At 71.8% G+C, this 461,373-nt stretch carries 393 protein-coding genes, 7 tRNA genes, 5 pseudogenes and 2 riboswitches (2 of these 407 cut by a window edge); of the genes and pseudogenes, 248 read left to right on the forward strand and 157 right to left on the reverse strand.

The window, feature by feature from the left end; genetic code table 11:
• Positions 1–744, forward strand: the final stretch of a protein-coding gene (locus tag OHV05_RS21025; protein ID WP_405019050.1) for an ISAzo13 family transposase. 951 nt of this gene lie to the left of the window's left edge; the window shows 744 of its 1,695 coding nt (coding positions 952–1,695); its start codon lies beyond the left edge, outside the window; the stop codon is at positions 742–744.
• A 48-nt stretch (positions 745–792) separates the two neighbouring features.
• Here OHV05_RS21025 and OHV05_RS21030 read toward each other — a convergent pair.
• Positions 793–999: pseudogene (locus OHV05_RS21030) on the reverse strand (multiprotein-bridging factor 1 family protein); the annotation flags it as partial.
• Between the two features lie 139 nt (positions 1,000–1,138).
• Here OHV05_RS21030 and OHV05_RS21035 point away from each other — a divergent pair.
• Both OHV05_RS21035 and OHV05_RS21040 read left to right on the forward strand, forming a co-directional pair.
• Positions 1,139–1,501 (forward strand): hypothetical protein, encoded by a 363-nt coding sequence (locus tag OHV05_RS21035; RefSeq protein ID WP_405019051.1) that lies wholly within the window; start codon positions 1,139–1,141, stop codon positions 1,499–1,501.
• An 81-nt stretch (positions 1,502–1,582) separates the two neighbouring features.
• Positions 1,583–1,852, forward strand: a complete 270-nt coding sequence (locus OHV05_RS21040; RefSeq protein WP_405019052.1) for a hypothetical protein — start codon at positions 1,583–1,585, stop codon at positions 1,850–1,852.
• A 775-nt stretch (positions 1,853–2,627) separates the two neighbouring features.
• Here OHV05_RS21040 and OHV05_RS21045 read toward each other — a convergent pair.
• The 9 genes from OHV05_RS21045 to OHV05_RS21085 form a co-directional block, all read right to left on the reverse strand.
• Positions 2,628–3,998, reverse strand: coding sequence for a DUF3987 domain-containing protein (locus OHV05_RS21045; RefSeq protein WP_405019053.1), 1,371 nt, complete (start codon positions 3,996–3,998; stop codon positions 2,628–2,630).
• A gap of 82 nt (positions 3,999–4,080) precedes the next feature.
• A complete protein-coding gene (locus tag OHV05_RS21050; protein ID WP_405019054.1) occupies positions 4,081–4,839 on the reverse strand; it encodes a histone-like nucleoid-structuring protein Lsr2 in 759 nt (252 codons plus the stop codon).
• 550 nt (positions 4,840–5,389) lie between these two features.
• Positions 5,390–6,295 (reverse strand): hypothetical protein, encoded by a 906-nt coding sequence (locus OHV05_RS21055; RefSeq protein WP_405019055.1) that lies wholly within the window; start codon positions 6,293–6,295, stop codon positions 5,390–5,392.
• Positions 6,296–6,313: 18 nt separating this feature from the next.
• The gene (locus OHV05_RS21060; RefSeq protein WP_405019056.1) at positions 6,314–6,634 is read right to left on the reverse strand and encodes a hypothetical protein; all 321 of its coding nucleotides are present in this window, start codon (positions 6,632–6,634) and stop codon (positions 6,314–6,316) included.
• A gap of 11 nt (positions 6,635–6,645) precedes the next feature.
• Positions 6,646–7,032, reverse strand: a complete 387-nt coding sequence (locus OHV05_RS21065) for a hypothetical protein (protein ID WP_405019057.1) — start codon at positions 7,030–7,032, stop codon at positions 6,646–6,648.
• 536 nt (positions 7,033–7,568) lie between these two features.
• Positions 7,569–8,942 carry an IS1380 family transposase gene (locus tag OHV05_RS21070; RefSeq protein ID WP_405016188.1) on the reverse strand — a complete coding sequence of 458 codons (1,374 nt, stop codon included), beginning with the start codon at positions 8,940–8,942 and terminating at the stop codon, positions 7,569–7,571.
• Positions 8,943–9,135: 193 nt separating this feature from the next.
• On the reverse strand, positions 9,136–9,585 hold the full coding sequence (locus tag OHV05_RS21075) for a hypothetical protein (RefSeq protein WP_405019058.1): 450 nt from the start codon (positions 9,583–9,585) through the stop codon (positions 9,136–9,138).
• The gene (locus OHV05_RS21080) at positions 9,585–9,743 is read right to left on the reverse strand and encodes a helix-turn-helix domain-containing protein (protein WP_405021507.1); all 159 of its coding nucleotides are present in this window, start codon (positions 9,741–9,743) and stop codon (positions 9,585–9,587) included. The genes OHV05_RS21075 and OHV05_RS21080 overlap by 1 nt, the downstream gene beginning before the upstream one ends.
• A gap of 88 nt (positions 9,744–9,831) precedes the next feature.
• Entirely contained in the window at positions 9,832–10,383 is a 552-nt protein-coding gene (locus tag OHV05_RS21085) for a hypothetical protein (protein ID WP_405019059.1), read from the reverse strand.
• 130 nt (positions 10,384–10,513) lie between these two features.
• Here OHV05_RS21085 and OHV05_RS21090 point away from each other — a divergent pair, with 130 nt between their 5' ends.
• Positions 10,514–11,710, forward strand: a complete 1,197-nt coding sequence (locus OHV05_RS21090; RefSeq protein ID WP_405019060.1) for a tyrosine-type recombinase/integrase — start codon at positions 10,514–10,516, stop codon at positions 11,708–11,710.
• 184 nt (positions 11,711–11,894) lie between these two features.
• On the opposite strand, the gene OHV05_RS21095 is transcribed toward OHV05_RS21090, so the two are convergent.
• From OHV05_RS21095 to OHV05_RS21110, 4 genes are all read right to left on the reverse strand, one after another.
• The gene (locus OHV05_RS21095; RefSeq protein ID WP_405019061.1) at positions 11,895–12,155 is read right to left on the reverse strand and encodes a Txe/YoeB family addiction module toxin; all 261 of its coding nucleotides are present in this window, start codon (positions 12,153–12,155) and stop codon (positions 11,895–11,897) included.
• The gene (locus OHV05_RS21100; protein ID WP_405019062.1) at positions 12,152–12,409 is read right to left on the reverse strand and encodes a type II toxin-antitoxin system Phd/YefM family antitoxin; all 258 of its coding nucleotides are present in this window, start codon (positions 12,407–12,409) and stop codon (positions 12,152–12,154) included. The genes OHV05_RS21095 and OHV05_RS21100 overlap by 4 nt, the downstream gene beginning before the upstream one ends.
• Positions 12,410–12,477: 68 nt before the next feature.
• Positions 12,478–14,991 carry a class IV lanthionine synthetase LanL gene (gene lanL, locus OHV05_RS21105; protein WP_405019063.1) on the reverse strand — a complete coding sequence of 838 codons (2,514 nt, stop codon included), beginning with the start codon at positions 14,989–14,991 and terminating at the stop codon, positions 12,478–12,480.
• Positions 14,992–14,993: 2 nt separating this feature from the next.
• The gene (locus OHV05_RS21110; protein ID WP_405019064.1) at positions 14,994–15,173 is read right to left on the reverse strand and encodes an SflA family class IV lanthipeptide; all 180 of its coding nucleotides are present in this window, start codon (positions 15,171–15,173) and stop codon (positions 14,994–14,996) included.
• Positions 15,174–15,542: 369 nt separating this feature from the next.
• On the opposite strand from OHV05_RS21110, the gene OHV05_RS21115 reads away from it, so the two are divergent.
• On the forward strand, positions 15,543–16,652 hold the full coding sequence (locus OHV05_RS21115) for a transposase domain-containing protein (protein ID WP_405019065.1): 1,110 nt from the start codon (positions 15,543–15,545) through the stop codon (positions 16,650–16,652).
• Positions 16,653–16,657: 5 nt separating this feature from the next.
• Here the strand turns inward: OHV05_RS21115 and OHV05_RS21120 are convergent, their stop codons facing one another.
• Positions 16,658–17,551, reverse strand: a complete 894-nt coding sequence (locus tag OHV05_RS21120; protein ID WP_405019066.1) for a LysR substrate-binding domain-containing protein — start codon at positions 17,549–17,551, stop codon at positions 16,658–16,660.
• A 120-nt stretch (positions 17,552–17,671) separates the two neighbouring features.
• On the opposite strand from OHV05_RS21120, the gene OHV05_RS21125 reads away from it, so the two are divergent.
• From OHV05_RS21125 to OHV05_RS21135, 3 genes and pseudogenes are all read left to right on the forward strand, one after another.
• On the forward strand, positions 17,672–18,727 hold the full coding sequence (locus tag OHV05_RS21125) for an SDR family oxidoreductase (RefSeq protein ID WP_405019067.1): 1,056 nt from the start codon (positions 17,672–17,674) through the stop codon (positions 18,725–18,727).
• A 106-nt stretch (positions 18,728–18,833) separates the two neighbouring features.
• A pseudogene (locus OHV05_RS21130) lies at positions 18,834–19,924 on the forward strand (dihydrofolate reductase family protein).
• Positions 19,925–19,969: 45 nt separating this feature from the next.
• Positions 19,970–20,623, forward strand: a complete 654-nt coding sequence (locus tag OHV05_RS21135) for an HAD-IA family hydrolase (RefSeq protein ID WP_405019068.1) — start codon at positions 19,970–19,972, stop codon at positions 20,621–20,623.
• A 36-nt stretch (positions 20,624–20,659) separates the two neighbouring features.
• Here the strand turns inward: OHV05_RS21135 and OHV05_RS21140 are convergent, their stop codons facing one another.
• Positions 20,660–21,241, reverse strand: a complete 582-nt coding sequence (locus OHV05_RS21140) for a pyridoxamine 5'-phosphate oxidase family protein (RefSeq protein WP_405019069.1) — start codon at positions 21,239–21,241, stop codon at positions 20,660–20,662.
• Positions 21,242–21,387: 146 nt separating this feature from the next.
• Between OHV05_RS21140 and OHV05_RS21145 the strand changes: the two genes are divergently transcribed.
• Entirely contained in the window at positions 21,388–22,203 is an 816-nt protein-coding gene (locus OHV05_RS21145; RefSeq protein ID WP_405019070.1) for a methyltransferase domain-containing protein, read from the forward strand.
• A gap of 13 nt (positions 22,204–22,216) precedes the next feature.
• Here the strand turns inward: OHV05_RS21145 and OHV05_RS21150 are convergent, their stop codons facing one another.
• On the reverse strand, positions 22,217–22,981 hold the full coding sequence (locus OHV05_RS21150; protein WP_405019071.1) for a DsbA family protein: 765 nt from the start codon (positions 22,979–22,981) through the stop codon (positions 22,217–22,219).
• A gap of 257 nt (positions 22,982–23,238) precedes the next feature.
• Between OHV05_RS21150 and OHV05_RS21155 the strand changes: the two genes are divergently transcribed.
• From OHV05_RS21155 to OHV05_RS21225, 15 genes are all read left to right on the forward strand, one after another.
• Positions 23,239–23,769 carry a (deoxy)nucleoside triphosphate pyrophosphohydrolase gene (locus tag OHV05_RS21155; RefSeq protein WP_405019072.1) on the forward strand — a complete coding sequence of 177 codons (531 nt, stop codon included), beginning with the start codon at positions 23,239–23,241 and terminating at the stop codon, positions 23,767–23,769.
• Positions 23,770–24,254: 485 nt separating this feature from the next.
• Entirely contained in the window at positions 24,255–26,918 is a 2,664-nt protein-coding gene (locus OHV05_RS21160; protein WP_405019073.1) for a SpoIIE family protein phosphatase, read from the forward strand.
• A gap of 215 nt (positions 26,919–27,133) precedes the next feature.
• Complete coding sequence (locus OHV05_RS21165) at positions 27,134–29,716, forward strand: SpoIIE family protein phosphatase (RefSeq protein ID WP_405019074.1); 2,583 nt, start codon at positions 27,134–27,136, stop codon at positions 29,714–29,716.
• A gap of 434 nt (positions 29,717–30,150) precedes the next feature.
• Positions 30,151–31,875, forward strand: a complete 1,725-nt coding sequence (locus OHV05_RS21170; protein WP_405019075.1) for an ABC transporter family substrate-binding protein — start codon at positions 30,151–30,153, stop codon at positions 31,873–31,875.
• Positions 31,876–32,107: 232 nt separating this feature from the next.
• Positions 32,108–33,976 (forward strand): translational GTPase TypA, encoded by a 1,869-nt coding sequence (gene typA, locus OHV05_RS21175; protein WP_403034520.1) that lies wholly within the window; start codon positions 32,108–32,110, stop codon positions 33,974–33,976.
• A 411-nt stretch (positions 33,977–34,387) separates the two neighbouring features.
• The gene (locus tag OHV05_RS21180; protein WP_405019076.1) at positions 34,388–36,013 is read left to right on the forward strand and encodes an ABC transporter substrate-binding protein; all 1,626 of its coding nucleotides are present in this window, start codon (positions 34,388–34,390) and stop codon (positions 36,011–36,013) included.
• 139 nt (positions 36,014–36,152) lie between these two features.
• On the forward strand, positions 36,153–37,079 hold the full coding sequence (locus OHV05_RS21185) for an ABC transporter permease (RefSeq protein WP_405019077.1): 927 nt from the start codon (positions 36,153–36,155) through the stop codon (positions 37,077–37,079).
• The gene (locus OHV05_RS21190) at positions 37,072–38,016 is read left to right on the forward strand and encodes an ABC transporter permease (RefSeq protein WP_405019078.1); all 945 of its coding nucleotides are present in this window, start codon (positions 37,072–37,074) and stop codon (positions 38,014–38,016) included. The genes OHV05_RS21185 and OHV05_RS21190 overlap by 8 nt, the downstream gene beginning before the upstream one ends.
• 15 nt (positions 38,017–38,031) lie before the next feature.
• A complete protein-coding gene (locus OHV05_RS21195) occupies positions 38,032–39,081 on the forward strand; it encodes an ABC transporter ATP-binding protein (RefSeq protein ID WP_405019079.1) in 1,050 nt (349 codons plus the stop codon).
• Positions 39,074–40,087 carry an ABC transporter ATP-binding protein gene (locus OHV05_RS21200; protein ID WP_405019080.1) on the forward strand — a complete coding sequence of 338 codons (1,014 nt, stop codon included), beginning with the start codon at positions 39,074–39,076 and terminating at the stop codon, positions 40,085–40,087. Before OHV05_RS21195 ends, OHV05_RS21200 begins: the two co-directional genes overlap by 8 nt.
• A 152-nt stretch (positions 40,088–40,239) precedes the next feature.
• Positions 40,240–41,859, forward strand: a complete 1,620-nt coding sequence (locus OHV05_RS21205) for an ABC transporter substrate-binding protein (protein ID WP_405019081.1) — start codon at positions 40,240–40,242, stop codon at positions 41,857–41,859.
• Positions 41,860–41,937: 78 nt separating this feature from the next.
• Positions 41,938–42,864: an ABC transporter permease gene (locus OHV05_RS21210; protein ID WP_403034533.1), complete on the forward strand. Its 927-nt coding sequence runs from the start codon at positions 41,938–41,940 to the stop codon at positions 42,862–42,864.
• Positions 42,857–43,855, forward strand: coding sequence for an ABC transporter permease (locus tag OHV05_RS21215; RefSeq protein WP_405019082.1), 999 nt, complete (start codon positions 42,857–42,859; stop codon positions 43,853–43,855). Before OHV05_RS21210 ends, OHV05_RS21215 begins: the two co-directional genes overlap by 8 nt.
• 17 nt (positions 43,856–43,872) lie before the next feature.
• Positions 43,873–44,925 carry an ABC transporter ATP-binding protein gene (locus OHV05_RS21220; RefSeq protein WP_403034538.1) on the forward strand — a complete coding sequence of 351 codons (1,053 nt, stop codon included), beginning with the start codon at positions 43,873–43,875 and terminating at the stop codon, positions 44,923–44,925.
• A 25-nt stretch (positions 44,926–44,950) separates the two neighbouring features.
• Positions 44,951–46,006 (forward strand): ABC transporter ATP-binding protein, encoded by a 1,056-nt coding sequence (locus OHV05_RS21225; protein WP_405021508.1) that lies wholly within the window; start codon positions 44,951–44,953, stop codon positions 46,004–46,006.
• A 38-nt stretch (positions 46,007–46,044) separates the two neighbouring features.
• On the opposite strand, the gene OHV05_RS21230 is transcribed toward OHV05_RS21225, so the two are convergent.
• From OHV05_RS21230 to OHV05_RS21270, 9 genes are all read right to left on the reverse strand, one after another.
• Entirely contained in the window at positions 46,045–47,118 is a 1,074-nt protein-coding gene (locus OHV05_RS21230; RefSeq protein ID WP_405019083.1) for an ABC transporter ATP-binding protein, read from the reverse strand.
• 16 nt (positions 47,119–47,134) lie between these two features.
• Positions 47,135–48,211 (reverse strand): ABC transporter ATP-binding protein, encoded by a 1,077-nt coding sequence (locus OHV05_RS21235; protein WP_405019084.1) that lies wholly within the window; start codon positions 48,209–48,211, stop codon positions 47,135–47,137.
• A 65-nt stretch (positions 48,212–48,276) separates the two neighbouring features.
• Positions 48,277–49,254, reverse strand: a complete 978-nt coding sequence (locus tag OHV05_RS21240) for an ABC transporter permease (RefSeq protein WP_405019085.1) — start codon at positions 49,252–49,254, stop codon at positions 48,277–48,279.
• A gap of 142 nt (positions 49,255–49,396) precedes the next feature.
• Positions 49,397–51,160 carry an ABC transporter substrate-binding protein gene (locus OHV05_RS21245; protein ID WP_405019086.1) on the reverse strand — a complete coding sequence of 588 codons (1,764 nt, stop codon included), beginning with the start codon at positions 51,158–51,160 and terminating at the stop codon, positions 49,397–49,399.
• Between the two features lie 112 nt (positions 51,161–51,272).
• Complete coding sequence (locus tag OHV05_RS21250) at positions 51,273–52,298, reverse strand: ABC transporter permease (protein ID WP_405019087.1); 1,026 nt, start codon at positions 52,296–52,298, stop codon at positions 51,273–51,275.
• Positions 52,299–52,835: 537 nt separating this feature from the next.
• Positions 52,836–54,917 carry a hypothetical protein gene (locus OHV05_RS21255; protein WP_405019088.1) on the reverse strand — a complete coding sequence of 694 codons (2,082 nt, stop codon included), beginning with the start codon at positions 54,915–54,917 and terminating at the stop codon, positions 52,836–52,838.
• 261 nt (positions 54,918–55,178) lie between these two features.
• Positions 55,179–55,607: a DUF6113 family protein gene (locus OHV05_RS21260; protein WP_405019089.1), complete on the reverse strand. Its 429-nt coding sequence runs from the start codon at positions 55,605–55,607 to the stop codon at positions 55,179–55,181.
• Complete coding sequence (mshB, locus tag OHV05_RS21265) at positions 55,604–56,503, reverse strand: N-acetyl-1-D-myo-inositol-2-amino-2-deoxy-alpha-D-glucopyranoside deacetylase (protein WP_405019090.1); 900 nt, start codon at positions 56,501–56,503, stop codon at positions 55,604–55,606. The genes OHV05_RS21260 and mshB overlap by 4 nt, the downstream gene beginning before the upstream one ends.
• A 35-nt stretch (positions 56,504–56,538) precedes the next feature.
• Positions 56,539–56,733, reverse strand: coding sequence for a DUF2304 domain-containing protein (locus OHV05_RS21270; protein ID WP_403034560.1), 195 nt, complete (start codon positions 56,731–56,733; stop codon positions 56,539–56,541).
• Between the two features lie 232 nt (positions 56,734–56,965).
• Between OHV05_RS21270 and OHV05_RS21275 the strand changes: the two genes are divergently transcribed.
• From OHV05_RS21275 to OHV05_RS21295, 5 genes are all read left to right on the forward strand, one after another.
• Entirely contained in the window at positions 56,966–59,083 is a 2,118-nt protein-coding gene (locus tag OHV05_RS21275; RefSeq protein WP_405019091.1) for an alpha/beta fold hydrolase, read from the forward strand.
• Positions 59,084–59,232: 149 nt separating this feature from the next.
• Complete coding sequence (locus OHV05_RS21280) at positions 59,233–60,183, forward strand: ABC transporter ATP-binding protein (protein WP_405019092.1); 951 nt, start codon at positions 59,233–59,235, stop codon at positions 60,181–60,183.
• Positions 60,180–60,902 (forward strand): ABC transporter permease, encoded by a 723-nt coding sequence (locus OHV05_RS21285; RefSeq protein WP_405019093.1) that lies wholly within the window; start codon positions 60,180–60,182, stop codon positions 60,900–60,902. The genes OHV05_RS21280 and OHV05_RS21285 overlap by 4 nt, the downstream gene beginning before the upstream one ends.
• 8 nt (positions 60,903–60,910) lie before the next feature.
• The gene (locus OHV05_RS21290) at positions 60,911–62,152 is read left to right on the forward strand and encodes a histidine kinase (RefSeq protein ID WP_405019094.1); all 1,242 of its coding nucleotides are present in this window, start codon (positions 60,911–60,913) and stop codon (positions 62,150–62,152) included.
• Positions 62,149–62,754 (forward strand): response regulator, encoded by a 606-nt coding sequence (locus tag OHV05_RS21295; RefSeq protein WP_403034573.1) that lies wholly within the window; start codon positions 62,149–62,151, stop codon positions 62,752–62,754. Before OHV05_RS21290 ends, OHV05_RS21295 begins: the two co-directional genes overlap by 4 nt.
• Before the next feature lie 272 nt (positions 62,755–63,026).
• Here the strand turns inward: OHV05_RS21295 and OHV05_RS21300 are convergent, their stop codons facing one another.
• Positions 63,027–63,899 (reverse strand): transglutaminase family protein, encoded by an 873-nt coding sequence (locus OHV05_RS21300; protein WP_403034576.1) that lies wholly within the window; start codon positions 63,897–63,899, stop codon positions 63,027–63,029.
• A gap of 21 nt (positions 63,900–63,920) precedes the next feature.
• A complete protein-coding gene (locus OHV05_RS21305; protein ID WP_405019095.1) occupies positions 63,921–64,934 on the reverse strand; it encodes a GNAT family N-acetyltransferase in 1,014 nt (337 codons plus the stop codon).
• 131 nt (positions 64,935–65,065) lie between these two features.
• Here OHV05_RS21305 and fdxA point away from each other — a divergent pair, with 131 nt between their 5' ends.
• A complete protein-coding gene (gene fdxA, locus OHV05_RS21310) occupies positions 65,066–65,398 on the forward strand; it encodes a ferredoxin (RefSeq protein WP_057227153.1) in 333 nt (110 codons plus the stop codon).
• Between the two features lie 4 nt (positions 65,399–65,402).
• Entirely contained in the window at positions 65,403–66,548 is a 1,146-nt protein-coding gene (dapC, locus tag OHV05_RS21315; RefSeq protein WP_405019096.1) for a succinyldiaminopimelate transaminase, read from the forward strand.
• 335 nt (positions 66,549–66,883) lie between these two features.
• Here dapC and OHV05_RS21320 read toward each other — a convergent pair whose 3' ends face one another.
• Entirely contained in the window at positions 66,884–67,624 is a 741-nt protein-coding gene (locus tag OHV05_RS21320) for a hypothetical protein (RefSeq protein WP_405019097.1), read from the reverse strand.
• 316 nt (positions 67,625–67,940) lie between these two features.
• The gene (locus OHV05_RS21325; protein WP_405019098.1) at positions 67,941–68,879 is read right to left on the reverse strand and encodes a hypothetical protein; all 939 of its coding nucleotides are present in this window, start codon (positions 68,877–68,879) and stop codon (positions 67,941–67,943) included.
• 99 nt (positions 68,880–68,978) lie between these two features.
• On the opposite strand from OHV05_RS21325, the gene dapE reads away from it, so the two are divergent.
• The gene (gene dapE / locus OHV05_RS21330) at positions 68,979–70,067 is read left to right on the forward strand and encodes a succinyl-diaminopimelate desuccinylase (RefSeq protein ID WP_405019099.1); all 1,089 of its coding nucleotides are present in this window, start codon (positions 68,979–68,981) and stop codon (positions 70,065–70,067) included.
• 64 nt (positions 70,068–70,131) lie between these two features.
• Positions 70,132–70,938 (forward strand): TIGR00730 family Rossman fold protein, encoded by an 807-nt coding sequence (locus OHV05_RS21335; RefSeq protein ID WP_405019100.1) that lies wholly within the window; start codon positions 70,132–70,134, stop codon positions 70,936–70,938.
• A gap of 285 nt (positions 70,939–71,223) precedes the next feature.
• Here the strand turns inward: OHV05_RS21335 and folP are convergent, their stop codons facing one another.
• The gene (gene folP, locus OHV05_RS21340; RefSeq protein WP_405021509.1) at positions 71,224–72,036 is read right to left on the reverse strand and encodes a dihydropteroate synthase; all 813 of its coding nucleotides are present in this window, start codon (positions 72,034–72,036) and stop codon (positions 71,224–71,226) included.
• Positions 72,037–72,197: 161 nt separating this feature from the next.
• Here folP and OHV05_RS21345 point away from each other — a divergent pair, with 161 nt between their 5' ends.
• Together OHV05_RS21345 and OHV05_RS21350 are read left to right on the forward strand one after the other, a co-directional pair.
• On the forward strand, positions 72,198–72,584 hold the full coding sequence (locus OHV05_RS21345) for a DivIVA domain-containing protein (RefSeq protein WP_405019101.1): 387 nt from the start codon (positions 72,198–72,200) through the stop codon (positions 72,582–72,584).
• Entirely contained in the window at positions 72,581–73,150 is a 570-nt protein-coding gene (locus tag OHV05_RS21350) for a DNA-3-methyladenine glycosylase I (RefSeq protein WP_405019102.1), read from the forward strand. Before OHV05_RS21345 ends, OHV05_RS21350 begins: the two co-directional genes overlap by 4 nt.
• Positions 73,151–73,385: 235 nt before the next feature.
• On the opposite strand, the gene OHV05_RS21355 is transcribed toward OHV05_RS21350, so the two are convergent.
• The gene (locus OHV05_RS21355) at positions 73,386–74,174 is read right to left on the reverse strand and encodes an enoyl-CoA hydratase-related protein (RefSeq protein ID WP_405019103.1); all 789 of its coding nucleotides are present in this window, start codon (positions 74,172–74,174) and stop codon (positions 73,386–73,388) included.
• 290 nt (positions 74,175–74,464) lie between these two features.
• On the opposite strand from OHV05_RS21355, the gene OHV05_RS21360 reads away from it, so the two are divergent.
• Positions 74,465–74,632: a DUF3117 domain-containing protein gene (locus OHV05_RS21360; protein ID WP_082597987.1), complete on the forward strand. Its 168-nt coding sequence runs from the start codon at positions 74,465–74,467 to the stop codon at positions 74,630–74,632.
• 118 nt (positions 74,633–74,750) lie between these two features.
• Here OHV05_RS21360 and OHV05_RS21365 read toward each other — a convergent pair whose 3' ends face one another.
• A complete protein-coding gene (locus tag OHV05_RS21365) occupies positions 74,751–75,416 on the reverse strand; it encodes an O-methyltransferase (protein ID WP_403035118.1) in 666 nt (221 codons plus the stop codon).
• 258 nt (positions 75,417–75,674) lie between these two features.
• Here OHV05_RS21365 and sigE point away from each other — a divergent pair, with 258 nt between their 5' ends.
• The 4 genes from sigE to OHV05_RS21385 all read left to right on the forward strand — a co-directional run bounded on the left by sigE (position 75,675) and on the right by OHV05_RS21385 (position 78,550).
• Complete coding sequence (gene sigE, locus OHV05_RS21370; protein ID WP_403035121.1) at positions 75,675–76,379, forward strand: RNA polymerase sigma factor SigE; 705 nt, start codon at positions 75,675–75,677, stop codon at positions 76,377–76,379.
• Positions 76,376–77,209 (forward strand): anti-sigma factor, encoded by an 834-nt coding sequence (locus OHV05_RS21375; RefSeq protein WP_405019104.1) that lies wholly within the window; start codon positions 76,376–76,378, stop codon positions 77,207–77,209. The genes sigE and OHV05_RS21375 overlap by 4 nt, the downstream gene beginning before the upstream one ends.
• A gap of 130 nt (positions 77,210–77,339) precedes the next feature.
• Complete coding sequence (locus OHV05_RS21380) at positions 77,340–77,768, forward strand: sec-independent translocase (protein ID WP_405019105.1); 429 nt, start codon at positions 77,340–77,342, stop codon at positions 77,766–77,768.
• 113 nt (positions 77,769–77,881) lie between these two features.
• Positions 77,882–78,550, forward strand: a complete 669-nt coding sequence (locus OHV05_RS21385) for a hypothetical protein (RefSeq protein WP_405019106.1) — start codon at positions 77,882–77,884, stop codon at positions 78,548–78,550.
• A gap of 79 nt (positions 78,551–78,629) precedes the next feature.
• On the opposite strand, the gene OHV05_RS21390 is transcribed toward OHV05_RS21385, so the two are convergent.
• From OHV05_RS21390 to OHV05_RS21400, 3 genes are read right to left on the reverse strand one after another with little or no spacing between them, the layout of a single operon-like run.
• Positions 78,630–79,790, reverse strand: a complete 1,161-nt coding sequence (locus OHV05_RS21390; RefSeq protein ID WP_057227126.1) for an Mrp/NBP35 family ATP-binding protein — start codon at positions 79,788–79,790, stop codon at positions 78,630–78,632.
• 56 nt (positions 79,791–79,846) lie between these two features.
• Positions 79,847–80,419: a DUF1003 domain-containing protein gene (locus tag OHV05_RS21395; RefSeq protein WP_403035122.1), complete on the reverse strand. Its 573-nt coding sequence runs from the start codon at positions 80,417–80,419 to the stop codon at positions 79,847–79,849.
• 49 nt (positions 80,420–80,468) lie between these two features.
• Positions 80,469–81,755 carry a magnesium transporter MgtE N-terminal domain-containing protein gene (locus OHV05_RS21400; protein ID WP_405019107.1) on the reverse strand — a complete coding sequence of 429 codons (1,287 nt, stop codon included), beginning with the start codon at positions 81,753–81,755 and terminating at the stop codon, positions 80,469–80,471.
• Between the two features lie 108 nt (positions 81,756–81,863).
• Here OHV05_RS21400 and OHV05_RS21405 point away from each other — a divergent pair, with 108 nt between their 5' ends.
• Positions 81,864–82,280 carry a VOC family protein gene (locus OHV05_RS21405; protein WP_405019108.1) on the forward strand — a complete coding sequence of 139 codons (417 nt, stop codon included), beginning with the start codon at positions 81,864–81,866 and terminating at the stop codon, positions 82,278–82,280.
• A 7-nt stretch (positions 82,281–82,287) separates the two neighbouring features.
• Here OHV05_RS21405 and OHV05_RS21410 read toward each other — a convergent pair whose 3' ends face one another.
• Together OHV05_RS21410 and OHV05_RS21415 are read right to left on the reverse strand one after the other, a co-directional pair.
• Positions 82,288–83,112, reverse strand: coding sequence for a MerR family transcriptional regulator (locus tag OHV05_RS21410; protein ID WP_405019109.1), 825 nt, complete (start codon positions 83,110–83,112; stop codon positions 82,288–82,290).
• 194 nt (positions 83,113–83,306) lie between these two features.
• Positions 83,307–83,858: a hypothetical protein gene (locus tag OHV05_RS21415; RefSeq protein WP_405019110.1), complete on the reverse strand. Its 552-nt coding sequence runs from the start codon at positions 83,856–83,858 to the stop codon at positions 83,307–83,309.
• Positions 83,859–84,000: 142 nt separating this feature from the next.
• On the opposite strand from OHV05_RS21415, the gene OHV05_RS21420 reads away from it, so the two are divergent.
• On the forward strand, positions 84,001–84,942 hold the full coding sequence (locus tag OHV05_RS21420; protein WP_405019111.1) for a DMT family transporter: 942 nt from the start codon (positions 84,001–84,003) through the stop codon (positions 84,940–84,942).
• Here OHV05_RS21420 and OHV05_RS21425 read toward each other — a convergent pair.
• Positions 84,939–86,060: a magnesium and cobalt transport protein CorA gene (locus tag OHV05_RS21425; RefSeq protein WP_403034622.1), complete on the reverse strand. Its 1,122-nt coding sequence runs from the start codon at positions 86,058–86,060 to the stop codon at positions 84,939–84,941. The two genes, OHV05_RS21420 and OHV05_RS21425, sit on opposite strands and share 4 nt — an antisense overlap.
• A 437-nt stretch (positions 86,061–86,497) precedes the next feature.
• Between OHV05_RS21425 and OHV05_RS21430 the strand changes: the two genes are divergently transcribed.
• Positions 86,498–87,115, forward strand: coding sequence for a suppressor of fused domain protein (locus OHV05_RS21430; protein WP_405019112.1), 618 nt, complete (start codon positions 86,498–86,500; stop codon positions 87,113–87,115).
• A 19-nt stretch (positions 87,116–87,134) separates the two neighbouring features.
• Here the strand turns inward: OHV05_RS21430 and OHV05_RS21435 are convergent, their stop codons facing one another.
• The 6 genes from OHV05_RS21435 to OHV05_RS21460 form a co-directional block, all read right to left on the reverse strand.
• Positions 87,135–87,752, reverse strand: a complete 618-nt coding sequence (locus OHV05_RS21435; RefSeq protein WP_403034628.1) for a MarC family protein — start codon at positions 87,750–87,752, stop codon at positions 87,135–87,137.
• A gap of 88 nt (positions 87,753–87,840) precedes the next feature.
• Positions 87,841–88,689, reverse strand: a complete 849-nt coding sequence (locus OHV05_RS21440) for a PHP domain-containing protein (RefSeq protein ID WP_405019113.1) — start codon at positions 88,687–88,689, stop codon at positions 87,841–87,843.
• A gap of 55 nt (positions 88,690–88,744) precedes the next feature.
• Positions 88,745–89,383: a DUF6758 family protein gene (locus OHV05_RS21445; protein WP_403034633.1), complete on the reverse strand. Its 639-nt coding sequence runs from the start codon at positions 89,381–89,383 to the stop codon at positions 88,745–88,747.
• 243 nt (positions 89,384–89,626) lie between these two features.
• Positions 89,627–89,773: a hypothetical protein gene (locus OHV05_RS21450; protein ID WP_184914594.1), complete on the reverse strand. Its 147-nt coding sequence runs from the start codon at positions 89,771–89,773 to the stop codon at positions 89,627–89,629.
• A gap of 311 nt (positions 89,774–90,084) precedes the next feature.
• Positions 90,085–90,951 carry an alpha/beta fold hydrolase gene (locus OHV05_RS21455; RefSeq protein WP_405019114.1) on the reverse strand — a complete coding sequence of 289 codons (867 nt, stop codon included), beginning with the start codon at positions 90,949–90,951 and terminating at the stop codon, positions 90,085–90,087.
• Positions 90,952–91,338: 387 nt separating this feature from the next.
• Positions 91,339–92,883, reverse strand: coding sequence for a DEAD/DEAH box helicase (locus OHV05_RS21460; RefSeq protein ID WP_405019115.1), 1,545 nt, complete (start codon positions 92,881–92,883; stop codon positions 91,339–91,341).
• Between the two features lie 593 nt (positions 92,884–93,476).
• Between OHV05_RS21460 and OHV05_RS21465 the strand changes: the two genes are divergently transcribed.
• The gene (locus OHV05_RS21465) at positions 93,477–94,241 is read left to right on the forward strand and encodes a ferritin-like fold-containing protein (RefSeq protein WP_405019116.1); all 765 of its coding nucleotides are present in this window, start codon (positions 93,477–93,479) and stop codon (positions 94,239–94,241) included.
• 7 nt (positions 94,242–94,248) lie between these two features.
• Here the strand turns inward: OHV05_RS21465 and OHV05_RS21470 are convergent, their stop codons facing one another.
• From OHV05_RS21470 to OHV05_RS21480, 3 genes are all read right to left on the reverse strand, one after another.
• Positions 94,249–94,524, reverse strand: coding sequence for a hypothetical protein (locus OHV05_RS21470; protein ID WP_405019117.1), 276 nt, complete (start codon positions 94,522–94,524; stop codon positions 94,249–94,251).
• A gap of 117 nt (positions 94,525–94,641) precedes the next feature.
• Entirely contained in the window at positions 94,642–94,866 is a 225-nt protein-coding gene (locus OHV05_RS21475) for a DUF3107 domain-containing protein (RefSeq protein WP_403034644.1), read from the reverse strand.
• Between the two features lie 120 nt (positions 94,867–94,986).
• Positions 94,987–95,643 carry a TetR/AcrR family transcriptional regulator gene (locus tag OHV05_RS21480; RefSeq protein ID WP_184914576.1) on the reverse strand — a complete coding sequence of 219 codons (657 nt, stop codon included), beginning with the start codon at positions 95,641–95,643 and terminating at the stop codon, positions 94,987–94,989.
• A gap of 236 nt (positions 95,644–95,879) precedes the next feature.
• Here OHV05_RS21480 and OHV05_RS21485 point away from each other — a divergent pair, with 236 nt between their 5' ends.
• The 5 genes from OHV05_RS21485 to moeZ all read left to right on the forward strand — a co-directional run bounded on the left by OHV05_RS21485 (position 95,880) and on the right by moeZ (position 101,975).
• Positions 95,880–96,791 (forward strand): alpha/beta fold hydrolase, encoded by a 912-nt coding sequence (locus OHV05_RS21485; RefSeq protein WP_403034647.1) that lies wholly within the window; start codon positions 95,880–95,882, stop codon positions 96,789–96,791.
• A 299-nt stretch (positions 96,792–97,090) separates the two neighbouring features.
• A complete protein-coding gene (locus OHV05_RS21490) occupies positions 97,091–98,602 on the forward strand; it encodes a DUF3492 domain-containing protein (RefSeq protein WP_405019118.1) in 1,512 nt (503 codons plus the stop codon).
• A 23-nt stretch (positions 98,603–98,625) separates the two neighbouring features.
• On the forward strand, positions 98,626–99,666 hold the full coding sequence (locus OHV05_RS21495; protein WP_405019119.1) for a hypothetical protein: 1,041 nt from the start codon (positions 98,626–98,628) through the stop codon (positions 99,664–99,666).
• Positions 99,666–100,619: an NAD-dependent epimerase/dehydratase family protein gene (locus OHV05_RS21500; RefSeq protein ID WP_405019120.1), complete on the forward strand. Its 954-nt coding sequence runs from the start codon at positions 99,666–99,668 to the stop codon at positions 100,617–100,619. Before OHV05_RS21495 ends, OHV05_RS21500 begins: the two co-directional genes overlap by 1 nt.
• A gap of 177 nt (positions 100,620–100,796) precedes the next feature.
• Positions 100,797–101,975: an adenylyltransferase/sulfurtransferase MoeZ gene (gene moeZ, locus OHV05_RS21505; protein ID WP_405019121.1), complete on the forward strand. Its 1,179-nt coding sequence runs from the start codon at positions 100,797–100,799 to the stop codon at positions 101,973–101,975.
• A 55-nt stretch (positions 101,976–102,030) separates the two neighbouring features.
• On the opposite strand, the gene OHV05_RS21510 is transcribed toward moeZ, so the two are convergent.
• Positions 102,031–104,634 (reverse strand): flippase-like domain-containing protein, encoded by a 2,604-nt coding sequence (locus tag OHV05_RS21510; RefSeq protein WP_405019122.1) that lies wholly within the window; start codon positions 104,632–104,634, stop codon positions 102,031–102,033.
• Positions 104,635–104,789: 155 nt separating this feature from the next.
• On the opposite strand from OHV05_RS21510, the gene OHV05_RS21515 reads away from it, so the two are divergent.
• The 4 genes from OHV05_RS21515 to OHV05_RS21530 all read left to right on the forward strand — a co-directional run bounded on the left by OHV05_RS21515 (position 104,790) and on the right by OHV05_RS21530 (position 113,375).
• Positions 104,790–105,125: an MGMT family protein gene (locus OHV05_RS21515; RefSeq protein ID WP_405019123.1), complete on the forward strand. Its 336-nt coding sequence runs from the start codon at positions 104,790–104,792 to the stop codon at positions 105,123–105,125.
• A 30-nt stretch (positions 105,126–105,155) separates the two neighbouring features.
• A complete protein-coding gene (locus OHV05_RS21520) occupies positions 105,156–108,428 on the forward strand; it encodes an ATP-dependent helicase (protein ID WP_405019124.1) in 3,273 nt (1,090 codons plus the stop codon).
• A gap of 368 nt (positions 108,429–108,796) precedes the next feature.
• The gene (locus tag OHV05_RS21525; RefSeq protein ID WP_405019125.1) at positions 108,797–111,988 is read left to right on the forward strand and encodes a UvrD-helicase domain-containing protein; all 3,192 of its coding nucleotides are present in this window, start codon (positions 108,797–108,799) and stop codon (positions 111,986–111,988) included.
• Positions 111,989–112,271: 283 nt separating this feature from the next.
• The gene (locus OHV05_RS21530; RefSeq protein WP_405019126.1) at positions 112,272–113,375 is read left to right on the forward strand and encodes a PP2C family protein-serine/threonine phosphatase; all 1,104 of its coding nucleotides are present in this window, start codon (positions 112,272–112,274) and stop codon (positions 113,373–113,375) included.
• Positions 113,376–113,512: 137 nt separating this feature from the next.
• On the opposite strand, the gene OHV05_RS21535 is transcribed toward OHV05_RS21530, so the two are convergent.
• On the reverse strand, positions 113,513–114,433 hold the full coding sequence (locus tag OHV05_RS21535; protein WP_405019127.1) for an endonuclease/exonuclease/phosphatase family protein: 921 nt from the start codon (positions 114,431–114,433) through the stop codon (positions 113,513–113,515).
• A 61-nt stretch (positions 114,434–114,494) separates the two neighbouring features.
• On the opposite strand from OHV05_RS21535, the gene OHV05_RS21540 reads away from it, so the two are divergent.
• The 5 genes from OHV05_RS21540 to nudC all read left to right on the forward strand — a co-directional run bounded on the left by OHV05_RS21540 (position 114,495) and on the right by nudC (position 121,268).
• Positions 114,495–115,115 carry a PadR family transcriptional regulator gene (locus OHV05_RS21540; RefSeq protein WP_405019128.1) on the forward strand — a complete coding sequence of 207 codons (621 nt, stop codon included), beginning with the start codon at positions 114,495–114,497 and terminating at the stop codon, positions 115,113–115,115.
• A 39-nt stretch (positions 115,116–115,154) separates the two neighbouring features.
• Positions 115,155–115,925, forward strand: a complete 771-nt coding sequence (locus OHV05_RS21545; protein WP_405019129.1) for an ABC transporter ATP-binding protein — start codon at positions 115,155–115,157, stop codon at positions 115,923–115,925.
• Positions 115,922–118,753 (forward strand): FtsX-like permease family protein, encoded by a 2,832-nt coding sequence (locus OHV05_RS21550; protein WP_405019130.1) that lies wholly within the window; start codon positions 115,922–115,924, stop codon positions 118,751–118,753. The genes OHV05_RS21545 and OHV05_RS21550 overlap by 4 nt, the downstream gene beginning before the upstream one ends.
• Before the next feature lie 106 nt (positions 118,754–118,859).
• Entirely contained in the window at positions 118,860–120,260 is a 1,401-nt protein-coding gene (locus tag OHV05_RS21555) for a dipeptidase (protein ID WP_405019131.1), read from the forward strand.
• 75 nt (positions 120,261–120,335) lie between these two features.
• Positions 120,336–121,268, forward strand: coding sequence for an NAD(+) diphosphatase (nudC, locus tag OHV05_RS21560; RefSeq protein ID WP_405019132.1), 933 nt, complete (start codon positions 120,336–120,338; stop codon positions 121,266–121,268).
• Between the two features lie 107 nt (positions 121,269–121,375).
• On the opposite strand, the gene OHV05_RS21565 is transcribed toward nudC, so the two are convergent.
• Positions 121,376–121,870, reverse strand: coding sequence for an ATP-binding protein (locus tag OHV05_RS21565; protein ID WP_405019133.1), 495 nt, complete (start codon positions 121,868–121,870; stop codon positions 121,376–121,378).
• A 187-nt stretch (positions 121,871–122,057) separates the two neighbouring features.
• On the opposite strand from OHV05_RS21565, the gene OHV05_RS21570 reads away from it, so the two are divergent.
• Positions 122,058–122,909 (forward strand): GntR family transcriptional regulator, encoded by an 852-nt coding sequence (locus OHV05_RS21570; protein ID WP_403034693.1) that lies wholly within the window; start codon positions 122,058–122,060, stop codon positions 122,907–122,909.
• 29 nt (positions 122,910–122,938) lie between these two features.
• Here the strand turns inward: OHV05_RS21570 and OHV05_RS21575 are convergent, their stop codons facing one another.
• On the reverse strand, positions 122,939–123,196 hold the full coding sequence (locus OHV05_RS21575) for a mycoredoxin (protein ID WP_350661091.1): 258 nt from the start codon (positions 123,194–123,196) through the stop codon (positions 122,939–122,941).
• 283 nt (positions 123,197–123,479) lie between these two features.
• On the opposite strand from OHV05_RS21575, the gene OHV05_RS21580 reads away from it, so the two are divergent.
• The 4 genes from OHV05_RS21580 (at position 123,480) to OHV05_RS21595 (ending at position 127,267) form a co-directional block, all read left to right on the forward strand.
• Complete coding sequence (locus OHV05_RS21580; RefSeq protein WP_405021510.1) at positions 123,480–125,651, forward strand: ATP-dependent DNA helicase UvrD2; 2,172 nt, start codon at positions 123,480–123,482, stop codon at positions 125,649–125,651.
• A gap of 264 nt (positions 125,652–125,915) precedes the next feature.
• Complete coding sequence (locus OHV05_RS21585; protein ID WP_405019134.1) at positions 125,916–126,344, forward strand: hypothetical protein; 429 nt, start codon at positions 125,916–125,918, stop codon at positions 126,342–126,344.
• Positions 126,345–126,554: 210 nt separating this feature from the next.
• Positions 126,555–126,872 (forward strand): WhiB family transcriptional regulator, encoded by a 318-nt coding sequence (locus tag OHV05_RS21590; RefSeq protein WP_405021511.1) that lies wholly within the window; start codon positions 126,555–126,557, stop codon positions 126,870–126,872.
• Positions 126,873–127,021: 149 nt separating this feature from the next.
• Positions 127,022–127,267, forward strand: a complete 246-nt coding sequence (locus OHV05_RS21595; protein WP_403035134.1) for a hypothetical protein — start codon at positions 127,022–127,024, stop codon at positions 127,265–127,267.
• Between the two features lie 97 nt (positions 127,268–127,364).
• On the opposite strand, the gene OHV05_RS21600 is transcribed toward OHV05_RS21595, so the two are convergent.
• On the reverse strand, positions 127,365–128,717 hold the full coding sequence (locus OHV05_RS21600; RefSeq protein ID WP_405019135.1) for an ABC1 kinase family protein: 1,353 nt from the start codon (positions 128,715–128,717) through the stop codon (positions 127,365–127,367).
• Positions 128,718–128,956: 239 nt separating this feature from the next.
• Complete coding sequence (locus tag OHV05_RS21605) at positions 128,957–130,054, reverse strand: ThiF family adenylyltransferase (RefSeq protein ID WP_405019136.1); 1,098 nt, start codon at positions 130,052–130,054, stop codon at positions 128,957–128,959.
• Positions 130,055–130,248: 194 nt separating this feature from the next.
• Here OHV05_RS21605 and OHV05_RS21610 point away from each other — a divergent pair, with 194 nt between their 5' ends.
• Positions 130,249–130,902: a M48 family metallopeptidase gene (locus OHV05_RS21610; RefSeq protein ID WP_405019137.1), complete on the forward strand. Its 654-nt coding sequence runs from the start codon at positions 130,249–130,251 to the stop codon at positions 130,900–130,902.
• 43 nt (positions 130,903–130,945) lie between these two features.
• Here the strand turns inward: OHV05_RS21610 and OHV05_RS21615 are convergent, their stop codons facing one another.
• Together OHV05_RS21615 and OHV05_RS21620 are read right to left on the reverse strand one after the other, a co-directional pair.
• Positions 130,946–131,518, reverse strand: a complete 573-nt coding sequence (locus tag OHV05_RS21615) for an NUDIX hydrolase (RefSeq protein WP_405019138.1) — start codon at positions 131,516–131,518, stop codon at positions 130,946–130,948.
• On the reverse strand, positions 131,515–133,029 hold the full coding sequence (locus OHV05_RS21620) for a zinc-dependent metalloprotease (RefSeq protein WP_405021512.1): 1,515 nt from the start codon (positions 133,027–133,029) through the stop codon (positions 131,515–131,517). Before OHV05_RS21620 ends, OHV05_RS21615 begins: the two co-directional genes overlap by 4 nt.
• A 180-nt stretch (positions 133,030–133,209) precedes the next feature.
• Between OHV05_RS21620 and OHV05_RS21625 the strand changes: the two genes are divergently transcribed.
• The 4 genes from OHV05_RS21625 (at position 133,210) to OHV05_RS21640 (ending at position 136,413) form a co-directional block, all read left to right on the forward strand.
• Positions 133,210–134,358, forward strand: coding sequence for an NAD-dependent epimerase/dehydratase family protein (locus tag OHV05_RS21625; protein WP_405019139.1), 1,149 nt, complete (start codon positions 133,210–133,212; stop codon positions 134,356–134,358).
• A 154-nt stretch (positions 134,359–134,512) separates the two neighbouring features.
• Positions 134,513–134,953 carry a molybdenum cofactor biosynthesis protein MoaE gene (locus tag OHV05_RS21630; protein ID WP_403034715.1) on the forward strand — a complete coding sequence of 147 codons (441 nt, stop codon included), beginning with the start codon at positions 134,513–134,515 and terminating at the stop codon, positions 134,951–134,953.
• 151 nt (positions 134,954–135,104) lie between these two features.
• Positions 135,105–135,287, forward strand: coding sequence for a hypothetical protein (locus OHV05_RS21635; protein WP_403034718.1), 183 nt, complete (start codon positions 135,105–135,107; stop codon positions 135,285–135,287).
• A gap of 43 nt (positions 135,288–135,330) precedes the next feature.
• Positions 135,331–136,413 (forward strand): PDZ domain-containing protein, encoded by a 1,083-nt coding sequence (locus tag OHV05_RS21640; protein WP_405019140.1) that lies wholly within the window; start codon positions 135,331–135,333, stop codon positions 136,411–136,413.
• A 39-nt stretch (positions 136,414–136,452) separates the two neighbouring features.
• Here OHV05_RS21640 and OHV05_RS21645 read toward each other — a convergent pair whose 3' ends face one another.
• On the reverse strand, positions 136,453–137,013 hold the full coding sequence (locus tag OHV05_RS21645; protein WP_403034723.1) for a PPA1309 family protein: 561 nt from the start codon (positions 137,011–137,013) through the stop codon (positions 136,453–136,455).
• 165 nt (positions 137,014–137,178) lie between these two features.
• Here OHV05_RS21645 and OHV05_RS21650 point away from each other — a divergent pair, with 165 nt between their 5' ends.
• From OHV05_RS21650 to OHV05_RS21660, 3 genes are all read left to right on the forward strand, one after another.
• Positions 137,179–140,064: a UPF0182 family protein gene (locus tag OHV05_RS21650; protein ID WP_405019141.1), complete on the forward strand. Its 2,886-nt coding sequence runs from the start codon at positions 137,179–137,181 to the stop codon at positions 140,062–140,064.
• A 54-nt stretch (positions 140,065–140,118) separates the two neighbouring features.
• Positions 140,119–140,192, forward strand: a tRNA-Met gene (locus OHV05_RS21655).
• 336 nt (positions 140,193–140,528) lie between these two features.
• The gene (locus OHV05_RS21660) at positions 140,529–142,454 is read left to right on the forward strand and encodes a tetratricopeptide repeat protein (RefSeq protein WP_405019142.1); all 1,926 of its coding nucleotides are present in this window, start codon (positions 140,529–140,531) and stop codon (positions 142,452–142,454) included.
• A 304-nt stretch (positions 142,455–142,758) separates the two neighbouring features.
• Here the strand turns inward: OHV05_RS21660 and OHV05_RS21665 are convergent, their stop codons facing one another.
• Positions 142,759–143,169, reverse strand: coding sequence for a Fur family transcriptional regulator (locus OHV05_RS21665; RefSeq protein WP_403034730.1), 411 nt, complete (start codon positions 143,167–143,169; stop codon positions 142,759–142,761).
• 118 nt (positions 143,170–143,287) lie between these two features.
• Between OHV05_RS21665 and OHV05_RS21670 the strand changes: the two genes are divergently transcribed.
• Positions 143,288–144,766: a catalase gene (locus OHV05_RS21670; protein ID WP_405019143.1), complete on the forward strand. Its 1,479-nt coding sequence runs from the start codon at positions 143,288–143,290 to the stop codon at positions 144,764–144,766.
• A 60-nt stretch (positions 144,767–144,826) separates the two neighbouring features.
• On the opposite strand, the gene hisN is transcribed toward OHV05_RS21670, so the two are convergent.
• The 5 genes from hisN to OHV05_RS21695 all read right to left on the reverse strand — a co-directional run bounded on the left by hisN (position 144,827) and on the right by OHV05_RS21695 (position 149,586).
• A complete protein-coding gene (gene hisN, locus OHV05_RS21675) occupies positions 144,827–145,624 on the reverse strand; it encodes a histidinol-phosphatase (RefSeq protein WP_405019144.1) in 798 nt (265 codons plus the stop codon).
• A 61-nt stretch (positions 145,625–145,685) separates the two neighbouring features.
• Complete coding sequence (locus tag OHV05_RS21680; protein WP_405019145.1) at positions 145,686–146,009, reverse strand: DMT family transporter; 324 nt, start codon at positions 146,007–146,009, stop codon at positions 145,686–145,688.
• A 106-nt stretch (positions 146,010–146,115) separates the two neighbouring features.
• The gene (gene rsgA, locus OHV05_RS21685; RefSeq protein WP_405019146.1) at positions 146,116–147,171 is read right to left on the reverse strand and encodes a ribosome small subunit-dependent GTPase A; all 1,056 of its coding nucleotides are present in this window, start codon (positions 147,169–147,171) and stop codon (positions 146,116–146,118) included.
• A gap of 15 nt (positions 147,172–147,186) precedes the next feature.
• A complete protein-coding gene (gene aroA, locus OHV05_RS21690; RefSeq protein ID WP_405019147.1) occupies positions 147,187–148,506 on the reverse strand; it encodes a 3-phosphoshikimate 1-carboxyvinyltransferase in 1,320 nt (439 codons plus the stop codon).
• Positions 148,507–148,884: 378 nt separating this feature from the next.
• Entirely contained in the window at positions 148,885–149,586 is a 702-nt protein-coding gene (locus OHV05_RS21695; RefSeq protein WP_403034747.1) for a M50 family metallopeptidase, read from the reverse strand.
• 109 nt (positions 149,587–149,695) lie between these two features.
• Here OHV05_RS21695 and OHV05_RS21700 point away from each other — a divergent pair, with 109 nt between their 5' ends.
• The 12 genes from OHV05_RS21700 (at position 149,696) to OHV05_RS21755 (ending at position 161,576) form a co-directional block, all read left to right on the forward strand.
• The gene (locus OHV05_RS21700; RefSeq protein ID WP_405019148.1) at positions 149,696–150,451 is read left to right on the forward strand and encodes an SOS response-associated peptidase; all 756 of its coding nucleotides are present in this window, start codon (positions 149,696–149,698) and stop codon (positions 150,449–150,451) included.
• Between the two features lie 9 nt (positions 150,452–150,460).
• Positions 150,461–151,087 (forward strand): alpha/beta family hydrolase, encoded by a 627-nt coding sequence (locus OHV05_RS21705; RefSeq protein WP_405019149.1) that lies wholly within the window; start codon positions 150,461–150,463, stop codon positions 151,085–151,087.
• Positions 151,088–151,350: 263 nt separating this feature from the next.
• Positions 151,351–152,082: a sigma-70 family RNA polymerase sigma factor gene (locus OHV05_RS21710; RefSeq protein WP_405021513.1), complete on the forward strand. Its 732-nt coding sequence runs from the start codon at positions 151,351–151,353 to the stop codon at positions 152,080–152,082.
• Positions 152,079–152,378 carry a mycothiol system anti-sigma-R factor gene (gene rsrA, locus OHV05_RS21715; protein ID WP_057227022.1) on the forward strand — a complete coding sequence of 100 codons (300 nt, stop codon included), beginning with the start codon at positions 152,079–152,081 and terminating at the stop codon, positions 152,376–152,378. The genes OHV05_RS21710 and rsrA overlap by 4 nt, the downstream gene beginning before the upstream one ends.
• A 161-nt stretch (positions 152,379–152,539) precedes the next feature.
• Positions 152,540–154,021, forward strand: a complete 1,482-nt coding sequence (locus OHV05_RS21720; RefSeq protein WP_405019150.1) for an HD-GYP domain-containing protein — start codon at positions 152,540–152,542, stop codon at positions 154,019–154,021.
• The gene (locus OHV05_RS21725; RefSeq protein ID WP_405019151.1) at positions 154,018–155,304 is read left to right on the forward strand and encodes an HD-GYP domain-containing protein; all 1,287 of its coding nucleotides are present in this window, start codon (positions 154,018–154,020) and stop codon (positions 155,302–155,304) included. Before OHV05_RS21720 ends, OHV05_RS21725 begins: the two co-directional genes overlap by 4 nt.
• 139 nt (positions 155,305–155,443) lie before the next feature.
• Positions 155,444–156,424, forward strand: a complete 981-nt coding sequence (locus OHV05_RS21730) for a tetratricopeptide repeat protein (protein ID WP_405019152.1) — start codon at positions 155,444–155,446, stop codon at positions 156,422–156,424.
• Positions 156,425–156,501: 77 nt separating this feature from the next.
• Entirely contained in the window at positions 156,502–157,146 is a 645-nt protein-coding gene (gene def, locus OHV05_RS21735; RefSeq protein ID WP_403034763.1) for a peptide deformylase, read from the forward strand.
• A 195-nt stretch (positions 157,147–157,341) separates the two neighbouring features.
• Positions 157,342–158,832, forward strand: coding sequence for an ABC transporter substrate-binding protein (locus OHV05_RS21740; protein ID WP_405019153.1), 1,491 nt, complete (start codon positions 157,342–157,344; stop codon positions 158,830–158,832).
• 106 nt (positions 158,833–158,938) lie between these two features.
• Positions 158,939–159,061: a hypothetical protein gene (locus OHV05_RS21745; RefSeq protein ID WP_403034768.1), complete on the forward strand. Its 123-nt coding sequence runs from the start codon at positions 158,939–158,941 to the stop codon at positions 159,059–159,061.
• 85 nt (positions 159,062–159,146) lie between these two features.
• Entirely contained in the window at positions 159,147–160,601 is a 1,455-nt protein-coding gene (locus OHV05_RS21750; RefSeq protein WP_405019154.1) for an aKG-HExxH-type peptide beta-hydroxylase, read from the forward strand.
• 153 nt (positions 160,602–160,754) lie between these two features.
• Positions 160,755–161,576: a BTAD domain-containing putative transcriptional regulator gene (locus tag OHV05_RS21755; protein WP_405019155.1), complete on the forward strand. Its 822-nt coding sequence runs from the start codon at positions 160,755–160,757 to the stop codon at positions 161,574–161,576.
• A gap of 69 nt (positions 161,577–161,645) precedes the next feature.
• On the opposite strand, the gene OHV05_RS21760 is transcribed toward OHV05_RS21755, so the two are convergent.
• Positions 161,646–162,641: a ribonucleotide-diphosphate reductase subunit beta gene (locus OHV05_RS21760; RefSeq protein WP_405021514.1), complete on the reverse strand. Its 996-nt coding sequence runs from the start codon at positions 162,639–162,641 to the stop codon at positions 161,646–161,648.
• A gap of 20 nt (positions 162,642–162,661) precedes the next feature.
• Positions 162,662–165,097: a ribonucleoside-diphosphate reductase subunit alpha gene (locus OHV05_RS21765; protein ID WP_405019156.1), complete on the reverse strand. Its 2,436-nt coding sequence runs from the start codon at positions 165,095–165,097 to the stop codon at positions 162,662–162,664.
• Positions 165,098–165,256: 159 nt separating this feature from the next.
• Positions 165,257–165,398, reverse strand: a riboswitch (cobalamin riboswitch).
• Between the two features lie 131 nt (positions 165,399–165,529).
• Between OHV05_RS21765 and OHV05_RS21770 the strand changes: the two genes are divergently transcribed.
• The 5 genes from OHV05_RS21770 to OHV05_RS21790 all read left to right on the forward strand — a co-directional run bounded on the left by OHV05_RS21770 (position 165,530) and on the right by OHV05_RS21790 (position 171,555).
• On the forward strand, positions 165,530–166,381 hold the full coding sequence (locus OHV05_RS21770; protein WP_405019157.1) for a hypothetical protein: 852 nt from the start codon (positions 165,530–165,532) through the stop codon (positions 166,379–166,381).
• A gap of 77 nt (positions 166,382–166,458) precedes the next feature.
• Positions 166,459–167,940, forward strand: a complete 1,482-nt coding sequence (locus OHV05_RS21775; protein WP_405019158.1) for a glycoside hydrolase family 26 protein — start codon at positions 166,459–166,461, stop codon at positions 167,938–167,940.
• A gap of 144 nt (positions 167,941–168,084) precedes the next feature.
• Positions 168,085–168,834, forward strand: a complete 750-nt coding sequence (locus OHV05_RS21780) for a hypothetical protein (RefSeq protein WP_405019159.1) — start codon at positions 168,085–168,087, stop codon at positions 168,832–168,834.
• Positions 168,835–168,873: 39 nt separating this feature from the next.
• Positions 168,874–170,322, forward strand: a complete 1,449-nt coding sequence (locus OHV05_RS21785; protein WP_405019160.1) for a glycosyltransferase family 2 protein — start codon at positions 168,874–168,876, stop codon at positions 170,320–170,322.
• 18 nt (positions 170,323–170,340) lie between these two features.
• A complete protein-coding gene (locus tag OHV05_RS21790) occupies positions 170,341–171,555 on the forward strand; it encodes a glycoside hydrolase family 113 (protein WP_405019161.1) in 1,215 nt (404 codons plus the stop codon).
• Positions 171,556–171,611: 56 nt separating this feature from the next.
• On the opposite strand, the gene OHV05_RS21795 is transcribed toward OHV05_RS21790, so the two are convergent.
• On the reverse strand, positions 171,612–173,762 hold the full coding sequence (locus OHV05_RS21795) for an acyltransferase family protein (protein WP_405019162.1): 2,151 nt from the start codon (positions 173,760–173,762) through the stop codon (positions 171,612–171,614).
• 220 nt (positions 173,763–173,982) lie between these two features.
• Positions 173,983–174,477, reverse strand: a complete 495-nt coding sequence (locus OHV05_RS21800) for a GNAT family N-acetyltransferase (protein WP_403034778.1) — start codon at positions 174,475–174,477, stop codon at positions 173,983–173,985.
• Positions 174,478–174,786: 309 nt separating this feature from the next.
• Here OHV05_RS21800 and OHV05_RS21805 point away from each other — a divergent pair, with 309 nt between their 5' ends.
• Positions 174,787–175,728: a helix-turn-helix domain-containing protein gene (locus tag OHV05_RS21805; RefSeq protein WP_403034780.1), complete on the forward strand. Its 942-nt coding sequence runs from the start codon at positions 174,787–174,789 to the stop codon at positions 175,726–175,728.
• A gap of 248 nt (positions 175,729–175,976) precedes the next feature.
• Here the strand turns inward: OHV05_RS21805 and OHV05_RS21810 are convergent, their stop codons facing one another.
• The 4 genes from OHV05_RS21810 to OHV05_RS21825 all read right to left on the reverse strand — a co-directional run bounded on the left by OHV05_RS21810 (position 175,977) and on the right by OHV05_RS21825 (position 179,717).
• A complete protein-coding gene (locus OHV05_RS21810; RefSeq protein ID WP_405019163.1) occupies positions 175,977–176,723 on the reverse strand; it encodes a histidine phosphatase family protein in 747 nt (248 codons plus the stop codon).
• Positions 176,724–176,836: 113 nt separating this feature from the next.
• Positions 176,837–178,483, reverse strand: a complete 1,647-nt coding sequence (gene mctP / locus OHV05_RS21815; protein ID WP_405019164.1) for a monocarboxylate uptake permease MctP — start codon at positions 178,481–178,483, stop codon at positions 176,837–176,839.
• Positions 178,480–178,749, reverse strand: coding sequence for a DUF3311 domain-containing protein (locus OHV05_RS21820; RefSeq protein ID WP_405019165.1), 270 nt, complete (start codon positions 178,747–178,749; stop codon positions 178,480–178,482). Before OHV05_RS21820 ends, mctP begins: the two co-directional genes overlap by 4 nt.
• Positions 178,750–178,922: 173 nt before the next feature.
• Complete coding sequence (locus OHV05_RS21825; RefSeq protein WP_403034790.1) at positions 178,923–179,717, reverse strand: GntR family transcriptional regulator; 795 nt, start codon at positions 179,715–179,717, stop codon at positions 178,923–178,925.
• Between the two features lie 332 nt (positions 179,718–180,049).
• Between OHV05_RS21825 and OHV05_RS21830 the strand changes: the two genes are divergently transcribed.
• The 7 genes from OHV05_RS21830 to OHV05_RS21860 all read left to right on the forward strand — a co-directional run bounded on the left by OHV05_RS21830 (position 180,050) and on the right by OHV05_RS21860 (position 189,768).
• The gene (locus OHV05_RS21830; RefSeq protein ID WP_405019166.1) at positions 180,050–181,336 is read left to right on the forward strand and encodes an extracellular solute-binding protein; all 1,287 of its coding nucleotides are present in this window, start codon (positions 180,050–180,052) and stop codon (positions 181,334–181,336) included.
• Between the two features lie 102 nt (positions 181,337–181,438).
• Positions 181,439–182,434: a carbohydrate ABC transporter permease gene (locus OHV05_RS21835; RefSeq protein WP_405019167.1), complete on the forward strand. Its 996-nt coding sequence runs from the start codon at positions 181,439–181,441 to the stop codon at positions 182,432–182,434.
• A gap of 2 nt (positions 182,435–182,436) precedes the next feature.
• Positions 182,437–183,345: a carbohydrate ABC transporter permease gene (locus OHV05_RS21840; protein WP_405019168.1), complete on the forward strand. Its 909-nt coding sequence runs from the start codon at positions 182,437–182,439 to the stop codon at positions 183,343–183,345.
• Positions 183,346–183,352: 7 nt separating this feature from the next.
• Positions 183,353–184,876 (forward strand): glycoside hydrolase family 3 protein, encoded by a 1,524-nt coding sequence (locus tag OHV05_RS21845; RefSeq protein WP_405019169.1) that lies wholly within the window; start codon positions 183,353–183,355, stop codon positions 184,874–184,876.
• Positions 184,877–185,255: 379 nt separating this feature from the next.
• The gene (locus OHV05_RS21850; RefSeq protein ID WP_405019170.1) at positions 185,256–186,569 is read left to right on the forward strand and encodes an extracellular solute-binding protein; all 1,314 of its coding nucleotides are present in this window, start codon (positions 185,256–185,258) and stop codon (positions 186,567–186,569) included.
• Between the two features lie 124 nt (positions 186,570–186,693).
• Entirely contained in the window at positions 186,694–187,752 is a 1,059-nt protein-coding gene (locus OHV05_RS21855) for an SIS domain-containing protein (RefSeq protein ID WP_405019171.1), read from the forward strand.
• Between the two features lie 495 nt (positions 187,753–188,247).
• On the forward strand, positions 188,248–189,768 hold the full coding sequence (locus OHV05_RS21860) for a sensor histidine kinase (RefSeq protein WP_403034808.1): 1,521 nt from the start codon (positions 188,248–188,250) through the stop codon (positions 189,766–189,768).
• A 273-nt stretch (positions 189,769–190,041) separates the two neighbouring features.
• On the opposite strand, the gene OHV05_RS21865 is transcribed toward OHV05_RS21860, so the two are convergent.
• On the reverse strand, positions 190,042–190,293 hold the full coding sequence (locus OHV05_RS21865; RefSeq protein ID WP_014138019.1) for a WhiB family transcriptional regulator: 252 nt from the start codon (positions 190,291–190,293) through the stop codon (positions 190,042–190,044).
• 350 nt (positions 190,294–190,643) lie between these two features.
• A complete protein-coding gene (locus OHV05_RS21870; protein WP_405019172.1) occupies positions 190,644–191,612 on the reverse strand; it encodes a diacylglycerol/lipid kinase family protein in 969 nt (322 codons plus the stop codon).
• Between the two features lie 51 nt (positions 191,613–191,663).
• Between OHV05_RS21870 and OHV05_RS21875 the strand changes: the two genes are divergently transcribed.
• The gene (locus OHV05_RS21875) at positions 191,664–192,080 is read left to right on the forward strand and encodes a hypothetical protein (RefSeq protein ID WP_405019173.1); all 417 of its coding nucleotides are present in this window, start codon (positions 191,664–191,666) and stop codon (positions 192,078–192,080) included.
• Positions 192,081–192,138: 58 nt separating this feature from the next.
• Here OHV05_RS21875 and OHV05_RS21880 read toward each other — a convergent pair whose 3' ends face one another.
• The 4 genes from OHV05_RS21880 to sodN form a co-directional block, all read right to left on the reverse strand.
• Entirely contained in the window at positions 192,139–193,155 is a 1,017-nt protein-coding gene (locus OHV05_RS21880; protein ID WP_405019174.1) for a SigB/SigF/SigG family RNA polymerase sigma factor, read from the reverse strand.
• 130 nt (positions 193,156–193,285) lie between these two features.
• Positions 193,286–193,699, reverse strand: coding sequence for an anti-sigma regulatory factor (locus OHV05_RS21885; RefSeq protein WP_403034815.1), 414 nt, complete (start codon positions 193,697–193,699; stop codon positions 193,286–193,288).
• Between the two features lie 249 nt (positions 193,700–193,948).
• On the reverse strand, positions 193,949–194,425 hold the full coding sequence (locus tag OHV05_RS21890; protein WP_405019175.1) for a GNAT family N-acetyltransferase: 477 nt from the start codon (positions 194,423–194,425) through the stop codon (positions 193,949–193,951).
• Positions 194,426–194,530: 105 nt separating this feature from the next.
• Positions 194,531–194,926 (reverse strand): superoxide dismutase, Ni, encoded by a 396-nt coding sequence (gene sodN / locus OHV05_RS21895; protein ID WP_403034819.1) that lies wholly within the window; start codon positions 194,924–194,926, stop codon positions 194,531–194,533.
• An 83-nt stretch (positions 194,927–195,009) separates the two neighbouring features.
• On the opposite strand from sodN, the gene sodX reads away from it, so the two are divergent.
• Entirely contained in the window at positions 195,010–195,372 is a 363-nt protein-coding gene (gene sodX, locus OHV05_RS21900; protein ID WP_405019176.1) for a nickel-type superoxide dismutase maturation protease, read from the forward strand.
• Between the two features lie 7 nt (positions 195,373–195,379).
• Here sodX and OHV05_RS21905 read toward each other — a convergent pair whose 3' ends face one another.
• The 5 genes from OHV05_RS21905 to OHV05_RS21925 form a co-directional block, all read right to left on the reverse strand.
• Entirely contained in the window at positions 195,380–195,964 is a 585-nt protein-coding gene (locus OHV05_RS21905) for a CGNR zinc finger domain-containing protein (protein WP_403034824.1), read from the reverse strand.
• Positions 195,965–196,080: 116 nt separating this feature from the next.
• Positions 196,081–196,872: an amino acid ABC transporter ATP-binding protein gene (locus tag OHV05_RS21910; RefSeq protein ID WP_405019177.1), complete on the reverse strand. Its 792-nt coding sequence runs from the start codon at positions 196,870–196,872 to the stop codon at positions 196,081–196,083.
• Positions 196,869–197,849: an amino acid ABC transporter permease gene (locus tag OHV05_RS21915; protein WP_405019178.1), complete on the reverse strand. Its 981-nt coding sequence runs from the start codon at positions 197,847–197,849 to the stop codon at positions 196,869–196,871. The genes OHV05_RS21910 and OHV05_RS21915 overlap by 4 nt, the downstream gene beginning before the upstream one ends.
• A 34-nt stretch (positions 197,850–197,883) precedes the next feature.
• Positions 197,884–198,813, reverse strand: a complete 930-nt coding sequence (locus tag OHV05_RS21920; RefSeq protein ID WP_405019179.1) for an ABC transporter substrate-binding protein — start codon at positions 198,811–198,813, stop codon at positions 197,884–197,886.
• A 261-nt stretch (positions 198,814–199,074) separates the two neighbouring features.
• Positions 199,075–199,995 carry an ABC transporter substrate-binding protein gene (locus OHV05_RS21925; protein ID WP_405019180.1) on the reverse strand — a complete coding sequence of 307 codons (921 nt, stop codon included), beginning with the start codon at positions 199,993–199,995 and terminating at the stop codon, positions 199,075–199,077.
• Between the two features lie 660 nt (positions 199,996–200,655).
• Between OHV05_RS21925 and OHV05_RS21930 the strand changes: the two genes are divergently transcribed.
• Positions 200,656–201,852, forward strand: a complete 1,197-nt coding sequence (locus tag OHV05_RS21930) for an NADP-dependent malic enzyme (protein ID WP_405019181.1) — start codon at positions 200,656–200,658, stop codon at positions 201,850–201,852.
• A gap of 304 nt (positions 201,853–202,156) precedes the next feature.
• Positions 202,157–203,119 (forward strand): zinc-binding dehydrogenase, encoded by a 963-nt coding sequence (locus OHV05_RS21935; protein ID WP_405019182.1) that lies wholly within the window; start codon positions 202,157–202,159, stop codon positions 203,117–203,119.
• Between the two features lie 51 nt (positions 203,120–203,170).
• Here the strand turns inward: OHV05_RS21935 and OHV05_RS21940 are convergent, their stop codons facing one another.
• The 7 genes from OHV05_RS21940 to OHV05_RS21970 all read right to left on the reverse strand — a co-directional run bounded on the left by OHV05_RS21940 (position 203,171) and on the right by OHV05_RS21970 (position 213,283).
• Positions 203,171–204,229, reverse strand: coding sequence for a PadR family transcriptional regulator (locus tag OHV05_RS21940; RefSeq protein ID WP_405019183.1), 1,059 nt, complete (start codon positions 204,227–204,229; stop codon positions 203,171–203,173).
• Between the two features lies 1 nt (position 204,230).
• Positions 204,231–205,139 carry a DUF4097 family beta strand repeat-containing protein gene (locus OHV05_RS21945; RefSeq protein ID WP_405019184.1) on the reverse strand — a complete coding sequence of 303 codons (909 nt, stop codon included), beginning with the start codon at positions 205,137–205,139 and terminating at the stop codon, positions 204,231–204,233.
• A 181-nt stretch (positions 205,140–205,320) separates the two neighbouring features.
• Positions 205,321–205,500, reverse strand: a complete 180-nt coding sequence (locus tag OHV05_RS21950) for a DUF6104 family protein (protein ID WP_350662506.1) — start codon at positions 205,498–205,500, stop codon at positions 205,321–205,323.
• A 54-nt stretch (positions 205,501–205,554) separates the two neighbouring features.
• Complete coding sequence (locus tag OHV05_RS21955) at positions 205,555–207,120, reverse strand: serine/threonine-protein kinase (RefSeq protein ID WP_405019185.1); 1,566 nt, start codon at positions 207,118–207,120, stop codon at positions 205,555–205,557.
• Positions 207,121–207,271: 151 nt separating this feature from the next.
• On the reverse strand, positions 207,272–211,021 hold the full coding sequence (locus OHV05_RS21960; protein ID WP_405019186.1) for a multifunctional oxoglutarate decarboxylase/oxoglutarate dehydrogenase thiamine pyrophosphate-binding subunit/dihydrolipoyllysine-residue succinyltransferase subunit: 3,750 nt from the start codon (positions 211,019–211,021) through the stop codon (positions 207,272–207,274).
• A gap of 224 nt (positions 211,022–211,245) precedes the next feature.
• Positions 211,246–212,460: a sensor histidine kinase gene (locus tag OHV05_RS21965; protein WP_405019187.1), complete on the reverse strand. Its 1,215-nt coding sequence runs from the start codon at positions 212,458–212,460 to the stop codon at positions 211,246–211,248.
• An 85-nt stretch (positions 212,461–212,545) separates the two neighbouring features.
• The gene (locus OHV05_RS21970; RefSeq protein WP_403034853.1) at positions 212,546–213,283 is read right to left on the reverse strand and encodes a response regulator transcription factor; all 738 of its coding nucleotides are present in this window, start codon (positions 213,281–213,283) and stop codon (positions 212,546–212,548) included.
• 541 nt (positions 213,284–213,824) lie between these two features.
• Between OHV05_RS21970 and OHV05_RS21975 the strand changes: the two genes are divergently transcribed.
• The 5 genes from OHV05_RS21975 (at position 213,825) to OHV05_RS21995 (ending at position 220,759) form a co-directional block, all read left to right on the forward strand.
• A complete protein-coding gene (locus OHV05_RS21975) occupies positions 213,825–214,463 on the forward strand; it encodes a rhomboid-like protein (RefSeq protein ID WP_405019188.1) in 639 nt (212 codons plus the stop codon).
• Positions 214,464–214,601: 138 nt separating this feature from the next.
• Positions 214,602–216,995 (forward strand): endopeptidase La, encoded by a 2,394-nt coding sequence (gene lon, locus OHV05_RS21980; protein WP_405019189.1) that lies wholly within the window; start codon positions 214,602–214,604, stop codon positions 216,993–216,995.
• A 453-nt stretch (positions 216,996–217,448) separates the two neighbouring features.
• A complete protein-coding gene (locus OHV05_RS21985) occupies positions 217,449–218,882 on the forward strand; it encodes a hypothetical protein (protein WP_405019190.1) in 1,434 nt (477 codons plus the stop codon).
• Positions 218,883–218,934: 52 nt separating this feature from the next.
• The gene (locus OHV05_RS21990; protein WP_405019191.1) at positions 218,935–219,456 is read left to right on the forward strand and encodes a GtrA family protein; all 522 of its coding nucleotides are present in this window, start codon (positions 218,935–218,937) and stop codon (positions 219,454–219,456) included.
• Positions 219,457–219,589: 133 nt separating this feature from the next.
• Positions 219,590–220,759 (forward strand): ROK family protein, encoded by a 1,170-nt coding sequence (locus OHV05_RS21995; RefSeq protein WP_405021515.1) that lies wholly within the window; start codon positions 219,590–219,592, stop codon positions 220,757–220,759.
• A gap of 367 nt (positions 220,760–221,126) precedes the next feature.
• On the opposite strand, the gene OHV05_RS22000 is transcribed toward OHV05_RS21995, so the two are convergent.
• Positions 221,127–222,161 carry a DUF3533 domain-containing protein gene (locus OHV05_RS22000; RefSeq protein ID WP_405019192.1) on the reverse strand — a complete coding sequence of 345 codons (1,035 nt, stop codon included), beginning with the start codon at positions 222,159–222,161 and terminating at the stop codon, positions 221,127–221,129.
• Positions 222,162–222,259: 98 nt separating this feature from the next.
• Between OHV05_RS22000 and OHV05_RS22005 the strand changes: the two genes are divergently transcribed.
• Positions 222,260–222,733: a MarR family winged helix-turn-helix transcriptional regulator gene (locus OHV05_RS22005; protein WP_403034872.1), complete on the forward strand. Its 474-nt coding sequence runs from the start codon at positions 222,260–222,262 to the stop codon at positions 222,731–222,733.
• A gap of 83 nt (positions 222,734–222,816) precedes the next feature.
• Positions 222,817–224,370: an MDR family MFS transporter gene (locus OHV05_RS22010; protein WP_405019193.1), complete on the forward strand. Its 1,554-nt coding sequence runs from the start codon at positions 222,817–222,819 to the stop codon at positions 224,368–224,370.
• Positions 224,371–224,432: 62 nt separating this feature from the next.
• Here the strand turns inward: OHV05_RS22010 and OHV05_RS22015 are convergent, their stop codons facing one another.
• The gene (locus tag OHV05_RS22015) at positions 224,433–224,672 is read right to left on the reverse strand and encodes a hypothetical protein (protein WP_403034877.1); all 240 of its coding nucleotides are present in this window, start codon (positions 224,670–224,672) and stop codon (positions 224,433–224,435) included.
• A gap of 19 nt (positions 224,673–224,691) precedes the next feature.
• Positions 224,692–225,861 (reverse strand): anion permease, encoded by a 1,170-nt coding sequence (locus tag OHV05_RS22020; protein WP_403034880.1) that lies wholly within the window; start codon positions 225,859–225,861, stop codon positions 224,692–224,694.
• Between the two features lie 359 nt (positions 225,862–226,220).
• Between OHV05_RS22020 and OHV05_RS22025 the strand changes: the two genes are divergently transcribed.
• Complete coding sequence (locus OHV05_RS22025) at positions 226,221–227,717, forward strand: C40 family peptidase (RefSeq protein ID WP_405019194.1); 1,497 nt, start codon at positions 226,221–226,223, stop codon at positions 227,715–227,717.
• Between the two features lie 105 nt (positions 227,718–227,822).
• Here the strand turns inward: OHV05_RS22025 and OHV05_RS22030 are convergent, their stop codons facing one another.
• From OHV05_RS22030 to OHV05_RS22045, 4 genes are all read right to left on the reverse strand, one after another.
• The gene (locus OHV05_RS22030) at positions 227,823–229,121 is read right to left on the reverse strand and encodes an ion channel protein (RefSeq protein WP_405019195.1); all 1,299 of its coding nucleotides are present in this window, start codon (positions 229,119–229,121) and stop codon (positions 227,823–227,825) included.
• 121 nt (positions 229,122–229,242) lie between these two features.
• Entirely contained in the window at positions 229,243–231,525 is a 2,283-nt protein-coding gene (locus OHV05_RS22035) for an FdhF/YdeP family oxidoreductase (protein WP_405019196.1), read from the reverse strand.
• A gap of 104 nt (positions 231,526–231,629) precedes the next feature.
• Positions 231,630–233,594, reverse strand: a complete 1,965-nt coding sequence (locus OHV05_RS22040) for an FAD/NAD(P)-binding protein (protein WP_405019197.1) — start codon at positions 233,592–233,594, stop codon at positions 231,630–231,632.
• Complete coding sequence (locus tag OHV05_RS22045) at positions 233,591–234,361, reverse strand: ABC transporter permease subunit (protein ID WP_405019198.1); 771 nt, start codon at positions 234,359–234,361, stop codon at positions 233,591–233,593. The genes OHV05_RS22040 and OHV05_RS22045 overlap by 4 nt, the downstream gene beginning before the upstream one ends.
• A gap of 433 nt (positions 234,362–234,794) precedes the next feature.
• Here OHV05_RS22045 and OHV05_RS22050 point away from each other — a divergent pair, with 433 nt between their 5' ends.
• From OHV05_RS22050 to OHV05_RS22080, 7 genes are all read left to right on the forward strand, one after another.
• A complete protein-coding gene (locus tag OHV05_RS22050) occupies positions 234,795–235,946 on the forward strand; it encodes an LLM class flavin-dependent oxidoreductase (protein WP_405019199.1) in 1,152 nt (383 codons plus the stop codon).
• The gene (locus OHV05_RS22055) at positions 235,943–236,452 is read left to right on the forward strand and encodes a GNAT family N-acetyltransferase (RefSeq protein WP_405019200.1); all 510 of its coding nucleotides are present in this window, start codon (positions 235,943–235,945) and stop codon (positions 236,450–236,452) included. Before OHV05_RS22050 ends, OHV05_RS22055 begins: the two co-directional genes overlap by 4 nt.
• Positions 236,449–237,381, forward strand: a complete 933-nt coding sequence (locus OHV05_RS22060; protein WP_405019201.1) for an ABC transporter substrate-binding protein — start codon at positions 236,449–236,451, stop codon at positions 237,379–237,381. Before OHV05_RS22055 ends, OHV05_RS22060 begins: the two co-directional genes overlap by 4 nt.
• A gap of 8 nt (positions 237,382–237,389) precedes the next feature.
• A complete protein-coding gene (locus OHV05_RS22065) occupies positions 237,390–238,358 on the forward strand; it encodes an amino acid ABC transporter permease (protein WP_405019202.1) in 969 nt (322 codons plus the stop codon).
• Between the two features lie 11 nt (positions 238,359–238,369).
• The gene (locus OHV05_RS22070) at positions 238,370–239,122 is read left to right on the forward strand and encodes an amino acid ABC transporter ATP-binding protein (protein WP_405021516.1); all 753 of its coding nucleotides are present in this window, start codon (positions 238,370–238,372) and stop codon (positions 239,120–239,122) included.
• A 34-nt stretch (positions 239,123–239,156) separates the two neighbouring features.
• Positions 239,157–240,140, forward strand: coding sequence for an ABC transporter substrate-binding protein (locus tag OHV05_RS22075; protein ID WP_405019203.1), 984 nt, complete (start codon positions 239,157–239,159; stop codon positions 240,138–240,140).
• Between the two features lie 75 nt (positions 240,141–240,215).
• Positions 240,216–241,379: a serine/threonine-protein kinase gene (locus OHV05_RS22080; protein WP_405019204.1), complete on the forward strand. Its 1,164-nt coding sequence runs from the start codon at positions 240,216–240,218 to the stop codon at positions 241,377–241,379.
• Here OHV05_RS22080 and OHV05_RS22085 read toward each other — a convergent pair.
• Genes OHV05_RS22085 through OHV05_RS22105 form a run of 5 tightly spaced genes read right to left on the reverse strand, consistent with a single transcriptional unit; the run spans position 241,348 to position 246,407 of the window.
• On the reverse strand, positions 241,348–242,265 hold the full coding sequence (locus tag OHV05_RS22085; protein WP_405019205.1) for an STM4011 family radical SAM protein: 918 nt from the start codon (positions 242,263–242,265) through the stop codon (positions 241,348–241,350). The genes OHV05_RS22080 and OHV05_RS22085 overlap by 32 nt on opposite strands.
• Complete coding sequence (locus OHV05_RS22090) at positions 242,262–243,560, reverse strand: STM4012 family radical SAM protein (RefSeq protein ID WP_405019206.1); 1,299 nt, start codon at positions 243,558–243,560, stop codon at positions 242,262–242,264. The genes OHV05_RS22085 and OHV05_RS22090 overlap by 4 nt, the downstream gene beginning before the upstream one ends.
• The gene (locus OHV05_RS22095; protein ID WP_405021517.1) at positions 243,557–244,381 is read right to left on the reverse strand and encodes an STM4013/SEN3800 family hydrolase; all 825 of its coding nucleotides are present in this window, start codon (positions 244,379–244,381) and stop codon (positions 243,557–243,559) included. Before OHV05_RS22095 ends, OHV05_RS22090 begins: the two co-directional genes overlap by 4 nt.
• Before the next feature lie 14 nt (positions 244,382–244,395).
• On the reverse strand, positions 244,396–245,466 hold the full coding sequence (locus OHV05_RS22100; RefSeq protein ID WP_405019207.1) for an STM4014 family protein: 1,071 nt from the start codon (positions 245,464–245,466) through the stop codon (positions 244,396–244,398).
• Entirely contained in the window at positions 245,463–246,407 is a 945-nt protein-coding gene (locus tag OHV05_RS22105; protein WP_405019208.1) for an STM4015 family protein, read from the reverse strand. The genes OHV05_RS22100 and OHV05_RS22105 overlap by 4 nt, the downstream gene beginning before the upstream one ends.
• A 223-nt stretch (positions 246,408–246,630) precedes the next feature.
• Between OHV05_RS22105 and OHV05_RS22110 the strand changes: the two genes are divergently transcribed.
• The gene (locus OHV05_RS22110) at positions 246,631–247,491 is read left to right on the forward strand and encodes a fumarylacetoacetate hydrolase family protein (protein ID WP_405019209.1); all 861 of its coding nucleotides are present in this window, start codon (positions 246,631–246,633) and stop codon (positions 247,489–247,491) included.
• A 211-nt stretch (positions 247,492–247,702) separates the two neighbouring features.
• Here OHV05_RS22110 and OHV05_RS22115 read toward each other — a convergent pair whose 3' ends face one another.
• Complete coding sequence (locus OHV05_RS22115) at positions 247,703–248,434, reverse strand: TetR/AcrR family transcriptional regulator (protein WP_405019210.1); 732 nt, start codon at positions 248,432–248,434, stop codon at positions 247,703–247,705.
• 116 nt (positions 248,435–248,550) lie between these two features.
• On the opposite strand from OHV05_RS22115, the gene OHV05_RS22120 reads away from it, so the two are divergent.
• The 4 genes from OHV05_RS22120 to OHV05_RS22135 all read left to right on the forward strand — a co-directional run bounded on the left by OHV05_RS22120 (position 248,551) and on the right by OHV05_RS22135 (position 253,614).
• Positions 248,551–249,246, forward strand: a complete 696-nt coding sequence (locus OHV05_RS22120; RefSeq protein WP_405019211.1) for a rhomboid-like protein — start codon at positions 248,551–248,553, stop codon at positions 249,244–249,246.
• Between the two features lie 66 nt (positions 249,247–249,312).
• Entirely contained in the window at positions 249,313–251,028 is a 1,716-nt protein-coding gene (locus tag OHV05_RS22125) for a DUF885 domain-containing protein (protein ID WP_405019212.1), read from the forward strand.
• 119 nt (positions 251,029–251,147) lie between these two features.
• Positions 251,148–252,638, forward strand: a complete 1,491-nt coding sequence (locus tag OHV05_RS22130; protein ID WP_405019213.1) for an MFS transporter — start codon at positions 251,148–251,150, stop codon at positions 252,636–252,638.
• A 76-nt stretch (positions 252,639–252,714) separates the two neighbouring features.
• The gene (locus OHV05_RS22135; protein WP_405019214.1) at positions 252,715–253,614 is read left to right on the forward strand and encodes a carbohydrate kinase family protein; all 900 of its coding nucleotides are present in this window, start codon (positions 252,715–252,717) and stop codon (positions 253,612–253,614) included.
• Here the strand turns inward: OHV05_RS22135 and OHV05_RS22140 are convergent, their stop codons facing one another.
• From OHV05_RS22140 to OHV05_RS22150, 3 genes are read right to left on the reverse strand one after another with little or no spacing between them, the layout of a single operon-like run.
• A complete protein-coding gene (locus tag OHV05_RS22140; RefSeq protein ID WP_405019215.1) occupies positions 253,615–254,568 on the reverse strand; it encodes an ABC transporter ATP-binding protein in 954 nt (317 codons plus the stop codon).
• Positions 254,565–257,276, reverse strand: coding sequence for a hypothetical protein (locus OHV05_RS22145; RefSeq protein WP_405019216.1), 2,712 nt, complete (start codon positions 257,274–257,276; stop codon positions 254,565–254,567). Before OHV05_RS22145 ends, OHV05_RS22140 begins: the two co-directional genes overlap by 4 nt.
• The gene (locus tag OHV05_RS22150; RefSeq protein WP_405019217.1) at positions 257,273–260,521 is read right to left on the reverse strand and encodes an FtsX-like permease family protein; all 3,249 of its coding nucleotides are present in this window, start codon (positions 260,519–260,521) and stop codon (positions 257,273–257,275) included. The genes OHV05_RS22145 and OHV05_RS22150 overlap by 4 nt, the downstream gene beginning before the upstream one ends.
• A 151-nt stretch (positions 260,522–260,672) precedes the next feature.
• Here OHV05_RS22150 and OHV05_RS22155 point away from each other — a divergent pair, with 151 nt between their 5' ends.
• A complete protein-coding gene (locus tag OHV05_RS22155; RefSeq protein WP_403034949.1) occupies positions 260,673–261,359 on the forward strand; it encodes an ABC transporter ATP-binding protein in 687 nt (228 codons plus the stop codon).
• 175 nt (positions 261,360–261,534) lie between these two features.
• A complete protein-coding gene (locus OHV05_RS22160; RefSeq protein WP_405019218.1) occupies positions 261,535–262,575 on the forward strand; it encodes a trypsin-like serine peptidase in 1,041 nt (346 codons plus the stop codon).
• 97 nt (positions 262,576–262,672) lie between these two features.
• Here the strand turns inward: OHV05_RS22160 and OHV05_RS22165 are convergent.
• Positions 262,673–262,744: transfer RNA gene (locus OHV05_RS22165), tRNA-Arg, on the reverse strand.
• Positions 262,745–262,893: 149 nt separating this feature from the next.
• Here OHV05_RS22165 and OHV05_RS22170 point away from each other — a divergent pair.
• From OHV05_RS22170 to OHV05_RS22300, 27 genes are all read left to right on the forward strand, one after another.
• Complete coding sequence (locus OHV05_RS22170) at positions 262,894–263,352, forward strand: response regulator (protein WP_403034955.1); 459 nt, start codon at positions 262,894–262,896, stop codon at positions 263,350–263,352.
• A gap of 103 nt (positions 263,353–263,455) precedes the next feature.
• Positions 263,456–265,111 (forward strand): arginine--tRNA ligase, encoded by a 1,656-nt coding sequence (gene argS / locus OHV05_RS22175; protein ID WP_405019219.1) that lies wholly within the window; start codon positions 263,456–263,458, stop codon positions 265,109–265,111.
• Between the two features lie 78 nt (positions 265,112–265,189).
• Entirely contained in the window at positions 265,190–266,581 is a 1,392-nt protein-coding gene (gene lysA, locus OHV05_RS22180; RefSeq protein WP_405019220.1) for a diaminopimelate decarboxylase, read from the forward strand.
• Between the two features lie 144 nt (positions 266,582–266,725).
• Positions 266,726–268,072, forward strand: coding sequence for a homoserine dehydrogenase (locus OHV05_RS22185; protein WP_405019221.1), 1,347 nt, complete (start codon positions 266,726–266,728; stop codon positions 268,070–268,072).
• An 8-nt stretch (positions 268,073–268,080) separates the two neighbouring features.
• On the forward strand, positions 268,081–269,166 hold the full coding sequence (gene thrC, locus OHV05_RS22190) for a threonine synthase (protein ID WP_403034963.1): 1,086 nt from the start codon (positions 268,081–268,083) through the stop codon (positions 269,164–269,166).
• A 323-nt stretch (positions 269,167–269,489) separates the two neighbouring features.
• Complete coding sequence (gene thrB, locus OHV05_RS22195; RefSeq protein ID WP_405019222.1) at positions 269,490–270,407, forward strand: homoserine kinase; 918 nt, start codon at positions 269,490–269,492, stop codon at positions 270,405–270,407.
• 533 nt (positions 270,408–270,940) lie between these two features.
• Positions 270,941–273,079 carry a transcription termination factor Rho gene (rho, locus tag OHV05_RS22200; RefSeq protein WP_405019223.1) on the forward strand — a complete coding sequence of 713 codons (2,139 nt, stop codon included), beginning with the start codon at positions 270,941–270,943 and terminating at the stop codon, positions 273,077–273,079.
• A gap of 160 nt (positions 273,080–273,239) precedes the next feature.
• On the forward strand, positions 273,240–274,355 hold the full coding sequence (locus OHV05_RS22205; RefSeq protein WP_405019224.1) for an LCP family protein: 1,116 nt from the start codon (positions 273,240–273,242) through the stop codon (positions 274,353–274,355).
• 130 nt (positions 274,356–274,485) lie between these two features.
• Entirely contained in the window at positions 274,486–274,710 is a 225-nt protein-coding gene (rpmE, locus tag OHV05_RS22210; protein ID WP_057226879.1) for a 50S ribosomal protein L31, read from the forward strand.
• A 124-nt stretch (positions 274,711–274,834) separates the two neighbouring features.
• Complete coding sequence (gene prfA, locus OHV05_RS22215; RefSeq protein ID WP_405019225.1) at positions 274,835–275,914, forward strand: peptide chain release factor 1; 1,080 nt, start codon at positions 274,835–274,837, stop codon at positions 275,912–275,914.
• A gap of 20 nt (positions 275,915–275,934) precedes the next feature.
• Positions 275,935–276,801: a peptide chain release factor N(5)-glutamine methyltransferase gene (gene prmC / locus OHV05_RS22220; RefSeq protein WP_405019226.1), complete on the forward strand. Its 867-nt coding sequence runs from the start codon at positions 275,935–275,937 to the stop codon at positions 276,799–276,801.
• 46 nt (positions 276,802–276,847) lie between these two features.
• Positions 276,848–277,495, forward strand: a complete 648-nt coding sequence (locus OHV05_RS22225; RefSeq protein WP_405019227.1) for an L-threonylcarbamoyladenylate synthase — start codon at positions 276,848–276,850, stop codon at positions 277,493–277,495.
• Positions 277,496–277,533: 38 nt separating this feature from the next.
• Complete coding sequence (locus OHV05_RS22230; protein WP_405021518.1) at positions 277,534–278,172, forward strand: protein-tyrosine-phosphatase; 639 nt, start codon at positions 277,534–277,536, stop codon at positions 278,170–278,172.
• 410 nt (positions 278,173–278,582) lie between these two features.
• Positions 278,583–279,842 (forward strand): serine hydroxymethyltransferase, encoded by a 1,260-nt coding sequence (gene glyA, locus OHV05_RS22235; protein ID WP_405019228.1) that lies wholly within the window; start codon positions 278,583–278,585, stop codon positions 279,840–279,842.
• A 152-nt stretch (positions 279,843–279,994) separates the two neighbouring features.
• Positions 279,995–281,308, forward strand: coding sequence for an MraY family glycosyltransferase (locus OHV05_RS22240; protein WP_405019229.1), 1,314 nt, complete (start codon positions 279,995–279,997; stop codon positions 281,306–281,308).
• A 288-nt stretch (positions 281,309–281,596) separates the two neighbouring features.
• Positions 281,597–282,022, forward strand: a complete 426-nt coding sequence (locus tag OHV05_RS22245; RefSeq protein WP_405019230.1) for a hypothetical protein — start codon at positions 281,597–281,599, stop codon at positions 282,020–282,022.
• Positions 282,023–282,286: 264 nt separating this feature from the next.
• Complete coding sequence (gene atpB, locus OHV05_RS22250; RefSeq protein ID WP_403034989.1) at positions 282,287–283,117, forward strand: F0F1 ATP synthase subunit A; 831 nt, start codon at positions 282,287–282,289, stop codon at positions 283,115–283,117.
• 85 nt (positions 283,118–283,202) lie between these two features.
• A complete protein-coding gene (gene atpE, locus OHV05_RS22255; protein WP_345290108.1) occupies positions 283,203–283,436 on the forward strand; it encodes an ATP synthase F0 subunit C in 234 nt (77 codons plus the stop codon).
• A 47-nt stretch (positions 283,437–283,483) separates the two neighbouring features.
• Positions 283,484–284,050 carry a F0F1 ATP synthase subunit B gene (locus OHV05_RS22260; protein ID WP_403034993.1) on the forward strand — a complete coding sequence of 189 codons (567 nt, stop codon included), beginning with the start codon at positions 283,484–283,486 and terminating at the stop codon, positions 284,048–284,050.
• Complete coding sequence (locus tag OHV05_RS22265) at positions 284,047–284,862, forward strand: F0F1 ATP synthase subunit delta (RefSeq protein ID WP_405019231.1); 816 nt, start codon at positions 284,047–284,049, stop codon at positions 284,860–284,862. Before OHV05_RS22260 ends, OHV05_RS22265 begins: the two co-directional genes overlap by 4 nt.
• 180 nt (positions 284,863–285,042) lie before the next feature.
• The gene (gene atpA, locus OHV05_RS22270) at positions 285,043–286,617 is read left to right on the forward strand and encodes a F0F1 ATP synthase subunit alpha (RefSeq protein ID WP_403034999.1); all 1,575 of its coding nucleotides are present in this window, start codon (positions 285,043–285,045) and stop codon (positions 286,615–286,617) included.
• 32 nt (positions 286,618–286,649) lie between these two features.
• On the forward strand, positions 286,650–287,564 hold the full coding sequence (locus OHV05_RS22275) for a F0F1 ATP synthase subunit gamma (protein ID WP_403035002.1): 915 nt from the start codon (positions 286,650–286,652) through the stop codon (positions 287,562–287,564).
• Between the two features lie 2 nt (positions 287,565–287,566).
• On the forward strand, positions 287,567–289,012 hold the full coding sequence (gene atpD, locus OHV05_RS22280) for a F0F1 ATP synthase subunit beta (RefSeq protein ID WP_403035005.1): 1,446 nt from the start codon (positions 287,567–287,569) through the stop codon (positions 289,010–289,012).
• Positions 289,013–289,211: 199 nt separating this feature from the next.
• On the forward strand, positions 289,212–289,592 hold the full coding sequence (locus OHV05_RS22285; RefSeq protein WP_403035008.1) for a F0F1 ATP synthase subunit epsilon: 381 nt from the start codon (positions 289,212–289,214) through the stop codon (positions 289,590–289,592).
• A gap of 133 nt (positions 289,593–289,725) precedes the next feature.
• The gene (locus OHV05_RS22290) at positions 289,726–290,226 is read left to right on the forward strand and encodes a DUF2550 domain-containing protein (RefSeq protein ID WP_403035011.1); all 501 of its coding nucleotides are present in this window, start codon (positions 289,726–289,728) and stop codon (positions 290,224–290,226) included.
• Between the two features lie 66 nt (positions 290,227–290,292).
• Complete coding sequence (locus tag OHV05_RS22295) at positions 290,293–290,673, forward strand: VOC family protein (protein ID WP_403035014.1); 381 nt, start codon at positions 290,293–290,295, stop codon at positions 290,671–290,673.
• A gap of 50 nt (positions 290,674–290,723) precedes the next feature.
• Positions 290,724–291,296 (forward strand): cob(I)yrinic acid a,c-diamide adenosyltransferase, encoded by a 573-nt coding sequence (locus OHV05_RS22300; protein ID WP_403035017.1) that lies wholly within the window; start codon positions 290,724–290,726, stop codon positions 291,294–291,296.
• 7 nt (positions 291,297–291,303) lie between these two features.
• Here OHV05_RS22300 and OHV05_RS22305 read toward each other — a convergent pair whose 3' ends face one another.
• The gene (locus OHV05_RS22305; RefSeq protein WP_405019232.1) at positions 291,304–291,846 is read right to left on the reverse strand and encodes a hypothetical protein; all 543 of its coding nucleotides are present in this window, start codon (positions 291,844–291,846) and stop codon (positions 291,304–291,306) included.
• A gap of 154 nt (positions 291,847–292,000) precedes the next feature.
• Between OHV05_RS22305 and OHV05_RS22310 the strand changes: the two genes are divergently transcribed.
• From OHV05_RS22310 to OHV05_RS22330, 5 genes are all read left to right on the forward strand, one after another.
• Positions 292,001–293,191 carry a sensor histidine kinase gene (locus OHV05_RS22310; RefSeq protein ID WP_405019233.1) on the forward strand — a complete coding sequence of 397 codons (1,191 nt, stop codon included), beginning with the start codon at positions 292,001–292,003 and terminating at the stop codon, positions 293,189–293,191.
• Positions 293,188–293,838, forward strand: a complete 651-nt coding sequence (locus OHV05_RS22315; protein ID WP_405019234.1) for a response regulator — start codon at positions 293,188–293,190, stop codon at positions 293,836–293,838. The genes OHV05_RS22310 and OHV05_RS22315 overlap by 4 nt, the downstream gene beginning before the upstream one ends.
• A gap of 149 nt (positions 293,839–293,987) precedes the next feature.
• On the forward strand, positions 293,988–294,854 hold the full coding sequence (locus tag OHV05_RS22320; RefSeq protein WP_403035029.1) for a 3-hydroxyacyl-CoA dehydrogenase family protein: 867 nt from the start codon (positions 293,988–293,990) through the stop codon (positions 294,852–294,854).
• Positions 294,855–295,091: 237 nt separating this feature from the next.
• Entirely contained in the window at positions 295,092–295,433 is a 342-nt protein-coding gene (locus OHV05_RS22325; RefSeq protein ID WP_403035032.1) for an STAS domain-containing protein, read from the forward strand.
• A gap of 92 nt (positions 295,434–295,525) precedes the next feature.
• Complete coding sequence (locus tag OHV05_RS22330) at positions 295,526–297,715, forward strand: ATP-binding protein (RefSeq protein WP_405019235.1); 2,190 nt, start codon at positions 295,526–295,528, stop codon at positions 297,713–297,715.
• 4 nt (positions 297,716–297,719) lie between these two features.
• Here OHV05_RS22330 and nucS read toward each other — a convergent pair whose 3' ends face one another.
• Entirely contained in the window at positions 297,720–298,379 is a 660-nt protein-coding gene (nucS, locus tag OHV05_RS22335) for an endonuclease NucS (RefSeq protein WP_403035038.1), read from the reverse strand.
• Positions 298,380–298,938: 559 nt separating this feature from the next.
• Between nucS and OHV05_RS22340 the strand changes: the two genes are divergently transcribed.
• The gene (locus OHV05_RS22340; RefSeq protein WP_403035041.1) at positions 298,939–299,331 is read left to right on the forward strand and encodes an SCO5389 family protein; all 393 of its coding nucleotides are present in this window, start codon (positions 298,939–298,941) and stop codon (positions 299,329–299,331) included.
• Between the two features lie 51 nt (positions 299,332–299,382).
• Here OHV05_RS22340 and OHV05_RS22345 read toward each other — a convergent pair whose 3' ends face one another.
• Positions 299,383–300,507, reverse strand: a complete 1,125-nt coding sequence (locus OHV05_RS22345) for an LLM class flavin-dependent oxidoreductase (RefSeq protein ID WP_405021519.1) — start codon at positions 300,505–300,507, stop codon at positions 299,383–299,385.
• A gap of 337 nt (positions 300,508–300,844) precedes the next feature.
• Between OHV05_RS22345 and OHV05_RS22350 the strand changes: the two genes are divergently transcribed.
• A complete protein-coding gene (locus OHV05_RS22350; protein WP_405019236.1) occupies positions 300,845–301,171 on the forward strand; it encodes an ATP/GTP-binding protein in 327 nt (108 codons plus the stop codon).
• 27 nt (positions 301,172–301,198) lie between these two features.
• Here OHV05_RS22350 and OHV05_RS22355 read toward each other — a convergent pair whose 3' ends face one another.
• The gene (locus OHV05_RS22355; protein ID WP_405019237.1) at positions 301,199–301,966 is read right to left on the reverse strand and encodes an ABC transporter permease subunit; all 768 of its coding nucleotides are present in this window, start codon (positions 301,964–301,966) and stop codon (positions 301,199–301,201) included.
• Position 301,967: 1 nt separating this feature from the next.
• Positions 301,968–302,969 carry an ABC transporter ATP-binding protein gene (locus tag OHV05_RS22360; protein WP_405019238.1) on the reverse strand — a complete coding sequence of 334 codons (1,002 nt, stop codon included), beginning with the start codon at positions 302,967–302,969 and terminating at the stop codon, positions 301,968–301,970.
• A 90-nt stretch (positions 302,970–303,059) separates the two neighbouring features.
• Here OHV05_RS22360 and OHV05_RS22365 point away from each other — a divergent pair, with 90 nt between their 5' ends.
• Positions 303,060–303,827: an alpha/beta fold hydrolase gene (locus tag OHV05_RS22365; RefSeq protein ID WP_405019239.1), complete on the forward strand. Its 768-nt coding sequence runs from the start codon at positions 303,060–303,062 to the stop codon at positions 303,825–303,827.
• A 304-nt stretch (positions 303,828–304,131) separates the two neighbouring features.
• On the opposite strand, the gene OHV05_RS22370 is transcribed toward OHV05_RS22365, so the two are convergent.
• The 3 genes from OHV05_RS22370 to mce all read right to left on the reverse strand — a co-directional run bounded on the left by OHV05_RS22370 (position 304,132) and on the right by mce (position 310,370).
• Positions 304,132–305,061 (reverse strand): cellulose-binding protein, encoded by a 930-nt coding sequence (locus OHV05_RS22370; protein WP_350663884.1) that lies wholly within the window; start codon positions 305,059–305,061, stop codon positions 304,132–304,134.
• A gap of 106 nt (positions 305,062–305,167) precedes the next feature.
• Entirely contained in the window at positions 305,168–309,499 is a 4,332-nt protein-coding gene (locus tag OHV05_RS22375) for a hypothetical protein (protein WP_405019240.1), read from the reverse strand.
• 439 nt (positions 309,500–309,938) lie between these two features.
• Positions 309,939–310,370 (reverse strand): methylmalonyl-CoA epimerase, encoded by a 432-nt coding sequence (mce, locus tag OHV05_RS22380; protein WP_403035059.1) that lies wholly within the window; start codon positions 310,368–310,370, stop codon positions 309,939–309,941.
• Between the two features lie 251 nt (positions 310,371–310,621).
• On the opposite strand from mce, the gene OHV05_RS22385 reads away from it, so the two are divergent.
• Both OHV05_RS22385 and meaB read left to right on the forward strand, forming a co-directional pair.
• Positions 310,622–311,809, forward strand: a complete 1,188-nt coding sequence (locus OHV05_RS22385; RefSeq protein WP_405019241.1) for an acetyl-CoA C-acetyltransferase — start codon at positions 310,622–310,624, stop codon at positions 311,807–311,809.
• An 83-nt stretch (positions 311,810–311,892) separates the two neighbouring features.
• Positions 311,893–312,849, forward strand: coding sequence for a methylmalonyl Co-A mutase-associated GTPase MeaB (gene meaB / locus OHV05_RS22390; protein WP_403035064.1), 957 nt, complete (start codon positions 311,893–311,895; stop codon positions 312,847–312,849).
• A 208-nt stretch (positions 312,850–313,057) separates the two neighbouring features.
• Here the strand turns inward: meaB and OHV05_RS22395 are convergent, their stop codons facing one another.
• Genes OHV05_RS22395 through OHV05_RS22410 form a run of 4 tightly spaced genes read right to left on the reverse strand, consistent with a single transcriptional unit; the run spans position 313,058 to position 315,835 of the window.
• Positions 313,058–313,579: a MarR family winged helix-turn-helix transcriptional regulator gene (locus OHV05_RS22395; protein WP_405019242.1), complete on the reverse strand. Its 522-nt coding sequence runs from the start codon at positions 313,577–313,579 to the stop codon at positions 313,058–313,060.
• 56 nt (positions 313,580–313,635) lie between these two features.
• Positions 313,636–314,547, reverse strand: a complete 912-nt coding sequence (locus OHV05_RS22400) for an AIM24 family protein (RefSeq protein WP_405019243.1) — start codon at positions 314,545–314,547, stop codon at positions 313,636–313,638.
• On the reverse strand, positions 314,547–315,197 hold the full coding sequence (locus tag OHV05_RS22405; protein WP_403035070.1) for an AIM24 family protein: 651 nt from the start codon (positions 315,195–315,197) through the stop codon (positions 314,547–314,549). Before OHV05_RS22405 ends, OHV05_RS22400 begins: the two co-directional genes overlap by 1 nt.
• Entirely contained in the window at positions 315,197–315,835 is a 639-nt protein-coding gene (locus OHV05_RS22410) for an AIM24 family protein (protein WP_405019244.1), read from the reverse strand. Before OHV05_RS22410 ends, OHV05_RS22405 begins: the two co-directional genes overlap by 1 nt.
• Positions 315,836–316,019: 184 nt before the next feature.
• Here OHV05_RS22410 and OHV05_RS22415 point away from each other — a divergent pair, with 184 nt between their 5' ends.
• On the forward strand, positions 316,020–316,343 hold the full coding sequence (locus tag OHV05_RS22415; RefSeq protein ID WP_405019245.1) for a DUF3817 domain-containing protein: 324 nt from the start codon (positions 316,020–316,022) through the stop codon (positions 316,341–316,343).
• Between the two features lie 70 nt (positions 316,344–316,413).
• Here the strand turns inward: OHV05_RS22415 and OHV05_RS22420 are convergent, their stop codons facing one another.
• A complete protein-coding gene (locus OHV05_RS22420) occupies positions 316,414–318,066 on the reverse strand; it encodes a M4 family metallopeptidase (protein ID WP_405019246.1) in 1,653 nt (550 codons plus the stop codon).
• Between the two features lie 97 nt (positions 318,067–318,163).
• On the opposite strand from OHV05_RS22420, the gene OHV05_RS22425 reads away from it, so the two are divergent.
• Positions 318,164–318,382, forward strand: coding sequence for a hypothetical protein (locus OHV05_RS22425; RefSeq protein ID WP_405019247.1), 219 nt, complete (start codon positions 318,164–318,166; stop codon positions 318,380–318,382).
• 227 nt (positions 318,383–318,609) lie between these two features.
• Here the strand turns inward: OHV05_RS22425 and OHV05_RS22430 are convergent, their stop codons facing one another.
• Entirely contained in the window at positions 318,610–320,259 is a 1,650-nt protein-coding gene (locus OHV05_RS22430) for a M4 family metallopeptidase (protein WP_405019248.1), read from the reverse strand.
• 514 nt (positions 320,260–320,773) lie between these two features.
• On the opposite strand from OHV05_RS22430, the gene OHV05_RS22435 reads away from it, so the two are divergent.
• The 3 genes from OHV05_RS22435 to OHV05_RS22445 all read left to right on the forward strand — a co-directional run bounded on the left by OHV05_RS22435 (position 320,774) and on the right by OHV05_RS22445 (position 323,536).
• Positions 320,774–321,280: a MarR family winged helix-turn-helix transcriptional regulator gene (locus tag OHV05_RS22435; protein ID WP_403035078.1), complete on the forward strand. Its 507-nt coding sequence runs from the start codon at positions 320,774–320,776 to the stop codon at positions 321,278–321,280.
• Between the two features lie 67 nt (positions 321,281–321,347).
• Complete coding sequence (locus OHV05_RS22440) at positions 321,348–321,680, forward strand: DUF3817 domain-containing protein (protein ID WP_403035080.1); 333 nt, start codon at positions 321,348–321,350, stop codon at positions 321,678–321,680.
• Positions 321,681–321,850: 170 nt separating this feature from the next.
• A complete protein-coding gene (locus tag OHV05_RS22445; protein WP_403035083.1) occupies positions 321,851–323,536 on the forward strand; it encodes a methylmalonyl-CoA mutase in 1,686 nt (561 codons plus the stop codon).
• Between the two features lie 304 nt (positions 323,537–323,840).
• Here OHV05_RS22445 and OHV05_RS22450 read toward each other — a convergent pair.
• Together OHV05_RS22450 and OHV05_RS22455 are read right to left on the reverse strand one after the other, a co-directional pair.
• A pseudogene (locus OHV05_RS22450) lies at positions 323,841–325,194 on the reverse strand (sensor histidine kinase).
• Positions 325,191–325,877: a response regulator transcription factor gene (locus OHV05_RS22455; protein ID WP_405019249.1), complete on the reverse strand. Its 687-nt coding sequence runs from the start codon at positions 325,875–325,877 to the stop codon at positions 325,191–325,193. The pseudogene OHV05_RS22450 and the gene OHV05_RS22455 overlap by 4 nt, the downstream one beginning before the upstream one ends.
• A gap of 65 nt (positions 325,878–325,942) precedes the next feature.
• Here OHV05_RS22455 and OHV05_RS22460 point away from each other — a divergent pair, with 65 nt between their 5' ends.
• Positions 325,943–327,088 carry a UDP-N-acetylglucosamine--N-acetylmuramyl-(pentapeptide) pyrophosphoryl-undecaprenol N-acetylglucosamine transferase gene (locus OHV05_RS22460; RefSeq protein WP_405019250.1) on the forward strand — a complete coding sequence of 382 codons (1,146 nt, stop codon included), beginning with the start codon at positions 325,943–325,945 and terminating at the stop codon, positions 327,086–327,088.
• A complete protein-coding gene (locus tag OHV05_RS22465; protein ID WP_405019251.1) occupies positions 327,085–328,071 on the forward strand; it encodes a GDP-mannose 4,6-dehydratase in 987 nt (328 codons plus the stop codon). The genes OHV05_RS22460 and OHV05_RS22465 overlap by 4 nt, the downstream gene beginning before the upstream one ends.
• 315 nt (positions 328,072–328,386) lie before the next feature.
• On the opposite strand, the gene OHV05_RS22470 is transcribed toward OHV05_RS22465, so the two are convergent.
• Entirely contained in the window at positions 328,387–329,058 is a 672-nt protein-coding gene (locus tag OHV05_RS22470) for a TetR/AcrR family transcriptional regulator (protein ID WP_405019252.1), read from the reverse strand.
• A gap of 351 nt (positions 329,059–329,409) precedes the next feature.
• Here OHV05_RS22470 and trxA point away from each other — a divergent pair, with 351 nt between their 5' ends.
• The 4 genes from trxA (at position 329,410) to OHV05_RS22490 (ending at position 333,480) form a co-directional block, all read left to right on the forward strand.
• The gene (gene trxA / locus OHV05_RS22475; RefSeq protein WP_405019253.1) at positions 329,410–330,402 is read left to right on the forward strand and encodes a thioredoxin; all 993 of its coding nucleotides are present in this window, start codon (positions 329,410–329,412) and stop codon (positions 330,400–330,402) included.
• A 533-nt stretch (positions 330,403–330,935) separates the two neighbouring features.
• Positions 330,936–331,598: a DUF6230 family protein gene (locus tag OHV05_RS22480; RefSeq protein ID WP_405019254.1), complete on the forward strand. Its 663-nt coding sequence runs from the start codon at positions 330,936–330,938 to the stop codon at positions 331,596–331,598.
• A 113-nt stretch (positions 331,599–331,711) separates the two neighbouring features.
• The gene (locus OHV05_RS22485) at positions 331,712–332,308 is read left to right on the forward strand and encodes a DUF6114 domain-containing protein (RefSeq protein WP_405019255.1); all 597 of its coding nucleotides are present in this window, start codon (positions 331,712–331,714) and stop codon (positions 332,306–332,308) included.
• Complete coding sequence (locus OHV05_RS22490) at positions 332,305–333,480, forward strand: hypothetical protein (RefSeq protein WP_405019256.1); 1,176 nt, start codon at positions 332,305–332,307, stop codon at positions 333,478–333,480. Before OHV05_RS22485 ends, OHV05_RS22490 begins: the two co-directional genes overlap by 4 nt.
• Positions 333,481–333,550: 70 nt before the next feature.
• On the opposite strand, the gene pyk is transcribed toward OHV05_RS22490, so the two are convergent.
• From pyk to OHV05_RS22525, 7 genes are all read right to left on the reverse strand, one after another.
• Positions 333,551–334,981 carry a pyruvate kinase gene (pyk, locus tag OHV05_RS22495; RefSeq protein WP_403035099.1) on the reverse strand — a complete coding sequence of 477 codons (1,431 nt, stop codon included), beginning with the start codon at positions 334,979–334,981 and terminating at the stop codon, positions 333,551–333,553.
• Positions 334,982–335,078: 97 nt separating this feature from the next.
• Positions 335,079–336,284, reverse strand: a complete 1,206-nt coding sequence (locus OHV05_RS22500; protein WP_405019257.1) for an acetate kinase — start codon at positions 336,282–336,284, stop codon at positions 335,079–335,081.
• Positions 336,281–338,422 carry a phosphate acetyltransferase gene (gene pta / locus OHV05_RS22505; protein WP_405019258.1) on the reverse strand — a complete coding sequence of 714 codons (2,142 nt, stop codon included), beginning with the start codon at positions 338,420–338,422 and terminating at the stop codon, positions 336,281–336,283. Before pta ends, OHV05_RS22500 begins: the two co-directional genes overlap by 4 nt.
• Positions 338,423–338,580: 158 nt before the next feature.
• Positions 338,581–340,959 (reverse strand): 1,4-alpha-glucan branching protein GlgB, encoded by a 2,379-nt coding sequence (gene glgB, locus OHV05_RS22510; RefSeq protein ID WP_405019259.1) that lies wholly within the window; start codon positions 340,957–340,959, stop codon positions 338,581–338,583.
• A 28-nt stretch (positions 340,960–340,987) separates the two neighbouring features.
• Positions 340,988–342,466 carry a maltokinase N-terminal cap-like domain-containing protein gene (locus OHV05_RS22515; RefSeq protein WP_405019260.1) on the reverse strand — a complete coding sequence of 493 codons (1,479 nt, stop codon included), beginning with the start codon at positions 342,464–342,466 and terminating at the stop codon, positions 340,988–340,990.
• Between the two features lie 231 nt (positions 342,467–342,697).
• Positions 342,698–344,401, reverse strand: a complete 1,704-nt coding sequence (treS, locus tag OHV05_RS22520; protein ID WP_403035111.1) for a maltose alpha-D-glucosyltransferase — start codon at positions 344,399–344,401, stop codon at positions 342,698–342,700.
• Positions 344,398–346,353 carry a maltotransferase domain-containing protein gene (locus OHV05_RS22525; protein WP_405021520.1) on the reverse strand — a complete coding sequence of 652 codons (1,956 nt, stop codon included), beginning with the start codon at positions 346,351–346,353 and terminating at the stop codon, positions 344,398–344,400. The genes treS and OHV05_RS22525 overlap by 4 nt, the downstream gene beginning before the upstream one ends.
• Before the next feature lie 783 nt (positions 346,354–347,136).
• Here OHV05_RS22525 and glgP point away from each other — a divergent pair.
• Positions 347,137–349,800: an alpha-glucan family phosphorylase gene (gene glgP, locus OHV05_RS22530; protein WP_405019261.1), complete on the forward strand. Its 2,664-nt coding sequence runs from the start codon at positions 347,137–347,139 to the stop codon at positions 349,798–349,800.
• A gap of 219 nt (positions 349,801–350,019) precedes the next feature.
• Positions 350,020–350,880 carry an effector binding domain-containing protein gene (locus tag OHV05_RS22535; RefSeq protein ID WP_405019262.1) on the forward strand — a complete coding sequence of 287 codons (861 nt, stop codon included), beginning with the start codon at positions 350,020–350,022 and terminating at the stop codon, positions 350,878–350,880.
• 22 nt (positions 350,881–350,902) lie between these two features.
• On the opposite strand, the gene OHV05_RS22540 is transcribed toward OHV05_RS22535, so the two are convergent.
• The 3 genes from OHV05_RS22540 to glgX form a co-directional block, all read right to left on the reverse strand.
• Positions 350,903–352,732, reverse strand: a complete 1,830-nt coding sequence (locus OHV05_RS22540; RefSeq protein WP_405019263.1) for an ABC transporter ATP-binding protein — start codon at positions 352,730–352,732, stop codon at positions 350,903–350,905.
• Positions 352,729–354,546 (reverse strand): ABC transporter ATP-binding protein, encoded by a 1,818-nt coding sequence (locus tag OHV05_RS22545; protein WP_405019264.1) that lies wholly within the window; start codon positions 354,544–354,546, stop codon positions 352,729–352,731. Before OHV05_RS22545 ends, OHV05_RS22540 begins: the two co-directional genes overlap by 4 nt.
• 86 nt (positions 354,547–354,632) lie before the next feature.
• On the reverse strand, positions 354,633–356,813 hold the full coding sequence (glgX, locus tag OHV05_RS22550) for a glycogen debranching protein GlgX (RefSeq protein WP_405019265.1): 2,181 nt from the start codon (positions 356,811–356,813) through the stop codon (positions 354,633–354,635).
• 233 nt (positions 356,814–357,046) lie between these two features.
• Between glgX and OHV05_RS22555 the strand changes: the two genes are divergently transcribed.
• The 4 genes from OHV05_RS22555 to OHV05_RS22570 all read left to right on the forward strand — a co-directional run bounded on the left by OHV05_RS22555 (position 357,047) and on the right by OHV05_RS22570 (position 361,295).
• Positions 357,047–358,240 carry an Ig-like domain-containing protein gene (locus OHV05_RS22555; RefSeq protein ID WP_405019266.1) on the forward strand — a complete coding sequence of 398 codons (1,194 nt, stop codon included), beginning with the start codon at positions 357,047–357,049 and terminating at the stop codon, positions 358,238–358,240.
• 215 nt (positions 358,241–358,455) lie between these two features.
• A complete protein-coding gene (locus OHV05_RS22560; RefSeq protein WP_405019267.1) occupies positions 358,456–359,733 on the forward strand; it encodes an Ig-like domain-containing protein in 1,278 nt (425 codons plus the stop codon).
• Positions 359,734–359,995: 262 nt separating this feature from the next.
• Positions 359,996–360,466 carry an ATP-binding protein gene (locus OHV05_RS22565; protein WP_405019268.1) on the forward strand — a complete coding sequence of 157 codons (471 nt, stop codon included), beginning with the start codon at positions 359,996–359,998 and terminating at the stop codon, positions 360,464–360,466.
• A 325-nt stretch (positions 360,467–360,791) separates the two neighbouring features.
• On the forward strand, positions 360,792–361,295 hold the full coding sequence (locus OHV05_RS22570; protein ID WP_405019269.1) for a DinB family protein: 504 nt from the start codon (positions 360,792–360,794) through the stop codon (positions 361,293–361,295).
• Positions 361,296–361,302: 7 nt separating this feature from the next.
• On the opposite strand, the gene OHV05_RS22575 is transcribed toward OHV05_RS22570, so the two are convergent.
• Positions 361,303–362,175: an MBL fold metallo-hydrolase gene (locus OHV05_RS22575; RefSeq protein WP_405019270.1), complete on the reverse strand. Its 873-nt coding sequence runs from the start codon at positions 362,173–362,175 to the stop codon at positions 361,303–361,305.
• Positions 362,176–362,263: 88 nt separating this feature from the next.
• On the opposite strand from OHV05_RS22575, the gene OHV05_RS22580 reads away from it, so the two are divergent.
• The gene (locus tag OHV05_RS22580) at positions 362,264–362,794 is read left to right on the forward strand and encodes an NADPH-dependent FMN reductase (protein ID WP_405019271.1); all 531 of its coding nucleotides are present in this window, start codon (positions 362,264–362,266) and stop codon (positions 362,792–362,794) included.
• Positions 362,795–362,801: 7 nt separating this feature from the next.
• Here OHV05_RS22580 and OHV05_RS22585 read toward each other — a convergent pair whose 3' ends face one another.
• The 4 genes from OHV05_RS22585 to gcvT form a co-directional block, all read right to left on the reverse strand.
• Positions 362,802–364,169: an L-serine ammonia-lyase gene (locus OHV05_RS22585; RefSeq protein ID WP_405019272.1), complete on the reverse strand. Its 1,368-nt coding sequence runs from the start codon at positions 364,167–364,169 to the stop codon at positions 362,802–362,804.
• 167 nt (positions 364,170–364,336) lie between these two features.
• On the reverse strand, positions 364,337–365,602 hold the full coding sequence (glyA, locus tag OHV05_RS22590) for a serine hydroxymethyltransferase (protein WP_405019273.1): 1,266 nt from the start codon (positions 365,600–365,602) through the stop codon (positions 364,337–364,339).
• Between the two features lie 140 nt (positions 365,603–365,742).
• Complete coding sequence (gene gcvH, locus OHV05_RS22595; RefSeq protein ID WP_403044711.1) at positions 365,743–366,117, reverse strand: glycine cleavage system protein GcvH; 375 nt, start codon at positions 366,115–366,117, stop codon at positions 365,743–365,745.
• Positions 366,118–366,211: 94 nt separating this feature from the next.
• Entirely contained in the window at positions 366,212–367,330 is a 1,119-nt protein-coding gene (gene gcvT, locus OHV05_RS22600; protein ID WP_405019274.1) for a glycine cleavage system aminomethyltransferase GcvT, read from the reverse strand.
• A gap of 151 nt (positions 367,331–367,481) precedes the next feature.
• A riboswitch (glycine riboswitch) is annotated at positions 367,482–367,584 on the reverse strand.
• 121 nt (positions 367,585–367,705) lie between these two features.
• On the opposite strand from gcvT, the gene OHV05_RS22605 reads away from it, so the two are divergent.
• From OHV05_RS22605 to OHV05_RS22645, 9 genes are all read left to right on the forward strand, one after another.
• Positions 367,706–368,521 carry an enhanced serine sensitivity protein SseB gene (locus OHV05_RS22605; RefSeq protein ID WP_405019275.1) on the forward strand — a complete coding sequence of 272 codons (816 nt, stop codon included), beginning with the start codon at positions 367,706–367,708 and terminating at the stop codon, positions 368,519–368,521.
• Between the two features lie 114 nt (positions 368,522–368,635).
• Complete coding sequence (locus tag OHV05_RS22610; protein WP_405019276.1) at positions 368,636–369,403, forward strand: enhanced serine sensitivity protein SseB C-terminal domain-containing protein; 768 nt, start codon at positions 368,636–368,638, stop codon at positions 369,401–369,403.
• 419 nt (positions 369,404–369,822) lie between these two features.
• Positions 369,823–370,803: an ABC transporter permease gene (locus OHV05_RS22615; protein ID WP_405019277.1), complete on the forward strand. Its 981-nt coding sequence runs from the start codon at positions 369,823–369,825 to the stop codon at positions 370,801–370,803.
• Positions 370,804–370,949: 146 nt separating this feature from the next.
• Complete coding sequence (locus OHV05_RS22620) at positions 370,950–372,722, forward strand: ABC transporter substrate-binding protein (RefSeq protein WP_403044698.1); 1,773 nt, start codon at positions 370,950–370,952, stop codon at positions 372,720–372,722.
• Positions 372,723–372,843: 121 nt separating this feature from the next.
• Positions 372,844–373,842 carry an ABC transporter permease gene (locus OHV05_RS22625; protein ID WP_403044695.1) on the forward strand — a complete coding sequence of 333 codons (999 nt, stop codon included), beginning with the start codon at positions 372,844–372,846 and terminating at the stop codon, positions 373,840–373,842.
• Entirely contained in the window at positions 373,839–374,918 is a 1,080-nt protein-coding gene (locus OHV05_RS22630) for an ABC transporter ATP-binding protein (protein ID WP_405019278.1), read from the forward strand. Before OHV05_RS22625 ends, OHV05_RS22630 begins: the two co-directional genes overlap by 4 nt.
• Positions 374,919–374,947: 29 nt before the next feature.
• A complete protein-coding gene (locus OHV05_RS22635) occupies positions 374,948–375,979 on the forward strand; it encodes an ABC transporter ATP-binding protein (RefSeq protein WP_405019279.1) in 1,032 nt (343 codons plus the stop codon).
• 372 nt (positions 375,980–376,351) lie between these two features.
• Positions 376,352–377,215 (forward strand): class I SAM-dependent methyltransferase, encoded by an 864-nt coding sequence (locus OHV05_RS22640; RefSeq protein ID WP_405019280.1) that lies wholly within the window; start codon positions 376,352–376,354, stop codon positions 377,213–377,215.
• A gap of 2 nt (positions 377,216–377,217) precedes the next feature.
• A complete protein-coding gene (locus OHV05_RS22645) occupies positions 377,218–377,877 on the forward strand; it encodes a trimeric intracellular cation channel family protein (RefSeq protein WP_405019281.1) in 660 nt (219 codons plus the stop codon).
• On the opposite strand, the gene OHV05_RS22650 is transcribed toward OHV05_RS22645, so the two are convergent.
• Entirely contained in the window at positions 377,813–378,634 is an 822-nt protein-coding gene (locus OHV05_RS22650) for an IclR family transcriptional regulator (RefSeq protein WP_405019282.1), read from the reverse strand. The genes OHV05_RS22645 and OHV05_RS22650 overlap by 65 nt on opposite strands.
• Before the next feature lie 108 nt (positions 378,635–378,742).
• On the opposite strand from OHV05_RS22650, the gene OHV05_RS22655 reads away from it, so the two are divergent.
• From OHV05_RS22655 to OHV05_RS22750, 20 genes and pseudogenes are all read left to right on the forward strand, one after another.
• On the forward strand, positions 378,743–379,927 hold the full coding sequence (locus OHV05_RS22655) for a cysteine desulfurase family protein (RefSeq protein ID WP_405019283.1): 1,185 nt from the start codon (positions 378,743–378,745) through the stop codon (positions 379,925–379,927).
• A gap of 21 nt (positions 379,928–379,948) precedes the next feature.
• Entirely contained in the window at positions 379,949–381,085 is a 1,137-nt protein-coding gene (gene mnmA, locus OHV05_RS22660; protein WP_403044677.1) for a tRNA 2-thiouridine(34) synthase MnmA, read from the forward strand.
• Positions 381,086–381,130: 45 nt separating this feature from the next.
• Positions 381,131–381,661, forward strand: coding sequence for a TIGR00730 family Rossman fold protein (locus OHV05_RS22665; protein WP_405019284.1), 531 nt, complete (start codon positions 381,131–381,133; stop codon positions 381,659–381,661).
• The gene (locus OHV05_RS22670; RefSeq protein WP_405019285.1) at positions 381,661–382,350 is read left to right on the forward strand and encodes an SDR family oxidoreductase; all 690 of its coding nucleotides are present in this window, start codon (positions 381,661–381,663) and stop codon (positions 382,348–382,350) included. Before OHV05_RS22665 ends, OHV05_RS22670 begins: the two co-directional genes overlap by 1 nt.
• 163 nt (positions 382,351–382,513) lie before the next feature.
• On the forward strand, positions 382,514–383,524 hold the full coding sequence (locus OHV05_RS22675) for a methionine synthase (protein ID WP_405019286.1): 1,011 nt from the start codon (positions 382,514–382,516) through the stop codon (positions 383,522–383,524).
• Positions 383,525–383,554: 30 nt separating this feature from the next.
• Positions 383,555–385,843, forward strand: a complete 2,289-nt coding sequence (gene ligA, locus OHV05_RS22680; protein WP_405019287.1) for an NAD-dependent DNA ligase LigA — start codon at positions 383,555–383,557, stop codon at positions 385,841–385,843.
• A gap of 366 nt (positions 385,844–386,209) precedes the next feature.
• A pseudogene (locus OHV05_RS22685) lies at positions 386,210–387,769 on the forward strand (putative bifunctional diguanylate cyclase/phosphodiesterase); the annotation flags it as partial.
• A gap of 146 nt (positions 387,770–387,915) precedes the next feature.
• Entirely contained in the window at positions 387,916–388,212 is a 297-nt protein-coding gene (gene gatC, locus OHV05_RS22690; protein ID WP_057232708.1) for an Asp-tRNA(Asn)/Glu-tRNA(Gln) amidotransferase subunit GatC, read from the forward strand.
• A gap of 5 nt (positions 388,213–388,217) precedes the next feature.
• A complete protein-coding gene (gene gatA, locus OHV05_RS22695) occupies positions 388,218–389,711 on the forward strand; it encodes an Asp-tRNA(Asn)/Glu-tRNA(Gln) amidotransferase subunit GatA (protein ID WP_405019288.1) in 1,494 nt (497 codons plus the stop codon).
• Complete coding sequence (locus tag OHV05_RS22700; RefSeq protein WP_184913995.1) at positions 389,708–389,947, forward strand: hypothetical protein; 240 nt, start codon at positions 389,708–389,710, stop codon at positions 389,945–389,947. The genes gatA and OHV05_RS22700 overlap by 4 nt, the downstream gene beginning before the upstream one ends.
• Positions 389,948–389,979: 32 nt before the next feature.
• Positions 389,980–391,491, forward strand: coding sequence for an Asp-tRNA(Asn)/Glu-tRNA(Gln) amidotransferase subunit GatB (gene gatB, locus OHV05_RS22705; protein ID WP_405019289.1), 1,512 nt, complete (start codon positions 389,980–389,982; stop codon positions 391,489–391,491).
• Positions 391,492–391,684: 193 nt separating this feature from the next.
• Complete coding sequence (locus OHV05_RS22710; protein ID WP_405019290.1) at positions 391,685–391,879, forward strand: hypothetical protein; 195 nt, start codon at positions 391,685–391,687, stop codon at positions 391,877–391,879.
• 106 nt (positions 391,880–391,985) lie between these two features.
• Positions 391,986–395,018, forward strand: a complete 3,033-nt coding sequence (locus OHV05_RS22715; RefSeq protein ID WP_405019291.1) for an AAA family ATPase — start codon at positions 391,986–391,988, stop codon at positions 395,016–395,018.
• A gap of 251 nt (positions 395,019–395,269) precedes the next feature.
• Positions 395,270–398,197 (forward strand): putative bifunctional diguanylate cyclase/phosphodiesterase, encoded by a 2,928-nt coding sequence (locus OHV05_RS22720; RefSeq protein ID WP_405019292.1) that lies wholly within the window; start codon positions 395,270–395,272, stop codon positions 398,195–398,197.
• Positions 398,198–398,496: 299 nt separating this feature from the next.
• A complete protein-coding gene (locus tag OHV05_RS22725; protein WP_405019293.1) occupies positions 398,497–400,347 on the forward strand; it encodes an acetolactate synthase large subunit in 1,851 nt (616 codons plus the stop codon).
• Positions 400,348–400,430: 83 nt separating this feature from the next.
• Positions 400,431–400,955 (forward strand): acetolactate synthase small subunit, encoded by a 525-nt coding sequence (gene ilvN, locus OHV05_RS22730; protein WP_403044650.1) that lies wholly within the window; start codon positions 400,431–400,433, stop codon positions 400,953–400,955.
• Between the two features lie 127 nt (positions 400,956–401,082).
• Positions 401,083–402,081, forward strand: a complete 999-nt coding sequence (ilvC, locus tag OHV05_RS22735) for a ketol-acid reductoisomerase (protein ID WP_405019294.1) — start codon at positions 401,083–401,085, stop codon at positions 402,079–402,081.
• Positions 402,082–402,331: 250 nt separating this feature from the next.
• Positions 402,332–403,912, forward strand: a complete 1,581-nt coding sequence (gene serA, locus OHV05_RS22740; protein ID WP_403044648.1) for a phosphoglycerate dehydrogenase — start codon at positions 402,332–402,334, stop codon at positions 403,910–403,912.
• A 261-nt stretch (positions 403,913–404,173) separates the two neighbouring features.
• The gene (locus OHV05_RS22745; RefSeq protein ID WP_405019295.1) at positions 404,174–404,326 is read left to right on the forward strand and encodes a hypothetical protein; all 153 of its coding nucleotides are present in this window, start codon (positions 404,174–404,176) and stop codon (positions 404,324–404,326) included.
• A 196-nt stretch (positions 404,327–404,522) separates the two neighbouring features.
• A complete protein-coding gene (locus tag OHV05_RS22750) occupies positions 404,523–407,792 on the forward strand; it encodes a S8 family serine peptidase (RefSeq protein ID WP_405019296.1) in 3,270 nt (1,089 codons plus the stop codon).
• Here OHV05_RS22750 and OHV05_RS22755 read toward each other — a convergent pair.
• Together OHV05_RS22755 and OHV05_RS22760 are read right to left on the reverse strand one after the other, a co-directional pair.
• Positions 407,733–408,257 carry a GtrA family protein gene (locus OHV05_RS22755; protein WP_405021521.1) on the reverse strand — a complete coding sequence of 175 codons (525 nt, stop codon included), beginning with the start codon at positions 408,255–408,257 and terminating at the stop codon, positions 407,733–407,735. The genes OHV05_RS22750 and OHV05_RS22755 overlap by 60 nt on opposite strands.
• Before the next feature lie 778 nt (positions 408,258–409,035).
• Positions 409,036–410,619 (reverse strand): annotated as a pseudogene (locus OHV05_RS22760) (YfhO family protein); the annotation flags it as partial.
• 249 nt (positions 410,620–410,868) lie between these two features.
• Between OHV05_RS22760 and OHV05_RS22765 the strand changes: the two are divergent.
• The 4 genes from OHV05_RS22765 to cimA all read left to right on the forward strand — a co-directional run bounded on the left by OHV05_RS22765 (position 410,869) and on the right by cimA (position 415,810).
• Positions 410,869–411,906, forward strand: coding sequence for a 3-isopropylmalate dehydrogenase (locus tag OHV05_RS22765; RefSeq protein ID WP_403044637.1), 1,038 nt, complete (start codon positions 410,869–410,871; stop codon positions 411,904–411,906).
• 181 nt (positions 411,907–412,087) lie between these two features.
• Positions 412,088–413,200, forward strand: coding sequence for a branched-chain amino acid aminotransferase (locus tag OHV05_RS22770; protein WP_403044635.1), 1,113 nt, complete (start codon positions 412,088–412,090; stop codon positions 413,198–413,200).
• Positions 413,201–413,296: 96 nt separating this feature from the next.
• Positions 413,297–413,866: a Uma2 family endonuclease gene (locus OHV05_RS22775; RefSeq protein ID WP_405019297.1), complete on the forward strand. Its 570-nt coding sequence runs from the start codon at positions 413,297–413,299 to the stop codon at positions 413,864–413,866.
• A 330-nt stretch (positions 413,867–414,196) separates the two neighbouring features.
• The gene (gene cimA, locus OHV05_RS22780) at positions 414,197–415,810 is read left to right on the forward strand and encodes a citramalate synthase (protein ID WP_405019298.1); all 1,614 of its coding nucleotides are present in this window, start codon (positions 414,197–414,199) and stop codon (positions 415,808–415,810) included.
• Between the two features lie 57 nt (positions 415,811–415,867).
• On the opposite strand, the gene OHV05_RS22785 is transcribed toward cimA, so the two are convergent.
• The 8 genes from OHV05_RS22785 to OHV05_RS22820 form a co-directional block, all read right to left on the reverse strand.
• Positions 415,868–416,452 (reverse strand): GTP-binding protein, encoded by a 585-nt coding sequence (locus OHV05_RS22785; protein ID WP_405019299.1) that lies wholly within the window; start codon positions 416,450–416,452, stop codon positions 415,868–415,870.
• Entirely contained in the window at positions 416,433–417,101 is a 669-nt protein-coding gene (locus tag OHV05_RS22790; protein WP_405019300.1) for a DUF742 domain-containing protein, read from the reverse strand. The genes OHV05_RS22785 and OHV05_RS22790 overlap by 20 nt, the downstream gene beginning before the upstream one ends.
• A 163-nt stretch (positions 417,102–417,264) precedes the next feature.
• A complete protein-coding gene (locus OHV05_RS22795; protein ID WP_057232378.1) occupies positions 417,265–417,678 on the reverse strand; it encodes a roadblock/LC7 domain-containing protein in 414 nt (137 codons plus the stop codon).
• A 10-nt stretch (positions 417,679–417,688) separates the two neighbouring features.
• Positions 417,689–421,057, reverse strand: a complete 3,369-nt coding sequence (locus OHV05_RS22800; RefSeq protein WP_405019301.1) for a nitrate- and nitrite sensing domain-containing protein — start codon at positions 421,055–421,057, stop codon at positions 417,689–417,691.
• A 300-nt stretch (positions 421,058–421,357) separates the two neighbouring features.
• Positions 421,358–421,942 (reverse strand): GTP-binding protein, encoded by a 585-nt coding sequence (locus OHV05_RS22805; protein ID WP_405019302.1) that lies wholly within the window; start codon positions 421,940–421,942, stop codon positions 421,358–421,360.
• Positions 421,923–422,381 (reverse strand): DUF742 domain-containing protein, encoded by a 459-nt coding sequence (locus OHV05_RS22810; protein ID WP_405019303.1) that lies wholly within the window; start codon positions 422,379–422,381, stop codon positions 421,923–421,925. The genes OHV05_RS22805 and OHV05_RS22810 overlap by 20 nt, the downstream gene beginning before the upstream one ends.
• Before the next feature lie 146 nt (positions 422,382–422,527).
• The gene (locus OHV05_RS22815; protein WP_057232378.1) at positions 422,528–422,941 is read right to left on the reverse strand and encodes a roadblock/LC7 domain-containing protein; all 414 of its coding nucleotides are present in this window, start codon (positions 422,939–422,941) and stop codon (positions 422,528–422,530) included.
• A gap of 10 nt (positions 422,942–422,951) precedes the next feature.
• Positions 422,952–426,704, reverse strand: coding sequence for a nitrate- and nitrite sensing domain-containing protein (locus tag OHV05_RS22820; protein WP_405019304.1), 3,753 nt, complete (start codon positions 426,702–426,704; stop codon positions 422,952–422,954).
• A 562-nt stretch (positions 426,705–427,266) separates the two neighbouring features.
• Between OHV05_RS22820 and OHV05_RS22825 the strand changes: the two genes are divergently transcribed.
• The 8 genes from OHV05_RS22825 to OHV05_RS22860 all read left to right on the forward strand — a co-directional run bounded on the left by OHV05_RS22825 (position 427,267) and on the right by OHV05_RS22860 (position 430,687).
• Positions 427,267–427,491, forward strand: coding sequence for a hypothetical protein (locus OHV05_RS22825; protein ID WP_405019305.1), 225 nt, complete (start codon positions 427,267–427,269; stop codon positions 427,489–427,491).
• Positions 427,492–427,634: 143 nt separating this feature from the next.
• Positions 427,635–428,432, forward strand: coding sequence for a fumarylacetoacetate hydrolase family protein (locus tag OHV05_RS22830; RefSeq protein ID WP_403042095.1), 798 nt, complete (start codon positions 427,635–427,637; stop codon positions 428,430–428,432).
• A 14-nt stretch (positions 428,433–428,446) separates the two neighbouring features.
• A complete protein-coding gene (gene gltX / locus OHV05_RS22835) occupies positions 428,447–429,952 on the forward strand; it encodes a glutamate--tRNA ligase (RefSeq protein WP_405019306.1) in 1,506 nt (501 codons plus the stop codon).
• A gap of 207 nt (positions 429,953–430,159) precedes the next feature.
• A tRNA-Gln gene (locus tag OHV05_RS22840) sits at positions 430,160–430,231 on the forward strand.
• 18 nt (positions 430,232–430,249) lie between these two features.
• Positions 430,250–430,322, forward strand: a tRNA-Glu gene (locus tag OHV05_RS22845).
• A gap of 19 nt (positions 430,323–430,341) precedes the next feature.
• Positions 430,342–430,417 (forward strand) — tRNA-Glu (locus OHV05_RS22850).
• A gap of 71 nt (positions 430,418–430,488) precedes the next feature.
• Positions 430,489–430,564: transfer RNA gene (locus OHV05_RS22855), tRNA-Glu, on the forward strand.
• A gap of 48 nt (positions 430,565–430,612) precedes the next feature.
• Positions 430,613–430,687, forward strand: a tRNA-Gln gene (locus OHV05_RS22860).
• Between the two features lie 109 nt (positions 430,688–430,796).
• Here OHV05_RS22860 and ndgR read toward each other — a convergent pair.
• A complete protein-coding gene (ndgR, locus tag OHV05_RS22865; RefSeq protein ID WP_057232382.1) occupies positions 430,797–431,510 on the reverse strand; it encodes an IclR family transcriptional regulator NdgR in 714 nt (237 codons plus the stop codon).
• Positions 431,511–431,742: 232 nt separating this feature from the next.
• Between ndgR and leuC the strand changes: the two genes are divergently transcribed.
• From leuC to OHV05_RS22885, 4 genes are all read left to right on the forward strand, one after another.
• Positions 431,743–433,164: a 3-isopropylmalate dehydratase large subunit gene (gene leuC, locus OHV05_RS22870; protein ID WP_405019307.1), complete on the forward strand. Its 1,422-nt coding sequence runs from the start codon at positions 431,743–431,745 to the stop codon at positions 433,162–433,164.
• 6 nt (positions 433,165–433,170) lie between these two features.
• A complete protein-coding gene (leuD, locus tag OHV05_RS22875; protein ID WP_405019308.1) occupies positions 433,171–433,767 on the forward strand; it encodes a 3-isopropylmalate dehydratase small subunit in 597 nt (198 codons plus the stop codon).
• Between the two features lie 191 nt (positions 433,768–433,958).
• Positions 433,959–434,183: a hypothetical protein gene (locus OHV05_RS22880; protein WP_405019309.1), complete on the forward strand. Its 225-nt coding sequence runs from the start codon at positions 433,959–433,961 to the stop codon at positions 434,181–434,183.
• 133 nt (positions 434,184–434,316) lie between these two features.
• The gene (locus OHV05_RS22885; protein ID WP_405019310.1) at positions 434,317–435,033 is read left to right on the forward strand and encodes an HU family DNA-binding protein; all 717 of its coding nucleotides are present in this window, start codon (positions 434,317–434,319) and stop codon (positions 435,031–435,033) included.
• A gap of 99 nt (positions 435,034–435,132) precedes the next feature.
• Here OHV05_RS22885 and OHV05_RS22890 read toward each other — a convergent pair whose 3' ends face one another.
• Entirely contained in the window at positions 435,133–435,891 is a 759-nt protein-coding gene (locus OHV05_RS22890) for a GntR family transcriptional regulator (protein WP_405019311.1), read from the reverse strand.
• A gap of 164 nt (positions 435,892–436,055) precedes the next feature.
• Here OHV05_RS22890 and OHV05_RS22895 point away from each other — a divergent pair, with 164 nt between their 5' ends.
• A complete protein-coding gene (locus OHV05_RS22895; RefSeq protein ID WP_405019312.1) occupies positions 436,056–436,286 on the forward strand; it encodes a hypothetical protein in 231 nt (76 codons plus the stop codon).
• On the forward strand, positions 436,283–436,546 hold the full coding sequence (locus OHV05_RS22900; protein ID WP_403042073.1) for a hypothetical protein: 264 nt from the start codon (positions 436,283–436,285) through the stop codon (positions 436,544–436,546). Before OHV05_RS22895 ends, OHV05_RS22900 begins: the two co-directional genes overlap by 4 nt.
• Positions 436,547–436,570: 24 nt before the next feature.
• Here the strand turns inward: OHV05_RS22900 and OHV05_RS22905 are convergent, their stop codons facing one another.
• Positions 436,571–436,798, reverse strand: coding sequence for a hypothetical protein (locus OHV05_RS22905; protein ID WP_403042071.1), 228 nt, complete (start codon positions 436,796–436,798; stop codon positions 436,571–436,573).
• A 30-nt stretch (positions 436,799–436,828) separates the two neighbouring features.
• A complete protein-coding gene (gene cofC, locus OHV05_RS22910) occupies positions 436,829–437,512 on the reverse strand; it encodes a 2-phospho-L-lactate guanylyltransferase (RefSeq protein WP_405019313.1) in 684 nt (227 codons plus the stop codon).
• A gap of 196 nt (positions 437,513–437,708) precedes the next feature.
• Between cofC and OHV05_RS22915 the strand changes: the two genes are divergently transcribed.
• The 3 genes from OHV05_RS22915 to OHV05_RS22925 are packed head-to-tail and all read left to right on the forward strand — an operon-like array spanning position 437,709 to position 440,724.
• Complete coding sequence (locus OHV05_RS22915; RefSeq protein WP_405019314.1) at positions 437,709–438,527, forward strand: lysophospholipid acyltransferase family protein; 819 nt, start codon at positions 437,709–437,711, stop codon at positions 438,525–438,527.
• Entirely contained in the window at positions 438,524–439,525 is a 1,002-nt protein-coding gene (locus OHV05_RS22920) for an NAD(P)H-dependent glycerol-3-phosphate dehydrogenase (protein ID WP_405019315.1), read from the forward strand. Before OHV05_RS22915 ends, OHV05_RS22920 begins: the two co-directional genes overlap by 4 nt.
• 59 nt (positions 439,526–439,584) lie before the next feature.
• Positions 439,585–440,724, forward strand: a complete 1,140-nt coding sequence (locus OHV05_RS22925; RefSeq protein WP_405019316.1) for a D-alanine--D-alanine ligase family protein — start codon at positions 439,585–439,587, stop codon at positions 440,722–440,724.
• Between the two features lie 293 nt (positions 440,725–441,017).
• Here OHV05_RS22925 and OHV05_RS22930 read toward each other — a convergent pair whose 3' ends face one another.
• Positions 441,018–441,515 (reverse strand): DUF3515 domain-containing protein, encoded by a 498-nt coding sequence (locus OHV05_RS22930; protein WP_405019317.1) that lies wholly within the window; start codon positions 441,513–441,515, stop codon positions 441,018–441,020.
• A gap of 20 nt (positions 441,516–441,535) precedes the next feature.
• Positions 441,536–441,769 (reverse strand): Lrp/AsnC family transcriptional regulator, encoded by a 234-nt coding sequence (locus OHV05_RS22935; RefSeq protein WP_057232247.1) that lies wholly within the window; start codon positions 441,767–441,769, stop codon positions 441,536–441,538.
• Between the two features lie 158 nt (positions 441,770–441,927).
• Between OHV05_RS22935 and OHV05_RS22940 the strand changes: the two genes are divergently transcribed.
• The 3 genes from OHV05_RS22940 (at position 441,928) to thiD (ending at position 444,979) form a co-directional block, all read left to right on the forward strand.
• Positions 441,928–442,899 carry a thiamine-phosphate kinase gene (locus tag OHV05_RS22940; protein WP_403042054.1) on the forward strand — a complete coding sequence of 324 codons (972 nt, stop codon included), beginning with the start codon at positions 441,928–441,930 and terminating at the stop codon, positions 442,897–442,899.
• 202 nt (positions 442,900–443,101) lie between these two features.
• Positions 443,102–444,127 carry a 6-phosphofructokinase gene (locus tag OHV05_RS22945; protein WP_405019318.1) on the forward strand — a complete coding sequence of 342 codons (1,026 nt, stop codon included), beginning with the start codon at positions 443,102–443,104 and terminating at the stop codon, positions 444,125–444,127.
• A 24-nt stretch (positions 444,128–444,151) separates the two neighbouring features.
• Positions 444,152–444,979 carry a bifunctional hydroxymethylpyrimidine kinase/phosphomethylpyrimidine kinase gene (thiD, locus tag OHV05_RS22950; protein WP_405019319.1) on the forward strand — a complete coding sequence of 276 codons (828 nt, stop codon included), beginning with the start codon at positions 444,152–444,154 and terminating at the stop codon, positions 444,977–444,979.
• A gap of 136 nt (positions 444,980–445,115) precedes the next feature.
• Here thiD and rpmB read toward each other — a convergent pair whose 3' ends face one another.
• Positions 445,116–445,301: a 50S ribosomal protein L28 gene (rpmB, locus tag OHV05_RS22955; protein ID WP_082598345.1), complete on the reverse strand. Its 186-nt coding sequence runs from the start codon at positions 445,299–445,301 to the stop codon at positions 445,116–445,118.
• Positions 445,302–445,609: 308 nt separating this feature from the next.
• On the opposite strand from rpmB, the gene OHV05_RS22960 reads away from it, so the two are divergent.
• From OHV05_RS22960 to mutM, 10 genes are all read left to right on the forward strand, one after another.
• The gene (locus tag OHV05_RS22960; protein ID WP_405019320.1) at positions 445,610–447,223 is read left to right on the forward strand and encodes a DAK2 domain-containing protein; all 1,614 of its coding nucleotides are present in this window, start codon (positions 445,610–445,612) and stop codon (positions 447,221–447,223) included.
• A 37-nt stretch (positions 447,224–447,260) separates the two neighbouring features.
• Positions 447,261–449,468: an ATP-dependent DNA helicase RecG gene (recG, locus tag OHV05_RS22965; protein ID WP_405019321.1), complete on the forward strand. Its 2,208-nt coding sequence runs from the start codon at positions 447,261–447,263 to the stop codon at positions 449,466–449,468.
• A 117-nt stretch (positions 449,469–449,585) separates the two neighbouring features.
• A complete protein-coding gene (locus OHV05_RS22970; RefSeq protein WP_403042042.1) occupies positions 449,586–450,089 on the forward strand; it encodes a hypothetical protein in 504 nt (167 codons plus the stop codon).
• A 160-nt stretch (positions 450,090–450,249) separates the two neighbouring features.
• Positions 450,250–450,834: a 16S rRNA (guanine(966)-N(2))-methyltransferase RsmD gene (rsmD, locus tag OHV05_RS22975; protein ID WP_405019322.1), complete on the forward strand. Its 585-nt coding sequence runs from the start codon at positions 450,250–450,252 to the stop codon at positions 450,832–450,834.
• Positions 450,835–450,871: 37 nt separating this feature from the next.
• Positions 450,872–451,360: a pantetheine-phosphate adenylyltransferase gene (gene coaD / locus OHV05_RS22980; RefSeq protein ID WP_405019323.1), complete on the forward strand. Its 489-nt coding sequence runs from the start codon at positions 450,872–450,874 to the stop codon at positions 451,358–451,360.
• Between the two features lie 196 nt (positions 451,361–451,556).
• A complete protein-coding gene (locus tag OHV05_RS22985; RefSeq protein WP_405019324.1) occupies positions 451,557–452,741 on the forward strand; it encodes a cell division initiation protein in 1,185 nt (394 codons plus the stop codon).
• 113 nt (positions 452,742–452,854) lie between these two features.
• The gene (locus tag OHV05_RS22990; RefSeq protein WP_403042033.1) at positions 452,855–453,538 is read left to right on the forward strand and encodes a YceD family protein; all 684 of its coding nucleotides are present in this window, start codon (positions 452,855–452,857) and stop codon (positions 453,536–453,538) included.
• A gap of 2 nt (positions 453,539–453,540) precedes the next feature.
• Positions 453,541–453,714 (forward strand): 50S ribosomal protein L32, encoded by a 174-nt coding sequence (rpmF, locus tag OHV05_RS22995; RefSeq protein WP_030056747.1) that lies wholly within the window; start codon positions 453,541–453,543, stop codon positions 453,712–453,714.
• Positions 453,715–453,733: 19 nt separating this feature from the next.
• A complete protein-coding gene (gene rnc / locus OHV05_RS23000) occupies positions 453,734–454,507 on the forward strand; it encodes a ribonuclease III (RefSeq protein WP_405019325.1) in 774 nt (257 codons plus the stop codon).
• Positions 454,508–454,529: 22 nt separating this feature from the next.
• Positions 454,530–455,387, forward strand: a complete 858-nt coding sequence (gene mutM / locus OHV05_RS23005; RefSeq protein ID WP_405019326.1) for a bifunctional DNA-formamidopyrimidine glycosylase/DNA-(apurinic or apyrimidinic site) lyase — start codon at positions 454,530–454,532, stop codon at positions 455,385–455,387.
• A gap of 219 nt (positions 455,388–455,606) precedes the next feature.
• Here mutM and OHV05_RS23010 read toward each other — a convergent pair whose 3' ends face one another.
• Positions 455,607–456,518: a hypothetical protein gene (locus tag OHV05_RS23010; protein ID WP_405019327.1), complete on the reverse strand. Its 912-nt coding sequence runs from the start codon at positions 456,516–456,518 to the stop codon at positions 455,607–455,609.
• A gap of 170 nt (positions 456,519–456,688) precedes the next feature.
• On the opposite strand from OHV05_RS23010, the gene OHV05_RS23015 reads away from it, so the two are divergent.
• The 7 genes from OHV05_RS23015 to smc form a co-directional block, all read left to right on the forward strand.
• The gene (locus OHV05_RS23015) at positions 456,689–458,017 is read left to right on the forward strand and encodes a hypothetical protein (protein WP_405019328.1); all 1,329 of its coding nucleotides are present in this window, start codon (positions 456,689–456,691) and stop codon (positions 458,015–458,017) included.
• 87 nt (positions 458,018–458,104) lie between these two features.
• Complete coding sequence (locus tag OHV05_RS23020; protein WP_405019329.1) at positions 458,105–458,419, forward strand: WXG100 family type VII secretion target; 315 nt, start codon at positions 458,105–458,107, stop codon at positions 458,417–458,419.
• On the forward strand, positions 458,416–459,438 hold the full coding sequence (locus OHV05_RS23025; RefSeq protein WP_405019330.1) for a WXG100 family type VII secretion target: 1,023 nt from the start codon (positions 458,416–458,418) through the stop codon (positions 459,436–459,438). Before OHV05_RS23020 ends, OHV05_RS23025 begins: the two co-directional genes overlap by 4 nt.
• Positions 459,435–460,028, forward strand: coding sequence for a hypothetical protein (locus tag OHV05_RS23030; protein WP_405019331.1), 594 nt, complete (start codon positions 459,435–459,437; stop codon positions 460,026–460,028). Before OHV05_RS23025 ends, OHV05_RS23030 begins: the two co-directional genes overlap by 4 nt.
• A 44-nt stretch (positions 460,029–460,072) precedes the next feature.
• Positions 460,073–460,357: an acylphosphatase gene (locus tag OHV05_RS23035; RefSeq protein ID WP_405019332.1), complete on the forward strand. Its 285-nt coding sequence runs from the start codon at positions 460,073–460,075 to the stop codon at positions 460,355–460,357.
• A 394-nt stretch (positions 460,358–460,751) separates the two neighbouring features.
• Complete coding sequence (locus OHV05_RS23040; protein ID WP_057232290.1) at positions 460,752–460,955, forward strand: hypothetical protein; 204 nt, start codon at positions 460,752–460,754, stop codon at positions 460,953–460,955.
• Between the two features lie 227 nt (positions 460,956–461,182).
• Positions 461,183–461,373: the 5' end (the start) of a chromosome segregation protein SMC gene (gene smc, locus OHV05_RS23045; protein ID WP_405019333.1), read on the forward strand. Its footprint extends 3,415 nt past the window's final position; 191 of the gene's 3,606 nt are visible here — the first part of the coding sequence; the start codon lies at positions 461,183–461,185; its stop codon lies off the right edge, out of view.

Here is a 461,373-nt window from a genome sequence, read left to right on the forward strand (position 1 = left end):
TCGAAGTGGAACCGCATCGAGCACCGGCTGTTCGCCCACATCAGCATGAACTGGCGCGGACGCCCCCTGACCAGCCACGAAGTCGTGTTGAACTGCATCGCCGCGACAACCACCAGTACCGGACTGACCGTCACCGCCGCCCTGGACACCAACAGTTACCCGACCGGCATCACGATCGGCGACACACAGATGGCCGCCCTGCCGCTGGACCGCCACGACTGGCACGGTGACTGGAACTACACGTTGCGCCCCGAGGAGCACTGTCGCGACGGCGTCCCACCGATCCCGCCCCAGGACCTGCCCGGCCCGGGCCGCTCATGGCTGGTCCACCCGGCCCTGACCGGCATGCCGGACGAGCAGTGGAGCGGGCTTATCGCCGCGCTGAGCGCGGCACGAGAAGGCCAGCGGGAAGCAGACCTCCACCAACGACGCGGCGGTGACCAGCAGAAAGCACCCGCGCCTGGTCGCTACACCGGCCGGCGACCCGGCCTGACCCTCGTCGACCGGCTCCTGGCCACTCTCCTCTACGAACGACACCGGCTTCCGCAAGTGACGATCGCCCCGCTCTTCGCAGTGGTTCCCCAGAGCCTGAACCGGGTCGTCAGCCAGACCCGGCGCCTCCTCGACGAAGTCGGCCACACCATCGAGCCCGCCGACACCCGACTGGCAACCCTGGACGACCTCCTCGGCCTCGCTGCCCGCCACGGCATCACACCACCGGCAGAGATCAAGACAGCGAGTTGATTTCCGGCAGGCCCTTAGTTCCCAGAGCCGCACGAAGTGGCCGTCAGCGACAAGTGCCTTGTCCAGCAGCTCAGAGAGCTCCCGCTGTGGCTTCCGCTTGGTGACCTCAACCTGTCCGATGTAGCTGCCGGTGTAGTTGATGGCGGCACCCAAGTCGTCCTGACTCAGCCCTGCCGCAGTTCGAAGCCGCCGCAGTTCGCTCCCGTAGAAGACTGCGGCAGCTGCCGACTCATCTGCGTACCGCTTGTTCGTCACTGGGTGAACACCCCCGGTCAAGTGTGTTGTTGGGGCCGAGCCCCTGGTGAGCGTAGCGGCGTGTGCCGAAGCTGTTACCCAGAACGAACAACCCTGGTTCGCCCTCTACCCGGCTAGCCATCCCCTCGGAGGCCCCACCATGACCAGCACCACCCTGCCCCGGCCCATAGCTCCTGTGGTCCCGATTGCCTTCCGGGAACCGGTCCCCGAGGCCGATTCCGTGGCCTGGAGGCCGGCCGTTGGGGTCCTCGTTTCGGACCTTCGCGGACCGGCGCCGTACCGAACGCCTTTGCAGGTGTTCGAGGTTGGTCACTACGCCTGCACGTTGGTCATGTGGTCGGGTGCCAGCAGCCGCCGGATCACCCGGCTGTACGTCGAGATCGAGCCGTACGGCTACAGCGACAGGGAGCTGTTCGGCTACCCCACCGAGGAGGAGGGCGACGATGACGGACGCCTCGGACAGTTCGTGGATCTCGATCAAGGTGTACGTCCTGCGGCCTGACGGTCCGCCAATTGTTCGATCGAACCGTCAGCACTTCGGGGATGAGTACTCCCTTTCCGGTGCCATGACGGAGTACCCACCGTGTGCCTGCCCGGCCTGCACCGCCTGATGGCTGAACAGGTCACCGCGTGCGTGGGCATCGTCCTTGTGGACACCAGGACCAACCGTGTCGGCATCGTCAACCAGACGATGCAGGGATTCATCTTCCTTCGGACGCCGGGCGTCTCGAAGCCCAGGTGGAGAGTACGGATCGACGCTGTTCGGAAGCCGACCGCCGAGGAATGGCGAGCCACTCGCGAACTCGGTGAGCCATTGCGGCAGAAGCCCGTCGACAGCACCCTGTTCCGCTGACCCATTGTCTCCGGCGCCGTGCTCCCCCTTCCACGGTGGCCGGACGGTCCCGGCCCGGTGTTGCTGGTTCCGCCCTGGCCGGGGCCACCCAACTGACCCGACTACCGAAGGTGTTCCGTGACTGACCACCAGAACCAACGGATCGCCAGACGCAGGCGTGAGGCTTGGTACTACATCGCGCTCGGCCTCGCGGGCCTGGGCCTGCTGCTCGGCGTGCTCCTGCGCTGACCCCGAACTCCCGGCCACTCCTGCGAACTGGCCGGGTGCAAAACCCTGTCCCGGCCCGTTCCACGAGCCGGAGCAAGCTCAAGCGACGTAGCGCCGAGTAGGCGCACTCAAGCGCACTGTTAAGTCCTGGGAGGGACCACTGATGGCATCATTGAGTTTGTTGGACCGACCGACCCCACTCCTGGCCCCGCTCCCGGCGGAACTGGGCACCATCCCGTGCAGTACCTGCGGCGGGCAGGGGTACATCACTCAGAACGGTATGCGGTACCAGTGCAGCTCTTGCGGTGGCACCGGCCGCGTCACGGTCTCTTAGGAGTCGCCATGTACTGCAACGTCTGCCAGGGGACTGGGTTCGTGTCGGTGAAGATCGCCAACAGCAATGACGAACTCAAGCACGCATGCGACGCGTGCGACGGCACGGGACGACGACCGGAACGAGCACGGCCGACCCAGTCGAAGTAAGAACGACAGGGGCAGCAGTCCCGATCTAGCTAACGAAGAAGCCCCGGTCCGCAGATGCAGACCGGGGCCGATTCATGTTCGTGGGTCAGAGCAGAGCGAGGATCGGGTTAACCGTCGAAGCGGTGTGCCCGCGTACCGGCACGGGGCGCGGAGCCTGTACGGGTGCGGTGGCGCGGGGCCGGTAGGTGTCGAGACGCACGACAGCAGCCGGGCTGTTCTTCCGGCTCTCAGCAGCTGGTAGCGGCCGGCTGCGCGGAGAGTTATGTGGAGTGTCAGCGGCACCCGCAGTGGCCAGGGTGTAGACGGATGCGGGTCGGCCGACCTTGGAACGGTCGAGGGTGACCGTGATCCCGGGCAGGGCCTTGACCTCAGCAGCAGTGGCGTTCACGTACGGCAGGATCTGTGAGGCGGTGGCCCGTCCGCCGTTCATCGCGATCCGGGCCCGGACCTTGTCAGCCAGCGTAAGTACGGGACGGGTTGCCTGCGGTCCGTCGGCTCCGGCTGTGATGCCGACCGCGCACCGGACGCTGTAGCGAACGAGGGAGAACGCTGCGGACAGGCACGCGTGGTCGATCACGTCGAGCTGTTCGGAGGCTGCCAGGCAGGCAGCGACCCGCAGGGTCTGTTCGGCCGTGCGCTCGATGAACACGGCCTGCGACCCGGGAAGGGTCTCAGCGATGATCCGGGCGTACCGGCGGATCGTGCGCCACAGCGGCCGAGCGTCTGCGCTCAGGTGGATCTCACGGCCCCGGGTAGCCCACGCGTAAGCGTCGGCCAGAGCAGCCCCGTCCACGTCCGGCAGACCAGCGGACTCGTCATCCAGCATCGGCACTGAGCGGAGCAGGAAAGGCATGATGCGGTTGTAGCTGCCTCCCGCTGCCTCAGCGGCACCGATGTACTTGGACCAGTCAGACGGGGTGATGTGCGTGTGCATCACCAGGGCCGGATCATCGACGGCCTGAGCATCTTCCTTGGTCGTGTTCCGTAGTGACCCGCCGTCCCAGGCGGTTCGGAGTTTGGCTGTGAATGAGGGGTCGCGCTTCACGCGGCGGAGCACTTCCGACCACTCTTCTTCGATGACCAAGGCGCGCACGTCGCGCCCTGCCTCTGTCTCCTCCGTCGCTCCCGCCTGCTCCGCAAGGTAGTTGACCAGAGAAGCCCCGGACGTGATGCCACTGGTGGTGTGCGTGTCCAGGAACCGGCCAAGGGACGGCCGCATGATGTGCTGAGCGGCCCGGAGCGCAGAGCCCTTCCCACGCCCGGTCCCAGCGACCAACGAACTCCAGATCAGTACAGGGCGCGTGCTGCCACGGGACACGACCTTGACCGAGTCACCGATGGCAGCACTCCACATCGAGAGGGCAGCCACGTAGACACCCACAGGGTCACACTCCACGTGCGGCTCAACTGCCCGGACAGCCTCACCGATCGGCCCGTACAAGGTGATCCCGTTCATGCTGCGCTCTCTCCAGTTGGTTGGTGTGAGCGGCGGCCGGGACGACCCCGGCCGCCGTGAAGGACGTACGGTCAGAACAGGGTCAGGCTGCTGAGTGGGACTCCTGAGGAGTGGTGTCCTGCTCCCGTGTGGCAGCCCGGTACGCGTGACTGACGCCCATCGGGATGCGCCCCTTGGCAGGCAGGTTCCAGCCGTTCGCCTTGGCCCAGACACGGATCATCCGGTTGCGCTCACGGTCACTGATCACGGCCTGAGCGTCCTTGCGGACAGCCTCCGGGAGAGGGTCACCACCCTTGAACTCACCAGCGCACACAGCGTCTCGGAACGCCCCGGGCCGGGTGGCGTCGAACGCGGGGATGCCACGCTCCCGAGCGTCCCGAAGCTTGGTCGTGGCGCGCTCCGCCCCATCCCCACAGATCAGCAGCACGGTCGTCTCATCCGCCCGACCCACCACCTCGTAGCCCAGGTTGCGCACCGCATCACGTGCGTCATCCCACGTGTACTTCGGGATCTCACCAGTGATCATCACTGACGGACGTGGCTCGGTCTCAGCCTCGGCCAGCTCCTCCTCCTGGTCCTCTTCGGTCGCCTCCTCCTGGTCCTCCTCCTCCGGGACCAGAACAGGGGACGGCTCGACAGGGGCTGGAGTGGTGTCAGGTGCGACAGGCACCCCGAGTGCATCAACGAGGTACCGGCTGAACGAGAGGCTGTGTTCCATGCACAGATCCCATGCGCGGCCAGCGAGGCTGATGACGTCCGTGGCCTCTTCTTCGCTCTTGTCACGCGCCAGGTGAGCGTCGCAAAGGACCTTCTCCACGGGCATCAGAACTGTCTTGCGCACGGCTTCCCCTTGATTCGTTAGCTGTCCGTCGTAATGGCATCCGGAGCTTCACTCTTACGGCTTGCCACACCCCGCCCTGTCGCACCGGCGGAACTGCCCTCATCTTCCCAGCTAACGAACCTGTGTGTATCACGGAAGAGTAACGACTCGATATTAACTTCATAAACCTAATGTCAATGAATGCCGGGGTAATGCCTAATTCGTTCTGAATAGGACCCACCGGGGGTGGCCTCCTCCCACCGTGTACGGGTTTCAAATATTCCATGATGCGGAAGCTCGGTTCCAGAATCGCCACACTGGGCCCCGATCTGGGCTCTGACTGTGTCCGTAATCACACGATAGATACCTATTCATCCTGTGACTTGCATTACAAAACAGAGTTCGATGTACGGAAAACGAGAAATAGACACTTGCGGCGGTAGACAGCGCACTTCTCCTCACGGTGGAGTCGGGCCATGGAGGAGGCCGGCCGATCTGTCAGTGAGCGGGTACGCAAAAAGCCGGGGCTCCTGCCAGATGACAGGAGCCCCGGAAGGGATCTAACTAATGCTTAGGCCGCCCACTGAACAGCGGCCTTGACGATGCCCTTGGTCGGCTTCGTTTCATCGAAGGTGTGATCAGCCTTGGTGGTGTCCAGGTTCGGGAATCGCACGATCCGGCCGCCGTAGAGGTGGAGATTGTCAATGAAGTCAGCTCGGTACTTCTCCGACATTCCAGCGCGGAAACCGTTGAACTGCGACGCGTAGGTAGCGAACTCGCGGTGCCCGGCCACGATGTCCACGCCTGCGGGCATAGCCGTGGTGGACAGAACGGTGAAGCCCGCCAGGCGAGCAACCACGCCGTTTGCGGTAACCCCGGCCTCACCGTAGGCCCCGGCATTCGCGATAGCCGGGTGCTCAATCAGGTACCGCTTTACCTTCGGCGAAACGACCACGTAACGGCCCGCCGGGATGTCGTTGTCGTCCAGGGCGAGCATCATGTCAAGGATGCCACTGAAGAGCGCCTGCGGGGCTCCTGCGGCTGTTGCGGAGATGGCAGGCATGGGAGTTGCCCCGGCAGCAATCACCTTACCCATGAAGGTGTCCGCCTCGCGGGCCAGGGCCCGGATCATCTGCTGGTTGATGGGCGTGTTCAGGGCGCCCGCGCTCTGAATGCGCTCCGCGTCTTCGACCAGTAGCTGCAAATATTTTGCTTCGGTGATCGAAAGCTTCTGAACCACCGTCTCGGGACGCTGCGGGGTCATGCCGTCCGGCAGCTTGTAATCGCCAACCGTCGGAGTTGCGAGACTGTTAATGCTGACCACATCACCCTGACGGGAAATGTTGCCCTCGTACTTCCGGTTGGCGACGATGTTCGACGCCCACACCAGGAGCGGATCGAACTGAACCAAGAGCCGTGAGTCCCAGACCTCGGGAACAAACGACTTCGTGCCGGTGTGCTGGTAAGAATAGGCCATATGTGAACTCCAGTGCTATTAGCGGCGGTGGCGTGCGTCGAGAGAAAGGCGAGGCTCCTGGGGTTCGACAGTCCGGGAGCGCTTCGGGTGCTTGTGGTGGGCGTAGGCATCCAGGATGTATTCAAGGGCCTCAGGCAGAAGCTCACCTGTCCCGTTGTGAATCTGCGGATAGTCGAGATACTCCAGATAGGCATCCGGGATTCGGATACCAACCCGCGTTGCCTCGGTCACCAGGTTTGCCTTGGCCAGCTTCGAGGCGTACTTGCTGGCAATCTCGGCCCGGATGGCCTCGGCCGGATCAGGGTTAAGCGCGGTCGGTTCAGCTGAGCTGTCAGTCATGGTTGGTCCTTTCAGCGGTGGCGGGCGTCAAGCGACGTCTGGGAGAAAAGCGGGCCCTTGTCGCGGTAGAAACCGGCGCCCTGAAGCTCCGGGTAATCCTCCTCGATTGGGGTGCCAAACGGCTTGAGCATGGTGGCGATGGACTCGGTGCAGGGATCGCCGTTCTCATCCACGAATTTGGAGAAGTCCAGCAGTTCCGTGAATCCGTCGGGGAAGTCAATCCCGCCGATGGCGGCCGGGGTCCGGATCTCGGTAAGCACGAAGCGCTCCGCGTACTCGCGGTGGATCTCTGCCCGGATGGCCTCCGTCGGATCGGGCAGATCGGCCGGCCCCGGCTGCACCGTGGCGTCTTCCTGATCTGCGGCGATGCTGTCGGGATCGGTCTCGAAGTCAGTCAAAGAGGTACCTCCGGTGAGTCCTGGGAACAGGTAAGCCCCGGCTGATTGGGAGTGCCGGGGCTGGTTGGAGAGAGAGAAGAGGTCGGCCTTGGGAGCCGACCAGTTCTGTTTCTGCCTCTACTAAGGGTGTATGTGTCACAAACCCTGTTTTCCGGCCATGGAGCCGGAAAGTGTGAGGCACATCACCTTTGGTGGTGTGCTTGCCTGGGCTGTGATCCTTCCGGCCCTTAAGGCCGGATTGGTACTGATCCTGTGACCGCCCTTCCAAAGGGGCGGTGCCTAGGCTGCTATCTAGGGAGAGGGCCCATGCCCAAGTTCTGCCTAACAAGTCTCAGGTCTCAAGTTCTGAGTCCTGAGTTCTAGCCTCGATCTTGCATGACGGCTCGTCAGTTTGGCTGGCGGGTCGTTTCTGCTTGTCCGGGCTGGGTTTTCTGCCTGTAGAAATGCCGAGGGCCCGGCTGTCGCGTCGGGTGGGCGCCGGGTTCCACAGCTCCGGAAGTGGTCGAGTGCTCGTCGGGGTGGGGCGTTATCGCTGGTCAGCCGGGGTCTGGCAGGGCGTGTAGGCGTGCGAACGCGCTGGTGATCGTGTCGGTCCAGGGCCAGTGGCGGGCCAGGCGGAGGTAGCGGCAGCGGCCGGTGGTGACGAGCTGGGCGGCGGCGGAGAACAGCCGCAGCCGTAGGCGTTTGGGTTCCCAGCGGCGGGCGGTGCCGGTCAGGGCGAGCATGGGCATCCAGGCGAGCAGGTCGAGTGCGAGCTGGACGATCTCCAGCCAGACCTGGTTCTGCGCGAACCGGTGGAGGGGCAGGTTGCGCAGTCCGGTGTCGCGGGCGGCGCGGATGCGGTCCTCGGCGCGGGCCCGCTGGCGGTGCCGCAGCTCCAGGCGGGCGATCGGGGCGTGGGTGGTGTTGGTGGCGAAGCAGGTCAGCCGCATGCCGTCGGCGTCGGTGAAGCGCAACTGGGCTCCGGGGTGGGGCCGTTCCTTGCGGACGATCAGCCGCATCCCCTTCGGCCAGCCGCTCAGGACGTCGCCTGCGAGTTCGGCGACCCAGGCGCCGTCGCGGATCTCTCCGCCGGGTTCGACTGCGGGGGTCCAGGCAGAGGCCGGGATCTTCAGCACGGCCTGGTGGATGCCGCCGGTGATGGTCATCCCCACCGAGTAGGACAGCCACCGGCCGCGTGTGGTGAGCCAGTTCAGGAAGTCGTGGGTGCCGCCGGCGGAGTCGGTGCGGATCAGGGTTCGGCGTCCGCGCCGGTACTTCTTCGGGAGCTGGGCCAGCGCCGTCCGGGCCGCTTCGATGTGGTCGGCGGCCGTGTTGCTGCCGGCGTTCCCCGGCCTCAGCAGGCCCGCCACCGGTTCCCCGGACCCCTCGCGGCCGTGGTCGACGAACGCGAACAGTGGGTGGTGCCCGAACGTCTTCTTCCAGGTTTTGGCGGCGTCCTGCTTCTCGGAGTGCGCGAGGACCAGCACTCCGTCGATGTCCACGGTCACCTCGCCGCCCGCGTCCGGGGCCGCCTCGCCGGCCAACCGCCAGGCCCGCTCGCGGACTTCGGCCCGCGCCCGACGGATCGCCGCGAGTGCGCGGGGCCCGGCCGCGGCGAGGGTGTCGACCAGACGGGAGACGGTCGGATCGGAGGCCACCGGGCCGAACACGGCGGGCTCGGCCCGCAGCATCGCGACATCGGCCAGGCAGTCCCCGCCAAGGGCCACAGCGAGCGCGACATCCAGCAGGATCTTGCCGGGATCATGGACCACACGCGCCTTGCGCCACGGCACCAGCGCCGTCGATATCGCCGCATCCAGCCCCACCTTGCGGGCCGTCTCGACCAGCAGCACGGCACCGGACTGCGAGACCACCCCACGACCGTTGCCCTCGACGCGAACACGCGGATACGACCCGATACTGTTCACCTGAGAAGTGCTTCTTTCCACGCAGCTGACTGGACCCTAGACAAGTCCCATCGTTGCAGGTCAGAAGCACTTTTCTCTTTTCTGATCACCCGTCGGACAGTGCCCGCCGTGAAAGGCCGAGGCTAGGTCCTCAGTTCTCAGTTCTAGGTTCTGAGTAAAGAGTTCCAAGTTAGTGCACCCTGGAGAGATGCCTTCAGGGCCTGTTGGTCGGTGAGATGGTGCAGTCCCACAGCTCTGGGTACTCGTCCTTCAGTCGAGTGGGAACCGTGAGGGACACCTCCCAGGCACGCCCTTTCTTGCCGTGCACACGGATCACGCCCTGGGCTTCTGCCAGTTCCCTGGCCTGCTTGAAGCCATGGTTGCGGGACTCGAACCCGAAGTGTTCGGCCACAGTGGTGTCCGAGACGAAGGTCCGGCATGACTTCACATTCACGTGCTGGATCAGGGCCCACAGATAGAGCAAGCCGTTACGCCCGTCGTTCACCCCGAGGTCGAGGCGTCCCGCCTTGTTCTCCTCGTAGATCATCGACTGATAGAGCGCCCTGGCGACTGCGACAGGGCGCAGGGTCCGGGCCTTCTCCTCTTCCGGGATCTGTGGCGGCGTCTGCCATGGCGGCAGCCCGCCGAACGGGTCTATGTCCATCAATTCGCCTCCTGGGTGTCGAACCACTTCTCAAGGTCTTCGTGTCGGCAGCGCAGAGCCTGGCCGACCTTTCGGAACGGGATCTGCTCCCGTCGCCAGTTCTCGTACACCCACGATTTCGGGGTCCGGAGGTACTGGGCTACGTCATCCACGGTCATCAGTTGGGCCAAGGTTTCTCCCTGATAAAGGTGAAGCCCCCGAGTGGCCTCGGGGGCTTAGGTGTTCGAAGTCGTGCGGCGGGTTGGGCTACTGCTCTCCCGCTGCTTCGGCCATGGACGCAAGTACGGCCTGGGCCTTGTCGGTCAGCTCTCCGCCTGCCTTCCCCGCGAGGGTGCTGAGGTAGCCGTCCCTGCGGGCCTTCTTCAGGTGGTCCTTGACCGTCTCCGGGCGCCGCTCGATCAGCCGGGCCAGCCACGGCACGGGAGCCGGAGCACCGGTGTCCGCCATGACCTTGTAGGTCGCTGCCAGCATGGCCAAGTACTGCTCTGAGACACCCTCGTTGGCCAGCAGAAGGCCGGCCGCCTCACCCATGCCGTTGAGCTTCTGGGTGAGGTCCTCAAGCGTCGTCAGGGCCTCAGGAGCCAGCTTCTTGGCCGCGTCCAGGGCGGCCTGGAGATCCAGCCTGCGAAGAACCGTGGTCGAGATCCCGCGTGCCACGTCCCGGGCTGGCGCGTCGTCGGCCTGCTCGATGGTGATGCGCTGCGGGCCGCCGTTGATCGGGCCGCTCGGCCACCACATCCGCACCACCCACGCGCCTTGCTGCTGCGTGACCTCGAAGCCGCTCTCGTCTGCATCCATTCGAAAAACGTACCACACCGAGTGCCCCACCCCGTGTTGACAACATGGGGTGGTCATGATGAAACTTGGCTCACCCGGTGGCAAGAGGCGGACGGGCCGCCCACCAGCCGGGAGGTGAGCGGGAGTTCAAGTGGCCAGCGTTCTAAAGAAGTGCGAGTGCGACAGCCCGAAGTGCGGGCATCCGTGGACGGTGCGCTACAGGGAGCCCGGCGGCAGGGACGGCAGGAAGCGAGAGAAGTCGTTCCGGCTGAAGAAGGAAGCCGACGCTTTCGCGGTCAAGGTTGAGAGCGACAAGAACGAAGGGCTGTACTTCGACCCTGAGCGAGGGAACTTGCCGGTCCGCGTCTGGGCCGCTGACTGGCTGTCCCGGCATGTGATCAACGAGGGCACCCGGAGGAACTACCAGGGGTTCATCGACAACCACCTGATCCCGAGCATGGGCGGAAAGACCATCCTCGGAGTCACATCGGCCGATGTGAAGAAGCTGCAAGCCGAGATGTCCAAGACGCTGGCAGCGTCCACGGTCAACGACCGACTGAACTGCCTCCGGGCCATGATGAGGGCCGCTGTTCAAGAGAAGCGGATACCGGAGAGCCCCTGTGCGGCAGTGAAGCCTCTGAAGGTTGCTGTCCCCGCTGTGGACCCTGACGAGATTCCAACTCTCGCTGAGGTGAACGCCATTGCTGCTGCGATGTCCTCCCAGTACCGGCTGAGCGTGTGGCTCATGGCCGGGGCTGGGCTCCGGATCAGTGAGGCCCTGGGCTTCTCATCGGAGTGCAAGCGCGGTGGCTTCCTTCGGCTCCGTCGGCAGATCAGCGCCAAGGCCAATCAGGAGGGCTGCCGTACGCGCCTGGTGCCGCTCAAGCACCGGACGGCGGACGAGTACCGGGACGTTCCGATGCCGCTGTTCCTGGCGGACGAGATCGACCACCACCTAAGTATCTGGGGGTCAGTTCTGGTGGAGGGCCTGGAAGTTCTCTTCGCACCGCGTGAGCGAGGCAAGGGGTCTATGCCGACAGCCTCCACCTTCGGCTACCACTGGAAGAAGGCGCTCAAGGCTGCCGGTCTGGAGCTCAGCGGCTACACGCCGCACAGCCTGCGGCACTTCTTCGCCTCGACCGCGCTCGCCAATGGCGTGCCCATCCATGAGGTGAGCCGGTGGCTCGGGCATCGGTCGATCAAGACGACCGTTGATACGTATGGGCACCTGGTGCCGGAAGCCTGGGGCCGGTGCCGAGACGTCATGCAGAATGCCATGCGTCCGACGCTCACCCTGGTGCAGGGCGGCGCCGAGACGGCGCCTCAGGCGGACGTCGAGGCCGCGTGATGGTGACCTTGCCTCAGGTGGTGGTGATCTGGTGGTGACTTCGGCCCGAGAGGAGGGCGAAAACCCTTGTGGTTGCTGGGATCCGGTGGACTGCTCGAAGTTCAGGTTCAACGTCTGACGCCTGATCGGACAACGGTGCCCGGCCCGCCTCTGGCGGGCCGGGCACCGTCGGTGTCGCCTGGGGTCAGCTCTCGTAGCGGTAGCGGCACTGGGCGATCAGGACGGAATCGTCGGTGACCTTGTAGACCAGGCGGTGCTCGTCGTTGATGCGGCGTGACCAGTAGCCCTGGAAGCCGTGCTTCAGCGGTTCGGGCTTACCGATTCCCTCGTTGCCGTTGCGAGCCACGTCGGCGATGAGCGTGTTGATCCGCTTGAGGGTCTTGCGGTCCTGCGCCTGCCACCAGAGGTAGTCCTCCCAGGCCCGGGAGGCGAAGGTGATCTTCACTCCGGATTCGCCAGTTCTCGTACCGACCCGCCGCCGTTCTCCAGTTCGTCGATCGAGGCCAGGAGACGGCGGGCGTTGGCAGGGCTGCGCAGCAGGTAGGCGGTCTCCTTGAGCGATTGGTAGTCCTCCAGAGAAACGATCACCACCGGCTCGTGCCCGGCTCGGGTGATCACTATCTCCTCGCGGTCGTCCGTGACCGCGTTGAGCACCTCGGCGTACCGTGCGCGGGACTCCGAGTAGGTCATCGTCTTCACGGCTTGGCTCCTCTGCTGGGCGTACAGAAAACTGTACGCCTGGCGACGTGTCCCGACGAGGCGGACGGTCAGCCGAGCAGGCCGAGGCGGGGGCCGCCGTGGTCGTGCAGGCGGCGGAGGAAGGCGAGGACGCCGGCCGTGCCGCCGGCCCAGGTGGCGGAGGAGCCGGCCAGGTCCGCGTCGGGGAAGGTGGGGCGGGCCCAGGTGCCGCCGCTGCGGGTCAGGACGAGGGTGGCGACGGTGCGGGCGGCGTCCCGGAACTCCTCCGATCCGGTGGCGACCGCGACGTCGACCAGCAGGTCGCCGACCCCGGCGAGGCCGCAGCACTGGGTGACCAGCGGCATCCGGGGGGCCAGGTCGGCGCAGGTCCGGGCGGTCCGCCGGGCGAGGAGGAGGTACGCCGGTTCGTCGAGGCGGTCGGCGGCCCGGACGAGTACCGAGCCGATCCCCGCCAGCCCCCGGCACCACGAGCCGTACCGGCGGGTCGCCCCCGGCAGGTCGGCCGCCGCGACGAGGCCCGGGGTGACGGCGGCGAGGCGGGCGCAGGCCGCCCGGGCGCGGGCGACGGCGGCCGGGTCCCCGGTCGCGGCGGCGTGTTCGAGCAGGAAGTACGCGACGCCCGCCTCGCCGTGGGCGAGACCTTCGCGCAGTGCGGCGGTCCCGACGTTGGCGGTGCCGGTGGGGGTGAGTCGGGCGGTGCCGGTGGCCAGCAGCCGGGCGCACTCGTCGGCGATGCCGAGGTGGTGGTCCGTCAGGCGGGGGTCGGCGGACTGCCGGGCCAGCAGCAGCCGGCCGAGGCCGATGCCGGCGACGCCCTCGATCAGGTCGGCCTCCGGCGGGCCGCCGTCCGGCCCTTCGGTCGGCAGTGCGGGGAGGTCGGCGGAGTCGTCCAACCCGGCGGTGACCAGGAAGAGTTCGACGCCCGTGCGGCCCGAGTAGAAGCCGGGCGACAGGGTCCTGGACTGGTCGGCGGTCCACCGCGCCAGCGCGTCCACGGCCTCGCGGACCTCGGGGCGGTGAGTGTGCTGCAGAAGTTCCAGTCCCAGCCCGGACGTTCCGCCGTAGACGTCGACCGGGGTCGGGACGGCCGCGCGGGCGGAGAGCGTCGGGTCCACGATCCGGCGCGCCTCGTCGAGGCAGGACGCGGTCGCGTGCTCGATGATCCCCGCCAGCAGGTCGTCGTCGATCCGGGGCGGTCGGGACAGCGGTGGGGAGCTCCGCCGGGGCGAGGTCCCGGTGCGCAGCCGGGCGGCGCCGGCTGCCCGTACGGCCGGATCGAGGCTCAGCAACTCGGCGATCGCAGAAAGGAGTTCGCGGTGCCCCGGGAGCGCCAGGTCCAGGCCGAGCAGGGTCCGGTCCCGGTTGACCACGGCGTCGGGGTCGACGATCACCGGGTCCATGCCGGTGGCGGCGAAGCACAGGGTCGCGCCCAGGGCGTAGTAGTCGTCGGCGACCACGGCCCGCCCGGCCGTGCGCTCGACCGGCCTGCTGTAGCCGGGAGTTGCCCCGGCCGGACCGGTGCCGTCGAGGGAGCTGACGCCGAAGTCGATCACCCGGCAGCGTCCGGCGGGGTCGAGCACGACGTTGTCCGGCTTGAGGTCGCGGAGGATCACGCCCCGGCCGTGGATGTCGTCCAGGACCGCCAGCAGCCGGATGGCCAGGCCCGTGAGGGTCCGCCCGGGCCGGGCGTCCCCGTCCAGGTACGGGCCGCGCTCCTGGATCTCCCGGCGCAGGTTGCGGTCGCCGCAGTCACTCAGTACCAGGTACTCGTCCGACCGGTGCCGGAAGTAGTCGAGCGCCCGGGGCACGCCCGGGACGGAGTCGAGTACGGCGAGCACCGCGCGTTCGTTGCGCAGCCGGTCCCGGGTGTCCGCGCCGGATTCGTCCTCGGCCACGAACGCCCGCGCCTGTTTGACCACCACCGGTTGTCCGGATTCCAGGTCGACCGCACGGTAGACGTTGCCCTGCGGTTTGCGCACGATGCCGACCGTGACCCGGTAGCGGCCACCGCCGAATCCGGTCGGGGACGGTTTCCCGGCGCGCCCGAGTTCGCCGGCGAAGGGATCCTCGGCCCACGGCGGGCACCGGTAGGAACCGGTGGCCAGACCGTCGAAGACCCGGCCGTCCGGACCGGTCATGATCGACTCCAGCCGTCCGCTCCGGCCGGTCCGGTAGTCGCCGGTGAAGGGCCCGTACCGGTAGTAGACGGGGGAGTCCGGGTCGACCCGCCGGTCGCTGGCGATCTGCGGGCCCTCCCGGCCGCGCAGCGCGGCGACCAGGTCCCCGGCGAGCGCGACGACGGTGCCGGCCATGGGGTAGACGGTGATCGCCTTGCCGACCGCACCCGCGCTCCGCACCCCCGAGTTGATCGCCCGCAGCGTCTCCGGATCGCGGGCGAACTTCGCGTGGCAGACGTGCCGTCGCAGGACGGGGAGGACCAGCTCGGTGACGTCCGCCAGGTCGCCCGGGCGGGCCGACACGTGCAGCTTCCAACCGTGCTCCATCGCCGGCATCCGCGGATCGTTCAGGTACGACCAGACGTCGTCGGACCATCCGCTGCGGCCGGCGATGGGCCCGGTCACCGTTAGGAGTTCTTCTCGCAGGCGAAGCGGGTGGTGGCGGTCACCCACGGGTCGGCGAGGCACGCCGTGTGCTCGCGGTCGCTGCGGTCGTCGTCCTCGAACACGATGACCTCGTCGTCGAGTTCGAGCGGTCCCGCGTCGCGGAAGTCGGTCGTCGGGAGTTCCAGCACGGCAGTGGGCATGTGACGCCTCCGGGGGTGTGGTCGCGCAGTGGATGACGGCGCGGGGCGCGGCGGGTGCAGGCCGGTTGGGCCGGCGGGGCCGAGGTCCTGATCCACGAAGGTAGATAGCGTCGATCGACCTGACAAGGGGTCAGAAACCGCTAACTTAACGGCTGTTCACGGCCTTTCGGGCCATCCGGGGAAGGGTGGAAGGATCGTCCACGCAGCTGGTTCCGTCCGCGAGTCCGCCACGGTTTCTCCACGGGGTCTTCTTCGAAAGCTTCCGTCGAACACATGACCGTGGTTGCATGGGCCGCAGCGCGAGTGATCCACGGCGGCGGAGGGCGGCCCGCCGGCTCGGCGGTCGTTCCAGGCTGGGGGCTCGAAACCATGGCGCGCACCGGGCAGTTCTCGCCCGAACCGGGGGAGCGATTAGCTGACCTCCTCGGGGTCTGCGCGCTGACCTGGGCGTTGCCGGGAGTCCTGGTGGACGGAGCCGTCGAGGCCGCCGGGCGGACCGAGCAGCGCACCCGGGTGCTGCCCGCGCGGACGGTCGTCTACTTCACGCTGGCGCTGTGGCTCTACCCGGCCAGCGGGTACGGCGAGGTGATGCGGTTGCTGCTGGCCGGACTCGCCCGCAAGCACCGCCGGGCGCGGCCGGTCCCGGTGCCGTCCACGGCGGCGATCACCAAGGCCCGGCAGCGGCTGGGCCCGGGGCCGTTGCGGCTGCTGTTCGAGCGGGTGGCCGGGCCGGCCGCCGACGGCCGTCCGCCCTGGCAGCGGCGCCTGATGTCGCTCGACGTGGCCCTGCTGGACGTACCGGACTCGCCCGACAACCGGGAGGCGTACGGCGGTCCCGACGGGATGTCGGCCGGCCGGCCGTTGCCGCAGGTGAAGGTGCTCGCGCTGGCCGAGAACGCCACGCACGCGGTCCGCGCGGCCGCGCTCGGCACCGCCGACGCGGCCGGTGCCGAGCTGGCCCGCGAGGTGCTGGCCGCACTGCGGCCCGGGCAGCTCGTGGTGGCGGCGCGCGGCGCGCTCTCGTACGACCTGTGGACCAGCGCCCGGGGGTGCGGTGCGGATCTGCTCTGGGAGGCGCGGCCGGCCCTGGACCTGCCGCCGCTGCGCCTCCTCGCCGACGGCTCCTACCTGTCCCGGCTGGCGGGCCCGACGGCGGCCGACCGCCTGGTTCCGGTCCGGGTGGTCGACTGTGTGCTGCCCGCCCTCGACCGGTCCGGCCGCCCGACGGGCACCCGGGCGGGGCGGCTGGTCTGCTCGATCCTGGACCCGTCCGGGGCGCCGGCGGCGGAACTGGCCGGGCTCTACGCCGAGCGCTGGCGCCTCGACACCCTGATCGACGAACTGGGCGCCCGGCGGGGCAGGTCCCGTCCGGTGCTCCGCTCCAAGTCCCCGGCCATGGTGGAACAGGAGGTCTGGGCGATGCTGCTCACCCACCACGCGATCCGTGCCCTGGTGGTGGGCGACTCCGGGGACGGGTGAGCGGGTCAGGCGGCGGAGCCGAGGCGGGCGGTGGCCTCCCGGGTCAGCACGGTGCGGAAGGCGGCGGTCAGGGGATCCGGGTCGGTCCTGGTCCAGACGGCGAGGGGACGGCGGACGGGCGGCGTGGGGCGGAGCAGGTGGCCGTCGAAGTCGGGCGGGATGACGTGGGCGGCGGCGAGGGTGGGGCCCAGGCCGGCGGCGGCGAGCAGGGGAGCGGCGGCGGTCTGTTCGGTCCGGACGGCGGCGCGCGGCTGGAACCCGGCGGCGGCGCAGGCCCGGTCGAGGAGCTCGGCGAGGCCGTTGCCGGGGGCGTAGTGCACCCAGGCGCGGTCGGCGAGCGAGGCCAGGTCGAACGGGGCGGGGCCGGTGGCGGCCGGGTCGTCGGCCGCGACCACGACCACGAACTCCTCCTCGCCGACCGGGTGGACGGGCCCGGCCCAGCCGGGCGGCGGCGGGCCGAGGGCCAGGTCGGCCTGCCCGGCGGCCATCGCGTCGCGGAGCTCGTCGGCGTGCCGGTGCTCGAACAGCCGGACGCCGATGTCGGGGCGGACCCGCCGCCAGGCCCGCAGGACGGCAGGCAGCAGGCCGAGGCTGTAGCCGTAGAGGGTGGCGAGCTCCACCTCCCCGCTCGCGGTGCCCGCGGTCCGCCGGGCGGCCTGCTCGGCGCGGCGGGTCTCGGCGAGCGCGGCCCGGGCGTGCGGGAGCATCGACCGCCCGGCCGGGGTGAGCCGGACCAGCCGGGGCAGTCGTTCCAGCAGTGGACCGCCCAACTGCCGCTCCAGGACCCGGATCTGGTGCGAGAGGGCGGGCTGGGTGACGTGCAGCAGCTCGGCGGCCCGGGTGAACGAGCCCTGGTCCACGATCGTCACCAGGTACTCCAACTGCCGCAGGGTCACCATGAGCTGATCTTATGGCCGGCAGTAGAAACAGAACCTGGACTCATCACGCGGCCCGACGGAGGATCGAGGCGGGCCCGCACCGCGCGGAGCCGCCACCGGAGCACAGGGAGCCACCGAGCCATGGAGACCACCAAGACCGCCCTGGTCGTCGGAGCGAACGGCGTGATCGGCCGCAACCTGGTCGACCACCTGGCGGCCACCGGCGAGTGGCAGGTGATCGGCCTGTCCCGCCGGGGCGGCGAACCGGCCGACCGGGTCCGTTACCTGAGCGTGGACCTGCTCGACCCGGTCGGGACCAAGGCGAAGCTGGCCGGCCTCACCGAGGTCACCCACGTCTTCTACGCCGCGTACCAGGACCGGCCCACCTGGGCCGAGCTGGTGCCGCCGAACCTGGCCATGCTGACCAACGTGATCGAGGCGGTCGAGCCGGTCGCGACCGGGCTGCGGCACGTCAGCCTGATGCAGGGGTACAAGGTGTACGGCGCGCACCTGGGCCCGTTCAGGACCCCGGCCCGGGAGAGCGACCCGTACTTCATGCCGCCCGAGTTCATGCACGACCAGCAGGAGTTCCTGACGGCCCGGCAGCTCGGCAAGGAGTGGACCTGGTCGGCGATCCGGCCCTCGGTGGTGACCGGCTTCGCGCTCGGCAACCCGATGAACCTGGCGATGGTGATCGCGGTCTACGCCGCGATGTCCAAGCAGCTGGGCCTGCCGCTGCGGTTCCCGGGGAAGCCGGGCGCCTACGACGCCCTGCTGGAGGTGACCGACGCCGGCCTGCTGGCCCGGGCCACGGTCTGGGCGGCGACCGACGAGCGGTGCGCCAACCAGGCGTTCAACATCAACAACGGTGACCTGTTCCGGTGGAGCGAGCTCTGGCCGAGGATCGCCGGGTACTTCGGGCTGGACGTCGCGCCGCCCCTGCCGCTCTCGCTGGCCACGGTGATGGCGGACAAGGAACCGCTCTGGGACGCCATGGTGGCCGAGCACGGCCTGGCGCCGCATGGCTACCAGGAGGTCTCCTCCTGGGGGTTCGGCGACTTCGTCTTCTCCTGGGACTACGACATGTTCGCGGACGGCTCGAAGGCGCGGCGGTTCGGCTTCCACGAGTTCGTCGACACCGGGGCGATGTTCCTGGAGATCTTCGAGGACTTCCGCCGCCGCCGGATCATCCCGTAGGCCCGGTCCGCATCGGGCGGACGGCCGTTGTCGTACGGTGGCGGGACCGCCTAGAGAAACGGACCGGCCCGTGGCTTTCCGCCCGTACGTCCTGCTGAGCGCCGCGATGTCCGTCGACGGGTACCTGGACGACGCCTCGCCGGAGCGCCTGCTGCTGTCCGGTCCGGACGACTTCGACCGGGTGGACGAGCTGCGGGCGGGCAGCGACGCGATCCTGGTCGGCGGCAACACGCTGCGCCGGGACAACCCCCGACTGCTCGTCAACTCGCCCGACCGGCGGTCCGGACGGCTCCGGGCCGGGCAGCCCGAGTACCCGCTCAAGGTGACCCTGAGCGGCAGTGGCGACCTGCCGAGGGAGCTGAACTTCTGGCACACCGGCGGCGAGCGGCTGGTCTACACCGGCACCGCCGCACGCGACCGGCTGGCCGCCGAACTGGCCGGGCTGGCCGAGGTGGTGGCCACCGGCGACCGGCTGGACCTGGGCGCGGTGCTGGACCACCTGGGCGCGCGCGGGGTGCGACGGCTGATGGTGGAGGGCGGCAGCAGCGTGCACACCCAGTTCCTGGCCGAGGGCCTGGCGGACGAGCTCCAGCTGGCGGTGGCGCCGCTGCTGGTCGGGCAGCCGGCCGCGCCGAGGTTCGTCGGCCCGGCCGGCTTCCCCGGCGGGCCGACCCGGCGGATGCGGCTGCTGGGGACCCGTACGGTGGGTGACGTCGTGCTGCTCCGCTACGCCCCGAAGGAGACCACCGCGTGAAGACCGACGCCGACTGGCTGGCCCGGGCCGTCGAACTGTCCCGGCGCTGTCCGTTCTCGGAGACCGCCTTCTCGGTCGGGGCGGTGATCGTCGGGGCGGACGGCGAACTGCTCAGCGAGGGGTACAGCCGGGAGACCGACCCGAAGGTGCACGCCGAGGAGTCCGCGCTCGCCAAGCTGCCCGCCGACGACCCGAGGCTGCGGACGGCCACCGTCTACAGCTCGCTGGAGCCGTGCGGCGAGCGGGCCTCCCGGCCGCGCACCTGCGCCCAGCTGATCATTGCGGCGGGCCTGCCCCGGGTGGTGCTGGCCTGGCGGGAGCCCGACCTGTTCGTGACCGGCTGTCAGGGAACGGCGCTGCTCACCGCGGCGGGCGTCGAGGTGGTCGAGCTCCCGGAGCTGGCCGAGGCGGCCCGTGAGGTCAACGCCCACCTACTCCGCTGAGTTTTGTAACCTGGTATGACAAACCCTGCTCGGAGGAGTCTGCCCATGTCTGTCACCCTGCCCGCCCGCGCCCTGCTGCTCGACATGGACGGCACCCTGGTGAACTCCGAGGCGGCGGTGGAGCGTTGCTGGCGGCGCTGGGCGGCCGAGCACGGCATCGACGGTGACGAGGCGATGCGGGTGGTGCACGGCCGGCAGGGGCACCTGAGCATGGCGATCCTGCTGCCGGAGCGCCCGGTGGAGCAGAACCTGGCGGACAACCGCCGGATGCTGGCCGAGGAGGCCGCCGACCTGGACGGGGTGGTCGAGGTGCCCGGAGCGGCGGTCTTCCTGGCCGCGCTGGAGCGGCTCCCGCACGCGCTGGTCACCTCGGCGGACGAGACGCTGGCCACCGCCCGGATGACGGCAGCCGGGCTGCGGCTGCCCGAGCTGCGGGTGACCGCCGAGTCGGTGGGCGCCGGCAAGCCGGACCCGGAGGGCTTCCTGAAGGGCGCGGCCGGTCTCGGCGTCGACCCGGCGGACTGCGTGGTCTTCGAGGACTCCGAGGCGGGCATCATGGCCGGCCGGGCGGCCGGCATGCGGGTGGTCGGCGTCGGCCCGCGCGCGGCGGCGTTCGGCCCGACCGTGCAGGTGGACACCCTGGAGCAGGTCCGGGTGGTCCCGGCCGCCGACGGCGGGCTGCTGCTGGAGATCGGCTGAGTGACCGGGAGCCCTGAGCGGCCGGGCCCCGGCCGCTCAGGGGCGGGGCGGCAGCGGCAGTGGCAGTGCGGGCAGGCCGTCCAGGCTGACCGGGACGTACGGCTTGCCCTCGCAGTAGACGGCGAACTCCTCGTCGGTCTTCCGGTCGAAGAACTCCGCGTGCATCGAGCGGTCCTCCTGGTACTCCATCAGCGGCACCGCGAAGCCGCAGGAGTCGCTGACCCGGGTGGCGTGCACCAGCACGATGCAGCGCAGGGCACTGCCGTCGGCGGTCGGGTCGAAGTGGCCGAGCAGCTCGGTGAACCGCGGGTCGTCCCGGAACACCGGCTCGCCCCGGCCGTGCACCCGGACCACGGTGGGCGGGCCGGTGAACGCGCACCACATCAGCGTGATCCGGCCGTTCTCCCGCAGGTGCGCCAGGGTCTCGGCGGTGCTGCCGCCGAAGTCCAGGAAGGCCAGCGTGAGTTCGTCCAGGACCGCCAGGGTGCCGGACCGGCCCTTGGGGGAGAGGTTGACGTGCCCGGCCTCGGCGAGCGGGGCGGTGGCGGTGAAGAAGACCGGCTGCGCCTCGATGAACTTCCGCAGGCGGCCGTCGATTCGTTCGTAGGTCTTTCCCATGGCCCGATTGTCGCGGAAACGCGCCCGCCGGGGCGACCCCGCTCGGCAGTCGTCTTGTCATCTGAGACGGATGTTCTCAAACTCCGAGACGTCGGCGTAGGCTCGAAACGTCGGCGAACGGGCCGTCAGGACGAGGGGAGCCCACCGTGACCGACCGTCAGGCCGTCTACACCCATGGCCATCAGGACGCCGTGCTGCGCTCGCACCGGTCCCGTACGGCGGCGAACTCGGCCGCCTACCTGCTGCCCGAACTGCGGCCCGGGCAGGCCCTGTTGGACGTCGGCTGCGGCCCCGGCACGATCACCGCGGACCTGGCCGAGCTGGTCGGCCCGACCGGGCGGGTGGTCGCGGTGGACCGGTCGGCCGAGGTGCTGGCCCAGGCGGCGGAGCACGTGGCCGGGCGGGGCATCGGCAACGTGACCTTCGCTGCCGCCGACGCGTACCGACTGCCCTACGCCGACGGTGAGTTCGACGTCGTGCACGCGCACCAGGTGCTGCAGCACGTGGCCGACCCGGTGGCGCTGCTGCGCGAGCTGCGCCGGGTGACCGCGCCCGACGGGGTGGTCGCCTGCCGGGACGCCGACTACGCGGCGATGGCCTGGTACCCCGAACTGCCGGAGCTGGCCGACTGGATGGCGCTGTACCAGCGGGTGGCCCGGGCCAACGGCGGCGAGCCGGACGCCGGGCGCCGGCTGGCGGCCTGGGCCCGGGCGGCCGGCTTCGGGACGGTCGAGTGCTCCTCCTCCACCTGGACGTACGCCACGGCCGAGCAGCGCGACTGGTGGGGCGACAGCTGGGCGGACCGGGTGGTCGGCTCCGGCATCGCGGACGCGGCGGTGGCCGGCGGCTTCGCCGCCCCCGGGGAGCTGGCCCGGATCGCCGCCGGGTGGCGGCGCTGGGCGGCCGACCCGGACGGCTGGTTCGCCGTGCTGAGCGGCGAAGTACTGGCCCGGGTCGGGTAGTCGGGGCCGCCGGTCAGGTCGGTATGCCGGCCCGCTCCAGCAGCTCGGCGAACGCGGCCCGGTCGTACTGCGCGCCGCCGGCCACCTTCTCCCCGTCCACCAGCACGGTCGGGGTGCCGGTCGCACCGGAGGCCCGGAAGGCGTCCTGGGCCTGGCCGACCCAGTCCCGGTAGGTCACGCCCTCGACCGCCCGGTCGAACCCGTCACTGCGCAACCCGGGGACGCCGGAGGCGAGTTCGAGCAGGAACCGGTCGGTGAAGGCGTCGCTGGACTCCTCGGCCGGCTGGTTGGCGAACAGCGCGGCGTGGAACTCGGCGAACCTGCCCGCCTCCAGCGCGGCCCGGGCCGCGTTCGCCGCCTTCACCGAGCCCGAGCCGCCGAGCCTGCCGTCCAGGAACGAGGCCAGTGTGTACTCGATCCGCACCTCGCCCCTGGCGGCCGCCGAGGCCAGCAACTCCCCGGTGGCCGCCTCGGACTTCGCGCAGTACGGGCAGCGGAAGTCGGCGTACACCCGCACCGTGTGCCGGGCGTCCGGGTCGCCGACCAGCACGGTGGTGCCGTCCGCCGCCAGCCGGGCCGGGAGCTGGGAGAGCGTGGTCGCCTCGGCGGCCGGCAGCGTCTTCGGCGTGGCGGTGGCGGCGGATCCGGCGGCGGCCGGGCCCGGCTCGTCCGCCCCAGCGCAGCCCAGCAGGGTCACGGCGAGCAGCCCGGCGGCGAGCGACCCGGCCAGGACCTGGCGACGCCGGGGCTGCCGGGAGAGTCGGGCGGTGGCGGGCATGGGGACTCCTCTCGTCGGGAGCCCCGGGCGGGCGCGGGCGGGGCCTCCGTGCCTGTGACGCTAGTCAGCGGCGCGTCGGCCGGGCAGAGGCGCAGGACCCGCCCGGGGACCGACCTTCGTCCCGGGCCCGCCCGCCGCTTACCTCCCGTTAACCCGGGCCGTACCCGCCGGTAGCAGAGCGGCCGTAGCTTTCGGAGCGCACCGGGCCCGGCCCGCCCCCCACCGGGCCGGGCCGCAGCGGCCCTAGGGTGGTGCCCATGGGGACGTACCGGGTGATGCGGCAGGACGACAACGGCAACCGCGCTCTGGTGGCCGGTGAGCTGACCCGGCCGGCGGCCGAGGCGATGGCCGACGAGTTCGAGGCCAGGGGCCACAAGCAGCTGTACTGGGTGGAGCCCCTGCCCGCCCGGATCGTGGTCGGCGGCGCACTCCTCCACCAGGGCCGGGTGCTGGCCGCCCGGCGCAGCGCCCCGCCCGAGGTCGCGGGCGGCTGGGAGTTCCCGGGCGGCAAGGCCGAACCGGGGGAGACCGAGCAGCAGGCCCTGGAGCGGGAGCTCTTCGAGGAACTCGGGGTACGGGCCCGGGCCCTGCACCGCCTCCCCGGCAGCTGGCTGGTCCGCCCCGGCCTCGAACTCCGGATCTGGGCCGCCGAACTGATCACCGGTGAACCCCGTCCCCTCCAGGACCACGACCAACTCCGCTGGCTGGGCCCCACCGACCTCACCACCGTCGACTGGCTCACCCACGACCGCGAGGTCCTCCCGCACGTCGCCGCACTGCTCCACTAGCCAGGGGCCCCGCCGCAGGTGACACCGACCTTTTGGCAGATGGTTCGGAAGAGTCAGGGGCTCGGGGCTCTGCCTGTTGTGCGGCTCCGCCGCGTGGGCGCACGTGGTGCACCGCCAGGGGCTCGGGGAACTGCGACGCCGGCCTCGTACAAGGTGATCGTCGCGTAAGTGGTCAGGCACTTTCGTACGTGACCCCGGCGCCAGATCTCCTCGCAGTTCCCCGAGCCCCTGGACCGTAGACCCGGAGCGCCTGCCAACGGCGCAGCCCCGAGCCCCCGCGGAGGGTTGGGCCAGGTAGGTCAATCGGAAAAGCCGACCCGTTCGCTGGGGTAGCCTGGCGTTCTGATGGGTATGTCACTTTTCGGCAGTATTCGTCACCATAGGTGAGGCGGTCGGTGTCGAGCACGGGTAACGACGGCGGAGCGCAGCCGTCCGCGGACGGAGCCTCCCGGCGGGGGCCGCGACCGGCGGTGGCCGGAGCGGGTGTGACCCCACGGCCCAGGACGGTCGGCAGCGCCTCGGCCCGGGCCCGGCTGCGCCGCCTGACCCCCAGGCCCCCGGCCGCGCAGCCCGCTGCGGCGCAGGCCCCCCGCCCACCCGCCGAGCCCCGTTCGGGCGGCACCCGGGGCGGCCCGACCGCCCCGTACCCGGGGCTGGACAGCCCCCCGGTGGAGGCGTTCGCCGAGCGCACCGAGGGCAGCCTGTTCGACGTGGTGAAGGTGGCCATCGCGATCCTGGACACCTCCGGGCGGGTGGTGCTCTGGAGCCCGGCTGCCGAGGAACTGCTCGGCTGGCCGAGCGAGCTGCTGGTGGGCCGGCGGATCGACGAGCTGATGGCGGATCAGGACCTGGTGAGCCGGGTCAGGGCGGCGATCCAGGCGACCCTGCGGAACGGCCACTGGCAGGGCTTCACCGCGCTGCGGCACCGGGACGACGAGGAGGTCGGGGTGGAGGCCCGGATCTCCCTGCTGGTGGACGGGGACGGCACCCCGTTCCTCCAGGTGGCGCTGGCGGAGGCCGGTGCGCTGCGGGCGGTCGAGCGCGACCTCGCGGTCCGGGACGCGCTGTTCGAGCAGTCCCCGCTGGGCATCGCGATCCTGGACACCGAGCTGCGGTACACCGCCGTCAACCACACCCTGGCCGAGATGAACGGCGTCCCGGCCGAGGAGCACGTCGGCCGGACCACCGGGGAGACCCTGCCCGAGCGGGCCGCCGACGAGATCACCGCGATCCAGCGCCAGGTGCTGGCGACCGGCGAGCCGGTCATCGACGTCACGCTGGCCTCCCCGGTGACCGCCCGCTCGGGCGGCTTCCGGTCGATCTCGTACAGCCGGATGACCGACCGGGCGGGCCGGGTGCTCGGGATCTCCGGCACCGTGATGGACGTGACCGAGCGGTACCGGGCGGTGGCCAAGGTCGAGCACGCCCGGCGCCGGCTCTCGCTGCTCAACGAGTTCGGCTCCCGGGTCGGCGACCTGCTGGACGCCACCCGGATCGCCCAGGAGCTGGCCGGCGCGGTGGTGCCCCGGCTGGCCGACTACGCGGCGGTGATCCTGCTGCAGGCGGTCGCGCACGGCGACGACCTGCCCCGGCACGGCCACGACCGCAGGACCTCGCTGCTCCAGCTCGGCACCGCCTCGGTGCAGGACGCCCCCGAGGTCGAGGTGATGCTCCGCCGGGGGGCCAGGATCACCTTCGCCGACGACTCGGCCTTCGGCCGGGCACTCCGCACCGGTATCCCCGAACTGCTCTCCGGCCCCGAGGAGTTGAGCGACCTGACCTATCCGGGCGACCCCAAGGTGCAGGCCGCCCACGACCTCGGTGTGCACTCCCGGCTGGTGGTCCCGCTGCGGGCCCGGGGGATCGTGATCGGCCTGCTGGTGGTCAGCCGGGCCGGCTACCGGGAGGGCTTCGACCGGGACGACCTGGCGTTCACGGTCGAGCTCGCCGACCGCGCGGGCAGCTCGCTGGACAACGCCCGGCTGTACGCCCGGGAGCGGACCGCCGCGCTCACCCTGCAGCGCACCCTGCTGCCGCAGCAGGTCCCGCAGCCGGCCGGCATCGAGGTCGCCTACCGGTACGTGCCGGGCAGCAGCGGCACCGAGGTCGGCGGCGACTGGTTCGACGTCATCCCGCTGCCGGACGGCCGCACCGCGCTGGTGGTCGGCGACGTGATGGGCCACGGCCTGCGGGCGGCCGCCACGATGGGGCGGCTGCGCACCGCCGTCCGTACCCTGGCCGGTCTCGACCTGCCGCCCGAGGTGCTGCTGCGGCACGTCCACGAGCTGACCGACGACCTGGCCCAGGGCCCGGACGAGGCGCTGCTCGCCACCTGCGTATACGCGGTCTTCGACCCGTCCACCCAGCGGCTGACCGCGACCAAGGCGGGCCACATCCCGCCGATCCTGATCGTGCCCAAGGAGCCGGTCGAGGAGCCGTCCAGGGTCGGCAGCGCGCTGACCGGCGGGGTCGGCCAGATCCTCGACCTGCCGTCCGGCGCCCCGCTCGGGGTCGGCGGGGTCCCGTTCGAGTCGATCGAGCTGGACATTCCCGAGGGCAGCCTGCTGGTGCTCTGCACCGACGGCCTGGTGGAGTCCAGGGACAAGGACCTGGACGTCGGCCTCGGGCGGCTGCTCACCGTGCTGGAGCAGCCGTACGCCTCGATCCAGCAAGCCTGCGAGGCCGTCCTGGACACCATGGAGCAGGGCCGCGAACCCGACGACGTGGCACTGCTGCTGGCCCGGCTGGGCCGGGGCCGGGCGGGCATCCCGACGGCCGGCTGGACGCTGCCCGCCGAGCCCACCGCGGTCTCCCGGGCCCGCCGGCTGGTCCGCGGCGCGCTGGCCGAGTGGGAGGTCGAACACCTCACCGACACCGCCGAGTTGCTGGTCAGCGAGCTGGTCACGAACTCGGTCCGGTACGCCAGTGCCCCGATCGGCGTCCGGCTCACCCTCGGCGAGACCCTGCTGGTGGAGATCTCCGACCCGCTGCCCGACCCGCCCCGGGAACGGCACGCCGCCGAGGCGGACGAGGGCGGCCGGGGCCTGGAGCTGGTCCGCCGGCTGGCACTGCGCTGGGGCGCCAGGGCCGAGGGGATGGGCAAGGTGGTCTGGTTCGAGCTCGACCCCGCGGACGATCACCTGGAGTGAGACCGCCCGCGCAGCGGACGGTCCGTCAGGCGGTGTGCGGGGTACGCCCGGCCTGTCCGTGACGCGTCAGGTCACGCCCCGGGGACCGGGCGCCGACCAGCGATCTTGTGGCGCGCGGGCGGTTCGAACAGCCACCTTCGGGTATGGAGGAGCAGGGAAGGGGAGTCCTGAGTCGATGTTGTGATGTTGGGGGCGTGTGCGCCTGCCCTCCGATGATGAATACTCGGTGTTCTCGACATCCGGATGGGCGCGGGTTGGAGGGGATCGGACCGTTGAACAGCATCCCGGCGTGGAGAGCGTCGAGCGACAGCGGCCATGTCGCCGTGCCCGGGCAGCAGAGCGGTCCGAGTCTCCGGGCGGCCGCGGCCGCCGCCGACTGGGGTGACTACGACAAGTCCGGGACGATCTACGACTACATCCGGGTCGCCACCTTCGCGATCGGGCCGGACGGCCGGATCACCCAGTGGAGTGCCCGCGCGGCCGAGTTCTTCGGTGTCCCCGCCGAGGATGCGGTCGGCACCGACCCGGTGACCACCTTCGTCCCGCGCGAGCTCTGGCAGCGCGGCCGGGCCCGGCTGGAGAGCATCCTCGCCGGCGAGGAGTGGGTCGGCACCGCCCCGTACCGGGACGCCACCGGCGCCGAGGGCCTGGCCGAGCTCTACGTGATGCCGGACAGCGGCTCCCCGGGCGCCACCTGCCTGGCCGTCGACCTCGGCCGGCTGCGCCGGATCGAGACCGACCTGGCCGCCTCCGAGGCGGTCTTCGGGCAGACCCCGACCGGGTTCTTCCTGTTCGACCCCGAGCTGCGCCTGCAGCGGGTGAACCAGGCGTTCGCCACCGCCGTCGGCCTGCCCACCCACGAGCTCCCCGGGCTCAACCCGTACGACCTCTTCCTGCCCGGCGAGGCGGACCGGCTGCTGGCCGCGCTGCGCAAGGTGCTGGCGGGCGGCGGCCCGGTGCTCGACCTGCGCTTCACCGGCGCCGTGCCGCGCACCAGCACCGTGCCGGCCCGGGACGGCGGCCGTCGCTGGGCGATCTCGCTGTACCGGCTGAACAGCGCCAACGGCCGTCCGATGGGCGTCGCCGGCCAGGTGCTGGACGTGACCAGCCGGCACGTTGCCGAGCGCGAGGCCGCCGGCGTCCGCCGCAGCCTGGCCCTGCTGAACGAGGCCAGCACCCACATCGGCTCCACCCTCGACCTGGAGACCACGGCCAAGGAACTGCTCGACGTGATCGTCCCGCAGTTCTGCGACCTGGCCAGCGTCGACCTGTACACCGCCCTGCTGGCGGGCGAGTCCGGCCCGGTCTCCGGCCAGGGCGGTGCCTCGGACGGCTCCGGCGAGCTGCGCCGGGTGGCCGTCTCCAGCGTGGTCGGCGGCGCCTCCAGCGTGCTCGGCGCCGAGGGCGCCGTGCCGGTCGCCGAGGCCGGCGGCTCGCTCTGTTACCCCCGCCGCTCCCCGCACGCCCGCGCCCTGCGCACCGGCCGCAGCGTGGTCCCGCAGCCCGGCCCCGACCCGCTGCTGCGCTCCACCCTGGTGGTCCCGCTGGTCGCCCGCGACCAGGTGCTCGGCCTGGTCCAGCTGTCCCGCGCGATCGGCAGCGAGCCCTTCGACGCCCGGGACGTGGCGATCGCCGAGGAGCTGGTCGCCCGGGCCGCCGTCTGCGTCGACAACGCCCGGCTCTACCGCCGCGAGCACGAGCGCGCGCTGATCCTCCAGCGCAGCCTGCTCCCCCCGGGCAACCCGGCCGCCACCGGCCTGGAGATCGCCCGCCGCTACCTGCCCAGCAACAACAACACCGAGGTCGGCGGCGACTGGTTCGACGTCATCCCGCTGCCCGGCAGCCGCACCGCGCTGGTGATCGGCGACGTGATGGGCCGCGGCCTGCGCGCCGCCGTCGCGATGGGCCAACTCCGCACCGCCGTCCGCACCCTGGCCCTGCTCGAACTCGACCCGGCCGAGGTGCTCACGGCCTTGGACGAGATCGCTCGCGGCCTCGGCGGCGACACCACCGCCCCCGGCGAGGAGGCCGAGGTCTACCTCGCCACCTGTGTCTACGCGGTCTACGACGCGGTCAAGCAGCGCTGCGTCTTCGCCAACGCGGGCCACCTGCCCCCCGTCCTGCTCAGCCCCGGCGAAGCCGCCCGGATGCTGGAGGTCCCGCCCGGCCTACCGCTCGGCGTCGGCGGCGAGCCCTTCGAGGAGGTCACCGTCACACTGCCGGACGGCGCCGTGCTCGGCCTCTACACCGACGGCCTGGTGGAGTCCCGCAAGCACCAGCTCGACGAGGGCCTGAGGGCCTTCCGGACCGCCCTCACCGGCGGCTCCCGCGAGCTGGAGAGCCTCTGCGACGAGGTGCTGCACGAGCTGATCCCCCATCACGGCGAGGACGACATCGCCCTCCTGATGGCCAAGGTCGAGCCCCTCCCCGAGGACGCCGTCGGCGACTGGAAGCTCCCCTCCGAACCCACCTCGGTCGCCAAGGCCCGCGAGCTCGCCTGCTCCTGGCTGCTGGTCCGCGGCCTGGACGAGCTCGTCGACACCACCGAACTGCTGGTCAGCGAACTGGTCACGAACGCCCTCCGGCACGGCAACGGCGACATCCGCCTGCGACTGCTCCGGGACCGCACGGTGGTCTGCGAGGTCTGGGACGACGGCTACGCCCAACCCCGCCAGCGCCGCGCCCAGGAGACCGACGAAGGCGGCCGCGGCCTCCAGCTCGTCAGCCTCCTGGCCGAACGCTGGGGCAGCCGCCGCACCCCGAACGGCAAGATCGTCTGGTTCGAACTGACCCTCTAGCGGCTCCGCCGCGCGGGCGGCGCCGACTTTCTGGCAGGTGCTCACCGCCTACGGCGCCAGGGGCTCGGGGAACTGCGACGCCGGCCCTTGCAAGGTGATCGTCGCGTAGATGGCCAGGCACTTTCGCAGTGACCCCGGCGCCAGATCTCCTCGCAGTTCCCCGAGCCCCTGGCCGTAGATGCTTGGGCGTCTGCCAAAGGTGCAGCCCCGAGCCCCTGGCCGTAGATGCTTGGGCGTCTGCCAAAGGTGCAGCCCCGAGCCCCTGGCCGTAGATGCTTGGGCGTCTGCCAAAGGTGCAGCCCCGAGCCCCTGGGTAGTAGACGGCTGAGCGCCTGCCCACAGCGCAGCCCCGGGCAGTGCCATTCGGGTGCATCTGCGGGGGTCTGGCGCCGTGTCAGGCATCGGGGGCCGTCGGATGCCGGTTGACTCGGGAGATGCGTGCCCGTCAGCTTCTCGCCGTTGCCGTCCTGACCGTGCTGTTGGCCGGGTGCTCCGAGGACCCGGGGCCCGAGCCGAGGGCGTCGGACGTCGCCACCGTGGCCCGGGACCAGGTGAAGGACGGCGGGACGCTGCGGTGGGCGGTGGAGGCGGTCCCGGCCACGCTCAACGTGTTCCAGCCGGAGGCCACCGCCGACAGTGAGCTGCTCACCGAGGCCCTGCTGCCGCACCTGTTCCGGTGGGACGACCACGCCCGCCCCACCGCGGACCCGGACTACCTGGCCGCCGCGGAGTCCACCCCGGCCGGGCAGCGCCCGCAGACCGTCACGTACCGCCTCAACCCGAAGGCGGTCTGGACCGACGGCACCCCGATCACCGCCGCCGACTTCATCGCCCAGTGGCACGCCCTGGGCGAGGCCGCCGACCCGGCCTACCGGACCGACCGCCCGGCGGGCTACGCCGCGATCGCGGCCGTCACCCAGGGCGCCGACGCCCGCGAGGTCAAGGTCGCGTTCAAGCAGTCGTACGCGGGCTGGCGGACGCTGTTCAGCCCGCTCTACCCGGCCGCCGCCAGTGCGACCCCGGCCGCCTTCAACCAGCCGCTGACCAACGCACCGTCGGCCGGCCCGTTCACGGTGAAGACGTACGACCGGGCAGGCGGCAAGGCCACCGTGGTCCGCAACCCGCGCTGGTGGGGCGACCCCGCCAAGGCGGAGGCGATCGACTTCCTGGCCACCCCGGCGGCCAAGCGCCTGGACGCCCTCGACCAGGGCACGCTGGACATCGCCGCGCTCACCGACGCCGTCGACCACGCCACCCCGGCCGCGCAGACCAACGCCGCCCCGCCCGACGCGGCCGCCGTCGCCGAGGCGTCCGCCCAGGCGCTGCGCCGGGCCGAGGCGCTGCCGGGCCTGAAGCTGCACCGGGCCGTCGCCCCGGCCTTCGCCCAGCTGACCCTGAACGGCACCCGGGGGCCGCTGGCCGACCCCGCCGTCCGCCGGGCGGTGGCCCGCGCGGTCGACCGGCAGCGGGTCGCCGAGGCCGCCGTCAACCCGCTCGGGCTGACGCCCGTACCGCTCGGGCACCACCTGTTGATGGCGGGTCAGGACGGCTACCAGGACAACAGCTCCGCCGCGGGCGGTGCCTCCGCCGCCGAACTGCTCGACCAGGCCGGCTGGCACCCGGGCGGTGCGGCCCGCACCAAGGACGGCAAGGAACTGGCCCTCGGCCTGCTGATCCCGGAGGGTTCGGCCGGAGCCCGCCGCGCGGCCGACGCGCTGACCGCCGGTCTGGCCGAGGCGGGCATCACGCTCCGCCCGCAGGCCGTCCCGGCGGAGAGCTTCCTGACGGACCACCTGGCCACCGGCGAGTACGACCTGGCGCTGTTCTCCTGGCCGGCCGGCCAGGACGCCACCGGTGCGGCCGCCCGCTACGGCAAGCCCCGGCCCGGTCCCGACGGCCTGCCGGTGATCGGCCGGAACTACGCCAGGACCGGCAGCGAGGAGATCGACCAGCTGCTCGCCCAGGCGGACGCCGAGCTCGACCCGGCGGCCCGGCGGGCCCTGCTCCAGGAGGCCGACGCGCGGATCTGGCAGGTGGCCCACTCCGTCCCGCTCTACCAGCGCCCCGACCTGGTCGCGGTCCGGACCGAGGTGGCCAACGCGGGCGCCTTCGGCTTCGCCACCCCGCGCTTCCAGGACCTCGGTCTGCGCCGGGGCTGACCGTTCAGAACCGCCCTGTGACCCGTCCGGCCTGCCCGTTTCGGTGGCGCTCGGTGGTTCCACGTACCATAGGAGGAAGCCGTGGCATGTCGTGCCCGGCGGGTGGACCGGTAGTAGCAGGCGGAACGGGCGGCAGCGATCAACGGATCGCAGGTCGCTCGCGGCGAAGACGCTGATCAACGCTGAACGCAGCCGGGCGCCGTAACCCACGATCCGGGAGATTCCGCTCAGCATGCCCACGCGCAGTGACATTCGTAACGTTGCCATCGTCGCCCACGTCGACCACGGCAAGACGACCCTCGTCGACGCCATGCTGAAGCAGGCCGGTGCCTTCGCCGCCCACCAGCACCTCGACGACCGGATGATGGACTCCAACGACCTGGAGCGCGAGAAGGGCATCACCATTCTCGCGAAGAACACGGCAGTGAAGTACCACCCCAAGGAGGGTGGCGCGCCGATCACGATCAACATCATCGACACCCCGGGCCACGCCGACTTCGGTGGCGAGGTGGAGCGCGGCCTGTCCATGGTCGACGCCGTCGTGCTGCTGGTGGACGCCTCCGAGGGTCCGCTCCCGCAGACCCGCTTCGTGCTCCGCAAGGCGCTGACCGCCAAGCTGCCGGTCATCCTCTGTATCAACAAGACGGACCGCCCGGACTCCCGGATCGACGAGGTCATCAACGAGACCTACGACCTCTTCCTGGACCTGGACGCGACCGAGGACCAGATCGAGTTCCCGATCGTCTACGCCTGTGCGCGTGACGGTGTGGCCTCGATGACCAAGCCGGAGAACGGCACCGTGCCGCCGGACAGCGACTCGCTGGAGCCGTTCTTCTCCACCATCCTCGAGCACGTCCCGGCCCCGGTGTACGACGAGGCCGCCCCGCTCCAGGCGCACGTCACCAACCTGGACGCCGACAACTTCCTCGGCCGTATCGCCCTCTGCCGGGTCGAGCAGGGCGAGCTGCGCAAGGGCCAGCAGGTCGCGTGGATCAAGCGTGACGGCACCATCCAGAACGTCAAGATCACCGAGCTGCTGATGACCGAGGCGCTCACCCGCAAGCCGGCCGAGGTGGCCGGCCCCGGCGACATCTGCGCCGTCGCGGGTATCCCGGACATCATGATCGGCGAGACCCTGGCCGACCCGGAGAACCCGATCGCGCTGCCGCTGATCACGGTCGACGAGCCCGCCATCTCGATGGTCATCGGCACCAACACCTCGCCGCTGGTCGGCAAGGGCGGCAAGGGCCACAAGGTCACCGCCCGCATGGTGAAGGACCGCCTGGACCGCGAGCTGGTCGGTAACGTCTCGCTCCGCGTGCTGCCGACCGAGCGTCCGGACGCCTGGGAGGTCCAGGGCCGTGGTGAGCTGGCGCTCGCCATCCTGGTCGAGACCATGCGCCGGGAGCTGTTCGAGCTCACCGTCGGCAAGCCGCAGGTGGTCACCAAGATCGTCAACGGCAAGACCCACGAGCCGGTCGAGCGGATGACCATCGACAGCCCCGAGGAGTACCTCGGTGCCATCACCCAGCTGATGGCGACCCGCAAGGGTCGGATGGAGACCATGACGAACCACGGCTCCGGCTGGGTCCGGATGGAGTTCATCGTCCCGTCGCGTGGCCTGATCGGCTTCCGCACCCAGTTCCTCACGGACACCCGCGGCACCGGCATCGCGCACTCCATCTTCGAGGGCCACGAGCCGTGGTTCGGCGAGCTCCGGATGCGCAACAACGGTTCGCTGGTGGCCGACCGCGCGGGCGTCGTGACGCCGTTCGCGATGATGGGCATCCAGGAGCGCGGCACGCTCTTCGTGGAGCCCACCACCGAGGTGTACGAGGGCATGATCGTCGGCGAGAACTCGCGCCAGGACGACATGGACATCAACATCACCAAGGAGAAGAAGCTCACCAACATGCGTGCCGCTTCCTCCGACACCACCGAGAACCTGGTGCCGCCGCGCAAGCTCTCGCTGGAGCAGAGCCTCGAGTTCTGCCGCGAGGACGAGTGCATCGAGGTGACCCCGGAGACCGTGCGCATCCGCAAGGTCGTCCTGGACGCCAAGGAGCGTGGCCGTACGGCCTCGCGCGCCAAGAAGAACTGACGCAGTACCACCGGCCCGGCCCGGCACCCCTCTTGGGGATGCCGGGCCGGGCTTTTTCGTGACGCTGTGCTGTCAACGCGCGTAGCGGTTGTGAGAGGTAGGTGTTCGTTAATCGGACGTGACGAGCTGTCATTCATGACAACTGTCCGTTTAGTACCTGTCTGGGTATGTCTGGTATGTCCGATTCTCGAAACTCAGCGTCCGTTCATGTGACCAAATTGAGATCAGTAATGGCCTGGTTCGTATCCGAGCGTGACGGATAGTGGGTGCAGTCGAGCTCGGGTCAAAGGTTTGCGCAGGGGTGCGCGCCGAACCTGAGCGAGGAAAGCACCGTCTGACCCACGGCGACGAAGCCGGTCAGCCCCCCGCGGTGCGCTCCACGTTTGCAACAGGAATTCAGGAGGCACACCCATGCGCGGTGCCAGCCAGGCCAAGTGGGTCGTCGCAGCCGTCGCGGTCGCCCTTGCGGCCACCGCCTGCGGTAGCGGTTCGTCGTCCAGCTCGGACGGAGCGGCCAACGCGGCCGGGACGTTCAGCTACCAGAGCACCGAGCCGCAGAACCCGCTGCAGCCCGCCAACGCCATGGAGGTCGGTGGCGGTCGCATCATCAAGACCCTGTTCAAGGGTCTGGTCGACTACGACCCCAGCAACGGCCAGCTGCGCAACCAGGTCGCCGACAAGATCGAGACGACCGACGCGCAGAACTACACCGTCACCCTGAAGTCCGGCTGGACCTTCCACGACGGCACCCCGGTGACCGCCGCGTCCTTCGTCGACGCGTGGAACTGGTCCGCCAACACCAAGAACGGTCAGATCAACTCCGACTGGTTCTCGGACATCGCCGGCTACGACGCCGTCCACCCCGAGAAGGGCGACCCGGCCGCGGACAAGATGTCCGGTCTGAAGGTCGTGGACGACACCCACTTCACCATCGCGCTGACCGGCCCGGTCTCGTACTTCCAGTACAAGCTCGGCTACACGGCCTTCTCGCCGCTGCCGAAGGCGTTCTTCGCCGACCCGGTGGCCTACGGCCAGAAGCCGGTCGGCAACGGCCCCTACAAGTTCGTCTCGTGGGAGCACAACCAGGCCGTCACCGTCGCCGCGTTCGACAAGTACGCGGGTGTCGACAAGCCGAAGAACGGCGGCATCGTCTTCAAGAACTACGCGCAGGCCGACGCCGCGTACAAGGACCTGGTCTCCGACAACCTGGACGTGCTCGACCAGGTCGACCCGAGCAACCTGGCCTCGTACAAGAACGACCTCGGTGACCGCGCGGTCGACCAGGCCCAGGGCGCCATCCAGAACATCTCGTTCTCGATGTACCAGCCCGAGTGGCAGGGCGTGGACAAGGCGAAGGTCCGGCAGGGCCTGTCGATGGCCATCGACCGCGAGACCATCACCAAGACCGTGCTGAACGGCTCGCGCCAGGCCGCCGACAGCTGGGTCGCCCCCGGTGTCAACGGCTACAAGGCCGGCACCTGCGGCGAGTACTGCAAGTTCGACGCCGCCAAGGCCAAGCAGCTGATCACCGAGGGCGGCGGCGTCCCCGGCAACAAGCTCACCGTCCTGTACAACGCCGACGGTGGCCACAAGGAGTGGGTGGACGCGGTCTGCAACTCCATCCGCCAGTCCACCGGCGTCGAGTGCGTCGGCGACGCCAAGCCGGACTTCAAGACCGCGCGTGACCTGATCAAGAAGAAGCAGGTCAACGGTCTGATGCGGACCGGCTGGGTGCAGGACTACCCGCTGAACGCCAACTTCCTGCGGGACGTCTACGGCACCGGTGCCGCGGCCAACGACGCCGGCTACTCCAACGCCGAGTTCGACAAGTTCGCCGCCGAGGCGGACAAGGCGACCAGCGTCGAGAAGACCGCCGAGCTCTACCAGCAGGCCGAGGCCCAGCTGGCCAAGGACATGCCGGCCATCCCGCTCTGGTACTACAAGACCACCGCGGGCTACTCGAAGAACGTCCAGAACGTGAAGTACGACTCCTTCGGCGACCCGGTCTTCACCCAGGTCGAGGTCAAGCAGAAGTAATCAGGCCTGCACCGCGCGGCTTGAACCGACACGGCCGGTGCCCTCCCCGCCTCACCAGGCGGAAGGCACCGGCCGTTGTCACGGCGAGAACCTCCGATACGGGACAACAGCCCGGCGGAGAGCATCAATTGGAGGCACGATGGGGCGCTTTGTCGCGAGGCGACTGCTCCAAATGATCCCGGTCTTCCTCGGGACCACTGCGCTGATCTTCTTCATGGTCCGCATACTTCCCGGAGACCCGGTCGCCGCGATGTGGGGCGACAAGGCGCCGGACCCGGCTCAGCTCGCCGCGTTCAAGCACAAGCTGGGGCTCGACCTGCCGTGGTACCAGCAGTACTTCGACTACATGGGCAACCTGTTCACCGGGGACTTCGGTGAGACCATGGCGGGCCGTCAGGTGATCGACGTGATCACCGAGGCGCTGCCGGTGACGATCCGGCTGGCCCTGATGGCCTTCGCCATCGAGATCGTCTTCGGTGTCGGGATCGGCCTGCTGGCCGGGCTCAAGCGCGGGAAGTTCGCCGACAAGAGCACCCTGGTCTTCACCCTGATCCTGATCTCGATCCCGGTGCCGGTGCTCGGTTACCTGTTCCAGACGCTCTTCGCGGACCAGCTCAAGTGGGTCACGCCGACCGTCCAGGACTCGATGAACCTGAGTCAGCTGCTGCTTCCCGCCGTGGTGCTGGGCTCGCTCTCGCTGGCGTACGTCGCCCGGCTGAGCCGCACCTCGATCGTGGAGAACATCCGCGCCGACTACATCCGCACCGCGACGGCCAAGGGCCTGCCGCGCCGGAAGATCATCGGCACCCACCTGCTGCGCAACTCGATGATCCCGGTCGTCACCTTCCTCGGCACCGACCTCGGCGCCCTGATGGGCGGCGCGATCGTCACCGAGGGCATCTTCAACGTCAAGGGTGTCGGCAACGCGCTGTTCCGCGCGATCAACCAGAAGGAAGGCGCGACGGTCGTCGGCTTCGTGGTCGTCCTGGTCATCGTCTACCTCGTCGCCAGCCTGATCGTCGACCTGCTCTACGCGGTCCTGGACCCGAGGATTCGGTATGCCTGACCTGATCGAGAAGAAGACCGCCGCCAAGATCCCGGCCCAGAGCGGCAGTTCGGCCCCCGCGCCGAAGCCGGAGAAGGCCCGCAGCCTCGGCTCGGACGCCTGGGACGACCTGCGCCGCCGACCGATCTTCCTGATCTCGGCCGCGCTGATCCTGGTGCTGATCGTGATGACCGTGGTCCCCGGCCTGTTCACCTCGGTGGACCCGCGCGCCGGTGACCTGCGCAACCACTACCTGAGCCCGCCGAACTACAGCCACTTCTTCCAGGCGGACTGGTTCGGCTACGACGGCCAGGGCCGGTCGATCTACTCCCGCGTGGTGCACGGCGCCCGCGCCTCGATCATCGTCGGCATCTGCGTCACCGCCGCGGTGACCCTCACGGGTGGCTTCATCGGCATGCTGGCCGGCTACTTCGGCGGCTGGATCGACACCCTGCTGTCCCGGGTGACCGACATCTTCTTCGGCATCCCGCTGCTGCTCGGCTGCCTGGTGGTGCTGAACGCCTTCACCGAGCGCACCGTCTGGTCCGTGGTCTTCGCGCTCACCGCGCTCGGCTGGACCCAGATGGCCCGCGTGATGCGCGGCTCGGTGATCACGGTCAAGCAGGCCGACTACGTCACCGCCGCCAAGGCACTCGGGGCCGGCACCAGCCGGATCCTGCTCAAGCACATCCTGCCGAACGCGATCGCCCCGGTGATCGTGGTCGCCACCATCGCGCTCGGCGGCTACATCGCCACCGAGGCGACGCTGAGCTTCCTGGGCATCGGTCTGCAGGACCCGACCATCTCCTGGGGCATCGACATCAACTCGGCCCAGAAGGTGATCCGCACCGCCCCGTTCGCGCTGTTCTTCCCGGCCGGGATGCTCAGCCTCACGGTGCTGGCCTTCATCATGATGGGCGACGCCGTGCGTGACGCCCTCGACCCGAAGCTGCGCTGAGAGGCGGTAGGCACCATGACCACTGTGATCGAGAAGGCCCAGGCGACCGACCGCCTCGTCCCCGGCACGCCACTGCTCGAAGTGCGGGACCTGCACGTCGAGTTCAAGACCAAGGACGGCATCGCCAAGGCCGTCAACGGCGTCAACTACAGCGTCGGCGCGGGCGAGACCCTCGCGGTGCTGGGTGAGTCGGGCTCCGGGAAGTCCGTCACCGCGCAGACCATCATGGGCATCCTGGACATGCCGCCGGGCCGGATCACCTCCGGGGAGATCCTGTTCCGCGGCCAGGACATGCTCAAGATGAGCAACGAGGAGCGCCGGAAGCTGCGCGGCCGGAAGATCGCGATGATCTTCCAGGACGCGCTGTCCTCGCTCAACCCGGTGCTCAGCGTGGGCTACCAGCTCGGCGAGATGTTCCGGGTGCACGAGGGCGCCTCCCGCAAGGAGGCGAAGGCCAAGGCGATCGAGCTGATGGACCGGGTGCGCATCCCGGCCGCCAAGCAGCGGGTCGGCGACTACCCGCACCAGTTCTCCGGCGGTATGCGGCAGCGCATCATGATCGCGATGGCGCTGGCCCTGGAGCCGGACCTGATCATCGCGGACGAGCCCACCACCGCCCTGGACGTCACCGTCCAGGCCCAGGTGATGGATCTGCTGGCCGAGCTCCAGGCCGAGTACCACATGGGTCTGATCCTGATCACCCACGACCTCGGCGTGGTCGCCGATGTCGCGGACAAGATCGCCGTGATGTACGCCGGCCGGATCGTCGAGACCGCCCCCGTGCACGAGCTGTACGCCAACCCGGCGCACCCGTACACCGAGGGCCTGCTCCGCTCGATCCCGCGGTTGGACCAGAAGGGCCAGGAGCTCTACGCGATCCAGGGTCTGCCGCCCAACCTGCTGAAGGTGCCCGCCGGTTGCGCCTTCAACCCGCGCTGCGACAAGGCCACCGACCTGTGCCGCAGCGAGATCCCCGCGCTGCACCAGGTGCTCGACCGGGACGGCGCCGAGCTCGCCGGCCGGAAGAGCGCCTGCCACCTCTGGAAGGAGACCCTCCATGGCTGAGCCCATCCTGGAGGTCAAGGACCTGGTCAAGCACTACCCGCTCAGCCAGGGCATCCTCTTCAAGAAGCAGATCGGCGCGGTCAAGGCGGTCGACGGCATCTCCTTCGACCTGATGCGCGGTGAGACGCTGGGCATCGTCGGCGAGTCGGGCTGCGGCAAGTCCACCCTGGCCAAGGTGCTGATGAACCTGGAGCGGGCCACCGCCGGTCAGGTGCTCTACAAGGGCGAGGACATCTCCAAGCTCTCGGGCGCCGCGCTGAAGGCCGTCCGCCGCAACATCCAGATGGTGTTCCAGGACCCGTACACCTCGCTGAACCCCCGGATGACGGTGGGCGACATCATCGGCGAGCCGTACGAGATCCACCCGGAGGTGGCGCCGAAGGGCGACCGCCGCAAGGCCGTTCAGGACCTGCTCGACGTGGTCGGCCTCAACCCGGAGTACATCAACCGGTACCCGCACCAGTTCTCGGGTGGTCAGCGGCAGCGGATCGGGATCGCCCGTGGGCTGGCGCTCAAGCCGGAGATCATCATCTGCGACGAGCCGGTCTCCGCGCTGGACGTCTCGGTGCAGGCCCAGGTGATCAACCTGCTGGAGCAGCTGCAGAGCGACTTCGAGCTGTCGTACATGTTCATCGCGCACGACCTCTCGATCGTCCGGCACATCTCCGACCGGGTCGGCGTGATGTACCTCGGCAAGATGGTGGAGATCGGCACCGACGAGGAGATCTACGAGCACGCCACCCACCCGTACACCCAGGCGCTGCTGTCGGCGGTGCCGGTGCCGGACCCGACCGCACGGGCGAACCGGGACCGGATCGTCCTGGTCGGCGACATCCCCTCGCCGGCCAACCCGCCGAGCGGCTGCCGGTTCCGCACCCGGTGCTGGAAGGCGGAGGAGCGCTGCTCCACCGAGGTCCCGCTGCTCGCGGTGCCGTCCCTGGACGGTGCGGCGGCGCACGAGTCGGCCTGTCACTTCGCCGCCGAGCGAGTGCTCAGCACGGTCTGACCCAGCCTCAGCCTGACGACCCCACAGCTCACGCTGTGGGGCCGTCGGCGTTGTGGCCTCCACCCATCCGGCGGTACCACGGTCGCGCCGTCGGGCCGGTGCCCGTCGAATGGGGTGTGATGCGTCACAGACCTTCTGAGGAGGAGCCCTCCATGCCCGCAGCCACCAGAACCCGCTGGGCCGTTATCGGTGCGACGTCCGTGGCCCTGGTGGCCACCGGATGCGGAAGCAGCGGGAGCGGCGGCGGCTCGGCCGACGCCGGCAAGACCTTCAGCTACCAGAGCAGCGAGCCGCAGAACCCGCTCCAGCCCGCCAACGCCAACGAGGTGGGCGGCGGCCGGATCTCGCAGAACCTGTTCAAGGGTCTGGCCGACTACGACCCGGACAACGGCAAGCTGCGGATGCAGATGGCTGACAAGATCGACACCACCGACTCGAAGACGTTCAACGTGACGCTCAAGTCGGGTTGGACCTTCCACGACGGCACGCCGGTCAAGGCGAAGAACTTCGTGGACGCCTGGAACTGGGCGGCGACCACGGCGAACAACCAGATCAACAGCTCCTGGTTCTCCGACATCCAGGGCTACACCGACGTGCACCCGAAGAGCGGGGCCGCGACCAAGACCACCATGTCGGGCCTGACGGTGGTGGACGACACCCACTTCACCATCGTGCTCAACAACACGGTGTCGTACTTCCCGTACAAGCTCGGCTACGTCGCCTTCTCCCCGCTCCCGGACGGCTTCTTCGCCGACCCGACCGGGTACGGCCAGAAGCCGGTCGGCAACGGCCCCTACCAGTTCGTCAGTTGGGAGCACAACTCCCAGGTCGTCACCAAGGCCTTCGCCAACTACCAGGGCGTGGACAAGCCGAAGAACGGCGGTGTCGTCTTCAAGATGTACACCACCGCCGAGGCCGCCTACGCGGACCTGCAGTCCAACAACCTGGACGTGATGGACCAGGTGCCGCCGTCGGCGCTGGCCAACTACAAGAACGACCTCGGCGACCGGGCGATCGACGCCCCGCAGGGCTCGATCCAGAACATCGGCTTCACGCTCTACCAGTCCGACTGGGCCGGGGCGAACAAGGCCAAGGTCCGGCAGGGCCTGTCGATGGCGATCGACCGCGACACCATCACCAAGACGGTGCTGCAGAACTCCCGCAAGCCGGCCAGCTCCTGGGTGGCCGAGGGCGTCGAGGGCTACAAGGAGGGCATCTGCGGTGACTCCTGCAAGTTCGACGCCACCAAGGCCAAGCAGCTGATCACCGAGGGCGGCGGCGTCCCGAACAACAAGCTGCTGATCACCTACAACGCCGACGGCGGGCACAAGGAGTGGGTGGACGCGGTCTGCAACTCGATCCGGCAGTCCACCGGCGTCGACTGCGCCGGTGACCCGAAGACCGACTTCAAGACCGCCCGTGCGGCGATCACCGGACACACCATCAACGGTGCGTTCCGGACCGGCTGGCAGCAGGACTACCCGCTGAACGCCAACTTCCTCGCCGACGTCTACCGGACCGGTGCGGCCTCGAACGACTTCGGCTACAGCAGCCCGCAGTTCGACCAGCTGGCCAACACCGCCGACCAGGCCGCCTCGGTGCAGGCCTCGGTCACCGGCTACCAGGCGGCGGAGGCGGTGCTCGCCCAGGACTTCCCGGCGATCCCGCTCTGGTACTACCGGACCAACTCCGGCTACTCCACCAAGGTGCAGAACGTGAAGTTCGACTCCTTCGGCAACCCGGCCTGGACCCAGGTCGAGGTCAAGGGCTGACAGTCACCCCCGCCGGCCCCGCCTCCTGTGACCCAGGGGCGGGGCCCAGGCACTAGCCCTCTTGCGGAAGGAGGAACGATGGGCAGCTACGTCCTACGGCGAGTGCTGCAGATGATCCCGGTGTTCTTCGGTGCGACCCTGCTGATCTTCCTGATGGTCTACACCCTGCCGGGTGACCCGATCGCCGCCATGTACGGCGACAAGGCGGCCGACCCGGCGACGGTGGCCAACCTCCGGCACAAGTTCTACCTGGACCAGCCGCTCTGGAAGCAGTACCTGCACTACATGGGCAACGTCCTGACCCTGGACTTCGGCACCAGCTTCACCGGACGCCCGGTCTCCGAGATCATGGCCGACGCGTTCCCGGTCACCATCCGGCTGGCCCTGGTCGCCTTCTTCTTCGAGATCGTGATCGGTCTGACGCTGGGTCTGCTCTCCGGTCTCAAGCGCGGTTCGGTCGCCGACACCCTGGTGCTGGTGCTCACCCTGGTGGTGATCTCGATCCCGGTGTTCGTGCTCGGCTACATCGCCCAGACCATCTTCGCGATCGATCTCGGCTGGGTGACCGCGACCGTGCAGGACTCCACGGACATCACCCAACTGATCCTGCCCGGCCTGGTGCTGGCCTCGCTCTCGTTGGCGTACGTGGCCCGGCTCACCCGGACCTCGATCGGCGAGAACCTGCGGGCCGACTACATCCGCACCGCGACGGCCAAGGGCCTGCCCCGACGCACCATCATCAGCCGTCACCTGCTGCGCAACTCGCTGATCCCGGTGGTCACCTTCCTCGGGACCGACCTGGGCGCGCTGATGGGCGGTGCGATCGTCACCGAGGGCATCTTCAACATCGCGGGCGTCGGCAACATCCTCTACCGGGCGATCAACCAGAAGGAGGGCCCGACCGTGGTCGGCGTGGTCACCGTCCTGGTGCTGGTCTACCTGGTCGCCAGCCTGGTGGTGGACCTGCTCTACGCCGTCCTGGACCCGAGGATCCGCTATGCCTGACGTGCACGACGAGAACGACCCGAGGCCGGTCCCGCCGGCCGGCAGCAGCCACCTGGACTACGCGGGCAGTCAGGGCCTGCTGGTCGAGCAGGACACCATACTGGAGCCCGATCCGACCAAGCGCGAGGAGGCCCGCAGCCTCTGGGGCGACGCCTGGCGGGATCTCCGGCGGCGGCCGATCTTCCTGATCTCCGCCGTGCTGATCGTCCTCCTGCTGGTGATCGCGGCCTTCCCCGGCCTGTTCACCGACGCCGACCCGCGCCAGGCGGACCTGGTCAAGAACTACCTGCGCAAGCCGGACTGGGCCGACGTCTTCGGCGCCGGCTGGTTCGGCTACGACGGCCAGGGCCGGTCGATCTACGCCCGGGTGCTGTACGGCGCCCGCGCCTCGATCATCGTCGGTGTCTGCGTCACCCTCGCGGTCACCCTGCTCGGTGGCCTGGCCGGCATGCTGTCCGGGTACTTCGGCGGCTGGGTGGACGCGATCATCTCCCGGATCGTGGACATCTTCTTCGGCATCCCGCTGCTGCTCGGCGCCCTGGTGCTGCTGAACGCCTTCACCACCCGCACGGTGTGGAGCGTGGTCATCGCACTGGCCTTCCTGGGCTGGACCCAGATCGCCCGCGTGATGCGCGGCGCGGTGCTGACGGTCAAGCAGGCCGACTACGTGGTGGCGGGCCGGGCCCTCGGCGCGGGCACCAACCGGCTGATGTTCCGGCACATCCTGCCGAACGCGATCGCCCCGGTGATCGTGGTGGCCACCATCGCGCTGGGCGGTTACATCACCGCCGAGGCGACGCTGAGCTTCCTGGGCATCGGTCTGCAGGACCCGACCATCTCCTGGGGCGTGGACATCTCCTCGGCCCAGAAGGTGATCCGCACCGCCCCGTTCGTGCTGTTCTTCCCGGCCGCCGCGCTGTCCGTCACCGTGCTGGCCTTCATCATGATGGGCGACGCCGTGCGTGACGCCCTCGACCCGAAGCTGCGCTGAGAGCGAGGGACGCACCGATGACCACCGCAGTCGACACCGGCAAGCAGGTCCACGAGGCGCCCTACCAGGGGCCGCTGCTGGACGTCCGGGACCTGCACGTCGAGTTCAAGACCCGGGACGGGCTGGTCAAGGCCGTCAACGGGGTCAACTACAGCGTGAGCGCGGGGGAGACCCTGGCGGTGCTGGGCGAGTCGGGCTCCGGGAAGTCCGTCACCGCGCAGGCCATCATGGGCATCCTGGACATGCCGCCGGCCCGGATCCCGCAGGGCGAGATCCGGTTCCGCGGCCAGGACATGCTCACCATGGACAAGGAGACCAGGCGGCAGATCCGCGGCCAGAAGATCGCGATGATCTTCCAGGACGCGCTGTCCTCGCTCAACCCGGTGCTGACCGTCGGCTTCCAGCTCGGCGAGATGTTCCGGGCCCACCGGGGCGCCTCCCGGAAGGACGCCAAGGCCAAGGCGATCGAGCTGATGGACCGGGTGCGCATCCCGGCCGCCAAGGACCGGGTGGGGGACTACCCGCACCAGTTCTCCGGCGGTATGCGGCAGCGCATCATGATCGCGATGGCGCTGGCCCTGGAGCCGGACCTGATCATCGCGGACGAGCCCACCACGGCGCTCGACGTGACGGTGCAGGCCCAGGTGATGGACCTGCTGGCGGAGTTGCAGGCCGAGTACCACATGGGTCTGATCCTGATCACCCACGACCTCGGCGTGGTCGCCGACGTCGCGGACAAGATCGCGGTGATGTACGCCGGCCGGATCGTCGAGACGGCACCCGTGCACGAGCTGTACGCCCGCCCGGCGCACCCGTACACCCGGGGGCTGCTGGACTCGATCCCCCGGCTGGACCAGAAGGGCCAGGAGCTCTACGCGATCAAGGGCCTGCCGCCCAACCTGCTGCACATCCCGCCGGGCTGCGCCTTCAACCCGCGCTGCCCCCGGGCGCAGGACATCTGCCGCCAGGAGGTGCCGGCGCTGTTCCAGGTCACCGACCGGGACGGGGCCGAGCTGACGGGGCGGCAGAGTGCCTGCTTCTACTGGAAGGAGACCCTCGGTGACGCCTAACGGAGCGAGTGCGCTCGGCACCACGGTGCCGGAGGAGGTGGCCTTCCAGCAGGAGGTGCCGAAGGGCGAGCCGATCCTGGAGGTGCGCGACCTGGTCAAGCACTTCCCGCTGACCAAGGGCATCCTGTTCCGGAAGCAGGTCGGCGCGGTCAAGGCGGTCGACGGGGTCTCGTTCGACCTGATGCAGGGTGAGACGCTGGGCATCGTCGGCGAGTCGGGCTGTGGCAAGTCCACGCTGGCCAAGGTGCTGATGAACCTGGAGAACGCGACGGCCGGCTCGGTCCGTTACAAGGGCGAGGAGATCTCCCGGCTGAGCGGTGCCGCGCTGAAGGCGGTGCGGCGCAACATCCAGATGGTGTTCCAGGACCCGTACACCTCGCTGAACCCCCGGATGACGGTGGGCGACATCATCGGCGAGCCGTACGAGATCCACCCGGAGGTGGCGCCGAAGGGCGACCGCCGCAAGGCCGTTCAGGACCTGCTGGACGTGGTGGGGCTGAACCCGGAGTACATCAACCGGTACCCGCACCAGTTCTCGGGTGGCCAGCGGCAGCGGATCGGCATCGCCCGTGGGCTGGCGCTCAAGCCGGAGATCATCATCTGCGACGAGCCGGTCTCCGCGCTGGACGTCTCGGTGCAGGCCCAGGTGATCAACCTGCTGGAGCAGCTGCAGGGGGAGTTCAACCTCTCCTACATGTTCATCGCGCACGACCTCTCGATCGTCCGGCACATCTCCGACCGGGTCGGCGTGATGTACCTCGGCAAGCTGGTCGAGATCGGGAGCGACCTGGAGATCTACGACCACGCGATCCACCCGTACACCCAGGCGCTGCTGTCGGCGGTGCCGGTGCCGGACCCGACCGCGCGGGCCGACCGGGACCGGATCGTGCTGGTGGGTGACATCCCGTCACCGGCCAACCCGCCGAGCGGCTGCCGGTTCCGCACCCGGTGCTGGAAGGCCCAGCCGAAGTGCGCGGAGGAGGTGCCGGAGCTGGTGGTCCGGCCCTGGCTGCACGATCTGGCGGCACACGACTCGGCCTGTCACTTCGCTGCCGAGCGTGAGACCGACCTGGAGAAATGACGAAGGGCCGCCCCCGACGGGGGCGGCCCTTCCGCCTTCTACAGTTCCTTCGCTTCCCGGGGCTCCGGGACGGCGGCGGTGTTGCCGTCCTCCGGGAAGTGGCAGGCCGTCAGGTGGCCGGCCAGGTTGCCGGAGAGCTGCACCAGCGGCGGCTCCTCGGTGGCGCACTTGTCCTGCGCCTTCCAGCACCGGGTGCGGAACCGGCAGCCGGTCGGCGGGTTGATCGGCGACGGGACGTCACCGACCAGCCGGATCCGCTCGCGGACGTCGTCCGGGTCGGCCTCGGGCACGGCGGAGAGCAGCGCGTGGGTGTACGGGTGCCGGGGGCTCTCGTACAGCGACTTGCGGTCCGCGATCTCGACGATCTTGCCCAGGTACATCACCGCGACGCGCTGCGAGAAGTGCCGGACGATCGAGAGGTCGTGCGCGATGAACAGGAAGGCGATGCCGAGGTCCTTCTGCAGCTGCTGCAGCAGGTTGACCACCTGGGCCTGGATCGAGACGTCGAGCGCGGAGACCGGCTCGTCGGCCACGATCAGCTTCGGGCTGAGCGAGAGCGCGCGGGCCACGCCGATGCGCTGGCGCTGGCCGCCGGAGAACTCGTGCGGGAAGCGGTTGTAGTGCTCCGGGTTGAGGCCGACGGTCTCCAGCAGCTCCTGCACCCGGTTCTGGATGCCGCCCTTGGGGTTGATCCCGTTGATCTCCATCGGCGCGCCGATGATCGCGCCGACGGTCTGCCGCGGGTTCAGCGAGGAGTACGGGTCCTGGAAGATCATCTGGATCTCGGACCGGATCGGCGCCAGCTGCTTGCGGGAGGCGTGGGTGATGTCCTGGCCCGCGTAGGTGAGCTTGCCGTCGGTCGGCTCCAGCAGGCGGGTGACCACCCGGCCGAGGGTCGACTTGCCGCAGCCGGACTCGCCGACCAGGCCGACCGACTCGTTGGCGTACACGTCGAGGTCGATGCCGTCCACCGCGTGGACCGCGCCGACCTGACGCTTGAACAGCAGACCGTCCATCACCGGGAAGTGCTTCTTCACGCCGGAGAGCTGGAGCAGCGGGTCACCGGTGGCGGGGTTCGCGTCGGGCTTGTCGAGGGTCAGTTCGTTGCTCATGGTGTCGCCGTCCCTCTCAGCCGAGTCGGGGCTGGATCTGGTCGATGAAGATGCTCTGCTTCTGTCCCGTGGACAGGTGGCAGGCGGTGGCGTGCCCGGTCTCCGGGGCGAGCGGCGGACGCTCGGTGGTGCACTTGCCGCCGACCACCTGCTCCCGGTGGTCGCAGCGCGGGTTGAACGGGCAGCCGGTGGGCAGGTTGATCAGGCTGGGCGGGGTGCCCCGGACCGGCCGGAGCGGGACGTCCACCGGGCCGGTGAGGCTGGGCATCGAGGACAGCAGGCCCCAGGTGTACGGGTGCCGGGGGTTCTTCAGCACCTCGCGCACGGTGCCGCGCTCGACCGCCCGGCCCGCGTACATCACCATGATGTCCTGCGCGGTCTTGGCCACCACACCGAGGTCGTGGGTGATCAGGATGATCGCGGTGCCCATCTCCTGCTGGAGGTCCTTGAGCAGGTCGAGGATCTGGGCTTGGACGGTGACGTCCAGCGCGGTGGTCGGCTCGTCCGCGATGACCAGCTTCGGGTTGCAGACCAGCGACATGGCGATCATCGCCCGCTGGCGCATACCGCCGGAGAACTGGTGCGGGTAGTCGTCCACCCGGGTGGTCGGCTGCGGGATGCCGACCTTGGTGAGCATCTCGATCGAGCGGTCCCGGGCCTCCTTCTTGCTGGCCCCGGTGTGCTTCCGGAAGGTCTCGCCGATCTGCTTGCCGATGGTGTGGAACGGCGACAGCGCGGTCAGCGGGTCCTGGAAGATCATCGACATGGTGGCGCCGCGGAGCTTCTCCAGCTCCTTGGCCGGGGCACCCACCAGCTCCTGGCCGGCCAGCCGGATCGAGCCGGTGATCTCGGTGCTGTCCGGGTTGTGCAGACCGAGCACGGCCAGGTTGGTCACCGACTTCCCGGAGCCGGACTCGCCCACGATGCCGAGCGTGGTGCCCGGCTCGACCTCGAAGGACAGGCTGTCCACGGCCCGGACCACGCCGTCCTCGGTGCTGAAGCGGACCGAGAGGTCACGGACGGAGAGGAAGGGCGAGCTGCTGCTGCCGCCGCGGTCGGCGGCCGCCTCCTCGGGCTTGGCCAGGGTGGTCATGGACGGGGCTCCTCGGTGTGGTACGTGAGGTCGGGCGGGCTGGAACGGCCAGGGGGTGTCGGCCGTCAGGCCAGACGGATGCGCGGGTCGATCAGGGCGTACGCGGCGTCCACGATGATGTTGAAGACCACGATCAGGGTGGCGGCCACCATGGTGACACCGACCAGCATCGACAGGTCGGAGTCGACGTAGGCGCCGATCGCGAGCTGACCGAGGCCGTGCAGGCTGAAGGTGGTCTCGGTGATGATCGCGCCGCCGAGCAGGACACCGAGGTCGATGCCGAAGACGGTGACGATGGTGCCCATCGCACCGCGCCAGGCGAACCGGAGGAAGACCGAGCGGCCCGACATGCCCTTGGCGCGCGCGGTCCGGACGAAGTCCTCGGACAGCTGCTCGACCATGGAGGAGCGGGTCATACGGGTGTAGTTGGCGGTCCAGATCAGCGAGAGCACGATCCAGGGGACCAGCAGACCGGTGAACCAGGCGACCGGGTCCTCGGTGATCGGCGTGTAGGACGGCTGCTTCAGCCAGTCGGTGGAGTACACCAGCGCGAACAGGGCGAGCGGGCCGGCCACGTAGATCTGCATCGAGGAGGCGATCAGCGAGGCGGCGCTGGCGATCTTGTCGGCGGCCTTGCCCTGCTTGTGGGCGGCCAGCATGCCGGTGCCGATGCCGAAGATCAGGAAGACCACGGCCGAGCCGATGGTCAGCGACAGCGTGGTCGGGAAGCGGTCCAGCAGGACGTCGGTGATCATCTCCTGCTTGACGAAGGAGTAACCGAAGCAAGGGGCGTCGCAGCGACCGGCGGAGAAGTCACGGCCGGTGAAGATCCCGCTGAACCAGTGCCAGAACTGCATGATCGTCGACTCGTCGAGCCCCATGCTGTGCTTGATCAGGGCGAGGTTCTCGGGCGTGCAGACCTTGCCGCAGGAGAGGCGCGCCGGGTCCGCCGGAATGGCGAAGAACAGCGCGAAGGTGACCATGCTGATGATCAGCAGGATGACGAGTGCGCCGAGGGAACGGCGGACGAGGAAACGGAGCATGGGGTCGGGCTCTCCTGGTCGGGGCGCCGGCTGCGAGTGCGGTGGGCGGAGCAGGGCGGGTGGGGCGATGGCCGGACCACGGGGCGCCGGTGCTCGGGGATGTGCGAGACCGGCGCCCCATGGAACTACCGCTGGGCTGTTACTACTTGACGTAGATGTTCAGCGGGTACTGCAGGCCGAACAGGCTGTCGAACTTGACGCCGCCGAGGCCCGAGCCGTAGAGGCTGAGCGAGCGCTGGTAGACGTCCGGGATCGAGTAGGCCTTCTTCTGCAGCTCCTTGTCGATCGCGGCCCACGCCTTGCCCTGGGCGACCGGGTCGGCGATCTTGACCGCGTCGTCCATCAGCTTGTTGAGGGCCTCGTCGTTGACGTGCGCGTAGTTGGCCGCACCGTCAGCCATCGCGCGACCGTCCCACACCGGCTGCAGCGAGGTGTAACCGGTCGGCCAGTCGGCGCCCCAGCCACCCCAGTACAGGTCGTACTCGTTGTTCACGAGGCCGATGGCGTCGTAGTAGGTCTTGGCGTCGAGCGGCTTCGGGACGAACTTGAAGCCGGCCTTCTCCAGGGCGACGCGGATCGCCTCGGTGACCTTCTGCTGCAGCGGGGTGTTGTTGAAGGCGTAGACGATGGTCTGACCGGTCGCGCCGGCCTCCTCGAGCAGCTTCTTGGCCGCCTCCGGGTCGCCCTCGGGCTTCTTGAGGATGCCGTACTGGTCGTTGGCCTCGTAGCCGAGAACAGTCGGGCTCATGTAGTTGGTCGCGTAGTCACCGTAGCTGGTGCCGCCCTGGAGAGCGCGGGTCTGCTGGTGCGGGAACGCGCGGAGCAGCGCCTCGCGGACCTTCTGGTCCTTGATGCGGCTGTTGTTGATGTAGTAGTAGTCCACGTACGGGGTCAGGCCCTCGAGCGTGCGGGACTTGAGGGTCTCGTCGCCCTTCACCTTGTCGATGAAGGTGGGGTGGACCTGGTTGTGGAAGCTGAAGGTCGTCTTGTCAGCGCCGTTGTCCGCGATGAAACGCTCGGTGGACTGCTGCGACTGGACGCCGAACTCCATGTGCCACTTGTCCGGGTACGCGTTCCGGATCGGGTCGGTGGCCGGGTCCCAGTTGGGGTTGCGGACCAGGTCGAGCGACTTGTCGGTGACGTGCTCGGCGATCTGGTACGGACCGGAGGAGAACGGCTTCTTGTCGTAGGCCTCCTTGGTGTCCTGGGCCTTCGGCACGACGCCGTAACCGGTCATCGCCACGGTGAAGTTGGCGTCCGGGTGGACGTCCTTGAAGTTGAAGACGACCGTCTTCGCGTCCGGGGTCTGGATCGCGTCCAGCTCCTTGCCCTCGTACGGGCCCGGGTACGCCTCGCGGTACTTGTCGCTGGTCAGCCAGGTCTGGAGGTACGTCGGGCCGGACTTGATGAACGGCGCGAAGGTGCGCTCCACCGAGTACTTGACGTCCGCCGAGGTGATCGGGGTGCCGTCCTGCCACTTCACCCCGTCCTTCAGGGTGAACTTCCAGGTCTTGCCACCGTCGCTGGTGCTGCCGGTGTCGGTCGCGAGGTCGCCGACCAGCTTCGAGGTGCCGTCCGCCTGCAGCTTGTAGCCGGTGAGCTGACGGGTGAAGAGCAGCGAGGCCTCGCTGTTGTAGTTCAGGTAGACCTGGGCCGGGTCGAGGTGCGAGAAGTCGTCGCGGTCGATCATCGTGACCGTCCCGCCCTTCTTCGCGCCGGGCTCCGCGACGGCCGGGCCGACCGAGTCGGCGGCGGTGCCGACCGTGATCGAGGTGGCCGCGACCTTGGTCTTCGAGGGGTCGGACTTGGTGCCCGAGCTGTTGCCGCTGGAGCACGCCGTGGTGACGGTGAGGGCCCCGACAACCATGACGGCCGCGGCGAGCTGCCGCGACTTACGAGCGTTCATGTTCTTCCTGCCTCTTGAGTGCCAGATAGGTGGTGGGTTGCCCGGGGCGGGCATGCCGATCCCCCCGGAGTCTGTGGGTCTTGGTACGCGGCTCACCGACGACCGGCGACGGTCAGCGCTTCGTCTTCGGGTCGAAGGCGTCGCGGACGGAGTCCCCGAGCAGGTTGAAGGCGAGGACGAACAGCACCATCGCCAGGCCGGGGAAGAGCAGGAAGGTCACGTCGGTGCGCAGGTAGTCCGCGGCGATCGCGATCATCCGGCCCCAGTCCGGGGTCGGCTCGGTGACGCCGACGCCCAGGTAGGACAGACCGGCCTCGGCGGTCACGAACGCGGGCAGCGCCAGGGTGGACTGCACCAGGATCGGCGTCCACAGGTTGGGCAGCAGCTCCTTGAAGATGATCCGGAGCGGCGAGGCCCCGGTCACCTTCGCGGCCTCGATGAACTCCCGCTCGCGCAGCGACAGCGTGGTCGCCCGGAGGATGCGGGCCAGGCCCATCCAGCCCAGCAGGGAGAGCACGATGGTCACGGCCACGAACGGCAGCCAGGCCGGCTCCGCCTCGTCGCTCGCCACCATCAGGCTGATCACCACCGGCATGGTCGCGATCAGGAAGATCTGCGACGGGAACGACATCAGCACGTCGATGATGCGGCCGATGAAGTAGTCGGTCTTGCCGCCGAGGTAGCCGGCCGCGATGCCGATCGCCACGCCGAGCACGGTGGTCAGCAGCGAGGTGAGGAAGGCGATCAGCAGCGAGGTCCGGATGCCGTAGACCAGCTGCATGAACACGTCCCGGCCGAGCCCGGGCTCCAGGCCGAACCAGAAGTCGGCGCTGATGCCGCCGTTGGGCCCCATCGGCAGGGAGGAGTCGGTCATCAGACCGGGGGTCTCCTGGCCGTAGTGCGTGTTCGGGTCCTTGCCGTAGAGCATCGAGATCAGCGGCGCACAGACGGCGATCAGGATGAACAGCAGCACGATGGCGGCACTGACCACGCCGGTGCGGTCGCGCAGGAAGCGGCGCCACATCAGCTTGCCGGGCGAGAGCCCGCGGAAGACCGGGGCCGACGCGCCGTCGGTCGGCGCGAGGGTGTCGGCCGTTCCGAGTTCGTCGGCCTCGGGGGCCTTGGTGGGGTTAGTCATGGTGCTGGAGCTCCCGCCCGGGGTGTAGCGGCTGCAAAAAGGTGATCGCACGGACTCTTGCAAGTCGTTTATCGAACGTCAAGAGTTCCCCAGTTGCTGGCCGTGCATTTCTTGGTTCGTGTTGGAATATCAACCACTTCGTAGTTCCAGACACCTTGACAAGCGTCCAGCGATACCGTCAAAAGTGGACATAGCGTCACAAAGTGAGTTCACGCGTCCGTAACCCGAACTTGGCGACTCCGGTATCAGGACAGACTGTCCGCGCATCCGTGAATGTGATGCGCGTAGACCCGGTGTCCGTTATGACGGTTATCACGGGCAATGTCCAGTGCAATTGCATGTCCGATAATCGGACACTACCGCTTTGTTGGGTCCGGCGGGGAATTTGGGGGCCATCGACCCAATTCAACCGGGGTCGTTGTCACGCACGGTTGCTGGCAATTTCACGCCACTGGCGAGTATTCGCCGCCCGGGGGAGCGGAAAGCGCGGGCCGGAGCCGCGGTGGCTCCGGCCCGCGCTGGGGCTTGCGAGGCGGGTCAGGCGAACTTGTACGCCCTGGTGCCGGTCTTCTCCAGCATCGAGGTGATGCCGTCCGCGACGTCCTGGGTGGTGATCGGGACGAGCGCGCCGCCCTTCTTGGTCTTGCTCTTGGCGAAGGCGCCGTCCAGCTCGGCGGTCAGCTTGTCCAGGTCCCAGGTCGGCACGATCTTGCCGGAGGCGTCCGGGGCCAGCGTGAGCACCTTGGCGGCGATCGTCTTGGTGAAGTCCCAGCGCTTGGTGCCGGCGGTGACCGAGACCGGCCCGCTGGTGACCTGCTTGCCGAGCGACTCGGCGGCTGCCTTCAACGTCTCCTCGGAGACCTTCGGCTGAGCCGCCGTCACCGGGACGCTCAGCACCGCGTCCGGCTGCCCGGCGGCCCGGGCCCGGTACGCCTGCTCGACCTGGTCCAGCGCGGCGGCGGCGTCCACCCGCTGCCCGGCCCGGCCCGGGACCACCTCGGCCTTGCCGTCCGGGGTGAACCGGACGAAGCCCTCCTGCAGGCCCATGCTGGACTTGGCGCTCAGGCCCTCCAGCGCGGCCTTCAGCTTGGCCCGGTCGACCCGTACGGCGGGGGCCACCGCCTTGCTGCCGCCGGCCAGCGAACCGATCACCTCGACCGGGTTGTAGCTGTGCCTGGTCAGCCCGTCCACCGTCTCGGTGGTGTCGAAGCCGAGCCCGGCGGCGGTCGGGTCCAGGTCCACCGTCTGCTCGCCGAGCTTGAGCTTGAGCGGCTGCTGGCCGGTCTTGGCGACCGTGCCGTCCAGCACGCTGACCGCCTGGTCCCGGGTGTCCCCGCCGATGTCGGTGCCGAGCACGGTGGTGCCCTTGGGGATGTCGGCCTGATTGAGCATCAGGCCGGTGCCGTACGCGGCCGCGCCGGCGAACAGCAGGCCGACCACGGCGTAGGTGACCAGCTTGCGGCCCTTGCCCCGGCGGGCGGGGGCGGCGGCCGGGGCCTTGGCAGCGGGCTTCGGTGCGGGCGGCTCGGCCTCGGCGGCGGCCGGCTCGGGCACGGCGGTGCCGAACGGGTTGGCGGGGGCGGTGCCGAACGGGTCGGCGGCCGGCGGCCGGGAGCCGTTCGGACGGGTGCCGGGGAACGGCTCGGCGGGCTCGTACGAGACGTCGGCGAACCGGCCCGGCGCGGGCGACCGGCCGGTGCCGAACGGGTCGTTCGGGGGCTGCGGAGTGGCCTGCGGGGCGGAGCCGAACATCGCGGCACCGCCAGGTATGGCACCGGGCCTGGCCGAGGAGTCCTCGTAGTCGTCCCGGATCGGGTCGAAGCCGCCGATCTGGGTGTCCTCCGGCTCGCCGTGCGGGCGGGTCGCGAACGGGTCCGCCACCGGCGGGGCCTGACGGACCGGCTCCTCGCGGAACCGCTCCTCGCGGAACGGTTCGGCGGCGAACGGGTCGGCCGCGTACGGGTCGTTGGAGAACGGCCCGGCCGGCGGCCGGTGGTCGGCGTACGGGTCGCCCGCAGGGGGCGGTCCGCCGGGCGCGAACGGCGAGGCGGGGGCCCCGGACGGGAGCGGCCCGGGCGGCATCCCGGGGCCGCCGGGGCGGGCCTGCCGGTCGGCGGTCTCGGCGCGCGGCGCACCGGCGGTCACCGGGGCCTGCGGGCCCTTCTGCCGGGGCCGGAACCACTCGCCGGTGTCGCTCCCGGACGGTGCGGCCGGGCCCTCCTGCTGCCACTCGGGCGGCAGGTTCGCCGGGGTGCTGCTCGGGGCGGTCGCGTCGACCACGCCCAGCACCGGGGAGGAGGGGGCGGCCGAACGGTGCCGGGGGCCGGCGGGCTCGGCCGGCTCGCCGCTCTTCACCGGACTGCGCATCACCACCGGCGGGATCGGCCGGGAGCCCGGGATGTTGATCCGGACCCGGGTGGTCAGCGTGGTCTCGGTCTTCGGCACCTCGTCGGCCTCGGCCGGCTGGGCGGCCGCTGGCTGACCGGGCGTCGGGCCGAACGGGTCGGCACCGGAGCCGTTCGGGATGCCCGTGCCGTACGGCGGGGTGCCCGACGGGTAGGCATCCGGCCCGGTACGTCGGGGCGACGGATGCGCGCTGTCAGATTCGCGGCTGCTCAATGCTGCTCTGCTCCGGGTTCGCGGCCGCGCCGTGGGAACGGCGGTCGCGGGTTGTGGGGGTCACGGTCTCCCGGCGGCGGCTGCTGCACCGGCCGATGGGACCGAACACCCCTCCGACACCAGCTCTTCACATAGCTTCGGCAGGCCAGCAGGCCTGTCGCGGCACCACCTTACTGGGCAAACGTGCGTGGCGAACTGGTTCGGATAGAACCCGTTACGTCCGGTTCCTCCGGGAAAGGTGGGCTGACCGCTCGGGACCGGTCAGCGCGTCAGGGTGCCGTAGCCGAAGCCGGACCTGGTCGGCAGGGTGGCGCAGATCACTCCGCCGACCGCGCCGAGGAACAGGTAGGCGTAGGAGGTGAACCCGGCCGCCAGCACGAAGTCACCCTCCGGGCGCGGGGCCATCAGGACCATCAGCAGCAGGAACCAGCCCGCCAGCGGGACCCCGGCGCCGAGCTTGGTGCCGGTCACCCGCAGGCCGCCGTAGAACACCGCGAGGGTGGCGGCCAGCGCCAGCAGCAGGCCGGCCGGCGGCCAGAGCGACTGGACGAAGCAGCCGCAGAGCGAGACCACGGCGCCCAGGACGAACAGCAGCGGGTAGGCCACCAACCGTCCGGTGCGCGACGGCTGACGCTCGGTCAGCCGCTCCTCGCGGCTGCCGAGGATCCGGGCGGGCAGGGTGCGGATCATCGGTGCGCCTCCAGCCCGAGACCGGCGAACAGGTCGGTCTCCGGCAGCTCGGGCCCGGGCTCGCCCCGGACCAGCTGGTAGTACTCGGTGGCCACCAGCGGCTGCCCGAGGTCGTTGCTCAACGCGAAGTACTCGCCGGAGACGGTGATCTGGGTGGCGTGCGCCGCCATCGCGGCGGCCTTCGCCCCGGCGTACGCCGCGCCGTCCAGCACGGTGGTGACCAGCTCGTCCGGCACCACCCCGGGCACGTCGGCCGGTGCCGCGACGCCGGGGAACGGCGCGGCGGCGGCGGTCGCGGCCAGGCCGGCCTCGATCACCGAGCGCGGCATCCGGTTCCAGTACACCTTGGCGATCCGCCAGGCCGGGCCGAGCTCGGGGCGCCAGGCCGGGTCGGCGGCCAGTTCGGCGGCCCGCATGGCGACCTGATGGGCCTTCACGTGGTCCGGGTGCCCGTAGCCGCCCTGCTCGTCGTAGGTGACCAGGACCTGCGGCCGCAGCTCGCGGACCACCGCCACCAGGTGCCCGGCGGCCTCGTCCAGCGGGGCCCGCCAGAAGCAGTCGGGGCGGTCGTTCTCCGGCAGGCCCATCATCCCGGAGTCCCGGTAGCGGCCGGGGCCGCCCAGGAAGCGGAGGTCGGTGACGCCCAGCTCGCCCATCGCGGCGGTCAGTTCGCCGATCCGGTAGGTGCCCAGGGTGTCGGTCCGGTCCGCGGTCAGCTCGGCCAGCTCCGGCGGGATCACCTCACCGCCCTCGCCGAGCGTGCAGGTCACCAGCGTGACGGCGGCACCTTCGGCGGCGTACCTGGCCATGGTCGCGCCGTTGCCGATCGACTCGTCGTCGGGGTGGGCGTGCACCAGCAGCAGCCGGCGCGCGGGCCGGTCGGAGGCAGCGGTCATACCGGGCAGCCTACCGACCAGGCTGTCCCGTCCGGTCAGAGCTTCAAGCCGTTGATCATGCCGGCCACGTTGCTGGTCACCTGCTGGATCGAGGGGGCGATCGAGCTGGACGCCAGGTAGAAGCCGAGCAGTGCGCAGATGACCGCGTGCGCCAGCTTCAGTCCGGAGCGGCGGATCAGCACCACCACGATGACCAGCATCAGCACGGCTGCGGAGATGGAGAGAGCCATCAGGCTCACACCCTTTCTCGGGTGCACCGCCCTGGGCGGGGCGGCAGGGGGGACGTGATGGCTCAAGGAATACCCGATCAGTGAGGGGCGCATTACTTTCCGTGAGCCGTCCGGTCCGTCCGGAGCAGCCCGCCATCCGGCCCCCGGGCCGGTGGGAGGGGGCGTGAAGCCCTCCCGAGGCCGGTTACGGAGGCTGCTCCGAAAGAGTGATCAAGGTCTAGGGTTCGGTGCCATGACCACCGACACATTCCCCCGGCAGTACGCGCGCACCCAGCGCTTCACCGTCGGCGCACCCCGGTCCTTCGCCGTCGCACCCGACGGGTCCCGGGTCGTCTTCCTCCGCGCCCGGGGCGGCGCGGAGCACGCCAACCTGCTCTGGACCCTCGACCCGGCCACCGGCGCGGAGCGGATCGCCGCCGACCCGGTGGCCCTGCTCGGCGGCGGCGAGGAGAGCCTGTCGGCCGCCGAGCGGGCCCGCCGCGAGCGCAGCCGGGAGGGCTCGGCCGGCATCGTCGGCTACACCCTGGACGGAGCGGGCGCGCTGGCCGCCTTCGCGCTCTCCGGCCGACTGTTCGTCGCCGACCTGACGGGCGCCGGGCCGACCCGTGAGCTGCCCGCCGCCGGGCCGCTGGTCGACCCCAGGTTCTCGCCCGACGGGCAGTACGTGGCCTACGCGACCGTCGAGGGCGAGCTGCGGGTGACCCGCACCGACGGCTCCGGCGACCGCGCGCTGGCCACCCCGGAGCAGGCCGGGGTGACGTGGGGTCAGGCCGAGTTCATCGCCCAGGAGGAGATGGACCGGGACCGCGGCCACTGGTGGGCCCCGGCCGGCGACCGGCTGCTGGCGGCCCGGGCCGACGACGCCCCCGTGCAGCGCTGGTGGATCGCCGACCCGGCCAACCCCGGCACCGTGCCCGCCGAGGTGGCCTACCCGGCGGCTGGCACCGCCAACGCCGAGGTCGGCCTCTGGCTGCTCGGCCTGGACGGCTCCCGGACCGAGCTGGACTGGGACCGCGCGGCGTTCCCGTACCTGGCCCGGGTGCACTGGTCCGAACAGGAGCTCACCCTGCTGGTGCAGGCCCGCGACCAGCGCAGCCAGCAGTACCTGACGGTCGACCAGACCACCGGGGCGACCGACCCGGTGCTGACCGAGACCGACCCGGTCTGGCTGGACCTGTTCTCCGGTGTGCCGGCCAGGACCGCCGACGGGCAGCTGGTCCGGATCGCCGACCAGGACGGCGCCCGGGTGCTGGTGGCCGGGGAGCGGCAGCTGACCGACCGTCGGCTGCACGTCAGGTCGGTGCTCTCGGTGGGCGCCACGGTGCTGTTCACCGCGAGCGGCGGCGCCGAGGAGGCCGACCCCGTCGTGGGCTGGATCGGTACCTTCGAGATCGGCCTGGACGGCTCCGGCCTGACCCGGCTCGGCGCGGCCGGCGCGGTCTCGGCCGTCCGGGGCGGCGACGTCACGGTGCTGGTCAGCGCGGACCCGTCCTGGTCCGGGGCCCGGGTCGAGGTGCTGGTCGACGGCGAGCCGCTGGCCACCGTCGCCTCGTACGCCGAGACGCCGCTGATCACCGCCCGGCCGGAGTTCGTCTTCGCGGGTGAGCGCCGGATCCCGACCGCCGTCCTGCTGCCGACCGGTTACGACCGGGAGCGGGACGGGCTGCTGCCGGTCCTGATGGACCCGTACGGCGGCCCGCACGGGCAGCGGGTGGTGCGGTCGCAGAACCCGCACCTGACCTCGCAGTGGTTCGCCGACCAGGGCTTCGCGGTGATCGTCGCGGACGGCCGGGGCACCCCGGGCCGGAGCCCGGAGTGGGAGAAGGCGATCGCCTTCGACTTCGCCGGGGCCACCCTGGAGGACCAGGTGGACGCGCTCCGGGCGCTGGCCGGGCAGTACCCGCTGGACCTGGAGAAGGTCGCGATCAGGGGCTGGTCGTACGGCGGCTACCTGGCCGCGCTCGCGGTGCTGCGCCGCCCGGACGTGTTCCACGCGGCGGTCTCCGGCGCCCCGGTCACCGACTGGCGGCTCTACGACACCCACTACACCGAGCGCTACCTCGGCCACCCGGACCAGCGCCCGGAGGTCTACGACGCCAACTCGCTGACCGCCGACGCCGCCAAGCTGGAGCGTCCGCTGATGCTGGTGCACGGGCTGGCCGACGACAACGTGGTGGCCGCGCACACCCTGCGACTGTCCTCCGCGCTGCTCGCCGCCGGCCGCCCGCACACCGTGCTGCCGCTCTCCGGGGTCACCCACATGACGCCGCAGGAGCAGGTCGCGGAGAACCTGCTGCTGCTTCAGGTCGACTTCCTCAAGCGGGAGTTGGGCCTGAACTCGGGCGCCTGACGACCGGTCACGGGCCCCGGTGTCACGCCGGGGCCCGTGACATCCGTCATACCGAGCACACGACGGCGCACACTGACGCCGGACCCCCTGTCCCCGGGATTCTTGAGTGGTCGGGCCGAGAAGCGGGCCGAACGGGGAGAGGACAGGACATGGGCACGGTGACAGCGGCGGAGACCGAGGTGGCCGCCTTCCGGCAGGTGAGCAAGAGCTACGGCTCGGTGCAGGCGGTGAGCGGCCTCGACCTGGTGCTGCGGCCCGGCGAGACGGTCGCGCTGCTCGGCCCGAACGGGGCGGGCAAGTCCAGCAGCCTGGACCTGCTGCTCGGCCTGCGGGAGCCCGACCAGGGCACCGTCTCGCTGTTCGGCGGCAGCCCGCGGGCCGCGATCGAGGCCGGCCGGGTCGGCGCGATGCTGCAGAGCGGCGGCCTGCTCGGCGAGGTCAAGGTCCGCGAGCTGGTCAAGTTCGCCTGCGACGTCCACCCCCGGGGCCACAACCCGGCGAAGGTGATGGAGCACGCCGGGATCACCGACCTGGCCGAGCGCAAGGTCGACAAGCTCTCCGGCGGCCAGGAGCAGCGGGTCAGGTTCGCCCTGGCGATCGCCGGGGCCAACGACCTGATCGTGCTGGACGAGCCGACCACCGGCATGGACGTCTCGGTCCGCCAGCAGTTCTGGGCCGCGATGCGGGCCGAGGCGGACGCGGGCCGCACGGTGCTGTTCGCCACCCACTACCTGGAGGAGGCGGACTCGATCGCCGACCGGGTGCTGGTGCTGCACCGGGGCCGGCTGATCGCGGACGGCACCTCGGCCGAGATCAAGGCCAAGGCGGGTGCCCGCCGGATCTCGTTCGAGCTGCACCCCGCCGACGGGTCGGCCGAGGAGAGCGTGCTGCGCGCCCTGCCGGGCACCGTGGGGCTGGACGTGACGAACCGTCCGGACGGCGTCCGCAGCGTCCGGATCCGCAGCACCGACGCCGACGCCGGGGTGGCCGGCCTGTACCGGGCCGGGCTCTACCCCCGTGCCCTGGAAGTCACCAGCCTGGGCCTGGAGCAGGCCTTCCTGACCATCACCGGCGAGGCCGACGAGGAGAACGCGCGATGAAGACCCTGGTGCAGCTCGAGATCCTGCGGACCCTCCGGAACAAGCGCTACCTGATGTTCACGGTGCTCTACCCGGCGCTGCTCTACTTCTTCTTCATCAACGCCTACGGCAACGAGACGGTGGCCGGCGGCGTGTCGGTGAAGGCGTACTTCATGGTCTCGATGGCCACCTTCGGCGCGGTCGGCGCGGTGCTCACCGGCAGCGCGCAGCGGATCTCGCTGGAGCGGAAGAGCGGCTGGGTACGGCAGTTGCGGCTGACCGCGCTGCCCGGCCGGGCGTACACCGTCGCCAAGATCGCCTCCTGCGCGGTCACCACGCTGCCCGCGATCGTGGTGGTCTTCGTGATCGGCGCCTTCGAGGGCGTCGAGCTCTCGGCCGCCCAGTGGCTCGGCCTCGGGGTGGCCCTGTGGCTCGGCAGCTTCGTCTTCGCGGCGCTCGGGGTGGCGCTCGGCTACGCGGCCCAGCCGGACGCGGTGCAGCCGATCGTGATGATCGTCTACATGCTGATGGCGCTGTTCGGCGGCACCTGGTTCCCGGTCGGGGACTCGCTCAAGACGGTGGCGCAGTTCAACCCGGTGTACCTGTACAACCAGTTGGCCAGCTTCGTGCAGCCGGGTCAGTCGCTGGACCTCGGTGCGGTGGCGGGACTGGCCGGCTTCCTGGTGGTCTTCGTCGCCGGTGCGGCCGTCCTCTACCGCAAGGACACCAAGCAGGCATGATGGCCGGCATGTCGAAGTTCATCCCCGCCCGCTTCCGTCCCACCGGGACGGGGGCGGGCGGTTCCGAGTCGTTCGCCGTCGTGCCCGGCGCCCGGGTCGAGAACGTCCGCCAACTGGTGGTCAAGCTCGCCTGGATGCTGCTCTGGATGGTCTACCTCTACTACCCGGTGGAGGACCTGCTCGGTGACGAGCACACCCTGGCGGGCAAGCTCGCCGGCTGGATCGCGCTGACCGCCTTCCTGGCCGCCTACCTGGGCATGGTGGCGGTCCGCTCGATGGCCTCCCCGCACTGGCGCGGCGGGATGGTGGTGGCGGGCGCGATGCTGCTGATCGCGCTGGCCACCTCGCTCTCCTTCGGGGTGCCCTGGCTGGTGCTGTTCACCTACACCTCGGTCTGCGTCGGGGCGGTGCTGCCCCCCAGGCTCGGGTTGATCGGGGTGGCCGGGATCACCGTGATCGCGGTGCTGGTCGCGCTGGGTATCCACACCGAGCGGGACACCCTGGCGGCGATCGTGCTGCCCTGCTTCCTCAGCGGGCTGGCCATGAACGGCCTGCAGCGCCTGATCAGCACGATGCGCGAACTCCGGGAGGCCCGGGCCACGGTGGCCCACCTGGCGGCCTCCGAGGAGCGGCTGCGGCTCGCCCGCGACCTGCACGACCTGCTCGGCCACTCGCTCTCGCTGATCACCATCAAGGCCCAGCTGGCCGGCCGGCTGCTGGACCAGGAGAAGGCCGAGGCGGGCCGGGGCCAGGTGGACGACATCGAGCAGGTCGCCCGGCAGGCCCTGACCGACGTCCGGGAGGCGATCGGCGGCTTCCGCCGCCCCACCCTGGCGGTCGAACTCGCCGCCGCCCGCAGCGCCCTGACGGCGGCCCAGATCGCGGTCGAGGCCGACCCGGCGATCGCCGACCCGCAGCCCGACCTGGAGGCCCCCGAGGCGGCCGCCCTGGCCTGGGCGCTCCGGGAGGCGGTCACCAACGTGGTCCGGCACGGCCAGGGCGCCACCCGGTGCGGCATCGGGCTCGACCGCACCTGGGAGGAGGACGGCAGCCGGTTCGCCGTCCTGGAGGTCAGCGACAACGGTCGTGGCCCGGGCAAGTCCCCGGCGGGCAACGGACTTTCGGGCCTGCAGGAGCGGCTCGCGCTGGTCGGCGGCCGGCTCGACACCGGTCCCGGCGCCCGGGGGAAGGGCTTCCGGCTGCGGGCCCTGGTCCCGGTCCGGGCCGTGGCCGATAGTGTGCCCGAATGATCAGGGTGCTGCTGGCCGAAGACCAGGGAATGGTGCGGGAGGCGCTGGCCGCGCTGCTCTCGCTCGAGGGCGACATCGAGGTGGTCGCCCAAGTGGCGCGCGGCGACGAGGTGGTGGCCGCGGTGCTGGAGCATCAGGTCCAGGTCGCGGTGCTGGACATCGAGATGCCCGGGATGACCGGTATCGAGGCGGCGGCCGAGCTCCGCCGGGCCGCCCCCGGCACCCGGGTGGTGATCGCCACCACCTTCGGACGGCCCGGCTACCTGCGCCGCGCGATGGAGGCCGGGGCGGACGCCTTCCTGGTGAAGGACGCCCCGGCGGCGGAACTCGCCGAGGCGGTCCGGCGGGTGCTCAGGGGCGAGCGGGTGATCGACCCGACGCTGGCCGCAGCGGCCCTGGCGGAGGGCGCCAACCCGCTGACCGCCCGCGAGCGGGACGTGCTCGGGGCGGCGGCCGACGGGGCGGTGAACGCGGAGATCGCGGCGAGGCTGCACCTCTCCGAGGGGACGGTCCGGAACTACCTGTCGATGGCGATCCAGAAGACCTCGGCACGGAACCGGGCCGAAGCGGTGCGGCTCGCCCGCGAAAAGGGCTGGCTCTAGGCAGGGCGTCCGGTTGCCCTCTCCAGGGGCTCGGGGCCCTGCTGACCTGCGACTCCGCCGCGTGGGCGAGGAGATCCGGCGCCGGGGTCACTGCGAAAGTGCCTGACCATCTACGCGACGATCACCTTGCAAGGGCCGGCGTCGCCCACGCGGCGGAGCCGCACATCAGCAGAGCCCCGAGCCCCTGACTCCGTAGCGGGCTGAGCCACTTGCCAAAAGCAGAGCCCCGAGCCCCTGGACCGTAGACCCGAAGGCCCTGCAAAAGGCTGAGCTCAGTTGAGGCGGTGTCGGGCCGCGCGGGCTTCGTGGCGGGTGCGGGCGGCGCCGTCGGGGTCGAAGGCGTCGAGGATCTCCGCGTAGGCGTCCATCTCGGCTGCGCCGGCGATGAAGTCTCCGGTACGGACCATGAGTTGGGCGCGTTCCAGTCGGAGCTGGGCGGGGTGGCGGGGGAGCAGCAGGGAGAGTTCGGTGGCCCAGAGCTGGTGGCGGGCGTGTTCGGGGCGGTCGGCGGCCCAGCTGCGGATGTTGCCGAGCACCCGGAGGACCAGGTCCAACGGCTGTGCGGGGCTGAGCATCTCGGGGGAGAAGTGGTGCCCGGCGGCGGTGGCCAGCCGGGCCACGTCGGGCAGGTCGAGCAGCCGGCCGCCGTGGTACGGGTCGGCCAGTACGTAGTCCTCGCCCCCGGCGGGGTCGCCCACCGCGACGATGAAGTGGCCCGGCAGCGCCACCCCGTGGGCGGTCAGCCCGGCCCGGCGGGCCACCGTCTGCCAGACCAGCGCGAGCATGATCGGCAGCCCGCGCCGCCGCCGGAGCACGTCCGGCAGCAGCGAGGACTCCAGCCGCCCGTAGTCGGACGGCCGGCCGTGGAAGCGTTCCCGCCCGCCGAGCACGGCGGCCAGCAGCGCGGCGACCTCGTCGGCCCCGGCCGGGGCCCGTTCGCGCACGGCCAGTCGGACGGCGGCGGCGTGCCGGTCCAGGGCGGCCTGACAGGCCGCCACCAGCTCGTCCAGCGTCGGTGGTTCGGAGCCGTCGGCGGGCGGCTCGGCCAGCGTGTGCTCGGCGGCGGCGAGCACACAGAGCAGCACCGGGTCGGGCTCGTCGGCCCTGGCCTCGGCGCGGAATCGTGCACGGCTCTGCTCGGTCACAGTCCACACTCTCCGGTGACGCTACCGCCGGGGCAGGCCGGCGTAGTGGTAAGTGTGACTGGTGGTGAAGCCCAGGCGGTCGTACAGGGCGATCGCGCCCGTGTTCGTCACCTCGACCTGAAGGTACGCGCCGGTGGCGCCCTCCTCGGCGGCGCGCGCCGCCAGGACGGCCATCACGGTGGAGGCCAGCCCGGTCCGGCGGGCGGACGGGTCCACCTCGACCGCGCCGAAGCAGGCCCAGGGGCCGTCGATGACGCACCGTCCGATCGCGACCGGCGGCCGGCCGGGGCCGCCGGGCACCGTGGCGAACCAGACCGAGGGGCCGCCGTGCAGCACCCGGTGGGCGGCCCGTTCGACCTCGGGGTCGTCGGTGACCCGGCGGTAGCGGGACAGCCAGTCGGCGTCGGCGGTCCGGGAGAGCCGGACCCGATCGGGTCCGGAACCCAGCTTCACCAGACCGGCCAGCGGGGCGACCCGGACCGTGGTCGGGGCCTCGGCGGCACCCAGCCGGGCGAGTTCGGCGGCCAGCTCGGGCGGCGAGCCCGGCGTGGTCACCTCGAAGAAGGCGGGCAGGCCGCGTGCTTCGTACCAGTCCCGCGCCACCTCCAGCGCCTCGGGCAGCGGCAGGCCCGGATCACCGAGCGTCTGCACCGAGTTGGCCCGCCGGGTGAAACCGGCGGAGGCGCGCAGGGTCCACTCGCCGAGCGGTTCCTGCTCGACGGCGGGCCAGCCCCGGGCGGCGATCCGCTGCAGCTCGACCGGGGAGCTGACGGGCAGTGGGGCGCGGCGGGCCGGGAACAGCGGCACCGGCTTGCCCGCCACCAGCAGTCTCTCCGGGAAGGACACCTCGGGGCCGGTCCTGGGCACCACGGTGAGGCCGTGATCGTCCCAACGGGCGAGTACCCCGATCACATCGCGGAACACCGGACGGTCGTTCACCAGCTCCGAAATCCGCCGTACGGAGACTCGTCGCCCCACGTCAGAGCGGTCGAGCCGGACCTCGGGACGGCCGCCGGCGACGGTTCCATCCATCATCAAGGGCACCTCCTGTGTAATTGCGGTCTCTGACCCGCGATACTAGGGGCGGGCATCGACGACGCCGCGCGTATCCGCGCACGCAAGCAATTAGTTTGGGCTGCCACGCCCAACCGAGGAGGAACGACAGCGTGACCTACGTCATCGCGCAGCCTTGTGTCGACGTCAAGGACAAGGCGTGCATCGAAGAATGCCCTGTTGACTGCATCTACGAGGGCCAGCGTTCGCTCTACATCCACCCGGACGAGTGTGTCGACTGTGGAGCCTGCGAGCCGGTCTGCCCGGTCGAGGCGATCTTCTACGAGGACGACACCCCGGAGGAGTGGAAGGACTACTACAAGGCCAACGTCGAGTTCTTCGACGACCTGGGCTCCCCGGGCGGCGCCTCCAAGCTCGGCCTGATCGACTCGGACCACCCGTTCATCGCGGCCCTCCCGCCGCAGAACGCCGACAGTGGCCACTGAGCAAGTGAGCACCGAAGACACCACGCACGCGCCGCTCCCGGGTCACCCGGGGGCGGCGCGCCGCGTCTCAGACCTGTTGCCCACGTTCCCCTGGGACAAGCTGGAGCCGTACAAGCGGACGGCGCTGGCCCACCCGGGCGGACTCTGCGACTTCTCCGTCGGCACCCCGGTCGACCCGGTCCCCGAGGTGATCCAGCAGGCGCTGGCGGCCGCCACGGACACGCCCGGCTACCCGACCGTCTGGGGCCCGGTGGAGCTCCGCGAGGCGATCGCCGGCTGGCTGCGCCGTCGGCTCGGCGCCGAGATCGGCCCGGACGCGATCCTGCCGACCATCGGCTCCAAGGAGCTGGTGGCCTGGCTGCCCGGCCAGTTGGGGCTCGGCCCCGGCGACCAGGTGGCCTACCCGACGCTCGCCTACCCGACCTACGAGGTCGGCGCCCGGCTCTGCGGGGCCGAGCCGGTCGCGTACGACTCGGTGGACGAGCTGGACCCCACCCGGGTCCGGCTGCTCTGGCTCAACTCGCCGTCCAACCCGACCGGTCGGGTGCTGACGGCGGACCAGCTCCGGCACGCCGTGGCCTGGGCCAGGGAGCACCGGGTGCTGCTGGTCAGCGACGAGTGCTACCTGGAACTCGGCTGGGAGGCCGACCCGGTCTCGGTGCTGCGCCAGGACGTCTGCGGCGGCGACCACGAGGGCCTGCTCGTGGTGCACTCGCTCTCCAAGCGCTCCAACCTGGCCGGCTACCGCGCCTCCTTCGTGGCCGGTGACCCGGTGGTGGTCCGGGAGTTGCTGGAGATCCGCAAGCACGGCGGGATGATCGTGCCCGCGCCGGTGCAGGCCGCGACGGTCGTGGCGCTGGCCGACGACGCGCACGTGGCCGAGCAGCGGGAGCGGTACGCGGCGCGCCGTTCGGCGCTGCGGGCCGCGCTGGAGGCGTACGGCTTCCGGATCGAGCACTCCGAGGCCAGCCTGTACCTCTGGGCGACCCAGGACCGCCCCTGCTGGGAGACCGTGGCCGAACTGGCCGACCTGGGCATCCTGGTGGCCCCCGGCGACTTCTACGGCCCCGCGGGCGACCGGTTCGTCCGGGTGGCCTTCACCGCCACCGACGAACGCGTCGCGGCGGCCGTGGCCCGCCTGAAGCACTAGGTTCCGGTAGGTGCTCAGCCCGCTACGGGGTCAGGGGCTCGGGGCTCTGCTGTTGTGTGGCTTCGCCGCGTGGGCGACGCCGGCCCTTGCAAGGTGATCGTCGCGTAGGTGGTCAGGTACTTTCGCAGTGACCCGCACGCCGGATCTCCTCGCCCGCGCGGCGGAGTCGCAGGTCAGCAGAGCCCCGAGCCCCTGGACAGTGCAGCCTTGCGCCGTGCAAAAAGCTGAGCGCCTGCCGAAAGCGCAGCGCCGAGCTCCTGGGGTAGTGCAAGTGAACGTCCCGCCAAAGTGAAGGGCCCCTACCGAGGTCGGTAGGGGCCCTTCGTGCGGGAGGGTCAGCCGCCGACGGGCAGGCCGCCGAGGGGGAGGCCGCCGCCGAGGAGGCCGGTCACGGCGCCGAGCGGGTTGCCCGCGCCGCCGAGGCGGTTGCTGCTGTCGGTCGGGTCCTGGGTGTCGATCGGCAGCTTGGCGGTGTCGGGCACGACGTTGGCCAGGCCGCCCGGGAGGGCGCCGGTGAGCTGGTGGGTGTCGGGCAGGCCACCGGTGGGCAGGGCGCTGGAGGCGAGGCCGGTGAGGGAGCCCGAGGTGAGCTGACCGAGCGGGAGGCCGGGGACGGCCGCGCTGCGGGTGCCGGCGGCCGGGGAACCGGGCAGGTGCGGCACCTTGTCGGTGACGGCGGGGGCGAGGCGGTCGACCAGGGCGGGGGTGGCCTTGCCCGCGACGGCGGCCAGCACGCCCGCGGTCTCGGTGGTCTTGGCGGCCGGGGCGGCCACCTTGCCGAGCATCTGGTCGGCGTCCGGCAGGGTGCCCGCGACGGCCTTGCCCGCGACGTCGGCGGTGGCCGGGACGCCGGTCTGCACGGTGGCCGCGGTGGTGTCGGCGGCGGCGTGGCCGGCGTCGTGGGTGGCCCCCTGGAGCGTCGCGTGCGGCTGGTCGAGCTGGCTCAGCCCGGCCCCCAGGTCGGTCGGCGGCACCAGGTCGGCGGCGGACGCCGCGCCTGCTGCGGCCATCGGGGTCGCGGCGGCGGCAACGAGCAGCGCGGCCTGGGCGATCCGGCGCGTGAGGGGGAGAGACATGGTGCTCCTAAGAGGTGAGGTCCCCCCGGCTGTGCACATGCTCGGGCCAGGGGTGTCCGTCGGGCGGACGACGTTATTACCGCTGGAGCCGTCAGAAGGTTTCGCCACCCTATGGTCAAGGGTCGGCAAAGATCGGACGATCCTCTTTCCGACATTCGCGACATTTCGACCAACTCCGCGCGTGCTGGCGAAACGTCACTCCTCTTGGTGGGCAAGGGAAGTACGGCGATGATCCGCCGGACCGTCAGAGCGCCCGGTGCCGTCCACCGGGATTGACCGGAATCACCCGGTCGGCCGGTGGTAGCTCACCAGTGCGTCAACCGGACTTCGGGGTGCCCAGCGTGACCAGCACCCGGTCCGCGCCGGCGCCCTCGGCGCCCTTCGACTGCCAGCCGTCGGCGGGCCTGTCGACCTTCCAGACCTTGCCGTCGTAGGAGACCTGACCGATCCCCAGGTCGCCGGCCTGGGCCACCGCCCACTGGGCCAGTGCCCAGCCGGTCTGCCGCTGGGCCGCCCCGGCCTGCGGGGTGAGCGCCAGCACCGTCCGGGTCTCCTTGCCGGCCGGCGGGACCGGCGTGGTGGTGACCAGCTTGCCGAACTCGCGGCGGGCCCGGTCGGCCAGGTTCGGCTGCGGCTGCTCCTCGTTGGCGGCCGCGACGGTGGCCGCCAGGTCGTGCACCACGCAGCTCAGCGCGGCGGGCTCGCGGCCGGTCAGGGCGGAGGCGAGCAGGGTCGCGTTGGTCTCGTGCTTGGCGTACGCCTGCGGGAAGCCGCTGCGCTGCACCTCCTGGGCCGCGTCGGTGAGCGGCAGCCGGGCGTAGCCGGGCACCTTGACCAGACCGTCCAGGAACTTGTTGGTGGCGTACACCGGGTCCTTGATCTGCTGGACGGTGCCCCAGCCCTGCGAGGGGCGCTGCTGGAACAGGCCGACCGAGTCGCGGTCGCCGCCGTCCAGGTTGTGGATCTTCGACTCCTGCATCGCGGTGGCCAGCGCGATGGTGACGGCCCGCTCGGGCAGGCCGCGGGAGAGGGCCACGGCGCTGATGGTGGCGGCGTTGGCGGCCTGGGCGAGTTCGAGGTCGCCCTTGCCGGTGCCGGTGGCCACCGTGCAGCCCTCGGGCGGCGGGCTCAGCTTGTCCCGGTTGAGGAAGAGCACGGTGCCCGCGAGCACCGCGAGCGCGGTGAGCCCGACCAGCACCCGGCGTACCGGATGGCGCCGACGGCCCGTCGACTCCTCTGCCGCAGTCTCGGCCACCACTACCCCTCTCGCCTCGCGTTCTCGCCCGCACACCGTACCCACTCGGACGGCTGTGCGGTGCCGGTGGTTGCAACGGCGGCTACTAGGCTGGCCGGCATGACCAGCCCTGAGACGTCCCTGCACCAGAGCCTCGACCTCGGCCTCGACGGCGGCACGCTGACCGCCAGGTTGGTCGACTTCCCCTCCGTGAGCGGGAGCGAGGGCCCGCTGGCCGATGCGGTGGAGACGGCGCTGCGGGCGTACCCGCACCTGACCGTGGACCGGTTCGGCAACAACGTGGTGGCCCGGACGAACCTGGGCCGGGCCGAGCGGGTGCTGCTGGCCGGACACCTGGACACCGTGCCGATCGCCGACAACGTGCCCTCGCACGTCGAGGGCGACCTGCTCTACGGCTGCGGCACCTCCGACATGAAGTCCGGCGTCGCCGTGCAGCTCCGGCTGGCCGCCACCCTGCCCGACCCGAACCGTGACCTCACCTTCGTGTTCTACGACTGCGAGGAGATCGAGGCGTCCCGGAACGGCCTCGGTCACCTGGTGGCCAGTCACCCCGACTGGCTGGCGGCCGACTTCGCGGTCCTGCTGGAGCCCAGCGGCGCGATGGTCGAGGGCGGCTGCCAGGGCACCCTGCGGGTCGACGTGAGGCTGACCGGCACCCGGGCCCACTCGGCCCGCAGCTGGCTCGGCGAGAACGCCATCCACAAGGCGGGCGAGGTGCTGCGACGGCTCACCGCGTACCAGCCGCGCCGGGTCGAGATCGACGGCCTGGAGTACCGCGAGGGCCTGAACGCCAACCTGATCAGCGGCGGGGTGGCCGCCAACGTGATCCCGGACGAGTGCGTGGTGCACGTCAACTTCCGCTACGCGCCGGACCGGTCGGAGGAGCAGGCCCTCGAGCACCTCAGGGAGGTGCTGGCGGGCTTCGACCTGGTGGTCGCCGACTCCGCGCCCGGCGCGCTGCCCGGGCTCGACCAGCCCGCCGCCCGGGCCTTCCTGGCGGCGGTCGGCGGCGAGGCCAGGGCCAAGTTCGGCTGGACCGACGTGGCCCGGTTCAGCGCGCTCGGCGTCCCGGCGGTCAACTACGGCCCCGGCGACCCGAACCTGGCGCACAAGCGCGAGGAGCACTGCTCGCTCACCGCCATCGCCGAGGTCGAGGACCGGCTGCGGGCCTGGCTGACGGCCAACTGACCGTCACCGGCCGTACCTTCCGTTGTTCCCCGAAATCGGGGAACAACGGGCGTAGGGTTTCGTCATGACAGGCACTGGAGACGAAAAGCACTACGGGGAGAGCCCTGACCAGGGCCAGGACCCCGAGCGGAAGAACGTTCCGGAGAAGCGGAAGGGCCCGGTCCTGCTCCGTCGGGACCAGGTCGGCACCAGCACCACCGACCAGCGGCTGCTGGACACCACGGGTCCGACCGACTGGCTGCACACCGACCCCTGGCGGGTCTGGCGGATCACCTCCGAGTTCGTCGAGGGCTTCGGCGCCCTGGCCGAACTCCCGCCCGCGATCAGCGTGTTCGGCTCGGCCCGGACACCCGTCGACTCACCCGAGTACGCGGCCGGGGTGGCCATCGGCCGGGCCCTGGTGGACGCGGGCTACGCGGTGATCACCGGCGGCGGGCCGGGTGCGATGGAGGCCGCCAACCGGGGCGCCTCCGAGGCCGGCGGCCTCTCGGTCGGGCTCGGCATCGAGCTCCCCTTCGAGCAGGGGCTGAACGAGTTCGTCGACCTCGGGCTGAACTTCCGGTACTTCTTCGTCCGGAAGACGATGTTCGTGAAGTACGCCCAGGGCTTCGTGGTGCTGCCGGGCGGGCTCGGCACGCTGGACGAGCTGTTCGAGGCGCTCACCCTGGTGCAGACGAAGAAGGTCACCCGGTTCCCGGTGATCCTGTTCGGCTCGGCGTACTGGGGCGGGCTGGTCGACTGGCTGCGGGACACGCTGGTCGCACAGGGGAAGGCGAGCGCGCACGACCTGGAGCTCTTCCACGTGGTGGACGAGATCGACGAGGTCCTCAAGATCATCGCAGAGAACCGCCGCCCGGCGAACGAGATCTAGCAGGGGCTCAGCTTTTTGCAGGGCGTACGGATCTACGGTCCAGGGGCTCGGGGCTGCACCTTTGGCAGGCGCTCGGGCATCTACGGTCAGGGGCTCGGGGCTGCACCTTTGGCAGGCGATCGAGCATCTACGGTTCAGGGGCTCGGGGAACTGCGAGGAGATCTGGCGTTCGGGTCACAGACGAAAGTGCCTGACCACCTACGCAACGATCACCTTGAAAGGGCCGGCGTCGCAGTTCCCCGAGCCCCTGGACCGTAGCCCCGAAGCACCTGCCAGGACCCGCCGTCAGGCCAGGCCGCGGCGGGCGACGGCCGGGGGGCGGATGCCCTGGATGGCGGCGACCATGTCGAGGACCTGGCGGGTCTCGGCGACCTGGTGGGCGCGGTAGATCCGGGCGCCGAGCCAGGCGGAGACCGCGGTGGTGGCCAGGGTGCCGAGCAGGCGCTCGTCGACCGGGCGGTCCAGCGTCTCGCCGACGAAGTCCTTGTTGGAGAGCGAGACCAGCACCGGGAAGCCGGTCGCGGTCATCTCGGGCAGCCGACGGGTGGCCTCCAGCGAGTGCCGGGTGTTCTTGCCGAAGTCGTGGCCCGGGTCGATGATCAGCGCGTCCCGCCGCACCCCGAGCCCTGCGGCCCGCTCGGCCAGCCCCACGGTGACCCGCAGGATGTCGGCCATCACGTCCTGGTACCCGACCCGGTGCGGGCGGGTCCGGGGCTCCGCCCCGCCGGCGTGGGTGCAGACCAGCCCGACGTCGTACCGGGCCGCGACCTCGGCCAGCTTCGGGTCGACCCCGCCCCAGGCGTCGTTCAGCAGGTCGGCGCCGACCTCGCAGACCGCCTCGCCGACCTCGTGCCGCCAGGTGTCGACGCTGATCACGGCCCCGGGGTGACGCTTCCTCAGCTCGGCCACGAAGGGGACCGTCCGGCGCAGTTCCTCCTCGACCGTCACCTCCTCGCCGGGCCCGGCCTTCACGCCGCCGATGTCCAGGATCGCCGCGCCCTCGGCCACCGCCCGGTCCGCGGCGGCGAACGCCGCCTCGTCCGCGAAGGTCGCGCCGCGGTCGAAGAACGAGTCGGGAGTGCGGTTGACGATGGCCATGATCACCAGTTCGTCCTCGCCGAATTCGCGTGGGCCCAGACGGAGTGCCACCGGTGTCTCCTCCACAGCTCGCCCGGGTGCAATGATGGGCCCCGGTCTGTTCGGGGACCATGATCCCATCTCTCTGGCCGGGTCCACTGGAAGGTACTGGAGGACAGCTCGTGTTCTGGTTGGTCGTGGTCGCGATGGCCGTGGTGGTCGGTGGAACCGCACTGGTGGCCCTGGGTGGTGGCGGGACCCTGCCCGAGGCGGTGCACGACCGGATCGCGGCCCGGTTGCCGCAGGACCGGCCGTTGAGCCGGACGGACGTGGACGAGATCCGGCTGCCGATGGCGCTGCGCGGCTACCGGATGGACGAGGTGGACGACGTGCTCGACCGCCTCGGTGCCGAACTCGCGCTCCGCGACACCCGGATCGCCGAGCTGGAGGCCACCGCGGTGCTGGTCGGCTCGGTGGAGGCGAACACGCCCGAGGGCGAGGAGCCGTTGCCCGGTCTGGAGGAGTTCACCAAGGTGACGGACCACCGGGACGGCGGGGCCGGGCTGTGACCGGGGCGGTGCTCGGCGCGGACGGCCTGCGGCGCTGCGGCTGGGGCGACTCGGCGGACGACTACCGGGTCTACCACGACACCGAGTGGGGCCGTCCGGTGCACGGCGACGACGCGCTGTTCGAGCGGGTCGCCCTGGAGGCGTTCCAGTCCGGGCTGTCCTGGATCACCATCCTGCGCCGCCGGGAGGGCTTCCGGGCCGCGTTCGCCGGCTTCGAGATCGCCGCGGTGGCGGAGTTCGACGAGGCGGACGCCGAGCGGCTGCTCCAGGACCCCGGCATCATCCGGAACCGGGCCAAGATCGCGGCCACCATCGCCAACGCCCGGGTCGCCCGCGAGCTGGACGGCGGACTGGACGCGCTGATCTGGCAGTTCGCGGTCGAGCCCGGCTCCCGGCCGGCGCCGCACACCCTGGCCGACGTACCGGCCGTGACACCGGAGTCCACGGCCCTGGCCAAGGAGCTCAAGAAACAGGGCTTCCGCTTCGTCGGCCCGACCACGGCCTACGCCCTGATGCAGGCCTGCGGCCTGGTCAACGACCACCTGATCGACTGCCACGCCCGCTGAACCCTTTTGGCACGTGGTGCACCACCAGGGGCTCGGGGCTCTGCTGTTGTGCGGCTCCGCCGCGTGGGCGACGCCGGCCCTTGCAAGGTGATCGTTGCGTAGGTGGCCAGGGACTTTCGCAGTGACCCGAGCGCCTGGGTAGTCGACGGCTGAGCGCCTGCCTACAGCGCAGCCCCGAGCCCCTGGACAGTGCAACCGAATGCCTTGCAAAAAGCCGAGCGCTCGCCCGGAGGGCCTACCGCCCGAGGTAGACCGGCTGCTCCTTGGCGACGAAGGCGTTGACCGCGATGCGGTGGTCCTCGCTGGCGCCGGCCAGCGTCTGGAGTTCGTCCTCCTTGTCGAGGAGTTCGCTCAGGGTGTGGGTGGCCCCGTACGCCAGGGCGGTCTTGATCGCGCCGAGTGCGACCGTCGGCCCCTGCGCCAGTCGCTGCGCGAACTCGCGGGCAGTGGTGGCCAGTTCGGCGGACGGGACGACCTTGGTGGCCAGCCCGAGCTGGGCCGCCTCGGCCGCCTTCACGGTGCGCGGGAACATCAGCAGTTCGGTGGCCCGGGCGTGCCCGACCAGCCGGGGCAGGGTCCAGGACGCGCCCGAGTCGGCGGTCAGCGCGACCCCGGCGAACGAGGTGTTGAAGCCCGCGGTGTCGGCCACGATCCGGAAGTCGCAGGCGAAGGCCAGCGAGGCCCCGGCGCCGGCCGCGACGCCGCCGACCGCCGCGACGGTCGGCTTGTTCATCCCGGCCAGGGCCCGGACCAGCGGGTTGTAGTGCTCGGCGACGGTCCGCAGCGGGGCGTCGCTGGTGCCGAGCAGGCCGAGGTGCTCCTTGAGGTCCTGGCCGACGCAGAACGCCTTCTCGCCCGCACCGGTGAGCAGCACCGCCCGGACGGCACCGTCCTCGGCCGCCGCGATCACGGCGTCCCGGAGCGCCACCTTGGTGGCGATGTCCAGGGCGTTCATCGCCTCGGGCCGGTTGATGGTGATGACGGCCAGGCCGCCGTCGAGTTCGAACAGCACGGAGTCGGACATGGGCGGGGCTCCCTGGGTGTCGAGGGTGGACGAAGTCAGCATGCCCGAGGGGCGCGGGTGGCGGGGAGTGTGAGGTCCGGCACCTTTTCGCGGTGCCGCCGGAGCAGTGCCGCCAGGGCTTCTGGCGGGTAATGCGGTGCTCTGGGCGGGTGTGGCCGGTGGTGCGGAGAGAGTGACGTTGGTCATCAAGCCATCCGATGCGGGATAATGGCTTCCGATCAATGCGTTCGATACCGGCGGTGGACGGACTGCCGGGACGTAGCTGAGCGGTTGCAGGAAGGGGAACGAGCATGGCGGCCATGAAGCCGCGGACGGGTGACGGCCCGCTCGAGGTCACCAAAGAGGGACGGGGCATCATCATGCGGGTGCCGCTCGAAGGCGGCGGACGTCTCGTGGTGGAGCTCACGCCGGATGAGGCGAGCGCCCTCGGTGACGCCCTGAAGGCGGCCACCGGCTGACCCAGCGGGTGATCCCGCGTTCTCCCCGGAGACACGCGCACACCGCCGAGCCCGGCTCCGGAACCTCGGAGCCGGGCTCAGTGCTGCCCGGCGGGCCCGAGGGCGGACGGCGGTGGGGTCAGCGCTTCACGGCGCAGAGCAGCCCGTCGCTGACCGGCAGCAGGGCGGGCAGCAGCAGGTCGCTCTCCCGGACGTCCCGGACCAGTTCGCGGACCGCGCGGGTCTGCGGGTCGTGGTGGTCGGGTTCGGCCAACCGGCCCTGCTGGAACACCCCTTCGAAGCAGACCACGCCGCCGGGGCGGAGCAGGCGCAACGATTCTGCAAGGTAGGCCTGCGATTCGGCCGGGTCGCCGTCGCAGAAGACCAGGTCGTACTGACCGTCCGCCAACCGGGGCAGCACGTCCAGTGCCCGGCCGGGGATGAACCGGGCCCGGTTCGGGGCGAAGCCGGCCGCGTGGTACGCCTCCCGGGCGTACTGCTGGCGGACCGGCTCCAGGTCGACGGTGGTCAGCACGCCGTCCGGCCGCATCCCGCGCAGCAGGTAGACCCCGGAGACGCCGGTGCCGGTGCCCACCTCCGCGATCGCCTTGGCGTCCACCGCGGCGGCCAGCAGCCGCAGTGCGGACCCGCCGCTCGGCCCGATCGCCCGGATGCCGGTCCGCGCGGACTGGGCCCTGGCGTAGGTCAGCACCGCGTCCTCGCCGACGAAGGTGTCGGCGAGAGCCGCGTGTGCGGGCCCGAAGTCGGTGATGGCTGCCTCTTCCGGAGCGCCTGATGTCGATATTTCCAGCCACAGATTACTGGCCGGGCGGGAACCGCGTTCGAAGACCGGCCGTTGACCCGGAAGGGAAGTGGTGATCGGCCCACGGAGCAGTGGCTCCCCGGGCGGGAATCGGTGCTTTATCCGGATCTGACGGGTGAGGTGGATATGGTGGTGGCCCTGCTGGGCAGAAGAGCCGACCGAGGAGGTGTGGCCGAGGACGACGTCCGGACGCCGTGGCACCTGAGCGGCTCTGCGTCGGCCCGTACGCCGAAGCCCGTGATGAACCAGTCTGCGCACTCCCCCCTGGACAAGTCGACCGCAGCCGACACCGTGGTGGTCGACGCCCCCGCCCCGCTCGCGACCTTCGCCGAGGGCCCCGACGCGCAGACCTGGACGCCGCCGAGCTGGGCGGAGATCGTCGAGGCGCACAGCGCCCGGGTGTACCGGCTGGCCTACCGCCTGACGGGCAATCAGCACGACGCCGAGGACCTGACCCAGGAGGTCTTCGTCCGGGTGTTCCGCTCGCTCTCCACCTACACCCCCGGCACCTTCGAGGGCTGGCTGCACCGGATCACCACCAACCTGTTCCTGGACATGGTGCGCCGCCGTCAGCGGATCCGGTTCGACGCGCTCGGCGACGACGCCGCCGAGCGGCTGCCGAGCCGTGAGCCGAGCCCGGCCCAGCACTTCAGCGACACCCACTTCGACGCCGACGTCCAGCAGGCGCTGGACACCCTGGCCCCCGAGTTCCGCGCCGCCGTGGTGCTCTGTGACATCGAGGGCCTCAGCTACGAGGAGATCGCCGCGACCCTGGGCGTCAAGCTCGGGACGGTCCGCAGCCGGATCCACCGCGGCCGTTCGCACCTGCGCGCCGCGCTCAAGCACCGTGCCCCGGGGTCCGCTCCGGGCCGGGTGCGCCGGGGCGGGGCCGAGCCGGTGGCGGTGGGTGCCGAGCCCGCCGGGGCCGATCGGGGGTCGGCGTGACCTCCGCCGAACCCACCGGCCGGGCCAGGCGAGGCTCCGGCTGGGCCCAACTCGGCCGTCGGGCCGAGCCGGTGACGGAGCTTCGGGCGGTCCCGCTGCGGGCCGCCGCCGAGCCGCCCACCGAGCAGCACCACCTCGGTGACCGGCTCTCCGCCTTCGTCGACGGCGAGTTGGACCACGACGCCCGCGAGCGGGTCCAGGCCCACCTGGCCACCTGCCCCGACTGCCTCGCCGAGGCGGACGAGAGCCGGTCCGCCAAGCAGCTGCTGACCGGCAGCGCCGCCCCCGGCCCGTCCGCACTGCTGATGGCCCGGCTGCTCGCGGTGGCCGCCCTGCCGGAGGACGACGAGCACCCCGGGGCCGGCGGTCCCGCCGTGCCCGGGGTCGGCACGCTCGGCGGCAGCCGGCTGACCGGCGGTTCGTTCGGCCGGGGTGCCGGGGCCTCGTTCGGGGGCGGTGCGCTCGGTGCCGGTGCCCCGCTGCCGGGGGTGGACCCGAGGGCCCGTCGGACGTTCCGCCCGCTGGCGGCCGCGGCCGAGCCGCCGGTGACGCGCTCCGCGCCGCTCGGCCGGCGCTTCGTCTTCGCGGCGGCCGGGGCCTTCTCGGTCGCGGCGGTCACCCTGGGCGGGGTCTCCGCGGTCTCCGGCGAGGAGCAGCACGGCACGGTCACCCCGGTGAGCGGCCCCGGCGGCTCCGTGGTGGTCCCGGTGGACTTCCCCGCCGCGTACCCGGTGCGGACGCCGGGCGGGCTGATGGCGGCGCTGCCCAGTTGGCAGCCGAGCGCGGAGGCCGACCGCCGACCCGTCGCGCCCCAGCACTACCTTCGCTGAACCACGCAGGGGGCCCGGCCGCCGGCCTGGATCTTTGCCACAGCTTCATCAAGCTGGGGCCTCGGGACACGCCGGTGGCCATTACTCTGTACTGACGCTGTCCAGATTTCATCAGGTGCCGGGAGCTCGGGTGTTCACAGACGTAGGCCCACTTGAGGTCGTGACACTGGTCATCCTGGCCATCGTGATCTTCGGCCCGGACAAACTGCCGAAGCTGATCCAGGACGTGATGGGCTTCGTCCGCAAGGTGCGCACCTTCGCGGACAGTGCCAAGGAGGACATCCGCTCGGAGCTGGGCCCGGACTTCAAGGACTTCGACTTCGAGGACCTGAACCCGAAGACCTTCGTCCGCAAGCAGCTGCTCGGCAACAACGAGGACCCGCTGGGCTTCAAGGAGATCCGGGACGGGCTGGACATCAAGTCCGTGCTCAACGACGACCCGGCGCCGAGCCGGGCGGTCTCCGACCTGACCAAGTCGGCCTCGCCGCTCGCCTCCCCGGTCACCGCCGATCCGCTGAAGAAGGACGAGCGCCCGCCGTTCGACCCGGACGCCACCTGACCCACCCCGCCTTCCGTACGCCCCGCCCGGCCGCCGCGCTGAGCGGGGCGTCGGCGGCTCCGCCGCTATTGTGCTGAGAGCCATTGATCAGTGCGGTACGAGGAGGCCCAGGGATGGACGCGACGAGCCGTGCGGTGGGGACGGCCACGGTGGGCGCCACCGTGGGAGCACAGACCCGGGCGGCGGCCGACCCGCTGGCGCCCTACCTGGCCGCCGACTTCCCCTGGTACGGCCTGGACGACGGCTGGACCGGGCGGCGCTGGCTGCTGCAGGCCGGGGCGGCGGCGGGCCGGGCCGAGCAGCCGATCGACTACGGCACCCTGGGGCACGGCGAGGAGCCCGCCAAGCACTACGAGGCCCGGGATGTCCGCAAGTTCGCCGTGGTGGTCACGGTGGCCCGCCGGGACAGCCGCCGCAGCGCGGACAACACCGGCATGCTCGAAGCCACCTCCGCCTCCTCCGCCGCCTGGCTGGCCGGTTCGGGGCTGCTCGCCGCGACCTGGCCCGGCCAGCTCGACCGTACCCTCCGGCAGGACTGGCTCGACCAGCAGAGCGCCCTCGCCTGGGACCTCGCCGACGACCTGGACGGCCCCGGCTGGTCCCCGCTCAGCCTCCCCGTCAACGGCCTCCCGCAGCCCTTCCGCTACCGCGAGTCCGAGTACGGCTGGGTGCTCGCGGGCGAGGCCCCCGGCGTCCTCCTCGGCGCCTACGGCCGTGGCGTCAGCGCCTACGGCGCCGGCTTCGCCACCGTCCCCGACCTGACGGTCTACAACGGCCGCTGAGCCCTCTCCCGGAGCCGCCCCCGGCCCGGGTACGCCGAAGGCCCCGGGAGCACCTCCCGGGGCCTTCGGTGACGTCGCGTCAGAACTTGTTCTTCGGGGTCAGCCCCAGGGAGAGGCCGGAGAGGCCGCGCTGGCGGCCGCCGAGCTTGCCGGCGATGGTGCGCAGGGCGGTGGCGGCGGGGGAGTCCGGGGCGGCCAGGACGACCGGGCGGCCGTCGTCGCCGCCCTCGCGGAGGCGGACGTCGATCGGGATCGAGCCGAGCACCGGGACGGTGGCGCCGACCGAGCGGGTCAGGGCGTCGGCGACGGTCTGGCCGCCGCCGGTGCCGAAGACGTCGATCATCTCGTCGCAGTGCGGGCAGGGCATGCCCGACATGTTCTCGATCACGCCGACGATCTTCTGGTGGGTCTGCAGCGCGATGGTGCCGGCCCGCTCGGCCACCTCGGCGGCGGCCATCTGCGGGGTGGTGACGATCAGGATCTCGGCGTTCGGGACCAACTGGGCGACCGAGATGGCGATGTCGCCGGTGCCCGGCGGGAGGTCGAGCAGCAGGACGTCGAGGTCGCCCCAGTAGACGTCGGCCAGGAACTGCTGGAGGGCCCGGTGCAGCATCGGGCCGCGCCAGACCACCGGAGCGTTGCCCGGGGTGAACATGCCGATCGAGATGACCTTCACGCCGTGCGAGGACGGCGGCATGATCATGTCCTCGACCTGGGTCGGGCGGCCCTCGACGCCGAGCATCCGGGGGATGCTGTGGCCGTAGATGTCGGCGTCCACCACGGCGACCTTGAGGCCGTCGGCCGCCATCGCGGCGGCCAGGTTGACGGTGACCGAGGACTTGCCGACGCCGCCCTTGCCGGAGGCGACCGCGTAGACCCGGGTCAGCGTGCCGGGCTTGGCGAACGGGATCTCCCGCTCGGGCGCGCCGCCGCGGAGCAGGTGCGAGAGCTCCTTGCGCTGCTCCTCGCTCATCACGTCGAGCTCGACCTGAACCTCCGTCACCCCGGCGACGCCGGAGACGGCGGTGGTCACCCGTTCGGTGATGGTCTCGCGCATCGGGCAGCCCGAGACGGTCAGGTAGATCGCGACCCGGACGGCGCCGCCGTCACCGATCTCGACCGATTTCACCATGCCGATCTCGGTGATCGGACGGTTGATCTCCGGGTCGTTGACGGTTGCCAGCGCCTCGCGTACGGACTCCTCCGTGACGCCTGCCGCAACCTCTGTCTCGTTGGCCATGCCTTGATGGTACGGCGCGCCGAAACGACGCCGACCCGGCGGTAACGTGCCGCCGGTCACAACCGGTCGGCGACGTCCCGGCGTTCGTCCAGTTCCTTGAGCAGCGCCTGCAGTTCGGAGCGGACGAAGTCGCGGGTGGCGACCTCGCCGAGCCCGTGTCGCAGGGCCGCGACCTCCCGGGTCAGGTACTCGGTGTCGGCGATGTTGCGGTCGCTGCGGGCCCGGTCCTGCTCCATGTTGACCCGGTCCCGGTCGTCCTGGCGGTTCTGCGCCAGCAGGATCAGCGGGGCGGCGTAGGAGGCCTGCAGGGAGAGCATCAGGGTGAGGAAGATGAAGGGGTAGTTGTCCCACCGCAGGTTCGCCGGGCCGACGGTGTTCCAGAGCACCCAGGCGATGATCACCACCGTCATCCAGACGATGAACCGGCCGGTGCCGAGGAAGCGGGCGATCCGCTCGGAGAGCTTGCCGAACGCCTCCGGGTCGTACACCGGCAGCGTGATGAAGCCGGGTCTGGCGGTGCGCGGCTGGTCCAGCCGGCTGCGGGCCGGGCCGGTCGGCTCGGGGCGGGGCGTACGGCGCTGGGAGCCCTCGCGGGCGCGCAGCTCCCGGAGCTCGCGCAGTTCGCGCAGTTCGCCCTGGAGGCGCTGGCGCGGGGTCTCGTCCCGGCGGCTCTTCCGGTCAGCGTCCACCACTCGCCTCGCTCTCGTGTGCGTCGCCCGCGTGCAGGGCGGCCTCGCGCCAGTCGTTCGGCAGCAGGTGGTCCAGGACGTCGTCGACGGTGACCGCGCCCAGCAGGTGGTCGGCCTCGTCCACCACCGGTGCCGCCACCATGTTGTACGCCGCCAGGTAACTGGTGATCAGCGGCAGCGGGGTGTCCGGCGGCAGCGGGTCGAGGTCGTCGTCGACCAGCGAGCCGACCAGGGTGTACGGCGGCTCGCGGAGCAGCCGTTGGAAGTGGATGGTGCCGAGGTACTTGCCGGTCGGGGTCTCGTTCGGCGGGCGGCAGACGTACACCTGGGCGGCCAGCGCGGGCTTGTTGTCGGAGATCCGGACCCGGGCCAGCGCCTCGGCCACGGTGGCGTCCGGCTCCAGCACGATGGGTTCGGTGGTCATCAGACCGCCGGCGGTGTTCTCCTCGTAGCTGAGCAGCCGGCGGACCGAGGCGGCGTCGTCCGGCTCCATCAGCCGCAGCAGCCGCTCGGCCGCCTCCTCGGGCAGGTCGGAGAGCAGGTCGGCGGCGTCGTCCGGGTCCATCGCCTCCAGCACGTCGGCGGCGCGTTCGTCCTTGAGCTTGCCGATGATCTCGACCTGGTCGTCCTCCGGCAGCTCCTCCAGGACGTCGGCCAGCCGGTCGTCGTCCAGCGCGGCGGCCACCTCGGCCCGACGCTTGGGGGAGAGGTGGTGCATCACGTTGGCCAGGTCGGCGGGGCGGAGCTGTTCGAAGGTGGCCAGCAGGTTGGCCGCGCCCTGGCCCTCCTCGACCAGCGAGAAGCCGCTGACGGCGGACCAGTCCAGGGTCAGCGTCTCGCCCTTGGCCTTGCGCAGCCGGGAGACCTTGCCGGCCTGGACGAAGACCTTGCTGATCTCCCACTCGCGGACCCGGGTCTGCACCATCGCCACGTCCAGCACGGTGACCTCGGCGCCGGTCTTGGTCCAGGTGACGGTCCGGTCCAGCAGCTCGGCCAGCACCAGGGTCTCGGACGGGCGCTGCTCGAACCGCCGCATGTTGATCACACCGGTGGTGAGCACCTGGCCGGACTCCAGGCTGGTCACCCGGGTCATCGGCAGGAAGATCCGGCGCCGGCCGACCACCTCGACCACCAGGCCGAGCACCCGGGGCGGACGTCCGCCGATCCGGAGCGAGACCACCACGTCGCGGATCCGGCCGACCTGGTCGCCGTTCGGGTCGAAGACCGCGATCCCGGAAAGATGGGAGATGAAGACCCGGCTGCCTGGCCCTGCCATGGACTTCCTCTCTCGCGACGATCCGGGCCCAGGCTACCTGTCCGGGCGCCCCGCAGCCCGCCGACCGGCGGGCGCTACGGTGGGGCCACCGACCGAGAGGGGAAGATCGTGAACGGTTCGTCACATGTCAGGATCGCCAGGCCGTCCAGGGATCTGGCGGCGGCGGAGCGGTTCTGGGTCGACGGGCTTGGCCTGAGCGTGCTGTGGCGCTCGGAGGCCGACGGGACCTCGGAGGAGCACTCCCTGCTGATGGTCGGCCGGCCCGACGCGGCCTGGCACCTGGAGCTGGTGGACGCCGGGGAGATCCAGCCCCGGCCGACCGTCGAGGACCTCTTCGTTGTCTATCTGGGCGAGCCGGTGTCGGAGCAGCTGGTGGCCCGGCTGGAGGCGCACGGCGGCCGCCGGGTGAAGGCGCACAACCCGTACTGGGAGCAGTGGGGCGTGACGGTCGAGGACCCGGACGGCTACCGGCTGGTGCTCTCCACCCGCGAGTGGTCCAACAGCCGGGCGCTGTCCGGGTCCTGACCCGGGGTCACGCGGCGGTGATCGGCTCCTGGAGTTCGGTCACCCAGGTGGACGGGTCGCCCTCGCACTCGATGTACAGCTCGCGGGTGTAGCCGAGCGAGCGGTGGCCGGTGGAGTCGATCCAGCGGGCCAGCGTCTGCGAGGTCGGCAGGATGTCGTCCATCGACCCCCGGTGCACGATGGTGGCCGCCACCGGCAGGGCGGGCAGGTCGGCGACCTCGAAGCCGTGGACCGTACCGGGCTCGGCACCGACCGGGATCGCCGCGAACGCACGGACCCGCTCGGTGCCGGGCTCGTCCTCCTCGTAGTACGCCAGGCCCGGGCCGGCCGGGGTCAGCCCCGCCTCGGCGAGCAGGCCGCAGAGCCGCCCGAACAGCGGCCCGATCACCGGGCCGATGTGCTCCGGTTCGAAGCTCTCCGCCACGGCGGACAGCCGGGCCACCCGGACCGCCGGAATGCTCTTGACCACAACGTCGTCGGAAGGCATGTGCCCCTCGCTCTCGATCGTTCGGAGCCGCGACTCGACCCGGGCCAGCCGGACGGCTGCCTCCTGCACCACGGTCGCCAGCTCCGCCTGCCGCAGGCGGAGCATCCCGCGCAGCTCCTCCGCGCTCACCTGCTCGTCGACGATCGCGGCCACCTGGTTCAGGGTGAAGCCGAGATCCTTGAGCGCGATGATGCGGTTGAGCCGGGCGAGCTGGGCCGCCTCGTAGCCCCGGTACCCGGTGAACGGGTCCACCCGGGCGGGGAGCAGCAGGCCGATGGCGTCGTAGTGGCGGAGCATCCGGACGGACACCCGGCCGTGCTTCGCGAAGTCTCCGATACTGAACATGATGGGGCTACTCCACGGCCTGACACGGTGTGAGGGTCAACCTTCGGGCACGAGGCGCACCACCAGGGGCGCTGTTGTGCGGCTCCGCCGCGAGGGGCGACGCCGACCTTTTGGCAGGTGCTTCGGAAGACTCAGAGCCCCGAGCCTCTGGACCGTAGATGCCCGGGCGCCTGCCCAGGGTGCAGCCCCGAGCGTCAGCGGGTGCGCTTGAAGAGGAGCTTGGGGAGACCCGCCGGGATGGGCTTGCGGGTGGTGGCCGGGGTGGGCATCGGGGTGGTGGCGTGGGAGTCGTCCGGCATGGCACCGGGCTGCTCGGTGAGCGGGCCGGTGGGCGTCAGCCGGAGGACGCGGCAGTCCCGGGCCCACCGCTCGGCGATGGTGTCGGTGTCGGGGGCGTTCAGGCGCTTGCCCTTGAGCTCCTCGACCGCGCCGAGCCAGGCGTCGCTGCCGGGGGCGAGCTCGCTGACGGTGGCCGGCCAGGCGGTCAGGCGGCCCCACTTGTCCTTGCTGCGGACGGTGACCTCGGCCTGCTGACCCGCCGTCAGCCCGTGCAGGGGCTGCTCGATGCCGTCGCCGACCACCACCACCGCGCCGTCGTGCCAGGCGTGCCAGAGGGCCCGGCTCTGCGGCTGCCCGTCGGCCCGGACCCAGAGCAGGCCGGACTTCTTCGCGGCCTCCTCCAGCAGGGCCCGGTCCAGCGTGGCCCGGTCGGGTCCGGTGGCGGCGTCGGTCGTCGTAGGCTCCATGGCCGACAGCGTAAGGCTTCACCCCCGGGTGTTGTCGGCGTGGTGTCTCACGGCGCAGGACGACAGTTCCATGGGTCCGTTACAGCCCTTACCGTGGTGTCCGTCCGCATCCCGTCCCCGTTCCGTCGCCCCGAGGAGAGCTGTGCCCGCCGCCCGGCCCGACACCGCCACGCCCGCCCCGCCGGCGGCCCCCGCGCCCGCCACCCACCCGGCCACCCTGCCCAAGGTGGACCTGCTGCTGCTGGCGGTCTCGATCGCCGGCATCTCGCTGTCCGCCCCGCTGATCAGTGCCACCGCCGCCCCGGCGCTGGCCATCGCGTTCTGGCGGAACGTCATGTCGGTCGGGGTGCTCGGCCCGTACGCGCTGCTCCGGCACCGGGCCGAGCTGCGCGGGATCGGCCGCCGGGCCCTGCTGCTGGCGGTGGCGGCCGGTGTGCTGCTGGCGCTGCACTTCGCGCTCTGGATGCCCAGCCTGCGGATGACCTCGGTGGCCTCGGCCACCGCGCTGGTGACCACCACGCCGCTGTGGACGATCCTGCTGATGCGGCTGCTCGGGCACCGGCCGCCCCGGCTGGTCTGGATCGGGACGTGCGTGGCGTTCGCCGGGGTGCTGGTGCTGACCGGTGTCGACATGTCGCTCTCGCCGGACGCGCTGCTCGGGGACGCGCTGGCGCTGGGCGCCGGGCTGGCCGCCGCCGGGTACATGCTGCTCGGCGCCGAGGTCCGACGGACCGTCAGCACCACGGCGTACACGCTGGTCTGCTACGCCACCACGGCCCTGGTGCTGCTGGTGGTCTGCCTGGTCGGCGGGGTGTCGATGGGTGGCTGGTCGGCCGGGGTCTGGTGGCAGATCGCGCTGCTGATGGTGGCCGCCCAGCTGCTCGGCCACTCGCTCAGCAACCGGGTGGTGCGGACCCTGGGCCCGTCGGTCACCTCGACCGCGATCCTGCTGGAGACCCCCGGCGCCGCGCTGATCGCGGCGCTCTGGCTCGGCCAGCTGCCGCCGGTGGCCGCGTACCCGGCGCTGGTGGTCATCCTGCTCGGCCTGGTGCTGGTCGCCCGGGGCGGCCGCAGCAGGACCTAGAGCCAGCCGTTGCGGCGGAAGCCCCGGTACATGCCGATGCAGAGGACGGCGATGCCGGCCATCACGATCGGGTAGCCGTACCGGCTGTGCAGCTCCGGCATGAAGTCGAAGTTCATCCCGTAGACGCCGGTGACCATGGTGGAGACGGCGAAGATGGCCGCCCACGAGGTGATCTTGCGCATGTCCTCGTTCTGCGCCACCGAGACCTGCGCCAGGTTGGCCTGGAGCAGCGAGTTGAGCAGCTCGTCGAAGCCGTGCACCTGCTCGACCACCCGGGTCAGGTGGTCGGCGACGTCCCGGAAGTACTTGCGGATGTCCGGGTCGACCAGCCGCTGGCCGGGCTCGGAAAGCTGCTGCATCGGGCGGAGCAGCGGCGAGACCGCGCGCTTGAACTCCAGCACCTCGCGCTTGAGCTGGTACACCCGGCCGACGTCCGCGCCCCGGCCGCCCTTGTTGGCGAAGACGTCGAACTCGATGTCGTCCACGTCGGTCTGCAGCCGGTCGGCGACCAGCAGGTAGTTGTCCACCACCTGGTCGGCGATCGCGTGCAGCACGGCGGACGGGCCCTTGGCCAGCAGGCCGGGGACGTCGCCGCTCTCGCTCTCCAGTCGACGGCGCAGCTCGTGCAGCGAGCTGTGCCCGCCGTGCCGGACGGTGATCACGAAGTCGGGGCCGACGAAGACCATCAGCTCGCCGGTCTCGACCACCTCGCTGGTCGGGGTGAGCTGGTCGTGCTCGACGTAGCGGATGGTCTTGAAGACCGCGAACAGCACGTCGTCGTAGCGCTCGACCTTGGGGCGCTGGTGCGCGTGCACGGCGTCCTCGACCGCCAGCGGGTGCAGGCCGAAGCGCTGGGCGATGCCCTCGAACTCGGCCTCGGTGGGCTCGTGCAGGCCGATCCAGCTGAACGGTCCGGCATCCGTCTCGCGGGCCGCGCGGACCCGGCGGGCGGCCTCCCGGGGGCTGCACCGCTCGCCGTGCCGCTTGCCGTCCTGGTACACCGCGCAGTCCACCACGGCGGACGGGGTCTGGCTCTCGTGCGCCGGGTCGAAGCCGTTCAGCTCCGCCCGGCGGGGACGTGGACGGACGGCGGCACGCAGGTTGTTGATCATCGACATGACGGGACTCCTCGGGCAGGAGGCGTCGCAGGGCGGCACGTGACAGACGGACCGTGGTGCGACGGCGGGGCGGCACGTTCAAGGCCGGCGTGGCCGGTGTTCCGGAGCCGTGCAGAAAAGTCCAGGTGCCTTGCTGGGGCGCGGTTTGGACGATGCGACTCCGGGGAATGTGCTCTCCCGGCCGGACGTGACGCTGCCTCAGGAACTCCGTCGAGGAGTGGGGCCGCCGCTCAGACGAGGGCGGGGTGAAGGCGACGCGGCCGGGCAGAGCTGCCGGTACTGCATGGTCGGCTGGTATCCACCGCGAACCACCTCCTTCACTTCGTGGCCGTGTGGCGGAGATTCTCCAGTGGCCAGCTCCATACCCTAACAGTTGACAGGGCGCCAGCGCTGGGGTCTGCACGGTCCGGACGTCAGCGGGGCGTTAGGGTCTGGCCATGGCGCACGACTTCCACGACCCCGCCGAGCTCTCCCGCGCGTCCGTGCTGGCCGCGGTCGAGGCCCGCCTGCTGGCAACTTTCGGCGAACCGGGCGGCCGGGCCGCCGTCACCTTCCTCGGCGCGGACCGGATCGAGGTGCTCCGCTTCGGGCCGGACCCCGACGGCCTGGTGAGGTATGTCACGCTCGGGATGTCCGCCGCACCGATGGCCGACCCCACCTCGGTGGTGGCCGACCCGGTCCGCGGGCCCCGGGCCGAGCTGGTGCTGACGGTCCGTGGGGGCCACGACGACGTGCTCCGGACGCTGGCCACCTTCGCCGCCACCCCGCAGGTCGAGGGTCTGGTGCTGGCGCCGGGCGGTTCGCTCGACCTCGGTGCGCCGCTCTGGGCGGGCGCCCCGTTCACCTCGGTGCTGGCCGCCGAACCCGGCGGCCTGGTCCCTGACCTGGAGCTGGCCGAGCCCGCCGAGCCGGTGCGCTTCCTCCCGCTGCTGCCGATGACCCCGAACGAGGCCGGCTACAAGCGGGTGCACGGCGCGGCCGTGCTGGAGGAGCGCTGGCTCCGGTACGGCACCGACCTGCGCGACCCGCTGCGCCGGGGCGTCCCGCTGGACTGACGTCCGGTCAGGCCCCGGGTCACGGTTGGTAGTCCTTGATGAAGCCGTAGACGCCGCTGGCCACCAGCTGGACCGCGATCGCCGAGAGCAGCAGCCCGGAGAGCCGGGTGATCAGCACCACGCCGCCCTCCTTGATCAGCCGGATGATCACCAGCGAGAACCGCATGGTCAGCCACATCACCACGTGCATGGCCAGGATCGCGGTCCACACCGCCAGGTCCTGGGCCGCCCCGTGCGCGCCCTGGACCGCCAGGATCACCGCGACGATCGCGCCGGGCCCGGCCAGCAGCGGGGTGCCGAGCGGGACCAGGGCGACGTTCACGTCCTTGGTCTGGGTCGGCTCCTCGATCTTGCCGGTGAGCAGGTCGAGCGCGATCAGCAGCAGCAGGATGCCGCCGGAGACCTGGAGCGCCGGGATCGAGACGTGCAGGTAGTCCAGGATCTGACGGCCGAACAGGCCGAAGCAGGTGATCACCCCGAGTGCCACGGCGGCGGCCTGCCAGGCCATCCTGCGCTGCACCTTGGCCGCCCGGCCGGAGGTGAGCGCCAGGAAGATCGGGATGGTGCCCGGCGGGTCCATGATCACGAAGAGGGTGACGAAGAGCGACCCGAAGGTCGTGACGTCGAAGAAGCTCATGCGAGCGGATCGTTCTGGGGGATTGCGCGGCTCATGTGACGAATTGTCCGATCCGCCCGCCGCTGACGCGCGCTCAGCGCGCCGGGCTTCACCCGGCGATCGGCTGCACTCCGGTCGCCTGCGCCAGCAGCGCCTCGTACACGGCGGGGTCGGTGGTGTACTCGCCGAGCCGGACGGTCTTGCGGTGACCGTGGTAGTCGCTCGACCCGGTGGCCAGCAGCCCCAGGTCGGCCGCCAGCCCGCGCAGCCGGGCCCGGGTCTCCTCGTCGTGGTCCAGGTGGTCCACCTCCAGGCCGCCCAGACCGGCCGCCGCCAGGTCGGCGATCACCTGGTCGGAGACCGTCCGGCCGCGCTTCACCGCGCCCGGGTGGGCGAACACCGGCACCCCGCCCGCCGCCCGGACCAGCCGGACGGCCGTCGCCGGGTCGGTCTCGTGCTTGGGCACGTCGGCCCGGCCGCCGTTCGCCAGCCAGTCGTGGGTGAAGGCGTCCGAGACGGTCGCCACCACGCCCGCCTCGACCAGCGCGCTGGCGATGTGCGGACGGCCCACCGAACCGGTGCCGGCGATCCGCTCGACCTGCTCCCAGCTGATCGGCGCGCCCAGCTCCCGGCAGCGCTCCACCACGGCCCGCCCCCGGCGGAACCGGTCGGTGCGGACCAGCTCCCGCTCGGCGGCGAAGGCCGGCTCGGCCGGGTCGAAGAGGTACGCCAGCAGGTGCAGGCTGACGCCGCCGACCCGGCAGGACAGCTCGGCCCCCGGCACCAGGGTCAGCCTGGTGCCCCGGACCGCCTCGGCCGCCTCGGCGTGGCCCGCCACCGTGTCGTGGTCGGTCAGCGCGACCACGTCCAGACCGGCGGCCACCGCGTTCGCGACCAGCTCGGCGGGCGAGTCGGTGCCGTCCGAGGCGTTGCTGTGGGCGTGCAGGTCGATGCGCACGGGTGACGGCTCCTCAGGGATCGGGGAGCCCCAATCTACGCGCCCGGCGCCCCGCTCAGCCGAGCAGCCGAGGGGACAGCGCCCCGCAGGGCAGCAGCCCGAGCTCGGCCCCCGCGTCCCGCAGGTCGGTGAGCACCAGCTCGTCGTACATCATCAGCGCGGACTGCTCGGGCCAGGCGATCGCCCAGAGCCAGAGCCCGCGCGCCTCGCCGACGTAGACCGCCCGGTCGTCCGGCGCCTCGGGGACGTGCCACATCGGGGTCGGCCGGCCGGCGGCCGTCACCTTGGCGTCGGCCGGCTTGTAGAGCGAGACGCTGGGGCCGGGATCGGGGCCGGGCAGGCCCGCGTACCGGGCACCGAGGCCGACGCCGAGCTCCTCGGCGACCAGCACCAGCTCGCCGAAACCGCCCAGCGGCCCGGGGCCCGAGCAGGCCACGGCGGTGGCGCGGGCGCCGGAGACGTCGTCCCCCGCGTGGGCGATGCCGGTGAACAGCCAGCCGACCGGCAGCGGCCACGGCAGCCAGACCGGCACCTGGGACCGGGCGACGGCGACCCCCAGCGCCTCGACGCTCGGTGGCAGCACCGGCTGCATCGGGTGCACGGCGCCGTGCTGGTCACACTGCCAGGTGTCGGAGAAGAGACCGGGCGCGCGGACCCGGCCGGCGCACCTCGGGCAGCTTGGCTCGCCCCTCATAACGGACAACGCTCCTCCCTCCGGAGCGCCGCGTCAAGGACGATCACCCGGATGGAGTGCGGTTCCGTCCGGGCCGGTGGCAGCCCCGTTGGGGGATGTCCCGTGGCGGGCGGCGGCAAACGTCGGGCAGCTCGGAGCGGGTCGCGCGGCGGACGCACTGACGCCCCGTCACCGTTGTTGCCGGTGACGGGGCGTCAGTGCTGATCGGGGTCGCGGAACCGGCCGGAGCCGACCCGGCACCCGTCACACCGTCTTGAACGGGCGGATGTACAGGCGCTCGCCGGTGCGGGCGGCCCGCTCCACGAACTCGCGGACGGTGTCCGCGTCGGCGATCAGGGTGTCGGTGGCGGTGCCCTGGACGTCGTCCAGGCGGAGGATCTCGAAACGCATGGGTCTCTCCCTTCCCTGCCTCACTGCATGACTGAGGCTTCAACTGACAGCTCGGTCTTCGTCGTCCGGGGTGCTGCTGTCGTACTGCTTCACCAAACGACACCGGGCGGAAGCCGATCGAGCCTCATCAACCACGGTGTCGTACTGCTGCTTCGGGGTGGTTGCCCACCCGTAAAGTCCCGGTTTCGGCGCACGGGTGCGCCGTTGTTCCCAACAGCGCTCGGAGCGCGATGATTCCCGGACAGAATCAAATATTACCCGAACTAACGAGTTTCTGTCGGTGAAAACCCCGGCAGGGCGCTGACCTGCGATTACTCCGCGCGGTTCCAGAAATCGGCGAGCACGGCGGCGGTCGCGGCGGGCTGCTCGGCGTTCGGCGAGTGCAGCGCCCCGGGCACCGTGGTGTGCCGGACCCCCAGCCGGGCGGCCATCGCGATCTGCTCCGGGACCGGCCAGGCGTAGTCCTGTTCGCCGGAGACCACCTGCTTGGGCAGCTCGACCGCGGCCAGCTCGGCCACCAGGTCGGGCGCGGAGATCAGGTGCCCGCCCATCACGACCAGCGCCTCGGGACGGTTGGCCACCCAGCGGCGGTGCAGGAACTCGCCGATCTCGGGGCGGGGCCGGGGCTTGTCCTGCTCCAGCTGCTGGAGCAGCTGCCAGATCTCCTCCAGGCTCATCCCGCCCAGCGCGTCGATCAGCAGCTTGGTGCGGGCGGCCTCGTTCGGGTCGATCGCGGCCGGGCCGGTGGAGAGCAGGGTGAGCGACCGCCACGGCAGCGGCCCGCCCCGGCGGTCCGCCGTCAGCACCGCCTGCCGACTGACCTGACCGCCGAAGGAGTGCCCCAGCAGGTGCAGCGGAGTGGTGGTGCCCAGCGCCGCGGTCAGCGCCAGCAGGTCGAGCGCCAGCTCGTCGATCGCGTACGCGGCGGGGTCGGCGTCGCCGCCGGTCTCGTACTGGCCGCGCTGGTCGACCGCCACCGTGCGGTAGCCCTGCTCGGCGAGCGGCTCCAGGAGGGCGATGAAGTCCTCCTTGCTCCCGGTGAACCCGGGCACCAGCAGCGCCGTCCCGCGCACCGGCCCGGCCGGCTCGGCGACGAACGACGCGAAACTCCCCCGCGAGGTCGCCAGCCGGACGGCACTGGCACAGACGGGCAGCTTCAGAAACGGCGGAGTACTCACACCGCCGAGCCTAATGTGCGGCTCCGCCGCGTGGGCGACGCCGACCTTTTGGCGGGTGCTCAGCCCGCTACGGAGTCAGGGGCTCGGGGCTCTGCTGTTGTGCGGCTCCGCCGCGTGGGCGACGCCGACTTTTTGGCGGGTGCTCAGCCCGCTACGGAGTCAGGGGCTCGGGGCTCTGCTGATGTGCGGCTCCGCCGCGTGGGCGACGCCGACTTTTTGGCAGGTGCTCAGCCCGCTACGGAGTCAGGGGCTCGGGGAACTGCGACGCCGACCTCGGAAGAGGTCACGCGTACGTAGGTGGTCAGGCACGGTGCGGTGTGACCCGCGCGCCAGACCTCCTCGCAGTTCCCCGAGCCCCTGGTGGTGCAGCCTCGGGTCCTGAAGAAATCAGCTCTCGTCGGTGGTGGTCCGACGGGTGCGGGTCCGGCGGCGCGGCGCCTCGGCGGCCTCGACCGCGGGGGCCGGAGCCGCCGCCGTCTCGGTGCCGGCGGCAGCCGAGCGCGGGCGACGCCGACGACGACGCGGAGCGTCGCCCTCGACCGCCGTGGCACCGTCGACCTGTGCGGCCTCGGTGACCACGGCCGCCGCCTCGGCGACGACCGCACCGTCGGCGGTGCTGCCGCCCCGGGTGCGACGCCGCTCGCGCGGGGCGCGGGCCGGCCGCTCGGCGGCCGGTGCCTCGACGGCCTCGGTACGGCGACCGCGGCCGGCGCCGGCCGCGCTGCGCGAACCACGCCCGCCGGTCTCGCCGAGGTCCTCGATCTCCTCCGCCTTCAGACCCGCCCGGGTCCGCTCGGAGCGCGGCAGGACACCGGTGGTGCCGGGCGCGATCTTGAGCAGCTCGTACAGGTGCGGCGAGGTGGAGTAGGTCTCCTCCGGGTCCGGGAACTTCAGGTCCAGCGCCTTGTTGATCAGCTGCCAGCGCGGGATGTCGTCCCAGTCGACCAGGGTGACGGCGGTGCCGAAGGCGCCGGCCCGGCCGGTGCGGCCGATCCGGTGCAGGTAGGTCTTCTCGTCCTCGGTGCACTGGTAGTTGATGACGTGCGTGACGCCCTCGACGTCGATGCCACGGGCCGCGACGTCGGTGCAGACCAGCACGTCGACCTTGCCGGCCCGGAAGGCCCGCAGGGCCTGCTCGCGGGCGCCCTGGCCGAGGTCGCCGTGCACGGCGCCGGCCGCGAAGCCGCGCTGGGTCAGCTGGTCGGCCACGTCGGCGGCGGTGCGCTTGGTCCGGCAGAAGATCATCGCCAGGCCGCGGCCGTCGGCCTGCAGGATCCGCGCGACCATCTCGACCTTGTCGAGCGAGTGCGCACGGAAGATGTGCTGGGTGGTGTTGGCCACGGTGTGGCCGGTGTCGTCCGGCGCGGCCGCCCGGATGTGGGTCGGCTGGCTCATGTACCGGCGGGCCAGCGAGATGACCTGGCCGGGCATGGTGGCCGAGAAGAGCAGGGTCTGCCGCTTGGCGGGCAGCATGGTGATGATCTTCTCGACGTCCGGCAGGAAGCCCAGGTCGAGCATCTCGTCGGCCTCGTCGAGCACCAGCGCCTTGACCTTGGAGAGGTCCAGCTTGCGCTGGCCGGCCAGGTCGAGCAGGCGGCCCGGGGTGCCGACGATGATGTCGACGCCCTTCTTGAGCGCCTCGACCTGCGGCTCGTACGCCCGGCCGCCGTAGATCGCGAGGACCCGGACGTCGCGGACCTTGCCCGCGGTCTGCAGGTCGTTGGTGACCTGGGTGCAGAGCTCACGGGTGGGCACCACGATGAGCGCCTGCGGGCCGTCGGAGAGCTGCTCCTCGGTGGCCCGGCCGGCGTCCACGTCGGCGCGGACCACGACGCGCTCGATCAGCGGGAGGCCGAAGCCGAGGGTCTTGCCGGTGCCGGTCTTGGCCTGGCCGATCACGTCGTGGCCGGTCAGGGCGACCGGCAGGGTCATCTCCTGGATCGGGAACGGGTGGAGAATGCCGACGGCCTCCAGGGCCTCGGCGGTCTCCGGGAGGATCCCGAGCTCCCGGAAGGTGGTCTTGGTGGGTTCAGCGGTGGTGGACAGGGTGCTGCCTCTTCCATGTGGTGGGGCCGAGAGCGAGAGGGCGGGCGGGCAGCCTCGTGAACGGCAACGGGCCGCAGAACAGCCCGACTCGTCGGATACGAGGTCGCACAACCGCGCCGGCCCCCGCGGCCTGCCGACTCGACCGGCCCGGTGACGGGCGCGTCGATCGGCGGCGTAAGGGAGGATTCCCGTGAGGGGCCAGGCGCGGGACCTGCGCCAGGGCGGCGTGGTCCGCGGCGGCCCTCGCTCGGCCACTGATGCGGTGCCAGGGCCCGAGGTCCGGGCCATGGTCGGAGCCGATCGGGTCTCCGACCGGGCATCCGCGTACGTGAACGCCCGGTGTCCGTACGCGGCACCAACACGTGCCACCGGGATACATCGAGCTTCCCTACCACCATACAGTCAGGCGACGACTCGAACACGTGACGTGCCCTACTCCGTACCGGGAGGCCCGCCGCGCGGGCGATAGGGTGACCGCAATGAGCACTCAGGCAGCCGACGACGGCACCCCGCTGGACGCATCCGTCACCTCCGTCGCTTCCGACCCGCCCGCCTCGATCGGCGGCTGGGCCGTCCGCTCGGCCGACCCGGACTACCGGGCCGCCGTGCTGGACCTGCTCGGCGCCCTGGCGTACGGCGAACTGAGCGCCTTCGAGCGGCTCGCCGAGGACGCCAAGTTCGCGCCCGGGCTGGTCGACAAGGCGATGCTGGCCAGGATGGCCTCCAACGAGTACCAGCACTACCAGCTGCTGCACGACCGGCTGGTGGAGGTCGGCGCCGACCCGACCGGGGTGATGACCCCGTTCGTCGAGCCGCTGGAGGCGTTCCACCGGCTGACGGCGCCCGCCGACTGGCTGGAGGGCCTGGTCAAGGCGTACGTCGGGGACGCGATCGCGACCGACTTCTACCGCGAGGTGGCCGCCCGGCTGGACGACGACACCCGGGACCTGGTGCTCCGGGTCTCCGGTGACACCGGGCACGCCCAGTTCGCGGTGGACCGGATCCGGCAGGCGATCGAGGACGACCCCCGGGTCGGCGGCCGGCTGGCGCTCTGGGGCCGGCGGCTGATGGGCGAGGCGCTCAGCCAGTCCCAGCGGGTGGTGGCCCAGCGGGACGCGCTCTCCAACCTGCTGGTCGGCGGCGCCGAGGTGCAGGGCTTCGACCTGGTCGAGGTCGGCAAGATGTTCAACCGGATCACCGAGGCGCACACCCGGCGGATGGCCGCCCTCGGGCTCGCCTCCTAGCGGTGACCTAGGCGTGCCGGTGCCGCCCCGTCCCGGCCGGCAGGTCGGGACGGGCGAGCACCGAGACCAGCAGCACCGAGGTGACCGCCGAGAAGAGCAGCGCCAGCGCGGGCAGGTGGCCGCCCAGCGCGTAGCCGGAGATGACGCCGCCGAGCAGGGCGGCGACCACCGCGGTCGCCACGGTCAGCGATCTGGCGGCGGGGAAGTACGCGGGCAACAGCATCAGCACGCCGAAGCCGACGGCCAGGCCGATGAGCACGAAGGCGATCGTTTCGAGGACCACGGGCTGCCTCCCAGGGGGTTCCCCTTCGGATACCCCGCCGCCCCGGTCGGTACGCCCACCAAAGCCGAACGGCCGCCCCCTGTCCGGGGGCGGCCGTTCGGGTACTGCCGGACTGCGTCAGCTGCCGAAGCCGACCTTGCGGACGCTCGGCTCGCCGATCTCCACGTACGCCAGGCGCTCGGCCGGGACGATCACGCGGCGGCCCTGCTCGTCGGTCAGCGTGAAGAGCTTCGAGGTGCCCTCCAGCGCCTTGGTGACCGCGCTCTCGACCTCATCGGCAGTCTGCGAGCTCTCGAGAACGATCTCTCGGGGCGCGTTCTGCACGCCGATCTTGACCTCCACGGCTTCCGTCCCTCCGGGTTGCAGCCATCCACACGCTCGAACCGCTGTTCGCGGGCTTCGCGCCGTACGGCTTCACCTTAGACCAGCCACCCCGCCGAACGGCGAAGGTCCGCTGATCGCCTATTCGGCGGAAGCGTCCGAGGACTCCTGGCCCGGGTGCATCGGGAAGCCCTTGAGGCCGCGCCAGGCGAGGCTGGCGACCAGCTTGACGGCCGCGTCGCGGGGGATCTCCAGGTCCTGCGAGAGCCAGTACCTGGCGGTGATCTGGGCCAGGCCGCAGACGCCCACGGCGAGCAGCTTGGACTCCGCCTCGGGCAGGTCGGTGTCCTCCGCGATGACCTGGCTGACCAGCGTCGCGCTGGCGTCGGCGGCCCGCTCGACCCGCTCGCGCACGGCGGGCTCGTTGGTCAGGTCGGACTCGAAGACCAGCCGGAAGGCGCCGGACTCGCTGGAGACGTAGTTGAAGTACGCCTCCATGGTCGCGGCCACCCGCAGCTTGTTGTCGGTGGTGGTGGTGAGCGCCTCGCGGGTGGACTCCACCAGGGCGTCGCAGTGCTTGTCGAGCAGGGCGAGGTAGAGCTCGAGCTTGCCGGGGAAGTGTTGGTAGAGCACCGGCTTGCTGACCCCGGCGCGGTCGGCGATGTCGTCCATGGCCGCGGCGTGGTAGCCCTGGGCGACGAACACCTCCTGCGCGGCACCGAGCAGTTGTTCACGGCGGGCGCTGCGCGGCAGGCGGGCACCACGCGGGCGCTCCTGCGCCTCCTGGACGGCCGTCACGGGCGCTCCTCACTTCACGGTCTGCGGCAGCGCCCACTGGGACGGGTGTGCCGGGCATTGCTGGCAAGGTGACTGATTCTACTTTTGGGTAACCCGATCCGCGCCGGGCGAGCGCGAGAAATGCACCCGGACCCCCTTGTCGGAAGCACACAATACGGGGCTCACCTGCGCTGTCCAGAGCTTGAGACGACGTGGAGGCTGGGCCGACGCGGTCGGGCTCACTACGATCGTGCCTCATGAGCACTGAACAGCAGGTGGCGGCGGGGGACGCGGGGCCGGAGCGGACCGTCCGGGTCCCCGGGGCGGTCCTCGCGGTACGCGGTCCCGGGCCGGGCACCGAGGGCCTGCCGCCCGCACTCTTCGTGCACGGGCTCGGCGGCTCCGGGGACAACTGGACCGAGCTGATCGCCGAGCTCGGCGGCGAGCTCGCGGCCGAGACGGTGGACCTGCCCGGTTTCGGCTGGTCCGCACCGCCGCAGGACGGCAACCTGTCGGTCTCCGGGCACGTCCGGGCGGTGATCGGGTACCTGGAGGCGGCCGGCCGTGGCCCGGTGCACCTGTTCGGCAACTCGCTCGGCGGCGCGGTCGCGGTCCGGCTGGCCGCGCTCCGGCCCGACCTGGTGCGCAGCCTCACGCTGATCTCGCCCGCGCTGCCCGAGCTGCCGCCGCAGCGCACCGCCTGGCCGACCGGCCTGCTGGCGGTGCCCGGCGTCCCCGCGCTGCTGGGCCGGACCCGCAGCCCCGGCGGCGACGTCGAGCAGGCCACCCGGGAGCTGCTCGCGCTGGTCTACGGCGACCCGGCGGCGGTGCCGTCCGCCCAGTGGGACCGGGCGGTGGCGGAGTACCGGCGCCGGGCCGGGCTGCCGTACGCGCTGTCGGCGCTGGCCGGGTCGGCGCGCGGGATCGTGGCGGCGTACACCGAGCGCGGCGAGCAGTCGCTCTGGCGGCAGGCGGCGCAGGTGAAGGCGCCGGTGCTGCTGGTGTACGGGCTGCGCGACAAGCTGGTCTCGTACCGGTCCGCCCGGCGGGCCTGCGCGGAGTTCGCGGACGCCCGGCTGCTGGTGCTGCCGGACTCGGGGCACGTGGCGATGCTGGAGCACCCCGAGCTGGTGGCGCGCTCGGTGCGGGAGCTGCTGGCCGAGAGCTGACGGCCCGGAGCTGACGGGGCGGAGGACGGCCGGAGAACGGCGGACCCCGGCCGAGGTCACGCGGTTTCACTCGTTCAGGTGGCAGCCTGGTCGGTGACCGATGGCCTGTCCGCGTTTCGTTCTACCTTCGTGCTGTCGGACCGAACAGGTGTGGGGGAGCAGCAGGCGTCTGCGGCTGCGCAGGGTGTCGAGCGGTGCGGCGCAGCCCGCCGGAGCCCGGTCCGAGTTACCGGTACGCCGGCTGAGGCCGCGGCGGTACCGCACCCGGTCAAGGGAACCGCTCTGCTCTGGAGGTCGTCGTGCGCATTGCTCTGCTCACCGAGGGTGCCAGCTCGTACGCACAGCGTGCCGACAGCTGGTGCGGGCGGCTGATCGAGGGCCTGCCGGAGCACGAGTTCCGGCTCTACCTGCTGGGTGGTGGCGGCGGGCCGGTCGAGGGTCCGGTGCCGGTCGCCGAGCTGTCGCTCTGGGGGCGGCGGCCGAAGGGGCGCGGGCCCGCGCTGCACCGGCGGCGGTCCTACCAGCAGGCGTACCGGACGCTGATCCGCTCGCTGGTGATACCCGGCGAGCGGGAGTCCTTCGGCCCCGCGCTGCACCGGCTGGCCGCGCTCGGCCGGGAGGACGGCGCGCTGCCGGCCTTCCTGGCCTCGGGCCCGGCCCAGCGGGTGCTGGAGCAGGTCTGGCGCTCGCCCGGCGCCGAGACGGCGGCGGGCCAGCCGCAGGTCAGGGACGTGCTGGTGGCGGCGGACCTGCTGGAGCAGTGCCTCCGCCCGCTCTCCGCGCCCTGGTACGGCACCGGCCCCGGGGGGCTCGGCTCGGCCGACCTGTGCCACGTGGTGGGCGGCGGCCCGGCCGCGCTGCCCGCGCTGGTCGCCAAGGAGCTGCACGGGGTCCCGTTCGTGATCACCGAGCACGGGCTGCACCTGCGCGAGCAGTACCGCAGCTACCGCACCGCGCCGTACCGCTGGCCGGTCCGCGCGCTGCTGATCGCCTTCTTCCGGCTGCTGACCGAGGAGACCTACCGGCAGGCCGCGGTGCTCACCCCGGGCAGCGGTTACGACCGGCACTGGCAGGAGCGCTGCGGGGCCGACCCGGCCCGGATCAGGGTGGTGCACGAGGGCACCCCGGCGGTGGCCCGGGCGGCGGCCGGGCCGGAGCCGGAGGGCCCGGTGCTGGTCTGGGCCGGGGCGCTGGAGCCGGGCCGCGACCCGGCGCTGATGCTGCACGCCTTCGCCCGGATCAGGGCCGAGCTGCCCGCGGCCCGGCTGCGGATGTACGGCGAGGAGGGGGCGCCGGGCTTCCTGGCGCACTGCCGGGGGATAGCCGAGCGGCTCGGGGTGGACGCGGCGGTCTCGTTCGAGGGCAGGCCGGAGGGCGGCCCGGCCGAGGTCTGGGCGGCGGGCAGCCTGGTGGTGTTCTCGGCGCTGGCCCAGCGCAGCCCGCGCCTGCTGGCGGACGCGATGCTGAGCGGCCGCGCGGTGGTGGCCACCGAGGTCGGGGTGGCCCGGGAGGTGGTCGGACCGACCGGTCTGCTGGTCCCGCCGCGCGATCCCGCCGCGCTGGCCACCGCCTGCCTGGCCCTGCTCGGCGACGAGGAGCGGCGGGCCAGGCTCGGGCTGGCCGGTCGGCTGCGGGCGCAGGAGCGGTTCGCGGTGGAGCCGGTGGTGACCGCCTTCCGGGAGGTCTACCTGGAGCTGGTGTCCCGCTGGCCCGCCTTCCCGGCGGCGGCGAAGACGGCCGCCCGGCCGTTCGCCCGGCCCGCCGAGTACTGGGTGGCGGGGCCGGCCGAGTCCGTGGCCGAGGCCGTCTGATGACCGGGCGGGAGGTGGATCCGGTGCGGGAGCTGATGGAGCGTCACCGCACCTCGTGCGAGCAGGCCGTGGACGCGCTGGAGATCGCCGCCGCCCTGGAGGACGCCGGGCTCGGCCCGGCCGAGGCGGCCCGCTGCCGGCACGCCGACGTGTTCTCGCTGGCCGAGGAGCTGTACGCCCGGGTCCCGCGCCGACCGCCGACCGCCCCCGTGCCGGTGCCGCCGGTGCGCCGCGGGCAGCGGTCCTGGCAGGCGCTGCGCAGCGCCGTCCGGCACGGGCTGCCGGCGGCGGTGCTGGCCGGGGGCGCCGCGCTGCTGCCGTCGGTGGCCCGGGGGCCGCTGGCGGTGCTCTGCGGCGGCTGGCTGGCCTGGGCGGCGGCCCGTCCGCCCGCGCGCCCCGACCACCCGTCGGCTGACGCCGGATCAGGCGGAACGGTCCTGCACCGGGCCGGCCACGGCGTCGGGGTGGCCCTGTTGGTGGTGCTGCCGGTGACGGCGGGCGGCCCGGCCGGGGCGGTGCTCGGCGTGGCCGCCGCGACCGCCGCCGGTGCGGTGGAGTGGGCCACCGGGTGGCTCCGGCAGGTGGCCTGGAGCCACCTCGGCGCGGCCCGCACGATGGCCGACTTCCGGGCCCGGATGTGGCCCGCGCTGCCGGTGGCCACCGGCCTGCAGCTGCTGGCGACGGCCGGGCTCGGCCTGGTCGGCCTGCTGCTGCTCGACGTGGTCGACCCGGGCCCGGGCGGCGGTCTGCTGTACCAGGCCGTGCAGCGGGCCGACGGTCCGCAGTGGGCCGGCCAGGCCGCGCTCGGACTGCTGCTGCTCCCGGCCACGGTGCTGCTGCGCTGCGGCCGGGGCACCCCGGCGGTGGCCGTCCTGCTGGCGGCTGGCTCGGCCGGTCTGCTGCTCACGACGGTCGCCCGGTGGCGGCCGGAGACCGCCCAACTGTTCACCTGCGGCTCCGCCGCCGCCCTGCTGCTGCCGTACGCCTGGCTGGTGCTGGGCCGGCCGGGCGCGCACCGCCGCTCCCCAACCCCTGTCCGTATCTCGTGGAAGGACACCCCCTGATGAGGGTGCTGCTGCTGGGCGCCGACGGCTTCATCGGCCGTCGGGTCGCCGAACGACTGCTGGTCGAACCGGACCTCCAGGTCACCGTGCTCGGCCGACGCGATTCGGCCGACATCCGCTTCGACCTGACGGCGGGCAGTCCCGGTGCGCTGGCCCGGTTCCTGGACGCGGTGGCCCCGCAGGCGGTGATCAACTGCGCCGGGGCGACGTACGGCAGCTCACGGTCGCTGATCCGGTCCAACACGCTCGCGGTGGCCACCGTCTGCGAGGCGATCCGGCGCAGCCGGGAGCCGGCCAGGCTGGTGCACGTCGGCTCCGCCGCCGAGTACGGGCCGATGCCCAGCGGGGTGCCGGTCCCGGAGAGCGCGGAGCCCCGGCCGGCCGGCCCGTACGGGGTCTCCAAGCTGGCGGGGACGGAGCTGGTGCTGGCCTCCGGGCTGGACGCGGCGGTGCTCCGGGTCTTCGACGTGGTCGGCCCGGGGTCGCCCGCGGCCTCGCTGTTCGGACGGCTGGCGGAGGGGCTGCGCCGGGCGCTGGAGCAGGAGGAGCACCAGGTCCGGATGCCCGACCTGTCCGGATACCGGGATTTCGTCGACGTCCGGGACGTCGCCCGGGCGATCCAGTCGGCCGCCGTCTCGGCCGCCACCGGGGTGATCAACATCGGCAGCGGCCACGCCGTCCGGGCCAGGGACGCGGCGCAGCTGCTGGTGCGGGCCGCCGGCTTCGAGGGCTCGATCAGCGAGGACGCCCGGGTAGCGGCGCTGCCGGGGCAGCTCGGGGTGGGGGCGCTCGGGACGGGGCACGAGCACCCGCCGCACCGCCCGGGCGGCGAGCCGGTGCAGTGGCGGCAGGCCGACGTCAGGACCGCCAGGGACCGTCTCGGCTGGCGGACACAGGTGCCGCTGGAGGAGTCGCTCGGCGACATCTGGCTGGAGACCGCCTGTCGGGTCTGACCGCCGCCCACCAGGGGAGTTGGGCGATCGGGGGGTGGTCCCAGCATCCGGCGCCGACCGTCTCACCCATCGGACCTGCTGTCTCGGAATACCCCGACCGAGTGACACTGTTGGCGTATCTGGAGTCACCGATGGTGGCTCGAGCCAAGCCCCGAACTGACGACCATCGGAGTCCCCGTGTCGCTGCCACCCCTGGTCGAGCCGGCCGCCGAGCTGACCGTTGACGAGGTCCGCCGGTACTCCCGCCACCTGATCATCCCGGATGTCGGGATGGCCGGGCAGAAGCGGCTGAAGAACGCCAAGGTGCTCTGTGTCGGCGCCGGCGGCCTCGGCTCGCCCGCCCTGATGTACCTGGCGGCGGCGGGTGTCGGCACCCTCGGCATCGTCGAGTTCGACACCGTCGACGAGTCGAACCTGCAGCGGCAGATCATCCACGGTCAGTCCGACATCGGCCGCTCCAAGGGCGAGTCGGCGCGGGAGTCGGTCCAGGAGATCAACCCCTACGTCAACGTGATCCTGCACGACGAGCGCCTCGACAACGACAACGTGATGGAGATCTTCTCCGGCTACGACCTGATCGTCGACGGCACCGACAACTTCGCCACCCGGTACCTGGTGAACGACGCCGCGGTGCTGCTCGGCAAGCCGTACGTGTGGGGCTCGATCTACCGCTTCGACGGCCAGGCCAGCGTGTTCTGGGCCGAGCACGGCCCCTGCTACCGCTGCCTCTACCCCGAGGCCCCGCCGGCCGGCATGGTGCCGTCCTGCGCCGAGGGCGGCGTGCTGGGCGTGCTCTGCGCCTCGATCGGTTCGATCCAGGTCACCGAGGCGATCAAGCTGCTGGCCGGGATCGGCGAGCCGCTGGTGGGTCGTCTGATGATCTACGACGCGCTGGAGATGAACTACCGTCAGGTCAAGATCCGCAAGGACCCGGACTGCGCTCTCTGCGGTGAGAACCCGACGGTCACCGAGCTGATCGACTACGAGGCCTTCTGCGGCGTCGTCTCGGAGGAGGCCCAGGCCGCGGCCGCGGGCTCGACCATCACCTCCAAGCAGCTCAAGGCCTGGCAGGACGAGGACGAGGACATCTTCCTGGTCGACGTCCGCGAGCCCGGCGAGTACGAGATCGTCAGCATCCCGGGCGCCGTGCTGATCCCGAAGAACGAGTTCCTGATGGGGAACGCGCTGGAGACCCTGCCGCAGGACAAGAAGATCGTGCTGCACTGCAAGTCGGGCGTCCGCTCGGCCGAGGTGCTGGCCGTCCTCAAGTCGGCGGGCTTCTCGGACGCGGTCCACCTCGGTGGCGGTGTGCTCGGCTGGGTGAACCAGATCGAGCCGCACAAGCCGGTCTACTAGACCTCGGGTACGACGAGGGGCGCGGGGCCACTGGCCCCGCGCCCCTCTCGGCGTTCTACAGCGCGCCCCGGCGTTGCAGGACGTTGTAGCAGAACCAGCCGGGGATCACCGGCAGCCAGAAGGTCAGCGCCCGGTACAGGAAGACCGCCGAGGTGGCGATCGGCGCGGCCACACCGCTCAGGGTGAGCGCGGTGATCATGGCGAACTCGACCGCGCCGATGCCGCCCGGGGTGGGGATGGCCGAGCCGGCCGCGTTGGCGGTCAGGAAGACCACCGCGACGGCGGAGAAGCTCATCGAGTACCCGAAGGCCCGGATCGAGGCGTCCAGGCAGGCGGTGAAGCTCAGGGTGAGCAGCACGATGCCGCCGAACCCGGTGAGCAGCTTGGTCGGGCTCTGCATCAGGTCGAGCATCCGGGGCACCACGCCGAAGAACAGCGAGCGCACCCTGGTCACCACGAACCGCCGCAGCGGGCCGACCGCCGCGATCACCAGGGCCAGCACGGCCGCGCTGAGGATCGCGATGATCACGGCCTTGTCGGCGCCCTCGCTGCCCTGCTTCTGACTGCCCGTCACCAGGCCGAAGACGAACAGCAGCAGCAGGTGCCCGCCCAGCCCGGCCAGCTGGGAGGCGCCGACGCTGGCCACCGCGGGGCCGGAACGGATGCCGGACTTCTGCAGGTACCTGGTGTTCAGCGCGATGCCGCCGACCGCGGCGGGCGCGACCAGCTTCACGAACGAGCCGGCCACCTGGGCCGCCACGGTCCGCTTGAACGGCAGCCGCTCGGGCACGAAACCGGTCAGGCTCATCGAGGCGGCCACGTAGGTGAGCGCGGCCGCCGCCAGGGCGGCGGCCGCCCAGGCCCAGTTCATCCGGTCCAGGTTGAACTGCTCGGGCTTGATGGTGGTCAGCGCGAAGTAGGCCGCGAAGGCCAGCGCCACCACGGTGATCACGGTCTTCGGCTTGAGCCGCTCGATCTTCTCCGGCGCCAGCGGGGCCTCCGGGACGACCTGGAGGATCTGGCCGCGGAGCAGGCTGAGCAGGTCCTCGCTCGCCGCCGCGATGTCCTCCTCGGCCTGCTGCTGGGTCCGCTCGCCCGCCGTGACCTGCGCCAGTGCCAGGGCCTGGGCGGCGGACTTGCGCTCCTTGTTCAGCCGGGACAGGTCGATCCGGGTGGAGCGGCTCAGCCCGACCGGCTGGAGCAGCGGCAGCGCCGCGGCCACCCGGTCGGCGCCGAGCACCCCGTTGGCGACCGCGACCGAACGCTCAGGGCCGATCCGCAGCGCGAAGGTGGTGAGCAGCTGGGCGACGTCGATCCGCAGGGTCAGGTCGCCGGCCGCGATGTCGCCGCCGGACAGGTTGACCAGGTAGCCGGTCTTCTCGTCGACCACCAGCAGCGATTCGCCGGTCAGCCGGCGGTGGGCGATCCGGCGCTCGTGCAGCGCGTCCACCGCCTCCCAGAGCGAGGCCATCACCTGGTCGGTGATCTCCTCGTCGGAGAGCTCGTCCAGCAGTCGGCCGGACAGCTTCTCGTACACCAGGATGGCGGCGTCCGGGCCGAGCTCGGAGGTGGCCACCAGCTGCGGGGCGCGGGCGCCGGAGGCGGTGGCCGCGTAAGCGATCAGCGCCTCCTGCTCCAGCGCCTGGCGCAGCGACTGCGGGCTGCGGCGGACCGCGACCGAGCGCAGCCGCAGCCGCCGCCAGGCCCGGTAGAAGAAGCCGGAGGCCTGCTGCTCGCGGTCGATGATGTGCACGTCCAGCGGTGGCCCGGAGTGCTGCTCGACGTAGTACCGCCGGGTGCCGCCCGGGGCGTCCGGGGCGCGGTGCGCACCGGCGGGGGCGAAGCCGACCTTGCGCAGGCCGATCATCAGGTGCTGCCCGGTCGGACGGATGTTGGGGGAGCCGATCGCGTACAGCGTGGCGTAGGCGACCGACCAGCCGATCAGCACGGTCAGCATCAGCGAGAGCACCGTGGTGTACCCGCTGATCAGCTCGGTCAGCCCGCTGAGCACCACCACCGACCAGAGCGCCACCCGCCAACGCGGGCGGCTCGACATGCCGACCGCCGTCATGTAGGCGATCACCGGCGCGAGGTAGCCGTGCACGGGGTCGGTCAGCACCGGCTCGCCGCCCGGGGGCAGTTGGGTGAGCGCGGTGCGGACGGTCTCCGGGGCGCCGGCGGCGACCCACCAGTCCACCCCGAGCGAGGTCCCGTACGCCAGCACCGAGGCGAGCACGCCGTCGGCCACCCGCAGGCCGTCCCGCTTGATCAGCCGCTCGACCGCGAAGGAGAGCGGGACGGCCAGCACCGCGATGCTGGACACCAGGCCCGCGACCGTGGTCAGCCAGCTGGGGATACGGACCGCGTTGATCGCGATGTCGTGTTCCAGGCCGGAGGTGGTGGAGACCGCGAAGCGGGCCACCAGGAAGAGCGCCACTATGCCGATGAGCCCGGCCAGGAAGCGGATCAGGTCGGACGGGCGGTGCGCCCGGGCGGCGAGCAGCGGCTCGTCCACGGCGAGGTGGTCGCCGCTCGGTGGCTCCTCGGCCACTCCTTCTTCCCCCTTGGTCAACGTCAACGACGGTGGCTGTGGGCCGGGAGATGCGGTGGCGGACCCGTCCGGGCCCTCGTCCACGTCCACTTCTACCGTCCCGGTCATCTGGTCTTGTCCTCGTATCACCACTCACCGCCCCGAAGATGGTGGCACGCCGGGTCGCCCCTTGCGGGACAGGGGCCACATCGGGCGCGCCGAATCCCTCCCTGGGAGTGTCCGGATCGACCGGATGGTGCCGGAACCGTTCCGGTTTTGGCAGGATGCCGGAGGTGACCAACCTTGAGCCGTCCGACGAGCTGCCGCCGTACGCCGAGTCGGTGCTCGACCTGACCGAACGCATCCCGCCCGGCCGGGTGATGACCTACGGGGACGTCGCCGAGTACCTCGGCCGGGGCGGCCCCCGGCAGGTCGGCCGGGTGATGGCGCTGTACGGCTCGGGCGTGCCCTGGTGGCGGGTGGTCCGGGCGGACGGCCGCCCGCTGCCCGGGCACGAGCACCGGGCGCTGCCCGAGTACCGGACCGAGGGCACCCCGCTCCGGCTGGTCGGCGGCGAGCCCCGGGTGGACCTCCGGGCGGCCCGCTGGGACGGGCGCTAGCGCCCGGAGCGCGGCGGTAGGCTCGTCCGGGTGTCCTCCCCGTTCCGTCTGGTCCGCAGTCCGCTCGCGCAGCCGGCCCCGCCCGTGCTGGACGAGTACCAGCGGGCCGTGGCCGAGCACACCGACGGGCCGCTGCTGGTGCTCGCGGGGCCGGGGACGGGCAAGACCACCACCCTGGTGGAGTCGGTGGTCCGGCGGATCGAACGTGGTACCGACCCGGAACGCATCCTGGTGCTCACCTTCAGCCGCAAGGCCGCGATGGAGCTGCGGGACCGGACCACTACCCGGCTCGGCAACGGCTCGGCCACCCCGCAGGCCACCACCTTCCACTCGTTCTGCTACGCCCTGCTGCGGGCCCACCAGGAGCCCACCGCGTACGCCGAGCCGCTCCGGCTGCTGTCCGGCCCCGAGCAGGACGTGATGGTCCGTGAGCTGCTGGCCGGTCACGCCGAGGACGTCCGGCTGGGGGAGGGCGGCATCGCCTGGCCGCTGGACCTGCGGGCCTGCCTGACCACCCGGGGGTTCGCCGACGAGGTCCGCGCGGTGCTCGCCCGCAGCCGGGAGCTGGGCCTCGGCGAGGCCGAGCTGAGCCGGTTCGCGGCCGGCGTGCAGCGCCCCGACTGGGCCGCCGCCGCGCACTTCCTGGCCGACTACCTGGACGTGCTCGACCTGCGCGGGGTGCTCGACTACGCCGAACTGGTGCACCGGGCCGTGCTGCTGGCCGAACGGCCGGAGGTCGGCGACGCGCTGCGGGCCCGGTACGACGTGGTCTTCGTGGACGAGTACCAGGACACCGACCCGTCCCAGGTCCGGCTGCTGCGCCAACTCGCGGGCGGCGGAAGGGACCTGGTCGCGGTCGGCGACCCGGACCAGTCGATCTACGCCTTCCGGGGCGCGGACATCAACGGCATCCTCGACTTCCCCGACACCTTCCCGACGGCCGACGGCAGCCGCGGCGAGGTCAAGGTGCTCCGGGTCTCCCGCCGCTCCGGCGCGGTCCTGCTGGCCGCCGCCCGGGAGCTCACCCGGCGGATGCCGATGGGCCGGCTGCCCGCCGAGAAGCTGGCCGCGCACCGCGCCCTGCTGCCGTCCCGCGAGGGCGGCCGGGTCGAGGTGTACACCTACCCGACCCCCGGCGCCGAGCTGGACTCGGTGGCCGACCTGCTGCGCCGGGCGCACCTGGAGGACGGCGTGCCGTGGGGCGAGATGGCGGTGCTGGTCCGGGCCGGCGGCCGGTCCATCCCCGGCGTCCGGCGGGCGCTCGGCGCGGCCGGGGTGCCGCTGGAGATCGACGGCGACGACCTGCCGCTCCGGGAGGAGCCCGCCGTCACCCCGCTGCTGACGGCCCTTCGGGTCTGCGCCCACCCCGCCGCGCAGTGCACCGCCGAGCAGGCGCACACCCTGCTGACCGGCCCGCTCGGCGGGCTGGACGGCTCCGACCTCCGGCGGCTCGGCCGGGCCCTGCGCGAGGAGGAACGGCAGGCACTGCGGGACACCGAGGCGCCCGCCGTGGTCCGCCCGGCCGAGGAGCTGATCCGGGAGGCGCTGGCCGAGCCGGACCGGCTGGTCGCGATGGAGCCCGGCTACGCCCGCCGGGCCCGCGAACTCGGCGTGCTGCTGCGCAAGGTCCGCGAACACCTCGCGGGCGGCGGCGGCGCCGAGGCCGCGCTCTGGGAGCTCTGGGACGGCAGCCGCCGCTGGCGCGAACGGCTGGAGCGGGCCGCGCTGCGCGGCGGCGCGGCCGGCCGCAACGCCGACCGCGACCTGGACGCGCTGTGCGCGCTGTTCGAGACCGCCGCCCGGGCCGAGGAGCAGGTGGCCGGGCACCGGGGCGCCCAGGAACTGCTGGCCGAGCTGGAGGCGCAGGACATCGCCGCCGACACCCTGGCCGTACGGACCGTCAGGCCGGAGGCGGTCCGGCTGATGACCGCGCACCGGTCCAAGGGGCTGGAGTGGCGGGTGGTCGTGGTGGCCGGCGTGCAGGACGGCCTCTGGCCCGACCTGCGCCGCCGCGGCTCGCTGCTGGAGGCCGACCGGATCGGCCGGGACGGCCTGGCCGAGCCGCTCTCCCCGGCCGCGCTGCTGGGGGAGGAGCGCCGCCTCTTCTACACCGCCGTCACCCGGGCCAAGGACCGGCTGATCGTCACGGCGGTGAAGGCCCCGGCCGAGGACGGCGACGAGCCGTCCCGGTTCCTGCGCGAGCTGTACCGGGAGGAGCTCGACCCCAGGACCGGCCGGGTGCTGCGGCGCACCCCGCAGGTGACGGTCGAGGACGTGACGCACCGTCCGAAGCGGCCGCTGGCGGTCTCCGCCCTGGTCGCCGAGCTGCGGGCGGTGACGGTGGACCCGGCGCGTCCGCCCGAGCTGCGCCGGGCCGCCGCGGAGCGGCTGGCCGTGCTGGCGGCGGCCACCGACGAGGACGGCGCCCCGCTGGTGCCGGTCGCCCACCCCGACCGCTGGTGGGGCCTGGTGGACCGGACCGAGTCGGCCGAACCGCTGCGGGACGCCGAGCTGCCGGTGCGGCTCTCCGGCAGCGGCCTGGAGCAGCTGGAGAGCTGCTCGCTGCAGTGGTTCCTGGAGAAGGACGTCAAGGCCGGCAGCACCACCACCGCCGCCCAGGGCTTCGGCAACGTGGTGCACGCGCTGGCCGACGAGGTCGGCTCCGGGCGGACCCCGGCCGACCTGGCGGTGCTGATGGAGCGGCTCGACACGGTCTGGGACGCACTGGCCTTCGACGCGCCCTGGAAGTCCCAGCAGGAGAAGGAGCAGGCCCGGGCGGCGCTGGAGCGGTTCCTGCACTGGCACGTGCTGGAACGCGGCCGGAGCACCGTCGCCACCGAGCACGACTTCGACCTCACCCTGCCGGTCGGCGAGGTCAGCGTCCGGATCCGGGGCTCGATGGACCGGGTCGAGCAGGACGAGGCCGGCCGGGCGTACGTGGTCGACTTCAAGACCGGCAAGCAGCTGCCGACCGACAAGTCGCTGCCCGAGCACAAGCAGCTGGCCGTCTACCAGCTCGCCGCCCGGGCCGGGGCGCTGGACGAGTTCTTCGAGCAGCGCCCCGAGGTCGGTGGCGCCGAACTGGTCCACCTCCGGGCGGAAGCCTCCAAGGCGGAGCCGGACGCCCCCAAGGTCCAGCACCAGGGCCCGCCGGAGGAACCGTGGATCGAGAACCTGCTCGCCGACACGGCCGGCCGGGTCCTGGCGGAACGGTTCGGCCCCCGGACCAGCGAGTCCTGCGCCCGCTGCAACTTCCGCGGCAGCTGCACCGCCCAGCGCGACGGGCGCCAACTGCTCGACTGACACCTGTCGGCAGGCGCTGAGCCATGCACCCCACAGGGGCTCGGGGCTCTGCTGTTGTGCGGCTCCGCCGCGCGGGCGCACGTGGTGCACCACCAGGGGCTCGGGGCTCTGCTGATGTGCGGCTCCGCCGCGTGGGCGACGCCGGCCTCGGAAGGGGAGATCGTTGCGTGGGTGGTCAGGGACTTTCGCGGTGACCCGCCCGCCAGATCTCCTCGCCCACGCGGCGGAGCCGCACATCAGCAGAGCCCCGAGCCCCTGGGTAGTGCAACCGGACGCCCTGCCAAAGGCGCAGCCCCGAGCCCCTGAGCCCCCGGGCCGTAGGCCGAGCGCAGCTCCGGCTCGTCGGTGCCCGCCGTTAGGGTTGGTGGATGCGATCCCTGCTCAGTGACCCGTTCCAGCTCAAGGAGCTGTTGGGGGTCCCGTTCAACCGGGAGCAGATGGCGGCGATCGGGGCGCCGCTGGAGCCTGCGGTGATCGTGGCGGGGGCCGGGTCGGGGAAGACCACGGTGATGGCGGCCCGGGTGGTGTGGCTGGTCGGGTCGGGGGCGGTGCGGCCGGAGCAGGTGCTCGGGCTGACGTTCACCAACAAGGCGGCGGGCGAGCTGGCCGAGCGGGTCAGGACGGCGCTGTTGCGGGCCGGTGTGCTGGACGAGGACGAGGACTCGCTCGGCGAACCGGAGATCTCCACCTATCACGCGTTCGCCGGCCGGCTGCTGAAGGAGCACGGCCTGCGGCTGGGCATCGAGCCGGACGTCCGGCTGCTCGCCGACGCCACCCGGTTCCAGCTGGCCGCGCGGGTGCTGCGGCACTCGCGCGGCCCGTACCCGGCGCTGACCGGTGCGTTCTCCGGCCTGGTCGCCGAGCTGATCGCGCTGGACTCGGAGCTGGCCGAGCACCTGGTGGAGCCCGCCCGGCTGCGGGACTTCGACCGGGAGCTGCTGGACCACGCGGCCACCGTGAAGCTGGGCAACGACGACCTGCGGGCGATCCCGGTGACGTCCCGGGCCCGGCTGGAGCTGCTGGAGCTGGTGGAGGAGTACCGGCGTCGCAAGCAGTCCGCCAACCTGATGGACTTCGGCGACCAGATCGCCGCCTCGGCCCGGCTGGCCCAGCAGCGGCCCGAGGTCGGGGTGTTGTTGCGGGAGCAGTTCCAGGTGGTGCTGCTGGACGAGTACCAGGACACCTCGGTGGCCCAACGCCTCATGCTGGCGGGGCTGTTCGGGTCGGGCAGCGGGCATCCGGTGACGGCGGTCGGCGATCCGTGCCAGGCGATCTACGGCTGGCGGGGCGCCTCGGTGGCCAACCTGGACGACTTCCCGCGGCACTTCCCGCGCCGCAACACCGCGCCCGCGCACCGCTACTCGCTCAGCGAGAACCGTCGCAGCGGCGGCCGTCTGCTCGCCTTCGCCAACCAACTGGCCGTCCCGCTGCGGGAGATGCACGCGGGCGTGGAGGCGCTCCGGCCCGCGCCGGGCGCCGAGTCGGACGGCTTCGTCCGCTGCGCACTGCTGCCCACCCACGCCGAGGAGGTGGAGTGGCTGGCCGACCGGATCGCCCACCTGACCGCCACCGGTACCGCGCCGGGCCGGATCGCGGTGCTCTGCCGCGGCGGTTCGGCCTTCCCGGACATCCATGCCGCGCTGGTCGCCCGGGAGGTGCCGGTCGAGGTGGTCGGGCTCGGCGGGCTGCTCCAACTGCCGGAGGTGGCCGACCTGGTGGCGGTCTGCGAGGTGCTGCAGGACCCGACCGCGAACGCCTCGCTGGTCCGGCTGCTGATCGGTCCGCGCTGGCGGATCGGTCCGCGCGACCTGGCGCTGCTCGGCCGCCGGGCCGCCGCGCTGGTGCGGACCGGGGCGGCCGGCAGCGCCGATCCGCTGGCGGCCGCGGTGGCGGAGACCGATCCGACCGAAGTGGTCTCGCTGGCCGACGCGTTGGAGAGCTTCCTGGACAAGGAGCAGCCCGACGAACTGCCGTTCTCGCCGGAGGCCCGGGTCCGGTTCGCCCATCTGGCCCGGGAGACCAGGGAGTTGCGCCGTTCGCTGGCCGAGCCGCTGATGGACGTGCTGCACCGGGTGCTGGCGGTCACCGGCCTGGAGGTCGAACTCTCCGCCTCCCCGACCGCGTTGGCCGCCCGCCGTCGGGAGACCCTGCACTCCTTCCTGGACGTGGCCGCCGGTTTCGCCGACCTGGACGGCGACCCGGGCCTGTCCGCCTTCCTGGCGTTCCTGCGGGCGGCACAGGAGTACGAGCGTGGCCTGGACAGCAGCCTGCCCGGCGGCGAGGACACCGTGAAGGTGCTCACCGCGCACAAGTCCAAGGGCCTGGAGTGGGACGTGGTGGCCGTGCCCGGGCTGGTCCGGGAGGCTTTCCCGAGCGCCAAGGGCCGGGAGCGCTGGACCAGTACCAAGAAGGTGCTCCCGCACGAGCTGCGCGGGGACGCCGCCACCCTGCCGGTGCTCGGCGACCTGACGCCCAAGGAGATGAAGCTCTTCAAGGCCGAGATGGCCGGGCACTCGGCCACCGAGGAGCTCCGGCTCGGTTACGTCGCCTTCACCCGCCCCCGCGAACTGCTGCTCGCCTCCGGCCACTGGTGGGGCCCGAGCCAGAAGCGGCGGCGCGGCCCGTCGGCCTTCCTCACCGCGCTGTCCGAGCACGCCGCGCAGCCCGGCAACGGCGAGGTCGAGGTCTGGGCCGAGCCGCCGCTGCCGGACGCCGTGAACCCGGCGCTGGACACCTCGGTGGAGACCCCCTGGCCGCTGCCGCTCGACCCCGCCGCCCAGCTGGCCCGCCGCCGGGTGGCCGAGGTGGTGCACCGCCGGCTGGCCGGCGAACCCGCGCCCGGCCCCGAGCGGATGAGCCCGGAGTCGGAGCGGCAGGTGGCCTCCTGGGACCGCGACCTGACGGCCCTGCTGGGTGAGCTGGAACGTTCCCGCCGGGCGGTCCGGGAGGTACCGCTTCCTGCCTCGCTCTCCGCCACCCAGCTGCTCCGGCTCTCCGCCGACCCGGACGGCTTCGCCCGGGAGCTGGCCCGCCCGATGCCGCGCCCGCCGCAGCCCGCCGCCCGCCGGGGCACCCGCTTCCACGCCTGGGTGCAGGCCCGGATCGAACCGCTGCTGCTGGTGGATCCGGACGCGCTCCCCGGCGTGGACGACGACGGCATCGAGGACGAGCACGACCTGGACCGGCTGAAGGAGGCGTTCCTGCGCAGCCCGTACGCGAACCGGCGGCCGTACCGGGTGGAGACGCCGTTCCAGCTGGTGCTGGGCGGGCGGGTGGTGCGCGGCCGGATCGACGCGGTCTACCAGGAGGGTGACGGTGGCTCAGGGTCACCAGCAGCCCCCCGCTGGGAGGTGGTGGACTGGAAGACCCAGCGGGAGGAGACCGCCGACCCGCTCCAGCTGGCGATCTACCGGCTGGCCTGGGCCGAACTGACGGGTGTCGAGCCGGAGCAGGTCACCGCCTCGTTCCTCTACGTCCGCAGTGGCCGGATCGAAAGACCGGCCGAACTTCCCGGTCGAAAAGAGTTGACCCGGCTCCTGATCGGGAATGACACAAGTTGAGTCACGCAGAGCATCCATTTCGTCACAGCATCGTGCGAAACCTGTGCGCTGTGCACTATTCGCGCCTATTGTGGGGTCGGTAACCGGTCACCCCCGAACTCCGGCCATCGGTCAGGGCTCCACGACCTGACCCTCTGTCATCACCGCAGGTGTCCCAGGCACCGGCCACCTTCTGCTGGAGAGACCGAAGTTGAGCGCGACCGGATGGATCAGAGACCGGCTCGCGGGGCCGACCCCGGGGGCTGTTCCGGGCACGGTCACCGGGACCTGGCCGAAAACTTCGATGGCACTGCCGTTCATCGGCATGCTGCTGGTGATCGCACTCGACTGGTTCAGCAACTCCGCGGTCACCGTCGAGCCCGCCCTCACCGCTGTCCCCGCGCTGGCCGCGGTGGTCAGCCGACGCACCTGGTACCCCCTGCTGATCGGACTGTTCACCGAGATCGCCGCCTTCGCGCTGGCCGGCTACCACGACGTGCTCGGCCAGTCCGTGCACAGTGCCACCGTCTTCGCGATCGCGCTGGTCGCCGGGATCGGCTGGGTCAGCGCCACCCTGCGGGTCCGCCAGGAGCAGGCCCTCGCCGACGCCCAGTTGGTCGCCGAGGTCGCCCGCCGGGTCCTGCTGCGCTCCGTCCCGGACCGGGTCGGCAGCGTCCGGGCCGCCGTGCACTACGCCGCCGCCGCCGAGCACGCCTCGATCGGCGGCGACCTGTACGAGGTGGTGAACACCCGGCACGGCGTCCGCGCGGTGATCGGCGACGTCCGGGGCAAGGGCCTGGCCGCCGTCGAGACCGCCGCCGCCGTGCTCGGCGCGTTCCGCGAGGCCGCCCACCAAGAGCCCGCCCTCGACCGGGTGGCGGCCTGGCTGGCCGTCAGCCTGGACCGGGCCCTGCACGAGAACGACCACCCCGGCGTGGAGGAGGAGTTCGTCACCCTCCTGCTGATCAGCGTCTGCGCCGACGGCACCGCCGAGATCGTCAACTGCGGCCACCCCGCCCCGCTGCTGCTCCGCCCCGGCCAGGCCCCGCAGCCGCTCGAACTGCCCGAGACGGTGCCGCCGCTCGGTGTCCTCGACCCGGCGGACGTCCGGCCGCCGGTCCAACGCGTCCCGGTCCGGCCGGGCGACCGGGTGCTGCTCTTCACCGACGGCGTCATCGAGGCCCGCGACCACCGGGGCGTCTTCTACCCCCTCGCCGAACGTCTCCCCTACTGCGCGGTCGGCGGCCCGGTCGAGGTCCTCCGCCGCCTCCACGACGACGTGGTCCGCCACGTCGGGCGCAAGCTCGGGGACGACGCCGCGATGCTCCTCCTCCAGTACGAGCCGATCCTCCCCCAGCTCCCGCACCAGAGCGCACAGCTCAGCCAGGCAACCCCAGGGACTCCTTAGACACGTGGTGCACCACCAGGGGGCTCGGGGCCCTGCTGATGTGCGGCTCCGCCGCGTGGGCGACGCCGGCCTTTGCAAGGTGATCGTCGCGTAGCTGGCCAGGCACTTTCGCAGTGACCCGAGCGCCTGCAGAAAGGCTAGAGGTCGACCTCGACCAGGAGCGGGCGGTGGTCGGAGATGCCCGTACGGGGGGCGTCCGTGCTGCCGACGGCGGAGCGGGGGACGCCGGTGGCGAGTACGTGGTCGAACTGGACCGCCGGCCGGTGGGACGGGTAGGTCGGGGTCTTGGCGAGGTCGTGCCAGCCCTGGAGACGGGGGCGGGGCCCCCGGCCGCTGCGGCGGCGGGGCAGCTGCCGCTGCGGCCGCCGGCCGAGTGCGGTGGCGCTGCCCAGCACCGTCCGGGGCACCGCCCCGATCAGGTTGAAGTCGCCGAGCACCAGGTGCGGCTTCGGCAGGTCCGCGATCCAGCGCCGGATCGCCGCGAGCTGGGCCATGTTCCAGCCGGGCACGAAGGACAGGTGGGTGGCGACCACGGTGAACTCGCCCCGCTCGCCCTGGAGCACGGCGGCCAGTGCGGCCCGCGGTTCGTCCGGCACGGGGGTGAGCCCGCGCCGGCCGGCCACCCGGAGCGGCAGGCCGAACGGCGCCGGGGCGAACCGCCGGGCCCGCCACTGGCTGACGGGCAGCCGGGTGAGCAGCGCGGTGCCGTAGGACGGGGCGGGGGAGTCGCCGACCTCGTCGGGGCCGTAGACCTGGAGGCCCGGTACGGCGGGGTCGAGGACCCAGCCGGTGGACGCCGCCGGGCGGCCGTGCAGGGCGGCGGCGAACCGCCAGTCCGTCGCGCCCATCGCCTTGGCGGCCACCGCGGTCTGGTCGGCGAAGCCGGAGCGTTCCTGGTGGCGGTCCACCTCCTGGAGCGCGAGCACGTCCGGGGCCAGCCCGGCGACCGCGTCGGCCAGGGGGTCACCCGGGTCGGCGGGGTAGGGCAGCGGACTGCCGTCGGCGGCCAGCGGCTGGCCGTGCAACAGGTTGAAGGTGGCGATGCGCAGCGGGCTCACACCACGTGACGGTACCGGGAGAGCTTGAGGCCGTGGACCATACCGGGTATACATACTCGGTATGTCCATCCGTCACGGTCTGCTCGCCCTGCTCGATCAGGGCCCGCGCTACGGCTACCAGCTGAGAACCGAGTTCGAGGCTCGTACCGGTGCCACCTGGCCGCTCAACGTCGGTCAGGTCTACACCACGCTCGGCCGACTGGAGCGGGACGGCCTGGTCGCCCCGCACGGTGAGGACGCCGAGGGGCACGTCTACTACGCCGTCACCGACCAGGGACGCGTGGAACTGCGGCACTGGTTCGACACCCCGGTGCCCCGGACCAATCCGCCTCGGGACGAGCTGGCGATAAAGCTGGCGATGGCGGTCACCGTACCCGGGGTGGACGTCGAGGCGGTGGTCCAGGGTCAGCGCCGGCACAGCATGAAGGCACTGCAGGACTACACCCGGCTCAAGGGCCAGGCGTTGACGGCTGAGGGGGAAGGCCGCTCCGACCTGGCCTGGCTGCTGGTGCTGGAGCAGCTGATCTTCCAGACCGAGGCCGAGATCCGCTGGCTGGACCACTGCGAGACCCGGATCGCGCAGTACCGGCCGACGCCCGAACCGGCCCCGCCGCCCGCCCCGCCGGCTCCACCCGCCCCGGCCGCAGAGACGCCCCGCGCCCGCAGGCGCGCCCGTTTCTGATCCACCGTCATCCGATCGAACGTCACAGCAGGGGGAGAGTTGACCACTCAGCAAAACCGGTCCGGCACCGATGCGGTGCTGCACCTGGAGAACGTCACCCGAGTCCACGGCCACGGTGCGGCCGAGGTGCACGCCCTGCGCGGCGTCGACCTCAAGGTGCACCCCGGCGAACTGGTCGCCGTGATGGGTCCGTCCGGCTCCGGCAAGTCCACCCTGCTGACCCTGGCCGGCGGGCTGGACACCCCGACCACCGGCCGGGTGCTGGTCGAGGGGCAGAGCCTCGGCGACCTCTCCCGCAAGCAGCAGGCACAGATCCGGCGCCGGGCGATCGGCTACGTGTTCCAGGACTACAACCTGATACCCGCGCTGACCGCCGCCGAGAACATCGCGCTGCCCCGCGAGCTGGACGGCGTCTCGACCCGGGCCGCCCGGCGCGAGGCGCTCGCGGCCCTCGCCGAGCTGGGCATCGAGGAGCTGGCCGACCGTTTCCCCGACGACATGTCGGGCGGCCAGCAGCAGCGGGTGGCGATCGCCCGGGCACTGATCGGCGAACGCCGGCTGGTGCTCGCCGACGAACCGACCGGCGCGCTGGACTCCACCACGGGTGAGGCGGTGCTCGCCGTCCTGCGGGCTCGCTGCGACGCCGGAGCGGCGGCCATGTTGGTGACCCACGAGGCCCGGCACGCCGCCTGGGCGGACCGGGTGGTGTTCATCCGGGACGGCCGGGTGGTGGACGAGAGCGTCAGCCGCGACGCCGCCAGCCTGCTGGTCTCGGCCGCGACCAACAGCGCCGGACCGGTGGCGGAGTGAAGCTCGGCGCGTGGCGGGTGGCCCTGCGGATCGCCCGCCGGGACGCCCTGCGGGCCAAGGGCCGCAGTGCGCTGGTGATCGCGATGATCGCCCTTCCGGTGCTCGGGGTGGCCGGTGCCGACGTGGTTTTCCGCAGTGCCCAGCTCGAGCCGGAGCAGAAGATCGCCCGGATCATGGGCGAGGCCGACGCGACGGTGTCCGCGTTCGGGCGGGGCATGATCGTGGTCCAGGCGCCGACACCGGGCGAGGGCCTCACCATGGACGGCCTGAGGGAGGGGCAGAAGCCCACTCCCGAGCAGCAGAGGAGCCTGGACGTCGAGCCGGGGGTGCTGGCCAAGGAGCTGCTGCCGGCCGGGGCCCAGGTGATCCCGGTGGTCCGGAGCGAGGGCACCACGGCGACCACCAAGGCCGGCCAGCTGAGGGTCGGGACCAGCGAGGCGGACCTCACGGACCCGATCTGGCGCGGCCGGATCGACCTGATCGACGGCCGGGCGCCGACCGCAGCCCAGGAGCTGGCTGTCACCGGTGAGTTCCTGAAGCTGTCCGGTCTCAAGCTCGGTGACAGCACCACGCTGCGCGGCCTGGACCGGCCCTTCACCATCACCGCCGCGGTGGAGTTCCCCGGCGAGCTGGGCGAGAGCCGGGTGATCGGCCGGCCGGAGGCGCTGACCCAGGCGCTGGCCAAGGCCAACGGGAGCAGGAGCGGCTCGTCCGGAGCCGGCGAGTGGCTGGTCCGGATGCCCGCCGGCCAGAAGATGGGCTGGCCCAAGGTACTGGAGCTCAACAAGTACGGCTTCCAGGTCACCTCGCGCGCCGTGCTGCTCGACCCGCCGCCGCGCTCCGAGATCCCGTACTACAACCAGCCGGACCAGTACAGCGAGGGTCCGGTCGACCGGACCACCCTGGCGGTGCTCGCCACGGTGGTGGGGATGGCGCTGCTGGAGATCGTGCTGCTGGCCGGTCCGGCCTTCGCCGTCGGTGCACGTCGTTCCCGGCGTCAGCTCGGACTGCTGGCCGCCGGTGGCGGTGACCGTTCGCACGTCCGCTCGGTGGTGCTCGGTGGCGGCATGGTGCTCGGGCTGACCGGGTCGGTGGTCGGGGTGGCGCTCGCGGCGGTCACCGTCGCGGTGACCAGGCCGTGGCTGGAGGAGTTCGCCGGCCGCCGGTTCGGCAGCTTCGACCTGGCCCCGCTGGACCTGCTCGGGATCGCCCTGATCGGGCTGGTCACCGGCCTGCTCGCGGCAGTCGTCCCGGCCGTCCAGGCATCGCGGCAGGACGTGGTGGCGGCGCTCACCGGCCGGGGGTCGGTCAAGCCGCCCAGCCGCAAGCTGGCGCTGCTCGGCCTGCTGATGCTCGGCGGCGGCGCGGCGATCGCCCTGCTCGGCCCGCAGGTGGGCGACCGGGCGCTGGCGGTGCTCGGCGGATCGGTGATCGCCGAGCTCGGCATGGTGGCCTGCACGCCGATGCTGGTCGGCCTGTTCGGGAAGCTCGGCCGCTGGCTGCCGCTCAGCCCCCGGCTCGCGCTGCGCGACTCGGTCCGGCACCGGGGGCGGACCGCCCCGGCGGTGGCGGCCGTGATGGCGGCGGTGGCCGGTGCGGTCGCGGTCGGCATCTACGCCACCAGCTCGGACCAGGAGCAGCGGCGGGACTACCAGGCCGCCCTGCCCAGCGGCGCGGTGAAGATCAGCCTGGGGTACGGCCCGGACGCCGAGCCCAGCCTGCTGGCGGCCGAGCGCGCCGCCCTGGAGCAGCAGATGTCCGGGCTCGGCCCGCGCGGCGACGTCTTCGAGACCGGGGTCGGCTCGACCCGACGCGGCGGCAGCGGCTACGTCCAGCTGAAGGTCCCGCAGGAGATCCGCTGCCCGCTGTACGACACCGGTCCGCTCGCCGACGACGAGTACCAGCGGCTCCGCAAGGACCCGCGCTGCGTCCACCCCGCCGGGCACTACGCCTCGGACTTCAACAGTCCCCTGCTGGCCGGTGACGCCACGGCGCTGGCCAACCTGACCGGGGTCCGCGACCCGGCGGCCGCGCAGGCGCTGGCCCAGGGCAAGGTGGTGGTCCTCGACCCGGACTTCGTCAAGGACGGCAGCATCACGCTGACCCTGGTGGAGCCGATGCCCGAGGAGCAGAACAGCACGACGGGCCTGGTCCCGGGCAGCGGCTCCACGCTGACCAGGGCCGAGCCGAAGCAGCACGACGTCAAGGCGGAGGCGGTGGTGTTCCCGTCGGCGCTGCGCAACCTCGGCGCCTTCGCCAGCCCGGAGACCGCTCGCAGGCTGGGTCTGACGGTCACCGAGGGCGGCTCGGTCTGGCAGCCGGCCGAGATGCCGAGCAGCGCCGACGAACAGAAGGCGGAGGCGGCGCTGGCCAATGTCGTCAGCGATGCCCAGTTCACCGTCGAGCGCGGCTACCGGGGCAAGAACGACCTGGTCCTGCTCGCCCTGACCGGCTTCGCCTCGATCGTCGCGCTGGGCGCGGCGGGCATCGCCACCGGGCTGGCCTCGGCCGACTCGCAGCGCGACCTCACCACGCTGGCGGCGGTCGGTGCCACCGGCGGCATCCGGCGTCGGCTGTCCGGCTTTCAGTGCGGGGTGATCGCCGCGATGGGCGCGCTGCTCGGCACCGTCAGCGGCGTGGTGCCCGCCGTCGCCCTGCGCAAGATCCAGGTCATGCCGATGAGCCCGGACGAACCGGTCCGGGAGGCCGTGATCGCCTTCCCGTGGCTGAACATCGGGCTGACCCTGGTGGTGCTGCCCGCCGTGGCGGTCCTGCTGGCGATGCTGTTCACCCGGTCGAGGCTGACCATGCTGCGCCGCTCGGCCTGAGGCTCCGTCACCTGCGTCACCCCCGCCCCGGGGGTGACGCAGGTAACGAGTCCGCACCTCGGGAGCACGGCGCATCGAGTACCGGTGGCGAACTAAAGTCGTCCGTATGACGAAAACCCCGGACAGCGTCGTCCGCTCCTTCATCGACCTGCACCAGGACGAGTTCCTGCGCGATCTCGCCGACTGGCTGCGTATCCCCTCCGTCTCCGCCGACCCGGCCCGGGCCGGCGAGGTCCGCCGGTCCGCCGAGTGGCTGGCGGAGCAGCTGCGGGCCACCGGCTTCCCGGTGGTCGAGGTCTGGGAGACGGACGGGCTGCCCGCGGTGTTCGCCGAGTGGCCGTCCGGGGACCCGGCCGCGCCCACCGCGCTGGTCTACGGGCACCACGACGTGCAGCCCGCCGCGAAGGAGGACGGCTGGGCGACCGAGCCGTTCGAGCCGACCGTGGTCGGCCGCCGGCTGTACGCCCGGGGCGCGGCCGACGACAAGGGGCAGGTCTTCTTCCACACCCTGGGCCTGCGGGCCCACCTGGCCGCGACCGGCCGGACGGCGCCCGCGGTCAACCTCAAGCTGCTGGTCGAGGGCGAGGAGGAGTCCGGCTCGCCGAACTTCGAGGCGCTGATCCGCCGGGAGGCCGACCGGCTGGCCGCCGACGTGGTCTTCGTCTCCGACACCGGGATGTGGTCCGAGACCACCCCGACCGTCTGCACCGGCATGCGCGGCCTGGCCGACGCGCAGGTCGACCTGTACGGCCCGGACACCGACATCCACTCCGGCTCCTTCGGCGGCGCGGTGCCCAACCCCGCCGAGGTGGCCGCCGAGCTGGTCGCCGGGCTGCACGACGCGGACCGCCGGGTCGCAGTCCCGGGCTTCTACGACGGCGTGGTGGAGCTGACGGACCGTGAGCGCGAGCTGTTCGCCGCGCTGCCGTTCGACGAGGCGCAGTGGCTGCGGGTCGCCAAGTCGTCCGGCACCCGGGGCGAGGCCGGCTACTCCACCCTGGAGCGGGTCTGGGCCCGGCCGACCGCCGAGGTGAACGGCATCTGGGGCGGCTACACCGGCCCGGGCGGCAAGACCATCGTGCCCGCCGAGGCGCACCTCAAGCTGTCCTTCCGGCTGGTCGCCGGGCAGGAGGTCGAGAAGGTCAGGGAGGCCGTCCGCAGCTGGGTGGCCGAGCAGGTGCCCGAGGGCATCCGGTACGAGCTGACCTTCCCCGGGGCCACCCGCCCCTGCCTGACCCCGCTGGACCACCCGGCGCTGAAGGCCACCGTCCGGGCGATGGGCCGGGCCTTCGAGCAGGAGATCCTGTTCACCCGCGAGGGCGGCTCGGGCCCGGCCGCCGACCTGCAGGACGTGCTCGGCGCCCCGGTGCTCTTCCTGGGCATCTCGGTGCCCTCGGACGGCTGGCACTCGGTGAACGAGAAGGTCGAGCTGGACCTGCTCGCCAAGGGCGTGGAGGCCGCCGCCCACCTGTGGAGCGAGCTGGCCGAGAGCTGGCCGCAGGCATGAACCTCCTGGCAGCCACCGACCGCACGTCCGAACGAACGTCCGACCGCACGTCCGACCGAACGGAGAGGGACCGAGTTGAGCACCGCGCCTGACACCAAGCCGCTCGCGCTGGCCAGGGTCGGCGTCGACCGGGCCGCCCAGCACCGCTTCGACGAGCCGTGGCTGGCCGCGGCCTGGAGCCACCCGACCACCAAGGTGCTGCCGATCGCGGGCGGCGAGGTCTTCGTGGTCGACACCGACCAGGGCACCGAGCTGGTGCTGCTGCCCTCGTTCGAGGCGCCGCAGACCGGCGACCGCTACTTCCTCGGCACCGACGAGGACGGCACCTCGTACTTCGCGATGGCGGGTTCCAGCCTGCCGGGGCGGCTGGACGGCGACGCCCGTCCGGCCGGGCTGCGCGAGGTCGGCGCGCTGCTCTCGGACCGGGACGCCGGGCTGCTGGTGCACGCCGTCGCGCTGGAGCACTGGCACCGGCTGCACAGCTTCTGCTCTCGCTGCGGCCAGCCGACCGAGAAGGCCGGGGCCGGGCACGTCCGGCGCTGCACCTCGTGCGCGGCCGAGCACTACCCGCGGACCGACCCGGCGGTGATCATGCTGATCACCGACGAGCACGACCGCTGCCTGCTGGGCCGGCAGGCGATCTGGCCGGAGGGCCGCTGGTCCACGCTGGCCGGCTTCGTCGAGCCGGGGGAGTCGATCGAGCAGGCGGTGGCCCGCGAGGTGCTGGAGGAGGCCGGGGTCAAGGTCGCCGAGGTCGGCTACGTGGCCAGCCAGCCCTGGCCGTTCCCGTCCAGCCTGATGCTCGGCTTCCTGGGGAAGGCCGACCCGGGCGGCACCGCGATCACGGTGGACGGCGAGGAGCTGGCGGAGGCGCGCTGGTTCTCCCGGGACGAGCTGCGGGCCGGGATGGAGGCGGGGGAGATCCTGCCGCCGTCGGGTATTTCGATCGCCCGTCATCTGGTCGAACTCTGGTACGGGGAACCACTGCCGAGTGCGGCTCGCTGGTAGTCCGTCAGTAGGAGTGGAAAGGGGCGTGCGGCTGATTGCCGTACGCCCCTTTCGGTCATCGTGATTCGGTTGTTCGGCTAATTTCGACCGAATTCGAAATTACCTGCTCAGTCGTTCTTCGGGTCGACATCAAGCCAGCAGCTGACGGTCTTCCCGGTCAGCCGGGTGGTGACCGTCCAGTCGCTGCAGAGCGCCCCGACGATGGCCAGCCCGCGGCCGTGGGCGTCCTCGTCGGCCGCCTCCCTGGCCTCCGGCAGGCTGCGGCCGAAGTCGGCCACCGAGATCTGCAGCGTGCGGTCGGTCAGCGCCAGCGTGATCGAGACCGCGCCCCGGCCGTGCCGCAGCGCGTTGGTGACCAGCTCGGACATCAGCAGCTCGGCGCTGTCGGTGAGTTCGGCGGCACCCCAGGCGGCCAGTGCCGTCCGGGTCAGCTGCCGGGCCCTGGCCACGTTGTGCGGCTGCGGCGGGAAGCTCGCGGTGGCGGACCAGGCGCCCCGGTCGGCCGCCTCCAGGGCCCGCCCCGGGCGGTGGTCGGCACCGGCGGCCCCGGTGTGTGGAAGATTGATCGGCCGCGCCTTGAAGTGGCGCGCGGTACTGGTCACGGGCATGGCTCCGCCCCCGGGTGTACGTGGCTGGATGCGACCCTTCCGGTCAGACTTTCGTCAGGACCGGAGAGCCGCCGGGCGACTGCGAACGACCTGGTCGGGGTCAATACCGAGTTCCCCGATCTCGGCCAATATTGGCCGGTTTCGCTGAAATGGCGCAAGCCGGATCGCTACATTCACTCGGGTGACAATCCCACGGGGCAGTACCCAATCACCGAAGTACCAACGACTCGCCGCCGACCTGCGCCGCCGGATCGCCGCCGGGGAGTGGCGGGGCGACGCGCCACTGCCGGTCGAGACCGAGCTGGAGCAGCAGTACGGCGTCGCCCGGAACACCGTCCGGCTCGCGGTCGACGTGCTGGTCAACGAGGGCCGGCTGGTCCGGCTGCAGGGCAAGGGCACCTACCTGAAGGAGCATCCGGTGCTGGACCACCGGGTGTACGGCCCGGCCCTGCTGCCGGGCCAGCTGCCCGGGCAGCGGGACTGCCTGGCCGCGCCGACCGAGGTCTACGCCCGGGAGGCCAGGGCGGCCGGGCGCCGGCTCACGGTCGACTTCGAGATGCTGATCGTCCGGGCCCGGGTGGACATCGCCGAGCGGCTCGGGCTGCGGCCCGGCGAGGCGGTGGTGGTGCGCCGGCAGCTCCGGCTGCTGGACCGCGAGCCCTACTCGATCGAGGAGAGCCACTACCGGGCGGGCCTGGCGGCGGGCACCCCGCTGATGGAGCCGGACCCGGTGCCCGGCGGCGACGAGGCGGTGCTCGCCGCGCTCGGCCGGACCGAGATCGGCGCGGTGGACCACCTGGTCTCCCGGATGCCGGGCCCGGAGGAGGCGGCCTGGTTCCAGGGCGGCCCGGGCGCCCCGCTGCTGGTGCAGACCCGGGTCGGCTACGACGCGCGCGGCCCGGTCCGGGTGATCGAGACCAGGTACTCGGCGGACCGCTGCCGACTGGTCTACGGGCTCGGCGAGCTGAGCGCCAGGCCGGTGCCTGAGACACCGGTGGCCCCGCCCCGGGAGGAGCGGAGCCACGGGTTCTGACGCGCCGTCGGCGCGCTCGTGACGCTCGGTCAGCCGGCCAGCGCGGCCTGCACCTGACGGAGGCTCGGGTTGGTCATCACGACCTGCTCGCCGCCGTTGACCGGCTTGACGATCACGGTCGGCACCACCTGGTTGCCGTTGTTGACCGACTCGACGTAGGAGGCCGAGGCCGGGTCCTCCTCGATGTTGATCACGTCGTAGCCGATGCCCTCGCGGTCCAGCTGGCTCTTCAGCCGGTTGCAGTACCCGCACCAGGTCGTGCTGTACATCGTGACGCTGCCGGACATGGCGGTGAACTCCTTCGGGAGGGGGCGTGCGGTCAAGGCCGACAACGTCCGGCGGGCGACGGAACATTCCGTGCGCCCGGCCGGTGTGCGGCGTACCACGCGCGCCGGTCGGCGAGCTGATTATCCGTTGAGCGGGCGGGGCCTGTGGACAACCCGGGCGGGAACGTCGGTCCGCCCTGCGAGGATGGACGGCATGCAGGAAGAGCTCTCAGGTCTCCCCGGCCGGTACGACACCCCCTACGGCACCGCCTACGGCGACCCGGCGCCCAGCGGCGCCGACGCGGTGCTGGCCGGGCTCGACCCGGAGCAGCGGGCCGTCGCGACGGCCCTGCACGGCCCGGTCTGCGTGCTCGCGGGCGCCGGCACCGGCAAGACCAGGGCGATCACCCACCGGATCGCCTACGGCGTGCGCAGCGGCGTCTACCAGCCGCAGCAGGTGCTCGCGGTGACCTTCACCGCCCGCGCCGCCGGGGAGATGCGCGGCCGGCTGCGCCAGCTCGGCGCCGAGGGCGTGCAGGCGCGGACGTTCCACTCCGCCGCGCTCCGCCAGCTCCAGTACTTCTGGCCGCGCGCGATCGGCGGCGAGGTGCCCCGGCTGCTGGAGCGCAAGGTCCAGCTGGTGGCCGAGGCGGCCGGGCGCAGCGGCCTGCGGGTCCAGCGCACCGAGCTGCGCGACCTGACCAGCGAGATCGAGTGGGCCAAGGTCACCCAGATCGTGCCCGACGACTACCCGGCCGCCGTGCTCAAGACCGGCCGCGAGGCCCCGCGCGACCCGGCCGAGATCGCCCGGGTCTACGCCACCTACGAGCAGTCCAAGCGCGACCGCGGCGTGATCGACTTCGAGGACGTGCTGCTGCTCACCGCCGCGATCCTGGAGGACCGGCCGGAGATCGCCGGCCAGGTCCGGGCCCAGTACCGGCACTTCACGGTTGACGAGTACCAGGACGTCTCCCCGCTCCAGCAGCGCCTGCTGGACCAGTGGACGGGCGGCGGCGCCAGCCTCTGCGTGGTCGGTGACGCCAGCCAGACGATCTACTCGTTCACCGGCGCCACCCCCGACTACCTGCTCAACTTCCGGGCCCGGCACCCCGAGGCCACCGTGGTCAAGCTGGTCAGGGACTACCGCTCCACCCCCCAGGTGGTGCACCTGGCCAACGGCCTGCTGGCGAAGGCGAGCGGCCAGGCCGCCCAGCACCGGCTGGAGCTGATCTCGCAGCGCGAGGCCGGCCCCGAGCCGGTCTACGCCGAGTACGTCGACGAGCCGACCGAGGCCGAGACCACCGCCCGGGAGATCAAGGCGCTGCTCGCCAAGGGCGTCCGGGCCAGCGAGATCGCGGTGCTGTTCCGGATCAACAGCCAGTCCGAGGTCTACGAGCAGGCCCTCGCCGACCTCGGCATCTCGTACCAGCTCAAGGGCGCCGAGCGGTTCTTCGAGCGCCCCGAGGTACGGGACGCGGTGATGCTGCTGCGCGGCGCCGCCCGGGCCGGCTCCGACCCGCTGACCGCCGACGCGCCGGACTTGGCGGGCCAGGTCCGCGCGGTGCTGGCGAGCCGGGGATTCACCCCCGCGCCGCCCGCCGGTTCGGGCACCGTGCGCGAGCGCTGGGAGTCGCTGTCCGCGCTGGTCCGGCTCGCCGAGGAGTTCGAGGCGGCCCGGCTGACGGCCGGTCAGATCGCCGACCTGGGGGCGTACGTGGGCGAACTCGACGCGCGCGCGGCCGCCCAGCACGCCCCCGCGGTGGAGGGCGTCACGCTCGCCTCGCTGCACGCCGCCAAGGGCCTGGAGTGGGACGCGGTCTTCCTGGTCGGCCTGACCGAGGGCACCCTGCCGATCATCTACGCCAAGACCGACGAGCAGGTCGAGGAGGAGCGCCGGCTGCTCTACGTCGGCGTCACCCGGGCCCGGCTGCACCTGTCGCTCTCCTGGGCGCTGTCCCGCTCTCCGGGCGGCCGGGCCAGCCGCAAGCCCACCCGCTTCCTGGACGGCCTGCGGCCGGGCTCCAGCGCCTCCGGGCCGCGTGGCAAGGGCGGCCGCGGCGGGGTCGAGTTCGGTGCCGAGCGGTCCGCCGCCCGCAAGGTGCGCGGCCCGGTCAAGTGCCGGGTCTGCGACCGCACGCTGACCGACGCGGTCGAGCGCAAGCTCCGCCGCTGCGAGAGCTGCCCGTCGAACATGGACGAGGCGCTGTACGAGCGGTTGCGCGAGTGGCGCTCGGTGCAGGCCAAGAAGCAGGGCGCCCCGGCCTACGTGGTCTTCACCGACGCGACCCTGATGGCGATCGCCGAGGACGTCCCGGCCAGCGAGCGCGAGCTGGCCGTGATCTCGGGTGTGGGCGCGATGAAGCTGGACAAATACGGGGCCGCCGTGTTGTCGTTGTGTGCCGGGGAGGAGCCCGTGGACGAGTCCACGGACGAACCCCTCGACGAGACTCAGGGGGAGTCTGAGGAGTCGGCCTGAGCCGCTCCCGAGAGCCGCCCGGGGCGCTCTTCGAAACTCGCCGGAAAAATAGTTTGCGCGCCGTACATGCGGCGCAATAGCCTGCCGGAGCGGTCAAGGGGACGAGATCGCGAGGCCGCGAGGGTCTCGCTTTCGCGCGCCTGCCGGTATTACCGCACCACCTGCACGACCCGCACCACCCGCATCACCAGCACGACCGACCATCATCCGAATATCGGGGCCCGGGAGACCAGGCACCGCGAGCGCCGAGAGGAGGCGAAGACAGTGGAAACCAAGACGATCACCAACCTGACTGGCCAGACCGTCATCGCCATGCCTTCGTGCGCCCTCTCGCAGGTCGGCATGCTGAGCGGTCCGGGTCTCAACGGCACCGGTGTCTCCGGCGTTGTCAGTGGTCTCGGCCTTAATGGCCTGGGCAACGGCAGCTTCGGCACCTCCGTCGAGACGGGTCTGTCCCTCACCGGGGCGACGTTCGGCGGCGGTCGCGGCATTCCCAGCGTGCGACCGCTCATGGCATCGAAGGCAGCAGCTGCGGCCGCCAAGCATGGCGACTATGCGCAGCAGGCCGACGGTGCCGGAGCCGCCGATCAGCAGGACGAGAAGCAGAAGAAGGCCATGGCCGCCCTGGTGGCTGCCGAGGCCGTCCGGATGTGGGCCTTCCGCGGCCCTGAACCCTGGAGAGATCAAACCTGAGTCAGCCTCAGGTCGAGCCTCCAGGGCCGCGGAACCCGTCTACACCGGGATTCGCGGCCCTCTTGTTTTGTCCGGTACGTCAGATCCACCCAGGTCCTCCGGGACCTCCGGCCAGCCCCACCAGTCAGCTGGCCGGATCCACAGCAGAAGACGAGGAAGACGCCAGTGTCCACGGTCATCACACCGCCACTCCCGTCCGTACCGACAGACATCACCAAGGCCGACCAGGCCGATCCACCGGAGGTTTCTCTCATGCAGCTCACCGCGCTCGACCAGGCCGAGGTCAACGGCCAGCCCATCCCGTGTCGCGCCTTCGACCCGGAGGTCTTCTTCGCCGAGACCCCGGCGGACGTCGAGTACGCGAAGTCGCTGTGCGGCACCTGCCCGGTCAAGGACGCGTGCCTGACCGGTGCGCTGGAGCGGCGTGAGCCGTGGGGCGTCTGGGGTGGCGAGCTCTTCGTGCAGGGTGTCGTGGTGGCCCGGAAGCGGCCGCGTGGCCGTCCGCGCAAGACCGAGGTCGTGGCGTGACCGCCGCGTCCGGTGCGGTGACCGTCCGTCGGGGTGAGCAGCCCCCGCTGGACAGTGCACTGCGCAACTCGGTCCGCATCGCGGCCGCCAAGGCCGATGCAGCCCACTCCCGTCCGTTTCCGAGCACGCACCACGAGCAGGACCACCACATGACCGCCACCGCCGCCAAGCAGACCGTCCGCCTCGAGCAGACCAACGAACTTTTGATCCAGAACAGGACCCGCGAGATGCAACTCATGCAAGAAACCCTGGCCCGCGCCCATATGCAAGAACGCCTCCAGGAGGCGGAGCACCAACGGGTGGGCGAGCGAGTCGCCCGGGCCGCCCGACTGGTGCGGCGGGCCGAACGTGCTTCGCTGCGAGCCCGCAAGGCGCTCGCCGTCGCCCTGATGTGAGACCTGACGAAGTAACAGCTCCACCCCCGTGACGACGATGGCCGCCCCACAGCAGTGGGGCGGCCATCGTCGCGTTGTCGCGGGGTCTGCCGGTGCGTCAGCTGCCGGTGGGCTCGTCCACCGGGTGGGCGAAGCCGGGCAGCCACTCCAGCATCTCGGCCCGGAACGGCGCGTTGGCGCCGAGCTGGCAGAGCACGCCGATGGTGCTCAGGGTGACCCGGTGGATCAGCAGGTAGGCCGGCGGCAGGTTGAGCTGCTTGCCGAGGTTGTACGCGGGGGACCGCGGGTCGGCGATCCGGGCCGCCTGGGCCCGCATCCAGGCCCGGGTGAAGTGGAAGGTCTCCACGGTGGCCGGCTCGATGATCGGCAGCAGGTAGTCGAGCACGGCGGCCGGGTCGAGCTGGATCGCGGGCTTGACGAAGCCCTCCTCGCGGAGCATGTCCAGCACGCCGTCGGCGTCGCCGGCCAGTGCCATCCGGAGCGAGTCGCCGATCGGCGCGGGCAGGCCCTCGGGCAGCCGGTCGACGGTGCCGAAGTCCAGCACGCCGAGCCGCCAGCCCTCGACCGGGCCCTCGTCCTTGATCAGCCGGAAGTTGCCCGGGTGCGGGTCGGCGTGCAGCAGGCCCGTCCGGGACGGCCCGGCGAACAGGAAGCGGGCGAGCAGCTGCCCGGCCCGGTCGCGCTCCTGCTGGGTGCCGCCGGTGATCACCTCGGACAGCGGGGTGCCGTCCAGCCACTCGCTGATCAGGATCTGGTCGGCCTGGGCCACCACACCGGGCACGGTGATGTCCGGGTCGTCGGCGAACTCCTCGGCGTGCCGCTGCTGGGCCGCCGCCTCCAGGGCGTAGTCGAGCTCCTCGGCCACCCGCGAGCGCAGCTCGGTGATCAGCGGCTTGATGTCGAGACCCGGGATCAGCGGGCCGAGCAGCCAGGCCACCCGGCTGAGCTGGGCCAGGTCGGAGAGCAGCGCGTCACCCGCTCCCGGGTACTGGATCTTGACGGCGACCACCCGGCCGTCGTGCCAGACCGCGCGGTGCACCTGCCCGATCGAGGCGGCGGCCGCCGGGCGGTTCTCGAAGCTGCGGAACTTCTTCCGCCAGTTCGGGCCGAGCCGCTCGGCCAGCAGCGAGTGCACCTTGGTGGCGGGCATCGGCGGTGCCGCGTCCTGAAGCTTCGTCAGGGCGGCCCGGTAGGGGCCGGCCACCTCCTCGGGCAGCGCGGCCTCGAAGACCGACAGCACCTGCCCGAACTTCATCGCCCCGCCCTTGAGCTTCCCCAGGGTGGCGAAGAGCTGGTCGGCGGTCTGCTGCTGCAGCTCCGCCGTGACCTCGTCGGCCGGGCGGCCGCCGAGGCGCTTGCCCAGGCCGAGCGTCGCCCGGCCGGCGAAGCTCAGCGGGAGCGCGGCGAGCCGGGCGGTGCGGGAGACGGCCTTGCGCGGAATCTCAGACATGAGCTGCCCCCCGAGCGGTCCGGTCGGTGTTTCCGCCGCCCGGAGCCCGTGTCGTGGTTTGAGTAGCGGTGGCCTGCTGGTGCAACGCCGTGGGCGGTCCCGTCCGGGCGGCCGCCTGACGCGGAAGATCGCTCACCCCAGGGCCTCCCAGCTCCGAGTCCCACCGCGGGACGTGTCACTGGCCATTGTGCCCGCTCCCCGATCCGGCTCCGCCGGGGTTGCCCGGACCTTGGCACCGGCTAGACCTCCGGCCGCTGCTCGGGCGGCCCGGAGGGCCAGGTGCAGCCGCAGGCCGGGTGGGTGGGCAGGCGCAGGCGGCGGGTCATCCCGTCGGCGGCGGAGATCTCGCACCAGCCGTCCACGCTCGGTGGCCGGACACCGTCCAGGTAGAGCTCGACGTGCAGGGCGGCCAGCCCGGCGACGGCGGTGGCCAGGGCGCTGTCGCAGGCGGGGGTGCGCGGTCGGCCGGGGCCGTCGGCGCCGAGCTGGGCGAGCAGCCGGGGCCAGGCCTCGTCCTCGTCGCGGCGGGTCAGGGTGGCGCAGGAGCCGCAGGCCGAGGCGCCGGGCAGCACCAGGGGCCCGACGATGCCCAGATGCTCCAGTACGCCGACGTACAGGTGCGGCACCCCGGCCCGCATCAGCCGGTGGGTCTCGGCGGCGATCCCGGTGAAGGCACCGGCGCCGTCCCGGGGCGCGAGCACCACCAGGGCGGGCGGTGCGGCCTCCTCGGGCGGCCGGGGGCGCTGCCGCTCGCCGACGGCGCCGGAGGCGCGGTGCACCACCTCCCGGGCGGCGGTGGCCCGCAGCCGCCCGATGTCGGTCGGCGGATAGCCGGCGGGGGAGCAGTCCCGGGCGGTCACCCGGCCCTGGTCGGCCAGGGTGACGCCGCCGACGCCCCCGGCGGCCAGCACCGCCCCGAGGGCGGCGCCGACCCGCCCGGCGCCGTGGATCTCCACCCGGGCGGTGGCCCGGCCGCGGAGCACGGCCGGGGCCTCGCCGGGATCCGGATGCACCAGGGAGAGTGACGCCAGGTCAGGCCCGAGCAGCTCCTGCCGGGCCTTCGGGAGGCTGTCCAGCAGCGCCCGGCCGGCCTCGGCGTCGTCCAGCAGGCCGCCCTCGGCCAGCGAACCGAGCAGCTGCTCGGTGACCTCCCGGCCGAGCCCGAGCCGCTCGCCCGCCTCCAGCAGGGCGGGCCGCTCCCGGCTCCCGTCCAGCAGCTCCAGGAAGGCGGCGACCGGTTGACTGACCTGTTCCACCACCCGGGCGTGCTGTCGGACGGTGCCGAACTGCAGGGTGTCGTGGTCGCGCCACAGACGCGAGAGAGCGGGCTTCACCATCGGGCGCACGACGGCCTCCGGTCGGAGTGGGTACGGCGGGCTGGTGGAAGCATGCCCGATCCGGGCACCACCGCGCCGGGCGCTGTCCACAGGCCGGAGCGCTTGTCGGACGATCGTTCTGCACAGCCTGTGGACAACTTTTCCGACCCGGGGGCCGGGACGGCTGTCAGGGGCAGCGGGTAACGTCACCTGCCATGGCGGCCGATCGGGATTCCCTTCCTCCGGCGTCGCCGCGCCGAGCCCGGGCAGCGTCCGGGCCGGGAGCCGCGACGCCCACCACGCGTACCCGGGCGGACGGCGCGGCCGAGCTGCCGGCCGTCCCGCTGCCGGGCGGGGGCGCGGTCGAGGTCCGGCGCAGCGCGCGCCGCAGCCGGACGGTCTCGGCCTACCGCGAGGGCGATCGGACGGTGGTGCTGATCCCGGCCCGGATGTCGGGAGCCGACGAGCAGCGCTGGGTGGCCCGGATGCTCGACCGGCTGGCCGCCCAGGAGAGCCGCAAGGTGCTCGGCGACGACGCGCTGGCCCGGCGCGCCGCCGAGCTGTCGGCCGAGTACCTCGGCGGCCGGGCCCGGCCCGAGGTGGTCCGCTGGGTGACCAACCAGAACTCCCGCTGGGGCTCCTGCACCCCGGCCGAGCGCAGCATCCGGCTCTCCCACCGCCTGCAGGGCATGCCCGAGTACGTGGTCGACTACGTGCTGCTGCACGAGCTGGCGCACCTGCTGGAGGCGAGTCACGGCCCGCGGTTCTGGGCGCTGCTGGCGACCTACCCGCACACCGAGCGGGCCCGCGGCTACCTGGAGGGCGTGGCCGCCGCAGCGCAGCTGCCGCACGCCCGGGGCGGCGGCTGAGGACTGCGGCGGTGTGCGGGCCCGGCGACGGCCGCCGCCGGGGTCACCGACCCTCGGTCAGTTTCCGGGCCAGCGCGACGAGTTCGCGCAGCGACCCGTCGGTCGGCTCGGGCAGGTGGTCGTAGTCGAACCAGCGCAGGTCGAGCGACTCCTCGCTGATCAGCTCCCGCGCCCCGGCCGGGGCCAGCGCGACGTACTGGACGTCCAGGTGGGTGTTCTCCGGCCGGTCCTTGCCGGTGCAGCGGACCTGGTGCCGGTCCAGCTTCACCGGGACGGGCTTGCCGTCGAGGGTGAGCAGCTCCAGGCCGGTGATGCCGGACTCCTCGGTGGCCTCGCGCAGGGCGGCGGCGGCCAGCGTGGCGTCGCCGGGCTCGCAGTGCCCGCCCATCTGCAGCCAGAGGCCGACCTTCGGATGGAGCGTCAGCAGCACCCGGTCGGCCGACGGGTCCACCACCAGCGCGCTGGCGGTGATGTGGGCGGGCAGGCAGGCCCGCCACATCCCGTCCGGGCGGTCGGCCAGATGGTCGAGGTAGTCGAGCCGGAGCCGGTCCTGCCCCGGGTCGGACACCGACCAGGAGCGCAGCGTCCGGACGGCGTCGGCGTGCAGCTCGGTCACTTGCCGGGCTCCTCGTCCTTGCCCGGAGTGCCCTCGTCCCCGGCGCCGGGAGCGGTGCCCGGCTCCGGGGCCTTGGTGCCCTTGGCGGCCTCGCCGAGCAGCTTGTCCAGCTCGGTGAAGTCGATGCCGCCCTCGGCGCCGTCGCCGGAGCCGCGGTGCACGAAGCCGTCCGGGTCGTCCAGGTCGGCGGCGGTGGGCAGCATGTCGGGGTGCTCCCAGAGCGCGTCCCGGCCGTCGACGCCCCGGGCGTCGGCCAGCGAGGCCCAGAGCCGGGAGGCGTCCCGCAGGCGGCGCGGGCGGAGCTCCAGGCCGACCAGGGTGGCGAAGGTCTGCTCGGCCGGGCCACCGGCCGCCCGGCGGCGGCGGACCGTCTCGCGAAGCGCGCCGGCCTGCGGCAGGTGCGGTTCGGCGGCGGCGTGCACGACCGCGTCGACCCAGCCCTCGACCAGCGCGAGCGCGGTCTCCAGGCGGGCCAGCGCGGCCTTCTGGGCGGGAGTGTCCTCGGGCTGGAGCAGGCCGTTCGCCAGGGCCTCCTGGAGCGCCTCGGGGTTGCTCGGGTCGAGCTGGCCGACCAGCTCCTCCATCCGGGTGGTGTCCACCTTGATGCCCCGCGCGTACGCCTCGACGGCGCCGAACAGGTGCGCCCGCAGCCACGGCACGTGGGCGAACAGCCGCTGGTGGGCCGCCTCGCGCAGGGCCAGGTAGAGCCGGACCTCGTCGACCGGGATGCTCAGGCCCTCGCCGAACTCGGCGACGTTCTGCGGCAGCAGGGCGGCCTTGCCGGCCGGGGCGAGCGGCAGGCCGACGTCGGTGGAGCCGACCACCTCGGCGGCCAGCGCACCCAGCGCCTGGCCGATCTGGGTGCCGAACATCGCGCCGCCCATCGAGCGCATCATGCCCATCAGCGGCCCGGCCATCGCCTGCATCTCCTCGGGCAGCACGCCGCCCATGGCGTTGCCGACCCGCTCGGCGACCGGGTCGACCAGGTCCTTCCAGACCGGCAGGGTGGCCTCGATCCACTCCGCCCGGCTCCACGCCACGGCGGTGCCCGCACCGGACGGGAACTCGGTGGCGGAGTCCAGCCAGAGGTCGGCCAGCCGGACCGCCTCGGCCACGGCCGAGCGCTCGGCGGCGCTCACCGAGCGGTCCTTGGTCTTCCCCTCGGGCTGCTCGGCGACCACGGTCTGCCGGGCGATGTCGCGGGCGAGGTCCCAGTTGACCGGGCCGCCGTCGAACGAGAGCATCTGGCCGAGCTGCTGGAACGCCGCGCCGAGGTCGTTGGGGTTCAGACCGCCCAGCATCGCCCCGAACGGATTGTCGCCCGAGGCCCCGCCGGGAGCGCCGGGACCGCCCATCCCGAACAGCGCGCCGAACGGGTTGGCCCCACCGAAACCGAACGGCTGCGGCGGCGTGGGCTCCGCGCTCTCGTCCTTGTTCTCCTTGTCGCGCTTGGCCTTGCCGTCCTCGGGCTCCTCGGGAGGAACGCCGAATCCGAAGGGGAGGTCGCTCACGGGGTCCTCGATCTGATCGGCCGTCACGCGCGTGGTGTGGCGGGGGTCTGCGCGCCCGGGAAGGGCGTCGGCCGCGCGGCCCGATCGCGCCGGGTGCACCGCCGGGGCCGCGCCTCGGGCAGGATGGTCGGTACGTGACACTCGTACGTACGCACATAAGCTAACCGTGGAGGATGGCCGGTGAGTTCCCCGCCTTCGGACGTTCGCTCTGGGCTGACCGGAGGTGAGGACGCCCCAGCTGCCGCGGGTTCGCCGTCTCCAGCCTACGGCGGCAAGCCGCTCACCGTGGCCGTCACGGGTGCCGCGGGGGTGCTCGGCGAACGGGTCGCGGCGCGCCTGGTCGGCTCCCCCGGAGTGCGCAAGGTGCTCGCACTGGACGACCGGCGCGGTGACGTGCCCGGGGTGCAGTGGCGGGTGCTGGACATCCGCGATCCGGCCGTGGCCGAACGGCTGACCGGCGTGGACGTGGTGGTGCACCTGGCGATGGACCTCGGGATGGAGACCGACGCCCGGGCGCGCAGCGCGTACAACGTGCGGGGGGCGCAGACCGTGCTGACCGCCGCCGCGGCGGCCGGGGTGGGCCGGGTGGTGCTGTGCACCTCGGCGATGGTCTACGGCGCGCTGGCGGACAACGAGGTGCCGCTGGCCGAGTCGGCCGAGCTGCGGGCCACCGAGGAGGCCTCGCTGGTCGGCGACCTGCTGGAGATCGAGCGGCTGGCCCGCCGCGCGCCCCGGGCGCACCCGGGGCTGCAGGTCACCGTGCTGCGCCCGGCCGTGGTGGTAGGTCCCGGCATCGACACCGTGCTGACCAGGCACTTCGAGGCACCCCGGCTGCTGGTGGTGGCCGGCTCCAGGCCGTGCTGGCAGTTCTGCCACGTGGACGACCTGGCGGTGGCGTTGGAGTACGCGACGCTCGGCCTGGTCGAGGGCGAGGTGACGGTCGGCTGCGACGGCTGGCTGGAGCAGGAGGACGTCGAGCAGCTGTCCGGCATCCGTCGGATGGAGCTGCCGGCCGCGCTGGCGCTCGGTACGGCGGCCCGGCTGCACCGGCTCGGCCTGACCCCGGCCCCGGCGGGTGACCTCGCCTACACGATGTACCCGTGGGTGGTCTCCGGGAGCCGGTTGTACGAGGCGGGCTGGCGGCCCGCGTACACCAACGAGCAGGTGCTGGGCGAGCTGCTGGCGCAGGTGGCCGGCAAGCACGCGGTGGCCGGGCGCCGGCTGGGCGGCAAGGAGGCCGCGACCAGTCTGGGGGCGGCGGGTGCCACGGTGGCGCTGATCGGTACGGCGGCGCTGGTCCGGCGGGCCCGGAAGAGCCGCCGGATCTGACCGGTAAGGGGGCGTGCGGCCGAGGCCGTGCGCCTGTTGCTCGGCGCCCTCCGCACCCGGGGTGGAGCCGATCTGTTCCGCCTGACGGAATGGCCCAATCGTGATGCGGAAACCCCTTGTCGCGGACCCCGGGGGATGAGGAATCATGGTGACCATGTCCGAGAACCACGACCCGATCCGTCTGTTGGCCATCCGCGAGACCCCGCTCTCGCTGGACGAGGTGTACGAGGCGGTGGGCGACGACGCGGCCGGCGGCACCACGGTCTTCGTCGGCACGGTGCGCGACCACGACGGCGGCAAGTCGGTCGCGGCGCTGGAGTACAGCGCCCACCCGACCGCCGAGCAGGAGATGCGGCGGATCGCCGAGAAGATCGTCGCCGAGTTCCCGGTCCGGGCGCTCGCGGCGGTGCACCGGATCGGCCGGCTGGACATCACCGACAAGGCGGTGATCGTCGCGGTCTCCTGTCCGCACCGGGGCGAGGCGTTCGCGGCCGCCCGTCGGCTGATCGACGACCTCAAGCACGAGGTGCCGATCTGGAAGCACCAGGTCTTCACCGACGGCGAGGAGGAATGGGTCGGCGCGGGCTCCTGCTGACCCGCCCCGAGACCCGTTCGGTCGCATCCGGTCATACGAATACTTCTCAGTGGTGAGCGAAATCGTCGTGCCGTAACCCGAATGGCGCTGCTGCCGTTGGGTAGCCGGGTGGTTAATCTGCTCATACGAACGACGAGCTGGGAGTACGGACATGGCTGCGCTCGCCTGGTTGATCATTCCTGTGGTGGCGGCACTGGCCGCCATGCTCTGGGCCGGCTGGGCCGCCCGCACCCCGAGGGCCACCGGAGACCCCGCCTCACTGGCCGAACACCAGCGGTTCAGGGCCGCGATGGAGCGCAGCACGGGCTCCCCGGCGGAGCCCGGGAAGCGGTGACCCGGGCGGCGCGGTGAAGGCCCCGTCCCGTACTGTCGGTCCCATGCCACGCCGCTCCGCGACGATGCTCGCCGCCACCCTGCTGCTCATAGCACTGCTCTGTGCGTCGGTCCTGATGAAGGTGCCCTACACGGAGATGAGCCCGGGTCCGACGTACAACACGCTCGGGACGCAGGAGGACGACGGGAAGCCGGTGATCCAGATCACCGGGCACGAGACCTACCCGACCTCCGGACACCTCAACATGACGACCGTCCAGGTGACCGGGGCGAAGTACGAGCCGAGCCTGGTGTCGGCGGTGATCGGCTGGCTGCGCGGGGACGTGCTGGTGGTCCCGCACGAGAACGTCTACCCCGAGGGGCAGACCGACCAGGAGGCGCAGCAGCAGAACGCGGAGGAGTTCGCCTCCTCCGAGGACAGCGCCAAGACCGCCGCGCTCAACCAGCTCGGCATCCCGGTCGGCACCCAGGTGGTGGTCAAGTCCGTGGTGGCCGGCGGCCCGTCCGAGGGCAAGCTGCACGCGGGGGACCGGATCGTCGCGGTGGACGGCACCAAGGTGACCACGGCCGAGCAGGTGGCCGAGCAGGTGACCAAGCACCAGCCGGGCGAGACCACGGTCTTCACGATCGTCCCGAAGGACCGCGGCGGGGCCGCCGCGACGGCGGCCGACGAGGTCCAGGTGCCGGTGGTGACCGGGAAGGCGACGGACGCGAACCGCGCCGTGGTCGGCATCCGGCCGGACGTCGAGCACACCTACCCGTTCAAGATCGACATCGGGCTGCAGGACGTCGGCGGCCCGAGCGCGGGCCTGATGTTCTCGCTCGGCATCGTGGACAAGCTGACCCCGACCGACCTGACGGCCGGCAAGTTCGTCGCGGGCACCGGGACGATCAGCGACGACGGCAAGGTCGGCCCGATCGGCGGCATCTCGATGAAGCTGATCGCGGCCCGGGACAAGGGCGCCGAGTACTTCTTCACCCCGGCCGACAACTGCGCCGAGGCGGCGAAGAGCACGCCGAAGGGCCTCCGCCTGGTGAAGACGGAGACCCTGGACGGTGCGCTCAAGTCGCTGGAGCAGATCCGGGCCGGGCAGGGCGCGGCGCTGCCGGGCTGCGCCGTCGGCTGACGACCGGTCAGCGGGTCAGCCGGTCGGCGGGTCAGTCGGTCAGGAGAAGGTGGCGAGCAGCGCCTCGGTGAGGCCGGGCACCAGGTCGGGGCCGGTCAGCACCTCGCGGGCGACGTCCTTGGAGCGCAGCCGGAGCGCGATCTCCTTCTTGCCGTCGCGCAGCACCGCCGCGGTGATCCGGACCTCCTCGCGGGCCGGGTGGTTGGCCGCCCAGTCGGCGAGCTGGGCCTCGGTGGCGTTCTTCGGGCGGCTGTGCTCGGCGCCCGGCGGCAGCATCTGACGCTCCACCACCAGCGCGCAGCCGACCACCTGGTCGGGCCAGGCGATGGTGCCGAGGAACTTGTCCAGCTCCATCCCGGCGGGCAGCTCGTCCTGCTCGATCACGGTGAGGTCGCCGGGCTTCTCGTCGGTCAGGCCCAGCTGCTTGGCCAGCTTCGGGTCCTGCTTGCGCAGCGCGGCGCTGTCCACCAGGGCGAACAGCCGGGTCGGCAGGTCCCAGCCGAGGGTGGCGGCGTACTCGTCGATCTCCAGCGCGGCGCGGGTGAGCGGGGTGGCGGCGGGCGGCTTGCCGCCGGCCAGGGCATCAAGTGCATCGGACATGCCCCAATCCTCACACGTGCGGCGCCGACACCCGGTTCGGCCCACCCCGGCGGCGAACTCGTGGTGAACCGTGGGAACTCAGGTAAAGACCGATTAAGTTGCACAGGAGACCGGACCAGACCGACCCACACACGACACAGCAGAGGTGCCACCTTGGTATTCCAGATGCCGGACCGCCCGGGAGGCCCGGGCTTCCGCGCCAGAGTCGGCCCGCCCTCCCGGCGCACCCGAGTGCTCCTGCTGACCGCAGGGGTGCTGGCGGTGCTCTTCCTGCTGTTCGTGATGTTCGCGGGCCTGTGGACGGACTGGCTCTGGTTCAAGTCGGTCCGCTACTCCTCCGTCTTCACGGCCCAGCTCTGGACCAAGGTCGGCCTGTTCGCCGTCTTCGGCCTGGCGATGGCGGTGGTGGTCGGCCTCAACACCTGGCTGGCGTACCGTCTCCGGCCGCCGCTGGCCGCGATGTCGGTCGAGCAGCAGAGCCTGGACCGCTACCGGATGGGCATCGCCCCGTACAAGAAGTGGCTGCTGATCGCGGCCTCGCTGCTGGTCGGCCTGGTGGCCGGGGCGGCGGCGTCCGGGCAGTGGCGGACCTGGATGCTCTGGACCAACCAGACCTCCTTCGGGGTGAAGGACAGTCAGTTCCACCTGGACGTCTCGTTCTACGCCTTCGAGCTGCCCTGGTACGAGTTCCTGCTCGGCTTCGCGTTCAGCGCGGTGATCGTCTCGCTGCTGGCCTCGGTGGTCGTGCACTACCTGTACGGCGGCCTGCGGCTGCAGGGCCCGGGCCGGAAGGCGAGCAGCGGTGCGCAGGGCCATCTGGCCGTGCTGCTGGGCCTGTTCGTGCTGCTGAAGGCGGCCGCGTACTGGCTGGACCGGTACGCGCTGGCGGTCAAGTCCGGCGCGTACAAGGGCGTGGACGGCTGGACCGGCCTGCGCTACGTGGACGCCAACGCGTTCCTGCCGGCCAAGACCATCCTGTTCTTCGTCGCGATCATCTGTGCGGCGCTGTTCTTCCTCACCCCGATCCGGAAGACCTGGGCCCCGGCCCTGATCGGCTTCGGGCTGATGGCGCTCTCGGCGGTGCTGATCGGCGGGCTCTACCCGGCGATCGTGCAGCAGTTCCAGGTCAAGCCGAACGAGCAGGCCAAGGAGACGCCGTACATCCAGAAGAACATCGACGCCACCAGGCAGGCCTACGGCATCGCGGACAGTCAGACCCAGGCCTACGCGCCGAAGGCGTCGACCAACAGCGACGCGCTGAAGGCGGACGCGCAGACCATCTCGGACATCCGCCTGCTGGACCCGAACGTGGTCTCGCCGACCTTCCAGCAGATCGAGCAGCAGCGTTCGTACTACAAGTTCCCGAAGACGCTGGACGTGGACCGGTACGGCAACGGCCAGGCCGGCGGCCAGGACACCGTGATCGGCCTGCGCGAGCTGAACCTCGCCGGGGTGCAGCAGCGGAACTGGATCAACGACCACTTCAAGTACACCCACGGCTACGGCGTCGTCTCGGCCAAGGGCAACCAGGTCAACGACAAGGGCCAGCCGGTCTTCACCGAGTCGGGTCTGCCGTCCACCGGTTCGCTGGGCGACTACCAGCAGCGGATCTACTACGGCGAGGAGACCAAGACCTACTCGATCGTCGGCGGCACCAACGAGGAGATCGACTACTCGACCGACGCGGGTGACAAGCAGTACAAGTACACCGGGGACAGCGGCGTCTCGCTGAACAACCCGTTCACCCGGGCCGCCTACGCGGTGCGGTTCGCCGAGCCGCAGATCCTGTACGCGGGCGCCATCACCGACGGCGCCAAGGTGATCTACGACCGGACGCCCAAGGAGCGGGTGGAGAAGGTCGCCCCCTGGCTCTCGATCGACGCCGACCCGTACCCCGTGGTGCAGGACGGCAAGCTGGTCTGGGTGCTGGACGGCTACACCACCTCGGACGGTTACCCGTTCGCCTCCAAGACCACCCTGGGCGACGTCACCAAGGACTCGCTGACCGACCAGCGCGGGCGCACGCTCACCTCGGTCAACAAGGTCAACTACATCCGGAACTCGGTGAAGGCGACCGTGGACGCCTACACCGGCGAGGTGACGCTCTACCAGTGGGACGACGCCGACCCGGTGTTGAAGACCTGGATGAAGGCGTTCCCCGGCACGGTCAAGGCCAAGGCGGACATCCCGAGCACCCTGATGCCGCACCTGCGGTACCCGCAGGACATGTTCAAGGTGCAGCGCGACCTGCTCGGCCAGTACCACATGACGGACGCCAACTCCTTCTTCAACGGCACCGACATCTGGCAGGTCCCGGTCGACCCGACCACCAACACCGGTGCGGTGCAGCCGCCGTACTACATGACGGTCCGGATGCCCGACCCGGCGGTGACCCAGGCGAGCTTCTCGCTGACCACCACCTTCGTGCCCAGCAAGCGGGACAACCTGGCGGCCTTCATGGCGGTCAGCGCCGACCCGGGGCCGGAGTACGGGAAGATCCGCATCCTCAAGGTGCCCGGGGACAGCAACACGCTCGGGCCCAAGCTGGTGCAGTCGCAGTTCAACTCGAACACCGACGTGGCCAACAAGCTCAACACGCTGAAGATCGGCGGCGACTCCGACATCGAGTACGGCAACCTGCTGACCCTCCCGGTCGGCGGCGGCCTGCTCAACGTCGAGCCGGTCTACGTGCGCGGGCGCGGCGCCGACTACCCGGTGCTGCAGAAGGTGCTGGCGGTGTACGGCAACGACAACGTGGCCTTCGAGAACACCCTGGAGGAGGCGCTCAAGAAGGTGCTCGGCAACGCCACCACGGTGACGCCGACCACTCCGACGGCGCCGACCACCCCCGGCACCACGCCCACCACCCCGACCACGCCGGGGACGGTCAACGCCGAGCAGGCCAAGGCCATCGCGGACGCCCAGAAGGCGTTCAACGACGGCGAGGCGGCGCAGAAGGCCGGCGACTGGGCCAAGTACGGCGAGGCCCAGAAGGCACTGAAGGCCGCGCTGGACGCCGCCGCCGCGGCGAGCCAGCAGAAGACCGGCTGACGAACAGCGGTTAACGAGCTGCTCCACCCCCGTGTTATGGTTGGGACACAACGACGCGGGGTGGAGCAGCTCGGTAGCTCGCTGGGCTCATAACCCAGAGGTCGCAGGTTCAAATCCTGTCCCCGCTACTCTGAACCGAAGGCCCGGAGATTCTTCTCCGGGCCTTCGGTGCTTCCTTATTGAGGGCGCTCATCCTTGGTCCACTCCGGTACGATGCGTGCCCGGGGTTTGTGGGGGTCAAGTGTCGGGAAATCGACAAAGCGCTGAAGCAATCTCGCCGGGCTTCGGCCCGCCCCGCCAAAACCTGGCCGGGGCAGGTGTACGCGGGTTGCGGGTGATGCGACGATGGACCACATGGGGGATGCCGTAGGGCAGTTGACTCCCTTGGCCATGGGGAGTCGGCACCGACTGATCCGACACGTCCCCGGCGGGTGCCGCAGCACTCGGGGGGAGCAGGAGTCGGCATGAAGCTGATCGGCAGGAACGATCCGGGCAGTGGGGGCAAGGCCGCGGGGGCGGCCGACACCGAGGCGTGGGCGCAGAGCGAGGACACCGGCACGGCCCTGCCCGCGCAGCGGACCGGCGGACTGACCGTCACCCGCGCCGACGCCGGGTACGGCCCCGACAGCCTGGTCCGGGTCTCCGCCCGCGAGTTCGCGCCCGCCGCCGGCAGCTACGCGTCGCAGTCCGCCGATCCCGCACCCGACCGGGACAGCTTCGAGACCGCGCTGGCCGCCCGCGAGCAGGCCGCGCTGGAGTCGAGGCACCGTCAGGCCGCCGACCAGGGCGACCCGAACGCCGCCAGCCAGCTCGGCGCGCTGCTGCTCCGCCGGGGTGACCTGGCCGACGCCGAACCGTACCTGCGCACCGCCGCCGCCGCCGGGCTGCGGGCCGCCGCCAACAACCTTGGCGTGCTGCTGCACCAGCGCGGCCACCGGGCCGAGGCCGCCCAGTGGTGGCGGCAGGCCGCGGTCGCGGGCTCGGCCCCGGCCGCGCACGCGCTCGGTCTGCAGCTGCGCGACCAGGGCGAGGAGGAGGCGGCCGAGTACTGGCTGCACTTCGCCGCCGAGCACGGCCACCCGCTCGGGGCGTACGCCCTGGGCGATCTGATGGAGCATCGGCGCGACGTGCGCGCCGAGCGCTGGTTCAAGGTGTCCGCCGACGCCGGCCACCGGGAGGCCGCGTACCGGCTGGCCCGGATGCGCGAGGCGGCGGGCGACAAGGACACCGCGGAGACCTGGTACCGGACCGCCGCCGCGCGCAGCCACGCCCGCGCGGCGCTGCGGCTCGGGGTGCTGCTGGAGGAGCGGGGCGACCTCGACGAGGCGGCGCGCTGGTACCGGCAGGCGGCGCAGAACGGTGAGCCGCGCGCGGCCTGCGCACTCGGCTTCCTGCTCCGCGACGCGGGCGACCTGGCCGCCGCCGCCGAGTGGTGGCAGGAGGCCGCCGAGGCGGGCGACGGCAACGCCGCCAACGCGCTCGGCGCGCTGCACGCCGGGCGGGGGGAGGCCGTCGACGCCGAGCGCTGGTACCGCGCCGCCCTGGAGGCCGGCGACCAGAACGGCGCGTTCAACCTCGGCCTGCTCTGCGCGAGTGCCGGGCGCGAGGCCCAGGCCGAGCAGTGGTACCGGCGCGCGGCGTACGCCGGGCACCGGGAGGCGTGCAACGCGCTGGCCGTCGTGCTGCTCCAGCGCGGCGACGAGTCGGGCGCCGAGCCGTGGTTCTCCAAGGCCGCCGAGGCCGGCAGCGTGGACGGCGCCTTCAACCTCGGGGTGCTGCACGCCGGGCGCGGCGAGCAGCAGCAGGCGCACGAGTGGTACGCGCGCGCTGCGGCCGAGGGGCACGGCGAGGCCGCGCTGCAGCTGGCGGTCGCCCTGGAGCAGCGTGGGCAGCTGACGGGTGCGCTGGAGCGCTACCGGCAGGCGGCGGCGGGTTCGTCGGCGGAGGGCGCGTTCCGGCTCGCCTCGCTGCTGGACCGGCGCGGTGACGCGGACGCCGAGGCCGAGCACTGGTACGCGGTGGCGGCCGACGCCGGGCACCGCCGGGCCCAGGTCCGGATGGGCGTCCGGGCCGCCGAGCGGGGCGCCCTGGAGATCGCCGAGAGCTGGTACCGGCGCGCGGCCGAGGCCGGCAGCCGGAGCGCCGCGTTCAACCTCGGGCTGCTGTTGGCCCGTCAGGACGACGAGGCGGAGGCGATGGTCTGGTACACCCGCGCCGCCGACGCCGGTCACGGTCGGGCTGCCCTGCGCCTCGCCCTCCTCGCCCTCCGGCGGGGGGAGCCGGTGCAAGCGGAGAACTGGTGCCGCCGCGCCGCCGACCACGGCCCCGCCGAGGTCACCGAACGCGCCTCACGCCTCTTGGGCGCCCTGCACTCCGAACTCAGCGCCTGACGCCGACCTTTGGCAGGTGCTCAGCCGGTTACGGTCCAGGGGCTCGGGGCTCTGCTGTTGTGCGGCTCCGCCGCGTGGGCGACGCCGGCCTTTTTGCAGGTGGCTCACCGGCTACGGTCCAGGGGCTCGGGGCTCTGCTGTTGTGCGGCTCCGCCGCGTGGGCGACGCCGGCCCTTGCAAGGTGATCCGTTCAGGGGTGGTCAGGCACTTTCGCAGTGACCCGCACGCCAGATCTCCTCGCAGTTCCCCGAGCCCCTGACTGTAGATGCCCGAGCGCCTGCCTACGGTGCAGCTGAGTGCCTGCCTAGGTGCAGTCCGGACAGAGGCCCCGGTAGGTGACTTCGGCGCCGGAGATGACAAAGCCGAAGCGTTCCCCTGCCGGGAGGGCGGCGATCAGGTCACCCTGGGGGTGGACGTCGCGGATGGAGCCGCAGCCGGAGCAGATGAGGTGCTGGTGGGCGTGCCGGGCGTTGGGGTCGTAGCGCTTGGCGCGGCCGTCGGTGGCGACCTCCATCACCTCGCCCAGGGAGACCATCTCGCCGAGCGTGTTGTAGACGGTGGCGCGGCTGATCTCGGGCAGCACCGAGACCGCCCGGGCGTGCACCTCGTCGGCGGTGAGGTGGACGTGGTCGCCGTCGAGGACCTCGGCCACGACACGACGCTGCGAGGTGAGACGCCAGCCGCGTCCGCGAAGTCGTTCCAGCAGGTCACTCATGGGGACAGGGTAAGCCACGTTCTCGACTTGGTTCCAGTGTTGACTTAGACAAAGTCCAAGCTAGGATCGAGCCAATACTTAGGCACGGTACGACCGGATGCGCGGAGGCATACCCGACATGACCACCCAGGACGAGCTGCGGCCCACGTTGACGACGGAGGCCGGCGCCCCGGTCGCCGACAACCAGAACACCGAAACCGCGGGCATCGGCGGTCCGGCCCTGATCCAGGATCAGACGCTGTTCGAGAAGCTCGCCCACTTCAACCGGGAGCGCATCCCGGAGCGCGTGGTGCACGCCCGCGGCGCCGCCGCCTACGGCACCTTCACGCTGACGGCGGACGTCTCCGCGTACACCCGGGCCGCGTTCCTGTCCGAGGTCGGCAAGCAGACCGAGACCTTCCTGCGGTTCTCCACCGTGGCGGGCAACCTCGGTTCGGCCGACGCGGTGCGCGACCCGCGCGGCTGGGCGCTGAAGTTCTACACCGAGGAGGGGAACTACGACCTCGTCGGCAACAACACCCCGGTGTTCTTCATCAAGGACGCCATCAAGTTCCCGGACTTCATCCACACCCAGAAGCGCGACCCGTACACCGGCTCGCAGGAGGCGGACAACGTCTGGGACTTCTGGGGCCTCTCGCCCGAGTCGACCCACCAGGTGACCTGGCTGTTCGGTGACCGTGGCATCCCGGCGTCCTACCGCCACATGAACGGCTACGGCAGCCACACGTACCAGTGGCAGAACGAGGCCGGCGAGTACTTCTGGGTGAAGTACCACTTCAAGACCGACCAGGGCATCAAGAACCTGCCGGTGGACGAGGCCAACAAGCTGGCCGGCGAGGACCCGGACAGCCACCAGCGGGACCTGCGCACCTCGATCGAGAACGGCGACTTCCCGACCTGGACGGTGCAGGTGCAGATCATGCCCGCCGCCGACGCCGCGAACTACCGCTTCAACCCGTTCGACCTGACCAAGGTCTGGCCGCACGAGGACTACCCGCCGATCGAGATCGGCAAGCTGGAGCTCAACCGGAACCCCGACAACGTCTTCGCCGAGGTCGAGCAGTCGATCTTCTCCCCGGGGCACTTCGTGCCGGGCATCGGCCCGTCGCCGGACAAGATGCTCCAGGGCCGCCTGTTCGCCTACGCGGACGCGCACCGCTACCGGGTCGGCATCAACGCCGACCACCTGCCGGTGAACCGCCCGCACGCCACCGAGGCGCGCACCAACAGCCGCGACGGCCACCTCTACGACGGCCGCCACGGCCGCTCGAAGAACTACGAGCCGAACAGCTTCGGCGGTGCCGTCGAGACCGGCCGCGCGCTCTGGGCCGCCGTGCCGGTGAACGGTCTGACGGGTAACCACGAGGCGCCCTCGCACAGCGAGGACAACGACTTCGTGCAGGCCGGCAACCTCTACCGGCTGTACTCCGAGGACGAGAAGGCCCGCCTGATCGCCAACCTCGCCGGCTTCATCGCCAAGGTCTCGGCCGACCGCGACGACATCGTCGAGCGCGCGATCAACAACTTCCGCCAGGCCGACGCCGACTACGGTCAGCGCCTGGAGGACGCCGTCCGCGAGCTGCGCAAGCAGAAGTAACGGCACCTCAGACCGCGGGCCCCGGAGACGTCAGTCGTCACCGGGGCCCGCAACCATGGGTCAGAGGCTGAGCTTGCGCAGGGTCTCCTCGTGCAGCAGGCCGTTGGAGGCCACCGCGTCGGCGCCGTTCGGGCCGTCGATGCCGTCCAGACCGGTGAACCGGCCGCCCGCCTCCTGCACCACGATGCACGGCGCGGCCATGTCCCACAGGCTCAGCTCCGGCTCGGCGGCGATGTCCACCGCGCCCTCGGCGAGCATCATGTACGACCAGAAGTCGCCGTACGCGCGGGTGCGCCAGCAGGACCGGGAGAGGTCCAGGAAGGCGTCCAGCCGGGCCCGCTCCTCCCAGCCGGTGAGCGAGGAGTAGGAGAGCGAGGCGTCCTCCAGCCGGGAGACCGAGGAGACGTGGATCCGGCTCGCCTTCGCCAGGCTGCGGCCGGCGTACGCGCCCAGGCCCTTGGCGGCCCACCAGCGGCGGTGCAGGGCCGGGGCCGAGACGATGCCGACCACCGGGTGCTGCTCGCCGTCCGGGCCGACCTCCAGCAGCGAGATCAGGGTGGCCCAGACCGGCACGCCCCGGACGTAGTTCTTGGTCCCGTCGATCGGGTCGACCACCCAGCGGCGCGGGCCCGAGCCCTGCAGGCCGAACTCCTCGCCGAGCACCGCGTCCCGCGGACGGGCCCGCTGGAGCACGCTGCGCACCAGCTCCTCGGCGGCCTTGTCCGCGTCGCTGACCGGGGTCAGGTCGGGCTTGGTCTCGACCTTGAGGTCCAGCGCTTTGAAGCGCTCCATGGTGATCGAGTCGGCCGAGTCGGCGAGGACGTGGGCGAGTCGGAGATCGTCGTGGTAGTCGGCCATGCCCGAACCCTAACGAGCGGCCACGGATCCGGACAGTTCGGCTCGCGAATTGGACAGGCCGTCAGTGCCCGGAGCCGCTCAGCTGGAGCCCGATCACGCCCGCGATCACCAGGCTGATCGAGACCAGTTTGAGGGTGGAGGTGGTCTCGTCCATGAAGACCATCCCGTAGATGGCCGTGCCGGCGGCGCCCAGCCCGGTCCACACCGCGTAGGCCGGGCCCACCGGCAGGGTCTTGAGCGAGAGGGTGAGCAGACCGAAGCTGCTCAGGGCGAAGACGCAGAAACTGACGGTGGGCCAGAGCTTGGTGAAGCCGTCGCTGAGTTTCAGGTTGATCGCGAAACCGGTCTCCAACAGTCCGGCGATGATCACCAGGGCCCATGCCATCGGAGCCGACTCCTGTCCCCTCGGAGGGCCGGACCGACTGGTCCGACCTTCCTATGATCACCGCGCGGGGGCCATCCAACACTTCTGACGGGCCGAAAGACTCCGGTCAGTCACCTTCCCGCGCCTCCTTCGAGGAGAGCAGCCGGCGGAGCGAGTACAGCCGGGCCTGCTCGGCGTGGCCGTCGGCGACCCAGGCGTCCAGGGCGCAGTCCGGCTCGTCGTGGCTGCACGCGCGGGGGCAGCCCTCGGTGCCGGGCTCCAGGTCGGGGAAGGCCAGGATGACCCGGGACGGGTCGATGTGGGAGAGGCCGAACGAGCGGAAGCCGGGCGTGTCGATCACCCAGCCCGGGTCGAGCGCCTTCTTGGAGCCGGGCTTCGCCCCGGGCGGCGGCGGCAGCCGCAGCGCCAGTGCCGAGACGGTGGTGTGCCGCCCCCGGCCGGTGACCGAGTTGACCACGCCGGTGGACCGCTGGTGCAGCGGCACCAGCGCGTTCACCAGGGTGGTCTTGCCGACACCGGAGTGCCCGATGAAGACGGTGGCGAGCCCGCGCAGGTGCTCCCGGACCGCCTCCGCCCCCGCGGTCTCCAGCTCGTCCCGCCGGGTCACCACGTAGTCGATGCCGAGCGGCGCGTACGCCTCCAGCAGCGGCGCCGCCGAGGCCAGGTCGGACTTGGTGAGCACCAGCAGCGGCCGCATCCCGGCGTCGTACGCCGCCACCAGGCAGCGGTCGATCAGCCGGGGCCGGGGCTCCGGGTCGGCCAGCGCGGTGACGATCGCCAGCTGCTGGGCGTTGGCCACCACGATCCGCTCGTACGGGTCGTCGTCGTCGGCGGTGCGGCGCAGCACCGAGCTGCGCTCCTCGACCCGGACGATCCGGGCCAGTGTGTCCGGCTCGCCCGTGAGGTCGCCGACCACGTGCACCACGTCGCCGACCACCACGCCCTTGCGGCCCAGTTCACGCGACTTCATCGCGATCACCTGGCGCTCCTGCTTGGTGCCCGCCTCGACCAGGCAGGTCAGCCGGCCGCGGTCGACGGTCAGGATCATCGCCTCGGCGGCGTCCTCGTGCTTGGGCCTGATCCTGGTCCGCGGCTTGGAGCCCTTGCGGCCCGGGCGGTTGCGGATGTCGTCCTCGTCGGCGTCCTTGCCGTAACGGCGCATGTCCCCGACTCCCCGTCAGCCCTGGCCCAGCAGTTCGGCCCACATCTGCGGGAAGTCCGGGAGGGTCTTGGCGGTGGTCGCCACGTTCTCCACCTCGACCCCGGAGACGGCCAGGCCGATCACCGCGGCGGCGGTGGCCAGCCGGTGGTCCTCGTAGGTGTGGAAGACGCCGCCGTGCAGCGGGCGCGGTCGGATCCGGAGGCCGTCCGCGGTCTCGCTGACGTCGCCGCCGAGCTCGTTGATCTCCTTGGCCAGCGCGGCCAGCCGGTCGGTCTCGTGCAGCCGCAGGTGGGCGATGCCGTACAGGTGCGACTCGGAGTCGGCCAGGGCGGCCACCGCGGCGATCACCGGGGTCAGCTCGCCCACGTCGTGCAGGTCGGCCTCGATCCCGTGGATCTTGCCGGTGCCGGTGAACTCCAGCCCCTCGTCGGTCAGTCGGCAGCTGCCGCCCATCCGGGTGTACAGGTCGCGGAGCTGGTCGCCCGGCTGGTAGGTGTGCCTGGGCCAGTCCCGTACGGTGACCCGGCCGCCGGTGACCAGCGCGGCGGCGAAGAACGGCGCGGCGTTGGAGAGGTCCGGCTCGACCACCAGGTCCCGGCCGAGCAGCGCGCCCGGGGTGACCCGCCAGACGTCCTTCTCGCCGCCGTCCTCCGGCGCGTCCACCTGGACGCCGGCCTTGCGGAGCATGTCGACCGTCATCCGGATGTGCGGGAGGGAGGGGACGGAGCCGCCGATGTTCCGGATCTCCACCCCGTTGTTGTAGCGGGCGCCGGAGAGCAGCAGCGCGCTGACGAACTGTGAGGAGGAGGACGCGTCCAGCTCGACCGGGCCGCCGTCCAGGGCGCCGGTGCCGTGCACGGTGAGCGGGAAGCCGCCGCGACCGCCGTCGTCGATCCGGGCGCCGAGGGCGCGCAGCGCGTCGATCACGCCGTGCTGGGGCCGCTCGTGGCTGCGCGGGTCGCCGTCGAAGTGCACCGGGCCGTCGGCGAGGGCGGCCAGCGGGGGGAGGAAGCGCATCACGGTGCCCGCGTTGCCGACGTCCACCTGGGCCGGGCCGCGGAGCTGGCCGGCCGGGATGACCCGCCACGCCTCGCCGCCGCCGGTGCCGCCGCTGGCGTTGTTGACGGTCTCCTCGATGCCGACGCCCAGCGCACGCAGGCCGTCGGCCATCAGCTGGGAGTCCCGGCTGCGGAGCGGCCGGCGGACCCAGCCCGGGCCGTCGGCCAGTGCGGCCAGCACCAGCGCACGGTTGGTCGCCGACTTCGATCCGGGGATGGTGACGGTGGCGTCGACGGCGCCGGTCGCAACGGGGGCGGGCCACAGGGCTTCGGTCATGGCCTCAGTCTAGGGGCCCTCGCTGTACGCACCGCTGGACGGCACTTGCTGTGCTCTTGGCAGGCGCTCAGCCGCCTACGGCGCCAGGGGCTCGGGGAACTGCGAGGAGGTCTGGCGTGCGGGTCACTGCGAAAGTGCCTGACCACGCACGGACGGATCACCTGTTCCGAGGCCGGCGTCGCAGTTCCCCGAGCCCCTGACTCCGTAGCGGGCTGAGCACCTGCCAAAAGGTCGGTGTCGCCCGCGCGGCGGAGCCGCACAACAGCAGAGCCCCGAGCCCCTGACTCCGTAGCGGGCTGAGCACCTGCCAAAAGGTCGGTGTCGCCCGCGCGGCGGAGCCGCACAACAGCAGAGCCCCGAGCCCCTGACCGTAGATGCCTAGGCGAGGAGCCAGGTGCCGCCGAGGGCGAGGGAGGCGAGGGCGACCAGGAGGAAGAGGCCGACCCAGAAGAGGGGGCCGATGCGGGTGAGGCGGGCGAGCTGGTCGGCGTCGGTGCTGCGGGCACCCTCGCGGCGCCGCTTGCCCTGCAGCTCCAGCACCGGTCGGACACCCGCGAGCAGCAGGAACCAGACGCCCACGTAGGCGAAGCCGGCCTGGAGCTGGCTGCTGCCGTACCAGGAGATCAGGAAGAACGCGGCGCCGGTGACCACCACGGAGAGCAGGCCGAAGGCGTTCCGGATCATCACCAGCAGGCCGGCCAGCAGCACGATGGCGATCCAGAGCAGCTGGGTGACGTGCTGCCCGGCCAGCAGGGCGGCCCCGCCGAGGCCGAGCAGTGACGGGGCGGTGTACCCGGCCGCCGCGGTGAGGATCATGCCGGGGCCGGTGGGCGGTCCGGAGGAGATGGTCAGGCCGGAGGTGTCGGAGTGCAGGCGGATGCCGGAGAGCCGACGGTTGGTCAGCAGCGCGACCAGTCCGTGGCCGCCCTCGTGGGCGATGGTCACCACGTTGCGGCTGAGCCGCCAGACCGGGTGCGGCAGGATCGCCACCAGGGCGACCGCCGCACTGCCGAGCACCAGCCAGTGCGGTGGCCCCGGCTGGGTGGCGGTGACGGTGTCCCACAGTCCCGCGAAGTCCATTCCGTACCTCCTCGCCGCGTTCGAACCAGCACCCTCCCATGCCAGGACGGCGGGAGGGAACCGCCCGGTTCTCCGGACCGGTCGGGAGGGCCGTGGCAAGCTGATCACCATGTGCGGACGTTTCGCCTCCACCACCGTGCCCCAGGACCTGGTCGAGGTCTTCGGGGTCGAGCAGTGGGACCCGACGGAGACCCTGGCGCCGAGCTGGAACGTGGCGCCGACCGACCCGGCCTTCGTGGTGCTCGACCGGGCGCCGAAGGGCGGCGGGGCGCCGGTCCGGCAGCTGCGGGTGCTGCGCTGGGGGTTGGTGCCGGCCTGGTCGAAGTCGCCGGAGAGCGCGGTGAAGATGATCAACGCCAGGGCGGACACCGTGCACGAGAAGCCCTCCTACCGACAGGCGTTCGCGTCCCGGCGCTGCCTGCTGCCGGTGGACGGCTACTACGAGTGGGAGACCATACCCGGGGAGAAGGGCAAGCCGCGCAAGCAGCCGTACTTCGTGCACCGGGCCGACGGCACCGCCCTGGCCCTGGCCGGGCTGTACGAGTTCTGGCGGGACCGCCGGTTCCCGGCCGAGCACCCCGAGGCGTGGCTGGTCACCTGCACGGTGGTCACCACCGACGCCGAGCCCGCGCTGGCCCCGATCCACCACCGGATGCCGCTGTTCCTCGACCCGTCGGCCTTCGACGCCTGGCTCGACCCGGCGCGGGCCGACCCGGACGAGCTGCGCGGCCTGCTGGTCCCGCCGCCGCCCGGCGCGCTGCTGGCCCGGCCGATCGGCCCGGCGGTCGGCAACATCCGCAACAACAGCCCTGCCCTGCTGCGCCCGCTCAGCGAGATCGAGCCGGACGACAGCACCCTCTTCTGACGGAGCGCCATGCTTGTCCCCACCCCGGTCGGCGACGCCCGGATCACCCGTTTCCCCGCCGACGGAAAGGCCCGGGCCCTGCTGGCGCTCGGTCACGGCGCGGGCGGCGGGGTCGACGCCCGTGACCTGCAGGCACTGGCCGCCGCGCTGCCCGCGCGCGGGATCACCGTGGCGCTGGTCGACCAGCCCTGGCGGGTGGCCGGGAAGAAGATCGGTCCGGTCCCGAAGACGCTGGACGCGGCCTGGCTGCCGGTGCTGGCCGAACTGGCCCGTTCGGGGCTCCCGTTGGTGGCCGGCGGCCGCAGTGCGGGGGCCCGGGTGGCCTGCCGGACGGCCGGGCAGGTCGGCGCCGTCGGCGTGCTCGCGCTGGCCTTCCCGCTGCACCCGCCGGGCCGGCCGGAGCGCAGCCGGGCGGAGGAACTGCTCGGCACCGGCTGCCCGACCCTGGTGGTGCAGGCCGGGCAGGACACGTTCGGCACCCCCGAGGAGTTCCCCGAACTCCCGGCCGGCCACCGCCTGGTGGCGGTCCCGTACGGCAGTCACGGCTTCGCGGTGCCCAAGCGGGCCCCGCTGGACCAGGACGCGGCGCTGGAGCTGATCACCACGGCGGTCGGCGACTGGGTCCTCGGGCTCTGACCGGACCTTCCGACCACCGGAGGAGCCCGCCGGGAATGCCTCGCCGCCCGGCCGGGTTTACACCTGACGTCAGCAAGGTGACCGGTAGGAAGGCAGGGCAGATGGGTTCGATCGCGTGCCCCGAACGGCCGGACGAGCGGGCGGCGGCCAACGCCGCGGTGCCCGACTGGTCCGAGTGGCTGGTCGCGGGCGAGAAGCCCGTCAGCCCGATATCCTCGCTGTCGGGTCGGCCCACTCAGGTGCCGGCTCGTGAAGCCGAGGAGGTGGGTCCGGTCGTCGGAGCGGAGCACGAGGCCGAGCCGGTCGAGACGGAGCCGGGCAGCGAGATGCTGACCGGTGACGAGCTGGCCGAGGCGATCGGTGAGGACACCTTCCGGGTGTCGGCCGACGAGACCGAGGACGCCAGGCGCGACCGCTTCGAGCGGGACGCCCTGGGTTACCTGGACCAGATGTACTCGGCCGCACTGCGGATGACCCGCAATCCGGCCGATGCCGAGGACCTGCTCCAGGAGGCCTTCGCCAAGGCGTACGCCTCGTTCCACCAGTTCCGCGAGGGCACCAACCTCAAGGCCTGGCTGTACCGGATTCTGACCAACACCTTCATCAACTCGTACCGGAAGAAGCAGCGGGAGCCCCAGCGCACCGCCGCCGAGGAGATCGAGGACTGGCAGCTGGCCCGCGCCGAGTCGCACATGTCGACCGGCCTGCGGTCGGCCGAGACCCAGGCGCTCGACCACCTGCCGGACAGCGACGTGAAGGACGCCCTGCAGGCGATCCCGGAGGAGTTCCGCATCGCGGTCTATCTGGCGGACGTCGAGGGCTTTGCGTACAAGGAGATCGCGGACATCATGGGTACTCCCATCGGCACGGTGATGTCCCGACTGCACCGTGGCCGCCGTCAGCTGCGCGGCATGCTGGAGGACTACGCCCGTGAGCGCGGGCTCGTCCCGGCCGGCAGCGGGGCAGGGCAGGAAGCGAAGGGCTCGGGCTCATGAGCTGCGGCGATCCGCACGACACCGACTGTGGAGAGGTGCTCGACCACCTCTACGAGCTGCTCGACAACGAGATGGCCGAGGGCGACTGCGCCAAGCTGAAGGTGCACTTCGAGGAGTGCTCCCCCTGCCTGGCGGAGTACGGCCTGGAGCAGGCGATCAAGGCGCTGGTGAAGCGCTCCTGCAGCAGCGAGCACTCCCCGGCCGACCTGCGCGGCAAGGTGCTGGCCCGGATCGACTCGATCCGGGCGGGGCAGCGGGCCGGCGAGTCGCTGACGGTGGCCGAGGCCGCCGAGTAGGTCCCCCGACGGTCGGCGGTGCCGGCCTCCGGGCTGGTTCGTCGTCCGCCGGTCCTCACTCGTTCGAGTGAGTTGACACTGCGCCGACCGGGGCATTCCGTGATCGGGCGTCCGCTCCGCCGGGCCGGGCCCTATTCTCCTGACGAGCACTCAGCCCTTGGGTGCCCGAGGGGAACTGCGGCCGTGGCGGGGAGGCGGAGATCGCTGACGAGGACCAGGGCCCGGCGTTGCCGGGAGCGGCGCTGCGGTACGGCGCCGTGGTGCTGCTGGGCGCGGTCGGGGCCCTGCTGCCGCTGGTGCTGCCAGGCCCCGACTGGCTGACCGGTCCGGTGGACTGGCCCCGGGTCGGGCTGCTGGCCGTGCTGAACGTCTGCTGGGGCGCGCTCGCTCAGGGCGGTCCGACCCCGTGCCTGCGGCTGCTGCGGGCGGCGCTGCGCGGGCGGCAGCGGCCGGCCGCGCCGCCACCGGCCCCGGAGCGGGCCGGGCCCGCGTTCCTGCCGGTGCTGTTCGCCGGGGTGCTGATGCTGCCGCCGGCCGCCGCCGCGCTGGTCGCGCTGCCCGCCGCGCTGACCGCTCCGGCCGTCGCGCACCGGGCCGCCCGCCGGGTCTGGAACGCCGCCCAGCTGGCGCTGTCCGCGTTCGCCGCCGCCGTGCTGTTCCGGCTGCTGCCCGGGCCCGAGCTGCTGCTCGGCTCGCGCTTCCCGGTCGCCGTGCTGCCCGCGCTGGCGGCCGTGCTGGCGTTCTGCCTGGTCAACTCCGCCCTGGTGGGCGGGATGCGGCGGCTGGCCGACCCCGGCCGGCCGGGCGTCCCGCTGGCCGGTGCCGTGCTGCCCGCCCTGCTGCACGGGGCCGGCGGGCTGATGGTCGCGGTGCTCTGGCAGGGCCCGTACGGCGCCTTCGCGGCGGTGCTGGCGCTGCTGCCGTTCTCCATCTCGGCCTGGGTCTCCGCGCAGGGGCACCGGGAGCGGACGGCCCATCAGGCCACCGTCCAGGCCCTGGTGCAGGCGGTGGAGATCAAGGACGCGTACACCCGGGGGCACAGCGAGCGGGTCGGCCGGGCCGCCGTGCTGATCGCCCGTCAGCTGGGCATGGCGGAGGACCGGCTGCGCACCCTGCACTTCGCGGGCACCCTGCACGACGTGGGCAAGCTCGGGGTGGCCACCGAGCTGCTGCGGCGGAACGGGCCGCTGACCGAGGCCGAGCGGCGGGCGGTCGAGGTGCACCCGGTGTTCGGGTTCGAGCTGGTCCGTGGCATCGACTTCCTCGGCGAGGCCAGGGACGGCATCCTGCACCACCACGAGCGGCTGGACGGGCGCGGCTACCCGAAGGGGCTGGCGGGGGAGCGGATCCCGGAGTTCGCCCGGATCATCTCGGTCGCGGACGCCTTCGACTCGATGACCTCCACCCGCTCCTACCGGCGGGGCCGGCCGGTGGCCGAGGCGGTGACCGAGCTGCAGCGCTGCGCGGGCAGCCAGTTCGACCCGGCGATGGTCCGGGCGCTGGTCGAGGCGGTCCGGCTGCACGGCTGGGAGCCCGCGCTGCCGCCGCCGGGCGGCTGGGCCGGCGAGGTCCCGGACATCCCGCTCGGGGTGCCCGAACCGGCCCGGCGACCGGCCGGCGACCTGCTGCCGGGTGCGCCGTGACCACGGCGCTCCGGGCCACCGCGGCCCTGCTCCTGCTGCTGGCCTGCGCCGACGCGCTCTCGCACGGTATCTCCGCCCCGCTGGTGGCGGCCGCCTTCGCGGCGGTGATCGCGGTCGGCGAGCGGGTCCGGGTCACCCTCCCGGGCGACCGCGAGCAGGCCCCGATCGGCACCGCCGTCGCGCTGGCGTACGCGCTGCTCGGGCCGCTGCACGGGCTGCCCACCACGCACGGGGTCGCGCAGGTGGTGGCGGTGGCCGGGATCGGCACGCTGGCCGGGCTGGCGCCGCTGCGCGGGCACCGCAGGCACCGGCACCGGCGGTGCGGTCCTGAGCCGGGGCGGCTGGACGGGGCGGTCCGGCGGCTGCTCACGGTGGGCTTCGCGGCACTGCTGTTCCAGCCGCTCTACAACAGCGGCGCGCTGGACCTGCTGCCGCCGGCCGGGCCGATGTACGGGGCCTTCCTGACCGGGGTGGCGGCGCTGGCGGCGCTCTGCGACGCGACCCTGGCGGCGGTCCAGCGGCGGGCCAGGACGGGCCTGCGGTTCGCCGCCGCGCTGGAGGACGAGCTGCGCTCGCTGCTCGGGATCGGCTCGGCGATCGTCGCCACCGGGATGCTGATCAGCCTGCTGGCGGGGGAGGTGGGGCTGTGGGCGCTGCCGCTGTTCTGCGCCCCGCTGCTGCTGGCGCAGGCCGCGTTCCGGCGGGCGGCGGCGGTCCGGGCCACCACCGGGCAGACCATCGAGACGCTGGCCAGGGCCACCGAGGTGGCCGGCTACACCCCGCCGGGCCACGCCCGCCGGGTGGCCGACACCGCCTGCGCGCTCGGCCGCGAGCTGGGGCTCGGCAGCCGGGACCTCGCCCTGCTGGAGTACGCCGCGCTGATGCACGACATCGGCCAGCTCTCGCTGGTGGAGCCGGTGCCGGACGGGGCCACCGCCCTGTTGCCCCAGCCGGAGCAGCAGCGGATCGCCCGGCTCGGCAGCGAGGTGATCAGCCGGACCGGGGTGCCCCGGCAGGTGGCCGGACAGGTGGCCAGACTGGCCGATCCCTGCCAGGGTCCGGACGGCGGCGCCGACCGGACCCTGCCACTGGCGGCCCGGATCATCCGGGTGGCGAACGCTTTTGACGACCTGTCGGCCGCCGCCCGCCGCCGGGGCCTGACCGAACCGGCCGGGCGGCAGGAGGTGTTCGAACAGCTCCGGGCCGAGCGCGGCCGGCTCTACGACGCCCGGGTGGTCGACGCACTGGCCCGATCCGCCACGGTCGTCGGCCGACCTGACTGAACCCGGTCGGTCCCGGGTGCGAGGAGCGCGGCCGACGGGCGGCGTGGTTGGATGCCGTCATAGCGTGGAAAAGCCGGGGAAGAGGCCCCCGGCGGACCGGGTAGGGCACACCGGCGGACGACTACGGCAGGGACGGAACGTGAGGATCTTCCACCGCACACGACACCGCCCGTCGGCGACCTGGCGGCAGACCACCGACCGGGCGTTCACCCTGATCGGTGACGGCCGCTACGAGGACGCCGGGCCGCTGCTGGTGATGGCCGCCGACCTGGAGCCCTGGCTGTCCGACTCCTGGTTCAACCTCGCCCTGCTGCACAAGTTCCGCCGGGACTGGGACCAGGCCAGAGCCGCCGGTCTGCGGGCGGTCGCGCTGCTGGACCGCGAGCAGGGCGCGCCGGACTGGTGGAACCTCGGCATCACCGCGACCGCGCTGCAGGACTGGCCGCTGGCCCGGCGGGCCTGGCAGGCGTACGGCCTGCGGCTGCCCGGTGGGGCCCAGGACGGCACCGTCCAGCTCGACCTGGGCACCACGCCGGTGCGGCTCTCCCCGGAGGGCGAGGCCGAGGTGGTCTGGGGCCGGCGGCTGGACCCGGCCCGGATCGAGGTGCTGTCCATCCCGCTGCCCTCCTCGGGCCGCCGCTGGGGCGAGGTGGTGCTGCACGACGGCGCCCCGCACGGTGAGCGGGTCGCGGACGGGGTGGCGTACCCGGTCTTCGACGAGATCGAGCTCTGGGCGCCCTCCCCGGTGCCGACCTACGTGGTGCTGCTGCAGGCGGCCACCGCCGCCGACCGGGACGCGCTGGAGCGGCTGGTGGCCGACGCGGGGTACGCGGCCGAGGACTGGACCTCCTCGGTCCGGCTGCTCTGCCGGGCCTGCTCGGAGAGCCGGATGGCGGCGGACGACGGCCGGACGGTGCACCACGACCCGCACGACGACGGTGACGCCGCCCACCCGGGCCACCTCAGCCACCTGAGCCAGGCGGGCTCCGGGCTGTCCTGGCTGGCCGAGCGGGAGTGCGGGATCGCCGCCCCGGCCCGGCTGGTCGGCTCGCTGCTGGACCACTGGGTGGCCGCCTCGCCCGCCACCCGGGCCTACCGGGACCTCGAAGAGGTCTGCTGAGTAAGGGCCGGTGAGCCACCGGGCGCCGTACTCTTTACCCGGTAGATCTCCGGCAGACCCAGAAAGCGGAAGCAACGATGGCGGATCAGCACGACCACGCGCACGACCACGACCACCCGCACGACCACGCGCACGAGGAGTCCGCGGAGCCGAAGGTGGTCGGTGAGCTGCCCGACCTCGACAAGGGCACCGCCCGCCCGATCACCGTGGTCGGCAACCCCGTGCTGCACCGGGAGAACCGGACGGTCACCGCGTTCGACGCCGAGCTGGCCGCGCTGATCGACGACATGTTCGTCTCGATGTACGCGGCCGAGGGCGTCGGCCTGGCGGCCAACCAGATCGGTGTGGACGCCAAGGTGTTCGTCTACGACTGCCCGGACGACGACGGTGTCCGGCACGTCGGCCACGTGGTCAACCCGGTGCTGGTGGACCTGCCGGCCGGGCAGCGGCAGCTGGACGACTCCCCGGAGGGCTGCCTCTCGGTGCCCACCGCCTACATGGAGCTGGCCCGCCCGGACTACGCGATCGTCACCGGCCAGGACAAGGACGGCAACCCGATCCGGGTCGAGGGCAACGGCTTCTTCGCGCGCTGCCTCCAGCACGAGACCGACCACCTGTACGGGTACCTGTACATCGACCGGCTCTCCAAGCGGGACCGCAAGGACGCGCTGCGGCAGATGGCCGAGGGCACGCCCAAGTACGCCACGGTCGCCAACGACTGATCGACCGTCAGGGTCGGCTCCGGGCTCCCGCCCGGAGCCGGCCCTTTCGCGTTCCCCCGGTGCGGACACCCCGGCGCGGCCGACCTGACTGGGTCGGACTCCGATGCTGGCGGCTCCGGGCGCCGTTCTGCTGGACTCGGTCGGCGCAGGCTCGGCGACCGTGCGCGCGCCAAGAACCGAGGGGATTTCACACCGATGAACATCATCAGCTGGAACGGCACCGAACCGGAGAACCCGCTGGTGCCCGGCGACGCGACCGAGCGCGACAGCGTGAAGATCGTCAACGCGCTGTTCACCGGTCTGGTCGAGTACGACCCGAACACGGCCGAACCCCGCAGGGCGGTGGCCAGGTCGATCGACTCGGCCGACTCCCGGGTCTACCGGATCGCCCTGCACCCGGGGTGGACCTTCCACGACGGGACCCCGGTCACCGCCGGCAGCTTCGTCGACGCCTGGAACCACACCACCTACGGTCCGAACCGGCTGCAGGGCGCCGAGTACCTGTCCCACATCCAGGGCTACGAGGCGAACCAGAGCGGGGAGACGACGGAGCTGGCGGGGCTGAAGGTGATCGACGACAGCACCTTCGAGGTGACCCTGTCGGCGCCGTTCTCGGCCTTCGTCACCCAGCTCGGCTACACGGCGTTCTTCCCGCTGCCGCGCAGCTTCTTCGCCGACCCGAAGGCGTTCGAGGCGCACCCGATCGGCAACGGCCCGTTCCGCTTCGAGTCGCACGCGCCCGGCGAGCACATCCTGCTGAGCCGTTACGACGCCTACGCCGGGGCCCGCAAGCCCCGGGTGGACGGGGTGGAGTTCCGGTTCTACCGCCGGCTGGAGGACGCCTACGCGGACGTGGTGGCGAACAGGCTCGACTACCTCGACTTCGTCCCGGCGGACGCGCTCGACGGCGGCCGGTACAAGGTGGAGCTGGCCGGGCGCTACGTGGCCAAGCCGTACATGGGCGTGCAGTCGATCTCGTTCCCGATGTGGGACCCGCGGTTCGCCGACCCGCGGCTGCGGCAGGCGCTCTCGATGGCCATCGACCGGCAGTACGTGATCGACACCGCCTTCGACGGCGACAAGATGCTCCCGGACGGCCTGGTGCCGCCGATCGTGCCCGGGTACGGCGGCGGTGCCGGCGGCGACCTGTGCAGCTACCAGCCGGAGAAGGCGAAGGCGCTGTTCGAGAGCACCGGTTTCGAGGGGCCGATCGAGCTGACCTCCAACGACGACTCGGCCAACCAGGTGTGGATCGACGCGGCCTGCCGCACCATCACCGCGGCGCTGGGCGTCGAGGCCAGGTACGCACCGGTGCCGACCTTCGGCGAGTTCCGCAAGCTGATCAACGAGCAGCAGGTCACCACGATCTTCCGGTCCGGCTGGGTCGCCGACTACCCGTCGATCGAGAACTTCCTCAACCCGATCTTCCGCACCGGTGCGGCGGTGAACGGCTCCGGCTACTCCAACCCGGCGGTGGACGCGCTGCTGGCCGAGGCGGACGCGGCGCCCTCGGAGCAGGAGGGCTGGGAGCTCTACCGGCAGGCGGAGAAGATGATCATCCAGGACATGCCCGCCATCCCGCTCTGGTACCAGAAGGTGGAGTCGGGCTGGTCCACCCGGACCGGGAACGTCACCGTCACCCCGCTGCTCCAGCTGGACCTGTTCGACGTGACGCTGGAGAGCTGACGGCGGAGCCTTCCCCGGTCCGCCGGCGAGAGCGCCACCACACCGGCGCCACACCGGAGTTGCCTAGATTCGGTAGTGCCCCGTCAGCTGAGTGGAAGGAGACGCCATGCCGTCCCAGACCGTGGAACTGCCGAACATCCGGGTGACCGCCGAGTCGGTGCCGAGCATCACCACCGACGCGCCGTACGAGCGCGAGTGGCTCCCGTCGCTCATCGCACCGATGAAGTAGCAACCGACGGCGGGCCGTTCACCGGAGAGCCCGGTGGACGGCCCGCCGTCGCTCCCGACCCACCGACCCAGCCCTGGGGTGAACCTTGTCGCCGTCCTACTCGCAGATCGACCGACTGCTCGGCACCGACCCGCAGTTCGGGGATCCCGGGGCCATCGAGGCCCGGAACATCGCCCGCTACCGGCTGGGGCTGACGGTGCTGGCCCGGGACTTCCCCGAGGCGGCCGAACGGTTCGAGCGGCTGGCGAAGGAGGAGGACGCGGGGCTCCGCCCGTTCCTCTACGACCCGGTGCTGCGGAACGCCTTCGAGAACGACCTGGTCGCGCTGGAGCGGCACCGGCCGGGCCCGAGCGAGTTCGCCCGGCAGCTGACCCAGGCGGACCTGGACGCCGGTGACGGGCTCGGCCCGACCGAGCGGCTGATGGACCCGCACCACCGGCCGTGGGCCGGCCGAGGGGTCGGCTGGGTGTGGACCGAGGTCCGGCCCGAGGTGGCCGAACTGCCGCTCGCGGTACGGCTGGAGGAGCTCAAGCAGGGCAGCTTCACCGACCTGCGCGGCGCCCGCCGGATCGCCCCGGGGCAGGCCCAGCTGGCCGGGCTGGCCCGGGGCGCCGAGCTGCTGGCCGAGCTGCTGCCGTACGCGGGGGCCGGGGTCTTCCCGCACGTCTCGCTGGTCGGTCTGGCCCAAGGGGCCGCCGACGACGGCGAGTTGCACTCGTTCTCGGGTGGCGACCCGCTGCCCTCGGCGCTGTTCGTCGCGCCGGAGCACCTCGACGACCCGTGGATGACCGCCGAGATCCTGCTGCACGAGGGGCTGCACCTCAAGCAGTTCGACCTGCTGCGGACCGGCGCGATGGTCGCCGACCCCGGCCACCTGGTGGAGATCCCCTGGCGGTCGGCCCCGTGGACGCTGACCCGGGTGCTGGCCGGCCTGCACGTCTACAGCCACCTGGTGCTGTTCTTCGCGGCCGCCGCCGAGGCCCCCGCCGAGCTGGTGGAGCGCTTCGGCGCGCCGCCGGTCACCGAGGGCGTGGGGGCGCCCACCCCGGGCAGCCGGGCCGACCGGGAGGGCGGGTACGACACCAGTGCCGAGCGGGCCGGCTACCTCGGCCGGCAGGCCCTGGAGGTGCACGGCGAGGCGCTCACCCCGGCCGGCCGGCGGTTCGTCCGGTGGCTGCTGGACGCGGTGGCGCCGCTCGCCCCGGCCGTCCGGGTGACCGTCCCCGAGCCGGCCGCCGCCGCGCCCGGCTCGGTGCAGCGGCCCGCGCTCGACCCGCGCGGCTACCGGAAGGCCGAGCCGGTGACCGTCTGCCCGCTGCCGGACCAGCACCAACTGCTGGCCTACTCGCCGGAGGCGGCGCGGTTCCACTGGCTGAACGAGCACGCCTGGCTGATCTACGCGCTGTGCGACGGTGGCACGCCCGAGGAGATCGAGGCGGCCTACACCCGGCGGGGCGGCGGCGGTCCGGACGACGCCCGGTTCGCGCTCGGGATCGCCGGGCTGACCGAGGCCGGACTGGTGGAGCCGGTCACCGACTGAGCCGGTCGGCGTGCCCGGGTGCCCGGGCTCCGAGGCGCCGAGGTGACACACCGGACGCGGGCAGGCCCGGCGGCCGGGCATGCTGAGCGGAGCGTGCCAGGGAGTCCAGACCTCCCGGCCCGGTATCGCTGCCTTCCGGTGGAGGTTCGCTGAATGTCCGTCATGTCCCCGCCCTCGCCCCGGCTCCTCGCCCCGCCCGGGCCGACCGGTGCCGAGCCGTCCGGCGGCACCCGGTTCGGTCTGCTCGGACCGCTCCAACTCCGCTGCGGCGAACGGGAGATCGAGCTGTCGGCGGCCAAGCAGCGGGCGCTGCTGGCGCTGCTGGCGATCAACGTCAACCGGCCGGTCCAGGTGGACCGGATCATCGCCGAGCTGTGGCAGGCCGACGAGCCCGAGAGCGCCCGGAAGACCCTGCAGGGGTACGTCTGGCGGCTGCGCGGCCTGCTCGGCAAGGGGGCGGTGCGGACCACCGGCAGTGCGTACACCCTGCTGACCGAGGCCGGCTCGATCGACGCGGTGCGGTTCGAGACGCTGGCGGAGTCCGGCCGGGCGGCGCTCCGTACCGGCGACCACGGGCAGGCCGGCCGGCTGCTGCGCGGTGCGCTGGAGCTCTGGCGCGGTCCGGCGCTGGTCGACGTGCCGCTCGGGCCGAGCGTGTTCGGGTACGTGAGCCGGCTGGAGGAGGCCAGGGTGCTGGCCGCCGAGGGTCTGGTCGAGGCGGAGCTGGCGCTGGGCCGGCATGCGGAGGTGCTGCCCGTGCTGCGCGGTCTGGTGGCGGAGCACCCGCTCCGGGAGCGGCTGCGGTCCCAGCTGATGCTGGCGCTGCTGCGCGACGGGCGGCAGGCCGAGGCGCTGGCCGCGTACGGCGAGCTGCGGGACCTGCTGATCGAGGATCAGGGGCTGGACCCGGGCCGGGCGGTGACCGAGCTGCACCGGCGGATCCTGGCGGGCGACCCGACGCTGCACCTCGGCTGAGGCCGGTCGGCCCGGGACACGCCGGAGGGGCGCGGGGAGAACCCCGCGCCCCTCCGGTGGTGTCGCGGCCTAGAAGTCGTCGTCGAAGGCGACCGAGCCCTCGACGGCGGTCTGGTAGGCGCTGACCCGGCGCTCGAAGAAGTTGGTCAGCTCCTGCACGTTCTGCAGCTCCATGAAGCCGAACGGGTTGCTGGAGCCGTACCGGATCGGCATGCCGAGACGGGCCAGCCGCTGGTCGGCGACCGCCTGCAGGTACTCCCGCATCGAGGCGGTGTTCATCCCCGGCAGGCCCTCGCCGCAGAGGTCCTCGGCGAACTGGAGCTCGGCCTCGACGGCTTCCTCCAGCATCTCGGTGACCTGCTTGGCCATCTGGTCGTCGAAGAGGTCGGGCTCCTCCTGGCGGACGGTGTCCACCACCGAGAAGGCGAAGTCCATGTGCATGGACTCGTCCCGGAACACCCAGTTGGTGCCGGTGGCCAGACCGTGCAGCAGGCCCCGGGACCGGAACCAGTACACGTACGCGAAGGCGCCGTAGAAGAACAGGCCCTCGACGCAGGCCGCGAAGCAGATCAGGTTGAGCAGGAAGGCCCGTCGGTCGTCCTTGCTCTGCAGCGAGTCGAGGTGGTCGACCGCGTTCATGTACTTGAAGCAGAACTGCGCCTTCTGGTGGATGGAGGGGATGTTCTCCACCGCGTCGAAGGCCGCCGCCCGGTCCTCGGGATCGGGCAGGTAGGTGTCGAGCAGCGTCAGGTAGAACTGGACGTGCACGGCCTCCTCGAACAGCTGCCGGGACAGGTAGAGCCGGGCCTCGGGCGAGTTGATGTGCTTGTAGAGGCTCAGCACCACGTTGTTCGAGACGATCGAGTCACCGGTGGCGAAGAAGGCGACCAGGCGGCCGATCATGTGCCGCTCGCCCTCGCTGAGCTTGGCGAGGTCGGCGACGTCGGAGTGCAGGTCCACCTCCTCGACGGTCCAGGTGTTCTTGATCGCGTCGCGGTACTTGTCGTAGAACGACGGGTACCGCATCGGACGGAGCGTCAGCTCGAAGCCCGGGTCGAGCAGCATCTTCTCGCGGTCGGTGGTGCTCACTGGCAGGCCTCGCAGGACTCGGGGTTCTCCAGGGAGCAGGCGAGCGCCGCCTCCTCCTCCGGAGTGAGGGTGGTCGGGGTCGCCACGACGACCGGCGCGGACGGCGCCGGGACGACGGCCTTCGCCCCGGAGGAGGAGGCGGCCTGGGCGATCCGGGTGGCCGGGCGCGAGCGCAGGTAGTAGGTGGTCTTCAGACCGACCTTCCAGGCGTACGCGTACATCGAGCTCAGCTTGCCGATGGTCGGCGCGGCCATGAAGAGGTTCAGCGACTGGCTCTGGTCGATGTACGGCTGCCGGGCGGCGGCCAGGTCGATCAGCGCCCGCTGCGGCAGCTCCCACGCCGTGCGGTAGAGCGAACGGACCTCGGTGGGCAGCCAGTTGAGGTCCTGCACCGAACCGTTCGACTCGCGCAGCGCGTCCCGGGTCTGCGCGTCCCAGACGCCCAGCTCCTTGAGCTCGCGGACCAGGTACGGGTTGACCTGGAGGAACTCGCCGGAGAGGGTCTCGCGCTTGAACAGGTTGGACACCTGCGGCTCGATGCACTCGTAGACACCGGCGATCGAGGCGATGGTCGCGGTCGGCGCGATCGCCAGCAGCAGCGAGTTGCGCAGGCCGGTCTCGGCGATGGTGGCGCGCAGCGCCTCCCAGCGCTCGGTCCACTGCGGGGCGGTCTCGAAGTGGTCGACGTGCAGCTGGCCACGGGCGGCGCGGGTCTCCGCGTACGCCTCGTGCCGGCCGAGCTGCACGGCCAGCTCGCTGGAGCGCTCGTAGGCGACCAGCATGATCCGCTCGGCGATCAGGGTGGAGAGCTGCTTGGCCTCGGCCGAGTCGAAGTCCAGCCGGAGCTGGAAGAAGACGTCCTGCAGGCCCATCACGCCCAGGCCGACCGGGCGCCAGCGGGAGTTGGAGGTGCCCGCCTCGGTGGTCGGGTAGAAGTTGATGTCGATGACCCGGTCCAGGAAGGTCACGGCGGTGCGCACGGTGGCGTCCAGCCGGTCCCAGTCCATCGCGTTCAGCAGGTCGGCCGCGGAGGCGCCGATCGCCACGTGGGCACCGAGGTTGACCGAGCCGAGGTTGCAGACCGCGGTCTCGGAGTCGTCGGTGACCTCGATGATCTCGGTGCAGAGGTTCGAGGAGTGCACGGTGCGGCCGGGCACGGCGGTCTGGTTGGCGGCGCGGTTGGAGGCGTCCTTGAAGGTCATCCAGCCGTTGCCGGTGGTGGCCAGGGTGCGCATCATCCGGGCGTACAGGGTCTGCGCCGGGATGGTGCGGACGGCCTTGCCCTCGGCCTCGGCCTTCAGGTACGCGGCGTCGAAGTCGGCGCCCCAGAGGTCGACCAGCTCGGGCACGTCGACCGGGGAGAACAGCGACCAGTCGGCGTTGGCGTTCACCCGGCGCATGAACTCGTCCGGGATCCAGTGCGCCAGGTTCAGGTTGTGGGTCCGGCGGGCCTCCTCGCCGGTGTTGTCGCGGAGCTCCAGGAACTCCTCGATGTCGGCGTGCCAGGTCTCCAGGTACACGCAGGCGGCACCCTTGCGGCGGCCGCCCTGGTTCACCGCGGCGACCGAGGAGTCCAGGGTGCGCAGGAACGGGACGATGCCGTTGGACTGGCCGTTGGTGCCGCGGATCAGGCTGCCGCGCGAACGGATCCGGCTGTAGGAGAGGCCGATGCCGCCGGCGTGCTTGGAGAGCCGGGCGATCTGCGCGTAGCGGCTGTAGATCGAGTCCAGGTTGTCCAGCGGCGAGTCCAGCAGGTAGCAGGAGGACATCTGCGGGTGCTTGGTGCCGGAGTTGAAGAGGGTCGGCGAGGAGGTCAGGTACTCCAGCCGGCTCATCAGGGTGTAGAGCTCGGCCACCTCGGCCACCGACTGCTCGGTGTCGCCGACCGCGAGACCGGCGGCGACCCGGAGCAGGAAGTGCTGCGGGGTCTCGATCACCTTGCGGGTGATCGGGTGGCGCAGCAGGTACCGGGACTGCACGGTGCGCAGGCCGAAGTACTCGAAGCGGTCGTCACCGCGCTGGTCGATCAGCGCGTCGAAGGCGTCGGCGTGCTTGGCCACCAGGGCGGCCGTGACGTCGCCGATCAGGCCCTCGGTGTGGCCGACCACGATCGAGGCGGAGAAGGAGAGCGCGCCCTGGCCGATCGCCTCGTCCTGGATCTCCAGCGCGAGCAGGCGGGCGGCGAGCTTCGAGTACTGCGGGTCCTCGGCGATCATCGAGGCGGCAGCCTCCACGGCCAGTCCGCGCAGCTCGGCGAAGTCCGAGTTGGCGTTCCGGCCGCGCAGCGCAGCGGCCGCGACGTGGCCGGGGTCCACCTGGGGCAGGTCGATGCTGCGGTCGGTGAGCAGCCGAAGCAGCGCAGCACCTGGATCGGTCTGGGCGGAGTCGGCAGAACCCTGGGAGGGCAGGGCAACTGAGGCAGCGATGGTCAAGGCGCTTCTCTCCTGGCGGCGGCGGTCGGCGAGGGGCACCGGACCCGTCAGGGCGCAGGGGAAGGCAGCGCGGAACACCTCACGGCGCGCGCGAACCACCCCCCGGCCCACCCGCGAGGCCCGGACGATACTGCTGTGCTGCATGGCGACTGCGGGGAAGCCCTGTGGCACACGGTCGGCAGGTCATCGGACTTGCGGGAACCTGCTGGAGGAGCCCGCTCACCGCTGCGGGGCAGTCCCGGAATCACACCGGGTTCCCCTGCGTCGACAGCGAAAGCGAGCATACATGTAGTGGTGCCTGGCTCGTGTAACCCCACATCTTGTGTCGTGTCGTGTAGCGCATGAGTAGCCTGCAGTGACCGGCGGCGTGCCGTGCCGGACCGTGGGACACCTCTGTCCAGCGGATTGGGCGATGGCCTAGGATCTGCGCTCATGAGTGATGGGGCGGGAATGAACAACGGTGGATACGGTCCGCCGCCGGGGCAGGGGCAGTCGTCGTACCCGCAGTATCCCGGGTACGGGCCGCCGCCGACCGAACCGAACTGGGAGCAGCTCGCGGAGCAAGCCGCGGGCGAGCAGCGTCGGAAGACCCGCAACCGGATCCTGTTGGGTGTCGGTGCGCTGCTGGTGGTCGGCGCGCTGACGGCGGTCGCGGTGACCGTGTCGCGCTCCGGCAAGGACGACCCGATCGCCCTCCCCAGCCAGAGCGCCTCGCCCAAGGCGTCCGGACCGGCGAAGCCCTCGGCCTCGGCCGGCGAGGACGAGAGCACGAAGGCGATCTGGGACGTCACCACCGACAAGGCTCCGGTCACCTCGACCGCGTTCTTCCCGGAGGACTCGCTCACCATCAACGGTCACACCTGGGTCCGCCGCGCGGTCGCCACCACGACACCGTGCTGGAACGCCACCATCGGCGGCCTCGGCGACGTGATCGCGGGTCAGGCCTGCCAGCAGGTGTTCCGGGCGACCTACGCGTCCGGCGACAGCGCGATCGTGGTCGGCGTTGCGGTGTTCGACAAGAAGCTCCAGGCGGAGACCGCGATGACCAAGTACAAGGGGCACATCAAGGGACTCCCGGCCGACGACGTCAAGGAGTTCTGCCAGACGGTCGGCTGCGCCAGTACCCACGGCTCGCTCGGCCGGTTCGCCTACTTCACTTCGGCCGGCTCGGCCAAGGCCGGGGGGACCACGGCTGACCAGACCGCGACCGACAGTGGCCCGGCGTTCGCCGACCACCTGCGTGAGCTGTTGACCCAGCGCGCGCTGTCACAGCCCCACAGCTGACAACGGGAGACGCGGGGTCGGTCGCCTCGCCTCGCCCCGGTACTGTCTCCCTGTCGGGATGATCAAGCGTCAGGGGGATGGGTGTGATACCGGCGGGGGTGCTGCGGAGCAAGGCCGTCAAGGTGACCGCGGCGGGGCTGGCCGTCGCCGCTCTGTGCACGGCGGTGATCGCGGTCAGCTCGGACGATCCGCTGCCGGGACCGGTTGGGCTGGCGCCCTTGCCGACCCTGTCCGGACCGCCATCCTCCCGAGCACCCCGGGTGCCGACGGCCGAGCTCGGAAAGGTCCTGCTGGAGCGGGACCCGAAGGCTTCGCCCAACGCCCGCTCGGTCTACCAGATGCTTGCGGACCTCGAGCGGGACGCCCGTGCGGGGAAGCCGCGCGGCACCGTCGTCGGCCAGCACGTCGAGGTGCAGAACGAGCTCTACAACCCCTCGTACGGTGACTACGCGGGGACCAAGACCGCCGGGTACTACTACAAGAAGGCGATCGACATCACCGGCAAGCTGCCGGGATTCGTCGAGGCCGACCTCGGTCCCGGCTACGGACAGAGTACTTGGGGGGTGGGGAACCCCCGGTCCTACTCGAAGGACAAGTGGCCGTCCTGCTCAGCCAAGTGGCAGTACGCCGACGACGCCGTCGACCTGCTGACGGCGGTGTGGTCCGGTCACCCGCGTCCGGACGACGGGACCTACGGGGCCAGTGGCGTGCAGCAGAACTGCGACGGCACCACCACGATGCTCCCGGACAACGGTGGTGGCCCGGCAGGCATCGTCGGGATGTCCTTCCACGAGCCCTACCCAGGCTCGCCGACCAAGTCCTTCGACCGGGTGCTGTGCGAGAACTCGCCTGCGGCGACCGACCGCGGCTGGTTCGGCCGGGTGGTGGACGAGAGCTCGGGCACGGCCGAGAACCGGGCTCTGATGGAGGACCTGCGCTACCTGGCCGACCACCTGGAGTACCTGGCCGCGCACGACGTTCCCGTTCTGTACCGGCCGTACCACGAGATGAACGTGCCGGGCTGCAATCGGAGTTTCTGGTGGTCGGGACAGTCGGGCACCGATTTTCAGAAGCTGTGGAAGATCACCTACCGCTACCTGGTGGAGACCCGGGGACTGCACAACCTGATCTTCGTCTGGACCCCGGTCTCCTGGGACGGCGCCCCCGGCGTCGACCCGTGGGGCTACTATCCCGGCGCGCAGTACGTCGACGTGGTCGGGGTGGACGACTACAGCGGCAGCCCGCGGGACCCGATCGGCACCGGCGAGGTGTGGACCAAGCGCTACTACGACGGTCTCGCCGCGTACAACAAGCCCCGGATGCTGGCGGAGTCCTTCGCCGTACCGGTGAACTCCCGGCAGAAGGACACCCTGAAGCGGACACCCTGGACGGTCTGGACGGTCTGGGGGCAGTCGCTGACGGAGAAGAACGTGACGCCGGGCCAGGTGGTCAACTCCAGGGCCGACGTCAAGGAGACCTACAACAGCCCGATGGCGATCACCGGGGGCTACGGGCGCTTCGGGGTGAACTTCGACTGGTCCGCCCTGCACATGGGATGAGTTTGGTAACGATCCGCGGCCCTGTGCATACGAGTGCGGGTTGTGACGGATCAATGTGGGAACCTTTTTGGGTTTGACCGATCCGACGGCTGCCCACTACCGGGTCCGGCCGGGGGACTGCGATCTGAGGGAAGGTGAGGTCCGGTGTCGACTTCGGTGCTGGGGTACGCCGGCCGACACGTACGTACGGTCGGCTGGGTCGCCGCCTGTTGGGGCGTGGTGCTGCTCCTCTGGTCGGCCTACAACTGCTTCTGGCAGGTGGGCTTCACCACCTTCGTACAGGGGATCTTCTACTACGGGGTCAGCGACGGTGCGGCCCAGGCCGAGACCAACGGGCTCAACTACGGGGTGATCTACCTCGGTTCGGCCTGGCTGATCCTCAACGAGCGGTACTGGGCCAGGGGCGTGGTGATCGGCGTCGCGCTGGTCGAGGGCTACAACCGCCTGCGCAGCCTGACCGGTGCGCTGTTCGACGCCCCGCAGCGGGAGTGGTTCACCGGTACCACCGAGGGCTTGCTCAAGCTGCTCACCTTCGTCGTCGGCCTGTCGGTCACCACGGTGTTGGTCGTGCTGCTGACCAGGTCGTTCCTCGGCGAGAGCAGCCAACCGACCCGTGCCCGGGTGGACTTCGCCCCACAGCCCGCATTCCAGCAGCCGTACGGTCAGGGGCCGGCCTTCGGCCAGGCACCGCAAGCCGGGTACGGATATCCGCAGCCGTTCGCCCCGACCCCTCCCTTCGCCCCGGCCCCGCCGCAGTCGGCCTGGGGCGGGCCGCAGCAGCAGCCGGTGCCGCACGACGGCCCCGCGCAGGCAGCGCCGGTCCCGCAGCAGGCCGCTCCGCAGGTTGCCGCCGATCCCTCACCGATCGCGCAGCCGACCGAGCCGACCGCATAGCGGACCGTCGGAACCCCGTTCACAGGAGTCTGGACTGACATGACGACAGCGCCCGTGCGGCCCGTGCCCGCGATCTCCCGTGAGGCGAAGCGGCTGGCCGAGCGGCACCAGGACTGGAAGCCCGGCCTGCTCCCGTTCTACATATCCTTCCTGGTGATCTTCGGTTTCTCGGTCTGGTCGTTCGTTCCGAACCCGAGCCCGCTCGGTTGGGTGCTGACCATCGTCTGGTCGATGCCCGTGATGGGCGTCCTGATCGGTTTCCAGGGCGTCCTGATGGTTCGTCGGCGGCTTCGGAAGGTGGCGCAGATGGTGCCGCCGGCCCCGGCCGAGGACGACTTCCTGATCGTGCTGGTGCCCACCATCGGCCGGCACGACACCTATCCGGCGCTGGAGCGCTCGGTCCTCTCCTACGTTGACCACCTGCCGGCCTACTTCCCGTGGCTCCGGGTGGAGATCCTGACCGAGGAGGGCTGCGCAGCGGGGGAGAAGATCGACGAGCTGGCGGCTCGCAGCCCGTTGATCCGGGTGGTCACCGTCCCGAAGACGTACCAGACTCCGAACGGCACCAAGTTCAAGGCCAGGGCCAACCACTACTCGCACGAACTCCGGATTGCCGAAGGCGACGCGGAGGACGACGTCTGGGTCCTGCACATGGACGACGACACCGGTGTGGGCCCGGACACCGCCGCCTCGGTCGCGCAGTTCATCAACCGTCAGCGCAGGGCCGGCGACGACGCCAAGCACATGGCGCAGGGGATCCTGACGTACCCGCGGGAGAACGCGGTCAACACCTTCACCTGGCTGGCGGACGCGATCCGCCCGGCCGACGACATCGCGCGGTTCCGGGCGATGACGGGGACCGGCACCCCGACTGCGGGGGTGCACGGCGAGCTGCTGCTGATGCGGGCGTCCATCGAAGCGACCATCGGGTGGGACTTCGGGCCCGACACGATCGTCGAGGACGCTCAGCACGCCCTGAACTTCTGCACCCGCTACCCGGGCCGCAGCGATTGGTTCAACGGGCGTTGCTACGGCGCTTCGCCGGCCGGTCTGAAGGACTTCATCAAGCAGCGCGAGCGGTGGGCCTGGGGCCTGGTGGCGCTCTGCTTCAACCGCTCCATCCCGTTGAAGTACCGGGTCTTCATCGGCTTGGGCATGGTCAGCTGGGTGCTCGGCCCGCTTCAGCACGTCGGGCTGATCCTGTTGATCGCCTGGTTCACCGGGACGATGAACACCTCGCCCGTCACCCAGTCGGTGGTCTTCATCTGGGCGATCAACTTCGCCTACGTGATCTGGACTTACTGGGAGGGCCTGCGCCTCAACGCGCTCTCCTCGGCCAGCTACCGGCGCAAGTGGTGGGAGCCGATCGCGATCGTCGCGCTGATCCCGGTCTTCTCCTTCCTGGAAGGACTCGGTGGACTGCGTGGACTGATCAAGTTCCTCCGCCGCGAGGAGAACCAGTTCGTCGTCATCGCAAAGCCGGCCTGAGCAGGCTCAAGGAATCTCGTGAAGCGTCTCGTCATATTCGCGGCCCCGGTGCTGGTCGTCGGGGTCACCGTCGCGGTGCCGTTCGTGTTCGGCAACCATCCGCTCAAGTTCGACAAGGTGGCGGCGAGGAGCGGGAGTTCGATCTCGCCCGATCCTGGCCCCGGGGTGGTCGTCGCCGGGTCCGGCGGGCAGTCGCCTGCCGCCAGCCCGAGTCCGTCCGACACCTACCAGGGGCCCAGAGTGGCCAAAGCCTGGCAGCAGGGGGCGCCGGAGTGGGGCATCCAGGTCTACTGGCTGGACGACCCGGCGGACCCGGAGAACTTCGTCCAGGGCAAGGCCGACCGCATCATCCAGTACGTGGTGGGGCTGAAGGCCAACTCGATCTCGATCTCCTTCCCGTTCTACACCGGTGGCAGGACCTCCAACGAGCTGTTCACCGAGCCGACCTCACCGACCCCGGACCGGCTGGCACTCCTGGTGGACGCCGCGCACCGGGCGGGGCTGCGTACGGTCATCCGGCCGATCCTCGACGAGGTCGTGTTGAAGCCGCAGGCCGGTGGGTGGCGCGGCAACATCACACCCTCGGACCGGACCAGGTGGTTCGCCTCGTACAGCAAGCTGCTCACCCCGTACCTGAAGATGGCTGCCGAGCACCAGGCCGAAGCCTTCACCATCGGCACCGAGCTCAACTCGCTGGAGGGCGACCCGTCCTGGCAGGGTCTGATGGATCAGGCCAAGGGCCTCTTCCCCGGTCGGATCGGGTACGACAGCAACTGGGACAACTACGTCAAGGGACAGATCCAGGTGCCGGCCCAGGAGATCGGGGTGGACGCCTACTTCCCGGCCAGGAAGTCCACCGACGACGCACCGGTCTCCGAGCTGGTGGCGTCGTGGAACACCTGGCTGGACAAGAAGGGCAAGGGGCCGCTGCCGGGAACCACGTTGACCGAGGTCGGCATCCCGGCTCAGCAGGGCGCCTACCAGGCGCCCGGCGACTTCTACACCCGCCGGGCGGCCAACAACGAGGTGCAGGCCCGCTGGTTCGCCGCTGTCTGCCAGGTCGCCAACGAGCGCAAGCTGGGCGGGGTGTACTTCTGGTCGGCGTACTTCGGCACCGACCCGAACCAGAAGGCGGAGGAGGACACTCCCCGGATGGAGTTCGCGGGACGGTCGGCGACCGAGCAGGCAATCCGGGATTGCTTCAGCGGCGACTACCAGGTCCCGGCGCACTGACCGCACGGCTCGGGCCCGGTACCGGATCATTCCGGTACCGGGCCCGAGCCGTGCGGTCAGCCCGGATTGGGGGTTCCACTGGGCTTGCCGGCCGGGCGGCTCGAACTCGGGGTGCCGGACTTCGGTTTGGTCGAGGACGGCTTCGACGAGGGGGTCGTCTTGCCGGAGGGCGTACTCGTGGGTGCGGCCGCGCTCGGTGAGGGCACCGGTTCGGGCGTGCTGGGCACGGGTGACGGCGCTGCGGCCGGGGCCGGCCCGGCGAGCGCTCGGCCGATCTCGTCCTCGAACCACGGGGCGATCAGTTCCTTGCCTGCCGGGGCCAGGTGCACGCCGTCGTTCCTCGGGTAGAGCGGGGCGCCCTGCTCGTCCCGAAGCCGGCAGACGCCCCGGGGGCACAGGAAACCACCGAGATCCAGGAGGTGGATCGACCCCTCGGAGGCCAGCACGAAGTCCTCGACCTGACGGTTGTAGCAGGAGCCCCACTTCAGGTCGATCGCGCCGTTCGCGTTGCGCTCGTTCATCAGCAGCACGCGGGCCGACGGGGCCTCGCGCCGGACCAGCTCCACCAGGGCCTGCAGGCGCGGGTAGTAGAGGCCGCGGTACTCCGGGGCACAGGGGGAGATCCACTGCCCCTGCACACCCTGCTCGGCGGCATCCCAACCGAGATGGAGCACCACCAGGTCGGGAGCGGCGGTGGTCAGCCGCTGCTGCCAGACGCTCTCCTTGCGCTTGCACTCGTCCGTGGTCGGGAACTCCACACCGGAGGTGCCACGCACCGCCTCGGGCGCGAAGACACCGCAGCCGCTGATCCCGCCGTCCACCACGGCGAACCGGCCACTGCCGTTCTGGTAGAGGGTCGCGGCCAGGTCCTCTGCGAACGAGTCGCCGAGGGTGAGTACGACCGGCTTCCCGGCGGGGCGCATTCGGTGCTCGATCACCTGTGGCAGCCACCAGGCTCCCGCAGCTGTCACCACGGCCGCCAAGGTGATGATCGGGAGCGCCCGGCTCACCCGCCAGTCGGTCAGCCGGATGCGCTCGGTGAACCGGTGCAGGAGCCAGGCGAGCACCCAGGTGATCGAGCCGCCGAGGAAGAACAGCCGGGACGGCGGGGCGTCGTCGGTGTGTTGCTGGAGTACCCAGTACACGGGCAGGTGCAGCAGGTAGAGGCTGTAGGAGATCTGACCGGTGGTCACCAGCGGGCCGAACGAGAACACCCGGGCCAGTGGGCCCCGATCGTGGCAGAGGGCCACCGTGAGCACCGCGACGAGTACGGCCACCACAGCGAGTCCGCCGCTCCGGTAGAGCCACGGCATCTGGTACTGGTCCACCTTGACACTCAGCCAGAGCACCGAGGCGAGGGCCCCGGTCCCGAGCACCGTGAACAGCACTGTGACGGCGACGGAACTTCGCCCCTCCGGACCGGTGCTGCGGATCCGCCGGCGGCCCAGGTGGACCACGAAGGCGGCGACCGCGCCGGCGGCGAAGCCGACCGCCCGGCTGTCGGTGCCGAGGTAGAGCCGGTCGGCGTTGTGGCCGTCCCACATCAGCGGCGCGACGGCAGCCGCCGCCAGGAAGAGCAGGAAGGTGACCGCGCCGGCGGCCCGTACCGAGCGTCGGCAGAGGAAGAAGAGTGCGACCAGGACCAGCGGCCAGACCAGGTAGAACTGCTCGGTGATGCTGAGCGACCACATCGCGGAGAGCGGGTCGATGTTGGCGAACTTGTCCCAGTAGGCTCCACCACGGGCCACCTGGGCCCAGTTGGCGGCCTGGAACAGTGCGGCCAAGCCCTCGGGCCGGAGCCGTTCGGCCTCCCGGACCGGGCTGAACAACAGGGCCACCAGGACCACCAGGAGCAGCGTGACCAGCAGCCCGGGCAGCAACCGCTTGGCCCGCCGCCGGTAGAACCGGCCGATGGCTATTCGGCCGGTCCGGTCGAGCTCGCGGATCAGCAGCAGGGTGACCAGGAACCCGGAGAGTACGAAGAACGCATCGACGCCGAACAGGCCGTTCGGGAACCAGTTGGTGTGGTAGAGCAACACCGAGATGATCGCCAGGCCGCGCAGTCCGTCCACCGCGGTGTACCGGTTGGCGGACGGCACGTTGGTCCGGGCCACCGGGCGGGGCTGCCCGGACCGGCGCTGCTGCGGGACGTTGACGACGTAGCGGCTCCGACCGGGAACCACGGTGGACCGTCGGGCCGTCCGCATGTCCTGCAGGGTTCGTGCGGCTGGACCTGATCTCTCGTGGTGCGGCACGTCCTGCATGGGTCCCCGGGCTCCTTCGCTGCCTCTGCCGTCGTGCCCCTCGGGCCGCCCGGCTGCTGCGGGGCGGACTGTCACCAGATGGACACCGGAGGGAATCGCTCTACGGTCGACAGAGCATAGTGCCCGGCCGGGCCGGAGCGGTCATCGAGGGCCGGACGACCCGTCAGAGGTCCATGCCGTAGGTCAGCAGCAGGACGCCCGGGCGGACCTCCCAGTCGCGTTCGGGGGTCCGCCGGAAGCCCAGGCGCTCGTAGAGCCGGTGGGCCGAGGTCATCGACGGGCGGGTGGAGAAGGCCATCGCGGTCAGGCCGAGCTCCCGGCTGCGGGCGATCGAGGCGCGGACCAGGGCCTCGCCCGCGCCCCGGCCGCGGGCCGCGCCGCTGACCGCCAGCATCCGGATCTCGCCCTCGTGCGGTTCGGCTATGTCGGCGAAGTCGGTGCCGCCGACCGCGAAGGTCACGCAGCCGAGTACTCGTCCGTCGGCCGGATCGACCGCGACGAGGAGTTCCGCCTGCTCGAACCGGGGGCGGGCGTCGAGGAGTTTGGCGGCGTAAGGGCCGTCGGCCGGGCTGTGGCCGTCACCGACGAAGGCTTCGTGGGTGACGGCTCCGACTGCTTCGAGATCGCCTTCGACGGCGCGGCGGATGACGAGGTCCATGCCGCCAGTGTGCCCGAACGCCGCTCGGAGGCGGCGAGGAGGGTGCCGAGCAACCGGTCGCCGGGGGCGGGGTCGCGCGGATAGCCGCCGGGGCGCTGCCAGTTGTCGCGTCCGTGCCGGGAGGTGCGTTCGACGTCCCGGCCGACCAGCACGCCCAGCAGGGCGAACGAGCCGACGATGCCGATCAGGGCCAGTGTGCTTGCGAGGGTGGAGGAGGTCATGTCCCCACTCTCCTCGGAGCCCGGCGGCCGGACGAGTGGCAGAAAAGCCCTGTTGCGTCGATATCCTGCCATCGGGCATCCTGGGGGCATGCTGCAGAACGTCGTGACCGTGGTACTGGAAGAGGTCCACCCCTTCGAACTCGGCCTGGCCTGCGAGGTGTTCGGCCTCGACCGGAGCGACAACGGCCTGCCGGTGTACGACTTCGCGGTGGCCTCCGACCGGCCCGGGAAGCTGCGTACCCACGCCGGTTACAGCATCGACGTCGAGCACGGCGCCGAGCGGCTGGCCCAGGCGGACCTGGTGATCGCCGCCGCCACCACGATCCGGGACGAGTACCCGGCGCCGCTGATCGAGGGGCTGCGGGCGGCGGCCGAGCGCGGCGCCCGGGTGCTGTCGATCTGCAGCGGCGCCTTCCTGCTGGGCGCCGCAGGGCTGTTGGACGGCCGCCGCTCGACCACCCACTGGCGGCACACCGACCGGCTGGCCGCCCGCTTCCCGCTCACCCGGGTCGAGCCGGACGTGCTCTACGTGGACGAGGACCCGGTGATCACCTCGGCCGGCACCGCCGCCGGGATCGACGCCTGCCTGCACCTGGTCCGCAAGTTCCAGGGCGCCGAGGTGGCCCGGGGGATCGCCCGGCGGATGGTGGTCGCTCCGCACCGGGACGGCGGGCAGGCCCAGTTCATCGCCCGCCCGCTGCCGGAGGCCGACGAGGACTCGCTCGGGGGCCTGCTGGACTGGCTGCGCCGGCACCTCCACCAGGAGCTGACGGTGGAACAACTCGCCGTCCGGGCCCACATGTCGCCGCGTACCTTCGCCCGCCGGTTCCAGCAGGAGACCGGCACCACCCCGCACCGCTGGCTCACCAACCAGCGGCTGCTGCAGGCCCAGCGCCTGCTGGAGGGCACCAACGAGCCGGTCGAGACGGTGGCGGCCTCCTGCGGCTTCGGCAACGCGGCCACCCTGCGCCACCACTTCACCCGCTGGCTGGGCACCACCCCGCAGGCGTACCGCCGCAACTTCGGCTGACGCCCGGCCCTTTGGCAGGGCGCTCGGTTGCACTATCAGGGGCTCGGGGAACGGCGACGGTTCGTGGCTGGCGGGTATCACTGCGAAAGTGCCTGACCACCTACGCAACGGTGACCTTGTACGAGGTCGGCGTCGCAGTTCCCCGAGCCCCTGACTCTTCCGAGCCACCTGCCAGAAGGTGGGCGTTGCCCGCGCGGCGGAGCCGCACATCAGCAGAGCCCCGAGCCCCTGGCTGCCGCAGCGTCTGCCTAGAGGTGGTCGGTGCGGTTCCAGCCGTCGGGGGTGAGGTGGCCGGTGTGGTTGCGCCAGGTGCTGGTGGAGCAGTTGGCGACCGGGGGGAGGTCGAGGAGCTGGGATTCGGTCAGGCGGTCGAGGACGTAACGGAGCATCAGGACCGGGCAGTCGTGCGCGACCACCAGCACCGGCCGGCCGTCCTCCTCCTCACGGAGGTCACGGAGCAGGCTCCGGACCCGGAGGGCGACGTCCAGAAACGATTCGCCCCCCGGCGGCCGGTAGTAGAGCTCGCCCATCTTGCGGCGGCGGGCCGCCTCGCCGGGGTGCTCCTTCTCGATCGCGGCCTTGGTGAGCATCTCCAGCACGCCCAGCTCCCGGTCCCGCAGCCGGTCGTCGTGGCGGACGGGCAGACCGACCGGCACCGCGCCGAGCCCGCTCGCCTGGGCGATCGCGATCCGGGCGGTCTCGGTGGTGCGGACGTAGGGGGAGCACCAGACCGAGCGCGGCCGGTCGGCCGGGGGGAGGGCGGCCCACCAGCGGCCGAGGGCCTGGGCCTGGGCCTGGCCGTGCAGCGAGAGTGGGATGTCGGCGTCCCGGCAGGTGATCGGGACGGTCAGGGCACCGGTCTCGGCGGCGAGCTGGAACTCGACGTTGGCGATGCTCTCGCCGTGTCTGGTGGCGATCAGCACCGAGGGTTGGGGCGTCGCGGTGCCGACGGTGCTGCGGTGGCCGTTCAGGACGTTGCTGCTGGGTTCCGCCATGTTCTTCTCCCCGTGTCCGGTCATACGAATGATCGCGCCGTCCTTCCAGTGTTGACCGGAAGGACGGCGCGATCACAGGGCGCGCGCGCTCCGGGCCGGTGCGCCCGGACGAATCAGTGCGCCGCGACGGGCTCCGGAGCCTCCGGGGCGTCGGTCGCCTTCGACCGGGGCGGAGCCTCGGCCGTGTAGTCGGACGGGCTGGTCTCGTCGGTGCCCTCGGCCACCTTGGCGGCCCGCAGCACCAGCGTGAGCACCACGGTGACCAGCACGTTGAGCACGAAGGCGGTCAGGCCGATGTAGCCGATCTCGCCGACGCCGGGGATCTCGGCCGAGCTGCCGCCGAAGTGCTTGGTGGCGGCCGAGGAGACCCCGTACGCCTTCCAGGTGCCGTAGGCCATGCCGACCGCCCAGCCGGCCAGCAGGGCGCCGCGGTGGAACCACCGGGTGAACAGGCCGCCGACGATGGAGACGAAGGTCTGCAGGATCCAGATCCCGCCGAGCAGCTGGAGGTTGATCGCGAACTGCTTGTCCATCAGCAGGACGAAGGCCAGCGCGCCGACCTTGACCAGCAGCGAGGCGAGCTTGGCGACCTTGGTCTCGTCCGCCGGGGTGGCGGTCGGCTTCAGGTACTCCTTGTAGATGTTGCGGGTGAACAGGTTGGCCGCGGCGATCGACATGATCGCGGCGGGCACCAGCGCGCCGATCCCGATCGCGGCGAAGGCCACCCCGGTGAACCAGTCCGGGAACATGTTCTCGAACAGCTGCGGCACCGAGAGCTGGGGGTTGAAGCCCTTCACGCCCTTGCCGACACCGGCCGCGATGGCCATGAAGCCGAGCAGCGCGAGCAGCCCGAGCATCAGCGAGTACGCGGGCATGATGGCCATGTTCCGGCGCACCGTGTTCCGGGACTTGGAGGCCAGCACCCCGGTGACCGAGTGCGGGTACATGAAGAGGGCCAGCGCCGAGCCGAACGCCAGGGTGGCGTACGTCCACTGCGCCTTGGGCCCGGTGACCAGCGAGCCGACCGGCTTGCCGGTGGCCGGGTTCACCGCGCTGAACTTCTGGGCGGCCGAGTCGAAGATCGCCCCGTAGCCGCCGAGCCGCATCGGGATGTAGATCACCGCGACGATGATCACCAGGTACACCAGGGTGTCCTTGACGAACGCGATCAGCGCCGGGGCGCGCAGCCCGGAGGAGTAGGTGTAGGCGGCCAGCACCGCGAAGGCCAGGAACAGCGGCAGGTCCTTGACGAACCAGTTGCTGTCCGCGCTGCCGCCGACCCCGAGCACGTCCAGCACGGCCTGGATGCCGACCAGTTGGAGCGCGATGTACGGCATGGTGGCCAGGATGCCGGTGAGCGCGACCACCAGCGAGAGCGGCTTGGAGCCGTAGCGGCCGCGGACGAAGTCGGCCGGGGTGACGTAGCCGTGCACCCGGGAGACCGACCACAGGCGCGGCAGGAAGAGGAAGACCAGCGGGTACGCGATGATCGTGTACGGCACCGCGAAGAAGCCCGCCGCGCCCGCCCCGTAGACCAGGGCCGGGACGGCGACGAAGGTGTACGCCGTGTAGAGGTCACCGCCGAGCAGGAACCAGGTGACCCAGGTGCCGAAGCTGCGGCCGCCGAGGCCCCACTCGTCCAGGTGCTGGGCGTTGTCCGCCCGGCGCCAGCGCGAGGCCAGGAAGCCCATCACGGTGACCAGCACGAAGAAGATCAGGAAGACCGTCAGCGCGGTCCAGTTGACGCCGGTGTGGTTCATGCGGACGCTCCGTCCGCGGCGGCCTTGCGGGCCTGCTCGTCCCGGCGCAGCAGCAGGTACGCGGTCACCGTGAAGATGGCCGAGGCCGGCACCCAGGCCAGCTGGTACCAGTAGAAGAACGGCAGTCCGCCGAGTTCGGGGGTCTCCTTGGTGTACGAGGAGACCCAGAGCATCGCGACGACCGGGAGCAGCAGGCTCAGTCCGGCGAGCACCCGCGCGGGGGTGACCACCGGGAGCCGCGCTCCGGCCGGGGTTTCTGACGACATGTGAACGGCTCCGCTGGTGAGGGCTCACCTCACGCGCCGCAACGCACCGATCGTGCGTCCGCCGAGCAGCACCCGTGGTGATCGACTTGTCACTACGGCAGCGAAATCTAGGTCACCGGGTGACCCGTGTCACTACTCCGTGCAGAACTTCCCGGATAGCGGACTGCTCCCCGTCAGGAGGCGGGCCGCTGCAGGCGGGTGATGAACTTGTAGCGGTCGCCCCGGTAGATCGAGCGGACCCACTCGACCGGCGCGCCGTCGGCGTCGAAGGAGTGCCGGGAGAGCTGGAGCATCGGCAGCCCGAGGTCGGAGCCGAGCAGGCCGGCCTCGCGCGGGTTGGCCAGCGTGGTCTCGATGGTCTCCTCGGCCTCCGCCACGGTCACCCCGTACACCTCGCGCAGCGCGGTGTAGAGGGAGTTGTGCTTGACCAGGTTGCGGCGCAGCGCGGGGAAGCGCTTGGCCGAGAGGTGGGCCACCTCGATCGCCATCGGGTCGCCGTTGGCGAGCCGGAGCCGCTCGATCCGGAGCACCCGGCCGCCGGGCTTGATGTCCAGCAGCGGGGCCAGCCGGTCGTCGGCGGTGATGTAGCCGACCTCGATCAGCCGGGAGGTGGGCTCCAGGCCCTGCGCCCGCATGTCCTCGGTGTAGGAGGTGAGTTGGAGCGCCTGGGCGACCTTCGGCTTGGCCACGAAGGTGCCCTTGCCCTGGATCCGCTCCAGCCGGCCCTCGACCACCAGCTCCTGCAACGCCTGCCGGACGGTGGTCCGGGAGGTGTCGAACTGTGCCGCCAGCGCCCGCTCCGGCGGCACCGGGGTGCCGGCCGGCTGGGTCTCGGTGAGCTGCAGCAGATGGCGCTTCAGTCCGTAGTACTTAGGGACGCGCGCGGTCGGGTCGGCGACGCCCTGCGTCGGCAGGCCCTTGGCCTGGGGGTGGTTCACCTGGGCAGTGGTGCCCCCGTCGCTGCTCATCCGCCGCATCTCCCGGTGCTCGCGAAGCCTTCCCAGGCCACGCTTCCTCGTCATCGGCACACATCGTTGCACGTATGGGCTGTGAACGGGGCCCTCATCACGCGATGAACGATGAGCGGTGTCGGCTTGATAACGGGTGGTCCTGATTGGTTCTGGAGCCGTTGACACGCCCATTGGTCTAGGCCAAGCTCCTGGCATCTGGTCTACACCACTGCAGACCAAGCATGAATTCCCCAACCCCGTTCCAAGGGTTCGCGACAGGCTTTCCACCGATATATGTCGGTACGTCGCTCCCAGGTGGGGGCAACCCGGGCATCCCTCAGGAGGATGGCGTGAAGCGTCAGCTCATCGCGGCGGTCGGCGTCGCAGCAATGGTCGTCGGTCTTGCCGCTTGCAGTTCGGACGCGAAGAGCGGCGGTGACGCGAAGGAGGCCGCCCCCACCGCCCTCACCGTGTGGCTGACCGTGGACGCCCAGCAGAACTGGCCGGACCTGGTGAAGTCGTCGGACGACGCCATCACCGCCAAGTACCCGGGCATCAAGATCAACCACGAGTACTACGGCTGGAAGGACAAGAACACCAAGCTCGACTCCGTTCTTGCCACCGACGCCGTGCCGGACGTGGTCGAGATGGGCAACACGGAGATGCTGCCCTACATGATCAAGGGCGCGCTGGCCCCGCTGGACGCCTCGAAGTTCGAGAACAGCGGTGCCTGGCTGGACGGCCTCAAGGCCTCCGCCACCTACAACGGCAAGACCTACGGTGTCCCCTACTACGCCGGTGCCCGCGTGGCCACCTGGCGCAAGGACATCGCCGCGGCCGCCGGCGTCACCGCCGTCCCGACCACCTACGCCGACCTGACCGCGGCCCTGGACAAGATCCAGGCCAAGCAGGGCGACAAGTTCTCCGCCTGGTACCAGCCCTCGCGTGACTGGTACACCGCCGCCTCCTTCATCACCGACGCCGGTGGCGCGATCGCCAAGCAGGACGGCGACAAGTGGAAGGCCACCCTGTCCAGCCCGGAGGCCATCAAGGGCCTGACCGCCTGGAAGGACGCCCTCGGCAAGTACATGAAGGGTGACCTGACCAAGGACGACGCGGACCGCTACATCGTCTACGGCCTGGGCCAGTCCGGCATGATCTACGGTGCCGGCTGGGAGGGTGGCTCCGCCGCCGACCCGAAGTTCGACAAGACCGGTGGCACCCTGAAGGACAACCTGGTCTCCTTCGTGCTGCCTGGCCCGTCGGGCAAGAACCTCTCCACCTTCCTCGGTGGTTCGGACCTCGCCGTGCCGGTGAAGTCCAAGGCCAAGACCGCCGCTTCCGAGTGGATCAACGCCTTCACCAACAGCAAGGCGCAGGAGACCCTGATCGCCAAGGGCAACCTGCCGAACAACAAGACCCAGCTGGCCCCGCTCAAGGCCGACCCGAAGACCGCGGCCTCCGCGACCGCGGCCGAGATCAGCTGGTTCGTCCCGACCGCGCCGGGCTGGCTGCAGGTCGAGAAGGCGAACATCCTGCAGAACGCCCTGCAGGACATCGCCCAGGGCAAGAAGACGGTCGAGGCTGCCGCGAAGGACGCCGACACCGCCATCGACGCCGTGATCAACAAGGCCTGATCAACCGTCAGCCCGCCGGCCCCCTCGCAGTCCAGGGGGGCCGGCGGGCCCCGGTCGTAGGGCCCCTGAAGTATGCAAGCGCCAGGCGTAGCTGAGGAGCACGTGATGAGTGCCGACACATCCACCGCGAAGGTGCCGCCGCAGCGGCCCTCATCATCTGCGGCCGCGCCCGCCCCCGGGAGAACGCCCGGGCGTTCGCTGGGCAGCCGACTGTCCGGCACCGCCACTCCGTGGCTGCTGCTGGCGCCGACCATGCTCGTGCTGGCCGTTGTCCTCGGCTACCCGCTGGTCCGCCTGCTCACCCTGTCGTTCCAGAACTTCGGCCAGTCCCAGCTGTGGGGCTTCCAGCCCACCGAGTGGCTCGGCTTCGACAACTTCGCCACCGTGCTGAGCGACAGCGTCTTCTGGGACGTGGTCGTCCGCACCATCGTCTTCACCGTCGGCGCGGTGGGCTTCACCATGGTGTTCGGCCTGCTGATCGCGATGCTGCTGGTCCGGGTGTCCGGCTGGGTGAAGACCCTGATGAACATCGCCCTGGTGGCGAGCTGGGCGATGCCGATCGTGGTCGCCGTCACCGTCTTCAAGTGGATGTTCGACACCGACTACGGCGTCGTCAACTGGCTGCTGACCAAGGTCGGTCTGGACTTCGACCGGCACAACTGGTTCATCAACTCCACCCAGGGCTTCGCCATCATCATGGCGCTGGTGGTCTGGGGCGCGGTCCCGTTCGTGGCGATCACCCTGCACGCCGGTCTGACCCAGGTCCCGAAGGAGTTGGAGGAGGCCGCCCGGATGGACGGGGCCGGTGCCTTCAAGGTCTTCCGCTACGTGACCATCCCGGTGCTGAAGCCGATCATCGTCATGCTGGCCACCCTCTCCGTGATCTGGGACATGGGCGTCTTCGCCCAGGTCTTCCTGATGCGCGGCGGCCACCCCGAGCCCGAGTACCAGTTGCTCACCACGTACTCGTACGACAAGGCGTTCGTGGTGAACGACTACTCCATGGGTTCGGCCATCGCCCTGCTGACCGTTCTGCTGCTGCTCGGCGTGATCGCCGTCTACATGCGCCAGATGCTGAAGATTGGAGAGGTGGAGTGACGATGACCGACTCGGCCGCCCCGCGCGAGACCGCCGTGACCGAACTGCCGGCGAAGGCCGCTCCCGCTCCGAAGATCAGGTCCAAGGCGCCGCGCCCGAAGGGCCGCAGCCTCTACAACCTGATCGGTGTCGCGGTCGCCGCGATCCTCGGCTTCCCGGTGTACTGGATGGTCAACACCGCGCTGAAGCCCGACAAGTACGCGATCTCGAACGACCCGAAGTTCCTGCCGTTCCCGATCACGCTGGACAACTTCAAGCGCGCGCTCGACGTCTCCGACTTCTGGGGCCCGGTCACCCGCAGCCTGATCATCGCGGGCACCACCGTGGCGATCGGCCTGGTGGTCGGCCTGCTGGCGGCGCTGGCGATCTCCCGGTTCGCGTTCCGCGGCCGCAAGGTGGTCATCGTCGGCATCCTGACGGTGCAGATGGTCCCGCTGGTCGCGATGATCATCCCGGTCTTCCTGCTGCTGAACGACCTGGGCCAGTACAACAAGCTCTCCGGCATCATCCTGACCTACCTCACCTTCGTGCTGCCGTTCACGGTGTGGACCCTGCGCGGCTTCATCGTGAACATCCCGAAGGAGCTCGAGGAGTCGGCCATGGTCGACGGCTGCACCAGGACCGGGGCGTTCGTCCGGGTGGTCTTCCCGCTGCTCGCGCCCGGCATGGTGGCCACCGCGATCTACGGCTTCATCCAGGCCTGGAACGAGTACCTGTACGCGCTGCAGCTGCTCAGCCAGACCAACACCACGGCGACCGTGTGGCTCGGCAACTTCACCACCACGCGCGGTACCGAGTACGCCCCGATGATGGCCGGCTCCACCATGATGGCCATCCCCGTGGTGATCTTCTTCCTGCTCGTCCAGCGCCGTATCGCCTCCGGTCTCACCGCCGGTGCCGTGAAGGGATGACCCGATCATGAGCATCCTCACCCCCGCCGTGACCGACAGCGACCAGCTGCACCGGGATGCACTGACGGTCCTCCAGCCCGGCTTCGTCGGCACCACCATGCCGGAGTGGGTCCGCCGGCACCTGGCTGCCGGGCTCGGCTCGGTCGCGCTGTTCGCCCGCAACGTGGTGGACCCGGAGCAGCTCGCGGCGCTCACCGCCGAGCTGCGTTCGGTGAACCCGGACCTGCTGATCGCGATCGACGAGGAGGGCGGCGACGTCACCCGCCTGGAGGTCGGCTCCGGCTCCTCCTGGCCGGGCAACCTGGCGCTCGGCGCGGTGGACGACACCGCGCTCACCCGGGACGTCGCCCGTGAGCTCGGCCGGGCGCTGGCCAACTGCGGCGTCAACTACAACTGGGCCCCCGCGGCGGACGTCAACTCCAACCCGCGCAACCCGGTGATCGGCGTCCGCTCGTTCGGCGCCGACCCCGAGCTGTGCGCCCGGCACACCGCCGCCTGGGTGGAGGGCCTCCAGCAGGTCGGCGTGGCCGCCTGCGCCAAGCACTTCCCCGGCCACGGCGACACCGCGGTCGACTCGCACCTCGGCCTGCCGATGGTGGACGTGGACGTCGACCTGCTCCGCTCGCGCGACCTGGTGCCGTTCCTGGCGGCCATCGAGGCCGGCGCCAAGGCCGTGATGACCGCTCACATCATGGTCCCGGCGCTGGACCCGAAGCTGCCCGCGACGCTCAGCCGTGCGGTGCTCACCGACCTGCTCCGGGGTCAGCTGGGCTACCAGGGCCTGATCGTCACCGACGGCATCGAGATGGGTGCCATCGCGGACACCTACGGCATGGGCCCGGGCACCGTGATGGCGCTGGCCGCCGGTGCCGACGCGATCTGCGTCGGCGGTGGCTGCACCGAGGAGGAGACCGTCCTGCAGCTCCGGGACGCCATCGTCGAGGGCGTCCGCTCCGGCGCGCTGACGGCGGAGCGGCTGGCCGACGCGGCCCAGCGGGTCCGCACCCTCGGCAGCTGGGCCCGGATCGAGGCGCAGACCCAGCCGGGCGAGCCCGACCTGGCGATCGGCCTGCGGGCCGCCCGCCGCGCGCTGCGCGTGGTCCGCGCCCCGGGCCGGGCCTTCGCGCCGGTGACCGAGCGCCCGTACGTGGTCTCGCTCTCCGACCAGCCCAACTTCGCGGTCGGCGACGACACCCCCTGGGGTCTCTCCGGCCTGCTGGCGGACCGCTTCCCGGGCACCCGGAAGGCCACCGTCGCGTCGGCGGACGCCACCGCCGAGGCGATCGACGCCACGGTGGCCCGGCTGCTGGCCGGGGCCGAGGGCCGCAGCCTGGTCCTGGTGGTCCGGGACGCGCACCGCTACGAGTGGATGACGGCGGTGCTGGAGCGGGTCCTGACGGCCCGTCCGGACGGCGCCGTGGTCGAGATGGGGGTCCCGCAGGCCGCGCCCGCCGGAGCCCTGTACATCGCCACCCACGGGGCCGCACGGGTCCTCGGGCTCGCCGCGGTCGAGGTGCTCACCGGCCAGTAGCCCGAACAGTTCCGCAGCCACCCGGAAACCCACCTACGCCGGTAGGTGGGTTTCCGGGTTTTCCGGGGTTCCCCGGAAGCCCCGGAATCGGTCCCGCCGCAGGTGGGTGACGGTGCGTCAGTTCTGTCATGTCCGGGCATTTCCGGGGCGTTCCGGAATGCCCGCCGGAAATGACCGTGCTCTCTCAAGGTGGCCTTAAGGGAGCCTTAACGGAACCCTAGGTGTCGGAACGGCGACAGGGCGCACACAACTCACAACAGGTCTACAACGTCCGACACTTGGGCCCCACTAATCGTTGACACCAGCTTTGGTCTAGGCCAGTCTCCAGCAATCCGGTCTAAACCACAGTTCGACCGGACCAAGCAACCGGGAGGATGGCGTGAACCGTCGGCTCATGGCGACGCTCGGCGTCGCGGCACTGCTCGCCAGCACAGCGGCCTGCGGGGGCAGCGCCGGCTCGGGCGCCAAGGGCGGCGGTCCGGGCACCACCGACCCGAAGACGCTCACCGGCTCGGTCACCATCTGGCTGATGAACGAGGCGCAGCAGAACTGGCCCGAACTGGTCCAGCAGGTGAATGACGAGTTCGCCGCGAAGTACCCGAAGGTCGATCTCAAGCTCAGTTACCAGACCTGGGCCGACAAGATCGCCAAACTGGACGCGGCACTGGCCGGCGGCTCGGCACCGGACGTGGTCGAACTCGGTAACACCGAGACCATGAAGTACATCCTGAACGGCTCGCTGGCGACGGTCGACAAGGCCGGATTCGAGAACTCGGACACCTGGATCCAGGGCCTGGAGAACACCTGCAAGTACCAGGAGAAGCTCTACTGCGTGCCGTACTACGCGGGCGCCCGGGTCGGCATCTACAACGCCGCGGCCTTCCAGGAGGCCACCGGCAGCGCCGAGTTCCCGAAGACCGAGGACGAGCTGCGCGCCGCGCTCGACAAGGTGGCGGCCAAGCACAAGGCCGACAAGAGCTACTCCGCGCTCTACCTGCCCGGCCCGTACTGGTACGCCGCGATGTCCTACGTGGCCGCGTACGGCGGCACCGTCGCCCGCTTCGACAGCACCGGCAAGTGGCACGGCGCGCTGCACGACGCCAAGTCCCAGCAGGGCATCCAGCACTTCGTCGACCTGGTGAAGACCTACAACAAGGGCGACCTGGCGGTGAACGAGCTCAACCAGGCCACCGTGCTGGGCCGTTCGAAGACCGCGATGCTCTACGGCAACGGCTGGGAGATCGGCACCGCCACCGCGCCGGTCGGCGGCGACCCCAAGCTCAAGGACTCGCTCAAGGTGGTCGGCATGCCCGGCCCGAACGGGAAGCCGCTGCCGTCCTTCATCGGCGGCTCGGACCTCGCGGTGACCGCCAAGTCGCAGTCCCAGGAGGCGGCCAAGGACTGGATCCGGATGTTCACCAGCGCCAAGTCCCAGCAGGTGCTGGTCGACAAGGACACCCTGCCGAACAACCTGACCCAGCTCAGCCCGCTCAAGTCCAAGCCCGCCACCGCCGCCGCCGCCAACGCGGTGCCGGACGCCTGGTTCACCCCGATCGCCCCCGGCTGGGGCGCGATCGAGAAGCAGAACCTGCTGGTGAACATGCTCAACGACATCCTCAAGGGCAAGGCCGTCGACCAGGCCACCCAGGAGACCGACGCCAAGATCGACGAGTTGATCAACAACCCGTCCTGACACCCCGTCGCGTCCCGCGGTGCGCCGTCCGCTGCCCGGACGGCGCACCGCGGCGTGCCGTGGGGGAGCCACGCTCGTAGCATCACGGATGGAGAGCGACCGTCCCGAGCGGAGGCACCGTCAGATGACCGACCCGCAGAACCAGCCCGCCCCCGGCCGGATCATGGCGACGGAGATGGCCGAGCAGCCCGCCGTCCTGCGGCGGATCCTCGACCAGGGCGGCCCGAAGATCCGCGAGGTCGCCGCCGGCATCGCCGCCCGCCGCCCGCGCTTCGTGCTGCTGACCGCGCGCGGTACCTCGGACAACGCGGCGCTCTACGCCAAGTACCTGATCGAGATCCTGCTCGGCAAGCCGGCCGGGCTCACCTCGATGTCCACCACCACCGCGTACGGCGCCCGGCCTGACCTCACCGACGTGCTGGTGGTCACGGTCAGCCAGTCCGGCGGTTCGCCCGACCTGGTGGCCTCCACCAAGGCCGCCCGGGAGGCCGGCGCGGTCACCCTGGCGGTCACCAACAACGCCGACTCGCCGCTGGCCGACGTCTCCGAGTTCCACATCGACCTGCTGGCCGGGCCGGAGAAGGCGCTGCCCGCCACCAAGACCTACACCGCCGAGCTGCTGGCCCTCTACCTGCTGGTCGAGGGCCTGCGCGGCGGGGACGGTTCGGCCGCCGAGGTGCTGCCCGAGCTGGCCGAGCAGGTACTCGGGCGGCAGGCCGAGGTGAAGGCGCTGGCGGAGCGGTACCGGTTCGCCCAGCGGCTGGTGCTCACCTCGCGCGGCTACGGGTACCCGACCGCGCGGGAGGCCGCGCTCAAGCTGATGGAGACCACCTACATCCCGGCCTCGCCGTTCTCCGGCGCGGATCTGCTGCACGGGCCGCTGGCGATGGTCGACAACGTCTCGCCGGTGATCGCGGTGGTGCCGGACGGCAAGGGCGGCGAAGCGCTCCAGCCGGTGCTGGACCGGCTGCGGGGGCGGGGTGCGGACCTGGTGGTGATCGGGCAGCAGGACCAGGTGGACGCGGCCTCCGCGGGCTTCGCGCTGCCGCCCGGGGTCCCCGAGGAGATCCAGCCCGTCCTGGAGATCCTGCCGCTCCAGCAACTCGCCTACGAGGTCGCCATCGCCCGCGGCCAGGACCCGGACGCACCTCGCGCCCTTGCCAAGATCACCGAGACCCACTAGGCAGGTGCCCAGCCCGCTACGGTCCGGGGGCTCGGGGCTCTGCTGGTGTGCGGCTCCGCCGCGTGGGCGACGCCGGCCCTTGCAAGGTGATCGTTGCGTGGGTGGTCAGGGACTTTCGCAGTGACCCCGGCGCCAGATCTCCTCGCAGTTCCCCGAGCCCCTGGATAGTGCAACCTCGGGAGCAGCAGAAAGCTGAGCGCAGCGGGAAAGCACTACGGGCCACGGCGCCGACACAGGACCCTCAACCTGTGCGGCACCGCAGCCCGGAGCTGTCGTCGGGCGCCTCTACCGGCCGTCGGCTGTGCGGGGCCAACGGGGTGTGGGGCGTCCGACCGAGGAGCTGCCTCGCGCGGTCAGGGCAGTTGCGCGGGGGGCGGCTCCTTGGTGCTCCTTCATTGTGGACTAGACCAATCCGGCTTGTCCAGAGAGCTCCCGGGATTGGTCTGGTCCACAGCGGAGAAGCCGCCCGGGGCCCGCTGCGGATACCCTCGCCCTGTGCCCTCGCTGAACGAACTCGTCCGCCGCCACACCACCCTGACCGGTGCCGATGTGGAGTGGCTGCACATGCTGGTCTCGGAGTGGCAGCTGCTCTCCGACCTGTCCTTCGCCGACCTGGTGCTGTGGATTCCCACCTGGGACGGCATCCGGTACGTGTCGGTGGCCCAGATGCGGCCCAATACGGGGCCCACGTCGTACCAGGACGACATGGTCGGCCATCTGGTGCCCCGGGGCCGCCGGCCGCTGCTGGACGCCGCCTACGACGAGGGGAGGATCGTCCGGGAGGGTGATCCGGAGTGGCGGGAGGAGGTGCCGGTCCGGGTCGAGTCGATCCCGGTCCGGCGGGAGGGCAAGGTGCTCGGGGTGATCGCCCGGAACACCAATCTGCTCACCGTGCGGACCCCGAGCCGGCTGGAGCTCACGTACCTGCAGAGCGCCTCCGACCTGGCCCAGATGATCGCCGCGGGGACGTTCCCGTACCACGGGGTCGAGCAGACCGACATGGACGCGGCGCCCCGGGTCGGCGACGGCCTGATCAGGCTGGACGCGGAGGGCGTGGTCACCTACGCCAGCCCGAACGCGCTGTCCGCGTACCACCGGATCGGGCTGACCACGGATCTGGTGGGCAGTCACCTGGGGCGCACCACGGCCGAGTTGGCGCCCCCGGCGCGGGCCGCGGTGCACGAGGCGCTGGTCAAGCTGGCCAGCGGCTGGGCGCCCCGGCAGACCGAGGTGGAGGCGCAGGGTGGGGTGGTGACCCTGCGGGCGATCCCGCTGAAGCCCAAGGGGACCTTGACCGGTTCGCTGGTGCTGGCCCGGGACGTCACCGAACTGCGCCGCCGGGACCGCGAGTTGATGACCAAGGACGCGACCATCCGGGAGATCCACCACCGGGTGAAGAACAACCTGCAGACGGTGGCCGCACTGCTCCGGCTGCAGGCCCGCCGGATGGACTCGGCGGCCGGCCGGGCCGCGCTGGACGAGGCGGTCCGCCGGGTCGGCTCGATCGCGATCGTGCACGAGACGCTCTCGCAGACCCTGGACGAGCAGGTCGCCTTCGACGAGATCGCCGACCGGGTGCTGGCGATGGTGATGGAGCTCTCCCAGGACGGCAAGGTCGCCACCCGGCGGACCGGCAGCTTCGGCATCCTGTCGGCCGAGGTGGCCACCCCGCTGGCGATGGTGCTGACCGAGGTGCTGCAGAACGCCCTGGAGCACGCGTTCGACCCGAAGGACGGCGGCAGCGTCGAGGTCAGCGCCCTGCGCGGGCGGGCGCCCGCGACCGGGACCGGCTGGTCGGAGAGCTGGAACGGCGGCGCCAAGCCGGAGGAGTACCTGCTGATCACGGTGCAGGACGACGGCCGGGGCATGCCCGAGGGCTTCGACCCGCAGACGGCGGGCAACCTGGGGCTGCAGATCGTCCGGACCCTGGCCACCAACGAGCTCGGCGGCAGCTTCGACATGGTGGCCAACCCGGAGGGCGGCACCAAGGTGGTCCTGGAGATCCCCGTCCCGTAGGCGGGACGGGGGAAAAGCAACGAGGCCCTGTCGACCGGGGGGGGTGGGTCGACAGGGCCTCTCAACCCGTTCCGGCCGTCGGGGGGAGTCGGCCGGAACGGGGGCTCTATGGTGTCGCTCGACGCTCGCCCCACGTGCTTGCACACGGTGAGCGTCACAGCTCCACGGTATTGCTCTCAGTGAACACTAGCAAGTGTCCGTGCCGTGGAAGGCTCGGCCGAAGGTGCGGCCAAGCCTTTGATCATGTGTTGATCAGGCGGTGCTGACGGAATGTCAGGCGGTGCGGGCCCGGTTGCGGGCGGCGCGGCGCTTCATCGCACGACGCTCGTCCTCGCTCATGCCGCCCCAGACGCCGGCATCCTGGCCGGTCTCCAGTGCCCACTGCAGGCACTGCTCCATGACGGGGCAGCGGCGGCACACGGCCTTGGCTTCCTCGATCTGCAGCAGAGCAGGACCGGTGTTCCCGATCGGGAAGAACAGCTCCGGGTCCTCTTCGCGACAGACAGCGCGGTGGCGCCAGTCCATGTTCGTCCAACTCCTCCGGTCGGCGGGCTGTGGCCCGGTCGACGCAATCGTGGTGGCTTGTGAATGTGAACGCTTTCACGAATCCCGCAACAGCAAAAGGGACCAAAGGCCCATGAGGCCCGGGTGGTCTGTGCAGAAGTGGGGTTCGGGCGGATCAAGGGAACTGTCGCGGTATGTCCCGCTGCGACGTGTCCCGATCGCCATGTAGAGGTTCGCAAACCTCGGGCTCGGATACAACCCCCTTCGGCGAGGAATTTTTGATTCTTCGGTGTCGCCTAGCTCACAGCCCGTACTTCTATGGGGTGAAGGGGGCTTGTGCGTTCGAGAAGAAGGGCGGGGGGCCCTTCTGGTCACACAATCACACGCAGTGCCCGCCGAACGCCTGTGAAACTGACGCGACTCCTGTCTCCAAGGTGGTCCCCGTCGACCTGAAACGGGGCCGGTTCCTGTGAAACCAAGGTGAAGTGTCGGACGTCGTGATAGGAGACGAGGTGCTTGCCCGTAGGGCCGACCGGCCCTGTGGCGCCGTCCGCAGGCGTGTGCGAGCGCAGAATCTGACGCACCGTTCGAGCCGTGCCGAACGCGGTCATTCGAGTGATGCCGAAGATGTCGAGGTCGCTGTCGAAGGACGCGGAGGGGGACGGAAAGACCGGCCGGTTGCCCAGAAAGGTCCACGGCGAAGTGTTGGAGATTATCGCCAGCACCAAGCCCGGCACGGATTCCTGGCCGTTCAGCTCCAGCGTGATGGGGCCGTTTCTGCGGTGCTCACGCTCCGTCACGTAGTGCCGCAGCGCCTGGCCGACGTAGAGCCCGTGGGTGGACCTCCGTCCGGCCCGCCGCTGGGCCTCCACCCGGCCGACCACGCCCGCGTCGAAGCCCAGGCCGGCCGTGAAGGTGAACCAGCGGTCCGGCAGGCCCTCGGTCATCGCCTTGCCCAGGCTGACCGCCCGCTCACGCCGGTGCTCCAGGGCGTCCAGGAGTGCGCCGGTCGCCTCCACCGGGTCGTTCGGCAGACCGAGCGTGCGGGCGAACACGTTGGTCGAACCGCCGGGGACGATGGCCAGCCGGGGCACCCGGTCGGACGGGCCGTGCGTGAGCAGCCCGTTGACGATCTCGTTCACGGTGCCGTCGCCGCCGAGCGAGACCACCAGGTCGAGCCCGCGCTCGGCCGCCTCCCGGGCCAGGTCACGGGCGTGGCCGCGGTACTCGGTGTGCGCGACCTCCAGCGCCAGGTCGCTGCGCAGGGCGTGGGTCAGCACGTCGCGGGTGCGTCCACTCGTGGTGGTCGCCTTCGGGTTCACGACCAGGAGAGCGCGCATGGCGCTCAGCCTACGGGGCGGTGATCCAAGCGCGGCGGCTACCCTGCTGGAGTGACCGCTGAATCCATCACCCCAAGCCCCGCCCGGCCCACCGCGCTGCTCGTCGGCGCCGCGATCACCGCGCTGCAGGGCGCGGCGCTGGCCGGCTGGGGCCTCTACGACATCGTGGCCGGCTTCCTCTGGGACGCACCGGCGCAGGGCCGCAGCGAGCTCGGCGGCGTGATCCTGCTGCTGATGGGGGCGCTTCCGATCCTGGCGGGGCGCGCGCTGCTGAAAGCGCGCCGGTGGGGGCGCAGCCCGGCCGTGCTGACCAACTCGATCTGCCTGCCGGTGGCCTACTACATGTGGCAGAACGGCGGCACGATGCAGGTCGCCGGGGTGGCCGTCGGGCTGCTCGGCCTGGTCGGGATCGGCTCGCTGCTGAACCCGAAGGTGACCGAGGTGCTCTACGCGCCGACCGCCGACTGACGTACGACACGGCACGGCCCGGCACCCGTCGAGACGGGGTGCCGGGCCGTGGTCGTTCCTACTCCTCGACCAGCAGCTTCTCGCGGAGCTGGGCCAGCGTCCTGGCCAGCAGCCGGGAGACGTGCATCTGGGAGATCCCCACCTCGGCCGCGATCTGCGACTGGGTCATGTTCCGGAAGAACCGGAGCACCAGGATCTTCTGCTCCCGGGGCGGGAGTTGGGCCAGCAGTGGCTTGAGCGACTCCCGGTACTCGACGCCCTCCAGGGCCTCGTCGGTGGCGCCCAGGGTGTCCGCCACGGCGGGCGACTCGTCGTCGCTGTCCGGGACGTCCAGCGAGAGGGTGGAGTAGGCGTTGGCCGACTCCAGGCCCTCCAGCACGTCCTCCTCGGAGATCCCGAGGTGCTCCGCCAGCTCGTGCACGGTGGGGGAGCGGCCGTGCCGCTGGGACAGCTCGCTGGTCGCCGTGGTGAGCGAGAGCCGCAGCTCCTGGAGGCGGCGGGGCACCCGGACCGCCCAGCCCTTGTCCCTGAAGTGGCGCTTGATCTCGCCGACGATGGTCGGGGTGGCGTAGGTGGAGAACTCGACCCCGCGCTCGTGGTCGAATCGGTCCACCGACTTGATCAGGCCGATGGTGGCGACCTGGGTCAGGTCGTCCAGCGGCTCGCCGCGGTTGCGGAACCGCCGGGCCAGGTGCTCGACCAGCGGGATGTGCATCCGGACCAGCTGGTTGCGCAGCTCGACCCGCTCCGGCGAACCCTCCGGCAGGCCGGCCAGTTTGACGAACAGCGCCCGGGCGGCCTCCCGGTCCGGCGCGCCGGAGCGGTGCACCTGGACGGGGACCGCCGGGCGCACCTCCTCGGTACCGGCCGCAGCCGGCGGCTGCTCCGGCGTCGGCGACGGATCGTGCGGCGGATCGGTCGGCTGGCTCATCCGATGGGTGTCCTTCGGGTGCACGTCGGCGGTGGCGGTTCGGGCGGGCTGCGGGGGGACGCCACTCACCTGGGGCGGCAGCGTCACGTCGGCGGTGGCGATGGCCGGGCTTCCGGCAAGGCCTGTGCGGTCGAGATCACTCACGGCGGTCACCCGTTCCGTTCCGGGAGCACTTCACATGGGGTGTACCGCGGTGCGGTACGGGGGAGCCGTACGCGCGGCACGTGGGGTGCCGGGCGTACGGCTTCGCGGGTGGGCCTCACACCGGCGGCTGTCACACCGCTGCCGGTGCTCCGCCGCGCTTCTTGTGCAGACTGATGCTCACCGTCTTGTCGGCGGCCACCGAGGACTCCACCTCGCCGGCCAGTGCGGAGAGCACCGTCCAGGCGAAGGTGTCCCGCTCGGGGGCCCGGCCGTCCGTGGTGGGGGCCGCGACGGTGACCCGCAGCGAGTCGCCCACCAGCCGGAATTCGCAGCTCAGCACGGAGCCCGGGACCGCCTGCTGGAGCAGGATGGCGCAGGCTTCGTCCACCGCGATCCGAAGGTCCTCGATCTCGTCCAGGGTGAAGTCCAACCGGGCCGCGAGACCGGCGGTCGCCGTCCGCAGCACCGAGAGGTACGCCCCTGCCGCGGGCAGCCGGACTTCGACGAAGTCCTTCACGCCGGGATCGCCGTCGATCTGGGACACCCTCACCTCCTGGGTGACGCAAGGTGCTTGCGGCTCGGGAGCCGCGGCACTTCCTGTTGCTCGGTTCAACTGCTTCGCCCCAACTGTCCAGAGGGGTGGTGCGGTACGTACCGGTCATACCCACACCGGAGAGGTCGGAACGCCGCGCATCCGCCCGTGACGTTACCGCTATCCACCGACGCTTGTCGCGATCCGGGACGGTCGTCACGGGAACGAGCTAACCTGTTCGAACTCCGGCGGGCGGTACGGCTACTCGGAGCCGAGCGCGGCCAGCGCCCCGTCGGTCAGCCGGTAGACCGACCAGCCGTCCATCGGGACGGCGCCGAGCGAGCGGTAGAAGCCGATCGAGGGCTCGTTCCAGTCCAGCACGGACCACTCCAGCCGGGAGTAGCCGTTGCGCACGCAGATCCTGGCCAGCTCGGTCAGCAGGGCCTTGCCGTGGCCGCCGCCGCGCGCGCTCGGGCGGACGTAGAGGTCCTCCAGGTACACCCCGTGGGTGCCGCGCCAGGTGGAGAAGTTCCGGAACCAGAGCGCGAAGCCGACCGCCTCGCCGCTCTCGTCGTCCTCGGCGATCAGGCCGAAGACGGCCGGGGCGGCCCCGAACAGCGCCTCGGTCAACTGTTCCGTGGTGGCGACGGCCTCCTGCGGGGCCTTCTCGTAGTCGGCCAGCTCGCGGATCAGGTCGAGGATCAGGGGGACGTCGGTGACTGCGGCGGTGCGGATCATACGGGCGAGCCTACTCGGGGCCCGACCGGGAGCGGAAAGGCGATTTCTCACACGCGTGCCCGGCCGCTCGGGGAGCGGCCGGGCACAGGAGCGTGGGCTCCGGGATCAGGCAGCGGCCTTCTTGGTCTCCCAGAAGATGCTGTCGATCTCGGCGATCAGGTCCAGCAGAGCCTGGCCGGTGGCCGGGTCGGTGGACGCCTTGGCGGCCGAGGCCGCCTTGCCCGCGTTGTTGAACAGCTCGTGCAGCTGCGGGTACTTCTCGAAGTGCGGGGCCTTGAAGTAGTCGGTGTGCAGCACCGAGAGGTGGTGCTTGACCAGCTCGGCCCGCTCCTCCTTGATGACGATGGCCCGGGCCCGGAAGACCGGGTCCTCGTTGGCCTGGTACTTCTCCTGAGTGGCCTTCACCGACTCGGCCTCGATGCGGGCCTGGGCCGGGTCGTACACGCCGCAGGGCAGGTCGCAGTGGGCGTGCGCGGTGACGCGCGAAGCAAACAGACGCATTGGGAGTCCTTCCTTAGATCGTCTTCCCGCGCCTGAGATTACCCTCAGAGGGTTGGTTTGGGTGTGCGGAGGGGGGAGTCGGGGTGACGGGGCGACAGCAGGGCGGTGGCCTGGTCCCGTTCGGGGTGGTCGTGGTGGCCGGACCCTCGATGCGGCCGCGGCTGCGCGACGGCGACCTGGTGCTGGTCCGGTACGGGGCGCGGCTGCGGCCGGAGGCGGTGGCGCTGTTCCGGCACCCCCGCCGGCCGGAGCTGCTGGTGCTCAAACGGGCGGCGGAGCGGCGGCCGGACGGGTGGTGGATGCTCTCCGACAACCAGGGCGTGCGCAGCGACAGCCGCGAGTACGGGCCGGTGGCCGAGGAGTTGGTGCTCGGGCGGGTGGTGGCCCGGCTGTGGCCCCGGCCGGGCCGGCTCGGCCGGTACCGGCCGGTCGATCTGGACCTCTGACGCCCGGTCAGGCCGCGGTGCCGGCCCGGCGGGCCTCCTCGCGCTTGCGGGCCCGGTACGCCGCCACGTTGGCGCGGGTGGCGCAGCGGTCGGAGCAGTACCGGCGGGAGCGGTTGGTGGAGGTGTCCAGGTAGGCGTTCCGGCAGGGCGCGGCCTGGCAGATGCCGAGCCGGTCGGCGCCCAGCTCGGTGAGGTGGATGGCCAGGCCCATGCAGGCCACCGCGGTGAAGTTGGCGGCGGCGGTGGGGGCGTTGTCGGCCAGGTGCAGGTGCCAGCGCGGCCGCCCGGCGTCGTCCAGGTAGTCGTGCCCGGAGACCAGCGGGCTGACCGGGTACTCGATCATCAGGCTGTTCAGCAGGTCGACCCCGCGCACCTCGTCGCCCTCGGCGGCGGCCTCGAAGACCCCGCGCAGCCTGGTCCTGACCGCCCGCAGCCGGGGCAGGTCGGCCTCGTCGGCCAGCCCGGCGGCCCGCGACGACGGCCCGAACAGCGCCCGCACCGCCTCGACCGAGGTGAGCGCGTCGGTGCCCCGCTCGGGCTCCTCGCTGTTCACCAGCCGAACGGCGAAGTTGGCGTACGCGGCGAGCTCCACGGGGGGTCCTTCCAGGGGCGGTAACGGCTGAGCTGCCCCCAGGGTATTACCTCCGGCGGGAACGCGGCAGGCGCCCGGCGATCCGGGGATCGCACGGGCGCCTGCCGCGTTCCGTCTCAGAGCACCTTGGAGAGGAAGGCCCTGGTCCGCTCGTGCTGCGGGTCGGTGAGCACCTCGCGCGGGTGGCCGGACTCGACCACCACGCCGCCGTCCATGAAGACCAGCGCGTCGCCGACCTCGCGGGCGAAGCCCATCTCGTGGGTCACCACGATCATGGTCATGCCCTCCCTGGCCAGGTCGCGCATGACGTCGAGGACGTCACCGACCAGCTCAGGGTCGAGCGCCGAGGTGGGCTCGTCGAAGAGCATCAGCTTGGGCTTCATGGCGAGCGCCCGGGCGATCGCCACCCGCTGCTGCTGGCCGCCGGAGAGCTGGGACGGGTAGTTGTCGGCCTTGTCGGCCAGGCCCACCCGCTCCAGCAGGGCCGTCGCCCGCTGCCTCGCCTCGTTCTTGCTCTCGCCCTTGACCTGGACCGGCGCCTCGATGATGTTCTGCAGCGCGGTCATGTGCGGGAAGAGGTTGAAGCGCTGGAACACCATGCCGATGTCCTGGCGCTTGACCGCGACCTCACGGTCCTTCAGCTCGTAGAGCCGGTCGCCCTTCTGGCGGTAGCCGACGAGCTCGCCGTCCACCGACAGGAAGCCACCGTTGATCTTCTCCAGGTGGTTGATGCAGCGCAGGAAGGTGGACTTGCCGGAGCCGGACGGACCGATCAGGCAGAACACCTCGCCCTGCCTGACCTCCAGGTCGATGCCCTTGAGCACCTCGACCTGCCCGTACGACTTCCGGACGCCCTCGGCCTTGACCATCGGGTGCCCGGGCCGGTCCTGCTTGGTCAGCTCGGTCATGAGAAGTTACCTCCGCCGTGCACCCCGGGGTTGACCACCGGCGCGGCCGGCGGGGTGTGCCGGCCCTGGAACAGTGCCCTTATCCGCTGCAGCGGGGTCGGCGGCAGGGCCCGGTTGCTGCCCCGCGCGTAGTACCGCTCCACGTAGTACTGACCGATGGTCAGCACCGAGGTCAGGAACAGGTACCAGAGGCTGACGGTGATCAGCAGCGGGATGGTCTCGAAGGTCCGCGAGTAGATGTTCTGGCCGGCCCGGAAGAGCTCCTCCAGCGCGATCACCGAGACCAGCGAGGTGGTCTTGAGCATCGAGATGGTCTCGTTGCCGGTCGGCGGGATGATCACCCGCATCGCCTGCGGGAGCACGATCCGGCGCATGGTGGTGAACCGGCTCATGCCCAGCGCGTGCGAGGCCTCGGACTGGCCCTCGTCCACCGACTGGATGCCGCCGCGGACGATCTCCGCCATGTAGGCGGCCTCGTTCAGGCCGAGCCCGAGCAGGGCGGCGGTGAAGACCGGGATCAGCTTGTTGGTCGGCTCGGACCAGAACTCCGGGCCGAACGGGATCCCGATCGACAGGGTCGGCCAGAGCGCGCCGAGGAAGTTCCAGAACACCAGCTGGACCAGCACCGGGGTGCCGCGGAAGATCCAGATGTAGAGCCAGGCCACGCCGGAGAGCAGCGGGTTCGGCGAGAGCCGCATGACGGCCAGCAGCACACCGCCGACCAGGCCCATCACCATGGACAGCGCGGTCAGCTCCAGCGTGACGACCAGGCCGTTCAGGATGCTGGAGTCGAAGATGTACTTGCCGACGACATCCCATTGGAATGCCTTGTTGTAGAACAGGGCGTGGAGCAGCATCGCCAGGAGTACCAGGATGACGACTGCTCCGGCCCAGCGTCCGGGGTGGCGGACCGGCACGGCCTTGATGTTCTCGGGCCGTGCCGGCTGCTTCGCCACCCCCTGGTCGGGAGAGTTCACAGGGGACCTTCGGGGAGTGAGGTCTGACGACGGGTCAGCTGGTGGCGCCGTTGATCACGGACTTGTCGACCGCACCGGCGTCGACGCCCCACTTCGACAGGATCGACTTGTAGGTGCCGTCCGCGATCAGGGCCTGGATCGCGCCCTGCACGGCCTTGGTGAGGTCCGAGCCCTTCGCCACCACGACGCCGTACGGCGCGCTGTCGGTGGTGCCGCCGAGCTTCTCCAGCTGGCCGTTGGTCTGCTTGATCGCGTAGTCGATGACCGGCGAGTCGGCCATCATGACCTGGTCGCGGCCGGAGACCAGCGCGGTGGTCACGTCGGTCTGCAGGTCGAACTTGTCGCCGTCGTTCGGGACGGTGGCCTTGCCCGCCTTGGCGCAGGCCGGGTTGATGGTGTCCTTGATCGCGTCGGCCTGGGTGGTGCCGGTCTGGACGGCGATCTTCTTCCCGCACAGGTCGTCGGCGTTGACCTTCTCCGGGTTGCCCTTCTTCACGGCGGACGAGGTGCCCGCGGTGAAGTAGGTGACCATGTCGACGGTCTGCTCGCGCTCCTTGGTGTCCGTGAACGAGCTCATGCCGAGCTGGAACTTCTTCGCGGAGATGCCCGGGATGATCGCGGTGAACGGGGAGTTCTCCACGGTCGCGGTCAGACCGAGCTTCTGCGCGATGGCGTTGGCCAGGTCGACGTCCATGCCGACGATGTTGCCCTTGTCGTCCTTGAACTCGTTCGGCGCGTAGGACGCGTCGACCGCGACCACCAGCTTGCCGGAGGACTTCACGTCGGCCGGGACGAGCGCGGCCAGTGCGGCGTCGGCGGTGACGGCCTGGACGGATCCACTCGGGCTCGCGGCGCCGCTCGGCGAGGAGCTGCCGCTGCTGCCGCAGGCGGTGAGCAGCAGCGAACCGGTCGCGAGGACGGCGCCGGCGGCGAAGAGGCGGGTGCGCGGGTTACGGACGGTCATGGGGGGAGTCTCCTCCTGTGGGAGAGGCTGGGCGGAGCGCGCCGCGGGGGCGGCGTACGGGTGCCGGGGCTTGTCGCCACCCTCCGCCGAGGTGGGCTGAAGCGATCCGAGTTGGTGGGAATCCTGCCATCAGGGGTCAGGGATCGGGTCACTATTCAGATCAAAATCGGATAACGAGGGGTCAGAGTGTCCGCTATCCGGACCAATCCCGTGCCCCTGTCACTCCGCGTATAAGTATGCAGACCAATCGGCCGCAAACGGTCAGAACCCGCCGTTGGCGACGGCGTTCTGCACCGCTCCGTCCGAGACGTTCCACTGGGCCAGGATCCGGTCGTACTCGCCGCTGCGGATCACCCGGTTGAGCGCCTTCAGCAGGGCCTCGCGCAGCTCTGTGCTGTCCTTGGTCAGCGCGATCCCGTACGGGCTCGGCTGCAGTTGGGCGCCGACCACCTGGAAGGTCTTGCCGCCGTCCCGCTGCTGCGCCACGTAGGCGGCCACCGGGTAGTCGTTCAGGTCGGCGTCCGCCCGGCCGGCCGCCAGCTCGGCCAGCGCGAGGTCGTCGTTCTCGAACAGCTTCACCTTGAGCGGCTTGCCCGCCTTGGTGCAGGCGGCGTTCTGCCGGTCGATCACGCCCGCCTGGGTGGTGCCGCGCTGCAGGGCGACGGTGTGCCCGCACAGGTCGTCCAGGCCGGAGATCGCCTTGGGGTTGCCCTTGCGGACCAGGATCGAGGTCCCGGCGATGAAGTAGTCGGCGAAGTCCAGCCCCGGGCCGACCGGGCCGCCCGCGTCGTCGGTGCCCTCGCGGCGCTGGCGGTTGTCGCTCATCGCGGACATCACCACGTCGTACTGCTTCGCGTGCAGACCGGGGATCAGCTTGTCGAAGGCGGTGTCCACGTACTCGACCCGCAGGCCGAGCTCCCGGCCGACCGCCTCGGCGATGTCCGGGTCGATACCGGCCGCCTGCTGGTCGGTCCCCTTGAAGTCGACCGGGGCGTAGTTCAGGTCGATGCCGATCCGGAGCACACCGGCGGCCTTGATCCCGGCCGGGACCATCGAGCGCGGGTCGTCGGTGGGCTTCTGCCGGTCCTGCTCGCCGCCGCACGCGGTGAGCAGGAGGGCTCCCGCCGCCACGGCCGCTCCGCAGCGGCCGATCTGACGAGGTATGAGGGTGGTTCGCTGCATGGTCGAGCTCCTCCTGTGGGAGAGGGGTTCCACCCGGACCGCCGAGCCGGGCGCGGGTGTGCGCCGGACCGGAGGGACCGCGCCGACGTGTGCGCGGACGGTCCTGGTCGGTGGCCGGAACAGGGATCCTGCCATCCCGCCCTGCCGGATCGGGTCTCGGATGTGTCAGAATCGGGTATCGGGTGACCCCCGATCAGAACCCAGACCGCCAGGTCGCGACAGACCTGGGGCGCGCAGAACCGGAAGTCGAAGACGCCGACTCCGGATTCGAGGCGCCACCTCCCCTCCGAGTCTGGTGTTCACTCCTGCGGGTGTGCGCGCATGCTCGCCGTTGTCGGTGCAGGGCCCCCGGAACTTCCGATTTCAGGGGTCGTCAAGTGCCCCTAGCGGCGAATGACATGCGCGTTAAAAGGACAAGAAGGCATAGGTGCGATGCCTCAGTCCGACCTAGGCTCATGCTCCGGTACCGACCGGACGATGCCTCGGCAGACCGGAAGCACAGCGCAGAGACACCCAAAAACCCTCATTCGAGGGCGTTGCCCGACGGCAGTGCCCCGACCCCGTTCCGGGCCCGCTTCGGCGGGGTCCGGGATTTTTCGGTATCCGAACGGGTCGGTCGTCCGTCGGCCCGCCCTCGCTGATCATGACGAAGAGGTCATCGTGGCAGCGGAGATCATCCACAGCAGCACTCAGGACACCTACGACCCGGTCGACGCCGTGTTCGCGCTCCACCGCGGCGGCAAGATGGAGATCCGGGCGACGGTGCCGGTGCGCGACGCGGACGACCTGTCCCTCGCCTACACCCCCGGTGTCGCCAAGGTCTGCACCGCCATCGCCGAGCGGCCCGAGCTGGTCAACGACTACACCTGGAAGTCCAACGTGGTCGCGGTCGTCACCGACGGCACCGCGGTGCTCGGCCTCGGCGACATCGGCCCGGAGGCCTCGCTGCCCGTCATGGAGGGCAAGGCGATCCTGTTCAAGCAGTTCGGCGGCGTGGACGCGGTGCCGATCGCGCTGGCCTGCACCGGTGTCGACGAGATCGTCGAGACCGTGGTCCGGCTGGCGCCCTCCTTCGGCGGCGTCAACCTGGAGGACATCTCCGCCCCGCGCTGCTTCGAGATCGAGCGCCGGCTCCAGGAGGCCCTGGACATCCCGATCTTCCACGACGACCAGCACGGCACCGCGATCGTCTCCACCGCCGCGCTGTGGAACGCCGCCAAGGTGACCGGCCGGGAGATCGGTTCGCTCCGCGCGGTCATCTCCGGCGCCGGTGCGGCCGGCATCGCGATCGCCAAGATGCTGGTCGCGGCCGGCATCGGCGACGTGGCCGTCTGCGACCGGCGCGGCGTGGTGTACGAGGGCCGGGGCGACCTGACCGACGTCAAGGCGGAGATCGCCGCCGTCACCAACCGGACCGGGCTGAAGGGTTCGCTGGCCGACGCGCTGGCCGGGGCGGACGTCTTCATCGGCGTCTCCGGCGGCACCGTCCCCGAGGACGTGGTGGCCACCATGGCCGAGGGCTGCTTCATCTTCGCGATGGCCAACCCCAACCCGGAGATCCACCCCGAGGTCGCGCACCGCTACGCGGCGGTGGTCGCCACCGGGCGTTCGGACTTCCCGAACCAGATCAACAACGTGCTGGCGTTCCCGGGGATCTTCGCGGGTGCGCTCCAGGTCCGGGCGACCCGGATCACCGAGGGGATGAAGCTGGCTGCGGCGAAGGCGCTGGCCGCGGTGGTCGCGGACGAGCTGACGCCGCAGAAGGTGATCCCCTCGCCGTTCGACGAGCGGGTCGCGCCGGCGGTCACCAAGGCGGTCGCGGAGGCTGCCCGCCGTGAGGGCGTCGCGCGGCTCTAGCTTTTCGGCAGGGCGCTCGGTCCTACGGTCCAGGGGCTGCGCTGTAGGCAGGCGCTCCGGCGTCTACGGTCCAGGGGCTCGGGGAACTGCGAGGAGATCTGGCGTGCGGGTCACTGCGAAAGTGCCTGACCGGCTACGCGACGATCACCTCTTTCGAGGTCGGCGTCGCCCACGCGGCGGAGCCGCACATCAGCAGAGCCCCGAGCCCCTGACTCCGTAGCGGGCTGAGCAGTTGCAAAAGGTTGTGGGAGTCACACCGGTGGCCGGTTCCGGTTAGTGGGCGTTCACCGCTATCGTCCGGGGCATGTTCGCCGCCTATGCAGCCCGAATCGATGCCGACGACCCGCTCGGTGCGCTGGAGTTGGGGGAGTTGCCGGAGCCCGTGGCCCGGCCGGGGTGGAGTGTGGTGACGGTGAAGGCCGCCACCCTGAACCACCATGACCTGTGGTCGCTGCGGGGGGTGGGGCTGCCCGCCGAGCGGCTGCCGATGATCCTGGGCTGCGATGCGGCCGGTGTCGACGAGCACGGCAACGAGGTGGTCATCCACTCGGTGATCGGGCAGAGCGGGCACGGGGTCGGCCCGGACGAGCCGAGGTCGATCCTGACCGAGCGCTACCAGGGGACCTTCGCCGAGCGGGTCGCCGTACCGACCTGGAACCTGCTGCCGAAGCCGGCCGAGCTGTCCTTCGCCGAGGCGGCCTGCCTGCCCACCGCGTGGCTGACGGCCTATCGGATGCTGTTCACCAAGGCGGCCGCCCGGCCGGGCCAGACCGTGCTGGTCCAGGGGGCCGGCGGCGGGGTGGCGACCGCGCTGATCGTCCTGGGCAAGGCGGCCGGCCTGCGGGTCTGGGTGACCGGCCGGGACGAGGCCAAGCGGGCCCGGGCCCTCGGGCTCGGCGCCGACGCCGCCTTCGAGAGCGGTGCCCGGCTGCCCGAGCGGGTGGACGCGGTCATGGAGACGGTCGGCGCCGCCACCTGGTCGCACTCGGTGAAGGCGCTCAAGCCCGGCGGCACCATCGTGATCTCCGGCGCCACCTCGGGCCCGAGCCCGAAGGCCGCCGAGCTGAACCGGATCTTCTTCCTGGAGCTCAACGTCCAGGGCTCCACCATGGGCACCAAGGACGAGCTCGCCGCGCTGCTCGCGCTCTGCGCCAACTCGGGGGTGCGCCCGGTGGTCGACACCGTGCTGCCGCTCACCGAGGCCCGGGACGCGTTCGCCCGGCTGGCCGAGGGGGACGTCTTCGGCAAGCTGGTCCTGACACCGTGACCTGACGAAGGGGCGGTACCCGGATCCGGGTACCGCCCCTTCGTCGTCCGGCTAGCGGTTCAGCGCGCGGCGCAGCTGCTCGGCGGCCGCCGCCAGGACGTGCTGGGCGGAGCCGAGCTGAGCGGGCGTCACCCCGGTGTCCCGGGCGGTGTCGCGGACCTGGTCGCGGAGGCGGTCCAGCAGGCGCTCCAGCTCGCGGGCCGGGTCGGCGGCGGGGTCGACGGCGGCCCAGGCGGGGAGGTCGGCCGGGGGCTTGCCGAGGTCGACCCGGTCCTGGTCGAGCTTCTCCAGGTCCATCGCGTCCAGGTCGATCCGGTCCAGCCGGACCTCCTCGGCCGGGGCGCCGGGCGCGTGGCCCCACTTGGCGGCGTCGGCCAGGCCGGCCAGCGAGCGGGTGAGTTCGGAGATCCCCTCGGCGATCCCGGCGGTCCAGTCGCCGCCGGCCGCCGCGTCCTTGACCTGCTGCTCGATCCGGCGCTTGATCCGCAGCGCCTCCTGCTGCGCGGCCGTCCGGGAGGCCTTGGCCTCCGCCCGCAGCCGACGGGCCTCGTCCTCGGCGGCCTTGGCCTTCTGCTTGGCCGCCCGCTCCTGCTCCTTGGCCCGCTTGGCCTGCTCCTTGGCCTGTGCCTTGAACTGGACGAACTCGTCCTTGGCGCGCTGCCAGGACTCCTTGTCGCCCCACGGGCCGGCCCACGGGTCGCCGCCGTCCTCGAACTTGGGGCACGGAGCGTCCTTGGCGGCGCCCCAGAGCTCGGCCCGCAGGTCCTTGGCGCTGTCCCGGACGTCCTCCCGGATCGCCCCGGCGAGCTGGGCCACCGACTCCCGGATCTCCACCTCCAGCTCGGCCAGCTCGCTCTGCCGGGCCGCCAGTTCGGTCCGGCCGGCGTCGGTGAGCCGGTAGACCTTGCGCCCGCCCTCGGTGCTGTGCGCGACCAGGCCCTCCTGCTCCAGCTTGGCCAGCCGGGGGTACACGGTGCCGGCCGAGGGGGCGTACAGGCCCTGGAAGCGCTCCTCCAGCAGGCGGATCACCTCGTAGCCGTGCCGGGGGGACTCGTCCAGCAGCTTGAGCAGGTACAGGCGGAGTCGGCCGTGGCCGAAGACGGGGGTCATGTCAGCTCTCCTGGGTGGTGGTGTCGGTGGGGGCGGCGGGAAGCTCCTTGACCAGGTCGATCCGCTCGGCCTCGGCCTCCGGGCGGCGCTGGACGGTGACGGCGCCGGAGACGGTGGTGACCTGGAGCCGGCCGGTGCCGGAGCCCAGCTGGCCGGAGAGCTTCCGGGTGCCCCAGCTGCCGCTGACCGTCAACTCCTCGAAGGTGCTGGAGAGTTCGCCGCCGGTGCTGCCCAGCTCGACCTTGGTGTCGGCCTGCGAGGGCAGCCGGACGGCGACCGGGCCGCTGACCGTGTTCACGTGCAGCTCGGTGGGGGTGGTGGTGTCCACGTCCAGGGTGACCGAGCCGCTGACCGACTTGGCGACCAGCTTGTCGCCCGACCCGGCGACCACGGTGAGGTGGCCGGAGACCGTGTTGACCCGGAGTTCGCCGGCCACCGACTGGGCGTTCACGTCGCCGGAGACGGTCTTCACGTCGGTGCGGCCGGTAAGGCCGACCAGGGTGGTCTCGCCGCTCGCGCCGTGCACGGTGACCGGGCCGGTGACCCCGGAGACGGTGGTGTCGGCGGAGACCGAGCCGAGCTTGACCTCGGAGCCGGCCGGCACGGTCAGCGAGACCACGGCCACCGCCTCGCGCTTGCGGCGCAGCCCGCTGAAGAAGCTCTTCACGGTCTCCAGCGACTTGATGGAGTCGGTGAGCTCGCTCCAGGCGAGGTCCGGGTAGGTCACGGTCAGGATCCCGTTCTCCAGGGTGACCTGGAGCGGGTCGCCCTTGAGCTCGGTGATCTCCAGGCGGGCCGGCCCCTCGGCGGTGACCACGTTGACCGCGCCCGCCACCACTCGTACGTTGAGGGTGCCGACCGGCTCGTCGAAGGTGATGCTGTCAGGCTCGCTGACCGTCCACTTGCCCATGATCTGTCCCGCCTCCCGTTCGTCGGATCGCGATGTATCGCGTCTCCCTGAACAACACGATATATCGCGTGACGGCGAAGTCAAGGTGCCCTCGGGGGAACCTCAGGGTCGTCTCGGGGGTGCGTCGGGGAAAGGCGAGGGCCCGCCGGCAGCTGCCGGCGGGCCCTCGGTCGGGCTGTGCTCAGTCCTCGTCCTCGTCGTCGAGCCTGGCCAGCCAGGTGGCCAGCCGCTCGACCGGGATCTCGAAGTCCGGGTTCAGGTCGACGAACTCGCGCAGGCGCTCGGCCAGCCACTCGAAGGTGACCTCCTCGTCGCCGCGTCGGCTCGTCAGCTCCTCGATGCCGCGGTCGGTGAAGTACACGGTGTGCTCCGGTCGGTTGGGGTGTGACCGGCCCAGGATAGTCCGGGCCGCCGGTCAGCCCTGGAACCGGTAGTAGCTCAGCGAGCAGGTCGCCCGGCCGTCGCTGTCGCCGAGCTTCACCACCCGGAGCACCGCCACCGAGCCGGTGTCCCGGGACCGGACGCAGAACGAGCGCCCCGGCGGCACCTGGTCGAACTTGACCGAGCCGGCGGCCGGCTCGCTCTCCACCCCGAGGGCGCAGTCCCCCGGCCCGAGCCGGCCGGTGCCCCGGCCGACGAAGACGTCCGAGTCGCCGTGCACCCGGAACTCCGGGCCCAGGGTGGTGACGTTCCAGGACGACTGGCCGCTCGGCACCACCTTGCCGTCGTCCAGGTCGAACTCGTAGTCCCCGGCGGGCGGGATGGTCAGCTGCCGGTCGCGGTAGACCGCGGCGTACGGGCCGTCGTCCCCGGACTCCGGCCAGAGCGTGAGGCCGGCCGTGACCACGACGGCCAGTGCCAGGCCGCCGACGAGCAGTGGCCGGTTCCACCACCGGCCGGCGGGCCGGGCGGCCGGCGGCGCGGGCGGCGGTCCGTACCCACCGGGTGGCGGTGGCGCGAGCGGTCTCGGCGGGGCGGCGACGGGCGCGGTGGCCGGGGCGGTCGGCGTCGGGGTGAGCGGGGGCGGCGGGACGGGCGTGGTCCGCGGCCGGGGCGGGGCGGTCGGCGGTGGCGGCCGCAGCAGCGCCGAGCGCCGGGCGATCTCCAGCGTCACCGGATCCGGCAGCCAGTTCTCGGTGAACCTCAACTCCCCGCCCATCAGCGGGTGTTCGCGAGCGGCCCGGATCAGCTCGGCCGGCGTGGGCCGGCCGTCCGGCTGCTTGGCCAGGCAGGCGGCCAGCAACGGCCGCAGGCTGTCCGGCAGTTCGCCGAGCTCGGGCTCCTCGTGTACCACCCGGTAGAGCACCGCGGTGTCCGGGCCGTCGCCGAACGGCAGCGCGCCGCTCAGCACGTACGCGGCCAGCGCGCCCAGCGCGAAGACGTCGGCGGCCGGCGTCACCGGCAGGCCGCGGACCTGCTCCGGGGCCATGAACGGCGGCGAGCCGATCATCGACCCGGAATCGGTCAGCACGGTCGAGTCGGCGGCCCTGGCGATCCCGAAGTCGATCACCCGCGGCCCGTCCGAGGCCATCAGCACATTGGCCGGCTTGAGGTCCCGGTGGACCACCTCGACCCCGTGGATCGCCTGCAGTGCCTCGGCGATCCCGCCGATCAGCAGCAGCACGGTGTGCACCGGCAGCGGCCCGTGCTCCCGGACCACCTGCTGGAGCGAGGGCCCCGGCACGTACGTGGTGGCCAGCCAGGGGGTCGGGTCGTCCGGGCCCGCGTCGATCACCAGCGCGGTGTAGAGGCCGTGGATCCGCCGGGCGTTGGCCACCTCGTGCCGGAACCGGCGGCGGAACTCCGGGTCGGCGGCGAACTTCCGCCGGACCACCTTCACCGCCACCGGCCGCCCGCCCGGCGTGTACGACAGGTAGACCCGCCCCATCCCGCCGGCCCCGAGCCGGGCCGCCAGCCGGTACCCGCCGACCTCGCGCGGGTCGTCCGCGGAGAGCGGCTGGAACACCGAGTCCGTGGTCATGCGAAGGCTCCCCCGAAGAAGTCCGCCCAGTAGGTGCCACGAACATACGGCAGCGGCAGCCGACTTGGGCCGCTCTTTCGGGATGAGAACGACCATGGGCCCCGCCCCACCGCCGAAGCGGGGGACGGGGCCCATGGCCACCGACGGATCGTCAGATGGTGAAGATCTCGTCCAGCAGGCCCTGCTGCTCGGCGGCGTGCCGCTTGGCCGAGCCGACCGCCGGGGCGGACGAGGCGTTGCGGGCGACCCGACGCAGTCGGGCGGCACCGGCGCTGCGGCCGATCACGACCTGGAGGTGGTCCACCAGGTTCATCGCGATGAACGGCCAGGCACCCTGGTTGGCCGGCTCCTCCTGCGCCCAGACGAACTGGACGTCGTCGCCGTACTTGGCCAGCTCCTCCTGGAGCTCGGCCACCGGCAGCGGGTAGAGCCGCTCGACCCGGACGATCGCGGTGTCGGTGACCCCGCGCTCGGTACGGGCCGCCTCGACGTCGTAGTAGAACTTGCCTGCGGTGATGACCACCTTGCGGACGTTCGCCGGGTCGACGGTGGTGTCACCGATGACCGGGCGGAACGAGCCGGAGGTGAACTCCGCCGCCGCACTCGCCGCCGCCTTCAGACGCAGCATCGACTTCGGGGTGAAGACGATCAGCGGCTTGTGGTGCGGGTTGTGCGCCTGCCAGCGCAGCAGGTGGAAGTAGTTCGACGGCAGGGTCGGCATCGCGACCGTCATGTTGTCCTGCGCGCACATCTGCAGGAAACGCTCCGGACGCGCGGACGAGTGGTCCGGGCCCTGGCCCTCGTAGCCGTGCGGCAGCAGCAGGGTGACGCCGGAGTGCTGGCCCCACTTCTGCTCGGCGGAGGCGATGTACTCGTCCACCATGGTCTGCGCGCCGTTGACGAAGTCGCCGAACTGCGCCTCCCACATGACCAGCGCGTTCGGGCGGGTCAGCGAGTAGCCGTACTCGAAGCCCATCGCCGCGTACTCGCTGAGCAGCGAGTCGTAGACGGTGTAGCGGGCCTGGTCCTCGGTCAGGTACAGCAGCGGGGTGTAGTCCTCGCCGGTGACCCGGTCGATCAGCACCGCGTGGCGCTGGCCGAAGGTGCCGCGACGGCTGTCCTGGCCGGCCAGCCGGACCGGGTGACCCTCCATCAGCAGCGAGCCGATGGCGAGCGTCTCGCCCATCGCCCAGTCGATGGTGTTGTCCTCGACCGAGGCGGTGCGGCGCTGCAGCTGCGGCAGCAGGCGCGGGTGCACCGTCAGCCACTCCGGCAGGTTGCTCTGCGAGGCGGCGATCCGCTTGACCATCTCCGCGGAGATGCCGGTCTGGATGTTGACCGGGAAGTCCGCCTGCGGCTTGCCGCTGGCGGCCGGGGTCTGCGCCGAGGCGGCGTCCCTGACCTCGGAGAAGACCTTCTCCAGCTGGCCCTGGAAGTCCTGGAGCGCCTGCTCCGCCTCTTCCATGGTGATGTCGCCGCGACCGATCAGACCCTCGGTGTAGAGCTTGCGCACCGAGCGCTTCTTGTCGATCAGGTCGTACATCAGCGGCTGGGTGAACGACGGGTTGTCGGCCTCGTTGTGACCGCGACGGCGGTAGCAGATGAGGTCGATCACGACGTCCTTGTGGAACTCCTGACGGAACTCGAAGGCCAGCCGCGCGACGCGGACCACGGCCTCCGGGTCGTCGCCGTTCACGTGGAAGATCGGCGCCTCGATCATCCGCGCCACGTCGGTGCAGTACATCGACGAGCGGCTGCTGGCCGGGGCGGCGGTGAAGCCGACCTGGTTGTTGACCACCAGGTGGATGGTGCCACCAGTGCGGTAGCCGCGCAGCTGCGACATGTTCAGGGTCTCCGCGACGACGCCCTGGCCGGCGAAGGCCGCGTCACCGTGGATCTGGATCGGCAGCACCGGGAAGGTGGTGCCGCCCTGGTCCAGCACGTCCTGCTTGGCGCGGACGATGCCCTCGACCACCGGGTCGACGGCCTCCAGGTGCGAGGGGTTGGCGGCCAGCGAGACCTTGATGGTCTCCCCGTCCAGACCGGTGAAGGTCCCCTCGGAGCCCAGGTGGTACTTGACGTCGCCGGAGCCGTGCATCGACTTCGGGTCGAGGTTGCCCTCGAACTCGCCGAAGATCTTGCCGTACGGCTTGCCGACGATGTTCGCCAGCACGTTCAGCCGGCCGCGGTGGGCCATGCCGATCACGGCCTCGTCGAGACGGTGCTCGGCCGCCGCGTCGATGGTCGCGTCCAGCAGCGGGATGAGCGACTCGCCGCCCTCCAGCGAGAAGCGCTTCTGGCCGACGTACTTGGTCTGCAGGAAGGTCTCGAACGCCTCGGCCGAGTTCAGCCGGCGCAGGATGCGCAGCTGCTCCTCGCGCTCCGGCTTCGCGTACGGCTTCTCCAGGCGCTCCTGGATCCACTTGCGCTGCTTCGGGTCCTGGATGTGCATGTACTCGATGCCGACGGTGCGGCAGTACGAGTTGCGCAGCAGGCCGAGGATGTCGCGGAGCTTCATCATCTTCTGGCCGCCGAAGCCGCCGACCGCGAACTCGCGCTCCAGGTCCCACAGCGTCAGCCCGTGCTGGACCACGTCCAGGTCGGGGTGCTTGCGCTGCTTGTACTCCAGCGGGTCGGTGTCGGCCATCAGGTGACCGCGGACCCGGTAGGAGTGGATCAGCTCCATGACGCGCGCGGTCTTGTTGACCTCGTCGTCGTGGGTGGTGGCGACGTCGGTGGCCCAGCGGACCGGCTCGTACGGGATCCGCAGCGACTCGAAGACGTCGTCGTAGAAGTTGTGCTCGCCGAGCAGCAGCTGGTGGATCGTCCGCAGGAACTCGCCCGAGGCCGCGCCCTGGATGACCCGGTGGTCGTAGGTCGAGGTCAGGGTCATGATCTTGGAGATGCCCAGCTTGGCCAGGGTGTCCGGGGACGAGCCCTGGAACTCGGCCGGGTACTCCATCGCGCCGACGCCGACGATGGTGCCCTGGTTCTGCATCAGGCGCGGCACGGAGTGCACGGTGCCGATGCCGCCCGGGTTGGTCAGCGAGACGGTGACGCCGGTGAAGTCGTCCATCGTCAGCTTGTTGGCGCGGGCCCGGCGGACGATGTCCTCGTAGGCCATCCAGAAACCGAGGAAGTCGAGCGTCTCGGCCTTCTTGATCGCCGCGACCACCAGCTGGCGGTCGCCGTTCGGCTTCACCAGGTCGATGGCGAGGCCGAGGTTCACGTGCGCGGGCTTGACCAGGTAGGACTTGCCGTCCTCCACCTTGTAGCTGTGGTTCATGCCTGGGCTGGCCTTGATGGCCTGGACCAGGGCGTAACCGATCAGGTGGGTGAAGGAGACCTTGCCGCCACGGGCGCGCTGCAGGTGGTTGTTGATGACGATGCGGTTGTCGATCAACAGCTTGGCCGGCACGGCACGCACCGACGTCGCCGTCGGGACCTCCAGGGAGGCGTCCATGTTGGTGGCCACGGCCTTGGAGGGGCCGCGCAGCGGGATCAGCTCAGGGCCCGACCCTGCGGCCGGCGCGGCAGCAGCCGCGGGGGCCGCCTTCGGCGCGGGCGGCGCGGCCGGGGCCGCTGCCAGTGGCGCAGGCGCCGGCTGGACCGGCGCGGCCACGGGGGCGGCGGCCGGTGCAGCGGGGGCGGGCGCCGCCTGAACAGCAGCAGGGGCAGGGGCGGCAACGGCGGTCGGCGTGGGGCCGACCTGGGTCGCGGCCTGGGTCACTGGAGTCACCTCGGTACCGGGCTTGTAGTCGGCGAAAAAGTCCCACCAGGCTCGGTCGACCGAGTTCGGATCCTGGAGGTACTGCTGGTAGATCTCGTCGACGAGCCACTCGTTGGGGCCGAAGCCAGTGGAGCTTGCCGAGCTGACGGGGGTTTCAGGGTGTGGCGACACGGGGCAAACCGCCCTCTTCCGCTTCCTTTTGGGATGGTGGACAGCGGGGATTAAGGCTACGCCTACGATCACTGATCGCGCAGTCCCCCAGGGCCAGGCGTCGCCCAGATCACAGTGCCGACCGGTATTTTGGCCGAAACTGTGCGTTAGAAAGTTCCAACGACGGGGAAGCGATCGCCTCCCGAAGCGGTGGAAATCCCCTCAAGTACGGACATTACCGCAGGTCAGTGCAGGCGCGCCGGATCTGCTGCAGTCCCCGCCGCGGGAATGTCCCAGTTCGGTGACAACTCCTGCTCGGACGGTACCCCGCCGGGGAGCGCGACCACGATCCGGCAGCCCCGGGCGGTCTCCGCCACCCCGATCCGGCCGCCGTGCAGATCGACCGCCCAGCGGGCGATGGCCAGGCCGAGACCGGTGCCGCCGTCGCTGCCCGGGCCCAGCGCGGTGGCGGTGCCGCTGCGGCCGAACCGCTCGAAGACCCGCCCCCGGTCCTGCTCGGGGATGCCGGGGCCCTGGTCCTCCACCTCCAGCAGCAGCGCGCCGGGCCCCTCGCCGGCCGTCGCCCGGACGGTCACCGTGCCGCCGGTGGGGGAGTGCTTGCAGGCGTTGTCGACCAGGTTGGCCACCACCTGGTGCAGCCGCTCGGGGTCGGCCACCGCGGCCAGCTCCGGCGGGCGGACCTCCAGCGCCAGCCGGACGTCCTCCCGGCGGCCGTACGCGCCGCCGGCCGTCGCGCCGTCCACGGTGAGCCCGCGCAGCACGCCGCCCAGGAACGGCCGGACCTCGAACCGGCGGGCGTCCAGCGGCACCACGCCGTCGTCCAGCTTGGACAGGTCGAGCAGGTGGCTGACCAGGCGGCCGAGCCGCTCGGTCTGCTCCAGCGCGGCGCCGAGGGTCTTCGGGTCGGCCTGGACCACGCCGTCGACCACGTTCTCCAGCACGGCGCGGAGCGCGGCGATCGGCGTCCGCAGTTCGTGCGAGACGTTGGCGATCAGCTCCCGGCGGTGCCGGTCGGCGGCCTCCAGGTCGCCGGCCATCTTGTTGAAGGTGGCGGCCAGCTCGCCGATCTCGTCGCGGGAGTTGACCTCCACCCGGCTGCTGTAGTCGCCCTCGGCCATCGCCCGGGCGGCGGCGGTCATGTCGCGCAGTGGCGCGGTCAGGCCGTGGGCCAGGAACTGCATGAAGAGCAGGGAGGCGATCATCGAGAAGATCATGATGATCCGGATCTGGGTCTCGGACCGGATCGCGACCACCACCATCAGGCTGGCCAGGAAGACCGAGACGATCACCAGCAGGGTCAGTTTGCCCTTGATCGACCGGACCGGGTCCAGCGGTCTGATGTCGGCCCAGAGCCGACTGCCGGCCCGGCTGAGCAGGCCGCGGCGGGCCGGATCGCCGGCGCCGCGCGAGGTGCCGTTGCGTTGCTGTGGAAAGGTCATGTCGCCTCTGCGTCGTCCCCCCGCGAGACTCGCCGGCCGAGCTGACGAAGCGTGGGCCCCCCGGTGGCCCGGCTTCGCACCCCGACTAGGAGAGCGGTGCTTCCAGGGCGTACCCGACGCCGTGGACGGTACGGATCCAGCTGGCGCCGATCTTCCGGCGCAGCGCCTTCACATGGCTGTCCACGGTGCGGGTGCCCGAGGCGTCGGTCCAGTCCCAGACCTCGGCGAGCAGCTGCTCACGGGTGAGCACCGCACGCGGCTGGGCGGCCAGGCAGGCCAGCAGGTCGAACTCGGTCGGCGTCAGGTGGACGTCGCCACTGCCGATCCGGACCCGGCGCTGCACGTGGTCGATCTCCAGCTCGCCGAACCGCAGGCTGCCCAGCGCGGGCGTCCGGGCGGCCTGCTGGGCCCGCTCGACCCGGCGGAGCAGCACGTTCACCCGCGCCGCCAGCTCGCGCATCGAGAACGGCTTCGTCATGTAGTCGTCGGCACCGACCCCGAGGCCGACCAGCAGGTCGGTCTCGTCGTCCCGGGCCGTCAGCATCAGTACCGGCACCGGGCGCTGGGCCTGGATCCGACGGCAGACCTCCAGGCCGTCGAAGCCGGGCAGCATCACGTCCAGCACCACCAGGTCGGGCTGCCAGGTGTGGAAGCCGTCGACCGCGCCGGGGCCGTCGTGCGCCACCGCCACCTTGAAGCCCTCGGCACCGAGCCGGGCCGCGATGGACTCCGCGATGGTGGGCTCGTCCTCGACGACGAGTACTCGTCGCTGAGTGCTCACCGCTGCGCTGCTGTTGATCGTCTCTTGCTGAATGTCAGTCACGGTCACGCCACCGCCCCCAGGGCTGCGGCCCGGCTGCCTGTGGGGACAGCGGGGTCCGCTCGTAGTCGTCTTGGTTCCGTCGTGACGGACCTGTGTCAGGCCCGTCGAGGTCACCCGGACCGTCCGCCGAGGTCTCGGGTTCCGAAGGGGTGCACGGGTGTGGTCCGTGTACCGCTCGGCTCTGTTCGCAGCGTACGGACACCGCGAGCATCCCGGCAGGTGAACCGGACACAACCGGCCGGTGGGCCGGTGCCGACCCTGCCGGGGATGAGGCACGGGGCGATACCTTACCGGGCGAAAATATCGCCCGTAACGGTGCGTATGCCGTCGAAGGGATGGCAGACTCCTCAGCACAGCGGCTACTTGTCCGTAAACAAAGGGATGGTCCGGACCAAGGGGTGTCCCGGTTCGAACCAAGTTCACAGCGGATTCACAGCGGGCTCCCAGAACCGCGAAGTACCGTGAGCACGACAAGTGACATGGTGGCACGAGTCAGGTGGTGGGTGGAATGGCAGATCTTCGGTCGCGGTTGCGGAGTTCCGTGCCCACGCCGCGCCGCAACCCCCTCGCACTCGGGTATCTCGCCGTGCTGCTGGCCACCACGCTGTTCGCCCGGTTCGGCGACGCCGACCTGGTGGACCGCCTGCAGGCGTTCTCCAGCTCGGACGCGCACAACCTGCTGGACCATCCCGTCCGCTCGCTGCTGCTGAGCGGGCTCTGGGTGGCCGGGCCGGTCTGGATGCCGTACTTCTGGGCCTTCGCCCTCACCGTCGCGCCGCTGGAGCGCCGGATCGGCGCCCGGCGCACGATCGGCGTGCTGGCCACCGGGCACGTGCTGGCCACCCTGCTCTCGCAGGCCGCCGTCGGCCTCGCGGTCACCTCCGGCCGGCTCGCCCCCGACGCGCTGGACAGCGTGGACATCGGCGTGAGCTACGCGGTGCTGGCCAGCCTGGGCGCGCTGGCGGCGCTGCTCCCCGGGCGGGCCCGGCCGGTGGTGCTGACCGGTGCGGTCGCGATGACGGGCTATCAGTTCCTCTCCGAGTCCGAGCTCGTCAGCCGGGTCGGCCACCCGTCCGCCCTGCTGATCGGGGTGGCCGTCGGCCACTGGCTGCGCGGCGGCTCCGACCGGGGTCTGCCGGTGCGGCGCCTGGTCCGCCGGCTCGCGCCCTCGCGGGCCTGACTCCCCGACTCCGCAGGTCGACGCCCCGGGCCGAACGGCCCCGATGGTGATCGCTCAGGGCGAACAACGGGCGGGGAACAATCGGCTCTCGCCAAACCTTAGTCAGGTCAACTCAACTTCACTGACTGGGGAGAGATCATGGCATCGACGTCCACACCGCTCACCCTGCCCGTGCTGCCGCTCGACGACGAGGTGGTGCTGCCCGGCATGGTGGTCCCGCTGGACCTGTCGGACACCGAGGTGCGGGCCGCCGTCGAGGCGGCCCGGGCCGGTGTCGGCGCCGGGGCCAAGCCCCAGGTCCTGCTGGTGCCGAGGCTGGACGGCTCGTACGCCGCCGTCGGCACGCTGGCCACCGTCGAGCAGGTCGGCCGGCTGGCCGACGGCGACCCGGCCGCGCTGGTCCGGGCGGTCCGCCGGGTGCGGATCGGCGCCGGGACGACCGGCCCCGGCGCGGCGCTCTGGGTGGAGACCAGCACCTTCCGCGAGTCCGACCCAGGGCTGCCGGTGGCCGGGCGCGCCGCCGAGCTGGTGAAGGAGTACAAGGCGCTCTCCACCCAGTGGTTGCGCAAGCGCGGCGCCTGGCAGATCGTCGACCGGGTGGCCCAGATCGAGGGCGTCGGCGAGCTCGCCGACAACATCGGCTACGCGCCGTTCGCCACCGCCGAGCAGAAGCTCAAGGTGCTGCTGGAGGCCGACCAGCTGGCCCGGCTGGAGTACGCGCTCACCCTGCTCCGCGACCACCTCGCCGAGGAGGAGGTCAACGACACCATCCGCAAGGACGTCGAGGAGGGCGTGGCCAAGCAGCAGAAGGAGTTCCTGCTGCGCCGTCAGCTGGACGCCGTCCGCAAGGAGCTGGCCGAGCTGAACGGCGACCCGGCCGACGAGGAGGGCGACTACCGGGCCCGGGTCGAGGCGGCCGAGCTGCCCGAGAAGGTCCGGGAGGCCGCGCTCAAGGAGGTCGACAAGCTGGAGCGGTCCTCCGACCAGTCGCCCGAGGGCTCCTGGATCCGCACCTGGCTGGACACCGTGCTCGAACTGCCGTGGAACGAGCGGAGCGAGGACGCCTACGACATCGCGGGCGCCCGGGCGGTGCTGGACGCCGACCACGCGGGTCTGGGCGACGTGAAGGACCGGATCGTCGAGTACCTGGCGGTCCGCAAGCGCCGGGCCGACCAGGGGCTCGGTTCGGTCGGCGGGCGTCGCGGTGGCGCGGTGCTGGCGCTGGTCGGGCCGCCCGGGGTGGGCAAGACCTCGCTCGGCGAGTCGGTGGCGCGGGCGATGGGGCGCGAGTTCGTCCGGGTCGCGCTCGGCGGCGTCCGGGACGAGGCCGAGATCCGCGGTCACCGGCGCACCTACGTCGGCGCGCTGCCCGGCCGGATCGTCCGGGCGATCAAGGAAGCCGGTTCGATGAACCCGGTGGTCCTGCTGGACGAGATCGACAAGGTCGGTTCCGACTACCGGGGCGACCCGGCGGCCGCCCTGCTGGAGGTGCTCGACCCGGCGCAGAACCACACCTTCCGGGACCACTACCTGGAGGTCGAGCTGGACCTCTCCGACGTGGTCTTCCTGGCCACCGCCAACGTGCTGGAGTCCATCCCCGAGCCGCTGCTCGACCGGATGGAGCTGGTCCGGCTGGACGGCTACACCGAGGACGAGAAGGTCGTCATCGCCCGGGACCACCTGCTGCCGCGTCAGCTGGAGCGGGCCGGTCTGACGGTCGGTGAGGTGACGGTCGACGAGGCCGCGCTGCGTCGGCTGGCGGGTGAGTACACCCGGGAGGCCGGGGTCCGGAACCTGGAGCGGTCGATCGCCCGGGTGCTGCGGAAGGTCGCGGCGCAGAGCGAACTCGGGGAGCGCGAGCTGCCCGTCGCGATCGGTCCGGACGAGCTGCGCGCGCTGATCGGACGCCCGCACCACACCCCCGAGGCGGCCCAGGAGCCCGGCGAGCGGCGCACCGCGGTGCCCGGCGTGGCGACCGGTCTCGCCGTCACCGGAGCGGGTGGGGACGTGCTCTACATCGAAGCCTCGCTGGCGGACGCGGAGACCGGTGCCACCGGGCTGACGCTGACCGGGCAGCTGGGTGACGTGATGAAGGAGTCGGCGCACATCGCGCTCTCCTACCTGCGGTCGCGCGGCGCGGAGCTGGAGCTGCCGGTGACCGGGTTGCGGGAACGCGGCATCCACCTGCACGTCCCGGCCGGGGCCGTCCCCAAGGACGGGCCGAGCGCGGGCATCACGATGACCACCGCACTGGCCTCGCTGCTCTCCGGGCGGAAGGTGCGGACGGACGTCGCGATGACCGGGGAGGTGTCGCTGACCGGGCGGGTGCTGCCGATCGGTGGCGTGAAGCAGAAGCTGCTCGCGGCCGACCGGGCCGGGGTCACCACGGTGATCATCCCCAAGCGCAACGAACCCGACCTGGACGACGTCCCGGCGGAGGTGCTGGCGCGGCTCACCGTCCACCCGGTCGCGGACGTCCGGGAGGTGCTGCGGCTGGCGCTGGAGCCGGCGGAGGTGCTGGTGGCTGCCTAGGCCGACCCCGGCCAGGGGTTCGGGGGCTGCGTTGTCGGCAGGTGCTCAGCTTTTTGCAGGGCGCTCGGTTGCACTGTCCAGGGCCCCGAGCCCCTGACTCTTCCGAAGCACCTGCCAAAAGGTCGGCGCCGCCCGCGCTGCGGAGCCGCATATCAGCAGAGCCCCGAGCCCCTGGTGGTGCACCTCGTGCCAAAGGGTCGGCGTCGCCCACGGGTGTCTGCCAGTGGGTGAGACGGTGGTTGTGTGACGGGGTGTCATGGCGGGAGCATGGGGCCATGACCCGTCACGCACATCTGAGCCGTCGACTTGATGTCGACCTGGCCCGTGCGTGTTCGGCGATCTGTTGCCGCGCCTGTTGAGCGCGGTGCCTCCTGCCCGGCTGATCGCCGGGCTGTCTCTCGTCCTGCCGGGCGGAGTGCACCCCTGTGTCCACTCTCCTCCGACGGGAATCCCATGCGTCTGCGCACTCGCGCCGCCGTGCTCGCCACGGCCGCCCTCCTGCTGACCGGCCTCACCCCGGCGCATGCCGCCGACCCGTACGGCCCGCTGCCGCCCGCCAACCCGTTCGCGGGGCCGGCCGGCACGGCCACCATGCACGGGGACACCGGTTCGTCCGACGCCACCCCGCTGCCGGGGCCGGGTGCGGGCGGCCTCCGGTCCAGCCGGACGGCGTTGCAGTCCGCCTGCCCGACCGTGCTGGTCGGGTCGGACGGCTACCCGGTCGCGCTCTGCACGGAGATCTTCGGGCTGGCCCCGACGGTCCATCTGCTGGACCCGGCGACCAGCGGGTCGGTGGCCGAACTGACGCTGGCCAAGGGCTCGTTGCTCGGCGGCGTGTACGCCTACCTGGACCACCGGGACCGGCTGGTCGCGGTGGACGGCAACCAGGACCTGCTGCGGATCGGCCACCGCAGGACCGCGAACGGCGGCTGGGAGCTGTACGTCGACTCCCGGCTGCCGCTCGCGGGGGCGGTCCCGGCCGGGGACGCCGTCACCGGGCTGTCGCCGGACTGGCAGGGCCGGGTCTGGTTCGCCACCGGTGCCGGGGTGGTCGGCACCGCCGACGACCGGACCGGCACGGTCCGCACCCTCGCCCTGCCGGCCGGTGAGCGGGTGGCCAACTCGATCTCCACCGCCCCGTCCGGGACGGCCGTGGCCACCACCCACGCCACCTACCTGTTGACCGCGTCCGCCGACGGCACGCCGCAGGTGAGCTGGCGTCAGCCGTACGACCGGGGGCCGGGGCGCAAGCCCGGGCAGCTCAGCTGGGGGACCGGCTCCACCCCGACCTTCTTCGGGCCCACCACCGGCACCGACTACCTGACCGTGGTGGACAACGCCGCGCCCACGGTGAACCTGCTGGTCTACCGGACCGGCTCCGGGGAGCAGGTCTGCTCGGTGCCGGTGCTCAGGGCGGGCGGCAGCGGCAGCGAGAACTCGCCGGTGGCGGTCGGCAACGCGGTCTTCGTGGCGAGCACCTACGGCTACCCGTACCCGAAGCTGCCGGAGGACGCCGGGCCGAGCGTGCCGTCCTCGGACAGCTACCGGGGCGGGCTGAGCCGGGTGGACGTCCGGGCGGACGGGTCGGGCTGCGACCTGAAGTGGGACAACCGGACCAGGTCGGCCGCCGTGCCGAGGCTGTCCACCGCCGACGGGCTGCTCCGTACGGTGCTGCGCAACCCGGTGATCCCCGGCACCGACGCCACCTCGGTGCTGGACCCGTATGCGTACGCCGAGATCGACCCGGCCACCGGCCGGACGGTGCGGACGGCCTTCCTCGGGGCGGGCTTCATCTTCGACACGCTGCAGATGGTGGGCAGCATCGCGCCCGGAAGGGTGGTGCTGCAGGGCACCACCACGGGAGTGCTGCGGATCACCGCCGGCTGACGCGCGGGGCGGTCGCGGGCGGAACCGGACAGGGCCGTGCGAAACTGCCGAAATGCCGTCACCTACGCAACGGGTGCTGTCCCGGGTCCCGCTGCGGCTCCGGCCGTTCCTGGTCCGGCACCGCAAGCCGGTGAAGTTCTTGCTGGTGGGCGGGACGTGCTTCCTGCTCACGATGGTCCTCAACTTCGGGTTGCGGCACACCCTGCTCCAGGAGAAGCCGGTGGTCGCGCTGACCGTCGCGACCGTGGTCGCGACGGTCGTCTCGTACGTGCTGAACCGGCAGTGGTCGTTCCGGGCGCACGGACGGCAGCGCGAGGCGGTGCTGTACCTGGTGGTCAGCGGGCTGGCGGTGCTGGTGAACGACGCGCCGCTGGTGGTCTCCCGGTACCTGCTCGACCTGCGGGAGCCGTACGTCACCGCGCTCACCGAGGAGGTCGCCGACTTCGCCAGCGGGATGATCGTCGGGACCTTCCTGGCGATGCTCTTCCGGTACTGGGCGATGAACCGGTGGGTGTTCACCCACCGGGCCGACCTGCGGCCCGCCGAGCCGTCCCCGGCGGAGGCCGGCCGGTGACGGTGGGTCAGCTGCCGCCGGGGGCCGCTCGGGGTGTGGACGTACGGACCGTTACGCTGCGGACCGTGACCTGGCAGGACCAGCACGGACAGGAGGTGGGCCGGTGCGGGCCGGACCGGCGAGTCAGCAGGGGATGCGGTGGGCCAACCTGGCCCTGGTGCTCGGGGAGATCGCGGCCGGGCCGTGCTCCCGGGCGGCGGTGGCCGGGGCGACCGGGCTGACCAGGGCGGCGGTCTCCTCGCTGGTCGAGGAGCTGCTGGCGGCCGGGCTGCTGACCGAGGCCGGGCCCACCGCGCCGAACGGCCGGGTCGGACGGCCCGGCAGCGATCTGACGCTCAATCCGGACGGGCCGGCCGGGATCGGCGGCGAGATCGGGGTCGAGCACCTGGCCGCGTGCGTGGTCGACCTCCGGGGCGAGGTGCGGAGCTGGCACCGGATGGAGATCGCCAACCGGGGCCGCACCCCGGCCGCCGTCCTGGCCGACCTGGCCGAGCTGCTCTGCCGGGCCGCCGAGCAGGCCGGGCTGCGGCCCGCCGGCCTGACGCTGGCCGTGCCCGGACTGGTCGGCGCGTCGAGCGGGGTGGTCGTGGGCGCGGCCAACCTGGGGTGGAGCGAGGTGCCCGTCGCAGCCGAACTGCGGTCCGCCCTGCGGGCCGCCGGCGCCGCCGAGCTGGCGGCGCTGCCGATCGAGGTCGACAACGAGGCCAACCTGGGCGGCCTGGCCGAACTCTGGCTGGCGGGCCGCCCGGACGACTTCTGCCACCTCTCGGCCGAGGCCGGGATCGGTGCGGCGATCGTGATCGGCGGCCGGCTGCTGCGCGGCGCCCGGGGCTTCGCGGGCGAACTGGGCCACCTCACGGTCTGGCCGGACGGCCCGCCCTGTCCCTGCGGCGCCCGGGGCTGCCTGGAGCAGTACGCGGGCGAGACCGCCGTCCTGCGGGCGGCCGGCCTGGAGGGCGTCCGGGGCGACTGGGTCGCGCTGCTCGCCGAGCAGGCGGCCGCCGGGGATCCGGAGGTGCTGGCCGCCCTGGCGGGCGCCGGCTCGGCGCTCGGGATCGCGGCGGCCGGGGCGGTCAACCTGCTCGACCCGCAGGCCGTGGTGCTCGGCGGTGGCTACGCGGAGCTGGGCGACTGGCTGCTCCCCACCATGCGGGCCGAACTCACCGCCCGGGTCACCGTCCGCCCCTGGAACGAGAACTGGCTCTCCGTCTCCCCCCTCGGCCGCCGGGGTCCCCTGCTCGGCGCCGCGGTCGGCGTCGTCCGCCGCATCATCGCCAACCCCGGCGCCCACGCCGGCCCCTGACGCCGACTTTTTGGCACGAGGTGCACCCCTCAGGGGCTCGGGGCTCTGCTGTTGTGCGGCTCCGCCGCGCGGGCGACGCTGGCCTTTGGCAGATGGCTCGGCGTCTACGGTCAGGGGCTCGGGGCTCTGCTGTTGTGCGGCTCCGCGGCGTGGGCGACGCCGACCTCGGAAAAGGTCACGCGTGCGTGGGTGGTCAGGCACTTTCGCAGTGACCCGCACGCCAGATCTCCTCGCCCGCGCGGCGGAGCCGCAGATCAGCAGAGCCCCGAGCCCCTGGGTAGTTGACGGCTGAGCGCCTGCCTACAGTGCAGCCCCGAGCCCCTGGGTAGTCGACCGCTGGGCGCCTGCCTACAGTGCAGCCCGGGTGTCAGGCCGTCACGTGTTCGCGGCCGTAGCGGGGGCGCCGGATCACCGCGGCCATGGTGACGGCGACGCCGACGACGGCCCAGGCGGCGAGGACGAGGAGGGGGACGAGGATGTTGGTGCCGCCGAAGTAGGCGATGGAGCGGGCCACGTCGGTGCCGGCCCCGTTCGGGATCCAGGCGCCGATCGCGCGCCAGAACGCGGGCATCATCGGCGGCGGGAACACCCCGCCCGCACTCGGGTTGCCGAGCACCACGAAGATCAGCACCGCCAGCCCGATCCCGACCACGTCGAAGAGGCACTCCAGGGCCATGGTGATCGCCCCGACCGCGAACACCACCAGCGTGCCCAGCCCGAGCAGCCCCCAGCTGGAACCGGGCAGTGCGTCCAGCACCGGGCCGATGATGACCGCCCCGCCGATGCCCGCCGCGACGGAGTAGAGCGCCAGTGAGGCGAGCCGGATCACCGCGCGGCTGGGGTTGGCGGGCCGGGAGCCCGCGCTGATGCCGAGGATGGAGGCGACCAGGTAGCCGCCGACGCACCAGCCGACCACCAGGTAGAAGGAGGAGAGGCCCTCCGCGTCGCCCTTGGCGAGCGGCAGCACGTCCTCCACCAGCAGCGTCCGGCCCTGGCTCTTGTCGACGGCGGTGACGATGGTCTCGGCGGCCGTGGAAGCGGCCGGGCCGCGGGCGTCGGCGACCAGCAGGGTGTCCTGGGTGCCGGCCGGGTCGAAGAGCCAGGCGGCGTAGATCTTCTGGTCCTTGATCCGGGCGATCGCGTCCGCCCGGTCGGTCGCGGTGGTGGCGCGGACCGCGTTGTCCGGGACCGACTCCAGGGCACCGACCAGCTTGGGGCTCACCTGGGGCGGGGCGACCACGGCGATCGACAGCTCGTGCGGGGTCGGGTGGTGCAGGGCACCGACGTACGAGGTGATGAACCCGAGCTGCAGCAGCAGCACCGCGATCACCAGCAGGGCGGCGCGCGGGGTGACCGCGTCCTTGACTTCCGCGAGGAATCCCTGGCGGCCCGGGTCGGCCATCGAAGCTCTCCTTAGAACGCAAACAAGGGCAAAACGGATACTTCATATCATGAAACAGTTGTCGATCAACGGAGGCTCGACTGCGGGATACTGACGCCATGACTGAGCGGGCAGCTGACCACCGGACCGCCGAGCAGGCGTTGACCGCCGTGGAGCGCGAGGTGGCCGTGCTGTTCCGGCGCGGCCGGGCCAGGGCGGCCGAGATGTCCCGGCAGGTGCACCCGGCGCTGGAGGGCGTGGCGTACAGCATGCTGGGCTTCATCCAGGAGCGGGGGCAGGTCCGGCTGACCGACATCGGCCTGCACTTCGGGGTGGGCAAGGCCACCATCAGCCGGCAGGTCAAGGTGCTGGAGGAGCTGGAGCTGGTCGCCCGGGAGACCGACCCGCTGGACCGGCGCTCCTCGCTGGTCTCGCTCACCCCCGACGGCGAGGCCCGCTACCTGGCCGCCCGGAGCGGCCGGCTGGGCCGGTTCCGGGACATGTTGGGCAGCTGGGACAGCGCCGACGTGGCCCAACTCGCCGATCTTCTCCAGCGGTTCAACGACGCGATCGGCGAACCCAAGCCGAGCTGAGGGCTCCGCCTGATTGTTGCCTTTGTCAACCATCTCGTCCTATGGTTGCCAAAGGCAACAAAAATCCAGGCCGAAGGACCCGCATGACCACAACTTCAGACCCCGCCCCGATGACCCACCGTCAGGTCCTCGAAGCCCTCTCCGGGCTGCTGCTCGGCCTCTTCGTGGCGGTGCTCTCGTCGACCGTCGTCGCGAACGCGCTGCCGCACATCCTCACCGACCTGCACGGCGGCCAGACCGCGTACACCTGGGTGGTCACCGCCGCACTGCTCTCGCTCACCGCCGCCACCCCGATCTGGGGCAAGCTCTCCGACCTGGTCAGCCGGAAACTGCTGGTCCAGATCGCGCTGGTGATCTACATCGTCTCCTCCGCGCTGGCCGGTCTGTCGCAGAACGCCGGCCAGCTGATCGCCTGCCGGGTGCTCCAGGGCATCGGGGCGGGCGGGGTCACCGCGCTGGCCCAGATCTGCCTGGCCGCCATGGTGCCGCCGCGCGAACGGGGCCGGTACAGCGGCTACTTCGGGGCGGTCTTCGCCCTGGCCACCATCGGCGGCCCGCTGATCGGCGGTGTGGTGGTGGACACCAGCTGGCTGGGCTGGCGGTGGTGCTTCTACCTGGGCATCCCGTTCTCGTTGATCGCCATCGTGGTGTTGCAGCGGACCCTGCGGCTGCCGGTGGTGCACCGCAAGGTGAAGATCGACTACCTCGGCGCGGTGCTGATCACCGCCTCGGTCAGCCTGCTGATGATCTGGATCTCGCTGGCCGGCGACAGTTACCCCTGGCTTTCCTGGCAGACCCTGGTGATGGTCGGCGGCGGGCTCGGGCTGGCCGTCCTGTTCGTGCTCGCCGAGCGCCGGGCGGCCGAGCCGATCGTCCCGATGGACCTGTTCCGCCATCGCACGGTCACGCTGGCCGCGATCGCCAGCGTGCTGATCGGGGTCGGGATGTACGGCTCGACCACCTTCCTCAGCCAGTACTTCCAGCTGGCCCGGCGGGAGTCGCCGACCATGGCCGGGCTGCTCACCCTGCCGATGATCCTCGGCCTGGCGGTCTCCTCCACCGTGGCGGGCCGGCTGATCACCCGGTACGGCCGCTGGAAGGCGTACCTGGTGGCCGGGACCGGACTGCTCGCGGTCGGCTTCGCGCTGCTCGGCACCGTCCGGGACGACACCCCGTACGCGGTGCTGGCGGTGGCCATGGCGGTCACCGGGATCGGCCTCGGGCTGACCATGCAGAACCTGGTGCTGGCCGTGCAGAACACCGTGCCCCGGCACGAGCTCGGCACCGCCAGCTCGACGGTGACCTTCTTCCGGACGATGGGCGGGGCGATGGGCGTCTCGGCGCTCGGCGCGCTGCTCTCGCACCAGGTCACCCGGCACCTGACGGAGGGTCTGACCGCCGCCCACCTGCCGACCGCCGCGGCCGGCGGTGGCATCCCGGACCTGAAGACGCTGCCCGCGCAGGTGGTCCCGCTGGTCACCGACGCGTTCGGGCGCGGGGTCGCCACGGTCTTCCTGATCGCCGCGCCGCTCGCCCTGCTCGCCTTCCTGGTGGTGCTGCTGATCCGCGAGGTGCCGCTGCGCACCGCCCGGGACGAGGCCCCGGCCGGGCAGCCGCGCGAGCTCGCGCTCGACTGACCCCGGACGTGCCGCTGCCCTCCCCGTTGGCGGACGGGGAGGGCAGCGGTGTGTCCGGGGTACTAGCCGGCGATCAGGTAGAGGCCGTAGCCGACCACCGAGGCGCAGGCGGCGAAGCAGACCGAGGCCCCGGCCAGGGCCAGGTTGGCGGTACCCGCTCCGGCGGTGCCGCCCTCCTGGGCCGCCTCGCGGCGGGACAGCGCCATGATGCCGAGGGCGAAGACCGCGACGGTGGCGACGGTGACCACGAAGCTGACGCCGGCGGTCTCGGCCAGGGCGGCCCACTTGATGCTCATGCTCATGGGAGGAAGCCTTCCGGGCTCAGGCCGCGACGGTGGTCGACGCGGGGGTGGGGGCCGGGGTCTGCGGGAGCTCGACCGGGGTGACGTCGGTGTCGTTGACGTTGTCGGCGTGCACCGGCCGGCGGCGGGAGAGCATCCACATCGCGCCGGAACCGATCACCAGCGCGGCGCCGACCAGCAGGACGCCCCAGGTGCCCTTGTCCGCGACGAAGGCGGCCAGGCCGGCCACGGTGGCGGCGGCGGGCAGGGTCAGGCCCCAGGTGTAGAGCATCCGGCGGGCCATGCTCCAGTGCACCTCGGCCTTCGGGCCGCCGAGACCGGCACCCATGATGCCGCCCGAGACGACCTGGGTGGTGGAGAGGCCGTAGCCCATGTGCGAGGAGGTCAGGATCACCGTGGTGGCGGCCGCCTCGGCGGCGAAGCCCTGCGGCGCCTGGATGTCGGTGAGGCCCTTGCCCATCGAGCGGATGATCCGCCAGCCGCCCATGTAGGTGCCGATCGCGATCGCCGCACCGGCGCTGACGATCACCCAGGTGGGGGGCAGCGCGCCCTTCGGCAGCGCCCCGACCGAGACCAGCGCCAGGGTGATGATGCCCATGGTCTTCTGCGCGTCGTTGGTGCCGTGCGCCAGCGAGACCAGCGAGGCCGAGGCGATCTGACCCGCCTTGAAGCCCTTGTTGGTGGTGGCCTCACGGCCGTTCCGGGTGATCCGGTACGCCAGCTTGGTGGCGCCCCAGGCAGCCAGGCCGGCCACGATCGGGGAGGCCACGGCGGGGATCAGGATCTTGGAGACGACGACGCCGAAGTTCACGCCGTTCAGCCCGACCCCGACCACGGTGGCGCCGATCAGGCCGCCGTACAGCGCGTGCGAGGAGCTGGAGGGGAGGCCCTTCAACCAGGTCAGCAGGTTCCACAGGATCGCGCCGACCAGGGCGGCGAAGATGATCGCCGGTTGCAGACCGGTCTTCTCGTTGACGATGCCGCCGGAGATCGTGGTGGCGACCTTCACGGAGAGGAAGGCACCGGCGAAGTTGAGGACCGCAGCGATGGTGACCGCGACCTTCGGGCGGAGGGCTCCCGTGGCGATGGAGGTGGCCATCGCGTTGGCGGTGTCGTGGAAGCCGTTGGTGAAGTCGAAGGCGAGCGCCGTGATGATCACAACGGCCACCAGGAACGTGATGTGTTCCATAACCCAAACAATCGTCGTAGTTGTCGGACTGACGCTGGTGTCATCGGCGACGGTAGGGAGGGTTGGTGAACGGAAGGTGAACTGAGCCGGGAGCTGAGGTTCCGATGGTGTCGCCGAGGTTGCCGGAACCCTTCCGAAGTGTGGAGCCGTGGCCGCTGACCAGCTGATTTGGTAGATAAGGTCCGGTTTGGTGACGGTTTGTTGAGAGCTGTCTCACATCCAATCTGAAGTTGAGCTGAGAATTCATCGGGTGGCCGGGTAACCCCCTGTCTCGAGCCGGGTGGTGCGTGGCAGGATCGAGCCCGAATTGCCTGGCCGCACGGCGGGTCGGGCTCGGGGACGACGGGGAGGGCGAGCAGATGCGCGCTGGGGTGCGGACGACGGAGAACGGCGTGCGGCCCTGGGTGCGGGCCGCCCTGCGCTGCGGGGCGGTACTGGCCCTGGCCGCGCTCGCCTTCGGCACGGCGGGGACGGCGTTCGCCGCTCCCCAGCCCCCCGTCTCGGTCGCCCCCGGCGCCGACCCGCTGGCCCAGGCCAAGGCCACCCTCGGCCCGATGCTGGACCGGCTGCACGAGCTGTACCGGGAGGCCGAGGCGGCCACCGAGCAGTACAACGGGACGGTCGCCAAGCTCGCCACCCAGCAGACCACCGTCGCCGACCTGAAGGTCCGGCTGGAGCACCAGCAGGCCGCGGTGGACGCCGGCGGCGACCTGGCGTCCCAGCTGGCCGCCGCCCAGTACCGGAACGGCAATGCGTCCGACCTGGCCGAGCTGCTGTTCACCGACTCGCCGTACGAGGCGGCGGTGGTGGCCGAGCTGCTGAACACCGCCTCGCGCTCGCAGAGCGAGTTCCTGGACCGGCTGAAGGCCGACCGGGCCACCCTGACGGTGCTTCAGCAACTGGCCGAGGCGACCCTCGCCCAGGCCCAGGCGCTGGCCGTCCAGCAGGAGGCCGGCAAGGCCGACGTGGCCAAGCGGCTGGCCGAGGTCGAGCAGATGGTCAGCTCGCTGACCGGGGCGCAGCGCAGCGAGCTGGAGCAGCTGGAGAAGAACCGGGCGGACGAGGCGCAGCTGGCCTTCCTCGCCTCGGGCGCACTGGGCAAGGGGGAGCGCACGCCCTCGCAGGCCGGGCGCAAGGCGGTCGCCTTCGCGCTGGCCCAGCTCGGCAAGGACTACCTCTGGGGCGGCACCGGGCCGGACAAGTTCGACTGCTCCGGCCTCACCTCGCAGGCCTGGCTGGCCGCCGGGCTGAACATCCCCCGGGTCAGCCAGGACCAGTGGTCTGAGCTGACCAAGGTGCCGCTGAACCAGCTCCGCCCCGGTGACCTGGTGGTCTACTACGCCGGTGCGACCCACATCGCGATGTACATCGGCGGCGGCCTGGTGGTGCAGGCGCCGCGCACCGGCTCGGTGATCAAGGTCTCGCCGATCGGTGCGATGCCGGTCCTCGGCGCGGTCCGGCCGGACCCGCAGGCGGTCTCGGACGACCCGGGCGGCAGCTGGAAGGTGCCCGAGCTGCCCAAGGGGGCGGATGCGGTGACGCCGATCCAGCCGGCCAAGCCGGAGAACCTGCCCACGCCCCCGGTGACCGCACCGCCGACCACCCCGACCACCCCGACCGCACCGGTCACCCCGCCGGTCACCACCTCGCCGACCGGCACGCCGCCGGTCACGCCCCCCGTCACCACCTCGCCGACCGGCACGCCGTCCGGCGGTACGTCCTCGCCGGGCACCGGGACGGGCACGCCGACGGGCTCCGGCACGCCGACCGGCTCGGAGTCGGGCTCCGCGTCCGCCTCGGTCTCCGGTTCGACGAACCCGAAGGAGAACGAGGGTTCCCCGAGCACGACCGGCTGACGCCCCGTCGGTCTTGGACCGACCGGCACATGGTCGGCGGCGTCGCGGCGTTGGGGTGCGTACCCCACCGCCGCTCCTTCATCCGCCCACCATGTGCCGGTCGGTCTATGCCGGTACGGCCTCGGGCTCGTCGCTCCCGAGCAGCAGCTCGGGGCGGCCGGTGACGATCAGCCAGGCCGGCAGTGCCGCGACGCAGAGCAGCGGGAGCAGCGCCAGGTCGGGCACGATGGCCCCGGCGGTGAACAGGCTGAGCCAGCCCTGCCGGGTGACCGCGAACAGCACGCCGAGGACGGCGCAGGACACCGCGAGGGCGGGCGGCACCGAGGGGATCAGCGCGCTGACGGCGAAGCCGAGCGCGACCGCGGCGAAGACGGCGGGGAAGATCCGGCCGCCCCGGAAGCCCGAGCCCGAGGCCACCACCAGCGCGACCAGCTTCAGCACGGCCATCCCGAGCAGGCTCCAGAAGCCGTAGTGCGAGTAGTCGAGGGCCAGCTCCTTGACCTGGTCCAGCCCCTTGAACAGGGTGAGCTCGCCACCGAGCGCGCCCAGGGCACCGAGCGTCAGCCCGCCGACGGTGAGCATCGCGACCGGGTGCGGGATCTGCCGGAACGCGCGGTGCACCAGCGGGAAGACGTAGACCGCGGTCATCCCGAACACCGCCGCGACCGCGCCGACCAGCAGGGCCCAGAGCACGTCGACCACGCGGGTGCCGGGATAGCCGGGGACCTTGATCACGAAGTCGTTGCCGACCAGCAGCAGGGTGGTCATCGACCCGGTGACGGCGGCGATCAGCGGGGCGAACAGCCGGTCCCAGAGTGCCCCGGGGCCCGGCATCTCGGAGAGGATCAGTGCCGCCGCGAGCGGGGTGCCGAAGAGCGCGCCGACGGTGCCCGCGGCGGCCAGGCCGACCCACAGGGCCGGCCCGGCCGAGGGCATGAAACGCCGTCCGAGCCAGTACGCCAGTGCGATGTTGATCATCGTGATCGGATTCTCGGGCCCCAGGCTGACGCCCCCGGCGAGGGCCAGGACGGTGGCCACGATCAGCCCGGGCAGCACGTACAGCGGCACCGGTGGGTCGACCAGGCCGGTGGTGGCCGGGTCCGGTCCGGCGTGACCGGGCGCCCGCCACACCGTCAGGCCGACGGCGGCACCGGTCACGGTGAGGATCAGCAGGATCCACCACGGGCTGAAGCCGTCGATGTCGAGGCCGTCCGGGATGATCTCCCAGAGCAGGTTCTCCAGCCGTCCGGCGACTTTGCTGATCGCGATCAGTGTGAGGCCGGCGCCGATGCCGGTGAGGATCGCCGGGACGATCAGCGGGAGCAGCCGGGCGGCCGGGGTGGGCGGCCCCTGGGTGAGGTCGCGGGGGTCGGCACTGCCGGGCTGCGGGACGGTGTCGGCCATGGCGCGGGTACCTCCGGCGGTGGGGGTGAGCTGGTGTCAGATTAGGTGCAGATCGGACAAATCAGTCACTCGCGGGCCGGAGTGTCGGCCGACGGACCTGACGGTCGGTCGGCCGACGGGATCAGCCGGTGCTGTCCGGCTCGAACCGGATCACCACGGCCTTGGAGGTCGGGGTGTTGCTGATCTCGGCGGTGGAGTCCAGCGGGACCAGCACGTTGGTCTCCGGGTAGTACGCGGCGGCGCCGCCCCGGGCCACCGGGTAGTGCACCACCTGGAAGTGCGGGGCCCGGCGCTCGGTGCCGTCCACCCACTCGCTGACCAGGTCGACGTACCCGCCCGCGGTCAGGCCCAGCTCGGCGGCGTCGGCCGGGTTGACCATGACCACCCGGCGGCCGCCGGTGATGCCCCGGTAGCGGTCGTCCAGGCCGTAGATGGTGGTGTTGTACTGGTCGTGCGAGCGCAGCGTCTGGAGCAGCAGCCGCCCGGCGGGCACCTCGGGGGCGGTCAGCGGGTTGACCGTGAAGTTGGCCCTGCCGGTGGCGGTCGGGAAGGTCCGGCTGTCGCGCGGGCCGTGCGGCAGGGCGAAGCCGCCCGGGCGGCGGACCTTGGCGTTGAAGTCGTCGAAGCCGGGCACCACCCGGGAGATCCGGTCCCGGATGCTGTCGTAGTCCTCGGCGAACCGCTCCCACGGCACGTCGTTCGCCTCGCCGAGCGCCGCCCGGGCCAGCCGGCAGACGATGGCCACCTCGGACAGCAGCTGCTCGGACGGGGGCCGGAGGCCGCCGCGCGAGGAGTGCACCATGCCCATCGAGTCCTCGACGGTGACGAACTGGGGCCCGACGGCGGTCCGGTCCCGGTCGGTCCGGCCCAGGGTGGGCAGGATCAGCGCCCGGGCACCGGTGATCACGTGCGAGCGGTTCAGCTTGGTGGAGACGTGCACGGTCAGCGCGCAGCGCCGCATCGCGGCCTCGGTCACCTCGGTGTCCGGGGTGGCCGCGACGAAGTTGCCGCCCATCGCGAAGAAGACCCGCACCTTGCCGTCGCGCATGGCCCGGATGGTGTCGACCGAGTCCAGCCCGTGCTCGCGCGGCGGCTCGAAGCCGAACTCCCTGCCCAGGGCGTCCAGGAAGGCGGGGGCGGGGCGCTCGAAGATGCCCATCGTGCGGTCGCCCTGCACGTTGCTGTGCCCGCGCACCGGGCAGACACCGGCGCCGGGGCGGCCGACGTTGCCGCGCAGCAGCAGGAAGTTGACCACCTCACGGATGGTCGGCACCGAGTGCTTGTGCTGGGTCAGGCCCATCGCCCAACAGACGATCACCTTCTGTGAGTTGAGGGTGAGCTCGGCCAGCTGCTCGATCTGCTCCCAGGGCAGGCCGGTGGCGGCGAGCACCTCGGCACGGTCGGTGGCGGCCGCCTCGGCGGCGAACTCCTCGTAGCCCAGGCAGTGTTCGGCGACGAAGTCGTGGTCGACGCCGTCCTTCGCGGCCAGGATCAGCTGGTTCAGCGCGCGGAACAGGGCGAGGTCGCCGCCGAGCCGGATCTGCAGGAACAGGTCGGTCAGCTTGGTGCCCGCACCGGCCAGGCCACGGGCGTTCTGCGGGTTCTTGAAGCGCTCGAGCCCGGCCTCCGGCAGCGGGTTGACGCTGACGATCTTCGCGCCGGCCCGCTTGGCCCGCTCCAGTGCGGACAGCATCCGGGGGTGGTTGGTGCCCGGGTTCTGCCCGGCCACGATGATCAGGTCGGCCTGGTACAGGTCCTTCAGGCTGACGCTGCCCTTGCCCACCCCGAGGGTCTCCACCAGTGCCGAACCGGAGGACTCGTGGCACATGTTGGAGCAGTCCGGCAGGTTGTTGGTGCCGAGCTGACGGGCGAACAGCTGGTAGGCGAAGGCGGCCTCGTTGCTGGTCCGGCCCGAGGTGTAGAAGGCGGCGGCGTCGGGGGAGGGCAGCTTCGTGAGCTCCTCGGCGACGATCGCGAAGGCCCGCTCCCAGGAGACCGGGGTGTAGTGCGTCGCACCCGCGTCGAGCAGCATCGGCTCGGTCAGCCGGCCCTGCTGGCCGAGCCAGTAGCCGGACCGCTCGGCCAGTTCGGCGACCGGGTGCTCGGCGAAGAACGCGGTGGTGATCCGCCGTTCGGTGGCCTCCTCGGCGACGGCCTTGGCGCCGTTCTCGCAGAACTCGGCGGTATGCGTCTTGCCCGGTTCGGGCCAGGCGCAGCCGGGGCAGTCGAACCCGTCCGGCTGGTTCACCTTCAGCAGGGTGGCCAGGGTCCGCTTGGGGCTCATCTGGTCGTTCGCCATCCGCAGGCTGTGGGCCACGGCGGTGAGACCGGCCGCCGCGTGCTTCGGATCGGTGACCTCGGCCCGGTCCTGCGCCGGGTCGCTCTGCGGCGCCTGCTTCGCCATGACAGCCCTACTTCCTTGTACGGGGTGTGCCTCACCTTACGCAGGACACAAGGCTGCCCTGTCCAGGGGATCGGGGAGCGGCGACGGTTCGTGGCCGGCGGGTGTCACTGCGAAAGTGCCTGGCCATCCACGCGACGATCACCTTGCAAGGGCCGGCGTCGCAGTTCCCCGAGCCCCTGGACCGTAGCCGGTTGAGCAACTGCCGAAGCGTCTGCCAGGAGGGTGAGGAGGCCGCGGGCGGCGGTGTCGTTCTGGCGGAAGCCCGGGGCGTTGGTGCGGGGGCGGGCGAAGGCGGTGTAGGCGCGGCCGTTGGTGTGCGGGCCGAGGGCGGTGCGGCGGGGGTGCGGGGCGTTGCCGAGGGTGGGGTCGAGCAGGCGGCCGTCGGCCAGCGAGACGGTCAGCAGGCCGGACTCCTCCAGTAGTTCGCCGTTGCGGGCGAGGCCGCGCAGGACCGGGTCCTCGGTGCGGGAGAGCACGTGCTTGGGCAGGTAGCCCTCGATCAGGGCGGTGGCGTGGACCCGGTGGCCGGGGGTGGTGGGGCTGGTGGCGACGAAGGTGCCGGTGGACTCGTCCGGTTCGACCCGCAGGTCGGCGCCGAGGAAGCGGACGACGCCGGCCTCGGAGAGGGCGAGCAGCTGGCGGAGCCGGAAGCCCGGCGGGCCGGAGGCGAGGAAGCTGAAGAAGCCGAACCACCAGCCGTCGAGTTCGGTGGCGACCGAGTCGGCGGTGAGCCGGCCGGTGGCCATGATCCGGGGGAGCTGGCCGTAGAGCGAGAGCAGGGCGAGGAAGGCCCCCAGGTCGGTGCTGTGCGTGGGGTCGGCCCGGCGGTCGGCGTCGGCGGTGATGTGGTCGCGCAGGTGCTGCTGGAGGGCGTCGGGGGTGAGGCGGAGGCCGGTGAGCGGGTGGTCGAGCGCCTCGAAGTCGAGCCGGTCGGCCGGATCGGGGACGGACCGCGCCACCAGGGCGGCCAGCTCGGGCGTGTACCAGTCCAGCCGGTCGTAGTCGTTCAGGAAGTCGGCCCAGGGCAGCTCGACCCGCTCCGGGTGGGCGTGGAACAGCTCGTGGTAGTGCCCGAAGCCGATCTCCTTGGCCATCAACGGCCAGAAGTCCCGGCGTAGTTCGAGCGGTCCGGGGCCGGCCAGCACCCGGTCGACGGCGGCGGCGTCGAAGTACCGGGGCAGCGGGGCTGGCGGGCCCTGGAGCCGGTAGCCGGTCTTGGAGTGGTAGGGCACGCCGCGCCGGGAGCCGACGTGGATCACCGGTTCGCGGCCGGACGGGAGGTAACGCAGGGTGAGCCCGTCCGGCGCCGGGACGAACCGGCCGCCCCGGCCCTCGGTGAGCATCGCGACCAGGTCGACGAAGGCCAGCCCGAAGCCGCGCAGCACCAGCTGCTCGCCGGGGGCCAGGCCGGAGAGGTCGACGTCCGAGGAGAAGGCGGGCGGCAGGTGGAACCGGCCGTGCCGGGCGGCGAACGCGGCCAGGTCGTGGTGCCGGGGGTCGGGGGCGGCGCCGAGGTGACCGAGGGTCAGCACCACCTGGTCGGCGACCAGCACACCGTCGGAGAGCTGGACCAGCTGCGCCCCGTGCGGCGGGCCGCTGACCGAGCGGGCGGTGTCCCGGTGCACGGTGACCGTGACATGCGGGGGCAGCTCGGCCACCGCGCGCCGGAACACCCAGTCCAGGTAGGCGCTCTGGGCCCGCCGGGTGGGGAAGTCGGTCGGTGCCAGCGAGCGCAGTTCGGCCCGGACGGCCGGGTCGGCGACGGGTTGGTACGGGGCGAACTCCTCGGGCCGGGCGGCCCATTCGGCCAGCGAGGGGCCGGGGCGGACCGGGCCCTCGACGGTGGCGGACTCGTCGGTGAACATCGTGACGTCCTCCGCCATCGAGTTCATCCGCAGCAGCGGGGACTGGTCGTACCGCCAGATCCGGCCGCCGCCGGGCGGGTACGGGTCGACCAGGTGGATCTCCAACGGCCGGTCGGACGGCAGCAGTTCGGCCGCGCTGGCGGCGATCCGCTCCAGCAGCCCGGTGCCGCGCGGACCCGCCCCGATGATCGCCAGGGTGCTCAACGGGCCACCCCCGTACGGGCGAAGAGGGCCCGGGCGCGCTGCAGCGGGGTCGGTGGCAGGTCGCCCCGGATGGCGCCCCGGGCGTAGTACCGCTCCAGGTAGTACTGACCGACCGAGAGCACGCTGGTCACCGCGACGTACCAGACGGTGGCGACCAGCAGCAGGGGGATCACCTGGTAGGTCTGATTGTAGATCAACTGGGCCGCCTCCAGCTGGCCCTGGTCCACCGAGAGGATGCCGCCGCGCACCACCTCGGCGGCGTACGCGGCCTCGTGCAGGGTCAGGCCGATCACGGCGGTCAGGGTCGGGCCGAACAGGTCGACCGTCTTCACGGTGAGGAACTCCGGGCCGAACGGCAGGCCCAGGCCGAGGGTCGGGTAGAGCGCGCCGATGTTGAACCAGAACAGCAGCTGGACCAACAGCGGGGTGGACCGGAAGATCCAGACGAAGCCCCAGCTGATGCTCCGCAGCACCGGGTTGTCGGAGAGCCGGAACACCGCGAACACGGTGCCGAGGGCGAAGCCGAGCACCATCACGGCGGCGGTCAGCCAGAGCGTGAGCAGCAGGCCCTGCACGATCGCGGTGGTGGTGAAGTACTGCGCGACCACGTCCCACCCGAACGCCCGGTTGCGCAGGACGGAGTTCAGCACCATCGCCAGGGCCAGCAGGGCGAGCACCGAGGCGACCGTGCGGCCGGGCCGGCGGCGGGCCACGATCGGTGCCTCGTCGGTCTGTTGGCGGGTGGGGGTGGACAGGACAGTGGCCATGGGCCGGCTCCAGACGTGGCTGGGCCGTCACGCCGGGCGGCGCCCCTCAACGCGCCCGACCCCCGATCGTAGGCGTGGACGAACGGCAACTGTCAAGAGCGGTCCGTTCCTACTGATAACAGAACATGAAGGAATCGCGGAGAGGTTGACGCCCCGTGAGATCCACTGTTCAACTTCCTCCATGGACCCCGAGCAGCAGCGCCTGGTGACGCGCGGCCACATCGACTTCGGTCGAGTGTGGTCGGCCGCGTGTTGCGCCTGACCCGGTAGTCGCGGCCGTTCCACCGGCCCCTGTTCCACTTCTCTCCCCTTCGCGCCGTCACGCGCCCAGCGCCCCTCGCGCTCCTCTTCCCACCCCAGCGCCCAGCAGCACCGTCGGCCTGCCCGGGCGCCGCTGCCCCCTGCTCGCCGCACGACCGAAAGGCCCTTCGTCATGCCCGTCGAATTCCTCGGCATCGCCGCCACCGGTGACGGCTCGGAGACCACCACCCGCACCACCGCCGCCTTCGACCGCGACTACACCCTGCGGCTGGCCCGGGCGCACGAGGAGTACGGCTGGGACCGGGTGCTGTTCGCCTACGGCTCCGGCTCGCCCGACCCGGCCCCGGCCGCCGCGTTCCTGGCGAGCAAGCTGGACACGCTGCAGATCCTGCTGGCGCACCGGCCGAACGTGTCCTACCCGACCTACGCCGCCAAGACCTTCGCCACCCTGGACCAGATCAGCGACGGCCGGCTGACGGTGCACTTCATCACCGGCGGCAGCGACCGCGAGCAGGGGCGGGAGGGCGACTTCCTGACCAAGGACCAGCGCTACGCCCGCACCCGGGAGTACATCGCGCTGGTGAAGAAGATCTGGACCACCCGGGAGCGGTTCGACCACGAGGGCGAGTTCTACCGGTTCGAGGACTTCGTCTCGGACGTCTTCCCGGTCCAGGAGCCGCGCCCGGACGTCTCGTTCGGCGGCTCCTCGCCGGCCGCCTACGCGGCCGGCGGTGCCGAGGCGGACATCTACTGCCTCTGGGGCGAGCCGCTGGCCCGGACCGCCGAGCAGATCGAGCGGGTCCGACAGGCGGCCAAGGACGCCGGGCGGACCGACACCCCGAGGATCCAGGTGGCGTTCCGGCCGATCATCGCGCCGACCGAGGAGCTGGCATGGGAGAAGGCGCACCGCACCGTCGACTTGATCAAGTCCCGGGTCGGGGGCGGTGAGCTGCTGCCCCGGGCGAAGGGTGCGGACGGCGGCTGGGCGCCGGAGAACACCGGCTCGCAGCGACTGCTGGAGATCGCCGCCGCCGGGGAGCGCTACGACCGCGCGCTGTGGACCCCGACCGCCGCCGCGACCGGTGGCGCGGGCAACTCCAACGCCCTGGTCGGCACGCCGGAGACGGTCGCCCAGGCGCTGCTGGACTACTACGACCTCGGCGTGGACATCCTGTCGGCCCGGGGCTACCACCTGCTGGACGACGCCATCGACTTCGGCCGGTACGTGATCCCGATCGTCCGCGAGGAGGTCGCCAAGCGGGACGCCGCCAAGGCGGCCGCCCGGGAGCGGGACCGGCACCAGCTGATCGCCCTGCAGGCATGAGCGGCGCGCTGCTGGAGGTCCGTCGGGTCACCCTGGCCGACCCGCTCACCGAGCCGCTGATCCGCGAGCTCACCCACGAGTACGTCACCCGGTACGGCCCGGGCGGCCACCAGGAGATGAGCCGGTTCCCGGACAGCGAGTTCGAGGCGCCGGACGGCGCGCTGCTGCTCCTGCTGGCGGACGGCGAACCGGTGGCGGGCGGCGCGTACCGCCGCTACGACGAGCGGACCGCCGAGCTCAAGCGGATGTGGACGCACTCGGCGCACCGTCGGCGCGGCCTGGCCCGCCGGGTGCTGGCCGAGCTGGAACTCGCCGCCGAGGCGGCCGGCTACCGCCGGATCCACCTCACCACCGGCCCGCGCCAGCCCGAGGCCAAGGGCCTCTACCTGGCCACGGGCTACACCCCGCTGTTCGACCTGGACCGCGACCCGGCGATCTTCGCCCCGCTGCCCTTCGAGAAGCACCTCCCGTTCCGGCACCTCCCCCGAAAGGCCCCGACCCCGTGAGACGCGCACCCGCAACGCTGACCGCCGCCGCCCTGCTGGTGCTCACCGCCGCCTGCGGCTCGGGTACCGGCAAGTCGCCCGGCCCGGCCGGGAGTTCCGCGCTGGCGGCGGCGGCCCAGGACGTGGTCTCGACCGTACCGAAGTCGGACAAGGCGGCCGCGCTGCTCCCCGAGGAGACCCGGAAGGCCGGGCGGCTGAAGCTCGGCGGATCCTCCGGCACCCCGCCGAGCGCGTTCTACCCGGACCCGGCGGTGAAGAAGGCGGCCGGGATCGACGTGGACTTCACCGACGCGGTGGCCAAGGTGCTCGGCCTCACCATCGAGCGCGAGGAGGCGGCCTTCGAGACCATCCTGCCCGCGCTGGACAGCGGCAAGTACGACCTCGGCACCGGCAACTTCGGGGTCACCACGGCCCGGTTGAAGACGATCGACTTCGTCACCTACATCAACGACGGCCAGGGCTTCGCGGTGAAGAAGGACAACACCGCCCAGCAGCCGGTCAAGGAGATCGCCCAGCTCTGCGGCCTGACCATCGGCACCGGCGTCGGCACCACCTTCGAGACCACGCTGAACTCGAAGAAGAACGTCTGCACCGACGCCGGGAAGAAGGCGTACGAGGTGCGGGCCTACTCCGACACCGGCGCCACCCTGACCAGCCTCCAGCAGGGCAAGGTCGACCTGGTGATGTCCACCATCAACGGTCTGCGCTACCAGGAGTCGCAGCCGGCCTCCGGCACCCGGTTCCTGAGCGAGTTCCGCCGGCTCGACGTCGGCTTCGCGTTCAAGAAGGGCTCGCCGCTCACCCCGGCCTTCCAGGCGGCGGTCAACCAGCTGATCCAGGACGGCACCTATCGGAAGATCCTGGAGAAGTGGGGCACCACCGGCTCCGCCCTGACCACGTCCGAGATCAGCCCGCCCGAGCGTCCGTGAGGTCCGCCATGAGCACCGTCATCTCCGCGAGACCGGTGGCCGCCGCCGACCAGGACGACCTGGCCGAGCTGCCGGTGGTCCCGGCCCGGCACCCCTGGCGCTGGCTGGCCGGGGCGGCCGCCGCCGTGCTGGTGGCCCAGTTCCTGCACGGGCTGGCCACCAACCCGGGCTGGGACTGGCCCACCTTCCGGGCCTTCCTGACCACCGACACCATCCTGCGCTCGGTCGGGGTCACCCTCCAACTGACGCTGTACGGAACGGTGCTGGGCTTCCTGGTGGGCGCCGTGGTGGCCTTCCTGCGGCTGTCCAGGAGCCCGATCCTGCAGACCATCGCCTGGGTCTACGTCTGGGCCTTCCGGTCGATCCCGCTGATCGTCCAGCTGGTCTTCTGGTTCAACCTCTCCTACCTCTACAAGCGGTTCGGCATCGGCGTCCCGTTCGGCCCGACGGTGCTCAGCTTCGAGACCATGGACCTGCTCGGCGCGCTCGGCGCCGCCGTGCTCGGTCTTGCGCTGCACCAGGCCGCGTACGCCGCCGAGATCATCCGGGCCGGGGTGATCTCGGTGGACGCCGGCCAGCTGGAGGCGGCCGCCGCGCTCGGCATCCCCCGGCTGCGGCAGATCCGCCGGATCGTGCTGCCGCAGGCGATGCGCTCGATCCTGCCGAACGCGGGCAACGAGGTGATCTCGCTGTTCAAGGGCTCCTCGATCGTCTACGTGATGGCGATCGGCGAACTCTTCCACCAGGTCCAGGTGGTCTACGGCCGGACCGGCCGGGTGGTGCCGCTGCTGATGGTGGCCACCGTCTGGTACGTGGTGCTGACCACGCTGCTCTCGTTCGGCCAGTACTACCTGGAGCGGTACTTCGCGCGCGGCTCGCAGCGCACCCCGCCACCGACCCCGCTGCAACGGGCCCGTGCGCTGGTCCGGCAGATCCAGGCCACCCGACTCACCGCGCCCACAGGAGGCACCAGTTGACCGGCACGACGATGGTGGACGTCCGGGGCCTGCACAAGAGCTTCGGCCAGCTGGAGGTGTTGCGCGGCGTGGACCTCCAGGTCGCCGCCGGTTCGGTGACCGTGGTGCTCGGGCCGTCCGGCTCCGGCAAGTCCACCCTGCTGCGGGCGATCAACCACCTGGAGAAGCTGAACCGGGGCTACGTCTCGATCGACGGCGAGCTGATCGGCTACCGCCGCTCCGGCGGCAAGCTGTACGAGCTGAAGGAGCGTGAGGTGCTGCGCCAGCGCACCCACATCGGCTTCGTCTTCCAGAACTTCAACCTGTTCCCGCACCTCACCGTGCTGGAGAACGTCACCGAGGCCCCGATCAGTGCGCTGCGCCGGCCGAAGGCGCAGGCCCGGAAGCAGGCGCTGGAGCTGCTCGCCCGGGTGGGCCTGGCCGACAAGGCGGACGCCTACCCGAGGCAGCTCTCCGGCGGTCAGCAGCAGCGGGTGGCGATCGCCCGGGCGCTGGCCCTGGAGCCCAAGGTGCTGCTCTTCGACGAGCCGACCTCGGCCCTCGACCCGGAGCTGGTCGGCGAGGTGCTGGACGTGATCAAGGACCTGGCCCGCTCCGGCACCACGATGATCGTGGTCACCCACGAGATCGGCTTCGCCCGCGAGGTGGCCGACACGGTGGTCTTCATGGACGGCGGCGTGGTGGTCGAACAGGGCCCGCCGGCCGCCGTGCTGGACGCACCGCAGCACGAGCGCACCCGCGCCTTCCTCTCCAAGGTCCTCTGACCCTCTCCTCCCTTCACCCCTCTGGAGCAACGCCATGTCCCTACCCCGTCGTGCCCTGGTCGCCGCTGCCGCCGGTCTGACCGCCACCCTGCTGCTCACCGCCTGCGGCGGCGAGGCCGCCGCCGACCTGAACGCGGGGAAGGGCAACACCGCGCCGGACGGGACCAAGGTGAACCTGACGGCCGACCAGAAGCGGGTCACCACCGGCAAGGTGGACGCGATCGCCGCCCTGGTCCCCGAGGAGATCCGGAAGCGGGGCACCCTGCGGGTGGTCGACTCGCTCGGCACCACCCCGCCACTGGACTTCTACGCCGACGACAACAAGACGGTGATCGGCGCCGAGCCGGACATCGCCTACCTGGTCGGCGACGTGCTCGGGCTCAAGGTCGAGCTCAACCCGGTCTCCTGGGAGAACATCTTCGTCGGCCTGGACGCCGGCAAGTACGACGCGGGGTTCTCCAACATCACCGTGACGGAGGCCAGGAAGGAGAAGTACGACTTCACCACCTACCGGCTGGACATCCTCGGCTTCGAGGCGAAGAAGGGGGCCGGCTGGAAGGTCACCGGGCCCAAGGACGTGGCCGGGCACACCATCGCGGTGGCCTCCGGCACCAACCAGGAGAAGCTGCTGATCGGCTGGAACGAGGAGAACCTGAGGAACGGTCTGAAGCCGGTCGACATCAAGTACTTCCAGAACTCCGCCGACTACTACCTGGCGCTCGGCTCGGGCCGGATCGACGCCTACCTCGGCCCCAACCCGACCGCCGCCTTCCACGTCGCGCAGACCGGTGAGACCGAGATCATCGGCACCTACTCGGGCGCCGGCGCGGACGTCCTCGGCAAGATCGCCGCCACCACGAAGAAGGACAACGGCCTGGTCAAGGCCCTGCACGAGGCCATCGGGGAGATCGTCAAGAACGGCACGTACGGCCAGGTCCTCAAGCGCTGGGGGCTGGAGAACGAGGCCGTGCAGACCCCCGAGCTGAACCCGCCCGGCCTGCCGAAGCCCAAGGCGTAGCCCGTAGTTCCCCTCCCGGTCGCCGTCGTGTGGTGGACTCTCCCCGACACGGCGCCACGCGGGGGGAGCGGACACATGCGGGCCGGGGACGTACTGGACGGCAAGTACCGGCTGGTCGAGGAGATCGGCCGGGGCGGCTTCGGCGTGGTCTGGCGATCCGTCGACACCCGGCTCGGCCGGGAGATCGCGGTCAAGGTGATCTCCGACTCGGCCGAGCTGGGGGCCGTGGACATCGCCCGGTTCCGTCACGAGGCGCGGGCGGTGGCCAAGTTGAACCACCCGCACATCGTCACCCTGCACGACATCGGCGAGACCGCGACCGGCAGCCCCTACCTGGTGATGGAGCTGGTGCAGGGCCGCTCGCTGGCGGCGGTGGTCAAGCAGGCCAGGCCCGGGCTGCCGCAGGTGCTGGACTGGCTCGGCCAGGTCTGCGTGGCGCTGGCCGCCGCCCACCGGGCCGACGTGGTGCACCGGGACATCAAGCCCGAGAACATCATGATCACCGAAGCCGGCCACGCCAAGGTGCTGGACTTCGGCATCGCCCGGCTGGACGGCCGCCCGGGCGGCCTGACCACGATCGGGACGGTGATCGGCAGCCCGATCTACCTGGCGCCCGAGCGCTGGGCGGACGGGCCGGTGGACGGCCGGGTCGACCTGTACGCGGTCGGCTGCATGCTGTACGAACTGTCGGTCGGGCAGCGGCCGTTCAACGCCGGGACGGTGGTCGGCCTGATGCGCCAGCACGTGGACGTCGATCCGCCGAGGCCCCGGCAGGTCGCGCCCGAGCTCCCACTGGCACTGGAGCGGCTGATCCTCGACCTGCTGGCCAAGGACCCGGCGGACCGTCCGGCCGACGGCCTGGAGGTGGCCCGCCGGCTGGCCGAGATCCAGCCGGGCCGGGCCGCCGAGCTCCGGGCCCGGGCCGACGCCGCCTGGGCGCTCGGCGCGGCCGGCTCGCCCACCGAGGCGGCCCGTCGGCTCTGGCCGCTGATCGGCGAGTTCGCCCGCGAGTGCGGTGCCCATGACCCGCGCACCCTGCGGACCTGCCACGACCTGGCGCTCTGGCTGGCCGCCGACGGCCGGGTGCCCGAGGCGGTCGGCCTGCTCGGTGAGCTGCTGGCCACCGGGGTCGGCGGCGGTCAGGCCGAGGACGCCGCCCGCGACCTGGCCCGGCTGACCGCTCGACTGCCGCCCAGGGCCGCCCCGGTCACCGGGCAGCTGGCGCTGCTGGTCGGCTGAGCCGGTACGCGTCGAGCCCGTACGGGATGCGCTCCAGCACGCCGTCGGTGAAGACCTCGTACAGCGGCAGCGGTTCCAGGTGCACGTAGCCGATGTGGCAGTCGCAGACCGGCAGCGGGCAGGGCCGCTCGGCCAGCGCGGCCCGGTAGGAGCCGTCGTAGATGTTGCCGAGCGGGGCCCGGACGAAGTGGCAGCGCTGGACCGAGCCGTCCCCGAAGACCGAGATCACCGAGGAGCCCGTCCGGCAGGGGCGGCCCTCGCTCGGGTGCGGCTCCCGGCTCCAGCCGAACAGCGGGTCCAGCGCCGTCCAGTCGGCGGCCTCGGCGTCGGTGTAGCGCCGGCCGTCGGCGGCGTTCACCCAGAGGTAGACCTCGGGGCGCAGTGCGGCCCGGAACTCCCTTGCGGCCGCCAGGTGTTCGGGCTGGCCGACCACACCGACGCTGTACCGGACACCGAGCGCGTCCAGCTCCCGGCACTTGGTCAGCAGGCGGTCCCGGGCCACCTGGCCCGGGTGGTACGTCACCCAGAGCGCCAGGCTCGCCGGGTCGCCCTCGGCCAGCCAGTCGGTGCGGCAGCTCAGGTTGGTCTGGATCGCCACCCGGCGGACGTTCGGCAGCAGGCTGAGCCGCACCATCGCCCGGCGGTACCAGGACCGCACCAGACCCTCGCCCCAGGGGGTGAACAGCACCGAGACGGCGGGCTGTCCGGCCACCCAGTCGCAGAACCGCTCCAGCGCGGCCCGGTCCTCCCGCAGGGTGGCCGGGCTGTCCCGGCGCTTGGCGAACGGGCAGTACGGGCAGTCGTAGTCGCAGGAGGCCAGCGGGCCCCGGTAGAGGACGGTCAACTCCGGGACTCCGGCGCCGGGGAGGCCGAGAAAGGTGGTCACCGGGCCTGGTGTCCGGCCATCCGGTCCCGCACCGCGGGGGAGAACAGCGCCGGGCCGACCGCGTCCGAGTGCGCCAGCCCCTCGGCCGACAGGGTCAGCCGGGCGGGGTCGTCGGCCAGCCAGCCGTGCTCGGCGAAGGCGGCCAGCTCGGCCGGGAAGTCCTCGGCCGGGGTGCTGCCGAACCTCTTTCGGTAGTCGGCGAGTTCGAGCCCGTCGGCCTGGAGCAGGGACTGCAGCAGGTGCCGTCGGCGGGCCTCGTCGGGGTCCATCGGCCAGCCCCGCTCGGCGTGCCCGAAGTCGGTGGTGGCCACGTAGTCGTCGATGATGCCGCGCACCTCGGTGGCGTTCACCGCGTAGTCGAAGGAGTAGTGCAGCCCGGCGGTGTAGGAGCGGGCGCCGCAGCCCAGGCCGACCATGCCGTCGGTCTGGCAGCTGTACTCGCCCGCCACCTCGGCGGCCGCGTCGGTCCGGCGGAACATCCGCATCGACACCTGCCGGTACCCGTGGGCCAGCAGGTGGTCCCGGCCGGCCCGGTAGAGCGCCAGCCGCTGGGCGTCCCAGTCCTGCGGGGTGGACCGGCGGGCCAGCCCGGTCAGCGGCCGGACGTACAGCGGGTAGAGGTAGAGCTCCTCCGGCCGCCAGGCGAGCGCCGCGTCGAGCGAGCGCAGCCAGCTCGCCCCGGTCTGCCCGTCGATGCCGTAGATCAGGTCGATGTTCAGGACCGGGAAGCCGGCCGCCCTGATCCGGCCGAGCGCCGCCTCCACCGCCGCCCGCTTCTGCGGCCGGACGGCCGACCTGGCCTCCTCGTCCAGGAAGGACTGCACACCGAGGCTGAGCCGGGTGGTGCCGCGCTCCGCCAGCACCGCGAGCCGGTCGGCGGTGGCGGTGTCCGGCGAGGCCTCGACCGAGAGCGGCACGGCCCGCAGGTCCACTCCCATCCGCCGCTCGGTCAGATCGCAGAGCCGCTCCAGCTCACCCGCCGTCAGATAGGTGGGCGTACCGCCGCCGAAGGCCGCCACCGCGAACCTGGCCCCGTCGTCCAGCGCGGCCCGGACGGTGACCGCCTGCCGCTCCAGAGCGTCCAGGTAGGCGGTGGTCAGCCCGTCCGGACCACCGATCCGGGTGAACAGGTTGCAGAAGCCGCAGCGCACCTCGCAGAACGGGATGTGCAGGTAGAGCGAGAGCGCGTCCTGCGGCTCGCCGGCCCAGAGCTCGCCCAGCGGCGGCCTGGGCTCCAGCGGCCGGTACGCGGTCTTGTGCGGGTAGGCGTAGACGTAGGACTGGTAGGGCCTCATGCGGGGTTCCCGTGGCTTCCGGTGGGCAGGGTGAAGTGCGCGTACGGGACCGTCCAGACCACCTCGTGGCCGATCCGGTGCCCGGTGAAACCGTCCTCGCCGTAGGCGGTGCCGTGGTCGGAGCAGACGATCGCGAAGCACGGGCGGCGGCGGCTCATCGCGGCGAACAGCCGCCCGATGTGCGCGTCCACGTACTCCAGGGCGGCGGCGTGGCTGGCCCGGGTGTCGCCGTCGGCCCGGGTGGCGCCCGGCAGGTGGAACCAGTTCGGCTGGTGCAGGGCGGAGACGTTCAGCAGCAGGAACAGCGGTTGCCCGGGCGGCTGTTCGGCCGTCAGCTGCTCGACCCTGGCCACCTGGGCCTCGAACGAGGTGGGTGACGGCACGCCGAACTCCGGCTCCCAGTGGCTCTCCTGGAACATCCCCGGGAGCACCGAGCCGAGCGGGCCCTGCCGGTTGAAGAAGCCGACCCCGCCGACGCAGACCGTCCGGTACCCGACGGCGGCCAGCGCGGAGGGCAGGTCCGGGGTGTCGAAGACCCAGGTCCGCGCCTCGGTGGTCTCCGAGCCGCCGAACCGGGCCGCGAACAGCCGCGGGTGCGGCCCGTCCGGCGTGGCCGGGGTGGGCAGGAACCCGGCCAGGATCGCCTGGTGGGCGGCGTACGTGAAGCTGCCGGGGGAGTGCCTGCGCTCCCAGTGGCCGCCCGGCAGGACGGCGGCCAGGTTGGGCAGCCGGCCGGCGGCGGCCAACTCCTCGGCCACGTCGAAGCGGAGCGTGTCCAGGGTGACCAGCAGCAGGTCGTGGCTGCCGATGATCCGGTGCATGTCGGGGATGGTGGTCATCGTTCCGCTCCGAGCAGGGCCCGGACCTGGGCGCCGTAGGTGTCGAGGCCGGCCGCCGGGCCCTCGGGCAGGCCGGGGAGGTTGGGGAGCAGGTCGCCGAAGGCGTTCACCTCGCCGACGTACCAGCGGCGCCAGCCGGCCCCGGGCAGCACGTCGATACCCACCATCGGCGAGCCGGGGAAGCAGGCGGCCACCCGCTCGCCCAGCTCCAGCAGCTCGGCCCAGCGCGGGCCGGCCGCGGCCCGGGCCGGCGCCAACTCGCCCCGGGAGCCGCCCAGATGGAGATTGGTCAGCGGGCCCGCGCTGGTGCGGACCACCGCGTGGGTGACCCTGCCGTGCACCGCGACCACCCGCAGGTCGGCCGAGCGGCCGTGCTGGGACGCCTTCGGTATCCACTGCTCCACGTGCAGCCCGTCGGGGGCCAGCGCGTCCACGATGGTGGCGACCTCCGGCTCGGTGGTGTAGCTGCGGACCCGGAGCGAGTTGTGCAGGCCGGTGGGGGTCAGCTCGACCGAGGTGGTCGCCCGGAGCCGGCCGTTCGGACCGAACTCCAGGGCCAGCACCCCGGAGGCCGAGGAGGCGTGCGCGGGCTTCACGAACACCCGCCGCAGGCCGGCCGTGGCCAGCAGGGTGCGCAACTCCGCCCAGCTGCCCACGGGTCGGCCGAGGGCGCGGGGCACGGGGAGTCCTGCGGCGGTGAGCCGGGCGTGGGTGCGGCGCTTGTCGAACAGCACGGCGGTCTCCGCCGGATCGGCCAACAGCCGGGCGCCGGGGGCCCGTTCGACCGCCGCCGTCAGGGTGGCGAGCCCGCCGAGCAGCCCGGCGTACCAGGCCGCCGAGCCCTCCACCCGGGTCGGCCGGCTGCCGGGCCCGCGCAGCAGCGCGTCCACGGCCGGATCCTCACCGGGGGAGTCCACCCGGACCAGGGCGCCGGCCGGGACGGTGACCCGGCCGCGCAGCACCTCGGCCCAGGGCAGCACGGTCGGCTCCGGCAGACCGGACGACCGCACCGCCGCCGCGAACAGCTCGACCCGGCGGTGGCCCGGGTGGCCGACAACGGCGATCACTCGCCGTTCGCCACGTAACGCCAGTCGTCGTCGGGCTTCTCCTGGTCCGAGAGGTCCAGCTCGACCCCGGCCGCGCCCAGGGTGTCGCGCAGGCGCTGCTGCATCCCCTCGGTGAGGTAGTGGTGGTGCAGGTCGAGACGGCGCAGGTGGGTCAGGCCGAGCAGGGCCTCCGCCCCGGCGTCGGTGAGGGTGCCGAGGGCCAGGCTGACGCTCTCCAGCTGCCCGACCACGGCCGATCCGGCCACCGCTGCGGCCAGCTCGTCCTGCAGCGCGCTGTTCTCCAGGCCGAGCCGGCGCAGCGCGGGCAGCCGCTCGCCGGTCAGCACCGGCGCCAGGTCGGCCACCCCGGCGTCGCCGCCGTACTCGTCCACCCCGAGCCAGAGCTCCAGGCTCTCCAGGGCCGGGAAGTCGGACCCGCCGACCGCCCGGACCACCGCGACCGGCAGGCCGCCGGCCTCGAACCGGAGCGCGCGCAGGCTCTCGTGCCGCAGCGGTCGCAGGGCGAGCCCGCCCTTGCCGTCGTAGTCGGCGGAGGCACCGCGCACCACCAGCTCCTCCAGCGCGGGGAAGGACTCCAGCAGCGGGGTCACGTCGCCGAGCTGGAGCCAGGAGATCTCGCACTCCTCGAAGGTGACCTCGCCGAGGAACAGCGCCCGCAGCCCGCCGAGCCGGGCGGCACTGCCGGTCAGCGCGGTGATCACCGGCTCGACCAGCTCGTACTCGTCCTCCCACCACGGCCCGATCACCAGCGCCCGGACCCGCTCGACCTCGACGGCCGCCAGGAACGCCGCCCAGGCCGCGGCGAAGTCGCTGCCGCCGTCGTACTCGACCTGGACCCGCCAGGCCACCGACTCCGGGGCGGGCAGCGCGCCGCCCTCCGGGCCCGGGAAGTCGAAGACGGGGAGGCCGTGGAAATCCTCGATGTGCTTGCTGATCGCCATGGCGGACTGTCTATCAGTCCGGCCGGACAACAGCTGACAGCCGGGGTGTCAACAGTGCGGGACGCTGATTCGAGCCTTCGGCGACTTGGAGGAATTGATAGGAACTGGCCGAGCCGTCCCCCCTGGTTCGCAGGACCGAGCCGTTGATATACCTCGGATGCATAGGACGGGAGAGGTGTGCGGCCTCCTCGATGGCATGCGACGAACCAGGTGGTGATGGGCAGTGAAGCTCCTCCGTGTCGGCCCTCAGGGCGCCGAACGCCCCGTGGTGCTGGGTCAGGACGGCACCGCTTTCGACCTCTCCGGCCGGACACCGGACATCGACGGGGCCTTCCTGGCCGGGCTCGACCCGACCGGACTGGCCGAGCTGGCCCGGGCGGTGGCGGCCGGTGAACTCCCGGAGACCGACCTCACCGGGCAGCGGATCGGCGCACCGGTGGTGCGGCCGGGCAAGGTGGTCGGGATCGGCCTCAACTACCGGGACCACGCGGCGGAGGCGGGCGCGGCGATCCCGGCCGAGCCGGTGGTCTTCCTGAAGCCGAGCAACACCGTGGTCGGGCCGGACGACGAGGTGCTGATCCCGCGCGGCGGCGAGAAGACCGACTACGAGGTCGAGCTGGCCATCGTGATCGGGCGGACCGGCCGCTACCTGGAGAGCGAGGCCGAGGCGGCCGCGGTGATCGCGGGGTACGCCACGGTCAACGACGTGACCGAGCGGGCCTTCCAGTTCGAGCGGGGCGGGCAGTGGGACAAGGGCAAGTCGGCGGAGACCTTCACGCCGCTCGGGCCCTGGCTGGTCACGGCGGACGAGGTCGGCGACCCGCAGCGGCTGGGCCTCCGGCTCTGGGTCAACGGCGAGCTCCGGCAGGACGGCAACACCGCGGCGATGATCTTCCCGGTGTACGAACTGGTCCGCTACGTGAGCCAGTTCATGGTCCTCGAACCGGGCGACGTGATCGTCACCGGCACCCCCGCCGGCGTCACCCTCGGCCGCCCGGGCACCCCGTTCCTCCGGCCCGACGACGTCGTCGAGCTGGAGGTCGACGGCCTCGGCCGCCAACGCCAGGTCCTCGGCAAGGCCTGAGCCTTCCCACGGCGCGGAGCTTTCTGCAGGTCCCGAGGTTGCACTACCCAGGGGCTCGGGGCTCTGCTGATGTGCGGCTCCGCCGCGTGGGCGAGGAGATCTGGCGCCGGGGTCACTGCGAAAGTGCCTGACCACCTGCGCGACGATCACCTTTTCCGAGGCCGGCGTCGCAGTTCCCCGAGCCCCTGGTGGTGCACCTCGTGTCCCATGGTCAGGCGAGCAGTTGCTGCAGGCGCGCCGCCAGGCGAGGGGCGCGGCCGTCGGGGCCCTCCTGGGCGAGGAGGCGGCTGAGGACCTCGGCGGTCTGGGGGTCGTGGAGGGCGGTGGCGGCGGTCATCACGACGAACTCGTCGAGCAGCCAGTCGCGGAGGGACTCGGGCGGGATCTGCCGCCCCTCGTCGAGCCAGCTGAGGGCGGAGGCTTCGACCACCGAGATCCAGGACCGGACCAGCAGGGTGAGCCGGGGCCCGGCGGCCTCCCGGACGCCCAGGTGACGGACCGTCCGGCGGAGGGCGGCGCGGCGGACCTCGTCGACGATGGCGCCGGTCCGGGCGGTCTCGACCACCGAGCCGCCGCGGAGCAGGGCGCCGTAGCCGGTGTGGTGCTCGGCGACGAAGTCGAAGTAGCGGTCCAGGACGGCCGAGAGCTGTTCGGTGGGGGTGCCGTCCGGCGGGACGGTGAACCGGCCGGCGAGCTCCTCGGCGGCGCTGCGCAGGGCGGCCTCGTAGAGCTGCTGCTTGCCGGCGAAGTAGCGGTAGACCAGCGGACGGGAGGCACCGGCCGCCTCGGCCACGTCGTCCAGGCTCACCTCCTCCGGCGGGCGGGCGGCGAACAGCTCCAGGGCGACGGCGATCAGCTGTTCGCGCCGTTGCTGCACCGGGAGCCGCCGGTAGCCGGGCCGTCGGGCGGCCGGATCGGTCGAGGACGTTGCGCTGACTGCCATGGCGGCCAGGGTAGCCGTACGGTCCCGGTTTCCCGCCGTACCCGGCGGGTCCGGCCGGCGAAACGGGCATACCGGACCATCATGTGACCAGATGTCAGCGGCATTCGGGAGCACAGATGCAGGAGACCGTGCGGGAGCCGGTGGGCGGGAGCCCTGCGGTCAGGGCGCTGCGGGCGGTCGGGCGGTACGTCCGGGCGGCGCCGGGCACGTACTGCTGGTTGCTGCTGCTGGCCGTCACCAGCTTCGTCGTGGCCAGGATCGACCCGGCCAACCTGGAGTGGTTCCTGGGCAAGCGCAGCACCAACATCGACCAGCTGCGGGCGCATCCCGTGCACGCGTTGCTGGCCAGCGCGATCTGGACCGAGCAGGCGGCGTTCCCGTTCTACTTCGTGATCTTCAACGTCTTCCACGTGCCGGTCGAACGCTGGCTGGGGACCAGGCGCTGGCTCACGGTCGCGCTCACCGCCCACGTGCTGGCCACCCTGATCAGCGAGGGCATCGTGGCCTGGGGCGTGGATGCGGGACGGCTGCCGGCGAACCTGGCGACCACCGTGGACGTCGGGGTCTCGTACGCGCTGGCCGGGGTCGAGGGGGTGCTGACCTACCGGTTCGCCGGGCGCTGGCGCTGGCTGTACGGCGGTGGGCTGCTGTTCTTCTACCTGCTGCCGCTGATCACCTCGCACACCTTCACCGATCTCGGGCACTTCTGCTCGGTGCTGATCGGCCTGAGCTTCTACCGGTTCGCCCGGGGTCGTCCGACCTGGGACCCGGTGGCGGCCTGGCGTGGCAGGCCGTGGCGGCGGGCCGGCTGACGGTACATCGGCACAAGCCTCGGCAAAGGGGCTTGCAAACCCGGCCGCCTGCGGAAGGATGGCCGAATGGTTGAAGCACTGATCAACTCCCCTGCCGACGGCACCACCCCTCGCCGTATCGCCGATGCTTACGTCCACGCGCTGGCCGAGCTCGACCCGCTGACCGCGGTCTACCTGGGGCTCGGCCCGGCGGACGACGACCGCCTGCCCGACCTCTCGCCGGCCGGCCAGGAGGCGGTGGCCGAGCTGGCCCGCCGCACCCTGGCCGAGCTGGACGCGGCGGAGGCCGCCGGGGCCGCGAAGGACGACGCCGAGCAGCGCTGCGCCCGGCTGCTCCGGGAGCGGCTGACCTCGGAACTCGCCGTGCACGAGGCGGGTGAGAACTTCCGGGCGGTCCGCAACCTCGGCTCGGCGCTGCACGGTGTGCGCGAGGTCTTCACCATGCTGCCCACCGAGACCCCGGAGCACTGGACCCTGATCGGCCGCCGGATGGACCGGCTGCCGGTCGCGGTGGCCCAGTACCGCGAGCTGCTGACCGAGGGCGTGGCCCGCGGGCTGCTCTCCGGCCCGCGCCAGGTGGTCACCGTGGTCGGGCAGATCGAGGAGTGGCTGGCGGGGGATCAGCCCGGCGGCTGGTTCGGCCAGTTCGTGCAGGGGGCACCGGAGCCGCAGCGCGCGGAGCTGACCGCGATCGCGGTCACGGCGGCCGAGGCGTTCGCCGAGCTGCGGGTCTGGCTGCGGGACGTCTACGGTGCGGCGGCGGCCGGCGCCCCGGACACCACGGGCCGGGAGCGCTACGCCCGCTGGGTGCGCTACTGGACCGGGTCCGACCTGGACCTGGACGAGGCGTACGGGTGGGCGTGGGAGCAGTTCCACGACCTGGACGCGCAGATGCGGGCCGAGGCCGAGAAGGTGCTCCCGGGCAGCACGCCGATGGCGGCGATGGCCTGGCTGGAGACCGAAGGGCCGGCGATCCAGGGCGAGGAGAACGTCCGGAGTCATCTGCAGGGCCTGATGGACACCGCGATCGCCGACCTGCAGGGCGTGCACTTCGACCTGGCCGAGCCGCTGCTCAAGGTGGAGTCCAGGATCGCCCCGAGCGGCAGCGCCGCGGCCCCTTACTACACGGCCCCCTCGCTGGACTTCTCCCGCCCGGGCCGGACCTGGCTGCCGCTGCTCGGCCGGGACAGCTTCCCGGTCTGGGACCTGGTCTCCACCTGGTACCACGAGGGCGTCCCCGGTCACCACCTCCAGCTGGCCCAGTGGACGTACGTGGCCGACAAGCTCTCCACCTACCAGGTCACCCTCGGCGGGGTGAGTGCCAACCTGGAGGGCTGGGCGCTCTACGCCGAGCGGCTGATGGACGAGCTCGGCTACCTGACCGACCCCGGGCACCGGCTCGGCTACCTGAACGCCCAGATGATGCGGGCGCTGCGGGTGATCGTGGACATCGGCATGCACGTCGGCCTGGAGTTCCCGGCCGACTCCCCGTTCAAGCCCGGCGAGGCGATGCTGCCGGACGACGCCCGGGAGTTCTTCGGGCGGTACTGCGGGCTCTCGGTCGAGTTCCTGGACAGCGAGCTGATCCGCTACCTCGGGCTGCCGGGCCAGGCGATCGGCTACAAGCTCGGCGAGCGGGCCTGGCTGCGCGGCCGGGCGGCGGCCCGGGCGGCGGCCGAGGCCAGGGGCGAGGTGTTCGACCAGAAGGCGTGGCACATGGCGGCGCTCTCCCAGGGGTCGCTGGGACTGGACGACCTGGTCGAGGTGCTGGCCACGCTCTGATTCGTCTAAATCTGGACATAAACCCCTAAATCGTCTTGCTTGTCGCCCTTCCGAGGGATCTCCTGGAGAGAGTGTTGGCCCCACAGCTCTCCCGGAGTCTCTCGGAAGGCGGCAAAACGGTGTCCCAACAACCTGCTCCCGCAGACCAGGCGGTCGATCCACGGCGCTGGTGGGCGCTGGCCGTGATCGCCATCGCCCAGCTGATGATCGTGCTGGACGCGACCATCGTGAACATCGCCCTCCCGTCCGCCCAGCAGGCGCTGGGGATCACGGACGCCAACCGGCAGTGGGTGATCACCGCCTACACGCTGGCGTTCGGCGGCCTGCTGCTGCTCGGCGGCCGGATCGGTGACCTGTTCGGCCGCAAGCGCACCTTCACCGTCGGCCTGCTCGGCTTCGCGGTCGCCTCGGCGATCGGCGGCTTCGCGACCGAGCCCTGGATGCTGTTCGGCGCCCGGGCGCTGCAGGGCGCGTTCGGTGCGGTGCTGGCCCCCTCGGCGCTGTCGCTGCTCTCCAACACCTTCACCGACCCCAAGGAGCGGTCCACCGCCTTCGGCATCTTCGGTGCCATCGCGGGCGGTGGCGCCGCGATCGGCCTGATCTCCGGCGGTCTGCTCACCGAGTACCTGAACTGGCGCTGGTGCCTGTTCGTCAACATCCCGATCGCCCTCGGCGCCGCGATCGGTGCGTTCTACCTGCTCAAGCACGACCACATCGACAAGAGCCGGCGGGTCAAGCTCGACCTGCCGGGCGCGGTGCTCGGCTGCGGTGGTCTGCTGGCCATCGTGTACGGCACCTCGGAGGCGACCGGCCGGGGCTGGGGCGACTGGCTGGTGCTCGGCTGCCTGCTGCTCGGGGCCGCCCTGCTGGCGGTCTTCGTCCTGTTCGAGCGGCGGACCACGCACCCGCTGCTGCCGACGCACATCATCGGCGACCGGAACCGGGGCGGGGCCGCGATCGCGGTCGGCATGGCGATGATCGGGATGTTCGGCCTGTTCCTGTTCCTCACCTACTACCTCCAGGTGATCAAGGGCTACTCGCCGGTGATGGCCGGCGTCGCGTTCCTGCCGATGACCGCCGCGATCGTGCTGAGCTCGACCGGTCTCGCGGCCCGGCTGATGACCCGGCTGCCGTCCCGGAACCTGGTGGTGCCGGGTCTGCTGCTGGCCGCGGCCGCGATGGCCTGGCTGACCCAGATGAAGGTGGGCAGCTCCTACGTGACGATGGTGCTGCCGGCCGAGATCCTGCTCGGCATCGGGATGGGCCTGATCTTCATGCCGACCATGAGCCTGGCCACCCTCGGGGTGGCGCCGAACGAGACCGGTGCCGCCTCCGCCATCATCAACACCGCCCAGCAGGTGGGCGGTTCGATCGGCACCGCGCTGCTCAACACGATCGCGGCCAGCGTCACCACCGGCTGGCTGGCGACCCGAAACGCGGGCGACCCGGCGGTCCGGGCGGCCGGATCCGTGCACGGCTACGCGGTGGCGACCACGGTGGCCATGGGCATCCTGCTGGCGGCGGCGCTGATCGCCTTCCTGATGATCGACCACCGGCCGAAGTCGGGCGAGGCGGAGGCCGCCGAGTCCACCGCGCACGCGCTGGCCTGAACCGGACTGCAATCCCTTGCGGAATCTTTCCGCAAGGGATTGCCCACGTCCCGGGAACCCTGGTTGACTCCGGCCCATGACCGAACACGACCTGCTGGTGGTCGGCGGCGCCGGCGTGGACACCATCGTCCGGCTGGACCGCATCGAACTCCCGGACGCCGACTCCCGGTCCGTCCCGCCGATCCGCGACTACGTGGCGCACACCGGCAACGGCGTCGCGCTCGGGGCGCACGTGCTGGGCCTGCGCACCCACTTCCTGGACTTCCTCGGCGAGGATCCGCAGGCCGAGCTGATCCTGGCCGAGTACCGGCGCCGGGGCCTGGCGTTCAGCCACCTGGTCTCGCCCGACGGCACCCCGCGCTCGGTCAACCTGGTGGACGCCGCCGGCCGCCGGTTCTCCTTCTACGACGGCCGCCACCCGGCCGGGCTCCGGCTGCCCGCCGCCTTCTACCTGCCGCACCTGGAGCGCAGCCGCCACGTGCACCTCTCGATCACCGGCGTGAACCGGGACATGTACCCCGACATCCGGCGACTCGGCCTGACCAGCTCCACCGATCTGCACGACTGGGACGGCGTCAACCCGCACCACCGGCACTACGCGGTCAACTCCGACCTGGTCTTCCTGTCGGTGGCGGGCTGCCGGGGCCGGCACGAGCAGGTGATGCGGCAGATCCTCGCCGAGGGCCGGGCCGCGCTGGTCTCCGCCACCGACGGCGCCAACGGCAGCTACCTGCTCACCCGGGACCGGCCGGACACCGTCCACCACCTGCCCGCGGTGGACCCGGGCGGGCCGGTCGTGGACACCAACGGTGCGGGGGACGCCTACGTGACCGGCTTCCTGTACGGCCGGCTGGCCGGCCGGCCCGCGCTGGACTGCGCCCGGGCCGGGGCGGTCGCCGGGGCGTACGCCTGCACCTCGGCGGGCACCCACACCGACTTCGTCCCGCCCGAGCGGCTGGCGGCGGTGCTCGGCTGATCAGTCGGTGGTGTCGTCCGGGCTCAGCTCGATGTGACCGACCGCCAGGTCGGCCGCCACCCGGTGCTCCATGCCCAGGGCGGCCAGGAACTTGGCGGGCAGCTGGACCCGGCCGGTGCGGTCCAGCATCACGTACTCGCGCTCGCTGACCGTCTCCTGGCCGTGCTCGTCGGTCACCGTGCGGCGGAGCACCTCGCTGCTGGTGCGGCCGTCCCGGATCGCCACCGTGCGGCGGACCTCGCCGGCCACCAGCGGGTCGTGGGTCACCACCACCACGGTGGTGCCGAGCTCGCGGTTGACGGTGCGGAACGCCTCGAAGATCCCGGTGGCGGTCTCCGAGTCCAGCTCACCGGTGGGTTCGTCGGCGAGCAGCACCGCCGGGTCGTTGGCCAGCGCGACCGCGATCGCCACCCGCTGCTGCTGGCCGCCGGACAGCTCGGAGGGGCGCCGCTGGCCCAACTCGCCGATGTCCAGGGCCTCCAGGAGCTCGGCCACCCTGGCGCGCTGCCGGGTGGCGGCCCGGTGGCCCGAGCGCAGCTGCATCGGCAGCGCGACGTTCTGTGCGGCCGTCAGGAACGGCAGCAGGTTGCGGGCGGTCTGCTGCCAGATGAAGCCGACCACCTCGCGCCGGTAGCGCAGCCGGTCCTTGCCGGTCATGGTCAGCAGGTCGCAGCCCGCCACGGTGGCGCTGCCGGCGGTGGGGGTGTCCAGCCCGGCCAGCACGTTCAGCAGGGTGGACTTGCCGCTGCCGGAGGCGCCGACCAGGGCCACCAGGTCGCCCTGGGTCACCGTCAGGTCGAGTCCCTGGAGCGCCTGGACCTCGATTCCGTCCGTGCTGAAGATCCGGACCAGCCGTTCGCAGCTGATCGCCACGTCGGCCCCGACGGTCCGGGGGGCGGCGGCGGCCAGCGCCTTGCGCTGGAGTTCGGCCAGGCTGGGGGGCGGTGTGGTCATCGGGTGTCTCCCGCTCGTAGCTCGGTGGTGATCTGCCGACGGGCGGTGACGGCGGCTTCGGCCAGCACCGCGAGGGAGGCCAGCAGTGCCAGCCCGAGGGTCTGTTCGACGATCGGTGCGGCGGTGAGCCGAAGCCCGGAGGGGACTTCGGCGCCGACCAGGGGGGAGAGGTCGACGGCCGGGCCGAGCAGCAGGATGCAGCCGACCGCCGTCAGGGCTCCGCCGAGGGCGGCGAAGAGGGCCTGGGGGAGGGCTTCGGCCAGGATCAGGGCCAGGCCCTGCCGGGGTCGCAGGCCCATGGTGCGCAGGCGGGCCAGCATCGCGGACCGTTCGGGTCCGGCCCGGAACAGCGTGAGCAGGACGGAGAGCAGGGCGAACAGTGCGGTGGCGCCGACGGTGACCCAGAACAGCCGCTCGGCCGAGTTCTGCAGCGGGTCGTCGCCGAGGACCGCGACGGCTCCGGCGCTGGTCCGCACCAGGTGGCCCGGCCGGTCGCCGGCGGCGGGCTGGCCGAGGAACTCCTCGGCCAGCGCGCGCAGTCGGGCGTCGTCGATGGCTCCGGTGGCCAGCCACTTGTCCGGGCCGCCGAGCCGGGGCAGCAGTTCACCGGCCGGGCCGACCGGCAGGACCACGGTGGTGGAGGACGTCCCGCTCAGGGCGGGGGTGCCGTCCGTGATGCCGACGGTGCGGACCGGCAGCGTCTCGCCCATTCCCAGCCGGACGTCGAACTCGCCCTCCGGCAGGTCACTGCTGATCAGGGCGGGCAGCCGCCGGCCCGGTGCCGTGGCGAGCAGGGCGGGGTCGAACCGGCCCCGCCCGGCGACCTCGGCCAGCTTGGCGTAGCCGACCGGGTCGGCCAGGACCACGATGACCCGGACCGAACCGCCGCCGGCGATCGACAGGTTGGCGTCGTCCTCGATCCAGACCGGCACCGCGGTCTGCACCCCGGGCAGCCGGCCGGCGGCCGTCACGAAGTCCGCCGACAGCGAGCCGTTCAGCTGGGCGTTGACCATGGCGTCGCCGCCGATGGCGTACCTGGCCACCGAGGTCCGGTTGGCGGTGACCGAGCTCAGCACGGTGGAGCCGACCGCGCCGCAGGTCACCGCGAGCACCAGGGCGAGCAGGGGCAGCACCGAGGGCCGCGAGCGCGGGCCGCTGCCCCGGGCGGCCCTGGCCAGGCCGAGGAAGGCGACCGCGCCGGGCATGGGCTTGGCCCGGCGGGCCAGCAGCCCGATCAGGACGGGCTGGAGCCGGGCCAGCAGCAGCGCACCGGTCAGGGCGAGCAGCAGGGGGGCGGCGACCAGCAGCGGGTCGACCCCTTCGCCGAGCGGGGCCACCCCGCGTCGGGCGACCTGGGTGCAGGCCGTCACGGTGGCGGCCAGTACGGCGAGTTCGGCCATCAGGCGGTGGCGTCCGGCCTTGGCCTCGTCGGCCGGGCTGCGGAGCAGCAGGGCGGTGCGGACCGGGAAGGCCAGCAGGGCGAGCAGGGTGACGGAGCCGGCCGCGACGGCGGCGGTCAGCCCGCGGGGGGTGGGCAGCAGGGTGAAGGCGAGCAGGGCGCCGAGTGCGGCGGCGGGGAGCACGGTCAGTGCCCCTTCGCCGAGCAGGCGTCGGCAGATCCCGCCGGTCCTGGCACCGCGGGCGCGGAGCAGCCGTAGCTCGGCCGTCCGCCGTTCGGCGGTCAGCGCCGCCGCGAGGCAGAGCACCACGGCGGCCACCCCGGCGGCACCGGCCGGACCGATCGCGGTGACCGAGTCGATCGCCGACTGCCGCTCCCGGGCGGAGTCGATCAGGCTCCGCAGGTCGGAGGTGAGTCGCAGGCCGGGCCGCGCGGTCGTGTAGGGCATCCGGGCGGCGATCGGTCCTGCGGTGACCGAGGCGAGGCCGAAGGAGGTCTGCCGGAGCTGGTCCGACCGCAGCGCGTCCACCTGTACCGGCAGTCGCCAGAAGTCCTCGTCCCCGTTGCCCCAGCCGGCCAGGCGGGGCAGCGCCTCCGGGCCGGTCAGCCCGACGGTGAACCAGTACGCCTGCGGGGGATTCCCCCGGCCCATGTCACGCATGTTCTTGCACGCCTTGAGGGCACACCCGTCCCCGGCCCAGAACGCCTCGGACGGGTCGACGGCCGCGTACACACCGGTCAGCCGGGCCTGTTGCGGGCCGAGCCCCAGGGCGTCGCCGTCGATCACCGAGCCGAGCTTGATCCCGATGGTCTCGGCGGCGCCCGCCGCCATGGCGATCGGGATCGGTCCCCCGGCGGCGGCGCCGCCCGGCCACTGACCGGCCGTCAGCCGGAGGTGGTCCCAAGCCCCGTGCAGGTGCAGCAGGGCGAGCTCGGGCGGGACGGCCTCCGGCCGGGCCAGCGCGGGATCCGGCAGCACCCGTGGTTTGACGCCCCGGCGGCCGTACACCGGACCGCTCTGGTCGAGCGGTAGCACCGCGCCGACCGCGCCGGTGAGTTCGGCCAGGGTGGCGTCCAGCATCTTCGCCGGGTCCTCGCCCGGGGCCGGGCCCGAGGTGGCCCGCACGCTGGTGGTGAGCGGACCGTGCGAGTTCAGGAAGCCGTGCAGCGCGTCGTTCGCACCCCGGTCCAGCGCCCGGGGCAGCGCGGCGGCCAGGAAGACCAGGGTCAGGGCCAGGGTGGCGGTGAGCAGGGCGGCCAGCGGCGCGGTGCGCAGCCGGGTACGGACCCAGGGGGCCGGGGTGCTCATTTCTCCTCCACGAACCGGAGCCGGGCGGCCACGTCCCGGCGGCGGCCGCCGACCAGGAAGGCGGACAGCAGCGGCAGGGCGGCGGTCCCGGCCGCCAGGGCCAGCACCTGACCGAGCGGCAGCCCGACCAGGACCTCGGGAATCGGCGGGTGGGCCGCCGGGGTGAGCACCAGCAAGGGGACCACCAGGTGCACCAGGACGGCTCCGAGCAGCAGCCCGACCGCGGTGCCGATCGCGACCAGCACCACCTGCTCGGCGGCGGCGGTCCGGTTCAGCAGCCGGCGGGACGCGCCCAGCGCGAGCAGCACGGCCGACTCGCCGGCCCGCTCGGCGGCCGAGGCGGCCGAGGCGGCGGTGAAGCCGATGGCGGCCAGCACGGCGGCGGCCAGCGCCAGCGCGGCCAGCGCGCTCTGCGGGGCGGCGCTCAGCGGGTCACCGATCCGGGCCGCGGCGTCCTCCTCACGGAGCGTCAGCTGCTGGGCGGTCGGTCCGGCCCGCAGGGCGGCGGCGGCCTCGGCCGGGGTGCGGTCGCCGGGACCGGAGGCGGGTAGCCACCACTCGTTGACGGGCGGGGTGTCGGAGCCCCGGTCGCTCAGCCACCGGTCGGTGCGGGGCAGGTCGAGCAGCAGGGCGGTGGTGCCGTACACCGGCAGTGCCTCGACCGCGCCGGTGATCCGGACCGGCAGGTTGGCGCTGCCGACCTGGACCTTGATCAGGTCGCCGACCTTGGCACCGACCGCGGTGAGGTAGCCGCGGGTGGCCAGGCCGTTGACGTCCGGGCCGGACCGGGTGCTGCCGGGGGCGAGCACCAGGCTGCGGCGGTTGTCGAACGGCGAGTAGGAGAGGGTCAGCATCGAGTCGGCGGTGGCCCCGCTGAGCACCTTCAGCGGGGGCCCGCCCTCGGCCGTCGCGGTCCAGGTGCCGGCGGGCGCAGGGACGGCGGTGGCGGGGCCGGTCGCGGTGTCGGCGACGGCGAGGCGACGGACCGTCAGCTCGCCGCCGCCCTCCCGCGAGCCGGTGGGGTGGAGCAGCTCGAAGCCGGTCAGGGTCAGTGGCGCGGCGACCGAGCCGAGCGGCGCGGCGGTCAGCGATCCCAGGTCCACCGAGACGGTCTGCTCGCCCCGGGTCGGGAGCTGGGTGACCAGGATGCGGTGCGCCGTTCCGAAGCCGTCCCGTAGCTGGAGCCAGAGGTCGGGTGCCTGCAACGCCTCCGGTGGTGCGTCGAAGAAGAACATGTCCTGGTTCACGGCGGGGCGGTCGGCGACCTGGACCGCCACGGTCAGGTCGATCCGGGCCGGCTTCCCGGGCAGCCGGAGCCCGGCCGGCTGCGGCTCGGAGAGCGGCGCGAACAGGTCCTTGGCCGACCGGTCGTCGAGCAGGTCGGGCCGGACGGTCAGTTCGGCGGCCGCGCGGGCGGTGTCGGTCAGCAGCATCCGGCCCGGCACGTCGCCCGGCAGGGACTGGTCGACCCGGGCCACCGGCAGCAGCCGGTCGCCGCCGGGCAGGTCCGCGTACCGGCCGCCCTGGCCCAGCGAGGGCAGTGCCGAGCCCCAGATCCGCAGACCGCCCGCCGTGGCGAAGTCGGCCTGGTCGTGCTGCGAGTCGCGCCAGGCGGCGTGCTGGCCGAGGGCCAGGACACCGGTGGCGACCGCCAGCACCAGCAGCAGCACCGGACCGTTCGCCCGGCCCGGGCGGCGGGCCAGCTGCCAGCCGCCCAGCGCCGGGCCGAGGCCACGGCCCCGGGCAGCCAGCCTGGCCCCGATCCGGGCCGCGAACGGCAGCAGCCGGAGCACCAGCAGGGTGCCGGCGCAGAGCGCCAGGGTGGGCGCCGCGATCAGCACCGGGTCGAGGCCCAACTGCCCGTCGGCGTCGACCGAGAGGCCGCCGGTGCGGGCGCCGAGCTGCTGGTACGCGACCACGGCCAGGGCGAGCAGCGCCAGGTCGGCGCCGGAGCGGGCGACGGTGCTGACCACGGCCTGCCGGCGGGAGACCACCCGGCCGCCGTCGCCCCGGAGCACGGTGGGAAGTGCGGTGAGCGCGACGCAGAGCAGCGCGCAGAGCCCGGCCACCGGCCAGCGGACGGCGGTGTCGGCGTGGTCCAGCGGCATTCCGGTCAGCGGGCCGTAGCTGGTCAGCAGCCGCAGCAGCGGTCCGGTCAGCAGCGGGGCGAACAGGGCGGCGGGCAGCGCGAGCAGCAGCGCCTCGACGGCCGTCCAGGCCGCCAGCCTGCGCCGGGTCGCGCCCCGGGCGGTGAGCAGGGCGTTCTCCCGGGTCTGACGCTCCGACACCAGGTGCACCACCAGCAGCAGGGCGGCCCCGGCCAGCACGGCCAGCTGGAGCGCCCCGATCAGCAGGGTGGACTTGGTGACCAGCGTCGCCGAGTGCAACTCGGCCAGCAGGGAGGGCAGTTCGGTCTGCAGCTGGACGCCGGGGGCGTGCTGCTTGACCAGCTCGGGCAGTTGCTCGGCCCGGATCCTGAGCCGGTCGACCCGTTCCGGGTCGGCGGTGCCGAAGTCGGCGGTCAGCAGCGAGGTCCGGCTGTCCTGCGGCAGCAGGCCGGAGGTGAAGACGCCGTCGTCCACCAGCATCGGCCCGTAGGTGGTGAAGCCCCTGACCTGGATCTCGCGGCCACCGAGCGGGTCGAGCCGCCAGTAGGGCGCGTCCCGGTCGGCGGCCCGGTAGACGCCGGTGACCTGGACGGTGAGCGGGCGGCCGCCGTACCGGTCGGAGAAGGTGACCTGGGCGGGCAGCGCGCCCTCGGCCAGGCCGAGCCGGGCCAGCGCGCTCTGCGGTACGGCGGCCTGGACCGTCGCGGCGGTCCCCGCGCTCGCGGCGGTGCCGGTGGCGGAGGGCCACTGACCGGCCGTCAGCTTCACGTGGCTCCGGTCCAGTGCGGCCAGCACGGTCAGGTCCACCTCGCGGGTGGGGCCCGGCAGGCCGGGCAGTCCGTACGGGCGGCTGCGGGCGAGGGTCTGCAGGGTGACCGGCAGTCCGTCGAAGAGCGCGCCGCCGAGGGCGGTCACCCCGGCGTCGTCCGCGGCCCTGGTGTCCAGCCCGTGGTTGGCGCTCAGCAGGAGGTCGACGCGGCTGCCGCCGTCCAGATTTCGCCGCAGTCCGGCCTCGGCCACGGTGCGGTTGAAGGCCACCAGCGTGGTCAGCACCGTGGTGGCGATCAGCACCGTGAACAGCACCGCAGCCGCCAGCGGCAGTCGGCCGCGCAGTCGTCGCAGGACAAAGCCGAGCATGTGTATTTCCCCCCGTTCCGGCCGCCCTGTACCGGATAGCGGACGACTCTGTCAGATTCGAACAAGAAGTGGAAGGGCCTTGCGCGAACCATGTCCGAGGTGGGCAGAATCGGGCATCGTCATACCGCAACGCGCTCGGGGGACAGCACTGATGACCGAAACACCTTCGCCCATGGTCGTGGTCGAGGATCTGCGGCGCAGTTTCGGCGCCGAGCCACGCACGGTGCACGCGCTGCGCGGGGTCTCCTTCACCGCCGCGCGGGGTGAACTCACCGCGCTCAAGGGCCGATCGGGCTCCGGCAAGACCACCCTGCTCAACCTGGTCGGCGGCCTCGACACCCCGACCAGCGGCCGGATCTCGCTCGACGGCAGCGACCTGTCCGGCCTGGACGAGGCGGGCCGGCTGGCGCTGCGCCGGGACCGGATCGGCTTCGTCTTCCAGTCCTTCGGCCTGCTGCCGGTGCTCACCGCCGCCGAGAACGTCGGTGTCCCGATGCGGCTGCGCAAGCTCCCGGCGGCCGAGCGCGAGGAGCGGGTCCGCACCCTGCTCGCCCTGGTCGGGCTGGCCGACCAGGCCGACCAGCGGCCCGCCGAACTCTCCGGTGGTCAGCAGCAGCGGGTCGCGATCGCCCGCGCCCTGGCCAACGACCCGGCCTTGATCATCGCGGACGAGCCCACCGGCCAACTCGACTCCGAGACCGGCCTCGCGGTGATGGAACTGCTCCGCGCGGTGGTGCACTCCCAGGGCGTCACCGCCCTGGTCGCCACCCACGACCCGACCCTGATGGCGCAGGCCGACCGGGTGGTCTCGCTGCACGACGGGCGGATCGTGGACTGAGGCGACCGGCGGTCCGCGGCGGGGCCGTCGGGTGGCGGTCGCATGGCGGTCGCAGAATTCTCACCGCACTCCCAGCGAAAGATCACCCGATCCCCAGCTCGGCAGCCCATAGTCGAACCGAACCTCATCGACTGAACCGACTGGCCGCGTGGGCCGTGACGCTGGGAGCGCCTCCATGACCACCGCGCACCGACTCGCGGTCGGCACACTGATCGCCGCCCTGGTGGCCGTCTCGCCGGCCGCCGCCCGGTCCACCACGCCGTCCTCCGCCCGGCGGGCCGGGCCGAGCGCTGCCCCGGCTCTGGTCGTCCCGCCGGTCGCGGAGAGCCCGGTCGCTCCGACGCCCGCGGCCGCTCCCGTCCCCACGGCCGATCCGGCCCCCGCTGCCGTCGTCCCGCCGGACGCCCCGGTGCCGGTCGACAGCGATGACGACGCCGACGAGGACACCGCCGACGACCCCACGCCGGCCGCCGCGCCGGTCGCCGCCGCCCCGTCCCCCAGCCGGAAGCCCTCGGCCCCCGCTCCGTCGTCCGCCCCGGTCCCGTCGGCCACGCCCACCCCCTCGGCCACCCGTTCCTCGGGCCTCGGCACCACCGCCACCGCCCCGGCCACCACCGAATCCGCCCGTGTCGGCGCCCTGTTCACCGGCGGCCACCACTTCTGCACGGCGAGCGTGGTGGACAGCCCGAGCGGCACCTTCGCCCTCACCGCCGCCCACTGCCTGTCCTCGGCCACCGGCGTCACCTTCGCCCCCGGCTACCGCAACGGAAGCTCCCCGTACGGGACTTGGCAGGTCACCGCAGTCCACACCAGCGAGGGCTGGCAGCAGGACCGGGACCCCGACGAGGACTACGCCCTGCTGGAGATCGCCCCCGACGCCGCCGGCCACACCGTCCAGGCCACGGTCGGCGGCAACCCGATCGGCTTCGGCGCCTCGCCCACCGCCACCGCCCGGCTGTACGGCTACCCCAGCCGCAGCGACGCCCCCATCCTCTGCACCGCCCCCACCACCGCCCAGTCCGCCCACCAACGCCGGATCGACTGCCCCGACTTCCCGGGCGGCACCAGCGGCGGCCCGTTCGTCGAAGCCGGCACCGGCCACGTGATCGGCGTCATCGGCGGCTACCAGGAGGGCGGCGACACCGAGGACATCTCCTACGCCGCCACCTTCGGCGACACCCTGGCCGCCCTCTTCATCAAGGTCACCACCGGCTGATCCCTGCACCACCCAACGGCCCGGAGCCACCCGGGACATGACGAAGGCCCAAGCTGACCGATGGTCAACTTGGGCCTTTGCAGCACTTCTTGCGAAGTGCCCCCGGCAGGATTCGAACCTGCGCACCCGCCTCCGGAGGGCGGTGCTCTATCCCCTGAGCTACGGGGGCCTGCTTGGTGTCCCGTGGTGGCGACGTGGAGAACATTACCAGGCCGGGGGAGTGGTCCGTGCACGGGTTTCGGGGGTGGGTCGGCCGGGTGCGGACGGAAGTCGGGAAAGGCCGGACGGGTGGGTGGGTGCGCGGCTACCCTCGGTGAGGTGTCCGGAGCGCCCGGGCGGGTCCTCGTGGTGGACGACAGCGAGGTGATCCGCCAGCTGATCAGAGTCAACCTGGAGCTCGAGGGCTTCGAGGTGGTGACGGCTGCCGATGGCGCGGAGTGCCTGGAGGTGGTCCGCCGGGTGGCGCCCGACGTCGTGACGCTCGACGTGATGATGCCAAGGCTGGACGGACTCCGGACGGCGGCCCGGCTGCGGGCGGCACCGGCGACCAGGCGGCTGCCGATCGCGATCGTGAGCGCGTGCGCGCCGGCCGAGCTGCGACAGGGTGAGTCGGTGGGCGTGGACGGGTACCTCGGGAAGCCGTTCGACCCGGCCGACCTGGTGGCGCTGGTCCGGCGGCTGATGCTGCTGAGCCGGCGGGACGCCCCACGGCAGCGATTCGCCTACGGGTTCGGCGGTGGCTTCGATCCGGGCATGGAGCTGGGTGAGAGCGGCTGACGTTCGCCCAGAGCGAACATCGGCACCCGAAAGCCGCAGCACGCCCGTCTCAACGGGTAAACCGGGTGCGGTCGCCCACCGCCTCTCGCCTAGGCTGGGGCGCGTGACACCCGCAGAGCTTTCCCAGGCAGTCCAGGCCGCAGTGAGCGCCGCCGTCGAGGCGGGCGAGCTGACCGTCGCCGTGCCCGAGCACGTGACGATCGAGCGGCCCAAGAACAGGGACCACGGCGACTACGCCACCAACGTGGCCCTCCAGCTCGCGAAGGCGGCCGGCAAGCCGCCGCGAGCCATCGCGGAGATCCTGTCCGCGCGCCTGCGAGAGATCGCCGGGGTGTCGAAGGTGGACATCGCCGGTCCGGGCTTCCTCAACATCACGCTGGACGCCGCCACCCAGGGTGAGCTGGCCCGCACCATCGTCGAGGCCGGCCCGGCGTACGGCCGGAACGAGGCGCTCAAGGGCCTCAAGATCAACCTTGAGTTCGTCTCCGCCAACCCGACCGGCCCGATCCACATCGGCGGCGTCCGCTGGGCCGCCGTCGGCGACTCGCTGGCCCGGGTGCTCCGGGCCACCGGCGCCGAGGTCACCACCGAGTACTACCTGAACGACGCCGGCGTGCAGATCGGCAAGTTCGCCGCCTCGCTGCAGGCCGCCGCCAACGGCCGGCCCGCGCCGGAGGACGGCTACGTGGGCGAGTACATCGTCGACATCGCCAAGGCCCTGGTGGCCGGCGTGCCGGGTGTGCTCGACCTGCCCGAGGACGAGCAGCTCAAGGTTTTCCGGGCCGAGGGTCTCAAGCTGATGGTCGCCGAGATCAAGCGCTCGATGGACGAGTTCGGCACCCACTTCGACGTCTGGTTCTCCGAGAAGTCGCTGCACGACTCGGGCGCCGTCGGGAAGGCGATCGAGCGGCTGCGCGAGCAGGGCCACGTCTTCGACCAGGACGGTGCGATCTGGCTGCGCACCACCGACTTCGGCGACGACAAGGACCGGGTGCTGGTCAAGGCCGACGGCGAGACCACCTACTTCGCCGCCGACGCCGCCTACTACCTGAGCAAGCGGGACCGGGGCAGCGAGGTCTCGGTCTACATGCTCGGCGCGGACCACCACGGCTACGTCAACCGGCTGAAGGCCATCGCGGCCTGTGCGGGCGACGACATGGACCGCAACATCGAGGTCAAGATCGGCCAGTTCGTGAAGATGCTTCGCGACGGCGAAGAGGTCCGGATGTCCAAGCGGGCCGGCAACATCATCACGATCGACGACGTGATCGACTGGATCGGCGTGGACGCGGCCCGGTACACCCTGGTCCGGCTGCCCACGGACTCCACCATCACGCTCGACATCAACGTGCTGACCAGCCAGACCAACGAGAACCCGGTCTTCTACGTGCAGTACGCGCACACCCGGATGTGCGGCGTCCAGCGCAAGGCGGCCGAGCTGGGCATCACCAAGTCCGCCGACTTCAAGCCGGAACTGCTCTCCACCGAGTGGGAGTCCGCACTGCTCGGCCAGCTCGGCGAGTTCCCCGGCGTCCTCGCCAAGGCGGGCGTCCACCGCGAGCCGCACCACGTCGCCCAGTACCTGGAGCGGGTCGCCCGGGACTACCACCGGTTCTACGACCACTGCCAGATCCTGCCCAAGGGCGACGAGCCCGTCACCGACCTGACGCACGCCCGGCTCTGGCTGGCCGACGCCACGCGCACGGTCATCGCCAACGGGCTCACGCTGCTGGGCGTATCGACGCCCGAGCGGATGTAGTCGCCAACCCCCAAGCGCCCCGGGGGCGGTGACGGTCCGTCAGGACACGTCACCGCCCCTACTCGTAAGGACACCACGATGAGCCGCTCCGCCCACCCCGCCGGCCCCCGCCACGGTGACGTACTGCCCGAGGGCCACTACCTCGCCCCGCCGAGCGACCTGAACGCGCTCGACCCCAAGGTCTGGTCCCGCACCGTCACCCGCGATGCCGAGGGCGTCGTCACCGTCGGCGGCCTCGACGTCAAGGCGCTGGCCGCCGAGTTCGGCACCCCGGCGTACGTCATGGACGAGGCCGACTTCCGGGCCCGGGCCCGCGCCTGGCGGGACGCGTTCGGTGAGGGTGCCGACGTCTACTACGCGGGCAAGGCGTTCCTCTCCAAGGCGATCGTCCGCTGGCTGCACGAGGAGGGGCTCAACCTCGACGTGTGCAGCGCGGGCGAGTTGGCGGTCGCGCTGGCCGCCGGCATGCCGGGCGAGCGGATCGCGCTGCACGGCAACAACAAGTCGCCGGACGAGCTGGAGCAGGCGGTCAAGGCGGGCGTCGGGCACATCGTGGTCGACTCGTACCAGGAGATCGACCGGCTGGCCGCGATCGCGGCCGCCCAGGGCGTCCGGCAGCCGGTGCTGATCCGGGTGACGGTCGGCGTCGAGGCGCACACCCACGAGTTCATCGCCACCGCGCACGAGGACCAGAAGTTCGGCCTGTCGCTGAGCGGCGGCCGGGCGGCCGAGGCGGTCCGCCGCACCCTCGCGCACCCGAGCCTCGAACTGCGCGGCATCCACTCGCACATCGGCTCGCAGATCTTCGACACGGCCGGCTTCGAGGTGGCCGCCCGCCGGGTGGTCGGGCTGCTGGTGCAGGTCAGGGACGAGCACGGGGTGGAGCTGCCGGAGATCGACCTCGGCGGCGGCCTGGGCATCGCGTACACCAGCGAGGACGACCCGCGCGAGCCCGCCGAGATCGCCGCCTCGCTGGCCGAGATCGTCCGCCGGGAGTGCGCCGCCGCCAGCCTGAACGCACCGCGGCTGAGCGTCGAGCCGGGCCGGGCGATCGTCGGCCCGACCGCGTTCACGCTGTACGAGGTCGGTACGATCAAGCCGCTCGACGGACTGCGCACCTATGTCAGCGTGGACGGCGGCATGTCGGACAACATCCGCACCGCGCTCTACGACGCCGAGTACTCCGTCGCCCTCGTCTCGCGCACCAGTGAGGCCGAGCCGATGCTGGTCCGGGTGGTCGGCAAGCACTGCGAGTCCGGCGACATCGTGGTCCGGGACGCCTTCCTGCCCGCCGACCTGACGCCGGGCGACCTGATCGCGGTCCCCGCGACCGGGGCGTACTGCCGCTCGATGGCGAGCAACTACAACCACGCCCTCAAGCCCCCGGTGCTCGCCGTCCTGGACGGTGCGGCCCGGGTGATCGTCCGCCGCGAGACGGAGGAGGATCTCCTGCGGCTCGATATCGGATGAGGAAATTCTCGTCTCAGATGATGGACCGGCCATAGATTCGTGCGGCTGGTCCCGGAGACTGGTACGGACCGAATACCCTGCGGGCGGCGAATACCGCCAACGAATGAGCCCGCCGGAAAACCCGAGAAAGCAGAGCGGAGTCGGATGATGCGTACGCGCCCGCTGAAGGTGGCGTTGCTGGGCTGTGGTGTGGTGGGCTCCGAGGTGGCGCGCATCATGACGACGGACGCCGCCGACCTCGCCGCGCGGATCGGCGCTCCGGTCGAGCTCGTCGGGGTCGCGGTCCGCCGGGCCGGCCGGGCCCGCGCCGGGGTCCCCGAGCACCTGATCACCACCGACGCCGAGGCCCTGGTGAACCGCGGCGACATCGACGTGGTGATCGAGGTGGTGGGCGGCATCGAGCCGTCCAAGCACCTGATCCTGAGCGCCTTCGCGAACGGCGCCTCGGTGGTCTCCGCCAACAAGGCGCTGCTGGCCAAGGACGGCGCCGAGCTGCATGCCGCCGCCGCCGCCGCGGGCGTGGACCTCTACTACGAGGCCGCCGTCGCCGGGGCCATCCCGCTGCTCCGCCCGCTCCGCGAGTCGCTCGCCGGGGACAAGGTGAACCGGGTGCTCGGCATCGTCAACGGCACCACCAACTTCATCATGGACAAGATGGACTCCACCGGCGCCGGGTACTCCGAGGCGCTGGAGGAGGCCACCGCGCTCGGTTACGCCGAGGCCGACCCGACCGCCGACGTGGAGGGCTTCGACGCCGCCGCGAAGGCCGCCATCCTGGCCGGGATCGCCTTCCACACCAAGGTGACCGCCGCCGACGTCTACCGCGAGGGCATCACCGAGGTGACCGCCGCCGACATCGCCTCCGCCAAGGAGATGGGCTGCGTGGTCAAGCTGCTGGCGATCTGCGAGCGGGCCGCCGACGGCGAGTCGGTCACCGCCCGGGTGCACCCCGCGATGCTGCCGCTGAGCCACCCGCTGGCCTCCGTCCGCGAGGCGTACAACGCGGTCTTCGTGGAGGCCGAGGCGGCCGGCCGGCTGATGTTCTACGGCCCTGGCGCCGGTGGCGCGCCGACCGCCTCCGCGGTGCTCGGCGACCTGGTCGCGGTCTGCCGCAACAAGGTCAACGGCACCACCGGCCCCGGCGACTCGGTGTACACCCAGCTCCCGGCCAAGCCGATGGACCAGGTGATCACCCGGTACCACGTGAGCCTGGACGTGGACGACCGCGCGGGCGTGCTGGCCCAGGTGGCCTCCGTCTTCGCCGAGCACGGCGTGTCCATCGACACCGTGCGCCAGCAGGGCCGAAGTGTGGGCAGCGGCGACGAAGTCGCCTCGGTCGAGGGCGGTGGCGGGCGACGGGCGGGCGACGCCTCGCTCGTCGTGGTCACCCACCGCGCCACCGACGCCGCCCTGTCGGCGACGGTCGACAAGCTCCGCGCGCTCGACAGCGTGCGGGACGTGGCCAGCATCATGCGGGTTGAAGGGGAGTAGGTAGCACCATGAACGCCGTCATCCAGAGCGGTCGTACCCACCAGTGGCGCGGCCTCATCGAGGAGTACCGCGACCGCCTGCCGGTCTCCGCCGCCACCCCCGTGGTCACCCTGCTCGAAGGCGGTACGCCGCTGGTACCCGCGCAGGTGCTCTCCGAGCGCACCGGCTGCGAGGTCTACCTCAAGGTCGAGGGCGCCAACCCGACCGGGTCCTTCAAGGACCGCGGCATGACGATGGCGATCTCCAAGGCCAAGGAGGACGGTGCCCAGGCCGTCATCTGCGCCTCCACCGGCAACACCTCGGCCTCCGCCGCGGCGTACGCGGTGCGGGCCGGCATGGTCTCCGCCGTGCTGGTGCCGCAGGGCAAGATCGCGCTCGGCAAGATGGGCCAGGCCCTGGTGCACGGCGCGAAGATCCTCCAGGTGGACGGAAACTTCGACGACTGCCTCACCCTTGCGCGTGAACTCTCCGAGAAGTACCCGGTGGCGCTGGTCAACTCGGTGAACCCGGTCCGGATCGAGGGCCAGAAGACCGCCGCCTTCGAGATCGTCGACATGCTCGGCGACGCCCCGGACATCCACGTCCTCCCGGTCGGCAACGCGGGCAACATCACCGCCTACTGGAAGGGCTACACCGAGTACGCCAAGGACGGCCTGGCCGACCGCACCCCGCGGATGTGGGGCTTCCAGGCGTCCGGCTCGGCCCCGATCGTGGACGGCGCCCCGGTGCTCAAGCCGCAGACCATCGCCACCGCGATCCGGATCGGCAACCCGGCGTCCTGGGACTACGCGATCGCCGCGCGGGACGACTCGGGCGGCCTGATCGACAAGGTGACGGACCGTCAGATCCTGTCCGCCTACCGGCTGCTGGCCGCGCAGGAGGGTGTCTTCGTGGAGCCCGCCTCGGCCGCCTCGGTGGCCGGCCTGCTGGCCAAGGCGGAGGCCGGCCTGGTCGACCCGGGCCAGCGGATCGTCTGCACCGTGACCGGCAACGGCCTCAAGGACCCGGACTGGGCGGTGGCCGGCGCGCCGCAGCCGCAGATCGTGCCGATCGACCCGGAGACGGCCGCCCGCCGCCTCGGGCTGTTGGACTGACGAGCTGTCAACAAGCGGGCCGACTCTTTCGGGGGTCGGCCCGACTTGTTTGCCGAGGGGGGCTTTTCTGCCCGACCGCGCCGACTTCCGGGCGGAATCGCTGCCCGATTTCGCGCAATTTCCGGCCAGAATCGGCAACACGGCAGATCGGAGGGGTGCGGGGTGTACCGCTGTGGAACCTCTCTTCGATAGTCTGGTCAACAGCGGGCCGCGCCGTGCGCCGCGCCCGCCCCGCCGGGGCAGCTGTCGCGAAAACCCCGCACACGTACCACCGCAGGCCCGACCCCAACCGGGCCGTCACCTCCCAGGAGAGTCCCACCACCATGGCTGGTCCCGCGTTCCGTGCTGCCGCCGTCCGGGTCCGGGTTCCCGCGACCAGTGCCAACCTCGGCCCCGGCTTCGACGCCTTCGGACTCGCCCTGGGCCTGTACGACGACGTGGTGGTCCGGGTCGCCGAATCCGGCCTCTCGGTGGACATCGCCGGTGAGGGTGCGGCCACCCTGCCGCGCGACGAACGGCATCTGATGATCCGTTCGATGCGGGCCGCCTTCGACCGCCTCGGCGGACAGCCGCGCGGTCTGGAGGTGGTCTGCGCCAACCGGATACCGCACGGCCGGGGCCTGGGCTCCTCCTCCGCCGCGATCTGCGCCGGCATCGTCGCCGCCCGCGCCGTCACCATCAGCGGCCCGAGCGCGCTGGACGACGCCGCCCTGCTGGCCCTCGCCTCCGAGCTGGAGGGCCATCCCGACAACGTCGCCGCCTGCCTGCTGGGCGGGTTCACCATTGCCTGGACGGACGAGGACGCCGCCAAGGCGGTCCGGCTGGAGCCGTCCGAGCTGGTCGTGCCGGTGGTCTTCATCCCGTCCACCGAGGTGCTCACCGAGACCGCCCGGGGCCTGCTGCCGAAGACCGTCCCGCTCTCCGACGCCGCCGTCAACGCCGGTCGGGCCGCCCTGCTGGTGGAGGCCCTGACCAACCGTCCGGAGCTCCTCCTGCCCGCCACCGAGGACCGTCTGCACCAGGACTACCGGGCCTCCGCGATGCCGGAGAGCGCCGGTCTGGTGGGCGCCCTGCGGGCCGAGGGCATCCCGGCCGTGATCTCCGGCGCCGGCCCCACCGTGCTCGCCCTCGCGGACGAGGCGAACGCCGAGAAACTGCTCTCCTTCGCAGGTGACGGCTTTGCCGCCCACCGGCTCCGGCTCGACGGCACCGGTGCCTCGGTGCTCCCGCTGGACGGCTGAGCAAGACGGTCGCACGGACACGATTGACGAGAACGGGGCCGGGGAATGTCTCAGGGGGTCGGTAGTGTTAACCTCATTGCTGCACCAGGTGCCCTCCGGGGTGCCGTGCGCCACGTCCCGATCCCGAGCCTCCGCTGTTGCGGCCAGTCCGCACGAGTGGGGCCGTGGACGAGCGGGACCACGATTCTCCGGGAGCCCTCCGCAGCGCGTACGCAGCCTGCCTGCGCAATGGCGGCCGTTTCCCGAAGCCGTGACGGCACCTGACTCCCTCCCGCGGCCTCCCACATAGAGGCACGCCCGGATGGGGCCCGGCCACCGTCACGCGACGGGGGCCCGGGTATCGCAGGCAGCGGGGCCGGCACGAGACCGATCCGCGCCACTCCGCACCACCGTGCACATCGCAGCTCTTCCCCGACTGGCAGCGCCATTCGGGGGATCACCGCCTCGGACCGACGCAGTCAAGCGTTGGTCAGGACAGCACAACCGGTCGCCGAGCCAGACAGGCCGACGTCCGCTCCAGGGAAGGACCCTTAGTGAGCGACTCCACCGATCTGATGGGCGCGCGCCCCGACGCCGACGCGTCAGACACCGCCGCCCCGGCGGCTCCGGCCAAGCGCCGCCGTACCGCTGCCGCGGGCCTCGACGGCCTGGTCCTGGCCGAGCTGCAGAAGCTCGCCTCGACCCTCGGGATCAGCGGTACCGGCCGTCTCCGCAAGAGCCAGCTGATTGACGCCATCAAGGAGAAGAGCGGGGGCGACCCGCTGCTGGCAGGCGCCGCCGCCCCGGCCGCTCCCGCCAAGCGGGCCGCCAAGGCCGCCGCTCCGGCCGCCGTCGAGGCCCCCGTGGCCGAGCCGAAGGCCGACGCGCAGGCCGAGGAGGCCGCTCCGCCGCGGGCCGCCCGCCGGACCAAGGCCGCCGCGGCCGCCCCGGCCGCCGAGCCGCAGGCCCAGATCGAGATCCCGGTCCAGGCCGCCGCCGAGACCGCCGCCCCGGCCCGCGCCGAGCGGACCCGCCGCCGGGCCACCTCGGCCGCCGGTGCGCCGACCGCCGAGGCCGCTGCCGCGGCCACCGCCGAGTCGACCGCCACCGCGGTCGCCGACACCCGTACCGATGCCCGGACGCTCGACGCCGAGGGCCGGACCGAGACCCGCCGGGACCGTCGGGACCGCCGCGACCGACGCGAGGGCGGCGAGCGCACCGAGACCACCGAGGGCCAGCCGGCCCAGGCCGGTCAGGACGGCGACAGCCGCGAGTCCCGCCGGGACCGCCGCAACCGCCGGGACCGCACCGACCGTCCGGAGCGCGGCGAGCGCCAGCAGGGTCAGCAGACCCAGCAGGGCGGCGGCCAGGACAGCGCCCCGCAGCAGAACCGTCAGCAGAGCAGCAGCCCGCAGCAGCAGCAGCCGGTCGGCGGCTACGACGACGACGAGTTCGGCGACGGCCGGCGCGGCCGCCGGGGTCGTTACCGCGACCGCCGGGGCCGTGGCACCCGGGGCGAGCGCTTCGAGGCCGGCCCGGCCGAGGTGCAGGTCAACGACGACGACGTGCTGATCCCGGTCGCGGGCATCCTGGACATCCTCGACAACTACGCCTTCGTCCGGACCTCCGGCTACCTGCCCGGTTCGAACGACGTCTACGTCTCGCTGGCCCAGGTCCGCAAGAACGGCCTGCGCAAGGGCGACGCGATCACCGGTGCGGTGCGCCAGCCCAAGGACGGCGAGCGGCGCGAGAAGTTCAACGCCATGGTGCGGCTGGACTCGGTCAACGGCATGGACCCGGAGAGCGGCCGCAACCGCCCCGAGTTCGGCAAGCTGACCCCGCTCTACCCGCAGGAGCGGCTGCGGCTGGAGACCGACCCGGGCATCCTGACCACCCGCATCATCGACCTCGTGTCGCCGATCGGTAAGGGCCAGCGCGGTCTGATCGTCGCCCCGCCGAAGACCGGCAAGACGATGATCATGCAGGCGATCGCCAACGCGATCACCCACAACAACCCCGAGTGCCACCTGATGGTCGTCCTGGTCGACGAGCGTCCGGAAGAGGTCACCGACATGCAGCGGTCGGTCAAGGGCGAGGTCATCTCCTCGACCTTCGACCGCCCGGCCGAGGACCACACGGTCGTCGCCGAGCTGGCCATCGAGCGCGCCAAGCGCCTGGTCGAGCTGGGCCACGACGTGGTCATCCTGCTGGACTCGATCACCCGTCTGGGCCGCGCCTACAACCTGGCGGCGCCGGCCTCCGGCCGCATCCTGTCCGGTGGTGTCGACTCGACCGCGCTCTACCCGCCGAAGAAGTTCTTCGGCGCGGCGCGCAACATCGAGAACGGCGGCTCGCTGACCATCCTCGCCACCGCGCTGGTGGAGACCGGCTCGCGGGCCGACGAGGTGGTCTTCGAGGAGTTCAAGGGCACCGGCAACATGGAGCTCAAGCTCGACCGCAAGCTCTCGGACAAGCGGATCTTCCCGGCCGTCGACGTCGACGCGTCGAGCACCCGTAAGGAGGAGATCCTGCTGGGCAGCGAGGAGTTGGCCATCACCTGGAAGCTCCGCCGGGTGCTGCACGCGCTGGACTCGCAGCAGGCGATCGAGCTGCTGCTGGACAAGATGAAGCAGACCAAGAGCAACGCCGAGTTCCTGATGGTGATCGCCAAGAACACCCCCGGCCAGGACTGACCTCCCGGCAGGAACCAGAGAGCCCCGGACCGCAACCGCGGTCCGGGGCTCTCGCGTCTCCCTGGGCGACCCGTGAAACGGACTTATCGGTATCCGACTCCCTTATGCTCAGAATGAAGGTCATACCGACCAAGCCCCAGAGAACTGAGGACGAGACGCTATGGCCGAGCACCGACGCAAGACCCTGAGCCGGCGGATACGCCTGCGCAGGACCATCGCGTGCACGGTGGCCGGGCTGCTGGTGCTCGGCGGCGGGGCGGCCGGGTACGCGTACTGGAAGCTCAACGGGAACATCAAGAGCATCGACATCGACGCCCAGCTCGGCACCGCCCGGCCGCCGGCCTCGACCAACGGCTCGTTCAACGTGCTGGTGCTCGGCTCGGACTCGCGGAACGGCAAGAACGGCGACCTGGCCGGCGGCGACACCGACGGCACCGCCCGTTCGGACACCGCGATGGTGGTGCACGTCAACCAGGCGCACACCCAGGCCGAGGTGGTCTCGATCCCCCGGGACACCCTGGTCGCCCGGCCCTCCTGCACCGCCGTCGGCAGCGGCGCCACGGTGCCCGCCGCGAAGAGCGTGATGTTCAACACCGCGTACGAGGTGGGCGGCCCCGCCTGTGCGGTGAAGACCACCGAGCAGCTCACCGGGCTGCGGATGGACCACTTCGTCGAGATCGACTTCGCCGGCTTCGCGTCCTTCGTGGACGCCATCGGCGGGGCCACCGTGACCACCACGGTGCCCATCGACGACAAGGACAGCGGCCTGCACCTGGCGGCCGGCACGCACCGGCTGAACGGCGACCAGGCCCTGGCCTTCGTCCGGACCAGGCACGGCGTCGGCGACGGCAGCGACCTGGGCCGGATCGAGCTGCAGAAGCAGATGGTCAAGTCGCTCCTGACCCAGATCAAGGGCATGGGGCTGTTCGGCAACCCGGCCAAGCTCTGGTCGGTGGGGGACAAGCTCACCAAGAGCATCACCACCGACTCCGACCTGGCCTCGGTGAGCGCCCTGGTCGGCCTCGCCGACACCCTGAAGCCGATCGGCCCGGAGAACCTCAGCATGGTCACCCTGCCGGTGGTGACCGCCCCGAGCGACCCGAACCGGGTGATCCCGGCCGAACCCCGGGCCGCCGAGCTGTGGCGGGCGCTGGCCGCCGACCGGGCGGTGCCCGAGTCGGTGCTGAGCAGCCAGCCGGCCAATCCGGCCGAGGCGACCCCCTCGGCCGCCGCCGGGGCCGCCCGGAGCGGGGCCTCGGCCGCTCCCCGCAGGTAGCCGGAATACCTGTGGTCCGCACTCGGTTTGGGAAGATGCGGTCAGTCCTGGCAGACTGGTCCGTCGGTCCCGGTTCACGTGCGGCTGTCAGCTGCCGACCCGGTGCCCTCCCGAACACTAGGAGAACCCCTTGAAGCCCAACGTTCACCCCGAGTACGTGGTCACCAACGTGACCTGCACCTGCGGCGCCGAGTTCCAGACCCGCTCGACCGAGACCAGTGGCGTCATTCGCGCCGAGGTCTGCTCGCAGTGCCACCCGTTCTACACCGGCAAGCAGAAGATCCTGGACACCGGTGGCCGCGTCGCCCGCTTCGAGGCCCGCTTCGGCAAGAAGCTCTCCGCGAAGCAGGACTAGCGTCCGTACGGCGCCGGTCCGGGCGTACCCAGCTACTCATGGGTGCGCTCGGACCGGCGCCGTTCGCGTCTCCCCCCACTCGCCATCCCTGTCAATGCAGCTTCAGCGGAAGTAGGCCCACCCGATGTTCGAGGCAGTCGAAGAGCTCCTCACCGAGCACGCCGCCCTCGAGTCGAGGCTGGCCGACCCCTCGGTCCACGCCGACCAGGCGAACGCCCGCAAGCTCTCCAAGCGGTACGCCGAGCTGACCCCGATCACCCGTACCTACCGGGCCTGGAAGCAGGCCGGGGAGGACATCGAGGCCGCTCGTGAACTCGCGCTCGAGGACTCGGACTTCATCGCCGAGATGAAGTCCTCGGAGGCCCGGCGCGACGAGCTGACCGAGGAGCTGCGGGTGCTGCTGGTGCCGCGCGACCCCAACGACGAGAAGGACGTCATCCTGGAGGTCAAGGCGGGTGAGGGCGGCGAGGAGTCCGCGCTGTTCGCCGGTGACCTGCTCCGGATGTACCTGCGGTTCGCCGAGCGGGTGGGCTGGAAGACCGAGATCATCGACGCCAACGAGTCCGACCTCGGCGGCTACAAGGACGTCTCGGTCGCCGTGAAGACCAAGGGCACCCCCGAGCCCGGCCTCGGCGTCTGGGCCCGGCTCAAGTACGAGGGCGGCGTGCACCGCGTGCAGCGCGTGCCGGCCACCGAGTCGCAGGGCCGGATCCACACCTCGGCGGCCGGCGTGCTGGTCACCCCGGAGGCGGAGGAGGTCGAGGTCGAGATCATCGCCAACGAGCTGCGGATCGACGTCTACCGCTCCTCGGGCCCGGGCGGGCAGTCCGTCAACACCACCGACTCGGCGGTCCGGATCACCCACCTGCCGACCGGTATCGTGGCGTCCTGCCAGAACGAGAAGAGCCAGCTGCAGAACAAGGAGCAGGCCATGCGCATCCTGCGTTCGCGGCTGCTGGCCGCCGCGCAGGAGGCGGCCGACCTGGAGGCGTCGGACGCCCGGCGCAGCCAGGTCCGCACCGTGGACCGCTCCGAGCGGATCCGGACGTACAACTTCCCGGAGAACCGCATCTCGGACCACCGCACCGGGTTCAAGTCGTACAACCTGGACCAGGTCCTGGACGGCGAGCTCAACGCGGTGATCCAGTCCTGCGTGGACGCCGACGCGGCGGCCAAGCTGGCCGCCGCCGCCCAGGAGAACTGACCCGGACAAGGGGTGTACGGATGAACCTGCTGCTCGCCGAGGTGGCCCAGGCCACCCAGCGGTTGGCCGCGGCCGGGGTGCCGTCGCCGCGCTTCGACGCGGAGGAACTCGCCGCACACGTCCACAGCGTCAAGCGCAGTCAGCTGCACACGGTGAAGGACAGCGAGTTCGACGCCCGGTACTGGGAGGCCATCTCCCGCCGGGAGGCGCGCGAACCGCTCCAGCACATCACCGGCCGGGCCTTCTTCCGCTACCTGGAGCTGGAGGTCGGCCCCGGCGTCTTCGTGCCCCGGCCCGAGACCGAGTCGGTGGTCGAGTGGGCCATAGACGCCGTCCGCGACATGGACGTGGCCGAGCCGCTGGTGGTCGACCTGTGCACCGGCTCCGGCGCGATCGCGCTGGCGCTGGCCCAGGAGCTGCCGCGCTCCACCGTGCACGCCTTCGAGCTGGACGAGGGCGCGATGAAGTACACCCGGCGCAACATCGCCGCCAGCTCCGACCGGGCCCGGGTCACCCTGCACGCGGGCGACGCGACCCGGGCGTTCGAGGACGACCGCTCCTGGGACGGCCGGTTCGACCTGGTGATCAGCAACCCGCCGTACATCCCGCTCACCGAGTGGGAGTACGTGGCGCCCGAGGCCCGTGACCACGACCCGCAGATGTCGCTGTTCTCCGGCGAGGACGGCCTGGACGCGATCCGCGGCATCGAGCGGGTCGCCGCCCGGCTGCTGCGCCCCGGTGGCGTGGTGGTGATCGAGCACGCCGACACCCAGGGCGGGCAGGTGCCGTGGGTGTTCCGCGAGGAGAGCGGCTGGACGGACGCCGCCGACCACCGGGACCTGAACAACCGGCCGCGTTTCACGACCGCGCGCAAGGCGTCGCTGTGAACCGGCTCCTGACGACAAGCCAGTTTTCCGAGAGGGGACCGCACCGATGAGCCGCCGCTACGACTGCGCCGACGCAGGCGACCGCGAGACCGGGCTGCGCGAGGCCGCTTCGGCGATCCGCCGGGGCGAGCTGGTCGTGCTGCCGACCGACACCCTGTACGGGATCGGTGCGGACGCGTTCAGCCCGGAGGCGGTCGGCGCCCTGCTGGACGCCAAGGGACGCGGCCGGAACATGCCCTCCCCGGTGCTGGTCGGCTCGCCGACCACGCTGCACGGGCTGGTCACCGACTTCTCCGAGCAGGCCTGGGAACTCGTGGACGCGTTCTGGCCGGGCGGGCTGACCCTGGTCGCCAAGCACCAGCCGTCACTGCGCTGGGACCTCGGCGACACCCGGGGCACCGTCGCGGTCCGGATGCCGCTGCACCCGGTCGCACTCGAACTGCTCAACAACGTCGGCCCGATGGCGGTCTCCAGCGCCAACCGGACCGGCGGCCCCTCGCCGTCCACCTGCGACGACGCCTTCTCCCAGCTCGGTGACTCGGTCGCGGTCTACCTGGACGGCGGCAACGCCGACTTCGGGACGGCCTCGTCCATCGTCGACGTCACGGGCAAGGTCCCGGTCCTGCTGCGGGCCGGCGCGATCAGCGCCGAGCAGCTGAGGGAGGTCGTACCGGACCTGGAGGCCGGCAGTTGACAGCGGCCTCGCTGCACGGCGCCTCCGCCGGCCTCGGCATACCCGGGTACGTCACGGTCTCGCCGCGGCCCCTCGACTCCTTCCGCATCCTCTTCGTCTGCACCGGCAACGTCTGCCGGTCGCCGATCGCGGAACGGCTGACCCGGCACGAGCTGGACGCCCGGCTCGCGGACTTCGCCGGCCGGATCGTGGTGGAGAGCGCCGGCACCTGGGGGCACGAGGGTGCCCCGATGGAGGCGCACGCGGCCACCGTGCTCGGTGAGTACGGGGTCGGCGCCGACGGCTTCGCCGGGCGCGAGCTGCTGGACGAGCACGTGATCGACGCCGACCTGGTACTCACCGCGACGCTCGACCACCGGGCCCAGGTGATCTCGATGGGTCACGCGGCCGGTCTGCGGACCTTCACGCTCAAGGAGTTCACCCGGCTGGTCCGGCGGATCGACCCCTCCACCCTCCCCGACCCCCGGGGCGGCGCCGAGGTCACCGAACGGGCCCGCGCCCTGGTCCGGGCGGCCGCCGCCCTGCGCGGCTGGCTGCTCGCCGCGACCCCCGAGTCCGACGAGGTGGACGACCCCTACGGCGCCCCGATCGGCATGTTCCGCAACTGCGGCGAGGAGATATTCGACGCCCTCGACCCGGTCGTGACCGCCCTGACCGGCGTACACAGCAACCACTAGGGCGACGCCCTCCTTTTGGCAGGTGCTCAACCGCCTGCGGCGCCAGGGGGCTCGGGGCTCTGCTGTTGTGCGGCTCCGCCGCGTGGGCGACGCCGGCCTTTTGGCAGGTGCTCAACCGGCTACGGTCCAGGGGCTCGGGGAACTGCGACGCCGGCCTCGCAAAAGGTGATCGTCGCGTAGCTGGTCAGGCACTTTCGCAGTGACCCCGGCGCCAGACCTCCTCGCCCACGCGGCGGAGCCGCACATCAGCAGAGCCCCGAGCCCCTGCCTACAGCGCAGCCCCGAGCGGCTGCCGAAAGGTGGCGTTCGAGCGGGTGCAGCTCTAGTGGGTGTATGGGCGGGCCGTCGGGAGAGGCCCGGCCTACGCTGGGTGATGCCGCCCGAATTGTCCGCTGCCCGGGAGCTTTGCCATGACCGTCACCCATGATGTGCAGCTCTCCTGGACCGCCCCCGCCGCGCTGCGGGAGGCCGATCCGCAACTCGCCGACCTGCTCGCCGCCGAGGCGGGCCGCCGGGCCGAGAGCCTGCAGCTGCTGGCGGGGGAGAACCTCGCCACCCCGGCCGTGCTCGCGGCCCTGAGCGGCCCGCTGGTGGACAAGTACGCCGAGGGCTATCCGGGCCACCGGCACCACAGCGGCTGCGCCCTCGCGGATGCCGCCGAGCTGCTCGCGGTCGACCGGGCGAAGCGGCTGTTCGCCGCCGAGCACGCCAACGTCCAGCCCCGGTCCGGGACTTCGGCGATGCTGGCGGCGTACGCGGCGCTGCTGCGGCCGGGCGACCTGGTGCTGGCGATGTCGCTGGAGCACGGCGGGCACCTGAGCTGCGGCTCGCGGGCGAACTTCTCCGGCCGGTGGTTCGAGTTCATCGGGTACGGGGTGCGCGAGCAGGACCAGCTGCTCGACTACGACCAGGTCCGCGAGCTGGCCAGGCTGCACCGGCCGAAGGCGATCGTGGCGGGTGGGATCTCCTACCCCCGGCACCTGGACTGGGCCGCCTTCCGGGAGATCGCGGACGAGGTGGACGCCTACCTGATCGCCGACACGGCGCAGACCACGGGCCTGGTCGCGGCGGGTCTGGCACCGAGCCCGGTGCCGTACGCGGACGTCACGGTGGCCGCCACCCACAAGCTGCTGCGCGGGCCGCGCGGCGGGTTGCTGCTGTGCTCGGAGCAGCTGGCCGGGCGGGTGGACCGGGCGGTGTTCCCGTTCAGTCAGGGCGGGGCGGCGATGAACGAGGTGGCGGCCAAGGCGGTGGCGTTCGCGCAGGCGGGTACGCCGGAGTTCGGCGCGTACCTGCGGCGTGCGGTGGACGGTGCACGCTCCCTGGCGGGGGCGCTCGGCGCGGCCAGCGCGCCCCCGTTGACCGGCGGCACCGACACCCAGCTGGTGACGGCGGACGTCGGGGCGCTCGGTCTGACCGGCGTCGAGGCCGAGCGCCGCTGCGCGGCGGCCGGACTGATGCTCGGCAAGTGCGCGCTCCCGTTCGATCCGGCCCCGCCCGCCGAGACCTCGGGTATCCGTTTGGGCACGGGTGCGGTGGCCGCCCAGGGGATGACCGTCGAGGGCATGGCCGAGGCCGGTGAACTGATCGGACGCCTGCTCAGGGGCGGTGCGACGGCCGAGATCGGGGCCCGGGTCAGGGAGCTGGCGGCCGCGCTCGGCGAAAACTGACGGACCGGAACACCCGGGAAGGCGAACCGCGATGCACACGCGGCGCGTCCGACTCAATAAGGTGTGCTCCGTGGCGACGCACCTCGAATCCCGGGCAAGCACGGGGGTACCTTCGGTACCCACCGGTCGGACCGTCGCGCAGGAGGTCAGTGGTGCGTGAGTATCTGCTGGTCCTGTTCGTGACCGCGGCGGTCACCTACCTGCTGACCGGTCCGGTCCGGAAGTTCGCGATCGTGGCCGGCGCGATGCCGCCGGTCCGGGCCCGTGACGTGCACCGGGAGCCGACCCCCCGGTTGGGCGGGATCGCGATGTTCGGCGGTCTGTGCGCCGGTCTCGCGGTCGCCTCGCAGCTGACCCACCTTGGCAACATGTTCATCCAGAGCGCGGACATCCGGGCCCTGCTGGCCGGGGCCGGGATCATGTGGCTGCTCGGCGTGCTGGACGACAAGTGGGGCGTGGACGCCCTGGTGAAGCTGGGCGGTCAGATGATCGCCGCCGGTGTGATGGTCTGGCAGGGCGTCACGGTGATCTCGATCCCGGTCCCCGGCGTCGGCCCGGTCTCGGTCACCCCCACGATGGGCATGGTCATCTCGGTCACCCTGGTGGTCGTGATGGTCAACGCGGTCAACTTCATCGACGGCCTGGACGGGCTGGCGGGCGGCATGGTCTGCATCGCCGCGTTGGCGTTCTTCCTCTACTCGTACCGGCTCTGGTACCGCTACGGCATCAACGACGCGGCCCCCGCCGTGCTGTTCAGCGCGGTGCTGATCGGGATGTGCCTGGGCTTCCTGCCGCACAACCTGCACCCGGCCCGGATCTTCATGGGCGACTCGGGTTCGATGATGCTCGGCCTGATGCTCGCGGTGGCCGCGATCTCCATCACCGGCCGGGTCGACCCGGACCTGATCACCGATCAGACCGGGTCGCAGACCGCCACGGTGCACAAGCTGGTGCCGATCTACATCCCGTTGCTGCTGCCGCTGACCGTGATCGCGCTACCGCTGGCCGACCTGCTGCTGGCGGTGGTCCGCCGGACCTGGGCGGGCAAGTCCCCGTTCGCCGCGGACAAGCAGCACCTGCACCACCGGCTGCTGGAGGTCGGGCACTCGCACAGCCGGGCCGTGCTGATCATGTACTTCTGGGCCGCGCTGATCGCCTTCGGCACGGTGGCCTTCTCGGTCCCGGGCCGGGGCCGGACGCTGGTGCTCGGCCTGGCCGGGCTCTGCCTGCTCGGCATCGTGGTGCTGATGATGCCCCGGTTCCGCCCGCGCGCCCCCCGGGTGGTGCAGGCCTTCGTGCCGCCGCGCTACCGCAAGGGTGCCGAGGCCGGGACCGAGGTCCGGGACGAGGTGACCCCGGCCGGGGCGCCGGCGATGGCGGAGCTGTCGGCCGACGACAAGGAGCTGCTCGTCCGGCTCGGCACCGGTGCCACCGCGGTCGGCGGCCGGAGCGAGAAGCAGGGCTGACTGGCCGTCAACTGTCTTCACCCGTACGGCGGCACTGTTGGGCCGTCGGTGTGACAGGTGCCACACCTACATGGTAAAGCTCTAATCAAATAGTTTGTGATACCGTTCACGAGTACCGAGAACACGCCGAAAGACCTGACAGGTGGATGACTTCCGTCCCTGGTCGGTCTCCCTCGACGGGCTCGCCGTCGAGCGGCCTGCCCATGGCGGATGTCCTCGGTGCGGTGTCACCACCGCGTCCCAAAGCGCCGTCCCCCCGTTTCTCGACATGCCGCCGGAGCTGCCGACATGCCGTCCCACGACGCCCGGATCCCGTTCCGCGGCGCCGCAATCTCCACTGCGGCCGCCGGAGTTGTCGCCACTGCGATCTCCACTGCGGTGGTGGGTACCAAGGGCCTGATCGGTGCTCTCGCTGCGACGCTGCTGGTGCTGGCCTTCTTCATCTTCGGTCAGATCGCGCTCGACCGGCTGACCAGGAACAACCCGCACATGCTGATGGCCGGCGCCCTGCTGGTCTACACCACCCAGATCCTGCTGGTCGGCATCGTGCTCGCGGTGTTCAAGGACACCTCACTCTTCAACACCAAGGCGTTCGCCTTCACGCTGCTCGGCTGCGTTCTGATCTTCACCGGGTTCCAGGTCCGCGCAGGCATGAAGGCCAAGCTGTACTACGTGCAGAACGACCCCTCGGACCAGAAGGACAGCAAGCCGTGAGCGGCTCCGGCTGTCCCTCGCACGAGGGGGGCGGTGTTTATGCCGTCCTGACGGACTGCTATCGTCCGTCGCGACGAACGAGTACGGGACGTGGCCAGGTCTCTCCGCACGGCGGACGGATCGCCCCCCGCACTCACCGAGTCTTCAACGATCCCGCGGCATCGGACGACGCCGTGCAGGGTCGGCGAGATACCCAACAAGTTCCAGTGCCGCACCGTGGCCGCAGGCCGCGCCGACACACCGAGGTTGCCGTAACCATGCGTCATGACGAAGGAGTCTGTGGTGGGTGCTGACGTAACGCAGCTCGCCTCTGAGGCCGGGTGCCACCTGTTCTCCGGTTGCGGCTTCCCCGCCCCTGGCCTCAACGAGTTCCAGTTCGAGCCGATCTTCACCATCGGCAGCATCGAGTTCAACAAGCCGATGCTGCTGGCGTTCCTCTGCGCCTTCCTGGTGATGGCCTTCTTCTGGGCCGCTTTTGCCAAGCCGAAGCTGCTCCCGGGGAAGCTCCAGCTGGTCGGTGAGATCGGCTACGACTTCGTCAAGCGATCCATCGTGATGGAGACGATCGGCAAAAAGGGCGAGAAGTACGTCCCGATGCTGGTCTCGATGTTCTTCTTCATCTGGATCATGAACATCATGTCGATCATCCCGTTCGCACAGTTCCCTGTGATGGCGGCGATCGCGTTCCCGGCCGGTCTTGCGGCCGTGGTCTGGTTCACCTACATGTTCCTGACCTTCAAGACGCACGGCTTCGTCGGCGGCTTCAAGAACCTGTGCTGGCCGTCCGGTATCCCCGGCTGGGTCATGTTCATCCTGGTGCCGATCGAGTTCTTCTCGAACATCTTCGTTCGCCCGTTCACGCTCGCGGTCCGAGCCTTCGCGAACATGTTCGCGGGCCACCTGCTGATCGTGATGTTCTCCATCGCCTCCTGGTACCTGCTCAGCCCGAGCATCGGCGCGCTGTACGGCTCGGTCTCCTTCGTGGTGACCATCGGCCTGACCGCCTTCGAGCTGCTGGTCCAGTTCCTGCAGGCCTACATCTTCGTGATGCTGGCCAGCAGCTACATCGCCGGTGCCCTCGAAGAGGCGCACTGAGCTCTGCAGCCGCTTGGCTGCACACTTCCCCCAGTACGCCCGGTGGCCAACCACCACCGGCTCACCACCCCGCAAAGGACATGAAATGTCGCAGCTCGCTGAGGTCTACGGTTCCGTCGCCTCCATCGGTTACGGCCTCGCGGCGATCGGCCCCGGCATCGGCGTCGGTCTCATCTTCGGTAACGGTGTGCAGGCCATGGCTCGTCAGCCCGAGGCTGCCGGTCTGATCCGTTCCAACATGTTCATCGGCTTCGCGCTGACCGAGGCGCTCGCCCTCATCGGCATCGTCATGCCGTTCGTCTTCGGCGCCGGCAAGTAATTCACCGTAATTACCTGTCGTAGCCCCATTCGACGAAAGGTTCAGATATGAGCGCCTCCGTGGCACTCCTCCTCGCGGAGGAGGGGGAGAAGATGAACCCCCTTCTGCCCGCGTGGCCCGAGATCGTCATCGGCCTGCTCTGCTTCTTCATCGTCTTCGGCATCCTCGGCAAGAAGCTCCTGCCCAGCATCGAAAAGGTGCTGGCGGACCGCCGGGACGCGATCGAGGGCGGCATGGAGCGTGCGGACGCTGCTCAGGCCGAGGCCCAGGCCCTGCTTGAGCAGTACCGTGCCGAGCTCTCCGAGGCGCGTCACGAGGCCGCTCGTATCAACGAGCAGGCTCGTGAGCAGGGCGCTGCCCTGATCGCCGAGATGCGCGAGGAGGGCCAGCGTCAGCGCGAGGCCATCGTCGCCGCCGGCCACGCGCAGATCGAGGCCGACAAGAAGCAGGCGACTGCCGTCCTGCGTCAGGACGTCGGTTCGCTCGCCTCGCAGCTCGCCTCCCGCATCGTCGGCGAGTCCCTCGAGGACTCCGCCCGGCAGAGCGGCGTGATCGACCGCTTCCTGGACGACCTGGAGGCCAAGGCCTCTGCGGCCCAGGGTGCGTCCAAGTGATCGGCGCCAGCCGTGAGGCCCTGGCCGCCGGCCGGGAGAACCTCGAGAGCCTGACCGACAACACCTCGGTGGACGCGGCCAAGCTCGCCCAGGAACTCACCGCCGTGACGGCGCTGCTGGACCGCGAGGTCTCGCTGCGCCGGGTGCTGACCGACCCCTCGCGGTCCGGTCAGGACAAGGCCCGGCTGGTCGGCTCGCTGCTGGCCGGTCAGGTCTCCGGCGAGGCCGTCGACCTGGTCTCCGGCCTGGTCCGGTCGCGCTGGTCGGGTGGCCGTGACTTCGCGGACGCGGTCGAGGAACTCGCCGCCTACGCCGAGGTCATCGCGGCCGACAAGGCCGGTCAGCTGGACGACGTCGAGGACGAGCTGTTCCGTTTCGGACGGATCGTCAGCGGCTCGCACGAGCTGCGCAGCGCCCTCACCGAGCCGAAGGCCGGCCCCGCCGCCAAGGCGGAGCTGGTCAAGAAGCTGCTCGGTGGCCGGGTGAACGCGGGCACCGCCCGTCTGGTCAGCTCGCTGGTCACCGACCCGCGTGGTCGTAGCCTCGAGCACGGCCTGGAGTCCTACTCCAAGCTCGCAGCTGCCCGGCGTGGCCGCGTGGTGGCCCTGGTCACCAGCGCCGTTCCGCTGTCGGACGGTCAGAAGGACCGCCTGGGCAGTGCGCTCGGCCGACTCTACGGCCGCCAGGTGCACCTGAACATCGACGTGGACCCCACGGTCCAGGGCGGCGTCCGGGTGCAGATCGGTGACGAGATCATCGACGGCACCGTGTCGAGCCGCCTCGAAGGCGCTCGCCAGGCCCTCGAAGGCTGACGACCCACCAAGCACCATCCGACCCTCGGTCGGGAACCGGCTCCGCCGGAGAGTCGAACCAGTCGGCTCTTCGGAGTCGGCAAATCGTACGGCCGGTTCGGATGACCCGGCCGAGAGTCGAATACTTGCGGCCCTCAATGGCGGGCCGAGGATCGCAAACTAGGAGAGCAGGGAAGCCTGATGGCGGAGCTTACGATCCGTCCGGAGGAGATCCGGGACGCGCTGGCCGACTTTGTCCAGTCGTACCAGCCGGACGCCGCCTCGCGTGAAGAGGTCGGTACGGTCACCGAGGCCATGGACGGTATTGCCAAGGTCGAGGGCCTGCCCTCGGTCATGGCCAACGAGCTGCTGAAGTTCGAGGACGGCACCCTCGGCCTCGCGCTGAACCTCGACACCCGCGAGATCGGTGTCGTCGTCCTCGGTGAGTTCAGCGGCATCGAAGAGGGTCAGACGGTGCACCGCACCGGCGAGGTCCTCTCCGTTCCGGTCGGCGAGGGCTACCTCGGCCGTGTCGTGGACCCGCTGGGCAACCCGATCGACGGTCTGGGCGACATCGCCTCCAGCGGCCGCCGCGCCCTGGAGCTGCAGGCCCCGGGCGTCATGGTCCGCAAGTCGGTGCACGAGCCGATGCAGACCGGCATCAAGGCCATCGACGCGATGACCCCGATCGGCCGTGGCCAGCGTCAGCTGATCATCGGCGACCGCCAGACCGGCAAGACCGCGGTGGCGATCGACACGATCATCAACCAGCGTGACAACTGGCAGTCGGGCGACCCGAAGAAGCAGGTTCGCTGCATCTACGTCGCCATCGGCCAGAAGGGCTCCACCATCGCGTCCGTGCGCGGTGCCCTGGAGGAGGCCGGCGCGCTGGAGTACACCACCATCGTGGCTGCTCCCGCCTCCGACCCGGCCGGCTTCAAGTACCTCGCCCCGTACACCGGTTCGGCCATCGGCCAGGAGTGGATGTACGACGGCAAGCACGTCCTCATCATCTTCGACGACCTGTCGAAGCAGGCCGAGGCGTACCGCTCCGTGTCGCTGCTGCTCCGTCGTCCGCCGGGCCGCGAGGCCTACCCGGGTGACGTCTTCTACCTGCACTCCCGTCTGCTGGAGCGTTGCGCGAAGCTCGGCGACGCGCTGGGCGCGGGCTCGATGACCGGTCTGCCGATCATCGAGACCAAGGCCAACGACGTGTCGGCGTACATCCCGACCAACGTCATCTCGATCACCGACGGCCAGATCTTCCTGGAGTCCGACCTGTTCAACGCCGGCATCCGCCCGGCCGTGAACGTCGGTATCTCGGTCTCCCGCGTCGGTGGCTCGGCCCAGATCAAGGCGATGAAGTCGGTCGCCGGCCGGCTGCGCCTGGACCTGGCCCAGTACCGCGAGCTGGAGGCGTTCGCCGCCTTCGGTTCCGACCTGGACCCGGCCTCCAAGGCCCAGCTGGAGCGCGGTGCGCGCATGATCGAGCTGCTGAAGCAGGGTCAGTACCAGCCGTTCCCGGTCGAGGAGCAGGTCGTCTCGATCTGGGCCGGCACCACGGGCAAGCTGGACGACGTCCCGGTCGCGGACATCCGCCGCTTCGAGCGCGAGTTCCTCGACCACCTGCGGACCTCGAAGAAGGACCTGCTCGCGGGCATCGTCGAGACCAGCAAGCTCGAGGACGGCACGATCGACGCGCTCACCGAGGCGATCGCGGCGTTCAAGCTCGGTTTCACCACCGCCGACGGCAAGCTCCTCGGCGAGCAGGCCTGAGTCCGGTAGCGAGGGAAAGGACGTAACGACCCATGGGAGCACAGCTTCGGGTCTACAAGCGCCGGATCCGCTCTGTCACCGCGACGAAGAAGATCACCAAGGCGATGGAGATGATCTCCGCGTCGCGCATCGTCAAGGCGCAGCGCGCGGTGGCCGCCTCCACTCCGTACGCCGATGAGCTCACCCGCGCGGTGACGGCGGTGGCCACCCGGTCCAACGCCAAGCACCCGCTGACCACCGAGAACCCCGGCGCCTCGCGCGCCGCGGTGCTGGTGATCGCGGCGGACCGTGGTCTCGCCGGTGGTTACTCGACCAACGCCATCAAGCAGGGCGTGGCGCTCAGCGCCAAGCTCCGCGCCGAGGGCAAGGACGTGGTGACCTACCTGGTCGGTCGGAAGAGCGTCTCGTACTACAACTTCCGTAACCTTGAGGTCGCGGGATCGTGGACGGGCTTCTCCGACAAGCCGACCTACGGTGACGCCAAGCGGGTCGCGGCCGATCTGATCGAGGCGTTCACCGCCGAGACCGGTGGGGTGGACGAGCTCCACCTGGTGTCCACCAAGTTCGAGTCCATGCTGACTCAGACCGCCGTGGACGTCCGGCTGCTGCCGCTGAAGCTGGACGAGGTCCAGCTCAGCGACAACAAGCCAGCCAAGTCGGAGATCTTCCCGCTGTACGACTTCGAGCCGTCGGCCGAGGGCGTCCTCGACGCCCTGCTGCCGCGGTACGTCGAGAGCCGGATCTACAACGCGCTGCTGCAGTCGGCCGCTTCGGAGCACGCCGCTCGCCGGCGCGCGATGAAGTCCGCGACCGACAATGCGGGAGAGCTCATCAAGTCGCTCACGCGGCTTGCCAACTCGGCCCGTCAGGCCGAGATCACCCAGGAAATCAGCGAGATCGTCGGCGGTGCCAACGCCCTCGCCGACGCTAGCCGCGGGAGCGAATGAGAATGACCACCACAGTTGAGCCGACCACGGCGACGGGCCGCGTCGCGCGGGTCATCGGCCCGGTCGTCGACGTGGAGTTCCCCGTCGACGCGATTCCGAGCATGTACAACGCCCTGCACGTCGAGGTGGAGAACCCCGACGGCACCGGCACCAAGGTGCTGACCCTCGAGGTCGCGCAGCACCTCGGCGACGGCCTGATCCGCGGCATCTCGATGCAGCCGACCGACGGCCTGGTCCGTGGCGCGACCGTCACCGACACCGGTTCGGCGATCTCCGTCCCGGTCGGCCAGATCACCAAGGGCAAGGTCTTCAACGCCCTCGGCGAGGTGCTGAACGTCGACAAGGCCGAGTTCGAGAAGCAGGTCGAGGTCCGGTGGCCCATCCACCGCACCGCCCCGAACTTCTCCGAGCTCGAGTCGAAGACCGAGATGTTCGAGACCGGCATCAAGGTCATCGACCTGCTCACCCCGTACGTGACCGGTGGCAAGATCGGTCTGTTCGGTGGTGCCGGTGTCGGCAAGACCGTCCTCATCCAGGAGATGATCTACCGCGTCGCCGAGAACTTCGGTGGTGTGTCGGTCTTCGCCGGTGTCGGCGAGCGCACCCGTGAGGGCAACGACCTCATCCACGAGATGGTCGACTCGGGCGTTCTGGACAAGACCGCGCTGGTCTTCGGCCAGATGGACGAGCCGCCGGGCACCCGTCTGCGGGTCGCGCTCTCCGCGCTGACCATGGCGGAGTACTTCCGTGACGTCGAGAAGCAGGACGTGCTCCTCTTCATCGACAACATCTTCCGGTTCACCCAGGCCGGTTCCGAGGTGTCGACCCTGCTCGGCCGGATGCCCTCCGCGGTGGGTTACCAGCCGAACCTGGCCGACGAGATGGGCCTCCTCCAGGAGCGCATCACCTCGACCCGCGGTCACTCGATCACCTCGATGCAGGCGATCTACGTCCCCGCGGACGACCTGACCGACCCGGCGCCGGCCACCACCTTCGCCCACCTCGACGCGACGACGGTGCTCTCCCGTCCGATCTCCGAGAAGGGCATCTACCCGGCCGTCGACCCGCTGGACTCCACGTCCCGCATCCTGGACCCGCGCTACATCGCGCAGGACCACTACGACACCGCCATTCGCGTCAAGGGGATCCTGCAGAAGTACAAGGACCTCCAGGACATCATCGCGATCCTCGGTATCGACGAGCTGTCCGAGGACGACAAGATCACCGTGCACCGCGCACGTCGGATCGAGCGGTTCCTCTCGCAGAACACCTACGTCGCCAAGCAGTTCACCGGCGTCGACGGTTCGACCGTGCCGCTGTCCGAGACGATCGAGGCGTTCAACGCGATCGCGGACGGCAAGTACGACTCGACGCCGGAGCAGGCGTTCTTCATGTGCGGTGGCATCGAGGACCTCGAGCGCAACGCCGCCGAGCTGGCCAAGAAGTAATTCCGGCCCGTTCGACAGCAGCTGACTGACCGTGAGGGGTGGTCCCCGTCCCTGGGGGCCACCCCTCACGGCTCGACCGGAGGATTCGCTGTGATCCCGGTCATCTCCGTGTCCTTGGTTTCATGCCGGGGGTGCGGGCCCGTTATTCTTACCGCAATCGCCGAGGCATTCGGCGGTCGCCAGAGCCTAGGAGCCCACGTTGGCTGAGCTGCACGTCGAGCTGGTCGCAGCCGACCGCAAGGTGTGGTCCGGTGCGGCCACCATCGTTGTCGCCCGTACGGCCTCCGGTGACACCGGCATCATGCCGGGTCACACCCCGGTGCTGAGCGTGCTGGAGACCGGCCCGGTCACCATCCGCACCACCGACGGCGGCACCGTCGTGGCCGCCGTCCACGGTGGCTTCATCTCCTTCGCCGACAACAAGCTCTCTCTGCTCGCGGAGATCGCCGAGCTGGCGGACGAGATCGACGTCGCCCGGGCCGAGCGCGCGCTGGAGACCGCCAAGAGCGAGCTCGACGCGCACGCCGAGCGTCGCGCCGAGGTCCGCCTCACCGCGGCCGGTCGTCGCAAGGCCGCCTGAACGTACGTCAGCACGACCGACGGTCCCGGGGACGCGAGAGCGTGACCCCGGGACTGTCGTATCAGTTGGTAGGACAGTGCCGTCGTTGATACGACCGGCAACGGGGATGCGGGTAGCGAGGAGGTCGGTGAGCATGGTCCTCGCCCTTGTGGTGTGCGCGGCGGTCGTGGCGCTCTGCGTGCTGGGTCTGGTGGTCTTCGCGGTACGCCGCCGGGTGATCCAGCGAGTAGGCGGTACCTTCGACTGCAGTTACCGGCTCAAAATGCCGGCCGACGCCTCCACGCAGCCCGATCTCGACAGCAACGGCGAGCCCACCTCAGCCCCGGTCCCGGTGACCGACGGCAAGGGGTGGGTTTTTGGTATCGGCCGTTACAGCGGTGACTCGATCGAGTGGTTCCGGGTCTTCAGCTACGCCCCCCGCCCGCGCCGGGTGCTGCCGCGCCGGGAGATCGAGGTGCTCGGCCGCCGCTACCCCGAGGGCCAGGAGGAGCTCGCCCTGCTCTCCGGCTCGGTGGTGCTGCGCTGTCTGCACAACGGTGTCCCGCTGGAACTCGCGATGAGCGACGACGCCCTGACCGGCTTCCTGGCCTGGCTGGAGGCGGCGCCGCCCGGCCAGCGGGTGAACGTCGCCTAGGGGGCGACCCGCCCCCGATCGCGCCACACTGGATTCAGGGTCCTCTCGTCCGAGGGAGCTGGGACCATGTTGACGCAAGCGACCATCCACACCACCCTGCCGGTGACCGACCTGGGCCGGGCCGAGCAGTGGTACCGGGACAAGCTGGGGATGACTCCGGCCGAGGAGATGGACGGCGGGGCGCTGTACAAGACGCCCGGCGGCGAGTTCCTGCTCTTCCCGACGCCGATCACCGAGCGGGGCGGGCACACCCAGGTCAGCTTCGAGGTCTCCGACCTGAAGGCCGAGATGGCCGAGATGCGCGGGCACGGGGTGGTGTTCGAGGAGTACGACATGCCGGAGTTCAAGACCGTCGACGGCATGGTGTCCTGGGACGGCGGAGCGGCGGCGTACTGCAAGGACAGTGAGGGCAACCTGCTCTGCGTCGCGGAGATGCACCACCACTGAGCCGAGGCGCCCCGTTAACGCGCTCTAACCGAGGCGCTAGGCTGCGGCCCATGGTCAACCTCACGCGCATCTACACCCGTACCGGCGATGACGGCACCACCGCGCTCGGTGACATGAGCCGCACCAGCAAGACCGATCCCCGGCTGGTCGCCTACGCCGACACCAACGAGGCCAACGCCGCGATCGGCGTGGCGCTGGCCGCCGGTGCGCTGGCCGAGGACGTCGTGACGGTGCTGGTGCGGATCCAGAACGACCTGTTCGACGTCGGCGCCGATCTGGCCACCCCGGTGGTGGAGGACCCGAAGTACCCGCCGCTGCGGGTGCTGCAGTCCTACGTGGACCGGCTGGAGAGCGACTGCGACCACTACCTGGAGCAGCTGGAGAAGCTGCGCAGCTTCATCCTCCCGGGCGGCACCGTCGGCGCCGCCCACCTGCACCTGGCCTGCACCGTGGTCCGCCGGGCCGAGCGGGCCACCTGGGCGGCGATCGAGGAGCACGGCGACAGCGTCAACCCGCTCACCGCCAAGTACCTCAACCGGCTCTCCGACCTGCTCTTCATCCTGGCCCGGGCCGCCAACAAGGAGCGCGGCGACGTGCTCTGGGTGCCGGGCGAGAACCGCTGACGGACGGTCAGCGGCCGGCCGGATCCTTCTTCGGGAAGAGCGTGTAGCTCCCCGCGATCACCAGGCTGATCGCCAGCACCCAGCCCATCGGCCCGTACCAGCCGCCGAGCGCCGCGGTCCGGTCCGGGGCGTCGGTCAGCCAGGTCATCGCGGCGATCAGGGCGACGGTGAGGCCGGCCGCCAGGGTGGTGCGGGCGAACATCAGCCATTCGTGCCGGGCCCGGGCGGCGCCGTACCGGGGGGCTCCGGCCGGCTTCGGGCCCCCGGCGAAGCGGTGCCGGACGTGCCCGTCGGCCCAGCCGACCAGGTAGTGCCCGTACGCCACCGAGAAGCCGACGTACGCGGCGGCCAGGCCGTGCGCCAGGGTCGCCACGGTGCCGCGCCGGAGGTCGAGCACGGTGAGGACCAGGATCGCCAGGTCGATCAGCGGCAGGCCGAGCAGCAGGACGGAGCTGACGGCGCGCCACCGGAGCAGGTAGCGGGCGGTCAGGGCGAGGACGAGCACCACCCAGAAGCCGATCTCGCCGGCCAGGACGAGTGTGACGATCATGGGATTTCCTCCGGCTCGGTGATGTCCTCCAGCCTTCCGCACCCGGTGGCCCGGGGCGTCGTCGGTACTGCCGAACCGTCCGTGCACCTTTCGATGTAGCCCCCTCCTCCGCACGGTCGGCATCCGGACCGGCCGCGGGGTGATGAGATGGGGCGTGCTCTCCTTCGATCTCGCCCCGCGCCAGGAGGACCGGGCGATCGCGGTGCTCGGTCTGCTCGGCGGGCTGCTGCTGATCGCCTTCGGTGCGTACGACCGCGCCGACACCATCCCCGGCTGGGTGGTGGCGCTGCCGCTGGTGGCGACCGCGGGGCTGGAGCTGTTCCGCCGGACCAAGCCGGTCTGGACGGTGAGCCTGGGCGGGCTGATCCTGGTCGGCACGGTGTTCGCGGGCTCGCTGATCGCCTCGATGCTGATGTACACCGACCTGCTGTACGCGGCGGTGCTCTACGGCTCGCCCCGGATGTCCCGGGTCCTGCACCTGACCGGGATCTTCTCCACCGTGGTGCTCAGCTCGCTGGCCGCGGTGTACGGCTCGGTGTCCGGCGGTCTGCTGGCGGCGGTGCTGTGCGCGCTGATCTTCCTGGGCCCGGTGTGGACCGCCGACCTGGTCCGCAAGCACCGGGACCAGGCCGAGACCGAGCGGCTGCGGGCCGAGCAGACCGCGCTGCTGGCCGAGTTGGACCGGCGGGCCGCGGTGGTCGCGGAGCGGGCCAGGATGGCCCGGGAGCTGCACGACGTGGTGGCCAACCACCTCTCCGCGATCGCGATCCACGCCACCGGTGCGCAGTCCCTGGCGCGGCGTCAGGACCGCGCGCCGGACGATCCGCTGCTGGTCGCGATGGCGGTGATCCGGGAGAACAGCGTGCAGGGGCTGACCGAGATGCGGCGGATGATCGGGCTGCTCAGGGCCGGCGACGAGGAGACCTTCGCGGCGCCCCGGCTGGACGCGCTGGACAGCCTGCTGGCCACCGCGGCGGAGAGCGGCCGGGCGGCCGGGCTGGCCTTCGAGCTGGCCGAACAGGGCGAGCGCGGGGAACTGTCCGCGCCGGTGGAGCTGGCGGCCTACCGGATCGTCCAGGAGTCGCTGACCAACGCGCTCAAGCACGCCGCCCCGGGCCCGGTGCGGGTCCGGCTGACCTACGGGGAGCAGGAGTTGGCGATCGCGGTGGACAGCCCGTACCGGCCGGGGGAGGGGCGCTCGCTGCCCGGCGCCGGGGCCGGGACGGTCGGGATGGCGGAGCGGGCCGGCCTGCTCGGCGGCAGCTTCACGGCCGGGCCCGAGGACGCTTGCTGGCGGGTGCGGGCGCTGCTGCCGCGCGAGCCGAGGACGAAGGAGACGGCATGATCCGGGTAGTGGTGGCGGAGGACCAGGCGGCGGTCCGGGCCGCGCTGGTGCTGATCCTGCGCTCGGACCCGGGGCTGGCGGTGGTCGGCGAGGCGGGCGACGGCGAGCAGGCCGTCCGGCTGGCGCTGGAGCTGCGGCCCGACGTGGTGCTGATGGACGTTCAGATGCCCCGGCTGGACGGGGTGGCGGCGGCCCGGCAGGTGGTCGAGGCGGGTGCCGGGCAGGTGCTCATGCTGACCACCTTCGACCTGGACGAGTACGTCTACGGCGCGCTGCGGGCCGGGGCGGCCGGCTTCCTGCTCAAGGACGTGGAGGCGGACGCCCTGATCGAGGGCGTCCACACGGTGGCCCGGGGCGACGGGATACTGGCGCCCTCGGTGACCCGCCGGCTGATCGGTACCTTCGCCCGGCCCGGGCGCCCCGACCAGCCGAAGGCCCGGGCCGCGGTGGAGGCGCTCACCCCGCGCGAGCGGGAGGTGCTGGCCTGTCTGGGCGGCGGGCTGTCGAACGGGGAGATCGCCGAACGGCTGGCGATGGCAGAGGCGACCACCAAGACCCACGTCAGCCGGATCCTGGCCAAGCTGGAGCTGCGCAGCCGGGTCCAGGCGGCGATCCTGGCACAGGACTTGGGACTGGTGGCGCAGTGACGGCCGGGGCCGATGTGGGCACGTCAGCAGCGTCACACCCGTCGATCGCACCACGGGCCCCCCGCTGGCACTAGAGTCCGGCGCGTGAGCGGCGCGGCTCCGGCGGGTGATCCCTGCCCTGAGCCGCCTTCAGGAGCTTAGGGGTAGCCATGAGCAACGTAGCCAGCCAGCGGATCGCCGTGATCGGTGCCGGGCTGATGGGCGCGGGCATCGCGCAGGTCTCCGCGCAGGCCGGGCACCAGGTGGTGCTGCGGGACGTCACCGAGGCCGCGCTGCAGCGCGGGGTGGACGGCATCCGGGCCTCGTACGAGAAGTTCGTCTCCAAGGGCAAGCTGACGGCCGACCAGGCCGAGGCGGCGCTCGGCCGGATCACCACCACCACCGACCTGGGTGCGGTGGCCGACGCGGACATCGTGGTCGAGGCGGTCTTCGAGCAGCTCGACGTCAAGGAAGCGGTCTTCCGCGAGCTGGACAAGCTGGCCAAGGACGGTGCGGTGCTGGCCTCCAACACCTCGGCCATCCCGATCACCCGGATCGCCGCCGCCACCGGGCGGCCGGAGTCCGTGGTCGGCGTGCACTTCTTCTCGCCGGTGCCGCTGATGAAGCTGGTCGAGCTGGTCCGCGGCTACAAGACCAGCGACGCCACGCTGGCCACCGCCCGGGCCTTCGCCGAGGGTGTCGGCAAGGAGGTCGTGGTGGTCAACCGCGACGTGGCCGGTTTCGTGACGACCCGTCTGATCACCGCGCTGGTGGTGGAGGCGGCCAAGCTCTACGAGTCGGGCGTGGCCAGCGCCGAGGACATCGACACCGCCTGCCGGCTGGGCTTCGGGCACCCGATGGGCCCGCTGCAGACCGCCGACCTGACCGGGGTCGACATCCTGCTGCACGCGGCCCGCAACATCTACGCCGAGACCCAGGACGAGAAGTTCGCGGCGCCCGAGATCATGGCCCGGATGGTGACCGCCGGCGACCTGGGCCGCAAGAGCGGTCAGGGCTTCTACCCGTACGGGAAGTAGCGGTCGGTGGCGGGGTCGTGGGTGAGCTTGCTCACGACTCCGCCCCGGACGGGTGATTTGGGTGGGAATCGAGCGTACGTGTGGAGCCCGACTGCGTATATTCCCTCTATTCCATCGGACGGGTGAAGTTACCTCGGATCTGGTGGCGGCCAGCAACCTGATCGGCTGATCCACCGTCAGATGATGGAGGGGAGTCCGGTTCCGGCCGTACCGACACGACCGGCGAAGGAGGAGAGCATGCGCATCATCGGCGACCACCGCGGCATGGCCATTCAGGGCCGCCTCGACGTGCGCAGCGCCGCCGACGCCCGTGCCCTGCTGCACCAGGCGGTCGACGGCGGCCAGGGCGACCTGGTGCTCGACCTCGGCGGTCTGGAGTTCTGGGACGCCACCGGGCTCGGCGTCATCATGGGCACCCACCGCCGGGCCGGCCGGCTCGGCCGCCGGCTGGTGCTGCGCTCCGTTCCGGCCCAGCTCCAGCGCCTGCTGGTGGCCACCCGGCTGCACCGCATCCTGGCGGTCGAGGGCGCCGTGCCGGATCCGTTCGGCAGCACCCTCCCGCTCGGCGCCACCAGCTGAGCGGTCGTCGGCAGGGCCCTGGATAGTGCAACGGGGCAGTGCTGCTCTAGTCTCCGGTCAGACAATCGGCCGAATGAGGGCGGAGCGAGATCGTGGGACAGCCACCCGGTGAGCTCGGGCAGGAGCCGCTGCGGCTCCGGACCGGGGACCTGGTCAGCGGTGAACTGCTGCTCTCCGTCGGCAGTCCGGACGGATCCGAGGCACTGCGCTGCCCGGACGACTGGCGGCCCGAGCCGCGCCGGATCTCGGTCGCCCCCGGCGGCCGTACGGTGGCCGCGCTCGGACCCAGCCCGGCCGTCGGCCCGCTGGCGCTGGGCAGTGCGGCGGCCGACCTGCCGCTGCTCGACCGCGAGGCGGACGTCGCCCAGCTGCTCGGCCTGCTCGCCGAGGGCCGGTCGATCCGGCTGGTGGGTCAGGCCGGGGCCGGCCGCAGCGCGCTGCTGGCCGCGGTGGCCGACGCGGCCGGTGAGCTCGCCCCGGACGGCGTGGTCCGGCTCAGCGGCCACCGCAGGACCGCCCAGGACCTCCTGCAGGAGCTGTACGCGGCCACCCACCAGGCCCCGCCGTTCCACCCCGACCAGTACCAACTGCGGCAGCTGCTGGCCCGGTTGGGCGCCGTGGTGGCGATCGACGACGTCGAGCTGGACGGCTCCGAGCTGGAGCAGCTGCTGGCCACCGCGCCGGACTGCGCGTTCCTGGTCTCGGTGGCCCCCGGCAGCCCGCAGCTGAAGCCGGGCTCCCGGCTGGAGGACCAGCTGGTGGCCGGGCTGTCCCGGCCCGCCAGCTTGGCGCTGATCGGCCGGCTGGCCGGTCGTCAGCTGGACGAGACCGAGCGGGCCTGGGCGGTCGACCTCTGGTTCGAGTCGGAGGGCCTGCCGCTGCGCTTCGTACAGGCGGCCGCGCTGCTCCGGCAGCGGGACGCGCAGGTGGACACCCTGGTGGCCGCGCACGAGGACCGCAGCCGGGTCTTCGGACTGGTCAAGGAGATCGACGAGCCGGACGACCCGGCCGTGCTGGAGGCCGAGCTGCGCCGCTCGGTGCCGCTGCCCTCAGTGGCGGAGACCGCCGCGCCGGCGGTCCGGCTGGCGGCCGGGCTGTCCGAACCGGCCCGGGCGGTGCTGCGCCTGGCACTGGCGCTCGGCGGCGAGTGCCCGACCGCGCCGCACCTGCCGGCGCTGATCGACGTCGGCCTGGGCGAGAGTGCCCTGCACGAGCTGACGGACTGTGGGCTGGCGATCTCGATCGGCGGCCACCACCGGCTGACCGACGGGGTGCTGGACGCGCTCGGCGAGCACTGGCCGCCCGGCGAGATCGCGTACGGCGCCGCCCAGCACTTCTCCTGGTGGGTCGGGCACGGCTCGGTCAGCCCGGCGCAGATCGCCGCCGAGGCCGAGGTGGTGATCGGGGCCCTGCTGGCCGACCGGGCCGCCGACCGGCCCGAGCAGGTGCTGCAGCTGGCCACGGCCGCCGCGCCCGCGCTGGCGCTCTCGCTGCGCTGGGGTGCCTGGGAGCAGGTGCTGCGGATCGGCCTGGAGGCCGCCCGGGCGGTCGGGGCGTCGGCCGAGGAGGCCTGGTTCCACCACGAGTTGGGGGTGTTCGCGCTCTGCACCGGTTCGGCGCCGCAGGCCGCCGCCGCACTGGAGGCGGCGATCGCGCTGCGGGCCGCGCTCGGCCAGCCGCGCGGCACCGCAGCCGCCCGCCGGATGCTGGAGCTGCTGCGCGCCGACACCGGCCGGGCCCTGGCGGGGGCCGAACCGGCCCCGGCCGGGCGACGGCCCGTCATCCGGGCGATCGCGGCCCAGGTCCCGTTCCGGTTCCGGACCACCCCCGGGGCCACCGGCGGCACCCGCCGGACCGTACTGGCGGCCTCGGCCGCCGTGCTGGCGCTCGGGGTGCTCGGTACGGCGGTCGGCTTCAGCCTGGCCAGGACGGACTCCGGCACGCCCGGCCACAGCGGCCCCGCGAACGAGGGCGGCTACGCCGGGGACCTCAACCTCGGGACGGACAGTGCCTCGCCCAGCCCGTCCGCCACCCCGACCCCGTCGGCCGAGCCGTCGGAGTCGCCGAGCCCGACCCCGAGCAGCTCGCGCACCTCGCGCAAGCCCTCGGCCGGCCGGTCCGAGAGCGGGCCGGCCAGCTCGCGGCCGCCGGTCCAGCCACCGGCCACCCAGCCGGGCACCCCGCCCGCCCCGCCGACCAGCACGCCGCCCTCGCCCCCGGCCTCCAGTACGCCCCCGAGCCCGTCGGCGAGCCCGTCGGCCTCGCCGAGCCCGTCCCCCTAGCGGCTCAGAACAGCTTGAGCTTGTCGTCGTCGATGCCGCGCAGCTCGTCGTAGTCGAGCACCACGCAGCCGATGCCGCGGTCGGTGGCCAGCACGCGGGCCTGCGGCTTGATCTCCTGGGCGGCGAAGACGCCCTTCACCGGGGCCAGCAGCGGGTCGCGGTTGAGCAGCTCCAGGTAGCGGGTGAGCTGCTCGACGCCGTCGATCTCGCCGCGCCGCTTGATCTCGATCGCCACGGTGGCGCCGTCCGCGTCCCGGCACAGGATGTCCACCGGGCCGATCGCGGTGGGGTACTCGCGGCGGACCAGCGTCCAGCCGGCGCCGAGCACCTCCATCCGGTCCGCCAGCAGTTCCTGCAGGTGGGCCTCCACGCCGTCCTTCACCAGACCGGGGTCGACCCCGAGCTCGTGCGAGGAGTCGTGCAGCACCTCCTCCAGCGTGATGATCAGCTTCTCGCCGGCCTTGTTGGTCACCGTCCAGGTGCCGTCGGCCTGCTTCAGCGAGCAGGGCGGCGACATCCAGTTCAGGGGCTTGTAGGCGCGGTCGTCGGCGTGAACGCTGACGCTGCCGTCGGCCTTCACCAGGATCAGACGGGTGGCGGAGGGCAGGTGGGCGGAGAGCCGACCGGCATAGTCGACCGAGCAACGGGCAATGACAAGACGCATGGTCGACCACGCTAGCCCAGCGGGGCCAGTTGATGCGAAACCGCGACAGCCGGGTGATGAACCCGCGGAGACGGCGAACCATGGAGTCGGAGCTCCTCGCCTTTGCCACTACGGCAGTTGACTGTCCGGGCGTCGGGCTCCACTCAACGGGGACGGAGAACTTCGATGAACGATCCGACGGGATCCGGCCAATCTGGCCGACCAGCCGGTGAATGCCGAACAAAACGGCGGATTCGCCAGCCGCACTGAACCCGGACTGTCACGCTGTGGTGAGCGGTCGTCGCTCCACCCGCGTCACCGTCACGGCACCGGTGTGCCGCGCTTCGTGCTGCCCGCAGCCGGGCGCGGGGGCATCAGGCATGCCCTGAGCCGGCGTCAGCCCGGCCCGAATCCACGGCCACCCACGGCACCGTACCGCCACCTTCACGGCGAGCACGACCCAGGAAACGCGGCACCACCGGAACCACGCAGGAACAGCACAGAACGGAACCACCCGCACCACGGACACGGCAAGACCACCCGGCGGTCCACGCCAGGGTGGACCGCGAGAGGAGAACCCATGTCGCTCGACGTCTCACCAGCCCTGCTGGAGAAGGCCGAGAGAGGGGAGGTCGACGAGAGGGAGTTCGTCGACTGCGTCCGCACCTCCCTCCCGTACGCCTGGGAGCTGATCAGCTCCCTGGTTGCCCAGGTCAAGGTCGACGGCACCGACTTCGCCGACAACCAGGTACCGCCGCCCAGCGAGCAGGCCCGCGGCCAGCTGCTGCGCGCGATGGCCAGCGACGCGATCCGGGGTGCCCTGCAGCGGCACTTCGGGGTCCGGTTGGCGTTCCAGAACTGCCACCGGGTCGCGGTCTTCGCGCCCGCCGAGTCGACCGAGGAGCGGTACGCCCGCTTCACCTCGGTCCGGGCCCAGCTGCTCAACCAGTCGGACGAGCTGCGCGACTGCTGAGCAGGCCGAAGGGCCGCCCCCGGAGTGCCCGGGGGCGGCCCTTCGGCCTGCTCAGCCCAGTTGCGGGAGTACCTCGGAGCCGAGCCGGGCGATGTTGTCCATGGTCGCGGCGTGCTCGCCCGACCCTTCGGCGAGCAGCGCGAACCGCCGCAGCCCGGTCCGCTCGGCGGTGGCCAGCAACCGGTCCGCGCACTGCCGGGGGGTGCCCACCGCGTGCAGGTCGCAGAGCAGCTCGGTGTACTCGCGCGGGTCGCGCATCCGGCGCTCCCGGCCGTCCACCGTGCGGTGCGCGCCGAGCCCGTACTCGAACCAGCCGGGCATCGCGCCGAGCAGCCTGGCCCTGGCCTCCGAGGTCCGGTCGGCGACCTGCACCACCCCGGCCGCCAGGTGCTCCCGCTCGACCCGGGCGAGCTGCTCCTCGCCCCGGCCACAGGCCCGCCAGGCGGCCCGGTAGGCGGCCAGCATCTGCACCTTGTCCTCGTCGCCCGAGTGCATCCCGAGCAGCATCGGCAGACCGCGCTCGGCGGCGGTGCGGACCCCGCCGGGCGAGGTGCAGGCGACCACCACCGGCGGCCCGGCCGCCTCGGCCGACGGCGCACCGGCCGGCCGCTGCCGGGGGAACCGGTGCAGCATGCCGCGCCCCTCCAGCCAGCCCGCCAGCTCCGGCCTGGGCGGCTCCGGCCGGCTGTCGGCCCGGGGCACCACCGCCACCTCGGGGAAGCTGAACTGCGGCCCGTCCGCGCCCACCCGGGAGCCGCGCAGCCAGCGCAGCAGCAGGTCGAGCCGCTCGGTGAAGCCCTCCTCGAAGGCGGCCACCCCGGTGCCGAAGACGTCCAGGTCGATCCACGGGCCGCCGCGCCCCACCCCGAGGGTGAACCGCCCGCCCGAGGTCAGGTGCAGCAGCGCGGCCTGCTCGCCGAGCGCGACCGGGTGGGTGGTGGAGAGCACGCTGACGGCGGTGCCGATGCCGATCCGCCTGGTCCGGCCGAGCAGCAGGGCCGCCAGGGTGGCCGCGTTCGGGCAGACCCCGTACGGGACGAAGTGGTGCTCGGCGAGCCAGACCGAGTCCAGGCCGGCCCGTTCGGCCGCGACGGCGGCGCTGACGGTCCGTTCGAGCGCCTCGGCGTGGGTCTGGCCGGGGAACTGGGCGGACAGCATGAAGGCACCGACCCGGATCGAGTCGGTGGCCGGGGGTTGCCGGGCGCTCGGCAGCGGCACGTTTCTGCGGACCGGGGCAGTGGGCGAGCTGTCGACCTGACTGCCGGTCAGCGGACTGGTCTTGGTCATCGGGTGGCCTCCTCGGGTGCCGCAGGGTCTGCGAGCCCCGCCTTGTCACTCGTTGAGTAACCGATGTCATGTGCCAATGGCACGCGGAACGGCCCAATTGACCGAAGATCGGGTGGAACTCCGAGGAAACCGGCCACCCCCACCGGCTCCCGTGGTAGTGCCCGGTTCCGCCGCCGGGCACCCTTACCCTGGAACGACCAGTCAGAGCCCACCGAGAGGTGCAGACGTGTCGCCCCGTCGTAACCAGCAGCGGAAGTGGACCACCACCGCCGCCGACGAGCCCGCCACCACCCCGCTCGGCGGCTCGCTCCGCCGGACCGAGGAGTACGACGGCGAGGACTGGGTGGTGCAGACCGTGGCGGGCACCGCCGGGCGGCACTACCGGTGCCCGGGCTGCGACCAGGAGATCCCCCCGGGCGTCGGCCACGTGGTCGCCTGGCCCGCCCACCGGGGCGGCGTCGACGACCGCAGGCACTGGCACCGGGCCTGTTGGACGGCCCGCGGGCGCCGCACCTCCAACCTGCAACGGGGCCGGGGCGCACCGCGTTACTAGCGGTGCGCCCCGGCCCGGTGCGCGGTCTCAGGCGTCGCGCTTCTTGAGCACCAGGATGCCGCCGAGGATGGCGGCCACCGTCCAGGCCAGGCAGATGAAGAAGCCGGCCCAGGGGCCGTACGGCTGGCCGCTCTGCTCGTAGACCAGCATCATCCGGGAGCCCGCGTAGTCGGGGAAGTAGTGGGCCAGCGTCTTCACCTTCGGCACCGCCGAGAGGATCGGCGAGAGCAGGAAGAAGAACGGCACCAGGACCCCGAGCGCCAGGGTCTGGTTGTGCAGCATGGCGGTCACCCCTGCCGAGAACAGGCAGAGCATGGTCAGGTAGAGCGCCGCCCCGAAGACCGCCCGGAGCACGTTCGGCGAGCCGATCGTGGTGGAGTGGTCGCCGAGCAGGGACTGGCCGACGAAGAACGTCACGAAGGCGGTGAACAGCGAGACCGCCAGGGCCAGCGCGCCGAGCACGGACGCCTTGCCGAGCAGCAGGGTGGCCCGCTGCGGGACGGCGGCCAGCGAGACCCGGATCATGCCGCTGCTGTACTCGTTGCCGACCGCCAGCACCCCGAAGACGATGATCGCCAGCTCGCCCAGCAGGATGCCGGAGAAGGCCGTCCCGGTGGCGTCGAACGGGGTGTCGCCGTCGCCGGCGAACTCGGAGAAGTTGTTCTTGGTGAGCAGCGAGAGCAACGCGCCGATGCCGAGCGTGATGACGAAGGTGAGGGCCAGGGTCCAGACCGTGGAGCGGACGCTGCGGATCTTGGTCCACTCGGACTGCAGGACGGCGGGGAATGACGCCATCTCAGTTCTCCTTTCCGGCGGCCGGTGCGGCGGCGTCCCGGGGCTGCCAGGTGGCGCCCCAGGCGCCCGCGGCGTCCTGCCCGGGCACCGGGCCCGCTCCGGAGCCCGCGTGGTACTGCACGGAGTCCGCCGTCATCTGCATGAACGCCTCTTCCAGGGACGCCTGCTGCGGGCTCAGCTCGTGCAGGGTCACCCCGTGGGCGGCGGCCAGCTCACCGATGTGCGCCAGGTCGCCGTCCTCGATCTCGTACGAGCCCTCGGGGCCGGCCTCGGCGTTCAGCCCGGCCCCGTGCAGGGCGGTCAGCAGCTGTTCGACGTGCGGGGTGCGGATCCGGACCGCCGAACGGGAGTTCTGCTTGATGAAGTCCGCCATCGAGAGGTCGGCCAGCAGCTTGCCCTGCCCGATCACCACCAGGTGCTCGGCGGTCAGCGCCATCTCGCTCATCAGGTGCGAGGAGACGAAGACCGTGCGCCCCTCGGCGGCCAGACCCTTCATCAGGTTGCGGATCCACAGGATGCCCTCGGGGTCGAGCCCGTTCACCGGCTCGTCGAACATCAGGATCTCGGGGTCACCGAGCAGCGCGGAGGCGATGCCCAGCCGCTGGCCCATGCCGAGCGAGAACCCCCGGGAGCGCTTCTTCGCCACCGAGCTCAGCCCGACCAGGGCGAGCACCTCGTCCACCCGCTTGCGCGGGATGCGGTTGCTCTGGGCCAGCCAGAGCAGGTGGTCGTAGGCGGTCCGGCCGGGGTGCACCGCCTTCGCCTCCAGCAGGGCGCCGATGTACTTGAGCGGCTCGCTCAGCTGTCCGTACCGTCTGCCGTCGATGGTGACCCGGCCGCTGGTCGGCCGGTCCAGGTCGAGGATCATCCGCATGGTGGTGGACTTGCCCGCGCCGTTCGGGCCGAGGAATCCGGTGACCATGCCCTGCGGCACCTGAAAGCTCAGGCTGTCCACCGCCAGGGTGTCGCCGTAACGTTTCGTCAGTTCGTGCAGCTCGATCATCTGCGCTCCTTACTCTCTGTCAGATTATGACAATTCGGACAGGCCAGCGCGCTGCCTCGGCCGATCGGCGAGCCGCTCTACGGTGGAGGCATGACACTCCCCGCCTTCACCGCGCATGGCACAGGTACCCCACTGGTGCTGCTGCACGCCTTCCCGTTGTCCGCCCGGATGTGGCAGGCCCAGACCGAGTCGCTCGCGGACGTCGCCCTGGTGATCACGCCCGACCAACGCGGCTTCGGCGGCTCGGCCCCGGCCGAGGGCGCACCCTCGCTCGAACTGGTCGCGGACGACGTCGCGGCGGTGCTGGACGAACTCGGCATCGAACAGGCGGTGATCGGCGGCCTGTCGATGGGCGGGTACGTGGCGATGGCCTTCGCCCGCCGGCATGCCGAACGGATCGCCGGGCTGCTGCTCGCCGACACCAAGGCGGTGGTGGACGGCGACGCCGCCCGGGCCAACCGGGAGCGGATCGCCGGGGCGGTGCTGGCCAGGAACAGCGTCCGGATCCTGGCCGAGGAGAAGATCGAGGACGGCCTGCTCGGCCCGGCCGTCGACCCCGAACTGGCCGACCGGGTCCGGGCGATGATCGCCGAAGCCTCCCCGCAGGCGGTCGCCTGGGCACAGCGGGCGATGGCCGCCCGGCCCGACTCGCTGGCCACCCTGGCCACCCTCGCGGTGCCGGCGGCGGTGGTGGTGGGCGAGCACGACGCACTCACGCCGCTGGCGGAGGCCAGGCTGATGGCCGAGACCCTCCCCGACGCCGAACTGACCGTCATCCCCGGCGTCGGCCACCTGAGTTCACTGGAGGCGCCGGAGAGCTTCACGGCGGTCGTCAGGGGGCTGCTGCGGCGCTGCTAGCCGCAGGGGCTCCGGGCCTACGGTCCAGGGGCTCGGGGCTGCGCTCTAGGCAGGCGCTCCGGTTGCACTGTCCAGGGGCTCGGGGAACGGCGACGGTTCGTGGCCGGCGGGCATCACTGCGAAAGTGCCTGACCACCTACGCGACGACCACCTTTTGCGAGGCCGGCGTCGCCCACGCGGCGGAGCCGCACATCAGCAGAGCCCCGAGCCCCTGACCGTAGATGCCAGAACGCCTGCCTACAGTGCAGCAAAGGAACGGGCCCGTACCCCCCCGGGAGGGGTACGGGCCCGTACTGAGCCGGGGTCAGCGGGACTGCTGGGCGGGGACGCCGAGGGCGTCGTCCGTGGGCAGGGTGGCGGCGGCCACGGCTGCGCCGGTCAGCGTGGCGAGCATCTCGCGCACGTTGGTGAGCTGGGCGTTGATCGAGTCGCGGCGGTTGGTGAGCGCCGCCAGCTCGCGCTCGGACTCGCTGCGGATCCGGTCGGCCTTGGCGTTCGCGTCGGCCACGATGTCCTCGGACTGGCGCTGGGCCGTCTCCACCGTCTGGCGGGCGCGGCGCTCGGCGTCGGTGCGGAGCTTCTCGGCCTCCAGGCGGAGCTGCTCGGCCCGGTGCTCGATCTCGGCCAGGCGCTTCTCGGCCTTGGCCTGACGGGCCGCCAGGTCGCGCTCGGACTGCTCGCGGCGCTTGGCCAGGTTGGTCTCGAACTCCAGCGCGGCCTGGGCGGCCTTGGTGCGGGTCTCCTCGAAGAGGGCGTCCGCCTCCTCACGCTTGTTCTGCGCGTCCTTGTTGGCCTCGGCGCGCAGCTGGGCGCTGTCGCTCTTGGCCTTGTCGACGATCCGCAGACCCTCGTCCTCGGCCTTCGCCTTGCGGTCCTTGGCGTAGTTCTCCGCCTCGGTGCGGACCTGCTGGGCGGCGGCCTCGGCCAGCTCGCGGTGCTGCTCGGCGGCGCGGTGCGCCTCGTCGCGCAGGTCCTTCGCCTCCTCCTCGGCCAGGCGGAGGATCTTCTCGACCCGGGCACCGAGCCCGGCGTACGACGGCTCGGCATCGCTGACCGCGGCCTGGGCGCTCTGGGTCTCCAGGTGGAGCTCCTCGATGCGCTTCTCCAGCGCACCGATCCTGGTCAGCGCGGAGTCGCGGTCGGCCACCAGCTTGGTGATCCGCTCGTCGACCTGGGCGCGCTCGTACCCACGGCGCACCAGGTCGAAGCCGTGAGGGGAGTGACTGTCGCTCATGGGGTTCTGGGCTTCCTGTCGTTAACCGCTGAGGTGGTTGAGGGAATCCTGACACGTTATCGGAGTGTCGAAGGCGAAACGCCGTTGCTGCACGGACAATGTCCGCTCAATCGGGTGGTGCGCCGCCGGAGCGATTGCCACCCGAACGAGGAGCGCCCACGCCGGCACCGGCCTTCGGCGCCCCGTCCTTCTTGCCACTGCTTCCCCCGTTGCCCTGCGCGACCGGTGACGGTGCCTCAAAGGCCTCCAGCGCGGAGAGCACGTCCTGGACCCGAGAGATCTCGGTGTTGATGTCCTTGCGCCGACGCACCAGCTCGTCCAACTCCCGGCGACCCTCGTCGGTCACGCGCTGCGCCTCGGCCCGTGCCTCGGACAGCAGTCGCTCGATCTCCTCGGCCGCCTGCGCGAGCTGCCGCTCCGCCCCCTCGTCGGCCCGCCGCAGTCGCTTCTCGGCCTGCTCGGAGGCGGTCTCGAGCTGCTGCTCGGCCTCCTCCTGGGCGGCCTGCAGCCGCTCCTCCGCCTCGGTGCGCAGCCGGTCGGCGCGCGCCGTGGAGTCGGCGAGCTTCTGGTCCGCCTCCTTGAGCAGCCCCTCGGCCTTGCGGACGGCCGAGATCCGGACCTTGCCGGCCTCGGCGGAGGCCTCCGAGGTGAGCTCGGCGGCCTTCTGCTCGGCCTCGGCGACCAGCTTCGCCGCCTTCTGCCCGGCGTCGGCGACCGCCTTGGCGGCCTGCTCCTCGGCCTCGGTGAGCTGCTCCTGAGCCGCCGTCACCAGGGTGTCCACCCGCTCGCCGGCCGACTTCATGGCCTGCGCGTTCTCCTTGCGGGCCCGCTCGTGCAGCGCCTCGATCTCGGCGTCGGTGCGCTCGCGCAGCTCCTCGGCCCGCTCGCGGACCGCGGTGGCGTCCCGGCGGGCCTCGGAGAGCAGGGCGTCCGCGTCGGTCCTGGCGCGCTCCACCTCGGTCTGCCCGGCCGCCTCGCCGGCGGCGGTGATCCGCTCGGCCTCCTTGCGGGCGGCCGCCACCATCGCGTCGGCCTGCTCCTCGGCGGCGGCGGTGGTGGCCAGTGCGGTGGCCTGGGCGTCCTCGCCCAGCGACTCGGCGTCCGCGAACGCCTTCTCCAGCACCGACTTGGCCTGCTCCCGGGTGGCCCGGTCGAACTGCTCGGCGGCCTCCCTGGTCTCCCGGTCGTACGCGTCGGCCCGGGACCGGGTGGCGGTCTCGTAGTCCTCCGCCAGGGTGCGGGTGGCCAGCGCGTACTCCTCGGCCTCGGCCCGCAGCGCGGCGGCGAACTCCTCGGCCTCGGCGACGGCGGCCGCGGCCCGCTCGTCCGCTTCCTGGGTGGTCTGCCTGGCCTGCGCCTCGGCCTCGGCCCGGCGCTGCTCGGCGAAGCCCAGCGCGTCCGCCCGCTCGGCGTCCGCCTCGGCCCGCAGCTGCCGGTCGTACGCCTGCGCCTCGGCCCGCTGCCGCCCGATCTCGGCGTCGGCGGCCTCCCGGTCGGCGGTCAGCTCGGCGGCCGTCCGCTCGTGCAGGGCGGTGGCCTCCGCCTCGGCGGCGGCGCGCAGTTCGGCGGTCTCCCGCTCGGCGGTCTCGCGCAGCTCGGCCGCTTCCAGCTCGGCCAGCTCGCGGGTCTCGGTGCTCTCCCGGTCGGCGGTGGCGCGCAGTTCGGCGATCTGCTGGGAGGCGGTCTCGTACAGACCGGCCACCGACTGCCGGGTCTCGGCGGCCTCGTCCTCGGCGGCGGAGACCAGCTCGGTGGCCTTGCGCTCGGCCGCGGACCGCAGCTCGGCGATCTCGGCGGTGGCCTCGGCGCGCAGCTCGCCGACCTCGGCGACGGCGGTGGCGGCGCGCTCCTGTGCCTCGGCCAGCTCACGGGCGCCCTCGGCCCGCAGCCGGTCGGCCTCGGCCTCGGCGGCGGCGCGCAGTTCGGCCGTCTCGGCAGCCGTGCGCTCGGCCAGCTCGGTGGTCTCGGCGGTGACCCGGGCGCGCAGCTCGGTGGTCTCGGCCTCGGCGGCGGCCCGGAGCCCGGCGGTCTCGGCGGCCGTCCGCTCGGTCAGCTCGGCACTGTCCCGCTCGGCGGCGGCCCGCGCTTCGGCGCTCGCGGCCTCGGCGGCGGCGCGCAGCTCGGCGGCCTCCCGCTCGGCGGTCGCGCGCAGCTCGGCCGCGGCGGTGCCGGCCTCGGTGCGCTCGGCCCGGGCGGCGGCCAGCAGTTCGGTGGCCTCGCGCTGCTCGCGCTCCAGCGCGGCACTCGCCTCGGCCCGCTCGCGGCGGCTCTCCTCGCGCAGCGCGGTGGCCTCGGCCTCCGCCTCACCGCGTTGCTGGAGGGCCCAACTCTCGGCTCCGGAACGGTGGTTGTCGGCCCACTCGGCCGCTTCGGCCCGGGCCGCCTCGGCGGCGGCCCGACTCTCGGCGGCCAGCTGCTCGGCGGCCGCCTGGGCCTCGGCCCGCACCCGCTGGTCGAACTCGGTGGCCTCGCGGCGGAGTTCGGCGGTCTCCCGCTCGGCGGCACCCCGGTTCTCGGCGGCGGCGGCCTTGGCCGCGGTGATCGCGTCCTGACCCTGCTGCTCGGCTCCGGCGACCAGCTTCTCGGCCTCGGCCCGGGCCCGGGCCAGGGTCTGCTCGGCCCGGCCCTGGGTCTCCACCGCCTGCGCCTCGGTCTGCTCGCGCAGCCGGTCCACCTCGGCGGCCGCGCCCGCGCGCAGCTCGTCCGCGTCGGCCTTGGCCTTGGTCAGCAGCTCCTCGGCGGTCTTCGCGGACTCCTCGATCCGGAGCACCGCCTGCCGCCGGGCCTCGTTCTCCACCCGGTCCGCCTCGGCGACCGCCTGGGTGCGCAACTCCTCGGCCTCGGCCCGTAGTTGGGCAGCCTCGTCGTGGGCCTGGCGGATCTGCTCGCGGAGTGCGGCGGCGTCCTCCAGGGCGGCGTTCTGGGCCTGCTCCATCGCGGCCCTGGCCTGCTCGCGGAGCTGCTCGGCCTCGGCGGTGGCCTCGGCCAGCAGCCGGTCCGCCTCGGTGCCGGCCGCCGTCACGGTGGCCTCGGCCTCGGCCCTGGCCCTGGCCACCGCCTCGTCGGCCTGCTTGGCCGCCTTGGCCAGGTGCACGGTGGCGTCCTTGGCCCCCTCGGCCCGGCCGGCCTCGCGGGCCTCGGCGGCCAGCTGTTCGGCGGCGGCCTGCGCCTCGGCCCGCAGTGCGGCGGCCTCCCGCTCGGCCTCGGCGCGCAGCTCGACGACGGCCGCCTCGGCCTCCGCCCGGAGCTGGGCGGTGACGCTCTCGGCCGCGCCCCGCAGCCGTTCGCTCTCCTCGGCGGCGGCGGCCCGGGCGGCCTCCGCCTCGGCCTTGGCGTTGGCCGCCTCGCCCTTGATCCGGTCGGTCTCCTTGGTGGCGGTGGCCACCATCCGGGCGATCTCGGCCTTGGCGGTCTGCGAGCGCTGGTCGCTGGCGGCCTCGCCGTCGGCGACCAGCCGCTGCACCGCGGCCTCCGCCTCGATCTGCAACTGCTCGGCGGCGGCCTCGGCGCGGGCCCGCAGCTCGGCGGCCTCCTGCCGGGCGCGCTCGGCCTCGGCCAGCGCCTCGGTCCGCAGCCGCTCTATCTCCGCCTGGGCCTGGTCCAGCGCCTCGGTGGCCCGCTGCTGGTCCTCGGCCGCCTGCTCCTTGAGTTGGGTGATCTCGGCCCGGGCCACCGCGAGCTGCTGCTCGGCGGCGGCCTGCGCCCCGGCCAGCTGCTGCTGGGCCTCACCGGTGACCGCCTCGGCCTGCGCGTTGGCCTGCTGGGCCTGCTCGGAGGCGGCCCTGAGCAGGCGCTCGGCGTCGTTCTGGGCGCGGACCAGCGCGGCTTCCACGGCGGCCTGCGCCTCGCCCCGGGCGGCGTCCACGTCGGCGGCGGTCTGCGCGCGGGCGTGGTCGGCCAGCGCGGCGGCCTCGGCCCGGGCGGCGGCGATCATCCGCTCGGCCTCGGCCTGGGCCTCCTGGAGGACCCGCTGGGACTCCTGCTCGGTGCCGACCCTGGTCTGCTCGGCCCAGGAGACGTTCTCGTTGACGTGCCGCTCGGCGCTGCGACGCAGCTCGGTGAGCTCCTCGTCCAGCTGGCGCCGGCGGGCGGCCAGCTCGGCCTCCAGGCGCGCGGTGCGCTCGGCGGCCTCGGCCATCAGCCGCTGGGTGGCCGCCTGGGACTCCCGGAGCTGCCGCTCGGCGTCCGCGCGCAGCTGCTGGGCCTGCATCTCGGCGTTGTGGAGAAGCTGCTCGGCCTGTCCGGAGACGGAGTCGAAGGCACGCGGCTGGGCGAGCTGCCGACGGGATTCGTGCAGCTTGGCCCGGAGCACCTCCACCTGGTAGGCGAGGTCCTCGGCATGCTGGACGGTCTTGTCCCGCTCCTTGCGAGTCCGATCCATCTCGGCCTCGAACTGGGAGAGGTGATCGTCAGCCTCGTAGCGGTCGTTGCCCCGCACTCCGCGGTCCCATCCATCTCCTGGTCGCGTCCTCGACCCGGCCGGCCGGTAACCCCACCGTGGGGCCGGATCAGCTGGTCCTTGCAGCCGTGGCGGGTGCCACGGTCGGAGCCGTCGGGCACCGGCGCGCGACGATGTCGCGCTCCGCCGTCCGGGTGGACTCCTGAGCGAACTCTTGCCTGTGGAGAATGGTGACAGATCCGAACGGCGGCCTCGTCGCCGCGCCCGGTTGGTGGACTCCCCTTGAGACGGGACCAGCCATCGAAGCTCCGGCTGCTCCCACCATCGGCCGTGCCCGCCGGACCGGTCCTCCCCGGAGCTTTGCGCACTTCGGCATTGTAGTGTGCGCGGCCCGCAGGGGAATGGGCGAGTGGGGGTTTTCCAAGGTTACCGACGGGTCGCGGGCGGGGCCGCAGGACGGCGGCCCCGCCCGGCGGCGTCAGTGGCCGGTGGTCGCCGAGGTGACCAGTTCGGTCAGCACGCCGCCGCAGTCCTTCGGGTGCAGGAAGGTGATCCGGGACCCCATCGAGCCGATCCGGGGCTCCTCGTACAGCACCCGGACGCCCTTGGCCTTGATGTCGGCGGCGTCGCCGTCCACGTCCGCGGTGCCGAACGCGATGTGGTGCACGCCCTCGCCGTTCTTCGCCAGCCACTTGGCGACCGTGGAGTCCTCCCGGGTCGGCTCCAGCAGTTGGAGGTACGAGGCGCCGCCGTCGCCGGTGTCGTTGATCTTCAGCATCGCCTCCCGGACGCCCTGCTCCTCGTTCACCTCGCTGTGGAAGACCTCGAAGCCGTAGGTGGCGCGGTAGAACTCGACGGTCTTGTCCAGGTCGAAGCAGGCGATCCCGATGTGGTCGATGCGGGTCAGCACGGCTGGCCTCCGGGAGGAGTGAGGGGTTTGAAGGGCGGGTACCAGTGCAGCGCACGGAGTTGAGGCAGCGCCAGCACGTCGCGTGCGAGCCTGCTCACAATTCACCCAAGCTGTGCTGACACGCTGTTGACCAGGCAGTGACACGTGCCGCTGATCACACCTCGGCTGCGGTGACGCACGGGTTACGGGTCAGTACATTGAGGCCGCATCCCCACACCCTCATGGCCTTGACGCGCGAAGGGGCTCGTCTCATGACTACTTCAGTGATCGTCGCTGGTGCCCGAACCCCGATGGGCCGGCTGCTCGGCTCGCTCAAGGGCTTCTCCGGCGCCGAACTCGGCGGCTTCGCGATCAAGGCCGCGGTCGAGCGGGCCGGTCTGACCCCCGATCAGGTCCAGTACGTGATCATGGGCCAGGTGCTCCAGGCCGGGGCCGGCCAGATCCCCGCCCGCCAGGCCGCGGTCAAGGCCGGCATCCCGCTGAACGTGCCGGCGCTGACCATCAACAAGGTCTGCCTCTCCGGCCTGGACGCGATCGCGCTGGCCGACCAGCTGATCCGCGCGGGCGAGTTCGACATCGTGGTCGCGGGCGGCCAGGAGTCGATGACCAACGCCCCGCACCTGCTGCCGAAGTCCCGTGAGGGTTACAAGTACGGCGCCATCGAACTGCTCGACTCGATGGCCCACGACGGTCTGACCGACGCCTACGAGTCCATCCCGATGGGCGAGTCGACCGAGAAGCACAACACCCGCCTGGGCATCGGCCGCGAGATCCAGGACCACCTGGCCGCGCTCTCCCACCAGCGGGCCGCCGCCGCGCAGAAGAACGGCGTCTTCGACGCCGAGATCGTGCCGGTCGAGATCCCGCAGCGGAAGGGCGACCCGGTCGTCTTCAGCCAGGACGAGGGCATCCGCGGCGAGACCACCGTGGAGACGCTGGCCAGGCTGCGCCCGGCCTTCACCAAGGACGGCACCATCACGGCCGGCACCGCCTCGCAGATCTCCGACGGCGCCGCCGCGGTGATCGTGATGAGCAAGGCCAAGGCCGAGGAGCTGGGCCTGAGCTGGATCGCCGAGATCGGCGCGCACGGCAACGTGGCGGGCCCGGACAACTCGCTTCAATCGCAGCCGTCCAACGCCATCAAGCACGCGCTCTCCAAGGAGGGCATCGGCGTCGAGGACCTCGACCTGATCGAGATCAACGAGGCCTTCGCGGCCGTCTCGCACCAGTCGATGAAGGACCTCGGCGTCACCGAGGACAAGGTCAACGTGAACGGCGGCGCGATCGCGCTCGGCCACCCGATCGGGATGTCCGGCGCCCGCGTGGTGCTGCACCTGGCGCTGGAGCTCCAGCGCCGCGGCGGCGGGGTCGGCGCGGCCGCGCTCTGCGGCGGTGGCGGCCAGGGCGACGCACTGATCGTCCGGGTGCCCAAGGCCTGACCGGCTGACGTACTGTCGGGGCCGCCGGACGTCCGCGTCCGGCGGCCCTTCCTTCGTTTGCCTAGTGACCGAGGAGCACGCGCATGATCGACGTCCCCACGCTGGTCGAGCAGGCCCGGGAGGGGCGGCCGCGCGCCGTGGCACGGCTGATCTCGCTGGTGGAGAACGCCGCCCCGCAACTGCGGGAGGCGATGGCCGCGTTGGCGCCGTACACCGGGCAGGCGTACACGGTCGGGCTGACCGGTTCGCCCGGGGTCGGCAAGTCGACCTCGACCTCCGCGCTGGTCTCCGCGTACCGGCGGCTCGGCAAGCGGGTCGGCGTGCTGGCGGTCGACCCCTCCTCGCCGTTCTCCGGCGGGGCGCTGCTCGGTGACCGGGTCCGGATGCAGGAGCACGCCACCGACCCGGAGGTGTTCATCCGCTCGATGGCCACCCGGGGGCACCTGGGCGGGCTGTCCTGGACGGCGCCGCAGGCCCTGCGGGTGCTGGACGGGGCCGGCTGTGAGGTGATCCTGGTGGAGACCGTCGGGGTCGGCCAGTCCGAGGTGGAGGTGGCCGCCCAGGCCGACACCACCGTGGTGCTGCTCGCCCCCGGCATGGGGGACGGCATCCAGGCGGCCAAGGCGGGCATCCTGGAGATCGGCGACGTCTTCGTGGTCAACAAGGCCGACCGGGACGGGGCCGACGCCACCGCCCGCGAGCTCAACCACATGCTGGGGCTCGGGGAGTCGCGGGGTGCGGGGGACTGGCGGCCGCCGATCGTGAAGACCGTGGCCGCCCGGGGCGAGGGCATCGACGAGGTGGTCGAGGCCCTGGAGAAGCACCGCGCCTGGCTGGCCGAGACCGGTGAACTCGCGGTCCGCCGGCGCCGCCGGGCGGCGGACGAGATCGAGGCGATCGCCCTCGCCACCCTCCGGGCCCGGATCGGTGACCTGCACGGCGACCGGCAGCTCTCCGCCCTCGCCGAACGCGTCGCCGACGGCACGCTGGACCCGTACGGAGCGGCGGACACCCTGGTCGCGGGGCTGACCCGGGGCTGAACCGACGCTCAGCTTTTGGCAGGGCGCTCGGTTGCACTGTCCAGGGGCTCGGGGAACGGCGACGGTTCGTGGCCGGCGGGTATCACTGCGAAAGTGCCTGACCCGCTACGCACGGATCACCTTGCAAGGGTCGGCGTCGCCCGCGCGGCGGAGCCGCACATCAGCAGAGCCCCGAGCCCCTGAGTCTTCCGAAGCACCTGCCAAAAGGTCAGCTGCGGCCGCGGAGGTCTCGGAGGTGTTCGGCGACCGGGGCGAGGGCGGCGTAGAGGGTGTCGATCTGCTCGGGGGTGAAGCGGTCGATGAAGTGGTGGCGCACCGAGCGGACGTGGTCGGGGGCGACCTTCTGGAGGATGTCCCAGCCGTGTTCGGTGAGGTGGGCGAAGAGGCCGCGGCGGTCGCCCGGACACTCCTGACGGAGCACCAGGCCGGCGTTCTCCATCCGGGTGATCTGGTGCGAGAGCCGGCTCTTCGACTGGAGGGTGGCGGTGGCCAGGTCGGTCATCCGCATCCGCCGGTCGGGGGATTCGGAGAGCACGACCAGGATCTCGTAGTCGTTGTTGGCGAGACCGTGCGGCTGGAGCTCCCGGCCGAGCTGGTAGTCCAGCAGGTGGCTGACCTCCAGGTGGGCACGCCAGAACTGCTGCTCCTTGGCGGAGAGCCAGGGGGTCTCCTCCGCCGCCGAGGACGACGGGGAGGAGACCGCTGCGGGGGTGTCGGCGGGGGAGTCCATACCACCCACTATAGCCGAGGTTGTTCAAAGTTATACAATTAGACCAGCCGCAATACCTACAGGCCGAAGCGCCGTCCGAGGTCCCCGAGATTCCCCACGCCGGGGATGTTCACGTTCGGCAGCTGGCTCTGGCCGTGCCCCGGCTGCTGCTGCGGCACGCCGTACCCACCGCCGGGGACGCCGGCCTCCTGGTGCACCACGCCGACCGAGCGCTCGGCCATCAGGGTCTCACTGGACTGGATCAGCACCGTGCCCGCCCCGATGAACTCGAACTGGTGCTCCTCGCCGGAGGCGCCGCCGAGCCCGGTGAGCTGGCGCAGTCCGCCGAGCACGCCGTGCATGTAGCCGTGGTCGTAGTGGTGGCAGGGGGCGGGGCAGTCGGCCCAGCCGACCAGGGCCTGCGGGTCGACCCGGATCGGCGGCTCGACGAAGTGCACCGGACCGTTCGAGGCGGCCACGAACTTGCCGGTGCCGATCAGGGTGAGGAAGCCCGGGATGATCGACTGCTTGAGCGCCAGGGTCGGCTCGAAGGCCAGCAGGTTCCCCGAACGGACCGTCAGGTTGCCGTTCTCCAGGTCGTACGAGTTGAGGTCGAAGGCCCGGTCGGCGAGCAGCAGCTTGCCCCGGCCCTCGGCCACCACCCAGTCGGTGGCGTGCAGCGGGGAGTTGAAGTTGCGGCCGAGCGCGCGGTCGATCGAGCCGTGGCCGATCCCGGAGAAGCGGACGTCGCCGTAGTAGGCGATCATCTTCCCCTTCTGCAGGTAGTACGGGCCGTTCAGGTCGACCGAGAAGGCGTACGGGTTGACGTTGTCGTTGACGGGCAGGCTGTTCGCGTCGTGCACCTGCGGGCCCTCGGGGACGCCGTAGCCGGGCTGCGGCGGCTGCGCCGGGTACTGCTGGGGGGCGCCGTATCCGGGCTGCTGCGGATAGCCGGGCTGCTGCGGCGGGTACTGCGGCGGGTAGGACATCAGAGCTTCTCCTCGCTCGCCTGGACGTACACCACACCGTTGCCGGACAGCTCGAGCTGGAACGCCTCGCCGGAGCCGCGTCCGACCATGTCGCGCCAACCCACCGACGTGGACAGCTTGTTCTGCACCTGGCCGCGGTGCGCGACGTACGCCTGCGGGTCGACGTGCACCGGCTGGTTCGGGGTGATCGGCAGCTCGACGAAGCCGCCGTGCGCCATCACCGCCACCGAACCCTGGCCGGCCAGCTGGGTGGTGAACAGGCCCTGGCCGCTGACCTGGCCGCGCACCATGCCCATCACGCCGCCCTGCGAGCCGAGGAAGACGGTGGTCTGCCGGAGCGTGCCGTCGAAGGCGAGCAGCCGGTCGGCCTCGACGTTCAGGGTGTCGCCGGTGAGCTCGATGATCTGGACGTGGTGGCCGCCGTGGCCGAAGAGCACGCTGCCCTGGCCCTCGACGGTCATCAGCGGGACGTCCTCGTTGGCCACCCGGCGGCCGATCATGCCCATCACGCCGCCCTGACCGCCGGTCAGGTTGGGGGTGAAGGCGACCTCGCCGGTGTAGGCGATCATCGAGCCGCGCTGGCTGAAGATCCGCTGGCCGGGGAAGACCTTGGCCTCGATCAGCTTGCTGTTGATCTTGGTGAACGGCATCAGACGTCGCCCCCGAAGGTGAGCCGCTCGGACGGCTGGATGTAGACCAGGCCCTCGCCGGTGAACTCCACCTGCATCGCCTCGCCACCGCCCTCGCCGATCAGCGTGGTCCAGCCGCCGCCCGACTTGAGCGCGCGGTTGAGGTTCCCGGTGTGCGCGACGTACGCGCCCGGGTCCACCCGCAGCGGCTGCCCCTGGGAGACCCGGAGGATGATCGCCGGGCCCTTGGAGGTGAGCGCGGCCCAGCCGTGTCCGTCCACCTTGGTGGTGAACAGGCCGGTGCCGGAGGCCATCCCGTTCAGGCCGGTGAAGCTGGTGCCGGTGTGCAGGCTGCCCTCGGTGCAGAGCAGGTTCTCCGCCTCGACGAACAGCGTCTCGCCGTTCAGCCGGACGAGGTTGACCTCGGTGGCCCGGTCGGCGAAGAAGCAGGTGCCCTGCCCCTGGACCTCCATGACCTCCATCTGCTCACCCGTCAGCCGACGGGTGACCATGCCGCGCAGGCCGTTGCCACCACCGCTCAGCTTCTTGAAGTTCATCTGGCCCGTGTAGGCAACCATGCAGCCGTTGCGGGCCTTGACCGCGTCGCCCGTCATGTCGACGGCGAGCACCTTTGATCCCTGGAGTCGAAACTGTGCCACGCGGTGACCATAGCGGCCGTCGCCGGGCGACCGGGAGGGGGTGCGGGCCACTGGTACACATCCGGTACACACCCCCGGCCGCCGGTGCTCGGTAAAGGACCGGTCATAATGAACGGTCGGCTTGTGCGTCCGTTCACAAGCCCGTGCAGCACAAGCCCGCCGATCCCGTAGTGAGGTACCCGCCGTGAAGAGCAGCGCCGTCCACCGTCTGCGCCTCGTGTCCGCCCCCGAGGGTCTGTCCTTCCTGCTGCTGCTGGTCTGCTCGGTGCTCAAGCGCACCACCGACTTCAACGCCGTGCCGGTGATGGGCATGGTGCACGGCGTCCTCTTCGTGCTCTACGTGGTCTTCCTCGCGCTGGCCTGGCAGAAGCAGCGCTGGGACGCCAAGCGCGGCGCGGTCCTGTTCGTGCTCTCGGTGCTGCCGTTCGGCGGCTTCGTGGCCGAGCGGATGCTGGCCAAGGAGGAGCGGGGCGAGTACCCGGCCGCCGGGCAGCCCGCCACCGCCTGACGCACCCGACACGAAAGCCCGGGCCTCCCCTCCGAGGGGCCCGGGCTTTCGCGTGTCAGGTGGCGGGGTGTCAGTTGACGTTGACCCCGGACCAGGCGGCCGCGACCGCCTTGTACTCGGCGCTGGTGGTGCCGCCGTAGAGGTCCGCCGCCGCCTTGAGGGTGCCGGTGCGGGCGCCCGCGTAGTTGGTGGTCGAGGTCCAGTACACGGTCAGCGCGCGGTACCAGATGGCCGCGGCCTTGTCCCGGCCGATGCCGGTCAGGGTCGAGCCGTTGGAGGTCGGGCTGTTGTAGCTGACGCCGTTGACGGTCTTGGCGCCGCTGCCCTCCGAGAGCAGGTAGAAGAAGTGGTTGGCCGGGCCCGAGGAGTAGTGCACGTCGAGCGAGCCGAGGGTGGAGGACCAGGAGTCCTTCGAGCCGCCGTCCTTGGAGGGCTTGTCCATGTAACGGAGCGGCGTGCCGTCCCCGTTGATGTTGATCAGCTCGCCGATCAGGTAGTCGCCCTTGTCGGCCGCGAGGTTCGCGGAGAACTCGACCATGGTGCCGAAGATGTCCGAGGTGGCCTCGTTGAGGCCGCCGGACTCGCCCGAGTAGTTCAGGCCGGCGGTGTTGGAGGTGACGCCGTGCGTCATCTCGTGGCCCGCCACGTCCAGCTCGGTCAGCGGGTGGGTGTTGGAGGCGCCGTCGCCGTACGTCATGCAGAAGCAGGAGTCGGACCAGAACGCGTTGACGTAGTTCCGGCCGTAGTGGACGCGGCTGTAGGCGCCGACACCGTCGTTGCGGATGCCGAGGCGGCCGAACGAGTTCTTGTAGTAGTCCCAGGTGGCCGCGCCGCCGAACTGGGCGTCCACGGCGGCGGACTGGGTGCTGGAGACCAGGCCGGTGCCCCAGACGTTGTCGGTGTCGGTCAGCAGGGTGCCGTTGCCGGACGTCTTGTTGGCCAGCGTGGTGGTGTACATGTTGCCCCGGCTGGGGTCCTTCAGCTGGTACGTGCTGCCCGAGGAGTTGGTGGTCAGCGGGACCGAGCCGACGAACACGCCCTTGCCGCTGCCGGTGGCGGCCGCCGCGAGGTACTGCTCGTGGGTGGAGAGCACCTCGCCGGTGGCGGCGTCGGTGACGAGCTTCTGGGCGCTGGGTATGCCGCTCTCGCGGACGCCCTCGACCACGGTCTCGTAGGCCAGGCGGGGGGTGCCGGTGGTGGCCCAGATCACCAGCTTCGGCGCGGAGGAGCCGGTGACCTCCTTGATCGGGCTCTCGTCCTCGTCGATGGTCACGCCGACGGTGGCCTGCACGGCGCCGGTGGCCTGCTTGGCGGCCTTCTCGGCGGGCACGGCCGGGGTCAGGCTGGGCAGCGCGAGCTGCGCCTCGGCGGCCTTGTCCACGGACTTGACCTTGCCGTTCGGCGCCAGGTGCGCGACCAGGTCGCCACCGACCACCGGCAGGCCGGCGTAGGTGCGCTCGAAGCGCAGGTGCTTGGCGCCGGAGGCGTCGATCACGGCGTCCTTGGCGACCAGCGCCTCGGAGGCGCCGAGGCCGGCGGCCTCGGCCACGGACGGGGCGTACGACTGGGCCAGCACCTTGAGTTCGGCGCGCTGCGGCACCGAGCCCTTGCTGCTCGCGGGAAGGGGGGCGGCCTGCGCCGCCGAACCGACGCCGACCTGGACGGCGGAGGCGAGGATCACAGTGGCCGAGAGGGCGGCGCCGACAGTCAGCTTTCGCTTCACGTGCGGGGTTCCTTCCGAAGTTCAACCGCGTGTGCGCGGTCGCATCTCACTCCGGGGCGCCATGGGTTGGTGCCGTCGGGGCGGAGCGGATGCTGACGTGCTGCTCCGTGCGGTCAAGCGGCATCGGCCGGATACGGGTGGGGCGGCCGGTGCCTACGGGGCTGGCCAGAAGCATGACAATGCACCTGATGAAATGACAGGTCTCGGCCGAGAATTGGCAAGCTCCCGCCAGCTCGGCACGCTGCGTGATGGCCTGATCGACTGCGTGGCATTACCGACGAATCGGGTCAATTCCGGCACCGGGGCGGAGTTTTGACGCGAACGGAACCTGAACAACCGTCGAAAATCGGTAACTGTCCAGACCAATACGAAGATTGCGGCCGTGTTTCGCCAGGTTGCTGTCCAGGTATGTACCAGAAAAGGTGCTGGCGGGACTTCGCCAGACCGCCCCCTTGATCGCCCGGCCGGGCACCTGGTAGCAACGCCGCGGCCGGGCCTCCCCGAGGGGGAGGCCCGGCCGCGGCGTACCGGTGGTACGGGGTGTCAGTTGACGTTGACCGCGGACCAGGCGGCCGCGACCGTCTTGTACTCGGTGCTGGCGGTGCCGCCGTACAGGTCGGACGCCGCCTTCAGGGTGGCGGTGCGGGCGGCCTTGTAGTTGGTGGTGGAGGTCATGTAGACGGTCAGCGCGCGGTACCAGATCGCGGCGGCCTTGGTGCGGCCGATGCCCACGATGGTCGAGCCGTTGGAGGTCGGGCTGTTGTAGCTGACGCCGTTGATGACCTTGGCGCCGCTGCCCTCCGCGAGCAGGAAGAAGAAGTGGTTCGCCACGCCGGACGAGTAGTGCACGTCCACGTTGCCGACCCCGGAGTACCAGGAGTCCTTGGACGCGCCGTCCTTGGAGGGCTTGTCCATGTAGCGGAGCGGCGTGCCGTTCCCGTTGATGTTGATCTTCTCGCCGATCAGGTAGTCACCCGGGTCGACCGACAGACCCGCGGACCACTCGACCATGGTGCCGAAGATGTCCGAGGTGGCCTCGTTGAGGCCGCCGGACTCGCCGGAGTAGACCAGGCCGGCCGTGTTGGCGGTGACACCGTGGGTCATCTCGTGCCCGGCCACGTCCAGCGCGGTCAGCGGGTGGGTGTTGGAGGCGCCGTCGCCGTACGTCATGCAGAAGCAGGAGTCGCTCCAGAACGCGTTGACGTAGTTGCTGCCGTAGTGCACCCGGCTGACCGCGCCGACGTTGTCGTTGCGGATGCCCAGGCGGTTGAAGCTGTTCTTGTAGTAGTCCCAGGTCGCCACCGCACCGTACTGGGCGTCCACGGCGGCCGACTGGACGTTGGTCGCCAGCCCGTTGCCCCAGACGTTGTCCGCGTCGGTGAACAGCGTGCCGTTGCCCGAGGTGCCGCCGGCCAGGCCGACGGTGCGGGTGTTGCCCCGGGTCGGGTCCTTCAACTCGTAGGTCGAACCGGTGTAGTTGGTGGTCAGGGTGACCGAACCCACGTGCACGCCCTTGCCGCTGCCGGTGGCGGCGGTCGCGAGGTACTGCTCGTGGCTGGCGAGCACCTCGCCGGTGGCGGCGTCGGTGACCAGGTTCTGCGCACTGGGGGCGCCGCTCTCCCGGACGCCCTCGACCACGGTCTGGTACGCCAGGCGCGGGGTGCCGGACTGGGCCCAGACCACCAGGACCGGGCTGCCGGTGCCGGTGATCGCCTTGAGCGGCGACTCGTCCTCGTCGATGGTCAGACCGACGGTGGCCTGCACGGCGCCGGTGGCCTGCTTGGCGGCCTTCTCGGCCGGCACGGCCGGGGTCAGGCTGGGCAGCGCGAGCTGCGCCTCGGTGGCCCGGTCGATCGAGCTGACCTTGCCGTTCGGCGCGAAGTGCGCGACCAGGTCGCCGCCCAGCACGGAGAGGCCGGCGTAGGTGCGCTCGAAGCGCAGGTGCTTGGCGCCGGAGGCGTCGATCACGGCGTCCTTGGCGACCAGCGCCTCCGCGCCGCCGAGACCGAGCGCCGTCGCCACGACGGGGGCGTACGACTGGGCCAGCGCCTTGAGTTCGGCGCGCTGGAAGGTGGAGCCCTTGCTGCTCACCGGGGTCGGTGCGGCCTGGGCGGTCCCGGCGCCGATCTGGACGGCGCTGGCGAGGATCACCGTGGCGGAGAGTGCGGCTCCGACTGTCAGCTTTCGCTTCACGTACGGGTTCCTTCCGGGAATCAACCGCGTGTGCGCGGTCGCACCTCACTCCGGGGCGCCATGGGTTGGCGCCTGCGGGGCGGAGCGGATGCTGACGTGCTGCTCCGTGCGGTCAAGCGGCATCGGCCGGATGTGGGTGGGGCGGCCGGTGTCGTGACGGGGCTGGCCAGAAGCATGACAATCCACCTGATGAAATGACAGGTCTCGGACCAGAGTTGGCCAGCTCCCGCCACCGGGTCCGGTACGGGGGATGGCCGGATCCCCCCGTCCGACGAAGTCGGACATTCCCCCCGGAATCGGTGCGTCCTGGCGGGCTCCGCCGGGCCACGATTCGCCCCGACGGTCGAGAATCGGCAACTCCCTTGATCTACAAGGCAGTTGTCGAACCGGAAGGTAACCTCACCGTTCCGTCGGTCCCCGTGCCGCGCCCTGGCGGGACCTCGCCAGGGCGTCCTCTTGTCCGCCGTCCTGGACACCTGCTACCCGCCGGAGGAGCCGCCGGTACGGTGGAGGGGTGGCCAAGCCCCTCGCTCTCGAATTCGACCCGATCGCCCGCGCCGACGAACTCTGGACCAGCCGCTGGGGCGGCGTTCCCTCGATGTCGGCCATCACCTCGGTGATGCGCGCCCATCAGATCCTGCTCGGCCGGGTGGACGCCGTGGTCAAGCCGTACGGGCTGACCTTCGCCCGGTACGAGGCCCTGGTGCTGCTCACCTTCAGCCGGACCGGCGAGCTCTCGCTCTCCAAGGTCGGCGAGCGCCTGATGGTGCACCCGACCAGCGTCACCAACACCGTCGACCGGTTGGAGCGGGCCGGCCTGGTGGCCCGCCGCCCCAACCCGCTGGACGGCCGCGGCGTGCTGGCGGCCATCACCGACCGGGGCCGGGAGGTGGTCGAGCAGGCCACCCGGGACCTGATGGCGATGGACTTCGGCCTGGAGGGGTACGACGAGGAGCAGTGCCGGCAGATCTTCGACGTGCTGCGGCCGCTCCGGGTGGCGGCGGGCGACTTCCGGCAGTGACCGCCGGGGCGACCGCGTCGGCGACCCGTGCGCGGGACGCCCGGTAAGGGCGGTTACCCTCGATGCCATGAAGCAGAGTGTGCTGACCCGCTACCGGGTCCTGGCGTATGTGACGGGTGTCCTGCTGGTCCTGCTGGTCCTGGGCATGATCGGCAAGTACGCGCTGGACCTGTCGGGAGCGCCCGCGTTCACCACCGCGGTCGGCATCGCGCACGGCTGGCTGTACGTGCTCTACCTGGTGTTCGCCTTCGACCTCGGCACCAAGGCGAAGTGGCCGATGCGCAAGCTGGCCTGGGTGCTGCTGGCCGGCACCGTGCCGACCGCCGCGTTCTTCGTCGAGCGCCGGGTCTCCCGCGAGGTGGCCCCGCTGATCGTCGACGCGGAGCCGGTCCGGGCCTGACCCGCCGTCACGCCACGAGAGGCGCCTCTCCCCGACACGGGAGGGGCGCCTCTCCGTCGTTCGGCGGCCATCGACAGATACTAGGACGTCCGAGTAAATTGATAGGACATCCAAGTAACTGGTCCCGCACCCACAAGGCAGCGGCCGCAACGGAGTGGAGTCGGAGTCTGATGGACGCCGAGGAGATCGACGCAGGTCGGGCCCGCTGGCAGCAGCGGTACGACAAGGCTCGCAAGCGCGAGGCCGACTTCACCACCCTGAGCGGCGACCAGGTGGAGCCGGTCTACGGCCCGCCCGCCGGGCAGCCGTACGAGGGCTTCGAGCGGATCGGCTGGCCGGGGGAGTACCCCTACACCCGCGGTCTGCACGCCACCGGCTACCGGGGGCGGACGTGGACGATCCGCCAGTTCGCCGGCTTCGGCAACGCCGAGCAGACCAACGAGCGCTACCGGATGATCCTGGACTCCGGCGGCGGCGGCCTCTCGGTCGCCTTCGACATGCCGACCCTGATGGGCTACGACTCCGACGACGCCAAGTCGCTCGGCGAGGTCGGCCACTGCGGGGTGGCGATCGACTCCGCCGCCGACATGGAGGTGCTGTTCCACGGCATCCCGCTCGGCGAGGTGACCACCTCGATGACGATCAGCGGCCCGGCCGTGCCGGTCTTCTGCATGTACCTGGTGGCCGCCGAGCGCCAGGGCGTCGACCCGGCGGTGCTCAACGGCACGCTGCAGACCGACATCTTCAAGGAGTACATCGCGCAGAAGGAGTGGCTGTTCGCCCCCGAGCCGCACCTGCGCCTGATCGGCGACCTGATGGAGTACTGCGCCACGGGCATCCCCGACTACAAGCCGCTCTCGGTCTCCGGCTACCACATCAGGGAGGCCGGGGCCACGGCCGCACAGGAGCTCGCCTACACCCTGGCGGACGGCTTCGGGTACGTCGAGCTCGGTCTCTCGCGCGGTCTGGACGTCGACGTCTTCGCCCCCGGGCTGTCCTTCTTCTTCGACGCGCACCTGGACTTCTTCGAGGAGATCGCCAAGTTCCGCGCCGCGCGCCGGATCTGGGCCCGCTGGATGCGCGAGCGGTACGGCGCGAAGACCGACAAGGCGCAGTGGCTGCGGTTCCACACCCAGACGGCGGGCGTCTCGCTGACGGCCCAGCAGCCGTACAACAACGTGGTGCGGACGGCCGTCGAGGCGCTGTCGGCGGTGCTCGGCGGCACCCAGTCGCTGCACACCAACGCACTGGACGAGACCCTCGCGCTGCCCTCCGAGCAGGCGGCGGAGATCGCGCTGCGCACCCAGCAGGTGCTGATGGAGGAGACCGGCGTCGCCAACGTGGCCGACCCGCTGGGCGGTTCCTGGTACGTCGAGGCGCTCACCGACCGGATCGAGCAGCAGGCCGAGGCGATCTTCCAGCGCATCCTGGACAAGGCGACGGCGGACCACCCGATCGGGCCGATGACCTCCGGCATCCTGCGCGGGATCGAGGAGGGCTGGTTCACCGGGGAGATCGCGGAGGCCGCCTTCGTCTATCAACAGGGTGTGGAGAAGGGCGAGAAGCGCGTGGTCGGCGTCAACTGCCACCCGCGCAGCGTCACTCCCGAGCTGGAGATCCTCCGGGTCAGCCACGAGGTCGAGCGCGAGCAGGTCCGGACGCTGGCCGCCCGGAAGGCCGCCCGGGACGACGCGGCGGTGCAGGCCGCTCTCGCGGAGCTGCTCGCGGCGGCCCGCTCCGGGGCGAACATGATCCCCCCGATGCTCACCGCCATCCGCGCGGAGGCCACCCTCGGGGAGATCTGCAACGCCCTCCGCGACGAGTGGGGCATCTACCGCGAGACCGCGATGTTCTAGGCATCCACCCGCACTGTCCAGGGGCTCGGGGCTCTGCTGATGTGCGGCTCCGCCGCGTGGGCGACGCCGACCTTTTGGCAGATGGTGCACCCTCAGAGGCTCGGGGCTCTGCTGTTGTGCGGCTCCGCCGCGTGGGCGACGCCGGCCTCGGAAAGGGTGATCGTTGCGTAGGTGGTCAGGCACTTTCGCAGTGATCCGAACGCCGGATCTCCTCGCCCACGCGGCGGAGCCGCACATCAGCACAGCCCCGAGCCCCTGGGTGGTCGACGGTTGAGCACCTGCCAAAGGTCGCAGCCGCGGGCCGCTACCGTCCGAAGGTGAGCCGGAACAGGGCGCCGCCGCCCGGGGCGGCTTCCGCCGTGAGGGTGGTCCCGTGGGCGCGGGCGATCTGGTGGGCCATGGCGAGGCCGAGGCCGGAGCCCGGGAGGGCGCGGGCGGCGGAGGCGCGGTAGAAGCGGTCGAAGACGTGCGGCAGGTCTTCCGGGGCGATGCCCGGGCCGTGGTCGCGGACGGTCAACTCGTGGGTGGTGACGGCGATTTCGACGGTTCCGCCCGGGGGGGCTGAACTTGGCCGCGTTGTCGAGCAGGTTGCCCACCAGCCGGGCCAGCCGGGCCGGGACACCGGCCAGGACGACCTCGGTGGCGGTGAGTTCGAACCGGATGCCGGGCCAGTGCCCGCGTGCGGTGTCCACGCAGTGGGCCACCAGCGGCCCGAGCCGGACGGTCTCGACCAGGGCCCGGGGCTCCTCGTCCCGGGCCAGTTCGATCAGGTCGTTCACCATGCCGGTCACCGCGCGCAGCTGCCGTTGCAGGCCCGCGGTCGCCCTGGCCCGTTGCTCCGGCGTCAACTGCTCGACCCGGCCGAGGAGTTCCGCGTTGGTGCGGAGCGCGGTCAACGGGGTCCGCAGTTCGTGCGAGGCGTCGGCGACCAGCCGGCGCCTCGCCGTGACGGACTGCTCCAGCTCGCCGAGCATGGTGTTGAAGGCCCCGGCCAGCCGGGTCACCTCGTCCTCGCCCCGGCCCTGCGGCAGTTCGATCCGGACGGTGGCGTCCCGGGTGGCGGCGATCCGCTCGGCGGTCGCGGTCAGCCGGGCCACCGGGGCCAGGCCGGTCCGGGCCACCGCGTAGCCGAGTCCGCCGGCCAGCAGGATGCCCGCGCCCGCCACCACCGCCATCAGCTCACCGGCCTGCCGGACGCCCTGCTGCACGGTGTCGGACCGCAGCGCGACCTGGACGGCCTGCCCGGGGCCGAACCGGGTGGTGAGCATCCGGGCCGGGTGGCCGCTCACGGTGATGTCGGACCAGTAGGCGGTCCGTTGTCCGACCGCGACCTGCCGGGTGGCCGGGGTGACCGGCAGCAGGTAGGCGGTGGCCGGGTCGTCGGCGGACCTGGCGGGGACGATCTGGGTGCAGGCCGGGGCGGCCAGGTAGCCGCACTCTCCGTAGACGGTCTGCGGGCCCTGGCCCCGGTACTGCTGCTGGACCAGGGTGGCGTGCTGGGTGAGCGTCAGGTCCAGTTGGTGGACCAGCTCGTAGCGGACGATCGAGAAGGCGGCGGCGCAGACCCCGAGGGTGACCAGGGCGACGGCGGCCGAGGTGGCCAGCGCCAGCCGGGTCCGCAGCGGTCGACGGCGGCGCCAGCGGGCGTGTGCGCTCATACGGTGTCCAGCCGGTAGCCGACGCCGTGCACGGTGTGCACCAGTCGCGCTCCGCCGCCCGACTCCAGCTTGCGACGCAGGTAACCGATGTACACCGCGAGCGAGTTGGAGTCCGGTCCGAAGTCGGCGCCCCAGACCTGCTCCATGATCGTCTCACGTGGCAGCACCTGCCCCGGGTGCAGCAGCAGCAACTCCAGCAGGGCGAACTCGGTCCGGCTGAACTCCACCGCCCGGCCCGCCCGGTGGCCGGTCCGGCTGACCGGATCGACCGTCAGGTCGGCGAAGGCGTAGGCGCCTTCGGGCTCGGCCGGCGCGGCCCGGCGGAGCAGCGCGCGCAGCCGGGCGGTCAGCTCGTCCAGGGCGAACGGCTTGACCAGGTAGTCGTCGGCGCCCGCGTCCAGGCCGTCCACCCGGTCGCTGACCGAGTCCCGGGCGGTCAGCACCAGGATCGGGGTGCGGTCGCCGAGGGCCCGCAACCGGCGGCAGACCGCCAACCCGTCGAGCACGGGCATCATCACGTCCAGCACCAGGGCGTCCGGCTGCCAGGCCGTCAGTTCGGCCAGCCCGGCCAGTCCGTCGGGTGCGCCGCGGACCGCGTAGCCGGCCACCGCGAGCCCGTCCTCGACAGCGGCGCGGACCTCCGGATCGTCGTCCACCACCAGGACCTTCTGCGGGCTGCTCATGCGGACAAGCATCGCAAACAGGGCTATTAGAACTCTCTTACCCCGGCTCGTCAGGATCCGGTGTCATGACAGAACAGAGCTTGTCGGTGGTGATAGGCGCGGGCGGCACGGGTGGTCACATCTACCCGGGACTCGCGCTGGCCGAGGCGTTGCGGCGGGCCGATCCGGGGGCGGAGATCTCCTTCGTCGGCACCGAACGCGGCCTGGAGACCGAGCTGATCCCGGCCGCCGGGTACCGGCTGCACACCGTGGACATGATCCCGTTCGACGCCTCGCTCGGTCTGCGCCGCTACCTGCTCCCCGCCGCGCTGCTGAAGTCCGGCGTGCAGTGCCGGGAGATCCTGCGGACGCAGCGGGCCCAGGTCGCGGTCGGGATGGGCGGCTACCCGAGCGCCCCGGTGATCGTCGGCGCGCGGCTGGCCGGGCTGCCCAGCGTGGTGCACGAGTCCAACGCCGTGCCGGGCCGGGCCAACCGGTTCGCCGCCCGGCTCACCCCGCACCTGGCGCTGGCCTTCGACCGGACCAGGGACCACCTGCCGTCGGGGGCGGACGCCGAGACGGTCGGCATGCCCCTGGTCGGCGCGGTGGCCGGGTTGGACCGGCCGGCGCTCCGGGCCGAGGCCCGGGCCCGGCTCGGGGTGCCACCGGGTGCGCGGCTGCTGCTCTTCAACGGCGGCAGCCTCGGCGCGGCCAGGCTCACCGAGGCGGCCCTCGGGCTGGCCGAGCGCTGGCGGGCCAGGTCGGACGTCCGACTGCTCGTCAAGACCGGTCCGGCCGCGCTCGGCGCGGTGCGCGAACGGCTCGGCGCCAACCCGGTGGCCGTGGCCGTCCCCTACCTGGACCGGATGGATCTCGCCTACGCCGCCGCCGACCTGGTGGTCTGCCGGGCCGGCTCGGCCACCGTGGCGGAGCTGGCCAGCGTCGGCGTACCGGCCGTGCTGGTGCCGTACCCGTACGCGCCGCACGACCACCAGACCCACAACGCCCGGGTGCTCACCGACGCCGGGGCAGGGCTGCTGCTGCCGGACGCCGAGTGCACCGCCGACCGGTTGGCCGCGCTGGTCGAACCGCTGTTGGCGGACCCGGTGCGGCTGGCCGTGATGGCCGGGGCCGCCGACCCGGGGACGCACGCCGAGGCGGCGGACCTGCTGGCGGCCAAGGTGCTGCGGACCGTCCGCGGGCACCGGAACGAGACGAGGAGTGCGGCATGAACGACTGGACCGGAAAGCGCGTGCTGGTCACCGGCGGGGAGGGCTTCATCGGCTCGACCCTGGTGGACCTGCTGGTGGGGCGCGGTGCCGAGGTGCGCGCCCTGGTGCACTACAAGCCGTACGCCGAGCGCGGCTACCTGGCGCCGTACCTGCGGAGCGGCCAGGTCGAGATGCTCGCGGGCGACGTCCGGGACGCGGGCTGGGTGCAGGACGCGGTGGCCGGCAGCGACACGGTCTTCCACCTGGCCGCGCTGATCGGCATCCCGTACAGCTACCAGTCGCCCGAGGCGTACGTGCAGACCAACGTGGTCGGCACCCAGAACGTCGCGGCGGCCTGCCTGCGGCACGGCGCCCGGCTGGTGCACACCTCCACCAGCGAGGTCTACGGCACCGCGATCACCGCACCGATCACCGAGCAGCACCCGCTGCAGCCGCAGTCGCCGTACTCGGCCTCGAAGATCGGCGCCGACATGGCAGCGCTCTCCTACTGGCACGCCTTCGAGCTGCCGGTCTCGGTGGTCCGCCCGTTCAACACCTACGGCCCCCGGCAGTCGGCGCGCGCGGTGATCCCCGCGATCCTGGCCCAACTGCACTCCGGCGCCCGGCAGATCAAGCTCGGCTCGCTCACCCCGACCCGGGACTTCACCTACGTCACCGACACCGCCGAGGGCTTCCTGGCCGCCGCGGTGGCCGACCGGGCGGTCGGCCAGGTGCTCAACCTGGGCACCGGCACCGAGATCGCCATCGGAGACCTGGCCGGTCGGCTGATCGCCGCCTCCGGCCGGGATGCCGAGGTGGTGGTCGACCCGTCCCGGCTGCGGCCCGGCGGCAGCGAGGTGGAGCGGTTGCTCTCCGACAACACCAGGGCCCGCGAACTGACCGGCTGGCAACCCCGGATGGCCTTGGCCGAGGGCCTGCACCACACCTCGGACTGGGTCGCCGCGAACCTGGACGCCTTCGCCCCGGACCGCTACCAGGTCTGAGGGCACCCGCCGGGGGCTCGGGGCTCTGCTGATGTGCGGCTCCGCCGCGTGGGCGACGCCGACCTTTTTGGCAGGTGTTCAGCCCGCTACGGAGTCAGGGGCTGGGGGCCCTGCTGATGTGCGGCTCCGCCGCGTGGGCGACGCCGGCCTCGGAAAAGGTGATCGTCGCGTAGGTGGTCAGGCACTTTCGCAGTGACCCCGGCGCCAGATCTCCTCGCCCACGCGGCGGAGCCGCACGTCAGCAGAGCCCCGAGCCCCTGGACAGTGCAACCTGAGCGCCTGCCTACAGCGCAGCCTCAAGCCCCTGGGTAGGTGTCAGGACTCGCCGAGGGCGGCCGAGAGGCCCGGGAGGGGGCTGAGGAGGAGGGTGGTGAAGCGGTGGATCCACTCCGGGGTGCAGGGTTCGCCGCTCACCAGCATCCGGTGCTCGACGGTGCCGGCGATGGTGTCGAAGATGATCGAGATCTCCTCACCGGCCGTCACCTCGTCCCGGTCCGGACCGAGTTCGCCTCGGCGCTGAGCGTTCGCCCGCCCCTGCTGCACCAGGTGCTTCTGCGGGTCGACGATCCGCTCCCTGATCCGCTGCCGGAGCAGCGGGTCCCGGGTGCCCTCGGCGAACAGCGCGAGCAGGGCGGCCTGGGTCTCCGGGCGGGCCAGCAGCTCGGCGAAGCGGAACACCACGGCCTCGATGTCGGCCCGCAGGCTGCCCAGGTCGGCGACCTCCAGGTCGTCGAACAGGCTGGCCACCGCGTCGACCACGAGTTCGTTCTTGGACGGCCAGCGGCGGTAGAGGGTGGTCTTGGCGACCCCGGCCCGGATCGCGACGTGGCCCATGGTCAGTCCGCCCCAGCCGAGTTCGGCCAGTGCGGCGCGGGTGGCGTCCAGGATCGCGAGGTCGGCGGCGGCGCTGCGGGGCCGTCCCTTGCCGCGTGCGGGGGCGGGTGCGGCGGGGTCGGGGGCGGTGGGCTGCCGGGTGGTGGGGGCCACCGAGCCTCCTTGCGGTTTACCTGCGAGTAACTTGAGCTGCACACGGTAGCGACATATCGGCCGTAGCGGGACCCGGGAGGTCCCCGAAAGTGGGGCAGCTCACGTACCCGGTTGCCCGGAGGGGCTTGCGGCACCGGCCCCGGGTGCAGATACGCTACGACTCGTAGCGAATAGAGCGACAACCACGCGCCGATCCGGGGATCGGGTGGGCGCGGGGCGCGGATGGGGATCCGCGCCGGACTCCTTCGACTACCGGGGAGGCGACTCCCGCCGACGCCGGACCGGAGAGGCCCCCGGGCCTTTCCCGGCAGTTGGCACACGTCACCGGTGCGGACGGGGGAGGATAGTGCCATGCAGCCACGGAATTCAGGTCTCAACAGCTCCGCCCTGCGCGGTGCGGTCGATCTCGCCGCAGTGAAGGCGGCCGGAGAGGCCGCCCAGAAGGCCGAGCAGGCCAGGGCCGAGCGGGCCCGCCAGGCCGCCGCCGCAGAGGCGGACGGCATCGTCCCGCCCACCGCCTCCTACCCGCTGGTGCTCGACGTCAGCGAGGACACCTTCGAGGCCGAGGTCGTACAGCGCTCGGCCGAGGTGCCGGTGGTGGTGGACTTCTGGGCCGAGTGGTGCGGGCCGTGCAAGCAGCTCAGCCCGATCCTGGAGCGGCTCGCCGAGGAGTACGCCGGCCGGATCGTGCTGGCGAAGATCGACGTCGACGCCAACCAGTTGATCGCCCAGCAGTTCGGCATCCAGGGCATCCCGGCCGTGATGGCAGTGGTGGCCGGCCAGCTCGTCCCGCTGTTCCAGGGCGCCGAGAACGAGGCCAACGTCCGTAAGATCATCGACCAGTTGATCGCGGTGGCCGAGCAGCGCTTCGGCATCGTCGGCGGTACCGGTGCGCCCGAGGGCCAGGCCCCGGCCGCCGCGCTGCCGCCGGAGGACCCGGCGCTCTCGGCCGCGCACGACGCGCTGGACCGGGGCGACCTGGGCGGCGCCGTGCAGGCGTACCGGAACGTGCTGGCCGACCAGCCCGGCAACGTCGAGGCCAAGCTCGGTCTGGCGCAGGCCCAGTTGCTGCAGCGGGTCGAGCAGCTCGACCCGCAGGTGGTCCGGGCGGCGGCCGCGGACGATCCCAAGAACGTCGCGGCCCAACTGGACGCGGCCGACCTGGACCTGGTGGGCGGTCACGTCGAGGACGCCTTCGGGCGCCTGGTGGACACCGTCGGCCGGACGTTCGGCGAGGACCGGGACACCGCCCGGCTGCGGCTGCTGGAGCTGTTCGAGGTGATCGGCGCCGAGGACCCGCGGGTGGGCGCCGCCCGGACCGCACTGGCCCGCGTACTGTTCTGAACACCCGCTGCTGGCACGGCCGGTGACCTGCGGTGCCGTGGGTGATTTGGCGACAATGCGCAGGGATTCGCGGGCCTTTATCAAATCTTGACCACACCCTCTCCTCATCACCATCGGTGACGGGGGGAGGGTGTTTCACTGGTGTTTCCAAGCCGTTTCCAAGCTGACGGCCCGCCAGATCGTCACTCTCCGTGAGAAATGCCCGGATTCCATGATCGACAGTTACCGATGTTGGATTACCCGTCAGTAACGAACCTCTTGTACTTCGCTGGGGATTCAAGCACGATCGGCCACGCCCGGTCCTCTCCCCAGAGGTCCCCACCGGGTGGTCGCCGGCTCAGGCCGGCGGCTGAGGGCAGGGGGGTATCCGCAGATCCCAGAACAGCGCGGGTCCTGTCCTTTCCGGCCGCGCACCCCTGCGCGGCCGTAGGTTGTCGCCGCTACAGAGGACGTGGCTCTCTCCCATCCCAGCCGGGCCGGCGCGGGACGCGCCGGGAACGGCCGGAGATGTACGTCCCAGAAGGAGGACTCGCATGTCCCAGACTTTCGGCAAGACCCGTTGGAAGCGTTTCGCGATCGTCATGGTTCCGAGCATCGCCGCCACCGCGGCCATCGGCGTGAGCCTCGCGAGCAACGCGCTGGCCGCCTCGTTCAGCGTCTCGGGCCAGGACTTCAAGGTCACCACCTCGCGCCTGACCGGCACGAACTTCGCCCAGTTCGGCGGGGTCGACTTCGAGGTCAACGGCACGCCGCACCCGATCGCCATCTCGACCTTCGACACGGCGACCATCAACAACATGTGCCAGTCGGTGAAGACCAACCTCGGTCCGCTCGGTGACTGGACCCTGGTGCTGAACGCCGGTGGCGACCCGAAGAACCCGGTCACCGCCGAGAACCTGATCCTGGACGTCTCCGAGCTCAAGGCGGACGCCCAGTTCAAGAACATCAACATCGGCCAGGACGCCTCCACCCTCGGGCACAAGGACGGCGACTCGATCGACCTCGTCCGCAAGCAGGGCAAGCTGCCCACCGGCGCCCGGGGCTTCGCCCAGGCCGCCGACGAGGCGATCCTGACCGACGTCAAGCAGACCGCGTGGGCGACCACCGCGGGCACCTTCAAGCTCAACGGCCTGAAGCTCAACATCAAGAAGGGCGCGGGCCAGGGCATCGAGTGCTACATGCCCGAGGCCGGCTGACGGTCCGTCCCCGGACGACCGACCGCTCGTCACGGCCGGGGCGGGGCCACCGCCCCGGCCCGGCCGTACCCTCTCCGACTTCCCGCCTGCGAGTACCACCGAGGAGCTGCCTCGTGTCCAGCGCTACCGTCCCCCCGTGGCCCCAGCAGGAGGGCCAGGCCACCCCCTGGGAGAGGTTCCACACCTGGCGGCACACCCGACCGTTCTGGGGCGGGCTGCTGGCCATCCTGGCGGGCGGGCCGATCCTGTACTTCCCGTACTTCCACCTGAAGCTCGGTCAGCTCACGATGGCCATGTCGACCACGGCCGGCGCGGGTTCGCTGGTGATTGGCGTGCTGCTGATCGCGCTCGGGCTGACCGCGTGGTTCCAGCCGCTGGTCCGGGTGTTCTGCGGGGTGGCCACCACCATCCTGAGCCTGATCTCCATCCCGGTCTCCAACTTCGGCGGCTTCCTGCTCGGCTTCCTGCTCGGCCTGGTGGCCGGCGGTCTGCTGGTCTCCTGGGCCCCGCTGAAGCCCGAACCGGTCGTCGAGGGCGCCGAGTTCGCCGGTGAGCAGCCGGCCCCCGCCGGGCTGCCGGAGCAGGCCGCCCTGACGTACGGCGCGCTCCCGCACGAGCCTGGCCAGGGAGAGCCGCCCGTCGCGGCCCCGGCCGACACCCAGGTGCTGCCCGCCCAGCCGCAGGCCGCCGATCCGGAGGGGCAACGGTGACCGACCGAGACGAGGCGGCCGGGGCCCGGCTGCCGGGCCCGCGGCACGCCGCAGCACGGCGCGGCTCCCGCCTGCGCGGCCGGGCGTTCGCGCTGGCCGCCGTCCCCACCGCGCTGCTGATGGGCACGATCCCGTCGCTGGCCTCCGCCGACACCCCGAAGAACTGCGCCAGCGCCCCGGACACGGTGCTGGAGGAGATCCCGGTCCCGCAGAGCGAGCTGACCCCGCTGCCGGGCACTCCCGGGCTGCCCGGGGCGACCCCGTCCACCACGCCCGGCACGGTGCCGAGCGGCTCCGCGAGCGCCCCTGCGCCGGTCGGCACCCCCAGCCCGTCCGCCCCGGCCACCGAGCGCGCCTCCCGGAGCGGCTCCCGGCCGAGCGGCATCATCGACGACATCGCGGACATCTTCCTGCCGGCCAAGCCGAGCAACTCCCCGACGCCGTCTCCGAGTTCCGCGAAGCCGACCGCCGCTCCGGTGACCACGCCCAGCCCGGCCGCTCCGCCGGCACCGGTGGCCGGGACGCCGGCCGGCAGCCCGTCCGCCACCTCGGGGCCGACCGCAGGCGCCAAGTCGCCGTCCGCCGCGGCCAAGCCCAAGTCGCCCGCGAAGACCTCGCCCTCGCCCTCGGCCGACCCGAACTGCTCGCTGGACACCAGCTCGGTGAAGGCCCTCAAGGCCGGCCCCGGGCACGTGGTGCCGGAGCAGAACTGGACGCTCCGCTCGACCCGGCTGGCGCTGCACGGCTCGGTCTTCAACGGCGTCTACGACGTGAAGACCCCGACCGGCACCAAGCGGGTGCTGAAGTTCACCACCGCGAGCGTGGACATCGAGAACCTCGACATGTCGACGATTCAGATCCCCGGCAAGACCTTCCACGTGAAGAGCCGCCCGGGGTCGACCTCGACCATGCGCCAGGGCCCGGTCACCATGTACGTGGAGAGCCTCTCGGGCCACCTGGCCGAGGTGCTCGGCCTGCCGATCCCGATCGACCTGGGCGAGATCACGCTCACCCCGGACACCCTGCCGAAGTGGCTCTGGGACATGCTCAGCACCGTCCCGATCCCGCTGGACCTGACCCTGACCGGCGCCAAGGCCGTCCAGGCCGGTCAGTTCGGCGGCACCCTGACGATCCCCGGCATGCACCTCTTCAACGACACCACGCCGTACTAGGGACAGCCGTCACGCCCGTGGGGCGCCCCGGAGACTCCGGGGCGCCCCACGGGCGTTCTGCGGGCGGGGCTCAGCGGGCCGCGCGGGTGCCCAGGTGGTGCACCTGGACCATGTTGGTGTTGCCGGGGATGCCGGGCGGGGAGCCGGCCGTCACGATGACGGTGTCGCCCTCGTTCAGCCGGCGCAGCGCCAGCAGCTCCTGGTCGACCTGGGCCACCATCGCGTCGGTGGTCTCCACCTGCTCGGTCACGTACGCCTCGACGCCCCAGCTCAGCGAGAGCTGGTTGCGGGTGGCGACGTCCGGGGTGAAGGCCACCACCGGGATCGGCGAGCGGTAGCGGGAGAGCCGGCGCGCGGTGTCGCCGGACTTGGTGAACGCCACCAGCGCCTCGGCGTTCAGGAAGTCGCCCAGCTCGCAGGCGGCACGGGCGATCGAGCCGCTCTGGGTGCGCGGCTTGCGGCCCGGGTTGAGCGGCTGGAGGCCCTGCGAGAGCAGCTCCTCCTCGGCCGTCTCGGCGATCCGGCTCATCGTCTTGACCGTCTCGACCGGGTACTTGCCGACGCTGGACTCGGCGGAGAGCATGATCGCGTCCGCCCCGTCCAGGATCGCGTTGGCGACGTCCGAGACCTCGGCGCGGGTCGGCCGCGAGGCGTGGATCATCGACTCCATCATCTGGGTGGCGACGATCACCGGCTTGGCGTTCCGGCGGGCCAGCGTGATCAGCTGCTTCTGGACCAGCGGCACCTTCTCCAGCGGGTACTCCACCGCGAGGTCGCCACGGGCCACCATGATCGCGTCGAAGGCGAGGACGATCTCCTCCATCGCCTCGACGGCCTGCGGCTTCTCGATCTTGGCGATGACCGGGACGCGGATGCCGACCTCGTCCATCACCTTGTGCACGTCGTGGATGTCGCCCGCGTTCCGGACGAAGGAGAGCGCGACCATGTCGACGCCCAGCTCCAGCGCGAACCGCAGGTCGTCCTTGTCCTTCTCGGACAGCGCGGGCACGTTCACGGCCGCGCCGGGCAGGTTGATGCCCTTGTTGTTCGAGAGCACGCCGCCCTCGATCACCACGGTCCTCACCCGCGGGCCGTCGACGCTGACGACCTCCAGGGCGATGACGCCGTCGTTGATCAGAACCGGGTCGCCGGGCTTCACGTCGCCGGGCAGGCCCTTGTAGGTGGTGCCGCAGATGTGCTGGTCCCCGGGCACATCCTCGGTGGTGATGGTGAACTCGTCACCGTTGTCGACCGTCACCGGGCCGTTGGCGAAGGTCGCCAGACGGATCTTCGGGCCCTGGAGGTCGGCCAGGATGCCGATGGTGCGGCCGGTGTCCTCGGACACCTGGCGGACCTTGCGGTACCGCTCCTCGTGCTCCGCGTGGGAGCCGTGGCTCATGTTCAGTCGGGCGACGTTCATGCCCGCTTCGACGATGGCCTTCAGCTGTTCGTAGGAGTCCGTGGCAGGACCCAGGGTGCAGACAATTTTCGCTCGGCGCATATCGGTCAGTCTATCCGTTCGTGTTATGGGTGCATTCCGCTCGAATGGGGAGAGATCGCCGACGAAGCATCCCGAGGCGTGGGATGCTGACGCTTCGTCAGGCTCCGTGCACCAGGGCGAAGGACTGCTGTGCGATCTCCAGCTCCTCGTCCGTGGGTACCACTGCGACGGTGACCCGTCCGTATTCGGGGGAGATCACCCGGGGCTCGCCGGAGCGGACCGAGTTCAGCTCCTGGTCCACCGCGATGCCGAGCTCCTCCAGACCGGCGCAGGCGGCCGCGCGGACCGGCGCGGCGTTCTCGCCGACCCCGGCGGTGAACGCGATCGCGTCCACCCGGCCGAGCACCGCGTAGTAGCCGCCGAGGTACTTGCGCAGCCGGTGGACGTACGCGTCGAAGGCCAGCTTCGCGTCCTGGTCGCCGTCGTCCGCCCGGCGCATGATCTCGCGCATGTCGTTGTCGCCGCACAGGCCGAGCAGGCCGCTGCGGCGGTTCAGCAGCTCGTCGATCTGGTCGATGCTCAGGCCGCCCACCCGGTGCAGGTGGAACACCACGCCCGGGTCGACGTCACCCGAACGAGTGCCCATCACCAGGCCCTCCAGGGGGGTGAGGCCCATCGAGGTGTCCACGCAGACCCCGCCCGCCACCGCCGAGGCCGAGCCGCCGTTGCCCAGGTGCAGCACGATCACGTTCACCTCGGCCGGGTCCTTACCGAGCAGCCGGGCGGTGGCCCGCGAGACGTACTGGTGCGAGGTGCCGTGGAAGCCGTAGCGGCGCACCCGGTGTTCGTCCGCCACCGCCTTGTCGATCGCGTACCTGGCCGCGTACTCCGGCATGGTGGCGTGGAAGGCGGTGTCGAAGACCGCCACCTGCGGCAGGTCGGGGCGGAGCGCCCGGGCCACCTCGATGCCGGTGATGTTGGCCGGGTTGTGCAGCGGGGCGACCGGGATCAGCCGGCGGATCTCGGTCAGCACCTCGTCGGTGACCAGGGTCGGCGCGGTGAACCGCTGCCCGCCGTGCACCACCCGGTGGCCGATCGCGGCCAGCTCGGGGGAGTCCAGCCCGAGGCCGTCGGCGGCCAGCTCCTCGGCCACCGCCTTGAGCGCGGCGCCGTGGTCCGGGAAGACCTGGACGGTCTCCCGGCGGACGCCGTCGGGCGGGGTGTGGGCGATCCGGCCGTTGCCCTCGCCGATCCGCTCGACCAGGCCGGAGGCCAGCCGGGCGCCGTCGACCATGTCGATCAGCTGGTACTTGACCGACGAGGAGCCGGCGTTGAGGACCAGGACCCGGGTGGCGTCGCTCATGAGGCGGTTCCTTCGTTCTGGGCCGGACCACCCTGGGCCTGGATGGCGGTGATCGCGACGGTGTTGACGATGTCCTGCACCAGCGCCCCCCGGGACAGGTCGTTGACCGGCTTGCGCAGGCCCTGCAGCACCGGGCCGACCGCCACCGCACCGGCCGAGCGCTGCACCGCCTTGTAGGTGTTGTTGCCGGTGTTGAGGTCCGGGAAGATCAGCACGGTGGCCCGGCCGGCCACCGCCGACCCCGGCAGCTTGGTGGCCGCGACGTGCGCGTCGACCGCCGCGTCGTACTGGATCGGCCCCTCCACCAGCAGGTCCGGGCGCAGCTCGCGGACCAGCTCGGTGGCCTTGCGGACCTTGTCCACGTCCGCGCCGGAGCCGGAGGTGCCGGTGGAGTAGGAGAGCATCGCGACCCGGGGCTCGACGCCGAACTGGGCGGCGGTCTCGGCGGACTGGATGGCGATGTCGGCCAGCTGCTGGGCGTCCGGGTCGGGGTTGACCGCGCAGTCGCCGTAGACCAGCACCTTGTCGGCCAGGCACATGAAGAAGACCGAGGAGACGATCGCCGCACCCGGCGCGGTCTTGATCACCTCGAAGGCGGGGCGGATGGTCGCGGCGGTGGAGTGCACCGCGCCGGAGACCATGCCGTCGGCGATGCCCTCCTGGACCATCAGGGTGCCGAAGTAGGAGACGTCGGTGACCACGTCCAGCGCCAGCTCGACCGTCATGCCCTTGTGCGCGCGCAGCTTGGCGTACAGCTCGGCGAACTGCTGGCGGAGCGGGCTGGTGGCCGGGTCGACCAGCCGGGCCCTGGCCCGGTCGCCGCCGTCGCCCTCGGTCGGCAGGGTGATGCCGAGCGCGGCGGCCTTGCGGCGGATCGCGTCCGGCTCGCCCAACAGGGTGAGGTCGCAGATGTTGCGGCGCAGCAGCACCTCGGCCGCGCGCAGCACCCGCTCCTCGGTGCCCTCGGGCAGCACCACGTGCCGGCGGGCCGCCCTGGCCCGCTCCAGCAGCGCGTGCTCGAACATCATCGGGGTGACCCGCTCGGACCGGCTGAGCTCGATCCGACTGGTCAACTCGGCCGTGTCGACGTGCAGTTCGAACAGGCCGAGGGCGATCTCGGCCTTCCGGGGGCTGGCCTGGGTGAGCCTGCCCTCCAGATGGGTGAGCGCGGCGGCGGTCAGCCAGCTGCCCTCCGGGACCACGGCGACCGGGGTGCCGGGGGCCAGCCGGGCGGCCAGCGCCATCACGTTCGGGCCGGGGTGCTGACCGAGCGTCAGCAGCACACCGGCGATCGGCGGGGCGCCCGCCGCGTGCGCGGCCAGCGAGCCGATCACCAGGTCGGCCCGGTCCCCGGGGGTGACCACCAGCGCGCCCTCGGTCAGCGCGGTCAGGAAGGTCGGCAGCATCGCGCCGCCGAACACGAAGCCCCGGACGTCCCTGGCCAGGCCCGCCGCGTCGCCGAGCAGCAGCTCGGCGCCGGTCGCCTCGATCAGCTGGGCCACCGTCGGGGCGGCCAGCGCAGGCTCCTCCGGCAGGACGTACGCGGGGATGGCGAGCTTCTCGGCCAGCGTGCGCTGGATCTGCTGCTTGGCGCCGGGGGCGACCCGGTTGGCGATCATCGCCAGCATCGAGCAGCCCAGGTCGCGGTAGGCCCGGTGGGCATTGCGCACCTCGGCGATCACCGCCTGCGGGTCCTCGTCGTGGCCGCCGACCACCGGCAGCACCCAGGCACCGAACTCGTTCGCCAGCCGGGCGTTGAAGGCCAGCTCGTCCGGGATGTTGGTGTCGGCGAAGTCGGTGCCGAGCACCAGCACCGCCTGGCAGCGGCGCTCCAGCGCGCGGAACCGGTCGACCAGGGTGGAGACCAGCTCGTCCTGCCCCTGTGCCGCCTGGAGCGCGGCCGCCTCCTCGTAGGTGAGGCCGTACAGCTCGGTGGTCGGCAGGTCCAGCCGGTAGCGGTTGCGGAGCAGCTCCACCACGTGGTCCGAGCCCGGCTCGCCGGGGGCGTGGGCGTGGACCAGGGGACGGAACACACCGACCCGGTCCACCTGACGGGTGAGCAGTTCCATGACCCCGAGTTCGACGGCCTGCCGGCCGTCCCCTCGGTCGATCCCGGTCACGTACACGCTGCGCGCCACGTGGGAGCTCCGTTCCGGTCGTCCTCAGTGCACGGTCACATTGACCATACATTCGCACCGGGAACGGCCGCCCGCATGCGCGACCACCCGAAGGAGGCAAGGGACGAACGTCCCCGGCGGCCGGGCCTTCCGGCCGGCCGCCGGGGACGGACGGGCGGTCAGTTCGCCGGGCGGAGCCAGACGGTGGCCAGCGGCGGGAGCACCAGCTGGGCGCTGCGCGGCTGGTCGTTCCAGGGGGTGGCGTCGGCCTTGACCGGGTGGGAGTTGCCGATGCCGCTGCCGCCGTACTCGGCGGCGTCGGTGTTCAGGGTCTCCTCCCAGAGCTGGTCGGCGGTGTCCAGGGCGGGCAGGCCGACCCGGTAGCAGTGCCGGACCACGGGGGAGAAGTTCGACACCGCCACCAGCGGGCTGCCGTCGGCGGCGAACCGGACGAAGGAGAGCACGTTGTCCTCGGCCGCGCCGCCGTCCAGCCAGCGGAAGCCGTCCGGGGTGGTGTCCTGCTCCCAGAGCGCCGGGGTGGCCAGGTAACGGCCGTTCAGATCGGCGACCAGGCGCTGCACGCCGCGGTGGTCGGCGGCGGCCGGCCAGTCCTCGCCGAGCACCCACCACTGCGGGCCCTGCTCGTGGTCCCACTCCGCCCCCTGGGCGAACTCCTGTCCCATGAACAGCAGTTGCTTGCCCGGGTGGGCCCACATGAAGCCCAGGTAGGCGCGGTGGTTCGAGCGCTGCTGCCACCAGTCGCCGGGCATCTTGGCGACCAGCGAGCCCTTGCCGTGCACCACCTCGTCGTGCGAGATGGGCAGCACGTAGTTCTCCGAGTACGCGTAGACCATCGAGAAGGTGATCTCGTTGTGGTGGTGCTTGCGGTGCACCGGCTCCTTGGACATGTAGACCAGCGAGTCGTGCATCCAGCCCATGTTCCACTTCAGGCCGAAGCCCAGGCCGCCGGTGTCGGTCGGCCGGGTGACGCCGGCCCAGGCGGTGGACTCCTCGGCGATGGTGACCACGCCGGGGCAGCGCCGGTAGACGGTGGCGTTCATCTCCTGCAGGAAGGCGGCGGCGTCCAGGTTCTCCCGGCCGCCGAACTGGTTCGGGGTCCAGGCGCCGCCCTCGCGGGAGTAGTCGAGGTAGAGCATCGAGGCGACGGCGTCGACCCGCAGGCCGTCGATGTGGAACTCCTCGCACCAGTAGACGGCGTTGGCGACCAGGAAGTTGCGGACCTCGGTGCGGCCGTAGTCGAACTCCAGCGTCCCCCAGTCCGGGTGCTCGGCCCGCAGCGGGTCGGCCGGCTCGTACAGCGGCTCACCGTCGAACCGGGCCAGCGCGAAGTCGTCCTTCGGGAAGTGCGCGGGCACCCAGTCCACGATCACCCCGATGCCGTGCCGGTGCAGGGTGTCCACCAGGAACCGGAAGTCGTCCGGGCTGCCCAGCCGCGCCGTCGGCGCGTAGAAACCCGACACCTGGTACCCCCAGGAACCCCCGAACGGATGCTCCATCACCGGCATGAACTCCACATGCGTGAAGTTCAACTCCTGGAGATACGACGGGAGTTCGGCGGCGATCTGGCGGTAGGAGGTGAGGTCGGGGCGCCAGGAGGCCAGGTGCAGCTCGTAGACCGACATCGGTGCCCGGTGGTGCACCGTCCGGGCCCGTCGGGCCAGCCAGTCGGCGTCCTCCCACTCGTACGTCGACTCGGTGACCACCGAGGCGGTCTCCGGCGGGCACTGGGTGGCCCGGGCCAGCGGGTCGGCCTTCTTGAGCACCCACCCCTGCCGGGTGTGGATCTCGTACTTGTACCGGGTGCCCGCCTCCAGGCCCGGGACGAAGAGCTCCCAGACGCCGGAGGAGCCGAGCGAGCGCATCGGGTGACCGGTGCCGTCCCAGTGGTTGAAGTCCCCGACCAACCGCACCCCCGCCGCGTTCGGCGCCCACACCGCGAACGCCGTCCCCGGAATCCCCTCCACCATCCGCAGATGCGAACCCAACGCCCGCCACAACTGCTCGTGCCGACCCTCCGCGATCAGATGCAGATCCAACTCACCCAACGTCGGCGGCAACCCGTACCCGTCCTGCTGGACGTGCTCCACCCCGTGGTAGGTGACCTGGAGCCGGTAGTCCGGCAGCTCGGCCGCCCCGGGCAGCAGACCGGTGAACAGGCCGGACCGAAGGTGCGTCAGCTCCACCGGCCCCTGTCCGGTGAGCACCACCACCCGTTCGGCGAACGGGCGCAGCACCCGGATCGAGACCCCCTCGGAGGTCAGGTGCGCGCCGAGCAGGCCGTGCGGGTCGTGGTGCTCACCGGACAGCAGCCGGTCGATCTCGCTCGGCGGCAGGCCGGCCTCCGGCAGCCGGAGCGCGGCGTGCGGCAGCGGTCCGGGCTCCACCGCCACCGGCTCCGCGGTGCCCCGGTCGGAGCCCGCTGCCGGTGCCGCCGGGGCGGCGCCGGTCCGGTGCCGAGCGGGCCGGGCGGCCCGCTCGGGCAGGAAGGTGGCGGGCACGGGCGTGCTGCGGTCGCGCTTCGGGCCGAGCGGGGTCACGGCGGAGTCCTCCTGCGGAGTGGATGGGTCAGACGGTCAGGGCCAGGCGGTTGATCGCGGCCAACGGGATGGGGAGCCAGCTCGGCCGGTGCCGGGCTTCGTAGACCACCTCGTAGACCGCCTTGTCGATCTCCAGCGCCCGCATCAGTTCGGGCGCCGAGGACGGTTCCATGCCGCCGCCCGCGGCGTACCCCGCGCAGTACGCCGTCCGGTTGCGCCCCGCCCAGGACGCCGCCAGGTGGGCCAGCTCCGGGTCGGACGGGGTGCCGGCCAGCAGGTGGGCGGCGGCGTAGTCGAAGGACCGCAGCATCGCCGCTACGTCCCGCAGCGCGGGCTGCGGGAGCCTGCGCTCGGCCAGCGGTTTGGCCGGCTCGCCCTCGAAGTCCAGCAGCACCCAGCCGTGCGGGGTGCGCATGGCCTGGCCGAGGTGCAGGTCGCCGTGGATCCGCTGGACCGGCAGGCCGTCCAGGTGATCCGCCGTCAGGGCCTGGAACGCGGCCTGCAGGGCGGACCGGTACCTGGTCAGCCCGGGGACGGCGGTGACCGCGTGGTCCAGCCGCTCGGTCATCGCGGTGGCCAGCCGGTGGGTCTGGGTCCGGTCCAGCCGGGCCACCGGCATGGTCCTGGCCAGCACCCGGTGCACCTCGGCGGTGGCCCGGCCGAGCCGGTGCGCCTCGATCGCGAAGTTGCCCGGGGACGGGTCGCCCTTCAGCCGCCCGACCTGGTCGAGCGCCAGTTCCCAGCCGTCCTCCGCGTCCGGCAGGTAGCGCTGGAGCAGCCCGAGGGTGGCCGGTTCGGCGCCCTCCATCCGGCTCTCGAACCAGGCGGCCACCCGGGGGATCCGGGTCGAGCCGGCCCGGGAGAGCGCCAGCGAGAGCTCCAGGTCGGGGTTGGTGCCGGGACTGATCCGGCGGAACAGCTTGAGGATGAAGGCTGTCCCGTAGATCACCGAGCTGTTGGACTGTTCGGCGGTGGAGGCCCGCCCCGGCAGGTTCCCCGGCAGCCCGGGGCCCGGGGTGCGGCGGAACGACAGCGCGCCGAACCGGTCGCCGGTGGCCAGGTGCTCCAGCAGACGACCGGTCAGCTCCGGGTCGTGCACGGCGTCGTAGAGCGCGGCGCCGTCGTACGGGCCGCCGCGGAGCCGGCCGAGGACGGCGCCGGGGCCGATCCCCGGCGGCTCCTGCGAGCGGATGCCGAGCAGGAGCTGGTAGATGTCGCACTGGGACGAGCCGCCGTCGCCCGCGTACTCGACCTGGATCAGCAGGTGCAGCAGCGCGGGGTCGCCGACCTGGAGCGGGGTGCCGACCACCGGGGTGATGCTGGTGATCGCGCGCCCCTTGCCCGCGTACCAGCGCTGGCTGGGCAGCCAGCCGATGATCAGCGGCAGCGCGGCCTGGACCAGCTCGCTGACCCCGACGGTGGTCCTCCGAGCCCCCGCGTCACGCGCCCCGAGTGGTCTCGGGGCATCCTGGCGCAGATGGGCTTGAGAACGGGAGGTTTCGGACATGACTCCCTTTCCCCGGAAGCGGGCCGACTGCCCGACGGGTCTGGCCGGGCCCGTCAGTCTTCCGGATTTCGGCGGCGCGACGGCGACGGCACGCGAGCCGGGCTCGGGTGTCACGCCTTAGTGTGGGTGGCCGTTGGGCTGTTCTCCGTACGCGGTGGTGCAGAGATCGCTCGGGGGCGCGTGAAATTTCTCTTCGCGCCCCCGAGGGAAGTGATCTGACCGATCGTTACTTCACTGCTTGTGAGGGTTGCGCAACTGGAACCAGTAGAAGCCGTGCCCGGCCAGGGTCAGCAGGTAGGGCCACTCGCCGATCGACGGGAAGCGAACGCCACCGATCAGCTCCACCGGATAGCGTCCCCCGTACCGCCGCAGATCCAACTCGGTCGGCTGTGCGAAGCGCGAGAAATTGTTCACGCACATGACCAGGTCACCCTCGTGTTCGCGCACGAAGGCCAGCACCGCGGGGTTGCTGGAGGGCAGTTCGGTGTAGCTGCCGAGGCCGAAGGCCGGATTGAGCTTGCGAATCTCGATCATGCGACGCGTCCAGTGCAGCAACGAGCTCGAACTGCTTTGCTGCGCTTCGACGTTGGTCACCTGATAGCCGTACACCGGGTCCATGATGGGCGGCAGACTGAGCCTGCCCGGGTCGGCGGAGGAGAAACCCGCGTTGCGGTCGGGCGTCCACTGCATCGGGGTCCGGACGCCGTCCCGGTCGCCGAGCCAGATGTTGTCGCCCATGCCGATCTCGTCCCCGTAGTAGAGGACCGGCGAGCCCGGCAGCGAGAGCAGCAGGGCGGTGAACAGCTCGATCTGGTTCCGGTCGTTCTCCAGCAGCGGGGCCAGCCGGCGGCGGATTCCGACGTTGGCCCGCATCCGCGGGTCCTTGGCGTACTCCGCGTACATGTAGTCGCGCTCCTCGTCGGTGACCATTTCCAGGGTCAGCTCGTCGTGGTTGCGCAGGAAAATACCCCACTGGCAATTGCCGGGAATGGTCGGCGTCTTGGCCAGGATTTCGGAGACCGGGTAGCGGGACTCCCGGCGGACCGCCATGAAGATCCGCGGCATCACCGGGAAGTGGAACGCCATGTGGCACTCGTCGCCGCCGGAGGCGAAGTCACCGAAGTAGTCGACCACGTCCTCCGGCCACTGGTTGGCCTCGGCCAGCAGCACGGTGTCCGGGTAGTCGGCGTCGATCTCCTTGCGGACCCGGCGGAGGAACTCGTGGGTCTCCGGCAGGTTCTCGCAGTTGGTCCCCTCCCGGGCGAACAGGTACGGCACCGCGTCCAGCCGGAACCCGTCGATCCCGAGGTCCAGCCAGAACCGCAGCCCCGCGATCATCTCCTCCTGCACCCGGGGGTTGTCGTAGTTCAGGTCGGGCTGGTGGGAGAAGAACCGGTGCCAGAAGTACTGCTTCCGGACCGGGTCGTAGGTCCAGTTGCTGGTCTCGGTGTCGACGAAGATGATCCGGGCGTCCGGGTACTGCTTGTCGTCGTCGGCCCACATGTAGAAGTCGCCGTACGGGCCGTCCGGGTCGCGGCGGGACTCCTGGAACCACGGGTGCTGGTCGCTGGTGTGGTTCATCACGAAGTCGATCACCACCCGCATGCCGCGCTTGTGCGCCGCGTCGGTGAACTCCACGAAGTCCGCCAGGTCGCCGAACTCCGGCAGCACCGACTTGTAGTCCGCCACGTCGTACCCGCCGTCCCGCAACGGCGAGGCGAAGAACGGCGGCAGCCAGAGGCAGTCCACCCCGAGCCACTGGAGGTAGTCCAGCTTGGAGGTGAGGCCCTTGAGGTCACCCACCCCGTCACCGTTGCTGTCCTGGAACGATCGCACCAGTACCTCGTAGAACACCGCCCGCTTGAACCACTCCGGGTCGAGCTTCCCGGGAGAGGTCTCGGCGAAGGTGTCGGGCACGGGCTCGTTGACTGTCACTGAGGGTTCCTCCGAACCGTGAGGAGGTGGGCCGGCCCGGTGGTGGGATCGAGCCGGACGTAGTTGTGGCGGTGCCAGGTCCAGGAGGCTCCGGTGAGCTCGTCGTGGACCGCGAGCGGCCCGTCCCAGGGCAGGGTGACGGTGGTCTCCTGTGCGTGCCGTGGGTCGAGGTTGACCACGGTGATGACGTGGTCGGTGAGACCGTCCTCGGTGGTGGCGGTCTTGGAGAACGCGAGGACGTGGTCGTTGTCGGTGGGGTGGAAGGTGAGGTCGCGCAGCTGCTGGAGGGCGGGGTGACGGCGGCGCAGCCGGTTGAGGGTGGTGATCAGCGGGGCCAGGGTGTCGGTGGCGGTCCAGTCGCGCGGGCGCAGCTCGTACTTCTCGGAGTGGGCGTACTCCTCCGAGCCGGGGGCGGCGGGCTCGTTCTCGTACTGCTCGAAGCCGGCGTAGACGCCCCAGCTGGGGGAGAGGGTGGCGGCGAGGACGGCGCGCAGCGCGAAGGCGGCGGGGCCGGCGTGCTGGAGGTGTTCCGGCAGGATGTCGGGGGTGTTGGCGAAGAAGTTGGGCCGCATCCAGGCGGCGCTGTCACCGCTCAGCTCGGTGAGGTACTCGGTGAGCTCGGCCTTGCTCTCGCGCCAGGTGAAGTAGGTGTAGGACTGGTGGAAGCCGACCTTGCCGAGGGTGCTCATCATGGCCGGGCGGGTGAAGGCTTCGGCGAGGAACAGCACGTCCGGATCGGTGCGGGCGATGTCGCCGAGGACCTTCTCCCAGAACACCACCGGCTTGGTGTGCGGGTTGTCGACACGGAAGATCCGCACGCCGTGGTTCATCCAGTGCCGCAGCACCCGGAGGGTCTCCTTGACGAGGCCGTCGAAGTCCTGGTCGAAGTTGACGGGGTAGATGTCCTGGTACTTCTTGGGCGGGTTCTCGGCGTAGGCGATGGTGCCGTCGGGGCGGTGGCTGAACCATTCGGGGTGCTTGTTGACCCAGGGGTGGTCGGGGGAGCACTGGAGGGCGAAGTCGAGGGCGATCTCGATCCCCAGCGCGGTGGCTTCGGCGACGAAGTGGTCGAAGTCCTCGATGGTGCCCAGGTCCGGGTGGACGGCGTCGTGGCCGCCCTCGGGGGAGCCGATCGCCCAAGGGGAGCCGACGTCGTGCCGGCCGGCCGTCAGCGAGTTGTCGGGGCCTTTGCGGAAGGCGCGGCCGATCGGGTGGATCGGGGGCAGGTAGAGCACGTCGAAGCCCATCGCGGCGACGGCCGGCAGGCGTTCGGCGGCGGTGCGGAAGGTGCCGGAGACCGGCGGCAGGTTGCCGTCCGGATCGATCACCGCACCCTCGGACCGCGGGAAGAACTCGTACCAGGCACCGAACAACGCGCGCTGCCGGTCCACCTGGAGGGGCAGCGGCCGGGAGGAACTGAGCAGTTCGCGCAGCGGGTAGCGGGTCAGCAGGGTGACCACCTCGGGGGTGAGGGTGGCGGCCAGCCGGCTGAGCGGGGGCAGCTCCGGGTCGCGCAGCGCGTCCACGGCGGCCAGCACGTGCGCCCGGCCCTCCTTCTTCGGCACCCCGGCGGCGGCCCGCTCCAGCAGTGCCGCCCCCTCCTCCAGCACCAGCGCGGTGTCGATCCCGGCGGGCAGCTTGACGCCGGCGATCTTGCGCCAGGTGGCCACCGGGTCGCTCCACGCCTCCACCAGGTAGGACCAGCGGCCGGGCGCGGTGGGCGTGACGTACGCGCCCCAGCGGTCGGTGCCCGGCGCCAGCTCGTGCATCGGGGTCCACGGGCCGCTGCGGCCGCGCGGGTCGCGGAGCACCAGGTTGGCGTTGACCGCCTCGTGGCCCTCCCGGAAGACGGTGGCGGTGACCCGGAAGCGTTCACCCACCGCCGCCTTGGCCGGGCGGCGGCCGGCGTCGATCAGCGGGGAGACGTCCAGGACGGGGATGCGGCCGATCACGGTGTCGCTCTCTGTCGTCTTGCGGGCGGCGGTCTTCGCGGGGGGTTTACGAGCGGCCGCCGTCTTCCGGGGAGCGGCGGTCTTCCGGGGGGCGGCCGTCTTCCGGGCCGCCCGGGGCGCCGGCAGTGGCGCCTCGGGTTCTGACGATGGCTCAAGTCCACCGGTGGCCGTGGTCGCCTGGTCCCGCGTGTCGCCGTGCATGCCTGACTCCTGCCCGAGATCGGCGGCGGCTCCCGCGGACCGGGCCGGGTCGGGGGAGTGCCGGGGGACTGCATGGGTGAGGAAGGACCGGCGTCCGTCTACCTGCTCGCGTGCGTCCCGGCGCGCGAGCGCCCGGGCGCGCTCCGGTGGTGACCCGACCCGAACCGGCAAACGAGCGAGGGCCGGGTCAGGGCACGCCTCGGCGGCACACGGAGACCGAATGGACTAAAGGAAGTTGAGGGATCGTCGGAGGAAGGTTCCGGACGTGGGCGTGGGGAAGGCGCCACCCGGATCGCACTTCCCGTCGCACCACCGACCTTTGTCCATCCTGACACCGGCGGCAAGACCTACGACGCGGTAAGAGGGCGATTTCGGACGTTTGGGGGTGGTGAATCAGACACTGGAAACATGCTCGTTCCTGAGTGTTCATGCCCGGTCGGCGTGTGCTCTGGCCCGAATGCGCCCCCGCGCGCCCCTGTGTCGCCAAGTGCGCCGATCGCGATCTCATCAATGGTCCAAAAGGGTGGGTAATACGTCAGTTGACGGGCCGTCAGCCATATCCCGGGGTCTAGGCTGCACGCCGTGAAGGCAATCCGCAGATTCACCGTGCGCACCGTCCTGCCCGAACAACTCCAGCCGTTGCACGAGCTCGCGCTCAATCTCCGCTGGTCCTGGCACCCCGAGACGAGGGAGCTGTTCCGCTCCGTCGACCCGGAGGTCTGGTCGGCGGTCGGCGAGGACCCGGTCCGGTTGCTCGGCGAGGTGCCGGCCGCCCGGCTGTCCGCGCTCGCGGCCGACCGCCGCTTCCTCCGCCGACTGGGTGACCTCGCCGACGACCTGCGCGACTACCTGGCCGGGCCGCGCTGGTACCAGAGCGCACCCGCGCCCGGCGACGGCGCCGGCCCGCTGCCCGCCGCGATCGCGTACTTCTCACCGGAGTACGGCATCGCGGCCGCGCTGCCGCAGTACTCCGGCGGGCTCGGCATCCTGGCCGGCGACCACCTGAAGGCCGCCAGCGACCTCGGCGTGCCCCTGGTCGGCGTCGGCCTGTTCTACCGGCACGGCTACTTCCGGCAGTCGCTCTCCCGGGACGGCTGGCAGCAGGAGCGCTACCCGCTGCTGGACCCGGACGAGCTGGCCGTCTCCCTGCTCCGCGAGCCCGACGGCACCCCCTGCCGGGTCGACCTCGCGCTGCCGGGCGGCCGCACGCTGGCCGCGCAGATCTGGAAGGCCCAGGTCGGCCGCGTCCCGCTGCTGCTGCTCGACTCCGACATCGAGCCGAACACGGCCGCCGAGCGCGAGGTGACCGACCGGCTGTACGGCGGCGGCAGCGAGCACCGGCTGCTGCAGGAGATGCTGCTCGGCATCGGCGGCGTCCGGGCGGTCCGGACGTACGGCCGGCTGACCGGGCACCCGGTCCCCGAGGTGTTCCACACCAACGAGGGCCATGCCGGTTTCCTGGGCGTGGAGCGGATCAGCGAGCTGGTCGGTGCGGGCCTCGACTTCGCCGCCGCGCTGGAGGCGGTCCGGGCCGGCACGCTGTTCACCACCCACACCCCCGTGCCGGCCGGGATCGACCGGTTCGACCGGGAGCTGGTGGCCCGTCACTTCAGCGGGGACGCCGCACTGCCGGGCGTCCCGGTGGACCAGGTGCTCGCGCTCGGCGTGGAGAGCTGGCCGGGCGGCGATCCCAAGCTGTTCAACATGGCCGCGATGGGCCTGCGGCTGGCCCAGCGGGCGAACGGGGTCTCCACCCTGCACGGCGAGGTCAGCCGGGGCATGTTCAGCGGCCTGTGGCCGGGCTTCGACGCCGCCGAGGTGCCGATCACCTCGATCACCAACGGCGTGCACGCGCCGACCTGGATCGACCCCGCGGTGGTCCGGCTGGCGGCCGGGCTGCTCGGCCAGGAGCAGGCCGAGGACGCCATGGCGACCGGCGAGGCCCGTCGCTGGACGGGCCTGGAGCGGATCGGCAACGGCGAGATCTGGGAGCTGCGGCGCGCGCTGCGCAGCCAGCTGGTGGACGAGGCCAGGCAGCGGCTGCGGGCCTCCTGGCGGCAGCGCGGCGCGGGCGACGCCGAGCTGGGCTGGGTCGACGCGGCGCTCGACCCGGACGTGCTGACCATCGGCTTCGCCCGGCGGGTGCCCTCGTACAAGCGGCTCACCCTGATGCTCCGTGACCCGGTCCGGCTGCGTTCGCTGCTGCTGCACCCGACCCGCCCGGTGCAGATCGTGGTGGCGGGCAAGGCGCACCCGGCGGACGACGGCGGCAAGCGGTTGATCCAGCAGCTGGTCAGGTTCGCCGACGACCCGGAGATCCGGCACCGGATCGTCTTCCTGCCCGACTACGACATGGCGATGGCCACCCACCTCTACCCGGGGTGCGACGTCTGGCTGAACAACCCGCTCCGCCCGCTGGAGGCCTGCGGCACCTCCGGGATGAAGGCCGCGCTGAACGGCTGCCTCAACCTGTCCGTCCTGGACGGCTGGTGGGACGAGTGGTACGACGGCCGGAACGGCTGGGCGATCCCGACCGCGGACGGCGTCTCCTCCACCCTGGACCCGGAGAGCCCGGAGGCCGAGCGGCGGGACGACATCGAGTCGGCCGCGCTCTACGACCTGATCGAGCACCAGGTCGCCGCCCGGTTCTACGACCGGGCCGCGGACGGCCTGCCGCACGCCTGGATCGCGATGGTCCGGCACACCCTGGTCACCCTCGGGCCCAAGGTGCTGGCCGGCCGGATGGTCCGGGAGTACGTCGAGCGGCTGTACGCGCCGGCGGCGCTGGCCCAGCGCGAGCTGGCCGGATCCGACCACCTCGGGGCCCGCGAGCTGGCCGGCTGGAAGGCCAGGATCAGGGACGGCTGGCCGGCCGTCCGGGTCGAGCACGTGGAGACCGAGGGTCTGTCCGAGGCGCAGGAGCTGGGTTCGACGCTGACCCTGCGGGTGCAGGTCTCGCTCGGCGCGCTGGAGCCAGGTGACGTGGAGGTCCAGGTGGTGTCCGGCCGGGTGGACGAGAGCGACGGCATCTCCGACGCGGTGGCCCTCACCCTCAAGCCGGCCGGCGGCCCCGATCTGGACGGCCGGTACCGGTACGAGGGATCGCTCGAGCTCTGCCGCACCGGCCCGTTCGGCTACACCGTCCGGGTGCTGCCCGCCCACCAGCTGCTGGCCTCCCCGGCCGAGCTCGGGCTGGCCGCGCTCCCGGCGGAGACGCCCGGGATGAATGCGGGCCTGCTCCGGTAAGGCCCTCGCGCGGAGCTGATCCCCTCACTCGGACGTTGAGTGGGGGGATCAGCCATGTCCTGGACGGACCGGCTGCCCGCCAGGAACCGGGGCCCGGCCACCCGACCGGAACGGCCACCCGACCGGAACGGCCACCCGACCGGAACGGGCACCGGATGTCGGGTCAGGTCGGGCCTGGTCTTCCTAGGCTGAGGACCAGTCAGAGCGAAGGAGCAACGGGTGCTGGAGCAGCTGAACCGGGCCATGGACGAGATCGAACGGGGGCTCGACGGGTCGATCGACGTGGCCGGACTGGCCAGGACCGCGATGACCTCGGAGCACCACTTCCGGCGGCTGTTCTCGGCGCTGGCCGGGATACCGCTGTCGGAGTACGTCCGGCGCAGGCGGCTCACCGTGGCCGGGGCCGAGGTACTGGCCGGCGAGCGGACCCTGCTGGAGATCGCGGTGCGGTACGGCTACGGCTCGGGCGAGGCGTTCGCCCGGGCCTTCCGGGCCCAGCACGGGGTCGGGCCGGGCGATGCCCGGCGGACCGGCGCGACGCTGCACGCCCAGCCCCGGATGTCCTTCCGCCTCACCGTCGAAGGGAGCACGAGCATGCGGTACCGGTTGGTGGAGAAGGAGCGGTTCCAGGTGGTCGGGTACCGGGCCAGGGTGCCGCTGGTGCACGAAGGGGTGAACCCGGCGATCGCCGAGTTCGTCCGGGGTCTGGGCCCGGAGGCGGTGGCGGCGGTGGCGGCGCTGGCCGACCAGGAGCCGGCCGGGATCGTCGCGGTCTGCGACAACCTGGACGGCAGCCGGGCCGAGGGCACCGAACTCGACTACTACCACGGTGCGGTGACCTCGGCGGCGGTGCCGGAGGGGATGGCGGCGCTGCCGGTCGACGCCGGGCTGTGGGCGGTCTTCGAGAGCTCGGGAGCGTTCCCGCAGACGTTGCAGTACCTGTGGCGGGACGTGTTCACCCAGTGGTTCCCGTCCAACCCGTACCGCAGCCGGCCGGGGCCGGAACTGCTCCGCGTCCGGCTCTCCCCGGACGGGGCGAGCGCGGACGCGGAGCTGTGGATCCCGGTGGAGCGGGCCTGACGGAAGGCCTCCTGAGGGCCGGTCAGACCAGGCTGTCCCGCCAGGCGTTGTGCAGGTCGGCGAAGCGGCCCTGGCCGGAGATCAGGGCGGCGGGGGTGCCGTCCTCGACGATCCGGCCCTGGTCCATCACCAGGACCCGGTCGGCGATCTCCACGGTGGAGAGGCGGTGCGCGATGATCACGGCCGTCCGGCCGGCCAGCACGGTGCGCATGGCGCGCTGGACGGCCTGCTCGCCGGGGACGTCCAGCGAGGAGGTGGCCTCGTCCAGGATCAGCACCGCCGGGTCGGCGAGCAGCGCCCGGGCGAACGCGACCAGCTGGCGCTGGCCGGCCGAGATCCGGCCGCCGCGCTTGCGGACGTCGGTGTCGAAGCCGTCCGGGAGCGCCGTGATGAACTCGTCCGCGCCGATCTCCCGGGCGGCCTGCTCGACCTCCTCGCGGGTGGCGCCGGGGCGCCCGATCGCGATGTTCTCGGCGACCGTGCCGGAGAACAGGAAGGACTCCTGGGTCACCATCACCACGCCGCGCCGGAGCTCGTCGGTGGGCAGCGAGCGGAGGTCCACGCCGTCCAGCCGGACGGCGCCCTCGGTCGGGTCGTAGAACCGGGCGAGCAGCTTGGCCAGGGTGGACTTGCCCGCGCCGGTGGCGCCGACCACGGCGGTGGTCTGCCCGGCGGCCAGCGTGAGGTCGAAGCTGGGCAGCACCTCCTTGCCCGTCCGGTAGGCGAACCGGACCTCGTCGAAGACCACCTGGCGGCCCTTCATCCGGGCCGTGGGCAGGGCGACCGGCGTGGTCGGCTCGGCCACGGAGGGCTCGTGGGCCAGCAGGCCGGCGATCTTCTCCAGGGCGGCGGCGGCCGACTGGTAGCTGTTCAGGAACATCGCCAGCTGGTCGATCGGGTCGTACAGGCGGCGCAGGTAGAGCACGAAGGCGGTGAGCGCGCCGAGCTCCAGGCTGCCGTCGGTGACCAGCACGGCGCCGAGCACCACCACGCCGGTGATCCAGGTGTTGGCGACCGCCCGGGAGGTGGCGACGTAGCGGGCCATCTCCAGCAGGCCGTCGGCGGTGGCGGCGGCGGACTGCCGGTTCACGGTGCCGAAGGCGGCCTCGTTGGCGGCCTCCCGGCGGAACGCCTGGACCGGGCGGATGCCGTTCATGGTCTCGGTGAACCGGACGATCACGGAGGCGACCGCCGTCCGGGAGCGGCGGTAGACCTTGAGCGAGCGGCGCCGGAACGAGCGGACGCTCAGGTACATCGGCAGGAAGGAGAGCAGCGCGGCCAGGCCGAGCCGCCAGTCCATGACCATCAGCACGATCGAGATGTAGAAGACCGACAGACAGACCGTCAGCAGCTCCTGCAGGCCCTCGGAGAGCAGCTCGCGCAGCGCGTCCACGTCGCTGGTGGCGCGGGAGATGATCCGGCCCGAGGTGTAGCGCTCGTGGAAGTCCAGGCTGAGCCGCTGGGCGTGCCGGAAGATCCGGCCGCGCAGGGTGAGCAGGATGTCCTGGTTGATCCGGCCGCTGAGCCGGATGAAGGCGCGCTGCAGCACGGTGGAGAGCGCGGCGCAGCCGAGGTAGGCGGCGACCACCGCGACCAGCGGGCCGGCGTCGTGCTCGCGGAGCGCCGGGATGCCCCGGTCCATCGCGATCGCGACCAGCAGCGGGCCTGACTGCAGGGCGGCCTGCTGGACCAGGATGACCAGCATCGCGCCCACGATCCGGCGGCGGTGCGGGCCGAGCAGCTCGCCGAGCAGGCGCCGGGCGGCACCGGGCGGGACGGGGATGTCCTCGTCCTCGGCCGGGTGCGGCAGCTCCTCCTCGACCGGGGCGCTCTGCACGGTGGTGGCGGTCATCGGACCAGGCTCCGTTCGGTGGCGGTCTGACCGGTCATCAGCTCGCGGTAGGCGGCGGAGCTGTGCAGCAGCTCCTGGTGGGTGCCGACGGCGACGATCCGGCCCTCGGCCAGTACGGCGACCCGGTCGGCTAGCAGCACGGTGCTCGGCCGGTGGGCCACCACCAGTGCGGTGGTGTCGGCGAGCACCTGGCGCAGGGCCCGTTCGACCAGCGCCTCGGTGTGCACGTCGAGCGCGGAGAGCGGGTCGTCCAGCACCAGGAACTCGGGGCGGCCGACCACCGCGCGGGCCAGCGCCAGGCGCTGGCGCTGGCCGCCGGACAGGCTGAGGCCCTGCTCGCCGACCTGGGTGCCGGCCCCCTCGGGCAGCTTCTCGACGAAGCCGGCCTGGGCGGTGTCCAGGGCGGTGGCGAGCTCCTGCTCGGTCGCCTCCGGACGGCCCATCAGGACGTTCTCCCGGACCGAGGCGGAGAACAGGGTGGGCTCCTCGAAGGCGATGCTGACCAGCTCGCGCAGCCGGGGCAGCGGGATCGAGCGGAGGTCCCGGCCGTCCAGCGTGATGCTGCCGCCGGTGGTCTCGTACAGCCGGGGGAGCAGCGCGGTCAGCGTGGTCTTGCCGCTGCCGGTCGCGCCGACCAGGGCCATCGTCTCGCCGCGCCGGATGTGCAGGTCGACGCCGGTGAGCAGGTCGGGGGTGTCGGCGGGCGCGTCGGGGTAGCGGAACCGGACGCCGGTGAACCGGATGCCCTGGTCCTCCCGCTGCCGGTGCCCGGTCGCGGCCGGGTCGTCCTCGGGTTCGTCCATCACCTCGAAGTACCGGTCGGTCGCGGTGGCCGCCTCGTTGGCGTACGCGAGCAGCCAGCCGAGCGACTCGACCGGCCAGCGCAGGGCCAGGGCGGTGGAGAGGAAGGCGACCAGGGTGCCGGTGGAGAGGTCGCCGTCGGCGACCCGGACCACGCCGACCGCCAGCGCGACGCCGAGCGCCACCTCGGGCAGGCCGACGATCACCGCCCAGAGGTTGGCCAGCATGTCGGCCTTGTGCAGCTCGGTGGAGCGCAGCTCGGCGGCCTGCCGCTTGAACCGGTCGGCCATCGTGCGGTGCCGGCCGAAGGCCTTGAGGATCCGGATGCCGAGCACCGACTCCTCGATCACGGTGGCCAGGTCACCGGTCTGGTCCTGGGCCCGCCGGGCGGCTCCCGAGTACCGGTCCTCGAAGTGCCGGGTGAGCAGCACCAGCGGGAGGGCGGGCAGCAGGGTGATCAGGCCGAGCCGCCAGTCGAGTGCGAACATCATCGCCGAACCGGTCAGGAAGACCAGCGAGTTGACGATCAGGAAGACCAGCGGGAAGGCCAGGAAGAGCCGCATGGTGAACATGTCGGAGGTGGCCCGGGAGAGCAGCTGGCCGGACGGCCAGCGGTCGTGGAAGGAGACCGGCAGCCGCTGCAGCTTGGCGTAGAGGTCGCCGCGCATGGCGCTCTCCACCTTGGCCAGCGGCCGGGCCACGATCACCCGGCGGATGCCGAACAGGCCGGCCTCGGCCAGGCCGAGCAGCAGGAGCAGCCCGGCCAGCGGCCAGAGCGCGCCGAGGTCGTGGTGGGTGATCGGGCCGTCCACGATCGCCCGGAGCACCAGCGGGACCAGCAGCACGCTGCCGGAGGCGAGCAGCGCGGCGGTCACCGACCCGGCGATCCGCCAGCGGGCGGTGCGGGCGTACGGCCAGAGGCGCAGCAGCGACCGCACCGTGGACCGACGGGGCGGCTCGGGTGTGGGAGGTGAGGGTGTGTCGGATCTGTTCTGCTGCTTGTTCTCGGCCATCGCGGAGAGGGTAGACAGAGGACCTGACATTTCTCATCTGGTTTTACGCCCCTGTCGGCCCCGGTCGGCGAGAACCGGCCACCCGGTCAGTCGTCGGCGGCCCGCAGCAGCTGCAGCGACCGCCCGGCCAGCGTGACCGGCCCGCCGGTGTCGGGCTCGGGCACCGGACGGGCGGTGTCCACCAGGGTCTCGTACCGCTTCGCCCACGGCTCGCCGGGCAGCGTGAAGGTGACCGGTTGGTGGCCCGCGTTGAGCAGTACCAGGAAGCTGTCGTCGGTCAGCGGACAGCCGTGCTGGTCGCGTTCCGACATCGCCCGGCCGGAGAGCAGCATGCCGAGCACGGCGGTCGGTGCGAACCAGTCGGCCTCGGTCATCTCCTGCCCCCCGGCGGTGAACCAGGCCAGGTCGCTCTGCCCGCCCGGCACCGCCGCCCGGCCGGAGAAGAACGCCCGCTGGCGGAGCACCGGGTGGGCCCGGCGGAGCCGGATCAGCCGCCCGGTCAGCTCGCAGAGCCGGCGCCACTCCGGGTCCTCCAGCAGTGACCAGTCCAGCCAACTGGTCTCGTTGTCCTGGCAGTAGGCGTTGTTGTTGCCGCGCTGGGTGCGGCCCAGCTCGTCCCCGGCTGTGAGCATCGGCACCCCGGTGGAGAGCAGCAGGGTGGCCATCAGGTTGCGGAGCTGACGCTGCCGCAGCTCGACCACCGCCGGGTCGTCGGTCTCGCCCTCCACCCCGCAGTTCCAGGACCGGTTGTCGTCGGTGCCGTCCCGGTTCTGCTCGCCGTTGGCCTCGTTGTGCTTGCGGTCGTAGGAGACCAGGTCGCGCAGGGTGAAACCGTCGTGCGCGGTGACGAAGTTGACCGAGGCGTACGGTCGGCGGCCGCCGCGCTGGTAGAGGTCGGAGGAGCCGGACAGCCGGTAGCCGAGCTCCCGGACGTCCGGGCGGGCGCCGCGCCAGAAGTCCCGCACGGTGTCCCGGTACTTGTCGTTCCACTCGGCCCAGAGCGGCGGGAAGCCGCCCACCTGGTAGCCGCCGGGGCCGACGTCCCAGGGCTCCGCGATCAGCTTCACCCGGCTGAGCAGCGGGTCCTGGGAGACGGCACCGAGGAACGGGTGGTGCATCTCCACCCCGTCCGAGCCCCGGGCCAGCGCGGCGGCCAGGTCGAACCGGAAGCCGTCCACGCCCATTTCGGTCACCCAGTACCGGAGCGAGTCGGTGATCAGCCGGACGGTGTGCGGCTGCCGGGTGTCCAGGGTGTTGCCGCAGCCGGTGTAGTCGGCGTAGCCCCGGCGGCTGCGGTCCAGCCGGTAGTAGCCCGCGTTGTCGATGCCGCGCAGACTCAGCGAGGGGCCCATCACGCCGCTCTCGGCGGTGTGGTTGTAGACCACGTCGAGGATCACCTCGATCCCGGCCGCGTGCAGCGCCCGGACCATCCGCTTGAACTCGCCGACCTGCTGGCCCCGGCTGCCGCCGGCGGAGTACCCGGCGTGCGGGGCGAAGAAGGCGAGGGTGTTGTAGCCCCAGTGGTTGGTCAGCCCGCGCTGCTGCAGGTGGTCCTCGTCGGCGTACTGGTGCACCGGCAGCAGCTCGACCGCGGTGACGCCGAGACCGACCAGGTGCTCGATCGCCGCCGGGTGCGCCAACCCGGCGTAGGTGCCGCGCAGTTCGGCCGGGATGCCGGGGTGGCGCATGGTGAAGCCGCGCACGTGCAGCTCGTACAGCACGGTCTCGGCCCAGGGCGTCTTCGGGCGGTGGTCGTCGTACCAGTCGTCGTCGTCGTGCACCACCACCGCCTTGGGCACGTACGCGGCGGAGTCCCGGTTGTCCCGGACGGTGTCGGCCACCTCGCGCTCAGGCCAGTTCCGGACGGCCGCGCAGGTCGCGTCGTGGGCGGTGTAACTCCCGTCCACCGCACGGGCGTAGGGGTCGAGCAGCAGTTTGGCCGGATTCCACCGGGCACCGGTCCACGGGTCCCAGCGGCCGTGCACCCGGTAGCCGTACCTGGCCCCGGGGTGGACCCCGGGCAGGTAGCCGTGCCAGGTCTGGAAGGTCCGCTCGGTCAGCGGGTGTCTGCTCTCGGTGCCGTCCTCGGCGAACAGGCAGAGCTCGACCGCCTCGGCGTCCGGGGCCCAGAGCGCGAAGTTGGTGCCGTGGCCGCCGGCGTGGTCGGTGCGGTAGCGGGCGCCGAGCGGCTGCCAGCTGCCGGGCCAGGGCACCGCCGGGTCGATCGCACCGTGCTCCGCCTGAACCTGCCGCTGCCAAGCCGTCATCGACCGCATCCTCCCAGCGCAGGACGTCCCGGGCCCCGCGTAGCCGTTGTTCCCTGATCGGATAGTGCTGTCACGTGACGGACCGTGCTGTGACGGACTGTGAACGATTCTGTCCTGGATCGAGACCTTCTGGCTGCTACTGCGTGAATTTGCTCCCACGTGTCCGGGCGGGCCCAGGGTCGTTATGCCGGACGGTGGTTGACGGCAGCGGTAGGTACGTACGGAGGATCGGGATGCGCTCCCGGGTGGCGGTCGTGGTGGTGGTCGGGCTCTGCCTGTTCACCGGCTGCACCAGTGAACGGCAGGCAACACCGAGCTCCGAGGCGGTCGCCGCGCCCAGCCCGGCCGTCTCCAGGGCGGTGATCAGCGCGACCCCCGGGGACGGCACCCAGGAGGTGCCGGCCGAGGGCCCGGTCAAGGTGACGGTGGCCCAGGGCAGGCTGCTCTCGGTCCGGCTGGCCGACGACAAGGGCGGCGAGGTGGCCGGGCGGATCGCCCCGGACGGCAGCTGGGCCCCGGACGGCCGGCTGACCCTGGCCACCCCGTACACGCTGGACGCGGTGGCGGAGGACGCCGCCGGGCTCAAGGCGGCCCAGCACGTGGCCTTCGCCACCCTGACTCCCGAGCACACCTTCGCCGCCTTCTTCACCCCGGAGGACGGCTCCACGGTCGGGGTCGGGATGCCGGTCTCGCTCCGGTTCAGCCGGGCGATCACCGACCGGGCCGCGGTCGAGCGGGGGATCACGGTGACCGCCGACCCGCCGGTGCCGGTGGCCGCGCACTGGTTCGGCAACCGGCGGCTGGACCTGCGGCCGGACAAGTACTGGGCGGCCGGCACCAAGGTGACCCTGACGCTGCGGTTGAAGGACGTCCAGGGCGCGCCGGGGGACTACGGCACCCAGTCCAAGGAGGTGCACTTCACCGTCGGCCGCTCGATGGTCAGCACCGCCGACCTGGACGCGCACACCATGACCGTCCGGCAGGACGGCCGGGTGCTGCGGACCCTGCGGATCTCCGGCGGCAGCCCGGAGTTCTCCACCTACCTGGGCGCGATGGTGATCTCGGAGAAGTTCCCGGTCACCCGGATGAACTCGCAGACCGTCGGCCTGGGCGACGAGTACGACATCAAGGACGTGCCGCACGCGATGCGGCTGACCAACTCGGGCACCTTCGTGCACGGCAACTACTGGGCGGCCCGCTCGGTCTTCGGCAGCGCCAACACCAGCCACGGCTGCCTCGGTCTGGCCGACGACAAGGGCGGCTCGGACTCCTCCCCGGCGGGCTGGTTCTTCGAGCACTCGATGATCGGGGACGTGATCGAGGTGCACGGGCAGGCCGGCGACCAGGTGCCGCCGGACAACGGCCTGAACGGCTGGAACCTGACCTGGGCGCAGTGGCAGCGCGGCAGCGCGCTCGGCGTGCACTGACCGGGCACCGACCGCCACCGACCCCGCACCGGTCCAGCACAGACCTCCCCGGGAGGAACACCGATCTCCGCCGGTTATCCTGGCCTGCCGTGCCGCCGCTCGCCCGTCGAGCGGCCGGCGCAGATAACAACTCGGCACGACCCTCGCCCTTCGTGAAACTGAAACCGGCGCCGGAACGTGTACTGAGCGTGGACACCCCGAGGGGAGCAGACCGAGTGAAGCCGGTACAGGCGGCCGATGCCGCGATAGTCAGGACCCAGGGCGCGGCCGAGCGCCGTGCCAAGCGCACCCGGCTGGCCGGGGTCGCGCTCGCGATGGGTGGCGTCCTGCTGCTCACCGCGGCCTGCTCGGGCTCCGGCTCGGACGACAAGGGCAAGGGCACCGGCGCGACCGGCGGCGACAGTGCGGCCTCCGCGGCCGCCAGCCCGCCCGCGCCGAAGAACTCGGCCGCGGTGCTGACCGTCACCCCGAAGGACGGTGCCGAGGACGTCAACCCCAACGACGCCCTGAACGTCGCGGTGGCCGGCGGCAAGCTGACCACCGTCGAGGTGACCGACAAGAACGGCAAGCCGGTGGCCGGTGCGGTCACCGCCGACGGCCTGAGCTGGAAGCCCAGCGCGCCGCTCACGGTCGGCATGGTCTACAAGGTGAGCGCCCAGGCCACCGATGCCGAGGGCCTGGTGGCCGCCTCGACCAGCAGCTTCACCACGCTCACCCCGGCGAAGACCGCCTCGGTGAACGACAACATCACCGACAACGGCACGTACGGCGTCGGCATGATCGTCTCGGTCAACTTCGGCAAGCCGGTCAAGAACAAGGACGCGGTGCTCAAGGGCATCACCTTCGAGGACAGCAACCACACCGTGGTGAAGGGGCACTGGTTCGGCACCCAGCGGCTGGACTTCCGGCCGGAGACCTACTGGAAGTCCGGTACCAAGGTCACCATCAAGTACCGCCTGAAGAACGTCGAGGTGTCGCCCGGCGTCTACGGTGACGTGGACCGGGACGAGCCGTTCACCATCGGCCGCTCGCAGATCAGCGTCGCGGACGCGGGCACCCACCAGATGACGGTCACCCGGGACGGCGTGGCCAAGACCATCCCGATCACCGCGGGCGACGACCAGAACCCGTCCTGGAACGGCACCATGGTCATCTCCAGCAAGGAGAAGGTGACCCGGATGAACTCGGCCACCGTCTCCAACATCCAGGGCTCCGAGTACGACATCTCGGACGTCCCGCACGCGATGCGGCTGACCTCCTCCGGCACCTACGTGCACGGCAACTACTGGGGCAACGCCTTCGGCAAGTACAACGCCAGCCACGGCTGCGTCTCGATGGCGGACACCAAGGGCGGCGACGACGCCTCGACCGCCGGGAAGTACTTCGCGGACTCGATGGTCGGCGACGTGGTGAAGATCCAGAACTCCAAGGGCAAGACCGTCTCGCCGGACAACGGCCTGAGCGGCTGGACGCTGCCCTGGGCCTCCTGGTAGACCCCGCCGGGAGCTGATCCCTGCTCAACTGTTCGGCCCGGGTGCCCTTATGGCGCCCGGGCCGAGCTGTTGTACGAGCCCTTGTTCGGGCCGCGTTCGGGATGCTCTTGGCATATGCCATTCGAATAGTGATCGTTTGTTCATTGTCCGTACGCGGCCGCTTGCGTTCCGCAATGATTGGCCCATGGCGGGATGGGGCGAGGCAGAGTGGGCATCACTTCCAGGGGCCGGTCCGGCCACTGACGACCCGTCGGAAGGTGGGGTGCTCGCCCTGGAGACTCTGGAACGACTCAGCCCGCAGGAGGTCGAGCGCGAGTGCTTCGGCCGGCTCTGCGAGCAGGTGGCGGCCGAGCAGGAGGTCTTCCTGCCGTCCCGTCCCGAACTCGTCGGCGTGGCCCGGCGGGTGGTGCTCTCGGTGCTCCAGGGCTGGCGGATGCACCAGTTACTCGAAGCGGGCGAACTCCTCACCGGCGAGCTGATGGCCAACGCGGTCCGGCACACCGGCGGCCGCACCGTCGGCCTCCGGCTCACCCGCCGCCCCGGCTGGCTCCGGGTCGAGGTCCGGGACTCCTCCCGCGCGCTGCCTTGCCTGATCGTCGCCGAGCCGGGCAACGAGACCGGCTACGGCATGCTGCTGATCAGCACCATCTCGGAGCGCTGGGGCGCGGATCTGCTGCCGCGCGGCAAGGGCGTCTGGTTCGAGCTCAAGGTCCGCGAGCGCGCCCCGTCCTGAGCGCGGCCGGCCCCGGAAAACAGTGCGGGGCCCCCGGTCGCCGTGATGCGGCGTGGGGGCCCCTGCAGGTCACCGCGCAAGCCATGGGGGTGCGTGCCACGCGGTGCAGACGGCCGAACCGGGTCGGGGGTGGCCGTAGCTCTTGATGACTCGACTATCGCACGGTCTCACGATGTGGGCAAAATCGATTGAAAGGTTTGTAACCTACTTCACCTGGACTAATCGTATGGATTCCCACCCCGGCCTTTGATTATCCAGTCGGGCCCGGCCGCCGAGGGCCGAATTCCGGTCGACAGTCCGCCCCGGACCAGCCATGATCCCGGGCATGACACGCACCGACATGCCCGCCGTCCTCGACGAGCGCACCTCGCTCGCCACCTTCCTCGACTACACCCGGGCCACCGCGCTCGCCAAGTGCGAGGACCTCGCCCAGGAGGACGCCCGGAAGGCCCCGCTGCCCGGCTCGCCGCTGATGACCCTGGCCGGGCTGATCAGCCACCTGCGCTGGGTCGAGTACTACTGGTTCGACGTGGTCTTCCTCGGCGGGGAGGACGAGGGGCCGTGGACCGACGAGGACCCGGACCGCGAGATGCGGATCGCCGTGGACCTGCCGCTGGTCGAACTGCTCGACGACTACCGGCAGTTGACCGACCGCTATCGCGAACTGGTGGCCGGCACCGACCTGGACGCGGTGGCGCGGCGGACCGTCCGGGACGGGCGGCAGATCAACCTGCGCTGGATCGTCCTGCACCTGATCGAGGAGACCGCCCGGCACAACGGCCACCTCGACCTGCTGCGCGAACTCGCGGACGGCAGCACCGGGGCGTGACGGCGGGTCAGCCGTTGTAGTAGACGACGAAGTCGTCGAACGGGTGCTGCCCCGGAGCGGCGGCCACCCGGTCGAGCGCGGCCCGGATCTCCCTGAGCTGACCGGCCGTCATCTCCAGTGGCGGTTCGGCGGGTTGGTGGACGGCCTGGAACGGGTAGTCCACGCCCGGCTGGTCGGTCATCTCGATGTGGCAGCCGAGCACGTGGCCGACCGGGTGGGTGTCGGCGAAGGCGATCAGCCGGTCGATGGTGGCGACGTACGCGTCCCAGTCGGCGATGTAGAGCCGCCCCGGGTAGACCGTGTCGCCGGTGAGCAGCAGCCCGGTGTACCGGTCGTAGTAGCTGACCGCGGCCGCGTGGTGGCCGGGGCTGCCGAGGCAGTCCAGCACCCGCCCGCCCAGGTCGAGCTCGGCCGGAACGTCCAGGTCCGGGCCGAGGCCGAGGAACTCCCGGACGGTGTCGAGGGCCCGGTCCACCAGCACGGTGTCCGGCCGGTCGGCGAACTGGGCGTCGCCCGCGACGTGGTCGCCGTGGCCGTGGGTGTGCAGGACCACCAACCCGTAGCCGGGGCGCGGGTGCTTCGCCAGCCACTGCCCGACCAGCTCGTCGACCACCCGGCGGAGCGGGAAGTACTCGGCCTCGGCGGTCGCCCCGGTGTCGATCAGCACCGCGCGCTCGTTGCCGAACAGCAGGAACAGGAACGGGGCCTCGTAGTTGACCGCCATGTTCTGCCGCAGGATCACGGTGTGCTCGTCGTAGTGGTGCACCTGGATGTCGGGGTCGGTGTTGTGCTTCGCCGAGACGGAACCGTGGATCCAGCGCACGTCGAGCGGCAGCGGGGCGATCGGCGCGAAGTCGATGGCGGCGGTGTCGAAGATCATGCGGCAACCTACCAAGCCGGGCCCGGCGTCGGCCTCCGCTTTAGCGAGCGCCAACTGCCGGGCAGGGCCCGGCGGGTAGCGTGTCCGCATGACGACGCGCCATGTGCTGTTGCTGAGCGGAAGCCTGCGGGCCGGGTCCTCCAACGAGGCGGTGCTGCGGACCGCCGCCGCGCTGGCCCCCGAGGGCGTGACCACCACGTTCTACCAGGGTCTGGCCGAGCTGCCGCACTTCAACCCGGACCACGACACCGACCCGCTGCCCGCCCCGGTGGCCGAGCTGCGGGCCGCCATCGCGGCGGCCGACGCCCTGCTGATCTCCGCCCCCGAGTACGCGGGCACCCTGCCGGGCTCGTTCAAGAACCTGCTCGACTGGACGGTCGGCGGCGTCGAGATCAGCGACAAGCCCGCCGCCTGGATCACCGCCGCCGCCTCCGGCCGCGGCACCGGCGCGGCCGCCACCCTCGCCTCGGTGCTCGGCTACACCGGCGCGGCCGTCGCCGAACCGGCCTGCGCCACCATCCCCGTCCCACCGGACGCCCGCGGCGCCGACGGCCTGATCACCGACCCGGCCACCCGCGACCGGATCGCCGAGGTGGTCCGGGCCCTGCTGGCGGCCTGAGCCGCCGTCAGCACTCGATGACGTTGACCGCGAGGCCGCCGCGCGAGGTCTCCTTGTACTTGACCTTCATGTCGGCGCCGGTCTCCTTCATGGTCTTGATCGCCTTGTCGAGCGAGACGTGGTGCCGGCCGTCGCCGCGCAGCGCCATCCGGGCGGCGGTGACGGCCTTCACGGAGGCCATGCCGTTGCGCTCGATGCAGGGGATCTGGACCAGGCCGCCGACCGGGTCGCAGGTCAGGCCGAGGTTGTGCTCGATGCCGATCTCGGCGGCGTTCTCGACCTGCTCGGGTGAGCCGCCGAGGACCTCGGCGAGGCCGCCGGCCGCCATCGAGCAGGCCGAGCCGACCTCGCCCTGGCAGCCGACCTCGGCGCCGGAGATGGAGGCGTTCTCCTTGAAGAGCATGCCGATCGCACCGGCTGCGAGCAGGAAGCGGACGATGCCGTCGTCGTCGGCGCCGGGGATGAAGTTGGTGAAGTAGTGCAGGACGGCGGGGATGATCCCGGCCGCGCCGTTGGTCGGGGCGGTGACCACCCGCTGGCCGGAGGCGTTCTCCTCGTTGACGGCCATCGCGTAGAGGGTCACCCACTCCATCGCGTTGGCCGGGCTGATGCCCTCGGCCCGCATCGCGCGGGCACCGGAGGCGGCCCGGCGACGGACCTTCAGGCCGCCCGGCAGGATGCCCTCGCGGCTCATGCCGGCGGTCACGCACTCCTGCATGACCTGCCAGATCTCCAGCAGCCCGGTTCGGATCTCGGCCTCGCTGCGCCAGGCCTTCTCGTTCTCCAGCATCAGGCCGGAGATGGACAGGCCGGTCTCCCGGGTGAGCCGGAGCAGCTCCTCGCCGGTCCGGAACGGGTAGCGCAGCGCGGTGTCGTCGGGCACCACCCGGTCGGCGCCGATCGCGTCCTCGTCGACCACGAAGCCGCCGCCGACGGAGTAGTAGGTCTTCGACAGCAGCTCGGCGCCGTCGGCGTCGAAGGCCCAGAGCGTCATGCCGTTGGCGTGGTACGGCAGCGACTTGCGGCGGTGCAGGATGAGCTGGGTGTCGGGGTCGAAGGCGATGTCCTGCACCCCGAGGAGGTGCAGCCGCTTCTCCGCCCTGATCCGCTCCACGTCCACGTCGGCCTGGTCGACGTCGACGGTGCGGGGGGAGTTGCCCTCCAGGCCGAGCAGGACGGCCTTCGGGGTGCCGTGGCCGTGGCCGGTGGCGCCGAGCGAGCCGAACAGCTCGGCCCGGATGCCGACCGTCTGGGCCAGCACGCTCTCGGACTTCAGGCGGCGGGCGAACATCCGGGCCGCGCGCATCGGGCCGACGGTGTGCGAGCTGGAGGGGCCGATGCCGATGGAGAAGAGGTCGAAGACGCTGATGGCCACGGGGTGACGTCCTTGTCTGGTCTCGTGGAGGGTGACGGCCCGTCTCGTGGACGGACTCGCGCTGAGCATGGGACGGGGCACCGCCTCACTGTCCAGTGTGCGCGGTGCCCCGGGGCGCCGGGAGGTGTGGCGGGTGTCGCCTGTCACATCTCCCGGCGAAGAGCCGGCTACAGCTCGGGGTAGAGCGGGTACTTCACGGCGAGCGCGGTGACCCGGGCCTTCAGCGACTCGGCCTTGGCCTCGTCGTAGGTGGGCAGCAGGGCCTCGGCGATGATGTCGGCGACCTCGCGGAAGTCCTCGGCCAGGAAGCCGCGGGTGGCGAGCGCCGGGGTGCCGATCCGCAGGCCGGAGGTGGTCATCGGCGGGCGCGGGTCGTTCGGGACCGCGTTGCGGTTCACCGTGATGCCGACCTCGTGCAGCCGGTCCTCGGCCTGCTGGCCGTCGAGCTGGCTGTTGCGCAGGTCGACCAGGACCAGGTGCACGTCGGTGCCACCGGAGAGGACCGAGACGCCGGCGGCGGCCGCGTCGTCCTGGAGCAGGCGCTCGGCGAGCAGCTTCGCGCCCTCCAGGGTGCGCTGCTGGCGCTCCTTGAAGTCGTCCGAGGCGGCGACCTTGAAGGAGACGGCCTTGGCCGCGATCACGTGCTCCAGCGGACCGCCCTGGAAACCGGGGAAGACCGAGGAGTTCAGCTTCTTGGCGAACTCCTGCTTGGCCAGGATGATGCCGCCGCGGGGGCCGCCGAGGGTCTTGTGCGTGGTGGAGGTGACCACGTCCGCGTACTCGACCGGGTTCGGGTGCAGACCGGCGGCGACCAGGCCCGCGAAGTGGGCCATGTCGACCCACAGGTAGGCCTCGACCTCGTCGGCGATCCGGCGGAACTCGGCGAAGTCCAGCTGGCGCGGGTAGGCGGACCAGCCCGCGATGATCACCTTGGGGCGGTGCTCCTTGGCGAGGCGCTCGACCTCGGCCATGTCGACCAGGCCGGCCGAGTCGACGTGGTACGCGACCACGTTGAACTGCTTGCCGGAGAAGTTCAGCCGCATGCCGTGGGTCAGGTGGCCGCCGTGCGCCAGGTCCAGGCCCAGGATGGTGTCACCGGGCTGGGCGATCGCGAACAGCGCGGCCTGGTTGGCGGAGGCGCCGGAGTGCGGCTGCACGTTGGCGTACTCGGCCCCGAACAGCTCCTTCACCCGGTCGATGGCGATCTGCTCGGCCACGTCGACGTGCTCGCAGCCGCCGTAGTAGCGCCTGCCGGGGTAGCCCTCGGCGTACTTGTTGGTGAGGACCGAGCCCTGGGCCTCCATCACCGCGACGGGCGCGAAGTTCTCGGAGGCGATCATCTCGAGGGTGGTCTGCTGGCGGTGCAGCTCGGCGTCGACCGCGGCGGCGATCTCGGGGTCGAGCGCGTGCAGGGACTGGTTGAGAACCGTCATGTCAGGGTCTTCCCATTCAACACAGCCGCGCGCAGCGCGTTCCCTGGAAGGGTGGCGGCGGGCGACGGGTGGGCGGTAAGGGCAGTGGACCAGGGAGGGGCCGGCCGCCGCGCTGCGGCCGACTCCCCGTCAACCGGTGGTCAGCCGCCGATGAAGGCGGAGTACTCGTCGGCGCTGAGCAGCTTGTCGGTCGCCTCGACCTTGACCTTGAAGAGCCAGGCGTCACCGAACGGGTCGCTGTTGACCGAGGCCGGGTCGTCGATGACGGCCTGGTTGATCTCGACGATCTCGCCGGTCGCCGGGGAGTACAGGTCGCTGACCGACTTGGTCGACTCGAGCTCACCACAGGTCTCACCGGCGGTGACGGTGTCACCGACCTCGGGGAGCTGGACGTAGACGATGTCGCCGAGGGCATCGGCCGCGTGGGCGGTGATGCCCACGGTCGAGACACCGTCCTCGGCGGCGGTCAGCCACTCGTGCTCCTCGGTGTACTGCAGGTGCGTGGGGTTGCTCATGGCGTCATTCTCCAGGATCGCAAGAGGGTAGGGCGAAGCCGTCCGCTGAGCGGACCGGGGCCCGGAACTCGGAAGGGGCGGAACTGAAAGGGTCTCAGCGGGCGCGCTTGTAGAACGGCAGCGCAACGACCTCGACCGGCTCGTGCTTGCCACGCACGTCGACGGCGACCGCGGTGCCGGGGGCGGCGTGCGCCGCGTCCACGTACGCGATGGCGATCGGCTTGCCGAGCGTGGGGGACGGGGCACCCGAGGTGATCCGCCCGATCGGGGTGCCGTCCGGGCTGACGACGGCGTACTCGGCGCGCGGGACGCGCTTGCCCTCGGAGACCAGGCCGACCAGCTTGCGCGGGGGGTTGGCCTCGGCCTGCGCGGCGGCGGCCTCCAGCGCCTTGCGGCCGACGAACTCGCCGTTGTTGGTGGTCTTGTCGAACCGGACCACCCGACCCAGACCGGCGTCGAACGGGGTCAGGTCGGTGGAGAGCTCGTGCCCGTAGAGCGGCATGCCGGCCTCCAGGCGGAGGGTGTCGCGGCAGGACAGGCCGGCCGGGACCAGGCCGACCGGGGTGCCGGCCTCGGTCAGCGCGTTCCACAGGTGCTCGGCGTCGGCCGGGGCGCAGAAGACCTCGAAGCCGTCCTCGCCGGTGTAGCCGGTCCGGGCCAGCCAGACCTCGCGGTCCGCGACGGTGGCGGGCAGCAGTGCGTAGTACTTGAGGCCGGGCAGGTCGGCGTCGGTGACCGAGGCCAGGATGCCGTTCGCCTCCGGGCCCTGGACCGCGATCAGCGCGTAGGCGTCCCGGTCGTCCCGGACCACCGCGTCGAAGCCGGCCGCGCGCTCGGTCAGCGCGTCCAGCACCACCTGGGCGTTCGAGGCGTTGGCGACCACCATGTACTCGGTCTCACCGGTGCGGTAGACGATTAGGTCGTCCAGGATGCCGCCGTCCTCGCGGCAGATCATGGTGTAGCGGGCCCGCAGCACGCCGAGCGCGGAGATGAAACCGACCAGCGCGTGGTCCAGCAGCTCACCGGCCTGCGGGCCGGTCACGGTGATCTCGCCCATGTGCGAGAGGTCGAACAGGCCGGCCTTGGTGCGGACGGCGAGGTGCTCCTCGCGCTCGCTGCCGTAGCGGAGCGGCATGTCCCAGCCGGCGAAGTCGGTCATGGTCGCGCCGAGCGACCGGTGCAGGGCGTCGAGCGCGGTGAGGCGAGGGGACATGGTGACTGGACTCCTTGGCAGCAAACGGGCATGCAGGGGTGGAGTCTCCCCGTCTGTCGTCACAACCTGAGAGCTTCACCGCACATCCAAGGATGGCGGCTTGCACCGTGGGTGGGCGCACGGCGCGGCCGTGTCCACTTTCCAGATCTGCCTCGCCCGGGCGGTAGGGGTGCCTGAGAGATTCCGGGGAGGACTTGCTCCTTCGGCGCCGGCCTGTGCCACGAGGGCAGTCCGGACTCTCCCGCGCGGGTTCGAGCGGCCAGTGTGAAGTTGTACAGCGGGGTCATCATGGCACGAGTCGGTACCCCGGGGGGAGGGGGGTCCGACCGCTACGCTGCTTGGCAGCAGAGACCTAGAGGGGCGGTAGCGGCGGCGATGGGGTACCCGGCGGGCGACACAGGGGCGCAGGCATGGGCCGAGCCGGGCACCGCGCCGCCCGGCGGCAGCTGGCCGGTCAACGAGTTGGAGCAGGTGCTGACCGCCGCGCTCGGCGATCCGGGGGCGACGCCCCGGGTGATCGAGGTGCTGGCGCGCAGTCAGGTCTGGATCCCGCTGCCGGCCGGCGCCGACCCGCAGGGCAGCGGTCTCGACCTGCCGACGATCGAACTGGCCGGCTCGCCGTACGTGCCGGTGTTCTCCTCGCAGGAGACCTTCCTGCAGCACGCCCCGGGCCTGCCGTTCGCGATCGCCCCGGCCTGGGAGTTCGCCCGGGGCCTGCCGCTCGGGGTCGGCATCGCGGTCAACCCGGAGGCGCCGGTGGGCATCCCGGTGCCGCCGGAGGGGGTCGGCGAGCTGCGCCGGGGCCCGCAGGGCGAGCGCTGGGAACAGCAGCCGGACGGGGCCAGGGTGGCGCTCCGGGAGCCGGAGCCGGCCGAGGAGCCGTACGCCTTCCTGGGCGCGGCGATCACCGAACTCGCCGAGCTGCCCGGGGTGCTGACGGCCCGTCGGGCGCTGGCCGGGGTGGAGCGGGACGCGCCGGTGCTGTTCATCGGGGTGCAGCTGGACGCCGGCTGGCCGGCCGATCCGGGTCAGGTGAACGAGGCACTCGGCCGGGCGCTCGGAACCACCCCGCCGCCGTGGGGCGTCCACCTGGTGCTGCTGGATCTGGTGGCCGATCCGGTGGTGGAGTGGATGCTCAGCCGGGTACGTCCCTTCTACGTCAGGTCCGGGGCGGTCCCGGGCCGAGCCTGACCGGGCCGGGCGGCGACCCACCGGTACGGGGCGGCGGTATGACGGCTGTCGGGCCGGGCCAATAGGCTTCGCTCGGAGCCCAGGCCGGACGGGCGGAAACGGGCGGAGCGAGGCATGAGCGCGGGAGCGGCGGCAGACGGCGCGATCGAGCGCGCCCTCGGCGAGGTCGCACCCGACCGTTTCGACGCCTACGAGCGGCTGCTGTACGCGCTGGCCGAGGGCCGGGTCTGGATGCTGCTGTGGCACGGCACCCCGGGCAGCCCGGACGCCCAGTACGGAAACATGGAGCTCGGCGGGCACGGCTACGCCCCCGCCGTCACCTCGCCCGAGCAGCTGGCCGCGAGCGGCTGGGCCCGCAGCCACGAGGTGATCTCCGGCCCGGAGATCGCCAACGCGCTGTACCGGACCCGCTGGGGCCTGTGGCTCAACCCGCACGTGTCCGGTGGCGGGGTCGGGGTGCCCTGGGCCGACCTGCGGCGGGTCGCCGCCGGTCTGGAGCGGCTGCCGGCCGGCCCGCTCCAGCTGACCGAGCCGGTGGTGCAGGCACCGCTGTTCTACGCCCAGCTGCAGCGCGAGGCGGCCGAGGTGCGCCCGGTCAGGGCGCTCCGGCAGGCCTGGGTGCGCCCGGCCCTGGGTGAGCCCTACCTGGCGATCGGCCTCGACCTGTACGACACCTCACCGCCCGCCGTCGAGGCGGCGAGGGCGCTGGTGCAGCGCGCGGTGCCGCAGACCCCGGCCGGCCTGCCGGTCTCCACCGTGGTGCTGGCCGACGACTGGGACCCGGTGGCGCTGTGGATGCGCGCCTTCGCCCGGCCGTTCTTCGACCGGGAGGCCCGCCCCCACCCGGCCCAGGGGTATTGGCCGCATCAACCCTGGCAGTGAAGTCCCTGCTCCGGGCCGGTCGTTGGGGTACGTCCCGGTTGTTCCTCTGCACGCATCTTGACAGGCATGTAACAGCTGTGTGAAGAGCGTTATTCGGCAAGATCACGAGTGCATGCGGACAGATCACAGTTGGGCATCCTTCGGTTGTCAGGTCTGGCGTAGCGCAACCCGGATGCCAGAGAGTCTGCCCAACGCGGTTCAAGGGTTTGGCCGACCCGGTCCTGCAAATCCCTTGCTTTTCAGCATTCTTCGTACACCGCCGCATCTGCGGCCGGCAGCACCGCACCGACGCACCAGCACCACCACCGCACCAGTACGCGAAACCGGACCAGCCTCGGGCCCGGGCCCCACCGGGCCCGTCGTCCGAGCGCGCCCGGACCGTGGGCCGGCCACCGTCGGCGAGGGGAACGAACTGAGACATGAGCACTTCCACTGAGAGCACCACCGAAGCTCCGCCGCCAACTGCGGTACCGGCCAAGCGGATCGAGGGCCGTTCGCCGGGCCGGATCGCCTGGGACCGGCTCAGGCGCGACAAGGTCGCGCTGGCCGGTGGCGTCGTGGTGCTGCTGCTGATCCTGGCTGCGGTCTTCGCGCCGGTGCTCACCGCGCTGCTCGGTCACCCGGTCGACGAGCCGCACCCGGACCAGATCAACCCCGACCTCGGCCTGCCCAAGGGCGCGTTCGGCGGTATGAGTGGCGACTTCCTGTTCGGCGTGGACCCGACCTTCGGTCGCGACGTGTTCAGCCGGATCGTCTACGGCGCGCGTATCTCGCTGACCGTGGCGCTGCTCGCGGCCGCCGTCTCGGTGGTCATCGGCGTGCTGATGGGCGTCACGGCCGGGTACTTCGGCGGCTGGGTCGATGCCGCGATCAGCCGGGTGATGGACGTCCTGCTCGCCTTCCCGCAGCTGCTGTTCAGCATCGCGCTGGTCTCGGTGATGCCCAACTCCCTGCTGGGGCTCGAGGGCAGCGGGGTCCGGATGGCGATCCTGGTGCTGGTGATCGGCTTCTTCGGCTGGCCCTACATCGGACGCATCGTCAGAGGCCAGGCGCTGTCGCTGCGCGAACGGGAGTTCGTCGACGCGGCCCGCAGTCTCGGCGCGGGCCGGGTGCACATCCTGCTCCGTGAGCTGCTGCCCAACCTGGTGGCGCCGATCCTGGTCTACGCGACCCTGATCATCCCGACCAACATCCTCAGCGAAGCCGCACTGAGTTTCCTGGGCGCGGGCGTCAAGCCGCCGACCCCCTCGTGGGGCCAGATGCTCTCCGATGCCACCAGGATCTACCAGGTCGACCCGACCTACATGGTGGTCCCCGGCCTGGCGATCTTCGTCACCGTCCTCGCCTTCAACCTGTTCGGCGACGGCCTGCGTGACGCGCTCGACCCCAAGGGCAACTGAGCCCCGAGGCGAGTTCCAACTGCTCGATCCCGCATGGCCGTCCGACCCCCATCGACGGCCGGTCCACCCCGCGGCCACCCACTTGGGGGACCAGAACCCCCCGGCGGACCGCTCAGGCCCGCACATCATCAGGAGGATCCGTACCCATGACGCGTAACAGGACGCTCGCCGCCGCCGCCCTGGTGGCCACGCTGGCCCTCACCGTCTCCGCCTGCGGCGGCTCGAAGGGCGGCGGCGCCGGCGACGGCGCCAGCAACTCCGCCTCGAAGGGTGGCTTCAACGCCGCCGTCGACAAGGTGCACAACCCCTCCGACAAGAAGGGCGGCACGCTCAACCTGTGGTCCAGCACGGACGTCGACTCCCTGGACCCGGGCCGTGCCTACTACGCCTCGGTGTGGAACTACGAGCGCTTCTACGCCCGTACGCTGCTGGCCTTCGACGGCAAGCCGGGCAAGGAGGGCCTGAAGCTCGTTCCGGACCTCGCCGCCGCGCAGCCGGAGATCGCCGCCGACGGCAAGACCTACACCTTCAAGCTGAAGAGCGGCCTGAAGTTCGAGGACGGCTCGCCGATCACCACCAAGGACATCAAGTACGGCATCGAGCGCATCTTCGCGCAGGACGTCGTCGCGGGCGGTCCGACCTACCTGATCAACTCGCTGGACCAGGGCCAGGACTACAAGGGCCCCTACACCGACACGGACCCGAACAAGCTGGGTCTGAAGACGGTGGAGACCCCGGACGACACCACGATCATCTTCCACCTGGCCAAGCCGGACTCCTCCTTCCCGTACCTGCTGGCGATGGGCTCCGCCTCGCCCGTGCCGCAGAAGCTGGACACCGGCGCCAAGTACGGTGACAAGCCGGTCTCCTCGGGCCCGTACAAGTTCAAGTCCGCCGAGCCGGGCAAGGGTTACGAGCTGGTCCGCAACGAGAACTGGGACCCGGCCACCGACTCGTTCCGCAAGGCGCTGCCGGACGTCGTCAAGCTGACGATCACCACCAACGCCGACGACATGGACGCCCGCCAGCTGGACGGCACCGCCGACCTCGACTGGGCCCAGACCGGTCTCTCGCAGGCCGCCCAGGCCAAGGTCCTCACCGACCCGGCGCTGAAGGCCAACACGGACAACCCGTACAACGGCTTCATCCGCTTCATCTCGCTGGTCCCGGCGGTCGCGCCGTTCGACAACATCCACTGCCGCAAGGCCGTGCTGTACGCGGCGGACACCACCGCGCTGCAGACCGCCCGTGGCGGCAACTCGGCCGGTTCGCTGTTCGGCTCGATGCTGCCCCCGAACATCCTCGGCTCGGACGACTACGACCCGTTCGGCCTGACCAAGGGCAAGCCGGACCTCGAGAAGGCCAAGGCCGAGCTCAAGGAGTGCAACAAGCCGGACGGCTTCACCACCACCATCGCCGTCCGTGGCAACAAGGCCAAGGAGGTCAACACGGCCGTCGCGCTGCAGACCGCCCTGAAGGCCATCAACGTCACGGTCAACGTCGAGCAGTACGACGGCAAGCTGCTGGCCTCGGTCGCGGGTTCGCCCGACACCGTCCACACCAAGGGCTACGGCCTGCTCGTGGCCGGCTGGGGTGCGGACTACCCCGACGGTGCCGGCTACATGCAGCCGCTGATGGACGGCCGGTTCATCACCAAGACCGGTAACAGCAACTACCCGGAGACCAACGACCCGGAGGTCAACGCCTGGTTCGACCAGGCCGCGGCCGAGAAGGACCCGGCGAAGGCCGCCGAGATCTACAAGAAGATCAACCACAAGGTCGTGGACACCGCGGTCTGGCTGCCGGTCGTCGCCGACAAGGCGCTGAACTACCGCAACCCGCGTCTGACCAACGTCTTCATCAACGACGCCTTCGGCGAGGTGGACTTCCAGGCCCTGGGTGTCTCCGACGGCAAGTGACCCAGCCCTGCTCCCGCTTCCGTAGTTCGCTCAGCTAGTCCGAAGGGCAGGTGAAGGCTCCGCCGGCGCCGGTCGGAACCCCTACAGGGGGTCCGACCGGCGCCCGGCGGGGTCGACCGCAATGCTCGTGTATTTCATCCGACGGCTCGTCAATGTCGTCGCCATGCTGCTGGTGGTCTCCGCGGTCACCTTCGGCATCTTCTTCATGGTGCCGAAGCTCACCGGTACCGACCCGGCGCTGCTCTACGTCGGCAAGATCGCCGACAAGGTCGCGGTCGAGGGTGCCCGGCACAAGATGGGCCTCGACAAGCCGATCATCGAGCAGTTCTACCTGTTCCTGAAGGGCCTGCTCATCGGGCGCGACTACAGCACCGGCGTGTCGGTCAACCACTGTGCCGCGCCGTGCTTCGGGTACTCCTTCAAGACCGAGCAGGAGGTCTGGCCGCTGCTGCTGGACCGGCTCGGGGTCACCGCCTCGCTCGCCGCCGGTGCCTCGGTGCTCTGGCTGGTCTTCGGTACCGCGACCGGCGTGGTCTCGGCGCTCAAGCGCCGCACCCTGCTGGACCGGATCACCATGACCACCGCCCTGGCCGGGGTCTCGCTGCCGATCTACTTCACCGGCATGCTGGCCAGCGCGATCTTCGTCTTCCAGCTCGGCTGGTTCCCGCACGACTACGTCGAGCTGGGCACCGACCCGGTCGCCTGGGCGCAGAACCTGGTGCTGCCCTGGATCACCCTGGCCTTCCTGTACGCCGCGACGTACGCCCGGCTCACCCGGGCCACCCTGCTGGACGTGCTCGGCGAGGACTACATCAGGACCGCGCGGGCCAAGGGCCTGAGCGAGCGCAAGGTGATCGGCAAGCACGCCATGCGCTCCACCCTGACCCCGATCCTCACCGTGTTCGGCATGGACCTCGGCGGTCTGATCGGTGGCGCGGTGCTCACCGAGACCACCTTCAACTTCAAGGGTCTCGGACACGAGGCGGTCGCCTCGATCGCCTCCAGCGACCTTCCGGTGATCATGGGCGTGACCCTGTTCGCCGGCTTCTTCATCATCCTGGCGAACCTCCTGGTTGACGTGATGTACGCCGTGGTCGACCCCCGGGTGAGGCTGACATGAGCAAGAACACCACCATCGTCCCCGGTCAGCGTGACGCGGCTCCGGAGAGCTTCCTCACCGTCCGCGACCTGCGGGTGCACTTCCCCACCGACGACGGCCTGGTCAAGTCCGTCGACGGGCTCAACTTCAGCCTGGAGAAGGGCAAGACGCTCGGTATCGTCGGCGAGTCCGGCTCCGGGAAGTCCGTCACCTCCCTGTCGATCATGGGTCTGCACCGCACCGGCACCAAGCGCGGTGCGCCCAGGATCTCCGGTGAGGTCTGGCTGGACGGCGAGGAGCTGATCGGCGCCGACCCGGAGCGGGTGCGGCAGCTGCGGGGCCAGAAGATGGCGATGATCTTCCAGGACCCGCTGACCGCGATGCACCCGTACTACTCGGTCGGCGCCCAGATCGTCGAGGGCTACCGGGCGCACCACCCCGGCGCCTCCAAGAAGGAGGCCCGGACCCGGGCGATCGAGATGCTCGACCGGGTCGGCATCCCGCAGCCGGACAAGCGGGTGGACTCCTACCCGCACGAGTTCTCCGGCGGTATGCGGCAGCGCGCGATGATCGCGATGGCGCTGGTCAACGACCCGTCGCTGCTGATCGCCGACGAGCCCACCACCGCACTGGACGTCACCGTCCAGGCGCAGATCCTGGACCTGATCCGGGATCTCCAGCAGGAGTTCGGCTCCGCGGTCATCATCATCACCCACGACCTGGGCGTGGTGGCCGAGCTGGCCGACGACATCCTGGTGATGTACGGCGGCAAGTGCATCGAGCGCGGCCCGGCCGAGACCCTCTTCGAGGCTCCCGAACACCCCTACACCTGGGGCCTGCTGGGTTCGATGCCGCGCCTGGACCGGCCGCTCCAGGAGCGGCTGATCCCGGTCAAGGGCACACCGCCCAGCCTGATCAACGTGCCGTCCGGCTGCGCCTTCCACCCGCGCTGCCCGTACGCCTCGCTCACCGGCGGCCGGTCCGACACGGACGTCCCGGCGCTGGCCGAGGCGACTCCCGGGCACCACGCCGCCTGTCACCTGCCGATCGCCGAGCGCCACCGGATCTTCACCGAAGAGATCGCGCCCCGGCTGTGAGCACGTACCACCCCTCAGGAGAAGACCCCATGACGGACAGTCAGACGGCGACGATTCCTTCGGCCGCACCGGCCTCCGACCGTGAGCCGCTGCTCCGGGTCTCCGGGCTGACCCGGCACTTCCCGATCACCAAGGGACTGTTCGGCCGTCAGACCGGCGCGGTCCGGGCGGTGGACGGGATCGACTTCGAGGTCCTGCCGGGCGAGACGCTCGGCGTGGTGGGCGAGTCCGGCTGCGGCAAGTCGACGATGGGCCGGCTGGTCACCCGGCTGGACGAACCCACCGGCGGCAAGATCGAGTTCGAGGGCCGGGACATCACCCACCTCGGCGTGGCGGCCATGCGACCGCTCCGCCGGGACATCCAGATGATCTTCCAGGACCCGTACTCCTCGCTGAACCCCCGGCACACCGTCGGCACCATCGTCGGTGCGCCGTTCAGGCTGCAGAAGGTCGCCACCGAGCACGGCACCAAGCGCGCCGTGCAGGATCTGCTGGAGCTCTGCGGGCTCAGCCCCGAGCACTACAACCGCTACCCGCACGAGTTCTCCGGCGGCCAGCGGCAGCGGATCGGCATCGCCCGGGCCCTCGCCCTCAAGCCGAAGATGATCGTCGCCGACGAGCCGGTCTCCGCGCTCGACGTGTCGATCCAGGCCCAGGTGGTGAACCTGCTCGACGACCTGCAGAAGGAACTCGGCCTGACCTACCTGATCATCGCGCACGACCTCTCGGTGGTCCGGCACGTCTCCGACCGGGTCGCGGTGATGTACCTCGGCAAGGTGGTGGAGATCGCCGACCGGGACTCGCTGTACGCGGCGCCGATGCACCCGTACACCAACGCGCTGATGTCGGCCGTGCCGACGCCCGACACCCGGCGCAGGCAGCAGCGCGAGCGGATCCGGCTCACCGGTGACGTGCCGTCCCCGATCAACCCGCCCAGCGGCTGCCGGTTCCGGACCCGCTGCTGGAAGGCGCAGGAGATCTGCGCGAGCCAGGAGCCGCCGCTCGCCGCACCCAAGGCGGGGCACCAGGTGGCGTGCCACTTCCCGGAGAACGCAGGCTAGCCTCCCGGCCGGGGGGCTCGGGGCTGCACTCTGGGCAGGCGCTCAGCCGTCCACCGCCCAGGGGCTACGGGGCTGCGCCCTTTGGCAGGCGAGTCAGTTGCACTATCCAGGGGCTCGGGGAACTGCGAGAAGATCTGGCGTGCGGGTCACTGCGAAAGTGCCTGACCGCCTACGCACGCGTGACCTTTTCCGAGGCTGGCGTCGCAGTTCCCCGAGCCCCTGATTCTTCCGAGCCATCTGCCAAAAGTCGGCGTCGCCCACGCGGCGGAGCCGCACATCAGCAGAGCCCCGAGCCCCTGACTCCGTAGCGGGCTGAGCACCTGCGAAGCTGTGGTTCGGCACGGCCGGTGACGGTCGATCGAGGGACGGCACGTGGTGGAGTTCGCGGAGTTCGAGCGCAGTGGGTGGGCGCGGCGGAGTGGTACGTACGACGGTGGTTTCGGTGCGATGACGGCCGGGCTGCACGGGCGGTTGCTGGCCGAGGCCGAGGTGGCGCGGGGCGTCCGGGTGCTCGAGGTCGGGTGCGGGACCGGCCGGTTGGGGTTGGCGGCGGTCGGGCTCGGGGCCGAGGTGGTGGCCACCGATGCGGTGCCGGAGATGGTGGCCGAGGCGGGGCGGGTGCTGCCGGAGGTGGTGCGGGCCGAGTTGCCGGGGCTGCCGTTCGGGGCGGACGAGTTCGACTGTGCGGTCGGGGCGTTCGTGATCAACCACGTGCCGGATCCGGTGGCGGCGGTGCGGGACCTGGCCCGGGTGGTCGGGCCGGGCGGCCGGGTGGTGCTCTCCTGCTGGGACGAGCTGACGGTCAACCAGGCCCAGGGGGTCTTCTTCCAGGCGGTCGCCGAGGCCGGCGCGAGCCGCCCGGCCGGGCTGCCGGACCGGGCGCCGTTCGGGCCGTACGCGACGCCCGAGCGGTTCGCCGGACTGCTCCGGACCGGCGGGCTGGCCGAGGTCGAGGTGCACCGGGTCGGCTGGACCCACCGGGTCGGGCCGGACCACTGGTGGCGGGCGGTGCTGACCGGCACGGTGCTCACCTCCTCGCTGATCGAGGGTCAGGACCCGGCCACGGTGCGGCGGATCAGGGCCCGCTACGACGCGCTGACGGCCCGCTGGGCCGAGCCGGACGGGACCGTCGCGCTGCCGGTGGCCGCCCTGGTCGCGGTGGGCCGGGCGGTGGGCCCGGCGGCCCCCACCGGGGCGGCTGGTACTCGTACGGGTGACCGGCGCGGTAAGAATTGACGGTGACTTCGCAGCTCTTCCCCCCTGATGTGCAGCAGACCCTGGACCTGGTCGGCATCTTCGTGTTCGCCCTGTCCGGCGGTCTGCTGGCGGTCCGCAAGAACATGGACATCTTCGGCATCTGTGTGCTCGCCGAGGCGACCGCGCTGGGCGGCGGGGTGATGCGCGACCTGGTGATCGGGGCCACCCCGGTGGTGGCCTTCACCAACCTCGGGTACTTCGTCACCCCGCTGATGGCCGCCTTGGTGGTGTTCTTCCTGCACCCCGAGGTGGAGCGGATCAACCGTGCGGTGCAGACCCTGGACGCGCTCGGCCTCGGCCTGTTCTGCGTCACCGGGACCGCCAAGGCGCACGACTACGGCCTCGGCGCGGTCTCCGCGATGGCGCTCGGCATGCTGACCGCGGCCGGCGGCGGGGTGATCCGGGACGTACTGGCGCACGAGATGCCCGCGCTGCTGCGCTGGGACCGGGAGATCTACGCGGTGCCCGCACTGGTCGGCTCGGCGATGGTGGTGGTGCTGATCGGCGCCGGACAGCTCACCACCGCGACCGGGACGGCCTCGGCGCTGACCGCGTTCGTGCTGCGGATGCTGGCGCTCAGGTACGGGTGGCGGGCACCGCGTGCTTGGCACCGCAACGGTTCTCGCACCAGCGAGGAGTAGGGGAGCCGCCGTAGGCCAGCGAGATCGCCTCGACGGTGCAGAGCAGTTCGGGCAGCAGCCGGCTGAGCTCGGCGATCGGTGCCACCCCGACCGGGGCGGACAGCGAGCAGGCCGCGATCGCGGTGCCCTCGGGGCCGACCACCGGGGCGGCGATGCAGTTCACCGTCTCCTGGTACTCGGCCTGGTCCACCGCCCAGCCCTGGCGCTGCACGCCGGTCAGCTCGGTGCGGAACTCCGCCGCGCTGCGGATGCTGGTGCGGGTCCTGGCCGGGAACTCCTGGCGGTCCAGGAAGGCGGTCAGCTGATCCTCCGGCAGATCCGCCAGCAGCACCTTGCCGACCGCGGTGGCGACCGCCGGGACCCGCAGGCCGATCCGGGCGGCCGGGTCGGACCAGCTGCCCGGCCGGTCGGGGTAGCGGCTCTGCACCTTGTCCAGGTACAGCACCTCGCCCGCGTCCAGCACCGCGAGTTGCACGGTGTGGCCGTACCGGTCGTTCAACGAGGCCAGGTACGGGGCGGCCACCTGACGGATGTCGATGCCCGCCAGGGCCTGCTGGGCCAGTGAGAACAGCCGGCCGCCGAGCCGGTAGCGCTGGTCGGACTGGCGGTCCACCAGACCGTGTTCCTGCAGCGTGCGGAGCAGTCGGAGGGCGGTGGACTTGTGCACGCCGATCCGGGCGGCGGCCTGCTCCAGGGAGGCCGGACCGTCGCCGAGCGAGGCCAGGATGGTCAGCGCCCGGTCCACCGTCTGCGACATTCCGCCCCGCCCCCTTCGCCTGTTGAGTTGAGCCAGGAGGCTAACGGCGCGTTGCAGAGGGTGCAATGGCCAAATCGTGACCGGCCGGGCCCCTACACTTGTGCCGCTATGCCATATCTCGACCACGCGGCCACCACTCCGATGCTGCCCGAGGCGATCGCCGCCATGAGCGCGCACCTCGGGGTGGTCGGCAATGCCTCCTCGCTGCACGCGGCCGGCCGCCGGGCCCGCCGGGTGGTGGAGGAGTCCCGCGAGTCGCTGGCCGGGTCGCTCGGCGCCCGGCCCAGTGAGATCGTGCTGACCGGTGGCGGCACCGAGTCCGACAACCTCGCGGTGAAGGGCCTGTACTGGGCCCGGCGGGACGCCGACCCGGCCCGCCGCCGGGTGCTGTGCAGCCCGGTCGAGCACCACGCGGTGCTGGACGCGGTGCACTGGCTCTCCGAGCACGAGGGCGCCCGGGTCGAGTACCTCCCGGTGGACGGCTACGGCCGGGTGCACCCCGAGGCGCTCCGGGAGGCGATCGAGCGGGATCCGGCCTCGGTCGCGCTGATCACCGTGATGTGGGCCAACAACGAGGTCGGCACCCTCCAGCCGATCCACGAACTCGTCGCGGTGGCACAGGAGTTCGGCATCCCGATGCACGCCGACGCGGTGCAGGCGCTGGGTCAGGTGCCGGTTTCGTTCGCCGAGTCCGGCCTGGACGCGCTGACCGTTACCGGGCACAAGGTCGGCGGCCCGTACGGGGTCGGCGCGCTGCTGCTCGGCCGGGGCGTCACCCCGGTGCCGCTGCTGCACGGCGGTGGCCAGGAGCGCGACGTGCGGTCCGGGACGCTGGACGTGCCCGCCGCCGCCGGCTTCGCCGCCGCCGCCGAGCTCGCGGTCGCCCGCCGGGCCGAGCACGCCGTGGCGGTCGCCGCGCTCCGGGACGAGCTGGTCGCCGAGGTGCTCCGGGTGGTCCCGGACGCGGTGCTGAACGGCGACCCGACGGCGGCCGGGCGGCTGCCCGCCAACGCGCACTTCTCCTTCCCCGGCTGCGAGGGCGACGCGCTGCTGATGCTGCTGGACGCCCAGGGCATCGAGTGCTCCACCGGCTCGGCCTGCTCGGCCGGCGTGCCGCAGCCCAGCCACGTCCTGCTGGCGCTGGGCGCCGACCCGCTGCTGGCCAGGGCCTCGCTCCGGTTCTCGCTGGGCCACACCTCGACCCGGGCGGACGTCGCGGCGCTGGCCGCCGCGATCGGCCCGGCCGTGCTGCGGGCCCGGAACGCCGGACTGGCAGCCGCGGCCCGTCGCTGAACACGTACCCTGGACGGCATCATGACTGACTTCCCCGGTGCTCCCGTGTCCCCTGGCAATGGCCGGCTCCGCGTGCTCGCGGCGATGTCCGGCGGCGTCGACTCGGCGGTGGCCGCCGCGCGGGCGGTGGCGGCCGGGCACGAGGTGACCGGCGTGCACCTGGCGCTGTCCTCGAACCCGCAGTCCTTCCGGACCGGCGCCCGGGGCTGCTGCACCATCGAGGACTCCCGGGACGCCCGGCGGGCCGCCGACGTGATCGGCATCCCGTTCTACGTCTGGGACCTGGCCGAGCGGTTCCGCGAGGACGTGATCGACGACTTCGTCGCGGAGTACGCGGCCGGGCGGACCCCGAATCCCTGCCTGCGCTGCAACGAGAAGATCAAGTTCGCCGCGCTGCTGGACAAGGCGATCGCGCTCGGCTTCGACGCGGTGTGCACCGGGCACTACGCCCGGATCGTCGATCTCCCGTCCGGGGAGCGGCAGTTGCACCGCGCGGTGGACATGGCCAAGGACCAGTCCTACGTGCTCGGGGTGCTCGACGCGGACCAGCTCGCGCACTCGCTCTTCCCGCTCGGCGACACCACCAAGGACCTGATCCGGGTGGAGGCCGAGCAGCGCGGCCTGGCCGTCGCCAAGAAGCCGGACAGCCACGACATCTGCTTCATCGCCGACGGCGACACCCAGGGCTTCCTGGCCAAGCACCTCGGCACCGCCACCGGCGACATCGTCGACGCCGACGGCAGCAAGCTCGGCGAGCACGACGGGGCGTACGGCTTCACCATCGGCCAGCGCAAGGGCCTGCGGATCGGCACCCCGGCCGCCGACGGCAAGCCCCGGTACGTGCTGGACATCTCGCCGGTGAACAACACCGTGACGGTCGGCCCCGCCGAGGGCCTCGACGTGTTCGGCCTGACCGCGATCCGCCCGCGCTGGTGCGGCGAGGCGCCGGCCGGCGAGGGCTCCTACACCGCCCAGCTCCGTGCCCACGGCGACGAGGTCCCGGTCACCGCCACGCTGACCGACGGCGAGCTGCACGTCCGGCTCGCCACCCCGGCCCGGGGGATCGCCCCCGGCCAGGCCGTGGTCCTCTACGACGGCACCCGGGTGCTCGGCTCGGCCACCATCGCGAGCACCGAACGGCGCCCGGTCAGCGCCTGACCGGATGGGCCGCGCCCAGGTCCACCTGGTAGACCTGGGGGCACTATGAACATCACTGTTTTCTGTTCCGCATACTCGCTCGACGAGAAGTACACCGCCCCCGCCGCCGAGTTCGCCCGGCTGCTCGGGGCCGGTGGCCACACCCTGGTCTGGGGCGGCTCGCACGCCGGGCTGATGGGGTTGCTGGCCGACGGGGTCAAGGAGGCCGGCGGGCGGCTGGTCGGGATCTCGGTGGAGTTCCTGGCGCACAAGACCTACGAGGGCGCCGACGAGCTGGTGATGACGCGTGACCTGGCCGAGCGGAAGGCGCACTTGCTGGCCCGGGCGGACGCGCTGGTGGTGCTGGTCGGCGGGCTGGGGACGCTGGACGAGATCACCGAGGTGCTGGAGCTGAAGAAGCACGCGCTGCACGACAAGCCGGTGGTGGTGCTCGACACCGAGGGCTTCTACGGCGGTCTGCGCACCCAGCTGGAGCGGATGGACGCCGAAGGCTTCCTGCCCCGCCCGCTGGCCGAACTGATCAGCTTCGCGGCCGAGCCGGCCGAGGCGCTGGCCCTGCTGGAGGAGAAGAACTGATGGGTGCGCACCTGATCACCGGAGCCGGTTCGGGCATCGGCGCGGTCGTCGCCGAGCGGCTGGCCGAGCGCGGCGAGCAGCTCTGGCTGGTGGCCCGGGACGCCCGGCGCGGGGCCGAGCTGCGGGCCCGCTTCCCCGGCAGCCGGACCCTGGTCGGCAACCTGGCCGACCCGGCGAAGCTGTCCTGGGCGCTCGGGCAGCAGGAGCTGCCGATCGAGCTGGACTCGATCCTGCACATCGCGGGCGTGGTCCAGCTCGGCGAGGTCGGCGACCTGCCGGTCAAGGCCTGGCAGGAGCAGCTGAACGTCAACCTGGTCGCCCCGGCCGAGCTCACCCGGCTGCTGCTGCCCTCGCTCCGGCAGGCCCGGGGCCACGTGGTCTTCGTCAACTCCGGGGCCGGCCTGCGGGCCGACGCGACCTGGGGTGCGTACGCGGCCAGCAAGTTCGGTCTGCGGGCGCTGGCGGACTCGCTGCGGGTCGAGGAGCACGGGCACGGCGTCCGGGTCACCTCGGTCTACCCGGGGCGGACGGCGACCGCGATGCAGGTGAAGGTGCACCAGCAGGAGGGCACGGAGTACGACCCGACCCGCTGGATCGCCCCCGAGTCGGTGGCGACGGCGATCCTCACCGCGCTGGACCTGCCCCGGGACGCCGAGATCACCGACCTCACGGTCCGCCCGGGCAACTAGGCAGGTGCTTCGGGTCCAGGGGCTCGGGGAACGGCGACGGTTCGTGGCCGGCGGGTGTCACTGCGAAAGTGCCTGACCACCTACGCGACGATCACCTTGCACAGGTCGGCGTCGCAGTTCCCCGAGCCCCTGGTGGCGCACCTGGTGCCATAGGCTCGGCCGGGTGAGCACTCAAGTGGGTTTCCCCGAGTTGGTCGGTGCGGCGACCGGGATCGGTTCGCTGCCGGGTACGGATGCGCGGGAGGCGGCGAGGACCGCCGTCGGTGCGTTGGAGTTCCTGCCGCAGTTGCCCGAACTGCCCGCCCGGGGGCCCGGGGCGGACATGATCGGACGCGGGGCCGGCCTGCTGGTCGAGCTGTTCGCACAGACCGAGCCGAGCGGCTGGCGGTTCGCCGACCGGCCCGGGCGGGACACCAAGCGGGCGCACTCCTGGCTGGGCGAGGACCTGGACGCGCTGGAGGAGTTCACCCAGGGGTACCGGGGTGCGCTGAAGGTGCAGGCGGTCGGGCCGTGGACGCTGGCCGCCTCGATCGAACTGCGCAACGGCGAGAAGGCGTTGCGCGACCGGGGCGCCTGCCTGGGGATCGCCGGGTCGCTCACCGAGGGACTGCGCCGGCACCTGGAGGACGTCCGGCGGCGGATCCCCGGTGCCCAGGTGGTGCTCCAGCTGGACGAGCCCTCGCTGCCCGCCGTGCTGGCCGGTGACGTGAAGACGGCCAGCGGCTTCCAGCGGCTGCGGTCGGTGGACCGGCAGGTCGCCGAGGAGGTGCTGCGGAGCGTGGTCTCGGGGCTGGACGCGCCGGTCGTGGTGCACAGCTGCGCACCGGGCGTGCCGATCCCGCTGCTCCGCCGGGCCGGGGTGGCCGGCATCTCGCTGGACTTCGGCCTGCTGACGGAGCGTGATGACGACGACCTGGGCGAGGCGGTCGAGGCCGGCACGGTGATCCTGGCCGGTGTGGTGCCCTCCACCGACCAGGGAATGTCGGATCCGGCCGGTAGTGTCCAGGGGGTCAGGACGTTGTGGCGCAGGTTGGGGCTGTCCCCGGAGCTGCTGGGCCGCCGGGTGCTGGTGACACCGACCTGCGGGTTGGCGGGGGCTTCGCCCGCGTACGCGCGGACGGCGCTGTCACTCAGCGCGAGGGCGGCGCAGAGCCTGGTGGACAACCCGGAGTAGCACCCGCCAATTTTTCATCTGGAGGACGCGGTGGCGGTCGAGGGCTGGGAGGACGTTCCGGCGGAGGTGCGCAAGCGCCACGCGGAGCTGGCGGCCGAGGTCGAGGGGCACCGCGTCCGGTACTACGAGCAGGACGCGCCGACCGTCACCGACGCCGACTTCGACCGGCTGATGCGGGAGTTGGAGGCGATCGAGGCCGAGCACCCGGTGCTGGTCACCCCCGACTCGCCGACCCAGAAGGTCGGCGGCGCGCCCACCGAGCAGTTCGCCGAGGTGGAGCACCGCGAGCGGCTGCTCAGCCTGGACAACGCGATGGACGACGAGGAGCTGGCCGCCTGGGCCGACCGGGTGGCCCGCGAGCTGGACGGCCTCGAGTACCACTACCTGTGCGAGCTCAAGGTGGACGGCCTGGCCGTCAACCTCACCTACGAGCACGGCCGGTTGGTGCAGGCCGCCACCCGGGGCACCGGCCGGGTCGGCGAGGACATCACCGCCAACGTCCGCACCATCAAGGAGATCCCGCACCAGCTCAAGGGCGAGCACCTCCCCGCCCTTGTGGAGATCCGCGGCGAGGTCTACCTGCCGACCGAGGCGTTCGCCGAGCTGAACGCCTCGCTGGCGGCGGAGAACGAGCGCCGGCAGGCGGTCAACGAGCAGCGCGAGCAGGAGGGCAAGCGCCCCGGTGCGCTGCTCAGACTGTTCGCCAACCCCCGGAACGCGGCGGCCGGTTCGCTCCGCCAGAAGGACCCGCTGGTCACCGCCTCCCGCCCGCTGCACATGGTGGTGCACGGCATCGGCGCCCGGGAGGGCTTCGACATCGACTGCCAGTCGCACGCCTACCAGCTGCTGCACGACTGGGGTCTGCCGACCGCCCGGCACAACCGGGTGGTGGGCACGCTGGACGAGGTGCGCGCCTTCATCGCGCAGTTCGGCGAGCAGCGGCACTCGGTCGAGCACGAGATCGACGGCGTGGTCGTCAAGGTGGACGAGATCCCGCTGCAGGGCAGGCTCGGTGCCACCTCCAAGTCGCCGCGCTGGGCGATCGCCTGGAAGTACCCGCCGGAGGAGGTCAACGGCCGGCTCGCCAAGATCGAGGTCGGCATCGGCCGCACCGGCCGGGCCACCCCGTACGCGGTGCTGGCCGAGCCGGTCAAGGTCGCGGGCTCGATGGTGCAGTACGCCACCCTGCACAACCAGGACGTGGTCAAGGCCAAGGGCGTGCTGATCGGCGACACCATCGTGCTGCGCAAGGCCGGTGACGTGATCCCGGAGATCCTCGGCCCGGTCGAGGACCTGCGGGACGGCTCCGAGCAGCCGTTCGAGATGCCGACGCACTGTCCCGAGTGCGGCTCCGGGCTGCGCCCGATGAGCGAGGGCGACATCGACCTGCGCTGCCCGAACGCGCAGGGCTGCCCGGCCCAGATCCGGGAGCGGATCGCCTACCTCGGCGGTCGCGAGTCGCTGGACATCGAGGGGCTCGGGTACGTCGCCGCCACCGCGCTGACCCAGCCGCTGGAGCCCAAGGAGCCCCCGGTCACCAACGAGGGCGACATCTTCGGCCTGACCATGGAGCAGCTGCTGCCGATCAAGGTCCGGGTGCTGGAGCCGAAGACCGGCATGCCCAAGCTGGACGACCGGACGGGCAAGGAGAAGGTGGTTCCCTTCTTCGCCAATCTCAAGGGCGAGCCGAAGAAGTCCGCCACCGTGCTGCTGGACAACCTGGAGAAGGCCAAGGACCGGCCGCTCTGGCGTTTCCTGAACGGTCTGTCGATCCGTCATGTCGGCCCGGTCGCCGCTCAGGCGCTGGCCAGGGAGTTCCGCGACCTGGACCGGATCTTCGCGGCGACCGAGGAGGAGCTGGCCGCCGCCGAGGGGGTCGGCCCGATCATCGCCAAGGCGATCAAGGAGTGGTACGAGGAGGACTGGCACCTGGAGATCCTCCGGAAGTGGCGGGAGGCCGGGGTCCGGTTCGTCGAGGAGAGCACCGAGGACGAGGGCCCCCGCCCGCTGGAGGGGCTGACCGTGGTGGTCACCGGCACGCTGGCAGGGCACACCAGGGACGGCGCCAAGGAGGCCCTCACCTCGCGCGGGGCCAAGGTGACCGGGTCGGTGTCGAAGAAGACCGACTTCGTGGTGGCCGGTGACAACCCCGGGTCGAAGTACGACAAGGCGGTACAGCTCGGGCTCGCGGTGCTGGACGACGCCGGGTTCGCCGTCCTGCTGACGGCCGGTCCGGAGGCGGCCCGGGCCCATCTGGGCATCGAGCCGGCCGAGCCCGGCCCGGCCGAGGAGGCCGCGGAGACCCCGGCCGAGGGCTGAGGCTCCGTTACCTTCCTGATGCCTCGTCAGCGGGGTCTGTCCGAAAGAAACCGGGCATTCTGTCAGTGTGCGGCATCCCGAGGGGGCGTTCCGGCTTCCGCGTGTCCAGGGTTGTCCGAAAGTCCGCCTTACCGGTCGGACACCGGCTTACCCTTAGAGCGACACTGTGTCAGCAGGGGCGGTCGGCACCGGGGTTGCAGCCGGTACCACTGGGGGTCGTCCGATGACTGGCGCCTGCCGGCTCTCCGGGTGTCGCACCGAAAGGCGGCCTGAACGGGGCGGGCCCGACGGAGGACAGGTCTTATGGATCGTACGACCGGCGGCGCGCCCACACGCCCGCCGCAGGGGGTGGCGGGTGCGGTCCTGCTGCTCGGCGTGCTGTTGGCCGGTGCGGCACCGCTGATCCCGCTCGCCGTCCTGGTCTACCGGCACGAGCCCGAGCTGTTGCCGCTCTTCGCGGTGCCGGTGGCGGTGCTGGTGGCGGCCTGGCGGATCGCCCGGGACCGGGCCCGGGACCAGCTCACGGACCCGCTGACCGATCTGCCGAACCGTCATGCCCTGCTGCTGGCCGCCCAGGAGGCGATCGCCGAGCACGGCGGGGACCAGGACTGGAACGTCGGCCTGATCCTGCTCGACCTGGACCGGTTCAGGTCCCTCAACGACGCGCTCGGCCACACCGCCGGTGACCGGCTGCTGGTGCACATCGCCCGCCGCCTGCACCGGGCGCTGCGCTCGGGCACCCACAACCCCGGCCGGGACGATCCGGACGACGTGTTCTCCAGCCTGCCGCCGCCGGTGCAGCACAGCCTGCGCCCGGTGGTGGCCCGGATGGGCGGTGACGAGTTCGCCGTCCTGCTCCCCGGGGTCGGCCGTCCCGACACCCTGGAGCGGGTCGCCAAGGCGCTGATCGCCGAACTCGCCGCGCCGATCCGCCTCGACGGGCTGCTGCTGGTGCTGGAGGCCAGTGCCGGGGTCTGCGTCTACCCGGCGCACGCCCAGGACGCCGAGGCGCTGCTCCGCCGGGCCGACGTGGCGATGGCGCACGCCCAGCGCCGCCGGACCGGGGTCGAGCAGTACGACGAGACCCGGGACCTCGACACGCCGTACCGGATCGGCCTGCTGGGCGACCTGCGGCGGGCCCTGGAGACCAACGAGGTGCAGCTGCACTACCAGCCGAAGGTCGCCTTCGACGGGCGGGTGGTCGGCCTGGAGGCACTGCTCCGCTGGGAGCGGCCCGGCCAGGGGCGGGTGGCACCGGACGAGTTCATCGGCCTGGCCGAGTCCAGCGGTCTGATGCCCCGGCTGACCGACTACGTGCTGGAGACGGCGGTCGGCCAGCTGGCGATCTGGCGCTCGCAGGGCCTGGAGGTCCAGGTCGCGGTCAACGTCTCGCCCCGGGACGTGCTCAACCCCGGCTTCGCCGACCGGGTGGCCGGGCACCTCACCCGCCATCAGGTGCCCGCCGCCGCACTCCAGCTGGAGATCACCGAGCGGCTGCTGCTCGACGACTCCCGGCTGGCCGCGGACACCCTCGCCGAGCTGCGGCGGTACGGCGTCGGCATGTCGCTGGACGACTTCGGGACCGGGCACTCCTCGCTGGTACGGCTGCGCTCGCTGCCGGTCGGCGAGCTGAAGATCGACCGGTCCTTCGTCTCCCGGATGGTGGCCGACGACCACGACGCGGCGGTGGTCCGCTGCTCGGTGGAGCTGGCCCACTCGCTCGGCCTGACCGTGGTCGCCGAGGGAGTCGAGGACGACGAGACCTGGGAGCAGCTGCACAGCATGGGCGTGGACGCGGTGCAGGGCTGGCTGGTCTCCGCCGCACTCCCGGCCGACCAGGCCACCGCCTGGCTGATGGTGCACCGCACCGGCGCCCCGGAGGTCGAGCTGCTCGCCCCGCCGGCCCTGCCGCCGGTACCGCAGTAACGAGCCCCGCCGACGAGCCCCGTTCCCCGAGCCCCTGCGGGGCTCGAGGGCGGGTTCGCGATTGCCCATAGGATGGGCCCCAAGAAAGAGGCCGGGCAGGTCACCAAGCGCCCGGTCCGACCGGAACTCACCTTGAGGATCGCTGCATGCCTGGCATCACGCGCGAGGAGGTCGCCCACCTCGCCCGGCTGTCGCGTCTGGAGCTGCAGGCCGAAGAGCTGGACCACTTCGCCGAGCAGCTCGACGTGATCATCGGCGCGGTCGCCCGCGTTTCCGAGGTCGCCGGACAGGACGTCCCGCCGACCTCCCACCCGCTGCCGCTGACCAACGTCATGCGCGCCGACGTGGTGCGGCCGTCGCTCACTCCGGAGCAGGCGCTGTCCGGCGCCCCCGCCGTCGAGGAGCAGCGTTTCCGCGTGCCGCAGATCCTCGGGGAGGGCTGATCACCATGACCGAACTGATCAAGCGGACGGCCGCCGAGACCGCCGCCGCCATCGCCTCCGGCGAGGTCTCCGCCGTCGAGGTCGCCCAGGCGCACCTGGACCGGATCGACGCCGTCGACAAGAAGGTCAACGCCTTCCTGCACGTGGACACCGAGGGTGCGCTGAGCGCCGCTCGCGCGGTGGACGAGAAGCGCGCCCGCGGCGAGCAGCTCGGCCCACTGGCCGGCGTGCCGCTCGCGCTGAAGGACGTCTTCACCACCAAGGGCGTACCCACCACCTGCGGCTCCAAGATCCTCGAAGGCTGGGTCCCGCCGTACGACGCCACCCTGACGACCCGTCTGAAGGACGCGGGCGTGGTGATCCTGGGCAAGACCAACATGGACGAGTTCGCGATGGGCTCCTCCACCGAGAACTCGGCCTACGGCCCGACCGGCAACCCGTGGGACCTCTCCCGGATCCCCGGCGGCTCCGGCGGCGGCTCGGCGGCGGCGCTGGCCGCGTACCAGGCCCCGCTGGCGATCGGCACCGACACCGGCGGCTCGATCCGTCAGCCCGGCGCCGTCACCGGCACCGTGGGCGTGAAGCCGACCTACGGTTCGGTCTCCCGCTACGGCCTGGTCGCGTTCTCCTCCTCGCTGGACCAGGGCGGTCCGTGCGCCCGTACGGTGCTGGACACCGCGCTGCTGCACGAGGCGATCGCCGGTTACGACCCGTTGGACTCCACCTCGATCGACGCGCCGGTCCCGGCCGTGGTCGAGGCCGCCAAGCGCGGCGAGGTCCGCGGCATGCGGATCGGCGTGGTCAAGGAGTTCGCCGGCGAGGGCTACCAGCCCGGCGTGATGCAGCGGTTCAACGAGAGCGTCGAGCTGCTCCGCGAGCTGGGCGCCGAGATCGTCGAGGTCTCCTGCCCGTCCTTCACCCTGGCGCTGCCCGCCTACTACCTGATCGCGCCCAGCGAGGCCAGCTCCAATCTGGCCCGCTTCGACGCGATGCGGTACGGCCTGCGGGTCGGCGACGACGGCACCCGCTCGGCCGAGGACGTCACCGCCCTCACCCGTGAGGCGGGCTTCGGCGCCGAGGTCAAGCGCCGGATCATCCTCGGCACGTACGCCCTCTCCTCGGGCTACTACGACGCCTACTACGGCTCGGCCCAGAAGGTCCGGACCCTGATCTCGCGCGACTTCGACGCCGCCTTCGCCGGTGTCGACGTGCTGATCTCGCCGACCACCCCGACCACCGCCTTCCCGATCGGCGAGCGTGCCGACGACCCGATGGCGATGTACCTGGCCGACCTGTGCACCATCCCGTCCAACCTCGCGGGCAACGCGGCCATGTCGCTGCCCTGCGGGCTCGCGCCGGAGGACAATCTCCCGGTCGGCCTGCAGATCATCGCTCCCGCGATGGCGGACGACCGCCTGTACCGCGTGGGCGGCGCCGTCGAGGCCGCACTCAACGACAAGTGGGGACACCCCCTGCTCGAGGAGGCACCGGCACTGTGAGCAGCATCGCGAAGGCTAAGGGTTTCAAGAACTCCAAGCCGGGCCTGTGGCTGTCCATCGGGACGAGCGCCTTCGGCGCGGTCTCGATCGTCAAGGACGTCAAGAAGGCCCGCGGCGAGAACGACACCCTCAAGCTGATCAACGCCCTGGTCGGCGCCGCCGCGCTGATCACCGGCACCGCACTTCTCGTCCGTGAGCTCAAGCGGCTCGGTGACGACGACGTGCTGCTGGGCTGACGGACCTCCAAGACTCAACTGAAGGGGACGCTGTGAGCGTCATTAGCCTGGTCTCGTACGAGGACGCACTCGCCTCGTACGACCCGGTGATGGGCCTTGAGGTCCATGTCGAGCTGGGTACCAAGACCAAGATGTTCTGCGGCTGCTCGACCGAGCTGGGCGCCGAGCCCAACTCGCAGACCTGCCCGACCTGCCTCGGCCTGCCCGGCTCGCTGCCGGTGGTCAACGCGATCGGGGTGGAGTCGGCGATCAAGATCGGCCTCGCGCTGAACTGCGAGATCGCCGAGTGGTGCCGGTTCGCCCGGAAGAACTACTTCTACCCGGACATGCCGAAGAACTTCCAGACCTCGCAGTACGACGAGCCGATCGCCTTCAACGGCTACCTCGACGTGCAGTTGGAGGACGGCTCGACCTTCCGGGTCGAGATCGAGCGCGCCCACATGGAGGAGGACACCGGCAAGTCCTCGCACATCGGTGGCGCGACCGGCCGGATCCACGGCGCCTCGCACTCGCTGCTGGACTACAACCGGGCCGGCATCCCGCTGATCGAGATCGTCACCAAGCCGATCGAGGGCGCGGGCGACCGGGCTCCGGAGGTGGCGAAGGCGTACGTGGCCGAGCTGCGTGAGCTGATCAAGGCGCTGGACGTCTCCGAGGCCCGGATGGACAAGGGCCAGATGCGCTGCGACGTGAACCTGTCGCTGCGTCCGCACGGCCGGGAGAAGTTCGGCACCCGCTCGGAGACCAAGAACGTCAACTCGCTGCGCAGCGTGGAGCGGGCGGCCCGGTTCGAGATCCGCCGGCACGCCACGGTGCTCGACGACGGCGGCACCATCGTCCAGGAGACCCGGCACTTCCACGAGGAGGACGGCTCCACCACGGCCGGCCGGATCAAGGACAACGCCGAGGACTACCGGTACTTCCCGGAGCCCGACCTGGTCCCGATCGCGCCCGCGCGCGACTGGGTCGAGGAACTGCGGGCCGGGCTGCCCGAGCTGCCCCGGGTCCGCCGGGCCCGGCTGCAGGCCGAGTGGGGCGTGACGGACCAGGACATGCAGTCCATCCTCAACGCCGGTGCGGTGGAGCCGATCCTGGAGACCATCGCGGCCGGTGCGCCGGCCGACCAGGCCCGCAAGTGGTGGCTGGGCGAGCTGGCCCGCCGGGCCAACGAGACCGGCATCGAGCTCACCGACCAGCCGATCACCCCGGCCCAGGTGGCCCGGGTCTGCGCGCTGGTGGCCGAGGGCAAGCTGAACGACAAGCTGGCCCGCCAGGTCATCGAGGCCGTGCTGGCCGGCGAGGGCGAGCCGGACGCGGTGGTCGAGGCCCGCGGCCTGGCCGTGGTCTCGGACGACTCCGCGCTCGGCGCGGCGGTCGACCAGGCGATCGCCGAGAACGGCGCGATCGCCGACAAGATCCGGGACGGCAAGATCGCCGCCGTCGGCGCCCTGGTCGGGGCGGTCATGAAGACCACCCGCGGTCAGGCCGACGCCGCGAAGGTCAAGGACATGATCTTCGAGAAGCTGGGGGTCACCCCCGAGTAAGCAGGGGTACCTAGGCCGTTCGGGACCGCCCGCTCCGTACTCACGGGGCGGGCGGTCCTCGTCTAAGGACCTGACGGCCGGGAACATGCGGCATGCTCCCGATGTGGTGACCCCCCTCAGCGGAGGAAGCTCTCAGCAGGACGAAGGACCGGCCGACGGAGGCCGGGACGGTCCGCCGAGGAGGGGCATCACCATGATCGAGTACGAGCTGATCCAGGCCCGGTCGCAGGAGCTGCAGCGGCTGGCCAGGCACGACGCGGTGGTCCGGGAGGCCCTGGGTGCGGTGGCCCGCGAGGACCGCCCGAGCCTGCGCAGCGGCCTGCGCAGAGCGCTGGAAAACCGCCGGGTACGGGCCCTGAGTCCGCGCCCGCAGCTCCACCGGGGCTGAGCTGAGGGTACGAATGCTGACAGACCCTCACAGCCCGGCCGCCACCCGTCCGAGCAGCGGGACAACCGCTCGGACGGTGTCGGCGGCCTGTGGCATGCTCAGCGCCATGGAGCAGATATCGGTGAGCCCGGTCTTCGTCGGACGCGGCACCGAGATCGGCACCCTGAACGCGGCGCTGCGCCGGGCGGCGGCCGGTCAGCCGCAGGCGGTGCTGGTCGGCGGCGAGGCCGGGGTGGGCAAGACCAGGCTGGTCGAGGAGTTCCTGACCGCCGCCTGCGGGCCCGGCGTGGTCACCACGCTGGGCGGCTGCCTGGAGGTGGGCGCCGAGGGCCTGCCGTACGCACCGCTGGCCACCGCACTGCGCCGGCTGCACCGCAGCCTGGGGGTCGAGCTGGAGCGGGCCGCGCAGGGCATGGAAGGGCACCTCACCCGCCTGCTGCCGGAGTTCGGCGCCGACGACACCGAGCCCAACGACGAGTTCAGCCGGGCCCAGCTGTTCGAGCACACCGCCCGACTGTTCGAGCGGCTCTCCGTCGACCGGACGATCGTGCTGGTGGTCGAGGACCTGCACTGGTCCGACCGGTCCACCCGGGAGCTGCTCGCCTACCTGATCCGTACCCTGCACCGGGCCCGGGTGCTGATCGTCGCCACCTACCGCTCCGACGACCTGCACCGCAGGCACCCGCTGCGCCCGTTCCTGGCCGAGCTGGACCGGCTGCGCACGGTGCAGCGGGTGGAGCTCTACCGGTTCGAACGCGGCGAGGTGGCGGCCCAGCTCGCGGGCATCCTCGGCACCGACACCCTCGACCGGCAGCTGGTGGACCGGATCCACCGGCGCTCGGAGGGCAATCCGTTCTTCGTCGAGGAGCTGGCCGGCGCCCACCGGGACGGCTGCGACACCGGCCTCACCGACTCGCTGCGCGACCTGCTGCTGGTCCGGGTCGAGGCGCTCCCGGACCAGACCCAGCGGATGCTGCGGATCGCCGCCGAGGGCGGCTCGTACGTCGAACACGCCCTGCTGGAGGCGGTGCTGGACGAGAGCGAGGACGTCCTGATCGACGCGCTGCGCAATGCCGTCGGGGTCAACGTGCTGCGCCCGGACACCGACGGCGAGGGGTACCGGTTCCGGCACGCGCTGGTGCGCGAGGCGATCTCGGACGACCTGCTGCCCGGCGAGCGGTACCGGATCAACCGCAGGTACGCCACCGCCCTGGAGAAGGACGGCTCGCTGGCCTGCAACAACGGCCTGCCCGCCCGGCTGGCCAACTACTGGTACCACGCGCACGACCCCGGCCGGGCGCTGCCGACCGCGCTGGAGGCCGCCCGGGTGGCCCGGCGACGGAATGCCTTCGCCGAGCAACTGGGCATGCTGGAGCGGGCGTTGGAGCTCTGGGACGAGGTCTCCGACGAGGTCGGGGCGGAGAACCTGCGCCCCGCCGGCTGGGCCGGGACGTACCCGCCGTGCGGCCACGCGGGTGGGGCCTGCCGGCTGCTGCACCTGGTCGACCTACTGGCGGAGGCGGTGCTGGCGGCCCGCCGCGCCGGGGACCGGGACCGCGGCCTCAGCCTGGCCAAGCGGGCCTTCAAGCTGCTGGACGAGGAGGCCGAGCCGGAGCGCGCCGCCTGGTTCCGGATGCAGCGCGCGCTGATGCTCGGTCACCTCCGGCGCAGCGGCAGCGACGAGGAGATCGAGCGGGCCCAGCAGCTGGTGGCCGGTCTGCCGGCGTCGCCGGTGCAGGCCGAGGTGTTCGCGCTGGCCGCCGGGCACGCGATGCTCGGTGACCCGGTCGAGGCCGACCGGGAGCTGGCCGAGCGGGCCGTCGCGATCGCCCGCGAGGTCGGTGCCGACGCGGTCGAGCAGCACGCCCGGATGACCCTGGGCAACCTGTCCGCGTACTTCGGCGAGCCTGAGGCCGGGCTCGCGCTGCTCACCGACGCGGTCGAGCGGAGCCGGCGCACCGGCCCGGTGGACGTGCTCTGCCGGGGGCTCAACAACCTCTCCAGCCTGTTGCTCAGTCTCGGCCGGGCGGCCGAGGCCGAGGCGCTGGCCCGGGAGGGTCTGGCCGTCGCCCGGGGGAACGGGCTGCTCGCCAACATCGGCGCCCTGCTGACCGGGAACCTGGTCGAGTCACTGCTCGCACTCGGCCACCCGGCCGAGGCCGAACAGCTGCTGGCCGATCTGGAGGACGACCCGACGGCCCGCGCGTACCACCCGTTCCTGGACCGGCTGCGGGCCGAACTCCGGCTGGACCAGGGGGATCTGGCCGCCGCCGAGGAGTACCTGGAGCGGGCCAGGGTGGCCGGGCGGCAGGTCCGGCAGGCCCAGCACGACCTGCCGATGGCCCGGCTGGCGATGCGGGTCGCGACCAGGGCCGGCCAACCCTTGCAGGCCAGGGCCGAACTGCTCGCGGTCCTCGACCACCTGGCCGAACGCCCGACCGACCGGGGCCTCTCCGACGGCTGCCTGTACGGGCTGCTCCCGGTGCTGGTGGAGGGCGCGGCGGGAGAGGCCGACTCGCGGGGCTCGGCGGCCGCCGATCTCGGGCGCCCGGTGGTGCTGCGGCGGGTCGCCGAGGTGGCGGCCCAGCTGCGTCCCCGGACGGCGCTGCACCGGGGCTGGGCCGCGCTGCTGGCGGCCGAGCTGGCCCGGGCCGAGGAGACGGACACCCCGGAGCAGTGGGCCGCGGTGGTGCAACAGTTGCGCGACACTGGTCTCGGCTGCCCGCTCGGGCAGGCGCTCTACCGGCAGGCCGAGGCGCTGCTGGTGGCCGGCCGCCGGGAGGCGGCGGTCGAGCCGCTGCGCGAGGTCCAGGCCCTGGCGACCGCGGGCCGGTACCTGCGGCAGGACATCGGCCGGCTGACCGCCAGGTCCGGGCTGTCGCTGGCCGCCCACCCGGTGGCAGCCGCCCGTCCGGCCCAACCTGCCGGGCCCGCCGACCAGTTCGGCCTCACCCCGCGCGAGCGGGACGTGCTGCACCGGCTGGCCCAGGGGCGGACCAACCGGCAGATCGCCGAGGAGCTCTACATCTCCCCGAAGACCGCCAGCGTGCACGTCTCCAACATCCTGGCCAAGCTCTCCGTCGGCAGCCGGGGCGAGGCCGCCGCGCTGGCCCACCGACTGCACCTGCTCGGCGCCTGAACAGGCGTCAACTGCCCTCAGGTCCGGGCCCGTCGGGGCGGCTCCGGGCTGCTCCGACGGCCCCGGCCGAGCTGCCCCGAGCCCCGCGCGCCCCCGTCGTGCGCTGCGGCCAACCGGGGCGATCCCGTCAAGAGTGGGGCACAACGTCACCCGAGCCCCATTACTCTAAGTTGAGTGTGCGTGTCATTGAGTGACGGAAGTGGTGTAAGGTCCCGAGAGGGAACACCGGCAAGGCGTGGGGGAGAGGTCGAGTGAACTTCCACCCGAGCCGCCTCCCCGGCCTGCTGTTGGTGCTGCTCTGCCTCGGGTACGCCCTGGGCGCCGCCGTCGGCTGGGGCTCGCCGGAACTCGCGCTGTTCATGGGCGACTTCGGGCTGGCCGGGGCGGCCCTGGCGGCCGCACTGTCCTGTCTGCTGCACGCCTGCGCGGCCGGTGGCCCGGCCCGGCCGGCCTGGCTGCTGTTCGGCCTGTCCTCCCTGATGGTGGCGGTCGGCAACGGCACCTGGGGCTGGTACGAGGTGGTGCTCGGCACCACGCTGCCGCAGGGTTCGCCCGCCGAGTACGCCTTCCTGCTGTTCGCCCCGCTCGCCATCATCGGGCTGACCGTGCTGGCCCAACGGCCCCGGACGGCGGCCGGTTGGCTCTGCCTGCTGCTGGACGGCTGGCTGGTCGCGGGTTCGCTGTTCACCCTGAGCTGGAGCCTGGCGCTCGGCCGGGTCGCGGCGGGGGAGGGCCAGGACCCGCTCCGGATGGCGCTCAACCTGGCCTACCCGGTGCTGGACATCCTGCTGGTCAGCCTGGTGGTCGGGCTGCGGTTCCGGGGCCGGGACGGCAACCGGGCCGCCGTGCACACCGCGATGGTCGGCCTGGCCGTCACCGTGGTCTGCGACGCCCTGTTCACCTCGCCCGAGCTGCGCAGCAGTTACCACTCCGGCGAGCTGCTGGACGCGGGCTGGTTCGCCGGCAGCGTGCTGCTGGCCTGGGCGCCCTGGGCCACCCGCGGCCGGTTCGCCCCGAGCCGGGAGCACCCCTCGGTCGGCGGTGCCCCGCGCCGCCGGGTCTCGTCCACCTTCAGCGCGCTCACCCCGTACGTCGCGGCGGCGGTCTGCACCGCGGGGATCCTCTACAACGCGCTCGGCGGCCACGCGCTGGACCGGGTGGTGGTGGCCGCGGCCTGCACGGTCGGCCTGGCGCTGATCGTCCGGCAGGGCGTGATACTCCTCGACAACCTCTCGCTGGCGCAGGAACTCGCCCACAAGGAGGCGCACTTCCGCTCCCTGGTGCAGGGCTCCAGCGACGTGATCATGATCGCCGGCGGCAGCGGCCTGCTCTCCTACGTCAGCCCCGCCTCGATCGGCGTCTACGGCCGGGACCCGGAGGAGCTGGTCGGCGGGAACCTGCTCAACCTGGTGCACCCCGAGGACGTCGACCGGGTGCTGCGCGAGGTCCGTCGGCTGATGGCGGACCGGCCGGTCCGCCGGGACGGCGCGGCCGAGCCCTCGGCCCGGGTGGAGTGCCGGGTCCGGTCCGGCAACGACGAGTGGCTGCACGTCGAGTCGACGGTCAACCGGTACCGGGACGGGCTGATCCTGAACAGCCGCGACGTCACCGAACGGGTCATACTGCAGGCGCAGTTGCAGCACAACGCGTTCCACGACCCGCTGACCGACCTGCCGAACCGGGCGCTGTTCACCCAGCGCCTGCGCACCTCGCTCAGCCCGGCCGAGGGGCACCGGGGGTATCCGGACGCCGAGGAGGCCACCGTGGCGGTGCTCTTCCTCGACCTGGACGGCTTCAAGGCGGTCAACGACAGCGCGGGCCACCAGGTCGGCGACGAGCTGCTGGTGCAGGCCGCCCGCCGGCTGCAGCACGCGGTCCGGTCCGGGGACACCGTGGCCAGGTTCGGCGGCGACGAGTTCGCCGCCCTGGTCCGGGGCCGGCTCGGCCGGCCCCAGGTGCACGAGCTGGCCGAGCGGCTGCGCTCGGCGCTCTCCGAGCCGTACTGGATCGGCGGGGCCGAGCTCGGGGTGGCGGCCAGCATCGGCATCGCCTTCGCGGGCTGCGACCCCGACCCCGGGGCGGACGCGCAGGCCGCGGCGGACGAGCTGATGCGCAACGCCGACCTGGCGATGTACCGGGCGAAGTCCGAGGGCAAGGGCCGGGTGGTGCTCTACCACCCGGCGATGCGAGCCGAGTTGGACCGCCGGACGGAGCTGGAGGAGCGGCTCAGGGTGGCCGTCCAGGAGGGCTCGTTCACCCTGCTGCACCAGCCGGTGGTGGACTTGGCCACCGGCGCCGTGACCGGCGTCGAGGCGCAGGCCCGCTGGCGTTCGGCGCAGGGGCTGCTGCTCACCCCGGCCGAGTTCCTGCGCACCGCCGACCACGGCGACGCGGCCACCAGGTTCGCCCGCTGGATGCTCCAGGAGACGGTCACCGCGGCCGCCCGCCGGGTCGGCCCCCGGCTGGTGCCGGTCCCGGTCTCGATCCGGCTGTCGGCCCAGCGGCTGTGCGCCCCCGGTATGTACGAGGCGGTGGTCGCGGTGCTCAGGGAGAGCGGGCTGCCCGCCGAGCTGCTGGTGATCGAGCTGGCCAGGACGGGCCCGGACGAGCACGCCGACGAGCTCGGCCGCCGGCTCGCCGCGCTCCGCCGGCACGGCGTCTCCACGGCGGTGGCGGGCTTCGGCGCGGGTGGCGGATCGCTCGGCACGCTGGCCCGGCTCCCGTTCGACGCGCTCAAGCTGGACCGCAGTCTGGTGCAGGACGTGGCCGACTCCCGGCTGACCCGGTCGCTGGCCGGGCACGCCCTCCGGCTGGCCCGTGACCTCGGCCTGGTGACCGGCGCCGAGGGGGTGGACCAGCCCCGGCAGGTGACCGCGCTGCAGGAGCTGGGGTGCCGGCAGGGGCAGGGTCTGGCCTTCGCCCAGCCGCTGGACGAGCACCGGCTGCGGCGCGCCCTGCTGCGCCGGGTCTACCCGCTGCCGAAGCAGGCGAACGGGCTCTCCGCGCGACGGGCCTACCTGGCGGCGGACGCCCGATCGGGTGGCCGCCCGGAGCCCGGCGGCGGCCGGGTGGTGCACCATCAGAACGCCCCCGACCTGGCCGAACGCAGACCGACCCACGGTCCGTCCTGGGGTCCGGGTGGGGGTCCGCATAGCGAGACGGCCGTCCCACCTGCTTGACACGCCCCACCGCCGGGGAGGAAGGTCGGTGCCATGCGCACCCGAATTCTCGTACTTGGCGGGCGCGTCGGCTGAGCGGGCCACCCCCCGCACGAAGAGACCGACGCGCCACCCCTCGCATGCCCTTGGCACGAGGGGTTTTTTGTTGCACTGGAACCGTCTGACACCGCAAGACCCCAGCCGAATCGGCCCCGGTACCCAACCGTCCGGGTGGACGATGGAGGCAGGACCGGCGACCGGCCCCCGACCCCAGGACCCTCACCTGACGGGGACGGCAGAACCCGAGAAGAGACAGGCAGATGACCGAGCACGCCGCCCCCCGCCGCGGGGACACCCCGGCCACCCACGCTCCTGCGCCCGCCGTCGTCGTGGAGACGATGACCGGCGCGCAGTCGCTCATCCGCTCCCTTGAGGCAGTGGGCGCGGACACCGTCTTCGGCATCCCCGGCGGCGCCATCCTCCCGGCCTACGACCCGCTGATGGACTCGCAGAAGGTCCGTCACATCCTGGTCAGGCACGAGCAGGGCGCGGGCCACGCGGCCACCGGCTACGCCCAGGCCACCGGCCGGGTCGGGGTCTGCATGGCCACCTCGGGCCCGGGTGCGACCAACCTGGTCACCCCGATCGCCGACGCGTACATGGACTCCGTGCCGATGGTCGCGATCACCGGTCAGGTCGCCTCCAAGGCGATCGGCACCGACGCCTTCCAGGAGGCGGACATCTGCGGCATCACGATGCCGATCACCAAGCACAACTTCCTGGTCACCGACCCGGCCGAGATCCCCCGGGTGATCGCCGAGGCGTTCCACATCGCCGCCACCGGCCGGCCGGGCCCGGTGCTGGTCGACATCGCCAAGGACGCGCTGCAGGCCACCACCACCTTCCGCTGGCCGGTGGAGACCTCGCTGCCCGGCTACCGCCCGGTGACCAAGCCGCACGCCAAGCAGATCCGCGAGGCCGCGAAGATGCTGGTCGCGGCCAAGCGCCCGGTGCTCTACGTCGGCGGCGGCGTGCACAAGGCGCAGGCCAGCACCGAGCTGCGGATCCTGGCCGAGCTGACCGGCGCACCGGTGGTCACCACCCTGATGGCGCTCGGCGTCTTCCCGGACAGCCACCCGCAGCACCTGGGCATGCCGGGCATGCACGGCTCCGTCCCGGCGGTCACCGCGCTGCAGAAGGCGGACCTGCTGTTCACCCTGGGCGCCCGGTTCGACGACCGGGTGACCGGCAAGCTGGACAGCTTCGCCCCGTACGCCAAGGTCGTGCACGCGGACATCGACCCGGCCGAGATCGGCAAGAACCGCCCGGTCGACGTGCCGATCGTCGGTGACGCCCGCGAGGTGCTGGCCGACCTGATCGTCGCCGTGCAGGCCGAGTTCGACGCCGGGCACCGGGGCGACTACGCGGACTGGTGGGTCAAGCTCAACCAGTGGAAGACCACCTACCCGCTGGGCTACGAGTCCGCCCCGAACGGCGAGTTGTCGCCGCAGCAGGTGATCGAGCGGATCGGGCAGCTGGTCGGCCCGGACGCGATCTACGCGGCGGGCGTCGGCCAGCACCAGATGTGGGCCTCGCAGTTCATCAACTACGAGAAGCCGGCCACCTGGCTGAACTCCGGCGGCGCGGGCACCATGGGCTACGCGGTGCCGGCCGCGATGGGCGCCAAGGCGGGCATGCCGGACACCGCGGTCTGGGCGATCGACGGCGACGGCTGTTTCCAGATGACCAATCAGGAACTGGCCACCTGCGCGCTGAACAACATCCCGATCAAGGTCGCGGTGATCAACAACGGTTCGCTGGGCATGGTCCGCCAGTGGCAGACCCTGTTCTACAACCAGCGCTACTCGAACACCGTGCTGCACGCCGGTCCGGAGCACGACGGCATCGCCGCCCCGGCCCAGGGCACCCGCATCCCGGACTTCGTGCTGCTCTCCGAGGCGATGGGCTGCGTCGGCCTGCGCTGCGAGCGCCCCGAGGACCTGGACGCGGTGATCAAGCAGGCGATGGAGATCAACGACCGCCCGGTGGTCATCGACTTCATCGTCCACCAGGACGCCATGGTCTGGCCGATGGTGGCCGCAGGCACCAGCAACGACGAGATCCTCGCCGCCCGGGACGTCCGCCCGGACTTCGGCGACGACCTCGACTGACGGCCCCGCCCGTCGCCCACCGCCACCCTTGCTCGATCCGGCTTCGCCGGAACACCTCTGGTGCCGATAGAGAGTCCATGACCATGTCCAAGCACACCCTCTCCGTCCTGGTCGAGAACAAGCCCGGCGTGCTCGCCCGGATCGCCGCGCTGTTCTCCCGTCGGGGCTTCAACATCGACTCGTTGGCCGTCGGCCCGACCGAGCACCCGGACATCTCCCGGATGACCATCGTGGTCAACGTGGAGGACCTCCCGCTGGAGCAGGTCACCAAGCAGCTGAACAAGCTGGTCAACGTGATAAAGATCGTCGAACTCGACCAGACCGCCGCGATCCAGCGGGAGTTGGTCCTGGTCAAGGTCCGGGCCGACGCCGAGACGCGCTCGCAGATCGTCGAGATCGTCCAGCTGTTCCGGGCCAAGACGGTCGACGTCTCGCCCGACGCGGTGACCATCGAGGCCACCGGCAGTTCGGACAAGCTGGAGGCGATGCTCCGGATGCTGGAGCCCTACGGCATCAAGGAGCTGGTCCAGTCCGGCCTGGTCGCCATCGGCCGGGGCGCCCGCTCGATCACCGACCGCTCGCTCCGGGCACTCGACCGCAGCGCCTGACGGTGTCCCGACCGCTGCGCACGGTCTGACCTCGTCTCACACCCTGAAGCACCGCCCCACACCATCGCCGGGTCCACGTACGGTAGGTACGCACCGGCACCACCACCACGCAAGGAGATGTGCCCCCGTGGCCGAGCTGTTCTACGAAGACGACGCTGACCTGTCCATCATCCAGGGCCGCAAGGTCGCGGTCATCGGCTACGGCAGCCAGGGCCACGCCCACGCGCTGTCGCTGCGCGACTCGGGCGTGGACGTCCGGGTCGGCCTCAAGGAGGGCTCGTCCTCCCGTGCCAAGGCCGAGGAGGAGGGCCTGCGGGTCGTCACCGCCGCCGAGGCCGCCGCCGAGGCCGACGTCATCATGATCCTGGTGCCGGACCCGATCCAGTCCGACGTCTACGAGGCGGACATCGCGCCGAACCTGAAGGCGGGCGACGCCCTGTTCTTCGGACACGGCCTGAACATCCGCTTCGGCTTCATCAAGCCCCCGGCCGACGTCGACGTCTGCATGGTCGCCCCCAAGGGCCCGGGTCACCTGGTGCGCCGTCAGTACCAGGAGGGCCGCGGCGTTCCCGCCATCGTGGCCGTCGAGCAGGACGCCACCGGCAAGGCCTTCGAGCTGGCGCTGTCCTACGCCAAGGGCATCGGCGCCACCAAGGCCGGCGTCATCAAGACCACCTTCACCGAGGAGACCGAGACCGACCTGTTCGGTGAGCAGGCCGTCCTCTGCGGTGGCACCGCCGCCCTGGTCAAGGCTGGTTTCGAGACCCTGGTCGAGGCCGGCTACCAGCCGGAGATCGCCTACTTCGAGTGCCTGCACGAGCTGAAGCTCATCGTCGACCTGATGTACGAGGGCGGCCTGGAGAAGATGCGCTGGTCCATCTCGGAGACCGCCGAGTGGGGCGACTACGTGACCGGCCCGCGCATCATCACGGCCGACACCAAGGCCGCCATGAAGCAGGTCCTCACCGAGATCCAGGACGGCACCTTCGCCAACACCTGGATCGCCGAGTACAAGGCCGGCCTGCCGAAGTACAACGAGTACAAGAGCGCCGACGCCGACCACCTGCTGGAGACCACGGGCAAGAAGCTCCGCGGTCTGATGAGCTGGGTCGACGAGAAGGCGTAGCCCGCCCGTCGCCCGCCGCCACCCTTCTCGGGACGCGCTGCGCGCGACAACTTCCTTTGTACAACCAGGCTGCTCCCGTCCGAGTGATTTCGCCGGACGGGAGCAGCCCGGCCGCCAGCCCGTCGATACACTTCCGAGTGCGCGTCAGGCCCACAGCGTCGTGCGTCTATCTACGCGGCATGCCACCTTCCCCCGCTTTCCACGCCACCATCGTGCGCGGGGAGAACCGGACAGTTAAGGACACACTGTCGTGAGCAAATCCGTAGTACTGATCGCCGAAGAGCTGTCCCCCGCCACCGTCGACGCGCTCGGCCCGGACTTCGAGATCCGGCACTGCAACGGCGCGGACCGCACCGAGCTGCTGACCGCGATCGCGGACGTGGACGCCATCCTGATCCGCTCCGCCACCAAGGTGGACGCGGAGGCGCTGGCCGCCGCGAAGAAGCTCAAGGTGGTCGCCCGCGCGGGCGTCGGCCTGGACAACGTGGACGTGGCGGCCTCCACCAAGGCCGGCGTGATGGTCGTCAACGCGCCGACCTCGAACATCGTCACCGCCGCCGAGCTGGCCTGCGGCCTGCTGATCGCCTCGGCCCGCAACATCGCCCCGGCCAGCGCCGCGCTCAAGCAGGGCGAGTGGAAGCGCAACAAGTACACCGGCGTCGAGCTCTCCGAGAAGACCCTCGGCGTGGTCGGCCTGGGCCGGATCGGCGTGCTGGTCGCCCAGCGGATGTCCGCCTTCGGCATGAAGATCGTGGCGTACGACCCCTACATCCAGGCCGCCCGCGCGGCCCAGATGGGCGTCAAGCTGCTCTCGCTGGAGGAGCTGCTGGAGGTCTCGGACTTCATCACCGTGCACCTCCCGAAGACCCCCGAGACGATCGGCCTGATCGGCGACGAGGCGCTGCACAAGGTCAAGCCGACCGTGCGGATCGTCAACGCGGCCCGCGGCGGCATCGTGGACGAGGCCGCGCTGGCCTCCGCGCTGCGCGACGGCCGGGTGGCCGGCGCCGGCCTGGACGTCTACGCCAAGGAGCCGTGCACCGACTCCCCGCTGTTCGCCTTCGACAACGTGGTGGCCACCCCGCACCTGGGCGCCTCCACCGACGAGGCGCAGGAGAAGGCCGGCATCGCGGTCGCCAGGTCGGTCCGCCTCGCCCTCGCGGGCGAGCTGGTGCCGGACGCGGTCAACGTCCAGGGCGGCGTGATCGCCGAGGACGTCCGCCCGGGCCTGCCGCTGGCCGAGAAGCTCGGCCGGATCTTCACCGCGCTGGCCGGCGAGGTCGCCGTCCGGCTCGACGTCGAGGTCCGCGGCGAGATCACCCAGCACGACGTGAAGGTGCTCGAACTCTCCGCGCTCAAGGGCGTGTTCGAGGACGTCGTGGCGGAGACGGTGTCCTACGTCAACGCCCCGCTGTTCGCCCAGGAGCGTGGCGTCGAGGTCCGCCTGACCACCTCCAGCGAGTCGCCCGAGCACCGCAACGTGATCACCGTGCGCGGCACCCTGGCGGCCGGCGGCGAGATCGCCATCTCCGGGACGCTGTCCGGTCCGAAGCAGATCCAGAAGATCGTCGGCGTGGACGCCTTCGACGTGGACGTGGCGCTCACCGACCACATGGCGTTCTTCAAGTACGAGGACCGCCCCGGTGTGGTCGGCACCCTCGGCCGCATCCTCGGCGACGCGGGCATCAACATCGCGGGCATGCAGGTGGCCCGGGACGGCTCCGAGGCGCTGGCCTCGATCACCGTCGACAGCGAGGTCTCCCAGGAGGTCCTGACCGAGATCTCCGGCGCGATCGGGGCGCGGTTCGCCCGCTCCGTCAACCTGGGCTGATCACCCGTCGGAGGGCCCGGTCCGCTTCGGCGGGCCGGGCCCTTTTCCGTCCTCCGGGCGGGTCCTGTCTCAGATACTAGGAAATCCAACTATCCGTGCAGACAGCACCCGTTCCAGGTCGTACCGTGAAGGAGCCACCCGGCGAGCCGCCCCTCCCACTGGAGGGAGCCAGGCCCGGATGTGCGCGTACGCAGTTCGGGCAGGCGACCCCTGGCCGGCGTACCCGAAACCCTCTCCCCGCACGACCTCAAGGAGTTCGGTATGCCCCCCACCGCAGACCGCCACGCCGCCGCTTCCGCCGCCCAGGCCGTGGCCCCCCGCCGCCGTCGCCGGGCCGAGCCGCACCCCGACGCCGCCGCCGCCCTGCAGCGGGCGCTGGACCGCCGCGACAACGGTGGCGCCACCGGCCACTGAGCCGTTCGCCGGGCGGGTCACGGGCATTGCGCCGAACGCCTGACGATCCGTCACCCACAGGAGTGCAGTGCACCCCCGGACGAGGGACGACGCTCGCCCTGCCCGGCGCGATGATCGTAATTTGGTGCCTCCGGAAGGGTGATCGGGCTCCGCACGGCGCGGACCCGCCAGAGCCCCTGCCGGGGGAGACAGCCCCGTGCGCACCAGCTCAGCACTCCGCTTCGGCATCGCGCTGCTGACCGGCTCGCTCGCGCTCGCCGCCGTACCACCCGTGGGTGCGGCGGCCGAGCGCGGTCCTGACGTCCGCCACAGCGTCCTGCTCGAACTCGACACCGAGGCCGCCGCCCCGGCCTGGCAACGCGCCGCCGACCAGGCCAGGGGCGAACGCCGGTCACCGGACGCGGTCCGCCGGGCGGCCTCGGCCGCCGGGGCCGAACAGCGCCGGGCCGCCACCCGGGCGGTGGACCAACTCGCGGGTGCGGTACGGCGATCCGCCCCCGGCGCGCGCGAGCTGTACCGCACCGGCACGCTGCTGACCGGGATCGCGGTCAGCGCCCCGGTCACCGCGCTGCCCGCGCTGGGCCGGCTGCCCGGGGTGCGCGCGGTGCACCCGATCGCGCTGAAGAGCCGGGTCAACGGGTACTCCGTCCCGCTGCTCGGCGCCCCCGCCGTCTGGTCCGGTCCGTCCGGCAACACCGGCCGGGGCGTCAGCGTCGGCATCATCGACTCCGGCATCGACTACACCCACGCCGACTTCGGCGGCCCCGGCACCGAGCAGAGCTTCAAGGACGTGGACGGCGCCAAGCCCGCGCCCAAGGGCCTGTACCCGACCGAGAAGGTGTACGGCGGGCGGGACCTGGTCGGCGACGCCTACGACCCGGGCACGCCCGAGGGCGGCGTCCCGAAGCCGGACGACAACCCGATCGACTGCGCGCTGAACGGCCACGGCACGCACGTCGCGGGCACCGCCGCCGGGTACGGCGTCACGGCGGCCGGCCAGACCTACCGGGGCCCGTACACCGGCGGCCTGGACCCGGCCGGCTTCAAGGTCGGCCCCGGCGCGGCGCCCGAGGCGCGGCTGTTCGCGATCCGGGTGTTCGGCTGCGACGGCTCCACCGACCAGCTCACCCAGGCGCTCGACCTGGCCGCCGACCCGGACGGCGACGGCGATCTGACGGACCGTCTGGACGTGGTCAACCTCTCGCTCGGCAGCCCGTTCGGCGGCCCGGACGACGCGGACGCGATCGCCGCCGACCGGCTGGCCGCGTTGGGCACCGTGGTGGTCGCGGCGGCGGGCAACGAGGGCGACGTGTACGCGGTCGGCGGCAGCCCGGGCACCGCGCCCCGGGTGCTCACGGTGGCCGCCTCGGTCGACCCGCACGGCGACGCGGACGGCCTGCGGGTGCTGGCCCCCGAGCCGCTGGCCGGGCTGGTCCCGGCGCACTGGAGCGCCAAGTACCAGCACTGGGCGGACCGCGAGGTGCAGGGGCGGCTCGCGCTGCCGGTCGACCAGTCGGACGGCTGCACGGCCTTCTCGGCCGCCGACGCGGCCCGGCTCAAGGACCGGATCGCCCTGCTCTCCTGGCGGACCAAGGACCCGGACCGGGCCTGCGGCTCGGCGGCCCGGGCCGACCACGCGGCCGAGGCCGGCGCGCTCGGTGCGCTGTTCGCCGCCGACGGCGACCACCTCGGCGAGCTGGCGGGCAACGACCGGGTGCCGGTGGCGATCCTGGCGAAGGCGGACGGCGAGCGGCTGTTCCGGGCGGTCGAGGCCGGCCCGGTCACCGTCCAACTCGCCACCCCCGGCAACCCGTTGCACGGCGCGGTGGCCCAGGACCAGCCGCAGCGGACGGACACCCTGACCACCTTCACCTCGCGCGGGGTCGGGCTGCCCGGGATGGTCAAGCCGGACCTGGCCGCGCCGGGCGAGACCATCTGGTCCGCCAAGGCGGGCGCGGGCTCCGGCGGGATGCGCGAGGACGGCACCTCGATGGCCGCCCCGCACGTGGCCGGGCTGGCCGCGCTGGTCCGGGCCGCGCACCCCGACTGGACGGTGGCCCAGCTGAAGGCCGCGCTGATGAACACCACCGGTGACACCTGGGCCGGTGACGACCGGTCGGGTCCGGTGTACGGGCCCGAGCGGACCGGTGCCGGGCGGGCCAGGGTCGACCTCGCGGTGGCCACCCCGGTGGTCGCGTACGCGGCCGGGCCCGAGGTGGACGGCGCGGTCGGGCTCTCGTTCGGTCCGGTGCCGGTCACCGGGCCGCTCACGCAGAGCCGGGAGGTCGAGCTGCGCAACTTCGCCGACCGCCCGCTGGAGTACCGCACCGGGTACCTGCCGGCCACCGAACTCCCCGGCGCCTCCTTCGAGCTGACGCCGGACCGGGTCACCGTGCCGCCCGGCGGCACCGCTCGGGTGACCGTCACCCTGCGGGTGCCCGGGCAGTTGGACCGGGCCCCCGATCCGACCCTCGACCTGGTGCAGGGCGGCAAGGCCAGGAGCTACCGGGGCGAGCTGTCGGGCCGGCTGCTGCTGACCCCGGCCGAGACCGGGGCGCCCGCGCTCCGGGTGCCGCTGTTCGCCGCACCGCACGCCGCCTCGGAGCTGACGGCGGGTCCGCAGGTCCGGGCCGCCGGGACCACCCTGCTGAGCATCACCGGCACCGGTGCGCCGACCGCGCACGGGGCGCTGGTCAGCGCCTTCGCGCTGGGCGGCGAAGCGGCCCGCTGGCCGGACTGCCCGGCCGGGGCCGGCGAGGAGGAGAAGGCGGCCGGCGTCTGCGTGACCGCGCCGGGCGACCGGGCCGCCAACCTGCGGGCGGTGGGCGCCGCCAGCGACGCCCCGGCGGTCGGCGGCGAGCCGCTGGAGAACGGCACCCTCTACCTGGCCGCGAGCCTGTGGGCACCGGCCGCCACCCCGGCGGGCGGCGTCACCGTCCGGGCCTCGCTGGACACCGACGGGGACCAGGTCACCGACGTGGTGGTGACCGCCGACCGGCGCAAGGGCAGCGACGTGCTGGTGGCCAGGACACTGGACGCCAGGACCGGTGAGGAGCTCGACGTCCAGCCCCTGAACGCCCGGTGGGGCGACACCGACACCGGCCTGCTGGACAGCGACACCCTGGTGCTGCCGGTCCGGCTGGCCAAGCTGCCGGGCCTCCGGCAGAGCACCTCGAAGATCCGGTACGGCCTGTGGACCGCGTTCGCCGCGCCCGGCACCCCCGACCCGGCGGCGGCGCTCTCCTCGATCGGCCTGCAGGGCGACCGGCCCACCCTGACCGTCGACGTGCTCGCCCCGGCGCTGGACGTCCGGGCCGGAGCGGGCGGCCCGACCGCCGTCACGGTGCCGGAGCAGCCCGGGACCGTCCTGGAGGTCAGACGGCGCGGGGCCGGGGCGGACCGGCTGCTACTGGTCCACCACTTCAACCCGGACGGCCGCCGGGCCCAACTGGTCAGGCTCCGCTGAGGCCCGGCCGGTCAGCACCAGCCGGGAGAGCAGGAAGGTGACCGGGATCGCGACCGCGGCAGCCAGCAGCGGCGCGATCCGCGAGTCCAGCCCGAGCCACTGCACCAGGGCCAGCACGCCGACGCTCTGCACCAGGTAGTTGACGAGGTTCGGCAGCGGGAAGAGCAGGAACTTCCGCCAGCTCGGCCGGGTCCGGTAGGTGAAGCGGGTGTGCAGGAAGAACGAGCCGACCATGCTGAGCAGGAAGGCCGCCGTGAACGCCGCGAAGTACGGCAGGAAGGGGTGCAGTGCCAGGTAGAGCAGGTAGAAGGTGCCGGTGTTCACCAGCCCGACCAGGCCGAACCTGACGAGCTGCCAGAGCTGAGCCTTCACCGGGCGCCCCGATCTCGAAGTGGTCGGGCCAATGTACTCCGGGAACCCGCTCGGCCCGGGCCCTCCGGCGCAGCAGCGGGACCAGCGCGACACCGACCAGCACCGCCAGCGCCGCCCCGCTCAGCGCGACCCCCGGCATCAGGCCCGGGGGCCGGTAGACGCAGCTCAGCCGGGCGGCCCCGGCGCCGAGCGGGACGCCGATCATGCCGAGCACCGAGCCGGCCGGCCGCTCGGGCCCGTCGTCCACCGCGCACTCCCAGCCGGTGACGGCCGGGACGGAGATCAGCGCGGTGCCGGTGGAGCCGGGCGGCAGTTCGGCGCTGACGGAGTGTCCGGTGCTGTGCACGGCGGTCGCGCCGTTCGGCCGGGCCAGGGCCCGGCCGAGTGCGGCCCGGTCCAGGCAGCCGACCGGCTGGGCCGGGACCTGGGCGGCGGCGTCGGTCCGCAGCGCCACCCTGACCACGCCGTCGGCCGGGGCGTCGCCGAGCAGCCGGATCGGCATCGCGGTCGTCGGCTGCCGCCCCCGGCTGAGGTACGTGGTGCCCAGGCCCTGCACCGTGCCCTCGAACCACGGGCCGTGGAAGAACACCTGGTCACCGGGGAGGCAGCTGCCCTCGAAGGTGGTCCAGGCGCCGTCGGTCGGGGTGGCAGGGACCGACCAGCCGCTGCTCCCGTGCAGGGTCGGGGCGGGGCCCGCGACCGGGGTGAGCTGCGGCACCCGGTAGACGGTGGCGCCGAGCAGCGACTGCTGCCTGCCCCAGACCGAGGAGGTGTCGGGGGCGGGTCCGGCCGGCCGCAGGGTGACCAGCGGGGCGGCGGGGGAGTGCCCGACGGTGAAGCCGTCCGGCGCCGGTCCTTCGTCCAGGTAGGTGGTCACCCCGAACAGTGCCCGGCCGACCGGGTCTGCCGGGCCGAGGGTCTGCCGGCCCTGGTCGTACCAGCCCGCGCCCAGGTCGTGCAGCAGCTCCGCGGTGGTCCGGGGCAGCCGGTCGGCGGCGTACGCCCCGCCCTCGCCGCCGAGCAGCAGCGGGTCGTTGGCGGTGAACTCGTGCGGGCCTGGGTCGGTCCGGCCGTGCGGCCAGTCCTCGGCCTGCCGGATCAGCCGGTGGGCGGTCAGCGTCCGGGCGCTGACCGTCTCCCGGGGCTGGAAGGACGGCAGCCGGGTGACCGCGTACGTCGAGTGGACCGCCCCGGCCAGCACGCCGAGCGTCAGCACCGCGCCGACCGTCCGCCGCGCCGTCCCGCGCTCCCACAGCCGGAGCGCGCCGAGCACCAGCCCGCCGCCCGCCGCCAGCAGCACCCAGGTCGCGGTGCGGACCGAACTCTGCCCGTGGCCGAGCAGGGCGATCAGCGCCACCACTGCGGCGCCGCCGAGCAGCGTGACCAGGTCGGGGCGGCGGGCGAGCGAGACCCAGGCGGCCGGCACCAGCAGCCCGCTCAGCACGAAGGCGGCCCGGTAGGGGGTGCCGGTCGGGAGGCTCAGACCGTGCCAGAGCAGGACGGTCGGCTCCCACACGAAGCTCGCACCGACCAGCAGCAGCAGCGCGTACCAGCCGATCCGCTCGCGGATGGGCACCCGGCGGTTGAACGGCAGGCCGGCCACCAGCAGCAGGCCGAGCAGGCCGACCGAGACGTTCGGCAGGACGTGGTCCGGGCGGCCGCCGGGCAGCAGCTGGGCCAGGTAGTCGGTCAGCCCGGGCGGCCCGTCGTAGGTGCCGGGCGGGGCCGGCTGGGCGGCCTTGTCCGCCTTCAGACCCACCGTCAGGACGGGAGCGGCCAGCAGCACCCCGAGCACGGCCGTGCCGGCGGCCCGCACCAGCACCCGCAGCCGGGCGAGCACCGGCCGGTCGGTCAGCAGCAGCACCCGGAGCAGCAGGACCAGTCCGGCGCCGAGGGTGGCCATCGCACCGGTGGGGAGGTTGCCGGCCCAGGCCGCCGCGACCGCGAGGCTGCCGAGCACCCGGTGCCGGCCGCGCAGGCACCAGTCGCCGACCAGGCAGAGCAGCGGCAGCGAGACCAGGCCCCACATCCACATCGGGGCGGGCGAGCCGTCGTCGAGCACCCAGGCGCAGAGTCCGTAGCCGACCGCGAGCAGCGCCCGCAGCAGGCCGGAGCCGGGGTGCAGACGGCCCAGGAAGCGGGTCATCAGCGCCGCGCCGAGGCCGATGCCGAACAGGGTGACCAGGAAGACCGGGACGTTCACCGCGGACCGGGGGAACAGGCCGACCAGCCAGGAGAACGGGTTCATCAGGTAGCCGAAGAAGTCGGGCAGGAAGGGCGCGCCGTACCCGCTGTTCCAGTTGAACAGCAGGTCACCGGTGGTGTCGCCGTGCATCAGGTCCCACAGGTGGGCGTGGAACGGGACGAACCGGTCGCCCAGGTCGCCCGCCGTCCGCGAGCGGTCGCCGAACGGGTGGCTCCCGTGCAGCGCCGTCCCCAGGCAGTACGCGCACATCGAGATCCCGGCCGCGAGCGCGGCCGCCGCCGCCTCGGCCCGGCGGCTGGATTCGCTCACGTGCGGCCGCTCCTGACGGTCTGTCCTGATTGTCCGTTTCCGAGCATAGGTGACGGACCGTCAGGAGGGCCCGACCCACTCGCCGGGCGATCCGCCCGGCCGCCCGGAGCGATGTCCGAAACGGTGTCCGATGTCCGAATGGCGGACGTCAGGTGTCAGCCCCTGGGACGCCGGAGTAGGGTCGCGTGCATGTCTCGCAGCCTTCGTCTCGCAGTTGTCCCCGGTGACGGTATCGGCCAGGAAGTGGTGGCCGAGGGCCTCAAGGTGCTCGCCGCCGTCCTCCCCGCCGACGTCAAGGTGGAGACCACCGAGTACGACCTCGGTGCCCGCCTCTATCACCGCACCGGCGAGACCCTGCCGGACGCGGTGCTGGAGGAGCTGAAGACCCAGGACGCGATCCTGCTCGGCGCCATCGGCGACCCGAGCGTGCCGTCCGGCGTGCTGGAGCGCGGGCTGCTGCTCAAGCTGCGGTTCGCCTTCGACCACCACATCAACCTCCGTCCGGGCAAGCTGCTCCCCGGCGTGCAGTCCCCGCTCGGCGGCGACCCCAAGATCGACTTCGTGGTGGTCCGCGAGGGCACCGAGGGCCCGTACGTCGGCAACGGCGGCTCGCTGCGCACCGGCACCGAGCACGAGGTGGCCACCGAGGTCAGCCTGAACACCGCGTTCGGCATCGAGCGGGTGGTCCGGGACGCGTACAAGCGCGCCGCCGCCCGGCCGCGCAAGAAGCTCACCCTGGTGCACAAGAACAACGTGCTGGTGCACGCCGGTCACCTGTGGTCGCGGATCTTCGCCGAGGTCGGCCGGGAGTTCCCCGAGGTCAGCACCGACTACCTGCACGTGGACGCGGCGACCATCTTCTTCGTCACCCAGCCCGAGCGCTTCGACGTGATCGTCACCGACAACCTGTTCGGCGACATCCTCACCGACCTGGCCGCGGCCGTCACCGGCGGCATCGGCCTGGCCGCCTCCGGCAACATCAACCCGAGCGGCGCCTTCCCGTCGATGTTCGAGCCGGTGCACGGCTCGGCCCCGGACATCGCCGGCCAGGGCAAGGCCGACCCGACCGCCACCGTGCTGTCGGTCGCCATGCTGCTGGACCACCTCGGCTTCGCCGAGGAGGCCGCCAAGGTCGAGGCGGCCGTCGCGGCCGACCTGCTGGCCCGCTCCGGCACCCGTTCCACCTCCGAGGTCGGCGACGCGCTCGCCGCCCGAGTATCCGGCTGACGGGCCGGAACCAAGCATCGGGGATCCGGCCGACGGGCCGGCATTTCCCCACGTAGCAGCCGACCGGCTGTTCGGCACGGCCCTCTGGATGCGAGTATCGACAGTGGGCCGTGCCTTCGTGCGTTCTTTCCTCATCGAGGGTGGCGGCCCGGACCAACCCCACGGTGAAGGACAGACAGTCATGAGTACGCCCACCCAGGCGCCCATCACGTTCGACCTCAAGCCCTCCGCGCACCCGCTGGCGGACGGCGAGCGCGCGGCCCGGCTGGCCAATCCCGGCTTCGGACGGGTCTTCACCGACCACATGGTCACCATCCGGTGGACCGAGGGCCGGGGTTGGCACGACGCGCAGCTCGCCCCGTACGCCCCGCTGGAGATCGACCCGGCGAACATGACCCTGCACTACGGTCAGGCGATCTTCGAGGGTCTGAAGGCTTACCGTCAGGCGGACGGCTCGATCGCCACCTTCCGCCCGACCGCCAACGCCGAGCGCTTCCAGGCGTCGGCGCGCCGGCTGGCGATGCCCGAGCTGCCGACCGAGACCTTCGTCGAGGCGGTCGAGCTGCTGGTCCGGCAGGACCAGTCCTGGGTGCCGAACGAGCCGGAGCAGAGTCTCTACCTGCGTCCGTTCATGTTCGCCACCGAGGTCGGCCTGGGTGTCCGCCCGGCCAACGAGTACCTCTTCATGATCATCGCCTCGCCGGCCGGTGCGTACTTCCCCGGCGGCGTGAAGCCGGTCTCGGTCTGGCTCTCCGAGGAGTACGTCCGGGCCGCGCCCGGCGGCACCGGCACCGCCAAGTGCGCCGGCAACTACGCCGCCTCGCTGGTCGCCCAGGCCCAGGCCGCCGAGAAGGGCTGCGACCAGGTGGTCTGGCTGGACGCGGCCGAGCACCGGTGGATCGAGGAGATGGGCGGGATGAACCTGTACTTCGTCTTCGGCGAGGGCGCGGACGCCACCATCGTCACCCCCGAGCTCTCCGGCGCGCTGCTGCCCGGCATCACCCGCGACTCGCTGCTCTCGCTGGCCGCCGACCGCGGCTACGCGGTCCAGGAGCGGAAGATCTCCACCGACGAGTGGAAGCAGGGGAACGCCGACGGCACCCTCACCGAGGTGTTCGCCTGTGGCACCGCCGCCGTGATCACCCCGGTCGGCTCGGTCAAGTCCGCCCGCGCGGACTGGACGGTCGGCGCCGGCGAGCCCGGGCCGATCACCATGGAGCTCCGCAAGGCCCTGCTCGCCCTCCAGGGCGGCCAGGCCGAGGACACCCACGGCTGGCTCCACAAGATCGTCTGACGCCCTCGTCCGGGCGTCCCGCCGACTGCGGGGCGCCCGGTGTGGGTAACCTCGAACCACCCGCTCGTTGAGCCTTGCGGACCGGAAGGAGGGGCCATGAGCGCTGCGACGCACGACTTCGCCGAGACCTGGCACTACTCGGGCGACGACCTCCTCGAAGCCTTCCTGGCGCTGGAGACCCCCGAGGGTTTCAAGGCCGAGCTCATCGACGGGGAGATCATCGTGACCCCACCGCCGGACACCAATCATGAGATCGCGATCGGCCGTTTCGTCCGGCAGGTCTTCCGGAACTGCGCAGCGGATCTCGACTTCGCGCCCGGGATCGGACTCGTCGTCCCCGGAGGACGCTTCATCCCGGACGGTACGTTCATCGAGCGCGGAGCCATGGCCGACCGGGAGTCGTGGTCCGAGCCGATGGGTGTCCTGATGGTGCTCGAGGTCACCTCCAGTCGGCCGGAGAAGGATCGGGAGGCCAAGCGCAAGGGGTACGCCGCTGCCAGGATTCCGCTCTACCTCCTGGTGGACCGTCAGCGGAACGAACTCGTGCTGTACGGCGATCCCGGGGCGGGTGACTACGCATCGGCCCTGCGGGTGGTGCTCGGTGCCGTACTGCCGCTGCCCGAGCCGTTCGGATTCGCGCTGGACACGGCCGACCTGGTCGGCTGACCGTCCCGGATCGCGAGACGGGCGGGCCGCATCGCGGATGGTGTGCCAAACTCCGAGGGTGTCCTCGCTTTCGCTGATTATTAGCAGCAGGCGCGCCGGTCCGCAGTGACCGTCCCCGAGTAACCCATCTCGCGGGGCGACCACCAGCGTCCAGACCCGCGCGCAGACCTCTCGCATCCGCGAGGGGTTTTTTGTTTTGCCCGGACCGGCCACCGGCCCCTCACGAGGGGGTTCGGGGACACCGGGAGCGCGCGGGATGCTGGACAGTGGAGCCGGATCAGGTATCCCGGCAACAGCAGCAGTACCTCCCCGAACGGAGAACCCAGGGTCATGACCGAGGCCAGTAGCCGACCCAACGACAGCTTCCACGTCTTCGACACCACGCTGCGCGACGGCGCCCAGCGCGAGGGCATCAACCTCAGCGTGGCCGACAAGCTGACCATCGCCCGGCACCTGGACGAGTTCGGCGTCGGCTTCATCGAGGGCGGCTGGCCGGGGGCCAACCCGCGGGACACCGAGTTCTTCGCCCGGGCCGCCGCCGAGCTGGAGTTCAAGCACGCCCGGCTGGTCGCCTTCGGCGCCACCCGGCGGGCCGGCGGCAAGGCCGCCGAGGACCCGCAGCTCGCCGCGCTGGTCACCTCGGGCGCGCCGGTGATCACCCTGGTCGCCAAGTCGCACGACCGGCACGTCGAACTGGCCCTGCGCACCACGCTGGACGAGAACCTGGAGATGGTCCGGGACAGCGTCGAGTACCTGCGCTCGCAGGACCGCCGGGTCTTCATCGACTGCGAGCACTTCTTCGACGGCTACCGGGCGAACCGCGAGTACGCCCTCGCGGTGGTCGCCACCGCCCACCGGGCGGGCGCCGACGTGGTGGTGCTCTGCGACACCAACGGCGGGATGCTCCCGCTCGGGGTGCGCGAGATCGTCGCCGACGTGATCGCCGAGACCGGGGCCCGGATCGGCATCCACGCCCAGGACGACACCGGCTGCGCGGTGGCCAACACGCTGGCCGCCGTGGACGCCGGGGCCACCCACGTGCAGTGCACCGCGAACGGCTACGGCGAGCGGGTCGGCAACGCCAACCTGTTCCCGGTGGTCGGCGCGCTGGAGCTGAAGTACGACCGCCGGGTGCTGCCCGCCGGGAAGCTGCCCGAGATGACCCGGATCTCGCACGCGATCGCCGAGGTGGTCAACCTGGCCCCCTCCACCCACCAGCCGTACGTGGGCTTCTCCGCCTTCGCGCACAAGGCCGGGCTGCACGCCTCCGCGATCAAGGTCGACCCGGACCTGTACCAGCACATCGACCCCGAGCGGGTCGGCAACACCATGCGGATGCTGGTCTCCGACATGGCCGGCCGGGCCTCGATCGAGCTCAAGGGCAAGGAGCTCGGCTACGACCTCTCCGCCGACCGCGACCTGGTCGGCCGGGTGGTGGCCAAGGTCAAGGAGCAGGAGAACCTCGGCTTCACCTACGAGGCGGCCGACGCCTCGTTCGAGCTGCTGCTCCGGGACGAGGTGCGGGGCAGCCGGGAGCGGTTCTTCACGCTGGAGTCCTGGCGGACCATCAGCGAGCAGCTGGCGGACGGGAGTCCGGGCAACGAGGCGACCGTGAAGCTCTGGGCCAAGGGCGAGCGCCGGATCGCCACCGGCGAGGGCAACGGCCCGGTGCACGCGCTGGACCAGGCGCTGCGGAGCGCGCTGGAGCACATCTACCCGCAGCTGGCCCAGCTGGAGCTGGTGGACTACAAGGTCCGGATCATGGAGGGCGCGCACGGCACCAGCTCCAAGACCCGGGTGCTGATCGAGTCCACCGACGGGGTGGCCACCTGGTCCACGGTCGGGGTGGCCGACAACGTGATCGGGGCCTCCTGGCTGGCCCTCGAGGACGCCTACACCTACGGCCTGATCCGCGCCGGGCTCGACCCGGCCGCTACGGACTGAGCAGCCGTCAGAAAGGGCCCGCCGTACCCACGGCGGGCCCTTTTCGATGTTCTGGTATCACCGGAGTCGGGCGAGGAGGGCGTGTTCGACGAGGGTGATGAGGGCGCTTTTGGCGCTGTCTCGGCGGCGGGCGTCGAGGGTGATGACGGGGGTGTCGGGGCCGAGTTGGAGTGCTTCGCGGACTTCGTCGGCGGTGTGGGGTTGGTGTCCGTCGAAGCCGTTGAGGGCGACGACGAAGGGGAGTCCGCTGTTTTCGAAGTAGTCGAGTGCGGGGAAGCAGTCGGCGAGGCGGCGGGTGTCGACGAGGACGACGGCGCCGATGGCGCCGCGGACGAGGTCGTCCCACATGAACCAGAAGCGGTCCTGGCCGGGGGTGCCGAAGAGGTAGAGGATGAGGTCTTCGTCGAGGGTGATGCGGCCGAAGTCCATGGCGACCGTGGTGGTGGTCTTGCCCGCGGTGTGGGTGAGGTCGTCGATGCCGGCGCTGGCGCTGGTCATCACGGCTTCGGTGCGCAGCGGGTTGATCTCGGAGACCGCGCCGACCAGGGTGGTCTTGCCGACGCCGAAGCCGCCTGCGACGACGATCTTCGCGGAGGTGGTCGCGCGGGCGGGGGCGGCCGCGTTAGAGCTTGCGAAGTCCACTGAGGACCCTTTCGAGCAGCGTGACATCGGGCTGGTTGCCGGATTCGCCGCCGGCGGCGGGCTGGTGGATGGCGACGAGGCCGGCCTCGGCGAGGTCGGCCACCAGGATGCGCGCCACCCCGAGGGGGAGGTTGAGCAGAGCGGAGACCTCGGCGACGGACTTCACCTCGGTGCACAGGGTGCAGATCCGCTGGTGCTCGGGGAGCATCGAGGCCAGTCGGTCCGGCGAAACATTGGCCGAAACCAGTGCCTCCAGGGCCAGTTCGTACCGGGGGCGGGTGCGTCCGCCGGTCATCGCGAACGGCCGGATCAGCGGTCCGGAGTCCTGTTCGTCGTCGAACTCCTCGACGTGGCCCGGTTCTTCACCGTGGTCGGGGAAGGCGCCGGGGCCCTGGTAGTCCTGGTAGCCCGGGCGCTGCGGCTGCTGGTCGCCGTAGGGCTGGCCGTACTGCGCGGACTGGTCGTACTGCGGCCGGTTCGGCCGACCGTACTGCTGGGGCTGTTGCTGCTGCTGCGCGAACTGCGGCTGGCCGTAGGCGGGTTGGCCGTACGGCTGACCGGGGCCGACGCCGGGGGCTCCGAAGGCGTCATGGCCGGTGCCTGGGTACGGAACGCCGTACTGGCCGCTGCGGTCGTCGGGCGGGGTCACGGTTCCTCTCCTCACAAGGTGCGGCGGTGCGGTGCAGGCACCGACCCCCGAGGGGCCGCTGCCGGTGGTGCGAAGGCCGTACAACGCCCGAACCCGGGCCCACTGTTGGGGCCCGGGACGGACATGAGGTCATTCGAATACCAGGACGGTATCCGACGAACCGTCAGTGCAGGAGACTGCCCTGGAGTTCGGCGCGGAGTGCGGGGGTGAGGACGGCTCCGGCGCGGTCGACGAGGAGGGCCATTTCGTAGCCGACGAGGCCGATGTCGGAGTCGGGGGCGGCGAGGACGGCGAGGGAGGAGCCGTCGCTGACCGCCATGAGGAAGAGGAAGCCGCGTTCCATCTCGACGACGGTCTGGTTGACGTCGCCGCCCTCGAAGATCCGGCTGGCGCCGGAGGTGAGGGAGGTCAGGCCGGAGGCGACGGCGGCGAGCTGGTCGGCCCGGTCGCGGGGGAAGCCTTCGGACATGGCGAGCAGGAGACCGTCGGCGGAGACCACCACCGTGTGCGACACCCCGGGGGTGTTGTCCACGAAATTGGTGATCAGCCAGTTCAGGTTCTGTGCGGCCTGGCTCATCTGACTCAACTCAACGCTCCTGGTGGTTCGAGCCGCCGAAGAGATCGGTGCTGTTCTGCTGCTGGGGGTCGATCCGGAAGCTTCCGGTGTTGCCCTGGTCCGCGCCCGCACTACGGCCCTGTTCGACGCCGCGGCGCAGGTTGGTCAGGCGACCGCGGACCTCCTCGGGGCTGCGCGAGACCTGGGGGCCGTCCTGGGGGCTGGGCTTGGCGTTCCCGGCGACCAGGTTCTGCTTGGGTACCCGGCGGGGCAGGCCGGACGGGGTGGTCCCGCCGGCGGCCGGCTCGCGGAGCTGGTTCGCGCGCTGCCAGTCGCCGTCGTTGGGCGACTGCCAGTCACCCCGCGGGGCGCCGGTCGGGCCGGTCGGCCCGTACCCGCCGAGCGCCGACACCTCGTGGCCCCGGTTCTCCGGAGCCTCGGTGGTGTCCTTGGCACCGGCGAACCAGTTGGGCTTCTCGGCGTCGCCCTGACCGCCGCCGAACATGTTCGGGCCCGGGCGGTCGGCCGAGGCACCCGCACCGGCCAACTGCTGGCCGGGACGGCGCTGCGGCAGACCCGAGCCGAGGGTGCTCGCCGGAGCGGCCGACGGCAGCGCCGCGGGCTCCGGGGTGTACGGGTGGCCGGACGGCTCCTCGTACTGCTCGTACGGCTGGTACTGGTCCTGCTGGTAGCCGTACTGCTCCTGCTGCCCGTACGACTCCTGGGCGGCCGCCTCGGCGTACTGCGGCTCCTGGTACGGCTGGCCGTACGGCGAGTCGCCGTACTGCTGCTGCTCGTCCTGGTAGCCGTAGCCGTCCTCGGCGTACTGCTGCTGGGGCTGCTGGGCGCCGAACGGGTCGCGATAGGCGTCCTCGGCGTACGGCTGCTCGGCGTACTGCTCCGGCTGCTGGTAGGCGTAGGCGTCCTCGGTGTAGCGCTCGGGCGCGTACGGCGACTCCTCGACCTCGGCGTCGATCACCGGCTCCGCACCGGGGCCCGCCTCCAGGGCGGTCCGGCGGCGCTGGTCCAGCCGCTGGGAGCGCTGCATGGCCTCCAGGGCGGGGCTGAAGCCGCTGCTGCCCCCGTGGCCCGTCAGGTGGTCGTCGAAGCCCAGCTCGGCCGCGCTGCGGCCCTGCTCGACCCCGTTCCACTCGTCCTGCGGCTCCTGCTCGGCGAAGATCCGGGAGACGGTGAACTGCTCCTCCGGCTCCGGCAGGGCGGCCAGCTCGGTCAGGTGCTGCGGCAGCATCACCAGCGAGGTGGTGCCGGCCGACTCGCCCGAGGGGCGGAGCTGGACCCGGAGGTCGTGCCGCTGGGACAGCCGGCCGACCACGAACAGGCCCATCCGGCGGGAGATGGTGGCGTCCACCGTGGGCGGCTCGGCCAGCTTCTCGTTGATCTCGGCGAAGTCCTCGGCGGTGAGGCCGATGCCCTTGTCGTGGATCTCGACCAGCACCCGGCCGTCCGGCAGCCGGGTGGCGTTGACCAGTACCCGGGTCTGCGGGCTGGAGAACGAGGTGGCGTTCTCCAGCAGCTCGGCGAGCAGGTGGACGAGGTCGGTCACGGCGGCGCCGATCACCTCGGCCTCCGGGATGCCGGCCAGCTCGATGCGCTCGTACTGCTCCACCTCGGAGGCGGCGGCACGGAGCACGTCGACCAGCGGCACCGGGGTGTTCCAGCGGCGGCCGGCCTCCTCGCCCGCGAGGACGAGCAGGTTCTCGCCGTTGCGGCGCATACGGGTCGCGAGGTGGTCCAGCTTGAAGAGGTTCTCCAGCTGGTCCGGGTCGGCCTCGTTGTTCTCGAGGTCGGTGATCAGCGCCAGCTGACGCTGGATCAGGCCCTGGCTGCGACGGGACAGGTTGGTGAAGATCGCGTTGACGTTGCCCCGGAGCAGGGCCTGCTCGGCGGCCAGCGAGACCGCCTGCTGGTGGACCTGGTCGAAGGCGCGGGCGACCTCGCCGATCTCGTCCTTGCCGTACAGCGGGATCGGCGACACCGAGGTGTCCACCCGGTCCGGGTCGGTCTTGGAGAGCTTCTCGACCAGGTCGGGGAGACGGTGGTTGGCGATCTCCAGCGCGGCGCTGTTCAGGGTGCGCATGCCGAGGATCATCGAGCGGGCGATCAGACCGGTGAAGAGACCGGCCAGGGCCAGCGAGACCACCACGATGACCGAGTTGAGGATCATGTCGGTCTGCGCGCGGTTCTTGATGTTGGCCGCGTCGCCGACGACCTCCTCCAGCAGGCGGGTCTCGGTGGTGCGGAGCGCGTTGATGTGGCTCGCGGTGGCCTGGTTCCACGCCTCGGGCGTGAGACCGGCGTCGCGGGCCGCCTGGAACGCCTTCGCCTCTTCGTTCGGGTTGTTGCGGGCGGTGCCGACGAAGGACAGGCCGAGCGAGATCAGGCCCTGCATGGTCGGCGCGTTGTCGGTGCCGGGCACCTTCAGCGCGGCGCGCTGGTCGGTGGCCGCCTGGGTGACCAGGGCGTCCGCGTAGACCTTGACGTCCTCGGCGGGGCTACCGGTGTTGAACTCGTTGACCGAGACCTGCTCCAGCTTGCTGGCCACGGCCAGCTGCTGGACCAGTTCGAGCTCCTCCTGCGAGGTGGTCCGCTTCTGGCTGATGCCGACCAGCAGGTTGAACATCAGCACGCGCTGGGTCGAGGCGGAGGCCTTGGCCAGCGAGATGGCGTAGATCGCCCGGCCCTTGCTGGTGACGCTGGAGCTGCCGAAGCCGACCGAGTTGTCGTAGGCCATCAGCGGCGCGAGCAGCATCGAGTACGCGGCCTGGGTCGCGGTCGCGTACAGCTCGGGCTTGTAGGCGTTCTGGCGCAGGTGCGGCAGGTGCACCACGAGCTGCTGGAAGGCGGCGTCGCGGCGGGACAGCATGTCGTCGTCGGAGATCGCGTTGAACGCGGTCCGGTACTCGGCCAGGGCCTGGTCGGTCTTGTCCCGGTACTTCTTCACCTCGCCCTTGTCGTCCAGCCCGACCAGCAGGGGGATCGAGGTGAGGTCGCGCTCGGACTCCAGCGCGTGGGCCAGCTCGGTGGCGGCCTTGGCGAGCTGGGCGGTCTTCTCGGCGTGGGTGGCCTTGACGAAGTCGTCGAAGGAGCTGTTGACGCGGAGGCCGCCGAAGACCAGCGAGATGATCACCGGGATCAGCAGGATCGCGATCAGACGGGTGGGCACCCGCCAGTTCCGGGGCGCCAGGAACTCGTACCGGCTCGGGGCCGGCGTGGCGGCGGAACTCCTCGCTCCGGCCGGTCCGTTGGCCGCCGGGGCCGCGGGTCGCTCCTCCGCGCTCGGCGTGAACGCCGAGAACCCGGGGGCCTGGCCGCTGCCGCCCGACTCGTTCTCGCGGGGCTCGGAGCGCCGCTGCGGGGTGACTGGCTGCTTACGCCTCACTCGACAACAACCTCTCTAATCCCCGCTCGCCGCAGCCCGCTGCTGGGTGGAACTGCCAGGGTGGCGATGGGGTAGCTGGCATTTCAGCACGTGTGCGGATGGGGGACAAACAGGCATCCGCGCACGATTTGCTGCGTACAAATCAGACATTCACTATCAAGAGCGGACCGAATACTGCAGAGTGCGGTCCGAATACTACGGAGAGTTACTTTCGATCTTTAAATGCCTACCGAACCGTTATCACTCTCACCCGACCGTTCACCTCCGGGTACGAACTCTCGGTGACCCGGGGTGGGACGACTAGCGCAGTCGGGCGAGGAGGGCGTGTTCGACGAGGGTGATGAGGGCGCTTTTGGCGCTGTCGCGGCGGCGGGCGTCGAGGGTGATGACGGGGGTGTCGGGGCCGAGTTGGAGTGCTTCGCGGACTTCGTCGGCGGTGTGGGGTTGGTGTCCGTCGAAGCCGTTGAGGGCGACGACGAAGGGGAGTCCGCTGTTTTCGAAGTAGTCGAGTGCGGGGAAGCAGTCGGCGAGGCGGCGGGTGTCGACGAGGACGACGGCGCCGATGGCGCCGCGGACGAGGTCGTCCCACATGAACCAGAAGCGGTCCTGGCCGGGGGTGCCGAAGAGGTAGAGGATGAGGTCTTCGTCGAGGGTGATCCGGCCGAAGTCCATGGCGACCGTGGTGGTCGTCTTCCCGGAGACATGGCTGAGGTCGTCGATGCCGGCGCTGGCGCTGGTCATGACGGCTTCGGTGCGCAGGGGGTTGATCTCGGAGACCGCGCCGACCAGGGTGGTCTTGCCGACGCCGAAGCCGCCTGCGACGACGATCTTCGCGGAGGTGGTCGCGCGGGCGGGGGCGGCCGCGTTAGAGCTTGCGAAGTCCACTGAGGACCCTTTCGAGCAGCGTGACGTCAGGCGTTCCGCCCGACTCGCCCGCGGCGGCGGGCTGGTGGATGGCGACAAGACCGGCTTCCGCCAGGTCGGCGACGAGGATCCGGGCGACCCCGAGCGGCACGCCGGCCAGCGCGGAGATCTCGGCGACGGATTTCACTTCGCGGCAGAGACTCACGATCCGGGCGTGCTCGGGCAGCAGGCCACCGGTGCGCTCGGCGGAGGCGGTGGTGGAGATCAGCGCCTCGATCGCGAGCTGGTACCTGGGCCGGGTGCGGCCGCCGGTCATCGCGTACGGACGGACCAGCGGCTGCTGCTCGTACCCGCCGGACTCCTGGCCGCCGTAGCCACTGCCGCTGCCGGACTGCCGGGGGCCGTAACCGCCGCCGCCGTACCCGTTGTTGCCGTAGGAGCCGGCGGGTGTCGGGGTCATGAGTCCTCCTTGTGCTGCCGCCGTTCGCAGCAGGTTCCGGCTGGGTGAAGGCCAGCCGAGGCGGTGGTGTCAACCGCCCTGCGGCGGCTGACGGCTGGGGCGCCGGACCGGGTCGGTCGGTCCGGCGCATCGAGGTTGACGAACCGTCAGTGCAGGAGACTGCCCTGGAGTTCGGCGCGGAGTGCGGGGGTGAGGACGGCTCCGGCGCGGTCGACGAGGAGGGCCATTTCGTAGCCGACGAGGCCGATGTCGGAGTCGGGGGCGGCGAGGACGGCGAGGGAGGAGCCGTCGCTGACTGCCATGAGGAAGAGGAAGCCGCGTTCCATCTCGACGACGGTCTGGTTGACGTCGCCGCCCTCGAAGATCCGGCTGGCGCCGGAGGTGAGGGAGGTCAGGCCGGAGGCGACGGCGGCGAGCTGGTCGGCCCGGTCGCGGGGGAAGCCTTCGGACATGGCGAGCAGGAGACCGTCGGCGGAGACCACCACCGTGTGCGACACCCCGGGGGTGTTGTCCACGAAATTGGTGATCAGCCAGTTCAGGTTCTGTGCGGCCTGGCTCATCTGACTCAACTCAACGCTCCTGGTGATCTGGGCCGAACTCCCCGGAACCCGGGTTGCCCTGCGCACCGTTCTGCCGGCCGCCGCCGTTGCGGTGGCCTCCCCCGAAGCCGTCGAAGCCCTGCGGGCCACGGCTCTGCTGCTGCCCCTGGCCCGGCTGCTGCCCCTGGGCCTGCTCCGCGCCCGCCTGCCGGCCCTGCTGGATGCCGCGGCGCAGGTTGGTGAGCCGGCCGCGCACCTCCTCGGGGGCGCGGGAGACCTGCGGACCGGTCAGCGGCGCCGCCTCGGCGGTGCCGGAGACCAGGTTGGCCTGCGGGGTCCGCCGGGGCAGGCCCGACATGGTCAGCCCGTCGGAGGACGGCTCCCGGACCTGCTCGGCCCGGCGCCAGCGCTCGTCGTTGGCGGACGGCCGCCACGGCGCGTCCCCGAAGCCGGGGGCCCGCTGGGCCTGCTCCTGCTGGGGCGCCTGCGGCTGCTGCGGGCCCTGTGCCGGACCGGCCTGCTGCTGCGGACGCGGGGCGGCGCCCGGCTCGGTGAAGCCGGGGGCGGAGGTGCCGGGCCGCCGGGGCTGGTAGGACCGCGGACGGTCCTCCGGGCCACCGGGCTGGGCCGGACCCTGCTGCGGGGCCGGCCGGCCCTCGGTGCCCCTGGCCCGGCCGGGCAGCGGCTGGCCGCCGCCCTGACCGAGCGGGCCATGGCCCTGCTGGCCCTGACCCTGCTGGCGCGGGGCCTGCTGGCTCTGGGCCTGCGGGCGCTGACCGAAGTCCTGGCCCGGCCGGAGCCGGCCCGCCGACGCGTCCTGCGGACGCGTCCACTGCTGGGTGTCCTCCGCGCCGGGACCGGTCGGCAGCGCCATCGGCTGCTGCTGGACCGGCTGGGGGAGCGGCTGCGGGGCGTGCTGCTGCGGTGCCGGGGTGGGTACGGTGGGCAGCACCGGCTCGACCAGACCGAGCCCGAGCGGGTCGCGCGGGTCGATCTCGCTGGCCTCGAAGCGCGGCCGGGCGAACTGCGCGGTGGAGTCCGGTGCACCGGACTCCAGCGGCGCCGGGAACTGCTGCTGCTGCGGAGCCGGGGCCTGCTGCTGGACGGGAGCCTGCGGGGCCCCCTGCTCGAACGGCTGGCGCTGGGCCGGCTCCTGCGGACGGCGCCGCGCCGGGTCGGGCTGGGTGGCCCGGCCGTGCTGCGGCTGGTCGGCCCAGGCGGTGTCGGCGGCGTTCCCGGTGGGCCCGCCGACCGGCGGACGCTGCTGCCGGCCGGGGCCGGGACGGCCCTGACCGGGGCCCTGCTCCTGCGGGGCACGGCGCTGCTGACCCGCACCGGGGCCGGTCCGGCCCGGCAGGCCGGGCGCACCGGAGGCGCCGGGGACGCGCCGCGGCGGCAGGCCCTCGGCCGGGGTCTCGCGCAGTGCCTGCCCAGCCTCCCGGGTCGGCAGCGCGCCGGCCGGGGCACCGAACAGACCGCCGGCGCCGGGGGCGCCACCGGGACCGCCGGGGCGACCGCCCTGGAGCTGCGGACGAGCGCCCGGAGCGGCACCGGGGCCGCCCTGGCCGAGCGCGGCGGCACCACGGCCGGCCAGCGCCTCGGCGACGTTCGGACGGCCCTGCTGACGCGGCGTCGGACCGACGCCGCGCTGCTGCTTGCCCTGGGCGGAGCCGGGACGGCCGGGGCCGCGCCGGTCGCCGGAGGTGGTGACGTCGAGCGGGAGCATGACCAGCGCGGTGGTGCCGCCGGAGTCGCTCGGGCGGAGCTGGATCCGGATGCCGTGACGGAGCGACAGCCGGCCGACCACGAACAGGCCCATCCGGCGGGAGACCGAGACGTCCACCACGGGCGGGTTGGCCAGGCGCTCGTTGATGTCGGCCAGGTCGTCGGGGGAGAGGCCGATGCCGGTGTCGTGGATCTCGACCAGCACCCGGCCGTCCGGCAGCGCGTGGCCGGTGACCCGGACCCGGGTCTGCGGGCTGGAGAACGAGGTGGCGTTCTCCAGCAGCTCGGCGAGCAGGTGGACGAGGTCGTTGACGACCCGGCCCGCGACCTCGGCCGACGGCACCGAGGCGAGCTCGATGCGCTCGTACTGCTCCACCTCGGAGGCGGCGGCACGGAGCACGTCGACCAGCGGGACGGGGCGGGTCCAGCGGCGGCCCGGGTCCTCGCCCGCGAGGACGAGGAGGTTCTCGCCGTTACGGCGCATACGGGTCGCGAGGTGGTCGAGCTTGAACAGGTTGGCCAGCTGGTCCGGGTCCGCCTCGCGGCTCTCCAGCTCGGAGATCAGCGACAGCTGACGCTGGATCAGGCCCTGGCTGCGGCGCGAGAGGTTGGTGAACATCGCGTTGATGTTGCCTCGGAGCAGCGCCTGCTCGGCGGCCAGCGAGACCGCCTGCTTGTGCACCATGTCGAAGGCGTGCGCCACGTGGCCGATCTCGTCCGCCGAGTCGACACCGACGGGTTCGACGGTGACGTCGACGTCGTGCGGGTCGCTCTCGGAGAGGGTCTTGACCAGCTCGGGCAGCCGCCGCTCGGCGACGTCCTCGGCCGCGACCTGCAGCCGGGTCAGCGAGCGCACCATGCCGCGGGCCACCAGGGCGGCGCCGGCGATGGCGACGATCAGCACCAGGGCGATCAGCGCACCGTTGACCAGGGCCTCGGTGTCGGCCGCGTCCTGGAGCTCGCCGGCCTTGCCGTCCAGCGCCTCCAGCAGCTTGGTCTCGCTCTTCTGCTGCGCGTTGATCTTCACGCTGGCCTGGTCGTACCAGAGCTTGTACGAGAGCGAGTCGGTCTGCTTGATGCCGTTCGCGGTGAGGACCCGCTTGGTGTAGCGGTCCGAGTCGGCGATCTGCTGATTGCGGGCCATCCCGGCGTTCAGCGCCTGGGCCTCACTGTCACCGTAGATCGCGGTGAAGTTGGTGAGCGCGTTGCCCTCGGAGATCTGCAGCCGGATGCCGAAGGTCTCGTCGGAGGGGCTCAGGTTCGGACCCTGCGGGTTGGCCAGCGCGGCGCTGATCAGCGCGCGCTGCATGGAGGTGTTCTCCTTGGCCAGCGAGAACTGCTGCAGGGCGCGGGTGATCTTGACCAGCTCGGTCGAGTTCGAGGCGATCGCGATGTCCTGCGTGATGGACAGCAGGTTCTTGATGATCACGTCGTAGTTGGTGATCGTCGCCTGGATGTTGTTGGTGTCCCGGTACGCGTTGCTGCGGGCCTCGGCGAGCTGGTTGAGGTCGCGGCGGACCTGCAGCAGCAGGGCCTTGCCACCGGCCAGGTCGAGCTCGTCGAAGTTGTCCGAGCTGGCCGCGAACGCCTTGCTCAGCGCGTCGGAGTTCTTCCGGGCGGTGACGATGTCGTCGTCCTTGGCCCGCTCGGCCGCGTGCTCGAGACCGCCGTTGGTGATCGGGCCCGCACTGATGTCGCGCTCGGTCTGCAGGGCGCTGGCCAGGGCGGTGGCCTTCTTGGCCAGGTCGGCGAGGTTGGCCATCTGGGAGAGCTGGCTGGAGTTCTGCAGCGAGGCCTCGACCCGGAGGCCGCCCAGGACCAGCGCGACCACCACGGGGAGCAGCAGCAGGGCGATCAGACGGGTACGGATCCGCCAGTTGCGCATCGCGAACCGGCGCAGACCGGTGGCCCGGCGCCGGGTCAGCGTGTTGCGCAGCCGGGAGCGACCGCGCTGCTCGGACTCCGTGCCCTCCGGGCCGTCCTGCGGCTCGGGCTCACCGCCGCCGACTATCTGCTCACCGGGGCCGGTGAGCGGCGTTGCCTGGTGGGGGCCTGCCACGGGCTCACGCGACTCCGGGTCTCCCGCGGCGCCGCTGCCCCTCTTGAAACGTCCCTGCACTGGCGTCGCAACCTCTGGACCGGGCGCCCCTCCCCGCTTGCGCGGATGGGGCGGTGTCGAGTTTTTCCGTCGCATTCCAGCACAGCGGGAGAAGTCCAACAAGGGGCGTTACCTGTCGGTGTCCTGGGCTACCCACTGCGCGCACCGTCTCACTGAGTGTGCGGCAATCGGGCCGGAATACCACCCTTTTCGGACACTCGCCGGATACATGCCAACTGGACCCCGGATCCCCCGGAGTCGCAGACGTTCCTGAATGTCCGAGATATCGGAATTGTCGGCATGGCCCGTCGGTGCGAAATGCCGGGGATGGCGGCATTGTCCGGCAATTTGTGAGCAAAATCACAGCGGAAATATGTAGCCGTGATCAGGATGCCTGTGGAAAGAGCATCCGTTGCCCCGCCGCCGGACCGTCTACCCTGGAGCGCTGTGCCCAGGCGTCAGCCTGCCCAGAATCACCGTCGCCGACTCCTCCGAGCGGCCCCGAACCCAGAGGTGTGACGCAATGTCCCAGCCGGCGAACCAGGCCACCACGTCCGTGTCCGCGAGCGGCTCGACCGCCAATCCGCGCCGGACTTCGCTGGCCTCGATCGAGGACTTCGGGCAGCTGCCCGGCCTGCGCGCCTCGCAGGGCCCGCGCGAGTACGCGACCGACCTGCCGATGGTCACCGCCAACCCGCGCCGCACCGTGCTGTCGGTCGCCCCGGCCCCGCGCCGGCCGCGCGACTGACCCGCGCCCGGCTCCGTTCCGAGCACCGCCCGAGGGGCGCCGACCCGCACACCGCCGGGTCGGCGCCCCTCTCGCGATAGCCTGGGGACCGTTCGAGCAGGGCCCGGTCGGCCGGCGCCCGACAGACCGAGAGGCTCCCCACCGTGCGCATTGCCAGGTTCTCCGTCCGGGAAGGGAGTCCTGCCGCCGGCAGCGTCTCCTTCGGCGTGGTGGAGGGTGACCCCACCCAGCCCGAGTCGCTGGTGGTGCACGGCCTGGCCGGCCACCCGATCGTCTCGATGCAGCTCAGCGGCGAGAGCTACCGGATGCAGGACATCCGGCTGCTGTCGCCGATCCTGCCCAACAAGGTGGTCGCGGTCGGCCGCAACTACGCGGCGCACGCCAAGGAGCTCGGCAACGAGGTCCCGGACGTCCCGCTGACCTTCTTCAAGCCCTCCACCGCCGTGATCGGCCCGACCGAGGCGATCGCGTACCCGCCGTTCTCCTCGGACGTCCAGCACGAGGCCGAACTCGCCGTGGTGATCGGCCGGATGGGCCGCGAGGTGCCGCTGGAGCGGGTGCCCGAGATCATCTTCGGCTACACCTGCGCGAACGACGTGACCGCCCGCGACGTCCAGCAGCGCGAGGGCCAGTGGGCCCGCGCCAAGGGCTTCGACACCTCCTGCCCGCTCGGCCCGTGGATCGAGACCGAGCTGGACCCGAGCGACCTGGCGATCACCTGCACCGTCAACGGTGAGCTCAAGCAGACCGGCCGGACCTCCCTGATGGTCCGTTCGATCGCCGAGCTGATCGTGCACATCTCGGAGGCCATGACCCTGCTGCCCGGTGACGTCATCCTCACCGGCACCCCGGCCGGGGTCGGCCCGCTCAACGTCGGCGACGAGGTCGCCGTCTCCATCGAAGGCATCGGCACTCTCGCCAATAAGGTCATCTCTCGCTGAAAAGAGCTGTAAGCGTGGCTAACACCGAGCTGGACCCGACCGTCCGGGTCCGCTTCTGTCCCTCCCCGACCGGCAACCCGCACGTGGGCCTGGTCAGGACCGCCCTCTTCAACTGGGCCTTCGCCCGCCACCACGGCGGCAAGCTGGTGTTCCGGATCGAGGACACCGACGCGGCCCGGGACTCCGAGGACTCGTACCACCAGCTGCTGGACGCGATGCGCTGGCTCGGCTTCGACTGGGACGAGGGCCCCGAGGTCGGCGGCCCGCACGAGCCGTACCGGCAGTCGCAGCGGATGGACATCTACGCCGACGTCGCCCGCAAGTTGCAGGAGGGCGGCCACGCCTACCACTGCTACTGCTCCACCGAGGAGCTGGACGCCCGCCGCGAGGCGGCCCGGGCGGCCGGCAAGCCCTCCGGCTACGACGGCCACTGCCGTGAGCTGAGCGCCGATCAGGTCGAGGTCTACCGGCAGGAGGGGCGTCAGCCGATCCTGCGGTTCAGGATGCCCGACTCGACCATCGTCTTCGACGACCTGGTCCGCGGGAAGCTCAGCTTCGAGCCGGAGAACGTGCCGGACTACGGCATCGTCCGGGCCAACGGCGCGCCGCTGTACACCCTGGTCAACCCGGTGGACGACGCCCTGATGGGCATCACCCACGTGCTCCGCGGCGAGGACCTGCTCTCCTCGACGCCGCGTCAGATCGCCCTCTACGCCGCGCTGGCCGAGATCGGCGTCGGCGACGGCTCCACCCCGCGCTTCGGCCACCTGCCGTACGTGATGGGCGAGGGCAACAAGAAGCTGTCCAAGCGCGACCCGCAGGCCAGCCTCAACCTGTACCGCGAGCGCGGCTTCCTGCCCGAGGGCCTGCTCAACTACCTGGCGCTGCTGGGCTGGTCGCTCTCCGAGGACCAGGACCGGTTCTCCATGGAGGAGTTCGTCGCGGCCTTCGACATCGCCAAGGTGAACGCCAACCCGGCCCGCTTCGACCTGAAGAAGTGCGAGTCGATCAACGGCGACCACCTTCGCCTGCTCGCGCCGGACGAGTTCGTCCGCCGCCTGGTGCCGTACCTGCAGGCCCCCGGCCTGCTGCCGGCCGAGCCGACCGCCGAGCAGCTCGACCTGCTCGCCGCGGTGGCGCCGCTCACCCAGGAGCGGATGGTCGTGCTGAGCGAGATCGTCACCATGGCGGGCTTCCTCTTCGTCGACCCGGCCGACTTCACGGTGGACGCCGAGGACGCGGCCAAGGCGCTCACGGCGGAGGCCCGCCCGGTGCTGACCGCCAGCGTCGCGGCGCTGACCGAGCTGGCCGACTTCACCCCCGAGCCGATCCAGGCGGCGCTGCGCGCGGCCCTGGTGGACGGCCTGGGCATCAAGCCCAAGTTCGCCTTCACCCCGCTCCGGGTGGCCGTCACCGGCCGCCGGGTCTCCCCGCCGCTCTTCGAGTCGATGGAGCTGCTCGGCCGCGCCGAGACGCTGCGCCGGCTGACGGCGGCGCTGGAGCTGACGCCGGAGGCGTGATCCGGCCCGCTCCGAGGGGCTGCGTTGACCAGCGACGCAGCCCCTCGGGGCACTGCCTGCGGTTATGGATTTTGGAGCGGGGCCGGGTGTCGGGTAATGTTCTTTCTGCGCCGCCCGGGAGGGACAGGGCGAGGGACCAGAAACCTCGCCAGGAACAGACCAGCGGTCGCAACGCCGAGAAAAACCCCGTCAGGGGTTGAACTCTGGTGGGGTATGGTGTAATTGGCAGCACGAGTGATTCTGGTTCATTTAGTCTAGGTTCGAGTCCTGGTACCCCAGCGCAGTATCGAAGTACAAGCCCCCGTTGTGTAGCGGCCTAGCACGCTGCCCTCTCACGGCAGTAGCGCCGGTTCGAATCCGGTCGGGGGTACGCAACAAATCGAGATCAAGCCCCCGTTGTGTAGCGGCCTAGCACGCTGCCCTCTCACGGCAGTAGCGCCGGTTCGAATCCGGTCGGGGGTACCAGATCCTCTCCACTGTCACCACCGGACGAGTTCGCAACCCCGGTCCTGACGAAGCATGGGATCACCAAGTTTGCCCCCGTTGTGTAGCGGCCTAGCACGCTGCCCTCTCACGGCAGTAGCGCCGGTTCGAATCCGGTCGGGGGTACCAGAGCGGAACGGCCGGTGGGCGTCGCAGCCCACTGGCCCGATGCTTTGTTGGGGTATGGTGTAATTGGCAGCACGAGTGATTCTGGTTCATTTAGTCTAGGTTCGAGTCCTGGTACCCCAGCCAGTAGTACGGCCCCGGTGATCCGGGGCTTTTCTGCGTTCCGGGACGGGCGCGGGAGAGCGGAAGAACGGCCCCCTCGGGGGCCGTTCGGCGTTTCCGGGACGGACGGGGTCTAGCCGCGGCGCAGGGCCTCGGTGAGGCGGTTGGCGGACTCGATGATGGCCTGGGCGTGCATCCGGCCGGGGTGGCGGGTCAGGCGCTCGATCGGGCCCGAGACCGAGACGGCGGCCACCACGCGGTTGGAGGGGCCGCGGACGGGGGCGGAGACGGACGCCACGCCCGGCTCGCGCTCGCCGATCGACTGGGCCCAGCCGCGCCGCCGGACGCCGCTCAGGGCGGTCGCGGTGAACCGCGCGCCCTGGAGGCCGCGGTGCAGGCGCTCGGGCTCCTCCCAGGCCAGCAGGACCTGGGCGGCGGAGCCGGCCTTCATCGGCAGCGTGGAGCCGACCGGCACGGTGTCGCGCAGACCGGAGAGCCGCTCGGCGGCGGCCACGCAGATCCGCATCTCGCCCTGCCGGCGGTAGAGCTGGGCGCTCTCGCCGGTGACGTCGCGCAGGTGTGTGAGCACCGGCCCGGCGGTGGCGAGCAGGCGGTCCTCGCCCGCCGCGGCGGAGAGCTCGGAGAGTCGGGGGCCGAGGATGAAACGGCCCTGCATGTCCCTGGTGACCAGGCGGTGGTGTTCGAGTGCGACGGCGAGTCGGTGGGCGGTGGGCCGCGCCAAACCGGTGGCGGCGACCAGCCCCGCCAACGTGGCGGGGCCCGACTCCAGTGCGCTGAGCACCAGAGCGGCCTTGTCGAGAACGCCGACGCCGCTAGAGTTGTCCATGCCCTGATACTGCAGTCTCATTCCGCGAGACGCAAGTTCAATTCTCCGGGAAAAGCGCCACTCTTGGTGGAGCAGCCCGGGAGACACCCAGCTTCGGACCATCATCCAACGTCCGCATGCTGGACACGATCCGGCGTGCAGGTCGTCCGGACCAGCGCCTCACCAGGGCGGGCGGACACACGACCTCGATCACACGAGAAGGCCGGCAGAGCGGCCGGCTGGAGGGAAAGCGATGGGACGGACACTCGCAGAGAAGGTCTGGGACGACCACGTCGTCCGGCGCGCCGAGGGCGAGCCCGACCTGCTCTACATCGACCTGCACCTGCTGCACGAGGTGACCAGCCCGCAGGCCTTCGACGGTCTCCGGCTGGCCGGCCGGAAGGTCCGCCGGACCGATCTGACGATCGCGACCGAGGACCACAACACCCCGACGCTGGACATCGACAAGCCGATCGCGGACCCGGTCTCCCGGGTCCAGCTGGAGACGCTGCGCGCCAACGCCGCCGAGTTCGGGGTCCGGATCCACTCGCTCGGCGACATCGAGCAGGGCGTCGTGCACGTGGTCGGCCCGCAGCTCGGTCTGACCCAGCCCGGCACCACGGTGGTCTGCGGCGACTCGCACACCTCCACCCACGGCGCCTTCGGGGCGCTGGCGTTCGGCATCGGCACCAGCCAGGTCGAGCACGTGCTGGCCACCCAGACGCTGCCGCTGGCCCCGTTCAAGACTATGGCGATCACGGTCGAGGGCGAGCTGCCCGACGGCGTCACCGCCAAGGACCTGATCCTGGCCATCATCACCAGGATCGGCACCGGCGGCGGCCAGGGCTACGTCCTGGAGTACCGCGGTTCGGCGATCCGCGGCCTCTCCATGGAGGCCCGGATGACGATCTGCAACATGTCGATCGAGGCGGGCGCCCGGGCCGGCATGATCGCCCCGGACCAGATCACCTTCGACTACCTGGAGGGCCGCCCGCACGCCCCCAAGGGCGCCGAGTGGGACGCGGCGGTGGAGTACTGGCGCACGCTGGCCACCGACGAGGACGCGGTCTTCGACGCCGAGGTGTTCATCGACGCCACCGAGCTGACCCCGTTCGTCACCTGGGGCACCAACCCGGGCCAGGGCGCGCCGCTGGGCGCCAACGTGCCGGACCCGGCCTCGTTCGCCGACCCCTCGGAGCGGGTCGCGGCCGAGAACGCGCTCAAGTACATGGGCCTGGAGGCCGGTACGCCGCTGCGCGAGGTCAAGGTCGACGCGGTCTTCGTCGGCTCCTGCACCAACGGCCGGATCGAGGACCTGCGGGCCGCCGCGGCCATCGTCGAGGGCCGCACCATCGCCGAGGGCGTCCGGATGCTGGTCGTCCCCGGCTCGGTCCGGGTCGCCCTGCAGGCGATCGAGGAGGGCCTGGACAAGGTCTTCACCGCCGCCGGCGCCGAATGGCGGCACGCGGGCTGCTCGATGTGCCTGGGCATGAACCCGGACCAGCTGGCGCCGGGCGAGCGCTGCGCCTCGACCTCCAACCGCAACTTCGAGGGACGGCAGGGCAAGGGCGGCCGTACCCACCTGGTGTCCCCTCAGGTCGCCGCCGCCACCGCTCTGCTGGGCCGGCTGGCCGCACCCGCCGATCTGTCGTCCGACGTCGCTGTGGAGGTCTGAGCAGCCATGGAGAAGTTCACCACGCACACCGGCCGGGCCGTTCCGCTGCGCCGCAGCAATGTCGACACCGACCAGATCATCCCGGCGCACTGGCTGAAGAAGGTCACCCGGACGGGATTCGAGGACGGGCTGTTCGAGGCCTGGCGCAAGGATTCCGAGTTCATCCTCAACCAGCCCGAGCGACAGGGTGCCTCGGTGCTGGTGGCCGGTCCCGAGTTCGGTACCGGTTCCTCGCGCGAACATGCGGTCTGGGCACTTCAGAACTACGGTTTCCAGGCTGTCATCTCGTCCCGATTCGCCGACATCTTCCGCGGTAACTCGCTGAAGAACGGTCTGCTCACCGTACTGCTGCCGCAGGAGACGGTGGATCAGCTGTGGGCCCTGACCGAGGCCGATCCGACCGTCGAGATCACCGTTGACCTGGAGACCAGGGAGGTCCGCGCCCCCGGCGTGACCGCCTCTTTCGAGTTGGACGACAACGTCCGCTGGCGTCTGCTCAACGGTCTGGACGACATCAGCATCACGCTCCAGAACGAAGGCGACATCGCCGAGTTCGAGGCCACCAGGCCGGGCTTCAAGCCGCGTACGCTGCCGGTGCTCTGAGCCCCTGATTCCTGACGGTCCGCCGGATGGCCCACCCCTCCCGAGGGGTGGGCCATCGGTCTGTTCCGGGCCCGAGTTGAGCTCCGGATAAACCCCCGGGCAGCGCAACTCCGTACAGATGGCACAATCGTTGCATGCACCGGCACCATGAACCTCCGTACGGGGACTGCGAACCAGCGTCCTCGGAGGGGATGGGCGACCCGGAAGTCACCGCGCTCTTCGCGCTGGTGGCCGAGCGGTTGAAGCAGGCACATGCCCGCGTTCATGCGCTGAACGTGTCAACCGAGGCAAAGACCGCTCTCACCCGCCAACTGTTGATCGTCACCGAGACCGCCAAGCGCGATCTTCCGGGGGCGGCAAGGCGGTTGGCGCGCTTTGTGCAAGACCTCGACGAGGGGCGCCCGCCACTCGGATGAGGTCCCGGACGCGCAAATCCATTGCGACACTAGGGTGATTCGCGCGTTTGGTAATTGAAACTCCGCAGATACATACCTAACGTGCGAATTGAACGGATGGAATCATCCGGCGCCCGTTTCCGAAGGGGAAGACGTGAACAAGGCTCAGCTTGTCGAAGCGGTGGCCGAGCAGCTGGGCGGTCGCAAGGCTGCCGCAGAGGCCGTCGACGCAGTGCTCGACACCATGGTGCGTGCCGTTGTGGCCGGTGACCGGGTGTCGGTCACCGGCTTCGGCACCTTCGAGAAGGTCGACCGCTCCGCGCGGTTCGCCCGCAACCCGCAGACCGGCGAGAAGGTCAAGGTCAAGAAGACCGCCGTGCCGCGCTTCCGTCCCGGCCAGGGCTTCAAGGACCTGGTCAGCGGCAGCAAGAAGCTGCCGAAGGAGGGTCCGTCGGTCAAGAAGGCGCCCAAGGGCTCCCTCACCCCGGGCAAGAGCGGCACCACCGCCGCCGTCAAGCGTGCCGCGACCAAGCGTGCCGCCACGGCCGCCGCCGCTGCTCCGGCCAAGCGCACCGCGGCCAAGAAGGCCACCACCGCGGCGAAGACCACGGCGGTCAAGACCACCGCGGCGAAGAAGACCACGGCGACCGCCGCCAAGAAGGCGACGGCGGTCAAGAAGACGGCGGCGGCCAGCAAGACCACCGCCGCGAAGAAGACCACCGCGGTCAAGAAGACCACGGCGGCCAAGACCACCGCGGCGGCCAAGAAGGCCGCTCCCGCCAAGAAGGCGACGGCGGCGGCGAAGAAGACCGCCCCCGCGAAGAAGACCGCCACGCGCAAGACCACCGCGCGCCGGTCCACCGCCAAGTAGTTCTGGCGATCGGTCAACCGACGGCGGGTCAATCCGCCGTGAGCCGTGGCGGCTCGCATCCGGGTCATTCCCGGAGCGGGCCGCCACGGCTCTTTTCGGTCAGGACCCCTGACGGCCGATCGGGAGTTCGTAGCTGATGTCCCAGCGCGAATCCGGCACCACCAGCTCGGCGGTCTCCACTGCCCGGCCGTCCGCGTCGTAGTAGGTGCGCTCGATCAGCGTCACCAGGTCGCCGGCCGACACCCCGAGCAGGTTGGCCTGCTGCGCGGTGGCGCGGGAGGGGCGGGTCCGCTCCAGCGCGCGCTCCACCTGCACCCCGATCGCCGCCATCCGGCGCACCACGCCCTGGCCGGCCAGCGGGCCGTACTCGGGACAGATCACCGGCGAGCCCTCGGTCAGCGCCAGCGGCTCCCAGCTGTTGGCGAGCAGGACGGGCTGACTGTCGATCAGGAACTCGTAGACCGTGTGCACCGTCGGCGTCCCGGGCTCCAGGCCCAGCCGGGCGGCCGCCTCGGGCGGGGCGGGGACGTTGGTCCCGGTGCTGGACTCCCAGCTGCCGGTGCCGTCGATCTCGCCCAGGTCGGCCCGGAAGGACGCCGGGGTGCCGATCCTGGAGCGGACCATCGCGCGCCGCGGCACCGGGCGGCGGACGTAGGTGCCTGAGCCGCTGCGGCCCTCCAGCAGGCCCTCGGTGATCAGCAGCTGCTGGGCGCGCTGCAGCACGTTCGGGTCGACGTCGTACTCGATCGCCAGCTTGGCGCGGGACGGCAGGACGTCGCCGATCTGCCACTCGCCCAGGTCGATGCGGCGGCGCAGATCGGCGGCGATGCGCTGGTACTGGCGCTCAGCAGGTGACATCTGGCTCTCCCGGCGGCAGGCACGACCCGACCGAGTTCGGCAGGGCGGGTGATTCAGCGTTGACAATCTAATGCATCAGGTGGAATCTAATTACTTAGATTCACGTTCCGTAACCAGCTGCTCGCGGGGAGAGTCGTTGCGTGCGAACCACCAGGGTGTTTGACGTGGCGAACCGCCTGGCCAGGGCCACCGGAGGGCGGCCCAGGATCCGCGTCGGGCTGGACGGCGGCTGGCGGCTGTACCTGGTGCTGCCCGACGGGCTGAGCGCCGAGGCGCAGCTCACGGTGCTGGATCTGCTGGCCGGGGCGGACCGCTTCGGCCACGACCGGACCGACACCGCGCAGCGGGTCTGGGCCGACTTCGACCGTGACCACGAGCAGGAGCCGCAGCTGTGAACACCCCCGGAGCCTTCACCGTCTCCATCGAGGACATCGCCGCCCCCGCGACCTTCACCCACCTCCAGGACGCGCTGAACGCCCTCTGGGAGGCCCTCCGGGTGCTGCCGCTGGGCTGGAACCAGTTCGAGGCCTACCGGTTCTTCCTCGGCGACGGAGCGGTCGAACGGGTCACGGAATTCCTCGATCGCGACGGCGAATTGACGCTCAGTTTCGCGATCGGCGGCCGGTCCCACCTGATCGAGGTGACCCGGGCCTGAGCCCGGCCGGGCGGCGCGGGGGCGTCAGCTCGCCCGGTCCGCCGGGTCGGGGAAGGTCTGCAGGGTCAGGAAGACCACCCGGCGGGCCTCGCCGCTGCCCTCGGTGCGGATCCGCAGCCGCTGGCCGGGGCGGAGCAGCCGCAGGCCGCCGGCGTCGAAGGCCGGGGCGTCGAACGGGACGGGGGTGCCGTCGTCCAGGAGGACCGAGCCGGTGCGGGTGGCTGGGTCGAAGGTGTACGAGGTGGCCTGCATGGCAGCAGCATAGCGACGGGCCCGCGGCCGTCAGGAGCAGACCGGAGCGCAGGCGACGGCGGCGGTGTGCGGCCCGACCCCGAGCGCCAGGGCGGCCAGCAGGTCCGCCCCGGTGTCCACGTCCCGGCGCACCGAGACCACGTCGTCCGGGCTGAGCTCGGCGGCGCCGCCGGCCGCGTGCCGGGCCCGCGAGCCGTCGCCGAACCGGGGGGCCAGCGCGCTGCCGGGCGGGCAGGCCAGCAGGGTGGTGCCGAGCCCGGGGGAGTCGGCCAGGAAGCACCGCCCGCCGTGCGCCGAGGCGGCCGCCAGCACCCGGGCCAGTTCGGCGCTGCGCAGGGCCGGCAGGTCGGCCGAGAGCACCGCCAGCGGGGCGTCCGGCGCCAGCCGCCGGGCCAGCGCGGCGCCGTGGTCGAGCGCCGGGTTGAGCCCGCCGCCGGGTTCGTCCGTCACCACCAGCGCCCCCAGCCGGGCCAGCTGCGCACCGGCCAGCGCGTCCTGGGTGACCACCAGCACCCGGGCCACCAGCGGGCAGGCCAGCGCGGCCGTCACGGTGTCCAGCGCGAACGCCAGCGCCAGCGCGGGCCGGTGCGCACCGGCGAACGGCGCCAGCCGGCTCTTCGCCAGGGCGAGCGGCTTCACCGGCAACACCAACGACCACTCGGGGTGGGGCGTGGGCACGGGCGGCACTGCGGGGCGTACGGTGTCCTGGGTCATCGGCGCCATTCTCGCGCCGGTGGCGGACCGCTGACCAGGCGGCCCGGCCGGAGCGAGGTGTGACGCCTCCCGGGCCGGGGCGGCCGGTAAGCCGCTCGACAGCGAGGGGGCCAGTGGTGAGACTGGTCCGCGCCCCGAGGGACGACGAACGACCTGCGGTACCCCACGTGCCGCAGCCCGAGGAAGAGGAGCAGGAGTGGCTCGCCGCTCGTACGCCAGGTTCGGCAACGCCGACTACGGGATCTGGTACCGCTTCGCGGCCGCACTCGTGAAGCCGGTGACCACCGCCCTGGTGAAGCCGGACTGGCGCGGTTGGGAGCACCTGCCCGAGCGCGGCGGTTTCCTGGTGGTGGTGAACCACAACTCGCTGATCGACCCGGTGGTCTACGCGCACTGGCAGTACAACAGCGGCCGGCCGCCCCGGATGCTCGGCAAGGCCGGGCTGTTCTCGGTGCCGTTCATCGGCTTCATGCTGAAGAAGACCGGCCAGATCCCGGTGTTCCGCGAGTCCACCGACGCGGCCAAGGCGTTCCGCGCCGCGATCTCCGCCGTCGAGCAGGGCCAGTGCGTGCAGTTCTACCCCGAGGGCACCCTCACCCGGGACCCGGACGTCTGGCCGATGACCGGCAAGAGCGGCGCGGCCCGGGTCGCGCTGATGACCGGCGCGCCGGTCATCCCGGTCGCGCACTGGGGCGCCCACGAGATCATCCCGCCGTACGGCCGGGGCGGTAAGGGCAAGTTGAACCTCTTCCCCCGGCACAAGGTGACCGTGGCCGCCGGGCCGCCGGTGGACCTGACCCGGTACCAGGGGCAGGAACTGACCGCCGAGGTGCTCCGGGACGCCACCGAGGACATCATGACCGCGATCACCGGGGTGCTCGCGGACATCCGCGGCGAGCAGCCGCCGGCCGAGCGCTACGACATGCGGAAGGCGGCCCAGCAACGGGCCGACGACCACGCCGCCAAGAAGGACCGCGCGGCGGGCCACCGGAACGACGAGGAGACCACCAAGTGACCCGCTGCGCCGTGTTCGGGACCGGGTCCTGGGGGACCGCCTTCGCGATGATCCTGGCCGACGCCGGCTGCGAGGTGACCCTGTGGGGCCGCCGCCAGGAGTTGGTGGACGCGATCAACGCCACCCACGTCAACCCGGACTACCTGCCCGACACCCGGCTGGCGGAGAGCGTCCGGGCCACCACCGACCCCGCCGAGGCGCTGGCCGGGGCGGAGTTCGCGGTGCTCGCCGTGCCCTCCCAGACGCTCCGTCAGAACCTCGCCGCCTGGGCCCCGCTGCTCGGCCCCGAGACGGTGCTGGTCTCGCTGATGAAGGGCATCGAACTCGGCACCGCCAAGCGGATGTCCGAGGTGATCCAGGAGATCGCCGAGGTCGGCCCCGAGCGGGTCGCCGTGGTCAGCGGCCCCAACCTGGCGCTGGAGATCGCCAACAAGCAGCCCGCCGCGAGTGTGGTCGCCTGCACCGACGAGCTGGTCGCCAAGCGGCTCCAGACGGCCTGTCACACGCCTTACTTCCGCCCGTACACCAACACCGACGTGGTCGGCTGCGAGCTCGGCGGCGCGGTGAAGAACGTGATCGGCCTGGCGGTCGGGATGGCCGACGGGATGGGCCTGGGCGACAACACCAAGGCGACCCTGATGACCCGTGGGCTGGCCGAGATCACCCGGCTCGGCCTGACCCTGGGCGCCGACCCGCACACCTTCGCCGGGCTGGCCGGGATGGGCGACCTGGTGGCCACCTGCTCCTCGCCGCTCTCCCGCAACCACACCTTCGGCACCAACCTCGGCCGCGGCATGACGGTCGCCGAGACCATCGCCGCCACCAGCCAGACCGCCGAGGGCGTCAAGTCCTGCGAGTCGGTGCTCGACCTGGCCCGCCGGCACGGGGTCGACATGCCGATCGTGGCGGCCGTGGTGGACGTGGTGCACCACGGCCGGCCCACCCAGGAAGTGCTGGCCGGGCTGATGGCCAGGTCGGCGAAGCCCGAACGCCACTGAACTCACCACCGCGCGGGTGACTTTCGCCGAAAGACCCGCACGGTAGTCTCGAACACGATATGAGCATCGAAAAGACCTCCCCCAACGCGGCCAAGCCGCGCGTTGCGATCGTCTTCGGCGGCCGCAGCTCCGAGCACGGCATCTCGGTCGTCACGGCCGGCAGTGTGCTCAGGGCGATCGACCGGAGCAAGTACGAGGTGCTGCCGATCGGCATCACCCATGAGGGCCGCTGGGCCCTGGTCGGCGACGAACCGTCCCGGATGGCCATCACCGAGGGGAAGCTCCCCGACGTCGACGCCGTCTCCGAATCCACCGAGGGCCAGGTCACGCTGCCCGGCAGCCCGGCCAGCCGCGAGGTGGTCTGGAGCGAGCCCGGCGCCACGCCGAAGGTGCTCGGCGAGGTCGACGTGGTGCTGCCGCTGCTGCACGGCCCGTGGGGCGAGGACGGCACCATCCAGGGCCTGTTGGAGCTCTCCGGCGTCCCGTACGTCGGCTCCGGCGTGCTGGCCAGCGCGGCCGGCATGGACAAGGAGTTCACCAAGCGGATCCTGGAGTCGCACGGCATCGGGGTCGGCCACTACACCGTGGTCCGCCCGCGTGAGTGGGAGACCGAGGCCGGTCGCACCGCCGCCCGGGAGCGGATCGCCGCGCTCGGCCTGCCGCTCTTCGTCAAGCCGTGCCGGGCCGGCTCCAGCATGGGCATCACCAAGGTCAAGGACCTGGCCGACCTGGACGCCGCGATCGACGAGGCCCGCCGGCACGACCCCAAGGTGATCGTCGAGCTGGGCGTGGACGGCCGCGAGATCGAGTGCGGCGTGCTGGAGTTCCAGGACGGTCCGCGGGCCAGCCTGCCGGCCGAGGTGCTGGTCGACGGGGACTACGAGTTCTACGACTTCGAGGCGAAGTACATCGACTCCTCCGAGGTGCAGATCCCGGCCCGGCTGACCGAGGCCGAGACGGCCGAGATCCGCCGGCAGGCGGTGCTCGCCTTCGACGCGCTCGGCTGCGAGGGCCTGGCCCGGGTCGACTTCTTCCTGCTCCCCGACGGCAGCTGGATCGTCAACGAGATCAACACCATGCCCGGCTTCACCCCCATCTCGGCCTACCCCAAGATGTGGGAGGCCACCGGCCTGCCCTACCCGGAGCTGATCGACCGCCTCCTCACGGCAGCCCTGAACCGCTCCACGGGCCTGCGCTGACCTTTGGCACGAGGTGCACCCTCAGGGGCTCGGGGCTCTGCTGTTGTGCGGCTCCGCCGCGTGGGCGCACGTGGTGCACCGCCAGGGGCTCGGGGCTCTGCCGATGTGCGGCTCCGCCGCGTGGGCGACGCCGGCCTTTGCAAGGTGATCGTCGCGTAGGTGGTCAGGCACTTTCGTAGTGACCCCGGCGCCAGATCTCCTCGCAGTTCCCCGAGCCCCTGGACCGTAGATCCTCAGGCGCCTGCCTATGGTGCAGCCCCGAGCCCCTGGGCAATCGACTGTTGAGCGCCTGCCTAGAGGCCGTCGGGGACGGTGGCCTTGATGGCGTCGGTCAGGGAGCTGAGCGGGTCGATGTAGTTGGGGTAGGCGCCCGGGGGGACGGTGACCTCGACGTAGGTCTTCCGCAGGGTGGTGACGAAGCGGTAGCCGCCGTCGGGGTCACGGGTCATGCCCCACTGGACGTCGTTGACCTCGGGGGCGGAGGCCAGCGGGTCGTCGTTCAGGTAGTCGGGCCGGGCCAGCCCGCACCGGAGCACCGTCCGGGGCGAGCTGTCCCAGCCGGCGGTGTACGGCGAGGCGGGTGACGGGTCGTCACGGTGGTGGCCGAGCACCGAGCCGGGCAGGGCCCGGTCGAGTGCTTCGCAGAAGCCCGCCTCGGCGGCACGGGGTGTCGGGGGAGTGACGTCGGCGGGCAGGCTCCAGCTCCAGCCGAGCAGACCGGTGCAGGTCAGCAGGACGGCGGGCGGGACGCCCCAGCGGACGGCGGCGGGCAGGCTCCGGAGACGGGTCACCCCGCGATGGTAGCCAGGCCCTACAAGCGGACCACCGGGCAGGTCAGCGTCCGGGTGATGCCCTCGACCTGCTGGACCTGGGCGACCACCAGGCGGCCGAGGTCGTCGATGGTCTCGGCCTCGGCGCGCACGATCACGTCGTACGGCCCGGTGACGTCCTCGGCGGTGAGCACTCCGTCGATCTTGGCGATCGACTGGGCCACAGCGGTGGCCTTGCCCACCTCGGTCTGGATCAGGATGTATGCCTGTACCACGGGGGACCTCCAGCGGGGTGGGCTGATCGGCAGTCTGATCACCACGCTACCGCCCGGTGGGCCGGGTACGGGAGACCCCGGTACCGCCCGAGGGCGTACGCTGCGCGCGGGGGCGCGCAGGAGCGGCCTGGAGTCAGGTCAGTGAGAGAGGACGGCAGATGCAGGGGACCGTGGGCGAGCTCGGCGAGTTCGGACTCATCAGGGAGCTCACCGCCCGGCTGCCGCTCACCCCGGCCGTGGAGCTCGGGCCGGGTGACGACGCGGCCGTGGTGAAGACGCCCGACGGCCGGGTGGTGGCCAGTACCGACGTGCTGATCGAGGGCCGGCACTTCCGCCGGGACTGGTCCACCGCGTACGACGTCGGCCGCAAGTGCGCCGCGCAGAACCTGGCCGACATCGCCGCGATGGGGGCGGTGCCGACCGCGATCCTGCTCGGCCTGGTCACCCCGGGCGATCTGCCGACCACCTGGGCCACCGAGCTGATGGACGGCCTGCGGGACGAGTGCCAGGTGGCGGGGGCCACCGTGGTCGGCGGCGACGTGGTGCGCGGGGAGACCATCACGCTGGCCATCACCGCGCTCGGCGACCTGCAGGGCCGGGCCCCGGTGAAGCGCTCCGGCGCCCAGCTCGGCGACGTGGTCGCGGTGACCGGCTGGCTGGGCTGGTCCGCCGCCGGGCTGACCGTGCTGTCCCGGGGCTTCCGCTCGCCGCGGGCCTTCGTCGAGGCACACCGCCGTCCGGAGCCGCCGTACCACGCGGGCCCGGCCGGGGCCGACCTCGGCGCCACCTCGATGATCGACGTGAGCGACGGTCTGGTGGCCGACCTGGGCCATGTCGCGAAGGCCAGCGGGGTGGACATCGACCTGCGCGCGGCGGACTTCGACGTGCCTGCCCAGATGGCGGACATCGGCCAGGCGGTCGGGGTCGATCCGCTTGTATGGGTGCTGTCCGGCGGGGAGGACCACGCGATCGTGGCCACCTTCCCGAGCACCGTCCAGCTGCCCGCCCGATGGCGTGTGGTCGGTGAGGTGGTGCGCACGGCGAGCGCGGCCCGGGGTGGACAGGTCACCGTGGACGGCGCTCCGTGGGACCGGGCCGGCGGCTGGGATCACTTCGCTGCGGAGCAGTGAGGTCGACGCTGTGCTGCGGAGCAGTGACATCGACGCTGTGCTGCGGAGCAACGGTGCCGGAGCGCAGGATTTGAGCTGACGACAGGTCGGGCGGGTAGCCTGTCGCTGTCGGCATGTCCGGTCTGTCCGGGGTGTCCGGTTCGTATGAGAATCCATCAACTCGGGGGCCTGCGCTGCCCCAGGAGCGGGAGAGCACACCCCCATGAGAATCGGTGTCCTGACCAGCGGTGGAGACTGCCCCGGCCTCAACGCGGTGATCCGCTCGGTGGTCCATCGCGGCACGGACGTGCACGGCGACGAGATCATCGGGATCGAGGACGGCTTCCTCGGCCTGATCGAGGGCCGCACCCGGCCCGTCTCGCACGACGACGTGACCGGTCTGCTCACCCTGGGCGGCACCATCCTGGGCTCGGCCCGGGTGCAGCGGGAGCGGATCGACTGGGCGGTGGAGAACGCCGGGCTGCTGGCGAAGAACATCGGCATCGACGCGCTGATCGCGATCGGCGGCGAGGGCACCCTGACGGCCGCCAAGATGTTCAGCGACGCCGGGCTGCCGGTGGTCGGCGTACCGAAGACCATCGACAACGACATCGACGCCACCGACGTGACCTTCGGCTTCGACACCGCCGTGCACGTGGCCACCGAGGCGATCGACCGGCTGAAGACCACCGCCGAGTCGCACCAGCGGGTGATGGTGGTCGAGCTGATGGGACGTCACACCGGCTGGATCACGCTCACCGCCGGGATGGCCGGTGGCGCGCACGGGATCCTGATCCCGGAGAAGCCGTTCGACATCGAGGCGGTGGCCCGGATGATCGAGGAGCGCTTCCAGCGCGGCAAGAAGTTCGCCATCATCGCGGTCGCCGAGGGGGCCGAGCCGATGCCCGGCACGCTCCGCTTCGACCACGGCGCGGTCGACCAGTACGGTCACCAGACCTTCGGCGGGATCGGCACCCGGCTCGCGCACGAGCTGGAGGACCTGCTCGGCAAGGAGTCCAGGCCGGTCATCCTCGGGCACACCCAGCGCGGCGGCACGCCCACCGCGCGGGACCGGGTGCTGGCCACCCGGTTCGGCTGGCACGCCGTGGAGGCCGTGCACAAGGGTGCCTTCGGGCACTTCACCGCGCTGCGCGGCACCGAGATCGTGCTGGCCCCGGTGGCCGAGGCGGTCACCCGGCTGAAGACCGTGCCGCAGGACCGCTGGACGGAGTCCGAAGCCGTCCTCTGACGGATGTTCGGTAGGTTGGCGGGCATGGTTGCTCCTCCTCGCGTACGCACGGTGGCCGGCTCGACGGCGCCTCCCAGAGTCCTCACCGTGGCCGGTTCGGACTCCGGGGGCGGAGCCGGCATCCAGGCCGATCTCAAGACGATGCTCGCGCTCGGTGTGCACGGCATGAGCGTGCTCACCGCCGTCACCGCGCAGAACTCGGTCGGGGTCCAGGGCTACTGGGAACTCCCGGCCGAGGCGGTCCGGGCCCAGTTCCGCAGTGTGGTCGACGACATCGGCGTGCAGGCCGTGAAGACCGGCATGCTCGCCTCGGTCGCCCTGGTGGAGACCGTCTCCGAGCTGCTCGCCGGGGTGGACGCCCCGGTGGTGGTCGACCCGGTCGGCGTCTCCAAGCACGGCGACGCGCTGCTGGCCGCCGAGGCGGTGGCCACCGTACGGGAGCGGCTGCTGCCGGTGGCCACCCTCGCCACGCCCAACCTGCACGAGGTGACCCAGCTCACCGGCATCGAGGTGACCGGCGAGCGGGACATGGCGGCGGCCGCCGAGGCGCTGCTCGGCCACGGACCGGCCTGGGTGCTGATCAAGGGCGGCCACCTCGAAGGGGAGGCCGCCGACCTGCTGGTCGGCGCCGACGGCTCGGCGCACTGGTACCGGGCGCCCCGGCACGACAACCGGCACACCCACGGCACCGGCTGCACCCTGGCCAGCGCGATCGCGTCCGAGCTCGCCAAGGGCGCGGCGATGCCGGCGGCGGTGGCGGCCGCGAAGGCGTACGTCACCGGTGCGATCGAGGGCGGCTTCGCGCTGGGCGCGGGCATCGGCCCGGTGGACCACGCCTGGCAGTGGCGCTGACCCGGTTCCGGAAACGACCGAAGGGCGGGCCCGGGGGCCCGCCCTTCAACCGGTACACGGCAAGGCAGTAAGACAGAAAGCCGACCCACCCGAGGGTGAATCGGCGATCTGGAGGACCGGCTAACCGGTCTGCGCGTCAGCGCGAGACCTTACCGGCCTTGATGCACGAGGTGCAGACGTTGAGCCGCTTCGGCGTCCGACCGACCGTCGCACGCACCGTCTGAATGTTGGGGTTCCAACGACGGGGAGTACGGCGGTGCGAGTGGGAGATGCTGTTGCCGAAGCCCGGCCCCTTGCCGCAGACGTCGCAGTTGGCAGCCACAGGAGTCACTCCAAGACTTCAGATCATTTACGTTCGAAAACCCCGGCTGAACCAACTCGGGCCACTCGCGTGGACCGGACCGCTTCAAGGGGTGAGCCCGGACTGTTCCGGGCAACCGGGAGAGCATACAACGCCGAATCCCGTTCAACGAAACTACCACGGTCCGGCCCTTGATCATCCCCGGCAGCCCTCCGGCCAGCACCGATCCCCACCCGCTCCGGATAACCTGCCAACATCGCCCCTTGCCACCGCGTTCACCCGTGTCCCCGCCCGGGGTTCGGGTCGCGTTCACCCGGAGGAGAGACCTGGTGCTGGACACGCTCGACGCCACCACCGTCCGCACCTGGTGCCGCCTCGCCCTGACCGCGCTCGGCCAGGCCCGCGAGGAGATCGACGCCCTCAACGTCTACCCCGTGCCGGACGGTGACACCGGCACCAACCTCTACCTCACCGTGGAGTCGGCCGCCGAGGCGGTCGAGCAGTGCTTCGCGGAGCAGGGCGACCCCGGGCTCGGCGCCGCGATGAGCGCGGGCGCCCGGGGCGCGCTGATCGGCGCCCAGGGCAACTCCGGGGTGATCCTGGCCCAGTGGCTGCGCGGCCTGGCCGAGGTGCTCGCGCTCGGCGGCGAGCCCGCCGACCTGCGGAAGGGGCTGCAGCGGGCCGCCGAGTCCGCCTACCAGGCGGTCGCCGAACCGGTCGAGGGCACCCTGCTCACCGTCGCGGCCGCCGCCGCCCGGGCCGCCGCCCAGGGCGCGGGCTCGCTGGCCGAGGCCACCGACGCCGCCTACCGGGCCGCCCGGGAGGCGCTGCTGCGCACCCCCTCCCAGCTCGCCGTCCTCGCCGAGGCCGGGGTGGTGGACGCCGGCGGGCGCGGACTGGTCGCCATCCTCGGGACCCTCTCGGACGCCGTCACCGGCAAGACCCCGATGGGGCCGCTCCGGCAGGAGTTCGTCCGTGAGGTCCGCCCGGCCGGCTGCGAGGGGCACGAACGCCCGCCCGGCCCCGGCCACCCCGCCTTCGAGGTGATCTACCTGCTGGAAGCCCCCGACCGGACCCTGCCGAGGCTCCGCGCCGAGCTGGCCGGGCTCGGCGACTCGCTGGTGGTCGGCGGCGGCGACGGCCTGTGGAACGTCCACGTGCACGTGGACGACGCGGGCGCCGCCGTCGAGGCCGGGGTGCGGGCCGGCCGGCCGTACCAGATCCGGATCACCCACTTCGCCGAGGCCGCCGCCCGGGCCGGCGAGCGGCGGGAGACCACCGTCGGCCGGGCCGTGCTCAGCGTGGTGACCGGCGCCGGCCTGGCCGAACTCTGCGAACGGGCCGGCGCCCAGGTCCTGCACGCCGACCCGGACCGGCCGCCGGCCAGTGCCGAACTGGTCACCGCCGTCCGCCGCTGCGCCGCGCACGAGGTGGTCCTGCTGCTCAACGACCCCGAGCTGCGGGCCGCCGCCGGAGCCGCCGCCGACCAGCTCCGGCAGGACGGCGTACGGATCGCGGTGCTGCCCACCCGCTCGCCGGTGCAGGGCCTGGCCGCGCTCGCCGTGCACGAGCCCGCCCGCCGGTTCGACGAGGACGTGGTGGCGATGACCTCCGCCGCCGGGGCCACCCGGTACGCCGAACTCGCCGTCGCCGAGGGCGAGTCCTGGACCATGGCCGGGGTCTGCCAGGCCGGCGACGTGCTCGGCCTGATCGACGGCGACGTGGTGGTGATCGGCGCCGACCTGGTCGCCATCGGTGAGGAACTGCTCGGCCGGATGCTGGCGGCCGGCGGCGAGCTGGTCACCCTGGTGCTCGGCGAGGGCGCCCCCGCCGAGCTGGCCGACCGGCTGGTCGCACACGCCCGCGGGCAGCGCCCCGAGGTGGACACCGTGGTCTACGACGGCCGCCAGCAGTCGGCCACCCTGCTGATCGGGGTCGAGTGACCCGGGCTGTCGCCCCCGTGGTGTCCAATAGGTCCTGATGGGCGCTCTCGATGAATCTCTGACCAAGCTGGTCGGCGACCGCACCGCCAAGGTGCTGGCCGACAGCCTCAAGCTGCGCACGGTCGGCGACCTGCTGCACCACTACCCCCGGCGGTACGTGGAACGCGGCCAGCTCACCAGCCTGGACGAGCTGGAGGTGGACGAGCACGTCACCGTGCTGGCCCGGATCGAGAAGGTCACCCTGATCCCGTTCAAGGCCCGCAAGGGCGACCGCCTCGAAGTGGTGGTCACCGACGGGCGCGGGCGGCTCAGCCTGGTCTTCTTCAACCAGGGCTGGCGGCAGAAGGACCTCCGCACCGGCTCCCAGGGCCTGTTCGCCGGGAAGGTCGGCGTCTTCAACGGAAAGCGCCAACTCGCTTCCCCCGACTACCAGTTGATCGACGCCGAGGACGGCACCCCGGAGGCGGACAAGTTCGCCGGCCGGCTGATCCCGGTCTACCCCGCGAGCGCCCAGATGCCCAGCTGGAAGCTCTCGCTCTGCGTCGAGGTGGCCCTCGACAAGCACCTCGCCGACGTCGGCGAGCCGCTCCCCGCCGAGCTGCGCGGGAAGCACGAGCTGATCCCGCTCCCCGAGGCCCTGGAGCTGATCCACCGCCCGCGCAACCAGGCCGACAAGGAGCGTGCCCAGGACCGCCTGCGCTGGGACGAGGCGTTCGTCCTCCAGGTCGCGCTGGCCCAGCGCCGGGCCGCCGACTCCGCCCTGCCCGCCGTCGCCCGCAAGCCCGTACCGGACGGCCTGCTGGACGCCTTCGACGCCCGCCTCCCGTTCGAGCTGACGGACGGGCAGAAGACCGTCTCCGCCGAGATCTTCACCGACCTGGCCACCGAGCACCCGATGCACCGCCTGCTCCAGGGCGAGGTCGGCTCGGGCAAGACCCTGGTGGCGCTGCGGGCGATGCTGGCCGTGGTGGACGCGGGCGGGCAGGCGGTGCTGCTGGCGCCGACCGAGGTGCTCGCGCAGCAGCACCACCGGTCGATCGTCGAGATGATGGGTGACCTGGCCGAGGGCGGCATGCTGGGCGGCTCCGACCTGGGGACGAAGGTCGCGCTGCTGACCGGCTCGATGGGGACGGCCGCGCGCCGGCAGGCGATGCTCGACATGGCCTGCGGGGACGCCGGGATCGCGATCGGGACGCACGCGCTGATCGAGGACAAGGTGCAGTTCCAGGACCTCGGCCTGGTGGTGGTGGACGAGCAGCACCGGTTCGGCGTCGAGCAGCGGGACGCGCTGCGGGCCAAGGGCGAGCAGCCGCCGCACCTGCTGGTGATGACGGCCACCCCGATCCCGCGCACGGTCGCGATGACGGTCTTCGGCGACCTGGAGACCTCGGTGCTGGACCAGCTGCCGGCCGGGCGCTCGCCGATCTCCACCCACGTGGTGCCCGCCGTGGAGAAGCCCAACTTCCTGGCCCGGGCCTGGGAGCGGGTCCGCGAGGAGGTCGGCAAGGGCCACCAGGCGTACGTGGTCTGCCCCCGGATCGGCGACGAGCCGCCGGACGCGCCGGGGAAGAAGAAGCGCAAGGCGGCGGCGGACGACCCGGAGGACCTCGGTGCCGCCGGCGACGAGAAGCGCCCGCCGCTCTCGGTGGTGGACACCGCCGAGATGCTCACCAAGGGCCCGCTGGCCGGGCTGCGGGTGGAGATCCTGCACGGGCGGCTGACGCCGGAGGCCAAGGACGACGTGATGCGGCGGTTCGCGGCCGGGCAGGTGGACGTGCTGGTCGCCACCACGGTGATCGAGGTCGGCGTGAACGTCCCCAACTCGACCGCGATGGTGATCATGGACGCCGACCGGTTCGGCGTCTCCCAGCTGCACCAGCTGCGCGGCCGGGTCGGCCGCGGCTCGGCCCCCGGCCTCTGCCTGCTGGTCAGCGACATGCCCGCGGCCGGCGCGGCCCGGGCCCGGCTGGACGCGGTGGCCGGCACCCTGGACGGCTTCGAGCTGTCCCGGATCGACCTGGAGCAGCGCCGGGAGGGCGACGTGCTCGGCCAGGCCCAGTCCGGGGTGAAGTCCTCGCTCAAGGTGCTCTCGGTGCTGGACGACGAGGAGGTCATCGCGACCGCCCGCGAGGAGGCCGTCCGGCTGGTCGCCGAGGACCCGACGCTGGCCGCCCACCCGGAGCTGCGGACGGCCCTGGAGAGCCTGCTCGACGAGGACCGCGCGGAGTACCTGGAGAAGGGGTAATTCCCTTTCTCCCAAGGGCCGTTGGGCCACGGAATTGTCAGTGGCGGGGGAGAGAATGTAGTTGTTCGGGACGCACCCCCAAGGTGCGCTCCCGGCACGACACCTGGGGGTTCCGCCTTGGCTTTCCGTCATCTCAACGAGCTTCCGCTGGGCGACAAGGTCTTCCGGATCGAGCTGGCCAGCGAGGACGACCGTGAGGTCACCCTCACCCTGACCGGCTGGCGCGAGGGCGCCGCCGCCACCCCGCTGGCCACCGGCAAGCTCCGGCTGCCGGTGGAGGACGTGGCCAACCTGCGGATCGCGCTGAACCGCGCGCTGCGGGCGATGGCCATCGTCGCCGACGTCTCCGAACCCATCCCCGACCGCGACGTGCTGCGCGAGCTCTACCCCGGACACGGCGCCCCCTGGGTGCCCCAGCACGAGGAGGAGCTGACCCGCCGGTTCCACGACGCCGACACGGTGGCCCGGATCGCCGCCCGCTTCGGCCGGACGCCGGACTCCGTCCGCACCAAGCTGCGCGAGCTCGGCCACGACCCGCGCAAGCCCGAGTACTGCCCGCCCGACGGCTGCCTGTCCTGGTCCCGCTACGCCTCGCCGAGCATCGTGGGCGCGGTCGAGTAGGAAGCCCCGGAGCCAGTGGCGCGGGCGTTCACCGACGGCGGTCGGTGGGCGCCCGCGCCGCTGTGCGTGCGCCCGGCGGCCGACCAGCGGATAGCGTGTGTCGGGTGCATCCAGGCAGGTGCGCCCAGGCAGCTGTATCCAGGAAGGGACCGCACTTCTCATGACCCGCGTGATCGCCGGGGTGGCCGGTGGCCGCCGTCTCTCCGTGCTGCCCGGCCGGACCACCCGCCCGACCTCCGACAAGGCGCGGGAGGCGATGTTCTCCACGCTGGCCTCGCTGCGCGGCACCCTGCACGGAGCCCGGATGCTCGACCTGTTCGGCGGATCGGGAGCGGTCGGCCTGGAGGCGCTGTCCCGGGGCGCCGGGCACGTCCTGCTGGTCGAGGCCGACGCGGGCGCCGCGAAGGTGATCCGGGAGAACGTCAGGATCGTCGCCCTGCCGGGCGCCGAGGTGCGGGCCGACCGGGCCGAACGGGTGATCGCGGGACGGGCCCCGGAGACCCCGTACGACCTGGTCTTCCTGGACCCGCCGTACTCGGTCACCGACGACGAGGTACGGGAGATGCTGGTCACACTCCTGGCCGGGGGCTGGCTCACGGTGGACGCACTCGTCACGGTGGAACGCAGCACCAGGGGCGGCGAGTTCGGCTGGCCCGAGGGTTTCGAGGCCGAGCGCTCCCGGCGGTACGGCGAGGGCACCCTCTGGTACGGTCGCGCCGCCAACGGACCTGCCGAAGACTCGTAGCAGCCCACCCATCAGGCCCCACAAGGGAGTCCATGTCATGCGCCGCGCCGTCTGCCCGGGTTCCTTCGACCCGATCACCAACGGGCACCTCGACATCATCGAGCGTGCCTCCAAGCTGTACGACGTGGTCCATGTCGCGGTGGCGATCAACAAGAACAAGCAGGGCATGTTCACCGTCGAGGAGCGGATCGCGCTGATCGAGGAGACCACCTCCCAGTACGGCAACATCGTGGTCGAGTCGCACTACGGCCTGCTGGTGGACTTCTGCCGGGAGCGCGGCATCCCGGCGATCATCAAGGGCCTGCGGGCGGTCAGCGACTTCGACTACGAGCTGCAGATGGCCCAGATGAACCGCGGCCTGAGCGGCGTCGAGACGCTCTTCGTGCCGACCTCGCCGACCTACAGCTTCCTCTCCTCCACCCTGGTCAAGGAGGTCGCCTCGTACGGGGGCGACGTCTCGCACCTGCTGCCGGAGACGGTGAACCGCCGACTGGTCGAGCGGATCGCCGAGCGGGCGAAGCAGTAGCACCCGAACAAATCGGATCAGGGCTGGCGAAGCGTCACATAGCGTCCCCCGCCCGGCCGAGCGGCTGGCCTCGGGCGTTGTGAGCTCCCCCCGCTCTGGACGTACAGTCTGTACTCCTGCCCGGAGGCGCCACGCCGAAGGGCACTGCCTCCGCCGCAGCTCGGCGGCACACGGAAAGACAGAAGCCCCCGTGGACGTGCAGAACAGACTTGACGCGATCGTCACGGCGGTGGAGAACGCCCGCTCGATGCCCATGTCGGCGTCCTGCGTGGTGAACCGGGCCGAGCTGGTCGGCCTGCTCCAGCAGCTCCGTGAGGCGCTGCCCGCCGAACTCGCCCAGGCCCAGTCGGTGATGGCCGACCACGAGCAGGTGGTCGCGGATGCCCAGGCCCAGGCGGACCAGATCATCCAGGGTGCGCACAGCGAGCGCGGCTCGCTGATCTCCGACACCGAGGTGGTGCTGCGCGCCCAGGCCGAGGCCGACCGGATCCTCGGCGAGGCCAAGGCCGAGGTGCAGACCAAGCTGGCCGAGGCGGACGACTACGTCGACTCGAAGCTGGCCAACTTCGAGGTGGTGCTCACCAAGACGCTCGGCGCGGTCGGCCGCGGCCGGACCAAGCTGCGCGGCGACGCCAGCGTCTTCGAGCAGCCCTACGACGAGGACGCGACCGACGGCGAGGAGTTCCGCTCCCGGGTCAGCCCGAGCCCCGAGGTCGACGAGTACGTCGATGTGAAGCTCGCCACCCTGGAGACGGTGCTCAGCAAGACCCTGGAGGCGGTCGGCAAGGGCCGGGACAAGCTGCTCGGCAAGGCCTCGATCGACGAGCTGGGTGCCTACCTGGCCGCCGCCGACGAGGCCCAGCAGCTCAAGGACCGGGCCGAGGCGGTCGCGGCCGGCTTCTCGGACGGCGGCTTCGACCCGAGCGGTGGCGGCGGCTTCGACGCCAACGGCGAGGAGCAGCCCTGGTACCGGGCCGAGGTCCCGCAGCAGCAGAGCTGGCCCGAGCCCACCCCGGCGGCGGCCGGCTGGCAGGCCCCGGAGGCCGACCAGTACGCCGCCCCGCAGTACACCGAGGTCTACGGCGGCGGCTACGACCCGGCCGGCCAGCCACAGACCGACCCGTACGGCTACCCGCAGCAGCCGCAGCCCAGTTACGGCGGCCAGGGCTTCGACACCCAGGGCTTCGACGCGTACGGCTACCAGCAGCAGCAGCCGGTCTACCAGGAGCAGCAGCAGCCGCAGGAGCAGCAGGCGTACGACGCCTACGGTTACCCGCAGCAGACCGCCCAGGTGCCGCAGCAGGCCGCACTGGACGAGACCAGCTTCTTCGACACCAGCATGATCGACATGACCCGGCTGCGGGAGCTCGGCGGCCGGTGAGACCGGCCGAAGTTGGGCCAGGCCGGAGTGTCCGGTAGTCTGACCACTCCGGCCTGTTCGTTGCTGGGCTGTTCTGCTGCCTCGACGCAGCCGGATCGAACCAAATCCGCGCCATGCAGGGATGCGTGCCGCCTCCAGGAAGTCAGGACACCTTGAACCGCCTCGACCACCGCGACCCGCTCGTGTTCGACACGCATGAGCTCGGCCGTCGCCCGGGATCGTTGCGCAAGATCGTCCGGACCGTGGAGGCCCCGGAGGGCCTGGGCATCATCGATGTCATCGCCGTCCCGGTGAAGAGCGAGATCGAGATCGAGCTCCGGCAGGAGTCCGTGGTCGAGGGCGTGCTGGTGACCGGTCGCGCCCGGGCCGCGGTCGAGGGCGAGTGCGTACGCTGCCTGGAGCCGGTCGAGGACCGTCTCCGGGTCGAGTTCCAGGAGCTCTACTACTACCCGGAGTCCGACGAGCGCACCCGCGCCCGGACCACCGGGGCCGACGACCTCGACGAGGAGTCGGACGACGAGACTTACCGTCTGGAGGGCGATTTCTTCGACCTCCGGCCGGTGCTGCGTGACGCGGTGGTGCTCGCACTGCCGCTGCAGCCGGTGTGCCAGGAAGACTGCCTGGGCCTGTGCTCCGAATGCGGAGCGCGCCTGAGCGACGACCCGGACCACCACCACGATGCCGCCGACCCCCGGTGGGCGGCTCTGCAGGGACTCTCCGCCGCCCCCGGCGACGAGGGTGACGGAATCAAGAACAGCGACACCCGTGAGGGTGGAGCCGAGAACCAGGAGAAGTAGCCGTGGCTGTTCCGAAGCGGAAGATGTCGCGCAGCAACACGCGCCACCGTCGGTCCAACTGGAAGGCCGTTGTTCCGGCCCTGGTGGCGTGTGACCGCTGCCACGAGCCGAAGCTGGGTCACATCGCGTGCCCGAGCTGCGGCACGTACAACCGTCGCCAGGTCCTCTCGGTCTGATCGGCGGGGTGTAAGGGCGATGTCGGACAGTAACTCACCCCGCAAGTCGGCTCCTGCCAACGGGAGCAAGGCCGGCGGTCCGGCTTCGACCGAATACGACGTTCTGGAAGGGCGCCTCGGGTTCGTACTCGAGCGCGCCCTTCTGGTGCGTGCCCTGACGCACCGTAGCTTCGCCTACGAGAACGGCGGGCTGCCCACCAACGAGCGCCTGGAGTTCCTGGGCGACTCGGTGCTGGGCCTGGTCGTGACGGACACCCTCTACCGCCTCCACCCGGAGGTCGCCGAGGGAACGCTCGCCAAACTGCGTGCCGCGGTGGTCAATTCGCGCGCGCTGGCCGAGGTCGGCCGTGGGCTCGAACTCGGTACCTTCATCAGGCTCGGCAAGGGCGAGGAGGGGACCGGTGGCCGTGACAAGTCGTCGATCCTCGCCGACACCGTCGAGGCCGTGATCGGCGCCATCTACCTGGACCTGGGGCTGGACGCGGCGACGGACTTCGTCCACCGCCTGTTCGACCCGCTGATCGAGGAGTCCTCTCAGCTGGGCGCGGGCCTGGACTGGAAGACCAGCCTCCAGGAGCTCACCGCCTCGGTGGGCATCGGTGTGCCCGAGTATGTGGTGGCCGAATCCGGCCCCGACCACGAGAAGACCTTCAACGCCGCCGCCCGGGTGGCCGGCGAGGACTTCGGGCACGGCAGCGGCAGGTCGAAGAAGGAAGCCGAGCAGAAGGCCGCCGAGAGTGCCTGGCGGGCGATCCGCGCCAAGTACGCGGAACAACTCAACCCCACCAGCTGACACCAGAGTTGAGGCGGCAGGCGTGCCCGAACTCCCCGAGGTCGAGGTGGTCAGGCGTGGCCTGGCCCGCTGGGCCGCCGGCCGTACCGTGGCCGAGGCCCAGGTGCTGCACCCACGGTCGGTCCGGCGTCAGCCGGGCGGCGCGGACGAGTTCGCCGCCCGGCTGACCGGGACGACCCTGGGGGAGGCGCAGCGCCGCGGCAAGTACCTCTGGGTGCCGCTCGGCGGCGACCAGGCGCTGATCGGCCACCTCGGCATGAGCGGTCAGCTCCTGGTCCAGGACGCCGCGGTGCCGGACGAGACGCACCTCCGGGTCCGGCTCCGGTTCACCGACGGCGGGCGCGAACTGCGCTTCGTCGACCAGCGCACCTTCGGCGGCCTCGCGGTCGAGGAGGCCGAGCCGGGCGACCCCGAGTCGACCCCGCTCTCGATCGCCCACATCGCCCGCGACCCGCTCGACGCCCGCTTCGACGACGGCGCGTTCGTCGCCGCCCTGCGCGCCAAGCGGACCACCGTGAAGCGGGCCCTGCTCGACCAGACGCTGATCAGCGGGGTCGGCAACATCTACGCCGACGAGTCGCTCTGGCGCGCCAAGCTGCACTACGAGCGCCCCACCGCGACCCTGACCCGTCCCCAGGCCGCCACCCTGCTCGGCCACGCCCGCGACGTGATGAACGCCGCCCTCGCGGTCGGCGGCACCAGCTTCGACAGCCTCTACGTCAACGTGAACGGTGAGAGCGGCTACTTCTCCCGCGAACTCGACGCCTACGGCCGGGAGGGCGAGGCCTGCCGCCGCTGCGGCACCGCCGTTCGGCGCGAGCCGTGGATGAACCGCTCCAGCTACTTCTGCCCCCGCTGCCAGCGGCCCCCGCGGGGCTGAGCCTTTTGCAGGTGCTCCAGGTCTACGGCCCAGGGGCTCGGAGCTCTGCTGTTGTGCGGCTCCGCCGCATGGGCGACGCCGGCCCTTGCAAGGTGATCGTCGCGTAGATGGACAGGGAACTTTCGCAGTGACCCCGGCGCCAGATCTCCTCGCCCACGCGGCGGAGCCGCACATCAGCAGAGCCCCGAGCCCCTGGACCGTAGCCGGTTGAGCACCTGCCTAGGAGACCGAGGTGAGTTCCGATTCCTCGGAGAGGTCCTGTTCGCCCTGGCCGTAGTAGGCGACGCCGACCGCGCTGATGACGGCGAGGACGAAGCCGAAGGCGGCCAGCCAGCCGAGGCCGGCCCGGGAGGAGTCGCCGAGCCAGATGACGCCGACCGCGCCGGGGATGACGGTCTCGCCGACCACCAGGGCGGCGGTGGCTCCGTTCACCGAGCCGATCTGCAGCGCGATGGTGTGCAGGTACATCCCGCCGATCCCGCCGATCAGGATCGCGTACAGGGCCGGGTCGGAGACCAGCTTCCCGAGGTCGAAGGGCTCGATGCCGTTCAGGATCCGGACGCCGACCCCGAGCGCGCCGAAGCCGAGCCCGGAGAGCAGACCGGCCACGATCGCCCCGCTCGCCCCGAGGAGTCGGACGATCAGCGCACCGCCCCCGATGATCGCGATCGAGGCACCCAGCAGCCACCAGTGCACGGCCATCGCCGCGTGGTGCCCGCCCTCGGGCCCGGCTGCCACCGCGAGCAGGATCAGGGCGGCGCACAGGATCGCGATCGAGGCCCACTCGGGCCGCTTCAGCCGGATGCCGAGCAGCTTGATGCTGAGCACGGCGGTGACCACCAGGTTGGCGCTGATGATGGTCTGGGAGAGGAAGAGCGGGAGCAGCCGGGCGGCCAGTGCGCCGAGCCCGAAGCCGATCAGGTCGAGCACCGTGCCGAGGATGAACTCCCAGGTGACGGCGGCCTTGGCGGTGGAGGAGAGATTCGGGCCGCCGTGTTCGGTGACCCCGGCGGAGCGGCCGTTGGCGGCCGCCTCCTCGCGGGCGGAGCGGCGTGAGCCGACCGCCTGGAGTACCGAGCCGATGCCGTAGCAGGCGGATGCCGCGACGGCGGTGACGAGGCCCAGGATCACCGGGTGCTCCGATCTGGATGTGGCAGGCGTAGTGGATCAGGCACCACTATGCCCGCTCGGACCGGCACCGGAGTCAGCCACCAGGAGGACCGGGGGTCGTCCCGAAGGCGGGGGGAGGTGCCGACCGGAGGTATGGGGCCGAAGGCCACCGGTACGAGTAGCGTCGAAGCATGAGAACCACGCAGCTCAGCCGCTCGAAGGCGGCCGCCCTCCTGGCACTGGTGCTGGCCGCCCTGTTGCTGCTGCCCGCCACCGCCGCCTCGGCGGCGACCGGTGGGGTGGAGGAGGCGGCCCGGGTGCTGAAACAGGGTCAGGTCTACGTGGACCCGGCGATGACCGGGCGGTTCTCCACGGCCGACGCGGCGGCGCTGACCGAGCGGATCAGGGCGGCCGACAAGCCGGTCTTCGTCGCGGTGGTCCCGGCGGACGAGCAGTACCCGGCCCAGACGCTGGCCCGTGACCTGCGGACCAGGGTCGGGGTGACCGGCCTGTACGCGATCTGGCGAGGCGAGGAGTTCAAGGCATTCGCCGACCCGGCGGCGATCTCCACCGCGGCCGCGAACAACCTGGCCGGCGCGGCGCTGCGGGCCCACCCCGGTGACATCAACGGCACGTTGACCGACTTCGTCGGCCAGGCGGTCGGCCAGGTCAAGGGCAAGGGCGTGGCCGCCACCGACAGCGGCGGGGTCGGGGTGGCGGCGGTGGTGATCCCGGTGGCTCTGCTGGCGCTGGCCGGTACCGGCGTGTTCCTGCTGTTCCGGCGCTCGAAGCGGCGCAAGGAGGAACAGGCCAGGGCCGAACTGGAGCAGCTGCGGGTGGTGGTGGACGAGGACATCACCGCGTTCGGCGAGGAGCTGGACCGGCTGGACTTCGCGCCGGGCGACCCGGCGGCGGACGACGCCCAGCGGGCCGACTACGCGCACGCGCTGGACTGCTACGAGGGCGCCAAGCGCGCGATGGACGCGGCGACCGCCCCCGAGCAGGTCCGGCCGGTGGCCGAGGCGCTGGCCGACGGCCGGTTCGCGCTGGCCACCCTGACGGCCCGTCGGGAGGGGCGGTCGCTGCCGGACCGCCGTCCGCCGTGCTTCTTCGACCCCCGGCACGGCCCGTCCGCGAAGGACGCGGACTGGGCGCCCGCGGGTGCCGCCCGGCGTACCGTCCCGGTCTGCGCGGCGGACGCGGCCCGGCTGGCGGCGGGTCAGGAACCGGAGATCCGTACGGTGCAGACCGAGCACGGCCGGGAGCCGTACTGGAACGCGGGCCCGGCGTACAGCCCGTGGGCCGGCGGCTACTTCGGCGGCGGGATCCTGCCGGGGCTGCTGGTGGGCACCATGCTCGGCTCGATGGTGGCCTCGCCCGGCACCGCCTGGGCGGCCGGCGGAGAGGGCTACCAGGGCGGGGACGACTCCGGCGCCGACTTCAACCCGTCGGACTTCGGCGGCTTCGACGGTGGTGGCGGCGGTGACTTCGGAGGCGGAGGGGACTTCGGGGGCTTCTGAGGCGGGTGGTGTGAAGCCCCTTGCCTGCTGATCATCAAAGAGCTATCAGTACGATGATCAGCTAGAACAGCAGCAAGGGGCAGTTTCATGGGGGAACAAGGCTTCCGGGTCGAACCGGGCGCACTCAGGGCGTACGCGGCGCTGGTCGAGGCCCAGGCGGAGCGGATCGCGGAGATCCAGTCCCGGCTGGCCTCGGTGACGCTGAACTCGAACGACTTCGGCATGCTGCCGGACGCGCAGAACCTGTACGAGGCGTACGAGGAGCACGCGGAGGTGGAGCAGCAGAACTTCGCCGACCTGGGCGAGCTGCTGACCGACACCGCCGAGGGCCTGCAGCACTCGGCGGACAACTACGAGAGTCACGACACCGCGATCGCCTCGGTCTACGGGGGTGGCCGGTGATCCCCGGGACGGACGTCTCCTTCGGTGAGGCGGGCGCCGCGTACAAGTGGACCCGCGACTTCGTCAACACGCCCTTCGAGGCGCTGCCCAGCTTCACGAACCCGGTCTCCGAGGGTCTGGACGCCGGGCTGGACGAGTTCGTCAAGGGCGCGCTGGACTTCCTCGGGCTGATGGACATGCTGGAGGAGGTCACCGGCGAGCTGGAGACCCTCACCAACGCCGCGCAGGAGTGGCAGGCCCAGGCGAAGGCGATGCAGGAGGTCGCCAACGCGCTGCGCGAAGGCGGCGCGACGCTCGCCGGCCAGTGGGAGGGCCAGGCGTCCGACGCCTTCGGCGCCCACATGGGCACGGTGGTGGAGGCCATCGAGGGCACCGCCGCCGACATGAACGAGGTGGCCCAGATCATCAGCCAGGCCGCCGCGGCCTGCGAACTGGCCGAGAACCTCGTCATCGGCCTGATCCGCGAGGCGATCGAGGTCCTGATCGCCACCATGGCCGCGATGATCCTGGTCGACATCATCACGCTCGGCGCCGCCACCGTGGTCAACGCCCTGGTGGTCGAGGCGGAGGTGTCGGTCTACGTCATGCGGATCGCCTCGGTGTCGCGCAAGCTGGCCACGGCGCTGGGCAAGCTGATGGACGCGGTGCGCAAGATCCAGACCGCCGGGAAGTCCTTCAAGAACATCAAGGAGGGCCTCCAGGCGGCCAAGGCGGTCCGCAAGATCGGCGGCGCGGGGAACCGCTTCGGCACCGCGAAGGACCTGCTGACCAACCCGAACCTCGGCACCCTCGGCGAGTTCGCCACCGCGCGCGGGGTGAAGACCGTCTTCGGAGCGGTCAAGGGCGGCATCGCGACCGGCGTCGGGATCGGCATCGGCGCGGGTGACTTCGGCGGCGCCTTCACCGACGCGGCCAAGGACGATGCCGCAGTCGACGCCGCCACCGGTGCGCTGGACGGCGGCCAACACGCGAAGCCGTACCGGGTGCCGCAGACCCGGGTCGAGGAGGCCTTCGGATGAGCCAGTACGTCGAGCCGCGCCCGCTGGGCGGCGAGTCCTACCGCCCGCTGTTCGCCCCGCTGCTGCAGCCGGGCGAGCAGATCCACGCGGTGGCCGAACTCACGCTCAGCGACCTGATCCGCCGGGTCCCGCGCAAGTACCGTCCGGGGGCCGCGACCAGGGGGGCGATGGCCGCCTTCGGCGCGCTGTTCGAGCTGGTGGCGGTCATCGCGGAGCTCCTGTTCGAGGCGGTCTTCGGGTTCTTCCGGGTGATCCGCCGGATCACCCGGGGCCGGGGTCTGCAGGGCGGCTGGGGCAGCCAGGCCGGACAGTTCGTGATCGCGGTGCGGCACGGCTACGAGGGCGCGGCGCCGATGGACAACAACCGCGCGGTGCTGGCCTTCACCGACCGCCGCATCCTGTTCGCCGACCACCTGGTCGGCGTCGGCCTCAAGCCGCTCGGTGAACTGCCGTACGGACGGATCCGCCGGGTCGAGGACCGCACCGGCGGCGTCTCCGACCGGGTCGACCTGCACTTCGCGGACGGCTCGCTGGCCGCCCTCTCCCAGGGCACGGACGAGGCCCGGGCGCTGGTCGCACTGATCCGCTGAACCCGCGACGGCCCCGTCGCTGTGCATCGCCTAGGGTCGTGCCCATGCACAGCGACGATCCGGTCCGCTGCACCGCCTGGGTGCGCGGCAAGGTCCAGGAGGTCGGCTTCCGGTGGTGGACCAGGGCCCGGGCCCTGGAGATCGGACTGACCGGCTACGCGAGCAACCTCGGGGACGGCCGGGTGCAGGTGGTGGCGGAGGGCAGCCACGCCGACTGCGAGCACCTGCTGGCCCTGCTCCGCGGGCCCGGCACCCCGGGCGCCGTCACCGGGGTGACCGAGATCTGGACCGCGACCGGCGAGGGGTACGAGAGCTTCGCGATCCGCTGAAACCACCCGTACGCCTGAGGCCCCCGGCAAGTGACGGTGTCAGGCGGTTGCCTTCTGGGCAGACTCGTGGTTGACTCCGCAGCGAGCAGTGATCCATCTGAGGTCGGATGGACCCCCGCCCGGCCGCACGGCGTGTTGTTCCCCGCCATGCAGGTGACAGGGTCGCGGTAGCGTGCGGTGATCGTGTTGACCCGTACCGTCTTTGGTGAGACGCTGAAAGCCCGCGCACCAATATGCGTTCTCCCGGCAGGGTCATGCCGTCGTGAGCCCAGCTCACACGGCTCTCCCGTAGTGCCCAGCCAGCACTTCCGGCCCGCGGACGGGTGCGTGACTCCCCTTCCCCCTAGACCCATACCGCACAGGTTCGGTCACTCAGCGTGGAGGACCATTCATCATGGCAAAGGCGCTTCTCGGGTACGTCGGCGGCCCCGACCCGCGAATGCTTTCCGAGATGCGACGGCTTCAGCAGCGCGTCCAGGACCTGGAATCCGAGCTCATTCGGATGCAGGCCGAGAACGACGCACTCATCGCTGTCGCTGACGAGCACTCGCTGCTCAGCAGCATCGAGTTGGATCAGCGGGAGCCGGCACTCACCTGATCACGACCTGGTCTTCACTGATCGACGCTGCTGCGCACTGAGCTTCCCGTACGGGTCGCAGCTTTCGAGGGACGCCCGCGTGGCGTCCCTTCGTCGTGCGCGGAACCTTTTGCCAGGGAGAGTGCCCACCCCCGGCGTGGCCAAACCGTCGCCTGCCCGCTCGTCGTCCGCACTGCCGGATACAGTCGGCAAACGGAGGAAGAAGCCGAGGTGAGGAGAGCGGGCGCGTGCACCTGAAGAGTCTGACGCTGCGCGGGTTCAAGTCCTTCGCCTCCGCCACCACGCTGCGCTTCGAGCCCGGCATCACCTGTGTGGTCGGGCCGAACGGCTCCGGCAAGTCGAACGTGGTGGACGCGCTCAGCTGGGTGATGGGCGAGCAGGGGGCCAAGTCGCTGCGCGGCGGCAAGATGGAGGACGT

The organism is Kitasatospora sp. NBC_00070, from assembly GCF_045041205.1.
GTDB lineage: Bacteria > Actinomycetota > Actinomycetes > Streptomycetales > Streptomycetaceae > Kitasatospora.

Excerpts from the sequence above, each read along its gene's own strand:
- gatC (WP_057232708.1), top strand. The coding sequence starts at position 387,916 with ATGCCTGGCATCACGCGCGAGGAGGTCGCCCACCTCGCCCGGCTGTCG.
- OHV05_RS22025 (WP_405019194.1), top strand. The coding sequence starts at position 226,221 with ATGCGCGCTGGGGTGCGGACGACGGAGAACGGCGTGCGGCCCTGGGTG.
- OHV05_RS21250 (WP_405019087.1), bottom strand. The coding sequence starts at position 52,298 with ATGACTAACCCCACCAAGGCCCCCGAGGCCGACGAACTCGGAACGGCC.
- OHV05_RS22260 (WP_403034993.1), top strand. The coding sequence starts at position 283,484 with ATGAGCGCCTCCGTGGCACTCCTCCTCGCGGAGGAGGGGGAGAAGATG.
- OHV05_RS21295 (WP_403034573.1), top strand. The coding sequence starts at position 62,149 with ATGATCAGGGTGCTGCTGGCCGAAGACCAGGGAATGGTGCGGGAGGCG.
- OHV05_RS22385 (WP_405019241.1), top strand. The coding sequence starts at position 310,622 with ATGACTACTTCAGTGATCGTCGCTGGTGCCCGAACCCCGATGGGCCGG.
- OHV05_RS21210 (WP_403034533.1), top strand. The coding sequence starts at position 41,938 with ATGGGCAGCTACGTCCTACGGCGAGTGCTGCAGATGATCCCGGTGTTC.
- OHV05_RS22880 (WP_405019309.1), top strand. The coding sequence starts at position 433,959 with ATGGGCGACCCGGAAGTCACCGCGCTCTTCGCGCTGGTGGCCGAGCGG.
- OHV05_RS21355 (WP_405019103.1), bottom strand. The coding sequence starts at position 74,174 with ATGTCCGACTCCGTGCTGTTCGAACTCGACGGCGGCCTGGCCGTCATC.
- OHV05_RS21695 (WP_403034747.1), bottom strand. The coding sequence starts at position 149,586 with ATGGACTTCGCGGGACTGTGGGACACCGTCACCGCCACCCAGCCGGGG.
- lon (WP_405019189.1), top strand. The coding sequence starts at position 214,602 with ATGGCATCGACGTCCACACCGCTCACCCTGCCCGTGCTGCCGCTCGAC.
- OHV05_RS21890 (WP_405019175.1), bottom strand. The coding sequence starts at position 194,425 with ATGATCCGCACCGCCGCAGTCACCGACGTCCCCCTGATCCTCGACCTG.
- OHV05_RS21285 (WP_405019093.1), top strand. The coding sequence starts at position 60,180 with ATGAAGACCCTGGTGCAGCTCGAGATCCTGCGGACCCTCCGGAACAAG.
- cimA (WP_405019298.1), top strand. The coding sequence starts at position 414,197 with ATGACCGAGGCCAGTAGCCGACCCAACGACAGCTTCCACGTCTTCGAC.
- rsgA (WP_405019146.1), bottom strand. The coding sequence starts at position 147,171 with ATGCGCCGTTACGGCAAGGACGCCGACGAGGACGACATCCGCAACCGC.
- mctP (WP_405019164.1), bottom strand. The coding sequence starts at position 178,483 with ATGAACCACACCGGCGTCAACTGGACCGCGCTGACGGTCTTCCTGATC.
- OHV05_RS22160 (WP_405019218.1), top strand. The coding sequence starts at position 261,535 with ATGACCACCGCGCACCGACTCGCGGTCGGCACACTGATCGCCGCCCTG.
- OHV05_RS22940 (WP_403042054.1), top strand. The coding sequence starts at position 441,928 with ATGCAGGGGACCGTGGGCGAGCTCGGCGAGTTCGGACTCATCAGGGAG.
- OHV05_RS23015 (WP_405019328.1), top strand. The coding sequence starts at position 456,689 with ATGAGAACCACGCAGCTCAGCCGCTCGAAGGCGGCCGCCCTCCTGGCA.
- OHV05_RS21120 (WP_405019066.1), bottom strand. The coding sequence starts at position 17,551 with ATGGTGACCCTGCGGCAGTTGGAGTACCTGGTGACGATCGTGGACCAG.
- OHV05_RS22620 (WP_403044698.1), top strand. The coding sequence starts at position 370,950 with ATGACGCGTAACAGGACGCTCGCCGCCGCCGCCCTGGTGGCCACGCTG.
- OHV05_RS22665 (WP_405019284.1), top strand. The coding sequence starts at position 381,131 with ATGAACATCACTGTTTTCTGTTCCGCATACTCGCTCGACGAGAAGTAC.
- OHV05_RS21665 (WP_403034730.1), bottom strand. The coding sequence starts at position 143,169 with ATGAGTGACCTGCTGGAACGACTTCGCGGACGCGGCTGGCGTCTCACC.
- atpA (WP_403034999.1), top strand. The coding sequence starts at position 285,043 with ATGGCGGAGCTTACGATCCGTCCGGAGGAGATCCGGGACGCGCTGGCC.
- glyA (WP_405019228.1), top strand. The coding sequence starts at position 278,583 with ATGACCGTCACCCATGATGTGCAGCTCTCCTGGACCGCCCCCGCCGCG.
- OHV05_RS21865 (WP_014138019.1), bottom strand. The coding sequence starts at position 190,293 with ATGGACTGGCGCCACCGCGCTGTCTGTCGCGAAGAGGACCCGGAGCTG.
- OHV05_RS22115 (WP_405019210.1), bottom strand. The coding sequence starts at position 248,434 with ATGGCAGTCAGCGCAACGTCCTCGACCGATCCGGCCGCCCGACGGCCC.
- OHV05_RS21920 (WP_405019179.1), bottom strand. The coding sequence starts at position 198,813 with ATGACCGTCCGTAACCCGCGCACCCGCCTCTTCGCCGCCGGCGCCGTC.
- OHV05_RS21230 (WP_405019083.1), bottom strand. The coding sequence starts at position 47,118 with ATGAGCAACGAACTGACCCTCGACAAGCCCGACGCGAACCCCGCCACC.
- OHV05_RS22615 (WP_405019277.1), top strand. The coding sequence starts at position 369,823 with ATGAGCACTTCCACTGAGAGCACCACCGAAGCTCCGCCGCCAACTGCG.
- OHV05_RS22315 (WP_405019234.1), top strand. The coding sequence starts at position 293,188 with ATGATCCGGGTAGTGGTGGCGGAGGACCAGGCGGCGGTCCGGGCCGCG.
- OHV05_RS22030 (WP_405019195.1), bottom strand. The coding sequence starts at position 229,121 with ATGGCCGACACCGTCCCGCAGCCCGGCAGTGCCGACCCCCGCGACCTC.
- OHV05_RS22140 (WP_405019215.1), bottom strand. The coding sequence starts at position 254,568 with ATGACCACACCGCCCCCCAGCCTGGCCGAACTCCAGCGCAAGGCGCTG.
- OHV05_RS22765 (WP_403044637.1), top strand. The coding sequence starts at position 410,869 with ATGTCTCGCAGCCTTCGTCTCGCAGTTGTCCCCGGTGACGGTATCGGC.
- leuD (WP_405019308.1), top strand. The coding sequence starts at position 433,171 with ATGGAGAAGTTCACCACGCACACCGGCCGGGCCGTTCCGCTGCGCCGC.
- OHV05_RS21465 (WP_405019116.1), top strand. The coding sequence starts at position 93,477 with ATGAGCACTCAGGCAGCCGACGACGGCACCCCGCTGGACGCATCCGTC.
- cofC (WP_405019313.1), bottom strand. The coding sequence starts at position 437,512 with ATGACCCAGGACACCGTACGCCCCGCAGTGCCGCCCGTGCCCACGCCC.
- OHV05_RS22610 (WP_405019276.1), top strand. The coding sequence starts at position 368,636 with ATGAGCGCGGGAGCGGCGGCAGACGGCGCGATCGAGCGCGCCCTCGGC.
- OHV05_RS22080 (WP_405019204.1), top strand. The coding sequence starts at position 240,216 with ATGCGGGCCGGGGACGTACTGGACGGCAAGTACCGGCTGGTCGAGGAG.
- OHV05_RS22400 (WP_405019243.1), bottom strand. The coding sequence starts at position 314,547 with ATGTCCTACCCGCCGCAGTACCCGCCGCAGCAGCCCGGCTATCCGCAG.
- OHV05_RS22295 (WP_403035014.1), top strand. The coding sequence starts at position 290,293 with ATGTTGACGCAAGCGACCATCCACACCACCCTGCCGGTGACCGACCTG.
- OHV05_RS21240 (WP_405019085.1), bottom strand. The coding sequence starts at position 49,254 with ATGCTCCGTTTCCTCGTCCGCCGTTCCCTCGGCGCACTCGTCATCCTG.
- OHV05_RS22150 (WP_405019217.1), bottom strand. The coding sequence starts at position 260,521 with ATGCTCGGCTTTGTCCTGCGACGACTGCGCGGCCGACTGCCGCTGGCG.
- OHV05_RS21840 (WP_405019168.1), top strand. The coding sequence starts at position 182,437 with ATGACCGACTCGGCCGCCCCGCGCGAGACCGCCGTGACCGAACTGCCG.
- OHV05_RS22120 (WP_405019211.1), top strand. The coding sequence starts at position 248,551 with ATGCAGGAGACCGTGCGGGAGCCGGTGGGCGGGAGCCCTGCGGTCAGG.
- OHV05_RS23035 (WP_405019332.1), top strand. The coding sequence starts at position 460,073 with ATGCACAGCGACGATCCGGTCCGCTGCACCGCCTGGGTGCGCGGCAAG.
- OHV05_RS21125 (WP_405019067.1), top strand. The coding sequence starts at position 17,672 with ATGGAGACCACCAAGACCGCCCTGGTCGTCGGAGCGAACGGCGTGATC.
- OHV05_RS21635 (WP_403034718.1), top strand. The coding sequence starts at position 135,105 with ATGGCTGCGCTCGCCTGGTTGATCATTCCTGTGGTGGCGGCACTGGCC.
- thrB (WP_405019222.1), top strand. The coding sequence starts at position 269,490 with ATGGCTGGTCCCGCGTTCCGTGCTGCCGCCGTCCGGGTCCGGGTTCCC.
- OHV05_RS21035 (WP_405019051.1), top strand. The coding sequence starts at position 1,139 with ATGACCAGCACCACCCTGCCCCGGCCCATAGCTCCTGTGGTCCCGATT.
- OHV05_RS21945 (WP_405019184.1), bottom strand. The coding sequence starts at position 205,139 with ATGGGCAAGTGGACGGTCAGCGAGCCTGACAGCATCACCTTCGACGAG.
- OHV05_RS22440 (WP_403035080.1), top strand. The coding sequence starts at position 321,348 with ATGAAGCAGAGTGTGCTGACCCGCTACCGGGTCCTGGCGTATGTGACG.
- OHV05_RS21485 (WP_403034647.1), top strand. The coding sequence starts at position 95,880 with ATGAGCACTGAACAGCAGGTGGCGGCGGGGGACGCGGGGCCGGAGCGG.
- OHV05_RS21425 (WP_403034622.1), bottom strand. The coding sequence starts at position 86,060 with ATGTCGATGATCAACAACCTGCGTGCCGCCGTCCGTCCACGTCCCCGC.
- OHV05_RS22990 (WP_403042033.1), top strand. The coding sequence starts at position 452,855 with ATGCAGGGATGCGTGCCGCCTCCAGGAAGTCAGGACACCTTGAACCGC.
- OHV05_RS21595 (WP_403035134.1), top strand. The coding sequence starts at position 127,022 with ATGACCGCCACCGCCGCCAAGCAGACCGTCCGCCTCGAGCAGACCAAC.
- OHV05_RS23040 (WP_057232290.1), top strand. The coding sequence starts at position 460,752 with ATGGCAAAGGCGCTTCTCGGGTACGTCGGCGGCCCCGACCCGCGAATG.
- OHV05_RS22405 (WP_403035070.1), bottom strand. The coding sequence starts at position 315,197 with ATGCCGTTCACCAAGATCAACAGCAAGCTGATCGAGGCCAAGGTCTTC.
- dapE (WP_405019099.1), top strand. The coding sequence starts at position 68,979 with ATGACCAGCCCTGAGACGTCCCTGCACCAGAGCCTCGACCTCGGCCTC.
- OHV05_RS21115 (WP_405019065.1), top strand. The coding sequence starts at position 15,543 with ATGGCGCGCACCGGGCAGTTCTCGCCCGAACCGGGGGAGCGATTAGCT.
- OHV05_RS22070 (WP_405021516.1), top strand. The coding sequence starts at position 238,370 with ATGGTGGACGTCCGGGGCCTGCACAAGAGCTTCGGCCAGCTGGAGGTG.
- ndgR (WP_057232382.1), bottom strand. The coding sequence starts at position 431,510 with ATGGACAACTCTAGCGGCGTCGGCGTTCTCGACAAGGCCGCTCTGGTG.
- OHV05_RS21200 (WP_405019080.1), top strand. The coding sequence starts at position 39,074 with ATGGCTGAGCCCATCCTGGAGGTCAAGGACCTGGTCAAGCACTACCCG.
- OHV05_RS22395 (WP_405019242.1), bottom strand. The coding sequence starts at position 313,579 with ATGGACTCCCCCGCCGACACCCCCGCAGCGGTCTCCTCCCCGTCGTCC.
- OHV05_RS21645 (WP_403034723.1), bottom strand. The coding sequence starts at position 137,013 with ATGTCCGATGCACTTGATGCCCTGGCCGGCGGCAAGCCGCCCGCCGCC.
- OHV05_RS21245 (WP_405019086.1), bottom strand. The coding sequence starts at position 51,160 with ATGAACGCTCGTAAGTCGCGGCAGCTCGCCGCGGCCGTCATGGTTGTC.
- OHV05_RS21775 (WP_405019158.1), top strand. The coding sequence starts at position 166,459 with ATGGGTGTGATACCGGCGGGGGTGCTGCGGAGCAAGGCCGTCAAGGTG.
- OHV05_RS21825 (WP_403034790.1), bottom strand. The coding sequence starts at position 179,717 with ATGAGCAGCGACGGGGGCACCACTGCCCAGGTGAACCACCCCCAGGCC.
- OHV05_RS21990 (WP_405019191.1), top strand. The coding sequence starts at position 218,935 with ATGCCGTCACCTACGCAACGGGTGCTGTCCCGGGTCCCGCTGCGGCTC.
- OHV05_RS21740 (WP_405019153.1), top strand. The coding sequence starts at position 157,342 with ATGAACATCATCAGCTGGAACGGCACCGAACCGGAGAACCCGCTGGTG.
- OHV05_RS21140 (WP_405019069.1), bottom strand. The coding sequence starts at position 21,241 with ATGGGAAAGACCTACGAACGAATCGACGGCCGCCTGCGGAAGTTCATC.
- OHV05_RS21555 (WP_405019131.1), top strand. The coding sequence starts at position 118,860 with ATGACGAAAACCCCGGACAGCGTCGTCCGCTCCTTCATCGACCTGCAC.
- OHV05_RS21205 (WP_405019081.1), top strand. The coding sequence starts at position 40,240 with ATGCCCGCAGCCACCAGAACCCGCTGGGCCGTTATCGGTGCGACGTCC.
- def (WP_403034763.1), top strand. The coding sequence starts at position 156,502 with ATGGCGGATCAGCACGACCACGCGCACGACCACGACCACCCGCACGAC.
- OHV05_RS21820 (WP_405019165.1), bottom strand. The coding sequence starts at position 178,749 with ATGTCGTCAGAAACCCCGGCCGGAGCGCGGCTCCCGGTGGTCACCCCC.
- meaB (WP_403035064.1), top strand. The coding sequence starts at position 311,893 with ATGATCGACGTCCCCACGCTGGTCGAGCAGGCCCGGGAGGGGCGGCCG.
- OHV05_RS22045 (WP_405019198.1), bottom strand. The coding sequence starts at position 234,361 with ATGGCCACTGTCCTGTCCACCCCCACCCGCCAACAGACCGACGAGGCA.
- OHV05_RS22545 (WP_405019264.1), bottom strand. The coding sequence starts at position 354,546 with ATGGCCGAGAACAAGCAGCAGAACAGATCCGACACACCCTCACCTCCC.
- atpD (WP_403035005.1), top strand. The coding sequence starts at position 287,567 with ATGACCACCACAGTTGAGCCGACCACGGCGACGGGCCGCGTCGCGCGG.
- pyk (WP_403035099.1), bottom strand. The coding sequence starts at position 334,981 with ATGCGCCGAGCGAAAATTGTCTGCACCCTGGGTCCTGCCACGGACTCC.
- OHV05_RS22365 (WP_405019239.1), top strand. The coding sequence starts at position 303,060 with ATGACACTCCCCGCCTTCACCGCGCATGGCACAGGTACCCCACTGGTG.
- OHV05_RS21755 (WP_405019155.1), top strand. The coding sequence starts at position 160,755 with ATGTCCGTCATGTCCCCGCCCTCGCCCCGGCTCCTCGCCCCGCCCGGG.
- OHV05_RS22055 (WP_405019200.1), top strand. The coding sequence starts at position 235,943 with ATGAGCGGCGCGCTGCTGGAGGTCCGTCGGGTCACCCTGGCCGACCCG.
- OHV05_RS21510 (WP_405019122.1), bottom strand. The coding sequence starts at position 104,634 with ATGACCGGGACGGTAGAAGTGGACGTGGACGAGGGCCCGGACGGGTCC.
- OHV05_RS22300 (WP_403035017.1), top strand. The coding sequence starts at position 290,724 with ATGGTCAACCTCACGCGCATCTACACCCGTACCGGCGATGACGGCACC.
- OHV05_RS22155 (WP_403034949.1), top strand. The coding sequence starts at position 260,673 with ATGACCGAAACACCTTCGCCCATGGTCGTGGTCGAGGATCTGCGGCGC.
- OHV05_RS21275 (WP_405019091.1), top strand. The coding sequence starts at position 56,966 with ATGACCACCGACACATTCCCCCGGCAGTACGCGCGCACCCAGCGCTTC.
- rsrA (WP_057227022.1), top strand. The coding sequence starts at position 152,079 with ATGAGCTGCGGCGATCCGCACGACACCGACTGTGGAGAGGTGCTCGAC.
- OHV05_RS22290 (WP_403035011.1), top strand. The coding sequence starts at position 289,726 with ATGGTCCTCGCCCTTGTGGTGTGCGCGGCGGTCGTGGCGCTCTGCGTG.
- OHV05_RS21540 (WP_405019128.1), top strand. The coding sequence starts at position 114,495 with ATGTCCATCCGTCACGGTCTGCTCGCCCTGCTCGATCAGGGCCCGCGC.
- leuC (WP_405019307.1), top strand. The coding sequence starts at position 431,743 with ATGGGACGGACACTCGCAGAGAAGGTCTGGGACGACCACGTCGTCCGG.
- OHV05_RS21435 (WP_403034628.1), bottom strand. The coding sequence starts at position 87,752 with ATGAGCTTCTTCGACGTCACGACCTTCGGGTCGCTCTTCGTCACCCTC.
- OHV05_RS21270 (WP_403034560.1), bottom strand. The coding sequence starts at position 56,733 with ATGGCTCTCTCCATCTCCGCAGCCGTGCTGATGCTGGTCATCGTGGTG.
- OHV05_RS22810 (WP_405019303.1), bottom strand. The coding sequence starts at position 422,381 with ATGACCCCGACACCCGCCGGCTCCTACGGCAACAACGGGTACGGCGGC.
- OHV05_RS21770 (WP_405019157.1), top strand. The coding sequence starts at position 165,530 with ATGAGTGATGGGGCGGGAATGAACAACGGTGGATACGGTCCGCCGCCG.
- OHV05_RS22065 (WP_405019202.1), top strand. The coding sequence starts at position 237,390 with ATGAGCACCGTCATCTCCGCGAGACCGGTGGCCGCCGCCGACCAGGAC.
- thiD (WP_405019319.1), top strand. The coding sequence starts at position 444,152 with ATGGTTGCTCCTCCTCGCGTACGCACGGTGGCCGGCTCGACGGCGCCT.
- OHV05_RS21610 (WP_405019137.1), top strand. The coding sequence starts at position 130,249 with ATGGCGGCCGATCGGGATTCCCTTCCTCCGGCGTCGCCGCGCCGAGCC.
- OHV05_RS21390 (WP_057227126.1), bottom strand. The coding sequence starts at position 79,790 with ATGGCCAACGAGACAGAGGTTGCGGCAGGCGTCACGGAGGAGTCCGTA.
- trxA (WP_405019253.1), top strand. The coding sequence starts at position 329,410 with ATGCAGCCACGGAATTCAGGTCTCAACAGCTCCGCCCTGCGCGGTGCG.
- OHV05_RS21280 (WP_405019092.1), top strand. The coding sequence starts at position 59,233 with ATGGGCACGGTGACAGCGGCGGAGACCGAGGTGGCCGCCTTCCGGCAG.
- OHV05_RS23020 (WP_405019329.1), top strand. The coding sequence starts at position 458,105 with ATGGGGGAACAAGGCTTCCGGGTCGAACCGGGCGCACTCAGGGCGTAC.
- OHV05_RS21335 (WP_405019100.1), top strand. The coding sequence starts at position 70,132 with ATGACAGGCACTGGAGACGAAAAGCACTACGGGGAGAGCCCTGACCAG.
- OHV05_RS22575 (WP_405019270.1), bottom strand. The coding sequence starts at position 362,175 with ATGATCTTCGACACCGCCGCCATCGACTTCGCGCCGATCGCCCCGCTG.
- thrC (WP_403034963.1), top strand. The coding sequence starts at position 268,081 with ATGAACGCCGTCATCCAGAGCGGTCGTACCCACCAGTGGCGCGGCCTC.
- OHV05_RS22480 (WP_405019254.1), top strand. The coding sequence starts at position 330,936 with ATGTCCCAGACTTTCGGCAAGACCCGTTGGAAGCGTTTCGCGATCGTC.
- hisN (WP_405019144.1), bottom strand. The coding sequence starts at position 145,624 with ATGGCCGACTACCACGACGATCTCCGACTCGCCCACGTCCTCGCCGAC.
- OHV05_RS21135 (WP_405019068.1), top strand. The coding sequence starts at position 19,970 with ATGTCTGTCACCCTGCCCGCCCGCGCCCTGCTGCTCGACATGGACGGC.
- rnc (WP_405019325.1), top strand. The coding sequence starts at position 453,734 with ATGTCGGACAGTAACTCACCCCGCAAGTCGGCTCCTGCCAACGGGAGC.
- OHV05_RS21445 (WP_403034633.1), bottom strand. The coding sequence starts at position 89,383 with ATGAGGGGCGAGCCAAGCTGCCCGAGGTGCGCCGGCCGGGTCCGCGCG.
- OHV05_RS21965 (WP_405019187.1), bottom strand. The coding sequence starts at position 212,460 with ATGACCTTTCCACAGCAACGCAACGGCACCTCGCGCGGCGCCGGCGAT.
- OHV05_RS21760 (WP_405021514.1), bottom strand. The coding sequence starts at position 162,641 with ATGCTGCTCGACCCGGGCTTCGAGCTGACGCTCCGTCCGATGCGGTAC.
- glyA (WP_405019273.1), bottom strand. The coding sequence starts at position 365,602 with ATGACGGTTCTCAACCAGTCCCTGCACGCGCTCGACCCCGAGATCGCC.
- OHV05_RS21415 (WP_405019110.1), bottom strand. The coding sequence starts at position 83,858 with ATGGAGCCTACGACGACCGACGCCGCCACCGGACCCGACCGGGCCACG.
- gatA (WP_405019288.1), top strand. The coding sequence starts at position 388,218 with ATGACCGAACTGATCAAGCGGACGGCCGCCGAGACCGCCGCCGCCATC.
- OHV05_RS21045 (WP_405019053.1), bottom strand. The coding sequence starts at position 3,998 with ATGAACGGGATCACCTTGTACGGGCCGATCGGTGAGGCTGTCCGGGCA.
- OHV05_RS21640 (WP_405019140.1), top strand. The coding sequence starts at position 135,331 with ATGCCACGCCGCTCCGCGACGATGCTCGCCGCCACCCTGCTGCTCATA.
- OHV05_RS22205 (WP_405019224.1), top strand. The coding sequence starts at position 273,240 with ATGGCCGAGCACCGACGCAAGACCCTGAGCCGGCGGATACGCCTGCGC.
- OHV05_RS21400 (WP_405019107.1), bottom strand. The coding sequence starts at position 81,755 with ATGGCAGGGCCAGGCAGCCGGGTCTTCATCTCCCATCTTTCCGGGATC.
- gcvH (WP_403044711.1), bottom strand. The coding sequence starts at position 366,117 with ATGAGCAACCCCACGCACCTGCAGTACACCGAGGAGCACGAGTGGCTG.
- OHV05_RS22320 (WP_403035029.1), top strand. The coding sequence starts at position 293,988 with ATGAGCAACGTAGCCAGCCAGCGGATCGCCGTGATCGGTGCCGGGCTG.
- OHV05_RS22775 (WP_405019297.1), top strand. The coding sequence starts at position 413,297 with ATGAGCGCTGCGACGCACGACTTCGCCGAGACCTGGCACTACTCGGGC.
- atpE (WP_345290108.1), top strand. The coding sequence starts at position 283,203 with ATGTCGCAGCTCGCTGAGGTCTACGGTTCCGTCGCCTCCATCGGTTAC.
- OHV05_RS21925 (WP_405019180.1), bottom strand. The coding sequence starts at position 199,995 with ATGCAGCGAACCACCCTCATACCTCGTCAGATCGGCCGCTGCGGAGCG.
- OHV05_RS21220 (WP_403034538.1), top strand. The coding sequence starts at position 43,873 with ATGACCACCGCAGTCGACACCGGCAAGCAGGTCCACGAGGCGCCCTAC.
- OHV05_RS22135 (WP_405019214.1), top strand. The coding sequence starts at position 252,715 with ATGACCGAACACGACCTGCTGGTGGTCGGCGGCGCCGGCGTGGACACC.
- OHV05_RS22090 (WP_405019206.1), bottom strand. The coding sequence starts at position 243,560 with ATGAGGCCCTACCAGTCCTACGTCTACGCCTACCCGCACAAGACCGCG.
- OHV05_RS22225 (WP_405019227.1), top strand. The coding sequence starts at position 276,848 with ATGAGCCGCCGCTACGACTGCGCCGACGCAGGCGACCGCGAGACCGGG.
- OHV05_RS22275 (WP_403035002.1), top strand. The coding sequence starts at position 286,650 with ATGGGAGCACAGCTTCGGGTCTACAAGCGCCGGATCCGCTCTGTCACC.
- OHV05_RS21785 (WP_405019160.1), top strand. The coding sequence starts at position 168,874 with ATGACGACAGCGCCCGTGCGGCCCGTGCCCGCGATCTCCCGTGAGGCG.
- OHV05_RS22105 (WP_405019208.1), bottom strand. The coding sequence starts at position 246,407 with ATGGCGATCAGCAAGCACATCGAGGATTTCCACGGCCTCCCCGTCTTC.
- OHV05_RS21745 (WP_403034768.1), top strand. The coding sequence starts at position 158,939 with ATGCCGTCCCAGACCGTGGAACTGCCGAACATCCGGGTGACCGCCGAG.
- OHV05_RS21215 (WP_405019082.1), top strand. The coding sequence starts at position 42,857 with ATGCCTGACGTGCACGACGAGAACGACCCGAGGCCGGTCCCGCCGGCC.
- OHV05_RS22005 (WP_403034872.1), top strand. The coding sequence starts at position 222,260 with ATGACTGAGCGGGCAGCTGACCACCGGACCGCCGAGCAGGCGTTGACC.
- OHV05_RS21630 (WP_403034715.1), top strand. The coding sequence starts at position 134,513 with ATGTCCGAGAACCACGACCCGATCCGTCTGTTGGCCATCCGCGAGACC.
- OHV05_RS22630 (WP_405019278.1), top strand. The coding sequence starts at position 373,839 with ATGAGCAAGAACACCACCATCGTCCCCGGTCAGCGTGACGCGGCTCCG.
- OHV05_RS21855 (WP_405019171.1), top strand. The coding sequence starts at position 186,694 with ATGACCGACCCGCAGAACCAGCCCGCCCCCGGCCGGATCATGGCGACG.
- lysA (WP_405019220.1), top strand. The coding sequence starts at position 265,190 with ATGAGCCGCTCCGCCCACCCCGCCGGCCCCCGCCACGGTGACGTACTG.
- OHV05_RS21845 (WP_405019169.1), top strand. The coding sequence starts at position 183,353 with ATGAGCATCCTCACCCCCGCCGTGACCGACAGCGACCAGCTGCACCGG.
- OHV05_RS21085 (WP_405019059.1), bottom strand. The coding sequence starts at position 10,383 with ATGGATGCAGACGAGAGCGGCTTCGAGGTCACGCAGCAGCAAGGCGCG.
- OHV05_RS21410 (WP_405019109.1), bottom strand. The coding sequence starts at position 83,112 with ATGTTCAGTATCGGAGACTTCGCGAAGCACGGCCGGGTGTCCGTCCGG.
- OHV05_RS21810 (WP_405019163.1), bottom strand. The coding sequence starts at position 176,723 with ATGGCGGAACCCAGCAGCAACGTCCTGAACGGCCACCGCAGCACCGTC.
- OHV05_RS22825 (WP_405019305.1), top strand. The coding sequence starts at position 427,267 with ATGTCCCAGCCGGCGAACCAGGCCACCACGTCCGTGTCCGCGAGCGGC.
- recG (WP_405019321.1), top strand. The coding sequence starts at position 447,261 with ATGGGCGCTCTCGATGAATCTCTGACCAAGCTGGTCGGCGACCGCACC.
- OHV05_RS22655 (WP_405019283.1), top strand. The coding sequence starts at position 378,743 with ATGCCATATCTCGACCACGCGGCCACCACTCCGATGCTGCCCGAGGCG.
- OHV05_RS21700 (WP_405019148.1), top strand. The coding sequence starts at position 149,696 with ATGTGCGGACGTTTCGCCTCCACCACCGTGCCCCAGGACCTGGTCGAG.
- OHV05_RS22605 (WP_405019275.1), top strand. The coding sequence starts at position 367,706 with ATGGGGTACCCGGCGGGCGACACAGGGGCGCAGGCATGGGCCGAGCCG.
- OHV05_RS21180 (WP_405019076.1), top strand. The coding sequence starts at position 34,388 with ATGCGCGGTGCCAGCCAGGCCAAGTGGGTCGTCGCAGCCGTCGCGGTC.
- OHV05_RS22570 (WP_405019269.1), top strand. The coding sequence starts at position 360,792 with ATGACACGCACCGACATGCCCGCCGTCCTCGACGAGCGCACCTCGCTC.
- OHV05_RS22670 (WP_405019285.1), top strand. The coding sequence starts at position 381,661 with ATGGGTGCGCACCTGATCACCGGAGCCGGTTCGGGCATCGGCGCGGTC.
- sigE (WP_403035121.1), top strand. The coding sequence starts at position 75,675 with ATGAACCAGTCTGCGCACTCCCCCCTGGACAAGTCGACCGCAGCCGAC.
- OHV05_RS21260 (WP_405019089.1), bottom strand. The coding sequence starts at position 55,607 with ATGATCCGCACCCTGCCCGCCCGGATCCTCGGCAGCCGCGAGGAGCGG.
- OHV05_RS22945 (WP_405019318.1), top strand. The coding sequence starts at position 443,102 with ATGAGAATCGGTGTCCTGACCAGCGGTGGAGACTGCCCCGGCCTCAAC.
- OHV05_RS21165 (WP_405019074.1), top strand. The coding sequence starts at position 27,134 with ATGAATACTCGGTGTTCTCGACATCCGGATGGGCGCGGGTTGGAGGGG.
- OHV05_RS21800 (WP_403034778.1), bottom strand. The coding sequence starts at position 174,477 with ATGGACCTCGTCATCCGCCGCGCCGTCGAAGGCGATCTCGAAGCAGTC.
- OHV05_RS22355 (WP_405019237.1), bottom strand. The coding sequence starts at position 301,966 with ATGGCGTCATTCCCCGCCGTCCTGCAGTCCGAGTGGACCAAGATCCGC.
- OHV05_RS22325 (WP_403035032.1), top strand. The coding sequence starts at position 295,092 with ATGCGCATCATCGGCGACCACCGCGGCATGGCCATTCAGGGCCGCCTC.
- OHV05_RS22095 (WP_405021517.1), bottom strand. The coding sequence starts at position 244,381 with ATGCACCGGATCATCGGCAGCCACGACCTGCTGCTGGTCACCCTGGAC.
- rsmD (WP_405019322.1), top strand. The coding sequence starts at position 450,250 with ATGACCCGCGTGATCGCCGGGGTGGCCGGTGGCCGCCGTCTCTCCGTG.
- OHV05_RS22000 (WP_405019192.1), bottom strand. The coding sequence starts at position 222,161 with ATGGCCGACCCGGGCCGCCAGGGATTCCTCGCGGAAGTCAAGGACGCG.
- OHV05_RS23030 (WP_405019331.1), top strand. The coding sequence starts at position 459,435 with ATGAGCCAGTACGTCGAGCCGCGCCCGCTGGGCGGCGAGTCCTACCGC.
- OHV05_RS21605 (WP_405019136.1), bottom strand. The coding sequence starts at position 130,054 with ATGGTGAAGCCCGCTCTCTCGCGTCTGTGGCGCGACCACGACACCCTG.
- OHV05_RS21530 (WP_405019126.1), top strand. The coding sequence starts at position 112,272 with ATGGCACTGCCGTTCATCGGCATGCTGCTGGTGATCGCACTCGACTGG.
- prmC (WP_405019226.1), top strand. The coding sequence starts at position 275,935 with ATGAACCTGCTGCTCGCCGAGGTGGCCCAGGCCACCCAGCGGTTGGCC.
- OHV05_RS21870 (WP_405019172.1), bottom strand. The coding sequence starts at position 191,612 with ATGCGCGCTCTCCTGGTCGTGAACCCGAAGGCGACCACCACGAGTGGA.
- OHV05_RS22745 (WP_405019295.1), top strand. The coding sequence starts at position 404,174 with ATGCCCCCCACCGCAGACCGCCACGCCGCCGCTTCCGCCGCCCAGGCC.
- glgX (WP_405019265.1), bottom strand. The coding sequence starts at position 356,813 with ATGACGGCTTGGCAGCGGCAGGTTCAGGCGGAGCACGGTGCGATCGAC.
- OHV05_RS22125 (WP_405019212.1), top strand. The coding sequence starts at position 249,313 with ATGGTTGAAGCACTGATCAACTCCCCTGCCGACGGCACCACCCCTCGC.
- OHV05_RS21170 (WP_405019075.1), top strand. The coding sequence starts at position 30,151 with ATGCGTGCCCGTCAGCTTCTCGCCGTTGCCGTCCTGACCGTGCTGTTG.
- OHV05_RS21060 (WP_405019056.1), bottom strand. The coding sequence starts at position 6,634 with ATGACTGACAGCTCAGCTGAACCGACCGCGCTTAACCCTGATCCGGCC.
- OHV05_RS21110 (WP_405019064.1), bottom strand. The coding sequence starts at position 15,173 with ATGCCCACTGCCGTGCTGGAACTCCCGACGACCGACTTCCGCGACGCG.
- OHV05_RS21080 (WP_405021507.1), bottom strand. The coding sequence starts at position 9,743 with ATGACCGTGGATGACGTAGCCCAGTACCTCCGGACCCCGAAATCGTGG.
- OHV05_RS21680 (WP_405019145.1), bottom strand. The coding sequence starts at position 146,009 with ATGGCATGGGCCCTGGTGATCATCGCCGGACTGTTGGAGACCGGTTTC.
- OHV05_RS21460 (WP_405019115.1), bottom strand. The coding sequence starts at position 92,883 with ATGACCCTGCCGGTCGCCCTGACCGGCCACGACGTGATCGGCCAGGCC.
- OHV05_RS22725 (WP_405019293.1), top strand. The coding sequence starts at position 398,497 with ATGACCGAGCACGCCGCCCCCCGCCGCGGGGACACCCCGGCCACCCAC.
- OHV05_RS22715 (WP_405019291.1), top strand. The coding sequence starts at position 391,986 with ATGGAGCAGATATCGGTGAGCCCGGTCTTCGTCGGACGCGGCACCGAG.
- OHV05_RS22010 (WP_405019193.1), top strand. The coding sequence starts at position 222,817 with ATGACCACAACTTCAGACCCCGCCCCGATGACCCACCGTCAGGTCCTC.
- OHV05_RS22020 (WP_403034880.1), bottom strand. The coding sequence starts at position 225,861 with ATGGAACACATCACGTTCCTGGTGGCCGTTGTGATCATCACGGCGCTC.
- OHV05_RS21805 (WP_403034780.1), top strand. The coding sequence starts at position 174,787 with ATGCTGCAGAACGTCGTGACCGTGGTACTGGAAGAGGTCCACCCCTTC.
- OHV05_RS21055 (WP_405019055.1), bottom strand. The coding sequence starts at position 6,295 with ATGGCCTATTCTTACCAGCACACCGGCACGAAGTCGTTTGTTCCCGAG.
- OHV05_RS22035 (WP_405019196.1), bottom strand. The coding sequence starts at position 231,525 with ATGGCGAAGCAGGCGCCGCAGAGCGACCCGGCGCAGGACCGGGCCGAG.
- OHV05_RS22555 (WP_405019266.1), top strand. The coding sequence starts at position 357,047 with ATGCGCTCCCGGGTGGCGGTCGTGGTGGTGGTCGGGCTCTGCCTGTTC.
- OHV05_RS22465 (WP_405019251.1), top strand. The coding sequence starts at position 327,085 with ATGAACGACTGGACCGGAAAGCGCGTGCTGGTCACCGGCGGGGAGGGC.
- ilvN (WP_403044650.1), top strand. The coding sequence starts at position 400,431 with ATGTCCAAGCACACCCTCTCCGTCCTGGTCGAGAACAAGCCCGGCGTG.
- OHV05_RS22050 (WP_405019199.1), top strand. The coding sequence starts at position 234,795 with ATGCCCGTCGAATTCCTCGGCATCGCCGCCACCGGTGACGGCTCGGAG.
- OHV05_RS22075 (WP_405019203.1), top strand. The coding sequence starts at position 239,157 with ATGTCCCTACCCCGTCGTGCCCTGGTCGCCGCTGCCGCCGGTCTGACC.
- mshB (WP_405019090.1), bottom strand. The coding sequence starts at position 56,503 with ATGACCGCTGCCTCCGACCGGCCCGCGCGCCGGCTGCTGCTGGTGCAC.
- OHV05_RS22815 (WP_057232378.1), bottom strand. The coding sequence starts at position 422,941 with ATGAGCCAGGCCGCACAGAACCTGAACTGGCTGATCACCAATTTCGTG.
- folP (WP_405021509.1), bottom strand. The coding sequence starts at position 72,036 with ATGGCCATCGTCAACCGCACTCCCGACTCGTTCTTCGACCGCGGCGCG.
- OHV05_RS21150 (WP_405019071.1), bottom strand. The coding sequence starts at position 22,981 with ATGCCCGCCACCGCCCGACTCTCCCGGCAGCCCCGGCGTCGCCAGGTC.
- OHV05_RS22460 (WP_405019250.1), top strand. The coding sequence starts at position 325,943 with ATGACAGAACAGAGCTTGTCGGTGGTGATAGGCGCGGGCGGCACGGGT.
- OHV05_RS22795 (WP_057232378.1), bottom strand. The coding sequence starts at position 417,678 with ATGAGCCAGGCCGCACAGAACCTGAACTGGCTGATCACCAATTTCGTG.
- OHV05_RS22710 (WP_405019290.1), top strand. The coding sequence starts at position 391,685 with ATGATCGAGTACGAGCTGATCCAGGCCCGGTCGCAGGAGCTGCAGCGG.
- OHV05_RS22360 (WP_405019238.1), bottom strand. The coding sequence starts at position 302,969 with ATGATCGAGCTGCACGAACTGACGAAACGTTACGGCGACACCCTGGCG.
- OHV05_RS21360 (WP_082597987.1), top strand. The coding sequence starts at position 74,465 with ATGGCGGCCATGAAGCCGCGGACGGGTGACGGCCCGCTCGAGGTCACC.
- OHV05_RS22015 (WP_403034877.1), bottom strand. The coding sequence starts at position 224,672 with ATGAGCATGAGCATCAAGTGGGCCGCCCTGGCCGAGACCGCCGGCGTC.
- OHV05_RS21525 (WP_405019125.1), top strand. The coding sequence starts at position 108,797 with ATGCGATCCCTGCTCAGTGACCCGTTCCAGCTCAAGGAGCTGTTGGGG.
- OHV05_RS22635 (WP_405019279.1), top strand. The coding sequence starts at position 374,948 with ATGACGGACAGTCAGACGGCGACGATTCCTTCGGCCGCACCGGCCTCC.
- OHV05_RS21235 (WP_405019084.1), bottom strand. The coding sequence starts at position 48,211 with ATGACCACCCTGGCCAAGCCCGAGGAGGCGGCCGCCGACCGCGGCGGC.
- OHV05_RS22580 (WP_405019271.1), top strand. The coding sequence starts at position 362,264 with ATGACGACGCGCCATGTGCTGTTGCTGAGCGGAAGCCTGCGGGCCGGG.
- OHV05_RS21515 (WP_405019123.1), top strand. The coding sequence starts at position 104,790 with ATGCCGGAGGTGACCAACCTTGAGCCGTCCGACGAGCTGCCGCCGTAC.
- typA (WP_403034520.1), top strand. The coding sequence starts at position 32,108 with ATGCCCACGCGCAGTGACATTCGTAACGTTGCCATCGTCGCCCACGTC.
- OHV05_RS21075 (WP_405019058.1), bottom strand. The coding sequence starts at position 9,585 with ATGGACATAGACCCGTTCGGCGGGCTGCCGCCATGGCAGACGCCGCCA.
- OHV05_RS21155 (WP_405019072.1), top strand. The coding sequence starts at position 23,239 with ATGGGGACGTACCGGGTGATGCGGCAGGACGACAACGGCAACCGCGCT.
- atpB (WP_403034989.1), top strand. The coding sequence starts at position 282,287 with ATGACGAAGGAGTCTGTGGTGGGTGCTGACGTAACGCAGCTCGCCTCT.
- OHV05_RS22650 (WP_405019282.1), bottom strand. The coding sequence starts at position 378,634 with ATGTCGCAGACGGTGGACCGGGCGCTGACCATCCTGGCCTCGCTCGGC.
- OHV05_RS21910 (WP_405019177.1), bottom strand. The coding sequence starts at position 196,872 with ATGACCGAGCTGACCAAGCAGGACCGGCCCGGGCACCCGATGGTCAAG.
- OHV05_RS22245 (WP_405019230.1), top strand. The coding sequence starts at position 281,597 with ATGCCGTCCCACGACGCCCGGATCCCGTTCCGCGGCGCCGCAATCTCC.
- OHV05_RS22540 (WP_405019263.1), bottom strand. The coding sequence starts at position 352,732 with ATGACCGCCACCACCGTGCAGAGCGCCCCGGTCGAGGAGGAGCTGCCG.
- OHV05_RS21320 (WP_405019097.1), bottom strand. The coding sequence starts at position 67,624 with ATGTCTCTCCCCCTCACGCGCCGGATCGCCCAGGCCGCGCTGCTCGTT.
- OHV05_RS22925 (WP_405019316.1), top strand. The coding sequence starts at position 439,585 with ATGAGCATCGAAAAGACCTCCCCCAACGCGGCCAAGCCGCGCGTTGCG.
- OHV05_RS21600 (WP_405019135.1), bottom strand. The coding sequence starts at position 128,717 with ATGTCTGAGATTCCGCGCAAGGCCGTCTCCCGCACCGCCCGGCTCGCC.
- OHV05_RS22340 (WP_403035041.1), top strand. The coding sequence starts at position 298,939 with ATGTCGCTCGACGTCTCACCAGCCCTGCTGGAGAAGGCCGAGAGAGGG.
- OHV05_RS21660 (WP_405019142.1), top strand. The coding sequence starts at position 140,529 with ATGAAGCTGATCGGCAGGAACGATCCGGGCAGTGGGGGCAAGGCCGCG.
- OHV05_RS22145 (WP_405019216.1), bottom strand. The coding sequence starts at position 257,276 with ATGAGCACCCCGGCCCCCTGGGTCCGTACCCGGCTGCGCACCGCGCCG.
- OHV05_RS21190 (WP_405019078.1), top strand. The coding sequence starts at position 37,072 with ATGCCTGACCTGATCGAGAAGAAGACCGCCGCCAAGATCCCGGCCCAG.
- OHV05_RS22445 (WP_403035083.1), top strand. The coding sequence starts at position 321,851 with ATGGACGCCGAGGAGATCGACGCAGGTCGGGCCCGCTGGCAGCAGCGG.
- OHV05_RS21985 (WP_405019190.1), top strand. The coding sequence starts at position 217,449 with ATGCGTCTGCGCACTCGCGCCGCCGTGCTCGCCACGGCCGCCCTCCTG.
- OHV05_RS22770 (WP_403044635.1), top strand. The coding sequence starts at position 412,088 with ATGAGTACGCCCACCCAGGCGCCCATCACGTTCGACCTCAAGCCCTCC.
- OHV05_RS22890 (WP_405019311.1), bottom strand. The coding sequence starts at position 435,891 with ATGTCACCTGCTGAGCGCCAGTACCAGCGCATCGCCGCCGATCTGCGC.
- OHV05_RS21795 (WP_405019162.1), bottom strand. The coding sequence starts at position 173,762 with ATGCGGACGGCCCGACGGTCCACCGTGGTTCCCGGTCGGAGCCGCTAC.
- OHV05_RS21450 (WP_184914594.1), bottom strand. The coding sequence starts at position 89,773 with ATGCGTTTCGAGATCCTCCGCCTGGACGACGTCCAGGGCACCGCCACC.
- mnmA (WP_403044677.1), top strand. The coding sequence starts at position 379,949 with ATGACTGACTTCCCCGGTGCTCCCGTGTCCCCTGGCAATGGCCGGCTC.
- OHV05_RS21670 (WP_405019143.1), top strand. The coding sequence starts at position 143,288 with ATGACCACCCAGGACGAGCTGCGGCCCACGTTGACGACGGAGGCCGGC.
- OHV05_RS22625 (WP_403044695.1), top strand. The coding sequence starts at position 372,844 with ATGCTCGTGTATTTCATCCGACGGCTCGTCAATGTCGTCGCCATGCTG.
- OHV05_RS21705 (WP_405019149.1), top strand. The coding sequence starts at position 150,461 with ATGCTTGTCCCCACCCCGGTCGGCGACGCCCGGATCACCCGTTTCCCC.
- sodN (WP_403034819.1), bottom strand. The coding sequence starts at position 194,926 with ATGCGTCTGTTTGCTTCGCGCGTCACCGCGCACGCCCACTGCGACCTG.
- OHV05_RS22515 (WP_405019260.1), bottom strand. The coding sequence starts at position 342,466 with ATGTCCGAAACCTCCCGTTCTCAAGCCCATCTGCGCCAGGATGCCCCG.
- OHV05_RS21935 (WP_405019182.1), top strand. The coding sequence starts at position 202,157 with ATGTTCGCCGCCTATGCAGCCCGAATCGATGCCGACGACCCGCTCGGT.
- OHV05_RS22185 (WP_405019221.1), top strand. The coding sequence starts at position 266,726 with ATGATGCGTACGCGCCCGCTGAAGGTGGCGTTGCTGGGCTGTGGTGTG.
- coaD (WP_405019323.1), top strand. The coding sequence starts at position 450,872 with ATGCGCCGCGCCGTCTGCCCGGGTTCCTTCGACCCGATCACCAACGGG.
- OHV05_RS21195 (WP_405019079.1), top strand. The coding sequence starts at position 38,032 with ATGACCACTGTGATCGAGAAGGCCCAGGCGACCGACCGCCTCGTCCCC.
- OHV05_RS22500 (WP_405019257.1), bottom strand. The coding sequence starts at position 336,284 with ATGAGCGACGCCACCCGGGTCCTGGTCCTCAACGCCGGCTCCTCGTCG.
- OHV05_RS22455 (WP_405019249.1), bottom strand. The coding sequence starts at position 325,877 with ATGAGCAGCCCGCAGAAGGTCCTGGTGGTGGACGACGATCCGGAGGTC.
- OHV05_RS21385 (WP_405019106.1), top strand. The coding sequence starts at position 77,882 with ATGGACGCGACGAGCCGTGCGGTGGGGACGGCCACGGTGGGCGCCACC.
- OHV05_RS21500 (WP_405019120.1), top strand. The coding sequence starts at position 99,666 with ATGAGGGTGCTGCTGCTGGGCGCCGACGGCTTCATCGGCCGTCGGGTC.
- nucS (WP_403035038.1), bottom strand. The coding sequence starts at position 298,379 with ATGCGTCTTGTCATTGCCCGTTGCTCGGTCGACTATGCCGGTCGGCTC.
- prfA (WP_405019225.1), top strand. The coding sequence starts at position 274,835 with ATGTTCGAGGCAGTCGAAGAGCTCCTCACCGAGCACGCCGCCCTCGAG.
- OHV05_RS21955 (WP_405019185.1), bottom strand. The coding sequence starts at position 207,120 with ATGACCACGGACTCGGTGTTCCAGCCGCTCTCCGCGGACGACCCGCGC.
- OHV05_RS21305 (WP_405019095.1), bottom strand. The coding sequence starts at position 64,934 with ATGATGGATGGAACCGTCGCCGGCGGCCGTCCCGAGGTCCGGCTCGAC.
- OHV05_RS22305 (WP_405019232.1), bottom strand. The coding sequence starts at position 291,846 with ATGATCGTCACACTCGTCCTGGCCGGCGAGATCGGCTTCTGGGTGGTG.
- OHV05_RS21650 (WP_405019141.1), top strand. The coding sequence starts at position 137,179 with ATGCCGGACCGCCCGGGAGGCCCGGGCTTCCGCGCCAGAGTCGGCCCG.
- OHV05_RS21940 (WP_405019183.1), bottom strand. The coding sequence starts at position 204,229 with ATGACCCCCGTCTTCGGCCACGGCCGACTCCGCCTGTACCTGCTCAAG.
- OHV05_RS22370 (WP_350663884.1), bottom strand. The coding sequence starts at position 305,061 with ATGAGCGACAGTCACTCCCCTCACGGCTTCGACCTGGTGCGCCGTGGG.
- OHV05_RS21430 (WP_405019112.1), top strand. The coding sequence starts at position 86,498 with ATGGCGCACGACTTCCACGACCCCGCCGAGCTCTCCCGCGCGTCCGTG.
- OHV05_RS22905 (WP_403042071.1), bottom strand. The coding sequence starts at position 436,798 with ATGCAGGCCACCTCGTACACCTTCGACCCAGCCACCCGCACCGGCTCG.
- OHV05_RS21995 (WP_405021515.1), top strand. The coding sequence starts at position 219,590 with ATGCGGTGGGCCAACCTGGCCCTGGTGCTCGGGGAGATCGCGGCCGGG.
- gcvT (WP_405019274.1), bottom strand. The coding sequence starts at position 367,330 with ATGTCCCCTCGCCTCACCGCGCTCGACGCCCTGCACCGGTCGCTCGGC.
- aroA (WP_405019147.1), bottom strand. The coding sequence starts at position 148,506 with ATGACCGAAGCCCTGTGGCCCGCCCCCGTTGCGACCGGCGCCGTCGAC.
- OHV05_RS21290 (WP_405019094.1), top strand. The coding sequence starts at position 60,911 with ATGTCGAAGTTCATCCCCGCCCGCTTCCGTCCCACCGGGACGGGGGCG.
- OHV05_RS21185 (WP_405019077.1), top strand. The coding sequence starts at position 36,153 with ATGGGGCGCTTTGTCGCGAGGCGACTGCTCCAAATGATCCCGGTCTTC.
- OHV05_RS21575 (WP_350661091.1), bottom strand. The coding sequence starts at position 123,196 with ATGTCCGGCAGCGTCACGATGTACAGCACGACCTGGTGCGGGTACTGC.